This is a genomic window from Aeromicrobium senzhongii, assembly GCF_014334735.1.
GTDB lineage: Bacteria > Actinomycetota > Actinomycetes > Propionibacteriales > Nocardioidaceae > Aeromicrobium > Aeromicrobium senzhongii.
On the sequence record NZ_CP060587.1, the window covers coordinates 2428496 to 2889868 of the forward strand.

Sequence of the window (461373 nt, forward strand, 5' to 3'; positions counted from 1 at the left end):
CATCGAGACCGAGATCGGCCACAAGCTGGAGGAGCTGGCCGCCGAGGGCGACCAGCCCACCTCCTGACGCGGCGCCCGGCCGTCACTTCGTGGTGACGGGGCCCGCCTGACTCTTGCTCAGCAGCTCGATCCACGTCTTGCCGCGCGGCAGCTGCAGCGGCTTGCCGTCGCGGGTGGTCAGGACGATGGTCGAGGCGCTGTTGGCCTTCTTCCACTTCGCGTTGACCCGCGTGCCGCCGATGAGGACGACCGCCTTGCCGCTGCCGTCGAAGACCGTCTCGGGCACGGGGTTGCCGGCGGGATCGGTGTAGCCCGCGTCCTTCTCGTCGGCCCACAGGACCACGAGGTTCTTGGCGCCGAACTCCTTGTCGCTCGTGCCGTTCGTGCGCTTCCAGACCTTGCCGTCGAACTTCCAGTTGGTGGTGTGCGTGCGCGAGAACGCGACGCTGGCCGACGAGACCTGCGGTCCGTCCACGGCCGGAGCGCCGGAGTCAGCCCACTGGAAGTACGGGCGCTCGGGCTGCAGGTCCTTCGCGGACTTGTTGAGCTTCGGCAGGTCGACCACGACGTTGTACGGCGCGTAGCCGGAGTCGCGCGACAGGCCCGGCGAGCCGGCGTCCTGCGAGTGGATGGTGATGCCGGACTTCTTGATCCGCGAGATCGTGCGGCCGGCGCCGCCCGAGGCGACGATCTGGCCGCGGACCGGCTTGGCGATGCCGATGTCGGTGGCGCGCATGGAGCGCACGTGCCCGACCACGGTGGGCAGCGACGAGTAGTAGAGCGCGGCCAGGCGGGTGACGCCGCCCTCGACCGTCTCCTCGACGACCATGTCGGCGCGGTCGATGTTCTCCTGCGGAGCCGAGGCCGGGGTGTTGTCGACCTTGACCACGAACACCGGGTTGTCCGGCGTCTTCTTCATGGTGGCGCCGGTCAGCGGGTTGACCGCGACGATCTGGCCCGCGTCACCCTTGTTCGGCTCCTTGGGGTCGGGCGAGCTCTTCTCGTCTCCGCCAGAACACGCCCCCAGAGTCAGCACGAGGGCACAGGTCACCGACAACATCCGCAACTTCATACCCCCAGCATGCCTGAGGCGGGGTCACGATCCGGCGCGCGGGGAGGTGTCGTCCGTCTCCCTTTCGCGGGGCCGCTGTCGGACCTCGGTGCCACCATGGGTCCATGGGTTTCGGCGAGGCGACCACCACGTGGTTCGACGAGTCGTTCGCCGGGCCCACTCCCGCCCAGACGGGCGCTTGGCAGGCGATCGAGCGGGGTCGGCACACGCTCGTCGTCGCACCGACCGGCTCGGGCAAGACGCTCGCCGCGTTCCTGTCGGCGATCGACGGACTGCTGCACCGTGATCGCGACGTCGAGCCCGAGGGCACGTCGGTGCTCTACATCTCGCCGCTCAAGGCGCTGGCGGTCGACGTCGAGCGCAACCTGCGGTCGCCGCTGGTGGGGATCTCGGGCGTCGCGGCGCGGCTGGGCCAGGAGCTGGCTCCCGTCACCGTCGGCGTGCGCACGGGCGACACTCCCCCGGCCGAGCGTCGTCGGCTGCAGTCGCATCCGCCCGACGTGCTGATCACCACGCCCGAGTCGCTGTTCCTGGTCCTCACCTCGGCCTCGCGCGAGATGCTGCGCGGGGTCCACACGGTCATCGTCGACGAGGTGCACGCCGTCGCCGGCACCAAGCGCGGTGCCCACCTGGCGGTTTCGCTCGAGCGACTGGACGACCTGCTCGAAAAGCCCGCGCAGCGGATCGGCCTGTCGGCCACCGTCAGCCCTCATGACGAGGTCGCGCGGTTCCTGGGCGGCCGGGCCCCCGTCGAGGTCGTGGCCCCCGAGGCACCGTCGCGGCTCGAGTTGTCGGTGCGGGTGCCGGTCGAGGACCTCACCGAGCTGCCGCCGCGCCACGAGGGACCGCGCGAGGGCAGCGCCGCCCGCGGCCTGGACGAACCGAAGGAGGCCGGCGGCACGATCTGGCCGCACGTCGAGGAGGCGATCGTCGACGCGATCGAGCAGGCGCGCACCACGATCGTCTTCGCCAACAGTCGCGGCGTGGCCGAGCGGCTGACGCAACGGCTCAACGAGGTGTGGGTCGAGCGCGAGACGGGCTCCCGGCCCGAGCCGGCGAGCCGACAGCCCGCGCACATGGGCGGGTTGTCCGGGGTCTCCCTGGGCACCGAGCCCGTGCTGGCCCGGGCCCACCACGGCTCGGTCAGCAAGGAGCAGCGCGCGCTGATCGAGGACGACCTGAAGTCCGGCCGGCTGCGGTGCGTCGTCGCCACCTCCAGTCTCGAGCTGGGCATCGACATGGGTGCGGTCGACCTCGTCATCCAGGTGTCCGCACCGCCCTCGGTCGCCTCGGGCCTCCAGCGCGTGGGCCGCGCGGGCCACCAGGTCGGCGAGGTCTCCCGCGGCCTCGTGTTCCCCACCGGCCGGCACGACCTGCTCTCCACCACCGTCACGGTCGAGCGGATGCTCGCCGGCCGGATCGAGCGCCTGTCCGTCCCGGCGAACCCGCTCGACGTGCTGGCCCAGCAGACCGTGGCGGCCTGCGCCCTCGAGCCGATCGACGTCGAGGCGTGGTTCGAGACCCTGCGCCGCTCGGCCCCCTTCGCGACCCTGCCGCACGCCGCCTTCGTCGCCACGCTCGACCTGGTCGCCGGGCGATACCCCTCCGACGAGTTCGCCGAGCTGCGGCCCCGCGCCGTGTGGGACCGCCAGGCCGGCACGCTGACCGGCCGCCCCGGGGCCCAGCGCCTGGCCGTCACCAGCGGCGGCACGATCCCCGACCGTGGCATGTTCTCGGTCGTCCTCGCCGGCGAGGAGGGCACCGCGGGGCGTCGCGTCGGCGAGCTCGACGAGGAGATGGTCTACGAGTCGCGCATCAACGACGTGATCGCCCTGGGCGCGACCAGCTGGCGGATCATGGAGATCACCGCCGACCGGGTCATCGTCGTGCCGGCGTTCGGCCTGCCCGCGCGTCTGCCGTTCTGGCGCGGCGACGCGGTCGGCCGGCCCTACGAGCTGGGCGAGGCGATGGGCGCGTTCCTGCGCGAGCTCAGCGCCCTGTCGCCCGCGAAGCAGCGCGCGCGGGTCGAGGAGGTCGGACTCGATGCCTACGCCGTCGCCAACCTCGCCGCACTGATCACCGACCAGGTCGAGGCGACGCGTCAGCTGCCGACCGACACGACGCTGGTCGTCGAGCGGTTCCGCGACGAGGTCGGCGACTGGCGGCTCGTGCTGCTCTCCCCCTACGGCCGCGCCGTGCACGCTCCCTGGGCACTCGTCGTCGGCCGGCGGATCGAGCAGCGGTTCGGGGTCGACGGCGCGGTCGTGGCCTCCGATGACGGCATCGTCGCCCGGGTGCCCGACGTCACCGGCGAGCCGCCCGGCGCGGACCTGTTCGACCTCGAGGACCCCGAGGACCTCGAGTCCCAGGTCACCGAGCTGGTCGGCGGATCAGCCCTGTTCGCGGCCCGGTTCCGCGAGTGCGCCGCGCGCGCCCTGCTGCTGCCGCGTCGCAATCCGGGTGCCCGCGCCCCGCTGTGGCAGCAGCGCCGGCGCGCGGCGATGCTGCTCGACGTCACGCGCAAGTACCCCGACTTCCCGATCCTGCTCGAGACCGCGCGCGAGGTCCTGCAGGACGTCTACGACCTGCCCGCCCTGATGACGTTGGCGCGGCGACTCCGCTCCCGCGAGGTCGCGCTGGTCGAGGTGGGCACCGACAACGCCTCGCCGTTCGCCCAGCGACTGCTGTTCGGCTACGTCGGCGCCTTCCTCTACGACAGCGACCTGCCCCTTGCCGAGCGGCGCGCGGCCGCCCTGACCCTCGACCCCGAGCTGCTCGGACAGTTGCTCGGCCGCGCCGACCTGCGCGAGCTGCTCGACCCGGAGGTCGTCCAGCAGACCGAGGCCGAGCTGCAGCGGCTCGTGCCCGAGCGCCAGGCCAAGAACCTCGAGGGCGTCGCCGATCTGCTCCGGCTGCTCGGTCCCTTGACCTCCGACGAAGTCGCCGAGCGCACGCTGCCGGACGCGCGGCTCGAGGCCGGCGCCTGGCTCAAGGAGCTGCGCGAGTCGCGGCGCGCGATCGAGGTGCAGGTGGGCGGGCAGCTGCGCTGGGCGGCCGTCGAGGACGCCGGTCGGTTGCGCGAGGCACTCGGCACGGCCCTCCCGCTCGGGGTCGCCGAGGCCCATCTCGCACCCGGACCCGACCCCCTGGGCGAGCTGGTCGCGCGCTTCGCCCGCACCCACGGACCATTCACCACCGAGTCGGTCGCCCGACGACTGGCGCTCGGCCCGGCCGTCGTGCGCGATGCCCTGCAGCGACTCGCCGACGCCGGCCGGGTCACCCGTGGCGAGTTCCTGCCGGTCGCGTCCGGCGACACCGAGTGGGTCGACGCCGAGGTGCTGCGCCGGTTGCGGAACCGGTCCCTGGCCGCCGCGCGCCAGCAGGTCGAGCCGGTCGATGCGGCCGCGTTCGCGCGGTTCCTGCCCTCGTGGCAGCACGTGGGCTCCCGCCTGCGCGGACCCGACGGCGTGCTGACGGTGGTCGAGCAGCTGGCCGGCGCGGCCCTGCCCGCCAGCGCGTGGGAGTCGCTCGTCCTGCCCTCGCGGGTCAGCGACTACTCCCCCGCGATGCTCGACGAGCTGACCACCGCGGGCGAGGTCACCTGGACCGGCGCCGGCACGCTGCCCGGTCGCGACGGCTGGGTCCGGCTGCTGCCCGGCGACACCCCGGGGCTCCCCACGGGCGATCTGGTCGAGGCCGGTGCCGACACGCCGGCCGGTCGGCTGCTCGAGGTCCTCGGCGACTCCGGGGCGTGGCTGTTCAGCGAGTTGGCCTCCCGGATCGACGGCACCGAGCGCGAAGGCCTGGTCGAGGCGCTGTGGGAGCTGGTCTGGAGCGGCCAGGTCAGCAACGACACGTTCGCACCCGTGCGCAGCCTCGTGGCCGGTGGCGGTGCGCACCGCACCCGGCGTCAGGCGCCCCGCGCCCGGATGATCGGTGGCCGGATGCGCGCCCCGCGTGCCGTCGTCCCGCCGATCGCCTCGGGACGCTGGTTCTCGGTCCCGCTCGGCGGCCAGACCACGACCGAGCACATCGCCCGCGCCGAGACGCTGCTGAACCGCTACGGCGTCGTCACCCGCGGATCGGTCCAGGCCGAGCAGACGCCCGGTGGCTTCGCCGCGATCTACCGCGTCCTGCGCGAGATGGAGCAGAACGGCTCTGCCCTGCGCGGCTACTTCGTCGACTCGCTCGGCGCCGCGCAGTTCGCGGCACCCGGCGTCGTCGACCGCCTGCGGTCGTTCGTCCGCGACGACGACGAGCCGGCGGACACTCCGGCCGTCACGCTGGCGGCCACCGATCCGGCCAACCCGTTCGGCGCCGCACTGCCGTGGCCCGATCGCGGCGCCGACGGCCACCGGCCGGCCCGCAAGGCGGGCTCCCTGGTGGTCATTCACGACGGACGCGCCGTCCTGTACCTCGAGCGCGGCGGCAAGTCGGCGCTGACGTTCACCGACCAGCCCGCGGCGCTCATGGCGGCGGCCGAGTCCCTGGTCCGGACGGTCCGGCGCGGACGACTGGGCCGGCTCACCGTGCAGACCGCCGACGGCGAGCCCGTCGCCTCGACGCCGTTGGGTCAGGCACTGGCCGCGGCCGGTTTCGAGGCCCATCTCAAGGGACTGCGCCTCGATGCCTGAGGGCGACACCGTCTGGCGCACCGCCCACCACCTGAACGAGGCTTTGGCGGGGCGTGTGCTGACGTCGACCGAGTTCCGGGTGCCGCGCTACGCCACCGTCGACCTGACCGGCGAGGTCCTGCGCGAGGTGGTCAGCGTCGGCAAGCACCTGCTGATGCGCACCGACGAGCACTCGGTCCACTCGCACCTGAAGATGGAGGGCTCCTGGCACCTCTACCGGCCGGCGACCCTGCGGCGCGGTGGCCTGCGCCGCCCCGCCCACACGGTGCGGGCGATCCTGCGCACCGACGAGTGGGTGGCGGTGGGCTTCAGCCTCGGCATCATCGAAGTGCTGCCCCGCGCCGACGAGGCGTCCGCCGTTGGTCACCTCGGCCCCGACGTCCTCGACCCGCTGTTCGATCGCGACCTCGCGCTGGCGAACCTGCGGCGGGATCCCGAGGTACCGGTGTTCGTGGCCCTGCACGACCAGCGCAAGGTCGCCGGGTTCGGCAACGAGTTCGTCAATGAGACGCTCTACCTGTCCGCCGTCGATCCCCGCACCCCGGTCGGCGAGGTCGACATCGAGCGCATCCTCGACCGCGGGGTCAAGCTCATCCGCGCCAACCGCGACCGGATCGAGCGATCCTTCACCGGCAGCCTGCGCCCCGGCGAGCTGCACTGGGTCTTCAGCCGCTCGGGCCGCCCCTGCCGCCGCTGCGGCACCCTCATCGGCGAGACCGCCCTCGGCCCACCCACCCAGGAGCGCCGCGTCTATTTCTGCCCCACCTGCCAACCTCCCGCCTCCGGCGGGCCAGATGTGTAGCGTTCCGCACACTTTTCGCCCCGAAAAGGTACGCAGTGCTCCACCTCTCGGGCGCCGGGGCGTCAGAAGGCGCCGGGCGCGAACATTGCGGCGTCGTCGAAGGACAGCCACGGGGCAGGCCCGGTGTGTCCGTGCGCGGTGAGCCGGCGATGGATGCGCCGCACCATGTCCAACGGCACCCGCAGGTCGCGGTCGACCAGCACGACCACGCTCCAACCCTGGGCCTCCAGGTACTCCCGCCGGTCCCGATCACGGACGCGTTGCCGCGGCTCGTCGTGCCACCGTCCGTCGTACTCCACGGCCACCTTGAACTCGGGCCAGGCGAAGTCCGTGCACGCCAGGAAGATGCCCTCGGCGTCGTGCACGTCGAAGTTGCACACCGGTGTCGGCAGTCCCGCCAGCTGCATCAGCAGACGGACGAACGACTCCATCGGCGAACGGCTGTCCGGGCCGACGTGGCCGAGAGCCCGCCGCGCCGCCACCACACCGTCGAGGTGCCGCGTCTCGCAGTAGGCCATCAGCCGCTGCGCCGTCGTCAGCTTCTGGGCGATGAGCCAGTCGGCCGCGGCCACCGACTGCACGAGGGTGAACTGCGCCGCACAGTCGACGAAGGTCCGCTCCGGTGAGGTCGCCGGGATCGCGCGCAGGTCGCGGGAGGAGATGGGGTGCAAGCGCCGGTGGACTCGGATCCGTTCCTCTCGACACACGGCGTTCAGACGCGTCGACAGGTGGATCCGGCCGTCGGCACCCCCGCTCAACTCCAGGCCGTACCAAGCCAGAGCGGTTCGGTGGCTCACCACGGCATCGGCCGGACCCGCCAGGAGCGCGGCCAGCAACTGCTCCCGCAGACCCAACGGCAGGTCCGCGTGGGCGTAGACGCCGCGGAAGACCCTCACGAATCGGGCCCCGCCCAGGGCGCGCCGAGTCAGGCCTTGCGCCTGCGCCTCGGCGAGGCCGAACGGGCGATCGCGGAACTCAGCGGGAACGGGCAGCATCCGGCGAGAGTGGCCCGACGACAACCCGCCCGAACAGCCCCGACGGTCACCCTGTGGACGCGGCGCGAAGGTCCACAGCCCCGGGCCGCGGATCTGTAGCCCTACGCACCTTTTTCGGCCGAATAGCGTGCGGAACGCTACACATCTCGCCCGCCGGAGGCGGGGCACCGCAGAGTCAGGTGCGAATCAGGGCCGCGGCGTGTTGGGCGAGGGCCGGGGCCATCTGGATGCCGTAGCCCGCCTGGCCGACGTACCAGAAGAAGCCGTCGGCCTTCGCGTCCCAACGGGTGACGGGGTTGCCGTCGGGGGCGAAGGTGCGCAGGCCGGCCCAGGCGGTGCGCACGCTGCGCAGACCCAGCGTCGTGACGTCGTTGACGGACTCGATGGCGCGGGCGATCTCGAGCTCATCGGGCTTGGGGTCACCGGGCTCGTGCAAGGTGGCGTCCTGCGGCGAGCAGAGCACCGCACCTCCCTCGGCCTTGAAGTAGAAGCCGTCGTCGATCCCCGCGGTGAACGGCACACCCTCGAGCGAGACGGTCGTCGGCGACTGGAAGAGCGTGCGGCGGCGCGGCTCGAGCCGAAGCCGCTCGGCGCCGAACAGGGAGCCCACCACGTCGCCCCAAGCGCCCGAGGCGTTCACGACGACGTCGGCGCGGAACACGTCACCCGAGGTCGTGGTGACGACCCACTCCCCCGCGTCCCGCAGCGCCGACGCGACGCGAGCGGACGTGGCGACGGTGCCGCCCCGGGCGCGGAAGGCGCGGGTGTAGGCGTGGTGCAGTCCCATGACGTCGAGGTCCAGGGCGGTCTCGTCCCAGGCCGCGACCGCGATGGCACCGGGCCGCAGCACCGGACACAGCCGTTCGGCCTCGGCACCGTCGACCAGCTCGGCCGCCGTCTCGGCCACGAGCCGGTGGACCTCCGCGTCGCGGCCATTGACGCCCAGCCACAGACACGACATCGGTGACGCGACGGGGCCGTCGATGTCGAACGGCGGGTCGATCAGGTAGTCGTGACTCGCGGTGGTGAACTCGCGCACCACCGGCGGGCCGTACGAGCCGATCCAGGTCGCGGCCGAACGACCTGTCGTGTGCAGGCCGAGGGACTTCTCGGCCTCGAGCAGCAGGACCTCGCGGTCCGCGGCCAGCTCGTACGCGATGGCCAGACCCGAGATCCCGCCCCCGATGACGATGACGTCCATCGACACATCATGGCCGACACCGGGGCCACCCGTCCGGAAACCGCGACCCGCGTCAGACGACCTCGGCGCGTGCCGCCGGCAGGTCGGCGGTGCGGACCCAGATCATGTCCTCGTCGAGGTCGGTGTGCTTGGCGTCCCACGTGTCGAGGAACCAGTTCTGGCGCACCTTCCACGGCGTGCGGGCACCCGACCTCGGCAGCAGTTCGTCGGCACGGGCGATGTAGCCCGAGTTGAGGTCCAACAGGCGCTCGTCGTGACCGAAGTCGGCCGCCGGATCCGGGATCCCGTAGGCGTAGCCGTTCGCATCGAGGTGGTTGAGGTAGTCCGCGACGTACTTCCACGTCAGGTCGGCGCGCAGCGTCCAGGAGGCGTTCGTGTACCCGACGCACCAGGCGAGGTTCGGCACGCCACTGAACATCTGGCCCTTGTACGTGTAGAGCTCGTGCGGGTCGACCTTGGTGCCGTCGATCGTCACGTCGATCTGACCCAGGGCGACCAGCTTGAGCCCGGTCGCGGTCACCACGATGTCGGCGTCGAGGTGCTCACCGGACTGCAGCGCGATGCCCTTCGGCGTGAACTCGGTGATGCGGTCGGTGACGATGTCGGCCTTGCCCGCGCGCACCGCCTTGTAGAGGTCGCCGCCGGGTACGACGCACAACCGCTGGTCCCAGGGCTTGTACGGCGGCTTGAGGCTGGCGCGGTCGACGCCGGGCATCGACTTGCCGGTCAGGCCGAGCAGGATCGCGCGGGCGACCCGCGGGAACGCGCGGCAGAACATGTAGAAGCCGACCGTCATCACGGCGTAGCGGAGCCGGGCGACGTTGTGGACGAGCTGCTTGGGCAGGAAGCGCTTCGCGACGTTGGCGACGGGGTCGCTGCCCGGCTGACTCAGCACGTACGTCGGGGTGCGCTGGAGCATCGTGACCTTGGCGGCGTCCTGCGCCATCGACGGCAAGAGCGTGATCGCGGTGGCGCCGGAGCCGATGACGACGACGTTCTTGCCGGCGTGGTCGAGGTCCTCGGGCCAGAACTGAGGATGGACCAACTCGCCCTCATAGGACTCCAGACCCGGGAAGTCGGGGGTGTATCCCTCGTCGTAGCTGTAGTAGCCGCTGCACAGGTAGAGGAAGTTGGCGGTGATCGTCTCGGTCGAGCCGTCGGCCAGGGTGCTGGAGACCGTCCACGTGGCGGTGTCGCTGGACCAGTCGGCCGTGGCCACGCGCCGCCCGAAGCGGATCTTCTCAGCGATGCCGTGCTTCGCGGCGGTGGTCTCGAGGTACTGGCGGATGTCAGCACCGTCGGCGATGGCCTTGGGGTGCGTCCACGGCTCGAACGGGAAGCTGAGCGTGTACATGTCGGAGTCCGAGCGCACGCCGGGGTACCGGAACAGGTCCCACGTGCCGCCGATCGCGTCGCGCTGCTCGAGCACGGCGTAGGTCCGGCCCGGGGCACGCTCCTGCAGGCGGTAGGCGGCTCCGATTCCCGAGAGGCCGGCACCGACGATGAGGACGTCGACATGATCGGTCATTGCACACTCCTATGTGACATTGGTGATGTCACATTAACAGCAGTTGTGGCCCGCGTCACTGGTCTGAGCCAGGCCGTGGATTCGCGTCTCTGGGCCGATGACCTCCGGCCGTCTAGGATTTGCCCCATGACCGCTGTTGCCTCGGCCGCGCCCGCCCCCGCGCCTGCCGATGACGAGACGCCCGGCTCGGACCGGGGCCTCGGGATCTTCCTGGCCATCTCGGGCGCCATCGCGCTGTGGTCCTCGCTGACCCTGACCTACGACAAGATCGCACTGCTGCAGGCCGAGACCGAGGGCAAGACCAAGGAGCTGAGCTGCAGCCTGTCCGCTTTCGTCGACTGCAGCGAGGTCGTGTCGTCCAACCAGTCCGAGGTGTTCGGCTTCCCGAACACCTTCATCGGCGCAGTGGCGTTCGCCGTCGTGGTGACCCTCGGCGTGCTGCTGGCCAGCGGGGTGGCGCTGCCCCGTTGGATCTGGGGCGGTCTGCAGGTCGGCGTGCTGTTCGGCATCGGCTTCGTGACCTGGCTGCAATACCAAGCCATCTGGGAGATCGGCGTCCTCTGCCCCTGGTGCATGGTCGTCTGGGCCATGATGATCCCGATGTTCGTCGCCGTCACGGCGCGCGTCACCGGGAACCGCTTCCTCAAGAACTGGACCGTCCTGATCTCGGCCCTGTGGATCATCGCCGTCGTCGCAGTCATCTGGTTCGAGTTCGGCGAGACGCTCTGGGCCCCTCGCTGAGGCCATGACGAAGGCCCGGCCGGGAAACCGGCCGGGCCTTCGTCATCTGGCGCTACTTCTTGGCGATCTTCTTGTACTTGGAGTACCGCGCCACGGTCTTGTAACCGGACTTCGTCCCCGTGACTCGGACGCGGATCTTCTTGCCGCGGTACTTCTTGGGCACCTTGTAGGACGACTTCGTCGCACCCTTGATCGCCTTCGATCCGACGTACCACCGGTAGGTGTACCTCACCGGCGCCGGCCCCCAGTAGCCAGGCGACGCTCGCAGGACCTTCTTGGGCCGGGCGGTTCCTGAGATGCTCGGCACGTTTGACGAGATGGCTCCCGCAGCGACGACGCCGGTGGTCACGCTGGCGCTGGCGGTGTCGTAGTACAAGCGGCTGCCCGTCATGACAAGACGCAGGCGCTTCCCCGCCGCCGCGGGGGGCACATTGAGGTACGTACCCCGCCCGAGGAGCCGCGTCCCGGCATACCACTCGTAGGACGTCGTGGTCGGCGACGGCAACCAGCCACCGGGTTGCGCCATCACGGCCCCGCCGACCTGCAGCCGGCCGGTGACCCTCGGCGCTCGGGTCAGGAAACCGTGGGCGCGGACGATGACGGGGGCACTCTTGCGCACCTGCGTGCGGTAGTTCAGCAGGGATCCCGTCACTTCGACAGTGATGGACTTCCCGCGCAGATTCTCGGAGAGGAAGAGCGACTTGGAACTCGCGTTACTGAGCGGCTTGCCGTCGGCGAACCATTGGTACCTGAGGAAAGCGTTGGATGGCGTCCACGTTCCGGCGAAGGCTTCGACCGAACCGCCGATGAGGCTGTCGTTGACGATCTGAGGAACGGGTCCGACGAGCTCGCGCAACCGCACCACGACGGGATCACTCTGCCGCGAGACCGTCTCGTAGCCGGAGGAAGCACCCGTGGTGACCACGTGGATGCGCTGCCCTTCCTGTTGCTCATTGGGCCTGTATGCCCTCGTGGTCGCATTCTCGATCCGCTTGCCGTCGGCGTACCACTGGTACGTCGGACTGACCGCTGGGTCCCACACACCCGGATCGGCGGTCAGTTGATCGCCGACGAAGCCGTCACCGGTGATCGTGGGAATCGGCGCCTGCAAAAACGCCCGGAGGGTGATCGTCCTGGCTGCGCTCTCGCGAGTCACGACCTGGTAGCCGTCGCGACGGCCGGTGACGCGCACCGCAACCCGCTTGCCGACCTGCGCGGCCGTGGGTTTGTAGGTGGGTGCGGTCGCCCCCGTGATCTGCGTGTTGTCGACGTACCACTGGTACGTCAACGACACGGGCGCCGGCTGCCACGTGCCCGGGACGGCCACCAACTCGTCGAGCGCCCGCCCCGTGCCGGTCACCTCGGGGGTGGGGGTGGCGGTCAACTGCAGCAGGTCGACCGTCTCGGTCGGCGCGCTCATCACGGGGAGGTTGCTGAAGTTCAGGCGCGAGGCGGTCACGCGGACGCTGATCCGTTTGCCTGCCTGCACCGGCGTCACCTTGAACGTGCGTCCCGACTCGCCGGAGATCGGCACTCCGTCCGCGTACCACTGGAAGACGTAGCTGTCAGGACGCGGCGTGAACTCCCCGGAGGTCGCCGAGAGGGTGTCGTTCACCCGGATGGCGCCGGCGCTGTCGCCACTGGAGATGGTCGGCGCGTCAACGTTGGTGAAGACCCCGTCCTGGATCGGCAGCGTGGGCGTCCACGCAGCGGTGTTGGGGCTGGGGAAGGTCTCGGAGCGGAAACCGTCCTTGCGTCCGGTCACCATGACCATCAGACAGCGCCCCTTCTCATCGATCGTGGGCGAGAAGCTCTGCCGGTCAGCGTTATTGATGGCCTCCCAATGCTTGAGGTCACCGTCGTTGCAGGAAGTCGACTGCGTCCAGTACTTGTACCAACGGAATCGCAGATGCACGCCGCTGGGGTACCAGCCGTTGTCCGCCGCGTCGTAGCGCTCGATCTGGGGCGTGTCGGGCTTCAGGTCGGCGGTCAGGATGTTCTGTACGCCGCGGTGCCCGACGACGATCACGGGCTTGAGGGGGAAGAGCCCGGTCTCGGCGGAGGTGGACGTCGAGCAGCTGGGCGCCATCCGCACGTGGTCGACCATCGCGAGGGAGTCGAGCGACTCGTTGTTGGCGTCGGCAATCGACAGGGTCACGGTGTCACCGGCCGACACCGGCACCTCGAAGGTCTCGACGGAGCTGAAGAAGTCGAACGGCGTCACGGGCGCCAACAACGGCGCGTTCTGGTCGTCGGGCTGGCGATCGAACTCCTCGTCGATCCCGTGCCAGTACTCGATCGCGTTGACCGACATGGCGGTCGGCTCCACCTTGCTGCCGTCATCGGGGCGTGCGCCCTCCTGGCCGATGTAACGCGGTCCGGCGTGCAGGGCAAACTCGGTGTCATCACCGGAGCGCTTCAGCGAGATGAGGTCGGAGGCGGTCGCCTTCGGATCGTACGTGTGTACGCGCTCCTCGGTGCCCATCGCGACGTCGACCAGCAGGCACGAGCCGCTCGCGGCCGCCTCCGCGCCCACGGAGAGAGTCATCGACGCGCGGTCGTCCCCGCTGAGGTTGGTCGACGGCTGTCCGCCGGGGACGCTCAGGTTGAAGAGGTCGGAAGCCTTACCAGTGGACATCACGGCGTAGTGCCCGTTGCCGAAACGGCTGGGGAAGTCGTTGAACGCCCGGTTCTCGACCTCGAAGGCCCGGGCGTCCCCCGCTTGGGTCACCGTGATTCCGGAGGGTACGTCCAGCGCGGTCGCCAGGGCCGTGTTCGACGCCTCAGCGTGGGCGACAGACGCCGTCGTGGCGGCCAACAGACCACCCAGGACCGTGCCGGCAATGACCGGACTGATGAACCTTCGCATGGAAATCCCCTCTGCTTCCGAAACCGCAGCCGGCAAAGCCCGGCGACGGGTCATGCTCCCTTGAATGCGCTGATTGCACCGATGACCGCCGGTCCGATCACGATGATGAACAGCACCGGCAGGATCGTGCCCATCAACGGCAGCAGCATCTTGACCGGGATCTGGTTCGCGACGCCCTCGGCACGCAGGCGGCGGCCCACACGCATCTCATTGGCCTGGTCTCGCACGATGTCCGAGACCGGGACACCGAACTCCTCTCCCTGAAGTACGGAGCGGACGAACTTGCGCAATTCCTCGACGTTCGTGCGAGCGACCAACCCCTCGTAGGCCTCCCGGCGCGGCAGGCCCAGACTGATGTCCTGGACCGTACGGACGATTTCGTCCGCCAGCGGTCCCGAGCCGGTCTGGCCTGAGCGCGCCAAGGCGTTCTCGAAGCTGGTGCCGGACTCGATCGAGATGGTGATCTGGTCCAGCAGGTCCGGAAGTGCGTACTGAATCTCCTCCTGGCGGCGGACGGCTTTGCCGTTCAAGATGATGTCCGGCGCGAAGTAGCCCATCAGCGGTGCACCGATCAACATCATCACGCCCAGCAGGCCACCCTTGCTCGAGAAGATCATGATGCCCAGTCCCATCCCGATGGAGCCGATGATGACCTTTTGCATCAGGATCTTGGCGACGCTCGAACCCTCCGGCCGCCCGGCGAGCATGTAATTGCGCTCGGCCTTCGCGACGATGCCGGACGGCGTGAGCCGGTAGCCCATGCCACCCTGGGCGCTTTGGTGCAGGTCCTTCGCCGAGCCTGCGACCACGAGCTCGGACTCGGTGAGCTCGCGCAGGCGCGCCGCGGCGGCGGACTCCTGCTTGCCGAAGATGCCGAGAGCCTTGAACAACAAGGCGAGGGCACCGAAGATCGCGATGATTCCGATGAGCAGCATTACAGTTTCACCTTCGTGATCGAACGAAGCCACAGTCCGCCCAGTACGTAGAGCACCAAGCTGATGACCATCAGGATCTTGCCGGCGCCGGTGTTGAACAACGGCATCATGTAGGGGCGGTTGATCAGCAGGAAGAGAAGCCCGACGGCCACGGGCAGACCCATCAGGATCACGGCAGAAGCCTTCCCCTCCGAGGCCAACGACTGAACCTTCAACCGGAGTTCATTGCGTTGCCCGATCGTCTCCGTGACGCGGTCGAGGATCTCGCTCAGGCGCCCGCCGGACTCACGCTGGATCGCCACGGCCTCGGTCACCCAGAGAAAGTCGGCACTGTCCATGCGTGCCGCAGTGTCCTTCATGCCATCGATCAGGTCACGCCCCAGCCTCGTCTCATTGACGATGCGGGCCAGCTCCTCGCCCATGGGCTCCTCCATCTCGGCGGCGACGCTGCCCAAGGCGTTGGGGACGTTCATGCCCGATTTCAACGCCGAACTGAACTGGCTCATCGTCTCTGACATCTGGAGACCGAATTTCGCGCGCCGACGTGACGTCCTGACGCCGACGTACATCTTCACCAGGAAGGGCGCGGCCAACAGCAGGATGAAAGCGAAGAAGAACGAGCCAGTCAGGGCCAGGCCTGCCGCGAAAGCGACGAAGGCAATCAGCAACGTCGTAGCCACCACCGACGTGACGCTCGACTTGATACCGGCCAGCGACAGCTCCTCCTCGGTGAACGGCTTGAGTCCGAACGTCTTGAGGACTCGCTCGATGGCGTCGTAGACCGGAGTCGACGTAGTGGTTTGTGAACCGTCGCCTGAGGCCTCGGTCTTCATCTGCTCCGAGCGCAGGTTGGCCAGTTCGGGCTGCAACATGACGTAGCCGAAGGCCGCCACCGAGACCAGGATGGACACGACGCCGATCGACAACAGGGAAGTCACGAGACGGGCTCCTTGCGGGCGGTGAGCAGGTGGGGCGGCACGGCGATGCCGCGCTCGTCCAACATCTCGATCAGGTGGATGCCATCGCCGACGGGCTCGACGGACCCGCGCGGACGACCGTCCTCGTCATAGCCCGCTGCGAAATTGAAGCGGTACAGGTCGCGCAGCACCGGCTCGTCGTCCTCGATCCCGACCAGCTCGGTCACGTACGTGATCCGACGCGAACCGTCCCGCAGGCGCGAGATCTGGACGATGAGGTCGACGGCCGACCCGATCTGCTCACGGATGGCCCGCAGGGGAAGATCCATGCCGGCCATCAGGACCAGCGTCTCCAAACGGGCGATGCAGTCGCGCGGAGAGTTGGCGTGCAGCGTCGAAATGGAGCCGTCGTGGCCGGTGTTCATGGCCTGGAGCATGTCGAGCGCCTCACCGGAACGGCACTCGCCGATGACGACGCGATCGGGACGCATGCGCAGCGAGTTCTTGACCAGGTCGCGGATCGTCACCTCGCCGCGGCCCTCGATGTTGGCCGGGCGGGCCTCCAGCTGCACGACGTGCGCCTGCTGCAGCTTCAACTCGATCGCATCCTCGATCGTCACGATGCGCTCGTCCTCGGGGATGAACGAGGACAGCACGTTCAGCAGCGTCGTCTTGCCGGTGCCGGTACCGCCGGACACGAGGATGTTGAGCCGGCCGCGCACACACAGCTCGAGCAGCTCGGCCAGCTCCGGGGTCAGCGAGCCGTAGTTGATCAGGTCCTGGATGCTGAGCGCCTTCTTGGCGAACTTGCGGATCGTCAGCGAGGAACCGCGCACCGCCAGCGGCGGGATCACGGCGTTGACACGGGAGCCGTCGGTCAGGCGAGCGTCCACCAGTGGCGACGACTCGTCGATGCGGCGTCCGACCTTGCCCACGATGCGCTCGATGACTCGCCGCAGCTGGTCCTCGGAGCTGAACGACTCGTCCGCGAGCGTCAGCTTGCCCTTGCGCTCGACGAAGATCTGCGAGGGGTGGTTGACCATGATCTCGCTGATGTCGTCATCGTCGAGGAGACGCTGGATCGGGCCCAGGCCCAGGGCGTCGTCCTCGATCTCGCGAGTGAGCTGGGCGCGCTCGATGCTGCCCAGCTGGACGTGCTCCTCCTGCAGGATGATCTCGAGCTCGGTTCGCACGAAGTCGCGAAGCTGCACGTCCGTCAGGGACGCGTCGTTGATGCGGGTTCCGATCCGGCGGAACAGCGATTCGACGGACCGGCGCTTGAGGTCGTCCAGCACGGCGGAACGCTGCAGGGCGACCGTGGGCCGGTGGGCGGCCTCACCCACCTTCTCGGCGGCCAGCAGGCGGTCGGTGATACTCATTCGTCCCTCCTGAACAAGCCGCCCTTGCGGCGCGCTGTCTCACCGCGGAGCTTCGCGACGATGTTGTCGACGGCGCTGGTCAGATCGGCCGAACGCTTCGCCTGGGCCAGCGGTCGGCCGGTGTTGACCGACAGGGCGATGTCCACGGATCGTGCGATGGAGACGTCGACCGGCATCTGCATGGCCTGGGCGATGTCCTCGACCTCGAGGCCCGTGCCTGATTCGGTCATGTTGACGACCAGATGGCGACTCCTGGGCAACAGGTCGATCCGGTCCAGCAGGTCGGCAGCCCGGCGCAGAGCCTTGACGCTCGAGACGTCCATCGTCGACACCATGATCACGTCGGTGGCGACCTCGAGGGCAGCCATCGTCTCGTCGGTCAAGCCAGATCCCGTGTCCACCACGACGAACGCGTAGTCCTTGGACAGCTGCCGGAGCAGCTCGCTCTCCTGGATGGGCGTGATCTTCTCCAGAGCGGCCGGCGACTCCGAGGCGGCCAGGACGAGCAGCTTGTCGTCGAACGCGTTCAGGAGGCCCTTGACGACGAGGGGTGGGTGGACCGCGTCCTCCGTGAACGCGTCCTCGAGGGTGTGCAGCGCATTGACGTTGAGGACGCTCGCCACGTCACCGAACTGCGAGTCGAAGTCGACGATCACGGTGTCCAGCGGGGTGCGTCGAGAGAGGGCGATGGCCAGGTTGGTCGAGATGGTGGTCTTGCCGACACCGCCCTTGGGCGAGAGCACGACCACCACCCGGTGCTCCTCGGGATCGACTCGCATGACCGGCGCGGCGGGAATCGCCGTCGGGACGGTGGCGTCCCGCCCTTCAGCAACTCCGGGCATCGCCGAGCCGATGTGGCGTGCCAGCAGTCGCTCGATCTCCAAGTCGGAGGAAACCGCTGACACGGACTCGACGACGCCGAACTGGCGTTGTTCGGTCGACAGCGGCTCGGGCTTCTCACGTACCAGGACGACCGGCACGTCCAGTTGGTGGTCGTGCACGATGTCGGCCATCTCCATGGACTGGTCGTCGTCGACGTCCTCGCAGATGACCACGAGGTCGATCGCACGCATCGTCCCCAGCATGGAGTTCAGGGCGTGCTCGGTGAAGGTGGGCTTGAGGCCCACCACCTGGCGGTCTGCGACGCGGCGCAGCCTACCCGCGTAAGGGCTGGATTCGGTGATGACGACGATGATGCTCACTTGACAAGGTTCCCCGCATCCACGGCCGACGCGCCATCACGGCTGGTCTTGTCGTTCTGGACGGTCAGACGGACCTGTCCGAACTGCGCGGCGGCGGCCACCTGCGTGGCCTGGGAGGTGGTCACGGCCAGCGTGACCACCATTGAATTGTCCTCATTGGACTTGACATGGGTGACCATGATGTTCTGCGCGAACATCCGGCTCCGCTTGTCTTCACCTTCCTCGAAGGTGGCGATGATGCCGACCCGAACTCCTTCGTCGACGCGTTCGCCGACGCCGGCGGCCGCATCGAGCGTCACCGCGATCTCCTGTAGACCATCAGGCACGTTCGCCTTCGCGGCCGCCTTGGCGCCCTCCTTCGCGAACCGCGACTCGAGCAGCTGCTCGCCGGCGACCAGCGGAACGGTCGTCTTGAGGCCTTCGATGGACTTGAGGTCACCGACGGCACCCTTGGCGACCGCCGCGTTCGGCAGGCTGACCAACTCGACGTTGTCACTGACGGCCGCCGAGTCGGCGTCCGCGCCGAGATCGTTGACGACTCGGTACACCTTCACGAGCTCAGCACCCTCGAACGCTCGGCTCTTGGCGCTCGACGCATAGGCGACCACAGCACCGATGCCGATGATCGCCAGCACGGCGGCGGCGATGGCGGCGATGACGCGAGAGTTCATGAACCGTGTCCTTCGAGGTAGTGGGGGAAGCGAGTCATTCGACGAGCTTGACGTTGGTGAGGCCGAGGTTGGGAGCGTCGCCGCTCAATCCCGAGCCGGTGTTGCTGTAGAACGACCCGTACTGGGTGAAGCCATTGAAGAGTGCGCCCTCGGCGGAGCGGATGAACTGTCCGCGAACGCCGGCGCACCCGCCGCCGATGGTGGCGAAGTTGAACTTCATGTCGCAGTGGTTCGTGTAGCTCAGCGCGGAGAAGCTGGGCTGCACACCGAAGTACAGGAAGGGGTAGTTGACCCACTTGTCGATCTTGAACGGTGCAAAGCCGAGGATGACCAAGCGACTGGAGTAGGTGACCGAGCCCCAGAAGATCGACTTCTTCTCTACCGCGTAAATCGGCATCATGACGACCGAGCCATTACCCACGCCGGCCAGCTTCTTCTCCATGCAGGTATCGGCCGTGATGAGGGACCAGTCGTCCAGCATGTTGCGGTAGACGTCCCAGAGATTGGCGCTGAAGTCGCAGTTCGTGTTGACGCCGGGGAAGAACGAGCGCGTGAAGTACATGGCCTGGCCGACGGCGCCGTAGCCGGAGGCTGAGCCCCGCTTGCCATAGACCGTCGGGGCGGTGGCTCCGGTGCCGGCACAGCTGGATTCCGCCGTGCTGTAACGGGCCCAGAGGTACGTCCGCATCGCCCCGGGGGAGGTGGCGGAGCCGGGCTGAGCAGCCAGCCAGTCGCAATACGGCAGACCGATCGGGATGAGCTTCGTGCCGACCAAGGGAACGGTGTTCCACGTGGCCGTGGCCTCGGACCGCACGGTGCTCGACGAATCCCCAAGCACCCGTGCAAACGTGTGCTTGACGTCCTTCGTGATCCGGACCGTCACCTTGCCGTCGTCAAACACCGGCGCCTTGGCGACCCCGTTCTTCATCGTGGTCACGGACGCAGACGGACCAGCGTTCTGCTGTGCGTAATAGGTCGCGGTGCTCGGCAGGCACGTCGACTTCTTCAAGGAGCAGTCGGTCGCCAGGGCCAAGACAGCCTGGTCCGCAGCGTTCTGGACGGTGGCCTTCTCGTCCGAGGCGACGGCGAAGTCGATCGAGACGGCTGCCATCCCGAGCAGGACGACCATCGAGAGAGAGACCAGCACGATGGTCGCGCCGCGTTCCCTGCGGCGCAGACCGAAGCGGCGTCGCTCGCCTCGGCGAATGGTGGTCAGTTGCACTGGGCCATCCCCTTCGCCTTGTAGGTGAAACTCGTGCCGAATAGCTTGGTGTAGGTCGGGCGGACCACCGTGGTCGTCACCGTCACGGCGCTCCCGGCGGTGGATGCGGTGCAGTCGATGGATTTGGTCACCGTCGCGCTGGGCGCCAGACCGGTGATGTTCGCCTTGGCGAGGTTCCAATCCCGATCCATCGTGTAGCTGCGGGCGGCGACCATCGTGGCGTTGTTGAGCTGGGTGCGGTAGGTCCACGCCATACCGAACTCGACGATGCCGATGATGATGGACATCAGGATGGGCACGACGAGTGCGAACTCGACGGCCGCAACACCGCGCTCGCGCCAGCGGCGCGGGCGTCGTGTCCAGGTCGTGAGGTGCATCATCACGTTCCCTCCCTCAAGGACGTCATGTGGTGGGGGGTCGATTGCCCCGGGACGGGTGTGCCGCGCCGCGAGTCGCGACGCGGCACACCCTGTTCGGTTCTGAGACCGTGGATCAGGCGATGTTGAGCTTGGCGCCCAGGCCGTTCCAGAAGCCGGTGAGCTGACCGCCGAAGGTGGCGAGAGCGCCGACGACGGCGACGGCGATGCCGGCGATGATCAGCGCGTACTCGGTGGCGGTCGCGCCCTTCTCCTCGCGCTCGGCCAGGAAGGCGGTCAGGAAGCTGTACATGTGCAGCATGGGTTTCTCCTCTGTGTCGTGGTGAACTCGCATACTGCGAAGTCCCTAGTGGGAAACTAATGCGGCGCAATTAGACTGGTGACGGTTTCTGGGAAAAGACACAACTTAAGCGGAGAAAATAGTCCGATGTGACTACCGACACGCATGTGACTGGTGGGTTTCAGCCGAGGCTGCGACAAATCGTCAGCCCGGATGTCCGCGAGGACTGGAATCCCGGGTTAAGCACCTACAGAAGCGCGCCAACACCCAGCCAGCTGGCCGCCAGCGACTCACCGAAGAAGACGATGACCCCCACGAGGATGACGGCGACGCCGGCGACCAGTAGCGCGTACTCGGTAGCGCTCGCTCCGCGCTCGGCCGGACTGGACCCGATCCAGGGCTGCACTCTCACGGCGCCTCCTTCGAGGACGGATCCGTCCGGTGGCCCCAGTTGGACCAGCGTGATGGATGAGGATGAAGGTACTGCACGTTTCTCGACCTCGGGAACGAATCACGGCAACGCCCGAACCCCCGCGACACCACCTGCCTGACCGCGGCCGGGCACACTGGACCCATGACCAACTCGAGCGACTCCGCTGTCGCCGTCTACCTGGACTTCGACAACATCGTCATCTCGCGATACGACCAGGTGCACGGCAAACAGTCCTTCTGGAAGGACCGCGACGCCGGCTTCGACGAGGCCAAGCTGCGGCAGGCCGAGATCGATGTCCACGCGATTCTCGACTACGCGTCGTCCTTCGGCCGCCTGGCACTGACCCGCGCCTACGCCGACTGGTCGATGCCGTTCAACGTGCGTTACAAGAAGCAGCTCGTCGACCGGGCGATCGATCTGGTCCAGCTGTTCCCCGCCTCGGGCTCGAAGAACGGCGCCGACATCCGGCTGGCCGTCGACGCCCTCGAGGACATGGGACGCATGCCGCAGGTGGGCACCGTCGTGCTCGCCGCGGGCGACTCCGACTACATCCCGCTGGCCCAGCGACTCAAGCGCATGGGCCGCTACGTCGTGGCCGTCGGCGTCGCCGGCGCCACGAGCCGCTCGCTCGCGGCGGCGTGTGACGAGCTGCTGACGTACGACAACCTGCCGGGCCTGACGCAGAACGGCGACGACGAGGAGGTCGAGCAGGCCTCCCCGCGCGCCCCGAGGAAGTCGGCCCGCCGCGGCACGCGCAAGAGCGGCAGCCCGAAGACCGAGGCCGAGACCGAGGTGGAGGCGTCCACCGACGCCGAGCCCTCGAAGGCCACGAGGTCCATCGAGATCCCCGTGTCGACCGAGCCGAGGCTCCAGCCCATCTTCGTCCCGGCCGGCGGCAGCCAGGACGACGAGGACGACGAGCAGGCCCTGGCCCGTCAGGCCACCCGACTGCTGCTGCGCGCGCTGCGTCTGCTGGGCGAGAAGGATCCCGAGGAGGAGTGGACCCACTCGGGCACCGTCAAGAGCCAGATGAAGCGGATGGACTCCTCGTTCAACGAAAAAGAGCTGGGATTCAAGACGTTTACCGACTTTCTCAAGTCGCGTAACTCCGTCGTCGAGGTCGATGAGGACAACCAGACGCGCAAGGTTCGACTACGTCCGGGGCACTGATTTGGTGCTTTCAGGTGTCGTGCAGTAGAGTCAATCTTGTTGTTGCATGGCATGACTCGGCAGATTGATGGTCGAGCCTCGTTTGAGGCTGTTCGGTTTTCTCTTTGGTTCGAAGTGACGCGTGACATCTAGTTAGTCGCACGCGATTCACGAGTGCGCATTACCTCCCAAGGAGACAGCATGGCTACCGGAACTGTGAAGTGGTTCAACTCTGAAAAGGGCTTCGGCTTCATCGCGCCCGACGACGGCGGCGAGGACCTGTTCGCGCACTTCAGCGAGATCCAGGGCAACGGCTACCGTTCGCTCGAGGACAACCAGAAGGTCGAGTTCGAGGTGACGCAGGGCCAGAAGGGCCTGCAGGCCGCCAAGATCCGCGCGATCTGAGTTTTCTCAACAACACGAGAACTCCGAGAAAGCCCCCGCTCCGGCGGGGGCTTTCTCCATGTCCGGGCCCGTTCGACCCAGGGCATCAGAGCGTGACGAGCTGACCGTCGCGTCCGGTCTCCAGACCCAGCATCGCCAACCGCGCCTCCACGTCGGGCGCGTTGTGATGACTCAGGTGCACGGCGATCACGCGCGTCCGCTCGTCCACCGCTCCGCTCCCCCGCAGGTCCGCGACCGCCTGCTCGAAGGTCCGCACTCCCAGGTGACGCTCCCCCGCCAGGTCGAGCCGGTCGCCGAACGTCTGCTCCAGCAGCACCAGATCCAGCCGGCTCCCGCCGATCTGCTCCAGCGCGCCCGGCGCCCACGGCCCGGTGTCACAGGCGTAGAGCACCGATCGCTCGTCGCTGTCGATCCGGTAGAGAACGGCCTCCCCCAGCGCCTCGTGCGCCGCGCGCACGACGGTGACGCGATGCTCGGCGGCCGTGAAGCGGTCGCCCGCCGTCACCGTCACCAGGCGCACCGACGTCTGGTCCGGCGCCAGCCAGTCGCGGCAGCGGTCGATCGCCGGTGCAGGGCCGTAGACGGTCAGCGGGCGGTCGTCGACCCAACTGCGGTGCAGCAGGAACGCGGGATCCAGGTGGTCACTGTGTGCGTGCGAGATCAGCACCGTGTCGACGTCGACCAGGTCGACCCCCGCGCGCAACGCCTGCCGCGGAGCCTCAGGGCCGGGGTCGATCCAGATCCGCCGGTCGAGCAGCACACTCGTGGGCGTGCGGATGATCCCCTCGGCCAGCATCGTCATGCAGGAGTCGCACCGGCAGAACGGCGTGGGCCATCCGTCGGCCGATCCGGTCCCCAGCAGCAGCGCCTCCACGCTCCGAACGGTAACGGGTGCGCACGTGCCCGACGAGTTCGCTCAGTCGTGCGCGGGCGCCTCGCCGCGCAGGCCGGGCGAGGACATGACCTTCTCGGGCGTGATGGCGATGACGACGCGGTTCGGGTTCTCGGCCGGCGGCCGGTAGCGCTCGGCGTACAGTCGCTCGGCCAGCGAGATCGACTCGCGGTCACGCAGCACCTGCGCCGAGCCCGCGATGCTGAGCCACTGCGGGCCGGCCACCTGAGCCACGGTCGCGCGGGGGTCCCGCTCGATGTTGCGGACCTTCTGGCTGCCGTCCATCGTCGTGATCCGCACGATCCCCTCGAAGACCGTGAACCCCACGGCGACGACGTGGATCCGGCCACCGGGACCGATCGTCGACAGGGTCGCCAGATGACGATCGGCCAGGAAGTCGCCCTCGGGCAGCCAGATGTCGGTCATGGTCCCATCATGACGAAGGACGCCCCACGCGCCCTCGGGGGCCCGCTCGTAGAGTGACGGGGTGCCGACCACAGCCGCCTCACTGGCCACTGCCCTCGAACTCCCGCACGGTCCCACGTGGCCCAACCGCTGGACGCTCGCTCCCCTGACGAACAAGCAGAGCCACCCGGACGGGACCCTCTCCGACGACGAGCACGAATGGCTCGTCGCCCGAGCACGCGGCGGGTTCGGCCTCGTGATGACCGCCGCCGCCTACGTCTCGCCCGAGGGTCAGGCCTGGCAGGGCCAGCTGGGCATCAGCGACACGCGCCACGAGGAGGGCCTGCGCCGCCTGGCCGACGCCATCCGCGACGCCGGCGCGGTCTCGTCGGTGCAGCTGCACCACGGCGGGATGCGCGCCGACTCGACGGTCACGGGAATGGCGACGGTCGCCCCGTGGGCCGACCGCGACCGGGGCGTGGAGGAGCTGTCGACGAGCGACGTCAAGCGCGTCATCGACGACTTCGTCGCCGCGGCAGTCCGCGCTGAGCGCACCGGCTTCGACGGCGTCGAGATCCACGGCGCCCACGGCTACGTGCTGTGCCAGTTCCTCGACACCCGCAAGAACCACCGGACGGACGAGTTCGGCGGATCGCTCGAGAACCGCAGTCGCGCCCTGCGCGAGGTGCTCACCGGCATCCGCGCGGCGACCGGACCCGACTTCCAGGTCGGTGTGCGCGTCTCCCCCGAGGGCTACGGCATGCGCGTCGACGACGCCACGACGCTGGTCGAGCAACTGCTCGCCTCGGGCGAGGCCGACTACGTGGACCTGTCGCTGTGGGACGTGGCCAAGGCACCCCGCGACACCGAGCTCGACGGACTGCTGATCGATCGCTTCATGGACCTGCCCCGCCACGGCACGGCACTGGGCGTCGCGGGCAAGATCCTGTCCGCGAAGGACGCCACCTGGTGCCTGGAGCGCGGCGCCGACTTCGTCACCGTGGGCACCGCCGCGATCATCCACCACGACCTGCCGCAGCGGGTCGCGGCCGATCCCGACTTCGTCAGCGATCCGCAGCCGTTCAGCCGCGAACGCCTCGAGGCCGAGCACCTGGGCGCCGCGTTCATCGACTATCTCGCCGACGGCTGGGACGACTTCGTCGCCTGATCGCGAGCGGACATGACTCAGGGCCACCTCGAGAACGAGGTGGCCCTGAGGTCCATGAGGGCTGGGCTGGTGGAGCTGCCGGGAATCGAACCCGGGTCCTCTGGCGCTGAGACAGGTCTTCTCCGGGTGCAGTTCGTCTGTCGCTTTTCTCAGCCCCGGTGCTCGGACGAACGCGTCACCGACAGGCTCAGCAGCGGAAAAAGTCCCGATCCGACCCCGCTACACGGTCAGATCAGCAAGTCCTCTGAATGAGGTGGACAATCCGGGACGAGGACATTCCCGGGCCCACCCTTCGCGAGTCGCCTCAGGCGGCGAGGGCGAAGTCAGTGCGATTGGAATCGGCACTTATTGGTGTGCAACGAACGTTTGAGAGTTGACGTTGCCTTCTCTACCCGCTTCTCCTGAAATCGAACGACCAAAGTCGAAACCGATCAGCCCCTCTGGAATTGTCAACCGCCGGCAAACCGAACCGGCGTCATCAGGGTACAACGTCCTGACGACGGAAAGATTCCATCGGGTGATCTCGGCTTCCCGGAGCCCGGTCGGCAGCCGTCGACATAGCGTGGGGTCATGGACGTCTTGGAGTTCGGCGACGTCGGCACGTGGGACGGGTGGCTGGCGCAGCACCACGACAGCGCACCGCAGGCCTGGCTGCGGATCCGCCGCAAGAACGCCGACCTGGCGCTGATCACGATCGGCGAGGCGCTCGACGGCGCGCTCTGCCACGGCTGGATCGACAGCGTGCGCCGCTCACTCGATGACGTCTCGTTCCTGCAGCGCTATTCGCCCCGGCGTCCACGCAGTCCCTGGTCGCAGCTCAACGTCGCCCGGGCCGAGGCGCTCGAGGCCGCCGGCCGGATGCGCGCGGCGGGGCGGGCGGAGGTCGCCGCCGCACGCGCCGACGGCCGCTGGGACGCCGCATACGTGCGTCAGGCGGACTCCGAGGTGCCACCCGACCTCACGGCTGCGCTGGCCGCGAACCCGCGTGCAGCCGAGGCCTTCGGACAACTCGGCCGCACCGCGCAGTACGCCATCGTGCTCCCGTTGCTGAAGGCCGGGACCCCCCAGGCGCGGGAGCGGCTGGTCGCGCGGGCTGTCGACGCACTGACCGGGGACGCCTGACGCTCAGCCGACAGGTCCGAGCAACTCGACGCCGTTGTCCCAGAGCACGGCGCGCATCCAGTCGTCACCCAGGCCGAGGCGGTCGAGTGCCTCGACCTGATGGGCGTACGGGTACGGGATGTTGGGGAAGTCCGAGCCGAAGACGATCCGGTCCTGCAGGCGCAGCAGCCGCTGCGTGTCGACCGGCGGCCGGTCTGGGAAGAAGTCGACGAACGTCATGGTCGTGTCGAGCCTGACGTTCGGGTACTGCTCGGCCAGGTCGCAGAAGGCGTCGACCTCGGGCATGCCGAGGTGGGCGATCACCAGCGGCAGCCGCGGGAAGCGCCGCAGCACCTGCGCCACCCCCTGCGGGCCGGTGTGCGGGCCGGGCATGGGGCCCGAGCCGGCATGCAGCACGACCGGGACCTGCGCCTCCTCGATCGCCGCCCAGACCGGGTCCAGCAGCGGGTCGTCGGCGGCGAACTCCCCCACCTGCAGGTGCGCCTTGAAGACCCGGACCCCGTCGGCGATCACCGCGGGCACGTACTCGGCCGCTTCGGCCTCGGGAAAGAAGGTCGCCGAGCGCACCGAGTCGGGCACCCGCTCGGCGAAGCCGGCCAGCCAGTCGTTCATGAACCCGGCGACGCCCGGCTTGTGCGCGTAGGACAGGGCGGTGAACCGGCGCACGCCGAGCGCCCGCAGCGTCTCGACCCGCTCCTCGTCGCTGGTTCGGTAGTGGATCGGCCAGGCCCGGCCCAGCTTGGGACCGGCGGCGTCGAAGTACGCCCAGACCTTCGCCAGCACCTGCGGCGCCATGAAGTGCACGTGGACGTCGACGATCCCCGGGACGCCCAGCCGCTCGAGGTACGCGGCAAGATCGGCGTCCTGCCAGGTCATATGCCCTTGAGGCGCCGGCCCACCTCGCGCTCGGCGTCACGCGACGCCTGACGCTCCGCCAGGGCGTGGCGCTTGTCGTACTCCTTCTTGCCGCGTGCGAGCGCGATCTCGACCTTGGCCCGCCCGTCCTTGAAGTACAGGCTCAGCGGCACGATCGTCAGGCCCTTGGCCTGCGTGCGGTGCTCGATCTTCTCGATCTCGTGGCGGTTCAGCAGCATCTTGCGACGCCGGCGGGTCTCGTGGTTGGTCCACGTGCCGTTGTCGTACTGCGGGATGTGGACCTGCAACAGCCAGGCCTCACCGCGATCGATCTCACCGAAGCCGTCGACGAGCGAGGCACGACCCTGACGCAGGGACTTGACCTCGGTGCCGGTCAGGACGAGCCCGGCCTCGTAGGTGTCCTCGATGTGATAGTCGTGCCGCGCCTTCTTGTTCTGCGCGATCATCTTGCGACCGGTCTCCTTGGCCATTCGACCATTCTGTCAGGTCGGGGCCAGTGACAGGTCAGAGCCAGTTCATCGGCTGCGTCGTGCGGCCGTTGACCAGCACCATGAAGTGCAGGTGGCAGCCGGTCGAGTACCCGGTGGACCCGACGTACCCGATGATGTCGCCGCGGCTCACCTTCGCACCGGTGCTCTTGGCATACCGGGAGAGGTGGTTGTAGGTCGTGATGACGCTGACGCCCCGCTTGACCCCGTTGTTGAGGATGACGCGGTTGCCGTAGCCGCCGTTGTAGTACTGCGACACGATCCTGCCGCCCGCGGCCGCGCGGATCGGGACGCCGCAGCCGACGCCGAAGTCGGTGCCGTCGTGGAGCTTGTAGACGCCCGTGATGGGGTGCCGGCGCATGCCGTAGGGGGACGTGATCGGACCGGGCACCGGGCGGCTCAGCGCGCCGCCAGAGTCACCGGTGCCGGAGCCGCCGCCTCCGCCGCTGTTGCTGGAGCCGCCACCTCCGCCGCTGCCTCCGTTGCCCTTGTTCTTCTTGCGGGCGCGGGCCGCTGCTGCCGCGGCGGCCGCCAGCTCCTTGCGGACGATCTCGGCCAGCTGGTTCTCGAGGCGGACCCGGTCGGCCTCGAGCTCGGCCTGGAGCTTGAGGTCCTCGACCAAGGTGGCATCGGCGGTGCGCTTGGCGCCGGCGCGTGCCGACACCAGCTGCGCGACGGACGCGGCCTGCGCCTGGGCCTGCGCGGTCAGGGCCTGCATCTGGACCACGACGGCCTCGGCCTGTCGCTTCTGGTCGGCGACCTGGTCGCGCAACCGCTCGACCTTGTCGCGCTCGATCCCGAGCATGACCTCGGAGGCCGCCAACTCCTGCATGACCGCGACCTGCGCGTCGCCGATGGAGGTCTTGGCGCTCATCTGCTCGGAGAACAGGCCCGGATCGGCACCGCGCAGCAGATCGCCGAAGGCCTTGAGGCCGGTGTCGCCGGCCATGACCTGCTCGACGGCGAAGGACTCGACGGCCCCGCGCGACTGCTTGAGCTCCTTCTCCGCGGCCTCGAGGCGTGCCTCGGCCGATCGCAGCTCGGCCTCGGCCTTGTCCAGCTCGGCCCGCAGGCGGGCGTCCTCGGCCTGGGCGACGGCGAGCTTGCCGCGCGTCTGGCCCAGCTTCGTCTCGGCGACCGACAGTCGGGCCGAGGCCCGGTCGAGCGCACGCTTGGCGTCGCGGGCGGCCTTCGTGGACTCCTGGACCTCTTCCTGGGCGTCCTTGAGCTTCTGCTCGTTCTTGCGCTGCTCGCGCTTGACGTCATCCTTCTCATCACTGAACGTGGGCGCGCTCAAGCCGGCCACCAGCGCGATGCTGAGGGTCAGGGCGAGCAGGGTCTTGCGCAATCTCGTCATGGTCTCGAATCCGGGGAAGTGTCCGCAGGGGACGGAATCGTGCGAACTGACGTCAGCGACTCTACGGCAGAGGTTGAGGGTTTGAGCTCAGCACCGCCACCGCGCGTGTCACTACACGTCGAGGTACTTGCGGGTCATGACGAACGTCGGGACCAGGGCCAGCAGCAGCGCCAGCACCGTCGTCATGCCCATGACGAGGAAGGCGTCCTCCCAGCGCACCCAGGTCGTGATCCGGCCCAGGGTGTCGCGCAGGTAGCCGTAGACCACGAAGTGCATGAAGGCCGCCATGCCGCCGGCCGCCAGGGCCGCCGAGATGATCGCCGCCACGAGGGACTCCAGCACGAACGGCGCCTGGATGTGCCAGCTGGACGCGCCGACCAGCCGCATGATCCCGATCTCGCGGCGACGGGCGAACGCCGTCATCCGGATCGTGTTGGAGACCTGCAGGATCGCCGCGATGATCAACAGCCCGGCCGTGGCCAGGGCGGCCCACTGCATCTTGTCGAGCATCTCGAACAGCGGCCCGAGCAGGTCGCGCAGCGAGTTGACGTTGCCCACGCCGTCCATGCCCGAGACCTCGCTGACGACACCGTCGAACTGCTGCGGGTCCTTCAGGGTCACGAAGTAGGACTCGGGGAACGAGTCGACGCCGAGAGTCTCGAGCTGCTTGCGGCCGGTGTCGGTCTGGCCCAGCAGCTCGCGCGCCTGGGCGTAGTTCTCCCGGGGCGTGCGCACGTCGAAGGTCTTGACCTCGGGGTTGTCCCGCAGGGCGGTCTGCACGGCCTGCTTCTGCTCGTCGGTGGCCGCGCCGCCGACGCACGTGGCGGCCGGCGAGTTCTTGGTGCACAGGTTGACCTGCAGTTGCAGGCGGTCGCCGAAGTACTGCTCGGTGCGCTCGGCCTGGGCCTGGATCAACAGGCCCAGGGACGCCAGCAGCAGCGACACACTCATGGTGACGATCAACGAGATCGTCATGGAGGTGTTGCGCGTCAGGCTCGCGCGCAGTTCGTTGAGGATCGCTCGCATGGGTCTCAGTTCTCGTAGCCGTAGATGCCGCGGGCCTCGTCACGGATCACGCGGCCCTCGTCGAGCTCGATGACACGCTTGCGCATCTGGTCGACGATCGAGGAGTCGTGGGTGGCCATCAGGACGGTCGTGTCCTCGCGGTTGATCCGGTCGAGGAGCTTCATGATGCCGACGCTGGTCGTGGGGTCGAGGTTGCCGGTGGGCTCGTCGGCGATGAGGATCATCGGCCGGTTGACGTAGGCACGGGCGATCGCGACGCGCTGCTGCTCGCCACCGGAGAGCTCGTCGGGGCGGCGGTGCCCCTTGCCGTCGAGACCGACCAGGTCGAGTGTCTCGGGGACGAGCCGCTTGATCTCGTCGCGCGGCTTGCCGATGACCTCCAGGGCGTAGGCCACGTTCTCGAAGACCGTCTTGTTCGGCAGCAGGCGGAAGTCCTGGAACACCGTGCCGAGCTGGCGGCGCAGCTTGGGCACCTTCCAGCTGGAGAGCTTGTTGATCTCCTTGCCGGCGACGTAGACGTGGCCGGACGTGGGCCGGGCCTCACGCAGGATCAGGCGCAGGAAGGTCGACTTGCCCGAACCGGAGGAGCCGACGAGGAAGACGAACTCGCCCTTGGTGATCTCCAGGTCGACGTGGTCGAGGGCAGCACGCTTCTGGCCGGGGTAGGTCTTGGTGACCTTGTCGAAGCGAATCACTCGATCGAGTGTAGGTGGGGCACCTGATGATTCCTCGGACGTCGACGCGACGGCGTCACGTGAAGAGCGCCTCACCGACGAACCCGTCCGGACGGACGCCCGCGGGGATGGCGAACACCGCCGATCCGATGGGCGTCGTCCAGGCATTGAGGGCGTCCTGCTCGGCCAGTCTGGCCTGAATCGGCAGGAACTGACGCTCCAGATCGGCCTGGAACGAGCAGAAGATCAGGCCTGTTCCACTGGCGTCGTCGTAGTTGTAGCCGCGCCGGAAGATGCGCTGTCGGTCGTTTCCGGCGCGGGCCCGGCGCACGTGGGCGGACGGCCCGATCACGGTGAAGCCGCGCTCGTCGACCGCCTCGAGGTCGACGTCGTCGGACGCCCTCCCGCCCGTGGTGGGCGCGCCGTCGGCCAGTCGCCGGCCGATCGAGAACTCACGACCCTCGCGGCCGACCTCGTCCCAGGTGTCGAGGTTCATCGCGATGCGTCGCACCACGAGCGTGGTGCCCCCGTCCAGCCACGGCTCAGGGTCGTCACGCCACACCACGCGGTCGAACCCAGCCGAGCCCGGGGCCTCGTTGGCGGTGCCGTCGACCTGTCCGAAGAGGTTGCGCATCGCGGTGCCGGGCCGGTGACTGCTCGCGGCGTGGCGGAAGCCGTCCTGACGCCACCGGACCGAGGCGAAGGCGCGGGCGTCGCGCACGAGCAGGCGCAGGGCGTGCGCGATGGTGGTCGGGTCGTCGGCGGCCACCTGCAGGAGCAGGTCTCCCCCGCTCCACCGCTCCTCGAGACGGTCGATGGTGCGGTACTCCGGCAGCGGCCCCAGCCACGCCGGCACCCGGGCGGCCCCACGGACCGCCGCGACGAGCGCCGGACCGAACCCGAACGTGACGGTCAGCCGGGCGGGCACCGCAGCCAGCTCCGGCTCGAGGTCGGCGAGCGGCGCCCGTCCCGCGGTGAGCCGACGGGCGTCGTCGGTCAGCAGGGTCAGCAGCCGACGGATCGCGGCGGCATCGACACCGTCGCGCAGGCCGAGCGCCAGCAGGCTCTGATGGGCCTGCGGCTCCATCTCGATGCCTGCCTGGTGGCGTCCGTGGAACGGGACCGAGCGAGTGCCGGTGGGCTCCGGATCGGCGTTCGCGCCGGTCGCGGCCGCGCCCAGTGCGGCACCCCCGACGGCGGCGGCACCGACCGCCGCAGCCCCTCCGAAGAGAGCGCGACGCTTCATGACCTCAGTGCCCCTTGCCGCCCTCGTAGTCCTCGGCACCGCCGGCGAAGTCCTTGGCCGTGGCGGTGATGTCGAACGTCGACCCGTCACCCAGCTCGAGCGTCAGCTCGACCTCCTGACCCGGCTCGATCGGATCCGTGAGGTCCATCAGCATCAGGTGGTCGCCACCGGGCTCGAGCCGCAGGGACTCCCCCGCGGGGATCGTCACGCTCTCGACCGGGCGCATGGCACCGTCGGCGGTCTCGTGGATCTCGGCACGGTCGGTCAGATCGGTCGTGACGCCGACGATCTCCACGTCCTCGTCACCGCTGTTGCTGAGCACCGCGAACGCCGCGCTCATGTTCATGTCGGTGGCCTTCACCCACGCGTCCGCCACGGCGAGGCCGTCCGCCCCGCCCTGCGCGTCGCCGGTGCCATCACCACACGCCGAGAGGGTCAGGAGGGCAGCCAGAAGCGCGGGGAAGATTCGACGGAACACGCCCTTCAGGATACGTCGGCGAGGGTCGACGAAACCCTGGCCTGGGCGTGATCCGGGCCTCAGCCGCGCTGAGGGGAACCCGCACACGCCTGGTCCACCCCGACGCCGGGACGGCAGCGCCGGGCCTCGGATGATCCTGCCGGGCGCGGTTCCAGCGGTCGCCCGCGCGGCCTCGGCGGCTAGGGTGTGAACGAGTCAGCGCGCGGGGAGTCCACATGAGTCTGCAAGCATCCGAGGTCTCTGCCTCGATGCTCTCGGCCCGCGGCGACGACCTCGACGACCTGGTCCGCGAGGCCGGGCGGATCCGCGACGAGGGCCTGGCCCGCGCCGGTCGCCCCGGAGTCGTCACGTGGTCCCGCAAGGTCTTCGTCCCCGTCACGACCCTGTGCCGCGATCGCTGCCACTACTGCGTCTTCGTCGACACCCCCGGCAAGCTCGAGCGCAAGGGCATCGCGCCCTACCTCTCCGAGGAGCACGTGCTGGCGATCGCGCACCAGGGCGCGGCGCTGGGGTGCAAGGAGGCGCTGCTGACCCTCGGCGATCGTCCCGAGGACCGCTGGGACGTCGCCCGCGAGTGGCTCGACCAGCACGGCTTCGCGTCGACCTTGGACTACGTCGGGCACCTGGCTCGCCGGATCACCGAGGAGACCGGCCTGCTGGCGCACCTCAACCCCGGCGTCATGACCGCGGACGAACTGGAGCGGTTGCGCCCGACCGCACCCTCGATGGGCATGATGCTCGAGACCACGAGCCACCGGTTGTTCGCCGAGCCCGGACAGGCCCACTTCGGCTCGCCCGACAAGGATCCGGCGTTGCGCCTGCAGGTGCTCGAGGACGCCGGCCGCCTCAGGATCCCCTTCACGACCGGCCTGTTGATCGGCATCGGCGAGACGCTCGAGGAGCGGTTCGACTCGATCCTCGCCCTGCGCGACGTGTCCGAGCGCCACGGTCACGTGCAGGAGGTCATCATCCAGAACTTCCGCGCCAAGCCGGCCACTGCGATGCAGGGCGTCGCCGACGCCGAGACCGATGCGTACATCGCGGCGGTCGCCACGACCCGCATCGTGCTGGGCCCCGACGCCCGGATCCAGGCGCCGCCGAACCTCTCCGACCCCGGCGAGCTGGCCCGCCTGGTCGCGGCCGGCATCGACGACTGGGGCGGCATCAGCCCGCTGACCGCCGACCACGTGAACCCCGAGCGTCCCTGGCCCCAGGTCGACCAGCTGACCGAGCTCACCCGTGCGACCGGCTACGAGCTGCGTGAGCGCCTCACGGTGCACCCGCACTACATCCGCGACCGCGACACCTGGATCGACCCGATGCTGCACGACGCCGTTCTCGCGTTCGCCGACGCTGACGGTCTCGCCGCCGCGGGCGAGCGGACGCCGCGCACCACCGGCACCGGTCACCGCGACCTCTTCGCGCGGGCCGAGCAGGACCCCGCCGGACTGAGCGACGACGAGTACGTCCGGCTCCTGACGGCGACCGGGCCCGACCTCGACCGGCTGACCGGGTTGGCCGACGAGCTGCGGCGCTCCGTCGCGGGCGCCACGGTCTCCCTCGTCCAAAACCGCAACCTCGGCTCGGACCAGGTGACCGACCCGGCTCTCGTCGCGCAGGTCGCCGCCGACGCGGTCGATCTCGGTGCCACCGAGCTGTGCATCCAGGGAACGGCGAGTCCGGACACCCCCGACGACGTCTACGAGCAGATGTTGCGGGCCGCCAGCGCCGCCGCTCCGGGTCTGCACCTGCACGCCTTCCGCCCGGCCGACGTCATCGACGGCGCTCGGCGGAGCGGCCGCACGGTGGCCGAGCAGTACGCGGCGCTGGCTGCGGCAGGTGCCGACACCGTCCCTGGGACGGGCGTCAAGGTGCTCGATGAGGCGTATCGCGCCGAGCACTTCCCCGCCGACCTTCCCGTCGACCGTTGGGAGGAGGCGATCCGCGCCGCGCACGGACTGGGCCTGCACTCCACCTCCGTGCTGTTCTACGGCCACGGCGAGTCGCCGCTGCAGCGCGTCCGCCACCTGCGCCGCCTCCGCGCCATCCAGTCCGACACCGGTGGCTTCAACGAGCTCGTGCCCATGGCGTTCCCCGGCGGCGACCACAGCGACGACCAGCACCGTGCCGTCCACGCGGTCGCCCGGTTGATGCTGCACGGCAGCGTCAACCACGTCCAGGCGGCCTGGACCCGGCTGGGCGTCGAGGGCGCGATCCTCGTGCTGCGCTCGGGCGCGGACGATCTCGGCGGCACGCTCTACGACGGCCGGGTGCTGCCCGAGGCCGGCGTCGAGTTCGGCCAGGAGCTGACCGTCGAGACGGCCGAGCGCATCGCCAGGAAGCTCGGCCGCCAGCTCCGCCTGCGCACCACGACGTACGGCGTCGCCCCGTGATCCGCGTCCGGGTGGCGGTGGTCGGCGCCGGGTTCGCGGGCGTGGCCATGGCCCGGCGGCTGGCCGCCGCGGGTGAGTCGTTCGTCGTGCTCGAGCGCCGTCCCGGCATCGGCGGGACGTGGCACGACAATCGCTACCCCGGTGTCGCGTGCGACGTCCCGGCGCACCTGTACGGCTACTCCGACATCGCCCACCCGGGCTTCAGCCGCGTGTTCGCGCCGGGCGCCGAGATCCTCGAGTACCTGCAGGATGCCGCCGCCCCGGTCGCCGACCGGATCATGCTGTCGACCCGGCTCGAGTCGGCCGACTGGGACGGCGACGCCTGGCAGCTGACCACCTCACGCGGACGGGTCGAGGCGGAGGTCCTCGTGATGGCCGCCGGCCGGCTGACCGAGCCGCGTCTGCCCGAGGTCCCGGGCACCTTCGACGGCCCGGTCGTCCACACGGCCCGCTGGGACGACGACCTCGATCTCGACGGCGCCCGGGTGGCCGTCGTCGGCACCGGCGCCTCGGGCATCCAGATCGTGCCCGAGCTGGCGCGCCGCGCCGAGTCCGTCGTCGTGCTGCAGCGCAGCGCCCCGTTCATCCTGCCCAAGGGCGACCGTGCCTACGCCGAGGCCGAGATCGCCCTGTTCGAGCGTCAGCCCGATCGGCTGGCCGGACTGCGCGCCGACCTCATGCGCGAGACCGAGGAGGTCTTCGCCCAGCGCGCCGGCGACGGCCGCGCCGAGGCCCGGGGCCGGGCGCTGGGGCACCTCGCCTCCCAGGTCCCCGATCCGGTGCTGCGAGCGGCGCTGACTCCCGACCACGAGTTCGGCTGCAAGCGCGTGCTGTTCAGCGACGACTACTACTCGACGCTGCGGATGCCGCACGTGCGCCACGTCCCCGGTGCCCTGACCGCGTACGAGCCCCGCGCGGTGGTCGCGGCTGATCGTTCCCGCCACGAGGTGGACGTCGTCGTGGCCGCGACCGGCTTCCACACCACGCGCCAGCCCTACGCCGAGCTGATCAGGGGCCGCGGGGGGATCTCGCTCGACCAGTACTGGTCCCAGGGCATGCGGGCGTACGCCTCGACCGCCGTGCACGGCTTCCCCAACCTCTTCGTCCTCGACGGCCCCAACGCGACGCTCGCGCACAACTCGGCCGTGCTCATGATCGAGGCCCAGGCCGACTACGTGGCCTCGGCGCTGCCGTGGACCGCGCACGGCCCGCTCGAGGTCTCGTTCGAGGCCGAGCAGCGGTACGTCGACGAGCTGCAGGAGCGCTCCACCGTGTGGATCTCCGGCTGCCACAACTGGTACGTCGACGAGCGGTCCGGCCGGCAGGTGCTGCTCTGGCCCGGCAAGGCACAGGAGTTCCGCGACCGGTTCGGCTCCTTCGACCCGGCACCGTTCGGCGTCGTGGAGTCTGCCGGTGCGTGACCGGCGGCGACGCGTCTGGACCGTCGTCATCCCCGTCAAGCCGACCGAGCTGGGCAAGTCGCGCCTCGAGATCCCCGGGGTCGAGCGGGTCGCGCTGGCGCGCGCCATCGCGCTGGACACCATCGAGGCGGCGGCCCAGGTGGCGCGCGTCGTGGTCGTCACCGCGGACCCGACGATCGACGCGCCCGGCGTCGAGATCGTCGTCGAGTCCGCCCCGCGCGGGATCGCCGCAGCGGTCGCCGACGGCCTCGCCACGATCCCCCGCGATCGGCGGGCCGTCCTCCTGGGCGACCTGCCCGGACTGCGCCCGGAGGACCTCGCCCAGGCCCTCGAGCTGGCGCAGGAGACGCGCCTGGGCGCCGTGCCCGACGAGGAGCGCCACGGCACCACACTGCTCACGGCTCGGGAGGGCGACCTGCCGGAGGCGTTCGGTCCCGACTCGTGGCGCCGTCACCGTGAGGCGGGCTTCCTCGAGCTGCCCGTGCCCTCGTGGTCGACGCTGCGTCGCGACGTGGATCGGGCCGACCACCTCCTCGGCGCCCTCGGACCTCGCACCTCCGCGGTGCTCGGCCGCGTGTCCTGAATCAGGACTTCGTGAAGACCAGGTCTCCCTCGTCGGGGACCAGGCGATCACCCTCGACGGTGAGGGCCTTCGGCAGCGTGACCGGGGTGTCGGCGACGGCACCGCACTGGACCTCGCCGTCCCGGTCGGGCTTCAGGCGGACCTGCCCACCGACGAGCTCCCAACGCCCCGGCAGCTCGACACACCCGTCCGTGGCGACATAGGTGTTGTCGTCGGAGAGAGTCAGGGTGAGACGCCGGCCGGACTGCGCGATCGGCTCGGACTCCCAGGCTCCGAGCACCGGCAGCGTGTCCTCCGGGCCTCCGGTCTCCTGGGACGCCGTGTCCTGCGCAGCCGGCCCTGAGGACTCCTGCGAGCATCCCGTCAGCACCAGGGTCAGGGCGAAGAGCAGAGCGGTGAGCGTGCGCATGTCGCCACGGTAGCCGCTGGCTAGGAGGTGATGGCGGCGCGCGCCAACGTGGCCGCCCGCTCGACGTCGCTCATCCACAGCGGCCGGACGCGGACGTCCCAGCCCTCATCGATCAGCACGGGAGCGAGGTCGGCGTCCTCCTCGGCCAGCAACCAGGTGTCGAGCACTCCCCCGTCGGCTCGCCGCCCGTAGTGCCGCGCGACGGCGTCAGCCGAGGTCTCGACACCGATCGCCGTGAGGCAGGCGTCGGCCATGCCGCGCACGACCTTGCCGCCGATGATCGGCGAGATCCCGACGACGCGAGCTGCGTCGGCGATGGCCTCGCGGACGCCGGGGACGGCCAGGATCGGGCCGATGGAAACGACGGGGTTCGAGGGCGCCAACACGACCACGTCCGCACCGGTGATGGCCTCGACCACACCCGGCGCGGGCACGGCCGACTCGATGCCGGGGTTCTCGAAGGCACGAGCGAGCACGGTGGCGCGGTGCCGCGTCCACCACTCCTGGAAGTGCAGTCGCGTGCCGTCCTCGACCACGACCTGCGTGTCGACCTCGGAGTCGGTCATCGGCAGCAGCCGCACGCCGATCGGCCACCGGGAGCCGAGCCGCTCGGCGATCTGGGTGTAGGTCAGACCGTCACGTAGCCACCCGGTGCGCGCCAGGTGCGTGCCGAGGTCGAGGTCGCCCAGGGTGAACCACGGCCACCCGGCATCCCACGCGCGCAGCTCGTCACTGACGCGCTCGGTCTCGCCGGCGCGACCCCAGCCGCGTTCGGTGTCGTTCACGCCTGCCAGGGCGTAGAGGATGGAGTCGATGTCGGGCTGCAGGCGCACGCCCGAGAGCCACAGGTCGTCACCGGTGTTGACGACCACGGTGATCTCGGCGTCCGAGCCCTCCAGCGCAGCGCGCAGGCCGCGCACGAAGCGCGCTCCGCCCACTCCCCCGGCCAGCACGGTGACCCTCATGTCAGCCACCCGTCCGGAACAGGTCCTCGTCGGGCGAGCGCACGATGCTGCGCGCGCCCGGCAGGTCGAGGCCGCCGACCAGGTCGGCTCGGCCCCGGACGATCGCGACGGGCACGTGGCCGTCCTTGGGCTTGACCAGCTCGGCGGCGGCGCACAGCTCGTCGGCCACGCACGACATGGTGACGGCCAGCGGACGGCCGTCGGCGTCGCGCGCGGGCTGCTCGAACAGGCGGACGCCAGCGGCGCCGATCGCGGCGTCGGTCTGGCCCAGGCGCCAGGCGCGGCCCAGCGTATCGGAGACCAGGACGCCGACGTGGGCGACCTCGCGCAGTCGCTCGGCCAGTCGCCGGGCCGAGGCGTCGGGATCGACGGGCAGCAGCAGGACGTGACCGTCGGGGACGTTGCTGGCGTCGACCCCCGCGGCGGCGGCGACGATCCCGAGGCGGTTCTCGACGATGCGCACCGAGCCGCGCTCGGCGACGACGCGGACGGTCTCGGCGGTGATCGCGTCCTCACGGTCAGCGGCCGCGACGAGGCGGCCCTCGGCCTTCGAGACGATCTTGGACGTCACGACGACGATGTCGCCGTCGGACGGCGTGCTGTGAGCGAGGATCAGGGCGGCGAGGTCGTCGCCCTCACGGATCTCCGGCAGTCCGGAGACCCCGGAGACGGTCAGCATCGAGGCTCAGGCCGCGTCGGCCTGGTTCCGCCGCCAGCGGATGCCGGCCTCGATGAGCTCGTCGATCTCGCCGTCGAGGACGGCCTGCGTCTGGCCGGTCTCGTAGTCGGTGCGCAGGTCCTTGACCAGCTGGTACGGGTTGAGCACGTAGTTGCGCATCTGGTCGCCCCACGAGGCCTGGACGTCGCCGCGCAGCTCGTCGAGGTGGGCGCGCTCCTCGGCCTTCTTCAGGGCCAGCAGCTTGGCCTTGAGGATCACCATCGCGCTGGCCTTGTTCTGCAGCTGGCTCTTCTCGTTCTGGCAGCTGACGACCACGCCGGTGGGGATGTGGGTCAGGCGCACGGCCGAGTCGGTGGTGTTGACGCTCTGGCCGCCGGGACCGCTGGAGCGGTAGACGTCGACGCGCACCTCGTCCTCGGGGATCTCGATGTTGTCGGTGGCCTCGAGCACGGGCACGACCTCGACCGCGGCGAAGGACGTCTGACGACGGCCCTGGTTGTCGAAGGGGCTGATCCGGACCAGGCGGTGCGTTCCGGCCTCGACCGAGAGGGTGCCGTAGGCGTAGGGGGCGCGGATCGCGAAGGTCGTGGACTTGAGCCCGGCCTCCTCGGCGTAGCTCGTGTCGTAGATCTCGACCGGGTACTTGTGGCGCTCGGCCCAGCGGATGTACATGCGCTGGAGCATCAGGGCGAAGTCGGCGGCGTCGACGCCACCGGCGCCCGAGCGGATGGTCACGAGGGCCTCGCGCTCGTCGTACTCTCCCGAGAGCAGCGTGCGGACCTCGAGGCTGTCGATGGCGGTGGCGAGTCGGTCGACCTCGGACTCGACCTCGGCCTTGGAGTCGGCGTCACCCTCCTCGGCACTGAGCTCGAGCAGCACGCTGACGTCGTCAAGACGCTGGCGCAGGGTACGGACCTTCTCGGTCTCGGACTGCAGCACCGACAGGCGACCCGTGACGCGCTGGGCGTTGGCCTGGTCGTCCCAGAGGTCGGGGGCCCCGACCTCCTCCTGGAGATCGGCGATCTCCGCCTCCATCTTGGGCAGGTCGAGCACCCGCTCGATCGACGTCAGGGTCGTGTCGAGTTGCTTGATCCGGTCATTGAGATCGACGGTGGCCACGCGTCGAGGTTACCGCCGAAGGCCAGAACCGGTGTCGTCGACCGTCCGCGTGGCGGGCGAATTCAGATTCCTTCGGTATGCGAGGTGAATTCGGTCACGCGAGCGCGCGGCACCCGGCATGATCGATCCACCGAAGTACGCGGGAACGGAGAAGGCATGACGAACGAGCACATCGCTGCCACCGCGCTGGGCAGCGAGATGGGCTTCCTCGTCTTCTGGCTCGTGCCCCACACTGCGGCGCTGAGCCTGATGTCGACGCTCCTGGTCGTGGTCGGATCCGTCGCCCTGGTGACCCTGATCGCCCGGGGCATCGCCGCCCGGTTCGGCATCGATGACCCCTGGCGCGAGATCGGCCTGGACACCGGCTGGGACCTGGAGCTGGCCGAGATCTGCGCCTGACAGACCAACGGCGGGTCGTCCCGAGGGAGACGACCCGCCGTTCTCCGTCTGCGGCTACTTCGCCAGTCGCAGGGCGTCGCGGATCGTGAAGAACACGTCCGTCTGGTCGGTCAGGCCCACGACGTTCGCCGCCCGCGGCCCGTACGCCGCGATCCGCAACTGCGACCCGGTGTGCTGCTGCGAGCCCGCGGCGGCGCTCGTGGCGTAGTTGATCGTCATCGGCTGGCCGTCGCGCGTCAGCAGGTTCACGGTCGAGCCCGGCGTGGCCGAGCCGGCCTCGACGATCTGGCTGGTGTGGGCGTGGTCGGCCGTGACGATGACCGTCGTGTGCTTGTCCTTCTTGGCGTAGTCCAGGGCGACCTTGACGGCCTCGTCGAGGTCGAGCGTCTCGCCGATCTGGCCGCACGCGTCCGAGGAGTGATTGCGCTTGTCGATGCTGGCTCCCTCGACCTGCAGGAAGAAGCCCTTGCGGTTGCCGCGGTCGAGCAGCTCGATCGACTTCTTCGTCAGGTCGGCCAGGTCCGGCAGGGCGGCCGTGCGGGCCGGGTTCTCGGTGCACGCGACCGGCGCCTTCGTGCCGCCGTCGGCCGTGGCGGCCGGGCCGGTCCACCGGACCGGGAAGTTGCCCGGCGTGAACAGGCCCAGCAGCGGCCGCTCCTGGTCGGCCTGCTTCACGGCCTTGAGGGACGCGAGGTCCTCCACGACCCGGTAGCCACGGTTCTCGGCCTGGCGGCGCAGGGTCTGACCCTTCCAGGAGCCGGCCGTCGCCGTCTCGGCGAAGGTCGCGGCACCGCCACCGAGGGACACGTCCGGACGCGTGTCGAGCAGCTGCTCGGTGATGCTGCCCTTCCCACCGTTCTCCTTGGCGTTCGCGGGGCACTTGGCCGTGGTGGCCGTGGGCCCGTAGCAACTGCGACTGGTCACGTGGGCGACCTGGACGGCCGGGGTCGCGTCCTGCAGCTCGGCGGTCGAGACGTTGCCGGTCTTGTAGCCGGCCTTCTTGGCCAGTTGCAGCAGGGTGCTGCGGGGCTTGCCGTCGATGTCGACGCTGACGGCACCGTCGTACGACTTGGTGCCCGTCGCCCAGGCGGTGCCGGTGGCGGCGGAGTCCGGGACGTAGTCGGGCTTGCCGTCCTTGGTCAGGGAGTAGGTCGTGTACTGGCCGGTGAGCGGCAGGGCGTCGATGCCGGGGAACCGGCCGGCGGCGCCGTGGACGTAGTTGCGGGCGCTCGTGATCTCCGAGTCCCCCATCCCGTCGCCGACGAGGAGGATGACGTTGTCGGGTCGGTTGCCGTCGATGGCCTTCTTCACGATCTTCGTCTGGTCGCCCGAGAGGCGCGCGGCGCCGCCGGGGCGGGAGAGGTCACGCTCGCCGCCGGCGACCGATCCCACGACTGCTCCCCCGAGGAGCAGTCCTGCGGTGCCGAGGACGAACATGCTGCGGGTGCTGGTGCGAATCTTCATGGGTCCAGACCAGCGCAGGCCCGTGACCGCCCGGTGAACTGCGCCGGAAGGCCTGCCGTCCAGTGCGGCAATCCCCGGGGCCGGTGACCGAACCGACCTGCCCGGGGCGACCGAGCCGCTGCAGGGCGCCCGGGGAAGGGCATGATGGTGCCCATGGACGCTCCCAGGCCGATCACGCCGCCCGGTTGGTACGACGACGGACACGGCCAACTGCGCTGGTGGGACGGCTCCCAGTGGACGCAGCACACTGCTCCCCTGGCTCACCAGGCACCGCAGCAGCAGGTCGCGCAGCCGGCGCAGGCGGTCGCGCAGCCGGCGCAGGCGCCGCGGCGTACCGAGGACCTCGTGCCGGTGAAGCGCTCGAAACTGGCGTGGATCCTGCCGATCGTGTTCGTGGTCGCTGCGCTGGTGGGATCGCTCAGTGCGGTGGCGCTGTGGAGCTCCGGCGCGATCGACGCCGAGCCGCTCGAGCGCACGTACGCCACCTACACGCGGGCCGAGCTCACGAAGGACTGCGCGACCCTGGTGGCCGTCACGACGGCGAACTTCCGCGACGACCTGACCGAACGGCCGTTCACGTGCGCCGAGTGGGCCTCGCAGCGTCCCGTCATCCAGCGGGCCGGCACGCCGAAGTGGGGCTTCCGGATGGGCCCGGTCGGCGTCCTGCTCGTCGAGGAGAGGCACTTCCGCTTCCTGGGCGACGAGGAACTGTCCGGAGCCACCCTCACGTCCTTCACGCTGATCCGCGAGGACGGCCGCTGGAAGATCGACGACGCCGGCGACGACGTCGACGGCGACGTCGACTGACCCTGGTCTTGTCAGATCGGGCCCCACGAGTGACGCTGGTCACATGGGACTCGTTCCCCGTCGGATCCGACTCGCGCTGGTCGCGTCGGCGGTCGTTGCTGGCGGACTGCTCGTGGCCGTCTCCGAGACGACGCACTCACCGACCCAGCGGACACCATCGCGCGCCGCGGTACCTGACCCGGCGGCCGATGTCGCGCAGGTCGCCAGCGCGACCCCGCGCTGCTTCGGTGCCGCCTCGATGGCGAAGAAGCGCTGCTACAACCCCGCCCTGCGCGGGAGGCTGACCCCCAGGCCGAGCGTCGCCGCGAAGGACACGGCGCATTTCCCCGGCAAGCAGTGCTACGGGTCGAACGTGATGCAGACCCGCCTGAACCGAGGCTGCTCGTTCGGCACCCGGGCGCGGGGACGTCCGCACATGATCCTCGTCGGCGACTCCCACGGCCGGGCCCTGATGCCGGCACTCGTGGCGATGGCCCAGGGTGGCCACATCTCGCTGGAGGCCCAGATGCGTGCCTCGTGTGCGTGGACGACCTCGAACGTGATCCACCCGCACCGCCCTCGTGTGGGGGCGTGCCGCACCTGGCGCAAGAACCTGCAGCGCTGGCTGGTGAAGCGGGCGGCGCGGACCGACGTGATCGTCACGACCGGCTACGCGCGGCAGGTCGACGGCAGCGCCTCGTCGCAGGTCAAGAAGATGCGCGGAGTGTGGCGTCCACTGATCAAGCGCGGGGTGCGCATCGTCGCCGTGAGTGACAATCCGCGACTGGAGGGCGAGCCGCAGAAGTGCCTCAAGAAGCACGGGGCACGCAAGGGTGCGAAGAAGTGCGGCGTCTCGTCGAAGGCCGGCCTCTCGCGCGACCCGTTCCTGCTGACGGCGAAGAAGACCAGCGGGGCGACGGCCCTCGACCTGCGCTCACGGTTCTGCCGCAAGGGCTTCTGCCCCGCCGTGGTCGGTGGCGTGAACGTCTACCGCGACACCACTCACATCACCGTGACCTACTCCAAGACGCTGGCCCCGGTGCTGCTGGGCCGGTTCCGCGCGATGCGCCTGATCCGCTGACTCAGTCCGCGGGCGGTGACGGCGGGCTCGTGGGGCTGCGGTTGACGTAGTCGCCGAAGGCGAATGCGGCGAGGGCCGCCACCGTTCCGATCACGCCGGTTCGAAAGACCTCCGCATTCATCACCGAGTCGGGAGCCGCGGTCAGCCCGATCCAGTAGAACCCGATCGACATGACGGCCGTGCTGGCGTGGTTCTTCATCAGCGAGTCAACACCTTCCACTTCCGGAGGCTTCAAGAGCACGACGATCCCACGCCCCGCGCGCGTGATCCAGTGCTTCACGGCGCCAGGTGCAGGCGACCCGTGGCCTCGGCCCGAATCGTTGCCGTGTCAGGCAGACCCGGCGGCACCAACGGCAGCGCGAACCGGCGCGACAGTCGGACCTCGACCCGGTCGCCGGCGGTGCTCAGTCGGACGTCGACGTCCGACGGCACGATGCCACGGATGAGGCTCTGCGCGTCGGCGGCGTCGAGGACGGCCGCTTCGTCGATTCCCCCGGTGTACACAGCATCTCGGTCGAGTCCGTCCGCGGCGTGCAACGCCACCCGGTCGGCGAGGTTCATGAGCTCGCGTCGCTCAAGGAACGCGGCCGAGGCGTTGACCACCACCACGACCAGCAGGCCCAGGACGGCGAGGAAGCCCACCGTCAGGACGGTGACGTTGCCCCGCTCGCGTCGCCTCATGGCGCGGCCCGGTACCGGCCGAAGGGTTCGGTGTGGGTCGAGGAAACGTCGAAGGCCGCGACGGGATCGCCGAACAGGTCCGGCGCCAATGGGAGCCGCTGCGAGGAGCGCACATCGACGACCACGGTCGAGCCGGGGACGAAGCAACTCGGCTCGCACCGCGTCGAGACGGAGGCGCCGGACACGTCGTGATCGGCCAGCACCAGGCGGGCAGCCACGCGAGCGCGTGACTCCGCGGCAGCCGCATCCTCGGACTGGATGAAAGCGCGCGCCGCCGCCTCGCTGGCGGCCGCCACGGCATAGGCCGTGCGCTGGGTCTCGAAGACGGCGATGACGACATAGACCAGGGGCACCAACAGGAGCAGTGTCAGCCAGGTGAACTCGACGGTCGCGCTCCCCCGCTCGCGCGTCATGGCTCCTCCTGGCGGACCGCGTGCCCGATCGCGTCGAGGGACACGCCCGGCCCCCACAGCCCGAGCGGCGGCACGTCGCCGTGGATCCGGACCTCGATGACGGCGACGCCGTCGACCTGCGTCTCACGCGCCACGATGTCATCGGCGTAGTGGTCGGCCAGCGTCGTGCGGATGACCTCGCGTGCCCGAGCCTGGGCGTCGGCCGGCCCCGAACCGAGTCCGGCAGCGGCCCGGGCACCGTCGGACGCCGCAGCGACCATCGTGTTTCGCACGTGAAGGACCAGCGCGAGCTGGGCGATGCCGAGGACGAGCGGGATCAGCACCATCAGGACCAGCACGAATTCCGGCACCGCCGCACCGCGCTCGTCCCGGCGCCCCGCGCGACACATCTCAGCCACCGACGGACATCAAAGCCTGGTTGAGCATCGAGGTCAGCCGAGGGCCGGCGATCGCCGTCAGTCCGGCGACGACGCCGGCCGTCATCAGGGTGATCATCACCCACCCGGGCACATCACCGCGTTCTCGCGTTCGCAGTCGAGCGATCCGTGATCTCATGCGATCTCCTTCATGTCAGCCACCCGACGAGAGGTGGAGTCCGGCCAAACCTGGGAAGAATGCGAAGGCGATGGTGATCGGCAGGATCAGGAAGACGACCGGGACCATCATGGCGATCTCGCGCCGACCGCCGGACTCGAGCAGCTCGCGCCGGGCGGCCTCGCGGACGTCGGCGGCCTGCGCGTGAAGCACGTCGATCAAGGGCGTGCCCCGGTCGATGGCGACCGCCAGCGCCTCGGCGAACCGAGCCACGCTCATCACTCCGGTGCGCGCCGCGAGATCGTCGAGGGCGCCCACGACGGTGCCGCCCGCACGCACCTCCGCCAGGACCTGACCGAGCTCACGGGACAACGCGCCGTGGCTGACCCGGGTCACCCGCTCGAGCGAGGAGACCGGACTCTCGCCGGCCGCGACCGACAGCGCGAGCAGGTCGGCCACGGTGGGAAACTCCGCTCGCATGCGCGCCTCGTGATGGCGCACCCGCGCCGAGAGCCACTGGTCGCAGGCCAGACAGCCACCGATGAGGCCTGCTCCACACCACAGCAGCAGCGCGATCGCGGGCGGCTGCGCGATGGACCAGGCCACCATCGACGCGCCCACGGCCACGGCGAGCCCGACCGCGCCCCACATCGCCTGGCGGACGCGGAAGTCCTCGACCGTCTCGTCGCTGCCACAACGCCGCAGCCGCCGAGCGATGGCCGCGTTGCTGCCCAGGGACTCGCCGATCGAGCCCGTCAGGCGCCGCCACGACGGTCCGACGACGTGGTCCAGAAGGCGCCCGGCGCGCGGCTCGGCCACCGACGGACGGACATCGCGCACGTACGGGAGCAGACGATCCGCCAGGCTCGGCCGGCGAGCGCGCCGCCACCCCTGCACCATCAACAACAGGCCACCGGTGAACGCGGCCCCGATCATCGCGCCGATCACGTGAGGATCCTCTGCTCGGTGGGCAGCCGGCCCAGGCGCAGCATCAAGCGGTACGCCACCAGACAGATGAGGGCCCCGGCAATGAGCAGCATGACTCCTGACGGTGTGGCGAACCGGGCGATCACGGCGCGCTGGAGGCTCATCATCAGCAGCACCAGCCAGGGGGCGGCGACCGCGAGCCGCGCGGCCCCGATGGTCCACGACTGGCGCGACTCGAGTTCGCCGCGGGTGCGCAGGTCGTCGCGCAGGAACCCGGACAGGGAGCGCAGCAGCCGACCTAGGTCGCCACCGCCGACCTCGCGAGCGATCCGGAGCGCCTCGACCACGCGATCGCCGATCGGGTCGGCGAGCCGCGCCTTCAGCAGATCCAGACTCTCGGCGAACCGTCCGGTGGAGCCGTAGTCGCGACCGAACTGGATGAAAGGCTGGCGCAACGGCTCGGGCCCGCGCTCACCGAGTTGGATGAGTGCCTCGGGCAATGAGAGACCCGCCCGGACCGCCGACGCGAGATGGTCGACGGCGTCCGGCCACGCCTCCGCATGCTCACGCTGGCGTCGGGCCGCCCGCGAGCGGATGAGGGCGAACGGCGTCCATGCACCGGCGATGCCGGCCAACACCCCGACGACCGCGACCCCGGTGACGCCGGCGGCGACGATGGCCGCCACCACGGCGATGCCGACAGCCGCGAGCACGACCGTCCGCGGGGTGACGTCAGGCATGCCCGCACGCTCGAGCAGTGCTTCGATCCGATGAGGTCCGGCCACGCGCGGCGGCGCAGCCGGCTTCGGTTGCCAGTTGTCGACCACGAGCAGCAGCCCGATGCCGAACACCAAGCCGATCAGCGTTCCCACAGCGACTCCGAATCGATGCCCGCCGCCTCGAACGCCTCGCGCCGCTGCGGGGTTCCCGGTCCACGCACCAGGATTCCGGCGCGGCGCACGAAGATCGGCTCGGCCTCGATGATCCCGTTCTCGGCCCGGCCGGTGGTGGCGACGATCTCGCGGACGGCACGGCGCCCCGACGCGTCGATCGCAGTGTGGACGACGATGTCGACCGCCGTCGCGACCGTCGGCACGACGAATCCCGCGGAGACGTTCTCGCCGGCCAGCAGCGGAAGCGTGCAGAGCTTCACCAGCGCCTGTTTCGCGGAGTTCGCATGGATCGAGGCCATGCCGGGGAGTCCGGAGTTCAGCGCGAGCAGCAGGTCGAGTGCCTCCTCGGCCCGGACCTCACCCACGATGATCCGGTTGGGGCGCATGCGCAGTGCTTCCTTGACCAACATCCGCAACGTGATCTCGCCGGTTCCCTCGAGCCCGGCCTGTCGGGTCTGCATCGCGACCCAGTCGGGGTGGGACGTCTTGAGCTCGAAGACCTCCTCGACCGACACCAGCCGTTGGGTTCCGGGGATCGACCCGGCGAGGCAGTTCAACAGCGTGGTCTTGCCCGCCTGGGTTCCTCCACTGACGACGATGTTGAGCCCGGCCAGGACGCACGACTTCAGGAACGATGCCGCCCGTTCGTCGAGGGTGCCGAGGGTGACCAGGTCGTCGAGACCGGCCGCCCGGGCGACGAACTTGCGAATGTTGACGGCAGTGAACCCACGGGTGATGCCGTCGAGCACGACGTGCAGGCGGTGACCGCCGGGGAGCATCGCGTCGACGAACGGCTGGCTCAGGTCGAGCCGGCGGCCGCTGGACGACAGCATCCGCTCGACCAGCTCGCGCACCTGCTCGGTCGTGAGCATGACCGACGTCAACTCATGGCGGCCGTCGCGGGCGACGAAGACCCGCTCGGGTTGGTTGATCCAGAGCTCCTCGATCTCAGGATCGTCGAGGAACCGCTGCAACGGACCGAATCCCACCAGGTCCGCCACCAACTGACCCACCACATGGTCCGGCTCATCGAGCGCTCGGACAGCCCCTGTCAGGCTGCGCTGCTCGTGCTCGGCCACCGCGTCGCTGGCCGCGCGACGCACCGCATCGACGTCGGTGCGCGGATCGATCCGGCGTTCGCGAACCAACGCGCGGACCCGATCGGCCAAGACCTCCATGTGCTTCCCCCCGAAAGCCGGTGCTGCTTGGCCTGCATCATGGCCAACGGCAAGACACGGTCACAAGGCCCGCACAGCGATCTGTGGATGAAGGGACGAAAGAGGCATACGGCTGTGACCGGCGCCACGAAACCGAGCTGCAACGAGCGAAGGCTGGCTGTCGAGCCAGTCCCACCACTGACGCGTGGACCTCGATGACATGATCATGAAATGTCGGCCCTGAGCACTGGTTCGGAGCACGAGCGGCGGCGCTTCCGCCGCTCCTGCTACACCGCGACGTTCGCGCTGGCGGGGTTCCTCGACATCGCGCTGAGCTGCCGCATCCTCGCTGACCTCGGCTTCCTGCGCTCCGTCATCTGGGGCCTCGTCGGCGCCGCCGTCTACGCGCTGGCATACCTCGCGCTCTCCATCACGTCCCAGTTCCTGGGCGACGACCCCGAGGGTGATGCCGCGGCACGGGTCGATCACGAGGCACCCTCCGAGGACGAGGACGATAACGACGCGCCGGGCCCGTGGTGGTCCGGACTGGGGTGGCACCTGCTGACGTGGGCCATCGTCGCCGTCTCGACGGTGTGGCTCTTCGTGCTGTTCAACGTGAAGTCCATCGTCGTGATCGCAGGCTTCGCGGCGCTGACCCCTCGCCCGTCCACGGCGGAGTTCCTCGCCGTTGTCGTCGTCAGCGGGACGATCCAGCTGGTCGCCATGAACACCATCGTCATCCCGGCCGCCAAGCGCCGCGGGGTGAACCTGTGACCCATCTCGGCACCACGCGGCCTGCGGCCATGTGAGGGCTCACGTCCGGCCTGAGTCTCGCGCGGCTGGGCGGCTGGACGCTCGGGTCGAGCCTGGTCGCCGCGGCGATCGCGGCCGTGGCGGCGTGGTTCATGGCCTCGATGATCCGCAGCTCGCGTCGCGGCGACGGCCCGCTGGATGGGGCGACCTGTGCCGCTCCCGCGCACGACGCACCGTGGTTCGACTCGCCCCGGACGCTCGCGAGGACGGTCGGGATCCGCGGCATGGTCGTGGTCGGGACCTTCGTGTCGATCGCTGTCCTGGCGATCGCGTTGTCGGGGCCAGGCGAGCCCGGCTGGCTCAGTCCTCGTAGCTCAGCCGACTTCGTATCAAAGCTGCCAGAGTCGGGTGGTCGAACACCGCCGCGTAGCTTCCGGCTTAGACTCACCAACCCCGTGCGTCCTTTCGCCGAGGGGGTTCCTATACGACCTTTTGGTGAGCGCATCATCTCGTGGCGGCCGTCGCGCGCGATGAAGACCCGCTCGGGTTGGTTGATACCCACCACATGGTCCGGCTCATCGAGCGCTCGGACATCCCCTGTCAGGCTGCGCTGCTCGTGTTCGGCCACCGCGTCGCTGGCCGCGCGACGCACCGCATCAGCGAGAAACCGCCCATCAGCCTACTTGCAAGGCAAGGGCAATGAAGACGCCCAAAGCGAGCGACAGTACCCAGGGAGCAACCCACGAGATGGGGCGGTCCAAACGTCGCTCGATGACGTGGTGGAGCACGCCGTAACCCGCTGAAGCGACAAGCAGCACGGGCGCTGCATCCCGCAGCGCGGACCATCCAACGTCGGTTGAAGCCGCCAACGAGGCGAACGCGAAGCCCGCCGCACCAACGACTAACCCGACTCCCATGTATCCCCAGGGAAAGGCGTCCGTGACCAGATCAGGATCGCGATGCTTGACCCCGTCGACGGCCGCAGCCACGAGTCCGAGAGCAGCACCAGCGATCCCCAGGCAGACCAATACCGCCGCCACCAAGACGCTCATACCATCACCCAACATGTCGGACACAGTGATGCTGGATGGTGTCGAAGTCAAGAATGAGAGTCGCCGCGGACTTCACAAGACATCTGCGGACAGTCGGACGAAAGAACCACGCCCTCACAGTCCGAGCATGTGCACGATCCCGCGGCCGACCAGGAACAGTCCGCCCGCCGTCAGGATCAGCACCGTCACCAACCGGCCCTTCGCGTCGATGAAATCGGACAGGGCCTGCAGCAGGCGCCGCGTGGGCTGAGGCGCCACCAGCGTCATCGCGAGGGGAAGCCACGCCGGCACCGCGCCCAGAACGGTCACGATGGCGACCACGATCAGGCGTTCGAGAACGTCGATGTGGCTGGCGGCGATCTCCTTGGCCACCGGGACCATGACCGCCAGCGTCGTGAAGTTCGTCGCCATGGAGAACACACCGAAGCCCAGCGCCGCGCTCGGACCGAGCCCGCGATCGTGCGACTTCTTGGGCTTCGGGGTACGTGGCCGCCGGTACCGCAGCACAGCGGCGATGAGCAGGAGCAGAACACCCAGGCCCACGTCGAGGGAGGCGCTCAGCCTCGGCTCCTCGGGAAGCGCGATGGACCTACCGAAAAGGACCAGGGCCGACAGCAGGACCAACAGCGTCCCACCGACACCGAGGGCGTAGCACCCGGCGATGCGGCGTCCGTTGCGCCCGGACAGCAGCACCGTCTGCTCCGTCATCATGACCGGACTGACAGCGCCCACGAGGGACAGCGGGATCACGAGCGCAAGCACACTGAGCATGTGCCTGAAGCGTATCGCCGGATCCGTGTCCGGGCCTGCCGCTGTGGCGCTAGTGCTTGAAGTGCCCGGTCGCGCGGGCGAGGAGGTGCTGGACCTCGCGGCGGTCGGCGACGGCGAGCTTCGCGATGAGCTTGTCGGCGGCCTTGCCGGCGACGGTGGTGACGGTCCTGCCCTGCCAGGAGATCAGGACCTTGCCGTCCTTCGTGACGACGTGACCGAAGACGTCCTCCGCGAAGCGGTTGCGGGCGTCCTCGACCATGAGCGCGGGACTACTTGGTGGTGTCGGCGTCCGGCTTGGTGTCGGTCGCCGCGCCCGGGAGCGGCATGCGGTGCGTGGCCTCGATGTCGTGGTCGGCCTTGGTGGCCTCTTCAGCGGGCGTCGGGGGCACGTAGTGCTTGCTCTTGGTGTTGATCGCGGCCGCGATGAGCGCGATCACGACGGCCAGCACGAGGGTGCCGCCGATGAAGATCGCGACCCACTCCAGCCACGAGAGGGTCTCGCCCTGGTCCCACGTGTCCGGGGCGGTGTCGGCCGAGGCCGGCGTCGCGAAGACGACGACGGCGAGCAGGGCGGCGGTCACGGGGGTGATCACTCGGGCGAGGCTCATGGGCACATCGTATCCATCCGCGTCGGAGCTCGACCGCTCACCCGTAGGGTTGAGTCGTGGATTGGTCAGTGAAGCTCGAGGACGTCGTCGCCTGGTTGTTGGATGTGCCCGGCAAGGCCGTCCTCATCATCGCCATCGCGGTGGTGCTGCGCTGGCTGGCACACCGCTTCATCAACCGGCTGACGGGCCGCGCCGCGAAGGGCGCCGTGCCCGAGATTCTCGCCAATTCCAAGGCCGGCGTGTTCCTGTCCGACCTACGCAACGGCACGGCCGAGCGACGCCGACAGCGCGCCGAGACGATGGGGTCGCTCCTGCGCAGCATCGCCTCCGGCGCCATCTGGAGCATCGCCTTCGTCATGGTGCTGGGGGTGTTCGGCCTGCCGATCGCTCCGCTGCTGACCGGCGCCGGTGTCGCCGGTGTCGCCCTGGGCTTCGGCGCGCAGACCCTCGTCAAGGACTTCCTCTCGGGCATCTTCATGATCCTCGAGGACCAGTACGGCGTCGGTGACGCCGTCGACCTCGGCGAGGCCTCCGGCATGGTCGAGTCCGTCGGCCTGCGCGTCACCAAGCTGCGCGACGTCAACGGCACCGCCTGGTACGTGCGCAACGGCGAGATCCTGCGCGTCGGCAACCAGAGCCAGGAGTGGGCGCGCACCGTGCTCGATGTGACCGTCGCCTACGACTCCGACCTCGACCAGGTCCAGCAGATCCTGCGCGAGGAGGCCCACGCCCTCTACACCGACTCGACCCTGTCCTCGTTCATGATCGAGGAGCCCGAGGTCTGGGGCGTCGAGCGGTTCGACAAGGACGGCGTCGTCGTCCGCACGGTGGCCAAGACCGCTCCCCTGCACCAGGGCGAGGTAGGCCGTGCCCTGCGAAGCCGCGTGCTGCGCCGCTTCGACGCGGCCGGCATCCGCATCCCCTCCACCACTTTTCCGCCCTCGGGAGGCACCGCATGACCGAACCGCAGAACGACACGCAGGCCACGGAGACGTTCTACGAGGCGATCGGCGGACACGCCACCATCGCCCTGATCGTCGAGGTCTTCTACCAAGGCGTGGCGCAGGACGAACTGCTCAAGCCCATGTACCCCGAGGAGGACCTGGGCCCCGCGGCCGAGCGCCTGACGATGTTCCTCGAGCAGTACTGGGGTGGGCCCACCACCTACTCGCAGCGCCGCGGCCACCCGCGCCTGCGCATGCGGCACGCCGACTACGCGGTCACCGAGGAGGCGCGCGACCACTGGCTCAAGCACTTCCGCGACGGCCTGGACGCCGCACAACTGGAGCCCGAGCTGGACGCGCAGTTCTGGGCGTACGCCCAGCACGCCGCCAACTTCATGATCAACGCGAAGGGCTGATCAGCCCATCGCCGCGAGGAGCGACTGCCGCTCCTCCTCGGTGAACTTGCGCGACGACTGCTTCGCCGCCTCGAAGCCCACCAGCACCGCCGAGGACGAGGCGAACGCCTGACCGTCGGCGCCCAATTGGGCCTCGATCACGAAGGATCCGTTGCCCACCCGCGCGACGCGCGTGCGGGTCTCGAGCGCCGGGCACCAGTCGATCGGACGGTGGTACCTCGCCTCGACACTGGCGACCACGAAGTTCCCGGGCGTGAGCCGGCTCAGCACGCCGTCGATGAACGGGACACGCGTCTCCTGGAAGAGCTCGAAGACCTGGGCCTCGCTGACGTGCCCGGAGCCGTCGAGGTCCGTGCGCCGCACCGCGATCGACCCGACCTGGGCGGCCTGGTTCAGCGCCTCGGGGGCGGCATGGGTGCCGAACTCGACCTCGACGGCGGCGAACTCGGTGTCCGTGCCGGCCACCCCGATGGACTGCACGATCTGGTTCTGCTCGACCCGGCTCGTGACCACGACGGGCTGGCGACCCAGCAGCAAGGGCCGCTTGAACTGGATCCGCATCGCACCGATCGGACCCGGCGGAATCTCGCTCATGCCGGCGCGGGCGTTCTCGGCGTAACGCAGGTAGACGACGTTGTTGACGTGGTTCAACGAGTCGAGGTCGGCCCAGCGCATCGGGATTTCGTGTCGGAACTCGGTCACCCGCGCATCCTGCCACGCGCCCTTCCGCCCACCACATGGACACTGTATTGTGCTCGACTGTCGGGCCCATAGAGCCGCCCGACGCGCCCTCAGGCGCCGACGGTGTCGTCGATCTCGACGACCGCGTCGCCCTCCTGGACGATCTGGCCCTCCGAGACGAGGATCCCGGCCACGTGCCCGTGCACGGGCGAGACCACGGGGATCTCCATCTTCATCGTCTCCATGATGACCAGCGGGTCACCGGGTCCGACCTGGTCGCCCTCACGGGCCAGGATCTTCCACACGTTGCCGACGATCTCGGCCTTGGCGTTGATCATCGGTGCTCCAGCAGGCGCATGGCGGCGACCAGCCGGTCGCGGGTCTCCTCGGGGTGGATGACGTCCTCGATGATCCCGGCCTCGGCCGCGGCATAGGGACGCGCGACGTTCTCGCGGTACTCGGCGGCCAGCTCGTCCCGCAGCGCAGCCGGGTCCTCGGCTGCGGCCAGGGCACGCCGGTGCAACAGCCCCACGGCGCCGCCGGGGCCCATCACCGCGATCTCGGCGTTCGACCAGGCCCAGGCGTGGTCCGCGCCCAGCGAGGTCGAGCCCATCGCGATGTACGCGCCGCCGTAGGCCTTGCGCACCACGACGGTCAGGCGCATCGAGCGCTTCGCCTCGACGTAGGCCTTCAGCACCTTCGCGCCGTGCGTGATGATGCCGCGACCCTCTTCGACCGTGCCCGGCAGGAACCCGGGCACGTCGACGAGCGTGACGATCGGGATCCCGAACCGGCCGCAGAACTCGACGAAGCGGGCGATCTTGACCGAGGTCTTCGAGTCGAGGATGCCGCCGCGGACGGCAGGCTGGTTCGCGACGACACCGACCGGGCGGCCGTCGATCCGGCCGAACAGGGTCAGCGCGCTGCCGGCGTGCTCGGGCATGAGCTCGAGGCGGGCGCCGTTGTCGAGCACGCCGTCGACGACGTTCCGCATGTCGAAGACCACGCTGGCCTTCTCGGGCACGACGGTCGGCAGGCCCGCGGCCGAGATCGGGTTGACCGGCACGGCGTCGCCGACCGGCAGCGGCGCTTCGACGTTCGAGGGCAGGTAAGACAGCAGGTGCCGGACCGACTGCAGCGCGTCGAGCTCGGTCTCGACCTCGAGGTGGGCAACACCGCTGATGCGGGTGTGCATCCCGGAGCCGCCGATCTCGTCGGCCGTCGCGTCCTCTCCCGTGGCGGCGCGGACGATGTCCGGGCCGGTCAGGAACATGTGACCGTGGCCCTTGACCATGATCGTCCAGTCGGTCAGCGCCGGCGAGTACGCGGCGGCGCCGGCGCACGGGCCGAGGATCACCGAGATCTGCGGGATGCGGGCCTGGGCCTCGACATTGAGGGCGAAGATCTCGCCACAGCCGTGCAGGGCGTGGATGCCGTCGGGCACCCGCGCTCCCCCGGAGTCGTTGACGTAGACGATGGGGAATCCGCTGTCGATGGCGAACCGCTGGGCGCGGCAGATCGCCGCGGCCATCACGGCGCCGATCGCGCCCGAGGCGATGGCGGCGTCGTGGCAGGCGACGACCACTGGACGACCGTCGACCAGACCCCAGCCCGTGACGACACCGCTACCGGCGCCGGGCTGGGCCGACTTCAGCGGAGCCAGCTCGACGAAGGTGCCCTCGTCCAACAGCAGCTCCGCGCGTTCGCGGGCGGTGTGGACGCGGGCGCCCCGGGGCTCGACGCGGGCGAATCGTTCGCGTCGGCGCTGCTCGAGGCTCGCGCGCGGGGCCGAGCCCGCGTCGGTCGTCTGCGTCGTCAGCCGGTCGTGAGAAACATGAGGCATTCCTCAACTATAAGGCAAACATGAGGAACTCCTCATATTCGCCGTGCGTGTTTCCGATGTGACCTTCCGCACCCGATGGGTCGTGCGCTACGGTGAACTAAGCAAGCGCTTAGACACTTCAAGGAGACCGCACGTGTCCGAATCCCGTACCGCCATCATCACCGGAGCCGCCCGTGGCATCGGCGCCGGCATCGCCAAGCGATTCGCCGCCGACGGCTACAAGGTCGCCGTCCTCGACCTCGACGAGGCCGCCTGCCAGAAGGTCGTCGACGAGATCACCTCCGCCGGTGGCCAGGCCCTCGCGGTCGGCGCCAACGTCGCCGACGCCGCCGCCGTCGAGGCCGCCGTGACGAAGGTCGCCGAGGAGCTGGGCGCGCCCACCGTGCTGGTCAACAACGCCGGTGTCATTCGCGACAACCTGCTGTTCAAGATGACCGAGGACGACTGGGACATGGTCATGAACGTGCACCTCAAGGGCTCGTTCCTGATGACCAAGGCCGTCCAGAAGTACATGACCGAGGCCAAGTACGGCCGCATCGTGAACCTCTCGAGCACGTCGGCACTGGGCAACCGCGGCCAGGCGAACTACTCGGCCGCCAAGGCCGGACTGCAGGGCTTCACCAAGACCCTCGCGATCGAGCTGGGCAAGTACGGCGTCACCGCCAACGCGATCGCGCCGGGCTTCATCCAGACCGACATGACCGCCGCGACGGCCGAGCGCATCGGCGTGCCGTTCGACGACTTCATCGAGTACGCCGCCAAGGAGATCCCGGTGCAGCGCGTCGGGCAGCCCGAGGACATCGCCAACACCGCGGCGTTCCTGTGCGGCGAGGCGGCCGGCTTCGTCTCCGGCCAGATCATCTACGTCGCCGGCGGACCGAAGGACTGACGTGACCTCTTCGGACGAGAGCGTGAAGGGGCTCGACCTCCTCGCGCTGCGGACGTGGCTGGACGCTGAGGTTCCCGGGGAGCTCCCCGGGGACCTCAGCGCCACGCTCATCACCGGCGGCAAGTCGAACCTGACGTACGCCGTCACCAACGGCGAGCGGGACGTGATCGTCCGGCGTCCCCCGCTGGGTCACGTGCTGGCCACCGCGCACGACATGGGCCGCGAGCACAAGGTGATGGCCGCACTGGCCGGGACGGCCGTCCCGGTCCCCCGCATGATCGCCGAGTGCACCGACGACTCCGTCATCGGCGCGTCGTTCTACGTCATGGAGCGCATGCCCGGCACGGCGTTCCAGCGCGCGTCGGACCTCGAGGCTCTCGGGGCCGAGCGCACGCGTGACATCACCGAGCGACTGGTCGACACCCTCGCCGACCTGCACGCGGTCGACTACCAGGCCGTCGGCCTGGCCGACTTCGGTCGTCCCGACGGGTACCTGACGCGTCAGGTCGCCCGCTGGAAGAAGCAGCTCGACTCGTCGCGCTCGCGGGAGATCGAGGGCATCGACGAGCTGGCCGAGCGACTGACCCGCTCGGTCCCGTCGTCCAGCGACGGCACGATCGTCCACGGTGACTACCGCCTGGACAACGTCCTGGTCGACACCGAGGACGGCGACCGCATCACGACCGTCCTGGACTGGGAGATGAGCACGCTCGGCGATCCGTTGACGGACGTCGCCGTGATGCTCGCCTACCAGAACCTCGCACTGGCCGCCGGCCCGTCGAGCGGCCAGGTCACCGACGCACCCCTCGCGGCGGGCTACCTCTCACCCGACGAGGCGGTCGCGCGCTACGCCAAGCGCTCGGGCCGCGACGTCAGTGAGCTGGGCTTCCACCTGGGTCTGGCGTACTTCAAGCTGGCCGTGATCCTCGAGGGCATCTACCTGCGGCACTCGCAGGGCCAGACGGTCGGATCGGGCTTCGACGGCATCGGCGCGATGATCGACCCGCTCGTCCGGGCCGGATTGGACGCTACTTCTGAGTAGCAACGGGTAGGGTGACCCCCGTGACCACCCAGATCCTCGAGCCGCGCAAGCGGCCGACGCAGGAACGCAGCAAGGTCAAGTTCGACCACCTGTTGCAGGTCTCGCGTGATCTCCTGCTGGAGACGGGGTTCGAGTCGTTCACGTGCGAGGAGGTCGCGCATCGCGCCGGCCTCCCGATCGGCACCCTGTACCAGTTCTTCGCGAACAAGTACGTGATCGTGTGCGAGCTGGATCGACAGAACGCCGTGGCGATCCAGTCCGAGCTGGACAAGCTGGCCGGCGAGCTGCCCACGCTGGACTGGCTCGTCCTGCTCGACCGCCTCGTCGACCACATGGCGCAGCTGTGGATCAACGATCCGTCCCGCAGCGCCGTCTGGTACGCCGTGCAGTCCACCCCGGTCACCCGCGCGACCGCCGAGATCACCGAGCGCGAGCTCGCGGCCCGCGTTGCGCACGTCCTGGCGCCCTTGACGCCGGGCACGCCGCGCGACCGCCGCAAGATCATGGCCGAGGTCCTCGTGCACATGTCCTACTCGATGCTGAACTTCTCGGTCCGTGACCTGCAGGAGCACCACGAGGCCATCATCGAGCTCAAGCGGCTGCTCGCCTCCTACCTGCTGGCCGCCGAGGCCGGCGCCACCTGAGCCCTCCCCTCTCGTTCAGAGGGCGGTCAGGACGCGGCGCTCCTCCTCGTCGGTGAGGCCACACGGGCGAGGTTCGGTGCGGGCCTCCTCCCAGGCGAGCACGTCGGCCAGGGTCTCCTCGAGCGGACGGGTCACGAGCCCCTCGGCCCGAGCGCGGCGCGTGTCCATCGTGGCGAAGCCGCGCCAGTCCGCGTCGTCGATCCACAGCGGCAGTGACTGCGGGCCCATCCAGTGGTCGATCCCCAGTTCGCGCAGCCGCTCCACCGGGACGGACCTCGGGCGCGCCGAGGAGCCGGCCACCCGGGCTGCCGCGTCGAGCACCGATCGCAGGTCGGTGGTCGTCCCCGTGGCGTTGAACACGCCCTCCACCTGCCGCTCGGCCAGGCTGACGATCCAGGCAGCCAGGTCGCGGACGTCGATCATCGCGCACGGGAAGTCGAGGTCGTCGGGCACGACGACCTCCGGGCCCACCGGGTGGGCGAATCGCCACGGCCAGTAGCCGGTGCGACCCGACCAGTCCCCGGCGCCGCCGATGAGGCCTGACCGCACCACCGCGGCCGGCCCGGCGGCGCGCACCGCCTCCTCGCACGCGACCTTCGCGGGACCGTAGTCGTCGTCGGAGGCCATCGCGTCGGCGACCAGCGGCGCGAGGGTCGCGGCGTCCTCCGTCTGCTCGAGCGAGGAGAAGTCGGCGTAGGCGTTGCCGCTGGAGACGAGGGTCCAGTGGGCGGCGGTCAGGTCGCGCACGGCACGTCGCACGTGACCGGGTTGGCGCGCGACGTCGATCACGCCTCCCCAGCCGTGACCGGCGAGCGGCGCGAGGCCGTCCTCGTCGTCGCGATCGACCCGCACGAAGTCGACTCCCGGGGGCGGCTCGGCCGAGCCGCGGGCCCCGCAGGTCACCCGGTGTCCGCGCGCCACCGCCGTCAGGGCGATCTCACGACCGAGGAAGGCGGTACCGCCCAGCACGAGGAGCTCCATCGCCCCAGCCAACCCCCGCCACTGCGGCGTGGGAAGGGCTGTTCGCCGACGGCACAATCCCCTCCCCCTCCCGAGATTTGCTCCCCTTTCGACCTCTCAGAGGTCGTGAAAGGTGGAAATGGGAGCAAATCTCGGGTCAGCGGGACAGGGTCACCATCGCGGTGGCGTAGGCGCCGTCGTGGCTGAGGCTCACGTGGATGGCGACGTCCGGCAGGCGCTTGGCGACCTCGCCCAGCAGACGCACCCGCGGGCGACCCCAGGCGTCGCGGATGATCTCGATCGACGCGTGCACGTGCTCGTCCATCACCGGCGGTTCGCCCCACAGCGACTCCGACCAGGCCTTGATGAACGCCTCCTTCGCCGCCCAGCGGGCGGCCAGTGACGCCATCTCGAGCTCGGGGGTGCGACGCCCGGGCCCCGAAGGCGAGCTCCGGGCGTCGCGGCGCTCGGCAGCGGTGAAGGCACTGCCGGCGCGGGTGCCCGGTCGCCGCAACTCCTCGGCGAATCCGGACACGTCCACGAGGTCGATCCCCGTGCCGATCACCGGCACGCGTACACCCCGTCGTCTCCGAGTCGGGCGCTGTCGTCGAGCAGCAGCGCGGCCTCGCGCTCGCGCACGCCCGTCTCACCCAGGCGACGGCCCGCCGGACGCCGGTACAGCGCGTCCCCGCCGTACATCGCGTCGACGAGGCGCATCCGGCCCTCGATCCGGCGACGCTCGGCCGCCTCGAGGTAGCGCTCACGCTCGTCAGCCGGCAGCGACTCCACGAACGCCTGCGGGTGGACCACGGCGATCAGTCCGGCGACGTGACCGAAGCCCAGGCTGGTCAGCAGACCGGCCTTGAGCGGGCCCGTCGCCAGCGGCTCGCGCAGCCAGACCAGGTGCTCGTGCTCGGCCAGGTCGTCCATGACGCAGTCCAGGCTGCGGTTCGGCGGCACCACGCCACCTTCGAGCACCTGGCACAGCCCGATCAGCTGGAACGCGGCGGCGCCGCCCTTCGCGTGACCGGTCAGCGCCTTCTGGCTCATGACGAACAGCGGGTTGCCGTCACTGCGGCCCAGCGCCGCGGCCAGCCGCTCGTGCAGCTCGGACTCGTTGCGCTCGTTGACGCCCGTCGACGTGTCGTGCTTGGACAGCACGCCGATGTCGTCGGCGCCCACTCCCAGTGCCGAGAGCGAGCGGGCCAGCTGCGACTCGCGGCCGCCACGACCCGCCGCCAGGGCACCGAGGCCCGGAGCGGGGATGGACGTGTGGACACCGTCGGCGAACGACGCGGCGTAGGCCACGACACCCAGGACCGGCAGGCCCATCCGCGCGGCCAGGTCGCCGCGCGCCAGCAGGATCGTGCCGCCGCCCTGCGACTCGACGAAGCCGCCGTAGCGCCGGTCGTTGGCCCGGCTGAAGTACCGGTCCTCGATCCCCTTGGCCGCCATGGCCGCGGACTCCGCCGTGGCCGACATGTCACCGAAGCCGACGATCCCCTCGACCGAGAGGTCGTCGAAGCCACCGGCCACGACGAACTCGGCCTTGTGGAGGCGGATCTTGTCCACGCCCTCCTCGACCGACACGGCCGTGGTGGCGCACGCCGCGACGGGGTGGACCATCGCGCCGTAGCTGCCGACGTAGGACTGCACGACGTGCGCGGCGATGACGTTGGGCAGCGCCTCCTGCAGGATGTCGTTCGGCTTGGCCTCGCCCAGCAGGGTGTCGATGTACAGCGAGTGCATCGACGACATGCCGCCCATGCCGGTGCCCTGCGTGTTGGCCACGAGGGTCGGGTGGGTCCAGCGCATCAGCTCGGCCGGGGTGAAGCCCGACGACAGGAACGCATCCACCGTGCAGACCAGGTTCCACAGCGCCACGCGGTCGACGGCCTCGACCATCTCGGCCGGGATGCCCCAGACCGTCGGGTCGAAGCCCGTCGGGATCTGGCCGCCGACCGTGCGGGTCAGCTTCATCCGGCGCGGCACGCGGACCTGCGTGCCCGCCTTGCGGGTCACCGTCCACTCGCCCTCGGCGTCCTGCGCGATCACGGTGTGCTGCGGATCGGCGTCACGCATGGCCTGGGCCTCGGCCTCCCCGGAGACCGTGAACGTCAGGTCCTGGTCGAGGTAGACCGACGCCAGCAGCGGAGCGCTGTTGTCGACCATCTCGCCGTCGTCGGCGTAGCGGCGCACGCCGATCCGCTCACGGACGGCGTCCTCGTAGCGATCCGCGATCTCGTGCTCCTCGACGACCTCGCCGGAGGCGGTGTCGAACCAGCCGCGGTTCGTGGCGTCCCAGCTGAGCAGGCCCGTGGACCACGCCAGCTCGAGGACGCCGGCGGCCGAGAGACGGTCCTCGACCTCCATCTCGAAGCGCGTGCGCGCCGAGCCGTACGGGCCCAGCTCGCCGGCACCGACGATGACCACGAGGTCCTCCGGACGGGCCGTGACCTCGGCCCAGTCGGGTGTCTGGACGCGGTCCAGGCGCGACGGCGGCGCGGGCAGCGCCGGGATGGTCGCGGTGTCGGAGGAGACGTCGGTTCCCTGCTCGCCGCGCTCACGCGCCGCCTCCTCGGCCAGCGCCCGCAGGTCCAGGTCGGCGTCGCCGAGGCCTCCGGTGAGGTCGAGCGTCAGCGGTCCCTCGGTCGCCTGACGGCGAGCCTGCGGGGTGCACGCCTCGAGCAGCGCGACGGCCATCTCGTCGGGCGACCAGGTGCGCACGCCGGCGGCCTCGACGGCCTCGACCAGCGGATCGTTGCCGCCCATGAGGCCCGTGCCGCGGACCCAGCCGATGATGGCGTGGGCCAGCGTGACCTTGTCGGCCCAGCGCTTCTCCGAGCCCCACTTGGTGACCAGCGCGTCGAGTGCGGCCTTCGCCTCACCGTAGGCGCCGTCACCGCCGAACATCCCGCGGTTGGGCGAGCCCGGCAGCAGCACGTGCAGACGGGCGTCGAGGTCGCGGTCGGTGACCGACGACGACAGGGCGCCGACCAGCCGCTCGACCGACCACAGCAGGATGCGCATCTCGAGCTCGGCCCGCGGACCGGCCTCGGTCGCATCACCCATGACCCGGCCGGCCGCGAACGGCACGAGCAGGGTCGGGGTCAGTGCCGGCTTCGAGACCGTGGTGACACCGGCGGCGGTGCGGGACTGCTCGGTCCCGATCCACTCCACCAAGGCGTCGACGTCCGCGAAGGAGGCCAGGTTGGCCGGGACGACCCACAGGACCGCCCCGGCGCGGGCGTTGCGGCGGTAGAGGTCCTTGAAGAACGCCAGCTTCCGCGGCGCCAGCGAGGATGTGGTGGCCACGACCGTGGCACCGCCCGCGAGCAGCTCGCCCACGACGGAGCCGGCGATCGAACCGTCGGCCGCACCGGTCACGACGGCGACCTCTCCGGCGAAGAGACCGGGGGTCGTGTCGCGCGCCTCGGCCGCGATGCGGGCGAACCGCTCGTCACCGGTTCGCGCGAGCCAGTGCTCGGCCTGCTTCGCGACGACCTCGCCGGTCCCCACGAAGGAGCCGTCGACCTGGTCGCCGTGGGCCAGTCGCGCGAGGTCCTCGCGCGCCGAGGCCCAACGGTCGTCCAGGACGACCGCGTGCTCCGCGTCGAACACCCCGGCCGTCGCCTTGATCCAGTCCGAGCCGAGCTCGGCCTCGACGCGCTCGACGACCGTGGCCGCCTGCTCGTCGGGCTCGACCGTCTCGGGCACGTCGACGAGGTCGAGGTGCTCGAGGACGAGTCGCGCCGCCGAGGCCAGCACGCCGTCGCGGCCCGTGATGGCCGCCGAGAACTCGCCCAACGCCTCCGCGTCGATCGTGGCTCCCTCGCCACCACCGGCCGACGGCATCTGAACACTCACTCCGTGGCGGGCAGCCACGGACTGCACCGCCGCGTCGATCGCGGCATCGACGTCGCCGGCCGAGGCGATGGACGCCTCACCGAACGCGCCGCCGCGGACGCTCTGACCCTCACGGGTCACCATCGCCAGCTCTGCCAGGACGTGCGACGCCCAGCCCGAGCCCAGCTGCCACGCACCCGTGACCCGGTCGGCGACCGACGACTGCTTGCGGCCGGTCGGGCCGAGCACCTTCTTGAGGTGGTCCGAGAACGCCTCACCCAGGACAGGGCCGAACGGCTTGTACGTGCGCGCCAGGGCGTCGACCTGACCACCGAGCGTCACCAGGTCGGCCTCGGCCGCCCCGTCGATCGCGCCCAGCGAGAGCTCGCCACCCAGATCGATCAGCAGCTGGTTGCGCCGACTCGACGCACCGTCGGTGAGCGACTCGATCGAGTCGGCCGCACCGAGCTGGTCCAGGCGCAGCTTCGTCCACCAGGCGACCAGGACGCGCGTGGCGTCCGCCGCGGTGAACGGCAGGTCGGCGGCGGTCTGCGTGGCGGGACCGCCGGCCGGAGCGGCCACGGGGGCGGCGGCCGGTTGCGGCGCGCCGTCCTCGACGGTCGTCTCGGGGGCCTCGTCCTCGACCGGGGCCGGGTCCTCGTCCGTGCCGTAGACGGCGGCGGCGTCACGCTCGACGTTGAGCACCTCGACGCTCGGGTAGCCGGGCAGCTTCAGCGTGCCGGCCGCCAGGTTCGCGACGGTGGGCGCCGAGCCGACACCGACCTCGACGAAGCGCTCGACACCCAGTCCACCGTCCTCGACGGGGGTGAACATGAGGTCCTGGGTCTCGATCCAGCGCACCGGGCTGGCGAACTGCCAGGCCAGCAGCTCGATGAGCAGGTCGCGGCACAGCACACCCGGGTCCTCCGAGCGGCGGACGGTGGTGCCGACGTACTCCTCGACCTCGCGGATGAAGTCCTCGTCGAGGCTGAAGGGCCGCGGCACGAGGTTCGGGACGTAGCGGCCCTCGAGGATCGACGGGTCGATCGCGGGCGGCAGCAGCTCCTGCAGCTTGTGCCGGAAGTCCGGCACGCCGCCGTGCAGCACGCGGCTGTGGAACGGCACGTCGATGCCCGGCACCAGGATGAAGGCCGCCTTGCCGCCGAACCGCTCACGGCGCGCGGCGACGTCCTTCTCGAGGACCTCGAGCCCGCGGACCGTGCCGGCGATCGCGTACTGCGAGCCGCGCAGGTTGTAGTTGACGATCTGCAGGAACTCGCCGGCCGCCTCGCCGAGGCCCTCGACGTAGTCCTTCACCTCGTCGTCGGCCAGGCCGATCTGCGAGGGCCGGATGGCCGCGAGGCGGTAGTCGCTGCGGCCCTTCTCGTCGCGGGGCACGAGCGTGTGCATGACCGAGCCGCGCTGGAACACGACCTCGACGACGGCCTCGAGGCTGATGACGCCCGAGACCGCGGCGAGCGCGTTGTACTCGCCCACGGAGTGACCGGCCAGGATCGCGCCGTCGACGAACGCGCCACCCTCGCGCAGCTCGGCCATCTGGGCGGCACCGAGGACCGCCATCGCGACCTGCGTGAACTGGGTCAGGTACAGCACGCCCTCCGGGTGGTGGTGCGTGACGCCGCGGACGGTCAGCTCGGTCGGGTTGTCGCGCACGACGGTCAGGATCGAGAAGCCGAGCGCCTGACGAGTGTGGCGGTCGGCGCGGTCCCACACCTCGCGGGCGGCGGGGCAGCGCTGGTAGCCGGCCATGCCCATCCCCGGGCTCTGGATGCCCTGGCCGGGGAACGCGTAGGCGGTCCGGGGCGCGTCGGTCAGGGCCGACGCGGCCATGACGATCTCGCCGTCGGCGCGGACCGTGACGTCGAGGACCTCGCGACCCTGCGTGAGTCCCACGCGGTCGGCACGGATCTCGACCTCGGCACCCGGACGGACCGGGGCCATGAAGCGGGTCGTCCAGCCGGCGATGCGACGTCCGGTCTCGGAGGTCACGGCGTGCTGGGCCGCGGCGGACGTCCACATGCCGTGGACGATGGGCCCGCCGAGGCCGGCCAGCCGCGCGGCGGCCGTGCTGGTGTGGATCGGGTTGTGGTCGCCGGTGACCGCGGCGAACGGTCGCAGGTCCGTCGGCGCCGAGACCGTGGTGCGGACGCGCGAGCGGCGCGGCGTGTCCTTGACCTCGACGTCCGCCAGGACTCCCCCGGCGCGCGCCGGGTCGGCCAGCGGGGCGCTGCCCGCACGGCCGCGGATCGCGAAGCGCTCGCGCATCGTGGCGACGTCGCCGACGGTGACGTCCACGGTGACGACGCGGCCGTAGGCGGACTCCTCGACCGAGGTCAGCCGGGCGCTGATCCGGAGCGTCGTGCTGTCGGCCGGCAGCCGGCCGGCGGTGATGGCGTGGTCGAGGTGGACCAGGTCGAGCATCCCCTCGACGACGGGCAGGCCCTCGGCCGTGCGCGCCTCGCCGATCACGGCGAAGACCGCGGGCCAGGCCAGGCCGACCAGCACGTCAGGGACGCGATGGCGGCCGAGCACGAGCGGGCCGGCGCTGACCGCGGCGTGGTCCGCGGCGAGGTCCGGGTCCCAGGGCGCGTCGAGTCGCGCGACGCCGTCGCGGACCTCGGGCAGCTCGCCGGCGACGGCGCCGCGCACGATCTGCGACATGGCGGCGACGGCCCCCTCGGTCGAGACGACGGGCGCGTGGCCCTTCGCCGTCGTCGCGGGGAGGTCGAGGCGCAGGGTCAGCTCGCGGGCGCCGCCCAGCGGCACGACGAGGTCGACGGACGACTCCCCCGCCACGGCGAGACGCGCACCCGTGACCGCCTGCTCCGCGGTGGTCGCGGAGGTCAGCACCCAGTCGGCGCCGAGGCGGTGGACCGGGTTGCGGACCGTGCGGCCGGCCCAGCTCACGTCGGGCGCGGCGAGCAGGAGCGCGAGCGCGCCGGCGAGGGCGGACTCGTCCTCACGACGCCGGCCGGGCACACGCTGCGGCGCGCGACCCGAGGCGAGCAGGGCGTCGATGGCGGCGTCCTCGAAACGCTGCAGCAGATCGGCCACGGGCTCGTCGACACGCGTGATGCCCGCGACGCTGGCGGTGCCGGGGATGATGCAGACCTCGTCGGCGGAGTACCGCGGGTCGTGCGCCTGCCACAGCGAGTCGGAGCGCCACCAGCGGCGCACGTCGGCGTCCACGACGGGCACGAAGTTGACCGGCTTGCCGGCGCGACGGCAGACCTCGACGAAGAACGCCTCGTCGGCCGGGTGCAGGGTCACGGTGGCGGCGTCGGGGTGCGCGGCCAGCAGTCGCTCTATCGCGGCGAGGCCGTCCTCGACCTCGGCAGCGGTCGGGAACAGGGTCGCGACGTCGCCGCGATCCTGCTCCGCGAGGCGGGCCTCGGCCCGCTGGAGCAGGGCGTGGAAGCGGTCCCTCAGGGAGACGTCGAGCCACTCGGGCGAGCCGTCGACGGCGGTGCCGGAGAGCTCGACGAAGCGACGCAGCCACTGCGCGTAGGTCATGGTCGCGACGTCACCGAAGTACGGCTTCGCGGTGCGGTCGAGCGCCTCGATGATCTCGTCGCGGCGCGCGGCCACGGCCTCGGCGTCGCCGGCCACCTCGTCGAGCAGGCGGCCCGTGCGCGAGGCGGTGTTGTCGATCTCGTGGATGTCCGCACCGAGTTGGCTGCGGCCCGAGGCCATGCCGTTCTTCGCGGTGCCCGCGCCGACCCACGCACCCGTGCCCCGGGTCTCGACGAGCAGCTGCTTGACCTCGGGAGCCGTCGTGGCCTCGAGCGTCGCCATCGCCGCCGTGCCGACGAGGATGCCGTCGACGGGCATGTCGGGGAAGCCGTGCCGGTGGGCCCACGTACCGGTCAGCCATGCCGCGGCGCCGTCGGCGGTGCCGATGCCACCGCCGACGCACAGCACGACGTTCGACTGGGCACGCAGCTCGCCGTAGGTCGCCAGGACGAGGTCGTCGAGGTCCTCCCACGAGTGGTGTCCCCCGGCGCGCCCACCCTCGACCTGCACGATGACGGTGCGGTCGACCTGCTTGGCGATCGCCAGGACCTGGCGGATCTGGCGCACGGTGCCCGGCTTGAAGACGACGTGCTCGATGCCGGCCTCGGTCAGCTCGTCGACCAGGGCCACGGCCTCCTCCAGCTCGGGGATGCCGGCGGTGACGATGACGGCGTCGATCGGTGCGCCGGCCGCGCGGGCACGCTGGACGAGCCGGTTCTGACCCAGCTGGAGTCGCCACAGGTACGGGTCGAGGAAGAGGGAGTTGAACTGGAAGGTCGCGCCCTCGTCGAGCAGCGTGCCGAGCTCGGCCAGGCGGGCCTCGAAGATCTCCTCGGTGACCTGTCCCCCGCCGGCCAGCTCGGCCCAGAAGCCGGCGTTGGCGGCCGCGGCGACGATCGGGGCGTCGACGGTGGTCGGCGTCATCCCCGCGAGCAGGATCGGGGATTTGCCCGTGGCCCGCGTGAAGGCGGTCTCGACGACCGTCGACCCGTCCGGCAGGGTCGCCAGGCGCGGCGCGTGGGCCGACCATGCCACCGGGAGCACCGGACGCGCGCCGCTGATGGTCAGCTCGCGATGGCCGCGGCGGGTGGTCGCGGCGACCAGGCCGACACCACGGGAGCGGACCTCGGCCGCCGAGAGGCGCGAGGCGAGGTCGGCCGGGCCGAGGTCGATGATCCAGGTGGCACCGGCGTCGAGCGCGGTCGTGATCTCCTGCACCCAGTCGACGGGATCGATGATGGCCCGCTCGGTGATCCGGCGCGCGTGCTCGGGGTCGATGCCGATCCGCGCGGCCCACTCGGCCACGAGATCGGCCGCGGCGGCGAGGTCGGGGTGATGGAACGCCAGGACGGAATCGACCGGCTCGAGGACCGGGCTGAACGGGGCACCGCCGGTGACCTTCCGCTCGCGGAGGTCCGCCTCGTGCGCGGCGACCTCCTCGAGTCGCGCGGTGGCGGCCTCGAGGGCCGACTCCGGGCCCGAGAGGACGACCGCGCGGCGGCCGTTGCGGATGCGGCAGACCGCGCCGGTCCCCTCGACGATCGTGCCGACCCGCTCGGGGACGACTCCCGAGACGGCCAGCATCGTCCGGCCCAGCAGACCACGGCGACGGCCGACCAGCTGTGCGGCGGCACCGATGAGACGGGCCAGCGCCAGCACCTCGACCTCGGGGACGCCCGCCAGCACCTCGGCGGCCAGGACGCCCTGCGAGTGTCCGGCGACGGCGACCGGCGGGTGCGCGACGATGTCGAGGCCCTGCCGCGACAGCGCACGCAGGCCGGCGAGCTGCGCCAGCGTGATCCCCGGGACCGATGCCGCGGGGGCGGTGAGCTCGATGCCGGCCGGCAGGCCGGGTGCGTCGTCGTCCTCGGCGGACTCGCCGACGGCCAGCACGTCGACCCACGCGACCGGATCGAAGGCGACACCACCACGGGCCACCTCGGCCGCGACGGGCGCGATCAGCGCGTCGCTGCGGCGCACCAGGTCGGCGACCTCGGCCTCCAGCGCGAAGTCGCGCACCACGTCTGCCAAGGGCTGCAGCCAGTCACCGCCCTGTCCACCGAAGGCCAGGGCCCAGGCGGTGCCCGCGCGCAGGTCGTCGAGGAGGCTGTCCGTTCGGCGATCGGTCGGGGCCGGGGTGCGGAACACGGAGGTGTCGAGCGTCGTCATGCCATCCATCCTCACATGAACATGAGGATTTCCTCATCTTTAATCCGAGGGTTTCCTCATGTTCTATGTCACACGGCATGGTGCGATCGGGCCCGGTGAGGCCCGTGTGGCTGGTGGAGTTCGTAACCGTGTGTTACACACATGGTTACCCACACTATGGGGACAACTTATCCCTCAGAGCGCCGTAGAAAGTGGCTTTCGCGCAGGATTCAGCAAAAGACACGACAACGGGCCCCGGGACATCGTCCCGGGGCCCGTCGAGTACGTGTCAGTCAGACGCCGCCGGTCAGCGTCAGACCGCCGTCGATCGCCAGGCACTGGCCCGTCACCCACGCCGCATCCTCGGACAGCAGGAACGTCACGACGCCCGCGATGTCCTCGGGCAGGCCGAGCCGCTTCAGCGGGTAGGCCGAGGCGACCTCCTCCTCGCGGCCCTCGTACAGCGCACCGGCGAACCGGGTCTTGACGACCGCGGGCGCCACCGCGTTCACGCGCACGTTCGGCGCCAGCTCCAGCGAGAGCTCCTGCGTCACGTGGATGACCGCGGACTTGGACGCCCCGTACATGCCGATGCCGGGCGCCGGCTTGAGTCCGGCGACCGAGGCGATGTTGACGATCGCGCCACCGTTGTCCTTCAGCGACGCGCGGTAGGCCTTCTGCGCCCACGAGACCGCACCGAGCACGTTGACCTCGAAGATCTTGCGACCCGCGGTCAGGTCCATCTCGATCATCGGCCCGTACGTGGGGTTGATGCCGGTGTTGTTGACCAGGAAGTCCAGTCCGCCGAACTGCTCGACGGCCTTGGCGATCGTCTCGTCCTGGTGGTCGACGTCGTCGGCCGCACCCGCCACGTAGGCGGCGTTGTCGGGGCCGAGCTCGGCCACTGCGGCCTCGAGGGCCTCGGTCTTGCGAGCCGTGATGACGACCTTGGCACCGTCGGCCACGAGGCGCTGCGCGACACCGAGGCCGATGCCGCGCGACGCGCCCGTGACGATGGCGACCTTGCCGGCGAAACGCTGCGTCACGAGAGGCGCTCCAGGACCATCGCCATGCCCATGCCGCCACCGACGCACATGGACTCGACACCGAACTGCTTGTCGTGCCACTGCAGCGAGTTGATCAGCGTGGACGTGATGCGCGCGCCGGTCATGCCGAACGGGTGGCCCACCGCGATGGCGCCGCCGTTGACGTTGAGCTTGTCCAGCGGGATGCCGAGCTGCTTGGCCGAGCCCCACGCCTGGACGGCGAACGCCTCGTTGATCTCGTACAGGTCGATGTCGTCGATGCCCATGCCCGCGTTCTTGAGCGCGGCCGGGATCGCCTCGACCGGGCCGAGGCCCATGATCTCGGGCGACAGGCCGGTGACGGCCGTCGAGACGATGCGCGCGAGCGGCGTCAGGCCGAGCTCCTTGGCCTTCGTGTCGCTCATGATCACCACGGCGGCCGCGCCGTCATTGAGGGGGCAGGCGTTGCCGGCCGTGACGGTGCCGTCGGGACGGAAGACCGGCTTGAGGCCGCTGACGGCCTCCAGCGTGGTGCCGGCGCGCGGGCCGTCGTCCTTGGTGACGGTCGTGCCGTCGGGCAGCGTCACCGGGGTGATGTCCTTGGCCCAGAAGCCCTCCTCGATGCGCTGCTCGACGAGGTTCTGGCTGCGGACGGCGAATTCGTCCTGCTCACGGCGGCTCATGCCCAGGTACTGCGCGACGTTCTCGGCCGTCTGGCCCATCGCGATGTACAGGTCCGGCAGGCTGCCGCTCTCACGCGGATCGGTCCACGTGTCGGCGCCGCCCTCGGCGCGCTTGGCGGTGCGGGCGATCGCCTCGGCGAAGGCCGGGTTCTCGGTGCCCGGGAGGTCGGCGAAGCCGTTGCCGAACCGGCTGACGGTCTCGACGCCGGCGGAGATGAACGCGTCGCCCTCGCCGGCCTTGATGGCGTGGAACGCCATGCGCGTGGTCTGCAGCGACGACGAGCAGTAGCGGTTCACGGTGACGCCGGGCAGGTGGTCCATGCCGGCCAGCACGGCCACGGCGCGCGCCAGGTTGTGTCCGCCCTCACCGGCGGGCTGGCCCACGCCCAAGTGCAGGTCGGTGATGTCGCGGCGATCGAGGCCCGGCACCTTGGCCAGGGCGGCCTCGATCATCTGGACGGTCAGGTCGTCCGGACGCATGTCCTTGAGCGACCCCTTGCCCGCGCGGCCGATCGGCGAGCGGGCGGTGGAGACGATGACTGCTTCGGGCATGGGTTCTTGCCTTTCCTCGGGGTGTGTCGGAGGGCTTCGCTCAGAAGCCCAGGTCGCGGCCGATGAGTTCCTTCATGATCTCGTTCGAGCCGGCCCAGATCTTGGTCACGCGGGCGTCGCGCCAGGCGCGGGCCACGCGGTACTCGTTCATGAATCCGTAGCCGCCGTGCAGCTGGACGCAGTGGTCGAGCACCTCGTTCTGCACCTGCGAGCTCCACCACTTGGCCTTCGCGGCGTCGGTGGAGGTCAGGGTGCGCTGCGCGTGCGCCGCGACGGCGGCGTCGACGTACGCCTCGGCGACCTCGATCTGCGTCACGAGCTCGGCGAGCAGGAACTTGTTGTGCTGCAGCGAGCCGATCGACTGGCCGAACGCCTTGCGGTCGTGGCAGTACTGGATCGTCTCGAGCAGGATCTGCTTGGCGTGCGCCACGTTCGAGACCGCGCACGACAGCCGCTCCTGCGGCAGGCGCTCCATCATGTAGATGAAGCCCCGGTCGACCTCGCCGATCACGCGGTCGTCGCCGACGCGGACGTTCTCGAAGAACAGCTCGGCGGTGTCGGACTCCTCCTGGCCGACCTTGTCGAGCTTGCGGCCGCGGCTGAAGCCCTCGTCGGTCGCCTCGATCGCGAAGAGCGTGATGCCCTTCGCGCCCTTCTCGGGCGACGTGCGCACGGCCGTCAGGACCAGGTCGGCAGAGAACCCGTTGGTGATGAAGGTCTTGGAGCCGTTGATGACCCACTGGTCACCGTCACGCACGGCGGTGGTGCGCAGCGCGGCGAGGTCGGACCCGCCGCTGGGCTCGGTCATGCCGATCGCGGTGAGGATCGTTCCATCGGCGCAGCCCGGCAGCCAGCGCTCCTTCTGCTCCTGGGTGCCGAGGTCGACGATGTACGGCGTCGCGATGTCGGTGTGGATGCCGACGCACGACGCGAGCGCTGCGGTGATCTTGCTGAGCTCCTCGGCCAGGACGGCGTTGAAGCGGAAGTCCCCCGCCCCCGCGCCACCGAACTCCTCAGGGATCTCGAGGCCGAGGAAGCCCTCGGCGCCGGCGGCCGTCCAGAACTCGCGCGGGAACGCCTTCGCCGAGACGAACTCCTCGGAGAAGGGGCGCGCGTGCTTGTCGAGGAAGGCGGCGCAGGACGCGCGGAAGTCCTCGTGGTCGGCGGAGTAGATCGTGCGGTCCATGCGGTCCTCTCGCGGGGGGATCGGTGGCGCATCGGCGGCCACCCGGAATGACTAAGCGCTTGCTTAGTGTGACAGTCCTGCGTCATGCTGTCCACCATGAGCACCGACTCGGCGAACGGCCGCGATCGTTCCGCCTCCACGCGCGAACGGCTCCTCGCCGCAGCGGTCGAGGCGTTCGCCACCTCCGGCTTCGCCGGCACCACGACGCGCGACATCGCCTCGCGCGCGGGCATGAGCCCGGCCGCCGTCTACGTGCACCACGCCACCAAGGAGGACCTGCTGTTCGAGATCTCCCGGCGCGGGCACCGGTCCGCGGTCGAGATCATCGAAGAGGCCTCGCGCCGCTCGCAGGACCCCGTCGTCCGGGTGCGCACGATGGTCGAGGAGTTCAGCCGCTGGCATGCGGTCAACAGCCGGGTCGGCCGCATCGTGCAGTACGAGTTCGACGCCCTCACCCCCGAGCACCGGGCCGAGATCGCCGAGTACCGCCGCGCCATCGAGGCGCTCATGCGCGACGCGCTCGAGGCCGGGGTCGAGGCCGGCGTCATGACGGTCTCGGACACCAAGGGCACGTCGTTGGCCCTGCTCTCCCTCAGCATCGACCTGGTGCGCTGGTACCACCCCGGCGGCACCACGACCCCCGAGGACATCGCGGCCCTGCACGGCGAGCTCGCCGTCCGCATCGTCGGCGCCGCCGCCTGAGCCGGCCCGGAGACGACGAAAGGGCCCGCGACACCCGGGAGGAGATGTCGCGAGCCCCGACGGGCGGTGGCAGGTCAGGCCTGCAGCACGGCCTCGGCGTTGATGACCAGCGTGATCTTGTCGCCGATCATGAACTTGTCGCCCTCGAGCGGGATGTTGAAGTCGATGCCCCAGTCCTTGCGGCTGATCTGGCCCTTGGCCTCGACGCCGATGCGGGTGCCGCCCCACGGGTCCTTGCCCTCGCCGAGGAACTCGACGACGAGCTCGATCGGCTTGGTGACGTCCTTGATGGTCAGGTCGCCGGTGACGACGAACTCGGTGTCGTCCTTGCGCACGACGCCGGTCGAGACGAACGTCATCGTCGGGCTGGACTCGACGTTGAAGAAGTCGCCCGAGCGCAGGTGGTTGTCGCGGTCGGCGGTGCCGGTGTTGATCGACGACAGGTCGATCGTCGCGGTCGCGGTCGAGGCGGTGATGTCCTCGGCGGTGACGATCGTGCCCTCGAACTTCTCGAACTTGCCACGCACCTTGCTCATCAGGTGACGCACCGTGAAGCCGATCTCGGTGTGCGTCGGGTCAAGCTGCCAGGTGCCGGTGGTGATGCCGCTCATGCTGTTCTCCTGAAGTCTGTGGTTGATCGTTCAACATGTTGGACGGTACAGCATGATTGAACTTTCAATCAAGTCGTTGAACATGTAAACTAGTTCGCATGAGTGATCTGCCCATCGCCTCCGTGAACGACACCCGGTGGCTCGATGAGGAGCAACAGCGGTCGTGGCGTGCCTTCCTGGGCGGATCGACGGTCCTGATGGACCGACTGGACCGCGACCTGCGCAGCGAGCACGGCCTGTCGATGTCGGAGTACGAGATCCTGGTCCGGCTGTCCGAGGCGCCGGACCGGTCGATCCGGATGGCGGACCTGGCCGCGGCCCTGTCGCACTCGCGCAGCCGCATCACGCACACCATCGGCCGGCTCGAGCGGGACGGCATCGTCACCCGCGTCCAGTGCGACACCGACGGCCGCGGCGTCACCGCCGTCCTGACCGACAAGGGATTCGAGCTGCTGGCCACCGCCGCCCACACCCACGTGCGCGGCGTGCGCGAGTACCTCGTCGACCTCGCCTCACCCGAGGACCTCGCCGCCCTCCGGCGCGTCATGGAGGCCGTCCAGGAGTCGATCGGCGGCCGCCGCTTCTAGAACGAGAAATGCTCCCATTTCCACCTTTCAGCACGGCTGAAAGGTGGAAATGGGAGCAAATCTCGGGACGGGCGGGACCTCAGTCGCGGGTCAGGCGGCGGTGCGTGACGCGGTGCGGACGGGCCGCCTCCTCGCCGAGGCGCTCGATCTTGTTGGCCTCGTAGGACGCGAAGTTGCCCTCGAACCAGAACCACTGGCCCGGCTTCTCCTCGGTGCCCTCCCACGCCAGGATGTGCGTGGCGATGCGGTCCAGGAACCAGCGATCGTGCGAGGTGACCACGGCGCAGCCGGGGAAGTCCAGCAGCGCGTCCTCGAGCGAGGACAGCGTCTCGACGTCCAGGTCGTTGGTGGGCTCATCGAGCAGCAGCATGTTGCCGCCCTGCTTCAGCGTCAGCGCCAGGTTCAGGCGGTTGCGCTCACCACCGGACAGCACGCCGGCCTTCTTCTGCTGGTCCGAGCCCTTGAAGCCGAACGAGGCCACGTAGGCGCGGCTGTTCATCTCGAAGTTGGCGACCTTGATGAAGTCGAGTCCCTCGGAGACGACCTCCCAGACGTTCTTGTTCGGGTCGATGTTCGCGCGGTTCTGGTCGACGTAGCTGATCTTGACCGTCTTGCCGACCTCGAGCTCGCCGGAGTCGGGCTCCTCGTTGCCGGTGATCATGCGGAACAGCGTGGTCTTGCCGACGCCGTTGGGACCGACGACGCCCACGATGCCGGCGCGCGGCAGCGAGAAGTTGATGTCGTCCCACAGCACACGGTCCTCGAAGCCCTTGGTCAGGTGCTTGGCGTCGAGGACGACGTCGCCCAGGCGCGGGCCGGCCGGGATGTTGATGTCGGTGGTGTCGATCTTGCGGGCCTTCTCGGCCTCGGCGGCGAGCTCCTCGTAGCGGGCCAGACGCGACTTGCTCTTGGTCTGGCGGCCCTTGGCGTTGGAGCGGACCCACTCGAGCTCGCGCTCGAGCATCTTGGCGCGCTTGGCGTCCTTCTGTCCCTCGATCTTGAGACGGTCCTTCTTGGTCTCGAGGTAGGTCGAGTAGTTGCCCTCGTAGCCGTGGATCTGGCCACGGTCGACCTCGGCGATCCACTCGGCGACGTTGTCGAGGAAGTACCGGTCGTGGGTCACGGCCAGGACGGCGCCGGGGTAGCTCTTGAGGTGGCCCTCGAGCCACTGCACGCTCTCGGCGTCCAGGTGGTTGGTGGGCTCGTCGAGCAGCAGCAGGTCGGGCTGCTGCAGCAACAGCTTGCACAGCGCGACGCGGCGACGCTCACCACCGGAGAGGTTGTCGACCAGCGCGTCCGACGGCGGGCAGCGCAGGGCGTCCATGGCCTGCTCGAGGCGGCTGTCGACGTCCCAAGCGTTCGTGTTGTCCAGGTAGGTCTGCAGGTCGCCGGTCTCGGCCATGAGGGCGTCGTAGTCGGCGTCCGGCTCGCCCATCTCGGCATACGCCTCCTCGAGGCGCTTCATCTTGCCCTTGATGTCGGAGACGGCCTCCTCGACGTTCTCGAGGACCGTCTTGCCCTCGGTCAGCGGCGGCTCCTGCTGGAGCATGCCGACGGAGGCGTCGGGGTCGCGGACGATGTCGCCGTTGTTGGGCTGGTCGAGGCCGGCCATCAGCTTGAGCAAGGTCGACTTGCCCATGCCGTTGGGACCGACGACGCCGATCTTCGCCCCGTGCAGGAACGAGAGGGAGACGTCGTCGAGGACGACCTTGTCGCCGTGGGCCTTGCGGACGTTGCGCAGAGAGAGGACGTAGTCAGCCATGATGCCCACCAGCCTAGCCAGAGCGTGGCAAGGACGACCGACCGGCAGGCGCGGACACGCGTCAGCGGACGGCGGTGGCCAAGCCGCTGCACCAGCGCTCGTAGCGGTCGATCTCGTGGCGCAGTCGCGCCACCACGATCCGCTCGGTGGTGCGGTTGATCGCCTCGGTGAGGGCCTTCTCGGCCCGCGCGCCCGCCCGGCGGGCCGCAACGCCCCCCAGCCAGCGCGACACCAGCGTCAGGGCGATCGCGAACAGCAGCCCGAGGGCGACGGCCATGAGCGGCAGGCTCATGCCCAGCGGACGGGGCGCGCCCGACCACGGATCCGGGTCCACGAGGCCGAAGACCGACGCGGCGCACCAGGCGCCGCCGACCACCACGGCGATCATGGTCAGCCACTGCAGGGCCGCGACAGCGGTCCACCACAACGGACGGTGCTTCAGGCCCAGGTCGACGCCGGCGACGGCCTCGTCGAGCTCGTCGATCACCGCGCGGGTCTCCTCGCCCACGACGGCGTGGATCACGGAGGCTCGCCAGGGTCGCGACATGCCCTCGGTCGCGGCCTCGGTCGCCTCGCGCAGGGCGAGGTCGGCACGGGCGCGCTGCACGGACGGCGAGATCGGCATGGTGCCGGCGACCGCGTCGCGCGCGGAACGGCCGAAGCCCAGCTCGCGCAGCGGGTCGTGCCGCAGCCGGCCGACCCAGCCGATGAGCGGCCAGTCGGTGGCCACGACGGCACGGCGGGCCATCGAGTCCTCGACCGCGTCGGCGATCTGGGGCACCCCGGCGCAGGCGACGAACGTCTCGACGAGGGCGTCACGCGTGGGGCGGTCGAGACCGGGGACCGGCTCGACTCCCCCGACCTCCGCGAGCCGCTGGGCCACCTGGCGCACGTCGGCCACGAGACGGGCCTGCGACGCCCGCTTGGAGCTGATGCGCCGACCGATCTCGGCACGCAGCTCGGGCAGGCCCGCACCCGTGACCGCGCTGGTCGCGATGACGGGCACCCCGCCGAAGCCCTCGCGCTCCAGGATCTGCTCGAGGTCGTCGACCGCGATCTTCAGGTCCGTGTCGCTGAGTCGGTCGGCCTGGTTCAGGACGACCAGCGAAGCGTCCTTGTGCGTCGCCAGAGGCGCCAGGTAGTGCTCGTGGATCGCCGCGTCGGCGTACTTCTGGGGGTCGAGCACCCACACGAAGAGATCGGCGTAGCGCGCGACGTGGTCGACGACGTCGTGGTTCTCCTGCACGACCGAGTCGTGGTCGGGCAGGTCCAGCAGGACGAGGCCCTCGAAGGCGTCGTCGCGGGGCGCGTCGAGGATGCTGCGCCGGGCGATCTGGTCACGGCGAGCCACCCCGATCCAGTCGAGCAGCTCGGTCGCGCCGGCCGGACCCCAGGCACAGGCCAGCGGCGTGGACGTGGTGGGGCGCAGGTAGCCGACCTCGGCCAGCTCGAGCCCGCTGAGGCGGTTGAACAGCGAGGACTTGCCCGAGCCGGTGGATCCGACCAGCGCGACCACGGTGTGCTCGGCCGACAGCTCGAGTCGTTCCTTGGCGTGCGCGAACGTCGCCTCGGCGGGACCGGCGACGGCGGGGTCGAGCACGTCGCCCGCGGCCTCGATGGCCGAGCGCAAGGCGTTGACGCGTTCGTCGAGTGCGCTCATCGGCTCCGCCTTCCTCGGGGTTTGTCGACGGCGCCGATCGCCGCCTGGAGCTGCCACTGGGCGGTCTCCAGCCTGTTCGGGTCGGGCAGCAGGGCCAGGTACCGGTCGGCCTCGGACTCGAAGAGGTCCTCCAAGCGGCGCGACAGATCCCGACCGGCCTGCTCGGCCAGGCTCCGGACCGCCTGGTCGCCGAAGACCGCGTTGAGCACCGCCTGGCCCGCGGCCGCGGTGCCGCCCGCGATGCCCACCTCGGCACCGGTGAGCCCCGCGGTGCCGGCGAAGACGACCACCATCAGGCTGACGCCCGCGGCGTTGACGCCCAGCGACAGGGCGCGCGCCTTGCTCTTCTTGTCGGCACCCTGCTCGGCCACGAGCTCGAACACGGCCTCGCGCCACTCGCGGGCGATGCGCTCGGCCCGCACCCGCACGTCGCGGGACGCACGATCGAGGCCGCGCTGGCGGTCCAGCAGCACGCGACCGGGCTCGGAGCCGTCCCAGGCCCGCGCCGCCTCTTCCGCGGCGCGCTCGGCGCGGTCGAGGATCATCAGGTGCAGTCCCGAGAGCGCGGCCTCCTCGACCTCGTCGGGGCTGGTGGGCCTGCGCTTGAACAGACGGTCGCGCCAGGAGCCGACGGTGCGCTCCAGCTTGCGGAAGATCTCGCCGGAGCCCACGAAGTCCTGCCACCGGGCCAGCACCTCGCCGCGCAGCATCGTGCCGTCGGTCGCGGCGGTCATCAGGTCGCGGTGCGCGCCGACGTAGACCGACTCGACGTCCTTGCGCAGCTGCTCGGCGGCGTCGACCTGGCGGGCCAGCGCCCCCTCCAGGCGCCGGGACGCCTCGATGTCGTGCAGGATCGCGCCCTGGAGCGTCTTGAGGACGATCGCGCGTCGCTGTGCCTCGTCGTCGGCCAACATGCGCAGCCACGTGACGACCTGCGCCACGTCGCCGGCGGGCAGCACGCCCTCGGAGTCGGGAGTCGACTCGGGGACGGAGAACAGGGCGACGTCGGCCAGGTCGTGCTCGCTGAGCATCCGCGCGAGGTGACGGCGCACCTCGACCAGGGCGTCGTCGGACGTGCGGTCCAGGACGACGGCGATCGAGGCGTCGCGATCGGCGGCCCGGCGCAGGTAGTCCCACGGGACCTGGTCGGCGTACCGCGCGGCCGAGGTGACGAACAGCCACAGGTCGGCCGCACCGAGCAGCTGCTCGGCCATCTCGCGGTTGGTCTCGTCGATCGAGTCGAAGTCGGGGGCGTCGAGCACCGCGACGCCGGGCCACAGGGTCGAGCAGGCGACCTGGCGGATCGTGTTGGCCCGACGGCTGTTGGAGCCGGTGCGGGCGACCTCGGGCAGGATCCGGCCGGACCGGAACCACTCGGTGTCGGCGGGGTGGTGCACGAGCACCGGCGTGCGCGTCGTGGGCCGCAGGACGCCGGTGGCGGTGACGCGACGGCCGACGATCGAGTTGACGAGCGTGGACTTGCCGGCACCGGTGGAACCGCCCACGACGACGAGCAACGGGGCGCCGATGTTCTCGAGCCGGGGGACGACGTAGTCGCCCAGCTGCTCGGCGACTTCGCGCTGCAGAGCGCGGTCCCGTTCGACTCCGGGGACCTCAAGCACCAAGGGCGTGGCCACGACAGCGGCAGCAAGGCCCGAGAGGCCTTGGAGCAAACCGTCCTCGACCACGGCCTCGCGCGGGGGAATGGCGGTCGGCTCTGTCATCTCAGATCTCTCACCATCGTAGAGCAGACAGAACGGCCGGACGCGCCAAACACCCGTGGCGGATGTTTCAGGTGTTGTTGAGCGGACGCGCCTCGTCGACCAGCATCACCGGAATGTCGCGGCGGACCGGGTACGCGAGAGCGCAGCCGTTGCACACGAGCTCGTCGGCGTCGACGTCCACGAACAGGCCGGAGCGGCACTGCGGGCACACCAGGATCTCGACGAGGGCTGGATCGAGGTTCACGGGACCACCGTAGCCGAGTCGTCGCGCACCAGACGCAACACGGGGCCGTGGTCGTCCGCGGGGACCTCGGTGGTCGGCCGGCCTGCCTCGCGCACGGCCTCGGCCAGGGCGACGAGGTCGTCGTGGGTCGGCTCCGGCTCGGTGAACTGGGGCGCGAGTCGCACGACGCTCCAGCCCTGCGGGGCCGAGAGTCGCTCGGCGTGCCGCGAGCACAGGTCGTAGGCGTGCGGCTCGGCATAGGTGGCCAACGGCCCCAGCACGGCGGTCGAATCGGCGTACACGTACGTCAAGGTGGCCACCGCGGAGTTCGGGCAGCCTGCGCGCGAGCATCGACGTTGCAGTCCCACGAGGCGAGGTTAACCCCCGGCCCCAGCCGACCGCAGTAGGCTCACCGCGTGGCCAGCGAACCCGGACCCCGAGTCCCCGTGCACGGCCCCCGACCCGGTGCCGCCCGGGACCGGCGCGGACGCGGGCCACGCGGCGTGTTCTCGCTGCCCGGGCCGCTGACGCCGCACGGCGCTCCCATCCACCGGACTCCTCGCGAGGCCTTCGACGAGCTCGTCGCCGAGATCCTCACCCGGCTGGACCGCCACTTCGCGCGCGAGCCCGACCACGTCGAGGTCGCGATCGAGGAGGCGCCGCTGCTGCCGTACGGCTGGGACGAGCCGGTCCCCCGCAGCATCGTGAACCCGGCTCCTGGCGGCTACCGGATCGTGCTCTACCGGCTGCCCATCATCGGCCGGGCGCGCTCGGCCGCCGACGTCGAGGACGCGGTCTGGACCGTGCTGCTCACCCGGCTCGCCGAGGTGTGGCACCACGACCCCGAGGACCTCGACCCCCGCGACTGACGGCTCAGCGCACCGAGACGCCCGGGGCGACCACCGACACCGGCGCCTGATGCACCGTCGCAGCGGCGATCCGCTCGCCGTCGACCTGCCAGAGGCCGGCCCTGATCTCGGCGCCGTCCACCGGCGTGACGAGCAGGTACGCCGGCTTGCCTTCCGGAGCGCCGACCGTGGTGGAGGCACCCGCCTCGAGGCTCACCCGGCGCTCGCCCAGCGACTCCATCGACGCCGAGAAGGACTCGACGACGACCTCGGCGGGCTCCTCGGCCGTGAGCACGAGGCGGACCGCGCGCCCGTCCATCCGGACGGGGACGACGGCAGGACCGGTGATCGGGGGCGCCGGGGCGACCCGGGCGATGTCGTCGTCGGTCTCGACCGTCGCCGACGCCACGACGGGCAGGTCGGACGTGACCGCCAGTGACGCCTGGTCGAGGTCGACCGCACCGGGCACCGTCACGACCCGGGTGGACTCGGGCTCGACCGAGACGTCCTCGAGGCCCTGCGCCGCGAACGAGCCCTGGGGACCCCGCACGGCGACCGTGACGTGCGCCGTCGACGTGCCGGGGTTGGCCAGCTCGACGCGTGTGGTGCCGCCGCGCGGGATCCCCGCGAGGACCTGGGACCTCGCGGCACCGCTGGCCGGGGAGACCAGGTCGGCGCCCGCACGCCCGGCGTCGAGGGCGACCGCCGTCAAGGACCCGCGTCGCCGCGAGACGTGCGCGGCGACCGCGCCCTCCCCGGCGGCCACGTCGTCGACGGAGATCTCGCGCCGCTCACCGGGCTCGACCACGAGGCCCGAGGTGTCGAGGGACTGGATCGGTCCGTCCGCACCCCACCACGTGAGGTCGGCGACGGCCCGGTTCTCGCCGAGGTTGATGAGCGTCACCGTGGCCTCGGAACGGCCGGTGTCGCCGAGACCCACGAACCACGCCTCGTCCACGACCGGGGGGCAGGAGCCGAGGACGGCGTCGCCCGAGGAGGTGCCGGCGACGTAGCCGACCGACCCCGAGCCCGCCCCGGACTGCTCGAGCACGAAGGCCTCGCCACCTGGCTCGGCCGTGCGCCAGCGATCGGCCTGGGCCCAGACCGGGTCGGCGGCGGCCTCCGGCGGGATCGGCCGGGCGGCCGCCTCGGTGCCGGGTGAGACCTGGCCCGCGGCCACGGTCCACCCGGGAGCGACCTGACACGCCCAGACCGTCTGGCGGACGTCGACGCGGCTGCTGCCACCGGCCACGACCGGAGGATCGGGCTCGGGGACGAAGGACACGGCCCCGACGAGCACGAGTGCGATCAGCGGGAGCACCAGGCGAACGGGAATGCGGCCGCTCATGCGTCCTCCTCGTCCGGTTCCGGTTCCGGCTCCGGCGCCTGGTTCCGGCGCACGGGCAGCGCCGCGACCACCGCGGCGACCCAGGCCAGCATCCAGGCGCCCGCGAGCCACGGGCGAGCGGCGCCCGCACGCGGGGCCGGTTCGGCCTTCACGTCGGACGTGACCGACCAGACCCGCGAGTCCGGCGAGTCGCTGCCCTTCTGCGCCAGTCCCGGCGCCGCGTCGATGCGGCGCGCGAGATCCAGGTCGACGTCCGGGGCGTACAGGCTGTCGACGCCGAGTCGGGCGAGCTGGTCGACGTCGTCGCGGGTGGGCGTCGTCACGAGGGACTCGATGGTGTCGTGCAGTCGCTTCTCGCGGTCGGCGGTCGTGCGCAGGGCCTCGGCCCCGAGGTACGGACCGGGACCGACGACGGCGTCCGCGACGATGCCCGACTCGGAGTCGCCGGTCAGGACGACGGTGGTGCCCGGCCGCGCAGCCAGGAACGCCGGGACGACCCGCGCGTCACCGGACTCGAGCGGGTCGGCGATGCCGCGCACCACGAGCCACCCTCCGGCCAGGATCGGGAACGCGGCCAGCAGCGCGATCGCGGGGCGGCGCCACGACCGGTAGCGCCGGGTGCGCAGGACGGGCCAGGCGAACAGCACGGCCGTCAGCAGGCCACCCATCCAGACACCGGCACCGAGGCCGGACCACGCGCGCACCGCCGGAGCGCCCGGGTAGGGCACGAACGTCGAGATCGAGGCGAGCAGGCCCGCCGCCAGTCCGACGAGGGCGACGATCCAGGCGGCGGTCACCGCGCGCCGGGTCGCTGACGGGACGAGCGCGGCGATGGCCAGCACGATCAGCGGGAGCGCGATCCACCACGGGCCCGAGCCGGCGCCTCCGCCTGTGCCGGTGACGACGTCCCACGCGGTGGCCGGGGCGTCGACGGGGTTGCCGGCCTCCCACCAGATCCGTCCCGTGAAGACCCGGTCGAACAGCCACGGCCCCAGCAGGGCCGTGCCGACCGCGGCGCTGGCCGCGAGGTACCGCGCCGCGGGGCGCACCAGCACGGCGCACACGGCCAGGGCGATCATGCCCAGCGCCCAGGCGACCGGCGCGAAGGCCGCGACCAGCGCGATCCAGACCCCGACCAGGACGGCACGCGTCCACTGCGGCTCGAGGACCAGCCGCAGGAGCACGTTCGCGAACAGCGGCGCGACGACGAGGGCCACGACCGTGCCCAACCGGCCGCCGGCGACGGCTCCGGTGACCGCGACCATGAGGCCGTAGGAGGCGGCCCAGGTCATGCGCACGGCGCGGTCGTCGCTGACGAGCCGTCCGAAGCGGTGCGCGGTGAGCGCCGCGAACGGGACGGCCAGGACGGTCAGGATCCCGGCGATGATGCCCGGCGCGAACCACACGACCAGGCCCACGACGGCGAGCGGCAGGACGTAGGCCGGAGCGCCGTCGGCGCTGCCCAGGCCCACCGCGTGCGAGCGCTCGAAGATCAGTCCCCACCACGCCCGGACCGAATCGGGCGACGCAGGCAGCACAGGGCTGAACAGGTTGCCGGTCGCGACGGATCGAGCCGCCACGACCGAGCCGGCGAACAGGACCAGCACCCACGTCAGCCACGGCCACCGGCGCCACCACGTCGGCCGGTCGACGACGACGGGATCCTCCTCGTCCTCGTCGCCCACGCCGATCGAGCGAAGCCCGAGCGACTCGACGGACTCGGGTCGCACGACCGCCTGGAAGGTCGTGGCGGCGACGTCCAGTCCGTGTTGGTACGGCATCCAGAACGGCGCGAAGAGGTCCGAGAGCTCGCGGTTGCTGCGCCGCACCAGGGGCCGGCGCCGGCGGCGGGCGGAGATCATCGGACCGGGATTGGCGAAGACCGTGACCATCGCCGCGATCTCACCGCGCGCCGAGCGCAGGTCCTTGCCGATGATGAAGCCGACGAACCGCACCAGCGACCCCAGGAACAGCCGGATGGAGGTCAGGGGGAACTTCAGCGGGTCGCTGTTGGCGAGCATCGTGTACAGCGCGGCGGCACGGCGCTCGCCGGCCTTCTCGGGGACGCCCTTGCGCCGGACCCGTCGACGGTTGCTGCTGGCCTCGGCGTGGAACACGATCGAGGTGGGCGCGGTCCGCACGCGGTAGCCGGCGCGGTTCGCCCGCCAACCGAAGTCGATGTCGTCGAAGAACAACGGCAGCCGCGGATCGGTGCCGCCGAGGCGCTCCCACACGTCGCGCCGCACGAGCATGCCGGCCGAGCCGACGGCCAGGACGTCGCGCGGGCGGTCGTGCTGGCCGGCATCGGGCTCACCGGACTCCAGCATCGTCTCGCGCTGGCCAGTGCCCGTGACCGTGAGGCCGACCTCGAGCAGACGGCGCAACGACGGCCACTCGCGGACCTTGGGCCCGACGACACCGATGCCGGGGTCCGCGGTCGCCTCGTCGAGCAGCCCGGAGAGCGCGTCGGGGTCACAGATCTGGTCGTCGTGCAGGAGCCAGATCCAGTCGTAGGCCTCGGTCTCGGACTCGAGGGCCACGGCCACCTGGGCGCCGAAGCCGCTGCGAGCCGGCGCCTTCACGACACGCGATGCGCCCGTGTGGGCGTTCAGCAGGTCGCGGGTGGCCGGATCGGTGTCGTCGTGGACCAGCACGAGGTGGTCGGGACGGTGGTTCAGGCGGTCGAGAGCGGCCAGAGTCTGGGGCAGCCACCGCGATCCGCGGTGGGCCACCAGCACGGCGAGGACGGTGGGAGGCCGCGATCGCCAGGCGGCGACCGGAGCGTCCTGATCTGCGTCGTCGTGCATGCTCGCCACCTTAGGCGGTTGCGACGAACCGCCCGGGGTCAACGAAATCGCGTGATCAGGCGCGCTTCTTGAGCTTGCGACGCTCGCGCTCGGACAGTCCGCCCCAGATGCCGAAGCGCTCGTCGTGGGCCAGGGCGTACTCGAGGCACTCACCCTTGACGTCGCAACTCAGGCACACACGCTTGGCCTCGCGTGTGGAGCCACCCTTCTCGGGGAAGAACGACTCGGGGTCGGTTTGAGCGCACAGCGCGCGCTCCTGCCACATGAGCTCGGGGTCGTCGCCCTCGATCCAACCGACTAATGACATGTCTGTAATTACAGACGTCTGCCTGCCAAACGTCAAGCCGAATAGCAAATGTCAGGGAATCCTCGGCGTGTCGCACTTCGGTCGAACGCTAGCGTCGACCCGGTGACCACCACTCTCGCGACCATTCTGACCCCCTCCCCCGCCCCCGTGGTGACCTACTACGACGTCTCCACCGGCGAGCGGGTCGAGCTGAGCGGGGTGACCCTGGCCAACTGGGTCGCCAAGGTCGCGAACCTGCTCGTGGACGAGCTCGACGCCGAACGCGGCACCCGCGTGCGCATCGGTCTGCCGAGCCACTGGTTGCGTGCCGTGTGGCTGCTCGGCGCGTGGCGGGTCGGCGCGGTCGTCACCGACCACGGGGCGGACATCGGCCTGTCGGGCCCCGAGCTCGAGGCCGACGAGCCCGTGCGGCTGGCCGCGTCGCTGCGGCCGCTGGGGGGCCGCTTCCCCCAGGAGCCGGCCGGCTTCCTCGACACCGCGATCCACGTCCCGGCCAGCCCGGACGTCTTCATCGACCTCGATCCCCCGACTCCGGACGACGTCGCGATCGACCTCGACGGACGCACCGTCACCCACGCCGAGCTGCTCTCGGGACCGCGCCTGACCGGCCGGGTCGTGCGCGAGCCGCAGCCCCTGGCCGACGACGCGGCCGACCTCGCCGCAGCCCTGGCGGGCGGGGGTTCTCTCGTCATCGTCGCCGGGGCCGGACCCGACGACCTCGAGCGCATCGCGGAGCAGGAACGCGCCACCGTCGACGAGCGGGGACGTTGAGGCACTCGTGATGAGTGGTGCCCTAGACTCGACGGGGCATCTCGGCTGTGTGCCGGTGCCCGCGACACCTCACGACAGGAACGACGCATGACCCCAACGGTCGACGACCCGCAGGCCTACGGCCTGACCCGGGTGGGCGGCCGACCCCCGCTGCTGGAATATCTGCGGGGCGTCGCGCAGCGCAAGGACTTCATCGTCTCCCTGGCCAAGTTCCGGATCGAGGCCGAGAACCAGCGCCAGCGCCTGGGCATGCTCTGGATCGTTCTCAAGCCGATCCTCAACGCCGCCGTCTTCGGCATCGTGTTCGGCATCCTCATGGCCAGCACCAAGTCGGTCCCCGACTTCGTGCCGTTCCTGATCATCGGCGTCTTCATGTTCGAGTTCTTCTCGGCATGCATGGGCAGCGGCTCGAAGTCGATCACGGCCAACCAGGCCCTCGTGCAGAGCTTGGCGTTCCCGCGGATGTCCCTGCCGATCTCCGTCGTGGTGCAGAAGTTCCTGCAACTGCTGCCGACGGTCCTGCTCCTGTTCGTCTTCCTGGTGATCCTGGGCCACCGCCCGACACTCAGCTGGCTGCTGATGGTGCCGCTGATCGCCCTGTACTTCCTGTTCTGCCTGGGCGTCGCGTTCATCACCGCCCGCCTCACGGTGCACCTGCCGGACCTGTCGAACCTGCTGCCGTTCATCACGCGGTTCTTCTTCTACACGACCGGCATCTTCTTCAGCTTCGACATCCGGTTCGAGGACTCCCCCGGACTGCTCGAGGCCGTCCAGTACCAGCCGATCTACGCCTTCTTGAGCCTCTCGCGCGAGCTGCTGCTGGACTCCGATCCGCTGTACGACGTGCGGATGCAGTTCTGGCCGATCATCGCGGTCTGGTCGATCGCGCTGGTCGTCATCGGAACCATCTTCTTCTGGGCTGCCGAGGAGCGTTATGGCCGTGTCGACTGAGCCCACCGAGTCCCGGCTCACTCCGGACGGCCGCCGTCCGGTCGTGGTCGTGCAGGACCTGCACGTCGAGTACAAGGTCTTCGCCACGGGCAAGCGCGCCACCGAGGCCGACCGCGGCGGCCTGCTGCGTCGCGCCAAGCGCACCCGCACCGTGCACGCCCTGAAGGGCATCACCTTCACGGCCTACGAGAACGACAGCATCGGCATCATCGGGTCCAACGGCTCGGGCAAGTCGACGCTGATGCGCGCCATCACGGGCCTGACGCCCTCCAGCCGCGGGGCCATCTACGCCAGCTCGCGCCCCAGCATGCTCGGTGTCGGCGCGGCCCTCATCAAGCCCCTGTCGGGCCAGCGCAACGTCATCCTGGGCGGTCTCGCGCTCGGCTTCTCCAAGGCCGAGATCGAGGAGCGCTACGACGAGATCGTCGACTTCGCCGGCATCCGCCCCTTCATCGACCTGCCCATGCGGACGTACTCGTCTGGCATGACCGCGCGACTGAAGTTCGCGATCGCCACGATCCGCAACCACGAGATCCTCATCGTCGACGAGGCGCTGGCGGTGGGCGACCGCAAGTTCCGCAAGCGCAGCGAGCAGCGGATCCGCGAGATCCGCGACAACGCCGGCACGGTCTTCCTCGTCAGCCACTCGATGCAGTCCATCCGGGACACCTGCAACCGGGTGATCTGGATCGAGAAGGGCGAGCTGATCATGGACGGCGATCCCGACGAGGTCATCGCCGCCTACGAAGAGTCCCGCTGACCCCTGCTGCTCAGCAGCTGGCCGCGAGGTCGTCCGTGTTGTTCGCGGCCTTCGGCGACTCCGTCGGCTCGGTCGCGCCCGGCGCCTGCGTGGTCGGTGCCGCCGTCGTGGGCGCGGTCTTCGCGGGCTTCTTCTGCGTGCTCTTCTTCTGCTGACGCTCGCTCTTGGCGACCAGCTTGGCCACGTCGGCGCGGATCTGCTCGAAGTTCGGCGTCACCGTCGAGTAGTCCGGCGGGACGACCGACAGGGTCGCGATCTTCTTGTCCTTGGCCTTCAGCGCCAGGTCACCGAACGCACCCAGCTCGGAGGCGGGGATGTTCGTGCTCAGCATCTCGGCCGAGCTCGTGGCGATCTTCCCGGCGTTGAGCACCACCTGCTCGGGGCTCAACTGCTGGAGCATGGCCTGCATGAGGCACTTCTGACGGCCCATGCGCGTGTAGTCGTCGGACTGCACGCGGCTGCGGCCGTACCAGAGGGCGTCCTTGCCGTTGAGCTTGCGCTTGCCCGGCTGGATGTAGACCTGCTTCCAGGCGTCGTCCTTGCCGAACTTGGCGATCGGCTCGGTGATCTCCATCTCGACGCCGCCCACGGCGTCGACGAGACTCGAGAAGCCCTGCATGTTCACCAGGACGTGGTAGTTGATCTTGAGCCCGGTGACGCCCTCGACGGCGTCGATCGTGGCGTCCAGACCGGGGTCCTTGCTGTCGGGATACAGGTCCGTGCGGTTCGCCGCAGCGGTGTGCACCGCGTTGAGCAGGCACTCCGAGCCGCAGTTGTACCCGTACGGGTAGACCGCGCGCATCGGGGAGTCCTCGGGGAACGGGACGTTCTGCAGGTTGCGCGGCAACGACACCATGACGGGCACGCCGGTCGTGGCGTCGATGCTGACCACGTTGAGGGCGTCCGGCCGCAGACCGAACCGGTCGGAGCCGGAGTCGGCGCCGAGCAGCAGGATGTTGTACCGGCCCTTCAGCGGGGACTTCACCTCGGTCTCGCTGAAGACCTGCTCCACGACGTCCTTGGAGGCCGTGACGGTGTTCCAGCCCAGGAAGGTGGTCGACGTCGCGAGCGCGACGACGGTGATGTTGACGACCGAGATGACGCCCAGCCGCCACCAGCCCAGGCTGCGGACCAGGGCCAGCCGCCACGCGTCGATGAACAACAGCATCCACAGCACCGACACGACCAACCCGGTGATGCGGGCGACCTGCAGGACGGACGGGTCGGTCAGCCAGTCGATGACCTGCATGCGATCGGGACGGAAGCGGAACCACGTCACCGTGACTGCGAGGAGCACGGCGACCCACGCGACCATGACGGCCGCACCCAGGCGGCGGGCACCGGCGAGGAACTGCGCGACGCCCGGCCAGACGACCGTGCCCAGGATCAGGACGAGGGCGCGACCCAGTCCACCCTTCTGGGCGACCCGGGTGGGCCGTGCCCCGAGAGCGCTCACGGCACGACTCCCCTCGACTGCGAATGACGCTCCATTAAACCGTGGGGTCCCCAGCGGTGGAACGGTCGGGGCAGGTCAGCAGGACTCGTCGAGGTTGGCACTGCGGTTGGCCTTGCGCGGGTCCTTCTTCTTCGCCTCCGCCGCGACCTCGATCGTCGGCAGGGAGGCGGTGACGAGCGCCGCCTTCTGCAGCTCGGCGTTGTGCTGCGACGAGCCCACCGCGTCGGACACGAGGCGTCGGACCTTGTCGTAGTCGGGGTTGCCCGTGTAGATCACCGGGGGCACCAGCGACACCGAGGCGATCGGCTGGGACTTCGTCTTCAGGGCCAGATCCATGAAGACGTTGAGGTCCTGGCGCGGAATGCTCGTGTGCAACATCGCCGAGCTGGAGTTGGCGATGTCCTGCATGTTCATGATGACCTTCTGCGGGTTGAGCTGGCGCACCATCGCGTTCATCACGCACTTCTGGCGTCCCATGCGCGACCAGTCGTCGTTCTCGACGCGGGACCGGGCGTACCAGAGGGCCTTGTCGCCCGAGAGATTCTGGTGGCCGGCCTCGATGTACCCGCGGATCGGCGAGCCGATGCCGCCGATGGCCGTGCGCTCACGCACGTGGATCTTCACGCCGCCGACGGCGTCGATGAGCTTGGAGAAGCCCTTCATGTTCACCAGGGCGTAGTAGTTCAACTTCAGCCCGGTGATCTGCTCGACGGCACCCATCGTGGCGTCGATGCCGGGCTCCTTCGACTGGAACAGGTCGGCGTGGTCGTTGGCCCACGTGTTGACCGCGTTGAGGTAGCAGCCGTCGCAGTCGAACCCGTTCGGGAACTGCTTGCGCATCACCGAACCCTTCGGGAAGGGGACGTTCTCGAGGTTGCGGGGCAGGCCGATGATGACCGCCTTGCCGGTCTCGGCGTCGATGCTGGCGACGTTGATCGAGTCGGGGCGCATGCCCGAGCGGTCCTTGCCCGAGTCGGTGCCCATGAGGAGCACGTTGTAGCGGCCGTCGTGCGGCTTGGACACCGTGCTGGACGCGAAGACGGTGTCGGTGAAGCCGTTCATGACGCCCATGGTGTGCGAGGCGAAGAACAGCACGGCCGCGGTGCCGGCGACGAGGGCGCCGTGCAGGACGGTCGAGATGGCCAGGTGCGGACGGGCCAGCTCGCGCGGGCGCCCGAGCCGCCAGGCGTCGACGATCAGCGCGATCCAGCCGAGGGCCAGGGCGAGCAGGAGCCAGCGACCCAGGGTCAGCAGGCTCGCGTTGGTGGCCAGGCCGAAGAGGAACTGACGGTCCGTCAGCGAGATCAGGGCGAAGACCACGGTGAGGGCCAGCAGGGCCAGCCAGACCCGGATCGCGATCCGACCGACGCGCTTGTTGCCCTGGACCAGCTGGGCCGAGCCCGGCATCACGAAGGTCATCGCGGCAAGAGTGAGTGCGCGCCGGAACTGGATCCGGGCAGTGGCGCTGGTCGGGTCGGCGTAGGTGCCGCCCAACGCGCCCGAGCGGTCATGGAGCATTGCTGTCCTCACGGTGGGGAAGGGTCCGTAGGTTTTCTCAGTATCGAGCGCGCTCCCCCGATCGACGGGAGGACGCGCCGAGGGGCGGCCGTGGGAATCTCCTGTTGCCGTCACGCGGTACGTTCACCCCATGTCCCCCTCAGGTCCCACGGACGGCGACGGATACGACTGGTTGTACGAGGACGAATCCGGTCGTCACCGTCCGCGTCCGGCTGCAGCGGGCTCCGACGTGCCGCCGCCGAACCTGCCGCCGCCGGGCTCCAAGGGCTCGCGCCCGAAGCGCTCGAAGGATCCCCGGGAGCCGAAGCAGCGCAAGCCCCGCGGCCGGTGGCGCCTGCTGTGGCTCGTCCTGGTGCTCTGGCTGGCCTTCCTGCTGATCGTGCCGATCGTCGCGTGGTCCAAGATCACGAAGGTCGACGCGACCCCCGAGGGCGAGCGCCCGGAGGACAAGGCCACGACCTGGTTGATCGTCGGCACGGACAAGCGTCCGAAGGACCGCTCACGCGGCCGCACCGACACGATCCTCATGCTGACGTACGGCGGCGACGGCCCGTCCGTGCTGACCTCGATCCCCCGCGACTCCCAGGTCAACATCCCCGGACACGGGCGCACGAAGGTCAACGCCGCCTACGCGTTCGGCGGCGCTCCCCTGCTGGTCGAGACCATGGAGGGGGCCACGGGCGTGCGCATCGACGGCTACGCCGAGATCGGCTTCGTCGGCCTGCGTGACGTCGTCGACGCGCTCGGCGGGATCGAGATCTGCCCCGACCAGAACATCAAGGACAAGGACGCCCGGCTCAACATCAAGAAGGGCTGCCAAGAGGTCGACGGCAAGACGGCGCTGGCGTATTCGCGCTCGCGCAAGGCGTTCGGCACCGGCGACATCGCGCGCGGCCAGCACCAGCGCGAGGTCATCGGCGCGATCGGCAAGGCCGCGCTCTCACCGAGCACCGTGCTCAACCCGTTCACCTACTCGCGCGTGGCCACGACGGTGGCCGAGTCGCTCGCCGTGGGCGACGACGTCTCGATGTTCTCGTTCGCCCGCTTCGGGTGGAAGCTGGCCCGCGCGGTCGGAGGCGACGGCCGCAGCTGCACCGTCCCCATCGCCGACCTGTCGGTGCAGTGGGACCGTGAGCGCGCCCTGAAGTACTTCGGCCACCTCAAGAACGGCACCACAGACCAGCTCGGTGACCTGTGCACCGAGGACGGGATGCGCGACTGAGTCCGCTCAGCCCGCGAACGCGTCGGCCGTGAAGGCCTCGACCTGCTTCGTCGACCGGTCCAGCACGTCGCTGTGGCCGGCGCCGCGGTACTTCCGGTAGGTCAGATCCAGGTCGCGCCCGCGGTACGCCTTCGCGAGGGAGTCCGTCAGCACGAGCGGCACGATGTCGTCGGCGGTGCCCTGGACGATCAGGATCGGTCCCCGGATCGTCGGGAAGCTCGGATCGTTGGCGTCGAGCTTGCCGCGCACCAGCTCAGGATCGGCCTTCTTGGCGGCGAACTTCGACATCGGCGACAGCCCGAACTCGCTCGTCCCGAACAGCTCGAGCAGGCACAACTCGCTGACCTGGGGATAGAGCTCGCGGCCCTTGGCGTTGAGGAGCCGGTCGACCGGGATCTGGCCCGGGTACGCGATCTCGAGTCCGCGCAGGATCATCGCGACGAACGCCGCGGGGACGTTGACCTCACCCGTGAGCGCGGCCTGGGCCGCCAGCGACATGTGCGACGGCGGGGCGAAGGCGACGGTGCCGACGATCTCGAGCTCGCGGGCGTAGTGCGGGGCCATCGAGCTGGCCCACAGCGCCGCGTGACCGCCCTGGGAGTGACCGGCCACCAGGACGCGCTCGCTCACCTCGTCGTCGAGCTGACGGGCGGCCCGGACGATGTCGAGCACGGCCCGACCCTGGGACGATCCGATCAGGTAGGGGTGGTCCCCCGGGGTCCCGAGGCCCTCGTAGTCGGTGCCGACGACGACGTGGCCCGAGTCGATCCAGCGCTGCAATCGGGTGACCGTGGTGTTGGCTCCGGGCATCGCGGTCGAGATCTGACCACGTGTCGGCGCGCACTGGTCGGCCATGCCCGTCGTGCCGTGGGCCCAGGTGACGACGGGCCAACCGCCCTTCGGCGCCGCGCCCTGCGGCGTGGCGACGAATCCCGAGGTCGCGACCGTGTCGCCGGCGACGCCCTGCTGGGCGTAGAGCACCAGGCTCACGTCGGCGTTCGCCAGTCCCATGCCGCCCTCGAGCTTCCGTGACCAGATGAGGTCGCCGTGGCTGTAGTCGCCGAGATCGGACGGGGGACGGTAGAAGCCGGTGCCGACGGGAGCGCTCGTGCGCTTCGGCGACTCCTCGTCCTGGGTGCAGGCGGCCACGGACAGGAGCATCACGGCGCTCAGGGCGAGAGCGGCGAGTCGTCGGATCACGCCGTCATGCTACGGGTGCGGCTCCCGCCCGGACGCGCCATCGGCGGGTCGGTGCCGTGGAGGCGGCACCGACCCGCCGTGACGCGCGGTCACGAGTTCCGTGCTGGTCCCCGGCGGTGGGCCTCACTGCTGCGCTCCCGTCGGTCGTCGCCACCGCAGGACGCGCGCCACCAGCTCCCACACGACAGCAGTGAAGATGACCGCGGCCCCGACCTGGAGCAGATCACTGACGGCGGTACCGGGTGACTCGGCGCCCCGCTGGAGGCCGAACCAGAACATGGCCAGCCCGAACATCACCGCTTGTGGCGTCTTCATCAGTAGATGCTCCTCTCGGCGACGACCTCGGTCAGCAACGTCACGAGGACCGATTCAGCGTCGTGTTCGCGCCCTGACGGCCCGGATCAGCAGGTCCCCCGCCAGGACACCCACGAAACACGCCCCGGCCAGGGTCCAGGCGAAGATGCTGCGGTCGGTGAAGATCAGGACGAAGGCCACCAGCACCGCCAGCACCACGACATGGGACACGATCTCGATACGGCTCAGCATGTGACGACCTTCTCTCCGACGACCTCGCTGGGAACGCACCTTCGAAGTCGACCTTCGGAGCTCGTGCGTCGCTCATGATCCTGCGCTCTACGCCTCATCGCTGGCGAGTGGATGTCCACAGCCACTGCAATCCGGCGAACACCAGGTACGCCGCGATGAAGTAGCCGGCGAACAACCAATCGTCCGGATCCCGATCGGTCGTGAAGACCGTGACCAGGACCAAAGCCGTGACCACGGCTAACAGGCTCAGTCCTTCACGTCTCAACACTTGACGACCTTCCCTCCGACGATCGCCACGGCGACGATCCGGAACTTGAGCTCTACACACTTACCCTGCTTCTTGGCCTTTTTGAAGACCCCGCGGAGCTTGTAGAAGTACGCGGCGACGGCGGCCGCACAGACGGCGCGGACCGCGATGCCGGCCGGGTTCTTGGCGGGGATCTGACCGCACAGCGTGCTGATCCCCGCGCCGACCGAGACGAACATGGCGTTGTGGATCTTCTTGGTCTCCTTCTTGCTGAACTTCACGCAGACCGCGGTCTTGAAGTCGCAGAACTTCAGCTTCGGGTCAGCCACGATCGGGTAGGCGAACTCACCGGCCCGATGGTCGACGATCTGCGTGATGGCACCCTCGCGCACCTCGTACCGGGTCGGCACGCGGCGTCCTTCGGCGTCGACGGCCCAGGGCGCCTCGACCTGGGCTGCGAGGGTTCCGTCGCCGGCGACCAGGTCGACGCCGCCGTCCGGGGTGAGCTCGGGTCGCACGCCCGGCGTGGATCCCAGCCCGAACCGATAGGACGTGGGCGCCTCGGCGGAGTCGAGGCCGACGAGGATCTGGGTCCCCGTGGTCGTCGGTGCGACCGCGACCGTGGCGTCGCCGCGCCCGGGCAGGACGTAGCGGCCGTCGGACTTCTTCGCCTTCGTCCGGGTGACCGGCAGGTCGACGGCGATCGCCGTCGACCCGGAGGCGCCGAGCGTGACGCGGCCGGCCTTCACCGCCGAGGTCGGTGACTTCGAGATCGGGACGGCCTCGTCGACCTGGGCGATCTGCCCCAGACGGTCACGGACCGTCACGGCCGGTTCGTCGGCGTGGGTGGCGGGTAGGGCTGCTGCGGTGAGCGCGACCGTCGCCGCCAGGACGGCGACGGTGCGTGTGGCGATGTGCATGAATCCCCCGATTCAGTCAGGCAAAACGCATTGGGCGTTCCGCTGACGCACAAGGTATTGGGCATGACATGGCGACGTCAAGCGCTCGTGCACAGGGCGGCGGCTCGACCGGAACTCAGGTCGCGCGCTGCAGCCACGGCACGCGCGCCACCCCGGGCAGGGGGAACACCAGGAGCGCCAGCCACAGCAGGGCACCCGCGACGACGCCGTCGAGGTACCAGTGGTTGGCCGTGACGGTGACGACGACGAGCGTCACGACGGCGTGCAGGATCGCGAGCCGCCCGATCCACCCACCGGCGGTCCGGGTCACCACCAGCGCGATGAGCAGCGCCCAGCCGACGTGCAGGCTCGGCATGGCCGCGTACTGGTTGGCGACGGCACCGCTCGCGCCGTCGTAGGCCGACGGACCGTACACGCTCATCGTGTCGACGAAGCCCCACTGGGGGAACATCCGCGGGGGCGCCAGCGGGAAGGCGATGTGCAGACAGACGGCGACGGCGGTCATCGAGATGATGAGGTTCCGCGCCCAGCGGTACTCGACGCGCGGGCGGAAGAAGAACCCCCACAACAAGAAGGCGACGGTCACCGGGAAGTGCACCGCCACGTAGTAGACGTTGGCGGCGCGGAGCAGTTCGGACGACGCCACGAGCCCTTGGATCGCCGCCTCGTCCGGCAACAGGAGCAATCGCTCGAAGGCGTGCACCGCCCGGGCGTTCGCGTGGGCGATCCGGTCGGCCTCGATCGTCACGAGACGACCCGTGCGGTAGAGCAGGTAGACCAGTCCCAGCAGGCACAGCTCGAACGTGAACGGCCAACACACGTCGCGCACCCGGACGACCACCGCGGACCCGCGCGACATGGGCATGTTCCACATTGTCGCCCGGGCACCCGGGTCTGGGAAGTCCGAGCGCCTCGACGCCCCGCCCGCTCCCCTAGCGTCGAGCCCGTCCCCCATGACTTCGCAGGAGTGCACATGGCCCGGTCCACGACCCTGTGGACCGACGTGCACACCCGATCCACCTCCCCGAGGGCTACGACCCCACGGCGGCCCGCGACGGCGAGACTCAGAGAGTCGACTGGATGCCGGCCAGCAGCTGGCGCGCCATCACGATGCGCTGGACCTGGTTCGTGCCCTCGTAGATCTGCGTGATCTTCGCGTCGCGCATCATCCGCTCGACGGGGTAGTCACGGGTGAAGCCGTAGCCACCGAGCAGCTGGACGGCGTCGGTGGTCACCTGCATGGCCGTGTCGGACGCGAAGGCCTTGGCTGCCGCACCGAAGAACGTGAGGTCCTTGTCGCCGCGCTCCGAACGGCCCGCGGCCGCGTAGGTGAGCTGACGGGCAGCCTCGATCTTCATGCCCATGTCCGCGATCATGAACTGCAGGCCCTGGAAGTCCGAGACGGGCTTGCCGAACTGCTTGCGCTCCTGGACGTAGCCCAGCGCGTAGTCGAGCGCGCCCTGCGCGACGCCCACGGCCTGCGCCGCGATGGTGACGCGCGTGTGGTCGAGCGTCTTCATCGCGATCGAGAAGCCCTCGCCCACCTCGCCGATGATGCGATCGCCGGGGATGCGGACGTTGTCGAAGTAGACCTCGCGCGTGGGCGATCCCTTGATGCCGAGCTTCTTCTCCGGGGCCCCGAACGAGACGCCCTCGTCGGACTTCTCGACGACGAACGCCGTGATGCCCTTCGTGCGCTTCTCGAAGTCGGTCTGCGTCAGGACGGTGTAGTACTCGGACTCGCCGGCGTTGGTGATCCAGCGCTTCGTGCCGTTGATGATCCAGTCGTCGCCGTCGCGCTTGGCGGTGGTCTTCTGGTTGGCGGCGTCGGAGCCGGCCTCGGGCTCGGACAGGCAGTAGCTGAAGCCGCCCTCGCCGCGGGCGAGCTTGCCCAGGTACTTGGCCTTGATCTCCTCGTTGCCACCGATCTGGACCGGCAGGGAGCCGAGCTTGTTGACGGCCGGGATCAGCGAGCTGGAGACGCACACGCGGGCGACCTCCTCGATCACGAGAACCGTGGCGAGCGCGTCCGCGCCCGCGCCGCCGTACTCCTCCGGCACGTGCGGAGCGTGGAAGTCCGCAGCGATGAGGGCCGCGTTCGCCTCGCTCGGGAAGCGCGGCTGTTCGTCGACGTCCGCGGCGTAGGGAGCGATCTTCGCCTCGGCCACGGCGCGCACCGCCTCGCGGATCGCCTGGTGCTCCTCGGACAACGCGAAGAAATCGGACACGCTCAACTCCCGGATCGAAAAAGGTGGAACCACCGAATTCTACGCCCGTGTGACAGGGCTCTCTCCCCACGGGTCGGGTTACCGTCGGGTATGACGCAGATCCAGGATGAGGCGGAACTGCGCGCGATTCTGGGCCAGCCCCTGCAGCGCGCGCTCGACAAGGACCGCGACCGGCTGACGACGCACCACGTCGAGTGGCTGCGGCACTCCCCGGTCTGCCTGCTCGGCACCTCGGGCGCGGACGGCAGCTGCGACGTCTCGCCCAAGGGCGACCCCGCCGGCTCACTGGTCCACGTCATCGATGGCCGCCGACTCGCCCTGGCCGAGCGGCCCGGCAACCGGCGCGCCGACGGCTACGCGAACATCCTGGCCAACCCGCACGTGGGACTCGTCTTCCTCATCCCCGGTCGCGGCGACACCCTGCGGGTCAACGGACGGGCGCGCCTGCTGCGCACCGACGACGGCGGACCGGACTATGTCGATGCCCTCGTCGTGAAGGGCCGGCGGCCGGTCCTGGTCTGCGAGGTCGAGGTCGAGCAGGTGTTCTTCCACTGCGCCAAGGCGTTCCTGCGCTCGCAGCTCTGGGACCCCACGACGTGGCGGCCCGACGCCGTGCCGTCGCGCGCCGAGATCGCGCACGCCATGGAGCGACCCGACGACTCCGTGGAGGAGCTCGAGGCGTACTACGGCGCGCAGTACAGCACGAACCTCTACTGAGTCACCGGTCGCGCAGCGCCTCGACGATCGCCGCGCCCAGCTCGGCGGGCTTGGTGAACTGGGGCCAGTGACCGGTGGGCAGGTCGACGTACTCGACGTCGCGGACACGGCCCAGCTCTCCGACCCAGGGCTCACCGGCCGCGATCGCATCGCGCAGGATCTGGGAGGGGAACTCGTTGGCGATGACCGTCACCGGGACGTCGAGCCGGCGCTCGTCGGTGAGGGTGATGCCGTCGGTCGCCACACGCCTCGGCAGGGGGACGGCGCGCGCGATGAACTCGGCGCGCAGCTGATCGTCGAGGTCGACCAGGTCCATGTCCATGAACTCGTCCCACGGCGGCAGCGGGATCTCGTCGCCGTCGGCGGGCAGCTCGTCGTTGACCGCCTGACCCTCGGCCGGCGGGCCCGAATCGACGTAGATGTTGCGGGCGATCCGGTCGGGGCGACGGTCGGCCACACCGTGAATCACGGCGCCGCCCCCGGAGTGCCCGACGAGCACGACGTCACCGTCGAGGGAGTCGACCTTCCCCGCGACGAAGTCGATGTGGTCCGCCAGGCCGATGCCGGCGCGGGAGGCGTCCCGGGACTCGAGCCCGGGGAGCGTGAGCGGATGGATGCGGTGACCCGCCTCGACGAGCTGCGGCGTGACCGCGTCCCACGAGGAGGCGTCGAGCCAGAACCCCGGAACCAGAACGATGTCCATGCTGGCACCGTAAGTCCGTCGACCGACAGAAGCGAGAGGCGAGCGTCAGTTCCCGCGGACCTTCGCGCCCTTCGCCCGGGCGGCGTCGGCCAGGGCCGCCTGGAAGTCCACCATCGCGGACGTGAGGGCGGGATCGCCGGTGGCCAGGATGCGCACGGCCAGCAGACCCGCGTTGCGGGCGTTGCCGATCGCGACGGTCGCCACGGGCACCCCGGCGGGCATCTGGACGATCGACAGCAGCGAGTCCATCCCGTCGAGGTACTTCAGCGGGACCGGGACTCCGATGACCGGCAGCGGCGTCACGGCCGCGAGCATGCCGGGCAGATGCGCCGCTCCTCCGGCGCCGGCGATGATGACCTCGATGCCGCGCTCGTGCGCGGTGCGGCCGTACTCGAGCATCTCGTCGGGCATCCGGTGCGCCGAGACGACGTCGGCCTCGTACTCGATGCCGAACTCGCCGACGGCGGTCGCGGCGGCCTCCATCGTCGGCCAGTCCGAGTCGGACCCCATCACGATTCCCACGCGTGCCGTCATGCCAGGTCTCCGTCCGTCAGCAGTGCCGCGCTGTGCCGGGCCCGGCGCAGCACGTCCTCGAGGTCCTCGCCCACGGCGGTCACGTGGCCGACCTTGCGGCCGGGCTTGACCGCCTTGCCGTACAGGTGGACCTTGACGTCGGGCTGCGCCGCGAGCGCGACCTCGCGCTGGGCGGCGAGATCCTCGACGGCTCCGCCGAGGATGTTGACCATCACGCTCCACGGCTGGCGCGGCGTCGTGGCCCCCAGTGGCAGGCCCATGACCGCGCGCAGGTGGTTCTCGAACTGGCTCGTCACGGCACCGTCGATCGACCAGTGCCCGGTGTTGTGCGGACGCATCGCCAGCTCGTTCACCAGGATCCGGTCGTCGTCGGTCTCGAACAGCTCGACGGCGAGCATCCCCACCACGTCGAGCTCCTCGGCGATGGTCCGGGCGATGGCGCGGGCGCGCGCCTCGAGCGCGGGGTCCAGGTTCGGTGCCGGGGCGATGACCTCGAAGCACACACCGTCGACCTGACGCGACTCGACGACGGGGTAGTCCACGATCTCGCCCGTGGCACTGCGCGCGACCTGCGCGGAGAGCTCACGCCGGAACGGCACCAGCTCCTCGACGAGCAGGGCGCCCGGGGCACCGAAGGGCTCGTCGAGGTCGGCGGCGGACTCGACCTTCCAGACGCCCTTGCCGTCGTAGCCGCCGCGCGCCGTCTTGACGATCGCCGGGAAGCCGAAGGCCTCCACGTCGGCAGGCTCGGCCACCGGCGCCCAGCGCGGGCAGGGGACGCCGAGATCGGTCAGTCGTCGACGCATCACGAGCTTGTCCTGGGCGTGGATCAACGCGTCCGGACCGGGGCGACAGTCGTGCCCCTCCTGCACCAGCGTCCGCAGGTGCTCCGGCGGGACGTGCTCGTGGTCGAACGTCACCACGGGCGCGTCCTGCACGGCGCGGCGCAGGTCGTCCAGATCCGCGTGCGTGCCGATGTGGTGGTCGGCGATCACCTGGGCGGCGGACACGTCCGGCCCCTCGGCGAGCAGGGTCAGCCGGATGCCCAGACCGATCGCCGGCGGCTGCATCATCCGGGCCAGCTGGCCACCACCGATGACGGCCACGTCGTGCTGCGGGGGTTCGTGCGTCACGGCGCCAGCCTAGGGCGAGAGGGCGGTGGCCAGCGGTCGAGGTCGCTCACCGGGACCGGAACGGCAACCGCTCCGAGACCGTGATCGGCGAGAGATGGCCGAACCCCTTGATGTGGCGAGGCGGCAGCACCCGCTTCTCGAAGGTGTCGCCGAGCGCATCGGCCGTGGCCTGGTCGACCAGCAGCCGGTTGGCCCGGGCGACCTGCGAGAGCCGCGCGGCGAGGTTGACGGGGGGACCGAAGACATCGCCCAGACGGCTGATCACCGAACCGGTGGCCAGGCCCACCCGGACGTCGGGCAGCTTGGGTCGGGCGCCGATCGTGTTGATGATGTCGACCGAGATCTTGGTGGCCAGGACGGGGTCGGGGTGTACGAACAGCATGGCGTCGCCCAGCGTCTTGATGACGCGCGCGCCCGCAGCGGTGATGAGGTCGCCGCAGCGGGTCTCGAACTCCTCGACGACGGAGGCCAGCGACGCGTCGTCCAGGCGGTTCGACAGCGCCGTGAAGCGGGTCATGTCGGCGAACCCGACGGTCATGTCGGTCGACAGCAGGGCCTGGTCGTTCTCACCCAGTGCGGTGAGCCGGGCCGCCGCGGCCGCCAGGTGGCGCCGCCAGACGTGCACCATGAGCCGCTCGAACCCGGGGACCGAGGTCTGCGCCAGCTCGAGGGCCGCGTCCGCGCGGCTGTCGGACTTGCCACGCACGATGTCGGACTCCAGCTGGTCGACCAGGATCGTCGCCTGCCAGTCCGCGAGCCGGGACATCGTCTGACCGAGCGCTCGGGTCAGCCGGAACACCGTGTCCTCGTCGAGGATCTCGTGCTCCATCGCGTTGGCGACGATCGCGACCGCCGTGACGTCGGCGTCGCCGAAGGCGGTCTCGTCGCCGGGGTCGGGGAAGCCGAGGTTGCGCCACAGCCGGGCGGCCTGCTCGGGGGTGAGGCCGCCGCGCTCGGCGGTCTCGGCGTTCGTGTACTGCAGTTGCTCGGCCAAGATGATGTCGACCAACTGCTCCTCGTCAGGCCTGCTCATCGCGGCGTGCCTCCGGGGCGTGCGTCTCCAGGACGAGGCGCGTGATCGTGCGGTGGAACTCCTCGATCCGCGGGATGTCGCGCAGGTGCATGCCCGACTGATGACTGGCGTCGTGGATGATCAACGTCCCGCAGCGCAGGACCCGGTCGATCACGCCCTTCTCGTAGGCGACGTCGTTGATCCGGGCGAGCGGGATGATCCGACCGCTGCGGGTCACGATGCCCTTCTGCTCGATCAGCCGCCGGTTCGTCAGCGTGTAGGTCCACGTGAGCCAGCGCAGGAACGGCAGCAGCGTGCCCCACAGGAACAGCACCGCCAGCACGACGAGACCGAGCAACCGCGGCGTGCCGCCGCCCGAGTCGCCGACCGCCCCGGCGAAGTACCCGCCGATGAGCATGATCGCCAGGCCGACGAGGAACGGGACGATCAGCACCTTCACATGGGTGCGCGTCTGGACCTCGATCGCCTCGTCGTCGAGGAGCAGCTTCTCGGACAGCATGCGGCCATGTTCCCACGACGAACGCCCGCTCGGGATCACACCGGGCGCAGGTGCGTCACGTCGCCGGCGGACCAGGGGACGCCGTCGACCACGATGCGGCCGGAGTCGTCGATCCCGGTCGCCTCCCCCGTCACGTCGCTGCCGTCGGGCCGCAGGATGCGGACCCGCCGACCGATCGTGGAGCACACGTCGGTGTAGGCGCGCGCCAGCTCGTCCTGCTGGGCCGGGTCGCGCCACTGCTCGAGCCGCGCGCGCAGCGCTGCCAGGAGCACGCCCAGCAGCTCGGTGCGGTCGATCGTCGTGGCGCCCTCGAGCCAGAGCGAGGTCGCGGTCTCGACCGGCAGCTCGTCCGCCGTCAGGGCGACGTTGAGTCCCACGCCGATGACCGCCGCGGGACCCTCGCTCGTCTCGACACGCTCGACGAGGATGCCGCAGAGCTTGCGCCGGTCGTCGACGAGAACGTCGTTCGGCCACTTCAGCGCGACCTCGACGCCGGCCTCGCGCACCGCGTCCACGACAGCCAGCCCGGTCACCAGCGGGAGCCAGGGCCACCGGGCCGGCGGTACCTCGACGGGACGGACCAGGACCGAGACCGCGATGCCCGTGAGCGGCGGCATCGTGAACGTGCGATCGAGACGGCCCCGGCCCGCGGCCTGGTGATCGGTCGTGTGGACGGTCCACTCGGGCACCCCGTCGCGGGCGGCAGCCGCAAGGTCGGCGTTCGTGCTGGCGGTCTCCGGCGACACGTGGACGATGAATCCGGGAGCCACGCCGGCGAGGCGGTTCCGGTCGATGGGCTCACGCTGGGGCAGCTGCACGGCCCCACCCTCGCACAGGCCGGCAGCGGGGTCGGAGGGTCACGACCCCTCCTGCGGACCCAGCACGCCCTCGACGACACCGGCTGCGGGCGGCGCGGCACCGGCCTGCTTGAGCTCGACGAAGATGACGTGGGTCGGCGTCTCTCCGATGTTCTTCGCGTGGTGCTGCTGGGCCGGCAGCCACAACACCGTCCCGGTGTCGAGCTCGACGTCCATCGCGAAGTCCCCGGACATGAGTCGCCGCCGGAAGGAGCTCAGCGTGTACATGACGCTGTCGGGGTGCTCGTGCGGCGTCGTCTCGTCGCCCGGCACGTCCGTGTACTCCAGAACCCGGACCTGGTCGTTCTCGAGGATGACGCGGTAGTGATCGGCATTCGTGACCGCCGGATCGAGGCTCATCCTTCGAGCATCGCACCGGCGTGAGGAGAAGAACAGCCCCGGCACCCGCCTTGCTGTGGCACCCGAAACGGCTCCGGTTAAGGTGTTCGCCATGACCGACGCCCTGCCTGACGTCCCGCTGGAGGAGCACCCCGAGCTCCACACCACCGCCGGAAAGCTGGCCGAGTACGAACGACGCCACCACGAGGCCACCGTGGAGGTGGCCGATCGTGCCGCCGAGAAGCAGCACGCCCGCGATCGCAAGAGCGCGCGTGAGCGGATCGAGCAGCTCCTCGACGAGGGCTCGTTCGTCGAGCTCGACGCGCTGGCCCGCCACCGCGCCACGGCGTTCGGCCTCGACAAGAACCGTCCGCTCGGCGACGGCGTCATCACCGGCTACGGCACGATCGACGGCCGTCAGGTGTGCGTCTTCAGTCAGGACTTCAGCATCTTCGGCGGCAGCCTCGGCGAGGTCTACGGCGAGAAGATCACCAAGGTCATGGACCTGGCGATCAAGTCCGGCTGCCCCATCATCGGCATCAACGAGGGCGCCGGCGCCCGCATCCAGGAGGGCGTCGTCTCGCTCGGCCTGTACGGCGAGATCTTCCGCCGCAACGTGCACGCCTCGGGCGTCATCCCGCAGATCAGCCTGATCATGGGCAACTGCGCCGGCGGCCACGTCTACTCCCCCGCGGTCACCGACTTCACGATCATGGTCGACGGCACCTCGGGCATGTTCATCACCGGACCGGACATCATCAAGACGGTCACCGGCGAGGACGTCACGATGGAGGAGCTCGGCGGCGGTCGCACGCACAACACCAAGAGCGGCAACTCGCACTACCTGGCCTCCGACGAGGACGACGCGCTCGAGTACGTCAAGGCGCTGATCTCCTACCTGCCGCAGAACAACATGGAGGAGCCCGAGGCGTTCCCCGAGGTCGTCGACCTCGAGCCCAGCGACCTCGACATCGCCCTCGACACGCTCATCCCGGACTCGGCGAACCAGCCCTACGACATCCGCACCGTCATCGAGACCGTGCTGGACGACCAGGAGTTCCTCGAGGTCCAGCCGCTGTTCGCGCCCAACCTGGTCATCGGCTTCGGCCGGGTCGAGGGCAAGAGCGTCGGCGTCGTGGCCAACCAGCCGATGCAGTTCGCCGGCTGCCTCGACATCGACGCCTCCGAGAAGGCCGCGCGCTTCGTCCGCACCTGCGACGCCTTCAACATCCCGGTCCTGACGTTCGTGGACGTGCCCGGCTTCCTGCCCGGCACCGACCAGGAGTGGAACGGCATCATCCGCCGCGGCGCGAAGCTGATCTACGCGTACGCCGAGGCCACCGTCCCGCTCGTCACGATCATCACGCGCAAGGCCTACGGCGGCGCCTACGACGTCATGGGCTCCAAGCACCTGGGCGCTGACATCAACCTGTCGTGGCCGACCGGGCAGATCGCGGTCGTCGGCGCCTCGGGTGCCGTCAACATCCTGTACCGCCGCGAGATCGCCGCGGCCGAGGATCCCGACGCGCTGCGCGCCGAGCTGATGACCGAGTACGAGGACACGCTGTGCAACCCGTACGTGGCGGCCGAGCGCGGCTACATCGACGGGGTCATCAAGCCCAGCCAGACCCGCGCCGAGATCGTCAAGGCACTGCGCCTGCTGGCGACCAAGCGCGAGTCGCTGCCGCCCAAGAAGCACGGGAACATCCCGCTCTGATGTCCGACGAGACGCAGACCCCCGACGCCCCGGAGCAGCAGCCGCTGCTCCGGGTGGTCAAGGGCGACCCGACGCCGGAGGAGCTGGCGGCGCTCGTCGCCGTCGTCGCCGCCCGCAACGCGGCGGCGGCAGCGGCCGAGGGCGAGGCGCTCCCGGCCCGCAGCCAGTGGGGCCACCCCACGCGACAGCACCGCACGGTGCACCGCTTCGGCCGCGGCCAGTGGCGCGCCTCCTCCTGGTGACGTCGGCCTGACCGTTTCCCGGGAGGACTTCCCCCGGGCGACGGTGTGGAACGATCGGGCCATGACCCTGCGCCACGACCCCGATGTCGCGTCCGCCGACTGGTTCGTCCGGTCCGAGGCCGACTGGAGGACCCTCGCGACCCAAGGCCCCGCCGGATTCGAGGCGTACGCCACGGTCCGGTACGACGACGGCGAGTCCGAGCAGTACCGCAGCGACACCGCCCTCATGGCGCTCGTCGTCGAGCTCGCCGCCGGGTACACGCGGACACCCGACGACGTCTTCTTCGGGCTCTGGGACGGCTGGGGCGAGCTGACCGACCAGGGACGCGCGTACTCGGTCGTGCGGTCGAACTGGCTGCGCGACCTGTGGTTCCGGCCCACTCCCCCGCGCAACCGACCCGCGTTCAGCGAGGAGGTCACCGAGGGTCCGAGGGTCGACCTGCACGGCGAGCGCTCCTACCTGCTCTTCCGCGGACCGGCCGCCGACGTCGGACAGTGGGGCGCGCAGCCGTACGCGACGGACGTCGAGCGGCCGCTCCCGCCGGCCTCGCTCACCTGGCCGGCCGACCACGCCTGGTTCATCGCCGCCGACGTCGACACGTCGTGGCTGTGCGTCGGCGGTACGCAGCAGCTGATCGACGCCGTCCTGGCCCGCCCCGACCTCGACGCCGAGCCCGCGACGCACGGCGCCGCCCCGGCCGACGACGATCGCGAGGCCCGATGAGGTTCGTCCTGGCCTCGGCCTCACCGGCCCGGCTCTCGACCCTGCGCCGTGCCGGTATCGACCCCGAGGTCGTCGTCTCGGGCGTCGACGAGGAGCTCATCGTCGCGGACACCCCCGCCGAGCTCTCGACCGAGTTGGCGCGGCTGAAATGCCGCGCGGTCGCCGTGAGCCACCGGGACGCCCTGGTGCTCGGCTGCGACTCGGTGCTGGAGTTCGACGGCGAGATCCTGGGCAAGCCGTACGAGCCCGAAGTCGCCCGCCGCCGGTGGTACGCGATGCGCGGCAACGTGGGCGTCCTGCACACCGGTCACTGCCTGCGACTCGGGGACGAGGAGGTGGTCCGCCACGCGGCCACCCGGGTGCACTTCGCGTACGTCACGGACGAGGAGATCGACGCCTATGTCGCCAGTGGCGAGCCGCTGCAGGTCGCGGGCGCCTTCACGATCGACGGCCTCGGCGCGGCGTTCGTGACCCGGATCGAGGGCGATCACCACAATGTCGTCGGCGTCAGCGTGCCCGTCGTGCGCGAGATGATGCGCGACCTCGGCCAGGAGTGGACCTCCCTCTGGCGCTGATTCGTGGCACGATGTCCGGCGACGCTGCTGATGCTGAGGGGGAACACGTGACCAAGGTGATGTCGCTGATCGGCACGATCGCGCTGGCGATGATGGCCTTGTCCTGGCCGGCCGCCACGGCCGACGAGCCCGAGAGCGCCACGGCGATGATGCTCGTGATGGACGCATCCGGCTCGATGGCGGAGAAGACCGGAGGGGGCACCACCCGCATCCGGGCCGCCAAGGACGGACTGAACGCCGTGATCGACGCCCTGCCGGCCGAGCAGAAGGTCGGCTTCCGGGTCTACGGCGCCAGCGACGTGGCCGAGGACGACCCGGCGGCGTGCACCGACTCCGAGCGCATCGTCGACCTCGGCACGGACAACCGCGAGGACCTGCGCCGCGCCGTGGCGGACTACGAGCCGGTCGGCTGGACGCCCACGAGCCACGCGCTGCGCGAGGCCGCCAAGGATCTCGGCGACACCGGACAGCGCACGATCGTGCTCGTCTCGGACGGCGAGCCCACGTGCGACCCCGACCCGTGCGTCGTCGCCCGAGAGATCGCGAAGGACGGGATCGACCTGCGCATCGACGTCGTCGGCTTCGACGTGTCGGGACGGGCGAAGAAGACGCTGCAGTGCGTGGCCGACGCGGGCAACGGCACCTACTACGACGCCGACGACGCCGAGAGCCTGACCGACAGCCTGCGCGTCTCCTCGGTGCGGGCCTCGCGACCGTTCGACCTCACGGGCACGCCCGTTCGAGGCACGCCCGCCATCGCGGAGGCGCCCCTGATCGAGCTCGGCCAGTACACCGACACCATCGCGACCGATGCCATGGCGCACTACCGCCTCCGGCGCACCGCGCCCGGCTCGACGTTCCATGTCGGGGCCGTGATCAGCGGCGTCAGCGGCGACCTGGGTGCGGCCGCCGTCCTGAAAATCATGCAGACCGGCGGCCAGTGGTGCTCGGCGGGCACGACCTACGGACTGGACATGTCCAGCCGGACCCCGATCTACTACGGCGCCGTGTCGTCATGGACCCGTGATCGCGAGTCGCCGTGCCACTCCGAGCCCGAGCTCGCCCTGGGTGTCGAGCGCGCCGTCGGCGGCATCGAGGGCCGGCCCATCGAGCTGGCGGTGTACGAGGAGCCGCCGATGGCGGCCGCACCCGATGCGAGCACCCTCGGCGAGGAGCCCCGGTGGAGTCCGGTCACCCCGTCGACGCCCACCGAGGTGGTTCCCGGCAGCAGCGTCGCCAACGCCCCCGTCGTGGAGCCGGGCAGCTACGCGATGGACATCAGCGCCGGTGAGACCCAAGTCCTGGCCGTCCCGGTCGACTGGGGCCAGCAGCTCCGGGCCCAGTTCGACGCCACGCTGAACGACGATGTGCGTGACGCCGCCGCTGCCGGGAGCGACGTCGACGTGACGGTGATCAACCCGATGCGCCATGACGTGACCGTCAGCATGTTCGCCAAGGAGCCGAAGGACTGGACCGGACTGCCGATCGCGCTCATTCGCGAGAACACCCCATTCCGCAAGGGCGCGATCTCGTGGCCAGCCCATCCGGCCCACCGCTTGCAGACCCAACCGGCGCGCAAGGGCGCCTCGCTGGCCGGCTTGCACTACGTGGTGGTCAACCTGAAGTTGCGGGGCGACCAGGCGAACCTGCCGTACACGCTCACCATCGAGCGCGACGATGCGCTGCCGGGTGTGGCGCCGGAGTACGAGGAGGTCGAGGGCCTGACCGCCCCGGCCGCCGACTCCCGCCTGGTCGACTCGCCGGTCACGGCCGCCGCGGAGGACGCCTCCGAGGCCGAGAAGCCCTCCTCGGACCAGACCCGGGAGTCCGCGTCGATGGTGCCGTGGCTCGTGGGCGGCGCTGCCGCCGTGATCGTCCTCGCGGGCGGGCTCGCGGTGCTGCTGCGTCGGCGACGCGGCTGAGCCCGCTGGCGGCCCGGAATCGACGAATCGGGTCAGCCACCGTCTCATGGATGAACGAATCTGTTCACTGATCAGGCTCGGCGTGGGAGAATGGAACACGATGACCACCTCACAGCGCCCCCGACGCCACCTCGCAAGCAGCCCGTTCCCCAAGAAGCCCGATGTTGCCGCCGAGATCTACGAGCCGGGAGCCCGGGTGTCCCACGACTCGTTCGGCCTCGGTCGCGTCCTGAGTGTCCAGGGCCAGAACTCGGTCCAGGTCGACTTCGGCAACGGCTCGGTGCACATCCCGCTGCCGTGCCGCCAGATGACAGCTCTTTGAGCCCTGACTGAACCTCCGGGTGGCGATTCGCCTCCCGGTTCGGCGACCCTCACGTACCTGCGTCGTCGTGAGCGGTCGCCTCGATGAGACGTCTCGCGTCGAAACTGGTCACTCCCCCGCACTGTTCTGACATGCTGGGAACCAACGACCAGATGCGAGGTGAGACTCGCATCTGCACATCTCGGGGAGACGCATGAGAACGACCGCCACCATCGTGGCGGCGGCCCTCGCGGCCGTCGTCGGACTCGCGCCCACATCCGTCGGCGCCCAACCGGCCGAGGCAGCCGAGACGGGCTCGATGATGCTCGTGCTGGACGCCTCCGGCTCGATGGCCGAGAAGGTCTCCGGCGGCGGCACCAAGATCAAGGCCGCACGATCGGCCCTGCGCACCGTCATCGACCAGCTCCCCGAGGACCAGCCCGTCGGCCTGCGCGTGTACGGCGCCACGGTCTTCGACGCCTCCAAGCCCGGTGCCTGCACCGACTCCCAGCAAGTGGTGGCGCTCGGTCTCGACAACCGGAACGAGCTCAGGTCCGCTGTCGACGACTACAAGCCCTACGGCGAGACGCCGATCGGTCACGCGCTGCGCGAGGCCGCGAAGGATCTCGGCGCCGAGGGCCAGCGCACGATCGTCCTGGTCTCCGACGGCGAGCCGACCTGCGACCCCGACCCGTGCCGGGTGGCCGCCCAGTTGACGAAGAAGGGCTTCGACCTGCGGGTCGACGTCGTCGGACTCGACGTCAAGGGCAAGGCCCGCGCGAAACTGCAGTGCATCGCCGACCGGGGCAACGGCACCTACTACGACGCCGCCAGCGCCGAGGACCTCGTCGACACGCTCTCGACGGCCCAGACCCGGGCCTCGCGGCCGTTCGACCTGAGCGGCACTCCCGTCGAAGGCACCCCGACGCCCTCCGGCGCTCCGACCGTCACCACGGGTCAGTGGCTCGACACCTTCCCGAGCCGGAAGGGCGAGCTCTGGTATCGGATCGAGCGCACGGCGCCGGGTTCGACGATCCACGTCGGTGCCGCCCACCGCTCGACCGACATCGGCAACTCGGGGCAGAAGATCTCCGTGCTGACCCACTCCGACGATGCCGGCAACCGGTGCGGCCGCGAGTCGAGCTTCGCGCGAGGCTCTCTGGGCTACGCCGGCACCAGCACGGCATCGCGCGACGAAGCCTGCGCCACCTCACCGGTCGTGTATGTGCAGGTCACCCAGGACAGCCGCCCCGAGGAGTTGGCCGGAGAGCCCGTCGAGATCGCGATCTACGAAGAACCTCCGATCGCCGGCGCGACGCAGACCTCCACCGCGGACACCCCCGAGCGTCCCGCCTGGACCCCGCTGACTCCCGGGTCCCCCGATGACACGGTGGTCCCCGGCACCTCGGTCTCGAACGCGCCCGTGGTGAACGACGGAACGTACGCACTGGACATCAACCCCGGCGAGACCCAGGCCGTCGCCGTGCCCCTCGACTGGGGACAGCACCTCCAGGCCCAGTTCGACGCGCGTATCACCCGTCCCAGCGTGACGGACTTCGCGAACCCGGACCTGCAGATCACCGGCCCGTTGCGTCAGGAGGTCGGCGGCGACTACACCGACATGGCGCTCAGCGACGACTGGACGTCCTACACGAGCCTGCCCCCGGACGAGCCCAACGCGTTCCGGTGGGGCCGCCAGGCGTACACCGTCGCCCCCGAGCACCGGCACGTCGTCGAAAGCTGGTGGGCAGGATCGTCGCTGCCCGGCCTGCGGTACATCCTGGTCTCGCTGCCCGAGGACGCTGTCGCTGCGATCAGTTACACGCTCACCGTCAAGACCCACGGCACTGCAGGCACCGGCGCTCCCGAGTACGAAGAGGTCGACGGCCTGACCCCTCCGCAGGCGGACTCACGCCTGGTCACCCCGGGCGCGACGTCGGCTTCGACGGACGCCGAGCCCCCGGCCGACACCACGCCCACGGAATCTCCGGCCGACAGTACGGACGAAAGCGCGGTCGAGAGCGGCTTCCCGTGGTTGCCGGTCGGCCTGGGCTCGGCCCTGCTCGTCGTGCTGGTCGCGATCGGCGCGTTCGTCGTGCGGCGCCGGCGCGCGAGCGACCCGTCGGTCACTCCACCGGGAGACCGAGCGAGCGAGCGATGAGCATGCGCTGGACCTCGCTCGTGCCCTCGCCGATCTCGAGGATCTTGGCGTCGCGGTAGAACCGCGCCACCGGGTACTCCTCCATGAATCCGTAGCCGCCGAAGACCTGCGTCGCCACGCGCGTCGCCGTGACGGCGGCTTCGGAGCTGTACAGCTTCGCCACCGACGCGGCCTGCTTGAAGCGGGCCCCGGTGATTCCCGCGTCCTTCATCGCTGCTGCCTGGTAGGTCAGCGCTCGCGTCGCATCCGCCATGACCTTGAGGTCGGCGATCTGGAACGCGACCCCCTGCTTGCGCCCGATCGGGCCGCCGAACGTCTGCCGCTCCCCTGCGTACTGCACACACGCCTCGAGGCAGGCCTCGATGAGACCCAGGGCCAGCGCCGAGATCGCCACGCGACCGTCGTCGAGCGTCGCCAGGAACTGGGCGTAGCCGCGTCCCCGCTCGCCCAGGAGGTGGTCCGCCGGGACGCGCGCGCCGGTGAAGGACAGCGGGTGAGTGTCGCTGATGTGCCAGCCGAGCTTGTCGTAGCCGGCCTCAGCCACGAAGCCGGGCGTGCCGGACGGCACGACGATCGCCGAGATCTCGGGACGGCCGTCCGCACGGGTGCCGGTGCGTGCGGTGACGGTGACGAGCGAGGTGATCTCGCTGCCGGAGTTGGTGATGAACTGCTTCGCTCCGTCGACGACCCACTCGTCGCCGTCCAGGACCGCCTTCGTCGCCGTGGCGCCGGCATCGGAGCCCGCGCCGGGCTCGGTCAGGCCGAAGCCCGCGAGCGCCTGACCGGCCACCAGGTCGGGCAGCCAACGCTCCTTCTGCTCGGCCGTGCCGAACGTCTGGATCGGGTTGATGCCCAGGCCCACACCGGCCTCGAGGGTGATGCCCATCGACTGGTCGACGCGGCCGAGCTCCTCGATCGCGATGCACAGGCTCGTGAAGTCCGCGCCGGATCCACCGAACTCCTCCGGTGCCGTCAGACCGAACAGACCGAGGTCGCCCATGGCGCGTACGACGTCGACCGGGAAGTGGTGGTCCTTGTCCCACTGGGCGACGTGGGGCGCGATCCGCTCGTTCGCGAACGACCGAACGACGTGCCGGAAGTCCTCGTGCTCGCGTGACAGTTCGAAGTCCATGCCCGCAGGTTAACAGGCATTAACCCGTCTCTGGACAAGTCACAACATGGCCCGGTTTGACCATCTTCGGGCTACATCGCGCGAAGTGGGCGCGCGCAACATCCGGAGGCACCTAATCTCTAGACGTTTGTCCAAATACACCGTTGGTCACAAACGTCGCTCCAAATACCAAATCGAGGGGAACCCATGTCCGAGACTCCGCAGTTCAACGATCCCAATACGAACCCAAAGGCCGCCGCTGCCGCGGCCAAGGCATACGCCAAGGCGACTCGCCCGTGGTTCAAGAAGAAGCGCTTCATCATTCCGCTCGCGCTTGTCGCCCTCACCATCGTGGGTTCGGCCATGGGTGGATCCGGCTCGGACTCGTCTGGAGACAAGGAAGACACGACCGCTTCGGCCCAGAAGAACACCGAGAGCGAAAAGTCGACCGAGGAGTCCGGCACGACCAAGACCAAGAAGAAGGCAAAGACTGAAAAGGCTGCGCCCAAGCTCACGAAGCAGCAGCAGAACGCCGTCCGCTCAGCCAAGAACTACCTGGAGTTCGCCGGATTCTCGCGCGAGGGACTCATCCGCCAGCTTTCCTCCGACGCGGGCGACGGTTACTCGGATGCCGACGCTACTGCGGCAGTGGACAGCCTGGATGTGAACTGGAATGCGGAGGCCGTCGAGTCCGCCAAGAACTACCTCGACATGACGGGCTTCTCTTGCCAAGGCCTGATTCAGCAGTTGAGTTCCTCGGCCGGCGACCGATACACCCAGAAGCAGGCCGAGTACGGCGCGAAGAAGGCAGGCGCCTGCTGAACTACTCAGTCACATCGCGGGCGGCAGGGCAGGTTGAACCACAATCCGACCTGCCCTGCCCGCTCTGGACCTGACACCAATAGACTCGCCGGGCAGCCCCTCGTTGAAGGAGTATTCGTGAGCAAGCCCCTGCAGAAGGTCCTGATCGCCAACCGTGGCGAGATCGCCGTGCGTGTGATCCGCGCCGCGAAGGACGCCGGCATCGCCAGCGTGGCGGTCTATGCCGAGCCCGACCGCGACGCGTTGTTCGTCCGGCTGGCCGACGAGGCCTACTCGCTCGAGGGTTCCACCCCGGGCGACTCCTACCTCGACATCGGCAAGATCCTGGCCGTGGCCGAGCGCAGCGGGGCCGACAGCGTGCACCCGGGCTACGGCTTCCTGTCCGAGAACGCCGAGTTCGCCCAGGCCGTCATCGACGCCGGGCTGACCTGGATCGGTCCCCCGCCGGCCGCCATCGACGCCCTCGGCGACAAGGCGAAGGCCAAGCAGATCGCCCTCAAGGCCGGTGCGCCGCTGGCGCCGGGCCTCAAGGACGCCGTCGAGAGCGCCGACGAGATCATCGCCTTCGCGCAGGAGAACGGCCTGCCCGTGGCCATCAAGGCCGTCTTCGGCGGCGGTGGCCGTGGCCTCAAGGTCGCCAAGACCATGGAGGAGATCCCCGAGCTCTACGACTCGGCCGTCCGTGAGGCCGTCGCCGCCTTCGGCCGGGGCGAGTGCCTCGTCGAGAAGTTCCTCGAGAAGCCGCGCCACGTCGAGACCCAGTGCCTGGCCGACCAGCACGGCAACGTCGTCGTCATCTCGACGCGTGACTGCTCGCTGCAGCGTCGCCACCAGAAGCTCGTCGAGGAGGCGCCCGCGCCGTTCCTGTCCGACGACCAGGTCGAGCGCCTCTACACCTCCAGCAAGGCGATCCTCAAGGAAGCCGGCTACGTCGGCGCCGGCACCTGCGAGTTCCTCGTGGGCATGGACGGCACGATCAGCTTCCTCGAGGTCAACACCCGCCTGCAGGTCGAGCACCCGGTCTCCGAGGAGGTCGCCGGTGTCGACCTCGTCCGCGAGATGTTCCGCATCGCCGCCGGCGAGGAGTTGGGCTACGACGACCCGCCGCTGCGCGGCCACTCGATCGAGTTCCGCATCAACGCCGAGGACGGCGGCCGCGGCTTCCTGCCCGCACCCGGCACCCTCACGAAGTGGGATCCGCCGGCGGGCCCCGGCGTGCGTGTCGACTCGGGTTACGTCGAGGGTGAGACCATCCCCGGCGCGTTCGACTCCCTCGTCGCCAAGCTGATCGTCACCGGTGCCACGCGTGAGCAGGCCATCGAGCGCTCGCGGCGCGCGCTGGACGAGTTCGTCGTGGACGGCATGCCGACCGTCATCCCGTTCCACCGCGACGTGCTGGACAACCCGGCGTACAACGCGTCCGAGGGCTCGTTCGACGTCTACACGACGTGGATCGAGACCGACTACGACAACCAGCTCGAGCCCTACAGCGGCGGTCACGAGACCGACGAGGCCGGCGAGCGCGAGCGCGTCACCGTCGAGGTCGGCGGCAAGCGCGTCGAGGTCATCCTGCCCGGTGGCCTGGGCGCCAGCGCCGCCGCTGCGGGCGGCGGCAAGAAGGCCAAGCGCAAGGGTGGCAAGTCCGCCGGCGCCGCGGCCAGCGGCGACTCGCTGACGTCGCCGATGCAGGGCACCGTCGTCAAGCTCGCCGTCGAGGAGGGCCAGGAGGTCGCCGAGGGCGATCTGGTCGTCGTCATCGAGGCGATGAAGATGGAGCAGCCCATCAACGCCCACAAGGCCGGCTCGATCGTGGGCCTGGTGGCCGTCATCGGCGAGACCATCGGCGCCGGCGCCGTGATCGCCGACATCAAGGACGCCTGACCGTCCCGCAAACGCACGAAGCCCCGGCCTGCTGGCCGGGGCTTCGTCGTACGCGGGGGGTGCGAACCGGGTCGGATCAGGAGGCGCGGCCCTCGCCCGCGCGGGCGGCCGCGCGGGTGTCGGGCGAGAGGCCGGGCGTCGAGGCGGGGGCGTGGTGGTCGACCTCGCCGAAGGCGACGCCGGCCGCCCAGACGACGAGCGTGACGACGACCCACGTGCCCCAGCCGTCGATGTCGAAGCCCGAGTCCGGGACGATCACGTCGGTCAGCGCCAGTGCGATCGCGGTGAGCGCCAGGCCTCCGGTGATCGTCGAGACCCGCAGCCACCGGGAGTCACTCACGCGCAGCGCGGCCGTGCGCAGCACCACGCTGAGCACGGTGAACAGCACGACCGCGACGACCCACCAGGCGGGCGCCAGCGTGAAGCCTTGCAGGATCCACGCGGCGAGGCCGAGCGAGAGTGCGTTGGCCAGGGTGGCCGTGACGATCGTGATCCAGAGGCGGGCACTCAGCATGGGACGATCATCCCACTGCCGAATCTCAGAAGCCGAACCAGTCCGACTTCAGACCGAAGGCCCACCGGGCGTCGACGCCGGAGATGGTCTTGCTGGACTTCGACCCCTTGAGGGTCATCGAGACCACGCGGCCACCCTGGTTTCCGTGCCCGTTGCGCCGGGTGATCGTGACCGACTTCAGGGTCCCGATCGAGTACTTCTTCTGGATCGCGGCGGTCGTGACCGTCTGGCTCCAGGCGTGGTTCTTGTTGCCGCTCCAGGCGTCCCACGGGTCGCTGACGGGCTTGAGGTACGGGGTCGACCCCTGGTTGGTGAAGCCGCCCGACGAGCTGGAGAACTGCGTCAGCGCCGGCGCGCCCTGGTACGTCAGGATCTTGCCCGCCGTCCCCGCGATCGCCTCGTTGGTGCGCGGGTGCTCGTCGGCGTGGCCGCCGTAGACCTGGCACGAGACCGTGTCACAGATGTCGAAGTGCTTCTTCGAGCCCAGGTACCGCGAGCCGTACGTGCGCGCGGCGACCGACTGGGCCTTGAGCGCCTCCATGCTCCAGCTGGCGGGCATCTCGCGTGCCACGACGCCGCGCAGGTACGCCTCGAGGCTGAGCACGTTGACGGTGTCGCGCGTGGTGGCGGTGGGCCGCGCCGAGCGCAGCGCGCCGCGGTAGGCCCGCGTGGAGCCGTTCGGCAGGACGAGGCTGATCGTCGCCGGGCCCTCGAACTGGGCATCGCCGGAGAACGTGGTGTGGGCGTACCACTTCGAGCCCGACTTGTAGGACAGCGTGTTCTTCTTCGCGTCGCCCTTCGCCAGGTCGATGGACCAGGCGGAGACGGCGCGGCCGCTCACCGACGTCGGCAGCACGGACACGGCGTTTCCGGACAGGCGACGGAATTTCAGTCCCGACTTCGGCCGCACGTGCACCGAGTTGCCCGTGTCGGCCGTGATCTGCACCCGGATCGTGGCGGTCTTCGTGCTCAGCGTCGTGCCCGGGTAGTACTTGCGCAGGATCGCGTCGTACTTCTGGCCGGCGCGGGCGCCGCCCTCGGCGCCGTACTGGCTCATACCGATGCCGTGGCCGTAGCCGTGGCCCTTGAAGACGATCTTGCCGTTCGACGGCGTCACGGCGTTCTTGGCCGAGGGCTTCGGAGCCGGCTTGGGGGCCGGCTTCGGCGCGGGCTTCGGTGCGGCAGCCGGGACCAGCGGTCGGGTGAGGGCCGTCGCGAACGGGGCCTTCGTGTAGGCGCTGACCCGCTCCTTCGTGGGGTACGTGACGGCCACGCGGATCTGGTAGCGCGTGTTCGGCTTGAGCTTCGTGATCTTGACCGAGTTGGTGCGCGTCATCACGTAGCGCTTGCCCGTGGACTTGCCCGCCTGGACGATCTGCACCCGGTAGCCCGGAGCGCCCGCCTGAGCGTTCCACGTGAGCTTCAGCGCCTTCCGGCCGCGCGACGTGGCGCGGACGCCCGTGGGGGCCGTGAACGCCTTCGTACGGGCCGTCGGGAACGGCTTGGCCGTGTACGGGGTGAGCCGCTTCTTCGGCGACGGCTGGTAGACCGAGACCCGGAAGACGTAGACCCGGCGCGCGTGCAGCCCGGTGACGGTGGCCCGGTTGGTCGAGACGTTGTAGAACTTCGCGCCCTTCCCGCTGCCCGTCGGCGAGACCGCCAGGCGGTAGTGGGTGGCTCCGGCGACCTTGTTCCAGGTGACCGTCGCGGTGGTCGGCGCCGTGCTGACCTTCACCCCGGTGGGGGTCTTGAAGGTCTTCGGCGGTGCGGGAGTCGGCTTCGGCGCGGGCGCGGGTGCGGGAGCCGGGGCCGGGGCACCGGCCGCCGAGGTCGCCTTCGAGATGTACGTGTGCGCCCGGTCGCGCAGGCCGCCCACGGCACTGATCCAGGCGTAGCCGTACTTGCCCGGGCACGCGGTCGACTTCACGTCGCGGTGCCCGTTGATGACCTGGTACTTCTTGCCGCCCGCGGTGTAGGTGCCCTTGGCGTTGGCGCCGAAGAACTTCAGTCGCCAGCCGACCAGCTTGACGACGGCGGTCTTCAACGCCGCGCTGGGCTGCGCGTTGTCGAAGTGGCCCATCATCGAGACGCCGGTCGCGTACTGGTTCACGGCCTCGACGCCGGAGTGTGCGGCACGGACCTGCTTGGTCATGCCGCCCTTGCGGCCCTCGAAGATCTGGCCGAAGCGGTCGACCAGGAAGTTGTAGCCGATGTCGCACCAGCCGTGTCCCTTGACGTGGTACGACTGGTAGCTGCGCACGAGCGCGGCCGACTCGGCCTTCGTGTAGGTGTTCGAGCCCGCCGTGTGGTGGATGACGACGCCGAGCGCCTTCGGCCGCGTCACCGGGGCGCTGCAGCTGGTGCCGGCGCCGGCCTTCCACTGCGCGCGCGTGATGATCGAGGGCATCGGCACGACCTTGGGCGTGCCGTCGGCCGCGACCGACTCGGTGAGACCGTCCTGGGCGCCTTCCACGTCCTCCTGCGGCGCCTCGTCCGTGCCCGCCTCGACGGCGGGCTGGAACACGGCCGGGCTGAACGGCGTGACGATCTCCGACTTCCCCGGATCGATCGTCGTCACCTTGACGCCCGAGAGCGTGCCGGAGCCGGCCTTCACGTCGACGGCGATGCCGTCGGCGGGGGCGTCGGTCCACAGCGGCTCGGTGCCCGGGCGTCCGCCCTCCTTGCTCTCCTCGACGGCCAGCGTCTGCCAGGCGCTCCACGTGCCCTTCGTGCGCACCTGCACGCGCACCGACACGTCAGCGGCGTCGGCCGTGGCATCCCATGTCACGCCGACCATGCGGAAGGGGTCGACGGGCTTGCGCTCGACCGCACCGTCAGAGCCGTCCTGCGGAGTCGTCGCGACGGGGGTCTGCTCGACCTCGACCTCCTCGGAGACCGGAGCCTTCGTGGTCGCCTCGGCGGGCGTCTCGGCGACGGCCGGCGTGGGCCGCGTCTCGACGATGTCCGTCCCGGCGGCCTGCGCCGGGGCAGGCAGGAGCAGGGACGCTCCGACGAGAGCGATCGTGGTCAGACCGATGCTGCAGCGGGTCGGCCAGGAATGCATGGGGGAAGTCCATTCTGTGGCGGGTACAACTGGTGCTCGTGTGACGCAAGGAGCACACGCATCAGAACACACATCCGAGGGGCGTTCCAGCACTTCGGGTCTGACCTGCGAAACCACACGCGTGTGATTACAGCCGTGGCGGGTTGAATTTCAACTGAAGGTTCAGACTTGTCGATGCAGTCGGCGCGCGACCTCGCTGACGGTGCCCGACATGGACGGGTAGACGCTGAACGCGTCCGCGACGTGGTCGACCGTGAGGGACGCCGAGACCGCGACCGAGACGGTGTGGATCAGCTCGCTGGCACGCGGTCCGACCACCACTCCCCCGATCAGGGTGCCGATCCCCTGACGCGCGTACAGCTTGACGAAGCCGTCGTGGACGCCTTGCATCTTGGCCCGCGGGTTGGCCGTGATCGGCAGCATCGCCGTGTCGACGAGCAGGCCCTGCTCCTCGATCTGGCGTTGTCCGACGCCCACGGCAGCGATCTCCGGCGACGTGAAGATGTTGCTCGAGACCTTGCGCAGGTCCAGCGGGTGGACGGCGTCGCCGAGCAGGTGGGCCATGGCGATGCGACCCTGCTGGGCAGCGACGGACGCCAGCATGAAGACGCCGGTGCAGTCGCCCGCGGCGTAGACGCCGGGGATGTTCGTCCGCGAGACCTTGTCGACCGAGATGAAGCCACCGTCGTCGGTGTCGATCCCGACCTCCTCGAGGCCGAGGTCGGCGGTGTTGGGGATCGAGCCCAGCGCGAGCAGGCAGTGCGAGCCGGTGACGGTGCGGCCGTCGGTGAGCGTGACGACGACCCGGTCACCCTCGCGGCGCGTGGAGGCCATGCGGGACTTCCCCAGGACCTTCATGCCGCGGCGGGTGAAGACGTCCTCGATCAGGGTGGCCGCGTCGGGGTCCTCGCCCGGGAGCACCCGGTCGCGGCTCGACACCAGCGTGACCTCGGCGCCCAGGCCGTTGTAGGCGCTGGCGAACTCGGCGCCGGTGACGCCCGAGCCGACGACGATCATGTGCTCGGGCAGCTCGCGCAGGCCGTAGACCTGCTCCCACGTGAGGATGCGCTCGCCGTCGGGCTGGGCGTCGGCGCTGACACGCGGGTGGGCGCCGGTCGCGATGAGGATGCCGTCGGCGGCCAGTCGGATCTCGCCGTCGGGCGTCGAGGCGACGACCTCGCGCGCGTCGCTGATGCGGGCGGTGCCGCGCAGGATCGTGACCCCGGTGGAGGCGACGCGCTCGGCGATGTCGTCCGACTGCGCCTGCGCCAGGCCCAGCACACGGTCGTTGACCGAGGCGAGGTCGGCGCGCGGTGCGCGCGGCACCTCGACGCCCAGCTCGGCCGAGCGGCTGACCTCATGCAGGAGGTCGGACGTGGCGATCAACGTCTTGCTGGGAACGCAGTCGGTCAGGACGGTCGAGCCGCCCATCCCGTCGCGCTCGACGAGCGTGACCTCGGCGCCCAACCGCCGCGCGACCAACGCCGCTTCGTATCCGCCGGGTCCGCCACCGATGATCACGACATGAGCCATGCCTCGATTGTCCCGCACTCGACGACGGAGTCCCGCGGGGAGGGTCTCAGCGCGCGTAGCGCGGCAGCTGGGTGGAGAGCTCCTCGAACAGGGCACCGTTCAGGCCGAAGACGACCTTGACCTCCTCGACGACGCGCTGCTGGTCGCGCTCGGTGAGCGGCAGGGCGTCCAGCGAGGCGCGGTAGGCGTCCTTGTACGGCTTGGGCTTGGGCACGGAGTCGAACTGGTAGAACGCGATGCCCTGGCCCTCGGGGAGGTCGAAGGTGCGCGCCAGGATGCGGCCGATGGCCTGTCCGCCGGACAGGTCGCCCAGGTAGCGCGTGTAGTGGTGCGCGACGAACAGCACGGGATCGGCGGCGGACGCCTCGACCCGGGCGACGTAGCGGTCGACCGCCGCGCTCTGCACCGACGGCACGGCGCCGCCGGACCAGTACGCGAGGTCCTGGTCGATCGCGGCGAGGCGGTTGATGGAGGGATCGATCACGGCGCCGGCGATGGGGTCGTCGACCAGACCCGCGGCCACCGACTCGAGGGCGGCATAGATCGGACGGAGCATCGCGAGGTACTCGGTGTAGCCGGTCTCGTTGACCTGGCCGTCGAGCAGGCACGACATGAAGCTGGAGCCCTCGGCGTCCTTGTGCTCGGCCTGGGAGCCTTCGCGCATCAGCACGGACAGCCCGGTTTCGGTCGGCAGCACGGTCATGATCGCCCTCTCTGGTGGATGTGGCTCAATGATATGACACGTTGTCAGATCAAGATGACACTGTGTCTGAAAGACCACGATGTGGGACGACGATCAGGTGCCCGTCCGGGGTGTCGGTCAGGACGTGCACGGCGATGCCGTAGACCTCCTCGACACGCTCGGGCGTCAGAACCTCGGAGGGCGTGCCCACGCTGATCATCCGGCCACCGGCGAGCATCGCGATGCGGTCGGCCCGCGCCGCCGCCAGCGACAGGTCGTGCAGCACGACGATCACGGCGCGGCCCGCGGCAGCGAGGTCGCGGGCGACGACCATGACCTCCTCCTGGTGGCGCAGGTCCAGCGCGGCCGTCGGCTCGTCCAACAGGACGACGTCGGTCTGCTGGGCCAGCACGCGCGCCAGCGAGGCGCGAGCCTTCTCACCACCCGAGAGGGCCGTGAACGGGCGATCGAGCAGATGGGCGATGTCGGTGCGGTCGATGGCCTCGGCGATCGCCGCGTCGTCCTCCTGCGCCGAGGTGCGGCCGACCCACGGGGAGCGGCCCATCTCGACGACCTCGCGCACCGTGAACGGGAACGACACCTGGTTGGCCTGGAGCAGCACCCCGCGCGTGCGGGCCAGATCGGCGGCGGACCAGTGCGCGAGCGGACGACCCAGGAGCCGGACCTCGCCACTCTCGACCGGAACGTCGCCGGTCAGGGTGCCGAGCAGCGTGGACTTCCCGGCGCCGTTGGGGCCGACGAGAGCCAGCACCTCGCCGTGGTGGATGTCCAGGTCGACGCCGTGCACGATCTCGCGGCCGCCCAGGCGGCACGTGACACCGCGAACCTCGTAGGCGGCGGTCATGCCCACCCTCCGGCCTTCGCGCGCGTCGTGCGCACGAGGTAGAAGAAGAAGGGTCCGCCGATGAGCGACGTCAACAGACCGATCGGCAGGTCCGAGCCCGTGACGAGCGTGCGGGCCAGCAGATCGGCCCACACCAGCAGGGCGGCGCCGCCGAGCATGCTCGCCACCAGCAGCGTGCGGTGCGACGGACCCAGCAGCATCCGCACCAGGTGCGGCACCACGAGGCCGACGAACGAGATGATGCCGGCGAAGGCGACGGCGACGCCGGTGAGCAGGGCGACCAGCAGGATCGAGCCGACGCGCAGGCGCTCGACCCTCAGCCCGAGGTGCGCCGCCGTGCGCTCGCCCAGCGAGAGCAGGTCGTACCGGCGCGCCAGCAGGCAGCCGACCAGACACGTGGGCAGGCCGACGAGACCGACGATCAGCACCTCGCTCCAGCGCGAGCCGTTCATCGAGCCGAGCTGCCAGAACACGATCTGCTCGCGCGACCCGGTGTCGGCCGCGAACATGACCAGGGCGAGGCCGGCACCCGCGAACGCGTTGACGGCGATGCCGGTCAGCAGGAGAGTGACGACCTCCGTGCGGCCCCCGACCCGGGCGGTCGCGTAGACCAGGACGGTCGCCGCGAAACCGCCGATGAAGGCCATGATCGCGACGCCCCACCCACCGAACGCCGTGAGGCCGAACGCGATCGCGATGGCCGCACCGAGGGCGGCACCGGCGGAGACGCCGACGACTCCGGGCTCGGCCAGCGGATTGCCGAAGATCGCCTGCATCACGGCACCGGCGACCGCCAGCGTGGCACCGACCAGGATGCTCATGGCGACGCGCGGGAAGCGAATCTGCAGGAGCGTCTGCTCGATGATCGCGTCGTCGGGGCGCCACGAGGTGTCGATGCCGATGCCGTGCAGCAGAGCGCCCATGACGTCACGCGTACTGACGGGGAGCTGCCCCACGGACGCCGACACGAACGTGCCGCCCACCAGCAGAACGGCGAAGCCGACGATCACCAGGGTGCGGCGGCCCGCGCTCACCACGTCCGGATCACTTCTGGGCCTCCGGGACGTAGATCGCGCGGCCGAGCGCCTCGACGACACCAGCGGTCCGCGGACCGAACGCCAGGATGTCGCCGTCGGCCATGTCGACGAAGCGCTTGGTCTGGCCGGCGGGCGTCAGCGCGATCGCCGGCTTCTCCTCGAGCAGGCCGTCGACGCCGCCGGAGGACTCCAGTCCGTGCGTCATCAGCAAGATGAGGTCAGGCTTGGCCTTGATGATGGCCTCGTCGGTGAGCGGCTGCATCCCCTTCCAGCCCAGCTCCTTGGCCACGTCGACGCCGCCGAGCGACGCCACGAGGTCGCCCACGCCGGAGTCCTCGGCGAACAGGTAGTAGACGCCGGAGTTGCCACGCAGGTAGAGGAAGACCATCCGCAGTCGGTCGGACTTCTTCTCGGGGACGAACCGCTCGACCTCGGCGCGGGCGACATCGATGTCGGCCTGCAGGCGCTCGGCCAGCGCCGCGCCCGTCTTCGGCAGGCCCACGACCTCGCCGACGTCGCGGGCGAGCCGGGCCGCTCCATCGAAGCTGGACTCCTTCTCGACGAAGACCACGGGCACGCCGGTGTCGGCCAGCTGCTCGACGACGTCGCGCGGGCCCATCGAGCCGTCGGTGATGATGACGGTCGGCTTCTGCGCCAGGACGGCCTCGGCGTTGACGGCGTGGCCCTCGGAGGTGATGAGGGGCAGGTCCTCGGCGCCGGGGAAGTCGGTCGAGCGGTCGCGCGCGACGAGGTTGTCCCCCAGGCCGAGGCCGAAGAGGGTGGACGCGATCGAGCCCGACATGTCGAACGCGACGATGCGCGAGGTATCGGTGACCTTGACCTTCACGTCGCCGGACCGCACGTGCGAGACCACCGTGGCGGGCAGGGCTGCGGTCTCCCCCACGTCGACCGGCTCGACCTCGCGCTCGGCCAGCATCGCCGTACTGGGACCGGTGATCTCCTTCGGCGCCTGCGTCGCCTCGAGCTCGGACAGGGGCGGCAGGTCGACGCCCTGGCCGGGGTTACTGCCGTCGGCGACACCGCCACATGCGGCGAGGGACGCGGTCAGGACGATCGACGCCAGCACGCCGAGGAGGCGCCTCATGCCTTGACCTCCCGGCGGCGCATGATCAGGACGGTCGCGCCGATGGCGGCCAGCGCACCGAGCAGCGCGCCACCCACCCACGGGACCCACTGCGGCAGCGAGGTGCCCGACGCGGTGTCGAACTCGTCGGGCTCGAGGACCACGGCCTGCTGCTCCTCGTCGCTCGCCGGCGCCGCGGCCGCCCCGCAGTCCTTCGACACGGTGTAGGTCAGGGTCACGGGGTCCAGCGCCGTGCCGGCCTCGTAGTTCGGGAACGCGGCGCTGCCGGCACTGGTCAAGGTGGCCGGGACGTCGCTGATGGTCACGCGGCCGCCCTGCCGGCTGTGCTCGCCCGCGGCGAGGTCGAGGTCGGCGAACGGCACGCCCGTGAGGGTGCGGCTGTCGTCCTCGCCGGCCATCGCGGCGTCCATGGTGCCGCCGGAGTAGTCGACCGTGAGCACCGCGGCCTTCTCGTCGGCGAACCGGACGACCGGGTTCTCGATCACCGTGTCCAGCGCGCCGTCGTGGCCGGTGAACTCGATGGCGCCGCCGAAGCCGAGCTCGCCCGCGCGAGTCTTCTCGTCCAGCACACCGGCGCCCTTCGACCAGGTGAACTCGGGCGTCTCGTACCGGGCGCCGTCGCGCGTGGTCCAGTCGCCGTTGGCGATGGAGCCCGAGACGTAGGCGCGGAAGGACTCCTTGAAGCCCCAGTCGAGGCGACCGTCGGTCAGCCTGCAACCGACGATCTCCTCCGCCGCGGCGACGTCGATCACGACACCGCGATCGACCGAGCCCTGGAACGTCAGCGTGTGTTTCCCGGGCTCGACGGTGGCGGGGATCGTGCCGGTCCAGGTCGCCCGGCCCGTGGCGTCGGCGGTGACGTTCTCGGCCAGGACGACGGGCGTCGAGTAGAGCACGACGCGGATGCCCGTCTCGTTCGCGAGGAAGCCGGTGCCCGAGGCGGTGATCTTGTCGCCGGCCCGGATCTCGTCCTGCTCGACGGTGAGTCCCGCGGTGGCCGGCGGGGTCGGCGGCGCGGTCCACTTCTGCGCGGAGGTGGACGCGGCGACGACACCTCCCCCTCGGCGCGCGACGGCGGTGGAGCCCACGGAGAAGGTCACCGGGTCGACCAGCGAGCCGGCCACGTAGAACGCGCGGTTCTGGTACGAGAAGACGCGTGCTCCCTCGGCGGTGAGACGGGCCGGCACGCCGGCGTACTGGACCCATCCCGACTCCGTACTGCGGGCCCCGGCGCGCAGGTCGAGGGTGGCGATGTCGATCCGGCCCCGCCCGGTGACCGACGCGCTCAGGACGGCCGAGGACGGCGAGTTGACCCGGACGGAAGGCTGCGAGACGGCGAAGTCGAGCGTGCCGTGGTGACCACGGAACGCCACGGAACCGCGGTAGTTCGTGGTGCCGGTGGCATCAGGCGCCTGCGCCGAGGTCGAGGACTGGCCGAAGCGGTACCCGCCGCTCACCGCCGTGGCGCCGCCGGACACCGAGACGGCGCCGCGGGCGATCGGGCCGGTGATGTAGGACCGGAAGCTCGACTTCACGCCCCACGTCAACTCGCCGGAGCGACCGGCCCGCTTCGTGGCGCCGGCGGACCGGCCGGCCTTGTCCCGACCGGGCTTGGCGGCAGGCTTGGCCGGCGTCGTCTTCGGCGGCGCGGTGGCGCCCTTCACCGTGAGGGTGCCGTTGAGGGGCGCGAGCGCCGTGCCCGCGGTGTACATGGGCGACCCGGTGTAGTCGAACATCGTCTCGCCGGCCTTGGTCAGCGTGACCGGGGCGCCCGTGATCGTGACGGTGTCCCCTGCGACCTTGACCTTCTTGCCCAGGTCGACCGTGGCGAAGACCAACCCCGGGAGGACGTTGTCCTCGCTGTCGCGGACGTCGGCCCGCAGGTGCGAGCGCTTGGCGTCGACGACCAACCGCAGGTTCTCGACCGTGAAGTCCATGACGCCGTGGTGGCCCGTGACGTGGATGCCGCCTCGGGTGCGGACGTCGACCTGCGTGGAGTCCCAGGTCCCCGTGGCCCGCCGGAAGGTGGTCTGGGCGCCGTCGTCGGTGGCGGGCGCGATCACTCGGGTGGTGGCCTCGACGAACGACATCTTCAGGTAGGAGCGGAAGGACTCCTTCAGGCCCCAGCTCAGCGTGCCGCCGGTGACCTTCGCCAGACCAGCGTCGGCGGGCGGCGCGGTAGTCTCGCCCGGCTCCGCCGGGTCGGTCGGGGCCTCCGGGTCGGCCTTCGTCTCCAGGGTGAGCTTCGCCGAGACCGCGTCCAGCGCGGTGCCCGCCTCATACAGCGGCTCGCCGTCGCGCGAGAAGAGCTTCTCGCCTCCGGCGGTGAGCGTGGCCGGAGCATTGGAGACCGTGACGGTCGGGCCCTCGTGAGTCAGGTTCCCCTCGAGGACGACGTCGGCGATGGCCAGGCCGGCGTGCGTCGTGCCGTCGCTGTCCTTGGCGTCGACGCGCAACTGGGCCGCACTGCCCGTCCCGACCAGTCGCGGCTTCGAGATCGTGATGTCGAGCGCGCCGTCGTGACCGCGGAAGCGCACCGAGCCCTGCGTGCCGACGTCGACACCCACATCGGCCCACGTGCCCGAGGCCGCGGGGAAGACGAACGCATTCCCGTCCTTCTGCGCGGGCGGTGCCACCTCGACGGCGCCGTCGGCGACCGGACTCGTGACGTAGTCGCGGAACGAGGACTTCACACCCCACGTGATCGTGCCGGTGGTGACCTTCGTGCCGGCCTCGACCGCCTGGGCGCTCGTCGCCGGAAGCGCGAGCACACACAGCACCGTGGCCAACAGCACAGCTGCCGTCGATCGCGCCCGCTGCACTGAGAAGGTCGGTGTCGGCACTCATCCACTCCCGTCGGGTTCGGTGGGGGACCCCACTGAGGTGACCCTTACCCCCGGAGTCTAAGGTATGCCTTACCTATAGCGGTCGGCGGGTGCCGACCCGTTCCGAAAGGACCCGAATGTCTTCCCAGACACTGATTCGCGGGCGTCGCCTGCTGACGGGCACGACCGTCGCAGCGCTGACCGCCGGCGTGCTCGCGTTCAGCCCCACCGCCCACGCCGCGGAGGCGCCGCAGGAGATCGTCAGCGGCAGCATCAGCTGGGGCCTGAAGTCCTCGTTCCGCACCTACCTCGCCAGCCCCATCGCGAAGGGCAAGGTCACCGTCGCCCAGCCCGCCACCGATGACGGCTCCCGCACCACCTTCGCGTACGCGTCGGGCTCCTGGGCCTCCGACTCCGCCTCCGTCGGCGCGCAGGGGTCGGTCACGTTCACCGGCCACGAGGGCGCTCTGGACCTGACGATCTCGGACCCGCGCATCGTCGTCACCGGTTCGTCGGCCCAGCTCGTCGTGGACGCCGTCGACAGTGACGGAGAGACTCACGACGACGTCGCCTTCGCGAACGTCAGCCTGAGCGGCAAGGTCGCGCAGACCGCCGCGGGCACCGAGATCACCAACGCACCGGCGGTCATCACGGCTGACGGCTCGGACCTGCTCTCGTACAACGGTGGGGCCTTCTACCCGGCCGGCACCGCCCTCGATCCGATCAGCGCGTCCCTGCGCACCCGGACCGCTCCGGCCGTGTCCGTCTCGAAGGTGACGTTCGCACCCGACGAGTCCGCCACCGTCACGGTGAAGGGCTCCGGCTACTACCCCCAGGACGTCCTGGCGACCCGGCTGCCGCTGGCCGGGGGCTCCTCCGGCGTCTACGTCGGCTTCGGCAAGTACGAGCCGAACTGGCGCCCGACGGCCAACGCGGCCTCCAGCGCCCGCAAGAACGCGGACGTCCGGTGGGCCGTGCTCGCCGGCGACATCGACAAGATCGGCGGAGCGGCCGACGGTGGCATCGAGCTGCGGCCCGACGGCACCTTCACCGCCGAGCTGAAGATCTCCAAGGCCGACGCCGACGCGATCGAGGGCCTCACCGCGGCTCACACCCGGTACGGCGTCTACACCTACCCCGGCGGCGGCGCGAAGTTCGCCGCGTGGGAGACGGCCACGCCGGTCGGATTCGTGTCCGCTCCGGTCGCGTCGAACGTCTCGACGAAGTACGCCAAGGGCGCGACGGTCACCGTCACGACGAAGGTCCCCGGCACCGTGACCGTGGCCGGCCTCGGCACGCGCACCACGACCGCCGCCGGCCAGACCGTCCGCTTCGCGGTCCCCCGCACCACGACCGCCGGCACGAAGCGCTACACGGTCATCTTCACCCCGGCGGACACGAGCATCGCGCGTGCCTCCACGACCGTCACGGTGAAGATCGCCAAGGTCGCCGCGTACAAGGCCAAGGTCAAGGTCGGCAAGAAGCCCACCTCGAAGAAGAAGGGCAAGGCCGTCGTCCGCGTCCGCGCCGTGGCCGGCGGCGCCGCCACGACCGGCAAGGTCCGCGTCAAGCTCACCAAGGGCAAGAAGAGCAAGTACGTGACCGCGAACCTGGTCAAGGGCAAGCGCACCGTCACCCTGCCGAAGCTGGCCAAGGGCAAGTGGACGATCCGCGCCGCCTACTTCGGCAACGCCAACTACACGAAGCGTGGCTACGTGAAGGTGGGAACCGTCAAGGTCACCAAGTGACCCGCTGACTGAGTCAGCCGCGATCGGCCGACACTGCCGCGAGGACGAACCTCGTGGTGGTGTCGGCCGACGCATGTCTGGCCGACAGCGTCGCGTGCAGCAGCGAGACGATCGCGTCGACGTCGTCCACGACGAACTCCCCCTGGGCCGCACCGTCGATGAGGATCTGGCGCAGCACCTGCTCGACCGCGACGACGTGCTCGCGCATCGCCATGACCGACTCCGGCGACAGCATCGCGCGCAACTCGGGACCGAGCCCGATGTGGAAGTCCTTCGACGTGTCGACGTGGTGCCGCACGTAGGTCTCGAGCCGGGCGGTCGGCGTCGTCTGGCTGGCGAGCGACTCGTTCAGCTGGTCGAGGTAACGGCCGGTCTCCTCCGTGGCGAAGGCCACGACGACCGCTTCCTTGTCCTTGAAGTGGTTGTACAGCGACGAGCGGCCGACCTGCGCGTGCGTGGCCAGGTCCGCCATCGTGATCGCGTCGAACGGTCGGTCCTGCAACAGCTCCACCAAGGCGTCGAAGACCCGTCGGCGCATGGCGACGCGATGCTCCTCCAGCGACTCCCCGATGATCTTCGGCACGCTCGTAGGCTACCCGCGCGGCTCGCGACCGCCGCGCTGGACGCGTGGCGTCCTCCGCCCGCCGGTGATCGCTAGGCTGACCCGGTGAACCCCTACGACCTCGCCCGCGAAGCCGCCGACGTCCTGCGTGACCGCACCGGAGGCGGTGACCACGACGTCGCCCTGGTGATGGGGTCGGGCTGGTTGCCCGCCGCCGACGCCCTCGGTGAGCCGGAGTTCGAGATTCCCACCGAGGAGCTGCCCGGGTTCAGCAAGCCCGCGGTCGCCGGTCACGGTGGCACGATCCGCTCGGTCCGCGTGGGCGACCTGCGCGCGCTGGTCTTCCTGGGCCGCACCCACTTCTACGAGGGCAAGGGCGTCGCGTCCGTCGTCCACGGCGTCCGCACGGCCGCGGCCGCCGGCGTCCGCACGATGGTGCTGACGAACGGCTGCGGCGGCCTCAACCCGGCGTGGACGCCCGGAACGCCGGTGCTCATCCGCGACCACATCAACCTGACCGCCACGTCGCCCATCGTCGGTGCGAACTTCGTCGACCTCACCGACCTGTACGCCCAGCGCCTGCGCGACCTGGTGCGCGAGGTCGAGCCGGGCATCGACGAGGGCGTCTACGTGCAGTTCCCCGGCCCGCACTACGAGACCCCCGCCGAGGTCAAGATGGCGGGCATCCTCGGGGGCGACCTGGTCGGCATGTCCACGACGCTCGAGGCCATCGCGGCCCGCGAGGCCGGGATGGAGGTCCTGGGCATCTCGCTGGTCACCAACCTGGCCGCCGGGATCTCGGACGCTCCGCTGAACCACGAAGAGGTCCTCGAAGCCGGCAAGTCCGCCGCCACGCGCATGGGGGCGCTGCTCGCGGACCTGCTCCCCCGCGTCTGAGGGCTACGGCGTCTCGCGCCCTGTCGGCGGCGCGACGTCGGCCGGCGCCGCGCCCCGATACCGTGGACGGATGGACCCGATCGACGCTGCCCGCGACTGGATCTCGCAAGATCCCGACCCGCAGACCCGTGACGAGCTGACCGCCCTGATCGACTCGGGCGACACCACGGAGATCGCCGTGCGCTTCGCCGGCCGCCTGCAGTTCGGCACCGCCGGCCTGCGTGGCGAGCTGGGCGCCGGGCCGATGCGGATGAACCGCGTCACGGTCGCCCGCGCTGCCGCCGGTCTGGCCCAGCACCTGCTCGACACCGCGCCCGAGCCCAGCGTCGTGATCGGGTACGACGCCCGGACGAACTCCGACGTGTTCGCGCGCGACACCGCCGAGATCATGCAGGCGATGGGCGTCCGGGCACTGCTGCTGCCCGAATACCTGCCCACGCCGGTGCTGGCGTTCGCGATCGGGCACCTCGGCGCCTCGGCGGGCGTCATGGTCACCGCCTCGCACAACCCGCCGCGCGACAACGGCTACAAGGTGTACCTCGCCGACACGAGCCAGATCGTGCCGCCGATCGATGGCCAGATCGCCGCCTGCATCGACGCCGTCGGCCGGGTCGACGAGCTGCCACGCGACCCGGGCTACACGGTGCTGGGGACCGACGTCGCGGAGGCGTACCTCGACGCCGTCGCGGCGCTCGTCCCCGACGGGCCGCGCGAGCTCGTGGTCGCCTACACGCCGATGCACGGCGTCGGTGGACGTCTGATGACCGCGGTGGCCGAGCGCGCCGGATTCGCCGTCCCCCACGTCGTCGAGGCCCAGGCTCACCCCGACCCCTCCTTCCCGACCGTGGCCTTCCCGAACCCCGAGGAGCCCGGCGCGATGGACCTCGCGCTCGAACTGGCAGCCTCGGTCGACGCCGATGTCATCATCGCCAACGACCCGGACGCCGATCGTTGCGCCGTCGGGGTGCGCACCGAGGGCGGGCACCGGATGCTCACCGGTGACCAGGTGGGCGCCCTGCTGGCCGAGTCGCTGCTCAGCCGAGGTGTCGAGGGCACGTACGCGTGCTCGATCGTGTCGTCCGACCTGCTGGGGCGCCAGGCCGCCGCACACCACCAGCCCTGGCAGCAGACGCTGACCGGGTTCAAGTGGATCGGCAAGGTCGAGGGACTCGTCTTCGGCTACGAGGAGGCGCTGGGCTACTGCGTCGCCCCGCACATCGCCCGGGACAAGGACGGCATGTCTGCCGCCGTGCTGATCATGGCGCTGGCGGCCTCGCTCAAGGCCGAGGGTCGCACGCTCATCGATCTGCTGGACGACATCTACCGCCGCCACGGCTGGCACGCCACCGGCCAGCTGGCGGTCCGGGTCGACGACCTGGCGCTCATCGCCACGGCGATGCAGCGGCTGCGCACCGATCCCCCGGCCACGCTGGCGGGCGTCGCCGTCACGTCCCTGGACGATCTCGAGCAGGGATACCAGGGCCTGCCGCCCACCGACGGCATCCGGCTGGGACTGCAGGGGGGCAGCCGCATCATCTGCCGTCCGTCCGGCACCGAGCCCAAGCTCAAGTGCTACGTCGAGGCCGTGACCGCCGTCGGCGACAGCCTCGACACGGCGCGCGAGGCAGCCGCTGCCACGGTCGACGCGATCATCGCCGACCTGTCGGCCTACCTGGGTCTGGCCTGACCCGGGACCTGCTGAGTGGAGGGCCGCCGCCGAGGCGTCGGAGTCATGCGGCAGAGGAGCCGAGGGAGTGCGACTATGCCACGCTCACAACGAGGGAGTCCCCGGCGGCGGCGTCCGTGACGTGGGCGAGTCGAACCCACGATGGTCCGGCGGCGGGCAGCATCGCATTCGCGCATGATCGCTCACGCATGGTCGCCCCCTCCCGTACGGACCGTTGGTGCCGGACATGCTCACCACTCCCATCCAGCCTCAGTCGACCCGGGGGGTCTGTCAATTCGAGGAGCCGCCTTTCCGGACGGTCTCGCCCGGACGCCGCGCGCCCGACGTACTACGGTGACGGCCAGGAACACGGACCACGAGGAAAGGAGCGCTGTGTCAGGACACGGCGAGGTACTCGCACTCTTCCGTCGGCACGGACCGCTGACGCGGGCGCAGGTCGTCGAGCTGTCCGGACTCTCCCGCGCGACGGCCACGCACCGGCTCGACGCGCTCGTCCAGGCCGGGCTCATCCGGACTGAGGCTGCCGACCGAAGCACGGGCGGGCGCCCCGCCAGCGTGTTCGACCTGGCCGAGAACCGCGGCAGCCTGCTGGTGGCCGACATCGGCAGCAGTCACGCGCGGTACGGCCTGGCCGACCTGTCTGGCCGCGTCCTGACCGCACTCGACGACGACATCGTCATCGACGACGGGCCCGACGCCGTCCTGTCGCGCGTGATCGCCGCCTTCGACCGCCTGGCGACCGACGACGTGCCGCCCGTCCTGGGTGTGGCCATCGGCGTCCCCGGCCCCGTCGACCATCGCACCGGCCGCCTGGTCAGCCCACCGACCATGAGCGGCTGGGACGGGTACGACGTCGCCGCCCGCATCGGCCAGCACGTCAGCGCACCGGTCGTGGTCGACAAGGACGCGAATCTGGTCGCCCTGGGCGTGCACCGCGCGCTGCGCTCCGATTCCGTCCCCGGCGCCGACGACCTGCTGGTCGTCAAGGTCGGCATGGGCATCGGCGCGGGCATCATCTCGCGCGGCAGCGTCCTGCACGGGGCGCGTGGCGGCGCCGGCGACCTCGGGCACATCCCTCACGACGACGGACCGAAGTGCCGGTGCGACCAGCGCGGGTGCGCCGAGGCCTCCGCCGGCGCATGGGCGATCGCCGCGCACCTGCGCGACCTCGGACACCCCGTCCACACCTCCGCCGACGTCGTCGCCCTGGCCAAGAACGGCGACCGCGATGCGATCTCCAGCCTGCGGGCGGCGGGTCGGCGCATCGGCGACGCCGTCGTCGAGGCGGTCGGTGTGCTGAACCCCGCGATGGTCGTCGTGGGTGGCGACCTCGCCGAAGCCGGCGACCTGCTGGTCGACGGCGTGCGCGAGCGTGTCTTCGAGCGGTCCCACCCGCTGGCCACCACCGACCTGTCGGTGATCGCCTCCCCGCTGGGCGCGGATGCAGGTCTGCTGGGGGCCGCGCAGATGGCCGCGGACGCCGCCCTCTCCCCCGACCGAGTCGACGCCATCGTCGGCTGCTGACCGGCACCGCAGGCCCTTTTGCGAAGAGTTAGACAAAAGGGACCACTCCGCCCTACGGTGGACGCGTGGTTCCTTCTGACTTCCCCTCCCCCGCGTCCGCCGACCGCTGGTCCGACCCGCTCGACTTCGAGGCCGTCCGCCACGCCCGCGTCCTGCCGCTGGACGTCGTCCAGGCCAAGGGCAACGGCCACGCCGGCACCGCCGTCAGCCTCACGCCCGCGCTCTACGTCCTCTTCCAGGAGTACCTGCGCCACGACCCGGCCCGGCCCGACTGGGAGGGCCGTGACCGGTTCGTCCTGTCCGCGGGACACACCAGCCTCTCGCTGTACCTGCAGCACTACCTGAGCGGCTACGGCCTCGAGCTGGACGACCTCAAGAAGGCGCGCGCGCTCGGCAGCCTCACGCCCGGACACCCCGAGTGGGGCCACACCCCCGGCGTCGAGACGACGACCGGTCCGCTCGGACAGGGCGTCGGCAACGCCGTGGGCCTGGCGATGTCCGCTCGCCGCACGCATGCGCTGCTCCAGCCGGACACCGACCCCGAGGAGGGCCTGTTCCGGTTCCGCACCTGGTGCGTCGCCGGCGACGGCTGCCTCTCCGAGGGAGTCTCGCAAGAGGCCTCGTCCCTGGCCGGCACACTGGGCCTGGACGGCCTCATCCTGATCTGGGACGACAACCGCATCTCGATCGAGGGCGACACCGCGATCGCGTTCACCGAGGACGTCGTCGGTCGTTACCGGGCGTACGGCTGGGAGATCGTCGAGATCGACGACGCCGAGGACCCCGCCGCGATCCGCGCCGGCTACGACGCCGCGATGGCCGTCACCGGCCGCCCCGTGTTCGTCCGCCTGCGCACGCGCATCGGCCACCCGATGCCGACCGTCGGCGGCACCGCCGGCGCCCACTCCGGAGCCCCGGGCGAGGACGAGGTCGCCGCCACGAAGGTCGCGCTGGGCCTCGATCCCGCCGAGTACTTCGCGATGCCCCAGGACGCCCTCGACCACGCCCGCCGGGTCCGTGAGCGCGGCGCGCAGGCGCGTGAGCAGTGGCAGCAGCGGTACGACGCCTGGCGCGCGGCCGACCCCGAGCACGCCCTGCTGCACGACCTCATGCGCGAGCGCGACGTCACGCCGCAGGCGCGCGAGAAGCTGGCCGCCCTGCGGGCCGAGCCGCAGGCCAAGGCCACCCGCGTCGCCAGCGGCGCCGTCCTCAACGCGATCGCCGAGGAGCTGCCCTGGCTCTGGGGCGGCTCGGCCGACCTGGCCGAGACCAACAACGTCGCGATCGCCGGGGCCCGCAGCTTCACCCCGACCGCGTACGCGGGCGACGAGTGGCCCGGCGGCCCCGACGGCACGCTGGTCCACTTCGGCATCCGCGAGCACGCGATGGGAGCGATCCTCAACGGCATCGCGCTCGGCGGCTACTCGCACCCGTTCGGTGCGACGTTCTTCGTCTTCTCGGACTACATGCGCCCGTCGGTGCGGCTCGCCGCGCTCATGGGCCTGCCGGTCACCTACGTCTGGACGCACGACTCGGTCGCCGTCGGCGAGGACGGCCCAACCCACCAGCCGGTCGAGCACCTGTGGGCGCACCGCGCGATCCCGGGGCTGGACGTCGTCCGTCCCGCCGACTGGGTCGAGACGGTCGACGCGTGGACGCGGGCGCTGACCAGCGAGCGCCCGACCGCCCTCGTCCTCAGCCGTCAGGGTGTCCCCGTCGTGGGCGACGCCGTCCCCGCCGATGCGGGTGCCCGTCGCGGCGCCTACGTCCTGGCCGACACCGACGGCACGCCGGACGCGATCGTCATCGCGACCGGCTCCGAGGTCGGGCTGGCGATGCAGGCCCGCGAGGCGCTCGCCACCGAGGGCGTCGCCGTGCGCGTCGTCTCGGCACCGTGCCTGGAGTGGTTCGAGGAGCAGGACCTCGCCTACCGCGAGTCGGTCCTGCCGCGCTCGATCACGGCTCGCGTCAGTGTCGAGGCCGGCACCGCCACCGGCTGGTACCGCTACGTCGGGACGAACGGTGAGATAGTGAGCGTCGAGGACTTCGGTGCCAGCGGTGCCGGTGAGCTGGTGCTCGCGGAGCGCGGCATCACCCTCGACGCGGTCGTCGGTGCCGTGCACCGCACGCTCGCCGCCGTCCGCGAGGACCACAAGGAGGAGACCGCCCGATGAGCAAGACCCTGATCGCCGGCCTGGACCGCCTGCCCGGTGTGGACCAGGTCGGACTCGAGGCCCGCGCGGCCCAGCTGGCCAGCCGCTCGATCAAGACCACGTCGAAGCAGTGGGCGATCGACCTGGCGATCTCGATGGTCGACCTGACGACCCTCGAGGGCGCCGACTCCCCCGGCAAGGTGCGCGCGCTGGCCACCAAGGCGCTGCGTCCCGATCCCACCGACCCGACGTGCCCCCGGGCCGCCGCGGTGTGCGTGTACGGCGACATGGCCGGGTACGTCCGCGAGGTCGTCGGTGACCAGGTGCACGTCGCCGCGGTCGCCACGGCGTTCCCGTCGGGTCGCGCCTCGCTGGAGGTCAAGCTGGCCGACACCGCCGCCGCCGTCGCGAACGGCGCGGACGAGATCGACATGGTCATCGACCGCGGCGCGTTCCTGTCCGGCGACCTGGCCACCGTCCACGACCAGATCGTGGCGGTCAAGGAGGCCTGCGGCAGTGCCCACCTCAAGGTGATCCTCGAGACCGGCGAGCTGCAGACGTACGACAACGTCCGTCGCGCCTCGTGGCTGGCGATGGACGCCGGCGCCGACTTCATCAAGACCAGCACCGGCAAGATCCAGCCCGCCGCCACGCTGCCCGTGACGCTGCTGATGCTCGAGGCCGTGCGCGACTACCGGATCGCCACCGGACGCCAGGTGGGCGTCAAGCCCGCCGGCGGCATCCGCACCACGAAGGACGCCATCAAGTACCTCGTCGTGGTCAACGAGATCGCCGGCGAGGACTGGCTCGACCCGGACTGGTTCCGCTTCGGGGCGTCGTCGCTGCTCAACGACCTGCTCATGCAACGCCAGAAGATGCTCACCGGCCGGTACTCCGGCCCCGACTACGTGACCCTGGACTGATCCCATGCCCAAGTTCGAATACGCACCCGCGCCGGAGTCGCGCTCGATCGTCGACCTCGCCGCCAGCTACGGCCTGTTCATCGACGGCGAGTTCACCGACGGCGGTGGCACGTCCTTCAAGACCGTGAACCCCGCGACCGAGGAGGTCCTGGCCGAGGTGGCCGAGGCCGACGAGGCCGACGTCGACCGCGCCGTCCGTGCCGCTCGCACCGCCTACGAGAAGGTCTGGGGCCCCATGCCCGGCCGCGAGCGGGCCAAGTACCTGTTCCGGATCGCGCGCATCCTGGCCGAGCGCAGCCGTGAGTTCGCGGTCCTCGAGACGCTCGACAACGGCAAGCCGATCAGGGAGTCGCGCGACGTCGACGTGCCGCTCGTCTCGCAGTGGTTCTTCTACCACGCAGGCTGGGCCGACAAGCTCGATCACGCGGGCCTGGGCCCGAACCCGCGTCCCCTGGGCGTCGCCGCGCAGGTCATCCCGTGGAACTTCCCGCTGTTGATGCTGGCGTGGAAGGTCGCGCCCGCCCTGGCCGCCGGCAACACGGTCGTGCTGAAGCCGGCCGAGACCACCCCGCTGACGGCCCTGCTGTTCGCGGACGTGTGCCGCCAGGCCGAGCTGCCGGCCGGTGTCGTCAACATCGTCACGGGCGCCGGCGAGACCGGCCGCCTGCTGGTGTCGCACCCCGACGTGAACAAGGTGGCCTTCACCGGCTCCACCCCGGTCGGTCGCGAGATCGCCCGCACGGTCGCCGGTACGGACAAGCGCCTCACCCTCGAGCTCGGCGGCAAGGCCGCGAACATCGTGTTCGAGGACGCACCCATGGACCAGGCCATCGAGGGCATCGTCCGCGGCATCTTCTTCAACCAGGGCCACGTGTGCTGCGCGGGCTCGCGCCTGCTGGTGCAGGAGAGCGTCGCCGAGGAGGTGCTCGAGCGTCTGAAGGCCCGCATGGCCACGCTGCGCCTGGGCGATCCGCTCGACAAGAACACCGACGTCGGCGCGATCAACTCGGCCGAGCAGCTGGGCCGCATCCGCGACCTGGCCGCCGCCGGCGACGACGAGGGCGCCACCCGCTGGAGCGCTCCGTGCGAGCTGCCCGAGCGTGGCTTCTGGTACGCCCCGACGATCTTCACGGGCGTCACGCAGGCCCACCGCATCGCCCGCGAGGAGATCTTCGGCCCCGTGCTGTCGGTGCTGACCTTCCGCACCCCGGCCGAGGCCGTCGAGAAGGCCAACAACACCCCGTTCGGCCTCTCCGCGGGTGTCTGGACCGAGAAGGGCTCGCGGATCCTCGCGATCGCCGACCAGCTGCGCGCCGGTGTGGTCTGGGCCAACACGTTCAACCAGTTCGACCCCGCCTCGCCGTTCGGCGGGTACAAGGAGTCCGGCTACGGACGCGAGGGCGGCCGGCACGGGCTGGCCTCCTACCTGGAGGGAAGCAAGTGAGCGACCGACTCGACGTCCGCAAGACCTACAAGCTGTTCATCGGCGGGGCGTTCCCCCGCTCGGAGTCCGGCCGCACCTACGAGGTGACCTCCTCGGACGGCCGCTTCCTGGCCAACGCCTCGAAGGCCTCGCGCAAGGACGGCCGCGACGCGGTCTCGGCCGCCCGCAAGGCGTTCGGCGGCTGGTCGAAGCGCACCCCGTACAACCGGGGCCAGATCCTCTACCGCGTCGCCGAGGTCCTCGAGGGCCGGCGCGACCAGCTGGTCGCCGAGGTGCGGGCCGCCGAGGGTGTCTCGGAGAAGCAGGCGCACACGATCGTCGACACCGCCGTCGACACGTGGGTCTGGTACGCCGGCTGGGCCGACAAGCTCTCGCAGGTGACGGGCAACGCCAACCAGGTCAACGGCCCGTTCTTCAACCTCACCTCGCCCGAGCCCACCGGGGTCGTGGTGATCGCGGCACCGCAGCAGTCCTCACTGCTCGGCCTGGCCGAGGTGCTGGCCCCCGTGCTGCTCTCGGGCAACACCGCCGTGGTCATCTCGTCGTTCGAGCGCCCGTTGCCGGCCATCACCCTGTCGGAGATCCTCTCGACGTCCGACGTCCCCGGTGGTGTCGTCAACATCCTGACCGGCGACATCGCCGAGATCGGCCCGTGGCTGGCCGCACACCTGGACGTCAACGCGCTCGACCTGACCGGTGTCGACGACGCCGAGGTGGCGCGCGACCTCGAGGCCGAGGCGGCGATCAACCTCAAGCGCGTCCTGCGCCCCGGCACGCCGACCGAGCAGTCGCTGGCACGGATCACGCCGTTCCTCGAGCACAAGACCGTCTGGCACCCGATCGGCGTCTGACCACCCGTCTGACCAGCCCGTTCGCCTCGATACGCTGGAGTCCATGCCGCACGTCGTGATCCTGGCCGGTCCCTCCGGTTCGGGGAAGTCCCACCTGTCCGAGCGGCTCGGGTGGACGGTGCTGCGGCTGGACGACTTCTACCATCCCGCCGACCACCCCGAGCTGCCGCTGAGCACGCTCGGCATCGCCGACTGGGACCACCCCGGCTCGTGGGACCGCGCGGCGGCCATGCGGGCCATCAACGAGCTGTGCACCGTGGGCCGCACGCAGGTGCCGGTCTACGACATCTCGGTCAGTCGCGCCACGGGCACGCGCGAGGTCGTCCTGACCGGTGACCGGTTCATCGCCGAGGGCCTGTTCGCGACCGAGATCATCGACGACTGCCGCGAGGCGGGCGTGCTCGACGCGGCCATCTGCCTGACCCGGCCACGCCCGCTCGTGTTCGCCCTGCGATTGGCGCGCGACCTGCGCGAGTCGCGCAAGCCACCGGTAACCCTGGTCCGCCGAGGCTGGCGGCTCATGAAGGACCAGCCCCGCGTGATCGCCGAGGCTGTCGCTGCGGGCTGCGTGCCGATGCACCCCCGGCAGGCGTACCGCGCCCTCACCTCCCGCTAAGCCAGATTTGCTCCCAAACTCACCTTTCAGAGGGTCTGAAAGGTGGAAATGGGAGCAAATCTCGGGGCTGGGGGGATCCGGTCAGTCGACCTGGGCGGCGAACCCCGGCTTGATGACGTCGTTGATGAGCGTGAGGCGCTCGTCGAAGGGAAGGAAGGCGCTCTTCATCGCGTTGACCGTGAACCAGCGCAGGTCGCCCAGGCTGTAGCCGAACGCGTCGGTGAGCAAGCTCATCTCGCGGCCGATCGACGTGCCGCTCATGAGCCGGTTGTCGGAGTTGATCGTGACCCGGAAGCCCAGCTCGGCCAGCGGGCCGATCGGATGATCGGCGATCGAGGTCATCCCCGGGACGGCGCTGGTCTGGAGGTTCGACGAGGGGCACATCTCCAGCGGGATGCGCCGGTCGCGGATGTAGGAGGCCAGGCGACCCAGCCGGGGCGTGCCCGTGAAGTCGATGTCGTCGACGATCCGCACCCCGTGGCCGAGCCGGTCGGCGCCGCAGCGCTGCACCGCCTGCCAGATCGACGGCAGCCCGAAGGCCTCGCCGGCGTGGATGGTGAAGTGCATGTTCTCGCGGCGCAGGTACTCGAACGCCTCGAGGTGCAGGATCGGCGGGAAGCCGTCCTCGGCCCCGGCGATGTCGAAGCCGAAGACGCCCCGGTCGCGGTACTCGACGGCGACCTTGGCGATCTCGAGGCCGCGCGTGGCGTGCCGCATCGCCGTGAGCAGCTGACCGACGACCATCGTGCGGCCCTGGGCCTGGACCTGGGCGATGCCGTCGTCGATGCCGGACTGGACGGCCTCGACGGTCTCCTCGATCGAGAGACCGGCACCCTGGTGCTGCTCGGGTGCCCAGCGCAGCTCGGCGTAGACGACACCGTCGGCTGCCAGGTCGAGCACGGCCTCACGGGCGACGCGGGCGAGGTCCTCGGGCCGCTGCATGACGGCGGTGGTGTGCTGGAACGTCTCGAGGTAGCGCTCGAGCGAGCCGGACGACGACGCCTCCTCGAACCACGCACCGAGCCGCTCCGGCGCGGCGGGCAGCTCATGCCCGATCTCGAGGGCGATCTCGGCGACGGTCTCGGGGCGGACGCCCCCGTCGAGGTGCTCGTGCAGGGCGACCTTGGGGACTGCGGCGATCTGCTCCGTCGTGGCCCTCACGTCAGGCGTCCATCAACAGGGTGACGGTCTCGGCGATGCAGGCGGGCTTCGCGCCGCCCTCGATCTCGACGGTGTGCTGCAAGGTCACCTGCTGTCCTTTCTCGATGTTCTGGACTTCCAACACCTCGACGCGCAGGCGCACCTTGGAGTTCACCAGGACGGGCGCCATGAACCGCACGCGGTTGAGGCCGTAGTTGACGCGGGCACGGTCGCCGGCGAAGGCGAAGACGGAGGCGCCGAGGAACGGCAGCAGCGACAAGGTGAGGTAACCGTGCGCGATGGTGGCGCCGAAGGGCCCCTCGGCCGCGCGCTCCGGGTCGACGTGGATCCACTGGCGGTCGCCGGTCGCGTCGGCGAACATGTCGATGCGGTCCTGGTGGATCTCGGTCCACGGGCTGACGCCCAGCTCGGTCCCGGCCGCAGCGGCGATCTCGTCTCTGTCGTTCAGGATGCGCATGGCACCGAACCTATCGTGTCGACCTTCCCGTCCCCGCCCCCGCGACGCGGAGCGGTTCGGTTTACCACGGTCCCGTGGTAAACCGTCGCCTCCCCAGGGAAGTTTGCCCGGGGAGGCGACAACATGCCTTGGGCAGTCAGCTGATGCGGTCGATGACCAAGGGCGTGGTCGGGACGGCGGAGTCGCCGATGGACCAGGCACCCTCGAGCGCCTCGTGCGCTCGCTCGAAGCGCTCCGGCGTGTCGGTGTGGAGGGTCAGCAGCGGCTGGCCCGCGCGCACGGTGTCACCGGGCTTGGCGTGGATCTCGACACCGGCACCGGCCTGCACGTCCTCGCCCGGACGGGAGCGGCCGGCACCGAGGCGCCAGGCGGCGACGCCCACGGCGTACGCGTCCAGCGAGGTCAGCACGCCATCGGAGTCGGCCGTGACCACCTCGGTCTCGCGAGCCGTGGGCAGTTCCGCGTCGGGATCGCCGTCCTGCGCGCGGATCATGGCCTTCCAGGCGTCCATCGCGCGACCGTCGGCCAGGGCGTCTGCCGGGTCGATGTCGTGGACCCCGGCGCCGGCGAGCATCTCGCGGGCCAGGGCGAGCGTCAGCTCGACCACGTCGGCGGGCCCACCTCCGGCGAGCACCTCGACGGACTCGCGGACCTCGAGGGCGTTGCCCGCGGTCAGGCCCAGCGGCACGGACATGTCGGTCAGCAGCGCCACGGTGCGCACGCCGGCGTCGGTGCCGAGCGCAACCATCGTCTCGGCCAGCTCGCGCGCATCGGCTTGGTTCTTCATGAAGGCGCCGGAGCCGACCTTCACGTCCAGCACCAACGCCCCGGTGCCCTCGGCGATCTTCTTGCTCATGATCGAGCTGGCGATCAGCGGGATCGCCTCGACGGTGCCGGTGATGTCGCGCAGGGCGTAGAGCTTCTTGTCGGCCGGAGCCAGGCCCGAGCCGGCGGCGCAGATGACGGCACCGAGGTCCTCGAGCTGGGTCATCATCTCGTCGTTCGACAGCGCCGCGCGCCATCCGGGGATCGCCTCGAGCTTGTCGAGGGTGCCGCCGGTGTGGCCCAGGCCGCGGCCCGACAGCTGCGGCACGGCCACACCGCACGCGGCGACGAGCGGCGCCAGCGGAAGGGTGATCTTGTCGCCCACGCCGCCGGTGCTGTGCTTGTCGGCGGTGGGACGCGAGAGCGTGGAGAAGTCCATCCGCTCGCCGGTGGCGATCATCGCGGCGGTCCAGCGGGCGATCTCACGGCGGTTCATGCCGTTGAGGACGATCGCCATGGCGAGCGCCGACATCTGCTCGGGGGCGACGACGCCGCGGGTGTACGCGTCGACGACCCAGTCGATCTGGTCGTCGGTCAGCTCGTGGCCGTCACGCTTGGCGACGATGACCTCGGTGGGGGCGAAGCGCTCGGTCATGCCGACACCCGGATGCTCTCGTAGCCGCGCAGCACCCACGTGGGCCGGCGCGGGGCCTCGCCCGCCAGGAGGAGGTCGGGGAACCGGTCCAGCAGCGTGCTCAGCGTGATGCCCAGCTCGAGGCGGGCCAGCGGCGCGCCGAGGCAGAAGTGGATGCCCAGGCCGAACCCGACGTGCGGGTTGGGATCGCGCCCGACGTCGAACGTGTCCGCGTCCTCGAAGACCGCGGCGTCGCGGTTGGCCGAGCCCATGAGGCAGGCTACCTTCTGGCCGGCGGTGACGACTTGCCCGGCCACCTCGACGTCCTTCGTGGCGGTGCGCTCGAACAGCTGCAGCGGCGCGTCGAACCGGATGAGCTCCTCGAGCGCCGTCTCGATCGACACTTCGCCGCTGGTCACGCGGGCCAGCTGGTCGCGGTGGGTCAGCAGCGCGTGGAAGCCGTTGCCGAAGGTGTTGACACTGGCCTCGTGGCCGGCGTTCAGCAGCAGCACGACGGTGGCGACGAGCTCGTCGTCGGAGAAGCCCTTGCCCGCGTCGGTCTCGGCGATGAGGTCGCTGACGAGGTCCTCGCCCGGCTCGCGCCGGCGCATCGCGATGACCTCTCGGACGTAGTCCGAGAACGCCGTGCTGGCCTCGACGGCCTCACGCTTGGTGTCCTCGTCGACGTCGGTCTCGTACATGTGCACGATGGCCTGGCTCCAGCGGCGCAGATCCTCGTGGTCCTCGCGCGGGACTCCCAGCAGGTCGCAGATGACGTAGACCGGCATGGGCTCCGCGTAGTCCGCCAGCACGTCGAACGTGTCCGGCAGCGCCGCGACCATGTCGGCGGCCAGTGCCTCGATGCGCGGGCGCATGCGCTCGACGTGGCCGCGCCCGAACGCGCCGGCCAGCAGGCGCCGCATCCGCGTGTGCGCGGGCGGCTCGTTCTCCATCAGCTGGTTGCGGTGCAGGGCGTTGAAGGACTCCATCTCCTCGACCGGCTCCCAGTCGTGCCACAGCCGCCCGAACGCGCGGTTCTTGAGCACGGCGCCCACCGTCGCGTGGTCGGTGGCCAGCCACATCGACCACGGCTGGTGCCACACCAGCGGTCCCTCGCGGCGCAGCTCGGCCAGGGCCGGGTACGGATCGCGCAGGAAGTCCGCGTCGGTCGGGTCGAAGGTCGTCAGGGTCTTCATGCGTCGTCCAAGTCCGTCACGTCGAAGGCGTCCGGGAGCACCTCTGCCATCGTCTTGACTCCCGAGGCGGTCAACAGCTGGCACTGGGCGCCGCCGTTCTCCCACAGCAATTGTCGGCAACGGCCGCACGGCATCAGCAGGCGCCCCTGACCGTCGACGCAGACGACCGCGCGCAGGCGACCTCCGCCGGTGGAGTGCAGCGCCGAGACCATGCCGCACTCGGCGCACAGGGCCACGCCGTAGGCGGCGTTCTCGACGTTGCAGCCCAGCACGACCCGGCCGTCCTCGACGAGCCCGGCGGCACCGACCTTGTACTTCGAGTACGGCGCGTAGGCACGCCCCATGACCTCGGTGGCGTACTTCTGCAGGGCGTCCCAGTCGACGGGCGCCTGGGGCGGGGTGAAGCCGAAGCCGCTCATCCGGCCGACCCCTTCCGATAGATCGCGCCGTCGGCGGCGGGCATCCTCAGGTTCTGACTGAAGACGGCCAGCACCAGCAGCGTGGTGACGTACGGCGTCATCGTGGCCAGCTCGTTGGGGATCTCGTCGCTGACGAAGTAGATGGCCGCGACGACGATGCCCAGGACGGCGGCGATCAGGGCCGAGCGGCGGCCGTGCTGGCGCCACTGCCAGATCGCCAGCATGACCAGGAAGACCGCGACCAGCAGCAGCAGCGCGTGGACGGTCTCACCGCCACCGCGCAGACGCAGCGTGTCGGTGTAACCGAACAACGTGGCGCCGGCGAACAGTCCGCCGGGTCGCCAGTTGCCGAAGATCATCGCCGCCAGGCCGATGTAGCCGCGGCCGCCGGTCTGCCCGTCGCGGAACGCGTTGGCCGCGACCAGCGCCAGGAAGCCGCCGGCCAGGCCCGCCAGACCGCCCGAGGCGATCACGGCGATGAACTTGTACCGGTAGACGTTGACGCCCAGCGACTCCGCGGCCGCGGGCGACTCGCCGCACGAGCGCAGTCGCAGGCCGAAGCCGGTGCGCCACAGCAGCCACCAGGTCAGCACGAACAGGCCGATCGCGATGATCGTCAGCACGGACATGTTGGTGACCAGCGCGCGCAGGACCGAGGCGACGTCGGAGATGAAGAACCAGTGCTTCTGTTCGATCTCGCCCAACGGGTCGGACAGCCCGGCGATCGTGATGCTGGGCAACCGGTCGATCGGCGGGGACTGCGTCTGACCGCCGCCGGGCACGCCGCTGAACGCCATGCCGGCCAGGTACTGCACCGCGCCCGCGGCGATGATGTTGATCGAGACGCCCGAGACGATGTGGTCGACGCCGAAGTAGACGGTGGCCACCGCGTGCAGCAGGCCGCCGGCGGCACCCAGGAGGATGGCGCCGAGGACGCCCTGCCAGGGGCCGTAGAAGTAGCCGAAGTAGCCCGCGCCGAAGGTGCCGAGGATCATCATGCCCTCGAGGCCGATGTTGACGACGCCCGCACGCTCGGACCACAGGCCACCGAGACCGGCCAGGCCGATCGGGACGGCCGCGATCAGGGTCGCGCGGATCGTGCCGGAGGAGTCGAGGTCGTCGACGCCGGTGATGAGGCGCAGCAGCGACATCACGACGAGCACGCCGGCGATGCCGATCAGCAGCCAGGGCCAGCCGAGCCGGACGCGCTTGGCGGGGGCGGGGGTGGTCATGGGGTCGGTACGGACGCTCATGCCGACACCTCCTTCTGCCGGTACTCCGGGTCCAGGGCGGCCGCCACCTGACGCTGCTCGAGCCGCACGCCGTAGCGGCGGACGACCTCGTAGGCGATGACGACGGTCAGCACGATGACGCCCTGGGTGACCTTGACGATGTCGGGCGAGACGTCCAACAGGATCTGCAACGGGTTGGACTGCTGGTCCAAGAAGGCGAACAGCAGGGCGCCGATCGCGATGCCGATGGGGTGGTTGCGGCCCAGCAGCGCGATGGCGATGCCGGCGAAGCCCAGGCCCGACTGGAACGTCGAGCCGTACGCGTAGGCCTGACCGAACAGCAGCGGCAGGCCGACCAGACCGGCCATCGCGCCCGAGATCAGCATCGTCACCAGCATCATCTTCTTGACGTTGATGCCCGAGGCGACCGCGGCCGTCTCGGACTGACCGGCGGCCCGCAGGTCGAAGCCGAAGCGCGTGCGGTTGATCAGCACCCAGTAGCCGATGCCGACGATGACGGCGACCACCACGAAGCCGTAGATCTCGCCGCCCAGGAACGGGATGCCCGGGATCCGGCTGCTCTCGGGCAGCGGCTTCGTGGAGATGATGTTGCTGCCCTCCTCGCGCACGGCGACCTTGCGCAGCAGGTAGGCCACGACGGCCGTCGCGATCGCGTTGAGCATGATCGTCGAGATGACCTCGGAGACGCCACGGGTGACGCGCAGCAGACCCGCGATGCCGGCCCACATGGCGCCCACGAGCATGCCCGCGAGCAGGGCCAGGGCGATGTTGAACGGGCCCGGCAGGAACGCCTCGCCGGCAACCCACGCCGCGGCGAAGGAGGCGATGCGGTACTGGCCGTCGACGCCGATGTTGAACAGGTTCATGCGGAACCCGATCGCCACGGCGACGGCCGACAGGTAGTAGACGGTGGCCGAGTTGACGATGTTGACCATCGTGCGGTTGCTGGGCCAGCTGAGGATCTGACTCCAGACGCCGAGCCAGTCGTCGCCGGCCAGGATCAGCACCAGGCTCGTGATCAGGAACGCCGTCACCAGCGCCAGCACCGGAGCGGCCAGCGCCAACCCGACCCGGGTCAGTCGCGACTGCGTCATGAGCGGTCCTCCTCGTCGGTGGCACCGGTCATGGCCGAGCCGAGTTCTTGTGGCGTCACCGCGCCGGGATCGAAGGTGCCCACGAGCCGACCGCGCAGCAGCACCGCGATCGTGTCGGACAGGCCGATCAGCTCATCGAGGTCGGCCGAGACCAGCAGGACCGCCAGGCCTTCGCGGCGGGCACGCTTGATGTGGTCCCAGATCGCCGCCTGAGCGCCGACGTCGACGCCGCGCGTGGGGTGGGACGCGATCAGCAGGCTGGGCTCGTCGCTCATCTCGCGGCCGACGATCAGCTTCTGCTGGTTGCCGCCGGACAGGGCCCGCGCGAGGGTGTCGATGCCCGGCGTGCGGACGTCGTAGTCGCGCACGATGCGCTCGGTGTCGGCGCGGGCGCCGCGACGGTCGATGAGCGGCCCGGCGATGTTGGGCTCGCGGGTCTGGTGACCGAGCACGCGGTTCTCCCACAGGGGCGCGTCCAGCAGGAGGCCCTGGCGGTGACGGTCCTCGGGGATGTAGCCGATCCCGGCCTCGCGGCGGCGTCGGGTCGACCAGCCGGCGATGTCGCCGTCATTGAGCTCGATGCGGCCCGTGGTGTCGGGGCGCATGCCCATGATGGCCTCGACGAGCTCGGCCTGGCCGTTGCCCTCGACGCCGGCGATGCCCAGGATCTCGCCGCGGTGGATCCGGAAGGAGATGCCGTCCAGCAGCGGGCGTCCGCCGCGGGGGTCGGGCAGGCCCAGGTCGACGACCTCGAGCACCTCGATGTCGGTGACGGTGGACAGCTCGGTGCTGGGGCTGGGCAGCTCCGAGCCGACCATGAGCTCGGCCAGCTGCTTGGAGGTGACACTGTCGGCCGGCACCGTCGAGACGGTCGTGCCGCGACGCACCACGGTGACCTCGTCCGCGACCGAGAGCACCTCGTCGAGCTTGTGGGAGATGAACAGGACCGCCAGGCCCTCGGCCTTGAGCTCACGCAGGTTGTCGAACAGCTCGTCGACCTCCTGGGGCACCAGCACGGCGGTGGGCTCGTCCAAGATGATGATGCGGGCGCCGCGGTACAGGACCTTGAGGATCTCGATGCGCTGGCGCGCGCCGACGCCGAGGTCGGCGACCAGGTCGTCGGGCTCGATGCCCAGGCCGTAGGCGTCCGAGATCTCACGGATCTTCGCGCGTGCCTTGTCGCCGATGCCGTGCATCTTCTCGGCACCCAGGACGACGTTCTCGAGCACGGTGAGGTTGTCGGCCAGCATGAAGTGCTGGAACACCATGCCGATGCCGTGCGCGATGGCATCGGACGGCGTGGCGAAGGTGACCGCCTGGCCGTCGAGCTCGATCGTGCCGGAGTCGGGCTTCTGGACGCCGTAGAGGATCTTCATCAGCGTCGACTTGCCGGCACCGTTCTCGCCGACGATCGCGTGGATCGTGCCGCGGTGGATCTCGATGTCGACGTCGTGGTTGGCGATGACGCCGGGAAAGGTCTTGCCGACCCCGCGCAGGCGGACGACGACGTCCGACGGGCTGCTCGCGGGGGTGCCGGCGGCGGTCGATGTCTTGCTCACGATGTCACCTTCTGGGGTGGTCGGCGGACTCACAGGAGCGGCCCGGCCCCACGCTATCGCGCAGGGGCCGGGCCGCGGTCCTCAGTGCTTCGAGGACGCGATCACTTCGCCGAGACCTTGATGGTCCCGTCGATGATCTTCTGCTTGTAGTCGTTCAGCTGGTCCTCGATGTCGTCGACGTGACCGCCGGTCGTCGAGTAGCCGACGCCGTCGACCTTGAGGTCGTAGATCTGCGGGCCGGTCTTGATGTCGCCGGCCTCCACGCCCTTGAGGAAGTCGTACACCGCGACGTCGATGTTCTTGATCATCGAGGTCAGGATGCTGCCGCGGACCGACTCGTCGGCCGTCTTGGCCTGGTCGGAGTCGACGCCGATGGCCCACTTCTTCGCGTCGGTGGCCGCCTGGAAGACGCCGCCGCCCGAGCCGCCGGCCGCGTGGTAGACGACGTCCGCGCCCTTCTCGTACATGCCGGTGGCGGCCGTGTTGCCCTTGGCCGGGTCACCGAAGCCGCTGAAGTCCGGCGGCGTGGAGAGGTAGACCGACTGGAACTTGATGTCGGGGTTGACGGCCTTCGCGCCGGCCTTGTAGCCCGCCTCGAACTTGTGGATCAGCTCGGTGTCGACACCGCCGACGAAGCCGATGTTGCCGCTCTCGGACTTGAGGGCGGCCGCAGCGCCGACCAGGAACGAGCCCTGCTCCTCGGCGAACAGCAGGTTGCTGATGTTGTCGCCCTTGACGCCGTCGTCGACGATCGCGAAGTTGACGTCGGGGTTGGCCTTGGCGATCTTGTCGACCGAGGCGGAGTAGGCGAAGCCGACGGCGATCACCGGGTTGTAGCCGGCGTCGACGAGCTGCTGGAGGCGCTCCTCACGAGCGGACTCGGGCTCGCCGTCCTGGGCCTCGGCGTCCTTGACCTCGAAGCCGAGCTCGCAGGCGGCCTTGTCCAGGCCCTTGGCTGCCGAGTCGTTGAAGGACTGGTCTCCACGACCGCCGACATCGAAGGCCATGCCGACCTTGACGTCACCCTTCTCGACGCAGTCCTCGCCAGCAGCGCTCTCCTCGTCGGTGCTCTTCTTGGCGCAACCGGCTCCGGCGAAGACCAGGGCGGTCACGGCGGCCGCTGCGGTCAGCTTGTTCAATCGACGCACTTTTTTCCTCCTCAGGAGCTGCGCCCGGAAAGGAGGGCGCGAGCGATGTCCAGATGAGGTTAAGCGCTGAAATGGCGGCCGATGACCAAGTTCGTCATTCCTCCGCCAACTGTCACCGAACCGTAATCAAACCCCTGCGGGCCTAGGATCGAGTCATGCTCCTCTCCGGACCCATCATCGTCGGACACGACGGCTCTGACTTCTCCGACCACGCCCTGCGTTGGGCCCTGGCCCTGGCCGATCGGGCCAAGCTCCCGGTCCTCGTCATCCGAGCCTGGACGATGCGCACCGCGCCGAAGCCCAAGACCCAGGAGTTCGGTTACGTCCCGCCGGCCTCGGACTTCGCCGATGCCGTCCGCGAGCGCCTCGAGGAGTCGACGCGCGAGATCCTGGCCGAGTACCCCGACGTCGACGTGACCTTGAAGGTCGAGCGCGGCCAGCCGGCCACGGTCGTCGTCGAGGCCAGCCGCGGCGCCGCGCTGCTCGTCGTGGGCCCGCGCGGCCTGGGCGGCTTCAAGGGCCTGATGCTCGGCTCGGTCAGCGAGCACGCCGTGGGCAACGCGTTCTGCCCGGTCGTCGTCGTGCGCGGCGAGGACGATCCCGCCCAGTCCGAGCCCGAGGTCTGAGCCGACCGCTGCGTCAGGCGATCGCGGCGTTGGCCAGCACCAACGCGCCGACGGCGATGGCGCGCTCGTCCACCCGCAGGTTGCCCTGGTGCAGGTCGTACGTCGGGCCGCCGGGCGTGCGGGTGCCGAGGCGCGCCATCGTTCCGGGCAGGGTCTCGACGTACCAGGCGAAGTCCTCGCCGCCGAGGCTCTGCGACGTGCTGGCGACACCCTCGGGCCCGAGCGCGCTGGCGACCGCCTGACGCAGTCGCTCGGTGACGGCGAAGTCGTTGACCACCGGCGGCACGCCCCGGGTGTAGGTCAGGTCGACACCGACGCCGAAGGGTTCGACGATGTCGGCGATGATCCCGCGCACCAGGTGCTCGGCCTCGTGCCACGCCGCCGCGTCCAGCATCCGCAGCGTGCCCTTGAGCTCGCCGACGGCGGGGATGACGTTGGCGGCGTTGCCGGCACTGACCTGACCCCAGACGAGGCTGGCCCCGGCACGCGGATCGAAGCGGCGTGACAGGACGGCGGGCAGCTGGGTGATGAGGCTGCCGAGGGCGAACGTGAGGTCCTCGGTCAGGTGCGGCCGCGAGGTGTGGCCGCCCCGCCCGTTGAGGACGACGTGGATCTGGTCGGACGCACCGGTGATGGCGCCCTCGCGGATGCCGACCCGGCCGACGTCGAGCGAGGGGTCGCAGTGCAGGGCGAAGATCCGGCTGACGCCGGCGAGCACGCCGTCGGAGAGCAGCCGCAGCGCGCCGCCGGGCATGACCTCCTCGGCGGGCTGGAAGATCAGCCGCACCCGCGTCGGCAGGCCGATCGTGCGGTCGGCCTCGGCCAGGGCGGTGGCCGCGCCGATCAGCGCGGAGATGTGGACGTCATGGCCGCAGGCGTGGGCGACACCGGGGTTCTTCGAGCGCCACGGGTCCTGCGTGGTGTCGAGGATCGGCAGGGCGTCGAGGTCGGCGCGGAGCGCCACGATCGGGCCGCCCGACGGGCCGATGTCGACCGAGAGACCCGTGCCCTCGAACCGCTGCGGGCTCAGTCCCAGCTTGTCCATCCACGCGTAGACCAGGTCGGTGGTCCGCTCCTCCTGCCACGACAACTCGGGAAAGGCGTGCAGGTCCCGACGCAGCTCGATGAGGTCGGGGGTCGCCGTCTCCACGGCGCGGGCGATGGATTCCTGGAGGGTCATGACCTGTCGAGTCTACGCCGACCGACCCGTACCTCGCCGCCATCTCAGATGCGGGACGGCGCGTCACCGGGCGGATTCCCCGTCAGCCCTGCCGGGCCCGGTAGGCGGCCTGCGCCTCACGGTTGCCGCACGTGGTGCTGCAGAACTTGCGCGAACGGTTGCGCGACAGGTCGACGACGACGCCGTCGCAGTCGCTCGCTGCGCACCGGCCGATACGGCCGAGGTCGTCGGCACGGATGAGGTCGATCATCGCCATCGCGGTCTCGACCAGGATCCGCTCGTGCAGCGGCCGGTCGTCGGCGATCGCGTGCACGTGCCAGTCGAGGTGGTCGTGGCGGACGAGCCGGGGCACCGCCTGCTGCTCGGCCAGCACCGCGTTGACCAGGTCGACGGCCGCGGCCCGGTCGGCGGTCAACAGCTCGCGGAGGCGGGCGCGGATCCCCCGCACCGCCTCGAGGTCGTCACGGCTCCGCGGCCTGGCGCCGGTGTACTCCCAGCGATCGAAGAACTCGGTCAGGTCCTCGACGGCCTCGAGGGTGTCCGGCTCGTCCGCGGAATTGGCCAGCTCGGCGGCAGCGCCGAGGGCGTCGGCGACGTCAGGAGTGAAAGCCATGTTGACACCTTACGACACGGACCCCTAGTGTCAGGACCCATGAGGCCCGACGCTCCTGACACCACCGCACTGCGGCACACGCCGACCGGCCTGCTGCTGGCGCTCACGTCAGCGCTCGCGTTCGGCACCTCCGGCACGCTGGCACGCGGCCTCATGGACGCCGGCTGGTCCCCCGGCGCCGCCTTCGCCGTCCGCGTCACCCTCGCCGCGGCCGTCCTGCTCGTCCCCGGCCTGCTCGCCGTGCGCGGCCGCAGCCGGCTGCTGCTGACGCACGCCCGCACGATCGTGGTCTACGGACTCTCGGCCGTGGTCTGCGCGCAGCTCTTCTACTTCATGGCCGTGCAGCGGCTCGACGTCGGCATCGCCCTGCTCATCGAGTACACGGCCCCCGTCGCGGTCGTGCTGTGGATGTGGTTCGCCCACGGCCAGCGGCCCGGCCGGTTCACGCTGGTGGGCGCGCTCGTGGCCGCCGTGGGCCTGGTCCTGCTGCTCGACGTCCTCGGCGGCACGCAGATCGACCTCGTGGGCGTCGCGCTGGCGCTCATCGCGATGACCGGTGCGGCCACCTACTTCGTCATGTCGGCCGACCAGTCGAGCGGCCTGCCGCCGCTCACGCTGGCCGCCGGGGGCCTCGTCGTGGCCTCGGTCTCGTTCTGGACCGTGGCCGCGCTCGGGATCGTGCCGTTCACCATGACGACCGACCCGGTGGTCTTCTCGACCGGATCCGTGCCGTGGTGGCTGCCCGTGGCCCTGCTCGGCTTCGTGGCCGCCGCTCTCGCGTACGTCACCGGCATCGCGGCGGCGCGTCACCTGGGCGGCCGGCTCGCGTCGTTCGTCGCGCTGACCGAGGTCGCCGCCGGGCTGGCGTTCGCGTGGGTCCTGCTGGACCAGGCGCCCGGTCCGTGGCAGTGCTTCGGAGCGGCGCTGGTCGTCGCCGGGATCGTCGTGGTCAAGCTCGGCGAGCGCGACGTGACCTCACTCGGCAGCGACGAGAGCCTCCTCGTCGAGCCCCTCCCGGCGCAGCAGCCGCCGCGCCGCGGGTGAGACCCGCCGGCGCGCCCAGAGGTGGTGCGTCCGGGCATAGAGCGCCGTCGCGACGACGATGCCGACGGCCGATGCAGCACCACCGAGGATGAGGGTCCACCGAGCGCCGAACTCCTCGCCGACCCAGCCGATCAACGGCGCGCCGAACGGGGTGCCGCCCATGAAGACCATGAGGTAGAGCGCCGCGACCCGTCCCCGCATCTGGGGTGCCGCCGTCAGCTGGATCAGACCGTTCGCCGACGTCACCATCGTCAGCGAGGCCAGGCCGAGCACGGGCAGGATGAGCGCGAACGTCAGATAGCTGGGCATGAGGCCCGCGACGATCTCGGCGATGCCGAACGTCAGTCCGGCCAGGACCACGAAGAGCAGCCGCGGCCGGGTGCGACGGGCGGCCAACAGCGCGCCGATGAGCGAGCCGATCGCGAGGATCGAGCCGAGGATGCCGTACTCGCTCGCGCCCTTGCCGTAGACCTCGGTGGCCATCAGGGCCGACGTCATCTGGAAGTTCATCCCGAACGTGCCGACGAAGAAGACACAGGTCAGCAGCAGTACCAGGTCGGGCCGGGACCGCACGTAGCGCACGCCCTCGCGCACGGCACCCTTGCGACTCCCCGAGACCGGCGAGGGACGCAGGCGCCGCACGTCGAGCGAGGTGAGCGACACGATGACCGCCAGGTAGCTGAAGGCGTTCACGAGGATGACCCAGCCGGTCGCCGTGACACCGCTGCCGAGGGCTGCGATGAGCAGGCCCGCGATCGCGGGTCCGATCATCCGGGCAGTGTTGAACGAGGCCGAGTTCAGGCCGACCGCGTTGGACAGGTCCTCCTGGCCGACCATCTCGGCGACGAAGGACTGACGGGCCGGAGCGTCGAACGCCGTGCCGACGCCGAAGACGAACGCCAGCAGGTAGACGTGCCACGCCTGCACCGCGCCGGTGATCGCCAGGACGCCGAGCAGCGCGGCCGGCAGCGCCATCGCCAGCTGGGTGATCTTGAGGATCTGCTGCTTGGGGAACCGGTCGGCCACGACACCCGCGACAGGGCTGAACAGCAGCGCGGGCAGCAACTGCAGGCCCGTGGTGATGCCCAACGCCGTGCCGCTGCCGGTGAGCGTGAGGATCAGCCAGTCCTGCGCCACGCGCTGCATCCAGGTGCCGACGTTCGACACCAGCGCGCCCATGGCGTAGACGCGGTAGTTGCGGATCGAAAGGCTGCGGAAGGTGGGGCTCACGCGTCGTCCTCCGCGAGCCTGACCAACAGGTCGGTGGCGTCCCGGAGTCGTACGCGTTCGGCGGAGGTGAACGTGGCGAGGCGCCGGTCGAGCCACTGGTCGCGGCGCTGACGCTCCTCGGCGAGGACCTTCTCACCGAGCTCGGACACCGCGATGAGGACCTGCCGGCCGTCGTCGGGATGGGGCTTCTTGGTGACGTAGGCGTCCTCGAGCAGGCACTTGAGGGTCCGGGTGACGGAGGGCTGCGAGACGCGCTCGCGCGCGGCGATCTGGCTGGGCGTGGCCGGTCCGAGAACACGCACGGACCCCAGCACGGACAGCTGGGTGGCGGTCAGGTCGGACTGCCGCTCCTGGCGCAGCCTCCGGTTGAGTCGGGCCACCGCCTGGGCGAGACGCTGGGATTCGGTGGGCATGTGATTAGCCTAGGTCATTAACCATGCTAATTAAAGAGATCGCGCTCACAGCGCCCGCGAGGGCGCCTCCCAGGTGAGGGCGGGACTTCGCGCCAGGGCGCCGCCGCGATGGCCCGTCGCGCCGCTGCTCGCAGCGACAAGAGTCCGCGTCCATCGCCGATGACCCACATGACGAGCTACTGAGCCACGGCTCCGCGGTATCCCGGGGAACGACGAAGGGGCCCGCCGGACGGCGGACCCCTTCGTTTGCGTCTCTGTCGCTGATCAGACCAGCGCGTTGCGCAGGTCGCGGTACAGCGTGCTGATCACGTCGAGCGGGATGCCCTTGGGGCAGGCCGCCGCGCACTCACCGATGTTGGTGCAGCCGCCGAAGCCCTCGGCGTCCATCTGCTCCACCATGCCGATGACGCGCGACTCGCGCTCGGGCTGACCCTGCGGCAGCAGGCCCAGGTGCGTGATCTTGGCGGCGGTGAACAGCATCGCCGAGCCGTTGGGGCACGCCGCGACGCAGGCGCCACAGCCGATGCACGTGGCGGCCTCGAACGCGTGGTCGGCGTTCTCCTTCGGCACGGGCAGGTTGTTGGCCTCGGGGGCCGAGCCCGTGGGCGCGGAGATGTAGCCGCCGGCCGCGATGATGCGGTCGAGCGCGCCGCGGTCGACGACGAGGTCCTTGACGACGGGGAAGGCCCCGGCACGCCACGGCTCGATGTCGATGACGTCGCCGTCGTTGAACGTGCGCATGTGCAGCTGGCACGTCGTGGTGACCTCGGGGCCGTGCGCGATGCCGTTGATCACGACGCCGCACGTGCCGCAGATGCCCTCGCGACAGTCGGAGTCGAACGCCACCGGCTCCTCGCCCTCGAGCGTGAGCCGCTCGTTGAGGACGTCGAGCATCTCCAGGAAGGACATGTCCTCACTGACGTCGTCCAGCCCGTAGGTGACCATCTTGCCCTTGGCGTCGGCGCTCTTCTGGCGCCAGACCCGAACGGTGATCTTCACTTGTAGCTCCTGGCCTTCATCTCGACGTACTCGTACTCCAGCGGCTCCTTGTGCAGGATGGGCTGGCTCCCGGTGTGCTCCCACGCGGCGACGTAGGCGAACTCGTCGTCGTGACGCAGCGCCTCGCCGTCCTCGGTCTGGCTCTCGGCGCGGAAGTGGCCACCGCAGGACTCGCGACGGTTCAACGCGTCGATGCACATGAGCTCGCCGAGCTCGAAGAAGTCCGCCACCCGGTTGGCGCGCTCGAGCGTCTGGTTGAGCTCCTCGGCCTCGCCGGTGACCTTGACGTTGCTCCAGAACTCGGCCTTGAGGTCGCGGATCATCTGGATGGCCTTCATCAGGCCCTCCTCGGTGCGCTCCATGCCGCAGTAGTCCCACATGATCTGGCCGAGCTCCTTGTGGAAGGAGTCGACCGTGCGGGTGCCGTTGATCGAGAGCAGCTTCTCGACCCGCTCCTCGACGGCCTGGCGGGCCTCGACGACGCGCGGGTGGTCCTCGGGGACCTTCTCGTAGGGCGCCTTCGACAGGTAGTTCGCCAGCGTGTTCGGCAGCACGAAGTAGCCGTCGGCCAGACCCTGCATCAGCGCCGAGGCGCCGAGGCGGTTGGCGCCGTGGTCGGAGAAGTTCGCCTCGCCGGCCACGAACAGGCCGGTCAGGTTGCTCTGCAGGTCGTAGTCGACCCACAGGCCGCCCATCGTGTAGTGCACGGCGGGGTAGATGCGCATCGGGCGCGTGTACGGGTCCTCGCCGGTGATGCGGGCGTACATGTCGAACAGGTTGCCGTACTTGGCCTCGACCGCCGGGCGACCGAGTCGCTCGATGGCCTCGGCGAAGTCGAGGTAGACACCCAGACCACCGGGGCCGACGCCCTTGCCGGCGTCGCACTGGTACTTCGCGGCACGCGAGGCGATGTCACGCGGCACCAGGTTGCCGAACGCCGGGTAGATGCGCTCGAGGTAGTAGTCGCGCTCGTCCTCGGGGATGTCCGCCGGGTGACGGTCGTCGCCGGCCTTCTTCGGCACCCAGATGCGGCCGTCGTTGCGCAGCGACTCGCTCATCAGCGTGAGCTTGCTCTGGTAGTCGCCCGAGACGGGGATGCAGGTGGGGTGGATCTGCGTGTAGCAGGGGTTCGCGAAGTAGGCGCCCTTGCGGTGCGCGCGCCACGTGGCGGTGACGTTGGAGCCCATGGCATTCGTCGAGAGGAAGAAGACGTTGCCGTAGCCGCCGGTCGCGAGCACGACCGCGTCGGCCAGGTGCGTCTCGATCTCGCCGGTGAGCATGTCGCGGACGATGATGCCGCGAGCCCGCTCGGTGCCGTCGGCATCGGGGACCATGATCAGCTCGAGCATCTCGTGGCGCGTGTTCATCTCGACCGTGCCGGCGCCGATCTGGCGTTCGAGGGCCTGGTACGCGCCCAGCAGGAGCTGCTGGCCCGTCTGACCGCGAGCGTAGAACGTGCGCGACACCTGGACGCCGCCGAAGGAGCGGTTGTCCAGCAGGCCGCCGTACTCGCGGGCGAACGGGACGCCCTGCGCGACGCACTGGTCGATGATGTTCACCGACACCTGCGCGAGGCGGTAGACGTTCGACTCGCGGGCGCGGAAGTCGCCGCCCTTGACCGTGTCGTAGAAGAGCCGGTAGATCGAGTCGCCGTCGTTGCGGTAGTTCTTGGCCGCGTTGATGCCACCCTGGGCGGCGATCGAGTGGGCCCGACGCGGGCTGTCCTGGTAGCAGAACGCCTTGACGTGGTACCCGGCCTCGCCGAGCGTGGCGGCGGCGGAGGCGCCGGCCAGGCCGGTGCCGACCATGATGACGCTCAGCTTGCGGCGGTTGGCCGGGTTGACCAGGGCCATGTGCGCCCGGTGCTCGTCCCAGCGCTTCTCGATGGGGCCGCTCGGAGCGGCGGTGTCGCGGATGTCGTCGCCGACAGTGAAGTAGTCCAAAGCCATGTCCAAGTCCTTGTCAGTCGACGAACCCGAGCAGAATCGCCCAGGGCGGGATCAGGAATCCGATGGTGATGATGCCCGCGACGATCCACGACAGGGGCGTCAGGCGCGATCCCAGCCGGGTGCCGCTGTGGTTGGCACCGAGGGTGGTCAGGGCGCTCCAGACGCCGTGCCACAGGTGGAAGCCGACGGCCAGCATGGCGATCGTGTAGGACAGGGTCACCCACCAGATCTCGAAGCCGTTGACGACCCGCAGGTAGGGGCTGCTGCTCGCGCCGCCGGGGTGGATCTGGTTCCCGGTCAGGTGCAGCAGGTGGTAGATCACGAAGAGGATGATCACGATGCCGCCCCACCGCAGCGTGAAGGTGGCGTAGCTGCGCTGGACGCCCCGCGTGCCGCGCGGCGACTGGTAGCGCTTGCGGCCCGTGTAGCCGGCCGCCTTCTTGTTGCGACGCCACAGCACGATGGCCGCGTACGCATGGCCGACGATCGACGCCAGCAGCACCACGCGGATGATCCACAGGGCGCCCTCGCGCGGCAGGTAGGGCTCGCCCAGCACACGCAGGTGGTGCGAGTAGCTGTCGAACGCCTCCTGGCCCGAGAAGACCTTGAGGTTTCCGTACATGTGAACGAGCAGGTAGCCGACCATGATCAGGCCGGTCACCGCCATCAGGAACTTCAGCGCGACGGTGGACCGCTGAGCGGGCACGCGCGAGATCTGGGAAGTGGCCACGGCGTCAGGTTAGGCGCCTTCGTCGATTCACGCTAAGTCGAAGTAAGCCGTACCGTCATAGACGACGGCTATGCTGGGTGGGTGCAACTACGCCACCTCGCCTACTTCGTCGCCGTCGCCGACGAGCGGAGCTTCACCCGGGCCGCCGACATCCTCGGTGTCTCCCAACCCACCCTGTCCAAGCAGATCCGTGCTCTCGAGAACACGCTGGGCACGCGGCTGCTGGTCCGCGACCGTGCGGGCATCGACCTGACCAGTGCCGGCGAGGCCCTGCTCCCCCATGCCCAGCGCATCCTCATCGAGGCCGACAACGCGACCCGCTCGGTGCACGAGGTGGCCTCGTTGCAGCGCGGACGGGTGCGCATGGGCGCCACGCCGTCGATGGTCGAGGGCCTGCTGGCGCCGGTGCTGCGCCGGTTCCGCGCCGAGCACCCCGCGATCGACCTCGAGGTCCACGAGGCCGGCTCACGCGACCTCACCGCCGAGCTGTCGACCGGACGGATCGACCTGGCCCTGCTGATCGTGCCCCTGGCCTCGCAGATCCCCGACCTCGAGACCGCGGTCGTCTACACCGAGCGGCTCGTGCTGGCCAGCCCCGCCGACGCCGACATGCCCGAGCAGATGGACGTCGCCGACCTGGAGGACCTGCCGCTGGTCATGTTCCGCGAGGGCTACGACCTGCGCGACGTCACGCTGCGCGCCTGCCGCGCCGCCGGCTTCGACCCGAGCCTGTCGGTCGAGGGCGGCGAGATGGGCTCGGTCCTGCGCTTCGTCGAGTCCGGACTGGGCCATGCCGTCGTGCCGGACATCGTCATGGGTACCCGTACAGGGCTGCGCCGCACCCGGCTCGAGAACCCGCCGCTGTCGCGTTCCATCGCCGTGGCGCACCGGCCGCTCGAGACACTGCCCCTGGCCGCGCGCGCCTTCCGCGCCGTGCTGGTCGAGTCCCTCGCGGACTGAGTCAGCCCAGCGGGAACGACGAGGTCGGCACCCAGCCGGTGTCGGGCTCGTCGACGTAGAGGTGGATCGCGTCGACGTCGAACGTGCACCGGAAGTCGACGAGATCCTCCAGCGCCGTGTCCAGCGCCTCGTCGGGCACGTTGTGCGCCACGGTCACGTGCGGGTGGAACGGGAACTCCGGGTCCGGGGCGCCGATCGCCTTGCGCACCCCCTCGGCCAGGGTCTCGATCTGGGCGATCCCCTGACTGACGGCCACGAACACCACCGGCGAGATCGGCCGGAAGGTGCCGGTGCCCAGCAGGCTGACCGTGAAGGGCCGGAAGACCTCGGCCAGCTCGCGCAGGTCCTCGCCGAGGTCGCCCATGCCGGACTCGTCGACGACCAGGGGCGGCGCGAGCGTGATGTGGCTCGGGATCCGGTCGGCCATCTGGTCGCCGAAGGAGCGCCGCTTGTCGCGCAACGCCTGACCGTAGGGCTCGGGAATGGCGATCGACACGCCGACGGTCACGGTCACGGGCGTCCACCCAGCGGCTTGGCGAAGCCGGAGCGGTCGTAGACCAGCTCCAGGGTGGGCGTCGCGACCTCGCGCGCCCGCGCCGCGCCGGCGGCCAGGATGCGGTCCAGCTCACCACGGTCGTCGAGCAGTTCACGGGTGCGGGCGCCGAACTCGCCGACGAGGTCGCCCACGATCTCGGCCAGGTCGACCTTCAGGTGCCCGTACTGCTTGCCCTCGTACTCCTTGACGATGTCGTCGATGGTGCGACCGGTCAGCACCGAGTAGATCGTCAGCAGGTTCGAGACCCCCGGCTTGGCCGACGGGTCGAACCGGATCTCGGTCTCGGAGTCGGTGACGGCGGACTTGATCTTCTTCGCGGCCTGCTTCGGCGTGTCCGTGAGGTCGATGACGCCGGTGTGCACCGGGTTCGAGCCGCTCATCTTGCTCGTCGGCACCTGCAGGTCGTAGATCTTCGCGGTCTCCTTGACGATGTACGCCTCGGGGACGGTGAAGGTCTCGCCGAAGCGGTGGTTGAACCGCTGGGCGAGGTTGCGGGCCAGCTCGACGTGCTGGCGCTGGTCCTCGCCGACCGGGACCTTGTCGGCCTGGTAGATGAGGATGTCGGCGGCCATCAGGATCGGGTACGTGAACAGGCCGACGCTGGCGAAGTCGGTGCCGGCCTTGGCGCTCTTGTCCTTGAACTGCGTCATCCGGCTGGCCTCGCCGAAGCCGGTGACTCCGTTGAGGATCCACGAGAGCTGGGTGTGCTCGGGCACGTGACTCTGCACGAACAGGGCACTGCGCGCGGGGTCGACGCCGGCGGCCAGCATCTGGGCGGCGGCGATGTACGTGCGCTCGGCCAGCTTCGCCGGGTCGTACTCGACGGTGATCGCGTGCAGGTCGGGGATGAAGTAGAACGCCTCGAAGTCGTCCTGCAATGCCACCCAGTTCATGAAGGCGCCGATGTAGTTGCCGAGATGGTACGAATCGGCGGTCGGCTGCGCGCCGGACAACGCTCGGGGGAGGCGTGACATGGGGTCGATTGTGCCAGCCGCACCTGTGAGCGCCAGTGGCCCCTGTGAGTAGGGTGAGCGGCGTGGACGACGTGCGGCGCTGGCAGGTTCCGGGCCGGGTCAACCTGATCGGTGAGCATCTGGACCACAACGGCGGGGCCGCCCTGCCCATCGCGATCGACCGCTCGCTGCTGGTCAAGGCGCGTCGGCGCACCGACGGGACGGTCAACGTCTGGAGCCGCGGCGAGCGTGCCTCCTTCCCCGTCGAGACGAGCCCCGGCGACGTGTCGGACTGGTCCGCCTACGCCGCCGGCGTGGTGTGGGCGCTGCGCGAGGCCGGTGTCACCGTGGCGGGCGCCGACCTCGTCCTCGAGTCGACTCTCCCCGTCGGCGCCGGACTGTCGTCGTCGGCCGCGCTGACGTGCGGTGTCGCGCTCGCGTTGGACGACCTGGCCGGCGCCGGGCGTCCCCGCGAGGAGCTGGCCCGCGTCGCCCAGCGCGCCGAGAACGACTACGTCGGGGTCCCGACCGGGCTGATGGACCAGTACGCCGTCCTGTTCGCGCAGGAGGGCCACGCCGTGCACCTCGACTTCGGCGCGGACCCGCCCACCGCCGAGGCGGTCCCGGCCGACTGGGCCGAGGACGGCCTCGTGCTCACCGTCGTCGACACGGGCGTGCACCACGAGCTGGCCGCCGGCGAGTACGCCGAGCGACGGCGCGAGTGTGACGCGATCGCGAGCGAGCTCGGGTTGGGCGCCCTGGCGTCCATCGGCCTCGACGGCCTGCTGTCGCTGACCGACGAGACCGCCAAGGCGCGGGCCCGCCACATCCTGACCGAGTCCACCCGCGTCCGCGGTGCCGTCACCGCCCTGCGCCGCCGCGACTGGGCGCAGTTCGGCGCGATGCTGACCTCGTCGCACGAGTCCCTGCGCGACGACTTCGCCGTCTCGTCCGAGGAGCTGGACGTCGCGGTCGACGCCGCGTTGGCCGGTGGGGCACTGGGTGCGCGGATGACCGGTGGCGGCTTCGGCGGCAGTGCCATCGCGCTCATGCGCCCCGAGCAGGTCGACGGACTCCGCGCCCGGGTCGAGGCCGCCTTCGCCGACCGCAGCTGGGCCGCGCCCACGGTCTTCACCGTGCGCCCCTCCCCCGCCGCCGCCCTCCTGCCCTGAGCACTCAGGACAGGTCGCGGCGGCGCAGTCCTGCCACGCCCACGACGGTCAGCGCCACGGCGACAGCCGTCTGCACCAGCGCCGGTCCCGCCTCGAAGGACTCGGCCGGCAGGGCCGGGAGGTGCTCGAAGGGCGACAGGCCCGCGATCCATCCGGGCAGGTCGAGCAGGTCTCCCAGGTACGCCTGGATGAACGCCCACATCGGTCCCGCCCACGCCAGCAGCGTCCACCGGGGCAACCACCCGTGCAGGGCCACGACCACCGACGCGAGCAGCAGCATCGCGGGGACGGTCGCCATCACGGCACCCCAGAGTCGCGGGATCATGTCGACCTCGCCGGTGACGAGGGCGTGGAACACCCCGAAGGTCAGCGCGACGACGGCGGCCACCCCCACGACCCCCGCCACCGTGACCGCGATCGCCGACCACGCCCACCGGTCGCGGGAGACGCCCGTCGCCAACACCGTCTGCGCCTGTCCGGCCACCTCGCCGTGGCGCAGCCTCAGGGCCGACGCCACGGCGAACGCCGAGACGAGGACACCCAGGAACGTCACGACGTACGACAGGTAGCCCAGCACCACGTCGTCGGTGCCGCCCAGGATCGAGGCGACCGCCGCGTTGCTCTCGACGAGCTCGCGGACCTCGTTGCCCACGGCGCCGAACACCGCCGCCGTGACCACGAGCCCGGCGGCCCAGGCGGCCATCAGCCCTCGCTGCTCGCGCAGTGCCAGCCCCCACGGCGTCGCGAGCCATGCCCGCGCGCGTGCGGGTCCCGCCCGCTCGGCGACCAGTCCCGCCCCGAAGTCACGGTGTGCGGCCAGCCAGGCCGCCACGAGCAGGGCCACGACCGTCCCGGCGAGCGAGAGCGCCAGGGGCCACCATCTGGCCCCGTCCCCGAACGGCCGCAGCTCGTCCTGCCATCCGAAGGGCGACGTCCAGGTCCACCAGGTCCCGTCCAGCGCGCCGTAGCCGCGCAGCAGGAAGAACGCCAACAGCGCCGCCAGGGCGATGCCTAGGGCACGGCGCGTGCTCGCGGCCACCTGGACGGCGACCGCGGTCAGCGACGTGAAGACGAGCCCGACACCGCCCACGCCGCACCCGAACAGCACCGACGGTCCGGGATCGGCCCCCGACAGGGCCATGATCCCGGCGACGAGCGCCGCCGCCGCGACACAGGCGGCCAGGGAGACCACCACCGTGGACAGCAGGGCCGCGTGCCGTCCCGTGACCGTGCTGCGAACGAGCTCGGCCCGGCCGGACTCCTCCTCGCCACGGGTGTGTCGCACGACGAGGAAGACGGCCATGAGCGCCACCGTCACGCTCGCCACCGAGCCGATCTCGAAGGCGAGGATCCCGCCGATCGTGTCGACGCCGCGCGGCACGCCCCCGAACAGCCGCGAGACCGCGCTGTCCTGGACCGTCGCGGCGTAACCGGCCCGCTCGGCGGGCGTGTCGTAGAGCGCCGCGACGGCCCGGGCCGAGACCCCCGTGAGGACGGTGATGCCGATCAGCCACAGCGGCAGCCGGACCCGGTCGCGACGCAGCACGAGGCGGGTCAGTGGCCCGGTCCCGACGACCGCGTCCGTGGCGTGCGCGCTCACGTCCGTTCCTCGTCCTCGTACTCGCGGAGGAACAGCTCCTCCAGGGTCGGTGGATGGGCCTCCAGCGCGACGAGTCCCCACGCGGAGAGCCGACCCATCACGGCCCCGATCTGCGCACTGTCGACCTCCATCTGGAGTCGTCCCCCGTCCTGGTGGACGTGGTGCACGCCCGGAAGTGCGTCGATCCCGTCGGCCGGGCGAGTCGTCTCGGCACGAACCGTCGTGCGCGTGTGGGTGCGCAGGTCGTCCAACGTGCTGGTCAGCACCGAACGACCCTGCCGGATGATCGTCACCCGGTCGGCCAGCGCCTCCACCTCGGCCATGATGTGGCTCGAGAGCAGGATCGTGGCCCCCTCCGCCCGCAGCTCGTGGACGCAACGCTGGAACTCGGCCTCCTTGAGTGGATCGAGTCCCGCCGTCGGCTCGTCGAACAGGTACAGCTCGGCCGGAGCAGCCAGCGCGGCCACGAGGGCGACCTTCTGGCGGTTGCCCTTCGAGTAGGTCCCGCACCGCCGCGACGGATCGAGACCGAAGCGCTCGATGAGGTCGGACCGCCGGCGCTCGTCCAGTCCGCCCCGCATCCGGCCGAGGACGTCGATCACCTCGCCGCCGGTCAGATTGGCCCACAGACTCACCTCGCCGGGGACGTAGCCCAGGCGGCGGTGCAGCCCGGCGGCGTCCGTCCAGGGGTCGCCACCGAGCAGCCGCACCGTCCCCGCATCGGCGCGCAGCAGTCCCAACAGCACGCGCATCGAGGTCGACTTGCCCGAGCCGTTGGGACCCAGGAAGCCGTGCACCTCCCCGGTCCGGACCACCATGTCGAAACGGTCCAGGGCCTGCACCGTGCCGAACGACTTCGATACCGACTGCAGTTCGATGGCCGTCATGGCCCCACCATCGCACCGCGGAAGGTCACCGCGAGCGAGGTCGCCGTTACGCTGAGCCGGTGACACGGATTGCCTACCAGGGAGAGCCCGGCTCGAACTCCCACCTGGTCATCGACCTCCACCACCCCGACGCCGAGGCGGTTCCCTGCGCCTCGTTCGAGGACGCCTTCGCGGCCGTCAGCTCGGGGCAGTGCGATCTGGCGATGATCCCGATCGACAACTCGCTGGCCGGCCGGGTGGCCGACATCCACCACTTCCTGCCCACCAGTGGGCTGCACATCGTCGGCGAGCACTTCCTGCCGATCAAGTTCGCCCTCATGGGCACCCCGGGAACGACGCTCGAGTCGATCAAGACCGTGCACAGCCACGTGCACGCCCTGGGCCAGTGCCGTCGCATCATCCGCGAGCACGGCTGGACCCCGCTGATCTCGGGTGACACCGCCGGTGCCGCGCGCGAGATCTCCGAGGCCAGCGACATCACGTCCGCCGCGATCGCTCCCCCGTTGGCAGCGGGCATCTACGGCCTCGAGATCCTCGCCAGCGACATCGAGGACGAGGCCCACAACACGACCCGCTTCGTGCTGCTGTCGCGCGACGACGTGCGCGCGCCCGCCGACAACGGCCCGGTCGTCACCAGCTTCATCTTCAACGTGCGCAACCTGCCGGCTGCGCTCTACAAGGCGCTCGGCGGCTTCGCCACCAACGGCATCAACATGACCAAACTCGAGAGCTACATGGTCGGCGGCGAGTTCGCCGCCACGATGTTCCTGGCGGAGGTCGACGGCCACCCCGACGAGCCCGGCCTGGCGCGCGCGCTCGAGGAGCTGCAGTTCTTCACCACCGAGATCAAGGTCCTCGGGGTCTACCCGGCCGATCCGTTCCGGGCCGGAATCCGGTGAGCGTCGGCGCCTGGCCCCTCAACGTCCCCGTCCTCACCGACGGTGTCGTCACGCTGCGCGCCCACACCCCGGCCGATCTGGACCGGATGAACGAGATGGCCAACGACCCCGACATGGCCCGCTGGACCGCGGTCCCCGTGCCGAATCCGCGCAGCGCGACCGAGAAGTACGCGATGGAGCTGGTCCCGCACGGCTGGGACAGCGGCACGTCCCTGTGCTGGGCGATCGAGCACGAGGGTCGCTACGTGGGCAACGTCGACATCCGGGGCAAGGGCGCGCTGGCCGACATCGGCTACGCACTGCACCCGGACGCGCGCGGCCGGTCGTTGGCCGTGGACGCGGCCCGCCTCGCGATCGACCACGCGTTCGTCGAGGCCGGCAAGGAGACCATCGTGTGGCGCGCCCACGTCGGCAACCTGGCCAGCCTGCGCGTGGCCCACACCCTCGGCTTCCGGCTCCACGGCACGCAACCGGACGCGCTGCTCGAGCGGGGCCGGATCCTCGACGCCTGGACCGGGTCGCTGCGGTTCGGGGACGCGCCGGTCCCCCGCACCACCTGGCGCGAGTCGACGCTGACCACCGAGCGGTTGACGTTGCGCCCGCTCGCGACGACCGACGTCCCCCGCATCGTCGAGGCCTGCGCCGACCCGAGCACCCGGCACTTCCTGTCGAGCATGCCGGAGCCCTACCGCGAGTCGGACGCGCTCTGGTACGTCCACGACTCGTGGTGGCAGGCGGCCGTCGGACATCACGAGACCTGGGCGGTCGCGGACACCGACGACCGGCTGCTCGGCACGATCCGCCTGCTGGCGCTCGACGACCCCACCGGCGGACTCGGAGAGATCGGCTACTGGACCCACCCGGACTCGCGTGGTCGGGGCATCATGACCGAGGCCGCGCGCGCCGTCGTGGACTACGCCTTCGATCCGGACGGTCTCGACCGCCGGCGCCTCGCGCTGGTCGCCGCGGAGGGAAACGTCGCCAGCCGCCGGATCGCCGACGCGCTGGGCTTCACGCAGTACGGCACCGAGCACGGCACGGCCCGGCTGGCCGACGGCACGCTGACCGACCATCACCTCTACGAGCGGTTGCGCTGAAGCAGGCGTAGATTCCCCGGGTGAGTTCTGCCTCCTCCCCCACCCGAACCCTCCCGGAGAACCCCTGGCCCGCCCTGTGGGCCATGGTCATCGGCTTCTTCATGATCCTGGTCGACTCGACGATCGTGTCGGTCGCGACCCCGGCCATCCGCGACGACCTCGCGACGGACTACAACTCGGTCATCTGGGTGACCAGCGCGTACCTGTTGGCCTACGCCGTGCCGCTGCTGATCACCGGCCGCCTGGGCGATCGTTTCGGCCCGAAGCGGGTCTACCTCACCGGACTCGTGGTCTTCACGGCCTCGTCCCTGTGGTGCGGCCTGACGGACTCGGTGGAGTCGCTCATCATCGCGCGCGTCGTCCAGGGCTTCGGCGCCTCGATGATGACGCCGCAGACCATGGCGGTCATCACCCGCACGTTCCCCGCGCACAGCCGCGGCCGGGCGATGGCGCTGTGGGGCGCGACCGCCGGCGTGGCGACGCTCGTCGGCCCCGTGCTGGGCGGCGTGCTCGTGGACAACGCGGGCTGGGAGTGGATCTTCATCATCAACGTGCCGGTCGGCCTGGTCGGGTTCGTGCTCGCCTGGCGCCTCGTGCCCCGGCTCGAGACCCACACCCACCGGTTCGACTGGCTCGGCGTCGCCCTGAGCGCGGTGGCGATGTTCCTCATCGTCTTCGGCATCCAGGAGGGTGAGCGGTACGACTGGGGCACCATCTCCGGCTGGCTGTCGGTGCCGCTGCTCATCGCGACCGGCCTGGTCGTGCTGGCGGTCTTCGTGACGTGGCAGGCGCGCAACCGCAGCGAGCCGCTCGTGCCGCTGAGCCTGTTCCGCGACCGCAACTTCTCGGTCTCGAACGTGGCGATCTCGACGGTGTCGTTCTCGGTGACCGCGATGGCGTTCCCGTTCATGCTGTGGACCCAGACCGTGCTGGGCTACGACGCCACCCAGGCGGGCCTGCTGTTCGTCCCCATGGCCCTGGTCACCGCCGCGATGGCGCCGATGGTCGGCAAGATGAGCGACCGGCTGCCCCCGCGGCGGCTCGCCTCCGTCGGCTTCGGCACGTCCGCGATCGCGCTGCTGGGCACGGCCTGGGTCATCGCACCCGACACCCCGCTGTGGCAGCTGCTGGCGCTCAACGCGGTGCTCGGCTTCGGCAACGCGTTCTTGTGGGCGCCGCTGGCCTCCACCGCCACGCGCAACCTGCCCCTGTCGTCGGCCGGTGCGGGATCGGGCGTCTACAACACCACCCGCCAGGTGGGCGCCGTCCTGGGCTCCGCCGCGATCGCCGCGGCCATCGCCGGCCGGCTCGCGGTGCACGTGCCCCAGGCCACCGACGCCGGGCAGGGCGCAGGAGCCGCCGGCGGGAGCCTGCCGGCCCAGCTGGCCGGCCCGTTCTCCGACGCCATGTCCGAGGCCATCATCGTCCCCGCGCTGGCGTTCGTCGTCGGCCTGGTGGTCGTGCAGTTCTTCGCCGCTCCCAGTCACGCAGCTCCCCGTCACGCCGAGCGCTGAACGACGACGGCGGCCGACCCCGAGGGGGTCGGCCGCCGTCGTGGGCGTGACTCAGAAGGCGGCGAGCGCCTCGTTGAAGGTCGTGCTGGGTCGCATGACCTTCGCGGCCTTCTCCGGGTCGGGCTGGTAGTAGCCGCCCAGGTCGACCGGCTGGCCCTGCACCGCGAGCAGCTCGTCGACGATCGTCTGCTCCTCGGCGGCCAGCTTCTCGGCCAGCGGCGCGAACGCCTCGGCCAGCGCGGCGTCGTCACTCTGCTGCGCGAGCTCCTGGGCCCAGTAGAGCGCCAGGTAGAAGTGGCTGCCGCGGTTGTCGATCGTGCCGAGCTTGCGGCCCGGCGACCGGTCGTTCTCGAGGAACGTGGCGGTCGCGCGATCGAGGGCGTCGGCCAGGACCTTCGCCTGGGCGTTGCCCGTCGTCGTGGCGTACTGCTCGAGGCTCGGGACGAGCGCGAAGAACTCACCGAGGGAGTCCCAGCGCAGGTAGTCCTCCTTGAGGAGCTGCTGCACGTGCTTGGGCGCCGAGCCGCCGGCGCCGGTCTCGAACAGGCCACCGCCGTTGATCAGCGGCACGACCGACAGCATCTTGGCGCTGGTGCCGAGCTCGAGGATCGGGAACAGGTCGGTGTTGTAGTCACGCAGCACGTTGCCGGTGACGCTGATCGTGTCCAGGCCCTGACGCAGACGCTCGACCGAGAGCGCGGTGGCCTCGACGGGCGACATGATGCGGATGTCCAGACCCTCGGTGTCGTGGTCGCCCAGGTACTCGTTGACCTTGGCGATCAGGTTGGCGTCGTGGGCGCGGGTCTCGTCGAGCCAGAACACCGCCGGGTCGCCCGAGGCACGGGCGCGGTTGACGGCCAGCTTCACCCAGTCGCGGACGGGGATGTCCTTGGTCTGGCAGGCGCGCCAGATGTCGCCCTGCGCGACCGCGTGCTCGATCAGCACGTCGCCGGCGGAGTTGACCACGCGGACCGTGCCGGTCGCGGGGATCTCGAACGTCTTGTCGTGCGAGCCGTACTCCTCGGCCTTCTGCGCCATGAGGCCCACGTTCGGGACCGAGCCCATCGTGGACGGGTCGAAGGCGCCGTTGGCCTTGCAGTCGTCGATGACGACCTGGTAGACGCCGGCGTACGAGCTGTCGGGGATGACCGCGAGGGTGTCGGCCTCCTGGCCGTCCGGGCCCCACATGTGACCCGACGTGCGGATCATGGCCGGCATCGACGCGTCGACGATGACGTCGCTCGGGACGTGCAGGTTGGTGATGCCCTTGTCGGAGTCGACCATCGCCAGGCTCGGGCCCTCGGCCAGCTCGGCCTCGAAGGAGGCCTTGATGTCGGCGCCGTTCGGCACCGCGTCGAGTCCGGCGAGGATGCCGCCGAGTCCGTCGTTGGGGGTCAGGCCCGCCTCGGCCAGCGCGGCGCCGTACTCGGCGAACGTCTTCGGGAAGAAGGCTCGGACCACGTGGCCGAAGATGATCGGGTCGGAGACCTTCATCATCGTGGCCTTGAGGTGCACCGAGAACAGGACGCCGTCGGCCTTGGCCTGGGCGACCTGGGCGGTCAGGAACTCGCGCAGGGCGGCGACGTTCATGCTCGTCGCGTCGACGATCTCGCCGGCCAGGACCGGGATCGACTCCTTGAGCACGGTCGTGGTGCCGTCGTCGCCCACCAGCTCGACGCGCAGGTCGTCGTCGGCCTCGAGGACCACGGACTTCTCGTTGGCCCGGAAGTCGTCGACACCCATCGTGGCAACCGAGGTCTTGGAGTCGGCCGACCAGGCACCCATGCGGTGCGGGTGGTTCTTGGCGTAGTTCTTGACCGAGGCCGGCGCGCGGCGGTCGGAGTTGCCCTCGCGCAGGACCGGGTTCACGGCCGAGCCCTTGACCTTGTCGTAGCGAGCGCGGATGTCGCGCTCCTCGTCGGTCTGGGGATCCTCGGGGTACTCCGGCATGTCGTAGCCCTGCGCGCGCAGCTCGTCGATCGCCGCCTTGAGCTGCGGGACCGAGGCCGAGACGTTCGGCAGCTTCACGATGTTCGCCTCGGGGCGCTGCGCCAGGTCGCCGAGCTCGGCGAGGGCGTCGGCCGCTCGCTGGCTCTCGGGCAACAGGTCGCTGACGGCCGCGATGAGGCGGCCGGCGAGCGAGATGTCCCGGGTCTCGACCTTGACGCCGGCCTTCGAGGCATACGCCTCGATGATCGGCAGGAAGGAGTAGGTGGCGAGGGCGGGAGCCTCGTCGGTGTGCGTGTAGATGATCGTCGAGTCCGTCACGGCACCAAACTACCGGGTCTGCCGGTCACCGCTCGCCTCGCCCGGGCCCACCGGACCACCCATTGTCGAGTTAGATGGTCCACAATATGAACAACGTCCACAATCGCGGCGCCGCGCCCTAGCGTGACTTCTCGACGCACCACCTGGTGCCCCACACGACAGGAGAACGCCGATGACTCGGCTCACCCGCCCCCGCCCCCTGACCGCTCTCGGACTGCTGCTCTCGGCCGCACTGCTCGCCAGCTGCGCCCCCTCCTCCGGTGACGACTCCGGCGAAGGCACCGAGCTCGACCTCGTCGGCTTCGCCGTGCCCAAGGCCGGCAACAACGCCGCCCAGAAGGCGTTCGGCGCGACCGACGCCGGCGAGGGCGTCACGTGGAAGGAGTCCTACGGCGCCTCGGGCGACCAGAGCCGCGCCGTGGCCGGCGGCCTGCCCGCCGACTACGTCCACTTCTCCGTCACCCCGGACGTCACGCGGCTGGTCGAGAAGGGCCTCGTCGCCGAGGACTGGAACGCCGGCCCCAACCAGGGCATCGTCACCGACTCGGTCGTCGTGCTCGTCGTGCGTGAGGGCAACCCGAAGAAGATCAGCGGCTGGGACGACCTGATCAAGCCGGGCGTCGGCATCGTCACCCCCAACCCCGGCTCCTCCGGTGCCGCCCGCTGGAACGTCCTCGCCGCGTGGCAGCACGTGATCGGCCAGGGCGGCAGCCAGGCCGACGCCGAGAAGTTCCTCGGCAAGCTGTTCGCCAACGTCAAGGCGCTGCCGGGCTCGGGCCGCGACGCGACCACCGCCTTCCAGGGCGGCACGGGCGACGTCCTCATCTCCTACGAGAACGAGGCGATCCTGGCTCGCCAGCTGGGCGAGAAGATCGACTACGTCGTCCCCGACGACACGCTGCTCATCGAGAACCCGGCGGCCGTCACGAAGGACGCCGATCCCGCGGCGAAGAAGTTCCTCGAGTTCGTGCTGACGCCCGAGGGGCAGAAGGAGTACGTCTCCAAGGGCTTCCGCCCGCTGAGCTCGGTCGAGGGCGTCGAGGTCGGCGAGGTCGAGGGCGCGAACGACCCGGCCAACCCGTTCCCCACCCCCGCGAAGCTGTACACGATCGACGGCGACCTCGGCGGCTGGGAGAAGATCAACGCCGAGTACTTCGACGAGGACCAGGGCATCATCACCAAGCTGCTGGCGGAGTCCGGCAAGTCATGACCGTCGACCTGCTCGACACCCCTGCGAGCCCGCCGCGCAAGCGTCGGGCTCGCAGGAGCACCCTGACCCGCTCGTCGGGGCTGGGCCTGGGTGTCGCCCTGGTGTGGTTCAGCCTGCTGGTGCTGATCCCGCTGTGCCTGGTGGTCATCACCGCGGCCGAGGGCGGCTGGTCCACGTTCTCCTCGGTGCTGCAGAACCCGCAGACCGCGGCGGCGCTGCGCCTGACGGTGCTCGAGGCGATGGCCGTCAGCGCCGTCAACGTCGTCATGGGCACCCTGATCGCGTGGGTGCTGGTGCGCGACGACTTCTGGGGCAAGCGCGCCTTGGAGGTCGTCATCGACATCCCCTTCGCGCTGCCCACGATCGTCGCCGGCCTCGTGCTGCTGAGCCTGTACGGCCCCACCAGCCCGCTGGGCATCGACGTGGCCAACACCCGCTGGTCGGTGTTCCTGGCGCTGCTGTTCGTGACGCTGCCGTTCGTGGTGCGCACGGTCGAGCCCGTCCTGATGGAGCTCGACCCGGAGGTCGAGCAGGCCGCCATGTCGCTGGGCGCCAGCCGCGCCACGACGGTGCGGCGCATCATCCTTCCGGCACTGGCCCCCGCGATCACCGCCGGCGCCGCCCTGTCGTTCGCCCGCGGCATCAGCGAGTACGGCTCGCTGGTCCTGCTGTCGGGCAACCTGCCGCTCAAGACCGAGGTCGCCTCGGTGCGCATCCTGACCTACATCGAGAACGGCAACGAGGCCGCCGCCGCCTCCGTCGCGGTGATCATGCTGGTCGTGGCGCTGGTGGCGATCGCCGCCCTCGAGGTCCTCTCCCGGAGGGTGTCGCAACGTGTCTAGTCGACGACTGAACTCCCCCCGCACCACCGGCACCTACGTGCGCCGGGCCCTGGTGATCGGCTACCTCTTCCTGCTGGTCATCTGGCCGCTGAGCCTGGTCGTGCTGCACACGTTCGACGGCGGCCTCGAGAACATGCGTGCCGCGCTGAGCGATCCGAACGTGGTCATCGCGTTGCAGATGACGGTCTACGTGGCCGCCTGGGCCGTCGTGCTCAACACCGTCTTCGGCATCGGCATCTCGCTGCTGCTGGTCCGCGTCGAGTTCCCCGGGCGCCGCCTCCTCTCGGTCCTGGTCGACCTGCCGCTGTCGGTCTCGCCGGTCGTCGTGGGCCTCGCGCTGCTGTTGGCGTACGGCAGCACCGAGGGCCTGTTCGGCCCCGCCCTGAAGGACGCCGGACTCCAGGTGGCGTACGCCCCGCCGGGCATGATCCTGGCGACCGCGTTCATCAGCCTGCCGCTCGTCGTGCGCGAGATCGTGCCGGTGCTGCAGGAGATCGGCACCGACCAGGAGCTCGCCGCCCAGAGCCTGGGCGCCGGCGGCTGGCAGACCTTCTGGCGCATCACCCTGCCGTCGATCCGCTGGGCCGTCGTCTACGGCGTCGTCCTGAGCCTGGCCCGCGCCCTGGGCGAGTTCGGCGCGGTCAAGATCATCTCGGGCAACCTGATCGGCAAGACCCAGACGGCCACGCTCGTCGTCGAGCAGAAGTACCAGGACTTCGAGCAGGGCGCCGCCTACGCGACGAGCTTCCTGCTGGCCCTGATCGCGGTGGCCGCCATCGTCGTCGTCGCGATCCTCCGTCCCTCCCACAGCACCGACCAGGAGAACCCATGAGCATCGAGATCACCGGCGTCACGAAGCGCTTCGGCGACTTCGTCGCGCTCGAGGACGTCGACCTCAAGATCCCGACCGGCCAGCTCACGGCGCTGCTGGGCCCCAGCGGCGGCGGCAAGTCGACCCTGCTGCGCATCGTCGCGGGTCTCGACACGGCCGACGCGGGCACGGTCGTGATCGAGGGCCGCGACACCACCCACATGCCCGCGCAGCAGCGCAACGTCGGCTTCGTCTTCCAGCACTACGCGGCGTTCAAGCACCTCACCGTGGCCCGGAACGTCGCGTTCGGCCTCGAGATCCGCAAGCGTCCCAAGGCAGAGATCAAGGCCAAGGTCGACGAGCTGCTCGAGCTGGTGCACCTGAGCCAGTTCGCCGACCGGCTGCCCTCCCAGCTCTCGGGCGGCCAGCGCCAGCGCATGGCCCTGGCCCGCGCGCTGGCGATCGAGCCCAGCGTCCTGCTGCTCGACGAGCCGTTCGGCGCCCTGGACGCGAAGGTGCGCAAGGAGCTGCGCGACTGGTTGCGCCGACTCCACGACGAGGTGCACGTGACGACGGTGTTCGTCACGCACGACCAGGAGGAGGCGCTCGAGGTGGCCGACTCGATCGTCGTCATCAACGAGGGCCGCGTCGAGCAGGTGGGCTCGCCCGACGACCTGTACGACACGCCCGCCAACGACTTCGTGCTGAGCTTCCTCGGCCCGGTCACGCGGCTCGGCGACCGCACGATCCGGCCGCACGACATCGACGTCTCCCCCCTCGAGACGGCGTCGGTCGTGGACGGCCCGATCACGCGCTGGACGCGGGTCGGCTTCGAGGTGCGCCTCGAGGTCACGCCCACGGACCCGCGGTACCCGGACCCGGTGCAGGTCTCGCTGACCCGTGCCCAGGCCCTGTCGCTGGGGCTCAAGCAGGGCCAGCACGTGTGGCTGGCGCCGTCGGCCGGAGCCGGCCGGTACTGACCGGGCCGGCTCAGCGCACGGGCGCCCATCGCAGGCCGACCAGGAAGACCACGAGGCCCGCCCCGGCCAACGCGGCGCCGACGAGCGCCGGGGCGGCGTAGCCGGCTCCGGCGGCGATGACGAGGCCGCCGAGCCAGGCTCCGAGGCCGTTCGCGATGTTGAGGCTCGCGTGGTTCAGCGCGGCACCGAGCATCTGCGCGTCGCCCGCGGCGGTCATCAGCCGGATCTGCAGGCCCACGGCGATCACGCTGCCCAGCGCCCCGACGAGGAACACGCCCACGAGCGCCGCCACCGCGAGGTGCACGAACTCGTGGAAGACCAGCAGGACGACCACGCTGGCCACGAGGCCGCCCACGATCTGGCGGACGTTGTCCCAGTCGGCGAGGCGACCGGCGGCCCAGGTGCCACTGACGGAGCCCAGCCCGAAGGCCAGCAGGAAGACCGGGATCGTGCCGGCGGGCAGGTCGACGACGTCGGTCACGATCGGCGCGACGTAGCTGTACATCGCGAACACGCCGCCGAAGCCGACGACGCCGGTCAGGAACGCCGCGATGACGGCCGGCTCGCGCAGCGCGAACAACTCGCTGCGGATGGTGGCCTTCGGGTCGCCCGGCACGACCGGCACGAAGGCCACGACCAGCACGGCAGCAGCGGCGGCGATCGCCACCACCATCCAATAGGCGGCCCGCCAGGACACGGCCTGGCCCAGCCACGTGCTCGCGGGGACGCCCACGACGGTGGCCACCGAGAGGCCCATCATCACCATGCTGATCGCCCGGCCTCGACGGCCCGGGGGCACGAGGGAGGCGGCGACGAGCGAGGCCACGCCGAAGTACGCGCCGTGCGGCAGCCCGGCGACGAACCTGGCGAGCAGGACGGGGACGTATCCGCTCGCCAGGGCGGTCAGCGCGTTCCCGAGGGCCAGGCCTGCGACCAGCCACAGCAGCAGCGCGCGCTTGGGCATCCGGGCGCCGAGAGCCACGATCAGCGGCGCGCCCACGACGACGCCCAGCGCGTACGACGAGATGATGTGGCCGGTCGTCGGGATGTCCTCGCCGATGGAGGCGGCCACGTCGGGCAGCAGGCCCATCGTCACGAACTCGGTCGTCCCGATCGCGAAGCCACCCAGCGCCAACGCCAGGATGGCCAGCACCACGTGGCGCGGACGGGTCGTCGGCTCGCTCTCGGTCGTCACCTTCGTTCCAAGTCCTCGACGGTGCCGCGCATTCCGCGACGGCGATGCGAGTCCCGTCACCTCGCGCACCCTCCCCGCCCTTGCGGTCGGGTCACGACCACCCGCAGGATGCGGGCATGACCCGCTTCGTCTTCAACACGGCCGCGACGCTCGACGGCTTCCTGGCCGACCCCGACCACTCGCTGACGTGGTTGTTCGACGTCGCGGGCGGCACGCCGGACGCGCCCGAGCACGCCGACCACTTCGGCACGTTCCTCGAGGGCATCGGGGTCACCGTGCTGGGCTCGTCGACGTACGAGTGGCTGCTGCGCGAGACCGGCGCGCTGCAGGACCCCGCGGCGTGGACCGACGCGATCTCGGGCAAGCCGGCCTTCCTGTTCACCTCGCGCGACCTGCCCGTCCCGGACGGTGCCGACCTGACTGTCGTCTCGGGCGCCGTCGAGGACGAGCTGGAGGCGATCCGCGCCCGCGCGGGCGACCGCGACGTGTGGCTCATGGGCGGTGGCGACCTCGTGGGCCAGTTCGCCGACGCCGGCTCCCTCGACGAGATCCAGGTCAGCGTCGCCCCGGTCACCCTGGGCGCCGGGCAGCCCCTGCTGCCGCGACGACTCGGCGCGGACCGGCTGCGCCTGAGCGGCGTCGAGCAGCGCGGCCAGTTCGCCCATCTGACCTACCGGGTCGGAGCCTGAATCCCGTCCCGAGCCGCGAACGCCCCTGAGCCGTAGCCTGAGCCCGTGACCAGCGTCGCGATCGCCGCCCCCAACGTCGCCGCCGCAGACGCTGCGGAGGCGATCGTGCGCGCGGGCGGGAACGCGATCGACGCCGCGATCACCGCGGCCTTCGTCGCCATGGTCAACGAGGTCGGGCTGGTCTCGCCCAGCGCCGGCGGGTTCCTGACGATCCAGCCTCCCGACGGCTCGGCCCCGGTCACGATCGACGGCTGGATGGACATGCCGGGGCGGACCGCCGCCGGCCACCTCGGCCAGGGCACCTGGGACGTCGAGAGTGTCTACGGCGGCGGTGTCGTCCTCACGATCGGTGCCGGATCCGTCGCGACGCACGGTGCGATCGCGGCGTTCGGCGAGGCGCACCGCCGGTGGGGCCGGCTGCCCTGGGCTGAGTTGCTGGCGCCCGCCATCGACATCGCTCGCAGCGGCTTCCGGCTGAGCGCCGCGTCGCGGTACTACCTCGAGTACGTCCACGAGTCGATCTTCGGCTGGGACGCCGCCAGCCGCGCCGCACTCCACGACGAGCACGGCGCCCTCATCGACACCGACCTCGTCGTCCCCGACCTGGCCGACTCGCTCAGCATGATCGCCCGTCTCGGAGCGGGGGAGCTCTACACCGGCGACCTCGGTCGCGCGATCGCCCAGGACGTGCTCGATCGCGGTGGCATCCTCGGACCCGAGGACCTGGCCGAGTACACGCCGGTCGTGCGGCCGTCGCTCACCGCGCGCATGGAGGGCTGGACGCTCGCCACGAACCCACCGCCCGCCGTCGGCGGTGTCTGTGTCGCCGCGATGCTGCGCCTCATGGCCGGCCACGGCCTGGAGGATCGCGACCACCTGCTGCGCGTCCAGCGGCGGGTGCTGGGCGAGCGGCTGCGGGTCTTCGACCACACGGACGACCTGGAGCGCGACGCCGCCGCGTTCCTGGACCTGGTCGACCGCGACGGTCTCGGGGCCCTCGAGTCCGGGTCCACCGCACACGTCTCGACGACCGACGGCTCCGGCACCGCGTGCGCCGTCACGATCTCGTCGGGCTACGGCTCGGGCATGATCGCGCGCGGCACCGGGATCTGGCTCAACAACTGCCTCGGTGAGCAGGAGCTGAACCCGCGCGGCCTCCACGGCCTCCCGCCGGGCTCGCGCCTGCTGTCGAACATGGCTCCGACGGTCGGCCGCCACGTCGACGGAGGCGTCCTGGCCATCGGGTCACCGGGCGCCGACCGCATCACGACGGCGATCGTCCAGGCCCTCACAGGGCTGGTCGAGGACGGGCTCACGCTGCAGGAGGCGATCGATCACCCCCGGGTTCACCTGCACCGCCCCGGGACCGCGCAGGAGGAGATCAAGGTCGAGGACCCCGACGACCTGACGATGTACTTCGGCGGTGTCTCCGGGACCATGCTCACGGCCGAGGGCACCCTCGTCGCAGCCGCCGATCCCCGCCGCAGCGGCGCCGTGCGCATCGTGTCGTGAGCCGGTCGCCCGCACTACGCTGGATCGGGTGACCGCATCGCTCGTGGACGAGCCCGTCGTCATCGCGCACCGCGGGGTGCCGGGTTCGCGACTCGAGCACACCCGCCCCTCCTACCTGCTGGGGATCGAGCAGGGTGCCGACTACATCGAGCCCGACGTCGTGGCCACTCAGGACGGCGTCCTCGTGGTGCGTCACGAGAACGAGATCGGCGGGACCACCGACGTCGCCGAGCGACCGGAGTTCGCCCACCTGCGCACGACGAAGTTCATCGACGGCGTGCCGCTCACGGGCTGGTTCACCGAGGACTTCACCCTCGAGGAGATCAAGACCCTGCGCACGCGGGAGCGGCTGCCCCAGCTGCGCCCGCAGAACCTGCCCCTGAACGGCCGTGAGCAGATCCTGACGCTCGACGAGGTCATCGACATCGCCGAGACCGAGAACGCGCGCCGCGGCCCGGACGCCGAGCCGGTCGGGGTCTACGTCGAGACCAAGCACCCGACGTACTTCAGCCGGTTGGGCCTGGACCTGAACGACCGGTTGATGGAGGTGCTGGAGCGCCGTGGACTGAACCGGCCGGACGCCAAGGTCGTCATCCAGTCGATGGAGACGGCGAACCTCAAGGCCCTCGCCGACCGCACGCCGCTCCCGCTGGTGCAGCTCATGGAGCGCAAGGGCGGCCCGTACGACCTCGTCGCGGCCTTCGACCCGCGTGACTACGCGGCGCTGACCGCCCCGCAGGAGCTGGCGAAGATCGCCGAGTACGCCCAGGGCATCGGGCCGAACAAGAGCCTGGTCATCGCGCGCGACCGGCACCAGAACCTGCTCGGCGAGACCGACCTCGTCCGCGACGCGCACGCGGCGGGCCTGTTCGTGCACATCTGGACGATGCGCAACGAGAACAACTTCCTGCCCGTCCAGTGGCGCACGAGCGAGAACGTGGCCGACCCCGGCGACGCGACGGCCGAGCTGCTGGCCTTCTACGCCGCCGGGGTCGACGGGGTGTTCTCGGACTTCACACGGACGGCGGTGGCGGCGCGGTCGGCCCATCTGTCGGCGCGGGCGGCGGCGGGTACGGCTGGTTCGTGACGTCCGAGGGCATCAGCAGCCATGCCGCGAGGTAGACCAGCAACGTCGTGCCGACGCCGACCACGACCAACACCACGGTGATGAGCCGGATCAGGTTCGCGTCCACTCCGGTGTACTGCGCCAGCCCGCCACAGACGCCGCCGACCCACTTGTCGGTCGAGCTCCGGGTGAGCCGCTTGGGCGCGGGGGTGGGTGGGGTCATGGCTTCCTCCTGAGGGTCAGTGCGATGCCGGCGACGCCGGCGATGATGAGAGCCACGGGACCGGCGATCGCCAGGTCGTCGACGCTCACCACGTCGTAGGTCAGCGCGGCCCAGCCGGCCACGACGAGGGCGAACAGGACGCCGAAGACGAGCGCGTCCCAGCGCAGCGGATGGGTGTTCATCGTCGCACCACCGTGATCTCGCCCGCCGTTCCACGAATCTCGATGACCAGGGCCCCGAGGGCGTCGGAGGGCCGGTCGAGACGGGGGTTGCGACCTTGGCGGACCTCGTCGAAGACGTCGATCTCGCCGCCTGCGGTCAACGATGCCTCCACGGCGACGTCCAGGTCACGGGGCACGACCACGGTGGTCTCCCCCATGCCGTGGTCGACCTCGAGCCGACGACCGGCGAGTGCGGCGGGATCCTGCACCGCGGTGAGGTCGACACTCACCTCGCCGAAGCCCAGCTCGACCTGTTCGGGAACCGCGGCGGCCGTAGTCGGACGCAGGTCGACGTCACCGGCGCTGAAGTTCGGCACGAAGGATGCCGCGGCGAGGACCGGCAGGATCAGCAGACCGACGAGGACCAGGGCGCCCGGGTGCCCGATACGGGTCCCGACGAAGAGGCCGACCGCGACGATCGCCAGGGCGACCGCCGGATAGACGGCGACGTCCACGGGCTCCTGGATGACGGACCACAGTCCCAGCGCGCCCATCGCCGCGACGATGGCGGACAGGGTGACCAGCAGCAGGGCCGGCGACCACTTCTCCCGCGGGGGACGGGGTGGCACCACGCTCGTCGGCGGTCCCGGTGGCGCGCTGGAGGGCGGCCCGGACTCGCCCATGACGGCGGTCGCCTCCTCGTCCGTGGCGATGGGTGAGGTCATGTCGTTCTCTCCTGCGGGGGTCGAGGGAAACGCGGCGCCGGAGGGCGGCGCGGCGGACGGACGGGTGGGCTCGGTGGCGGCCTCCGGCCGGTACGGCGGGGGCGGCACGACGGGCGCGGCTGCCGAGCGCTGCCTGGGCCGTACCGCGACGAACCAGTAGACGGCCGCGACGGGCACGGCGATCCAGAACAGCACCCACAACCAGCCGACCCACATCCACGGGCTGCCCCAGGCCTGGTTGCCGAGGACCGCGGCGACCGCCAGGACACCGGCGATGACCAGACCCACCGTCCGCACGTGGGAGTCCGACTGGAGGTCGAACGCGTCGCCCAGCGCGCTGCGCTGGGCCCCCTCGCGCGGGATCAGCAACCAGCCGGCCAGGTAGAGCAGCGGTCCGGAGAAGCCGATCAGGGTCAACACGACGAAGGCGATGCGCACGATGACGGGATCGATGTCGAAGGTGCGCGCGAGGCCGCTCGCGACACCGGCGATCATCTTCTCGTCGTTCGAGCGGCGCAGGCCCTCGAGTGACGAGGTGGAAGGGGGACTTGTCATGACTCCAGCCTCTCGCGCACCACGGCCCCGACGCCATCAGGTGAACCCCTGGTCCTCCCCCGAGACGGGCTCGGCCCGGACCGGGGTCGAACCTCATGGCGCTCGTGCGCGCCCGCGTGTGAGGCTGGAGCCATGACGACCGCCGCGCACGACGCTCCGGGCCGTTCCGGCCAGGGCGGCTACCGGCGTGCCTACCGGCCGGCCGACCGTCGCATCGTCGCCGGAGTCAGCGCCGGCCTCGCGGAGCACCTGCGCCTGCCCGTCGTGTGGGTGCGCGTCGGGTTCGTCGTCGCCACCGTCATCCACGGTGCCGGCCTCATCGCCTACCTGCTGCTGTGGTGGTTCCTGCCGTTGCAGGCGCCGACCGACTCCCCCGGGCTGGCCTCGGCCCGGCGGCGCGGCCTGCGCCCGGGCAGTCGCGGCCCGTCACGCCTCGAGATCGTCCAGAGCGCCGCGATCGGCGCGATCGGCCTGGGCGTCCTGGGCCTCATGGCACTCGCGGGAGGGTGGCTCCAGGGCTGGATGCTGCCCCTGCTGCTGTTCGTCACCGGCATCGCCGTCGTGTGGCGGATGTTCGACGACGCGACCTGGAACGCCTGGCTCCGCCAGACCGAGGGGCCCGCCTACGTCATGCGCCTGCTGGTCGGCGTGACCCTCATCGGCCTCGGCGCCGTCTACGTCCTCACGGTGAATCGCGGCTGGTCGGCCGCCGTCGACTTCGGGTCTGCCCTGGTGATCGCCGTCGCCGGCATCGGCCTGATCCTCGGACCCTGGATCCTGGGGCTGTGGACCGACCTCGGTCGTGAGCGGCTCGAGCGCATCCGGTCCCAGGAGCGTGCCGACGTCGCGGCCCACCTGCACGACTCCGTCCTGCAGACGCTCGCCCTGCTGCAGAAGAACGCCGACGACCCGGCCGCCGTGGCCACCCTGGCCCGGCGCCAGGAGCGCGAGCTGCGCGACTGGTTGTACGGCCGCCAGGGCGAGGTCACGACGTTCGCGGCGGCCCTGCGCGAGATGGCCGGTGAGACCGAGGCCAACCACCGCATCGTGGTGGAGGTCGTCACGGTCGGCGACGCGGTGCTGGACGACGCCGTTCGCGCCCTGCTGGCCGCCACCGGCGAGGCCGTGGTGAACGCCGCCAAGCACTCCGGGGCCGAGCGCGTCGACGTCTACGCCGAGCGGGTCCCCGCCGGCGAGGGTGCCCGGCTCGAGGTCTTCGTGCGCGACCGCGGCACGGGGTTCGACCCCGATACGATCCCCGAGGACCGTCTGGGCATCCGAAACTCGATCATCGGCCGCGCCGAGCGCCACGGCGGCACGGCTCGCGTCCGCAGCACGCCGGACGGGGGCACCGAGGTGGCGCTGACCATGCCCGTGTCGGGCGACAAGGAGACCTCATGACCGTCCTGTCCGTCCTGGTGGTCGACGACCACGCGATGTTCCGCACGGGCGTGCGGGCCGAGCTCGAGCGGCTCGGCAGCGGCCGGGTCGAGGTCGTGGGTGAGGCCGAGGACGTCGACACCGCCGTCGAGGCCATCGCCGCGCTGCGGCCCGACGTCGTCCTGCTCGACGTCCACCTGCCCGGGGGCGGCGGCACCGAGATCCTGCGGCGCGCCGGTGCGGGCAGCACCTTCCTGGCGCTCTCGGTCAGCGACGCCGCCGAGGACGTCATCGGGGTCATCCGCGCCGGCGCGCGCGGCTACGTCACGAAGAACATCTCCGCCGACGAGCTGCTCGACGCGATCGACCGCGTGGCCGGTGGCGACGCCGTCTTCAGCCCTCGGCTGGCCGGCTTCGTGCTCGACGCCTTCGCCGGGACCATCGAGATCGCCCAGGTCGACGAGGACCTCGACCGCCTCACCGACCGCGAGCGCGAGGTCATGCGGCTCATCGCCCGCGGCTACGCCTACAAGGAGGTGGCGAAGGAGCTGTTCATCTCGGTCAAGACCGTCGAGACCCACGTCTCGAGCGTCCTGCGCAAGCTGCAGCTCTCGAGCCGCCACGAGCTGACCCGCTGGGCGAGCGACCGACGACTGATCTGAGCGAACCGCCGGACAGACTCCGGCCGATCAGGGCAGGTCGATGCGCAGGAACTCGGGCCGGTAGAGGCTCGGATCGGCCTGGACGTCGCCGTCGGTCGTGTTGCGGCTGACCGAGACGACCATCGTCCCGGGCTCGGGGAAGAGGTCCGGATGGGCCAGCGGCATGTACCGCAGCTCCGAGCTGGTCGAGGGGATCTTGGCGACGGGCGGCAGGGCCGTGAACGGGCCGGTCGGGCTCGGGCCCTTCCACAGGACCAGGTCGGTGCCGACGAAGTCCGACTGCTTGCTGAGCGCGTACCAGGAGTCGCCCTCGCGGAAGACCGAGAACGTCTGCGAGACGCCGTCTCGCTGGTCGATGAGCGTGGCGGCACGATCCTCGTCGCGCTGCCAGCGGCTGCCGTCCCAGTACCGCCACGTCGACTGGTCGGTGATGTCGGTCAGCCTGGCCCGGGCCACCGAGACGGCCCAGCCGAAGCCGTTCTCGGACGACCGGCTGGTGCCGTAGAGGTAGACGGTGTCCCCCACCACCGTCCCTGCGGCGCCCCACGTCGGGCGGGCCGGGTCGGGGTCGTCCTTGCCGAGGTCCACGACGCGCTGCAGCACCGGCCCCTGCCCCGACTCGACGTCGAAGATCGCGACGGCCGGGCCCAGGTTGCGGAAGGCGAACGGGCCGTCGTCGCCGGTCTGCTCGACGCGCTGCGCCATCACGCCGACGAGGTCGTGCCCGTCGAGCTCCACCGACGCGATCGACATCGGCCAGTAGCCGACGCCGTCGGGACGGTCGGGGATCAGCGCACCGCGGTTGCGGCGCTGGACGAGCCCGGCACACCCGTCGCCGAGCACGAGCATCGAGTTGCGCACCATCGTCGTGCTGTCGTAGTCGGGCCGCCGGACCGTGTCGCCGAAGACGAAGAGCTCGCGCCCGTCGGCCAACGCCGTGCTGGCCCCCACGTCCCCGCCCACGAAGCCCGCGATGTCGTCGACCGTCTCGATCCGCTGGTTGAGCTCCTCGACGTTCCGCGGCAGCGTCACGGGCGCGCAGGTCACCGTCACCGACGGCTGAGGGGCCGACGTCGTGAAGGCCGGCGCCGCGGGCGTCACGACGAGCACGCCGGCGAGGAACAGCGCCCCGAGAGCGGCGACGACGGGACGGCGGCGCAGTGAGGGATGGACGCTCAGCAGACCCGGGCGGGACTCGGCCTCCGTCGCGGCGACCGTGGTGGCGGCCAGGCCGATCATCGTCCAGAGCATGAACATCAGCACGACGCGCTCGACACCCTCACCGTCGAAGTAGGCCAGGTCGCGGGTGCCCCACGTCGCCGCGCCCGGCGGCAGCCAGGCCAGCAGCGTCGGCCACACCACGGGCATCGGGGTCAACGGCCACGCGCCGATCGCGCCGGGGATCCCCAGCACGAGTCCCGCGATGGCCAAGCCCAGACCGAGGCCGCCGAACCACGCGATCAGCGCGAGGGCGACCGCGCCGACGCCCAGGACGACCAGCGCGCCCAGAGCCGCGAGGGACCAGAAGGGCGCGTCGAAGCGGTCGATCACCACGTCGCTGAGGAACGCGCCGCCGACGCCGGCCACCGCAGCCCCTCCGGCCAGCACGGCGAAACGCAGCAGCACCAGACGGGGCCCGGCCGAGCGGGCTCCGAAGACCAGTCCCAGCAGCCCCGCGAACGCGACGCCGAGCAGCGCCCACCCCATGGCGAGCCGGAAGGGACCGACTCCCTGCGGGTCGCGCGCGCTCGTGGGGATCCGATCACTTACGCGCACGGTCTGCCCGCTGACGGCGAGGATCTCCTCGACCGTGGAGCGCACCTCGTCGGCCTCGGCGCGGCCGGCGGCGCTGGCCACCCACAGGACGTGCCGGTCCCCGCGGCCCAGCAGCAGGACACCGCTGACGGACCGGTCCCGCAGGCTGGCCTCGGCGGCCTTCCGCGACGGGCTCAGCCGCGCGGCGAGCGGTTGGTCGACCGGGCCGTTGAGCGCATCGCGCATCGTCGTGGCCTGGGGCTCCGGGCCCACGACGGCGACCGGGATCTCGCGCGGGGCCGCCTGGGTCAGGCCCGGCAGCTCCGAGGCCGGATCGATCCGCACCAGCAGGGTCGTGAGCGCGATCGCCACCACGAAACCGGCGACCGTGAGGCCCACCCCCCGCACGCGGTCCATGGGGCCACCGTAGCGACGGCGCCGCGAGACGGCCGCCGCGCCGCCCGTCTCGGGGCAGCCTGTCGGGACCCGCGACTAGGCTGTATCCGCGATGACCCTGCCATTCCCCGTGCCCTCCTCCCGCCCGACCCGCCCGGGTCCCGACGGCCCCGAGCAGACCCCCGCGAAACGGCGGACGGCACGCTCCGACGAGCTGCTCGAAGGCCTGAACGACGCCCAGCGCACCGCGGTGTCACACACCGGTGGGCCCCTGTTGGTGGTCGCCGGCGCGGGCTCGGGCAAGACCCGGGTGCTGACCCGGCGCATCGCCTGGCTCATCGCCGCCCGCGGCGCCCACCCGGGCTCCATCTTGGCCATCACCTTCACCAACAAGGCCGCCGCCGAGATGCGCGAGCGCGTCGCCGACCTGGTCGGTGCGCGGGCCCGGATGATGTGGGTCTCGACGTTCCACTCCGCCTGCGTGCGGATCCTGCGCCGCGAGGCCGACAAGTTCAGCTACACCTCCTCGTTCAGCATCTACGACGCCGCCGACACGCGGCGGTTGATGACGCTGGTCGTCAAGGACCTCGACCTGGACCCCAAGAAGGTCAATCCGCGCGCGGTCCTGAACTGGGTGTCGAACCACAAGAACGAGCTGGTCGACCACGAGGAGGCCGGCCACCGGGCCACCAACGGCACCGACGAGACGTACGCGCAGTGCTACGCCGAGTACCAGCGGCGCCTGCGTGCGGCCAACGCGATGGACTTCGACGACCTCATCATGAACACGGTCCACCTGCTGCAGGCCTTCCCCGAGGTCCGCGACACCTACCGCCGCCGGTTCCGCCACGTCCTCGTCGACGAGTACCAGGACACCAACCACGCCCAGTACACGCTCATCAAGGAGCTGTGCGACCAGGACTCCGACCTCATGGTCGTGGGCGACTCCGACCAGTCGATCTACGCCTTCCGCGGCGCCACGATCCGCAACATCCTCGAATTCGAGGACGACTTCCCCGACGCCGCCACCGTGCTGCTCGAGCAGAACTACCGGTCGACCCAGAACATCCTCGCGGCGGCCAACGGCGTCATCGCCCGCAACCCCGGCCGCCAGGACAAGAAACTGTGGTCCGCCGAGGGCGACGGCGAGCTGCTGGTCGGCTATGTCGCCGACGACGAGCGTGACGAGGCGCAGTTCGTCGCCGACGAGATCGACCGGCTCGCCGACGAGGGCATCGCGGTCGCGCGCGACATCGCGGTGTTCTACCGCACCAACGCGCAGAGCCGTGTCTTCGAGGAGGTGTTCATCCGCGTCGGACTGCCCTACCGCGTCGTCGGCGGCGTGCGCTTCTACGAGCGCAAGGAGGTCAAGGACGCCCTGGCCTACCTGCGGGTGCTGGCCAATCCCCGCGACGCCGTCTCGATGCGCCGCGTGCTCAACGAGCCCAAGCGCGGCATCGGCGACCGGGCCGAGAACGCGCTCGAGCGTTTCGCGACCCGTCACGACATCAGCTTCTGGGAGGCCATGACCCGCGTCGACGAGATCGACGAGCTGGGCACCCGCTCGCGCACCGCGGTCTCGAGCTTCGCCACGACGATGTCCGAACTGATGGACCTGGCCGCCTCCGGCGCGCCGGCCGATGCCGTGCTCGAGGCGGCCCTGACGAAGTCGGGCTACCTCACGGTGCTGGAGAACAGCACCGATCCGCAGGACGAGACCCGGGTCGAGAACCTGGCCGAGCTCGTGGCCGTCGCGCGCGAGTTCGTCGCGTCCGCGGCCACCCTCGACGAGGACGAGGAGAGCGACGACGACGTGGTCCTGGCCGCAGGCTCGCTGGACGCGTTCCTCGAGCGGGTCGCGCTGGTCGCCGACGCCGACTCACTGCCCGACGCCAAGGACGGCGTCGTCACCTTGATGACGCTGCACACCGCCAAGGGCCTGGAGTTCCCCGTCGTGTTCCTGACCGGCCTCGAGGACGGCGTGTTCCCGCACCTGCGATCGCTCGGCGACCCCGCCGAGCTGCAGGAGGAGCGCCGCCTGGCGTACGTGGGCATCACCCGCGCGCGTGAGCGCCTCTACCTCACGCGCGCCACGGTGCGATCGGCCTGGGGCGCGCCGTCCTACAACCCGGCGTCGCGCTTCCTCGACGAGATCCCGCCGACCCTGATCGACTGGAAGCGTGAGGCCAGCGCACCGACGCAGTGGGCGCCGCGCACGCCGTCCGCGTCGTTCAAGTCCTCGGCCGTCGCGGCCCGCTCGAAGAAGAAGGCCGGCGGCGAGGTCGTGTCCCTGTCCCCCGGCGACCGCGTCACCCACGACAGCTTCGGTCTGGGCACCGTGGTCACGGTCGAGGGAACCGGGCAGAACACCGTCGCCAGCGTCGACTTCGGCTCGGCCGGGGTCAAGCGGCTGCTGCTGCGCTACGCCCCGCTCGAGAAGCTGTGAGGACGCGGGGCGACGCCCCGCGCCACCGCCGCGCTCACCGCTGAGCACCCCCTCAGACGACGGAGGCCGGACGCTGCGGGCCTCAGCCCACGCATCCGGCCTCCGATGAGTCCGAAGGGTCCGTCAGGGGTTCACGCCGTGCGCGGCGAGCATCGCGGCCGGGTCGGCGGGTCCGCCGCCGCCCGGGTGCACCTCGAGGTGCAGGTGCGGGCCGGTGACGTTGCCGGTCGAGCCCGTGGCGCCGATGACGTCACCGGGGCCGACCTTCTGGCCGGGCTGGACCTGGATCGAGCTCTGGTGGCAGTACCAGACCTCGGTGCCGTCGTTGAGCGTGATGACGGTCTTGTTGCCGTAGGCGCCCTCGTAGCCGGTCGACTTCACGGTGCCGGCGGCGATCGAGACGATCGTCGAGCCGGAGGGGCCGGCGAAGTCCAGGCCGGTGTGACGGCCGCTGCTCCAGTAGCCGCCGCCCTGGCCGAAGCGGGCCGTGATGCGGTAGCCGACGACCGGGATGACCCACTGGTTGCGGATCTTCTCCTCGGCGCGGGCCTGGACCTGCTGCTCTTCCCTGGCCTTCTGCTCAGCGAGCGCCATGGCGATCTGCTGGGCCTGCAGGGGCTTCTGCACCGCGAGCTCGCGGTCGTAGTTGCGCGAGACGTCGACCGCGTTGGTCGCGTTGGCGCCGACGTAGTTCTTGGCCAGAGCGGCATCGGCGCCGGCGAGCAGGCCGGGCGAGGTGACGCTCAGCGAGCCGATCGCGGCGATCGCGACGGCGGCGGCACCGGCCGCGAGGCGGGTGCGGCTCGAGACGGCGGCGCGGCGGGCCGCGCGGCGGGCGCCGGGGATCCGGCCGGAGGGAAGGGAGCCGACGGCGGGGAACGTGATGGTGTCCTCGACGGCGGGGGCGCTGCGCTCGGCACGCGCGGGGGTCGTGGCGGGCTGGTCGACGGCGGCCTTGGCGGGCTTCGGCGCGGCGACGGGAGTCGGGCGCTTCGCCCGACGGCCGACGGTGTAGGTCTGTGACGTCGACTCGGCACTCACGGCGTTCATCACCATGGTGGAGTCGTGGTCGGTCTCGACGGGACGTACTGCACGGCGCGATCCAACGCGTCCGGTGTTCTCAGGGGCATCGGGGGTCGACCGACCGCTCTTCCTCGAGCGATCGAGTTCGGACATACGGTTTGCGCCTCCGGGGGGTCAGGCTGTCGGACTCCGCGAGTCTAGGGGACTCGGAGTCCACGATTCCAACTTTCGACCCGGGTGAACGGCGGTTAACTCCCAGATAGCAGAGGAAAGTCGATCCCGCATGTCCAGATGACGGGACGGTGTTTCAACTCACGTTTACACAACCCAGCCCTGAACGGCGGCCTCACGCCCGGTAGAGTCGCGAGCGCTTCGGCGGCGTCGCGTCCACGGCGGCCGCTGAACCACAGCGAATCCCACCATTAAGGACGTCACCGTGGATCTGATGGAATATCAGGCGAAGGAGCTCTTCGCCAAGCACAACGTCGCAACGACCCTCGGCACCGTGGTCACCACGGCCGAAGAGGCCAAGGCCGCTGCCGAGCAGTTGGGCGGCGTCACCGTCATCAAGGCGCAGGTCAAGGCCGGCGGCCGCGGCAAGGCCGGCGGCGTCAAGATCGCCAAGACCGCCGACGAGGCCTTCGAGCACGCGTCGAACATCCTGGGCATGGAGATCAAGGGCCTCACGGTCAACCGCGTGCTGGTCACGCCGGCGACTCCCCCGGTCGAGGAGTACTACTTCTCGTTCCTGCTCGATCGCGCGAACCGCAGCTACCTGTGCATCGCGAGCGTCGAGGGTGGTGTCGAGATCGAGGAGGTCGCGAAGACCAACCCCGAGGCCGTGCGCCAGATCCCGATCGACGCCGGCACCGGCGTCGACGAGGCCAAGGCCCGTGAGATCGTCGCCGACGCGAAGTTCCCGGCCGAGCTGGCCGACCAGGCCGTCGAGATGATCCAGGCCCTGTGGAAGGTCTTCGTCGAGGAGGACGCGACGCTGGTCGAGGTCAACCCGCTGGCGCGCCTCGAGGGCGACAAGCTGGAGGCCCTCGACGGCAAGGTCTCGCTCGACGAGAACGCCGAGTTCCGTCACCCCGAGCACGAGGCGTTCGTCGACAACGACGCCACCGACCCGCTCGAGGTCAAGGCCAAGTCGAAGGGCCTGAACTACGTCAAGCTCGACGGCGAGGTCGGCATCATCGGCAACGGCGCGGGCCTGGTCATGAGCACGCTCGACGTGGTCGCGTACGCCGGTGAGGCACACGGCGGCGTCAAGCCCGCCAACTTCCTCGACATCGGCGGCGGCGCCTCGGCGCAGGTCATGGCCGACGGCCTGGACGTCATCTTGAACGATGAGCAGGTCAAGAGCGTGTTCGTCAACGTCTTCGGTGGCATCACGTCCTGTGACGCGGTCGCCAACGGCATCAAGGGCGCGCTCGAGATCCTCGGCGACGAGGCCACCAAGCCGCTCGTCGTGCGTCTCGACGGCAACAAGGTCGACGAGGGCCGCGCGATCCTCAACGAACTGAACCACCCGCTGGTCACGCTCGTCGACACCATGGACGGTGCCGCCGACAAGGCCGCCGAGCTCGCGAACGCGTAAGGGACGAAAATGGCGATCTATCTCAACTCTGACTCCAAGGTCATCGTCCAGGGCATCACGGGCGGCGAGGGCACCAAGCACACCGCCCTCATGCTCAAGTCCGGCACCAACGTCGTGGGCGGTGTCAACGCGCGCAAGGCCGGCACCACGGTCACGCACGTCGACGCCGACGGCAACGACGTCGAGCTCCCCGTCTTCGGCTCGGTCGCCGAGGCGATGGAGAAGACCGGCGCCGACGTGTCGGTGGCCTTCGTGCCGCCGGCGTTCACCAAGGACGCCGTCATCGAGGCCATCGACGCCGAGATCGGCCTGCTGGTGATCATCACCGAGGGCGTGCCGGTCCAGGACACGGCCGAGTTCTGGGCCTACGCCCAGGGCAAGAAGACCCGCATCATCGGCCCCAACTGCCCGGGCATCATCAGCCCCGGGCAGGCGCTGGCCGGCATCACGCCGGCCACGATCGCCGGTGCGGGCCCGATCGGTCTGGTGTCCAAGTCGGGCACCCTGACCTACCAGATGATGTTCGAGCTGCGTGACTTCGGCTTCACCACCGCCATCGGCATCGGCGGCGACCCGGTCATCGGCACGACGCACATCGATGCGCTCGAGGCGTTCGAGAACGACCCCGACACCAAGGCGATCGTGATGATCGGCGAGATCGGCGGCGACGCCGAGGAGCGTGCGGCCGAGTACATCAAGGCCCACGTCACCAAGCCGGTCGTCGGCTACGTCGCGGGCTTCACGGCCCCCGAGGGCAAGACGATGGGCCACGCCGGCGCCATCGTGTCCGGTTCCTCGGGCACCGCCCAGGCGAAGAAGGAGGCCCTCGAGGCCGCCGGGGTCAAGGTCGGCAAGACGCCGTCCGAGACCGCCGCCCTCATGCGGGAGATCCTGCAGAGCCTCTGACACCCGTCAGCACGAAGCCCCCGCGACCTCACGGTCGCGGGGGCTTCGTCGTTGCAGGGGGCGGGCGGCCGGATTACCACGGGACCATGGGAATCCGTCACCTCCCTAGGGAAGTTTCCCCGGGGAGGCGCTGGTTTACCACGGGACCGTGGTAAACCGACACCGCACGCGCCCTCACTGCGGGGCGTAGGCGAGGCGCTCACCGGCGCGCTTGAGCACGGCACGGAACTCGCCGCCGGAGATGGCGAACTTGCCCGCGGGCGGGAAGAGCACCTGGGTGACGTCCTTGCCGCGGCGCACGATGCCCATCCGGTAGTAGACGACCTTGTTCTTGCCGATCTCCAAGCCGATGCGCCACGACATGCCCGTGAAGCCCTCGCCCCTGATCTTCTTCGTCTCGTCGATCTTGGCCGGGAGGTCGCTGTCGGGGCAGCGGTCGACCTTCTTGCGGATCCGGTCGTAGAACGCCTTCGCGGCCCGGTCGTCGGTGAAGCGGCCGACCGTCTGCGTGAGCGCGAACTGCTCGGGCAGCACCGGCGCCTCGGGGATCGCGAACACGCGCGCCTGGGCCTGCACGACGGACTTGCCGGTGAAGGAGGCGTCGTCGCACAGGGTCGCCGTGGGGTTCTGCTCACCGACCTCGATGGGGGCGCTGGCGCTCCAGACGCTGTCGACGGTCTTGACCGGCGGCAGGTCGACGACGTCGAGGAACTCGGGGTACTTCCCCACCGGCGGCGGCAGCGCCGACGTGACGGTGAACCGCTCGGTGCAGTCGCCACCGGAGTCCGCGCACACGCGGCTGATGGACTCGTTCAGCACGCGCGCGAACTCGCGGACGTCGGTGCGCTCGGTGCCCGGCGCCTCGTGCACCAGGGTGCTGGTGAGCGAGCCGGACTGCGCCAGGCCCACCGTGATGAACCGGGCCGGCGAGCGGTAGGACTGCAGGCGCAGGATGTCGAAGTCGCCGAACGGACGCTCGACGCGATACGCGTCGACGAGGCGAGTGCGCGGGTGCTGGCAGCCGGCGTAGAACGACACGAGCCGGTCGAACGCGGCCTCCGAGGCCGCCTGCGACCGCGAGACCTCGAGGGCCTGCGCCACGCGTCCGCCGCGCTCGTTGCTGAAGGCCCGCACGAACACCTTGAGCGGGTCTGGGTCGGCGAAGCGCGAGGTCGGGCAGGTCGCGTACGGCGTCGCGTTCTTCGGGTCGGTGTCGGTGGCGTCGACCTTCCACGTCGTGTCGGGCCGCAGGTGCGCCACCTCGCTGGCCGACAGCAGGTCGTCGGTGCCGATGTTGTGCGAGTCCAACACGATGTCGCGCGACTCGGCGCCGATCTTCTCGCGGTCGGGCAGTGCCGACTGACGCTCCATCGCGTCACCCTGGGCCACGAACGCTCCGCCGAAGAGCGTCAGGACGAGGGCGGCCACCACGGCCAGGACGGTGTTGCGACGCGCCCCGCGACTCGCGGAGCGCCGCACCTCGGGCGCGGTCGGCAGATCCATGCCGGCGGTGACGACCGCGAGGGCACGCATCCGCTCGACGACCTCGTCGAGGCTCGCGCCGAGGCCCTCCTCGATCCGGCTGAATCCGCGGGACGCCAGCTCCAGCGCCTCCTCGTCACCGACTCCCACCTCGAGCGCCGCCTCGTCGAGGTCGACGTCGGCGATCGTCATGAGGCTGATCAGCCGCCGGGACGGCTGGTCGAGGTCGTCGAGTTGCTTGAGCAACGCCCGGTCGGTGTCGTGGGGGCGCTTGCGGCGCAGCGGGTGCGTGCTGCGGATCAGCGCCGTCCCCTTCCACGCCTCGGCGCGGACGAACGCCGCCGGGTCGGCGGCCGAGACGCGGGCCCACTGGGCCCAGGCGTGCCGGTAGGCCTCGATCGTGGCGTCGCGAGCGACGTCGCGATCGCCGCACTTGGCGTACGTCGTGACGAGCGTCACGCGCTGCGTCGCCGAATAGAAGGCGTCGAACTCGTCGACTCGAGTCATCCGTCCGCCTCCCTTCGATCCGCCCCGGCGTGTGCTGTCAGGATCGTCGCCACAGTACCGGTTGGATGGTGAGATGCCTGAGTCCCGTGCTGCCGATCAGTGGCGCCCGGCGATCCTCACCGCGGCCGGATCGGCCCTTCTCAGCATCCTCCTCGCGGGCGCCGCGACGCTGGCGACCGGGACGGCCGACTCGACCGTCGCCGTGATCCGGACGTCGATTCGCGCCTGGCTCGTCACCGTGGGTGCGACCCTGACGACCGGCGAGACCCGGATCGACATGGTGCCGGTGGGCGCAACGCTCCTGGTGATCGTCCTGGTGTTCACGTTCACCCGCCTGACCTTGCGGACCCCCATCGTCGACCCCGTCGCCTTCGGGGCGATGACCGGCGGCATCGCGGGCGTGCTCGCCGGGATCTGCTCCGCGGCGACGATGACCGACGCCCACAGCACGAACTTCGTCCGGGCCGCCTTCGGCGCGTTCGTCGTCGTCGGCCTGCCGGCCGCCTGGGGTGCCGCTCGGCGCTCGGACATCGCCTGGCTCGGACTCCCCCACCGCTGGGCCCCGGTCGCCGACGGTGCCGCCACCGGCGTGATCGGCCTGCTGGGCGGCGCGACGATCCTGACGCTGGTCATGCTCGTGCGGCACCTCGACCGCGCCGCCGACCTGTGGGCCACCCTCGACCCCGGTGGCCCCTTCCTGCTCGGCCTGATGTGCCTGCTGGCGTTCCCCACGCTCGTCCTGTGGTCGGCGTCGGTCCTGCTGGGCCCGGGGTTCACCCTGGGCAGCGACACCTCCGTCGACCTCGCCGGCAGCGCGCTGGGCTCGGTGCCCGGCTTCCCGCCGCTGGCGGCACTGCCCGATCCCGGTCCGTTCGGCGGCTGGGTCGTGCTGGTGACGCTCGTCCCGCTGGCCGCCGGCGTCGCCGCCGGGCTGGTCGCCTTCACCGGCATCCCGGTTCCCGAGCGCGGGTGGGCACGAGTCGCCGCGGACGGGGCGCTGGCGGGCGCGGTGGGCGGTGCCCTCGTGGGGCTGCTGATCGAGACCTCGCGCGGCTCCCTGGGGCCCGGAGCGCTGCAGACGGCCGGGCCACCCGCCTGGCAGGGCCTGTTCATCGCCGTGCCCCTGCTGGCGGCGGGCGGCGCCCTCGGTGCGATCGGCGCCCACTATCGTTCTGCACGTGACCGCGCCTCGTCCTGAGCCCGCCCGGCTCGTGGTCCTCGTCTCGGGCTCCGGGACCAACCTGCAGGCCCTGATCGACGCCTCGGCCGACCCGGCCTACGGTGCCCGGATCGTCGCGGTCGGCGCCGATCGCGACGGTATCGAGGGTCTCGCCCGCGCCGAGCGTGCCGGCATCACCACATTCGTCGACCGCGTCGGTGATCACCCCTCGCGGGAGGACTGGGACGCGTCTCTCGCCGAGCAGGTCGCCGCCCACCGCCCCGACCTCGTCGTGCTGGCCGGCTTCATGAAGCTCACCGGGCCGGCCTTCCTAGCGCGGTTCGGCGGTCGCACCGTCAACACCCACCCGGCGCTGTCGCCGTCCTTCCCCGGCATGCACGGGCCCCGCGACGCCCTCGAGTACGGCGTCAAGGTCACGGGCGCGACGCTCTTCGTCGTCGATGCCGGCGTCGACACCGGGCCGATCGTGGCCCAGGTCGCGGTGCCGGTCGAGGACGACGACGACCCCGAGTCCCTGCACGAACGCATCAAGACCCACGAGCGGGCCATGCTCGTCGAGTGGGTCGGCCGCCTGGCCCGCAAGCCCTGGACGATCGAGGGCCGTCGCATCCGCTTCCAGCCGAAGGACCCGTCATGACCGACCTCCGCCCCATCAAGCGCGCCCTCGTCTCGGTGTACGACAAGACCGGACTGACCGAGCTCGCTGCCGCCCTGCACGCCGAGGGCGTCTCGATCGTCTCGACCGGCTCCACCGCCAAGACGATCGAGGCCGCCGGCATCCCGGTGACCCCGGTGGAGGAGCTCACCGGCTTCCCCGAGTGCCTCGACGGCCGGGTCAAGACCCTGCACCCGCGCGTGCACGCCGGCATCCTGGCCGACCGCCGCCTGGCGGACCACGCGCGCCAGCTCGAGGAGCTCGACATCGAGCCGTTCGACCTGGTGATCGTCAACCTCTACCCCTTCCGCGAGACCGTCGCGTCGGGCGCCGCTCCCGACGAGGTCGTCGAGCAGATCGACATCGGCGGACCGTCGATGGTGCGCGCCGCCGCCAAGAACCACCCCAGCGTCGCCGTCGTCGTGTCGCCGAGCGCCTACGGCGAGGTGAGCCAGGCCCTGGCGAACGGCGGGTTCACCTTCGACCAGCGCAAGCGCCTCGCCGCCCAGGCGTTCGCGCACACCGCCGCCTACGACGTCGCCGTCGCCTCGTGGTTCTCCTCGACCTACGCCCCGGCCGATGCCGAGCCGTTCCCGGCGTTCGCCGGCGCGACGTGGGACCGGTCCGCCGTCCTGCGCTACGGCGAGAACCCGCACCAGCCCGCCGCGCTCTACACCGACGGCACGAGCGGCCTGGCCGGCGCCGAGCAGCTGCACGGCAAGGAGATGTCGTACAACAACTACGTCGACACCGACGCCGCCCGCCGCGCCGCGTTCACCCATGAGAAGCCCGCCGTGGCGATCATCAAGCACGCCAACCCGTGCGGCATCGCCGTGGGCACCGACATCGCCCAGGCCCACGCGCGGGCCCATGCCTGCGACCCGGTCTCGGCCTTCGGCGGAGTCATCGCGGCCAACCGCCCCGTCACCGTCGCCATGGCCGAGCAGGTCGCCGAGGTCTTCACCGAGGTGATCGTGGCGCCCGACTACGAGGACGGCGCCGTCGAGATCCTGCAGGGCAAGAAGAACATCCGCATCCTGCGCTGCCCCGCACCGTCGCACGAGTCGCCGGTCGAGTTCCGGCCGATCAGCGGCGGTGTGCTGCTGCAGCGCCGTGACCTGGTCGACGCCGAGGGCGACGACCCGACGACGTGGACGCTCGCCGCCGGTGAGCCGGTCGACTCCGACACCTTCGCCGACCTCGTGTTCGCGTGGCGCGCGTGCAAGGCGGTCAAGTCGAACGCCATCTTGCTGGCCAAGGACGGCGCGTCCGTCGGCATCGGCATGGGCCAGGTCAACCGGGTCGATTCGTGCCGCCTCGCGGTCGAGCGCGCCGGCGAGGACCGCGCGCGCGGCTCGGTGGCCGCGTCCGACGCGTTCTTCCCGTTCGCGGACGGGCCTCAGATCCTGATCGACGCGGGCGTCACGGCGATCGTCCAGCCGGGTGGCTCGGTGCGCGACGCCGAGACGGTCGCCGCGGCGACTGCCGCCGGCGTCACGATGTACGTCACGGGGACTCGTCACTTCTTCCACTGAGCACCTGCTGGCGCAGGTCCTCCAGCATCTGCGTGCCGGCCTCGTCGTCGATCAGATGACCGATGACGAGGGCGCGCAGTGCGCGCACCACCTTGACGGCCTCCTCGGCCTCGATGTTGACCCCCGCCGACCGGCGCAGGGCGACGCCCGCGACGACGGACACCATGTCCTCGGCCAGACCCGACGGATCGGGGATGCCCGCCGACACCAGCAGCTTGACGAGCACGTCGGTCGCCGTCGTCAACGCCGTCACCGCGGCCTCGCGCAGCTGGGGGTCGCGGGCCGCGCCGAGGATGACCGCGAGCTCGCGGGTGGCGGTGGTGGCCGGGCGCTGGGCGAAGATGCCCGCCGCGAACTCCACGGACGTGTCCTTCGTGATGAACCCGACCAGGCCCTGCACGTCGACGTCGGCCAGCCGGGCCATCGTGGCCAGCCAACCCTGGATGTGGTGCTGGAGCGCCTCGCGCAGCAGCTCGTCGATCGTCGCGAAGTAGTAGGTCGTCGTCGCGGCCGGAAGACCGGCCGCCGCCGCGACCGCTCGATGGGTGACGGCCCGGGAGCCGCCTTCGACGAAAAGGTCCAGAGCAGCGTTCAGCAGGGCCTCGCGGCGCTGCCGACTGCGCTCTTGGGACAACTGCGCCCGCGAAGTCATGTCCGCAGTCTAGGGCTCAACGGACCGGACCCCCGGCGGACTGCCTCAGCGTGAAAGACTGGGTCCGTGACCGCCCAGACCCTCGACGGCAAGGCCGTCGCCGCCACCATCAAGTCCGAGCTGCGTGATCGTGTCGACGCCCTGCGCGCCCGCGGCATCACGCCCGGCCTCGGCACGATCCTCGTCGGCGACGACCCGGCCAGCCGCTGGTACGTCGGCGCCAAGCACAAGGACTGCGCCGAGATCGGCATCGAGTCGATCCGCATCGACCTGCCGGCCGACGCGAGCCAGGCCGAGGTCGAGGCGGCCGTCGACGAGCTCAACGCCGACCCGAAGTGCACCCTCTACATCGTGCAGCTGCCGCTGCCGAAGGGGCTGGACGAGAACGCCGTGATCGGCCGGATCGACCCGGCGAAGGATGCCGACGGCCTGCATCCGACGAACCTGGGCTGGCTCGTGCTGGGCAAGCCCGCTCCCCTGCCGTGCACCCCGCGCGGCATCCTCGAGTTGCTGCGCCGCCACGACGTCGAGATCGCCGGCAAGCATGCCGTGGTCGTCGGCCGCGGCATCACGGTCGGCCGTCCCATGGGCCTGTTGCTGACCCGCCGCAGCGAGAACGCCACCGTCACCCTGTGCCACACCGGCACGCGCGACCTGGCGGCCGAGGTGCGCCGCGCCGACATCGTCATCGCCGCCGCGGGCGTCCCGGGCATCATCACCGGCGACATGGTCAAGCCGGGTGCCGCGTTGCTCGACGTCGGCGTCAGCCGCGACGAGAACGGCAAGATCGTCGGCGACCTCGCGCCGGACGTGTGGGACACCGCCGGCTGGGTCACCCCCAACCCCGGCGGCGTCGGGCCGATGACGCGGGCGATGCTGCTCAGCAACGTCGTCGACTTCAGCGAGGCCGCCGCCGAGGACGCCGGGTGAAGCTCCCCCGCAGCAACGGGTCGCGGATCTACCTGGTGCACCTGCTGGCGGTCGCGGTCGGGCTGGGGATGGTCGTGCTCGGCCCCTGGCGTGCGGGCCTCATGGTGATCGGTGTCTCGTTCATGGTCTCCGCGGTCGCCCGCATGGTCGTGCCGATCGACCACACCGGCATGCTGCGCGTGCGCGGCAAGCTGTTCGACGTCGTGTGGATGGGCTTCCTGGGCGTCTCGCTGCTCGTGCTGGCGATCCTCGTGCCGTCCTGAGCGGTACCCCGAGACGAAAAAGAAGCAGGGCCGCCCCGAGGGGCGGCCCTGCTTGCGTTCGCTACTCGGCTCAGATGAGGCCCAGCTGCGTGACCGCGTCGCGCTCCTCCGCGAGCTCGGCGACGCTGGCGTCGATCCGGGCGCGGCTGAACTCGTCGATCTCGAGGCCCTGGACGATCTCCCAGTCACCGTTCTTGGTGGTGACGGGGAACGAGCTGATGAGGCCCTCGGGCACACCGTAGGAGCCGTCGGACGCCACGGCCATGGAGACCCAGTCGTTCTCGGCGGAGCCGGTCAGCCAGTCGCGGGCGGCGTCGATCGTGGCCGAGGCGGCCGAGGCGGCGCTGGACGCACCGCGGGCCTCGATGATCGCGGCGCCGCGCTTGGCGACGGTCGGGATGAAGTCGTTCTCGATCCAGGCCTGGTCGTCGACGACCTCGGCGGCGTTCCGGCCGGCGATCTCGGCGTGGAAGATGTCCGGGTACTGGGTGGCCGAGTGGTTGCCCCAGATCGTCATCTTGGTGATGTCCGCGACCTTGGCGCCGGTCTTGGCGGCCAGCTGGCTGATCGCCCGGTTGTGGTCGAGGCGGGTCAGGGCGGTGAAGCGCTCGGCCGGGATGTTCGGCGCGTTCTTCATCGCGATCAGCGCGTTGGTGTTCGCCGGGTTGCCGGTGACGCCGATGCGGATGTCGTCGGCCGCGACCTCGTTGAGGGCCTTGCCCTGCGCGGTGAAGATCGCGCCGTTGGCCTCCAGCAGGTCGCCGCGCTCCATGCCCTTGGTGCGCGGACGCGCGCCCACGAGCAGGGCGAGGTTCGCGCCGTCGAAGATGTGGTTCGGGTCGTCACCGATCTCGACCGAGTCCAGCGTCGGGAACGCGCAGTCGTCGAGCTCCATCACGACGCCCTCGAGCGCCTTGAGCGCCGGGGTGATCTCGAGCAGCCGCAGCTGGATCGGGGTGTCGGGACCGAGCAGCGAGCCGCTGGCAAGACGGAAGAGAAGGCTGTAGCCGATCTGGCCGGCGGCGCCGGTGACGGCCACCTTGACAGGAGAGGTGCTCACGTCGATGTGCTCCTTGTGTGGGGTGTCTGTTGTCGAAACTAGCGCAGGACGGATTCGCCCACGCCACCGCCCGGTCAGAGGTCGTCGATCTCGTTGTCCAACGAGATCCAGTCCTTCGAGTCCTGGACGCGGGTCTGTCCGTCACGGATGACGTGCAGGGAACCGTCGACGGCGTGCAGTTCGTACCGCGTGCCGCCGGCCTCGGCGACGTAGACGTCGCGTCGCCAGTCGTATTCGCCCGGCAGGTCGACGGTGTCGCCGCCCTGGGGCTTCACCACGACGCGGAACCGGTCGCCCACGGCGTCACGGCCGCAGATCGAGGTCTTCGCCGCCGTGGTGGTGGACTTGTAGAGGATCACCGGGTAGTCGCCGCCGCACGCCAGCGAGAGACCGTCGGTCTGCTGCTGCTGCTTCGTGACGGGGGTCTGGCCGCAGTCCGGCAGCAGGCTGTCGCCCTGGGTGCCGTCGGCGTTGAAGCGCGTGTTCTCGTCCTCGCACTCCGTGACGGTGGGCACCGTCGTCGGCTCGGTCGTGGGCTTCGGCGCCGGGGCCTCGCGACTCGGGTCGACGGTCAGGACCGACTCGGTCGGCTCGGCGGTCGGGGCCGCACCGGTGGTCTGGTCGTCCCCGGAGTCGCCGCCCGAGATCATGTACCACCCGAACACCCCGAGCGTGGCCACGACAGCCAGCACGAGCAGGACAGGACGCGCACCTCGCCAACTCATCGGTCCACCCTAACGGCGACCGGACGAGGGACGAAAACGCTCACTCCCACTCGATGGTGCCCGGCGGCTTGCTCGTGACGTCGAGGACGACGCGGTTGACCTCGTCGACCTCGTTGGTGATGCGGGTGGAGATCCGCTCGAGCAGCTCGTACGGCAGGCGGCTCCAGTCGGCCGTCATGGCGTCCTCGCTCGAGACCGGACGCAGCACGATGGGGTGGCCGTAGGTGCGGCCGTCGCCCTGGACGCCGACCGAGCGCACGTCGGCCAGCAGCACGACCGGGAACTGCCAGATCTCGTTGTCGAGGCCCGCGGCCGTGGTCTCCTCGCGCACGATCGCGTCGGCGCGGCGCAGGATCTGCAGGCGCTCCTCGCTGACGGCGCCGACGATGCGGATCGCCAGTCCGGGCCCGGGGAACGGGTGCCGCGAGACGATCGCCTCGGGGATGCCCAGCTCGCGACCGACCTGACGCACCTCGTCCTTGAACAGCGTGCGCAGGGGCTCGATCAGCGAGAACTCGAGGTCCTCGGGCAGGCCGCCGACGTTGTGGTGGCTCTTGATGTTGGCCGCGCCCTCGCCGCCACCGGACTCGACGACGTCGGGGTAGAGCGTGCCCTGCACCAGGAACTTGACCGGCGCGCCCGGGGTGGCGAGCACCTCGCGCTCGGCGGCCTCGAAGGTGCGGATGAACTCGCGGCCGATGATCTTGCGCTTCTCCTCCGGGTCGGTGACGCCGTCGAGGAAGCCCAGGAACTGGTCCTGGGCGTCGACGACCTTCAGGTCGACCCCGGTGGCCGCGACGTAGTCCTTGCGGACCTGCTCGGCCTCGCCCTCGCGCAACAGGCCGTGGTCGACGAAGACGGCGGTCAGCTGGTCGCCGATCGCCTTCTGCACGAGCGCGGTCGAGACGGCCGAGTCGACTCCGCCGGACAGGGCCGAGATGACGCGCGCGTCGCCGACCTGCTCGCGGATCAGCTCGACCTGCTCCTCGACGATGTTGGCGCTGGTCCAGGTGGGCTCGCAGCCGGCGATGCCGAACAGGAAGTGCTCGAGGATCTTCTGGCCGAACTGCGAGTGCATGACCTCGGGGTGCCACTGCACCCCCGCGAGGCGGCGGTCGACGTTCTCGAAGGCGGCGACGGTGGCGCGGTCGCTCTTGGCACTGAGGGTGAAGCCCTCCGGCGCCCGGACGACCTCGTCGCCGTGGGACATCCAGCTGACGAGGGTCTCGGGCAGGCCGGCCAGCAAGGTCCCCGGCTCGAGCACCGAGACGGCCGTCCGTCCGTACTCGCGCTGACCGGTCTTGGCGACCTCGCCGCCGAGCGCCTGGGCCATGGCCATGAATCCGTAGCAGATGCCGAAGACGGCGGTGCCGGAGTCGACCAGGCCGAGCGGCAGCTGCGGGGCGCCGGTCTCGTACACCGAGGAGGGGCCGCCGGACAGGATGACGGCCTTCGGGTTCTTGGCCAGGATCTCCTCGGACGTCGCCGTGTGCGGCATGATCTCGGAGTAGACCTTCGCCTCACGCACGCGTCGCGCGATCAACTGGGCGTACTGGGCACCGAAGTCGACGACGATGACGGTGTCGTGATGGGCTTCGGCAACGGACTCAGGAGTTTCGGCGGCCACCCCCCGAGTCTAGTGCCGCCCTCGGGGCCGCCTGTAGGCACTTCGTCGGGCCGCCCCGGCGAGGGCCTCCGCGATGCGGTCAGACCTGCTCGCGAATCTCGCCGACGAGCTCCTCCAGCACGTCCTCGAGCATCACGACGCCGATCACGGTGCCGGACTCGTCGGCCACGCGGGCCATGTGCGAGCCCTTGGCCTGCATCGTGCGCAGGGCGTCGTACAGGCCGCTGGACATCCGCACCGTCGACAGGGGCCGCAGCCACTTGTCGGCGATGGGGCGGTGCCGCGAGGCGTCCTCGGTCTCGAGGACGTCCTTGATGTGCAGGTAGCCCGTCAGCTCGCCGTCGGCTCCGGCGACCGGGAACCGCGAGTAGCCGGTGCGGGCGCACGCCTCCTCGACGTCGACGGGCGTCGACCCCGGGGCGATCGTCACCAGGCTGTCGCGGGGCAGCAGCACCTGGGACACCGTGCCCTCGTGGAAGTCCAGGGCACCGGTGACCAGGCCGTACTCGTCGTCGTCGAGCAGGCCCTCCCGGCGCGACTCCTCGAGCAGGCCGGCGACCTCGTCGTGGGTGAACGTCGAGTTGACCTCGTCCTTAGGCTCGATGCCGGCCAGGCGCACCGCGCCGTTGGCGATCGCGTTGAGCGCCACCACGAGCGGCTTGAGCACCGCGATGACGCCCAGCATGAACGGACCCAGGATGAGGGCCGCCCGGTCGGGTGCCGCCAATGCCAGGTTCTTGGGCACCATCTCGCCGTAGACGACGTGCAGGAAGACCACCAGGGTCAGCGCGATCGCGAACGAGATCGGGTGCACGAGCGCGTCGGCGACCCCGAAGTACTCGAAGGCCGGCTCCAGCAGGTGCGCGATCGCGGGCTCGCTGATCGCGCCCAGGCCCAGCGAGCACATGGTGATGCCGAGCTGTGCCGCCGCCATCGCGAGGGTGACGTTCTCCATCGCCTTGAGCGCCAGCTTCGCACTGCGCTTGCCGGCCTGGGCCTCGGGCTCGAGCTGCGTGCGCCGGGCCGAGATCAGTGCGAACTCCGCCGCCACGAACAGGGCGTTCAGCAGCAGCAGGACCAAGGTCAGCAGCAACGCCGGCCAGCCGCTCATCGGTCGGCCTCCTGGTCGTCGTCCGAGTCGTCGATCGTGAGCGCGATGCGGTCGATCCGGCGGCCCTCGAGCCGCTCGACCCGCAGGCGCACGGTCAACGGCACCGCGTCGTCCTCGTCGTTCTCGGGGGTGGAGTCGACCTGCAGCACGACGACGTCGTCGCGCACCGCGAGGCGGCCCAGGCGCTCGAGCATCAGGCCGGCGATCGTCTCGTAGTCCTCGCCCTCGGGCAGCGCGACGCCGGTCTGCTCGAAGACCTCGTCCGGTCGCAGCAGACCCGACAGCGACCAGGTCCCGTCGCGGCGGTGCCGGCTCGAGTCGGACACCCGGTCGTGCTCGTCGGCGATGTCGCCGACGATCTCCTCGACGAGGTCCTCGAGCGTGACGATGCCGTCGGTGCCGCCGTACTCGTCCACGACGATCGCCATCTGATTGTTCTGGTCGCGCAACTGCACCAGCAGCGGATCGAGCTCGAGGGTGTCGGGCACCGTGGCCGCGCGCTCGGCGATCTCGGACAGGCGGACGCTGCGGCGGCGGTCGGGGTCGACCGCGACGGCCTGCTTGACGTGCACGACGCCGACCACGTCATCGGGCGAGCGACCGATCACCGGGAACTTCGAGTGCCCCGTCTGACGGGCCGCCTCGATCAGGTCCATCGCGGTGTCGCGCTCCTCGAGGAAGTGGACGCGGACGCGCGGGGTCCGCACGTCGGCCGCGGTGCGATCGCCGAAGGCGATGCTCCGGGCGACCAGTTCGGCGGTCTCGTCGTCGATCGCACCCTCGGACGCCGAGCGCAGGACGAGCGACCGCAGCTCCAGCGGCGAACGGGCGGACCGCAACTCCTCCTGCGGCTCGACACCGAGCCACAGCAGCGTGCGGTTGGCCATGTTGTTCAGGCCGCGGATGGGCCACGCCATCGCCTTGGTGAACGCGCGCTGCATCCACTGCGTGTACGCGGCCGTCTGCTGGGGCAGGGACAGCGCGAGGTTCTTGGGGATCAGCTCGCCGACCAGCATCGTCACGAAGGTGCTCAGGATCAGCGCGATCGCGTAGGACGCGGCATTGAGGCCGCCACCGGACAGGCCGATCGAGGTCAGCGGATCGTGCAGCAGCCGTCCGATCGCCGGCTCGGCCAGGAAGCCGATCGCGAGGTTGGTGATCGTGATGCCCAGCTGGGCGCCGCTCAACTGGGTCGAGAGGGAGTGGAGCGCCTTGGCCGTGCCCTGCGCACCGCGGTCGCCCGCAGCGGCCTCGCGCTCGATCGTGGCGCGGTCGACGGTGACGAAGGAGAACTCCGCGGCGACGAACACCCCGCACGCGAGCATCAGGAGGAACGACGTGAACAGCAGAAGCCATTCGGTCACAGTGCTGGGTCCTCGGATAGGGGGCGTGGACGTCCCACTCTAGCGCTGGGTTGCGAGCGGTATCCTTCTCGTCGTGCCCACGTACCAATACCGTTGCGCCGACTGTGGCGAGCAGCTCGAGGTCAAGCAGAGCTTCTCCGACGCCGCGCTGACGACGTGCCCGGCCTGCAGCGGTCAGCTGCGCAAGGTCTTCGGTGCCGCCGGCGTGGTCTTCAAGGGCTCGGGGTTCTACCGCAACGACAGCCGGTCGACCCCCGGCTCGTCGTCGGGCTCCTCCTCGTCGAGCTCGTCCACGTCCTCCTCGACGTCGTCCTCCTCGAGTTCCTCCAGCGGATCGACGGGCTCCGGCACCGCCTGAGCCCGCTGCACCCGGGCAGCTGTGGACGAACCACACCCCCGGCGCTGATCGTGCCTAGCCTCGCCGCATGGAATCGGTCGCTCGTTTCGTCCTGACCCATCGGCGTGTGCTGGCCGCGATGCTGGCCGGCCTGGCCGTGTGGTCCGCGATCACGGCGGTGACCCACTCCCCCGACTCGCGGGCCGTCGTGGTCGCCGCCCGCGACCTCGGCGGTGGCACCGTCGTGCGGGCGGCGGACCTGCAGGTCCGGCGCATCCCCGACCAGTCCGTTCCCGACGGCACCGTCACCACCGGCGACGTCACCGGGCGCGCCCTCTCGGGAGCGATGCGCGCGGGCGAGATCTTCACCGACCGACGCGTCGTCGACCCGCGCGACCTCGGAGACGGACGCGTCCTGGCCACGGTCGAGGTCCCCGCCGCCACCGGTGAGCTGCTGCGCGCGGGGGACGCCGTGGACCTGCTGGCGGTGGGCGACGAGGGTGATGCGCACCCGGTCGCCACCGGCGTCGAGGTGGTCACGGTCCGCACCGACGTCGAGCGCGAGACGGCGGTCGTCGCCGTGGCCGCCGCCCCCGCCGTGGCCACGAAGGTCGCGCGGGCCTCGGTCACCTCACGGCTCGCCGCCGTGGTGGTGGCTCGCCAGGCGCGGTGAGGCGGGCCTACTGTCGAGAGGTCAGCCCCACCATCGAAGGAGCGACCATGCTTCAAGGTTTCAAGGACTTCCTGCTGCGAGGCAACATCGTCGACCTCGCCGTCGCCGTCGTCATCGGCACCGCGTTCACCGCCCTGGTCAGTACCTTCACCGCAGCGATCATCGAGCCGATCATCAACGCGTTCGGCGGCGCCAACGTCGACGGGCTGTCGTACCAGCTGATCGAGAAGAACGACGCGACCGTCATCGACTTCGCCGCGGTCATCAACGCGATCATCACGTTCCTCATCACCGCCGCGGTGGTCTACTTCATCTTCGTCGTGCCCTCGAAGAAGCTGATGGAGCGTCTCGCCACGGGCCAGGAGGAGGAGCCCGAGGGGCCCAGCGAGGACATCCTGCTGCTGCGCGAGATCCGCGACGCCCTCGGTGGCAGCGCCACGCAGCGCGGGCCGGCCCCGGGGGTCGACCCCACGGCCTGAGGGCTCAGTCCTTGCCGTGGTGCGGGGGGACGTTCCGGCGCAGCTCGTCGTCACGCGTCGAGCCGCCGCGATCGTCGCCCCATCCCTCGGAGCGCTCGTCACGGGTCGTGGAGGGCAGCAGGTCGCCCAGCAGCCGCGCCGCGCGCTCGCGACGGGCTCGGCGGGCGGCCTCCTCGCGCTCCTCAGCCGGCACGGAACCAGTCCGGGGTCAGGACCGGCCGGCTGGGCTTCCAGCCGGTGCGGTCCATGAACAGCTGCGACGTGACCCGCTGCGAGCGGGCCAACAGCTCGAGCTTGTCGGCCGTGACGCTGAACAGCCAGCGGCGGAAGAACCGGCCGTGGCTGTGGCCCGCGACCCGGGCGATCGCGTCGACGTACTCGCGGCGCTTGAGCGGCTCGGCCCCCACGTTGTAGGCGCCACTGGGCGCGCCCAGGGCGGCGACGGCCGAGGTGCCGATGTCGAGGGGGTGCACGACGTGCATCCACGAGTCGGGGTCGCCCAGGCCGATCGGGAGGCGCTTGCGGGCTCGGTGCACGAGGAACTGCGAGTTCGGGTCGTCGCCGCAGATCAGGCCGTAGCGCAGCCGCACGGCGACGCCGCCGGCCCGCTCGACCCGCTGGGCGTGCTGCTCGGCGACGGTGAGCGGCTCGCTGACCATCGTCACGTCGATCGGGCCGGACTCGTCGATCCACTCCTCGCCGCGAGCGGCGTAGATGAGACTCAGGCTCTGCTGGATCATCAGTCCGGTGCCGCACTCGATCGCCGCGTCGGCCACCACGCCGGCGCCGATCGTGCGGATCCGGTTGATCTGGTTGAGCGATCCGGGCAGCATCGCGGCCGCTCCGACGGGGACGCGTGTGGCGAAGTTGACCACCGCGTCACAGCCACGCATCGCCCGCACCACCGAGGCACGGTCGAGGACGTCGCCCACGATGGCGGTGGCGCCGGTCGACTGCACCTGCCGGGCGGCCGTGGGCGAGCGCACGAGTCCGACGACCTCGTGCCCGGCGTTCTGCAGGGCCGGGATCGTCGCCCGTCCCATCACGCCGTTGGCGCCCGTCAGCAGGATTCGCACCCGCCGAGTCTACGGCCGATATCCGAATCGTGAGACGACTGCGGGTGCCAGGAGCGCCACACGGCCCCACTCGACCCATGTCGACCGCGTGACAGGACGGCCATGGAAAGATGGACCGGTGCGCCCCCGTAGCTCAGGGGATAGAGCAACGGTTTCCTAAACCGCAGGTCGGAGGTTCGAATCCTCTCGGGGGCACCCAGGTACGCCGGCGGCCGTCATTTCAGGCGCGACAGGGGAATGCCGCGCCGGGGCGCCCATGGGGAACGGGGACCTCCGGCGCGGCACCTTCACGCCGTCTTGGGGGAAGAACGGCGTGCTCCGGGTGCAGACACCCCCCGTGGCTCCGATGGGGCCCGGGAGAAAAAGGTCCCTCGGTCACCACGACAGTCACAACACTCACACGTGCCCCACCGTCAACACAAGCCCCCCGGCGCGCGTCGCCGTCCATGAGGTGACCCTCACACCGCTCAGGCCTCGTCACCGCGTCGGAGGTCGATGCTCAGCTCGTCGGCGTCCAGCCGGGCGAGCATCCGCCCGAGCGCAGCACTGCTGAAGGTGCCGAGCGAGCGCTCGTGCAGCAGCATCCGGCGCTGTCGCTCGATGATCTGCAGCCGCAGCCGGTTCATCACGTCGCGGTCGTGCGCGTCGTCCTCGGCCTTCTGGGTGACACGCTCGCGCAACAGCTGGGCCTGGTCCGTCGGATCGGCGTCGTCCAGGACCTCGTTGGCCGCCTCCAGCATCCGGGCGTCCAACTGCTCCCACTCCTGGGTCGACTCCTGCTCGCGCCCCGCCAGACCGAGCAGACGCACCAGCACCGACAGCGTGCCGCCCTGCACGACCAAGGAGATCAGCGCCACGAAGAAGGCCACCAGGACCAACAGCGAACGACCGTCGGTCTCGGTGGGCAGCGTCTGGGCCGCGGCCAGCGTCACGACGCCGCGCATGCCCGCCCAGACGAGCACGAGACCCTCGCCCCGCCCGAACCGCGAGGCGTCGTAGAAGTCGATGTCGGCGGCCACCCGGCGCAGACGGCGGCGCGAGCGGGCCGCGCGCGGATGGCGACTGTGCTCGACCTGCGAGCGCCACCGGTCGATCGCCTCGCGGACCTGCGGCGAGCGGCGTTCACGACGACGCTCCATGAGCACGATGGTCGCCGTGTAGCCCGCACGGATGGCCAACGCCACGACGAGGGCCACGGCGGCCAGCGTGAAGGCGCGCGCGACTCCCCCATCGGTGGTCTCCTCGACGTCCTGGACGAGCGCCGAGACCTCCAGTCCCATCGCGAGGAAGACCACGCCCTCGAGGAGGACCTCAATCGTGCGCCAGTTCTGGTGGTCGGAGAGCCGCTGGCGCGGGCCCAGGTGCTTCGCCCGGCCGTGACCGGTCACGAGGCCCGCGGTGACCGCCGCGACCAGGCCGGAGGCGCCCAGGTGCTCCGCCGGCAGGTAGGCCAGGAACGGCACCGTGAAGGAGATCGCGGTCGTCACGGCCGCGTCCTCGATCCGCGCCCGGATGCGCAGCAGCACCGCGCCGACCAGCCACCCGATCGAGACGGCGCCGACGACCGCCCACACGAAGTCGCCCAGGACGCCGGCGGCGCTCACGCCGGCCCCGGTCGCGGCCACGGCGGTCCGCAGCAGCACCAGCGCCGTGGCGTCGTTGAGCAGGCTCTCGCCCTCCAGCACCGTGACCACGCGCGAGGGAGCGCCGAGGCGCCGCGCGATCGAGGTGGCGACCGCGTCCGTGGGGCTGACGATGGCGCCCAGCGCCACCGCCATCGGGTAGTCGATGCCGTCGATCAGCAGGGTGAACAGGCCGCCGAGCACCAAGGAGCTCACGACGACGAGCAGGACCGACAGCCCGCTGATCGTGCGGAAGTCGCGCCGGAAGTCCATCGTCGGCATGTTGACGGCGGTGGAGTACAGCAGTGGTGGCAGGAGCCCCGACAAGATGAACTCCGGCTCGATGACGAACTCGGGAGTGAACGGCAGCAGGCTGACGACCATGCCCACCGCCAGCAGCACGAGCGGGGAGGCGATGCCGATCCGCGGCGCCAGCGCCGAGGCCGCCGTGATCGCCACGATGACGAGAACGGCGATCTGGATCGACTCCATGGCGGTCAGCGTAGGCGAGCGGGCTCTCAGGCGAGCATGTCGCGCACGAGCGGGGCCACCCGGGCCCCGTACAGCTCGATGCTGCGCATCAGCTGCTCGTGCGGCATCGCGCCGTTGGCGTACTTCAGGTCGAACCGGCTGACGCCCAGTGCCTCCATGTTGGTGGCGATCTTGCGGGCGACGGTCTCGGGCGACCCGACGTACAGGGCGCCCTCGGGGCTGGCGTCGCGCTCGAACTGGATCCGCGTGGTGGGCGGCCAGCCGCGCTCGCGGCCGATGCGGTCGCGCTGGGCCTGGAAGTGGGGGAACAGCTCGTCGCGGGCCTGCTCGTCGCTCGGTGCGACGTGGCCGGGCGAGTGCATCCCGATCGGCAGCGGCTCGACGCCGTCGGCGGCCAACAGATCGCGGTAGTAGTTCGCCAGCGGCACGAACTGCGCCGGGGGCCCGCCGATGATCGCCAGCATGAGCGGCAGCCGGTAGTGCGCCGCCCGCACGACCGACTGCGGCGTGCCGCCGACGCCGATCCACGCCTTGAGCCGGCCCGACTCGGTGGGCGGGTACACGCGCTGGTCCGTCAGCGGCGGACGGATCGAGCCGGACCACGTCACGGGCTCCTCGGTCAGCAGGGCCGTGAACAGGTCGAGCTTCTCGGCGAAGAGCCGCTCGTAGTCGGCCAGCTCGAAGCCGAACAGCGGGAAGGACTCGGTGAACGACCCGCGGCCCAAGATGACCTCGGCGCGGCCGTTCGAGAGGGCGTCGAGCGTCGAGAAGCGCTCGAAGACGCGGATCGGGTCGTCGGAGCTGAGCACCGTGACGGCCGAGCCGAGGTGGATCCGCTCGGTGCGCGCAGCGATCGCGCCCAGGACGACGTCGGGGGCGGTGATCGCGAAGTCGTCGCGGTGGTGCTCGCCCAGTCCGATGAAGCTCAGGCCCACGCGGTCGGCCAGCACCGCCTGGTCGACGACCTGCCGCAGCACGACGGCCTGGTGGAGCGGGGCACCGTCGGGACCCGCCGCGACGTCGCCGAAGGTGTCCAGGCCCAGCTCGACGGCGGCCGGATCGATGCTCGAGGTCATCGCCCCACCCTAGTGCCGGAGGCTGGCCCCGATCAGCGCCAGCGGCGGATGCTGTAGACCAGCAGCACGAGGGCGATCAGGTCCGAGAACCAGATGCCGACCGCACCGACCCAGCCGGCGGCGGGCAGCTCGGGGCCGAAGCCGACGCCGAGGATCTCGAACTCGGGGATCTGCGGGGACAGGAACCAGACCAGCCCCACGGCGCCGACCCAGATGATGCCCAGGACGCTGACCAGGATGCGCGGGATGGTGGCGACGCCGTACTGGGCGGCCTCCATGGCCTTCGCCTCGAGCGGGTCGACCAGCCGGTCGGCCCACGTGTAGTGGCGCGCCAGCAGGACGATGCCGCCGAACATGCCCAGCAGGCCGGGACCGGGCATGACCAGCATGAGGATGCCCAGGACGACGAGGGTCCAGCCCAGTGCCTCGGAGCCGGTGCGCTCGAACCAGCCCCGCACGCGTGCGCCGATCGTCATGGCGCAAGCATGCCAGCCGGGCTGCAACCCCAGACCGGACGAGGAGGAGTGCGGCTCACCGCGAGACGAAGATGTGGGCGGCGGCTTCGGGATCGATCTCGGCCGTCTCGGACTGACGTGCGACGACGAGGCCGTCGTGGCCCCGCGAGGCCAGGACGTCGTTGCCGGGCAGGGCGCCGACACGGCGCAGCACGGACATGACCTCGGTGTCCTTCTGCAGCTCCTCGGCGATCCGGCGCACGACCACGCGCACCGGCTCCTCGCCGATCGCGGCGGTCAGCAGGGACTGCACGCCGTCGAGGAAGTCGATCGGCGTCTCGTCCTGACCCAGCTCGCCCAGGCCGGGGATCGGGTTGCCGTACGGAGACTCGGTCGGGTGGCCGAGCAGCTCGATGAGCCGGCGCTCGACCTGCTCGGACATCACGTGCTCCCAGCGACAGGCCTCTTCGTGGACGTACTCGATCTCCAGACCGATGACGTCGGTGAGCAGCCGCTCGGCGAGCCGGTGCTTGCGCATCACGCGGATGGCCAGCGAGCGGCCGCGCTCGGAGAGCTCGAGGTGTCGGTCGCCCTCGACCGTCAGCAGTCCGTCGCGCTCCATGCGCGCCACCGTCTGGCTGACCGTCGGGCCACTTTGGTGGAGGCGCTCGGCGATCCGCGCGCGCAGCGGGATGATCCCCTCCTCCTCCAGCTCGAAGATGGTCCTCAGGTACATCTCGGTGGTGTCGATGAGCTCGCTCACGCGGCCATTGTTCCATGCCGGGACCAATCAAAGGTCCGCCGACCTGCACCCCCGTCCCCGGCGGGAGAGGATGCACTCATGCCCGTCGCGCTGATGTGGTTCCGCAGCGACCTGCGGCTCCGCGACCACCCGGCGCTGCGCGCCGCCGTGGCCGCGGGCACGGACGGCGTCGTGCCCGTCTTCGTCCTCGACGACCACCTCGACGTGACGCGGATGCCGGTCCGCGCGGCCTACCTGACGCGGCTGCTCGCGGAGTTCGACGAGCGGATCGGTGGCCTGCACCTCGTCCGAGGTCGCCCGGAGGTCGAGATCCTGCGGCTCGTGCAGCAGACGGGCGCCACCAGCGTGCACGTGACGGCCGCCCACACGCCGTACGGGCTGCGCCGCGACCAGGCGGTCGCCGAGGCGCTCGGCACCATCCCTCTCGTGCGCACCGGGTCGGGCTACGCCGTCGACCCGGGCACGATCCGCAAGGCCGACGGCACGGCCTACCGGGTCTTCACGCCGTTCTTCCGGTCCTGGCAGGACCGGGGCACCGATCGGCCGGTGGAGCCGATCGATCCTGCAGGCATCCCCTGGCTCCGGCCCGGCGGAGGGACGGACCTGCCGGAGGCCGAGCCGCCGGACGGAGTCGCGCTCCCGCCCGTCGGCGAGCGCGCCGCGCTCGAGCACTGGCACCGGTGGCTCGACGACCACGTCGATGCCTACGCCACCGAGCGCGACCGACCCGACCTCGACACCACCTCGCGGATGTCGGTGCACCTGAAGTGGGGGACGGTGCACCCGCGCACCCTGCTGGCCGACCTGGCCGAGCGCGCCTCGGACGGGGCTCGCGCCTACGAACGTCAGCTGGCCTTCCGCGAGTTCTACGCCGACGTGCTGCACGAGCGGCCGGACTCGGCCCACGGCTACTACGACCGCCGGTACGAGCGCATGCGGTACGACGAGCCGGCCGGCGATTTCGAGGCGTGGCAGCAGGGCCGCACCGGCTTCCCGTTCATCGATGCCGGGATGCGCCAGTTGCTCGCCGAGGGCTGGATGCACAACCGGGCGCGGATGGCAGTGGCCAGCTTCCTGGTGAAGGACCTGCACCTGGAGTGGACCCACGGCGCGCACTGGTTCCTGGAGCGACTCGTCGACGCCGACCTGGCGAACAACCAGCACGGCTGGCAGTGGGTCGCCGGCTGCGGCACGGACGCTGCCCCGTACTTCCGCGTCTTCAACCCCGTCGCCCAGGGTCGGCGCCTCGACCCCGACGGGACCTACGTCCGGCGCTGGGTGCCAGAGCTGCGCGACGTCCCGGGTCCGGCCGTGCACGAGCCCTGGACCCTCGACGCACCGCCGGCCGACTATCCGCCGCCCTTGGTCGATCACGCGCTCGAGCGGGCGGAGGCACTGCGCCGGCACGCCGACCTCGGGCGATAGCGTCGAGGCATGGTCACCATCGCGCGCCAGTTCAACGGTCCCCCCGACTCCGGCAACGGTGGTTGGGTCAGCGGTCTGGTCGCCGAGGCGTGGCTCGGCCGGGGTCACGCCGGCCCGACGACGGCGCGCCTGCGGATGCCGCCTCCGCTGGACACTCCCCTGGCCTGGGAGCACGACGCCGACGAGACCCGCCTGATGACCCACGGCGGCGCGGTCGTGGGCACGGCGGGACCGGGGGCGTTCACGCGTGATGCTCCGCCGTTCGCCGACGCCGAGACCGTCACGGCGGGACTCAAGGCCTACCCCGGCTTCACCACGCACCCGTTCGACCAGTGCTTCACGTGCGGCACCGCGCGCGGCGAGGGCGACGGCCTGCGGATCTTCAGCGGCCCGGTGGGTGGCGATCTGACCGCGGCGCCGTGGCACGTGCACGAAGCGCTCGTCGAGGCGGACGGCACGGCCGGCACGCCGATCGCCTGGGCCGCGCTGGACTGCCCCGGCGGATGGGCGGCCGACTTCTCGGCGCAGCCGATGGTGCTGGGAACCATGACGGCCGAGGTGTACTCCTCCCCCGTCGCCGGCCGGACCTATCACGCGGTCGGGCAGCTGGCCCGCCGCGAAGGCCGCAAGTTCTTCACCAGCACCGCGCTCCACACCCCCGAGGGCGAGCTCGTCGGCCGCTCGGAGCAGGTCTGGATCCAGATCGACCTGGCCACCTTCGGCAGCTGACCCGCCCCTACCCCTCCCCCTCCCGCGTCCCGAGATTTGCTCCATTTTCTGCGTTTCAACCAGGTTGAAAGGTCGAGATCGGAGCAAATCTCGGGAGGTCAGGGGGTCGGGTGACGCCCGTCGTAGGCGAGGAAGCGTCGCCGCAGGGTCACCGAGAGCAGGACACCGGCGATGCACAACCCGCCGCCGACCACCATCGCCCACGGCGCTCCGGTGAACTCGGCCAGTGTGCCGATCAAGAAGTCACCCAGGCGGGGCCCACCCGCGACGACCACGATGAACAGGCCCTGCATGCGCCCGCGCATCTCGTCGGGCGCCGCGGTCTGCAGGATCGTCGAGCGGTAGGCCGCGCTGATCATGTCGGCGGCACCGGACAGCGCCAGGCACGTCACGGCGAGCCACAACAGGCCGGGCAGGCCGATCGCGGAGAAGCCCGCCGCCGCGACGCTCGCGCCGTAGACGACGATCGCCACCACGATCGCGATCCCGTGGCGGTGCACCCGGCTGACCCAGCCCGAGAACACGAACGCCGCCAGCGACCCGATCGCCGGGGAGGCCTGGAGCAGCCCCAGGGACGAGGCCCCTGCGTCACCGCCCTGCGACGTGGCGTAGACCGTCGCGGCCAGCGCCGGGAACAGCGCGCGCGGCTGCGCGAACACCATCGCGCACAGGTCGACGACGAAGGACATCGCGATGTTGGGCGCGGTGCGCAGGAACCGCAGCCCTTCGACGACCGACCGCAGACCGGGCACCGGCATGGGCTTGGCCGGCGGCAGCGCGGGCAGGCGCACGACCGAGTAGAGCGCCGCGACGTAGAGCAGCACGTCCACCACGTAGGCCGCCTCGACACCGCGCCAGGCGATCAGGACGCCGCCGAGCAGCGGGCCGACCGTGAACGACAGGTTGGTGGCGGCCATCCCCAGCGCATTGGCAGCCGGCAGCAGGTGCGCCGGCAGCAACTGCGGCAGCATCGCGGCGCGGGCCGGGTTGTTGACCGCGAAGAACAGGGCCTGCACCGCGACGACGCCGTAGAGGAAGCCCACCGACTCCAGACCCGCGAAGCTGTGCGCCACGAGCGCGATCGAGGAGATCCACAGCCCCATCGCCGACGCGAGCGCCACCGTGCGCCGGTCGAAGGCGTCCACGAGCGCCCCGCCGTACAACCCGCCGATCACCAGCGGCAGCAGGCCCGCCAGCCCGACCAGACCGACCGAGAACGACGACTCGGTCAGCAGCCAGACCTCCCACGCGATCGCCACGACCGACATCTGCTGGCCGAAGCCCGAGACCGCCTGCCCGATCCACAGCCTCCGGTAGGCGGCCGAGGCGCGCAGGGGGCGCAGGTCGGTCAGCACGTTCGGCACCGCAGCAGCCTAGGGGCGACCCTGCGTGACGGCCCGTCGTGTCCACGTCAGGGGGCGAGCCGGTCCCTCTCCCACCGGTCGCCCGACCGCGTGAACCGGATCCGGTCGTGCAGCCGGTTCTCGCGGCCGTGCCAGAACTCGACGACCTCGGGGACGATCCGGTAGCCGCCCCATCCATCAGGACGCCGCTCGGCCGCTCCGGCCGCCTCAGCCTCGGCCCAGCGGCGCTCCAGCTCGTCACGTCCGTCGACCACTCGGGACTGCGGCGACGAGGCCGCGCTGATCCGCGCGCCCTCCGGCCGGGCCAGGAAGTACGCGTCCGACTCGGCCGGATCGAGGCGCTCGACAGGACCCTCGATCCGCACCTGGCGCTGCAGCGGATGCCAGAGCAGGACGGCCGCGGCCCGCGGGTTCTCGGCCAGCTCACGGCCCTTGCGCGACTCGTAGTTGGTGAAGAAGACGGCCCCGTGCTCGTCCAGGCCCTTGAGCAGGACGATCCGCACCGAGGGCGCAGCGTCCGCCGTCGCGGTGGCCAACGCCATCGCGTTCGGCTCGTGCACGCCGGCCGCCACCACCTCGGCGAGCCACGTCTGAGCGAGGGCGATCGGATCGTCCCCGGCGTCCTCGTCGGCCAGCCCACTGCGCGCGTACTCGGTCCGCATCCGGGCCAGCTCGTCGTTCGCCATGGGTCCACGGTATCCAGCGCGAGGCCGCAGAGGGCTGTGCTACCGGCCGGTAGGGTGACCGCCCTGCTCCGAACCTGTGAGGCGCAGGGCACTATGGGGGCATGACTCAAGTGCACCACGGATTGGAAGGCGTCGTAGCGTTCGAGAGCGAGATCGCCGAACCCGACAAAGAAGGATCCGCACTCCGGTACCGCGGCGTCGACATCGACGACCTGGTCGGCCGTGTGCCGTTCGAGAAGATCTGGGGCCTGCTGGTCGACGGATCCTATGATCCCGGCCTGCCCCCGGCCGAGCCGTACCCCATCCCCGTGCACTCCGGCGACATCCGCGCCGACGTCCAGAGCGCGATCGCCCAGATGGCTCCCGTGTGGGGCCTGCGTCAGCTCTACGACATCCAGACGCCCGAAGAGGTGCGCGACGACCTCGCCCGCACCGCCGTGATGGTCCTGTCGTACGTGGCCCAGGCCGCGCGCGGCCTCGGCAAGCCGATGGTGCCCCAGGCCGAGATCGACAAGTGCGACACGATCGTCGAGCGGATGCTGACCCGCTGGCGTGGTGAGGTCAACCCCGATCACGCCAAGGCCATCGACGCCTACCTCGTGTCGGCCGCCGAGCACGGCATGAACGCCTCCACCTTCACCGCCCGCGTCATCGCCTCCACCGGCGCCGACGTCGCCGCCGCGCTGTCCGGCGCGGTCGGCGCGATGTCGGGCCCGCTCCACGGCGGCGCCCCCTCGCGCGTCCTGGGCATGATCGAGCAGGTCGAGAAGACCGGCGACGCCACCGCGTACGTCAAGCAGCTCCTCGACTCCGGCGAGCGCCTGATGGGCTTCGGCCACCGCGTCTACCGCGCCGAGGACCCGCGCGCCCGCACGCTGCGCCGGACCGCCAAGGAGCTCAACGCTCCGCGCGCCGAGGTCGCCGAGGCGCTCGAGCAGGCCGCCCTGAAGGAGCTGCGCGAGCGCCGCCCCGACCGCGTCCTCGAGACGAACGTCGAGTTCTGGGCCGCGATCGTGCTGGACTTCGCGGAGATCCCCTCCAACATGTTCACCGCGATGTTCACGTCGGCCCGCACGGCCGGCTGGAGTGCCCACATCCTCGAGCAGTACAAGACCGGTCGCCTGATCCGCCCCTCGGCCATCTACACCGGTCCCCAGTCGCGCAAGGCCGACGAGGTCGAGGGCTGGAACCCGGACTGGGCCAACAGCTGACGACTCGCGACGAACGATGACGGGGCCGGTACCGGGTGGTACCGGCCCCGTGTCGTCCGCTCAGCGCTTCGGGCGCAGGGTGAGGACTCCGTCGGCCTGATAGCTCTGACTCTCGGTGGCCGTGCCGCCCGGTGAGGTGTACGTGGTCCGGCCGCTCTGGCGCCACGTGACCTTCGACGTGGCGCTCGACCAAGCGATCGTGTAGTCGGGCTTCTGGTGCCACCAGTACTCACGCAGCTCCAGCCTCGGGACCGGGGAGACGTTGCCGATGTTCTGGCCGACGCAGTCGAGCCGAGGGGTCTCGACCGATCCGAGGGTCTGCTGGAGCCCGAAGGCCGCCCGGGGCCCGTGCTGCGTGCCCGGAAACTCGATCGTGCCGCCCGCAGGTGCCCCGTCGCGCTGGACGTCGAGGGGTGCCGAACGGGTGAACTTCGTGGAGGCGTCCCATCGGCACGACGTGTCCGTCTGACCGTGCGACTCGTGCATCCGTGTTCCCGCCGCCGTCGCCTTCGACCAGAGCCAGGCCAGTGACACGGGCCTGCCCTTCGCGAACTGCAGCCATCCCGTCCCCGCCCCGTCCAGCCGGATGTCCTGCTGATCCGCCGTCGCGAAGCCTGCGCTCCGCGACATCGAGCGCTCCGCGACGTCGACGCGCGCCGAGACGTCCACCTGGACCCATCCGCTGCTGGGCCACGTGGATGCCGCCCGAACGACCGTGAGCCGGGTCCGGGTCGCCCGACAGTTGTTGCGCTCGTTCGACTCACGCACCTTCTTGCGGGCGTCGGCGCAGGCGAGCAGCCGGTAGCGCCCGGGCTTCGTCGCGGCGGGCACCCGCACCGTCAGCGCCCGAGTCGTGTCGCCCCGGCGCGGCTTCAGCCGCTTGACCACGCGGTCGCGCAGGCGCACGTCGCGCCGGTCGAGCTTCGTGTCCGTGGACAGGACGTACCGCGTCACCGACCGGGGCGCCGCCCTGCGGCCCCGGTTCCGCGTGGTGTCCCGAACCTTCAGCGACCCGCCCGGGGCCACCTGCGTCGGCGACGCCGACACGGACGTCACGACCAGATCGGGACGCTTCGCCGCAGCGGCGTGCGCCGGGACCGGCCCCACCACCGAAACCACCACGCCGGCCCCGGCCCCGACCGCCATCGCCAGCACGCACACTCTCCGCCTCATGGGTACCTCTCCTGTCCGGGGCCCGGGTGGCCCGTACGGCTCAGGAGCCCGATGGACCGGGGGTGATACCAAGCCCGCCGGCGCGGGTCAGACCGGCGGTGTGCCGCGCTCGGCCTCGGTGAAGACGGCGTCGATGACGCGGTCGGACGCGTGTCCGTCCTCGAGGCTGCCGAAACGCTCGCGGAACGCCGCGAGCCGGTCGGCGTACCGCGTCTCGAGGTCCGACAGGTTCGCCACGGCGTCGATGACCTCGTCGCTCGTGCGCACCACCGGCCCGGGCGCGATCTCCTCGAGGTCGACGTAGAAGCCCCGCAGGTCGTCGCGGTAGTGCTCCAGGTCGTACACGTACGAGATGATCGGCCGCTGCCGCTGGGCGTAGTCGAACATGATCGACGAGTAGTCGGTGATGAGCGCGTCGGCCACCAGCAGCAGGTCCTGGGTGTCGGGGTACTTCGAGACGTTGACGATGCTCGCGTCGAGGTCCTTGGGCCAGGTGAACTTCACCAGCGGGTGCAGACGCACCAGCAGCGTCACGTCCGAGCCGAGCCGCTCGGCGAACCGACCGAGATCGAGCGCCATGTCGTGGGCCCACGCGCCCTTGGCGCCGGCGGCGCGACCGTCGTCGCGGAAGGTCGGCGCGTAGAGCACGACCGTGCGGTCCTCGGCCAGGCCGAGGCGGAGCCGGGTCTCGCGGGCGCGGCGGCGCCCCTCCTCGGTGTGGAAGACGTCGTTGCCCGGATAGCCCGACTCGATGATCGGCCCGGTGAACCCGAAGGCGCTGCGGAACGCCGCGGTGGCGTACTCGCTCGGCGAGACCAGGGCCGACCAGCGCTCGACCAGTTCCTGGGCCTTCCGGTGGTAGTCCTCGGCGCGGCCGTGCATGACCGGGACGTCGTTCTGCATCCGCTTCAGCGGCGTACCGTGCCAGGTCTGCAGGTAGTACGTGCCGCGCGGGCGCTTGCACAGGTCGTGGACGTTCTGGTTGAACACCCAGTAGCGGGCTCGCGACAGCGTCCAGAAGTACCGCGGGGTCAGCCGGAAGACCTTGTTCGTGCCCGGCGGGACGCGCAGCGTGGAGTTGTTGACGTACCAGAGCTCGAGCGGCGTGCCGCGCTCGTGGAGGCGCTCGAAGAGGGCCCGCGGGCTGCCGCCGTAGGCGTTGCCGCGGTCGCTCTCGAAGACGACGACGTCGCGGCGCGGCAGCAGGCTGCCGAGGCGGAACATCCAGCCCATGACGCGGTAGTAGTGCGGCCCGGCCCGGAACCGCAGGAACGCGTCGCGCACGCCGCGCCGGTTCCGCAGCCGCAGCAGGCGCGTGGACAGGCCGTCCGCGGTGCGCACCATCTCGTAGTTGCGCTCGCAGTAGCCGGTCGGCGGGAGCTCGAGGTACTTGGCGGCGCGGCGGGCGTACTGCTCGTCCATCACGAAGTCGCCGTCCGCGGACCGGGCGACCTCGGCCGCGAGGTCGGCGGCGCGGTGGGCGATCGGCCCCGGCAGCTCGGTCGCCGCGTCGATGAACGGGGTCCGGGCGCCGGTGAGGACCGCGTCGTCGAACCGGAAGAAGAACACCGGGCGGCGCAGGAATGCGGCGTCCCACGCCACGCTCGAGTAGTCGGTGACGAGCGCGGCGCTGGTGCGGATCAGCTCCTGCACGTCCGCGTCCCGCGGCGCGATCGTGATGCCCTCGAGGTGCAGTTCGTCGACCACGGCCCGCAGGTTCGGGTGCATCACCATGAGGATCTCGACACCCTCGCGGCGCAGCCGCTGGATCTGCGGATCGTTCAGGAACTCGGTCCAGTGCGCGAGGTAGGCGCTCTGCAGCACGCTCTCGCGGCTGGACAGCCAGTCACGCCAGGTCGGCATGACCAGCAGGCGGCGGCGCACCGTGGGCTCGCCGGCGAACAGCGTGTCGTACCGGGCGAAGCCCGTGACCTTGACCTGGGACGGGAAGTAGTCGAGGTCCTCGATGAAGATCTGCTTCTCGGCCGCCGAGTTCACGACCGCGCGGTCCGGCGGCATCTCCTGCATGTGCAGGCGGCCGTAGTTGAGCCGCACGTTCTTCATGCCGGTGACGCCGTGCTGCAGGAAGACTCGCAGGCCCTGGGCGTGCCGCGCGAGCGTGGTCGAGCGCGAGGCGTGCAGGTACTCGGCGTGGTGGCTGCCCACGAATCGTGAGGCCAGGACGGTGTAGCGGATGTGGTCGCGCGACCGGGCCGTGACCACGTTCCCGAAGGGCTCGACCTTGGCGCGGTCGGGCGAGTCGGCGTCGATGACGTAGTAGGCACGACGCCGGGGCCGGTTCGTGCGGATCCAGCGGAAGAGCGCGAAGCCGTTGTCCTGGGCCTTGTAGGGCACCTCGCCGACCAGCCAGATGCCCGAGAACGGGCGGATCGGGGCCAGCAGCCACGCCCAGCGCACGAGGCGGCGCAGGTAGGCGTGGTTGGCGACCGTGAACCGCTCGGACCAGAACGCCAGTCGCTTGGCGCGGAACGTCAGGTACGGCACCCACTGGTCGACGTGCCCGCCACCGCGCGTCGGAACGGGCAGGTCGCGCAGCCGGGTCCGGGCGAAGCTCTTCTGGGCGAAGGGCACGCGCACGGGCAGGTCGAAGCCGTCGAGGTCCAGCACCAGGTGCGGGTCGATGACCCCCTCGCGCTCCTCGTCATCGACAGCGTCCGGCTGCACGTCGAAGGAGATCCGGTACTCGTGCAGGCCGTACGCGGCCGTGGCGTCGCGCGGCTCGACCGTGACCGGGATCTCCTGCGTGGTGCCCGAGAACCGCCACACGAGCGCGAGGTGCATCTCGCGGACGGGCCGCGAGAACGTCTTGAGGTCGAAGTCGGCGCTGATCCCGCGCGGACCGACCTCGAGGCGACGCCCCTCGACCTCGAAGCGACGGATGGGCTCGAGCGCGTACCGGACGGACACGTTGCCCTGGTCGGTGACGTGCGACCAGGCGTGCACCTCCTCGCCGAACGGCGACGAGGCGCCGACGAGGTCGATCCGGTCCATCGCGGCCGCGGTGTCGGTGCGGTCGAACCGGCCCAGCCGCAGCTCGGTGCGCTGGGCTCCACTGCCCTCGACCTCGACGAAGAGGTCGAACCGGCCGGCGGCGCGGCCTCCGGCCTCCCACAGCTCGGCGGGATCGAGGACGAAGGAGAAGTGCCGATCGGGGGCCTGCTCGAGTCGCAGGGCGACCTGACCGAGCCGGCTGGCCGGCCGGACGACCAGGGCGACCACGCGCACCGGGTCGCGGAACTCGCCGGTGTAGACGATGCGGCCGTCGTCGTGGCGCACGACGAGCTCGGCGTGGGGCCGCGGCGCCGGGGCCTGGCCACGGGCGCGGCGGATGCGGTCCTTGACGCTCTCGGGGACCATCGCCGCGACTCGACGACGCACTCGACCCACGTCAGGCATGCTCTCCTCGGTTCCCGTCGACTTCGCTGGCACGCGAATGCCGAGTCTAGTGGGGCCGGCCTCCCGCGCACCGTGCGCCCGCCGTGGACCGCGGACGCGGCGTTGGGGGCGAGCCCGTATCGTGGTGCGGTGCCCGCCAGCCCGCCCCGTGACCGGTTCCGTGCCGAAATCGCGGCTCTGCGAGCCTGCGCCGTGCTGCTCGTCGTGCTGTACCACCTGTGGCCAGGACGGCTGCCCGGCGGGTACATCGGGGTCGACGTCTTCTTCGTGATCTCCGGATTCCTCATCACCGGGCACCTGCTGCGCGAGACGGCGGACACGGGCCGGATCGACCTGGCCCGCTTCTGGGCCCGGCGGGCCCGCCGCCTGCTGCCGGCCGCCTATCTGGTGCTGGGCGCCTCGGCCCTGGCCGTCTGGCTGTGGATGCCGCTGGCGACGTGGCGCCAGAACTTCACCGAGGTCATCGCCTCGGCGCTGTACGTCCAGAACTGGGCCCTGGCCGCCGACTCGGTCGACTATCTCGCGGCGGACGCCGATCCCACGGCGGTGCAGCACTACTGGACGCTCTCGATCGAGGAGCAGTTCTACCTGGTGTGGCCGCTGCTCGTGCTGCTGGCCACCGTGCTGGCCGTGCGACTGGGCCGTTCGCACCGGCTCATGGTGGGGATCGTGCTCGGCACGGCCACCGTCGCGAGCCTGGCCTACTCGCTGTGGATCACCCAGGCCAATCCCCCGGCCGCCTACTTCGTCACCCCCGCCCGCGCCTGGCAGTTCGGGGCGGGAGCCCTGCTGGCGCTGGTCATGGGCAGCGCCACCGTCCGGCGCGGCGGCCCCACGTTCCTGCTCTCGTGGGCCGGCTTCCTCACCCTCGCCTGGTGCGGTCTGAACTACGACGAGACGACCCCGTTCCCCGGCACGGCGGCGATCCTGCCCGTCGTGGCGACCCTCGCGGTGATCTGGGCCGGCGAGCCGACCGGCCGCCTCTCCCCCACGCCCCTCATGCGCTGGCGGGTCACCCACGAGCTCAGCGAGATCTCGTACTCGATGTACCTGTGGCACTGGCCGCCGATCGTGATCCTGCCGTACGTCCTGGGCCACGAGCTCGGGCTCGCGCCGCGGATCGGGATCCTGGTGTTCACGATCGCGGCCGCCTGGGCGACCAAGCGGTGGGTCGAGGACCCGATCCGCTTCACCCATCGCTTCGGCCTGCGCAAGCCCGCGATCACCGGCCTGGCCACCCTCGGCGGTGCCGCGGTGCTCGTCTCGGGCTGCCTCGTGGGGCACCAGAGCGCCGTCGCCGCCGAGGAGCGGGCCGGACGCGTCGCCGAGCAGCTGGTCGAGGACGCGCCGCCGTGCTTCGGCGCCGCGGCACGCGACCCCGAGAAGCCCTGCCACAACCCCGAGCTCGACGACCAGCTCGTGCCCAGTCCCGAGGCCGCCGCCGAGGACTACGCCTCGGGCTACCCGGGCTGCTTCGCCGGCGTCCACGACACCGAGCTGAACGACTGCACCTTCGGCGACCTCTCGGACCGGTCACTGCCGCACGTGACGCTGCTGGGCGACTCCCACGCCCGCTCGTTCCTGCCCGCCCTGGTGCGGATGGCCGACCAGAAGCTCATCACCGTGTCGGCCCAGCTCAAGAGCAGCTGCGCCTGGACCCGCGACGAGATCGAGCACGAGGACCCGCTGCGCGTCAGCACCTGCCAGGAATGGAAGGACAACCTCCAGACCTGGCTGCTGGAGCGGGCCCCGCAGACGGACCTGATCCTCACGACCGGCTACGCCAAGATGCTCACGGGCTCCCAGCAGGAGCGCGTCGAGAGCATGGGGGCGGTCTGGCGCCCTGTTCTGGAGAAGGGCGTCCGGATCGTGGCGATCCGCGACAACCCCCGACTGCCGAAGTCGCCGCAGAAGTGCCTCTCGCAGCTCGACGAGATCACGCCCGACGCATGCGCCGTCGACCGCGACGAGGCGCTGGGTCACTTCGACGCGTTCCTCGCGACCGGCAAGCACATCGACGGCGCCCAGGCCCTGGACCTGAGCCAGTTCTACTGCGATCGCACGACCTGCCCGGCCATCATCGGCGGGGTGAACGTCTACCGCGACATCACGCACCTGAGTGTCACCTACGTGCGCACCATGACGCCGTACGTGTACCGCCGGCTGGTCGGCATGGGCGCCCTGCCGCGACCGTCCTGACCGCGGCGGGAACCGGAAGAAGAACTGCCGCGACGCCGCATCGCCCCCCCGAGGCGATCCGACGACGCGGCAGTCGTATGTGTTGACATTAACCCATCAGGTAGTCCTTTGGAACTATCTGCGTGGTTCTTTCGGCGTGTCACGCCATGTTCAGCCCAAGGTGACGAGCTCGGTGACGTCGTCACTGGGCAGCGAGTCGGCCACGGCGGTGACGTTCATGCGGTTCAGATTGACGGCCGCGTGGTGCTGCGAGAGGAAGGCCGTCTCGGAGGCGTCCATCCCCGTCGCGATGCGCAGCATCGTCTCGCGCGGGGCCAGCGACGTCGCATCGACGACGTGCCAGTCGCCCTCGACGTACGCCTCGGCGACCGCGTGGAAGTCCATCGGCTGCAGGCCCGGCGCGTAGACCGAGACCAGCCGGGCCGGAACGTCGTGCGCGCGCAGCAGGGCGATCACGAGGTGGGCGAAGTCCCGGCAGACACCCTGGCGCTTCAGCATCGTCTGCACGGCTCCGTCGGTCGGCTGACTGCTGCCGGTCACGTAGGACAGCTGGGTGCCGACCCAGGAGGTCACTGCGTCCAGCAGCGGCTTGCCGGACAGGCCCTTGAACTCGGCGCGCGAGATCGCGAAGAGCGAGTCCGACTCGGCGTAGCGGCTCGGCCGGCGGTACTCGATGATGTCGAGCTCCTCGGTGACGATCGGCCGGGCACGGCCCTCGACGACGGCCTCGTAGTCGATGGTGATCGGTCCGGGAGGCGCGTCGATGCGGTGCAGGCGCGTCTCGTGCCGTCCCGCGATCTCCCGCGCCTCCAGCTCGACGCCGTTCTGGACGACGGTCAGCGTCTCGCTCTGGGTCGTGATGTTGCCGGCCACGGCGATGGACAGGACGAGGTCGGCTCGGTCGAAGGCGTGCAGTTCGAGATGGGCGGAGACGGTGCGCTTCACCGGTCCATGCTGGCACGCCCGACCCGAGAGTGCGCGCTGCGCTGACCGGCCCTCAGTGATCGAACGCGTCGAGGATCTCGTCGGCGGCCGCCGCCGGGGACAAGCGACCGGCCAGGACCTCGTCGCGCACCCGCTCGCGGACCTTCGCCACGGAGTCGTCCGTCGCCAGCCGCTGCTCGATCTCGTCACGCACCAGCGCCCACGTGAAGTCCAACTGCTGCTGCGCGCGCTTGCTCGCCACACCGCGCTGGCCCATGAACTCGCGGTGCCGCAGGACACGACTCCAGACGGTGTCGATCCCCGAACCCTCGAGGGCGGAGCAGGTCAGCACGGGGGGCACCCAGTCCTGGGTGCCGGCGTACACCAGGCGCAGGGCACCGGCCAGCTCGCGTGCGGTCGACTCCGCCTCGCGGGCCCGCTCGCCGTCGGCCTTGTTGACGGTGATGACGTCCGCGATCTCGAGGATGCCCTTCTTGATGCCCTGCAGCTGGTCGCCGGTGCGCGCCAGGGTGAGGAACAAGAACGTGTCGACCATGCCGGCGACCGTGATCTCGGACTGGCCGACGCCGACGGTCTCGACCAGCACGACGTCGTACCCGGCAGCCTCGAGGACCGTCAGCGCCTGGCTGGTCGCCCGGGCGACGCCGCCGAGACTGCCGGCGCTGGGCGACGGGCGGATGTAGGCGTTCGGATCGGTCGACAGGCGCACCATGCGGGTCTTGTCGCCCAGGACCGAGCCACGCGTGCGGACGCTGGACGGATCCACGGCCAGGACGCCGACGCGATGTCCGCGGCCGGTCAGATGGACGCCGAGCGCCTCGATGAATGTCGACTTGCCGACTCCGGGGACACCGGAGATCCCGACCCGCACCGCACCACCGACCTTCGAGTCGGGCGCGGCCGTGAGCTCGGCCAGCAGCTCGCGCGAGGCGGTGCGGTGGTCGGTCCGGCGGGACTCGACGAGGGTGATGGCCCGCGACACCGCCGCCCTCCTGCCCTCGCGGACACCGTCGATCAACTGGGTCAGGTCCGTCACGCCTGCATCGTAGTCGGGGATCACTGCGTGACGAACGAGGGCGTGAGCCCGAAGTCGGTCAGCGTCGCGGCGACGTGATCATGCAGCTCGGGCCGGTCGAGTCCGCCACCGACCGGGTGCGCGATCACCGAGAGGTACACCGCGTCCAGCGCACCACCGGCCAGCACGTAGAGCTTGCCGCCGAGCCGGTCCAGCTCGGCCGCCGTCTGTCCGGGCTCCGCGGAGCGCACCCAGAAGTCCACGGGCGCTGCGCCGTCGATGCGCATGATCGCCGGGTCGAGCCGACCGTGGTTGGAACAGCCGACGGGCGACGAGGTCGACCCCATCGCCAGCTGCTCGGCCCGGCGCACGACGACCGGCGGCGTGATCGGCACGAGGGGCAGCACCGCGAGCATGTCGTGAGGGCGTTCGGCCCGCTCGCGCAGCGCGGTCTTGGTGGCGGCCCGCAGGCCGGTGAGATCCCGGTCCAACCCTCGGGGGTCGGCGTGGACCGTCACCGAGTCCAGCGCGTTCGCACGGGTGTCGCCCTCGACCCGGACGCTGACGGGCACGGCGAGCGCGACCCGCCCGTCGGCGTCGGTGCGACCGAACCGCTGCGCCAGGCGAGCCGCGAAGGCCGACACGAGGGTGTTGCTCGTGCCACCGAGCCGGGCCGCCGCGGCCTCCCAGTCGGCCCGGGTCACGCGCACGCAGGCTGCGGCGGGATGGAACGACGCGGCCTCGACGGGCGGCAGCGCCGCGGACTCCCGCTGCGGCGTCGGGGAGGACGCAGGCGCCGACCCGGCGGACTCGGCCCGCGCCACCGCGATCCCGGCGATCACCGCACGGGCCACCGCCGGCAGCTCGCGGACGAAGGTCACGAGGTCCGACCACAGCAGCTCGCGCCACGGCCGGGCGCCGCGCGGCCGGTAGGCGGGGCGACGCGCGACGCCCTTGACGGCGTCGGCGATGGCGTCCAGCTTGCAGAGGCCGTCGCCGAGCGCGTGCGGCGAGACCATGGCCACCGCCGTACCGCCGTCGGTCAGCGGCAGCACGCCGATGCGCCAGCCGGGACCGTGCTCGGGGTCGACGCCACGATCGCCCAGCTCGTCGGTCCAGTCGTGGATCTCGTCACGCGAGCGCGGCACCTGCTCGACCTCGAGCGGCGGGACCGCATCGACGGCCACCCACCGATGCCGACCGCCGGGCAGCGGCGAGCGCTGCACGAGGCGGCCCAGCAACGTGTCGGCGAGGGCCTCGTTGAAGCGCTGCAACGCCTCGAGGTCGACCGGACGGTCGTAGACCCACGTGAAGAAGGTCCATGGCTGGTGTCCCAGGGCGCGCAGCCCCAGGAACGAGCCCTGGTCCATCAACGCGAGGCGGTCGTCCACGCCTGCATGCTAGTGCAACCGGCAGTTACCCCTCAGGCGTCCTCACGCAGGCGCGCCAGCAGGTCGAGCGCGGAGTCGGCGATGACCGTGCCGGGCAGGAAGACCTCGGCAGCGCCCATCTCCTTGAGGGTCGCGACGTCGTCGGGCGGGATGACCCCGCCGATGACGACCATGATGTCGGGACGACCCTGCTCCTCGAGCGCGGCCTTCAACGCCGGCAGCAGCGTGAGGTGACCCGCCGCGAGGGACGAGACCCCCACGACGTGGACGTCGGCGTCGACCGCCTGCTGGGCGACCTCCTCCGGCGTCGAGAACAGCGGGCCCACGTCGACGTCGAAGCCCATGTCGGCGAACGCCGTGACGATGACCTTCTGGCCGCGGTCGTGGCCGTCCTGACCCATCTTGGCCACGAGGATGCGCGGGCGGCGGCCCTCGGCACGCTCGAACTCGTCGGTGGCCTCGATGACCTTGGCGACGTTGCCCGCCTGGCCGGCTTCGGTGCGGTACACACCCGAGATCGTACGGATGACGGCTTGGTGACGCCCGTAGACCTTCTCGAGCGCGTCGCTGATCTCGCCGACGGTGGCCTTGGCGCGCGCGGCGTCGACGGCCAGTTTCAGCAGGTTCCCGTCCATCGAGCCCTCGCCACCGGACTGCTGGGCGCCGCGCTCGGCCGAAGCCGTCAGGGCGTCCAGCGCGCGGCGGACGTCGTCGTCGTTGCGCTCGGCGCGCAGCCGCTCGAGCTTGGCGATCTGCGAGGCCAGCACGGCCTTGTTGTCGACCTTGAGGACCTCGAAGGGCTCCTCGTCGGGGACCCGGTAGGTGTTGACGCCGATGACGGCCTGCTGGCCGGAGTCGATCCGGGCCTGGGTGCGGGCCGCGGCCTCCTCGATGCGCATCTTCGGGATGCCCTCGTCGATCGCCTTGGCCATGCCGCCGGCCGCCTCGACCTCCTGGATGTGCGCCCAGGCGCGGTTGGCCAGATCGTGCGTCAGCTTCTCGACGTAGTACGAGCCGGCCCAGGGGTCGATCGTCTGGGTCGTGCCCGACTCCTGCTGCAGCAGCAGCTGGGTGTTGCGGGCGATGCGGGCGCTGAAGTCGGTCGGCAGCGCGATGGCCTCGTCCAGGGCGTTGGTGTGCAGGCTCTGCGTGTGACCCTGCGTGGCCGCCATCGCCTCGATCGCCGTACGGCCGACGTTGTTGTAGACGTCCTGGGCCGTGAGGCTCCAGCCCGAGGTCTGCGAGTGGGTGCGCAGGCTCAGCGACTTGGGGTTCTTGGGGTCGAAGTCGCTGACCAGCCGCGCCCACAGGGCCCGGGCGGCGCGCAGCTTGGCGACCTCCATGAAGAAGTTCATGCCGATCGCCCAGAAGAAGCTCAGCCGCGGGGCGAACGCGTCGATGTCCAGGCCCACGTCCAGGCCGGCGCGGATGTACTCGACACCGTCGGCCAGCGTGTAGGCCAGCTCGAGGTCGTTCGTCGCCCCGGCCTCCTGGATGTGGTAACCGGAGATCGAGATGGAGTTGAACCGCGGCATCTTGGCCGCCGTGTACGCGAAGATGTCGGAGATGATCCGCATCGAGGGCGCCGGCGGGTAGATGTACGTGTTCCGGACCATGAACTCCTTGAGGATGTCGTTCTGGATGGTCCCGGTCAGCTGCTCGGGCTTCACGCCCTGCTCCTCGGCCGCCACGATGAACAGCGCCAGCACCGGCAGCACCGCACCGTTCATCGTCATCGAGACGCTCATCTGGTCCAGGGGGATGCCCTCGAACAGCGTGCGCGTGTCGTAGATCGAGTCGATCGCGACGCCCGCCATGCCGACGTCACCGACGACGCGCGGGTTGTCGGAGTCGTAGCCGCGGTGGGTCGCCAGGTCGAACGCGACCGAGAGGCCCTTCTGGCCCGCGGCCAGGTTGCGGCGGTAGAACGCGTTGGACTCCTCGGCGGTCGAGAAGCCGGCGTACTGGCGGATCGTCCACGGCTGGGTCGTGTACATCGCCGGGTAGGGACCGCGCAGGAACGGGGTCAGACCCGGGTACGTGTCGAGCGCGTCCAGCCCGGCCAGGTCCTCGGGCGTGTACAGCCGCTTGACCGGGATGCCCTCGGGGCTCTGCCACGGCTCACCGGCGAAACTCTGGGGGGTGCTCATTTCTGCAGCTCCTCTCGCAGGGCGCGCAGGAAGGCCAGCGCGTCCAGGCCCATGGCCGCCGAGGCGTCCTGGCCGATGTCGGACTTTCCGGCGACGATCACGTACGAGGCGCCGGCCTCACGCAGCGCCGTGACGAGCTCGGCACCCCACTCGCCGTAGGCGGCGTCGGTCCCGGCCAGGCACACCACCGACGGCGCACCGGCCTCGCGGTACTTGTCGACCACGTCGGCGACGTCGGTGGTGGCACCGGCGGCACCGATGCCGATCCCGCCGGCGGCCAACAGGTTGATGGCGAAGGTCGCCCGGGCGGTGTGGGCCGCGATCGTTCCCATCGTGGCCAGGAAGACCGGCTGCGCGGCGGGCTCGTCGCGCATCTGCTCGAACTCCCCGGCGTAGCGGAAGACGTCCGGCTCGACCGGGTACGGCCGGCGCTCGGGCAGCTTCTCGGCGGGGTTCGGGAACTCGCTGACGCCGGTGATCGGCCGCTGGCGGCGGGCGATCTGCAGCGCGCGGTCGTTGCGCACCGCCTCCACCAGCGGGCGGAGGCGGTCGGCGGCGGCGTCCAGGTCGGCCACGCCCTCGAGCTCGTCGAGGCCGTCGAGCTCGGAGAACAGGGCCCACGCGGCCATCGCGAGGTCGTCGGTGAACTTCTCGACGGCGTACGCGCCGCCGGCCGGGTCGACGACCTTGGCGACGTGCGACTCGTGGATCAGCAGGCTGGAGGTGTTGCGCGCGATGCGGCGGCTGAACGGCGTCGGGAGGCCGAGCGGCTCGTCGAACGGCAGGACCGTGACGGCGTCCGCGCCGCCGACGCCCGCGGCGAAGCCGGCGACCGTGGTGCGCAGCATGTTCGTGTACGAGTCGTACCGCGCCATCATCGGGCGCGAGGTGACGGCGTGCTGGCGCTGCGCGCGGGCCTGCGCGCCGATGCCGCTGATCTCGCCGACTCGGTTCCACAGGGCACGGGCCGCGCGGAGCTTGGCGATCGTCGGGAACTGCTCGTCGGTGGCCGCGTAGCGGAACTCCAGCTGAGCGGCGGCCTCGTCGGTCGTGAATCCCGCGGCCTCGAGGGCACGCAGGTACGTCACCGCGACCATCATCGACCAGGCGAGCTCCTGGACCTCGGAGGCTCCCTGGTCGTGCAGCGCACTGGCGTCGACGACGACGCCGCGGACGCCGGCCTCCTTCGCGAGCGTGGCCACGCGGACGACGGTGTCGAGGTCGGTGCCCGTCGCGCCGAGGTTGGTCAGCGGATGCGGGTCGGTGCCCTTGTCACGGCAGACGGCCAGGAACGCCTCGGCGGCGGCGACGGCGTCCTCGCGCGCGTCCAGCACCACCGGCGCCAGATCGAGGAAGACCGGCTCGAGCAGCTCGGCGAGGCGGTCGGCGGCGATGCCGCGCTCCCCCACCGTGAGCCACAGCGAGTTGGCACCGTTCTCGAGCTCGGTGGACAGGTCCGCCGGAGTCGTCTCGGGGTCGGTGAACCAGCCGCGGATGTCCCAGCCGGTCAGCTCGGGATCGCCCGTGCCGGAGCCGCGGGTGTAGGGCGCCTCGCCCGGCAGTCCGGTCTCGGGCAGGTCCGACACGAGCTCGGGCGTGCCCAGCGGGGTGATGCTGAGGCCGTCGAGCGTGGTGGTCGTCAGGACGGACCACACCTCGGAGTCGGGGGCGTCCTCAGCGAGCCGGCGCGTCTTGCGCAGGACGGCCGCCTTGGCCTTCTCCCACTGCGACTGGTCGTGCTCGATGCCCTCCGCGAGGGGCACCACGGGGTCGTCTGCTGCCATGCGTGGCATGGTAGCCGCCCGCATCCGTGGACGGTTCAACGCATCGTTCCGAGGGCGGCTGCGACAATGACGTCGTGCAGATCCCCGACGAACTCCTGCCCGGCGACGGACGCTTCGGCTCCGGTCCCTCCAAGGTGCGCCCCGAGGCGCTGGCCGCCCTCGCGAACACCGGCGACTCGCTGATGGGCACCTCGCACCGGGCCGCACCGGTCAAGGCGCTGGTGGGCAGCCTGCGCGAGGGACTGGGCGAGCTGTTCTCCCTGCCCGAGGGCTACGAGGTGGTCCTGGGCCTGGGCGGGTCGCACGCGTTCTTCGACGCCGCCATGTTCGGTCTGGTCGAGCGCCGCAGCCAGCACCTCGTGCACGGTGAGTTCACCACCAAGTTCGCCCGGGCGGTCGCCGCGGCGCCGTTCCTGGAGGACCCCGAGCTGCTCGAGTCGGACTTCTCCACCCATCCCGAGCCGCACGCGACGGCCGGGATCGACGTCTACGCCTGGGCGCACAACGAGACCTCGACCGGCGTCATGGTGCCGGTGCGCCGCCCGGAGGGGATCGACGACGGGGCACTCGTCCTCGTCGACGCGACCTCCGGCGCAGCGGGCCTGCCGGTCGACGTGGCGCAGACCGACGTCTACTACTTCGCGCCGCAGAAGGGCTTCGCGTCCGACGGTGGTCTGTGGATCGCGCTCATGTCCCCCGCCGCCATCGAGCGCGCGCACCGGATCAAGGCATCGGGTCGTCACATCCCCGGGTTCCTCGACCTGCCGACGGCGATCGACAACTCGCTGAAGGACCAGACCTACAACACCCCGGCCGTCGCGACGTTGTTCCTGATGGACCAGCAGCTGCGCTGGCTCAACGGCAACGGCGGCCTGGACTGGGCCGTCTCGCGCACGACGGACTCGTCACAGCGGCTCTACGCCTGGGCCGAGGCCAGCGCCTTCGCGACGCCCTTCGTCCCCGACCCCGCCGATCGCTCCCTCGTCGTGGGCACGATCGACCTCGACGGCGTCGCTGCCGCCGACGTCGTGGCCGCCCTGCGCGAGAACGGCATCGTCGACGTGGCCGGCTACCGGGGCCTGGGCCGCAACCAGCTGCGCATCGCGATGTTCCCGGCGATCGAGCCCGACGACGTCACCGCGCTGACGCGCTGCATCGACCACGTGGTCGAGCGGCTCGCGCGCTAGTCGACGACGATCCCGGAGCGGTGCAGCTCGCGGTGCTCCTCGTAGATGGCCGCATTGAGGTGCAGCGTGGCGACCTCGTCGTCGGTCAGCTCGCGGCGGACCTTGCCGGGAACCCCGGCCACGAGGGAACGCGGCGGGATCACGGCGCCCTGCGGCACCAGGGCATTGGCGGCGATGAGGCACTCGTCGCCGATCTCGGCGCCGTTGAGGATCGTGGCGCCCATCCCGACCAGCACGTGATCGCCGACCGTGGCTCCGTGGATGATCGCGCCGTGGCCCACCGAGACGCCCTCACCGAGGGTCAGCGGCTTGCCCTGGTCGACGTGGAAGACGCAGTTGTCCTGGACGTTGCTGCGCGGGCCGATCGTGATCGGCTCGTTGTCGGCACGCAGGACGGCGCCGTACCAGACGCTGGAGCCCTCCTCGAGGACGACCGATCCCACCAGGGTGGCGGTGGGGGCGACGAACGCCGACTCGTGGACCTGCGGTGACCTGTCTCCCAGAGCGATCTTCATGGCGTCACCGTAGCGCCCGGCGCGAGCCTCCCGAACGCCCCCGGCGGACCACGAGGAACACCAGCACCGCGACGAGGCCTGCGGCGCCGATCCCACCCACGACGAGGGTGCGGCCGTCGACCACGTCATCGGACGCCTCATCCGCGCCGGTCACCGGCGCGGTGGACGACGTCGGCTCGGGCGTGGCGGTGGCCACCGTGTCCGGATCCCGGGTCGCGGCACCTCCGGACGGCAGGGCGAGCCGGTACAGGGGCGAGTCGGCGCCCTCGCTGCCGACGAGCACCGCGTCGTCGGACACGAACGCCACGGTCTCGGACTGCTCCAGCGGCGGCAGCGAACCGCTGCCGACGACGCTCCAGTCGGCGGGGTCGATCGACCACAGCGAGCCGTAGGACAGCAGCGTGACCCGCGAGCCGTCGCGCGAGTAGGCGCCGTCGGTGACCAGCGCCGGAAGACCCGAGGCCGTCTGCTCGAACTCGGTGGTCCGGCCCACGTCGAGGTCGCCCTCGGAGAGCATCAGGACGGTCGCATCGGCGAGCGACTTCGTGACGACCTGCAGCCGGTCGGACTCCGGCGGGGCCAGCAGCGCCTCGACGTCGGCGGGGCCGCCCTCGAGCGAGACGGGGAAGCGGCGCGCGTCGACCGTGGCCGTCGTACGGCCGGGCTCCTCGATGGCGTAGAGGGCGAGGTCACCGCGCTCGGCCCGGTTGTCGCCGATGTCGCCGATCCACAGCGTGCCGTCGCGCAGGGCCAGCGCCTCGACGTCGCGGAACTGCGCGCGGACGGTGGTGACTCCGACGACCGCACCGGTCGTGAGATCGACGGCGAAGACCTCGGCAGCATTCCCCGAGTCGTTGACCGTGTAGGCCAGATCGTCCTCGGCGGTGCTGACGGCCAGGCCGCTCGACTCGGTGATCCTGGGGTCCGAGAGCGTCGTCACCGGCTCGGCGACGGCAGCGTCCGCCCGGTCGATCAGCGATGCCACGACGACCACGACGATCAGGGCGAGCAGCAGCCCGGGGATCAACAAGCGGCGATGACGGGGATTCACACGCGCACCTTCCTTCCCGGGCTGCGGGCTATCGTGGGGGCATGGCCCGTACGAAGAAGTCGCGCATCCCCGACCTGGGCCGCCCCGAGGTCACGGAGCTGGAGTTCGGCCGCACGACCCATCGCGTGGCGGACGTCGAGCCCATGGACGTCGACGGCGTCCGCACGATGACCATCGGCACGATCGGCTGGGGCATCGTGGCGATCGCCCTGCTGCCGTTCTGGGGCAACCTGCAGGAGCAGGGTCGCACGTGGTGGCTCTGGACGGCGATCGCCGGGCTGGGGCTGGGCCTCATGGGCATCGAGTTCTGCAAGCGACGCCGCGACGCGCTGCTCGAGCGGCAGGCGGAGGCGCCCGCGGCGAAGAAGACGCCCGAGGTCACGACGACCCCGAGGGCCGCCAAGCCCGCCAAGCCCGCCAAGCCCGCGAAGGCTCCCCGGGCCGAGAAGACCCGCGCCCCGCGCGCTCAGCAGGCCGAGGTCGCCCCGCCGGCCGAGAGCAGCGAGCCGACCGAGCGACCGATCGGACGGCGTCGCAGGAACTGAGGCCCCACGGCCTCGCACCATCGCAGCAGGCACGACGGGCTCAGAACTCCTCGACCTGCACGCTGATCGTGTCGTAGACCGGGTCCGGCAGCTTCGAGGCCGACGACGAGCGCTTGGGCCGGCTGCCCGAGTGCGCACCGCACCCGTGGGTCAGCGCGACGACGCGTCCGTCGGCGTTCGCCATCTTGTTCGCGCACACGCCGAACCGGTCGGACAGGTCGCCGGCCAGGGAGACGAGGAACCCGCACGTGCCGCAGACGCCCGGCGCCTGCTTGGCGATCGGGGTGTCGGGTCCGGCGTCGCCCTCGTACCAGCGCTCGGCGGCGTCCTCGCGTCCTTCGAGGGAGAGGACCCACTCGCGACCGAGACCGATCTCGCGGGCGAAGTGACGGTCGACCACGCCGGTTCCGTCGCCGTCGCCGGCCGACCAGGCCGGGACGAGCCGGATGTCGTCCTCCTCGGGCGGCAGCACGTCGCCGGGACCGAGGTCGCCGGGACGGATCCGCTCGCGGTAGGGCGTCCATGCCGGAGCGACGATCGCCTCGTCGCCGGGCAGCAGCACGATGTCGTTGACGGTGGTGTGGTCGTCCAGCACGCACACGCTGACCGCCCAGTACCAGCCGCGGTATCCGGGCAGCAGGCACGCGAAGCGCTCGGTCAGCAGCCCCGGCGCCTCCTCGGTGGTGCCGAGGTGATCACCGACGGTGCCGTCGTCGAGGCTCTCGTCGAGGGCCGCGCGTGCGTGGGAGGTCACCGTGCTCATGCCTCCGATTGTCCCTCACCGGCCCATACCGGACCAACCCGGCCGGTCCGCCGCAGGGGTCACGGCACGAGCACGGCCGCCAGCACGACGAGCACGGGCAGCGACGCCACCGTCGTCACCGCCACGCAGTCACGGGCCAGGACCGTCGCGTGCCCGAACCGCGAGGCGTACACGAACACGTTCTGCGCCGTGGGCAACGCCGCCATCAGGGTGACCCCGGCGGTCTCGTGTGCGCTGAGATCGAGCGCGTACCGGGCCACCAGGTACGCGACGAGCGGTTGCCACGCGAGCTTGAGGACGGAGACGAAGGCGACCTCACGGCCGTTGCCGTGCCCGACCCGGGGCCCGAAGCGCAACGCGACGCCGTAGGCCAGCAGAGCACTCGGAATGGCCATCGCCCCCAGCAGCGAGATCGGCTCGGCCACGACGCGCGGCATCTCCACGTGCGCCAGCGACAGCAGCACCCCGATGACCGCCGCGACCGAGACCGGGTTGCGCAGCCCTGCCTGGACGAACGACCACGGGGTGGCTCGGACGCCGGCGTCCATGCTCAGGAAGGTCAGCGCGAGCGGCGCGTAGATGGTCAGCTGCAGCACCATCGTCGGCAGCGCGAACGCCGCGTCGCCCAGGACGAATCCCGCGATCGGCAGGCCGAGGTACCCGGCGTTGGCGTACGACGACGAGAGTCCGCCCACCACGGCGTCGCGTCGCGCGCGACCACGCCAGCGGGCCCACGGCAGGTAGACCGCGAGGCTGCCCACCACCGCGGCGACGGCGACCACGAACCACGGACCGAAGACCGTGCCGAGGTCGGTCGAGCCCAGGACGTCGATCAGCAGCGCCGGAGTGGCGACGAAGTAGACGAGGCGCGAGAGCACGACCTGGCTGGCGGCGTCGAGCACCCCCGTCGCGGCCAGGACGTAGCCCACCGCGATGAGGGCGCCGATGACCGCGAAGCCCTCGAGCGCTCCGGTCACCCGATCAGGCGTCGAGGTCGGCCGCGAGGCGACGCAGCAGCTGCGCGACCTGGCGGGCGCGCTTGCCCTCGGGGTGCCGGCCGTGCCGGTAGCCCTCGCCCAGGCCGTCCAGGAGGTTCACGAGGTCCTCGACGATGACGACCATCTCCTCGGGAGACTTCCGTCGCGCCTGGGCCTGCGCCTGGGCCACCGAGGGGGTGGGGTCGAGCACGCGCACCTGGAGCGCCTGGTCGCCGCGGCGGCCGGCGGCGATGCCGAACTCGACGCGCGTGCCGGCCTTGAGCGTGGTGACGCCGTCGGGGAGCGCGTCGGACCGCACGTAGACGTCGTCGCCGTCCTCACGACTGAGGAAACCGAACCCCTTCTCGGGGTCGTACCACTTCACCTTGCCGGTGGGCATGACCGTTCCTTTGCGTTCGCCGGGTGCAACGTCTGCAGTCTAGTGGCCTCCGGGCCCGGAGCGGGTCCCGCTGCTGCCCGGATCCCGTCACGGCTCCGTGTCGTCGTCGCTGTCGAAGTCGACGGAGATGGTCTGGAATCCCTTGTGCCGCTGCATCCGCGCGTACTGGGCGTAGGCGCGTCGATCGCCCTCGGTGAGCACCACGTTGTCGGTGAAGGGAGTCAGCAGGGCGCGAGGGTAGAGCCGGCGCCGGCGCACGACGTTGATCTCCAGACCGATCACGATGATCGACGTCAGCAGGAACAGCAGGGCGATCAGTCCGAGGACGAGCGCGAAGGTCTGGTTCATCGACGACGCCCGCACGATCACCCGCTGCACGTACGCGTCGCCGACGTACTGCAGCAGCTGCCAGCCCAGCGCGCAGAACAGCGAGCCCGGCAGCACCGACCGCCAGGACGCCCGGCGCAGGCTCACGAGCTTGAACACGGTGATGAAGATCCCCCACGACACGAGCAGACCGACGAAGCGGACCAGCAGGCCGAGGTCGGGCAGGTGGTCGATGCCGACGACCTGGGGGTTGTCCACGATCGACTGGACGACGGCGATGACGCCGATGCCGAGACCGCCGATGCTCAGCACCACGACGCTGCGCAGCCGCATGACGATCGGGTTGGGCCGGCTGTTGCGGGGAACGCCCCAGGCGACGTTCCCGGCGTTCTGGGTCGACTGCCCGACGCCGAGCGCCCCGTAGAGCGCGGCGACCGTGCCCACCACGATCGCGGTGGTGCTGCCGGTGAGGCCCTCCGGGCGGCCCAGCTGGTCGCCGACGATCGGGAACTGACCCAGCGCCGTGTCGAGCAGATCCTGCTGCAGGTCGAGGTCGTCCTGCAGCACGAAGCCCAGGACCGACGTGGCGATCAGCATCAACGGGAAGATCGCGATGAAGGCGTAGTACGTCATGATCGCCGCCAGGTAGGGACCCTGGTCGTCGAAGAACTTGTAGACGACGGCGATCGGGAAGCCGACGACCGGGTGCTTCCGCTGATAGCGGTCGACCCGGGCGACGATGCTCATGACAGGTATTGTCGCGCAGCGCGCAGGACGCCCTCGTACACCTCGCGGGACAGCACGGCGCCTTCTCGGCGGACGTCGTCCTCGCGCACCTCGATCAACCGGTTGAGCCGGACCTCGCTCGGCCGGCCCTGGGCGTCCCAGGGCCCGGAGCCGATGTCCATCCACAAGCGGCCGGCCCGAGCCTCCTGGGCGGCGTCCGGGTCGTGGTCCTGCGACGTCATCTGCAGGGCCACCAGGGTGCCGTCCGCCCGGCGGCCGACCAGCAGGACCGGCCGGTCCTTGCCGCGGCGGGGATCGTCCTCGTAGGGCACCCAGGTCCAGACGATCTCGCCCGGGTCGGGGCGCCCGTCACGGTCGCCGGCCCACGTCGTGTCGAGGCCGGCGGTCGGCGACGCAGGGGCGCGACCGACGCCGGCGAGCCGCCGCAGGACACCGGCCAGACCCCGGCGGGGCACCGGATCAGACTGTCGTCTCGAAGGCGGGCAGCTGACGCTTCATGACCTTGCCCGTGGGGTTGCGCGGCAAGGTGTCGAGGAACATGACCCCGCGCGGGACGGCCGAGCGGGCCACGTTGTCCTTGGCGTACTGCACGAGGTCGTCGGCGGTGACGCCGCTGCCCTCCTTGCGCACCACGTAGGCGGCCAGGCGCTGGCCCCACTCGGGGTCGGCGATGCCGGTGACGACCACGTCGGCGACCTCGGGGTGCTCGACGAGGCAGTCCTCCAGCTCGCGCGGGAAGACGTTCTCGCCGCCGGAGATGATCATGTCGTCGTCGCGGCCGGCCACGAAGAGTCGACCTTCCTCGTCGAAGTAGCCGAGGTCGCCCGAGTCCATGAGACCGGAGTGGAAGGACTTGTTGCGACCGTCGGTGTACCCGCCGAAGGGCATGTCGTTCACGACGTGGATGACGCCGATGTCGCCCTGGGGCACCTCGATGCCGTCGTGGTCGAGGATCTTGACGGTCGTGCGCCACGGGACGCGGCCGGCCGTACCGGGCGCAGCCCGCAGATCCTTCGGGTCGGCGATCGTGATCCAGCTGGTCTCGGTCGCGCCGTAGAAGTTGTAGATCGAGTCGGTGAACATGTCCATGAAGTGCAGGGCCAGGTCGCCGGCCAGGGCCGAGCCGCTGGACGCCGTGATCTTCAGGCTCGACACGTCGGTGTCCTTGACGACCTGGGGGTCGGCCTTGACCATGCGCTGGAGCATGAGCGGCACGACGACCAGGACCTCGACCTTGTACTTCTCGATGTCGCGCAGCGTCTGCTCGGGGCTGAACCGACGCCGGAACACGAACGTGGGGCACGTCGACATGCCGAAGCCCAGGTTGATCAGGCCCCAGGAGTGGAACAGCGGCGCACCGATCGCGACCACCGAGTTGCTGCGATACGGGATCGAGCCGAAGAACGCGAGCACCGGCTTGAGGTCCTCGGGCTCCTTGCGCTTGGCGCCCTTGGGCAGGCCCGTCGTGCCGGACGTGAAGATGATGATCTCGCCGTGCCGGGCCGGCAGCGGCTGGTCGCCGGAGGGCTGGTTGGCGGTCGCCGACTCGATCGACGGCAGGTCGTCGGGCGCGTCCCGGCCGGCCCACGCCAGCATCAGCCGGCTGCGACGCACGTCCTCGACCAGCGGCAGGAACTCCTGGTCGAGGATGAGCAGCTCGGCGCCCTCACGCTCGGCCAGGTCGGTCAGCTGGGCGCGGCTGGACATGGTGTTGAGCAGCAGGATGCGGCCACCGAGCTGCATGACCGCGGTGAGCGCGATCACCAGGTAGCGATGGTTGCGGCACAGCACGGCGACGGAGTCGCCCGGCTGGAGTCCGCGGTCGCGCAGCACCTCGGTGAACTGGTTGATCTGCTTGGCGAAGTTCTCGTAGGTGATCTCGCCGGCGTCGTCGATGATCGCGACCTGCTTGGGGTAGCGCTTGGCGGCGGCGTTGACACCGGAAGGGAGGCCAGGGCCCCACTTCTTGAGTTGGCGCGCAGCGCCGATCATCTTGTGGGGCGGAAGTGCCTTGATGACACCCATGCGCCGCAGCACCTTCAGTTTGTAACCCAGATCACCCATGGACCGGAGCCTAACAGTCAAAACGGCAGTATCCTGCCCGTTTTCAGGACTCTGTGACCAAGCCCTTGTCACGCAACATCCCCAGCACGGACTCGACGCACTCGCCGACCCCGGTCCGGGAGGTGTCGATCACCAGATCGGCGTCGTCGGGCACCTCGTACGGCGAGTCGATCCCGGTGAAGTCGGGGATGAGCCCGGCCCGCGCCTTCGCGTACAGGCCCTTGCGGTCCCGGGCCTCGGCGACCGCCATCGGCGTGGCCACGTGGATGACCAGGAAGGGCGACGTGGGCTCGACCCGCTCGCGCATCGCCTGGCGGGCCGACGCGAACGGCGCGATCGGTGCGCACACCGCCAGTCCGCCCACCTCGGCGACGCGCGCGGCGACCCAGGCGATGCGCGTGAGGTTGCGCTCGCGGTCCTCGCGGCCGTAGCCCAGGCCTGCCGAGAGCTCCTGGCGCACGTCGTCGCCGTCGAGCAGGACCGGGCGCGCGAGCCCTCGGGCCGTGACGGCCTCGACGAGCGCCCGGGCGACGGTGGACTTGCCGGCCCCCGAGAGCCCGGTGAACAGCAGCACGGCGCCCCCGGCCGCTGCGGCACCCGGGTGGCGGAAGTCCAGGTACTCGTCGACGCCCGAGGTGCGCAGGGCGAGTTCCAGCACCTCCTCGGCGGTGCTGGTCTCGCTGACGGCGGGCGCCGCGAGGTACCAGGCGCGAGCGCCGGGGATCTCGTCGGCGCAGTGCCGCAGCTCGTCCATCACGGCCACGTCGGCGGCCGGGACGTCCTGACTGGCCACCCCGATCAGGGCCAGCGGCCGTCCGTCCGCGGCGCGGACGGCACGCATGACGTCGGCAGCGCTCACGCGGCCGGCGAAGAGCGCGACGACGTGGTCGCGCAGGTCCACGGGCACGACCAGACGCAGGGCCCGGGCCGGCGGGTGCTCGGCCGCCTTGAGCGGACGGACGCGACCGGCGACCCAGGTCGTGCGGTCGTCGCGCGGGCGCGTGTCCGCCAGGACCAGGACGGCCAGTGGCGTGTTGTCGGGATCGGTCAGGGTCAGCGAGCCCTGGTCGACGGCCTCACGGGCCGCCTGGGCGGGCACCGCCAGGTGCGCCTCGACCGGCCAGTCCGCCGGAGCCCGGCCGGGCAGGCAGTAGCCGTCGACGGGCGCGAGGAACCGGCCCAGGATCAGCTCCAGCCCGTCGAGCTGCGGGCCTCGCAGGACGGCCGAGGCGCTCATCGGTGCGACTCGTCACGTGCGGCTCTGCGCTGGCGGTTCTCGAGCATCGCGAACGCCGGGAACCCCAGGCGCAACCGGATCACCATCCAGACCAGCGGGGCACCGAAGAGCACCAGCACGAGGATGAGGCCCGTCGTGTCGGTGGGGACGCCGATCAGCTTCAGGCCCGACGCCAGCAGGACGAACGCCAGGGCGCGCCGCACCCACCCACCGGGCAGCCGGGCCGACAACCGCGCCCCGATGTAGGCACCGGGCACCGAGCCGATGATCAACGGCAGCGAGATGGCCAGGTCGAGGTCACCGAAGAACGCGTGGCTGATCGCCGCCGCCGCGACCAGAGGCACCGCCTGGACCAGGTCCGTGCCGACCAGCTGGCTGGCCTTGAGGCCCGGGTAGAGCAGCATCAGACCGATGATCACGAGGGACCCCGAGCCGACGGACGTCATGCCCACCACGAGGCCGCCGACGATGCCCAGCAGCAGCGTGGGCAGGGGTCGCACCTCGCGCTCGGGACGCGACTGGGGCAGCGGCTCACCGCGTCCGTCACGGGTCCGCGCACGCTCGACCAGGCGCAGGTAGGCGCGGACCATGAGCATCGCGGCACTGAGCAAGATGGCCACGCCGAGCGCGATCTTGATCGTCTCCTGGGCCTGCTCGGACTGGCCGAAGGCTCTCAGCACGAGGACTCCGCAGAAGGCCGACGGGACCGAGCCGGCGCACAGCCAGCCCACGAGCTTGAGGTTCACCGTGCCGCGGCGCAGATGCACCGAGGCCCCCACCGGCTTCATCACGGCGCTGGCCACCAGATCGCTCGACACGGCGGTCAGCGGGGGCACGTTGAAGAAGAAGACGAGCATCGGTGTCATGAGCGCGCCACCGCCCATGCCGGTCAGACCGACGACGATGCCGACGATGAAGGCACCGGCCACCAGCGACGAGTCCATGAGGGCCGATTGTGTCACAGCGTCTCACGCCTTCACCGACGTACAGCGGGCCTTCGTCGCGGTGTTAGTGTCGAGCCGCGCCGACGGTGTGGCCGACGCGGAACCCGATCCGCGCGCCATCGCAGCACCGGAGGCACCGATCGACCCGCTGGGGAGGAACCCGTCGATGACCGACACGAGCGACACGCGCCGCTATGGCCTGAGCCAGCTCGACCACCTCGAAGCCGAGGCGATCTTCATCATCCGCGAGCTCGTCGCTGAGAACGAGCATCCCGGACTGCTGTTCTCCGGTGGCAAGGACTCCGTCGTCATGCTCCACCTCGCGGTGCGTGCCTTCGCCCCCGGGCCGATCCCCTTCCCCGTCGTGCACATCGACACCGGGCACAACTTCGACGAGGTGCTCGCCTTCCGCGACCGCGTGGTCGAGGAGCTCGGGGTCCGGCTCATCGTCGGATCGGTGCAGGAGGCGATCGACGAGGGCTTCGTGCGCGAGGAGCCCAACGGCTCGCGCAACCGCATCCAGACCCCCGTCCTGATCCGTACGGCCGAGCGCCACGGGCTCTCCGCGCTGTTCGGCGGCGCCCGTCGCGACGAGGAGAAGGCCCGCGCCAAGGAGCGCGTCTTCTCCTTCCGCGACGACTTCGGCCAGTGGGACCCCAAGAACCAGCGGCCCGAGCTGTGGGGCCTGTACAACGGCCGGATCCACCCGGGCGAGAGCATCCGCTGCTTCCCGCTGTCGAACTGGACCGAGCTGGACATCTGGCAGTACATCGCCCGCGAGAACATCGAGCTGCCGGACATCTACTACGCCAAGGAGCGCGAGGTCTTCTTGCGCGACGGCATGTACTTCACGATCAACCAGCACTGCCGCCCCCGCGACGACGAGGAGGTGTTCGTCGAGTCGGTCCGCTACCGCACCGTCGGCGACGCCACCTTGACCGCGGCGGTCCCCTCGACCGCCGCCACGCCGGAGGAGGTCGTGGCCGAGGTCGCGGCCACGCGGATCACCGAGCGCGGCGCCACGCGCGGCGACGACAAGGTCAGTGAGGCCGCGATGGAGGATCGCAAGAAGGAGGGCTACTTCTGATGGACATCCTGCGATTCGCCACGGCCGGCTCGGTCGACGACGGCAAGAGCACGCTCATCGGCCGGCTGCTGTTCGACTCGAAGTCGATCTTCACCGACCAGCTCGAGGCCGTCGAGGCCACGAGCGCCAAGCGCGGCGACGAGTACACCGACCTGGCCCTGCTGACCGACGGCCTGCGTGCCGAGCGCGAGCAGGGCATCACGATCGACGTCGCCTACCGCTACTTCTCCACGCCCAAGCGCAAGTTCATCATCGCCGACACCCCCGGGCACATCCAGTACACGCGCAACATGGTCACGGGCGCCTCGACCGCCGACCTCGCGATCATCCTGGTCGACGCGCGCAAGGGCCTGCAGGAGCAGAGCCGCCGCCACGCGACGCTGGTGTCCCTGCTGCGGGTGCCCCACATCGTGCTGGCGATCAACAAGATGGACCTGGTCGACTGGTCCGAGGACGTCTACCGCGAGATCAGCGACGAGTTCGTCGACTTCGCCGCTCGCCTCGAGTTCACCGACGTCACCACCATCCCGCTCTCGGCCCTGACCGGCGACAACGTCGTCACGCGCTCGGCCGAGATGCCCTGGTACGACGGACCGTCGCTGCTGCACCATCTCGAGAACGTCTACATCGCCAGCGACCGCAACCTGGTCGACGTGCGCTTCCCGGTGCAGTACGTCATCCGGCCCCAGAACGGCCAGGGCGACTACCGCGCCTTCGCCGGCCAGGTCATCAGCGGCGTCCTGCGCCCCGGCGACGACGTCATCGTGCTCCCCAGCGGCCTGCCCACCAAGATCAAGGCGATCGACACCGCCAAGGGAGAGCTCTCCGAGGCCTTCTCCCCCATGTCCGTGACCGTCCGGCTGGAGGACGAGGTCGACGTGTCGCGCGGCGACATGATCGTGCGCCCGAACAACATGCCCACGGTCACGCAGGATCTCGACGCGATGATCTGCTGGATGGACGCCGAGCCGATGCGCGTCGGGAGCAAGTACGCGATCAAGCACACGACGCGGTCGGCACGGGCGCTCGTCAAGGAGATCCGGTACGAGCTCGACGTCAACACCCTGCACCGGCACCAGTCGCCGTCCGACCTGCCGCTCAACGCGATCGGCCGGGTCATCCTGCGCACGACGCAGCCGCTCATGGTCGATCCCTACCAGCGCAACCGGCAGGGCGGCGCGTTCATCCTGATCGACGAGGCCACCAACCGGACGGTCGGCGCCGGCACCATCACCGAGCACTGAGCCCGGGAGCGTCGGCTCAGCCGAAGCTCCCGGCCTCGCTGCGCTCGATGTACCCGCGCAGCCGGGTGCTGGAGGTGTGGAGCGTGTACGGGAAGTACACGACCCGGGCACCCACGTCCCGCATGGCCTGCTCGAGCCGCTCGCCCTTGGGCGACCCGCGCCAGTCGTCGCCCTTGAAGATGGCGTCGAAGCTGCGGTCGCGCCAGGCCAGGCGCTTGTCCTCGCTGTGATCGACGATCACCTCGTCGACGAAGCGCAACGACGCGACGATCTCGAGGCGCTCGGCCAACGGCACGACCGGCTCGCGTCCCTTGAGACCCAGGACGTACTCGTCACTGGCCACGCCCACGACCAGGGTGTTGCAGTGCTCGCGGGATCGGCGCAGCAGGTTGAGATGACCGATGTGGAACATGTCGAACACGCCGCTGGCGTATCCGACCTCGACGGTCTCGACGGTGCTCACCAGGCGCCCTTGCGGTTCAGGACCACACCGATGGTCTTGACCAGGATCGAGAAGTCCATCCGCAGGTTCCAGTTGTTGACGTACATCAGGTCGAGCCGGATGGACTCGTCCCACGACAGCGTCGAGCGACCGCTGACCTGCCACAGGCCGGTCATGCCGGGCTTGACGTGCAGGCGACGCCAGACCCACTGGCTGTACTGCGAGGTCTCACTCTCGAGCGCGGGCCGCGGACCGACCAGGGCCATGTCGCCCAGCAGCACGTTGAACAGCTGGGGCAGCTCGTCCAGGGACGTCTGGCGCAGCAGTCGGCCGATCCGGGTGACGCGGGGATCCTGCGTCATCTTGAACAGGGGCCCGGCACCGTCGTTGAGCTCGCGGAGCTCCTCGACGCGCTGGTCGGCGTCGAGGACCATGGTGCGGAACTTGAAGATGGTGAACGGCACGCCGTCCTTGCCCGTGCGCTCCTGGCGGTAGATCACCGGCCCGGGCGAGTCGAGCCGGATGGCCAGCGCGATGAGCGCCATCAGCGGGGCACCGAGCACGACCGCCAGCAGGGCGACGGACCGATCGAAGAAGGCCTTGGTCGCCTGACCGACGAGGTGACTGTTCGGCGGGTCGAGCGCGAGCGCCAGCTGGTCGCCGACCTTCGTGGGCCGGACGAACTCGACGTAGTCGTTCATGTCGGTCAGGACCAGGCACTCGACCTCGGCGCGCTGCAGCCCCCAGGCGAGGTGACGCAGGGAGGCGTCGCCCAGCGCCTGGTCGGCGGTGATGACGACCCGCGCCCCGCGCACCGTGCGCAGCAGCTTGGGGACGTCGCGCACGACGGAGTTCACCGTGGCGCTGCCCAGGGGCAGGTTCGAGTCCCACGTGCACCGGCCGACCACGACGAGGTCCTCGCGATCCTCCCAGCGGGCGGACAGCCGGTTGACCGCGTCCGCCGGACCGACCAAGAGCGTCGGGACGCGACGCATGACGGCGCGGTGGACCAGCGCGGACGCGACGATCAGGACCGCAGTGACGCTCAGGACGACGACCGTCGCCCGCAGTTCCGCGGACACGACGTCCGAGACGACCAGGGTGGTGAGGGCGCCCAGCGCGAGCACGGCCAGGAGCCGCTTCGCGGGGCGCAGCGAGCCGGCGCGCTCGTAGGCGGGCAGGGCGGCGAGGCCGAAGCCCAGCCAGACGACGACGCCGAGGGTGACCAGGACCAGGGTTCCGGGCGTGAGGCCGACGACCAGGCCGGCGGCGACGGTTCCGAGCAGGACGATGAGGTGGCCGACGAGGCCCTGACGGACGAGAGTGGCGACAGAGGAACGGCCGGTCGGGATGGCGGTGAGCTCGCGGTGCACGGACGGTGATCCGAACTCAGCCTCGCCGGTGATCGGCTCGACCAGTCGCAGCGGTAGGACGACGTCGTCTCGCCCATCGATCGCTGAACTCATTCCCACTCCCCAATGCGAGCCTTGGTGCCGAGCTGCGGACCCCTCCGCCTCACCTTGCGCTCACGTGCCGTCTCGTGTCTGCGTACCAGCCAAGAGCGTCATGACTCGGTGTCGATACGTGCCCGTGGGCATCCCCCGCTCGACTCCCGCCACTCGATCTCCCCCCGCGCCGGCTTCCCCCACCGACCCGGCATCAAGTGACGCGACGCCCCTGCTTTCCTTTGAAAGTAGGGCATTCACGGCGCATGTGTCCGCGCATTGCACAAATTCACCAGTGTTGCCCAAGTCACATCAGATGTTACTGCGGGTTACAGGAGGGGAATCGCGTCATGCGCGGGAAATCCAGCGCCGGACCGCTGGTATGCGGAGGTTACCTGCAATCACGGGACAAAGCGAGAGTCACGGCTCATCGCCGAAAGACCACGTTGTCCCCTCCCGCACCACGCGCCCCGGGGACCCCGCGACGACGACGTGCGACGGCACCTTCTGACCCCGCACGACCGCGCGGAGACCGACGCACACGTGCTCGCCGATGTCGACGTGTCCGGACACCACCGCGTCGCGACAGAGCCACACGTGGTGCCCGATCGAGATGGTGGCCCCGAAGGGGTTGATCCGCTCCCCCGTGGCCGCGTCCTCCAGCCGGTGCATGTCGTCCGTGGCGATGTAGACCCCCGCCGCCCACAGCTGATCACCGGCGGCGACGACGCGGCCGCCGTTGCGCGCATCCACCACGGGCGAGCGCGTGGCCACCAAGGGTCCGTGCAGGACGACGGAGGACCCGGGCCCGCAGTAGACCTCGCCGGCGGTGAGGACGACGCGCTGGTCCAGGAACACCGTGGCCTCGTCGCCGCCCACCAACAGGGACGTCAGCTGGTCCAGGGGTGCGCCGATCACGATGACGGTGTCGCGGAAGTAGAAGGTGGTGAGCGCCTCGACGACGTGGTCGGGCAGGCGGGCCCCCTCGGCGGCGTAGAGCGCGTTGCCCAGATCGTTCCACCAGGAGGGCAGCGGCCCGTCCATCCGGCGCCAGTCGACCGCCTCCAACCGTTCCGGCTCGACGCCCGCGGCGATCAGTCGCGCCCGGTGCTCGTCGGTCAGCCGGTCGTCGGTACGGGTCAACTGCTGCCACGTCGTCACCGGCCCATTGTCCCGTGGGCTCGGTCCGCGCGGGCGCACCGGTGGCGCGCGCCCCGCGACATCGCGGCGAAATCCACCGCGACCGACCATCCTTGACCAGAACATACTGGGTATACATACTCAGTATCATGAGTGTCAGACACGGACTGCTCGCGCTCTTGGCCGCGACACCGCACTACGGCGCCGAGCTGCGCGCCGAGTTCGAGCGCCGCACGGGCGGGACCTGGCCGATCAACATCGGGCAGGTGTACTCCACGCTGGGCCGCCTGCAGCGGGATGGCCTGGTCGAGCCGGTCGGGGACGGCACGGACGACTACCGCAAGGAGTACGCGATCACCGCGGCCGGACGCGAGGCGCTGGCTCACTGGTGGGACGACCCCTCGCTGACCAACCCCGACCCGCGCGACGAGCTGACCATCAAGCTGGCGCTGGCCGTCGACGCGGACGACGTCGACGTCCGCGACGTCGTGCAACGCCATCGTGCGGCCGGAATCGAACGACTCCGCGACCTCACGGCGCAGAAACGTTCCGGGACCTCCGGACTCGGTGCCGAGCTGGTGCTCGAACGCCGCATCTTCGACACCGAGGCGCTCGTGCGCTGGCTCGATCACGTCGAGGACCGACTCACCACCAAGGACGGACAATGACGATGACACAGCAGGCGGACCGGGACGTGGTCCTGGAGATCCGGGGCGCGACGCGCTGGTACCCCGACGGTGACCTCACCATCCGTGCCGTAGACGGGATCGACCTGACGGTCTCGGTCGGTGAGTTCGTCGCCGTCATGGGCCCGTCGGGATCGGGGAAGTCCACGCTTCTGCGGCTCGCGGGCGGACTCGACCTGCCCGACGACGGCACCGTCGTCGTCGACGGCGTGGACCTCGCCAGCTGCTCCGCCGCCGCGCTGGCGGGCGTGCGGCGGCGCTCCGCCGGCTACGTGTTCCAGGAGCTCAACCTCATCCGCACGCTGTCGCTCACCGAGAACGTCGCGCTGCCGCTGGAGTTGGACGGCATGTCCTTCAAGGCCTCGATGGCCGCTGCCCGTGCGGCGCTGGCAGAGCTCGACCTCATCGATGCCGAGCGGCGGCGGCCGGACCAGGTCTCGGGCGGGGAACGACAACGGGCCGCCATCGCGCGGGCGCTGGTCGGCGAGCGCCGGCTCATCCTCGCCGAAGAGCCCACCGGCTCGCTCGACTCCACGACGGGAGAGGACATCATGAAGCGACTGCGAGAGCGGGTCGACGCCGGAGCCGGAGCCGTCATGGTCACCCACGACCCGCGACACGCGGCGTGGGCCGACACCGTGGTCTTCCTGCGGGACGGCAAGATCGTCGACCGCTCGACCGCGGGCGGTGGCGCGGCATGAGCGGCTCCTGGCGCGTCGCGATGCGCCTCGCCCGCAGGGACGTGAGCGCGCATCGCCGCCGCTCCTTCCTCACCGCGTCCCTCATCGGACTTCCCGTCCTGTTCGCGGGCATCTACACCGCACTCGTCATGGGGGCGACCGACCTCACGTTCGCCGTCGTGCTCTACCTGCCGATCATGCTGCTGATCGTCCTGCTGACGATCCCGGCCTTCGGCGTCACCGCGAGGGCACGACGCGACGAACTCGACCTGCTCGCGTCGACCGGAGGGACGCAGGCCGATCTGCGTCGCACCATCACGGCCGTCGGCCTGGTGACCGGCGTTCTCGGTGCCGCGGGAGGCTTGCTGCTCGCCGTGCCCGGGTGGCTCGCACTCGTCGCGGTGATCAACCGCCTCGACGAGGGACAGCACACCGTCGCATCGCTGGGCGACCTCGCGCTGTGGCCCTTCCTCGCGGCGGTGGCCGTGGGCTCCTCCGTCGCGGCGGCGCTCATCACCGCCGCGACGTTGCCCGCGACGCCCGCCGGACGGGACACCCGGCCCGGCCGTCGATGGCTCGCCGTCGGCATCGTGCTCGTGGCCGCCGGGGCGCTCGGCATCGCCTCGAGAAGCTCCGACTCGATCTTGATCGCCGCCTGGACGACGCTGCTCGGCGCCGGAGTCGCGCTCATGACGCCGACACTGGTCCACGTCACGAGCAAGGCGTCCGCGGCACTGCCACTGCCGGCACGCCTCGCCGCCCGTGACGCCGACCGCCACCGCATGCGCACGGCGCCGGCGATCGCCGCGGTCATGGCGGGCGTCGCGGCCGTCACCGCACTGGGCATCGGCTCGTTCAGCGACAACCAGGACCGCCTCACCGAATCGGTGATCTACCCCCTCCCCGTCGGTGCGGTCACGGTGTACGGCGAGTCCGCCGAGGCCCTCGAGTCGGCCGTGCGCGCCGGAGCCTCGGAGGGGGTGGCCCTGCTGCCGATGGGGACCCCCGCCGAGGACGAACACGTCTCCGTGGAGTTCTCGCATTCCGGACCCTCCGGAATCCAGTACGACAACACCCGGTTCGACGTGGTCGTCGCCGATGCCGACACGGTGCAGGGTTGGGGCGTGGCACTGGAGCCCGAGGCCGTCGCTGCGCTCGACGCGGGACGTGCCCTCGCCGGCCCCACGGCCGCCGTCCGCAACGGTCGCCTCGCCGCAACGCTCGAGGACGTCGACGCCGAGGAGTCCGACTCGGGGACACCGCTGGTCATTCCCGCGGTGCCTGCCGACCTCGAGGGTGAACCGGTGCCCGACGGGGTCAGGAGCCCGCTCGCGCGCGTCGTCATCCCGCCGGACCTGGCCCGGTCGCTCGGCCTGGACTTCGTGGCCACGTCCGCCGTCGTCGATCGCCGCGGTCCGGCGCCCTCCGACGACCAGCTGACGGCGCTGGAGAAGGTGCCCGGCGTCAGCGTCGAGGTCCAGCAGGAGGCCCGCTTCGCGAGCTACCACCTGATCTTCGCCCTGCTCACGCTCCTGGGCGTGGGTGTCGTCGGCCTTTCCACCGCGACCGCCGTCGCGCTGGCCCGGCTGGACGGGCGCGAGGACGCCGCGACCCTCGTCTCCGTCGGCGCTCGCCCGTCGACAACACGGTGGAGCGCTGCGGCCGCCGCCCTGCTGATCGGCGGGCTCGGGAGCATGCTGGGCCTGCTCGTCGGGGTCCTGCCCGGCATGCGGGCTGCGACGTCGATGACCGGTGGCTACGGCGAGGCGTTCGTCGCCATCCCGTGGGCCCTGCTGGCCACGGTCGGCATCGTCATTCCCCTCGTGGTCGCGGGCGTCGCCTTCGCCACTGCGCCGGTGCGCAGCGAGCACGCGACCTCGAGCCTGCGCTGAACGCACGGAACCCCGGCACCGAGGTGCCGGGGTTCCGTGAGGTACAGCAGTGGACTCAGAAGCCCATGCCGCCCATGCCACCCATGTCGCCCATGTCCGGCGCGCCACCGGCGGCGGCGGGCTCGGGCTTGTCAGCGACGACAGCCTCGGTCGTCAGGAACAGCGCGGCGATGGACGCGGCGTTCTGCAGCGCCGAGCGCGTCACCTTGGCGGGGTCGATGATGCCCGAGGCGATCATGTCGACGTACTCGCCGGTGGCCGCGTTGAGGCCCTGGCCGGGCTCGAGGTTCGCGACCTTCTCGGCCACGACTCCGCCCTCGAGGCCGGCGTTGATGGCGATCTGCTTCAGCGGGGCCGACACGGCCAGGCGCACGATGTTCGCGCCGGTCGCCTCGTCACCGGTGAGCTCGAGCTTCTCGAACGCGGCCTTGCTGGCCTGGACCAGCGCGACGCCACCACCGGGGACGATGCCCTCCTCGACGGCCGCCTTCGCGTTGCGAACGGCGTCCTCGATGCGGTGCTTGCGCTCCTTGAGCTCGACCTCGGTGGCCGCGCCGACCTTGATGACGGCCACGCCGCCGGCCAGCTTGGCGAGGCGCTCCTGGAGCTTCTCGCGGTCGTAGTCCGAGTCGCTGTTCTCGATCTCGGCCTTGATCTGGGCCACGCGACCGGCGATCTGGGCCTCGTCGCCGCCACCCTCGACGATGGTGGTCTCGTCCTTGGACGTGACGACCTTGCGCGCCGTGCCCAGCAGGGTCAGATCGGCGTTCTCGAGCTTGAGGCCGACCTCCTCGCTGATGACCTCGCCACCGGTGAGGATCGCGATGTCGGTCAGCATCGCCTTGCGGCGGTCACCGAAGCCGGGGGCCTTGATGGCGACCGACTTGAAGGTGCCCTTGAGCTTGTTGACGATGAGCGTGGCCAGAGCCTCGCCCTCGACGTCCTCGGCGATGATCGCCAGCGGCTTGCCGGTCTGCATGACCTTCTCCAGCACCGGGACCATGTCCTTCACGGTGCTGATCTTGCTGTTGACGATCAGGATGTACGGATCCTCGAGGACCGTCTCCATGCGCTCGGGATCGGTGACGAAGTAGCCCGACAGGTGACCCTTGTCGAACCGCATGCCCTCGGTCAGCTCGAGGTCGAGGCCGAACGTGTTCGACTCCTCGACCGTGATGACGCCTTCCTTGCCGACCTTGTCCATGGCCTCGGCGATGATCTCGCCGACCGTCGGGTCGGCGGCCGAGATGGACGCGGTGGAGGCGATCTGCTCCTTGGTCTCGACGTCCTTGGCCATGTCGAGCAGCTGGGCGCTGATGGCCTCGACGGCGGTCTCGATGCCCTTCTTCAGGCCCATCGGGTTGGCGCCGGCGGCCACGTTGCGCAGACCCTCGCGCACGAGCGCCTGGGCCAGGACGGTGGCCGTCGTGGTGCCGTCGCCGGCGACGTCGTCAGTCTTCTTGGCGACTTCCTTGACGAGCTCGGCGCCGATCTTCTCGTAGGGGTCCTCGAGCTCGATCTCCTTGGCGATGGAGACGCCGTCGTTCGTGATCGTGGGGGCTCCCCACTTCTTCTCGAGGACGACGTTGCGGCCCTTCGGGCCGAGGGTGACCTTCACGGCGTCGGCGAGCTGGTTCATGCCGCGCTCGAGCCCGCGCCGGGCTTCTTCGTTGAATGCGATGGACTTAGCCATGGGTGCGTGTCTCCGACAATGGGTAGAAGTGGATCTAGCACTCTCACTATACGAGTGCTAATCACCACAACTCAAGCCACCCCGCACCGGGGCCGATCCAGCCCGTCAGTGCTGAGGCTGCACGTTCTCGGCCTCGCGTCCCTTCGGGCCGTCGACGACCTCGAGTTCGACGGTCTGACCGTCCTCGAGGGTCTTGAAGCCGTTGATCGCGATCTTCGACCAGTGGACGAACACGTCGTCCTGGCCGTCGACGGCGATGAAGCCGTACCCCTTGTCGGAGTTGAACCACTTGACGGTGCCATGCACCATGTGACCACCTGTTCTGCGCGAAAAGGCCCGCGGCCGGACCCACCTCCAGCGTATCGCCAGCCGTGGCCGCAGCGTGAATCGGATCCGGCGATCGGTGGCTCAGCAGCCGCCGGCGACCGCCGGGATGATCGAGATCTGCGTGCCGTCGACCGTGCGGGTGTCGAGACCGTCGGCGAAACGGACATCCTCCTCCGCCACGTACACGTTCACGAACCGGCGCAACTTGCCGTCCTCGTCGACGATCCGCGCCCGGATGCCGGGGTAGGTCGCCTCGAGCGACTCGATCACGGCGCTGAGGTTCTCGCCCTCGGCGCTGACCTGGGACTCGTCGTTCGTGTAGCTGCGCAAGATGGTGGGGATACGGACGGACACGGCCATGGGGTGCTCCTCAGAAGAAGGGGTGGGTCGGACGGATCAGGCGATGCCGGCCGCGGTGAAGGCGTCGTAGGTGGGGGCGATGGTCGCTCGCGGACCGACCGAGCCGGCGACGGCGTCGAGCGTCTTGAGGCCGTGGCCGGTGTTGATCACGACGGTCTCGAGCGACGGGTCGAGCTGCCCGGTCTCGACGAGCTTCTTCAACACGGCCACCGTGGTGCCGCCGGCGGTCTCGGTGAAGATCCCCTCCGTGCGCGCCAGCAGGACGATCGCGTCGCGGATCTGCTCGTCGTCGACCTCCTCGACGGCGCCCTGGGTGGCTCGCGCGATGTCGAGCACGTAGACGCCGTCGGCGGGGTTGCCGATCGCCAGCGACTTGGCGATCGTGTCGGGCTTGACCGGGCGGATCGCGTCGACGCCATCCTTGAAGGCGGTCGCGACGGGATTGCAGCCCCGGGCCTGCGCGCCGAAGATCCGGCAGGGCTTGTCCTCGACCAGCCCGAGCTCGACGAGCTCCCGGAAGGCCTTGTGCACCTTGGTCAGCTGCGAGCCCGACGCGACCGGGATGACCACCTGGTCCGGGAGTCGCCAGCCCAGCTGCTCGGCGATCTCGTAGCCGAGGGTCTTGGAGCCCTCGGCGTAGAACGGGCGGACGTTCACGTTGACGAACGCCCAGCCCGGGTCCTCACCGGCGATCTCACTGGCGAGCTTGTTGACGTCGTCGTACGTGCCGTCGACGGCCACGAGGTTGTCGGTGAAGATCGCCGAGTTGACCTGCTTGGGCGTCTCGAGGTCGCTCGGGATGAACACGACGGTGCGGATGCCGGCGCGGGCCCCGGCCGCGGCGACCGCGTTCGCCAGGTTGCCGGTGGACGGGCAGGCGAAGACCTTGCTGCCGAACTCGCGCGCGGCACTCAGCGCACAGGCCACGACGCGGTCCTTGAAGGAGTTGGTCGGGTTGGTGCTGTCGTCCTTGACCCACAGTCGCGTCAGGCCCAGCTCGGCGGCGAGGTTGCGCGCGTCGAGCAGCCGGGTGAAGCCGGGCTCGAGGTTGGGGCTGGTCTCGATGTCGTCCGGCACGGGCAGCAGCGCCTTGTAGCGCCAGATGTTCGCGGGCCCGGCCTCGATCTGCTCGCGGGTGACGGTGCCGAACTCGTAGCCGATCTCGAGCGGACCGAAGCACTCGTAACAGGCGTAGTGCGGGCCGAGCTCGCGCGTCGCTCCGCACTCGCGGCACTTCAGGCACGTCGCCTTGCCGAAGGCGCCCTCACGCAGGGGGGTGGTGGTCTGGTCCGGGGTCGTGACGCTCACGAAGGCTCCATTCATCTCTCCGGGCCGGCGTTCGGCCACGGACGGAATTAGCACCTGGCCGGTGATCGGCTGGTTGCTGGGGCTTCGTCGGGCCGTGTCCCTCTGCCCCTCGGGATGAGTGGGTTCAGCGTAGGACGGCGTCTCACGATACGTCTACTGCGTCCAAGTGATGAGACGGACGCCGTGAGGTGCAGCAGGTGCGGTGACCAGTCAGGCCGGCACGAGGGAGTCGGCCAACTCGCTCAGCCACGTCGCGACGGCGTCGGGGCCGTCGAGGACGACGTCCGCGAGCGGCACCAGCGCATCCTGCTCGGCCGAGGCCGAGCACACGAGCGTGACGTCGATGCCGTCGGCGCGCAGCGCGAGTCCCTCCTCGAAGGCGGGGAGGTCGCCGAGGTCGTCACCGGCGTACATGACGATGTGGGGCTGCGTCGGCTCGATCGCCCGGCGCAGCGCCTGGCCCTTGTCCGAGCCCGACGCACGCAACTCGATGACCTGGCGGCCCGGCTCGAGGTGCAGACCGACCTCGGCGGCGAGCGCCTCGATCTGGGGTCGCAACTCGTCGAGCAGACCCGGGGCGACCCCGCGGGTGTGCAGCGCGATGGCCAGTCCCTTGTCCTCGACGCGGATCCGCGAGGCGCCATGGTCCTCGAGCCACTGCGGCAGGCAGTCGGCGAGGTCGGAGACGCCCTGCGGGCGGCTGGGGCGGCGGACCTGGCCGGTGGCCGCGTCCCAGCGCTCGGCTCCGTACTGCCCGAAGACGACGAGGTGCTCCAGACCGGGGCCCTCCTCGAACCGGCCGAGTCGGCGGACCTGGTCGACCGGGCGCCCGGTGATGATCACGATCGCGCCCAGCACGGGCCCGAGACGACGCAGGGCGTCCAGCGACTTCGGGTGGATGTACGCCGCCTCCGGGTCCTCCACGATCGGAGCGAGTGTTCCGTCGAAGTCGAGGGCCAGCAGCATCTGCCCCGGGTCGGTCATGTCCCCATTATGGCGCGGCACGAAAGCTCACCGGGGGCTGGCCAGCACGACGGTGAGCGACGACGAGGACATGTTCGCGGTGGCGGGCATGAGCCGGACGATGCCCAGGTCCTGACCCAGCAGCGCGGCCTCGGCCTGCTGTCCCGCGGGGAAGTAGACCGTGTCCTGTGGCACGCTGCCGCGCCAGTCGGAGACCGCCGCGACGTTCCAGCCGGCACCCCGGGCCTGCCCGGCGACCCGGGCGGCCAGACCGCCGATGCCGACCTGGTTGTAGACGCCGACCGCGATCGAGCGGGTCGCGGTGGGCTCGACGGTCGGCTCGGTCGTGGGCTTCGGCTTGGGCTTCTTCGTCGCCTTCGCCGTGGGCTCGGACTTCTCGGACCTCTGCGCCTTCGGCTTCTTGGTGGCCGTGGGCTCGGCGCTGGCGCCCTTCGACACCTCGGCGGACGCGGCCGGGGGGTCGTCGCTGCGGACGACGCTGATGATGGCCACACCCCCGAGAGCACCCAGGACGAGCCAGACGGCCGGCAGGACGATCAGCGACCACGTGGGCCGGGGACGGCCGAGGTCACGACGATCCTCGGGACGCTCGGGCTCGGGCTCGTGCTCCACCTCAGCGGTCGGAGCCGGTGCGGCGGGCCTGACGCTGGCGCTGACGCTGCGAGCGCAGGCGGCGGAGCCGCTTGACGAGTAGGGGGTCGTGCGCGAGCGCCTCTTCGGAGTCGATCAGCGCGTTGAGGATCTGGTAGTAGCGGGTGGCGGTCATGTCGAACTTGTCGCGGATCGCCTGCTCCTTGGCGCCGGCGTACTTCCACCACAGCCGCTCGAGCTCGAGCATCTCGCGGTCGCGATCGGACAATGTGCCCTCGTGGACCACCGGGTCGTGACTCTCCACCGCTGCCATGGCTCGATGGTACCGGCGTAATCACACGGTTGTCATTCATGTCGGCGAATCGACGCCCGGACGCCCGTCAGTCCCACTCGCGTGCGCCCGTTCTCATCTAGGGTGGGCCCATGGCGCCCGAGCAGACCGACTTCCTCGTGATCGCCAACCGCCTCCCCGTCGACCGTCTCGTCGGTCCCGACGGCGAGGTGTCCTGGCGCAAGTCCCCCGGCGGCCTCGTGACCGCCCTCGAGCCCGTGATGAAGGTCAAGGGCGGAGCCTGGATCGGCTGGCACGGCGCGTCCGACGAGGACCTGCCCGAGTTCGTCCACGACGGCCTGCGCCTCGTCCCGGTCCCCCTGTCCGAGCAGGAGGTCGAGGACTACTACGAGGGGTTCTCCAACGGCACCCTGTGGCCGCTCTACCACGACGTGGTCGTCACTCCGGAGTACCACCGCGAGTGGTGGGACGCCTACGTCACCGTGAACCGGCGCTTCGCCGAGAAGGCTGCCTCGCTGGCCGCTCCGGGCGCGATCGTGTGGGTGCAGGACTACCAGCTCCAGCTCGTGCCCCAGATGCTGCGCGAGCTGCGGTCCGACCTGTTGATCGGGTTCTTCCTGCACATCCCCTTCCCCCCGACCGAGCTGTTCCAGCAGCTGCCGTGGCGTCGCCAGATCCTCGAGGGCCTGCTGGGCGCCGATCTCGTCGGCTTCCAGATGCCCGGCGGCGCCCAGAACTTCGCCCGGTTGGTCCGCCAGCGCGTCGGCCACCGCACCGTCAAGGACACCGTCTTCCTGCCCGACGGCCGCAAGGTCATCGCGAAGGCCTACCCGATCTCGATCGACGCGCGCGGGTTCGAGCAGCTCTCGCGCACACCCGAGGTGATCGCCCGGGCCCAGGAGATCCGCGACAGCCTGGGCAACCCGCGCCACGTCCTGATCGGCATCGACCGGCTCGACTACACCAAGGGCCTGCCCCAGCGCCTGCGTGCGTTCGGCGAGCTCGTCAGCGACGGCGTGATCGACGTCGACGACGCCGTGTTCGTCCAGGTCGCGACCCCCTCGCGCGAGCGGGTCCAGCAGTACCGCATCCTGCGCGACGACATCAATCGGCTGGTCGGCCGCATCAACGGCGACATGGGACGCATCGGCCAGCAGCCGATCCAGTACCTGCACGCGTCCTTCCCCCGCGAGGAGATGGCCGCGATGTACCGCGCTGCGGACGTCATGGTCGTCACCCCGCTGCGCGACGGCATGAACCTCGTGGCGAAGGAGTACATCGCCACGCGCTGGGACGACCGCGGCGCCCTGGTCCTGAGCGAGTTCGCCGGTGCCGCGGGCGAGCTCAGACAGGCCTTCCTGGTCAATCCCCACGACATCAACGGCATGAAGCAGGCGATGGTCGACGCGATGCAGGCCAGCCCCGTCGACCTGCGCAAGCGCATGCGCGCCCTGCGCAAGCAGGTCATGGAGAACGACATCGTGCGCTGGGCCAAGACCTTCCTCGACGAGCTGGCCGCCGTCCGCGACATCGAGCCCTCGGACGGGTGACGACGCAGCTCCCGGCGCGGGTCCGACGCGGCTATGCCCTCGGCAGCGTCGCGACGGGCACGTTCGGCACCGTGCCGGGCCTGCTGCTCCTGCCGTACCTGACCGACACGATCGGCATCGGGACGGCGATGGCGGGCGTGCTGGTCTTCGCGCCCAAGGCGTGGGACGTCGTGCTCAACCCGATCGCGGGCCGGATCAGCGACCGCTCGCGGCACCCCGGGGGACGCCGCCGTCCGTTCCTCGTCCGGGCCGGCCTGACCCTGGCGGTGCTGTTCGCCGTCATGTTCGCCGGCCCCGCCGACCCGCAGGCGCTGGGCGCCGCCTGGGTGGCCGTGGCCTTCCTGGGCTGCGCGAGCGCCTACGCGTTCTTCCAGGTGCCGTACGTCGCGATGCCCGCGGAGCTGACCCTGGACTACGGCGAGCGGACGCGGCTGATGACCTGGCGGGTCGTGGTGCTCGCGCTGGCGATCCTGGTCTCGGGCGCCACCGCGCCGATCGTCGTCGACGAGTTCGGCCACGCCGCCATGGGTGCATACGTCGGCGTCATCATCGCGATCGGCGTCCTGGGCTCCTGGTGGGGCACCCGCGGCGCCCCCGACCACCCCGGTGAGACCGCGACGGGCACGTTCTCCGACCAACTGCGGCTCGTCGGCGCCAACCCGGACTTCCGCGCCGTGCTGCTGACCTTCGTGGTGCAGGCCGCCGCCATCGGCACCGTGCTGGCCGGCGTCGCCTACGTCGCCGACCACCTGCTGGACAGTGCGGCGGCGAACACCCTGTTGTTCGTGGCCTTCGTCGGCCCGGCACTGCTCGTGACGCCGCTGTGGGAGCGGTACGCCGCCACGCGCGGCAAGCGCTCGGGATACGTCTTCGCCACCGGCTTCCTCATCGCCGGGATGGTCGCCCTGCTCAGCGCCCATGCCGGTTGGGTCGCCGTCACGTACGTCGCCGCGGCCCTCGTGGGCATCGGGTACGCGGGCGCCCAGGTGTTCCCCATGGCGATGCTGCCGGACGTCGCCGCCGACGATGCGCGACGCAGCGGCGCCAACCGGGTCGGCGTGTTCACCGGTGTGTGGACCGCCGGCGAGACGCTGGGCCTGGCCCTCGGTCCGGGCATCCTCGCCCTGGCGCTGACGGCCGGCGGCTACGTCTCGTCGACCGGCGGCGAGACCGTGACCCAGCCCGACAGCGCACGCCTGGCGATCGCCCTGGGCTTCTCCCTCGTCCCCGCCACACTCACGGTGCTGAGCCTCGTGCTGCTGCGGGGCTACCGCCTGGACGACCGCCTCAGGAGCGCCGATGTCGCCTGACCAGATTCTCGCCGAGCTGTCCGAGCGGCGCCGCCAGGACCTGCCCACGCACGGTGGCCGGACGCTGGCCTACGTCTACGACTCGGGCCTGGCTGCCGCCGACGAGATCGGCCGTCAGGCGCTGGCGATGTACGCGTCGGCCAACGGGCTCGACCCCACCGCCTTCCCGAGCCTGCTGTCGATGGAGGCGGACCTCGTGGCGTTCGCGCGGACGCACCTGCACGCGGGGGACGCGGTCGTCGGGACGGTCACGTCCGGCGGCACCGAGTCGATCCTGCTGGCGGTCCAGACCGCCCGGGACGCCGCCCGCGTCGAGCGACCCGCGATGGTCGTGCCCAGCACGATCCATGCCGCCTTCGCCAAGGCCGCGCACTACTTCGGTGTCGAGCTCGTCGCCGTGCCGGTCGGGGCCGAGCACCGTGCCGACGTCGCCGCCATGACCGAGACGATCGATCGCCTCGGGGACCGGGTCGTCCTGGTGGCGGCGTCGACACCCTCCTACGCCCACGGCGTGATCGACCCGATCGAGGAACTCGCCGCCGTCACGCGCGAGCGCGGCCTGCGTCTGCACGTCGACGCCTGCATCGGCGGCTGGATCCTGCCGTGGATGCCCGACGCGGCCCCGTGGGACTTCGCGGTGCCGGGCGTCACGAGCATCTCGGTGGACCTGCACAAGTACGCGTACACCCCCAAGGGCGTGTCCCTGCTGCTGCACGCCGACGCCGGGCTGCGACGGCCCCAGTTCTTCGCGTACGCCGACTGGCCCGGTTACACGATGCTCAACTCCACGATGCAGTCGACCAAGTCCGGCGGGCCGCTCGCCGCGGCCTGGGCGGTCGTCCGCCTCATCGGCTCCGAGGGATACCGCGAGCTGGTCGAGCACACGCTCACCGGCACGCGGGCGCTCGCCGAGGGGATCGAGGCCATCGACCACCTGCACCTGGTCGAGCGGCCGGACACCTCCCTGGTCGTCGTGGGCACCGACGACGCCGTCGACGTCTTCACCATCAGCGACCTCATGCTCGACCGCGGCTGGTTCGTGCAGCCCCAGATGCGCTTCGGGGACGAGCCGGCGAACCTGCACCTCACGATCTCGGCCGCCACCGCGGACTCCGTGCCGGAGTTCCTCACGGCGCTGCGCGAAGCGGTGGCCGAGGCGGCCGTGGCCGGTCCCGTCCGCATCGACCCCGCACTGGCCGAGGCCGCGGCGACCCTCGATCCGGACACGCTCGACGACGAGGCGTTCGACGGGCTCCTCGCCCTCGCCGGTCTCGCCGGTGGCGACGGTCAGGTCGCCGTGCCCGACCGGCTCGGTCCGGTCAACGCTCTGGTCGACGTCGCTCCCCCGCGGGTGCGCGAGGCACTCATGGTTGCCTTCTTGGACCGCCTCACGCGCTGAGCCGGCGCATCAGCGTGGCCAGGGTGACCGCGTGGCTAGGGTGACCGCGTGACAGATCCGTGGACGACGCCCGCGATCCTGACCGGATCCCTCGTGCGCCTCGAGCCCCTGACGATCGACCACGCGGCCGGGCTCGCCGCCGCCGGTGACGACGAGGCCGTGTTCGAGCACCTGCGCGGCTGGGACGCGATGGACGCCGACGTGGCCGCGCAGCGGATCGCTCGGACCCTGGCCGACCCGGCGCTCGTGCCGTGGGCGCAGGTCGACCTGCGCACCGGCGAGGTCGCCGGCATGACGTGCTTCTACGACGTGAGCCCTGCGATGAGGACCGTCGCGATCGGGCACACCTGGATCGGCCGGCGCTTCTGGCGCAGCGGGTTGAACACCGAGGCGAAACTGCTGCTGCTGACGCGCGCGTTCGACGAGCTCGGCTGCGTGCGGGTCGTGTGGCACACCGACATCCTCAACCAGCGCTCGCAGGACGCGATCGCCCGGCTCGGCGCCCGGCGTGAGGGCATCCTGCGCAAGCACAAGCTGCGCGACGACGGATCGTGGCGCGACACCGTGACGTTCTCGATGCTCGACGACGAGTGGCCGACCGCCGCACAGCGGCTCCGGACCGCGCTCGAGCGCTGACTCAGACGGAGGAGGCGATCTTGGCCCTGCGCAGGACCCGCTGCGAGGCCAACGACAGCAGGAGCGCCGCCCCCATGGCGGCGATGGTGACGGTGAAGGCCGGGGTCGGACCCTCGGAGCCGAAGGCGCCGTCGGCGGCGCGGCCGGCGATCGACGCACCCGTCGCATAGCCCAGCCCCGTGGCGCCGGCCATGAAGGTCATCGCCGTCCCGATCCGTGCCGGAGGGACGATGAGACCCGCGAGGGCGAAGGCGCTGATCAGGTACGGCGCGACGGCGAAGCCCATCAACGCGATCACCGCGACCAGCTGCGGGATGGTGTGGACGAACATCAGCGGCGAGGCGAGCACGAGCATCGCTCCGGAGGCGATCAGCATCCGGGTGGCGTACAGGACGCTGGCCGGCACCGCCGCCAGCGCGAAGGCAGCGACGACGCTCCCGATGCCGAGCACCGCGTGGATCAGGCCTGCCACGTCGGGGTGGCCCTGATCGGTGGCCAGCACCGTGGTGCCCGTCTGGATGCTGCCGAACAGCACGCCCATGAGGAACACGGCCGCGGCCAGCGACAGGAACGCCGAGGTCCACAGCCGGACGCCGCGCGTGGGCGCGTGCTCGCTGCCGCGCGGCACGAGCGCCGCCGTCCGGTGCGCAGCGAACCACGTGCCGAAGACCAGCAACAGGACCGCGGCGGCGAGCAGTGCCCCCTCGGCGCCGATGAGGACACCGAGGATGCCGACCAGCGCCGGGCCGAGCACGAACGAGGCCTCGTCGCCGGCGCCCTCGTAGGAGAACGCGAGATCGACGAAGCGGTCGACCTCGTCCTTGCGGATGCGGCCCTCGTTGACCCGCAGGGCCAGCACGGGCCGCCAGCGCACGCGCGCCAGCGGGCCGACCTGGGGCATGGCCAGACCGGTGAGCGCCGCGACGACGACGAGCACGGCCGAGGAGACCTCCTGGCCGGCGAAGAACACGATCGAGACCAGGCCCAGCGATCCGGCGACCGACTGGATGAGGACGACGGGGCGCTGACCGATGCGATCGGCGAGCGCGCCGAAGAACGGGGACCCGGCCGCGTTCGCGACCGCGAGGGCGCCGGCCGTGGCGCCGGCGATGCCGTAACGCCCCGTGGCCTGGGCGACCAGCAGCAGCACGCCCATCTGGCTCATCGCGAGCGGAATGCGTCCCAGGAAGGCCACCGTCACGAACGAGAGTCCAGCTGCGCCCCAGAGACGGCGGTAATCGGCGATCGCAGAATTCACAACCCGCCCATGCTACCGGGCCCGCCCACCCCGCACCGCGCGCCGCGGCTCCTAGACTCGGCCCGTGGTGGAACCGACGTTGACCCGGGCCCGCGTGGCCACGTCCGCGGTGCTGTTCACCAACGGTTTCGTGCTGGGTGCCTGGATCGTGCACATCCCCGCGATCATGGACCGCACCGACATCTCGGCGGCCACGCTCGGGACGCTGCTGCTGTGGACGGGCGTGTGCGCCTGGGTCGCGATGCAGGCAGCAGGGTTCTTCGTCGACCGGACCGGCAGCGCCCGAGCCGTGGTGGTCGCACTGGTCGTGATGTGTCTCGCCATCGTGTTGCCCAGCCTGGCGACGAACGTGTGGACCCTCGCGGCCGGGCTCGGCATCCTGGGTGCCGCCAACGGCGTCGTCGACGTCGCCCAGAACGCACAGGCCGTCACCGTGGAGCGGGCCTACGGCCGCCCGATCATGTCGTCGTTCCACGCGTACTTCTCCGCCGGCGGCCTGGCCGCGTCGGCGCTCGGTGGCGCGATGCTGGCGCTCGGCTCGCCGGTCCCGCTGGACTTCGTGGTGTTCGCGATCATCGGGCTCGTCCTCGTCGTCGCGGTGCGGCCGCACCTGCTCGACCACGACGTGCGCGACTCGCAGGACCGACCCGGCCGGCCCGCGTGGACCCTGCAGATCGTGCTGCTCGGAGCGCTGGCCTTCGCGCTCATGCTGGCCGAGGGCGTGGCCTACGACTGGAGCACCGTCCACCTGCGCGACGAGCTCGGCACCTCCGAGGCCCTCGCCGCCGTGGCCTACGGCGCGTTCAGCCTGACGATGTTCGTCTCGCGCCTGGTCGTCGACCGGATCGTCGCGGTGACGGGCGCCGGGACCTTCGTCCGATGGGCCTCGCTGCTGGGTGCCTGCGGCCTCACCATCGCGATCGTCGCCCCCACCCCCGCGATCGCCATCCTCGGCTGGGCCGTCGTCGGCATCGGGCTGGCCGGCTGCGTCCCCCAGTTCTTCTCGGCCGCCGGCAACGTCGATCCGCGTCACGGCGCGGCGATCATCGCCCGCGTCACCGGCATGGGCTACGTGGCGCTCCTGAGCGGACCCTCGATCATCGGTCTGCTGACGCACTGGGTCCCGCTGACCACGGCCTTCCTCGTCCCCCTCGCCCTGTGCCTCGTGGCCAGTGCCCTCGCCCCTCGCGCCCTCGGGAGCCGCCGATGAGCCTCGATGACCTGATGGCGCCGGACTGGGCCGAGGCGATGGAGCCCGTCAGCGAGCAGATCGCCACCATGGGTGAGTTCCTGCGCGCCGAGGTGGCTGCGGGAAACAGCTACCTGCCGGAGCCGGACGCGATCTTCCGCGCCTTCCGCACTCCCCTGGCCCAGGTGCGGGTGCTGGTCACCGGACAGGATCCGTACCCCACGCCGGGACACGCGATGGGCCTGTCCTTCTCGGTCCGGCCCGACGTGCGACCGCTGCCGCGCAGCCTGGTCAACATCTACACCGAGCTGCAGGCCGACCTCGGCATCGAGCCGGCGGCCCACGGCGACCTCTCCGCCTGGGCCGACCAGGGCGTCATGCTGCTCAACCGCGTCCTGACCGTCCGGCCCGGCGAGGCGGCGAGCCATCGCGGCAAGGGCTGGGAGTCGATCACCGACCGGGCGATCGCCGCGCTGGTCGAACGCGGTGGTCCGCTCGTCGCGATCCTGTGGGGTCGCGACGCCCAGGCACTGGCCCCACGGCTGGGCGACGTCCCCCGGATCGAGTCGCCTCACCCCAGCCCGCTGTCGGCCTCCCGGGGGTTCTTCGGCTCCCGCCCGTTCAGCCGCGCCGACGACGCGCTCCGGAAGCAGGGTGCACAGCCGGTCGATTGGCGCCTCCCCGGCTAGGGTGGCGGCGTGAGCGAGACACGCATTCGCGACCGGGCCGTCATCATCGATCAGGGCTTCGGCGTGGTCCAGCGCTGGGGCATCCGCCTCGTCGTGATCGCGGCCGCCCTGTACGTCCTCGGTTGGGCGGTCGGACACACGTGGGTGATCTGGTTCCCGGTCGCCCTGGCGATCCTGTTCGCGACGGTCCTCGGCCCGCCGGCCAAGGCCCTGCGCGACCGCGGGGTGCCGGCCGCCGCCGCTGCGGGACTCGTGCTGCTGGCCTTCCTGGCCGCGCTCGGATTCCTGTTCTCGATCCTCATCCCGCAGCTGATCGACGAGGCGCCCCAGATCGCCGACCGCGCCGCGAAGGGCGTCGGCGAGGTGCAGGAGTGGCTCCTCAACGGCCCCCTGCCCGTGGAGTCGAACCAGATCAGCAACGCGCTCGACTCGATCGAGGACTGGCTGCGCAACAGCGCCGGTGACATCAGCAGCGGCGTCCTGTCCACGATCGGCGTCGCCACGAACGTCGTCGTCAACACCGTCCTGGTGCTGATCCTGACCTTCCTGTTCATCAAGGACGGCCACCGCTTCCTGCCCTTCGTGGAGCGCCTCGGCGGCCACCGCGTCGGCGGCCACCTGCGTGAGCTGCTCTACCGGGCGTGGAACACCCTGGGCGGCTTCATCCGCACCCAGGCCCTCGTCTCGCTGATCGACGCCGTGCTGATCGGCACCGCACTGCTGGTCGTCGGCCAGCCGCTGTGGGTGCCGTTGGCGCTCATCACCTTCATCGGCGGGTTCATCCCGATCATCGGTGCCTTCGCCAGCGGCGCGATCGCCGTGCTGGTCACGCTCGTGACGAACTCGCCGCGGGACGCCGTGATCGTCCTGATCGTGATCGTCGCCGTGCAGCAGCTCGAGGGCAACGTCCTGTCGCCGATGCTGCAGGGCAAGAGCATGAACCTGCACCCGGCGGTCGTGCTGATGGCCGTCACCGCCGGCGGCTCGATGTTCGGCATCACCGGAGCGTTCCTGGCGGTGCCCGTCACGGCCACGGTCGCCGAGATCCTGCGCTACGCCAACGAGCGGATCGACGCGGCCCTGACGGCCGGCGGCGACCCCGTGGCGCTCACCTCGACGACCCCGGCGTCAGACCCGCCGGACGACCCCGACCCGGGGACCGGCCGACCACTCTGAGAGGCCCCGAATCGACCCGGAGCGAACGCTTCGGCGACTCCCGGCCAAGACAGAGGTGTGAACATCGTGCCTCAGGACCCGTCAGCCGAAGAGGCCGAGCGGTTCGGTGCATCCCTGTGGGAGCTTCGGGTGCCGATCCATGCGTATCTGGCGCGCCGGTCACCGACGGACGCCGATGACCTCCTGGTCGATGTGTGGGTCGCCGCCTACACGAGCCGACACACCTTCGACGCCGCTCGAGGGGACGTCCGGCCCTGGCTCTTCGGGGTCGCTCGCAATGTCCTGCGCGCGCATCTGCGTCGCAGTCGCCGGCCCGCAACACCGTTCCGCCAGCGCGACACCTCGGGCCAGGACTGGGAAGCCGTCGATGAGCGCCTCGACGCCCTTTCCGTCGCACCCGAGCTGCGCGCAGCGTTGGCCCAGGTGCCGCCGGCCGAACGTGAGGTCCTTCTCCTCGTGGCGTGGGAAGGGCTCTCTCCGACCGAAGCGGCCTCGGTCCTCGGCCTGCGCCAAGGGACAGCGCGATCACGCCTGCATCGTGCTCGTGAGCGCCTGCGCGTTGCGATGAGCGAACGCTCGACCGACGACCGGACAAGTGAGGGGCAGAAGGGCACTGGACGAGAGGGACGGCGATGAATCGACGAGACGAACCCGCGAGCGCGTGGAACGCGCTGGTGGAGGCCGCGCACATCGGCACCCCCGACGACACCTACTTCGAGTCGGCGTACGCCCGGTACCGGGACGAGGTCGGACACTCGCGAACGAACTCGGACGTGTCGGCGATGAGAAGCCCGGCACCCCGGCATCGCTCGCTCGCATGGGCGGCTGGCATCGCGGCCGTCGCGGTCGTGGCGGCTCCGCTCTTCGCCACGCTCGATGGCGCGGACGTGACCGACACCGCCTCGAGCAGCCGGGACCCTGCTCGCGAATCGCCGGCCGAGCGAGTATCCGCGACCCCGCCGATCCAGGTGATCGAGGTGGCCGGCAGCGAGACCACCTCCCGGTCCGCGGCTTATGGCGCCAGCACGTTCGAGGAGTTCACGCGCTCGAGTCTCATCGATGACGTCGTCGAGGGCACGGTGACCGACTCCGTGCCGGTCGTCATCGGCGGCGAGGACGACGCAGAGGTGCTGACTCGACTGACCGTCGCGGTCAAGCAGTCGCGCCAGAGGGCCGGCGCAGCCACCATGACAGTGCTCCAGCACGGAGGAGTCGTCACCAAGCGGGACATGCGTCGATACCTGGAGTCCACGTTCGGCCGCCTGGACGAGAAGGAGCTCGACGATCTCGTGGAGGTCCGGCCGGGGGGTCATGTTCCCCATCGCACCGGCGCATCGGTTCTCCTGGCGATCGATGGCGGGACGGGGTCGGGACCCGTCGTCATCGAATCGCTGACTGCGGCTTCGGACGGATTCGTCTGGGCTGCGGCTCCGCCGAACGCCGCCTGGTCACCCTCACTGGACCGCTCCGAGGTCGACGCGCTCTTCCGGTGAACGTCAGTCGAAGACGACCGTCTTCATCCCGTTGAGCAGCACCCGGTGCTCGGCGTGCGCGCGCACCGCGTGCACCAGCGCACGCGCCTCGAGGTCCTGACCCATCGCCGCCAGCTCCGCGGCCGACGAGCGGTGGTCGACGCGGCGGAAGTCCTGCTCGATGATCGGCCCCTCGTCGAGGTCGGCCGTGACGTAGTGTGCCGTGGCGCCGATGACCTTCACCCCGTGCCGGTGCGCCTGCTCGTAGGGTCGCGCGCCCTTGAAGCTCGGCAGCAGCGAGTGGTGGATGTTGATGGCGCGGCCGTGGACGTCGCGGCACATCTGGTCGGTCAGGATCTGCATGTACCGGGCCAGGATCAGCGCCTCGGCCTGCGTGCGCTCCATCAGGTCCAGGACGAACTGCTCAGTCTCGCGCTTGGTCTCGGGGGTCACGCGGATCTGGTGGAACTCGATCCCGTGCCACTCGACCACGTCGCGCCAGTCGGGGTGGTTCGACACGACCGCGACGATCTCGATCGGCAGCTGACCCTGCCGGGTGTGGAACAGCAGGTTGTTGAGCACGTGTCCCTGCTTGGAGACCATGACGACGACGCGCAGCGGAGCGGTCGCGTCGTGCAGCTCCCAGTCCATCTCGAACGGCTCGAGGGCCGGGGACAGCATCGCCCGCATCTGCTCCAGCTCGACCTCGCGGTCGGCGGCGAATCGCACCCGCATGAAGAAGCGCCGGGTGTCGGGATCGGCGTACTGCTGGCTCTCGGTGATCGTCCAACCGTCCTGCGCCAGCGTCGAGGCGATCGTCGCCACGATGCCCACCCGGTCGGGGCAGGCGAAGGTCAAGATGAAGTCGCTGTGCGGCTGGGGAACGTCCATGGACTGCATCGTCTCAGGTGGCCCGGCGCACGCTGATCGGCCCTCCCGGTCAGGTCGCGTCGACGAGCGTGGTCAGCAGGACGACGGCGTCCTCGAGTGCCAGCAGGTCATGGCGGTGGTCGGGGATCACCAGCAGGTCGCCGGCTGATCCGTCCCAGCTCTCCTCGCCTGCGGTCAGCCGCACCGATCCGGTGAGCACCTGCAGGGTCGCCTCCGGCGGCGCCTCGTGCTCGTCGAGCCGGTGGTCCGCCGCCAGCGCGATCACGGTCTGGCGCAGGTGATGGTGACGCCCCGGGTGCAGGGCCGCCGCACTGCGGCCCGCGTGTGAGGCGCGTGCCTGGTCGAGCAGGTCGCTTCCGAGGGACGGCAGATGCGTGGACTCCATGCCTCGACCGTAACCCGTCGCGTCGCCGTCCGACGGGCGTCAGCCGACGATGCGCCGGGCGATCCGGCGCACCCGGCCGGGGTTGGCGGCCTTCTCACGGGCGGCGCGACGCTCCTCGACCTGCTCGGGCGTGAGCTTGGTGTACCTGACCATCTGCTGGTTGGCCGGATGCCCCCAGTCGCCGATCCACGTGTACGACCAGTCGCCCCACTTCGCCGCCCAGCGCAGGTCCTCGCGGTAGTAGACGTAGTTGTTCTTCTCGGTGAAGTAGCCCTTGTTGCGGCGCTTGATCGGCTTGACCGCGTCGATCGGCACGGACTTCTTGCGCACGAAGTACGTGGCGTAGAAGGAGCCGCCCGGCGCCATGACCTTGTCGAGCCGGTACATGCACAGCCGGATGTGGTTCAACGAGACGTGGGTGAAGACCGAGTTGGCGATCGCGTAGTCGAACGTCGCGCCGAAGTCGGTGTCGAAGCGATCGTTCGCCCTCAGGTTCTCGATCGGCAGCTTCGCGCGCTGCTCGTCCGAGAGCTCGTTGTCGTAGCCGGCCTGCATCACCGAGTGGTTGGCGTCGATGCCGTAGTAGTTGCCGGCGTCGAGGTAGTCGATGAAGTGCCGGCCGGCCCGGAAGGAGCCGCAGCCGACGTCCATCAGCTTGTGGTGCGGCTTCAGGCCCTGCGAGATCAGGAAGTCCAGTTGGTGCTTGCCATGGGAGTCCCAGACGCCGCCGACGAACGTGCGGTGCGCGCCTGCGGCGATCTCCTCGTCGGTCAGGACGAGCCCGGAATAGTCCGGATTCGTCAGGTCGGCGTCCAATTCGACGCGGTGCTCGATCTGCGACACGTGGCCCCCTAGGTCCTCAGTGGGGCTCACCCTAACGACGCGAGGCGGGTCTGCCCACCCCCCCCGAATCGGGTTTGTCCGCCTCCGCCGAGGACCGCGCCGCCCTAGGGTGCGTCCATGCGCATCAAGCTCGGTCGCCCCGACCTGTCCGCCCACGCGAGCCTGTTCGACGCGCCCGAGGCGGCGCCGGGCGCGCCGTCGGTGACCTTCGCCGGGGTCTCGACGCTCTCCTTCGACGACGGCGAGTCGGCCCTGGTGATCGACGGGTTCTTCTCGCGGCCGTCGCTGGTGAAGGTGGGACTCGGAACGATCGCTCCGGTGCCCGAGCGGATCGACGCGGCCCTCGAGCGACTCGGCCTGATCGGGGCGACGGCGCCGCGGGTCGAGGCGGTCCTGCCGGTCCACAGCCACTTCGACCACGTCATGGACTCCCCCGAGGTCGCCCGGCGCACGGGGGCGCTCCTCGTCGGCGGTACCTCCACCGTGCAGGTCGGCCGTGGCGCGGACCTCGATCCCGAGCAGACCCGGCTCCTGGCGCCGGCCACCCCGACCGCCTACGGGCCCTGGACCGTCACGGGAGTGCCGTCGGCGCACTGCCCGCCGGATCGCTTTCCCGGCACCATCGACGAACCGCTGCGCACGCCCGCGCGCGCGAAGGCCTATCGCTGCGGCGAGGCGTGGTCGCTGCTGGTCGAGCACCCCGCCACGGGGTCCACGCTCGTGCAGGGCAGTGCCGGGTTCGTACCGGGAGCCTTGGACGGCACCCGCGCCGACGTGGTCTACCTCGGCGTCGGACAACTGGGCGTGCTCGGCGAGGACTACATCGCGCAGTACTGGCGCCACACGGTCTCGGCGGTCGGGGCACGGCGCGTGGTGATGACGCACTGGGACGACTTCTTCCGCCCGCTCACGGCACCGCTGCGCGCCCTGCCCTACGCCGGGGACGACCTCGACGTGACGGTGCGCGTCCTGCGCACGCTGGCCGAGCGCGATGGGGTGCGGCTGCACCTGCCGACGCTGTGGCGGCGCGAGGATCCCTGGACGGACTGACGACCGGTGGAGCCCCCGACAGGATTCGAACCCGCGACATCTTCTTTACAAGAGAAGCGCTCTACCGACTGAGCTACAGGGGCATGGCGGCCGTGCCGCCCGGCTCATCCTAGCGAGCCTCAGACCCGCCCGGCCTCACAGCGGCGCTTGAAGTCCTCGTCGACGAGCTGGTCGTCGGGCAGCTCGGGCGTGATCGCCTCGTCGCCGTTGCCGATCTCGGCGAAGGTGCCGAGATCCGACTGCAGGTCGTCGGCGTCGCCGCCGGCGGTGAGGAAGCCGTCCAGGGCGATGGCGCAGTCCGCCGCACCGAACTCCTGCCAGCCCATGACCGTCCCCCACTCCGGGGTGTCGGGGGCGGCGATGATGCCCTGGGTCCGCAGCACGCCGATCACGCGCACCGGCCCGTCGGGCGTCCTGACCTCGTAGGCCGCCCGAGTCTGCAGCGCGAGGTTCATCGACTCCCCGTCGTCCGACAGCGTCCAGGCGCCCGTCAGGCCTGTCGCCAGCACCTCGAGACCGGGGTCGAGCACGTTGCCCTGCGCGAGGGCCGGGGCCACCGCGTCATCCTCTCCGGCGTCGGCGATCATCGCGGCCAGCTCCTCGGGCAGTCCGGCACCGACCTGCTCGGGGGACGCGACGGCCTGGACCGCCCAGGTCCGCACGGCCGCGACCATGCGCGCGTACTCCTCGGCCGCCAGCCACTCCGGACGCGCCGGAGGCTCGGGGAACCGCGCCTCGTCAGGCGACGGCCAGTCCGCGACGCCCAGGTCCTCGAACGAGATCGACGTCGTGGGCGTGGGCTGGGGCTCGGGCGCATCGCCACGGTCGGAGTCGTCCGATCGCCACGTGCAGGCGGCGAGCACGAAGGACACCAACACGAGCAGCAGGACCGGTCGACGCACCCGACCAGTATGCATACTGGCCCCGTGGCCCCTCCTTCCCTCACTCCCCCGTATCCCCGCCTCCTGCGCGCCACGAACCTGCTCGACACGCCCTTCGCGGTGATCGACGAGGAGGCCCTGTGGGCCAACGCGAGCGACCTCGTCCGGCGGGCGAACGGCGTGCCGATCCGCCTGGCGACCAAGTCGATCCGGGTCCGCACGATCATCAAGAACGCGCTGACCCTGGACGGTTTCCGTGGCGTCATGACGTACTCGCTGGCCGAGTCCGTGTGGCTTGCCGACCATGGCGTCGACGACATCTTGCTGGCCTACCCCAGCGTCGAGCGCGAGGCGTACGCCGACCTCGTCTCGGACGAGCGCCGGCTGGCCTCGATCACGGTCATGGTCGACTCCCTCGAGGCGCTCGACCTCATCGACGCGTACACCGGTCCGGGCCACCCGCCGATCCGCGTCTGCCTCGACGTCGACGCATCCCTGCGGATGTTCGGCGCTCACCTGGGCGCCCACCGCTCCCCCGTCCACACCACGCGCGAGGCGAAACGGATCGCCGCCGAGATCAGCGAGCGTCCGGGCTTCGACCTGGTGGGCCTGATGTTCTACGACGCTCAGATCGCCGGCCTGCCCGACAGCGGCGCGGCCGTCCGCATGGTCAAGCGCCGCTCCGCCGGCGAGTTGCGCCGCCGCCGTCGCCGCATCGTCAAGGCGGTGTCGAACATGACCGACCTGCAGATCGTCAACGCCGGCGGCACCGGCAGTCTTGACGTCTGGCGCGGCGACTCCTCGATCACCGAGTTGGCCGCGGGCTCGGGCCTGTTCGTGCCCACCCTCTTCGACGGCTACCGCTCCTTCACTCCGCGTCCCTCGGCCTTCTTCGCGCTCTCGGTGGTGCGCAAGCCCTCGCGCGACGCGGTCACGTGCTTCGGCGGCGGGTACATCGCCTCCGGCCCGCCGGGTGACTCCCGGGTCCCCACGCCGGTGTGGCCCGAGGGCCTCGAGCTGTACTCCGCCGAGGGCGCCGGCGAGGTCCAGACCCCGTTGCACGGCAAGGTGGCGCGCTCCCTGACGATCGGCGACCGCGTGCTCTTCCGGCACGCGAAGGCCGGCGAGATGTGCGAGCGGTTCGACCGCGTGGCCCTGGTCGACCAGGCCGGCCACGCCACGATGATCCCGACCTACCGTGGCGAGGGGAAGAACTTCGGATGACCACCTGGCAGAACTGGGCCGGCAACGTCACGGCGCACCCGGCCGTGGTCGGCCGTCCGGCCTCGACCGACGAGGTCGTCGGGTTCGTCCGCGAGCACCCGCAGGTGAAGGCGGTCGGCGCGGGCCACTCCTTCACCCCCATCGCCGCCACGGACGGCGCCCTGCTGCGGCTGGACGCGATGAATCGGATCCTGCACGCCGACACGACCACGGGGCTGGTCCGGGTCCAGGCGGGCATCTCGCTGCACGACCTGAACCGGCGCCTGGACGCGCTGGGCCTCGCGCTGCCCAATCTGGGCGACGTCGATCCACAGTCCGTCGCCGGAGCCACGTCCACGGGCACGCACGGCACGGGCGCCCGGTTGTTCGGCATCGCCCGCGCCGTGGCCGCCCTGCAGCTGGTCACCGCCGAGGGCGAGGTGCTCGAGATCGACCGGGGCCACGACATGTTCGACGCGGCCCGTGTCGGCCTCGGCGCCCTCGGCATCGTCACCGAGGTCACGCTGCAGTGCGTCCCGGCGTTCCTGTTGCACGCGCGTGAGGAGCCGATGGCGCTGCCCGAGGTGCTGACCGGCCTCGACCAGCTCGTCGACGGCAACGACCACTTCGAGTTCTACTTCTTCCCGCACACCGACCGGGCGCTCACCAAGCGCAACAACCGCGTGCCCGAGGGAACGCCGCGCGCCCCGTTGCCACGCTGGCGGCACACGCTCGACGACGAGTTCCTGTCGAACACGGTCTACGAGCGCATCCAGCGCATCGCCAGCCGCCGGCCCGCGCTGATCCCCCGGATCAACGCGGTCAGCGGCTCGGTGCTCGGCGCCCGCGAGTACACCGACACGTCGCACGAGGTGTTCATCTCGCCGCGCCGCGTGCGGTTCCGCGAGTCCGAGTTCGCCCTGCCGCGCGCCGCGGCCGCCGAGGCCATCGCCGAGATGCGCCGGTGGTACGCGCGCTCCGGCGAGCACGTGTCGTTCCCCGTCGAGGTCCGCTTCACGGCCGCCGACGACATCTGGCTCTCGACCGGCCACGGCCGCGACAACGTCTACATCGCCGTGCACCAGTACCACCGCACCGACCCGACGTCGTACTTCGCGGCGATGCAGGACATCTTCATCGCCCACGAGGGCCGGCCGCACTGGGGCAAGATGCACACCCTGGGCTCCGACCACTTCCGCAAGGTCTACCCGCGGTTCGACGACTTCCTCGGCGTCCGCGACCGGCTCGATCCCGGCCGCAAGTTCACCAACGACTACCTGCGGCAGGTGCTCGGCAGCTGAGCAGGTCCGTGCCTCAGGCGCGGACCTGGCTGATCGCGTAGAGCGTGATGCCGGCCGCGACGCCCGCGTTGAGCGACTCCAGTGACGACGACATCGGGATCGAGACCAGCTGGTCGCAGGTCTCGCTCACGAGGCGCGAGAGGCCCTTGCCCTCGCTGCCGATGACGACCGCCAGCGGGCCGTCGGCGAGGTCCATGTCGGGCAGCGCGACGTCGCCGTCGGCGGCCAGGCCGATCACCATGAGTCCGGCCTCCTGGTACGCCTTGATCTGGCGCGTCAGGTTGGTGGCGCGGGCCACCGGCACGCGCGCGGCGGCACCGGCGGAGGTCTTCCACGCCGCCGCCGTCATGTGCGCCGCCCGGCGCTCGGGGATCACGACGCCGTGGACGCCGAAGCCGGCGGCCGAGCGCACGATGGCACCCAGGTTGCGCGGATCGGTGATGCCGTCGAGCAGGACGATCAGCGCCGGCTCGCCACGCTCGGCGGCCAGGTCGAGCAGCTCGTCCGGATCGGCGTAGTCGTACGCCTCGAGCTTCGCCGCGACACCCTGGTGCACCGCACCGGACGTGATCCGGTCGAGCTCGACGCGGGCGACCTCGAGCAGCGGCACGTGGCGGTCGGCCGCGAGCTGGAAGATCTCGCGCACGCGGTCGTCACGGTCGATGCCCTCGGCGATCTGCAGCGCCACGACGGGCACGTTGGCCCGCAGCAGCTCGACGACCGAGTTGCGGCCCACGACCAGCTCGGGGCCGTCGTCGTTGCGACGCTTCGGCCGACCGGACTGACGCTTCTCGGCGGCCTGGGCCATCTTGTGCTTCTTGTGGTAGGGACGATCCTCGGCACGAGGCGTCGGGCCCTTGCCCTCCAGTCCCTGACGGCGACGGCCGCCCGAACCGGCGGTGGGGTTGCCCTTGCCCGTCTTCTTGATCGCACCCTTGCGCTTGCTGTTGCCGGCCATCAGTGGCCACCCTTCAGGTTCCAGCGGGTCCCCGAGGGCGTGTCCTCGAGTTCGATCCCCGCAGCAGTGAGTTGATCGCGCAGTTCGTCCGCGCGGTTCCAGTCCTTGGCGGCCTTGGCCTCGGCGCGCGCGGCCACCAGCGCGTCGACGAGCTGGGCCAGCGCGTCGACGGTCGCGGAGGACTCGCCCTGCGTCGTGGCCCAGGTGAACGGGTCGAGTCCCAGGACGTCCAGCATCGCCCGCACCGACGCCAGGGTCTGCGCCAGCTCCGGCGACGGACCGTCGGCGACCAGCCGGTTGCCCTCGCCGACCGCGGCCTGCAGCACGGCCAGCGCGGCGGGCACGGCGAGGTCGTCGTCCATGGCCTCGGCGAACGCGACCGGGACGTCGCCCGGCTCGCCCGCGCCGACCAGCTCGGCGGCGCGCAGGCAGAAGCCCTCGATCCGCTCGAAGGCGGTGGCCGCCTCGGCCAGGGACTGCTCGCTGAACTCGATGATCGAGCGGTAGTGCGCCGCGACCAGGTAGTAGCGCAGGGCGATCGCGGGCACGCGCTTGACGACCTCGCTGACGGCGAGCGTGTTGCCGACGCTCTTGCTCATCTTGGAGTTGCCCAGGTTGAGCATCGCGTTGTGCATCCAGACGCGGGCGAACCGCTGTCCCGCGGCCCGGGACTGGGCCAGCTCGTTCTCGTGGTGCGGGAAGCGCAGGTCCAGGCCGCCGCCGTGGATGTCGAACTCGGTGCCGAGGTACTTCGCGGCCATCGCCGAGCACTCGAGGTGCCAACCGGGGCGACCGCGTCCCCACGGGGTCGGCCAGGACGCCGACTCGGGCTCGTCGGCCTTGCGGCCCTTCCACAGCGCGAAGTCGCGGGGGTCCCGCTTGCCCTCGGCCGGGGCGTCGGGCGCCGCCTGCATGTCGTCGATGCGCTGGTTCGACAGCTCGCCGTAGTCCGGCCACGAGCGGACGTCGAAGTACACGTCGCCGGAGCCGTCGGTGGCCGGATAGGCGTGACCGCGTTCGATGAGGGTCTCGATCATCTCGATCATCTCGGGGACGTGGCCCGTCGCGCGCGGCTCGTAGGTGGGCGGGCGGCAGCCGAGGACCTCGTACGCGGCGTGCAGTGCGCGCTCGTTCTCGTACGCGACCGCGAACCAGGGCTGACCCTGCTCGCGCGCCTTCGCGAGGATCTTGTCGTCGATGTCGGTGACGTTGGCGATGATCGTGACCTCGAGGCCCGACCGCTCCAGCCAACGACGCAGCACGTCGAACACGAGCTCCTTGCGGATGTGCCCGATGTGCGGAGGACCCTGCACCGTCAGTCCACAGTGGTAGATGCCGACCTTGCCGGGCACGACGGGGTCGAGCGGCTTCAGCTCACGGCTGGCGGAGTCGTACAGGTGCAGCGTCACGAGTCAAGAGTATCGGCCGCAGCACGGTGTCCGGACCGCGTCGATTCGTGCCCGCCCCGCCACTTCCCTACCGCTGGTCACACATTTCACCTAGCCTGAGGCGGTGATCCGCCGACTCTTCCCCGTCGCGGCAGTGCTCACCGCCCTGCTGACGTCCGTTCTGATCGCGCCGGGGCTGGCCACGGCGCCGGCCGAGGCCGCCTCCCACCCCAAGCCGCAGCTCACCCGCTGGACGCCGAATCTGGTCATCCCCGCGGGCAAGAAGGGCAAGATGTGGCGGTCGCCGTGGGTGGCGACGCCGCAACGCAGCACCGCGCTGCTCCCCTCGTGGAACGTCGGCCGCATGCCCGACGGCACGTGGCTCAAGGTCTACGTCCGCGTCGCCGACGGCTCGAAGGTCTCGTCGTGGAAGACGGTGGCGCAGTGGCGCCACGCCCTCGCCGGTGGCAAGCGCACGACGTACGGCAAGCAGGCCGACGCCCTCGCCCAGCTCGACACGGACATCGTCCGCGCCCGCTCCGGCAAGTCGTTCACCCGCTGGCAGATCCAGGTGTCGGCCTGGCGCAAGTCCACGAAGGTGAAGTCCCCGGTCGTCCGCGCCGTCACCGGAGTGTCGTCGACCTACGTCAGCAAGACGGCCAAGACCTCCAAGACCTCGATGACCCGGACGATCGACCTGAAGGTCCCGGCGTACTCGCAGATGATCCACCGAGGTCACTTCCCGCAGTTCGGTGGCGGCGGCGAGGCCTGGTGCTCGCCGACCTCGACGTCGATGGTGCTGCGGTACTGGGGCCTGGGCCCGTCGAAGAAGGCGACCGCGTTCGCCAAGGGCGCGGATCCGCAGGTCGATCATGCCGCTCGCTACAGCTACGACTCCTCCTACCGCGGCACCGGCACCTGGCCGTTCAACACCGCGTATGCGTCGCGCTTCGGCACCGACGCGGTCGTCCACCGGCTGGTGAACCTGCGACCGATCGAGTCGTACATCAAGCAGGGCGTCCCGGTCATCGCCTCGGTCGCGTTCGGTCGAGGCCAGCTCACGGGCGCCCCGATCAGCTCGACGCCCGGCCACCTCCTCGTCGTGCGCGGCTTCACCGCCACGGGCGACGTCATCGTGAACGATCCGGCGGGACGGACCAACTCGCAGGTGCGTCGCGTCTACGACCGCGCGCAGTTCGAGCGGGCCTGGCTCAAGGGCAGCGGCGGCGTCACCTACGTCATCGCGCCGACGGCCGAGCGGCTGAAGTTCTGACCCGACTAGGGTGCAGGACGTGAGCATTCCCCGGGTCGGCATCGGCACCGACGTGCACCAGCTCGTCGAGGGCCGTCCCCTGTGGGTGGCCGGACTGCACTGGCCCGACGCCCCGCGCGGGCTTGAGGGGCACTCCGACGGCGACTGCGTGGCCCACGCGATGGTCGACGCGGTGCTGACGGCCGCCGGACTGGGCGACATCGGCAGCCGCTTCGGCACCGCCGACCCGCGCTATGCCGGAGCCTCGGGCTTGGAGTTCCTGCGCGGGACCGCCGAGCTCGTGCGCGAGGCCGGTCTGGCCGTGGGCAACGTCAGCGTCCAGCTGATCGGCAACGAGCCGCGCCTCTCCGGCCGCCGCGACGAGGCGATGGCCGTGCTGTCCGAGGCCATCGGGGCACCGGTGTCACTCTCGGGCACCACGACCGACGGCCTGGGCCTCACCGGACGCGGTGAGGGCATCGCCGCGATCGCCGTCGCCCTCGTCGTCTGACGGAGTCCCCCTCCGGCCCGGCCTCTCCCCCTCCCCTCCCCCGTCCAACTTTTGGAACTGGATCCACGTCGAACCTGTCCGAGACGGTGGATCCGGTTCCAAAAGTGGAGCGCGGGGCGCCTCAGGCAGGCAGCTCGGCGACCGCGCGGTCGTCCGAGTCGTAGTACTCGGCCAAGATCTTCTGGGCCACGGCTGCGCCCGCGACGTCCAGCCGCTCGCGACCGCCGGGCAGGCGGCCGAGCACCCGATAGCGCGCCGTGTTCGCGGCCCAGAGCATCGCCAGCGCCCACGGCGGGCGCCACGGCAGGCCGAGCTCGCGCATGCTCTCGCGGCCGAGGAAGACGCTCAGCATGCTGAGGTTCCGCTCCGTCTTCCAGCGGCCGTGCGGCAGCGTGCCGAGCACCGAGATGATGTCCTGCGACAGGCGCGGGCCCGCCTCCGTGATGCCGGCCTGGGCCAGGACCACGTGGTAGTTCATGCGGTGCCGCTCGCGTTCGGTCTCGACCAGCCAGGACTCGTCGACGCCCATGAGCCATCCGACGTACTTCCACAGGTGCATCACCGCGTCGGACTCCGCCCGGCTCACCGGGACGCCCAGCGCCTTCACGCCGATCAACACCGTGCCGTCGAAGAGTCCGAGGGTCCCGGCCTGGTCCGCCTGGTTGATCGGCAGTCCCCAGCGCTCGGTGTCCCAGCGCGGCGCCATGGCCTGGTTCACCAGCGCGTGCATGGCGCGCACGTGCAGCGTGGTCCGCCAGCCGTCGCCATGGGGCTCGAGGCCGCCGGGCGTCGTCACGGCCACGGCCCAGGACTGGGTCTCGGCGAGACGCCGACGCGTGCTGTCGCCCGTCAGCGCGCCGGTCGCCACCAGCAGGTCCGGCGGGCCGCCGAACCGGTAGCCGCCGATCAGCGCGAGCTGCAACAACACGTCGGCCGCATTGCGCCCGAACCGGCGGTACACGCGCGCTCCCTCGTCCACCAGCTCGCGGTTGAGCCACGGCGGGTCCTGCTCGGCCGGACCGACGAGGTCGACCAGCGCCGGCGGGGCGGCCTCGACGGCCCCCACGCCCTGCTGGAGCGCCCGCGTGAACTGCTCCATCGTCACGCGCTCCGGATCACCGACCGGACGTCGCATGGCGGCGGCGAACCGGGCGCCGGTCTCGTCCTGCTCGTTGAAGGCGCGGCCGATCCGGTCGAGGAGCCCGTCGTCGACCTGCGAGACACCCCCGGCGTACTTGAGCACGCGGCCGAGGCGACGGCCTCGCTGCTCGGCCGAGCGGAAGCGCGACGGATATACGGACACCTGGGTCATGCCGTCACCCTGACACGAGCAATTACTCGCATACAATTCGCGTCATGGCCCTGCGCAAAGTCCCGCGACAACAGCGATCCCGCGAGATGGTCGACGCGATCGTCGACGCGGCTCGCGACGTGCTCGTGGCCGACGGGTACGAGCGACTCACCACGAACCGGGTGGCGGACCGCGCCGGCGTCAGTCCCGGCTCGCTCTACCAGTACTTCCCCGACAAGGCGGCGATCGTCGAGGAGGTGACGTCGCGCTACGTCGACCGGCTCGCCGAGGACGTTGTCGCGGCCCTGGTCGACCACGTCCACGACGAGCCCGCGGCGATGGCACGGGCGACCGCCGAGGCGCTGCTGACGGCGCTGCAGCGCGACCCCACCCTCTTGCGCGTGGTCTGGCAGGAGCTGCCGGCGTCGCGGCACCTGGACGACCGACTCGGCCTGGAGCGGCGGGTGCGCGATTTACTGCGGGCCTACCTCGGCGGACGTCTTCCGGCACACGGCCGGCAGCGCGATCCTGCACGTTCCTCGTGGCTCATCGTGCTGGCCGTGGAGTCTTTGACGGTCCGCTTCGTGCTCGACGAGGATCCGCCGCTGACCCGCGAGGAGTTCGTCGACGACCTGGTCGCCCTCGGCATGGCGTGCCTGTGAGACCCCGGACATGAGAAACGCCCGGCCGGAGCCGGGCGTTTCTCATAGTGTTCGAATCAGGAGGCGAGGACCTCGTCGAGACGGGTCTCGGCCTTGTCCTCGTTCGTGTTCTCGGCGAGCGCGAGCTCGGAGACGAGGATCTGGCGCGCCTTGGCCAGCATCCGCTTCTCGCCGGCCGAGAGGCCACGCTCGTGATCACGCCGCCACAGGTCGCGAACGACCTCGGCCACCTTCAGGACGTCACCGGAGTGCAATTTCTCCAGATTCGCCTTGTACCGTCGGGACCAGTTGGTGGGCTCTTCGACGTGTTCGGCACGAAGGACACTGAAGACTCGCTCCAGTCCCGCTTCGTCGACCACATCGCGCACCCCCACCAGGTCGACATTGTCGGCCGGCACGCGCACGACCAAATCGTTCTGAGCGATGATCCGGAGAACGAGGTACGCGCGGTCCTCACCCTTGATGGTCCGGACCTCGATGTCTTCGATGACCGCAGCGCCGTGGTTCGGATACACAACGGTTTCGCCGACAGAGAAAGCCATGGAGCAAGCACCTTTCCTAGGTGACTAGAATAACAGAAGGGAACGAGTACCCTGCCTGCGTTCATCTCCGACCGTGCCGGATACCATGCCAAGGTGAGCACTCGTCGCACCGTCGCCACCGTCGCCCTGGCCCTGATCGCCCCGTTCGCGCTCTCCGCCTGCGGCACGAGTTTCCGCGCGCAGACCAACCAGCAGTACCAAGCGTCCGTGGGTTCGGACCTGCGAACGGGCCCCGTCCAGGTCTTCAACGGCCTGCTCGTCGACAACGGCGACGGCACCGCGACGTTCTCCGGTGGCCTGCTCGCCAACGAGGCCCAGACCATCGAGACGGTCTCGATCGACGGCGCCGCCAAGAAGCTCCCCCGCCCCATCTCGGTCAAGCCGCAGCAGCTGCTCACGCTCGGCGCCGAGGGCGAGATCGTCGTCAAGTTGGTCGAGGTGACCGCGGGCGACTACGTCACCATCAGCTTCGCGGCGACGCCCGGCGGCGACTCCAGCCTCGAGGTGCCGATCGTGGCGCGCGACAGCATGTACGACAGCGTCGCCAAGCGTCCGAAGCCCGGCGCCACCGCGACGCCGCAGGAGGACGAGACCGACCCGGCCATGCCGGAGACCAACGACGACCAGGAGGACACCTCGCCGCCGGCGGGATGACCACCCCACGAACACAGCACGAACGAACGGCCCGGGCGGATCGCCCGGGCCGTTCGTCGTTCCCCGGTCAGGCGACCGGCAGCTCCCCCGTGACGAGGTAGACGACGCGGCGGGCCATGTTCACCGCGTGGTCCCCCATGCGCTCGTAGTAGCGCCCCAGCAGCGCCAGGTCGATCGCCGTGTCGACGCCGTGCTCCCACGTCCCCTCCAGCAGGACGCGGAAGAGCTCCTGGCGCAGGCGGTCCATCTCGTCGTCCTCGAACTCGAGGGCGGCGGCGGCGTCGAGGTCGCGCTCGGACACGATGCGGGCGGCCGACCCGATCATCGAGTGCGCCACGTTCGCCATGTCGCGGATCAGCGGCCGGACCGGCTCGGGCACGGCCGAGACCGGCATCCGCCGCCGCGCGATCTTGGAGACGTGGACCGCCAGGGCGCTCATGCGCTGCAGGTCGGCCACCATGCGCAGCGTCGACACCAGCTGGCGCAGGTCGCCGGCGACGGGCTGCTGGGTGGCGAGCAGCACGAGCGCGCGCTCCTCGACCTCGTCGATCGACTCCTCGATGTCGCTCTCGCCGCCGATCACCCGCTCGGCGGTCGGAAGGTCGGTCTCGAGCAGGGCCGTGGTCGCATCGGCCACGGCGGTTCGGACCCGGTCGGTGATGAGGACGAGCTCGTCGACGATGTGGTCGAGCTGCTCGTAGTACTGGTCGCGCATGGCTCGACGCTAGGGGCGCTGCATGAATGCCCGGCGACGTGCGGTGAACGCCCGGTGAACGATGACGGAAACCCCGGCGGCCGAGGGCTCTCGGTGACGGCGCGCCCCCACGGGCAGCCTACGATCGACCTCGTGGAGGTCTCCTCGATCCTGGCCGGTGCCGCGGGCGTCGTGTTGGGTGCCGTCATCACGTACGTGTGGCGGTTCTCCGAGCGCTCGCAGGAGAGGGTCCCGGCGACCGGGACGCCGGCGGTCCCGCCCGACATCGTCACTGTGCTCTCGGTGCTGCGGTCCTCGGCCCTGGTCCTGGACCGCGACGAGCGCGTCCTGCGCGCCTCGGCCGCGGCGATCGGCCTCGGCTTCGTGACCGACGACGACCGGCTCCGCAGCGCCGAGCTGCTCGACCTCGTGCGCCAGGTGCGTCGCTACGGCGAGGTCCGCGAGGCCGAGTTCGAGATCCGCGCCCGGCGCCGTCCCCCGGTCTACGTCCGCGCCCGGGTCGCACCGCTGTCGCACGGACTGGTGCTCGCCCTGGTCGAGGACCGCACCACCGAGCAGCGCGTCGAGGCGCTGCGGCGCGACTTCGTCGCGAACGTCAGCCACGAGCTCAAGACCCCGATCGGCGCGATCAGCCTGCTCGCCGAGGCCGTCGGCGAGGCACGCGACGACCCCGAGGCGGTCGAGCGGTTCGCCGCCCGGATGCAGACCGAGAGCGAACGCCTCACCCGACTCGTCCAGCAGATCATCGACCTGTCGCGCCTGCAGGCCGATGTGGTCAGCGACGACGCGCGCACCGTCAAGGTCGACGAGCTGGTCGCCGAGGCCGTCGAGCACTCGCGCACCGACGCCGAGGCCAAGGGCATCGAGATCACGCAGGACGTCCAGTCCGACCTCCACGTGCGCGGCGACCGGGCCCAGCTGCACGCCGCCGTCAGCAACCTGGTCGAGAACGCCGTGACGTACAGCCCGGCCGGATCGGCTGTGGCGGTCGCGGCCGTGGGTGACGGCCAGGACGTGCGGATCACCGTGTCGGATCACGGAGTGGGCATCGCCCCGGAGGAGCAGGAGCGGATCTTCGAGCGGTTCTACCGGGTCGACCCGGCGCGCGCCCGCGCCACCGGGGGCACCGGCCTGGGCTTGTCGATCGTCAAGCATGTCGCCGCCAGCAACGGCGGTACCGTCGAGGTCTGGAGTGAGCCGGGCCTCGGTTCGTCCTTCACGCTGGTGTTGCCGGCGCGGGACATCGATGAAGGAGAGCACGAGTGACCAAGGTCCTGATCGTCGAGGACGAGGCCAGCTACAGCGAGGCCCTGTCGTACGTCCTGCGCAAGGAGGGCTACGACGTCGCGGTCGCCGAGACCGGTCCCGACGCCCTGACCGCCTTCGAGCGCGGCGGCGCGGACATCATCCTGCTCGACCTCATGCTGCCCGGACTGCCGGGCACCGAGGTGTGCCGCACCATCCGCCAGAGCTCGTCGGTGCCGATCATCATGGTCAGCGCGAAGGACACCGAGATCGACAAGGTCGTCGGCCTCGAGCTGGGCGCCGACGACTACGTGACCAAGCCGTACTCCCCCCGCGAGCTGGTGGCGCGGATCCGTGCGGTCCTGCGTCGCGGCGCCGCCGAGGAGCCCGACGACGACGCCGTGATCGAGGTCGGCGCCGTCCGCATGGACATCGACCGCCACCTGGTCTCGGTGGACGGCCAGGAGGTCAAGCTGCCGCTCAAGGAGTTCGAGCTGCTCGAGTTCTTCCTGCGCAACTCCGGCCGCGTCCTGACCCGCGGCCAGCTGATCGACCGGGTGTGGGGCTCGGACTACGTCGGCGACACGAAGACGCTCGACGTCCACGTCAAGCGCCTGCGCGCGAAGATCGAGGACGACCCCGCCCACCCGACCGTCCTGACCACCGTCCGGGGGCTGGGCTACAAGTACGCCTGACGGTTTACCACGGTCCCGTGGTAAACCAGCGCTTCCCTCGGGAAACTTCCCTGGGGAGGCGCGGAATTACCACGGTCCCGTGGTAAACCTGCGGCGTCAGCGGCCCTGGTTGGCGACGGCGGCGATGGCGGCCTCGGCGGCAGCGGGGTCGAGGTACCGGCCCCCGCGGGTCGTGGGCTTGACGTCGTCGTCGAGGTCGTAGACCAACGGGATGCCGGTGGGGATGTTCAGGCCGACGACCTCGTCCTCGCCCAGCCCGTCCAGGTGCTTGACCAGGGCGCGCAGCGAGTTGCCGTGCGCCGTGACCAGGACCGTCTTGCCCGCCCGCAGGTCCGGCACGATCTCGTCGTACCAGTAGGGCAGCATGCGGTCGAGGACGTCGGCCAGGCACTCGGTGCGGGGCATCAGCTCACTGGGCAGCTCGGCGTAGCGCGCGTCGCCGACCTGGCTGAACTCCGAGTCGTCGGGCAGCGCCGGCGGCGGCGTCGAGTACGAGCGGCGCCAGGTCATGAACTGCTCCTCGCCGAACTCCTCGAGGGTCTCCTTCTTGTCCTTGCCCTGCAGGGCGCCGTAGTGACGCTCGTTCAGACGCCAGCTGCGCTTGACCGGGACCCAGTGCCGGTCGATGCCGTTGAGGGTGATCTCGGACGTGCGGATCGCCCGTCGCAGCAGCGACGTGTGCGAGACGTCCGGCAGGATGCCGGCCTCGCTCAACAGCTGGGGCGCGCGCAACGCCTCCTGCACGCCCTGCTCGTTGAGGTCGACGTCGACCCAACCGGTGAAGAGGTTCAGTGCGTTCCACTCGCTGTGTCCATGACGCAGCAGGACCAAGGTGCTCATGGATCCCACCCTAGTGCTGGGTGGCGATGGACTGCAGGGCCCGGAGGTAGTCGTCCTGGGAATGGACGCCCGCGAGCGTGTAGCGGGCCTCGACGACGACGAAGGGCGAGGAGGTCGCCCCGATGGCCGCCGCCGTCTCGCGCTGATCGGCGACCTCGGTCCGGAACTCGTCGCTCGCCAGCAGCGCGTCGGCGGTCTCGAGGTCGAGTCCGACCAGGGCGGCGCGGCTGGCCAGGACGAAGGAGTCCGCGATGTCCGTCCCCTCGAGGAAGTACGCGCGCCACAGTTGGTGCAAGAGCTCGCGCTGCACGTCGGCACCGGACTCGGCGGCCCAGGTCAGCAGGCGCCAGGCGTCGGTCGAGTCGGCCGGGACGACCTCGTCGGCGTTGAGCTCGATGCCGGTGATGCGGGCGGCCGCGGCGACGCCCTCGACGGCGGCCGGCGCCTCGAACGCGGCCGCACGGTACGAGATCTCGACCGGCTCGCCGGTCACGATCGTGTACAGGGCCGCGGCCCGCTCGAACCGGACGGCGCCGACGTAGGACCAGGCGTCCACCACGTCGGCGAACACGATGGCTTTCACGGCGACCACGCTACGCGACGGGACGGAAGGGTCAGTCCTGCGGGCGCAGGTGGCGGAAGGCGTCGAGATTGCGCGTGGACTCGCCGCGCGACTCGCGCCAGCGCCACTCCTTGCGGATGCTCGACGCGAAGCCCAGCTCGAGGATCGGGTTGAACGACTCGTCGGCGTAGGAGAGCACCGAGCCCAGGATCCGGTCGATCTCGCCGGCCGTGATCGCCTGGAGCGGGAGACGCCCGTCGAGGTAGATGTCGCCGGCGGCGTCCAGCGCGAAGGCGACCCCGTAGAGCTTGAGGTTGCGCTCGAGCAGCCAGCGGTAGACCGCCTCGTGGTTCTCGTCGGGGCGGCGCGCGACGAACGCGTGCACGCCGAGGGCGTGCTTCCCGACCTCCAGCCGGCAGGCGGTCTTGAGCTTGCGCACGCCCGGCAGCTCGACCTCGAACACGTCCTCACCGTGACGCACGTACTCGAGCCCGGCCTCGTCCAGTGCTGCGACGATCACGTCGCGGACGTCGGTCATCGGCTCTCCTTCCGCGCCACCGCGCGGTCCCGCAGGGCGGCGGCATAGACGTCGAGGGTGCGCTCGGCGGTGACGTCCCACCCGAACGACTCCGCGTGGTGGACGGCCTTGGCACCGGCCTCGCGCCGGAAGGCTGCGTCGGCCAGGTACGGCCGGATCGCCGCCGCGTAGTCGGCCGGATCGTGGCCGTCGACGAGCGTGCCCGTGACACCGTCCGCGACCGCCGTGGTGAGACCGCCGACCGCCGCCGCGACGACCGGGGTGCCGCACGCCTGGGCCTCGATGGCGACGAGCCCGAACGACTCGTTGTGCGACGGCACGCAGACGACGGCGGCGCGCGAGTACCACTGCGCCAACTCGGCCTGCGTGACCGGGCGGACGAACTCGACCCGATCGGCGATGCCGAGGTCGCGCGCGAGGTCGGTCAGCTCGGTCGGGCGGTCCAAGCCGCTGCCGGAAGGACCGCCGATGATCGCGACGCGGTGCGGCACGTCGATCAGGGCGGAGGCCCGCAGCACCACGTCGGGGGCCTTGAGCGGCTGGATGCGGCCGGCGAAGACGATCAGGGGCGGCTCGTCGTCGGGCACCGAACCCGTGAAGACGCCCAGGTCGACACCCGGATGCACGACGGCGACCGCGCTCGGGTCCGCGTCGTAGAGGTCGATCAGCTCGCGGCGCTCCTCGGCGGTGTTGGCGATCAGCCGATCCGCGAACCGGACGATCTCCTCCTCGCCGGCGACACGACCGACGGGCTCGGGGCGGTCGTTGCTGGCCAGCGCGGCGTTCTTGACCTTCGCCATCGTGTGCATCGAGTGCACGAGCGGGACGCCCCAGCGCTCGCGCAACACGGTGCCGACCTGGCCCGAGAGCCAGTAGTGCGAGTGGACGAGGTCGAAGTAGCCGGGGTCATGGCGTGCCTCGACGCGCAGCACGTCGCGGACGAAGGCGCACAGCTGACTGGGCAGCTCGTCCTTCGTGAGGCCCTCGAACGGGCCGGCGGCCACGTGGTGGACCCGGATCCCGTCGCCGGCGTCGACCACGGGCGGCAGGTGGCGCGACGTGGCGCGCGTGAAGACCTCGACCTCGACGCCGTGGGCGGCCAGTTGCCTCGACAGCTCCAGCACGTACACGTTCATGCCGCCGGCGTCGCCCGTGCCGGGCTGGTCCAACGGAGAGGTGTGCGCCGAGAGCATCGCGACACGACGGATCCCGCGAGCAGACATGCGATCCATTCTGGCACGCTGTCCCCATGCCCACAGCAGTCGTGACCGGCGCCAGCAGCGGGATCGGCGAGGCCACCGCCCGCGCCCTGTCCGCCGCTGGATACACCGTCTTCGCCGTCGCCCGCCGACGCGAGCGCATCGAGCGTCTCGCCGAGGAGATCGGCGCCACCGCCGTGCCCTGCGACATCACCGCACCGGACGACGTCGCACGTCTGGTCGAGGTCGTCGGCGACCGACTCGACCTGCTGGTGAACAACGCCGGCGGCGCCAAGGGGATGTCCCCCGTCACCGAGGCCGACCTCGCGGACTGGCGCTGGATGTACGAGACGAACGTGCTCGGCACCGTGGCCGTGACCCAGGCGCTCGCTCCGGCGCTGATCGCCTCCGGCGCGGGCACGATCATCAACGTCGGCTCGACCGCCGGGCACATCACCTACGAGGGCGGGGGCGGCTACACCGCCGCCAAGCACGCGCTGGCGGCCGTCACCGAGACCCTGCGGCTGGAGCTGAACGGCCAGCCGGTGCGCATCACCGAGATCGCTCCGGGCATGGTCAAGACCGAGGAGTTCAGCCTCACCCGGTTCGACGGCGACCAGGAGCGCGCCGACGCCGTGTACGCCGGCGTCGACGAGCCGCTCGTGGCGCAGGACATCGCCGACGCCATCTGCTGGGTCGCGACGCGACCCGCGCACGTCGACATCGACCTGATGGTCATCAAGCCGGTCGCCCAGGCCGCGCAGTGGAAGGTGCACCGCCGGCCCACGTGACCCGGACGACCGCTCGACTCAGTCGGACGCGGGGACGTCCGCCCCGGCACCGCTCTGCGGCGTCGCGGGCGGCGGGGTCGTCGTGCCGGTCGTCGACGGCGGCGTGCTCGCCTTCCGGGCGGCCGTCTTGCGACCGGGGGTCGCGGCGGCCTGGGTGTCCGGGGCGCCCGGCGTCGCCGTGGGCGACTTCTTCGCGGTCGTCTTCTTCGCCGTGGTCGCCTTCTTGGTGGCCGTCTTCTTCGCCGCGGTCTTCTTCGCCGCGGTCTTCTTGGCTGCGGACTTCTTCGCGGCCGTGGAGGTGCCGGCGCCCGTCGTCTTCTTCGCGGCCGCCTTCTTCGTGGTCGCCGAGCTGGTGCCGTTCGCGGACCTGGCCGGAGCCTTCTTGGCCGAGCTCTTCTTGGCCGGCGCCTTGCGTGCCGTCGTCCGGTTGGTGGGCTGCTCGTCGGTCGTGAACGTGGTGCCCGGCGTGGTCGTGCGATCCGGGACGTCCGGATCGGCCGCCGCGAGCTTCTCGGCCGCGGCCGAGGCCACGGGCGGCTCGGAGGACGGGGTGGAGTCGGCGGGGTCCATCGGCTGCGAGGCACCCGCCGGGGCGGGAGCGGCGGCAGCCGCCGAGGAGGTGGACTCCCCGCCACGTCCGGTGGCGTTGCGGGCCTGCTTCGCGATCTCGGACCGCAGCTGGTCGACGGCCGCGGTCAGGTCGGCGATCTGCTTGGCCGTGGTGTCACGGACCTGCGCCACGTCGGACTTCACGCGGTCGATCTGCTTCGACGCGGTCTTCATCGCCCGGTCGACCTGCTTGGCAGCGGTCTTCTCGGCGGACTTGCGAGCCTTGCCGATCTCCTTCTCGGCCGACTTGCTGGCCTTGCGGATCTCCTTGGTCAGGTCACCGACCTTCTCGTGGAGCTTCTTGTCGCTCTTGTCCTTGGCCATCGCGGATCCTCTCGAGGTTCATGTCGCCGATTTCCAACACCCTACGAGGGGAACGGCCGCCGCGCCCATCGTGACGACACGGATCTGAGACATCGCGAGGCGTGGACGATCAGCTGGTGCCGGCCTCGGCCCGGCCGCGCTCGACCGAGCCGTCGGGCCGCCATCCCGGAGGCCCGAGCACGTAGCCGAGCTTCTCGCGCCACGTGGCCGCCGCGCGGACGTCGGCGGCCATCTTGCGGTAGTCGCCGTACTGCAGCGTCAGCAGGTTGTGGGTCTCGACGGGGTGGGTCAGTCCGTAGCGCGGGCGGTGCAGCTCGGGCTGGAACGTGCCGAACAGGCGGTCCCAGACGATGAGGATGCCGCCGTAGTTCTTGTCCAGGTACTCCGGATCCGAGCCGTGGTGCACCCGGTGGTGCGACGGCGTGTTGAAGACCCACTCGATGGGCCGCGGCAGCTTGCCGACCATCTCGGTGTGCACGAAGAACTGGTAGATCAGGTTGGCCGCGAACGCTGCGAACAAGGTCCAGGGCGCGAAGCCCAACAACGGCAACGGCAGCCAGAAGAAGAACTCGAACCAGGGGTTCCACTTCTGCCGCAGCGCCGTACCGAAGTTCATGTACTCGCTGGAGTGGTGGGCCTGGTGTCCGGCCCAGCCGATCCGCACGCGGTGACTGAAGCGGTGGTGCCAGTAGTAACAGAAGTCCAGCGCGATGATCAGCGTCGGCCAGTACCACCAGGCCGAGGTCGACAGCTCGAACAGCGCCGCGTGGGCGAAGACGAACACGAACCCGAAGAACGTGATGACCTTGAAGGTCGTCAGGAACACGATGGAGCCGACGCCCATCGAGATCGACGTGCGCGCGTCCTTGAACGCGTAGCCCGTGACGTTGTCGTCGTGGTCGAGCCACCGCAGGGCGGCGACCTCGATCGCGATGCTGAGCAGGAAGAACGGCACCGCGTAGGTGACCGGGTTCTTCATCGGGTCCAGGAGTTCCTCGAGCACGCGACCACGATACGGCCTCGATGTGACTACGCTCACACGCCATGGGCATCGATCCGGCCGGACAGGTCATCGTCGTCACGGGCTCCTCCAGCGGGATCGGCGCGGCCGCCGCGCGACGCCTCGCCGCACGCGGTGCGACGGTGTGCCTCCTGGCCCGGCGCGCCGACGAGCTCGAGTCCCTCGCCGCCGCCATCCGCACCGAGGGAGGCGCCGCCGAGGCGTACCCGGTCGACCTCACCGACGACGACTCCACTGCCGCCGCCGTCGAGCAGGTCCTCGGTGACCACGGCCGCATCGACGTCCTGGTGAACAACGCGGCCCGCTCGATCCGGCGCCCGATCGTCGAGTCCTTCGACCGGCTGCACGACCACGAGCGGGTCATGGCGATCAACTACTTCGCGTCCGTGCGGTTGATCCACCTCGTACTGCCCTCGATGCTGGCGCAGGGCCGCGGACACGTGGTCGTCAGCTCGACCTTGTCGACCCAGGTGCCGATCCCTCTCTTCTCGGCCTACCTGGCCAGCAAGAGCGCCCTCGAGTCGTACGTCCGCTCCCTCTCTGCAGAGTTGGGTCACGCGGGGATCACGACCTCGACGGTGCACTTCCCGATGGTGCGCACCCCGATGTCCGGGGGCACCGAGATCTACCGAGCGATGAAGATGATGAGCCCCGACGACGCGGCCCGCTGGATCGAGCGCGCCGTCGTGTCACGCCCTTCGCGGATCGCGAGCGCGTTCGGCGTCGCCGGCGAGACGTCGATGGCCCTGGCCCCTGGCATCGTCACCCGGGCGACCGCGCCGTTCTTCCGCCGGATGGACCGTCAGTTGGCTCGGCGGACGGCCGCCGGCGACGTACCCGAGTAGCATCGGCCGCAGGCGGCCACCACCCCCGGTCGTCACCGATTCAGACCGGTCCGGAACCACCCCTCCCGGCCAGGAAGAAGGACTCATGGGCGCGCCCAGCAGCTTCGGAACCCACCACGAGCAAGTCGTGTTCTGTCACGACGAGGCCTCCGGTCTGCGGGCGATCATCGCCCTGTACTCCACCGCACTGGGCCCGGGCCTGGGTGGCACCCGCTTCTTCCCCTACGCCTCCGAGACCGACGCGCTCGCGGACGTCCTCAACCTCAGCCAGGGCATGGCCTACAAGAACGCGCTCGCCGGACTCGACCTGGGCGGCGGCAAGGCCGTCATCATCGGTGACCCGCGCACCGACAAGTCCGAGGCGCTGCTGCGGGCCTACGGCCGCTTCGTCCAGTCGCTGAACGGGCGCTATTTCACCGCCTGCGACGTGGGCACCTACTCCATCGACATGGACGTCATCGCGCGCGAGTCGGACTTCGTCACCGGCCGGACGGTCGACCACGGCGGCGCCGGCGACTCCAGCGTCCTGACCGCCTTCGGCGTCTACCAAGGCATGCGCGCCTCCGCCCAGTTCACGTGGGGCGACCAGTCGCTGGCGGGCAAGCGCGTCGGCATCGCCGGCGTGGGCAAGGTCGGACGGCACCTGGCCGCCCACCTGGTCGAGGAGGACGCGCGCGTCGTCGTCACCGACATCGACTCCGAGGCGGTGGCGCGTCTGGTGCAGCAGTACCCCTCGATCGAGGTCGCCGAGTCGACCGACGCCCTCATCGCAGCCGACCTCGACGTCTACGCGCCCTGCGCCCTCGGCGGTGCGCTCGACGAGAAGAGCCTCGAGACGCTGACCGCGAAGGTCGTCGCCGGCGCGGCCAACAACCAGCTGGCCCACGAGGGCATCGGCAAGCTGCTCTCCGACCGGGGGATCGTCTACGCGCCCGACTACTGCGTGAACGCCGGCGGCGTGATCCAGGTGGCGGACGAGCTGGATCCGAGCGGGTTCTCGTTCGAGCGGGCGAAGGCCCGGGCGACCGGCATCTTCGAAACGACCCTGTCCGTGCTGGAGCGCGCGGCGAGCGAGGACATCACGACCGCGGAGGCCGCGGACCGCCAGGCCGAGCAGCGCATCCGCGAGATCGGACGACTCGGGCAGATCCGGCTCCCCTGACCGTCAGGCGGCGCTCAGCAGGAGGGCCATCCCGCCGACCGCCGAGACGCACAGGATCCCCGCGCGGGCCGCGCCGATCGACAGCCGCGGCGCGACGACCAGCCCGACCACCGTGCCGACCCCGAGCGCGGCCAGCATCTGCCACGACGGCAGCACCAGGCCGACCACCACGGCGGTGACGAGGTTCTGCACGATCAGGAACGTGTGCAGCGTGCCGCGGGTCTGCGCGGGGGTCCAGGTCGAGTTGGCGGCGTAGAGACCGACGGGTGGCCCGCCCACTCCGCCCACCACGTTCAGGCCGGCGCTCATGATGCCCGTCGCGATGGTGCCCGCAGGCCGACGCAGCCATGCCGACCGCCATCCGGACGCGAGCATCGCCACGCCGACGACGACGCCGATCCCGCCGGCGACCGCGAGCCAGGTGTGGTCGAGGGGCGCCAGCGCCCAGGCGATCAGCGGTGTCGCGGCGAGTGTGGGGACCAGGAGCCGCAGCGCGTCGCGCCGCTGGGCGTGGCGCCCCTCCCGCAGGAGCGGCAGCCCCGACGAGCAGGCCGCCAGGAGCACGACCAGGGCGACCCCCTCCGCCGGCCCGCGCACGGCGATCAGCACGGGTGCGGCGACGAGGGAGAATCCCATGCCGGTCGTCGCCTGGGCGAAGGCTCCGACGAGGACGGCGAGCAGGACGAGGTCGCCGGACGACAGTCCGGCGAGGAGCTGATCACTCATCGGCGAGCGGGGTCGAGCCGGTAGCGGCGCTGGAACACGATCGCCACGACCATCAGTGCGGCCGGCAGCACGGTGAAGCCCCACAGCAGCGCCTTCATCGCCGAGTCGGGCTGCGTCACCTCGACGTCGGCGGTGCTGGAGACGAAGCCGCCCACGGCCAGCGCGGCCGAGTACAGGTACGGGCCGGCCGCCGTTCCCAGCGCCTCGGTGGCCGTCCAGACCCCCGTGTACGCGCCGGCCTGGGAGTCGCCCTTCTCCTCCGCGGCCGCGACGGCGTCCGGCACCATCGAGAAGGCGAACAGCTGCAGGCCGGCGAACGCGAAGCCCATGACCGCGACGACCACGACGGACACGGCGACCGCGTCCAGCCACGCGCCCAGCGCCACCGCCAGCGAACCGACGACGAAGATCAGCTGGGAGAGCAGCAGACCGCGCTGCTTCCCGATCCTGCGGGAGAGCCTCAGCCAGATCGGGCCGGCCAGGACCGCGGGAGCGAGGAAGCAGCCCATGAACACCGCCGTCAGGCCCGCGCTGTCGAAGACGTAGCGCGTGAAGTACGGCAGCGCCGCCATGAACAGGTGCGTCGTGGTGCCGGTGAACAGGTAGGACAGGACCAGCATGCGGAAGTCGCGGTCGGCCCAGGCCACCTTCACGTCCGCGATCGTCGAGTGCCCGGCGGACTCGGCCGGTGCCCGGAAACCGCACGCGTCGGTCAGCCGGCGCACGCCCAGGATCGCCACGAGAGCCGACACGACCATCACGACGGCCAGGACGGCGGCCATCGTCGTGTAGTCGCCGCGCTGCTCGCTGGACACGAGAGCGGGCGCGGCGACGCCGGCGCCCAGCAGTCCGACCGTCAGGAACAGCATCCGGAACATGAAGACGCGGGTGCGCTCGTGGTAGCCGATCCGCAGGTCGGACGGCGTGGTCAGGTAGGGCACCTGGAACATCGCGAACAGCAGGTTGCCGACGATGTACCAACCGCCGACCCATGCGGCGGCGGGTGCGCCCTCGAGCGAGGACGGGACCGTGAACATGGCCACCATCGCCAGGCCGAGGGCCACGCCCCCGGTCATCATGCGGCGCCGGTGTCCGAGTGCTCGCGCCTGGCGGTCCGAGCGCGAGCCGATCATCGGGTGGATGACGACGTCGATGATCTTCGGCAGCAGCAGGGTCAGGCCGGCGAGAGCGGCGGCGACCCCGAGGATGTCGGTCAGGAAGTACAGCAGCAGCAGGCCGGGCACCGTGACCCAGACGCCCATGCCGAACGAGCCGGAGGCGTAGGCGGACAGGGCGCCGACGGGCGCGCGGGTCGACTCGTCGATGGGCGCGTCCTCACGGGCGCTCATCGGACGCCCGCCGTTCCCCGGTGACGTGCGACGACGCCGGCGGCGAGCTCGGCACCGTCGAACGCGCCGGCGGCGGCGCGGCCGGCGAGGGTGCGGCGGACGATCCCGTCGGTGACCTGCGGCAGGTGCCGGGACAGGAAGAACTCCACCGCTCCCCTGCCCGTGGTGGTGATGTCGCGGCGGGCCCGAGCCGACAGCGCCGCGAGGTGGATCGCGTCGACGACGCCCTCGAGGGACTCGTAGCTGCTCATGCCCTCCAGGGACAGCCCCGCCTCGCGGGTGGAGTCGTGGATGGGGCTGCGGACGGCGGACGGATAGACGCAGGTGACCCCCACGTGCGTGCCCAGCTCGAGTCGCAGGGCATCGGCATAGGCGACCATCGCGCGCTTGGAGGCGCCGTACGCCGCTGCCAGCGGCAACTGCATGACGGCCATGCGCGAGGTGACCATGACGACGCGGCCGCGGGACGCGACGAGCGCGTCCACGCACGCCGCCGTGATCCGCCACGTGCCGACCAGGTTGATCTCGAGCTGACGACGGACCTCGTCGCCGGGCGCGAGCTCGGCCGGGGCAGGCCCGCCGATGCCGGCGTTGTTGACCAGCACGTCGAGCCCGCCGAGCAGGTCGATGGCCCGGGCGACACCGGCTGCGGCCGAGTCGTCGTCGGTGATGTCGCACGCGACGACCTCGAAGGGCTCGTCCCCCGCCGGGGCGATGTCGAGGCCGACCACGACGGCCCCCTCGGAGACGAGACGGCGGCCGAGCTCGCGGCCGAGCGTGCCAGACGCGCCGGTGATGAGGACGCGGCGCCCGGCGGCGGGCCGGCGGGGTGTCAGGAGCGAGAGCTTCATGCGGGGACCTCCTGGGAGACGGGACGGAAGGTGACGGCGCCGCGATCGGCGCGGGCGGCGCCGGCAGCGATCTCCTTCGGCACGGCAGCGACGTACTCGTCGAAGTCGATGCGCATCATGGGCCGCTTGTTCCCCCATCGGGCGACGGCGGCGGCATACGTCGACTCCACGACCGCTCGCTGCTCGTCCGGCGCGGGCAGGCCGTAGCGGCCGCCGAGGTGCGCCGCGACGAGCTTGCCCTGTGCCTCGACCACGGGCAGCGCGGCGCCCGTCGACTGCATGAGTCCCACGAACGCCAGACCGGGATCGTCGAGGTGGAACACCCGCTGGTAGAGCGGCAGTCGCTCCGGGTCGGCGCCGATCCACCGCTCACCCAGGAACGGGATCGTGACGCGATAGCCGGTCGCCCACACGATGACGTCGGCCTCGTCGGACGTGCCGTCCGTGAAGTGGACACGCGATCCCTCGAAGCGTTCGATACCGGGCCGCGGGACGACCTCGCCGTGCGTGACGCGGTGCAGGATCGTGTCGCTGATCGTCGGGTGGTTCTGGAACAGGCCGCCGGCGGGGGCAGGGAGGCCGTACGACTGCGGTGTGCCCACCGCGACCCGCAGCATCGTCTCGGCGACCTTCTGGCGAACCCGCCACGGCAGCGCCGACAACAGGGCGCCGGTCGCGTCGGCGGGCCGGCCGAAGAGGTACTTCGGCACGATGTGGACGCCGTGGCGCGCCGACAGCAGCACCGGGCCGCTGCCCACGTACGAGGCGTCGACCGCGATGTCCATCGCAGAGTTGCCCATCCCGACGACCATGACGCGCCGGCCCGCGAACTGCGAGGCGCTGCGGTAGTCGTGCGCGTGCATCTGCTCGCCGTCGAACGTCCCGGGGTACTGCGGCTCGGGCCAGCGCGGGTCCCAGTTGTGGCCGTTCGCGACGACGACCGCGTCGAAGGTCTCGGCGGTCTCGACGTCGCCCGTGCGGGACACGACGGTCCAGCCGGTGTCGGTGCGGTCGACCGAAACGACCTCGGTCCCGAATCGGATCCGCTCGGTGACGCCGAAGCGCTCGGCGTAGTCCGCGAGGTAGCCCGCGATCATCGCGGCGGACGGGTAGTCGGGCCAGTCGGCCGGCATCGGGAAGTCCGCGAACTCGGTGCGGCCCTTGCTCGTGTTGAGGTGCAACGAGTCGTAGGCCGGCGACAGGCCGCTGGCGTTCCCCTGGACCCACAGGCCGCCGGGCCGGTCGCCCAGTTCCAGGACGGTGACGTCCAGGCCCTCGTCCAGCAGTGACTTGGCGGTCGTCAGACCGGCGGCGCCGGCGCCGACAACGGCGACATGAGCAGGCATGTGGGTGATTCCTTCGTGTGACGTGCGTCTCGACGCGGTCATTCAATCGCATGATGGAGAGGAGCGCAAGCAACTCTCACCAGGAGAAACGGAATCCATCAACTGATGGAGCCATGGCGTAGGGTGACGCCATGAGCGAGCAGCCGTCGAGCCGTGACCGCATCCTGGCCGCCGCCTCGCGGCTGTTCGCCGAGCGCGGGTACGACGCCACCAGCACGCGCGCGATCGCTGAGGCCGTCGGCCTCAACATCGCCACGGTGGCCTATCACGTGGGCGGCAAGAGCGACCTCTACCGCGAGGTCATGCGCGAGGCGCACATCGCCCAGCGCGACTCCGTCGAGCAGGCGCTGACCACCCTCCCCGACACCGAGTCGACGCCCGAGGCGGCGCGCGCCGGACTGCACGCCTTCATCGACGCGTACCTGAGCTTCTGCGTGGCCCACCCCGACGTCCCCGCGCTGTGGATGCGACGCTGGCTCGCCGAGGGCGAGATGCTGTCCGAACTCGAGAGCGAGTTCACCGGCCCGCTCGTCGAGCGGGTCGCCGGTCGCGTCCGCGCGCTGCTCGAGAGCGCCCACGTCACGACGAACGCCGACCTGGACCTGCTCGTCTACACGATCGTGTGGACGACCCACGCCTTCAGCCGGGCCGGCGTGGTCGACCCCACGGGTACCCGGGCCCAGCCCACGGATCACCCGACATTCGAGCGATTCCGGCGCCACCTGCACGACCTCGTCGACGGCGCTCTCTCCCTGCCCGTCGCCTGATCCGCGTCACACGACACGGACCGGACTGAGCGGAATTTCGTTAGACAGTTTAACCTTCTAGCGTGAATCGCCGCGCTCAACGCACCTTTCCCCTGGCTCATCTCGTGGGCCCCAAGCGATCGATCGTGGTCGTGTTGCTCGGCCTCGTGGTCGCCGGCCTGATCATGGCGTTCGCGCCCGATCCGACCACCGGCTCGGAGGCCGGCTCGAACCTGCCGGACTCCGCGGAGTCGTCCCAGGCCCGGGCCGCGCTGAAGAAGCTGCCGAACGCGGACGAGGCGCCGGCCATCGTCGTCTACTCCAAGGACAGCGGACTCGACGGGCGTGACCTGGCGGCGATCGCCGAACGCTCGCGCGCCATCGCGTCCGAGCTCGGCGTCGAGGTCAGCCCGCCGGTGCCCGCCGAGGACCAGTCCGCCGCACTCGTCGCCGTGCCGTTCGAGACGGGCCTGGAGTCCGACGAGAACAAGGACCGGGTCAAGGAGCTGCGCGACCTCGCGAAGCAGGACCTGCCCGACGGCGTGAAGGCCCAGGTCACGGGCGCACCGGCCGTCCAGGCCGACCTCGGTGCCGTGTTCGCCGGTGCCGACGTGCGCCTGCTGGCCGTCACCGCCGCGGTCGTGGCCATCCTGCTCATCGTCACGTACCGCAGCCCGTGGCTGTGGCTCGTGCCCCTGACCGTCATCGGCATCGGCGACCGGGTGGCCGCCCGCGCGCTCGAGGGCGTCTCGGGCGCGTTCGACGTGGGCATCGACGGCTCCATCACCGGCATCACGTCCGTCCTCGTCTTCGGCGCCGGCACCAACTACGCCCTGCTGCTGATCGCCCGCTATCGCGAGGAGCTGCGCCGCCACTCGTCGCGGCACGAGGCCATGCGCACCGCCCTCGGCGGAGCGGCCCCGGCCATCTTGTCCAGCTCGGGCACCGTGGTCCTCGCACTGCTGTCGCTGCTGATCGCCGACTCGCCGTTCGTCAGCGCGATCGGCTGGTCCGGGGCGCTCGGCATCGCGGTCGCCGTGGCGTTCGCCCTGCTCGTGCTGCCCTCGGCCATGGTCATCCCGGGTCGCTGGCTGTTCTGGCCGTTCGTCCCGCACGAGGGCGACGCCGACCCGGCCGAGAAGGGCTGGTGGTTCCGCGTCGGCAAGGCGGTCACCTCCAGGCCGTGGCCGACCACGATCGCGGCCCTCGCGGTGCTGACGGCCATGGCCGCGGGCCTGCTGGGCCTGAACACGGGCCTGGGCCAGAGCGAGCAGTTCCTCGACACCCCGGAGTCGATCACCGCCCAGGAGACCCTGCAGGACGCGTTCCCCGCCGGCATCTCCTCGCCGACCACGGTGGTCACCTCACCGGACAAGGTCGAGTCCGTCGTGGCCGCGGCGAACCAGGTCGAGGGCGTCGAGAGCGCCCGGCCCGCGAACGCGTCGGACGACCTCGCCGAGGTGCAGGTCGTGCTCTCGGTCGAGCCCGAGAGCGAGAAGGCCCTGACCACCATCGAAGGCCTCCGCACGGCCGTGCACGACGCCGATCCGGACTCGCTCGTGGGTGGCACCGACGCGCAGGCCCTGGACGAGAACCAGACGGCGTCCGACGACCGCTGGCGCGTCATCCCGATCGTGCTCGTGATCGTGCTGATCATGCTGCTGGTGCTGCTGCGCTCGGTCGTGGCCGCGGTCCTGCTGTGTGCGACGACCGTGCTGTCCTACCTGTCCGCCCTGGGTGTCGGCTGGGTGCTGTTCGACCGGGTGCTCGGCTGGTCGGCGATGGACGTCAGCACGCCGCTGCTCGCGTTCATCTTCCTGGTCGCGCTGGGCGTGGACTACAACATCTTCCTGACCGCGCGAGCGCGCGAGGAGATGGTCGTGACGGGCGATGCGACGGCCTCGATCGTCAAGGCGCTCGCCGTCACGGGCGGCGTCATCACGAGCGCCGGCATCCTGCTGGCCGCCGTGTTCGCCGTCCTGGGCGTGCTGCCGCTCGTGCTGCTGGCGCAGCTCGGCGTCATCGTCGGATTCGGCGTGCTGCTGGACACCGTGCTGGTGCGTGGCGTCGCGACACCGGCCATCGTGGCGCTGTGCGGCCGCTGGTTCTGGTGGCCCAGCAAGATCTCCCGATGACGAAAGGCTCCGGCGGTCGGTGAGACCGACCGCCGGAGCCGCCCGGGCACCGCAGTGCCCCTACAGGTGTCGCTTCAGTGGAGTCCGTCGTCAGACGACGGAAGGAGACATCGCCCAGCTGCTCAACTGGCGGCCGGGCCTCCCAGTTCCTTGGCGAGATCTACGTACTGGTCCGGGATCGGGTCACCGGACTCTCCGTGAAGCTCTCGGGCCAGATCATTGAAATCGGTGTCCAATGTCCGGTACTTGAGATCGCGAGCGACCTTGGTCTGCTTCGCTTTCGCACGGCCGCGGCCCATGGGCTCGACCCCCTCGCACTCAGTGGTTCACAATGTCGTGCTCCCAAGCGTACCGAAACGTTCCCAGAAAGCATGCAGGGCCCCCGGTTCGGCGCGTTCGCGAACCGGTATTGCAGCGAATATTTCAGATGAGAGTGACCGAACCGCCCGGTCCGTGCTCGTCGGCGGCGCCGACCTCGCCCGCGATCCAGGCGTCGACGCCGTGCTCGGCCAGCAGGGAGACGGCCGCGTCGGCGGCGTCGGGGGCCACGATCGCGACCATGCCGACGCCCATGTTCAGCGCCTGGTCCAGGTCGGCCTGGGCGACGCCGCCCAGCTGACCGACGAGGCCGAAGACCGGTGCCGGGGTCCAGGACGAGCGGTCGAGCCGGACCGAGACCGACTCGGGCAGCACCCGCTCGAGGTTGGCCGCCAGGCCTCCGCCGGTGATGTGCGACATCGCGTGCACCTCGACGGCGTCGGCCAGCGCCAGGCAGGGCTTGGTGTAGAGCCGCGTGGGCGTGAGGAGCTCCTCGCCCAGAGTGCGGCCGAACTCGGGGACCTCGCGGTCGAGCTTCCACCCGGCGATGTCGAAGAAGACGTGACGCACCAGCGAGTAGCCGTTCGAGTGCAGACCCGAGGACGCCATCGCGATCACGACGTCGCCCGCGCGGACCCGATCGGCGCCCAGCAGGCGGTCGGCCTCGACGACACCCGTGGTGGAGCCGGCGATGTCGTACTCGTCGGGGGCCAGCAGGCCCGGGTGCTCGGCGGTCTCGCCGCCGAGCAGGGCGGTGCCCGTCTCGGCGCACGCCTCGGCGATGCCCTTGACGATGTCGGCGATCCGCTCGGGCACGACCTTGCCGGTCGCGATGTAGTCGGTCAGGAACAGCGGCTCGGCGCCGCAGACCACGAGGTCGTCGACCAGCATGCCGACGAGGTCGAAGCCGATCGTGTCGTGGCGGTCCATCGCCTGGGCGATGGCGACCTTGGTACCGACGCCGTCGGCACTGGTGGCCAGCAACGGCCGCGTGTAGGACTTGAGAGCGGAGGCGTCGAACAGGCCGGCGAAGCCGCCGATCCCGCCCACGACCTCGGGACGGGTCGCGCGGGCGACCCACTGCTTCATGAGCTCGACGGCGCGGTCGCCCGCTTCGATCGAGACTCCGGCGGAGGCATACGAGGTCACTGGATCACCTTCAAGGGCTCGGTCCCGTTGGCCGGCAGCTCCAGGAGGTGCTTGCCGATGAGGTCGTCGTCGGGCAGCTCGATCGGGTAGACCCCGTCGAAGCAGGCCCGGCAGAGGTTGTCGCCCGGGACGTTGGTCGCCTCGATCAGGTCGTCGAGCTCGACGTAGGACAGGCTGTCGGCGCCGATGGAACGGCGGATCTCGTCGACGCTCAGGCCGGTGGCGATCAACTCGGCGCGCGAGGCGAAGTCGATGCCGTAGAAGCAGGGCCACTTCACCGGCGGACTCGAGATCCGCACGTGCACCTCGGCCGCGCCGAACTCGCGCAGCATCCGCACGAGCGCGCGCTGGGTGTTGCCGCGGACGATCGAGTCGTCGACGACCACGAGGCGCTTGCCGGCGATGACGTCGCGCAGCGGGTTGAGCTTGAGTCGGATGCCGAGCTGGCGGATCGTCTGGGACGGCTGGATGAAGGTCCGCCCGACGTAGGAGTTCTTGACCAGGCCGTGGCCGAACGGGATGCCGCTCTCCTCGGCGTACCCGATCGCCGCCGGGGTGCCCGACTCCGGCACCGGGATGACCAGATCGGCCTCGACCGGGGCGGTGCGCGCCAACTTGCGGCCGATGCGCTCGCGCACGCTGAACACGCGCTGCTCGCTGATCGTGGTGTCAGGGCGCGCCAGGTAGACGTACTCGAAGATGCAGCCCTTGGGCGCGGCCTCGGCGAACCGGCTGCTGCGCAGGCCGTTCTCGTCGATGGCGACGAACTCGCCGGGCTCGATCTCACGGATGTACGAGGCGCCGACGATGTCGAGGGCGGCGGTCTCACTGGCGATGACCCAGCCGCGCTCCAGCCGGCCGAGCACGAGCGGGCGGATGCCCTGGGGGTCGCGGGCGCCGTAGAGGGTGGTCTCGTCCATAAACACGAGCGAGAAGGCACCACGCAGCTTCGGCAGGACCTCGAGCGCGGCGTCCTCGACCGAGCGGTCACGGTAGGACGCGAACAGCGAGGCCATGACGGAGGTGTCGGTCGTGGCGGTCTCGGCGTGAGCGGACTTCGGGTCGCCGGCCGTGCGCTCGAGCAGCAGCTGGACGAGCTCGTGGGTGTTCGTCAGGTTGCCGTTGTGGCCCAGCGCGACCGACCCCTGCGCCGTGGGGCGGAACGTCGGCTGCGCGTTCTGCCAGACACTGGCGCCGGTGGTGGAGTACCGCGCGTGGCCGATCGCGACCTCGCCCTGCAAGGACTCCAAGGTGGCCTCGTCGAAGACCTGGGAGACGAGTCCCATGTCCTTGTAGACCAGGATCTGGCGGCCGTTGCTGACCGCGATGCCGGCCGACTCCTGCCCGCGGTGCTGCAGGGCATAGAGGCCGAAGTACGTCAGTTTCGCGACTTCCTCACCGGGCGCCCAGACACCGAAGACACCACAGGCGTCCTGGGGTCCGGCATCGGCGGGGTCGAGCTCGTGGGTCAGGAGACCATCTCCGCGGGGCACGGATTCAGTCTAGCGGCCACCCACGGGCGCCATGACCACCACGGGAAGGTCGAGAAGCCGACACAAACAGTCATGGCTGCTTGGAAGTCTTCCACTCGGGACTCGGGCGGGCTACCGTGTGAGCCACCTCACAGTCACTGTCTCGTCACCGTCCCTCAGGAGACCCCATGACCGACGCCACGTTCATCGCCGACCACGCCCGCGCCGCAGCGGACGCCGCCCCCGACGAGACGGGGTGGATCTACGAGGGTCGCGAGTGGACGTGGGCGCAGGCGTGGGAGTCGGTGCGCCGTACCGCGGGCGCCCTGTCGGCCGACGGCGTCGGCCACGGCGACCACATCGCCGTGGTCGACAAGAACAACCCGGCGATCCTGCAGCTGGTGCTCGGCGCCAGCCTCGTCGGCGCGGCCACCGCGATCGTCAACTGGCGCCTCGCCGGCGACGAGCTGGACTACACGATCAACGACTCCGGCGCGAAGCTGCTGTTCGTCGGCGCCGAGCTGATGGACCAGGTCGAGGTCATCCGCGACCAGCTCACGACGGTCGAGAAGATCATCGTGATGGGCGGTGAGGCCGACGAGTTCGAGGCGTGGCAGTCGGCCGGCGAGCCGCTCGACCAGTCGCCCGACACGAGCCCCGACGACCCCGTCGTCGTGATGTACAGCTCCGGCACGACCGGGCGGCCCAAGGGCGTCCTGCTGACCCAGCGCAACCTCGTCGCCCACACCGAGAACGCCGATGCGGGCATCGAGTACCCCGAGGGCTCGAAGATGCTCGTGGCGATGCCGATGTTCCACGTCGGCGGCACCTCGTACGCGATGTTCGGGATCAAGAACCGGGTGCCGGGGCACATCATCCGCGAGGTCGAGCCCACGGCGCTGGCCGGCGCCATGATGGCCGGCGTCACCCACGCGTTCCTCGTACCCGCCGTCGTGGCGATGCTGCTGCAGGCCGGCGACGACGCGATGAAGCTGTTCAGCGGCCTGCGTGCGTTCTCCTACGGCGCGGCCCCGATGCCCCAGACGATCCTGCGCGGTGCCCAGCACCACTGGCCGGACACGGCGTTCTACCAGGTGTACGGCCTGACCGAGTTCTGCGGCGTCGTGACGATGCTGCACGACGACGAGCACCGCGACCTCGAGCACCCCGAGCGACTGCTCTCCGCCGGCAAGCCCATCCCGGGCGTCGAGGCGCGCGTCGTCGACCCGGCCACCCTGCAGGACGTGACCCCCGGCGAGGCCGGCGAACTGTGGTTCCGCACCGCGCAGGCCACGCCCGGCTACCACGGTCGGCCCGACGCCACGGCCGAGCTCTACGCCGGGGACGGCTGGGTCCGCACCGGCGACATCGGCCACATCGACGCGGACGGCTACGTCTACGTCGAGGACCGGATCAAGGACATGATCATCACCGGTGGCGAGAACGTGTACTCGCCGGAGGTCGAGCGCGTGCTGTCCGAGCACCCCGACCTGCTCGAGGTCGCCATCATCGGCGTCCCCGACGAGACGTGGGGCGAGTCGGTCAAGGCCGTGGTCGCCCTGCGACCGGGCGCCCACGCGACCGAGGCCGAGATCATCGCCTGGGCGCGCGAGCACCTGGCGCACTACAAGGTGCCCCGCACGATCGACGTCGTCGAGATGCTGCCGCGCAACCCCTCGGGCAAGATCCTCAAGCGCGACCTGCGCAAGCCCTACTGGGCCGGCGGCCGACAGGTCTGAGCCGTCGCGGTCAGGAGACCGACTCGATGACGACGTCCTTGGCGGGGGCGACGCCGTCCGGGCCGTTGCCGTCCTTCTCGATGGCGCGCGCGACGGCCAGGCCGGCGTCGTCGACCTTGCCGAAGACGGTGTAGCTCGGCGGCAGCTGGGCGTCGGCGAGCACGATGAAGAACTGCGAGCCGTTCGTGTCGGGGCCGGCGTTGGCCATCGCCAGCGTGCCCGCCGGGTAGGTCTCGTCGCCGCTCAGCTCGTCGTCGAAGCTGTAGCCCGGTCCCCCGGCGCCCGTCGCGGACGGGTCGCCGCACTGCAGCACGAAGCCCGGCACCAGGCGGTGGCACTTCGTGCCGTCGAAGTAGCCCTGCTCGGCGAGGGAGACGAAGGAGTTGACCGTGCAGGGCGCGGCGTCGGGCGTCAGCGTCAGCTTCATGTCCCCGCGGTTCGTGGCGACGGTGAGCGTGTCGGCGGACTTCGGCTCGGACGGCGGCAGCTTGGCCTCCTTCGCGGCCGAGCCCTCCTCGACGTACGTGCACTTCCCGGCGCTGGAGTCACCCTCGTCGTCGCCACCGCAGGCGGCGAGCACGGGCACGGCGAGGAGCAGCAGGGCCAGGAGTCGTAGACGCATGCGCCGGATTCTACCGACCCGTCCCCCGGTCGAGCGGGAGCAGTGGCGTGAGGTCGGACCGCTCGCCGCTGGCGCGCACCGAGGCGTCCGTCCACGCGAGCGTGCCGCGACCCAGGGCGATCCAGGTCTCGGGATCGGTCTCGACCACCGCCGGAGGGGTCCCCCGCGTGTGACTGGCTCCCTCGATGCACTGGATCGCCGCGAACGGCGGGATCCGCACCTCGACGCTGTGCCCGGGCGCCTTGCGCTGCAGCAGGGCCAGCAGGTGCTTGGTGGCGGCCTTCAGATCGGCGCGCTCGGCCGTGCCGTCGTCGATCCGCTCGCAGATCCGGGCGAACTCGGCCGCAGGGAGCGGGGTCAGCATGCGGGCCATCGGGAGACCGTCAGTCCGGCAGCCGCAGGGCGGAGTGGCGCGGGCGGGGCGCGGCGGCCTTGCCCGCCAGGTACTCCTCGGTCGTGACGCCGGTGACGTCCGCGGGATCGCGGCCCTCCTCGGCGAAGACGCGACGCGCGATGTCGGCCCACGTCTCGACCGGACCACGGCCGGTGACGTGGTGGATGCCGTACGGGGCGCCCGAACGGACCAGGTCGACGATGCCCTCGGCCAGCACCGAGGCCGGCGTGAGGCGGCCGAACTGGTCGTCGACCACCGACGGCGAGACGCCGTTGCGGGCGAGTCGGCGCATCGTGTCGACGAAATTGGCGCCCTCGCCGACGACCCAGCTGGTGCGGACGAGGTAGTTCTTCGGCACGACCGACGTCACGGCCTCGGTGGCCGCCTTGGTCTGGCCGTAGACGCTCAGCGGCGAGACCGCCTCGTCGACCTCGTGCTCCTCGACGGTGCCGTCGAAGACGTAGTCGCTCGAGACGTTGACGAAGGTGAGCCCGTGCGCGATCGCGATCCGCGCCATCGCCGCGACGCCCGTGACGTTGATGGCCCAGCACAGGGTGCGGCCCTCGGGCGTCTCGGCCCCGTCGACGTTCGTGTACGCCGCGGCGTTGATCAGCGTGCCGACGCCGTTCCAGTCGATCGTGTCGAGGGTCTCGGGCCTGGAGAGATCGACCTCGGGGAAGTCGTGGAACTCGGCGTCCGGGAGAAGCTTCTGCAGCGCCTTGCCGAGCTGTCCCCCGGCGCCGATCACGACCGTGCGACGCGGCGCCATGGGCTGGACGTCGGCCAGCATCGGGTGCGCCTTGTCCTTGTCGGACATCTCGGCGATGGGCAGCGGCCACGGGATCGCCAGCTCGGGGTCGAGCAGGTTGACGTTCGCGTAGACGGCGTCGGCGCTCCAGTGGTCGTTGACCAGGTACGTGTACGCCGTGCCGTCCTCGAGGACCTGGAACGAATTGGCGACGCCACGCGGCACGAACACCGCGGTCTGCGGGTTCAGCTCGACCCAGAAGGTGGCGCCGAAGGACTCACCCTCGCGCAGGTCGACCCAGGCACCGAACGCACGGCCGGCCGCGACCGAGACGTACTTGTCCCACGGCTCGGCGTGGATGCCGCGGATCGTGCCGGCGGTGCCGTTGAACGAGATGTTCTGCTGGACGGGCCCGAAGTCGGGCAGCCCGGCGTCGACCATCTTCTCGCGCTGCCAGTTCTCCTTGAACCAGCCGCGGTTGTCGCCGTGGACGTCCAGGTGGACGACGAGCAGGCCCGGGACGGCAGTGGTCTCGATCTTCATCGGCGCTCCCTCACTGTCCCGCTGCGGCGTACTTGGCCTCGGTGGCCGCCTTCGCGGGCCGCCACCAGTCCTCGTTCTCGCGGTACCAGCGCACCGTGTCCTCGAGTCCGGCCGAGAAGTCCGAGAACTGCGGGGTCCAGCCCAGCTCGGTGCGCAGCTTCGTGGAGTCGATCGCGTAGCGCAGGTCGTGCCCGGGGCGGTCCGTCACGTGCTCGAAGTCGTCGGGCTCGCGGCCGAAGAGCTGCAGCAGCGCCTCGACGACCTCGCGGTTGGACTTCTCGCCGTCGGCGCCGATGAGGTAGGTCTCGCCGATGCGTCCGGACTCGAGGATCGTCAGGACGGCCGAGTTGTGGTCGTCGACGTGGATCCAGTCGCGGACGTTGAGGCCCTCGCCGTACAGGCGCGGGCGGATGCCGTCGATCAGGCCCGTGATCTGGCGCGGGATGAACTTCTCGACGTGCTGGAACGGTCCGTAGTTGTTGGAGCAGTTCGAGATCGTCGCGCGGACGCCGAACGAGCGCACCCAGGCCCGGACGAGCAGGTCGGAGCCGGCCTTCGTCGACGAGTACGGGCTCGACGGGTTGTACGGCGTCGACTCGGTGAACCGCTGCGGATCGTCCAGCTCGAGGTCGCCGTAGACCTCGTCGGTGGAGATGTGGTGGTAGCGCACGTCGTGCTTGCGCACGGCCTCGAGCAGCGCGAACGTGCCGATGATGTTGGTGTCCAGGAACGGCCGCGGCCCGACGAGGGAGTTGTCGTTGTGCGACTCGGCCGCGAAGTGCACGACCGCGTCGTGCTCGGCGACGAGCGAGTCGACCAGCTCGGAGTCGGCGACGTCCCCGACGACGAGCGAGACCCGGTCCTCGGGCAGACCCGCGAGGGACTCACGGCTTCCGGCGTAGGTCAGCTTGTCCAGCACGGTGACGCGGTCGTCCGTGCGGTCCACCACCTGACGGACGAAGTTGGACCCGATGAACCCGGCACCGCCGGTGACCAGCAATCGCATGCGCACGAGCGTACCGTCCGCCCGGCGACCTCGGTCCCGCCGATCGCATAGGGTGCAACCCATGCGTGGCATCATCCTGGCCGGGGGAACCGGCTCGCGACTGCACCCGATCACCCTCGGCGTCAGCAAGCAGCTCGTCCCCGTCTACGACAAGCCGATGATCTACTACCCGCTGTCGACCCTCATGGCGACGGGCATCCGGGACATCCTGATCATCACGACGCCCCACGACGCCGAGGCGTTCGAGCGTCTCCTGGGCGACGGCTCCCGCTTCGGCGTGAACCTGACGTACGCCCAGCAGCCCTCCCCGGACGGCCTGGCACAGGCGTTCATCATCGGCGCGGACCACGTCGGCGCCGAGGGCGCGGCGCTCGTCCTGGGCGACAACATCTTCTACGGGGCGGGCGTCGGCACCAGCCTGCACCGGTTCGACCACACCGTGGGCGCGGCCGTGTTCGGCTACCACGTGGCCGACCCCACGGCCTACGGCGTCGTCGAGTTCGACGAGACGGGACGGGCCATCTCCCTGGAGGAGAAGCCCGAGAAGCCGCGCAGCAACTACGCGGTGCCCGGCCTGTACTTCTACGACAACTCCGTCCTCGAGCGCGCCCGCGTGCTGCAGCCGTCGGCCCGCGGCGAGCTCGAGATCACCGACCTCAACCGCACCTACCTGGACGAGGGGACGCTGCAGGTCGAGGTCCTCCCCCGCGGCACCGCGTGGCTCGACACCGGCACGTTCGACGACCTCGCCGACGCGGGCGCCTTCGTGCGCACGATCGAGAAGCGACAGGGACTCAAGGTCTCGTGCCCCGAGGAGATCGCCTGGCGCCAGGGCTGGCTGACCGACGACGAGCTGGCGACGCTCGCCCGCCCGCTGGTCAAGAGCGGCTACGGCGACTACCTCCTGGGCCTGCTAGAGGCCTGAGACGGGCCCCAGCCACGCGTCGAGCACCCGGCCGGTGGCCCCGCCGTCGTCCAACGGTGCGAACCGCTGCCGGAACGCGGTGCGGTCCGCGCCGGACGTGTCACCGTTCATCAGGACGTCGATCGCCTCGTCCGTCGAGGTGACGACGGGGCCGGGCGGCATCTCGTGCAGGTCGAGGTAGAAGCCGCGTTCGTCGCGGTACTCGGCGGCGTCGGGCACCAGCAGGATCTGCGGCCGCTCGGTGACGGCGAAGTCGAACATCACCGAGGAGTAGTCGGTCACCAGCACGTCCGCCGCCGCCAGCAGCGCCGTGATGTCGGGGTGGGCCGTCACGTCCACGACCCCCGGCGAGGCGAGCAGGCCGCGCCCCGCGGCCGCGTTGCTGTGGCTGCGGACCAGCACGGTGGCACCGGTGCGCTCGTGGACCCGGGCCGCGTCCAGGTGCGACACGAAGGCCCGCCGGCCGCGGGCGTCCCGGGCGGAGTCACGCCACGTGGGCGCGTAGAGGACGACGAGCTCGTCCCCGAGCCCGAGCGCCTCGCGGGTCCGTCGTCGCACGGGCCCGTCGTCACCGTCCAGCGCGAGCGCGTCGTTGCGGGGGTAGCCCTCGACGATCGTGCGCGCCCCGGACGCCAACGCCCGGGGCAGCACCCCGGCGGCGTAGGCGTTCTGCGCCAGCAGCGCCTCCCAGGCCTTGGCCTCGCGCTCCATGGCAGCCGTGTAGCCGGCCGTCAACCGCGGGTTCTCGATGTCGTGGCCGATCCGCTTGAGCGGCGTGCCGTGCCAGGTCTGCAGGTAGCGCTGGCCCTCGCGGAACCGGACGTAGTGCGGGAACTCGGCGTTGTTGACCAGGTACCGGGCGTGCGTGAAGGCCTCGTGCCACTCGCGCGAGTGCAGCAGCACCGGGCGCACACCCTCGGGCACGGCCACGGAGTGGTCGGTGACGATCCAGTCGACCGGGATGCCGCGCTCGACCAGGCCGCGGGCGATCGGGGCGACGCTGTCACCGGCGCCGGTGCCGCTGAAGCACATGACGACGGCGCGCTCGCGCAACGGCCCCGCGTGCTCGCGGATCTCGTCGAGCAGCAGCCGCTGGCGGCGGCGGCCGCGGTCCGCGACGGGGATCGGGTTGCGCACCACGAGCGAGACGTCCGCCTCGCCCGGCGACCATCCGCGCGCGGTGACGAACAGGTCGACGAAGTCGATCGCCCGGTCGGCCAGCGACCGGCACAGCGCCTCGGGGTCGTCGAGGTCCAGGGGCACCTCCGCCGTGACCGCGTAGCGGCCGGACGGGATCGTCGCGACGGTGCCGAATCGCTGGGCGACCGCGTCCAGGCTCAGCGGCGACGTACCGCTGCCCCACTCCTGCGTCAGGGCGGCCACCCGCAGGTCCACGCCGTCGGCCGTGAGTCGCACTCCGGAGTCCGTGGCGAGCACATCGACGGAGCGGACCCGCTGATCGAGCGCCGGGATCGTGATCTCGGTGCGACGGACCACGCCGTCGACGGTCACGGTGACGGCGAGGGTGATCGGCTCGCTGCGGTCGAGGTCGAGCCGGACCCACCAGGACGCCTCGGTCTGGTCGGCCCACCGCTCGCCGCTCTCGGCGTCGGCGACCGCGTCGGGCCGCATCGTCACCTCGGGCACGACCGTGCCGCGGCTCGTGGTGGCCTCGACGGCGACCGTGTCAGCCGTCGGGTCGAACGTGATGCCGGAGATGAACGACGTGCCCGCCACGTAGACGGGCGACGAGCCGGCCACCTCGACCGCGACGCGGGCCACGAGATCGTGCTCCTGGGCCACGAACATCCAGTCGGGCGCGTCGACCGGCTCGCCCAGCCGGATCCGGTGGGTGCCGCGCTCGACGAGGAAGGACGGACCGTGGACGGTGCGCGACTCGGCCAGCATGTCGACGACGTCGCGGTGGTCGATCGACGCGCTGTACAGGGCCACGCGATCGCGCACCGGCAGGTTCAGCCAGTCCTCACGGGACCAACCGGGAGCCGCCGCGGCGACCTCGGCGACGAGGGCACGCCAGCCCGGCTCGTCGAGGCGGAAGGCGGTGCGGACGCGCTTGGCCATCGCCGCAGGAGACGGCGCATCGCCGGCACTGTGCCGGCGCAACCGTTGAAGCGCTCTGCGCACGAGGTCCACGGCGTCAACCTACCGGCGCGACGACCCTCTCGCTGTTCCGGCGTCGCTCGCGAGGGAGCGCTCGGTAGCGGTGGTGACGTTGCCACGCGTGACCCTCGCGCCGTCTGAACCCGACCACGTTCTCGACCCGATCGAGCCGGAGTTGCCAGCCCTGATCGTGCACTTCACGGTGGTGTCGGGAGCAGAGCAGGACACCGTCGTCGACGGTGGTCGGGCCGCCTCGGGACCACGGCATGACGTGGTGACTCTCACACCAGCCGGGCGGTCGGTCGCGGCCCAACAGGACAGCATCACGTCGAAGGAGATTCCTCGGCCGCGTGGTCGCGCTGCCACCAGACGGTCAGTTGCTCGCGCGGGACCTTCGGCTGGACGACGACCTTGAGTCGGCGCGGGCCGGCGAGCGCCAGGTAGCCCTGGCGGTCCTCCAGCTCGAAGTCCCACGGCAGCTGCAGGGCGAGCGCCTGGTCGACCAGGCCGGGCACCTCGTGCTCACCGAGCTCGGCGGGGATCTCGACGTCCGCCGGGTCCGTCAGCTCGCCCTTCCACAGCACGACGTCGCGCCGGTCGAGCAGCCACGGCTCCTCACCCGAGAGCGTCGGACCGCCGGCGTCCTGCCGGATCGCAGCCGAGCCCAGCGGGTCGATCCGCGTCGCCACCGCGCGCTGGGTGCGGCCATGGTGCGTGACCTCCACGACGAGCTCGGACACGTCGACGTCGTCAGGGTCCGGCAACGCGAGCGAGAGGTCCCAGACGCTGTCCTCGTTGCTGCGACGCGTGGTGCGCACCCGGTGCCCGATGAACTCGTCGGCCGGGGTCACCGCGAACTCGCGCTCCCAGCCGGTGATGTCGCGCAGCCACGCGCGGCACGTCGGCCGGTCGCCGTCGACGTGGCGGAGCCAGGCCGCGACGGTCAGGCGCAGGCCGGACTCGTCGAGGTACGCCCGCAGGACCGTCGCATCGAGGGGAGTCTGACGTTCGGACAGGACCCGAGCCTCATCGGGGACGTCGGGATCGCCGGCGAACGGGAACACCAGCGCCGGCTGCCCGCCGACGTCGTCCGATCGCAGGGACGGCAGGTCGAGGCCGCCCCTCTCGACGAACGTCGCGACGTCGGAGGACCTCCCGGCTCGCAGCAGCGCGTAGACGACCCGGGCCTCGGCCGGCGACTGTGCGAGGTCGAGATCGGGTTCCGCGAGCAGGTCGAGCGCGCCGCGGAACAGGCGGTCGCGGTAGCCGTCGTCCGTGACCTTCGCGAGGGTGCGCAGGTACCGCGGCACGTCGTTCGACAGCACCTGCGACGCCCGCGACGCCCGGGCGCCGGGGACGGCCGCCAGCGCGTCGAGGCTCAGCGCGATCGCGTCGAAGAAGGCGCCGATCGACCGCTCGGTGGCCTCGCGGGTGATCGAGCCGGGACGGATGCGCCACAGGTAGGTCGGGAACGGCACGAGGTCGATCCGGTCCGCCGCCGCGAAGGCTCGCGCCGTGACCTCCTGGTCCTCGTAGAGGACGCCGGGACGGAACTCGAGCGCCGCGCGATCCCAGAACGAGCGCCGGTAGACCTTCGACCAAGCGGTCGCCTGGGCCAGCACCTCGGGGTTCTCGTGGGCCGTGACCGTCCGCGCCTGCGGCTCGTAGAGGTCGGCGACCCAGGGCGGCGCGGGGCTGGGGGCGTCCACGTCGCGGAACTGCGCGTACGGCAGGAGCGCGTAGTCCGCGCCGCTGCGCTCGAGCACCTCGACCGCAGCGGAGAGCCCTTCGGCGGACACCACGTCGTCGGAGTCGACGAACGTCAGGTAGGGCGCCGTGGCGTGCTCGATGCCGGTCATCCGCGCGGCGCTCAGGCCGCCGTTCGGGCGAGTCACGACCGTCACCCGGGCATCGCGTCGGGCGTACTTCCGGGCGATCTTCGCACTGGCGTCAGGAGAGCCGTCGTCGACCACGATCACCTCGAAGGGCGCCTGCGACTGCTCGAGGATCGAGTCCAGGCACTCCGCCAGGTACTCCTCGACGTCGTAGACCGGCACGATGACGCTGAGCAGCGGCTGGGGAGCCGCCCGCTTGAACAGCCTCACGCGTCCCACCCGAGCAGGCCGTCGACGACCCGCTCGGCGGCGTGCCCGTCGTGGAACCGGTTGAACCGCTCGTTGAAGGCGGCGTAGGCGTCGGCGTGCTCGGCCGCCCACGAGGTGTCACGGACGAGCCCCGCCAACTCACCGGAGTCACGCACGACCGGACCGGGCGCCGATTCCTCGAACGGGAACAGGAAGCCACGCAGCTCGTTCTCGTACTTCTCGAGGTCGGGGACGAAGAAGATCATCGGCTTGCCGGTGATCGCGAAGTCGAACCGCAGCGACGTGTAGTCGAAGATGGCGAGGTCGGCAGCCAGCACGAGGTCGTTGATCTCGGGATGGTCGGTGACGTCGACGACGCCTCCTCCGCTGCCGTGGCGCTGGTCCGACCGGGCGACGGAGTGGTGGCTGCGCTGCAGCACGACCACGTCGTCGCCGAGCTGCTCGGCCAGGGCCTTGACGTCGAGGAGTCCGGGGTCCGCCGAGGTGTTGTCTCCGCGTGACAGGTCCTCGCGCCACGTGGTGGCGTGCAGGACGGCCGTCTGGTCGTCGCGAATGCCGAACAGGCGACGCGTCCTGCGGCGCACTTCGGCGGCGTCGTCGGCCAGCAGCGAGTCGGTGCGCGGCAGTCCGTGATCGAACGCCGGACCGTCCCAGTCGTAGGCCTCGCGGTAGAACTCGGCAGCCTCGGGATACGGCAGGCAGATGACGTCCCAGTAAGCCGAGCGACGTGTGGTGGCCTCGTACTCGGCGCGCCACGGCGCCATCCGCCGCACGAAGTCGGGCCGGCCCATGCGCTTGAACGGCTGGCCGTGGAACGTCTGCAGGTACACCTGGCCCGGACGCAGCCGCGTGTAGGCACCCACCTCGGTGTTCTTGACGAGGAACTTCGAGGTCGCCAGCGCCGAGTACCACTCGCGCGTCCCGGCGATGACGCGCTTGGCGCCCTCGGGCAGGGCGACGGAGTGGTCGACGGTGCCCCAGTAGAGCCGCAGCCGCGGGTCGCGACGGCGCAGCTCGCGGTGGATCGCGGCCTGGCTGTCGGTGGCGACCTCGGCCCAGTAGCACTGGAACATCGCCGCACGCGCGTCGACGGGTGCCTCGAGGGCCTCGTACGCCTCGCGCAGGTAGCGCTGGCCGTACATCGTGTTCTCGTCGGGCAGCCGCGGCTTGATCAGCCGCAGCCCGTCGTGCGTGGTGTGTCCCACGAGCGGACCGTCGGCGAGGTCGGCGGGCCAGTCGACCAGCTCCGCGGCCAGCGGCACCGGCTGCCCGTCCGCGATCACGGCGTAGTCCCCCACCGGGAGCGGAAGCGGGCCCCGGCCCCAGCGGTCGGCGGTGCCCGGGAAGACGGCGCGGAAGCTGGAGCCCAGCCGGCTGAACTCGTCGGCCGTCACCGTGACGGACGCCGACTCCAGCGTCGGAGCGGTGGTCAGACCCCGTCCGCGCACCACGATCGTGCCGCGCTCGAGGTCGATGCCGTCGATGGCCGGGCCGATCGGGTCGGCGGGCACGACGAGGTCGAGGCGGCCGCCGGCGGTGCGTCCCGCGAGGCGCACCTCGACCTCGAGGTCGAGCGCCTGCTCGGGGCCCATCCTCGAGAGCGGCAGCTCGATCGCCCAGGTGCTGCGGTCGTACGTCTCGCGCCACATCGCGGCGCCGCCGCGGTGCCCGGAGGTCTCGCCGATCCACTCCGCCCGCACCCCGGGCGTGACGACGACCAGCTCGGGCACGGCACCGTCGGCGTCGATGTGCGCGAAACCGGCACGGACGACCGCCTCGAAGCGGTCGTCGACCACGCGCGCCCGGACGACCTCGCCGGCGAATCGCGTCTCGGAGGTGGCCAGCACGAAGGTCTCGCGCGGGATCGACGGATCGTCCCAGCCCGGCAAGTGCACGACCGGCTCGCCCTCGTGGAGTCCGGCGGCGAACTGGCGCACGTCGAGCAGGCCGTGGTCGAGCGCGGCGTGGAGGGCGGCCAGGTCGTCGTGCTCGAGATGGTGCAAGGCGACCTTCGCCCAGGACGGGACCCGACGCACCAGCGCCGCACGGTCGACGCCGTCCAACCATTCGGGCAGTCGCTCGCGCAGCTGCGCCTCGACGCTGCCGTCGAGGTCCTTGGGGAGCTTGCGGACCAGCGCAGGGAACTCGCGGGCGAGGACGTCGAGGGGCTTCGCCGGACCCGTCGCCAGGTCCCGCACCCGCCGCGTGAGCGACCGCAGCTTGCCCATGTCACCTACGCCTTCGCCGATCATCCCGGACGGCGTCGATGCTATACGCTCGCCGCGTGTCGCCATCTGCTGCAGCACCGGGCGAGCCGGCCACACCCTTCCCCGCCGGCGCCTGGTTCTCCGTCGTCGGGAACGTCCGGCTCGGTGCGGGCGGCCAGACCCGCATGGTCCTGCTCCGCCACCGGCTGTTCGTCGCCGCGGGGCTCGACTTCCCGATCCTGACCTACAACCCGGTCCCGTCCTACGACCCGATCCGGGCCGGCCTGCTGGCCGAGGGGCTGCTGTTGCCGCAGAGCCGATTGGTCAACCTCCACGAGGACCTGCGCGAGCGGGACCTGACCGCGCTCCCCTCCGTCGAGGCCCCGCCCGTCCCCGTGCCCGACCGGACGCAGGACGACGTCGAGGTCGGCTACCCGTGGCGGCGCCGTCACCTCCGCGACGACGGCACCGAGACCACCTGGGAGTATCTGCGGCCCGACGGCACGACGTACGCCTTCACCCCGGCGGACGACATGGCCGGCGACACCCGCGTGCTCGACCGCGACGGGCGCGTCGTGCTGGCCGGCGACGGGCTCGGCGACCTGTGGCGCTGGTGGACCCGCCAGGTCGTCCCCACGGACGGGCCCGTGTTCCTGGTCAGCGACAGCCGGTTCGTCGCCGAGGAGCTGGGCCTGCTCGACGATCCTCGGATCGTCCTGATGCACCAGATGCACAACCCCCACCTGCGCGGCGAACGCCGTTGGGACTCGCCTCTCGAGCCGTCGTACGCGTCCTCCTTGGCTCACGTGGACCGGTTCGACGCCCTGAACACCCTGACCGAACGCCAGCGGCACGACCTGCGGCTGCGCTTCGGCGACCTGCCCCAGTTCCACGTCGTGGCCAATCCCGTGGAGGCCGTCGAGCCGCCCTCGCCCCCACCGGCGCGGGTGCCCGGACGGATCGTCGTGATCGCCCGGCTGCACCCCCAGAAGCAACTGGACCGCGCCATCGACGCCTTCGCCCTCGTCGCGCCACGTCACCCCACCGCGACGCTGGAGATCTACGGCGACGGCGACGAGGAGCAGAGGCTGCGCGACCGCGCCGCCGAGCGTGGCGTCGCCGACCGCGTGGTCTTCCACGGACACGTCCCGGACGCGGCGGACCGGCTGTGGGAGGCCGACCTCGCCTGGCTGACCAGCCGCTTCGAGGGCTACGGCCTGTTCATCCTCGAGGCGCGCATGCGCGAGTGTCCGGTCCTGGCGTTCGACGTGCCCTACGGCCCTGCCGAGCAGATCGAGTCGGGCGTCGACGGGGTGCTGGTGCCGGCGGGAGACGCTGCACGCCTGGCGCACGCGACGCTCGACCTGCTGGCCGACCGCGAACGCCTCGAGTCGATGCGCGGCCGCGCCCGCGCCGGGGCGATCGCCCACGGCCACGAGTCCTTCCTGGCGGACTGGGCACAGGTCGCGCGCGAGGCACTCGACCGCAAGCCGACGCGCGTGCGGCTGGACGACGTCCGCGTCGACCTCCGTGGGCGTGAGGCCCGCGTCCACGTCAAGGGCACCGGAGACCTCGCCGATGTCCGACTGCGCTGGCAGGCGTGGCAGCCCGGCGACGCCGGCCCGACCGATCTGACCACCTCGCTGGACCGCGACGGCACGACGTTCACCGTGTGCGCCGGCCGGGCGCCCCGCGGCGCTCGCGAGCGGCTGCTGCTGACGTGGCAGAACGCCTCGTGGCAGCAGGACGTGCCCCAGCGCCGCTGGTGGCAGCGCCGCTGAGACCTACTCGGGCCGGTCGAAGACCTTGCGAGTCAGAGCCTGCACGTCACGGTCGAGGTGATCGAGCCCCATCATGACGACGGGTGGACGACGATGCCAGACCTCGCTGACACCCACCGCAGTGAGCGTCACGGATGGATACCGCGTTCAGGCAGGCGAGGGATCGGCGTCGGAGGAGCTGGCCTTCTCCTCGTCGTCGTCCGACGGAAGCTGGCAGGTCCACTCGAGGACGAGGGCAGCGATGAGCAGCAGCAGGGCGGCGCCGGCCGCGGCCGCCGAGCGCCAGAGCCTCATCTCGCCCATCTCGGTGGACGAGCCCAGGTAGGCCAGCGCGTACCCGGCGTAGCCGCCGGTGAACACGCCGCCGACCATGACCGCGGCCTTGGCCAGCGCCAACAACCGGATGCCGTGCTCGGCGGCGAACCAGCGCTGCCGGCGGTGCAGGTTCTGCCAGGTCCCCCAGGCCAGCGCTCCGATCGCGATGGCCCCGCAGAGCATCACGATCGCGGCCGCCCAGCCGGGGACCGGCGGAGACGCGCCGTCGAACCGGACGATGAGGGGCGGCAGCAGTCGACCGACGATCAGACCCGCCGCGATCAACGCGACGACGTAGAGCGGTGAACTGCGCCGAACCTGTCTCATCGCCGGGTCACAAGATGATCTCGACGTCCTCGCGCTTGGTCACCCCGGAGGCGTCGACGCCGGAGATCAGGTCCGCGACGAATCCGTGTCCGGGGATCTCGCCCTCGGGGTCGATCTCGAGCCACGGCACGAGGACGAAGGCGCGCTCGTGGGCGCGCGGGTGCGGCAGCGTCAGGGAGTCGTCCTGGGCCACGCGGTCGCCGACGACGATGATGTCGACGTCGAGGGTGCGCGGGGCACCCGGCTCGCTGCGCTCGCGCTCGAACGCGTCCTCGATCGCCATGGCGCGGTCGAGCAGCGTGTGCACGGTCAGCGTGGTGTCGATGAGCACGACGGCGTTGAGGAACGGGCGCGAGCCCTCAGGAGCCTCGACGGGCTCGGTCTCGTAGACCGAGGAGATCGCCACGACGGTGACCTCCGGAGTGTCCTCCAGTGCGGAGACCGCACCCTGCAGGCGGCCGGCACGGTCGCCGAGGTTCGAACCGATCGACAGCACGGCCTGACGAATGGGGCGCATGCCTCCGGTCATCGTGTCCGCGTCGAGTTCGTACGGGGTGGGTGCTTCGGTCACAGCTTGCTCCGCTCCATCGTCACGGTGACATCGGTGAATGCCACCTCGATCGGCGCCTCGGGCTTGTGCACCGTCACGCTGGCCCAGCGGACGGGCTCATGGCCCAGACATACGCTCACTATACGGAGGGCCAATGTCTCGATCAGGTCGACGGGGTCCCCCGTGATGATCGCGTGCACCTGCTCGGCCAACTCGCCGTAGTGCACGGTCCGGGACAGGTCCCCGCTCGTCGCCGCGGGCTCCAGGTCGACCGACAGCACGATGTCGACGACGAAGGTCTGGCCGTCCCTGCGCTCGTGGTCGAAAACGCCGTGGTACCCCACGGCCGACAGGCCCCGCAGCTCGATGCGGTCGCCGGGGTGCTGGTCGCTCATACGTCCTCCGGATCGATCAACGGCGAGGCGTGCCGCGCCCAGAACCGCCATCGTGCCCCATCGCGCACGAGGATGCTCGTCGCCACGGCGCGACCACCGTTGAAGGACTCGACCGACCCGCCGTCGGACAGGATGTTCTCGGTGCACACGACGATCGCCGTGGTCGGGTCGTTCGCCGGCAGCAGCGAGACCTCGACATCGGTCAGGAAGAACTGGATGTACCCGACCCCGGCCATCAACACGGTCCAGGAGCGCAGGATGGGCGCGGTGCCCTTCAGTGGCGGGGCGCCGGGGTGCACGCAGGTCGTGCCCGCATCGTCCACCCACAGCGCGGCCATGAGGTCGACGTCACCGGTCTCGACCGCGTCGTAGAAGGCCCGGTGGGCGGCCAGGACGTCACTCACCGGAGCGCTCCTGGCGCAGCCGCGCGACGACGCGCACGGCGTCCGCGCTGCGCCGGGGGTCGTGCACCCGCACGCCCCACGCCCCCGCCAGGGCCGAGAGGGTGCTGATCGCCGTCGTGGCGTCCTCGCGCTCGTCCACCGGGCGCGGTCCCACCTCGTCGGCCAGCAGCGCCCCCAGGAACCCCTTGCGGCTCGCGGCGACCAGCAGCGGCCGGTCCAGGCTCGTGAACCGGTCGAGGTGCGCCAGCAGGGTCCAGTTCTGGTCGCCCGTCTTGCTGAAGCCCAGGCCCGGGTCGAGCACGATCCGCTCGGGGTCGACGCCCGCGTCGCACACCGCGTCGAACTGCTCCCACAACTCCGTCAGCACGTCCTCGACCACGTCGCGGTACTCGGTGTGCTGCTGCATCTGCTGGGAGTGGGCCCGCCAGTGCATCACGACGAACGGGACCTCGGCGCGCGCGACGAGCGGGACCATCGCCGGGTCGGCGCGGCCGCCGGAGACGTCGTTGACCAGGACGGCGCCGGCCTCGATGGCCTGCTCGGCCGTCTCGGCCCACATGGTGTCGACCGAGACCAGGACGCCCGCGTCGGCCAGGCGGCGCACCACCGGGACGACGCGACGCAGCTCCTCCTCGCGATCGACCGGCAGGGCGCCGGGACGCGTGGACTCGCCCCCCACGTCGACCAGATCGGCACCGTGACGGACCAGCTCGAAGCCGCGCTCGGCGGCGGCACCGGGGTCGAACCAGCGACCGCCGTCGGAGAAGGAGTCGGGCGTGACGTTGACGACGCCCATGACGACGCACCGGTCCTGCGCCAGGCCGGGCAGCGGCAGCGTCACCACGAGAGGCCCCGGGTGCTCACTTGGAGATGAGCTGCATCGCCTCGGCCCGGGTCGCCGGGTCGAGCAGCTGGCCACGGACGGCACTGGTGATCGTGCGGGCGCCGGCCTTGGACACCCCGCGCATCGTCATGCACAGGTGCTCGGCCTCGATGACCACGATGACGCCCTGCGGCTGGAGCACCTCGACCATCGCCTCGGCGATCTGCGTCGTCAGGCGCTCCTGCACCTGCAGCCGGCGCGCGTACACGTCGACGAGGCGGGCCAGCTTCGACAGGCCGGTGACGTGCCCCGTCTCGCCGGGGATGTAGCCGACGTGGGCAACGCCGAAGAACGGGACCATGTGGTGTTCGCACATGCTCCACACCTCGATGTCGCGGACCAGCACGAGCTCGCGGTGGCCGACCTCGAAGACGGCGGAGAGCACCTCGCGGGCGTCCTGGTCGTAGCCGCCGAGCAGCTCGGCGTAGGACCGCGCGACCCGCGCCGGCGTGTCCTGCAGACCGTCGCGGTCGGGGTCCTCACCGATGGCCGCGAGCAGCTCGCGAACGGCCGCCTCGGCACGGGGATGATCGACGGACACGTGCCCTCCTCAGGCGGTCGGGGACTCGCCCGACAGGGGCTGGTCCGGTGACGGCGCGTCCGAGCCGGAGTCCGGACCCACCACGATGCCCTCCTCGGAGCCGGTGGAGTCGGAGGCGGCGCCGTTGCGGTGCGGCACGGTGATCGGAGGCTGCGACGACGGGCGACGCGTCTCCGAGCCGGTCCAGGCCGGGCGGACGTCGCGGCGGTTCAGGGCCTCGAAGATCCGAGCGACCTCGGCCTTGTCGAGGGTCTCCTTCTCCATCAGCTCCAGCACCAGCTGGTCGAGCACGTGGCGGTTCTCGACGAGGATGTCGAAGGCCTCCTGGTGGGCGTGCTTGATGAGCCCGGAGATCTCGTCGTCGATCGCGGCTGCGACGTCCTCGGAGTAGTTGCGCGAGTGGCCGATGTCGCGGCCGAGGAACGGCTGGCCGTTGTCCTCGCCGAACCGGACGGCGCCGATGCGCTCGCTCATGCCGTACTGGGTGACCATCGCGCGGGCCAGGTTGGTGGCCTTCTCGATGTCGTTGCCCGCGCCCGTGGTCGGGTCGTGGAAGACGAGCTCCTCGGCGGCGCGGCCACCGAGCATGTAGGCGAGCTTGTCGAGCAGCTCGGCCCGGGTCTGGCTGTACTTGTCCTCGTCGGGCAGGACCATCGTGTAGCCCAACGCCCGGCCGCGCGGCAGGATCGTGATCTTGTGCACGGGGTCGCTCTGCGGCAGCGCCGCGGCGACGAGCGCGTGGCCACCCTCGTGGTAGGCCGTGACCAGTCGCTCGTGCTCGTTCATGAGGCGCGAGCGCTTCTGAGGTCCGGAGATGACGCGGTCGATCGCCTCGTCGAGGGCGGCGTCGTCGATCGTCGTGGCGGAGTTGCGCGCGGTCAGCAGCGCTGCCTCGTTCAACACGTTGGCCAGGTCGGCGCCGCTGAACCCGGGGGTACGGCGGGCGACGGCCTCGAGGTCGACGTCCGGATCGATCGGCTTGCCGCGGGCGTGGACCTTGAGGATCTGGGTGCGGCCGGCCAGGTCGGGCGCCTCGACGGCGATCTGGCGGTCGAAGCGGCCCGGGCGCAGCAGCGCCGGGTCGAGGACGTCGGGACGGTTCGTCGCGGCGATCAAGATGACGCCGCCGCGGACGTCGAAGCCGTCCATCTCGACGAGCAGCTGGTTCAGGGTCTGCTCGCGCTCGTCGTGTCCGCCGCCCATGCCGGTGCCGCGGTGACGGCCGACGGCGTCGATCTCGTCGATGAAGACGATCGCGGGGGCGTTCTCCTTGGCCTGCTCGAACAGGTCGCGGACGCGGCTGGCGCCGACGCCGACGAACATCTCGACGAAGTCCGAGCCCGAGATCGAGTAGAACGGGACGCCCGCCTCGCCGGCGACGGCGCGCGCGAGCAGGGTCTTGCCGGTGCCGGGAGGACCGTAGAGCAGGACGCCCTTGGGGATCTTGGCCCCGACCGCCTGGAACTTGGCCGGCTCCTGGAGGAACTCCTTGATCTCGCCGAGCTCCTCGATCGCCTCGTCACAGCCGGCGACGTCGGCGAACGTGGTCTGCGGGGTGTCCTTGGTCATGAGCTTCGCCTTGGACTTGGCGAACTGCATGACCCGGCCGCCGCCGCCCTGCATCGAGTTCATCAGCCACAGGAAGATCAGGATGAAGATGACGAACGGCAGGAAGCTCAGCAGCACCGAGAGCAGCGTGTTCTTCGGCGGCATCTTGACGTTGTAGGCGTTCATCTTGTCGTCGTCGACGAGCTTCTGGGCCTTCGCGACGAGCTGCGCGCCCTGCTCCTGACCAAGCCAGGTGGCCTTGACCTTCTTGTCCCCGTCGCCCTTGAGGGTCGCGCGGACCTCCTGGTCGCCGTCGACGAAGGTGACGTCCTTGACCTTGGCGTCGTCGAAGTAGCCGACCATCGTCGCGGTCTTGACCTCGCGGTACCCGTCGGCCGAACCGGAGAAGGACAGCACGCCGATGACCACGGCCGCGATGAGGATGATCCACAGCCACGGGCCCTTGAACAGGCTCTTGAAGTTCATGCCGCCTCGTCGTTCATGCAGTTCGGATTCCGTCCGGTTCTGTTCCTGGGGTCAGGAATACACGTGCTCAGCCAGTGTGCCGATACTGCGCAAATTGCGGTACTTCTCGTCGTAGTCCAAGCCGTATCCGACGACGAACGCGTTCGGGATGTCGAAGCCGACGTACTTGACGTCGACGGGCATCTCCAGCGCCTCCGGCTTGCGCAGCAGCGTGGCGATCTCGACCGACGCCGGGCCGCGCGACTTCAGGTTGGCCACGAGCCACGAGAGGGTCAGGCCGGTGTCGATGATGTCCTCGACGATCAGCACGTGGCGACCGTCCAGGTCGGTGTCGAGGTCCTTGAGGATCCGCACGACGCCCGAGGACTTGGTGCCCGCGTAGGAGGAGACGGCCATCCAGTCGATCTCGACATGGCGGTCCAGCTCACGGGAGAGGTCGGCCATGACCATGACCGCACCCTTCAGCACGCCCACGAGCAGCAGGTCGCGCCCCTCGTAGTCGGCCTCGATCTGGCGAGCCATCTCGGCCAGTCGGGTCTGGATCTGCTCTTCCGAGAAGAGCGGCTGGGTCAGGTCGAGGTCGGCTTCGACGCGCTCGGTGTCCACGGTGCCAGCGTGCCACAGCACACCATTTCGCACGGCAGCCGGTCGCGAATCGCTGGCGGCTCCGCCGCTCCGGATGTGGAGCGCTACCCACCCGATTCGGGGCGCCGAGGTCACTTTGAGGTGCGTAGCGCTACAGATCTCGGGGCACGAAGTGCACGCGGTCGCCGTTCCTGACCGCCGTGACTCCCCCGGGCAGTTCGATGCGCTTGCCTCCTGCCGACTGCATCAGCGCGTCGAGAGCCACGGTGTGGGCGTGGGAGAGCTCGCCGGGCGATGCGCCCGCGTCGATGGCGAGACGGCGCCAGATGCGCAGTCGGACCGGGGTGTCGAGGTCGGCGAACGTCCAGAGGTCCTCGACCTCGCCCGACTCCGGCATCGCCCGGATCGCGAGGAAGTCGACGGCGTCCGCGTCCATGCGCACCAGGTCGGCCGTGCGCGCGAGGGCCTCGGCCACTCCCCCGCCGAGCACGTCCTCCATGAGCGGCAGCAGCTCACGTCGCACCCGCACGCGGCGGAAGGCCGGGTCCTCGTTGTGCGGGTCGTCCCACCAGTCGAGGTCGTGCAGGGCGCAGATCCGCTCCGTCTCGGCCCGGCGCAGCGACAGGAAGGGCCGGCACAGCTGACCGTTGGTCGGTCGCATGCCCTGGATCGCTCGCGGCCCGGAGCCGCGACCGAGACCGAGCAGGACCGTCTCGGCCTGGTCGTCGAGGGTGTGCGCGAGCAGGATCGGCGTGTCGTCGCCCGCCTCGTCGAGCAGGGCGCGGTAACGAGCGGACCTCGCCGCGTCCTCCGGGCCGGTGCCCAGGTCGCGCACCTCGATCGCGCGGACCGAGGCGGGCAGGCCGAGACGCTCGCACTGCTCCACCGCGCGGGCGGCCACCTCGGCCGAGCCGGCCTGCAGGCCGTGGTCGACCACGACGGCGCGCGCCTCGAACCCACGGCGCCGCACGAAGAACGACACGGCCGCGGCCAGCGCGAGCGAGTCGGCCCCGCCCGAGACCGCGACGATCGCGCCGGGCGCCAGGTACGGCTCGACCAGGTTCCGGGACCGCGCGACCAGCGGGTCGAGCCGGCTCATCAGCCGTGGACGCGGGCGACCCAGGACTTCGGGTCGATGATCTCGGCGCGGGTGGGCAGGTGCGCCGGGTCGGCCCAGACGGCGTCGAAGCCGTCCTTGCCGACCTGGTCCATGACGCGGCGCACGAAGGAGGCACCGTCGCTGTACTGACGCATCTTCGCCTCGTAGCCCAGGAGCCGGCGCACGACCTTCTGCAGGGCCGAGCCGGAGCCCCGGCGCTTGGTGAACTTGCGGCGGATCTCGGCGACGCTCGGGACGACCTCGGGGCCGATGTCGTCCATGACGACGTCGGCATGGCCCTCGAGCAACGACATCAGGCCGGTGAGGCCGTCGACGACCTCGCGCTGCTGCTCGTTCTGGAACAGGTCGGACAGGGACTTGTCGGACTCGCCACGGACGATGCGCACCAGCTCGGGCAGCGCCTCGGAGACCACGTCGGTGACGGCGCCACCACTCACATCGGTGGCGTCCATCAGCTGCTCGACCTTGCTCATCATGTGGTCGCGCATCCACGGCACCGCGGTGAACTGCGCCCGATGGGTCTCCTCGTGCAGGCACACCCACCGGCGGAAGTCCGACGGGTCGACGTCCAGCTCGCGCTCGACGTGGACGATGTTCGGCGCCACCAGCAGCAGGCGGCCGGGCCCGTGCTCCCCCTCGGCGAACGGATCGAACTGACCGAGCACCTTGCCGCCCAGGAACGCCACGATCGCGCCCAGCTCGACGCCGGCGACGCGGCCTCCGACGGCGCGCGGCAGTCCGGTGGGCAGCTTGCCGGCCTCCGCGAGCTTCTCGTCGAGCGGCGACATCAGCAGCCGGAACGTCGCCAGGTTGGCCTCGGCCCAGCGCGGCCGGTCGACCACGAGCACGGGCGTGGGGTACCTGGGCACGAGGCCGGTGAACTCGCGTACGGGTCCCTCGGCGACGAGCGAGGCCTCGCGCAGCTCGGCGACGACCTCACCGACCTCGGCCTGGCTGAGCTCAGGTCCGGGACGCATCAGACGCCGAGAGGTGGACAGCGCGACGTTCCAGTCGATCATGGCGCCCAACCTACGGCCTGGGACCTCAGCGCGGGCTGACGGACAGCACCCGGACGACCGGCTCGCCGGCCTCGTCCGAGGCATCGAGGTCGACCTCGGCCGAGATGCCCCAGTCGCGGTCCTTCTCGGGGTCGTCGAAGACCTGACGGACCTTCCACACGCGCGAGGTCTCATCTTCGACCATGAACAGCTCGGGGCCGCGGGCCGCAGGCCCGGTGCCGAGCTCGTCGTACTCCTCGCGGTACTCGGCGATCGCCTCGCGCCAGGCCTGCGCGTCCCAGCCCGACTCGGCGTCGAGCTCGCCCAGCGCGGTCCAGCGGCCGAACGCGGCCAGCTCGACCCGTCGGAACATCGCGTTGCGGACCAGCACCCGGAACGCGCGGGCGTTGGCCGTGAGCGGGCGCGGGGTGTCGGCACCGGTCGCCTGGGCGCGGACCTCGGCAGGGTCCTGCCCGGGAGCGATGAGCTCCTCCCACTCGTCGAGCAGGCTGGAGTCGACCTGTCGCACCAGCTCGCCGAGCCACTCGGTCAGGTCGGTCAGCTCGTCGTTGCGCACCGCCTGGGGCACCGTGCGGACGAGGGTCTTGTAGACGTCCGAGAGGTAGCGCAGGACCAGGCCCTCGGTGCGCGCCAGCTGGTAGTCCGAGACGAGCTCGGAGAACGTCATGGCGCGCTCCCACATCTCGCGCACGACCGACTTGGGACGCAGCTCGTAGTCGGCGACCCACGGGTGGCCGTTGCGGTACATCTCGTAGGCCGCGTTCAGCAGCTCCTCGAGCGGCTTGGGGTGCTCGACGTCCTCGAGCAGCTCCATGCGCTCGTCGTACTCGATGCCGTCCATCTTCATCTCGGCCACGGCCTCGCCGCGCGCCCGGAAGCGCTGGGCGTTGATGATCGGGCGGGGATCGTCGAGCGTCGCCTCGACGACCGAGACGACGTCGAGCGCGTACGTGGGCGACTCGCGGTCGAGCAGGTCGAAGGCCGCCACCGCGAAGGGCGACAACGGCTGGTTCAGCGCGAAGTTCGCCTGCAGGTCGACCGTCAGGCGCAGGGTGCGGCCCTGCTCGTCGGGCGGGTCGAGCTGCTCGACGACCTCACCGGCGACGAGCGCCTCGATGATGTTGTCGACCTGCTCGAGCAGCCGGTCCTGGGACTCGGGCGTCTCGCCGCTCTCGCGGATGAGGTGCTCGAGAGCCGCGCGGGCGTCGCCGGGGCGGGTGATGACGTCGAGCACCATCGCGTGGCTGACCTTCATCCGCGAGACGAGCGGCTCGGGCGTGCCGTTCACGAGCCGCTCGAACGTGCCGTGACCCCACGACACGAAGCCCTCCGGCGGCTTCTTGCGCTGGATCCGCTTGAGCTTCTTCGGGTCGTCCCCGGCCTTGCGCACGAGCCGGGCGTTCTCGACCTCGTGGTCGGGCGCCTCGACCACGACGTGGCCCACCGTGTCGTAGCCGGCCCGGCCTGCACGCCCGGCGATCTGTTGGAACTCGCGCACCTGCAGGTGCCGCTGGCGGGTGCCGTCGTACTTGGACAGACCGCTGAACAGCACCGTGCGGATCGGCACGTTGATGCCGACCCCGAGGGTGTCGGTGCCGCACACGACCTTGAGCAGGCCCCGTTGCGTCAGCGTCTCGACGAGGCGGCGGTACCGCGGCAGCATGCCGGCGTGGTGCACGCCGATGCCCATCCGGATCAGCCGCGAGAGCGTCTTGCCGAACGCCGAGGTGAAGCGGAAGTCGCCCAGCGCCTCGGCGATCGCGTCGCGCTCGGCCCGCGTGGCGACCTTGGCGCTGGTCAGCGCCTGGGCGCGCTCCAACGCGGCGGCCTGCGAGAAGTGCACGACGTAGACCGGGGTCTGATGGGTCTCGACGAGCTGCTCGAGGGTCTCGTGGATGGGCGTCGTGACGTACTCGCTGACCAGCGGCACCGGCCGCTCGACCGAGGTCACCGCGACGGTCTCGCGACCCGTCCGGCGGGCGAGGTCCGCCTCCAGCTTCGTCGTGTCGCCGAGGGTGGCCGACATCAGCAGGAACTGGGCGCGGGGCAGCTCGATCAGCGGCACCTGCCAGGCCCAGCCTCGGTCGGGGTCGGCGTAGTAGTGGAACTCGTCCATGACGACCGTCGCGATGTCGGCGGCCGCGCCCTCGCGCAGCGCCATGTTCGCCAGGATCTCGGCCGTCGCGGCGATGATCGGGGCGTCGGCGTTGACCGCTGCGTCGCCCGTGACCATGCCGACGTTCTCGGCGCCGAAGATCTCGCACAGGTCGAAGAACTTCTCGCTGACGAGGGCCTTGATCGGCGCGGTGTAGACGCTGCAGCCGCCGCGCGCCAGCGTGGCGCCCATCGCCGCGGTCGCGACCAGGCTCTTGCCCGAGCCCGTCGGGGTCGCGAGGACCACGTTGGAGCCGGAGACGCACTCGAGGATCGCCTCGTCCTGGGCGGGATACAGCGTCAGGCCGCGGTCCTCGACCCAGCCCATGATCGCCTCGTGGATGACGTCGACGTCGTCAGTCGGCTCCGGGGGAAGCAGGTCGACCAGTCGTGATGCCACCCGTGCAGCCTAGGCGCCGCGACCAGGGCGGCCTGCGGCGACGGGCTTCCTAGGCACCGCAGGCACAGTCGGCCATCGCGGCCACGACCCGGTCGAGGGCCGCCTGGGTGACGAACGGGTTCACGCCCTCGGTGTCGTCGGACATCAGCGCGAACGCGACCGGCCGGCCGCCCGACAGGGTCACCACGCCCGCCAGCGCATGAACACCCGTGAGGGTCCCGGTCTTGGCCCGGACCAGACCTCGTGCCTGTCCCGACTGCACGTAGCGATCCTCGAGCGTGCCGCTGAACCCGCCGACCGGCAGTCCGCTGAGGATCGACCCGAGCCGAGGCGTCTCGGAGACCTCGGCCATCGTCTCGGCCAGCGTCCGCGCGGAGATGCGGTTCTTGCGCGACAGCCCGCTGCCGTCGTTGATCACCAGGCCGGCCATGTCCACGCCGGCATCGGCGAGGACCTGCGCGACGACCTCGGCGCCCCCGGCGAAGGAGCCGGGCTCGCCCGCCTTGATCGCCGCCTGGCGCAGGAGCACCTCGGCGACCTCGTTGTCGGAGTCGGCGAGGAACTGCTCGACGATCCGCGACAGCGGCGCGCTGCGCACGGTGGCGATCGTCGTGCCCGAGGCCTCGGTCTGCGTCGGCGTGCCCGTGACGTCGACACCGCGTGCCTGCAGCAGCTCGGCGAACCGGCGGGCGGCGTCGGCGGCGGGATCGGTCGAGCGCCCGGCACCCACGCGTCCGCGATCGACCCACAGCGGGCTGACCGGCGCGACGACGCCGCCGACGTAGCCCTCCTCCCACGCGGGGCTGACCGCCGGGCCCACGAAGAGGGAGACGTCGTAGCCGAGCGTGACCGGCCCGCGACCCACCTGCTTGGCGGTGGCGGCGGCGAGGGTTGCGAGGTCCGCTCGCTCGACCGAGGAGCCCTTCGACTTCGTGTCCGTCAGGTACGGGTCGCCGCCACCCACGAGGACGAGGCGCTGCCCGTCGCGCACGACCGTGGTCTCGAACCGGGCGTCCGGCCCCCACTCCTGCAGTACCGCCACCGCAGTCAGCAGCTTCGTGGTGGAGGCGGGGATCTGCGCACCCTCGGCGTCGTCGATCAGCACGGCGCCGTCGCGGGCGTCGACGGCCACGAGGCTCGTCCGACCGCCCAGCGCCTCGGACTGCAGCGGTCCGGCGACGGCCGTGGCCAGGGCACCCGCGTCGATCGGGCCCGAGCCGACGGTCGCCGCCTCGTCGGGGTCGGGCGACTGCGTGGCCAGACCTTCCGGCGGTGTCACGTATTGCGGGGCGCACGGCCCGTCGCACAAGATGGGGTTCAGGTCACCGCGTACGTAGAGCGCCGCGATCGACGCGAGGGTGACCAGCACGAGCAACGGCAGCACCCATGCGGCAGGCGTTCTTCGCCCCCTGCGGGCGCCACGGGCTGTCACGTGCGTCAGACTATGTGACAGCCATTCCCAGCCAAGCCGGAGGAACCGTGTTTTTCGACGTCACCGTGGAGATCCCCAAGGGCGAGCGCAACAAGTACGAGCTCGACCACAAGACGCACCGCATCCGGCTGGACCGCACGCTGTTCACGTCGATGCAGTACCCGGCCGACTACGGCTTCATCGACAACACCCTCGGCAACGACGGCGACCCGCTCGACGCGCTCGTCATCCTGCCCTTCCCGACGTTCCCCGGCTGCGTCATCGAGTGCCGCGCGATCGGCATGTTCAAGATGACCGACGAGGCCGGCGGCGACGACAAGATCCTGTGCGTCCCCGCGGGCGATCCGCGCCACGAGCACCTGCAGGACGTCGGCGACGTGTCCGACTTCGATCTCAGTGAGATCCAGCACTTCTTCGAGACCTACAAGGACCTCGAGCCCGGTAAGTCCGTCGAGGAAGGCTCCGAGTGGGTCGGCCGCGAAGAGGCCGAGGCCGAGATCCACGCCAGCTTCAAGCGCTTCGAGGACAACGGCGGCTACTGAGCCACGCCCCGTCCCCGCGCGAGAATTGCTCCGGGTTCTACCTTTCGGGAGTCTTGAAAGGTGGAACCCGGAGCAATTCTCGGGGCAGGCGGCTATTCGCCGTCGCGCGCCTCGCGCCGAGGGCGGACCAGTCCGGCCAGCACGACCCCGAAGACGTCCGGGTCGACCTTCGGGTCGAGCGCGCGCAGACCGCCGAGGCCGGCACCCAGCGCCAGCAGCGCCGTGGCGACGTGCTCGACGGGGATCGTCGTCTCGAGGTCGGCCTCCTCGATCGTGGCCGAGATCAGCTGCCCGATCAGCCGGCGGATCTCGCGGTGACGCTTGACCAGCTCGGAGGCGACCCACGGGTTGTGCCGCGCGACCGCCGCGAACTCGACCTCCAGGGCCGTCCACTGCGGCTCGCCCAAGCCCGTCCGCGACCACTCGACGAAGCTCTTCAGCCGCGAGTCGAGGGACGTGTCCTCGGAGAACACCGCCTGCACGAGGCGGATCTTCTCGGCATGGATGGTGTCGAGCACCGCCATGCAGAGCTCTTCCTTGCCGGCGAAGTTGGAGTAGACGGCTCCCTTGGAGAAGCCCGCCTCGACGGCGACCTTGTCCAACGAGGTTCCGGCATAGCCGACGGCGAGGAACATCTGCGCCGCGACCTCGATCAGGCGTTCGCGCGTCTGTCGCTGACGCTCGGCCCGGCTCACCTTCGTTTCCGACACGATCGGCTCCTCTTCTCGCATACCGATGGTATCTGAGTTCGGGGGACAGTCTCCACCCTTCGGCGATTTCGCGCGCGGCTAGGGTCGGGCCATGACTTCACGGGCGATGTGGAATGCGATCGAGACCCTGCACGCGGGCGTCTACTTCGCGCCGGACTCCAAGGCCCGGTACGAGGCGGCCGGGCTCAAGGGCTACTGGATGGGCTACTTCGCCAGCCGGTCGGCCGCGCTCGGCACGCCCGGGCCGGCCCTGGTGGTCGCCACGTTCCACGGCTTCGCTCCGCGACTGGTCGAGCGAGCCGTGCCGGACGCGTGGCGCCTGGCCGAACGCGATCAGGTGCTCGAGGCCCGGTACGCCTTGGCCCGCGGCCTGCTCGACCCCATCAGCCACGGTGCCGCCGCCCTCGCGCCCCGGGTCCGGGCGGTGCTGAACGGCGTCGACTGGGCCGGCAAGCCGCTCGCGGCCGCCCACGCCGACCTGCCCGTCTCGGACGATCCGGTCGTCGACTTCTGGCAGGCGGTGACCGCCCTGCGCGAGTACCGCGGCGACTGCCATCTCGCGGTCCTCACGGCAGCCGGGCTCGACGGTGCCGCGGCCAACGCCCTGGCCTCGGGCACCGGGTGGGCGTGGTTCGCCGACCAGCGCACGATGCGCGGCTGGACCGAGCAGGAGTGGGCGCAGGCCATAGCCGGCCTGGTCACGCGGGGCTGGCTGAACGCCGACGGCACCGGCACCGAGACCGGCATCGCCGCGCGCGCCCAGTTGGAGGACGCCACCGACCGCGTCGTGGCGGCCGGCCTCGACCGCGAGGCGACGTCGCGACTGGTGACCCTCGAGGCAGAGCTGGTCGCCCTGGCGGACGACTGGGCCGCGGCGCACCCCGCCCTCGCGCCCAGCCGCACCGCTCACGCGCGCTGAGCCAGGCGTGGGCCCCACACCCCGGGATCCACGAGCGGCGCGGGACACTGGGCGCATGATCACGCCACCCTCCCCGACCGCTCGGGACGCTGCTCGTGACCGCCTCGCCGGGCTCGCCATCCCGGCCGGCGCCCTGGGCCGACTCGGGGAGGTCGCCGTGTGGTGGTCCTCGGTGCGCGGCGAGACGACGCCCGCTCCCCCGTCGCACGTGCGAGCCGTGGTGTTCGCGGGCGACCACGGTGTCGCCTCCCACGGGGTCTCGGCCTACCCGGCGGCCATCACCGGCGCGATGGTGCGCGCGTTCGTGAGCGGCGTCGCCGGCGTCTCGGTGCTGGCCCGCCAGCACGACGTGACGCTGCGCGTGCTGGACCTGGGCGTCGACGGCGACTTCCCCGACCTCGATCCCGCCCTCGGCGAGTTCAAGGTGCGCCGTGGGACCGAGCCGATCCACCTCGCCGACGCGATGACCGCGGACGAGACCCGCCGGGCCATCGACGCCGGCCGTCGGATCGCCGAGCAGGAGATCGCGGCCGGCGCCGACCTGCTGATCGGCGGCGACATGGGTATCGGCAACACGACCCCCGCCGTCGCCCTGATCGCCGCGGCCTTGGGCCTCCCGGCCGACGAGGTCGTCGGACGCGGCACCGGCATCGACGACGCCGGACTCGCGCTGAAGACGGACGTCGTCGCGACGGCGCTGGAGCGAGCCGGCGACCGGGTGTCCGATCCCGTCGAGTTGCTGACCGCGATCGGCAGCCCCGACCTCGCCGCGCACGCGGCCTTCATCGCGGCCGCCGCCGAGGCAGGCGTGCCGGTGCTGCTGGACGGCGTGATCTCCGTGGCCGCCGCAACGGTGGCCGAGCGGCTCAGCCCCGGCGCCACGGCCTGGATGGCCGCGGGCCACCGGTCGACCGAGAAGGCGCAGTGGCGCGCCCTCGAGGCCCTCGGCCTCTCACCGCTGGTCGACGTCGACATGCGCCTGGGCGAGGGCTCGGGCGCCGTGGCCGCTGTTCCCCTCCTGCGCTCGGCCGCGCTCCTGCTGTCCCAGATGGCTCTCCTGGACGAGTTGATGTGAGCCGGTTCTCCGACGCCGTCCGCCTCTCCGCGGGCACGTTCAGCGCCGTCCCGGTCCCGGCGCCGCGTCGCGTCGACCGCGAGACGGCCGGCATCGCCGTCGCGATCGCTCCCCTCGCGGTGCTGCCGGTGGGCGTGTTCGTCGCTCTCGTGGCGTGGGGCGCGCGCGAGCTGGGACTGGAGCCGGTCGTCGTCGGAGCACTCGCCATCGGCGCGGGCGCCTGGGCCACGCGCGGGTTCCACCTGGACGGACTGGCGGACACGGCGGACGCGCTGGCGTCCTCCTACGACCGTGATCGAGCCCTGACGGTCGCCCGCACCGGCGACGTCGGACCGGCCGGCGCGGCCACCCTCGTCCTCGTCCTGCTCGTCCAGGCCGCCTCGGCCGGCTTCGTCGCCGCCTGCTGGCCGTGGGGACCTGCGGCGGTCGGCGTCCTGTGGTGCCTCGCGCGCGCCGGCGCCACGGTGGGCCTGCGGCGGGGCGTCCCGGCAGCCCGTCAGGACGGCATGGGCGCCACCTTCGCCGGCAGCGTGCACCCGCTGGTCCTCGTCGTCGTCTGGCTGCTCGTCGCCGCGATCGCCGTGGCGACCACCGGCCTCACGGCTGCCCCCATGGCACACGGGCTGGTCACCGCCGTGGTGACACTGGTGGCCGTCTTCGCCGTCGTGACGCACGTCGTCCGCCGCCTCGGCGGCATCATCGGCGACGCCGTGGGCGCGAGCGTCGAGATCGCCCTCGTGGTCCTGCTGGTCGGGTTCTCGGCGGTCGTCGGATGACCTTCATCGGACCGGACGGCGCACCGCGCTGCGACTGGGCCGGCGGCGCGCCCGGATTCGTCGAGTACCACGACACCGAGTGGGGCTTCCCGGTCGACGACGACGTGCGGCTGTTCGAGAAGTTCTGTCTCGAGGGCTTCCAGTCCGGGCTGTCGTGGCGCACCATCTTGGACAAGCGCGAGAACTTCCGCGCCGCGTTCGCCGGGTTCGACCTCGAGACGGTCGCCGGCTACGACGAGTCCGACGTCGCCGGCCTGCTGCAGGACGCGGGCATCGTCCGCCACCGGGGCAAGATCGAGGCCACGATCAACAACGCCGCCCGCGCCCTGGAGCTGATCGAGACCGAGGGCTCACTGGCGGCGTACGTCTGGCGGCACGAGCCGGACCCCGCCGAGGTGCCCGTGCCCCAGTCGCTGACCACCTCGCCGACGGCCATCGCGATGTCGAAGGACCTCAAGAAGCGCGGCTGGAAGTTCGTCGGCCCCACGACGGTCTTCTCGTTCATGGAGGCCATGGGGCTGATCAACGACCACACCCACGACTGCGTCGTCCGGGCGCGGGTCGACGCCGCCCGCGACGCCTTCGTGCGCCCGTCCTGACCCGAGGTCAGAGCCGCAGGACGCGACCCGAGACCACGAGCAGCACCTCGTCGCAGTCGTCGGCGAACCGCTGGTTGACCGTGCCGAGCAGATCACGGAACAACCGGCCCGAGCGGGTCTCGGGAACGACGCCCCACCCGACCTCGTTGGTCACCACGACGACGTCCTCGGCATGGGCGGTCATCGCCAGGATCGCGTCCTCGACCCGCTTCCACAGCAGCGGCTCCCACTCGTCGAGCGTCTTGTCCCAGCCGTCGAGCTCGTCGATCAACGCGGTGACCCAGGTGCCGAGGCAGTCGATGATCACCGGGGTGTCGGCCATCGCGATCGCCTGCTCGAGATCGGCGGTCTCGACCGTCTTCCAGTGCTCGGGACGACGCTCACGATGTGCTTGGACCCGCGCCGCCCAGTCGGGGTCGAACTCGGGGTCCGGCGGCGGGCCGGGGGCGACGTACGTGACGTCGGGCGCGCCGACGACCAACGACTCGGCCTGGAACGACTTGCCGGAGCGCACACCACCGGTGATCAGGGTCCTCATCACCGCAGCCTAGCCCCGCCGGAGACCACGCGTCCCGATCCGTCGGCCGGGGTCACGGACGCCGGCGACGGGCGACGACGAAGGCGGCGACGGCCACCAGGAAGACCGCGCCGATCGCGATCGGCAGCACGGTCGTCACGGCCGTGGGCGACTCGTCGGAGGCCTTCTCGCCGTGGTCCGCCACGACCGCCGCCTCCCGCGTCTGCGCATCGGCGGCGGCGTTCACCTCGACCTTCTCGCCGTCGGACATCTGCTGGTACTTCAGGGCGACGAAGTCACCCGCGGCCAGCTCGTACTCCTGCAGGCCGACCGAGGCGTAGTCCCAGTCCTGGCCCTCCTTCGCCACCATGAACGCCCAGTAGCCCGGGCCGTTGAGCGCGTTGCCGCACTTCTCCTGGGCGGGCGTGGGCTGACCGTCGATCCGGCACACCATCGGCGGCGAGCCCGCGGTGTCCTGGACCTCGACGCCGGCGTCGGTCAGCGCCTTCAGGCCGGTCTGCCCCGCGGCGTGCTGCGCGCACAGGATCCGGTCCTTGCCGTCGAGCGCACCGAACTCCAGGACGATCGGCACGTCCTCGTCGGACTCGCAGGACTCGTGCGCGGTCGCAGCTGTCGGCACGACCGCGACGGCTGCGGCGAGGAGCAGGAGGGCGGCGAGGCGGGCGAACCAGGACTTCACGAAGGCTCCTTCGGGAGGTAGCGGGCGCGCCGGGCGGCACGCCTCAAGGTGGCCAGGACGGCCGGGCCCAGCGTCACGATCAACAGCACGTTCGTGATCGCGCGGCCCAGGTCCCAGCCCCAGAACGACGTCAGCAGGGTGAAGACGAGGAAGCGGTGCAGGTTGTCGAGGACCGGGTCGCCCGGGACCATCGACAGCGAGTCCTCGGCACCGGGGATCGCGATGCCGAGCGTGAAGGGCCACGACGAGAGGTTCATCAGCAGTCCGAACCCGTAGGCCGCGATGATCGCGTACCCGGCGAGCATCGCGATCTCGGCGCGGCCGGTGACACGGCGCGGCAGCAGGCCGGCACCCATCCCCACCCACGCGGCACACAGCATCTGGAACGGCAGCCAGGGCCCCACGCCGGAGGTCAACAGCGCCGAGGCGAACAGGCTCGTGCAGCCCAGGACGAAACCGAAGCCGGCGCCGAAGACGCGTCCGCCGAGGATCAGCAGGAAGAAGACCAGCTCGACGCCCGCCACGCCCGCGCCCAGCGGTCGCACGGCCGCGTTGATCGCGCTCAGCACCCCCAGCATCGCCAGCGCCTTGGAGTCCAGACCGCCCTCGGAGAGCTCGGCGATCACGACCAGGACCACGACGGGCATGAGAGCCATGAACAGGAACGGCTGGTCGACGCGCGTCTCACCGGCAGCCGGCGAGATGATCAGCGGCCACAGCAGCATGACCAGACCGGCGATGCTCGCGGCCGTCAGGACCAACGCCGAGCGCAGGGTCACCGGGACGGCGACACGGGTCCGGGGCGCGCTCACCGGACCACCTCCGACGGCAGCCGGGCCGCGACCTCGTCGACCGTGAGCCAGTCGTGACCGAGCACCTTGGAGACCTGCGGCGCGAACGCCGGCGACTCGGCCAGCACCTCGCGCACCGGGCCCGACGACACGACCTCGCCGTCCGCCAGGACGACGACCGTGTCGGCCACCGTCGCGACGAACTCGACGTCATGACTGGACACGACGATGCCGTGCCCGTCGGCGGCGAGGTCGTGCAGGATGCGGGCCAGCGCCGCCTTGCCCGGGTAGTCCAGACCGCGCGTGGGCTCGTCGAGCGCCACGACCGCGGGCTGGGCGGTCAGCACGACGGCCAGCACGAGAGCCAGCTTCTGACCCTCCGACAGGTCGCGCGGGTGACGGTGTCCCACGATGCCCGGCGCCAGGCGGTCCAGCAGACCTCGGCACGTTCCCGGGGCGACGCCCGCCTGGTCGTCGGCGGCGGCGCACTCGCGGTCGACCGTTTCGAGGTAGAGCAGGTCCGCGGCGGTCTGGGGCACGAGCCCGACGAGCATCCGGGCCTCGACCGGACGGACGTCGCCGGGGTCGACCCCGTCGACGTCGACGACTCCGGAGGTCCGGTCGCCGGTGCCCTGCACGGCCCACAGCAGCGAGCTCTTGCCCGAGCCGTTGCGCCCCATGAGCGCCACGACCTCGCCGTGCCCGACCCTCAGGTCGACGTCGTCGACGGCGGCGAAGTGGCCGTAGCGGACCGTGATGCCCCGTGCCTCCAGCGCCGGCGGACGCTCGGGGGTGTGCGGCCGTGGCGGCGACCCGAGCCGCTCGGCCAGTGGCTTGACCCGGCGCCGGGCCTCGCGCACCGACAGCGGCAGCGGACGCCATCCGGCCAGCCGTCCCAGGTGCACCAACGGTGGCGCCACCGGGGCGTCGACCAACAGCTCGGCCGGCTCGCCGATGCGGACCCGGCCGTCCTCGACCACCGCCAGCCGGTCGGCGAAGGGAACGACCCGCTCCATCCGGTGCTCGGCGACGACCACGGTGAGGGCCAGATCGTCGACGAGGCGGGCGATGGTCGCCAGGACGTCCTCGGCCGCGGTGGGGTCGAGCGCCGACGTGGGCTCGTCCAGCACCAGCACGCGGGGGTGCATCGTCAGGACCGATCCGATGGCGACCCGCTGCTGCTGACCACCGGACAGGGACCGCACCGACCGCCGGCGCAGGTCCGCGATCCCCAGCAGGTCGAGCGTCTCCTCGACCCGGCGGCGCATCGTCCGCGGATCGAGACCGAGGTGCTCCATGCCGTAGGCCAGCTCCTCCTCGACGACGTCGGCGACGAATCCCGAGAGCGGGTCCTGGGCCACGTAGCCGACGAGGTGTGCCAGCTCGCGTGGCGGACGGCCGACGATCGACGCGCCGTCGATGCGGATGTCGCCGGCGAGCGTGCCGCCGGTGAAGTGCGGCACGAGCCCGTTCAGCATCCCCAGCAGGGTCGACTTGCCCGACCCGGTGCGGCCGGACACCAGCACCAGCTCGCCCTCGTCGATCTCGAGGTCGACCCCGGCCAGCGTGGGCACGTCGGCCCCGTCGTACCAGAAGGTGACGTCGTCGAAGGAGATCATGCGGGCTCACCGCCGATCTGGTCGTGGGCGACGGGGGCCTGCGGGGCCACGAAGACCGGCGCGATCGCGATGGCCACGACCAGCAGCGACGTCACGCTCAGCGGCGGCCACCCCGGGACATCGGGGTAGAGCACGGCCACCTGGTGGGTCGAGAGCACCTTGAGTCCCACGGCGACGGCGATCCCGGACGCCGCCGTGAGGTACTCCGCGGCGTACCACCGCAGGGGCCGGTACCGGGTGCGGTGGACCCGCCGGCCCGCGGACCGCAGGGCCAGCACGGCGAAGACGAGCCCGACGACCAGCATCGGATAGGACAGCACCCGCGGCGCCGCGCCGTCGAGGTAGCCGTAGGTGCCGACGATCAGCCCGAACAGGCCGAGCAGCATCAGCACCCCGGTGACGAACCGCTCGCGCGGAGCCGCCGTGCCGCTGCGGCCATACCCGCGTGCGTCCATCCCCGCGGCGAGGGTCATCGAGCGGTCGAGCGCGTCCTCCAGCACCGGGATCACGACACGATGCATCGCGCCCGTGCCCCGGCTGGCGTCGCCGCGCAGCTTGCGGGCGCGGTTGACCCGGCGGACGCTCTCGGCCAACTGCGGGAACACCGAGACGGCCACGACCAGGGCGGCGCCGACCTCATAGAGCGCCGGCGGGGCCGAGGCGAGCAGCCGCTTGGGGTTGGCCAGCGAGTTCGCGGCGCCGACGCAGATGATCAGGGCGGCCAGCCGCATCCCGTCGTACAGGCCGACCAGCACCTCGTTGACGGTGACGTCGCCGAGGAGCTGGATCCCGCGCGCCGCCTCGGGCAACGGGATCTCGGGAAGGTGGAACAGCACCGGGTCGTCCGGGGCCGATCCGCCACCGAGCACGATGCGGAAGACCACCCGCATCACCACGATGAGCAGTCCGAAGTAGAGGTAGTACCGGAACGACAGGGCCCATGGCGCGTCGCCGCGGCATGCCGCCACCACGAGTCCCGCGATCGCGACCGTCGCCAGGAGCAGGAAGGGATTGAGCGTGAAGGACGCTCCGGCGGCGAGGCCGAGCGCCCACAGCCACCAGGCTCCGGGGTGCAGTTCGCGACGTGGCCGACCCGGAGACCGACCCGTGGTGGGTGCGGCGGGGTCGGCGAGCGTGGTCATCTCGTCCCCTTCCCCGCGGCACGGGGGCGGGGACCACGAGGAGTCGGCGCCCACCGGTTGTTGCGCGACAACATGTGGTGGCGGTCCGACACGGGTTCCCGACTCGCCCCGCGCGCCTCGGCGCGACGGAACTCACGGTTGCGGCACAGCACCGGATTCGCACCGGTTTCCCCTGGGCCGGACCTGGGTTCAACGCGGTCGAGTCTATCCCCCATCCCGGCTCAGACTCCCCGCCGACGGCGCCAGACGATGCCGGCCGCGGCAGCCAGCACGACCCCGACGGCGATCGCGGCGGCGATCACGGGGGCCCCGGTACCCGCCGCATCGGTCTCGGCGGCCGCCGGCCGTACGGACCTGTCGGCGCCACCTGCCGCGCCGATCGCGTCGCCGGGCGCGGACGTGGCGGTGGTGGGCGCCGTCGCGGAGGGCGAAGCCGTCGGGCCGGGAGTCGTCGGGGTTCGCGTCGGCGCGGCACTGGGCACGGTGGTGACCGATCCCGGCGCAGCGGTCGCTCCTGGCCGCGACTTCGCGACCGGAGCGTCCTTCGCCGTGGTGCCCCCGTCCGACGAACGCGGCGGCTTCTTCGTGGCACCGGCATCCGACGGAGCGGGGCGCTCGGGGGCCTTCGCCGTCGCGACCGGCGCAGGGACCGACGGCAGGGTCCGCCGCTGCGAGCGCTGGAAGACGAACGCCACCGAGCCGCCGGTGGGCACCTTGAGGGAGGTGACACCCAAGCTGGAGTACACCCACGAGCCGGACTTCCCGTCGGACCAGAACAACCCCCAGTAGGCGTCGTTGGGCGATGCCTCGACGCAGGGGTCGGAGGCCGGCGCACCGTCGACCCGGCACACGAAGCCCGGGGCTCGCGAGGCGTACTTCAGGGTGTGGCCCGCGTCGGAGAAGTTGTCGGACGCGCGACCGCCGCCGTCACGATCGCAGCCGACCGATCCGTTGACGACGACCGTGACCCCGGTTCCGGGCGCACAGGCCGCGGCATGGGCGGGCGCGGTCCCTCCCGCCACGCCGGCGGCGACCCCGAGCAGGGCCGCCGCCAGCGCGCGGACGAGACGTGTCGTCACTTCACGACCCGGAAGGAGGTCGCACCCTGGCGATCGGTGAACGCGCCGCGCACGACGACCTTGGCCGTGCCGGTCTTGCGGCCGACCTTGAACCGGTACGTGTACGTGCCCTGCGCCGAGGCGACACCGCGCCTGACGACCTTGCCCCGGTACTGGATCCGGACCGGCTCGCGGGCAGCGAGTCCGCGCACGACGACCTTCTGGACCTTGGCGCGCTTGACCTTCTTCCTGGCCTTCGCGACGGCGAGCTTGCGGGCGCCCAGGACCGTGACCGACGTGGAGCCGGCTCGGTTGCCGCGCGAGCCCGTGACGGTGACCGTGCGCGTGGCGGTGCCGGCCGGAGTCGCGACGGACGCCGTCACGACGCCGTTCGCCGGCACGGTGCCGCGGGCCGTGCCGCCCCCGGCGATCGTGGCCGTGTACTTCTCACCCGGTCGCAGTCCCGTGGCCCGCACGGACGCCGCGCGCCGGGCGCTGACGAACGTCCCGGACCGGGTCACCTCGACCTTCGTGGCCGACAGCTGCGCCTGGACCCCGGCGGCCGCCTGGGCGGTGGCACGGATCCACTGGTCGCGACTCTCGTCCGTGATCCCCTCGTCCGCGCCGGTCGCCATCGCGGCGGCGTCGTACGCGACCGCGCCGATCTCGTTGGCCAGGGCCGTGTCCTCGGCCTTGGCGTCCGTCACCTGGTGCTTCACGAGCCAGGCGGCCGCGGACCCGGCGGCTCCCGTCTGACCCGCCAGCCGCAGCGCCGTCGCCGCCAGACCGGTCGAGTTCGTGTTCGGGGTGCCGTTCCCGACGAACGATCCGTCCGCGGCCTGTGCCGACGCCAGCGCCTTCGCCGCGGCCGCGAGCTCGTCGGCGACGCCGGTGTGGCCGGCCTTCACCGCTTCGGCGAGGGCGATCGTCGCGAAGGCCGTCGAGTCGACCTCGATCGTGGACTCGCAGGCGGCGGCGTAGTTCTGCAGGAACGAGCCGTTCGGGCACTGCTTCGACAGCAGGAACGCCACGGACTCGTCGGCCTCGTCGCTGCCCGCCGCGACCAGGGCGCGCGTGGCCCAGGTCTGGCCGACGCCGCCGTAGGTCAAGCCGGGATCGATGGCTCCGGTGGTGTCGTCGGTGAGGCGCTCGATCTGCGCGACCAAGTCGGTGCCGTTCACGTCGGAGGCATCGCCGCCCACCGCTTCGACCGCGACCGCGAGCTTGCCACCCGAGCCGGGGTAGAACGTGACCTTCGACCCGTCGTCGTAGGTGGTGTAGTCCGCGACCTTCGCGCTGACGGCATCGACGATGCGGGTCTGCGTCGCCGTCCGCGTCCCGAGCTCGTTCAACGCGAAGAACACGTCGAGCGACAGTCCGTAGTCGTCGAAGCCGCCCCAGTTCGGGTTGTGCACGAGGCCGCCGGTGAGCTGGTCGTCCAGCCAGCGCGCGGCGGAGTACGCATAGCTGTTGGGGGCCGCGGAAGCGGCGGGAGTGACGGCGACGGCCGTCGAGAGGGCGATCGCGCCGGAGGCGACGGCGATCAGGGCGCGCTGGCGCACGGGTGACTTCATGGGGTTCCTTCCCGCTGCAGAACGGGAGGAGCCCGCGAAGGGCACCACCCGCTGTATTCCTCGACAGCGAATTGGTCGGTTCCGACAGGCAGGTGCTCCGGCTCGCCGGCCCGGGAATGGCCGATCTCACGGTTGCGGGTCAGCGCCGGATTCTCACCGGCTTCCCCTGACACTGCGGAAGATGTGTGGTTGTGGCGAGCACGCTAGCAGGTGCGGAAGACGTGCCCGGGCCGCCCACGGGCGATGAGATCACGATCACGCAGCACGACCGAGATCCGCGAGCCCCGCGCCCGGCAGGCCCGGGCGAAGGCCTCGCGGCCGTTGTCGGTGTACTCCACCTCGATCACCCGGCGGCCGTACATCCGCGTGTATCGGCCGCACTCGCGGTACACCTCGCACTCCTCGGCCACGGCGAAGTCGAAGCCCAGCCTCCGGCCGTTCAGTCCGGCCGTGTTCTTCTGCGCGATCGCGAGGCGCTCGGCGTGCGCGGCACGCACCAGGAGCCTCGCGTGAGCGCGGGCATGCGAGCGCTTCAGCAGCTTCTTCGAGCGGGTCCACGAGTCGAGGTTGTCCGGCTCGACGGCCCGGAAACCGCGGTCGGCACAGCCGGCGAACCACCTCCGGGCGATCCTCACCGCGGCGGCGCGCTTCCTCGCCGTGCGCAGGTCCAGCAGGACCTCGCCGGGCCAGTCGCGGTCGCGCACGAGGCGGCCCTTGCCATCGCGCAACAACAGCCCGGGGTGCTTCTTCCGCCACCACGAGAGGCGGCCCGGCTGCGTCTGGAACGCGTTCACGTAACAGACCGAGTACACGCCGGAGGCCGGTTTCGCGGTGCGATCACGGACCACGATCTCGACGTCGGACGCGGGCCGGTAGGCGCCGCCGAGCTGGTAGTCGGCCGTTCCGCCCGCCGGCGGCAGCGCGATCGGAGTGACCGCGGTGAGCACGGCCAGCGCCAGCGAGACCACGAACGTCATGCCTCACCTGTACCACTCTTCGCCGTGTCGCGGTGGGCGCTCGCCACTAGCCTGTGGCCATGAGTCTCGGTGAGGAACTTCGACGGTCGATCGACGGCAAGTGGCGCCACGTGCGCGAGCAGAGCCGGGTGGAGCTGGCGGCGCTGGACCTGGCGTACGACCACTCGCTGGGCCTGGACGAGGCCCGCGAGCGGGTGCTGGACCAGATGAAGCAGCTCGTGCCCACCGGCATCCCGGCGGCCGGGTTCCGCACCGAGAACGGCGGCACCGGCGACCCCGGCATGGCCGTCACGGGCATCGAGATGCTCGCGCAGTTCGACCTGTCGCTCATGGTCAAGGCGGGCGTCCAGTGGGGCCTGTTCGGCGGCGCCATCGAGAACCTGGGCACCGAGCGTCACCACGAGGCGTACATCCCGGCCCTCATCAACCTGGACCTGTTGGGCTGCTTCGCGATGACCGAGACCGGCCACGGCAGCGACGTCCAGAGTCTCGAGACGACGGCCACCTACGACCCGACGACGCAGGAGTTCGTGATCGACTCCCCCACGCCGTCGGCGCGCAAGGACTACATCGGCGGCGCGGCCAAGCACGCCCGGGTCGCCGCGGTGTTCGCGCGGCTCATCACCCTGGGCGAGGACCACGGCGTGCACTGCTTCGTGGTGCCGATCCGCGACGAGGCCGGCGACGACCTGCCCGGCGTCACGACGAGCGACTGCGGGTACAAGGGCGGCCTCGGCGGCGTCGACAACGGCCGCATCATGTTCGACCAGGTGCGGATCCCGCGCGACAACCTGCTGAACCGCTACGGCAACGTCGACGAGGGTGGCGTCTACTCCTCGCCCATCGAGAGCCGCAACGCGCGCTTCTTCACCATGATCGGCACGCTCATCCGCGGCCGCGTCAGCGTCGGCGGGTCGGCGCGAGCCGCCGCCGAGGTGGCACTCAGCATCGCCGGCCGCTACGCCCTGCAGCGTCGCCAGTTCGAGGGCGTTCCCGGCGAGGAGACGGTGCTGATGGATTACCGGATGCACCAGCGCCGCCTGCTGCCGCTGATCGCGGAGGCGTACGCCCTCCGGTTCGCGCACAACCAGCTCGTCGCGCGCATGGACCGGTTGCAGACCGAGGCCGACCCCGACGCGCACGCCCAGCGTGAGCTCGAGGGACGCGCCGCCGGCCTCAAGGCCGCGCAGACCTCGTTCGCGAGCAGGGCCATCCAGGAGTGCCGTGAGGCGTGCGGCGGCGCCGGCTACCTGGCCGCGAACCGCCTCACGACCCTGCGCGCCGACAGCGACGTCTTCACCACGTTCGAGGGTGACAACGTCGTGCTGCTGCAGCTCGTGGCCAAGGAGCTGCTGACGGCCTACGCCAAGGAGGTCACCGGCCTGGACCCCGTCGGCATGGTGCGCTTCGCGGCCAGCACCGTGGCCGACACGGTCAAGGAGCGCACGGCCGCGACGCAGCTGATCCAGCGCCTGATCGACGCGCGCTCCAACGACGACGAGCACAACCTGCTCGATCGCGGTACCCAGCTCAACCTCTTCGAGGACCGCGAGCAGCACGTCATCGAGACGGCCGCGCGCCGGCTGCGCCGGGCCGGCAAGGACCAGGGCGAGGCGTTCTCGACGTTCAACGCCGCACAGGACCACGTCGTGAAGATCGGCCAGGTGCACATCGACCGCATCGTGCTGGAGGCCTTCACCGCCGGCATCGCACGCTGTGAGGACGAGGAGGCCGCCGACCTGCTGCGCGACGTCTGCTCGCTCTACGCGCTCACCGTGATCGAGCGGGACAAGGCGTGGTTCATGGAGCACAACCGGATCAGCGACACGCGCGCCAAGGCCGTCACGACCGAGGTCAACGCCCTGCTGGAACGGCTGCGTCCGCACACGCTGGCACTCATCGACGGGCTCGGTGTTCCCGAGTCGAGTCTCGGCGCCGAGATGCTCGACTGAGAACTTCGCGACACGACCGGAGGAGACTCTCCAGTCCGCCTGCGCGACGGTCGGCGCCGTGCCAGAATGTCGCTCGCACCATCCATCTCATCTCGGGGAGAACCATGAACCGACGCTTCACCAAGGGCGCGCTGCTCGCGGCAGCCGCCATGACCATCTCGCTGGCTTCGCCGGTCACGGCCCAGGCCCAGGAGTCCGGCTCCGCGGCCACCGCCGTCCCGCAGCCCGCACCGGCCGCGACCGCGCAGTCCACGCTGCGCTCGTCCGGCGTCTCGGCCGCCCAGGCCGCGCCAGTCCAGATCACCAGCTTCACGCTGGCCCGTCGCTACTCGTCGGACCACCGCATCGCCAAGGCGGCGGAGGTCTCCACCGGCATCGCCGTCGGCGGCAGCGTCGCTCCGGGTTACTCGGTCCGCGACTTCACGGCCGACCTGTACATCAACGGCCGCCTGATCGGCCCGGTCACCTTCTCGCCCTACGCGAGCTCGGTGCGCTGGCACAAGCGCTTCGGCTACGGCGTCGCCCAGCTGCGCAACCTGCGCGCCAACGTCTACACGTCGGGCGGCGGCGGCCTCATGAACGTCAGCGGGGCCACCAACAGCAACCAGTTCCGCATCCTCCGCCAGTTCGACCACCGCCTGATGATGAAGTACAGCAAGCGCGGCTCCAAGATGACGGTCCGCGCGACCAAGTGGCGTGTCTACCAGCCCAACGGCAAGTTGGCCACCGTCCGCAAGGTGAAGCTGCAGCGCCTCAAGGGCGGCAAGTGGCGCAACTTCAAGAACATCAAGGTGAACAAGTCCGGCAACGGCAAGATCACCTTCAAGGCCAAGAAGAAGTACAAGTACCGCCTGAACTACAAGACGACGACGACGATCGAGGGCGCGCGCACGCACGCGACGGCCAAGTTCTGACCCAGTCACCGCCCCTGCGCCGGTCCACCTTCGGGTGGGCCGGCGCTTCGCGTTTGCGGCCGGCGTCAGGTCCAGTCGCCGCGGCGCAGGGGCGTGAGCAACTCGTGGATCGTGGTCTGGTCGCCCGGACTGATCTCGTCGAGGCCGAAGTCCATCGCGACCAAGGCCTGCGTCGCGTCGTCCAGCACCTGCCGACCGGCGTCGGTGAGCGAGGCCAGTGCGCGGCGCCGGTCGCTCGGGTCGATGCGACGATCGACGAGCCCGTCGGCGACGAGCCGGTCGATCACGTTGGTGACCGAGGTCGGGTGCACCATCAGCCGCTCGCCGATCTTCGACAACGGCAACGAGCCGGACGAGCTGAACGAGAGCAGCCGCAGCACCTCGTACCGGGCGAACGTGATGCCGAACGGCCGCAGCGCCGCGTCGAGCCGCGAGGCCAGGAGCTGGTGGACCCGCATGATCGACGTGGCCAGTCGCATCGACGTCGCGTCCCCGATCCGCTCGGCCCACAGCTGCGCCGCGCGCTCGATGGGATCGAAGTCCAGTCCGGCCATGGCCCCACCGTAGCGATCGGCCCGGATGCGCCCGCCGACGTGTGGCGCACCGCACGTTCACCTCGCAGATGAGATTAGCGTAGCCTTACCTAGTCACGCTCTTCATCGAAAGGCACTACCGTGCGCCTCGCACCCCTGCTGGCCGCCGCGACCCTCGCGTTCAGCCTGGCCGCCTGCGGCTCCTCCTCCTCCGACGACTCGAACGAAGCCTCGGGGGCTTCGGGTGAGAACTTCCCCGTCACGATCGAGCACGCCCTGGGCAAGACCGAGATCACGAGCGAGCCGAAGCGCGTCGCCACCGTCGCCTGGTCGAACCAGGACACCGCCCTCGCGCTGGGCGTCGTGCCGGTCGGCATGCCCAAGGCCACGTACGGCGACGACGACACCGACGGGCTGCACCCGTGGGTCAAGGACAAGATCGACGAGCTCGAGGGCGAGACTCCCGTCCTGTTCGACGAGACCGAAGGCATCGACGCCGCCGCGGTCGCCCAGACCAGCCCCGACCTGATCCTCGCGCCCAACTCCGGCCTGACGAAGGAGGAGTACGAGACGCTCTCCAAGATCGCCCCGACCGTCGCGTTCCCCGACGAGGCGTGGGGCACCACGTGGCGCGACGCCATCAAGCTGACCGGCCAGGCGCTGGGCAAGACCGACCAGGCGACGCAGCTGATCGCCGACCTCGAGCAGCAGATGGCCGACGCCGTCGCGAAGCACCCGCAGATCAAGGGCAAGACGGCCGTGATGAGCTGGATCGACCCGACCGACCTGAGCAAGGTCGGCTACTACACCGCCTTCGACACCCGCGCGGCGTTCCTCAACGACCTCGGCTTCTCGACGCCGGACTTCGTCACGAAGGCCTCGGAGTCGTCCGACCAGTTCTTCCTCGAGGTCAGCTCCGAGAAGGCCGACGAGCTCGCCGGTGCAGACGTCTTCGTGGGCTACGGCGACGCCGCGGCCCTCACGAAGGCCCAGGCCCACCCGCTGGTCGGCAAGATCCCCGCGATCGAGCGCGGATCCGTCGCCCTGTTGAAGGACAACACCCCGCTGGCCGCGGCCGTGTCGCCGTCGGCCCTCTCGATCCCGTGGATGCTCGACGACTACGTCGCGCTGCTCGCGGATGCCTCTTCGAAGGTGAAGTGACCGCAACGCTCGAACCGACCGTGGGGGACGCCGCCAGGACGCGGCGTCCCCCGTGGTGGTTGCTGGTCAGCCTGATCGCGCTGGCCGTGGCCGTGTTCCTCTCGGTCGCGTTCGGTGCACGGGTGGTCAGCCTCGGTGAGGTCTGGACGGCCCTGACGACCGACTCCGACGACGTCACCTCGGCCGCCGTCCGCTCGCGCGTCCCGCGCACCATCTTGGCCATCGTCGTCGGAGCGGCCCTGGCCATGGCCGGCGCCGTGCTGCAGGCCGTCACCCGCAACCCCCTCGCCGACCCCTTCATCCTGGGCATCAACTCCGGCGCCTCGTTGCTCGTCGTGATCGCCATCGCCTTCTTCGGTGCGGCCACCATGCCGCTCTACATCGTCTTCGCGCTGGCCGGCGCTGCCCTGGCCGCCGTCTTCGTCTACGCGGTGGGCTCGCTGGGCATCGGCGGACCGACGCCGCTCAAGCTCGCGCTCGCCGGCGCCATCACCACCGCGGCGTTCACGTCGCTGTCGAGCGCGATCCTGCTGCCGCGCATCGACGTCATGCGGGTCTTCCGCTTCTGGCAGGTCGGCAGCGTGGGACGCGCAGACAACCACGACACGCTGATGGTCCTGCCGATCCTGCTCGTGGGCGCGGCCGTGTGCCTGCTCGCCGCCCGGTCGCTCAACATCCTCGCGCTGGGCGACGATGCCGCCGCCGGGCTCGGCGTCCATGTCACCCGGACCCGCCTCGGCGGCGCGACCGGCGCGATCATCCTGTGCGGCAGCGCGACCGCGCTGGCCGGGCCGATCGGCTTCATCGGCCTGATCGTGCCGCACCTGGTCCGTCAGCTCGTCGGGGCCGACCACCGCTGGCTGCTGCCGATCTGCGCCGTCACCGGGGCCGCCCTGCTCACCCTCGCCGACGTCACCGGGCGCGTGCTGGGGCGCCCCGGCGAGATCGACGTCGGCGTGGTCACGGCCCTCATCGGTGGACCCGTCTTCTTGTGGGTCGTCCTGCGTGGCCGGGGAGCCCGGGCATGACCGCGAACCGCACGACCACCGCCACCGTCCGCGCCGTCCGCATGCACGGCGCCCGCCGTGCGCGCTTCGCGATCGCCGGCCTGGCCGTCCTGGTCGCCGTCCTGTTCCTCGTCTCGCTGTCCGTGGGCACGCCGATCTACTCGCCCGGCGACGTGTGGAAGGTGCTGACCGGCCAATTCGTCCCGGGTGCCTCCTTCATCGTCGGCGAGCTGCGCCTTCCCCGGGCGACGCTGGCCGCGGTCGCCGGCGCCTGCTTCGGCCTGGCCGGCGTCACCTTCCAGACGATGCTGCGCAACCCGCTGGCCAGCCCCGACATCATCGGCATCACCAACGGCGCCAACGCCGCCGCCCTCTTCGCGATCGTCGTCCTGGGCCTGAGCGGCCTGGCTGTCTCACTCGGCGCCGTCGCCGCGGGCGTCGCGACCGCCGCCGTCATCTACGCCCTGGCGTCCAGCGGCGCCGCCGTCGGCACGCGCCTGATCCTCGTGGGCATCGGCATCGCGGCGATGCTCAACAGTGTCACCGCCTACCTGCTGGTCTACGCGAACGAGTGGGACCTGAGCCGCGCCATGCGGTGGCTCAACGGCAGCCTCAACCTGGCCGACTGGGACGGCGTCGCTCTGGTCGCCATCCCCTTCGTCGTGCTGACGCCGGTCCTGCTGCTGCTCGGCCGGCGGCTGATGCTGCTGCGCCTGGGCGAGGACCTCGCAGCCGGACTGGGCGTTCCGGTCGAGACGACGCGGCGGCTGCTGGTCCTGGTGGCCGTGGCCCTCGCCGCGTTCGCGACCGCGGCGACCGGCCCGATCCTGTTCGTCGCCTTCATGGCCGGTCCGATCGCGACGCGACTGGTCGGCCACCGTGGCTCGCTCATGGTGCCGTCCGCCCTGGTCGGGGCGGCCCTGGTCCTGGCTGCCGACCTCATCGGCCAGTACGCCTTCGACGCGCGGTATCCCGTCGGCGTCATCACCGGTGCGCTCGGAGCGCCGTTCCTGATCTACCTGCTCATTCGCACCCAGCGCACGGGAGGCTCCCTGTGACCACCACCTTGACGACCGAGGCCCTGACCCTGGCGTACGGCGACCGCACGATCGTCTCCGACCTGAGCCTGTCCCTGCCGGCCGGACGCATCACGACCATCGTCGGCGCCAACGCGTGCGGCAAGTCGACCCTGCTGCGTGGGATGGCGCGCCTGCTCACGCCCGAGCGCGGCCGCGTCCTGCTCGACGGGCAGGACATCCACACGATGGCGACCAAGGAGGTCGCCCGCCACCTGGGCCTGCTCCCCCAGTCGCCGATCGCCCCCGAGGGCATCACCGTCGCGGAGCTCGTGGCCCAGGGCCGCCACCCGCACCGGCGCACCTTCGCGCGCTGGACCGCTGCCGAGGACGAGATCGTCGCCGAGGCCCTGGAGACGACGGGCGTGCTGGACCTGGCCGACCGGGTCGTCGACGAGCTCTCCGGCGGGCAGCGTCAGCGCGTCTGGATCGCGCTCTCCCTGGCCCAGCAGACCGAGGTGCTGCTGCTCGACGAGCCGACGACGTTCCTGGACGTCTGCCACCAGATCGAGGTGCTGGACCTGCTGACCGACCTCAACCGCTCGCGCGGCACCACCATCGCCATGGTCCTGCACGACCTGAACCTCGCCGCCCGCTACGCCGATCACCTGGTCGCCGTGCGCGATGGCGCCGTGCATGCCCAGGGCTCGGCCGAGGAGGTCCTCACCGAGGAGACGGTCAAGATCGTCTTCGGCCTCGACGCGCGCGTCGTCGAGGACCCCATCAGCGGTCGCCCCCTGGTGCTGCCGCTGGGCCGGCACCACGTCAGCGCCTGAGACGACGGTTCCACGGCTCAGCGCACCCGGACGGTCACGCCCTTCGCGCTGGGCTTGAGCAGGCTCGAGCCGGCGTACCGAGCCGTCACCGAACGCTTGCCCTTGGCGACCTTGATCGTGACCGTGGCCCTGCCGTTCCTCAGCTTGACCAGACGGGTCTTCGACCCGACCTTGACCCGGACGGTGCCGGTGGGCGTGCCCGCACCGGACTTCACCGTGACCGCGACCCGGACCTTGCCCTGGCCGAGCGCCTTGGCCTTGACCGTCGTCCGGGACGCCGCCTTGGCGACCTTGACCGTGCTCGCGGCGGAGGTCGAGTTGAGGAAAGCCGTGCCCTCCGTCGGAACGAAGACGGCGCGCAGGGCGTGGGATCCCGGCCTGAGCCGCGCCACCCGCACCGTGACCGACCCGGACGGTCCCAGGTCGCGGGTCGCGAGGACCCTCGATCCCTCGCGGATCTCGACCCTCCCCTCCGGCGTCCCCCGTGCGGCGCGCACGGTCACCCGAGCGTTGATCGAGCGCGGGTAGGTCACCGAACCGGGGACCTTCAGGGTCGTCGTGGTCGAGATCGGAGCCGGGACACGTCGCCCTTCGGGAGCGGCCCAGAAGATGGCCCGCGCCGCCTGACTCTGACCGCCCTTCGTGTGCGTCCGGAAGAACGGCGCCGTGCCGAAGATGAAGGCGTTGGTGCCCTCCGGCGTCGAGGCGGACACCGCGGCGGCCCGGCCGGCGGCACTCGCGGGACCGTCGGTCCCGGTCGTGTCGCGCCAGTGGCCGGCCACCAGCGGGTTGCCTGTCGCGTAGGTCTGCTCCGTCTTGACCGACGCGGGCAGGTCCGTGAACCACGCCGCCGGATACACGAACGCGTGCGACTGGGCATACGGCGCCAACACACCATCGGCAGCGGTGTCCACCGCGACGATGCCGTTGCCGGCTCCGTTGCCCGTGACCGCCGTGCCATCGATGGCGCCGAACGCCTTCGCGGTGTTGAAGGCGTTCGCGGACCGGCCCACGATGTCGCCGCCGCCGTCCACGAACTCCTGGACGGCGGCGCGGCCGGCAGCCTGTGCCCCCGTGAAGTTCAGCCCGGCGCCCAGCCAGAGCACGTCGACCCCGTCGAGGGCGTCCGGGTCGGACGTGAGGGCCACGGCGTCCACCCGGCGGAGGTCGTAGAAGCCCAAATGGGTCAGCGACAGCAGGTCGTCCTGGTTGCCCGCGTAGGCGATGCGCGGCTCCCTGAGACCCTTGGTCGCTGCGTCGGAGAGCTCGGCCAGCTCCGCCGCCGTGGCGCGGGTGAAGTCCACGTCGAACTCGGCCGCGGCAGCTTCCACCGCGAGGCGGGTCTTCTCTCCCGCAGCGAGGATCGCCGAACCGTCCGCCAACAGCGAGGCGCTCACCCCGTACTCCCCGATGAGCAGGTTCAGGGCACGGAAGTCGTCGACGCCGGCCAGCTCGAAGGTGAGGTGCGAGGCGTCTCGCGGGACCGATCCGTCCTTCTCCGCGGAGACGACGTCGGTGCTCGCGGGCAGCGACCCGACGCCCGTCGTGCCGACGGCAGCGACGTCGGCGCCCCACAACCGTCCCCAGCTCCAGGCGGACACGTCGTACATCGCGAGGATCCCCGGATGGTTCGAGATGTCCGAGCCCGTCGCCAGCAGGGAGTGCGCCAGGTTCCGCTTGGGCTGGTGCATGTCGACGACGTACGAGCCGGCGGGATACCTCGTGCCGTCCCACGTCGCCGCGGCGTTCAGGCGACGCACCGCGATGTCGTGCAGGAGCAACCGTGAGACGAGGAAGCGCGCATCCGAGACCGAGCGCTGGTCCGCACCCATCGGGATCACGAAGGCGCGCGGGTACTGCACCGGAACCTGGTCGTCCGAGGCGTCCCACAGCGGCTTCCACTGGTCGGGTCCGGGCACCGCGGCGATGTTCGCCTCGGTGAGCGCCACGCGCTCCTGCCCGACATTGGCCCGGCGGAAGAACTCCACCTGGTCGGCCAGCATCGCCGCGTCGTGGTCGGCGACGTAGTCGACGAGGCTCTGCATCGTCCTCAGGGCCACCGCTCGGTTCACGACCGCGTTCGCCGGCGACTGGCTGGAGGAGTTCGGGCGGGAGATCGGCAGCTCGACCGTCGAGGTGACCGCCCCCGTGAACGCCGCGTACTGCGCCGTGAAGATCGGCGGGTAGTCGTCCCAGCCGGTCGGTGTGTCGCGGTAGGGGATCGCGATGTGCGCGGTGTCGGGCCCCGTGTTCTCGTCCACGACGTCGCCGGTGACGACGTTGTAGTACGTGTTGCCCGGAATCCGCGCGTCGACGACGTCCTTCTCGATCTGCAGCGCCGCGGCGTACCCGTGCGGGATGAACAGGTCGTACTCGTAGTCGTCACCGTGCGGCGGGCCGCAGGGCTCGACCTGCAGCACGCCGGTGTAGCCGTGGAAGTCGGCCGCATAGAGCGCCTGCACGGCGTGGGCCGTCCGGACGAAGGACGTCGACTCCGGTGTCGTGTTCGTGATCATGTCGCGGTTCTCGTCGAGATTCAGTGCCGTGGGGCGCTGACCGAGCGTCCGGCCGTCGGGGTTGAGCACGACCGTGAAGTAGAGCCGGTGCCCGCGCAACAGACCCTTCACGTCGTTCCACGGGGCCGACGCGAGCTGCTCGATGTAGTCCAGGGCTGCGTCCGTGCCCTCCCACTCGTTGCCGTGGATGTTGGCGGTGATCCAGACGGGGGTCTTGTAGCCCTTCTTCAGCGCCGCATCGGCCGCAGCCGCCTCGGGTGCCGTCCGGATCTTCTTGCGCCACGCGGTCTGCTGGGAGGTCTCGTCCTGCTCCTCCGGCGCGGTGACCGTCACGAGGTACAGCTGGCGGCCCTCCGTGGACTCGCCCACGATCTGGGTCGAGACCCGGTCGGACGTGCGCATCGCCGCCTGCAGGCGCGGGGCGATGTCGTCGTACCCGGTGAGGTCGGCCAGGTCCGCCGCGTCACGGTCGGGCTGCGGGTAGACGTGCAGCTTCGGCTGCACCGGATACGACCGGGGCATCGCCAGCGCGCCCTCGGGCTCCTCCTCCGCCGCCGCGGCCCGAGCCGCCCGGGCGGTGAGGGAACCGGGCGTCCTGGCCTCCGGCGCCGATTTGACGCCGGGGCCCGGAGGAGCCGGGTCCTCGGCGGTGGCCGGGACGGCTCCCAGGGCCGTCACGAGGAGCGAGGCACCGGCGACGGCAGCAAACAGACGAGGAGTGCGCACGATCGGGTTCCCTTCGAGCGGGTCCGGGGCCGACCTGCGCCCCGGGCCGGGGCGGTTCCTCGATTGTGACCCCGGTCAACCGCTCGTGGGAAGAGCCGACCTCAGGAACGGCGCGGGAACTGCGTGAAGTCGGGGGTGCGCTTCTCCTTGTAGGCGTCGCGCCCTTCCTGGGCCTCCGCCTGGCCGTAGAACAGCAGGTTCGCGTCGTGGGCCAGCTGCTGGATCCCGGCGTACCCGTCCTCGTGGGCGTGGAAGCTCATCTTCGACAGCCGCAGCGCCCACGGCGAGAGGGCGAGCATCTCGCGGCACCACTTCACCGTCTCGGCCTCCAACTCGGCCAACGGCACGACGGTGTTGACCAGACCCATGTCCAGGGCCTCCTGCGCGTCGTACTGACGGCACAGGAACCAGATCTCCTTGGCCTTCTTCGGGCCCACGAGGTCGGACAGGATGCTGGCGCCGTAGCCGCCGTCGAACGAGCCGACGCGCGGGCCGACCTGGCCGAAGCGGGCGTTGTCGGCGGCGATCGTCAGGTCGCAGACCAGGTGCAGGACATGGCCGCCGCCGATGGCCCAACCGGCCACCATCGCGACGATCGGCTTGGGCGTGCGGCGGATCTGCACGTGCAGGTCGGTGACGTCGAAGCGGCCCGTCGCGCCCTCGTCGGACTTGTAGCCCGAGTCACCGCGCACGCGCTGGTCGCCGCCGGAGCAGAAGGCCTTCTCGCCCTCGCCGGTCAGGATGATGGCGCCCACCGACTCGTCGTCACGCGCGATCGACAGGGCACGCGAGATCTCCTGGATCGTCTGCGGGCGGAAGGCGTTGTGGACCTCGGGACGACAGATCGTGATCTTCGCGATCCCGTCCTGCGTCGTCTCGTAACGGATGTCGGTCCAGTCGCCGGAGGCAGTCCACTCAGTCATGGTTTCCACCCTAGGCTGGGCGCCGATGCACGATGACCTCGGCTTCCACGTCGCCCTCCACGAGCCCGCGCGGCGCGTCGTCAGCCTGGTCCCCTCGTTGACCGAGGCGATCGCCGCGACCCGGCCGGACGCCCTCGTCGGGGCGACCCAGTGGTGCACCCACCCTGCCGACCTGGCGGTTCCCCGCGTGCGCGGCACCAAGAACCCCGACCTCGCGGCGATCCGCGCCCTCTCCCCCGACGTCGTGATCGCCAACAAGGAGGAGAACCGCGAGCTGGACGTGCGCCGGCTCCGCGAGGCAGGCGTCCCGGTGTGGGTCACCGACATCGAAACCCTGGACGAGGCGTTCGCGTCGATGCGACGACTGTTCGACGAGGCACTCGGCTGGGGCGTGCCGGCGTGGCTGGTCGAGGCCGAGCGCCGCTGGGCCGAGCCGGCCGAGACGAGCGGGCGCCGTGTCGCCGTCGCGATCTGGCGGGACCCGTGGATGGTCGTCGGGCGCGACACCTTCACCGGTGACCTGCTGCGCCGACTCGGCTTGGCGAACGCGTTCGCCGAGGCGCCGGAGCGGTACCCCCACGTGGACGTCGCCGCGCTGGACGCGGGCGACCTCGACCTCGTGCTGCTGCCCGACGAGCCCTATGTGTTCACTGCGGACGACGGCCCCGAGGCGTTCAGCACGGTGCCGACGGCGCTGTGCAGCGGCCGGGCGCTCACCTGGTACGGACCGTCGTTGCTGACCGCGCGGCAGGATCTCGCGGCCGCGCTGGCCTGATCAGGACCGGCTGATCAGGGCCGGGGCTCGTCGATCTCGTCGATGGTCTGCTGGGCCGCGGCCTTGCGGACCTGCGCCTTCTTGGAGATCGCCTTGCGGTTCGCGCGCGCGACCTTCTTGGCCGGGACCGGCTCGATGTCGGCGCCCGAGACGACCTTGGGCTCGTTGGCGATCACGTACGGGGTCTCGCCGACGATCGCGTTGTGGCTGCGCCACAGCAGGTACTTCAGCGAGAGGTTCGTCATCGTCGCGAAGCGGTTGCGGTTGCCCAACAGCAGGGCGACGTGGACGGTGACCCAGATGAACCAGGCCGGGAAGCCCTTGAGGCGCGGCAGGTAGCGCACCTGCGCGATCGCGGAGGCGCGGCCGATCGTGGCCATCGTGCCCTTGTCGAAGTACTTGAACGGCTTGGGCATGCGACCGTCCGAGACCTGCGCCGTGATCACCTTGGCGACGTGCTTGCCGGCCTGGATCGCGGGCTGGCCCAACTGGGGCAGCGGCGAGTCGGGGTTGACCGAGATGTCGCCGATGGCGAAGACGCCCTCCACGCCGCGCACCCGCTGGTGCTCGTCGACCTCGATGCGACCGCCACGACCCTGGGGCACGCCCCAGTCCTTGACGACGCCGTGCGCCGCGACTCCGGAGGCCCAGACCACGATGCCGGCCGGGAGGAACTCCTGGTTGCCGTCGTTCTCGATGAGGACGCCGTCGCGGCGGACCTCCTTCACGGCCGTCTTGAGGCGCAGGTCGATGCCGCGCTTGATGAGCTCCTTCTTGGCGTACTCACGCAGCTTCGGGTGGAAGGGGGCCAACACGTGCTCGCCCATCTCGACCAAGGAGATGTGGACCCGCCGCTGGTCGAGCTCGGGATACGTCGTGGGCATGTCGAGGTTGCGCATCTCGGCCAGGGCGCCGGCCGTCTCGACGCCGGTCGCGCCGCCACCGACGACGACGACGCGCAGGTCGCGGTCCTGACCGTTGACCGCGGCGTTCTCGAGGTTGGCGAAGAGCAGGTCACGCAGCGCGAGGGCCTGCGAGCGGCGGTACAGCGGCATCGCGAACTCCTCGGCACCGGGGATGCCGAAGTAGTTGGCCGTCACGCCGTTGGCCAGGACGAGGTAGTCGTACTTGACCGTGATGTTGCCCTCGAGCATGACCGACTTGGCATCGTGGTCGACCTGGGAGACGGTGCCCTTGAGGAAGCGCACGTTGTCCTGCTTGGCGCGCACGGCGCGCAGGAACCAGGTGATGTCGCCGGGGTTCAGGCTGGCCGTCGCGACCTGGTAGAGCAGCGGCTGGAAGGTGTTGTACGTGTGACGGTCGATCAGGGTGATGTCGACGTCCGTGCGCGCCAGCTTGCGCACCAGGGCGAGCCCGCCGAATCCGCCTCCGACGACGACGACGTGCGGACGATAGGAAGCGCGGACCTGAGCCATACGCTCAAGTCTACTGAGCGATTTCCGTGCTTTCACGGGAGGGGATCAGGGGTATGACCCCCGTCACGCGCGGTGGAACCAGGCCTTCGCCTCGGGCTTGGAGAGCTGGAAGATCACGACGATCGCACCCAGCATCCAGACGATTCCGACCGGCAGTCCGAGCGCGGCGGAACCCGCCGTGACGACGCTGGCAACCACCAGCGCCCACCAGCCGAGCCGATGCCCGCTGGCAGCCCACGCAGTCGCGACCAGGCCCAACAGGGACACCACGAGCCACCCGCCGAACAACCAGCTGCCGAGGGTGACCATCTCGGTGGCGGTGACCCCGGCGGACTTGAGCTGGTCGCGCAGCAGGTCGTTCTGCTCGTACTGCTTGACGACCTCGTCGCGCATCGCGACCAGGGCCAGCAGCACCAGCCCGGAGGCCGCGGCACCGATCAGCGAGCCGATGCCCGAGACGAGCAGCGCCACGGTGACCGAACGCGGCCGGGCTCCCGCCACGGGAACGGTGATCTGCTGGATGTGCTGAGGATGCTGGGTGGGGTCGTACGGGGGCGGCTGGGGGCCGCCGGGCGCGGAGGTCGGCGCCGGCGCCGACCCTTGAGCGGCTCCCGCCGTGGGGACCGAGGGCGTGGTGCCCAGGGACAACGGGGTGCGGCCGTTGACGACCGCGAACCACTCGCGCGCCTGGGCCGTCCACAGCAGATAGACCACCAGGATGCCCAGGATCGCGGGCAGCACACCGCCCACGCCGGTCAGCAGGAAGCCGACCGCGGCGAACCCGGCCAGGACGGTCAGACCGATCCGGGAGGCCTGGTGTCCGCGGGAGGCGTAGAAGGAGAAGACGGTGGCCGCGATGGCGGCCACGAGCAGTCCCATGCAGATCCAGCGCAGGATCGGCAGGATCTCATCGGCGTCGGCGCCGATCGGCTCGAGGCTCGAGCGCAGCGACTCCTGGATCTCGATGGAGCCCCAGTTCTGGAGCGTTCCGTACAGCGAGAAGGCGGCCAGGATGCCGCCCAGACCGCCGTACACGCAGGCGAGGGTGACGGACCGGGGCCTGGGCGTGGACATGACTCCGATCCAACCAGATCACTCCTGAACCGCCGGACGCGGTTTACCACGGGACCGTGGTAAACCGACGCCTCCCCAGGGAAGTTTCCCCGGGGAGGCGCGGAATTACCACGGGACCGTGGTAAACGGTCAGGCGCGGCGCACGACCAACTCGTCGGCGTCGGGCTCGCGGTCGACCAGCACGGTGTCGCCGTCGCGGACCTCGCCCGCCAACAGCTCACGGGCCAACCGGTCGCCGATCGCCTGCTGCACCAACCGGCGCAGCGGACGGGCGCCATAGGCCGGATCCCAGCCGGTCAGCGCCAGCCACTCCTTCGCGGCCGGGGTCACGTCGAGCGTGATCCGGCGCGGAGCGAGCCGCTTGGCCAGGGCGTCCAACTGCAGGTCGACGATCCGGGTCAGGTCATCGACGCCGAGCGCGTCGAACATGACGACCTCGTCGAGCCGGTTGAGGAACTCCGGCTTGAACGCCATCCGGACGATCTCCATGACCTTCTCGTGCTTCTCCTGGTCGTCCAGGGCCGGATCGACCAGGAACTGCGAGCCGAGGTTCGACGTCAGGATCAAGATGACGTTGCGGAAGTCCACCGTGCGGCCCTGGCCGTCGGTCAGACGACCGTCGTCGAGCACCTGCAGGAGGATGTCGAAGACCTCGGGGTGGGCCTTCTCGACCTCGTCGAGCAGCACGACCGAGTACGGGCGACGCCGCACGGCCTCGGTGAGCTGACCGCCCTCGTCGTACCCGACGTAGCCCGGAGGCGCACCGACCAGGCGCGCGACCGAGTGCTTCTCGGAGTACTCGCTCATGTCGATGCGCACGATGGCGCGCTCGTCGTCGAACAGGAAGTCGGCCAGCGACTTGGCCAGCTCGGTCTTGCCGACACCCGTGGGGCCGAGGAACAGGAACGAGCCGGTCGGACGGTCCGGGTCGGACACGCCGGCACGGGCTCGCCGCACGGCGTCGGAGACGGCGCGCACGGCCGGCTTCTGGCCGATCAGGCGCTTGCCGAGCTCGTCCTCCATGTGCAGGAGCTTCTCGGTCTCGCCCTCGAGCAGACGGCCCGTGGGGATGCCGGTCCAGGAGGCCACGACCTCGGCGATGTCGTCGGGGCCGACCTCCTCGTGCACCATGCGGTCGGAGGACGCCGACTCCTCGGCGGCCTGCGCGTCCGCGAGCTGGCGCTCCATCGCAGGGATCTCGCCGTAGAGCAGGCGGCTCGCCGTGTCCATGTCGCCCTCGCGCTGGGCGCGCTCGGCGGCGATGCGGGCCTCGTCGATGCCCTGCTTGATGCGGCCGACGGCGTTGAGGCTCTCCTTCTCGGCCTCCCACCGCTGCTCCAGCGAACGCAGACTCTCCTGCTGGTCAGCCAGCTCCTGGCGCAGGGTGGCGAGCCGCTCCTGGCTGGCCTCGTCCTTCTCGTTCTGCAGGTGCAGCTCCTCCATCTTGAGCCGGTCCACGGAGCGACGGAGCTCGTCGATCTCGACCGGGCTGGAGTCGATCTCCATGCGCAGCCGACTGGAGGCCTCGTCGATCAGGTCGATGGCCTTGTCGGGCAGCTGACGACCCGGGATGTAGCGGTGCGACAGCGTCGCGGCGGCGACGAGGGCCGAGTCGGCGATCTCGACCTTGTGGTGCGCCTCGTACTTCTCCTTGAGGCCGCGCAGGATCGCGATCGTGTCCTCGACGCTGGGCTCGCCCACGAACACCTGCTGGAAGCGGCGTTCGAGGGCGGCGTCCTTCTCGATCGACTCGCGGTACTCGTCCAGCGTCGTCGCGCCGATCATGCGCAGCTCACCACGGGCCAGCATCGGCTTGAGCATGTTGCCCGCGTCCATGGCCGAGTCGCCCGTGGCGCCGGCGCCGACGACCGTGTGCAGCTCGTCGATGAACGTGACGATCTGGCCGTTGCTCTCCTTGATCTCGGAGAGCACCGCCTTGAGTCGCTCCTCGAACTCGCCGCGGTACTTCGCGCCCGCGACCATCGCGCCGAGGTCGAGACTGACCAGCCGACGGCCGCGCAGGGACTCGGGGACGTCCCCGTCGATGATGCGCTGGGCCAGGCCCTCGACGACGGCGGTCTTGCCGACGCCGGGCTCGCCGATCAGGACGGGGTTGTTCTTGGTGCGGCGGCTCAGCACCTGCACGACGCGGCGGATCTCGGAGTCGCGGCCGATGACCGGGTCGAGCTTGCCCTCGCGGGCGAGCGCGGTCAGGTCGATGCCGTACTTCTCGAGGGACTGGTACTGGTCCTCGGCGTCCTGGCTGGTGGCGCGGGCGCCGCCGCGGACGGCCTCGAAGGCGGCCTTCAGCGTGTCGGGGGTGGCGCCGTGGGACGCCAGCACCTGCTGCGCCGGGCCGGTGACGGTGGCGATGCCCACGACCAGGTGCTCACTGGAGACGAACTCGTCACCGAGCTCGGAGGCGAGGTCGATCGCGCGCTGCAGCACCTCGTGCGAGGCACGGGCGAGCTGCGGATTGCCGACCGTGGAGCCGCTGGCGCTGGGCAGTCGACCGATAACGGCCTCGAGCTCCTGCTCGACGGCCGCGGGGTCGGCGCCGGCGGCGGACAGCAGCGGAGCGGCCGTGCCGCCCTGCTGGGTGATGAGTGCGGAAAGGAGGTGAGCCGGCTCCACTGCGGGATTGCCGGCCGCAGCGGCCTGCTGCATGGCGGCAGCGAGAGCCTGCTGACTGCGCGTGGTGAAGTGGTTCAGGTCCATGTCAATGTCAACGCGTCCAAAGTTGAGTCCATTCCACTCAAGTCCGAGATTTTTTCCTCCGCTCGCGGACCGGAGCCACCGGACAGCACGAAGGCCCGCCCCTCACGGGACGGGCCTTCGTGGAGCAGCGGATCACTCCGTGGCCGGAGGCTCCTTGTCGGCGGCGGCGGCGGCAGCAGCAGCCGCGTCCTCCTGCGCGAGGAGCTCGTCGCGGTGGGCGCCGGGCTTCCAGCCCGCGTCGACGACCTTGACCTGGAAGATCGAGGCCGCGACCACGAGCACCACGCCGATGAGGACGCAGAGCACGATGCCCACGCCCGCGCCGGCCAACAGGCTCGTGCCCAGCAGCGTGCCGAACCAGCCGAAGTCGGCGTCGCCGAAGGTCGAGTTCGAGAAGCCGAACTCCCCGAAGACCTTGAGCAGCAGCGCCGGCAGCAGCGTGATGAGCACGCCGTTGATGAAGCCGCCGACGGCGGCGCCGCGGCGACCGCCGGTCGCGTTGCCGTAGACGCCCGCGCCACCACCGGTGAAGAAGTGGGGCACCATGCCGGGCAGGATCAGCGCGAGGCCGAAGGCCGGCTCCAGCCACAGGGCCAGCAGGCCGAGCGTGACCAGTCCACCGGCGAAGGAGGACAGGAAGCCGATCAGCACGGCGTTGGCGCCGAACGGGAACACGATCGGGATGTCCAGCGCCGGCTTGGCACCGGGGACGACCTTCTCGGCGATGCCCTGGAAGGCGGGGACGAGCTCACCGAGCACGGTGCGGACACCGTAGAGGATGATCGCGACGCCCACGCCGAACTGCAGCGCCTGGGCCAGACCGGCCATGACGGCGGCACCGGCATCGGGCGAGCCGAGGATCTCCTTGGTGGTGTCCGGGCTGGCGATGAGGCCCCAGACCACGAAGACCTCGTAGATCAGGACCATCGACAGGGCGGTGGCGACCATCGAGTCGCGCAGGAACTTGAGGCCCTGCGGGAAGTCGATCTCCTCGGTGGAGCGGCTCTTCTTGCCGACCGCCTGGCCGGCCGCACCGGCGGCGATGTAGCCCAACGTGCCGAAGTGGCCGATCGCGAGCGAGTCGTCACCGGTGATCTTGCGGGTCCACGGCTGCGCGAACGCCGGCATCACGACCATGATCGCGCCGAGCAGCAGGGCGCCGACGATGACCACGACCCAGTCGTTCTTGTCGTCGAGGCCGACCGAGAGCACGACCGTCAGCATCAGGGCCATGAAGACCATGTGGTGACCGGTCAGGAAGATGTAGCGCAACGGCGTGAAACGGGCCAGCGCCAGCATCACGAGGAAGCCGAGCACGAGCACGTACGCACTCTGAGCTCCGTACTTCTCCGACGCGATCGCGGTGATGACCTCGTTGGTCGGGATGACGCCCTGGGCACCCGTGACGTCGAGGATGATGTCACCCAGCGGCGAGAGGGACGCCACGACGACGTTGGCGCCGGCGCCGAGGATCAGGAAGCCGAGCGCCGCCTTGAGGCCGCCACCGATCACCTGTCCGCTGGAGCGCTTCAGCGCGATGAGGCCGACCGCCGTGATGATGCCGATCAGGTACGCCGGCACGTTGAGGATCTGTTGCCCGATGAATTCGAGTACGTCGACAAACCAGTCCATGTTCACTTTCTCCTTGTTGGCCGCCGCTCCGATCAGGAGACGAGCGGGGTCAGCTTCTCCGTGATCTCGGCGACGTCCATGAAGTTGTCGATGATCACGACCTTCGCGGGCACGTCACCGAGCTCGGGGGCGAGCTCGGCCGACGTGAGCACGACCTCGGCAGTGCGGGCGGCGCCGCGCGCGGTGCCGATGTCGGCAGCCTCCACGTCGGCGTCCTTGCCCAGGGCACGCAGGGCCTTCTCGGCGTTCATCTTGAGCAGCACCGAGGTTCCGATGCCCATTCCGCACACTGCGACGATCTTCATGACGCTGGCCCTTCGTTGCCGGTTGTTGTCAGGATCTCCAGGACGCGCGCCGGGGAGTCGGCGTCGCGCAAGGTGTCGAGGAGCTCGGTGTCGCCCAGCACGGCGGCCAGGGAGGACATGAGCCCGATGTGTCCGTCGTGGTCGAGCGCGGCGAGCGCCACGACGAGCCAGACGGGGTCGTTCTTCTCGTGCCCGAACTCGATCGGCTCGGCGAGCTGCAGCCACGAGATGCCGGCGCGCTGGACGGCCGGGGACGGGCGCGAGTGCGCGAGCGCGATGCCCGGCGCGAGCACGATGTACGGACCGAGCTTCTCGACGGTCGCGATCATCTCGTCGGTGTAGTCGTCGGTGGTGACCCCGGTGGCCGTGAGCAGGGCCCCCGCCTGCCGGACGGCGTCGCGCCAGTCCTCTGCGTGGGCCCCGACCGAAATCGCGTCCGGAGTCAGTTCGTCGGAGAGTGTCATGAGTCGCCTCTCGGGTGGCCGCCGGGCGGCGGGTGTTCGGAGCGTACCGCGCTCCTCAGCTCTTTTGCCTAACACTAGGCATATATCACCCTGCCCCAAGCGGCGGCCCCCGACTCCGCAGCTCTAGGCGGGGCGGCGCAGGACGCGCAGGCTCTCGGTGTGGCCGATCTCGACGAAGCCGTCGCTCACCGCGCGCTCGTAGATGTGGAAGGGCGCCTGCCCGCCGTCGTTCGGATCGGGGAAGACGTCGTGGATCGCCAGGGCGCCGCCCGGGCGCACCCACGGCGCCCATCCGGCGTAGTCGGCCTGGGCGGCCTCCTCGGTGTGACCGCCGTCGATGAAGACCAGATCGGCCGGGGTGCGCCACCACGACGAGATCGTCGACGAGCGGCCGACCATCGGGACGACGACGTCCTCCAGGCCGGCGTGCCACAGCGTCCGGCGCAGCACCGGCAGGGTGTCGAAGGCTCCGGTCTCGGGGTCGACCAACGAGGCGTCGTGGTACTCCCAGCCGACCTGGTGCTCCTCGGACCCGCGGTGGTGGTCGATCGTGACCAGCGTGGCTCCGGCCTGGCGCGCGACGTGGCCCAGGTGGACCGTCGACTTGCCGCAGTAGGTGCCGATCTCGACGATCACTCCCCCGGCCGTGACGTGCTCGGCGGCGGCGTCGCGCAGGGCCTGTGCCTCGACGTCGGGCAGGAAGCCCCGCACGTCGGCGGCGATGCGGGCAAGGTCCTCGGGGAGTGCGTTCACCCGGCGCATCCTACGGGCCCCGGGCAGAAATCCGCGTTTGTGGCAGGTGTGACTCAAGTGTCACGTACGATCGACCGGTGAGTCGACGCGTGATGACGTGGGCCGCCACGTTCGCCGTGGCGGCCTCCTTGATGATGGCCCCCGGTGTCGCCTCGGCGACCGCCGACGAGACCGACCCGTCCACCGGGGACGGGGCCGCGCCCGTCGTCACTCCCACCAGCCCTGCGACCACCGCTCCGCCCGTCCCCACCCCGATCGACGGCGGCACCGGCGGAGGCGGGGGCGACGTGATCGTGCCCGACCCGACGGCCCCGGGCCCGTCCGCCCCGCGCGTCCTGGTCTTCGGGGACTCGATCTCCGCTCCCGGCCGCTACCGGGCCACCGCCGGCTCGAACCGCATCAAGGCCTGGTGGGCCTGGGTGGCCGAGGGCGCCGGCATGAATCCTCGTGAGGTCATGGTCAGCGCCGAGGCCGGCTCCGGGATCGTTCCCCGCGGCGGCGGCAGTGGCGGGCGGGTCTGCACGGGCTCGACCTTCGGCGACCGACTGGGCAAGGTGTCGCTGACCCGCCCCGACGTGATCATGGTCGAGGTCGGACGCAACGACATCTGGGACTGCGCCGGCACCCGGCGCGTCGCGGTCGATCCGCTGAAGCGCCAGCGTCTGGCCACCTCGTACTTCGCCCGGCTGGCCCAGGAGGCCGACCGCAACGGCGTCGCCCGCTCCAAGGTCTACGTCCTCACGGCCTGGGGTTCGCTGCAGAGCAACCAGCACCCCGCGGTCGCTTCGCTCTACGAGAGCCTCGCCCGGAGCCACGGATTCTCGTGGATCCCGCTCGCCGCCCTGCCCAAGGCCCAGACCACCGACGGCGTGCACCCCAACGCCCACGGCGCGCAAACCCTGGGCACCGGCACCCTGAAGGCCTCCGACGTGGCCGTCGCCATCGCGTCGCGCGGCAAGCGCTCGGGCGCCGTCGCGACCGCCCAGGGCCGCGTCCGCTGCCAGAGCCTGAGGACATGCAAGGCGGCCGGCGTGCGGACCTTCACCTACGCCAAGGCGCCGAAGCGCGTGTGGGGCGTCGCCGGACCGAGCCCGCGCCACTTCGTCGCGCACGCGCTCACCACCAGCGGCCGACCGGCCCCCGTCCTGCAGGCGGGCTCGGCGAAGGCCTGGCGCTCGGAGGCCGTGCGGTCGCGCAGCGCGGTCCAGACCGCGCACCCCAAGCCCGGCGACATCGCCTGGTGGCCCACCGCGCCGCCCGGAGTGGCTCCCTCCGCTCAGGGACACGTCGGCCTCGTCCAGCGCGTCTCGGCCGACAACACGGTCGTGGACGTCAGCGAGGTCACGAGCACCGGGCGGTTCCGGTCGGTGCGGTACAGCGGCGCCTCGCGCCCCCGGGGATTCCTGCGCTTCAAGCCCACCGACGGCAGCCCGCGCGGCGTCGTCACCTCGGTCAAGGCCAACCGCCGCGCCGTCGTCGTCAGCGGCCGGGCCGTCGACACCGACGCCGAGCGACGTGGCACCCGGATCCGCGTCACCGTCACCCAGGGGCGGCGCACCTGGACCCGGACGGCGAAGGCGACCCGGTTCGGCTTCTCGCACCGCATCGCGACGCCGGGCCTGCGCCGGGGCACCGCCACGGTGAAGGTCAAGGCGCTCAATGCGCCGCACAGTCGGGGCAAGAACCGCGCCCTGCTGACCCGCCGCGCCACGATCGCCTGACACCCGCGGGCGGGGCCTGCGTCGTACTCGACGTGACACAGGCCACAATCAGTCCATGAATGCGCAGCGTGACGTCGACGTCCTGATCGTCGGAGCCGGCCTGTCCGGCATCAACATGGCCCACCGGATCCAGGAAGCCTGCCCCGAGCTGTCCTACGCGGTCGTCGAGCGACGCGAGCGGATCGGCGGCACGTGGGACCTGTTCCGGTACCCCGGCGTCCGCTCCGACTCCGACTTCTTCACGCTGGCGTTCCCGTTCCGCCCGTGGCGGGGCAAGGACTCCATCGTGGACGGCGACCAGATCCTGGAATACCTCGACGACACGGCGCGAGAGTCCGGCATCGACCGGCACATCAGCTTCGGGCGCCGGGTCGACGCGGCGGACTGGTCGTCGGAGCAGGGCCGTTGGACCGTCGAGATCGACGGACCGGACGGACCCGAGACATGGACGACGCGCTTCCTGATCGCCTGCACGGGCTACTACGACTACGACGAGCCGTACGATCCCGGATTCGTCGGCCTGGAGGACTTCGGCGGCACCGTCGTCCACCCGCAGTTCTGGCCCGAGGACCTCGACTACGCGGGCAAACAGGTGGTGGTGATCGGCAGTGGAGCGACCGCCGTGACGATCGTGCCCGCGATGGCGGAGCGGGCCGAGCACGTGACGATGCTCCAGCGCACGCCGAGCTATCTGCTGGCCCAGCCGAAGGGCGACCCGATCGCCGACGTCGTCCGCAAGGTGGCGCCGCCGCGCGTGGCGCACCACGTCGTCCGCACCAAGAACATGCTGCTGCAGTGGACCCTGTTCCAGGCCTGTCAGCGCGCCCCGCGGACGATGCGCAAGGTCCTGCTGAAGGGCGTCGCCGCCGGCACGGGCTCGGCCGAGATCGCCGAGCAGCACTTCAGCCCGCCGTACGACCCGTGGGACCAGCGCCTGTGCGTCACGCCGCAAGGTGACATCTTCGCTTCGATCAAGTCCGGCGACGCCTCGGTCGTGACCGGCCGGATCGACCGCTTCGTCGAGGAGGGCGTGCGGCTCGAGGACGGCACCGTCGTCCCCGCTGACGTCGTCGTGACGGCGACCGGCCTGTCGATCAAGATCCTCGGCGGCGCGAGGCTGACCGTCGACGGAGAGCTGCGCGACCCCGCCGAGTCCTTCGCGTTCCACGGCGCGATGCTCACCGGCCTGCCCAACTTCGCCTTCTGCGTCGGCTACATCAACCTGTCGTGGACGATGCGCTCGGACCTGACGTCGCGCCTGGTCGCCCGGGTGCTGCGGCGACTGATCGACTCCGGGGCCACGTCGGTCGTGCCGGTCTTCCCCGGCGCCTCGGTGTCGACACCGCTGATGGACATGGAATCGGGCTACCTGCAGCGCGGCGCGCACCTCATGCCTCGTGCCACCAGCTCGTACCCCTGGTCGTTCAAGCAGAACTTCCTGGTCGACTCCTGGTCGACCAACCGAGCCGATCTCGACGACGGGCTGTCGTGGACCACCGCTCCGGCGCGCGCGGGGGTCGACGCATGAGGGCCGTCAGCTCGCACGAGGGCGTCCTCGACGTCGTGGACCTGCCCCAACCCGTCCCCGGTGCTGGCCAGGTCCTGCTGCGCGTGGTCCGCTGCGGCATCTGCGGCTCGGACCTGCACGCCCGGCACCACAGCGACGCCAGCGCCGACGTGGCGCGCGAGGTCGGCTACGACCACTTCATGCGCCAGGACCACCACGTCGTCATGGGCCACGAGTTCGTGGGCGAGGTCGTCTCCTACGGGCCGAGGACCCGCGGCCGCTGGGACGTCGGCACGCTCGTCGCGACCCTGCCGGTGTTGCGTCATGGCGACCAGGTGCACATGACCGGCCTGTCCGAGCTCGCGCCCGGCGGCTTCGCCGAGTACGTCATCGCGGCCGAGGACATGACGATGCCGGTCCCCGAGGGGATGGACGTCGATCTCGCGGCCCTGACCGAGCCGCTCGCGGTCGCACACCACGCTGTCCGCCGCGGTCGCGTCGGTCGCAAGGAGGTCGCCATCGTGATCGGTTGCGGCCCCATCGGGCTGGCGGTCATCTGCATGCTGAAGGCGGCGGGCGTGCGCACGATCGTGGCGAGCGACTACTCCGCGGGACGCCGTGAGCTGGCCCGGCGGTGCGGCGCCACGATCGTCGTCGATCCCGCCGAGCAGTCGCCGTGGGAGGCGTACGACCGACCGAAGAAGCACCACACGACCGCGACCGGCCTGTTCGGCGAGGCGATCGACGCGATGCACCTGCTGCAGAAGGTGCCCGGCATCCCGTGGTGGCGCGTCATGCGCGCGGCCGAGAAGGCCGGCGCCGTGCCCCGGGGCCCCGTCGTGTTCGAGTGCGTCGGCGTCCCCGGCGTCATCGAGGACATCGTCACGCACGCGCCGTTCCGCTCGCGCGTGGTCGTGGTCGGCGTCTGCATGGAGCCCGACACCTTCCGTCCGACGATGGCCAGCAACAAGGAGATCGACCTGATCTTCTCGTTCTGTTACGACCCCGCGGAGTTCCGCGAGACCCTGCACCTGGTGGCCTCCGGCAAGGTCGATGCCTCGCCGCTGGTCACGGGCGTGGTGGGCCTCGACGAGGTGGCGCAGGCGTTCGACGACCTCGCCGATCCCGAGAAGCACGCGAAGATCCTCATCGATCCGTCGCGCTGACCGAGGCAAACTGGCGCCTCCCTGGGGAAGTTTCCCCGGGGAGGCGTCGGTTTACCACGGGACCGTGGTAAACCGACGCCCCGCTCAGCGACCCATGAACCCGGCAGCGGGCGTGGTGCCGGTGAGGGCGTCGCGGGCGAGCAGCGCGGTGCCGGCGGTCCAGGTGGACTGCTCGACGGGCCAGCGCTTGTCGTCGTTGTAGACCAGGCCGGTCCACCAGGCGCCGTCCGGGTCGCGCAGGTGCGCGATGTCGGCGTAGAGCGCGGCGGCCGCGTCGGTGCGGCCGGCGCGCACCAGCGCCAGGACCAGCTCGAGCGTCTCGCCGCCGGTGACCCACGGGTTGACGGTGACGCAGCGCGTGCCGAAGCCGGGGACGACGAACTCGTCCCAGCGCTCGTCGAGGCGCGCGGCGGCCGCGTCTCCGTCGAGGACGCCGGTCATGACCGGGTAGTACCAGTCCATCGAGAACCGCGGCTTGGGCGTGAACAGCTCGGGGCGGTGCGTCAGGGCGTCGGCGATCGCCTCGGCCGCGTGCTGCCAGTGCGGACGGGGGTGGCCCCACCGCTCGGCCAGACGGGCGGCGCAGCGCAGGCTGAACGCGATGCTCGCGTTGCCCGTGACGAGGCACTCGTCGGCCACCTTGCCGTCGACGCCGCGCGCCCAGGCGATCGGGCCGTCGCCGACCTGCAGCTCCAGGACCACGTCGACGGCTCGCTCGAGCATCTCGAAGAACGACCGCGCGTCGACCCCGAGCAACTCGAGGTGCCACAGGCCGGTCGCGACGTAGGCGCAGTAGTTCGCGTCGGTCTCGGGCTCCTCGACGCCGTCGTCGTTCGAGCCGGGCCAGTACTTGCGTCCCCACGACCCGTCGGGACGCTGGGCGTGCCGCAGCCAGTCGTAGGCCGCGACGGCCTCGTCGACGAAGCCCTCGGTGGCCAGACCCATCGCGGCCTGCACGTGGTCCCAGGGGTCGAGGTGACCGCCCTCGAACCACGGGATCGCGCCGGTGGACAGCTGGACGGACGCGATCCACTTCGCCGTGGAGGCGGCCTCGGTGGGCGTCACCGCGCCCGCCTCTCGCCACTTTTGGAAACGGATCCACGTTCCCGCGACCCAAGAAGGTGGAACGAGTTCCAAAAGTGGGAAGGGGGGCGGTGAGCGGGGCGACGAAGGGAGGCGGGGCGACCGAGGAGCGACATCAGAACGGCTTCTGGAAGTACAGGGCGACGCTCTTGCCGATCAGCGGGTTGAGCGCCTGCTCGGCCCACCGGGTCGCCCGGGGCGCCTTCATCATGTCCCACACGAGCAGCTGGTGGTAGCCGCGGACGAGCGGGTGCTGCTCACGGCCGACGCCGACGGCGCACTTGATCCACCAGTACGGCGCGTGCAGCGCGTGGGCGTGGTGCTGGTGGCGGAACTGCAGGCCCGTGGCCTCCAGCTTGGCGCGCAGCTCATCGGCCTTGTAGATCCGGATGTGCCCGCCCTCGTTGGCGTGGTACTCGTCCGACAGGGCCCAGCAGATCCGCTCGGGCAGCCAGCGGGGCACCGTGACGGCCAGGACGCCGCCGGGCGCGAGGATGCGCTCGAGCTCGCTGATCGCCTGCACGTCCTCGGGCACGTGCTCGAGGATCTCCGACGCCAGCACGACGTCGAACGAGCCGTCCTCGTAGGGCATCTCGAGGATGTTGCCGACCTTGACCTGGCCGCTGCCGCCCGGCGGGACCTCGCCCTCGAGCTCCATCGCGCCGAACATGTTCTCGACGCCCTTCAGCTCGACCTCGTCGAGGTCGAAGGCGGTGACGTGGGCCCCGCGGCGCAGCGCCTCGTACGAGTGACGGCCCGCACCGGCGCCGACGTCGATGAAGCGCGTGCCGCGCCCCACTCGGAGTCGGTCGAAGTCAACGGTCAGCATGGGGGTTCCTTCCGTCCCGGTACTGGCGAGCTCGGTGATCGGCGATCACCCTCTCATAGGTCTGCGCGGTGGCTCGGGCCACGGCGATCCAGCTGAAGCGGTCGAGCGCCCGCTGACGCGCGACCCCCGACAGGCGCTCGCGCTCGGCGGGATCGTCCAGCAGCCGGCCGATCTGGGTGACCAGCTGCTCGACGTCCCCGGGCTCGACCAGCACGCCGGCGTCGCCCACGACCTCGGGCAGGGCGCCGGCGGCACTGGCGACCAGGGGCGTGCCGCAGGACATCGCCTCGACGGCGGGCAGGCTGAAGCCCTCGTACAGCGAGGGGACGACCATGACCTCGGCCGACGAGATCACCGCCGCGAGCTCCTCGTCGGAGATCCCGCTGTGCACCGTGACGATGCCGGCGAGATCGCCGTGGTGGATGCGCTGGTGCGCCGGGCCCTCGGGGTCGAGGTTCGAGACCAGCTGGACGTCGATGGCGCGATCGGTGCTGAGCTTGGCGGCCGCGTCCAGGAAGTGCGAGAGGCCCTTGAGCGGCGAGTCGGCACTGGCGACCACCACGAGGCGCCTGGGCACACGCTCGGCGGGCGGGCTGAACAGGTCGGTGTCGACGCCGAGCGGCACGACGGTCATCTGCTCGGGCTGCAGGCCGAAGTCGGCCACGGTGTCGGCGGCCGACGCGGTGGAGACGCCCAGGATCGTGCGGATCCGCCGGGCGACGAACGCCTGCATCCGGACGAACGCGTACCAGCGTCGCGTCGTCACCTGCTTGCGCAGCGGGGCGGCGGCGATGTCGAGCGCGCGGTCGCGGCTGATCGGGTGGTGGATCGTGGCCAGGAAGGGCTGGCGCCGGTTGATCGGCAGCAGTCCGAAGCCCAGGGACTGGTTGTCGTGCACGACGTCGAAGCCCGAGAGGTCGAGGCGACGGGCCCGCAGGCTGAAGGTGAGCGGCTCGGGGAATGCCGCCGTGAGCATCTGCAGGTATTCCAGGACGTCGATCCAGTCGCGGAACTCCCGCAGCTTCGGCGTCCGGAACGGGTCGTCGTCGCGGTAGAGGTCCAGGCTCGGCACCTTCTCCAGGCGCACGGCGGGGTGCAGGTCCTCCGGGTACGGCTGGCCCGAGAAGATCGTGACCTCGTGCCCGAGGTCCGCCAGTCCGGCGCTGAGATTGCGCACGTAGACGCCTTGGCCGCCACTGTGCTGCTTGCTGCGGTACGACAACAGTGCGATCCGCACGCGGCCTCCTCGATACTCGTCGGTAACCATTGTGCCGGTCGTCACGCCGTCGGCATCAGCGGGAGCCGACCTGGACGTCGGCCAGCTCCACGACCATGCCGCCTCGGACGGTCCCGTGCACCTCCGCGAGGCGGTCGGTCTCGCGCACGAGGGCGTCGACGACCTCCCGGTCCTCCGGGGAGTCGACGTGGACCGCGTAGGCCAGCCGGAGGGCCGGCTCGCCGGGGTCGCCCCAGTCGGACTCGACGGTCACCCGCACGCCGTCGATGCGCAGTCCGCGGGCCGCAGCCTCGCGGTACAGGTCGTTGACGAAGCAGGTCGCGAGCGCCGCCGCCAGCAACTCGCCGCCGTTGACGGCCGAGCCGCCCTCAGCGCGGGCGGCGATGTCCAGCGGAGTCGTCCGCTCCCCCGTCGTCACCGACACCTCGTGGCGCCCCGGCGCGTTCTCGACCGTCGCGGTGATCCTCATCCGTCGAGCGTCCTCCGCCGGGTCCGCGACGGCAAGGGCTCAGTATCCGAGGAAGGCGTCGCGCCGGACCTGCTTGGCACGGCCGCGCAGCCCGCGGGCGACCGCGTCGACGAAGTCGGGGCGGCCCGAGACGAAGGCCGTGCGGTCGGCCAGGTCGGGAACGTGCTCGGCGATCGTCGGGCCGTCGACCTCGTCGACGGGTAGCCGGACGACTCGAGCCCCGGCGGTCTCGAGCTCGGCCACGTACGGCTGGTCGTCCCGCTCGCCCAGCACGACGACCACGTCGCGGTCGCGATGCGCGGCGAGCTGGCTCAGGAACGGGGTGACCCCGATTCCGGCGCCGACCAGCAGGACAGGCCCGGACTCGGGCCAGACGAAGTCGCCGTGGACGGACGTGACCCGCACCCGGTCGCCCGGCTGCAGCGTGGCCAGGGCGCGCTTGTAGGACGAGCCCGGCTCGGGATGGCGCGTCGCCAGCACCACCTCCGGACCCGGGGCCGACAGGACGCTGAACATGCGCCGGCGGCCACGGGAGTCGGCGCGGTGCGGCACGTCGACCTCGACGTACTGGCCGGGCGCGAAGTGCAACGGACGGTCGGCGTCGAAGACGTACTCGACGACGTCGCCGGACAGCGGCCGCCGCTCCCGCAGCACGAGCGATCGCGATCCCTGCCGCAGCACCAGGGCGACCAGACCCGTCACGACCAGCGTGAGCTCGTACGTGCTGGTGAACGGCTCGACCGTCCACGGCTCGCCGAACAGCCGCGACGTGAGCAGCGGCCAGGTGAACAGCACGGCGGCCAGGGCCGCGACGCCCCACTGCTGGCGCTGGCGCGGCGGCAGCGTCAACGGCTCGCTCAGCATGAAGCCCGCGAAGAAGACGATCGGCGTCGAATACGCGGTGAAGCGCACCGCGTCGCCGATGTCCGCACCGATGCCGAGCTGCCACCAGATGGTGATCGCGGCGGCGATGACGGTGAAGATCGCCCCGAGCGCGAGCCGGCGGGTTCGGTACAGCACCACGAGGGCACCGACGAGGACGAACCAGAACAGCGACTCGCTGCCGACCCACCAGCCAGTGAAGGGCACGGGCCACCCGGTGGCCCAGCCCAGCATGAGAGTCAGCACGACGCCTGCCGCCGCCGGGTTCACGACGTGCCGGCCGCGCCAGGCGAACGCGTACTTCGAGGCCTGCGCCAGCGCGGCGACCAGCGCCAGCCAGCCCAACTGCTCGGCGTCGGTCGACGGCCAGAACAGGAACCACAGGATGAGGGCGGTCACCACGGAGGACTCGAGATGCGGGTGCACGCCCACGGACCGGCCGAACACGACGTTCGCGACCACCGAGGACACCACCATCACGACGAGGGTCAGCAGCATCGCGCCGACGCTGAAGATCGAGGGGTCCAGCACGCCGAGCGAGGCCTGGACGACCGCGACGGCGGCCAGCACCAGCAGCACCACGGTGACCAGCCGGTACATCGTGAACCGGCCGAGCTGTCGATCCAGGAACGTCATGCGAAGACCTCTCCGGGGAGTCCCCGCGCCACCAGGCGGTGGTCGCGGTCGAGGGCGGCCCACCAGTGTCCCGCGACCGGCAGGTCGGCGGTGAAGAAGGCCGCGCTGGCGAGGCCGTCGGCCCACCCCGCGTCCGGACCGCCCGCCCAGGCGGCGACGACCTCGCGCGTGGGGCGGCCCGACCGGGCGTCCAGGACGTGGTGCAGATCGTCGGCCCAGCGCCGCCGGTTGCTGGCCGAGCCGCAGATGGCCTGACCGTCGGGAACCTCGGCCACCGCGATCGCCAGCGTGGGGTCGTCGGGGTCCTCGAGGGCGACCCGCAGGGTGCGGCCGGACCGGTTGACCAGGTCGCCGCTGGCGTCGACGACGCACGGCTGGTCGACCATCGCGGCCACCTGACCGGCGAGCCAGCCCTTGCCGACCGCGCCGATGTCGAGCACGACGGGCTCGGGCACGCGCAGGACCGTCCCGTCCAGCTCGCAGTCCGCCCACGAGGGAACGCGCACCGGCCCGCCCTGCGGCGTCAGCCGGTATCCCGCGCCGTAGCCGAGCTGCTCGAGCGCACCCCCGACCAGCGGGCTGACGGAGCCGGCGGTCAGGGTGAACAGCCGGTCGTAGATCGCGAGGATCGCGGGTGCATCGGGCCCCAGGTCGACCGAGCGCTCGGTGCGCAGGCGCTGGACGGTCGCGTCAGCGCGGAACCGCGACCACGTCCGGTCGAAAGTCTCGATCCGATCCGTGATCGCGGTTCGCTGTCCGGAGGCGATCGGGTCGGGGGTCCCGATCGACCACGGGGTTCCGATGGCGTCGAAACGCCACTCGGAGGTCATGCTCGGCTCAGGCCTTGGCCTGGCTGATGATCTGCTCGATGGCGTCGTTGAAGCCACCGCTGGTCAGCGAGGAGCCCGAGACCTTGTCGACGTCGAGCTCGGTGATCTTGCGACCCTCGACCTGCGCGTCGATCCCGCTCTCGAACTTCTTCTGGTACTGCTCGGAGTTGCCGCTCTCGGCCTGCCCGTCGGCGTCGAGGTCGGTGATGGTGCCGTCGGCGGTCAGGTCCACCTCGACCTCGATCGACTGCGTCTGCCCGTCGGGCGACGTGTAGGTGCCGGTCGCCTCGTACTCGCCGGGCCTGAAGGCGCCGCCGGCGGGAGCGGAGCCGGCGGGCTCCGACGGGGTCGCGGACGTCGCCGGCGGGGTCGCGCTCGAAGCCGCGTCCTGCTCGCCGCCGTCGTCATCGCCGCAGGCGGCGAGCGTCAGCAGGGCGGTGGATGCGGCGAGTGCGGCGTAGGCGCGGCGCTTCGTCAGGGTCATGCGGCTCCTCGTTCGGGGGTGATGGTTTCTGGTTCAACCGTCTGCGCCCAACGTAGTTGACCCGCTCGCCGATTTCGAGGCTGAGCCCCGACTGGCGGCCGGACGCACAGCGACTTCTCAGGCTCGCGGGCCCTTGTCACGATCGCGGGCCCGGAGCATGCTCGGGAGATCGGAGAGAAGGCGCGTCATGACCCAGCAGGACGACTCGATCCAACCCCTCGTGGGCCCGCAGCTCAACGCGCTCGCCGACGCCCTCGCAGCGCAGCCGGCGGACGTCGGTGACGCGCCCTCCCTCTGCGCGGGCTGGCCGGTGCGAGCCGTGCTGGCCCACCTGACGATGGCCGATCGCTACGACGCCGCAGCCTTCCAACGTGAGCTCGCTGCGGTCGGCCACGACTTCCAGACCCTCTCCGACACCATCGCGCTACGCGACGGGCAGCTGCCGATGGACACCCTGGTCGCAGGACTGCGCAGCGACACCATGGCCCACTGGGCGCCGCCCGGTGGCGGTCCCTCGCGGGGCGGGATCGGCCCGGGCCCGACCTGCGCCGTCCCGCCTGAGCCGCGCGGACAGCGTCAGCCGAGACAGAACTCATTGCCCTCGGGATCGCGCATCACCACGAAGCCGACCTCGAGCGGCGGATCGGGCGCGAACCGCTCCACCCGCGTCGCGCCCCGCGCGACGAGCTCCTCGGCGGCCGATTCGAGCGCCTCCATCCGCGCGTCGCCCTCGAGCTCGGGCGGCGCCGCCCGCACGTCGAGGTGGACCCGGTTCTTGGCCACCTTGTCCTCGGGCACCTGTTGGAAGAACACGCGCGGACCCCGGCCCTGCGGGTCCTCGATCGCGGCCTTGGACCGCCGTTGCTCCACCGGGACACCGACACGCTCGAGGAAGGCGTCCCAGGCCGGCCACGGGTCGGCGCCGGGCTCGAGCGTGACCCCGGGAGGGCCCGGCACGACGTAGCCCAGGGCGGCCGCCCAGAAGTCGGCCAGCGCCGGTGCGTCCTGGGCGTCGAAGGTGATCTGGACGTCGAGGCTCATGAGGGACTCCGTCTCGTGGGACCTGCCTCCACCCTGCACCCGCCCAGCACTCCCCCGCCACCGCCCGGTCCCGGCCGACGGTGCACCCCGTCCAGATGGCGGTCGGGTGCCGAACCGTTGGGCCGAGAGTCTTAGGCTTGCCTCATGACTGTGGACAGGAAGGTACGCGTCGCCGTCGTCGGCGCCGGGCCCGCGGGCGTGTACGCCGCCGACATCCTCACGAAGACCGAGGGTCTCGACGTCACTGTCGACATCCTCGATCGGGACCCGACCCCCTTCGGTCTGATCCGCTACGGCGTGGCGCCGGACCACCCGCGGATCAAGGAGATCATCAAGGCGCTCAAGCGCGTGATGGCCAACGACGACATCCGCTTCTTCGGCAACGTCAACTTCGGCACCGACATCAAGCTCGAGGACCTCAAGGGGTTCTACGACGCCGTCGTGTTCGCCACGGGCGCGCGCCGTGACCGCGACCTGCAGATCCCGGGCGTCGACCTCGACGGCTCGTACGGCGCGGCCGACTTCGTCTACTGGTACGACGGCCACCCGGACGCCCCCCGCGAGTGGGACTTCCAGCCCCACGCCAAGCAGGTTGCCGTCCTCGGCGTCGGCAACGTGGGCCTGGACGTGGCCCGCATCCTGGCCAAGACCGCCGACGAGCTGCTCGTCACCGAGATCCCCGACAACGTGTACGAGGGTCTGAAGAAGAACGTCACGACCGACGTGCACGTGTTCGCGCGCCGCGGCCCGGCCCAGGTCAAGTTCACCCCGATGGAGCTGCGCGAGCTCAGCCACTCCCCCACGATCGACGTCGTCGTGCACCCCGAGGGCTACGAGTTCGACCACGGCTCGATGGAGGCGCTCGCCGCCGCGAAGAGCCAGAAGCTCGTCGTCAAGGTCCTGGGCGACTACCTCGCCAAGGAGCCCTCGGGCGCCCCGCACCGCATCCACATCCACTTCTGCCAGAACCCGGTCGAGATCCTCGGCGAGGACGGCAAGGTCGTGGGCCTGCGCACCGAGATCACCGAGCTCGACGGCACCGGCAACGTCCGCGGCACCGGCCAGTTCAAGGACTGGCCCGTCCAGGCCGTCTACCGGGCGATCGGCTACTACTCCGACAACCTGCCCGGCCTGCCGTTCGACGCCAACACCGGCGTCCTGCCCAACGACGGTGGCCACGTGCTCGACATCGACGGCACCCCGATCGAGGGCGTCTACGCGACCGGCTGGATCAAGCGCGGCCCGGTCGGCCTCATCGGCCACACGAAGTCGGACGCGGCCCAGACCATCAAGATGCTGGTCGAGGACCTGCCGAAGCTGCCCGCCCCGGAGGTCTCCGAGCGCGAGGCGTTCGATCGTCACCTCGACAGCCGCGGCGTCGAGTACACGACGTGGGAGGGCTGGGAGAGGCTCGACGCCCACGAGGAGAGCCTCGGCGCGAACGACGCCCACCCGCGCGAGCGCAAGAAGGTCGTCCCCCGCGACGAGATGGTCTCCATCGCGCGCGGCTGACCCCGGGAGCATCGCGCTCCTAGACTCGCGACATGAGCCGACTGCTGCTGATGCGCCACGCCAAGGCCTCGTTCGGCGACGGGCTCGAGGACTTCGAGCGTCCGCTGGCCGACGTCGGCCGGCACGAGGCGGCGCGCGCGGGCGACTGGATCCGTGAGCACGTCGGCACCGTCGACGCGGTGCTGTGCTCCAGTGCGGTGCGCACCCGCGAGACGCTCGACGCCACAGGCCTGCAGGCGCCGACCCGGTTCCTCGACGAGATCTACGAGGGCTGGACGGGCAGCCTGCTGGACGCCGTCCGGTCCGTCGACGACGCCGCCTCGACGGTGCTGCTGATCGGCCACGCCCCGGGCACCCCCGGACTCGCCGCCCGGCTGGCGAACGACGCCTCCGACCCGGCCGTGGTCGACCGCGTGCGCGCCGGCTTCCCCACCGCGGCCATTGCCGTGCTGGAGGTCGACGGGCCGTGGTCCGACCTGGACGTCGGCACGGCCCGGCTCACCGACGTCGTCACGACGCACTGACCTCGTCCCGCGCGGCGGCCAGCACGGACCGGCCGAACCAGCCGGGGACCTCGGCACGCACGTCGCGCGGAGCATCGATCGCGACCCGCTCCGCCCGGATCGCCTGCTCCCACGAGACGTCGCCGCGCCAGACCCGCGTCAGGGTCCGCAGCGTGGTGCGCACCGTCGCGGTCACGTCGAAGCCGGGGTCGTAGTCGCAGACGTCGACGGTCCCGTCGGTCACCACGAGCCACCAGCGTCCGGCCCGCCGCAGATCGGTGAACTCGACGGCCACGCAGGTGCGCCCCGCCGGCCACGCCGCCCCGATCGTGCGCCGGACGTCCCACATCAGCAGGTGCGGGTCGAGGTCCTCGTCGCCGAAGTCCTCGATCCACCGCAGTCCCCAGACGCCCAGGCTCATCACCGCGGCGTGCAGGTCCCGCCCGCACTCCGTCAGCCGGTAGGCGCCGTCCTCGTGGTCGACGAGCCCGTGCCGCTCCAGTGCCTGCAGCCGCTTGGACAGCAGCGCCGGAGACATCCGCGGGACGCCGCGTCGCAGCTCGTTGAACCGGGTGCTGCCGAGCAGCAGCTCACGGACGATCAGGATCGTCCATCGCTCGTCGAGGATCTCCATCGCCTTCGCGAGGGGACAGAACTGGCCGTAGGACGTCGCCATGGGACTCTCCTTCGTTCCGACCATCGTGCGCCCTCCTCGCCGACCGGCGCCATCGTCCGGCCGGGTGGTACAGAAACAGAACTGGTCGGGCCACCGGTCCGCGACCGAGTCTGGGAGGCAGGACCCCGACACGGAGGAAGAAGACCATGAGCACCACCGACACCACGGGCGCCGACTCGGCGCCCCTCGACGACCTGAAGGCCCGACACCGGCGCATGTGGGCGCTGGGCGACTACCCGCGCGTCGCCCGCGAGATCGTGTCGCCGCTGGGCGGCGTACTCGTCGACGCACTCGACGTCGGGGCGGGCGAGCGCGTCCTCGACGTCGCCGCCGGCACGGGCAGCGCCGCGGTCCGCGCCGCCGGTCGCGGCGCGACCGTCACGGCCTCGGACCTCACCCCCGAGCTCCTCGAGGCCGGTCGAGCCGAGCATCCCGACGAGGACCTGACCTGGGACGTCGCCGACGCCGAGGCGCTGCCCTACGGCGACGCCGCCTTCGACGTGGTCCTGTCCGCCATCGGGGTCATGTTCGCGCCCCATCATCAGCAGGCGGCGGACGAGCTGGTCCGCACCTGTCGGCCGGGCGGGCGGATCGGGGTCGTGTCGTGGACGCCCGAGGGGACCATCGGCCGGCTCTTCGCGACCATGAGGCCGTACGTGCCCGCGCCGCCTCCGGGCGTCTCGCCTCCCCCGCTGTGGGGGACGGAGGACCACGTCCGCGGGCTGTTCGGCGACCGGGTCGACCGGTGGCGGGTGGAGCGCCGCGTCCTGCCGGTCGACCACTTCGACGACGGCGCCGGCTTCCGTGACTACTTCGCCGCCCACTACGGCCCCACGATCGCCGCCTATGCGGCCCACTCCGGCGATCCGGAGCGGACTGCCGACCTCGACCGCGACCTGGCGGCCCTCGGCGACCGCGAGGGGACGGCCGGACCCGACGGGTTCGCGATGCAGTGGGAGTACCTGCTGATGACCGGCGAGGTGGTCTGAGGACGGTCGAAGGCCGGCCCCGCGATCCGAGGGCCGGCCTTCGAACGTTCGATCAGCGCACGCGCACCGTGAAGGCGCGGGTGGCCGGCGAGGTCAGCGACGTGCCGCTGAACTTCGCCTTCAGCCGGATGGTCCCCTTCGACGTCAGCCTCGGCAGGGTGACCGTGGCCTTGCCGTTCTTCACCGAGCCGGACCCGAGCAGCTTCGTGCCGCGGTAGATCCGCACCTTGCCCGAGGTCTCGGTGAAGCCGGAGGTCCGGACCACGACCCGCACCTTGGCCCGCGTCTTCGTCGTCACCTTGCCCTTCAGGACCTGGGCCGAGAGGGACGCCGTCGCCTTCGCGACGGTGACCCGGACGGTCGTGTGACTCGGGTCGACGCTGGCGTTGCCGCCGTAGAAGACCGTGACCGGCGTGGTGCCGGGCCGCAGGGCGGTGCCGGGCACGCGCAGGATCGCCCGGCCGTCGATCATCAGTGCCGAGGCGACGATGCGCCCGCCCACGGTGGCGTACGTCGAACCGCTCGCGCCCGGAGCGCCCGTCACCGTGATGGTGGTCGGCTTCCCGTACGTGCCACGAGCCGCCTGCGCCGTCAGCGTGGACTCGGCACGCACCTCGACGGCGACCGTGCCGGCGGAGTCGGCGTAACGACTCTCGCCCGCGAAGGCCACGTCGAGCACCCGCCGACCCGCGCGCAGCGAGTCCGCCGGGATCCTGACCGTCGCGCTGCCGTCGGCGACGGCGGCCGAGCCGAGGACCTTGCCGCCCGACGACACGGTGACCGTGCCGCGAGGCGAACCCGTGGCCGAGCCGACCGCGACGGTGACGTCGAACGGCTCGTCCGCCCACACCGAGGAGGGGACGCTCGCCGTCGTCGTCGTGGCGACCTCGGCGGCCGTGCCGGGATCGAAGCCGACGATCACCGGATCGTGATCGCTGGCCCGGAACGGCGACGACGCGTCGAACAGGTTCGTCACGTTGTTGTTGAACCGGCTGTACTCGCGAGCGATGGACTCCGGCGCGTTGATCGTCCACACGTCGGCGCCGGTGACGCCGCTGAAGGCCGCGGTCGACGCGAAGACGTGGTCGAGCGAGCCGTGCATCCCGTCGAACTGGTAGGTCTCCTCGTCGGTCAGGCGCTGCTCGACGTTGACGAACCCGGCGTCCTCGATGATCGCCAGCGGATCCTCCTTGGCGTACGAGTTGAAGTCGCCCAGCAGGAACACCCGGTCGGTGTCGCTCCGCTCCTCCAGCGAGGCGACGAAGTCGACGAGCGCCTCGGCCTGGCGCACCCGCGCGCGGTTGGACGCGCCCTGGCCGTCGCCCTGGTCGGCGTCCGCGCCCTCGCCCGAGCCCTTGGACTTGAAGTGGTTGACGATCGCCAGGAAGTCCTGGCCCGCATCACCGTCGACCGGGCGGAACTCCTGGGCCAGCGGGGCGCGAGCGCTCTCGAACGCGGGAGAGTCGAGGATCGTCGACGGGCCGACCGCCTCGACGACGTCGCGCTGGTAGATGAACGCGGTGCGGATGACGTCGCGCCCCGTCGTGGGGATCGTCGCCGGCGACAACACCGGGGCCCACCGGTCGGTGCCGGCCTCGGCGTTGAGCGCCGCGACGAGCGTCTTCAGGGCCTCGTCGCGGTCGGCGCCGCCGAGCGAGCCGGTGTCCTCGATCTCCTCCAACGAGACCACGTCGGCGTCGAGCGTCGTGATCGCCTGGACGATCTTGGCCTGCTGCCGCACCAGGCTCGCGTCGTTCGCGGCACCGCGCGGGCCGTTGTTCGTGCAGCTGTTCACGGTGATGCGCTCGCCGTCGCGATCCGAGTACCAGGTGCACGTGCCGCGGCCCGAGGACACCCAGTCCTCGCCCGTGGTCGTGAAGTAGTTCAGGACGTTGAACGAGGCCAGCGTGACCGCGCCCCCGACGTCCTTCGGCTTCGCGTCGCGCGTGCTGGTCGGATCGATCGAGGCGGACTCGTCGCCGGCCGCGAACGGCTCGGTGGGCTGCAGCTTCCACGTGTTGTTGCGGTAGTCCATGACCAGCACGTCGTCGATCGTGACGGAGGCGCCGGTGCGGACCTCGTTGCCCGCGGTCAGCCACGGGACGGGCACGGCACGGTTGGCGCCCGACGTGAAATTGATGCTCTTGCCGTCGTCGAGGGTGATGAGCCGCGCGGCGTTGCGCGCCACGAGCGCGTCGTAGGCACCCGTGCGCGGGCGGACCTCGTTGGTCGGCTGCGGCAGGACCGTGTCCCCCGCGGCCAGACCGAGCTCGCCGTAGGTGTTCGTTCCGAAGTTGTTGGTCAGCGTGAAGGTGCCGTCCGTCGCGTCGACGAGCATGCCCTCGAGCGCCTCGCGCTGCTCCTCGGCCAGCGGGAACTGCGCCGGCGTGGGCGTGACGGTGCCCTCGACGGCGGCGTCCTGCCACGAGGCGGCGGTCAGCTGGGTCAGTCCGTTGAACTCCGACACGGCGCCGGTGACGTCGACCGTGTCACCGAGCTGGACGGCCCCGGCGAACGACGAGCCGTAGACGAACAGGCCGTGGGACGCCGGTCCGGCCGAGCCGCCCGTGCCGGGCGTCTGCACGTACGCGCCGTTGAAGCCGCCGGAGGCGTAGAGCGCCGTGACGACACCCGTCGTGGTGACGGTCTGGCCCACCCGCGGACTGGTCGTGCCGGTGCCCTGGATGTCGGCGATCGTGACGGTCGGCGTGGGCTCGGGCTCCTGGGGACCGGCGTCACCGGGCCCGTCACAGGCGGTGCCGCACGGAACCGGCGAGGGTGCTCCGGCGGAGAAGTCGGTCGCGTTGGTGTCGGTGTCGGCGCCGGCCGCTCGGGTGACGGACTGCGTCACGGTGTATCCGCCGGTCTTGACCGCACCTTCGAAGGTGTTCGAGGCGCCGTAGCCGATCAGGTCGGCCAGCGCCGCGTTCGCGCGGACGGTGGCCAGGTCGCCCGTGAGCGGCGTCTCGGACTTCACCAGGGCGATGGTCCCGCCGTTGGCGTTGCCCGAGAAGGCGACGCTGCTGGTCACGTCCGGCGTCGGCAGGTCGAGGCCGTTCGCGGCGTTCGCGTTGCCGCTCACCAGCAGGGTTCCGCCCGGCTCGACGTGGTGGTCGCCCAGCGGGATCGTGGCCGAGAAGTTGGCGGTCTGGTTGTACGCCCGGTACTGCACCGACCAGCCGTTGACGCTGATGTCGGAGTCCGTGGGGTTGTACAGCTCCACGAACTTGTTCTTGTACGTGGCGCCGGTGGAGCCGCCGTTGAGGTAGACCTCGTTGATGACGAGCCCGGACCCGTCGGGCGCGGCGTGCGCGGTGGTCGGCACCGCCGCGGCGGTGCCGGCGGCGAGAGCAAGCGCGGTCAGACCACGCAGGACAGGACGAGACATCGGTGTTCCCCTCGAGATGGATGCTGCCGGAGTGGACCCGAGGCGGTCTGCGTGCAGACCGCCCCGGGTTCTCTCACTTCTTCTTGACGACCGTGGTCTTCACGGAGGTCTTGGTGTTCTTGGCCACGGCACCGCCCTTGTAGTGGACGGTCAGCGTCGTGCGGCCGCGGCTGAGCTTGGCCAGCTTGACCCGCGCGACGCCGTTCTTGACGGTGGCCTTGCCCACGACCTTCGAGCCGCGCTTGACGATGACCGTGCCACCGGGCTTGAAGCCCGGCGCGGTGACGCGAGCCTTCAGGGTCGCGCGCTTGCCGGCCGTGATCTTCTTGGCCACGGCGGCGCGGAGCCTGACGTCGGCCTTGCTGACCGTGACGGTCGCCGTGGCGTCAGCCGGCTCGTACGAGCTGCTGCCGTTGAAGAACAGGCCGTAGCGGTACGTGCCCGGCTTGAGCGCCGTGCCGCCGAAGCGGAACGTGCCCTTGCCGTCGGACAGGAACGCCGTACCGACCGTCATGCCCAGCTGGTTGGCCACGTAGACGATGCCGGTCGTGCCCGGGGCCGCCGTCAGCGTGATCCGCGGGGCCGTGCCGTACGGGGTCGTCGAGCCCTGGGCCGAGAACGGGGTCTCGGCCTTGAACACGGTGACCGACACGGTCGTGGACGAAGCGCCGAGGCGAGGCTCGCCGGCGTACTCGACCGTGAGCCGGCGAGGGCCGACCCGCAGCGCGGACGCGTCGACCTCGACCGTGGCCGCGCCGTTCGCCAGCGTCGCCGAGCCCACCGTCGTGGCGCCGTCCTTGACGACGACCCGACCCTCGGGCGCGAGTGCGTCCGAGGACTCCACCGTCACGTCGACGTCGAACCGATCGCCCTTGGAGACGCTCGCGGGCGCCGTGGCCCGGGTCGTCGTGGTGGCCTCGGCCAGCGCGTCGACCGAGAGCGGGATGGTCGCGACCGTTCCGCTCGGCGACGCGGTCGCCCGGATGACCGGGCTCGCGTGGGCGCCGCGCGGCAACGTGAACTCGAACGTCCCGCTGGCGCCGTTGGCGACGGCCTGGGTGCCGAGGTTCTTCGTCGTGCCGTCGCCGTACTCGAGCGTCGCACTGACCGACGTGTTGGCCGGGCTGCCCAGTGACGTCAGGTCGAGCTTCGGCAGCGAGAACCGGACGGTGTCGCCGGCCGTGTACTCGTCCTGCAGACCCGTGACCGCGACCGCGCGGCGACCGAAGTCCGGCGTGATCGGGGACTTGGCGCCCAGGTACTCGATCCAGCCCTCGTAGTCCACGACGCCGGTGTCGACCCACGTGCCCTCGGTGAGGGCGCGGAAGTTGTCGCCGCCGGTGGCCAGGAAGGACGGGGCGATGACCCGGTAGGACTTCGCCGGGTCGATCGGCTGGTCGTCGATCCAGACGCTCGTGACGCGCTGGCCCTCGGGCCGGGTGGCGTCGTAGGTGTAGCGGACGTTGTCCGAGACGCCCAGCTGCAGGTACGGGCGGCTGGGGACGCTGCCGTCGGCGTTGCGCTGCCACTGCTGCTCGAACACCTTCTTCAGCGACGCGCCCGTGAGCGTGACGGTGTAGAGGTTGTTCGTGAACGGCAGGATCGAGTTCGCCTCGGCGAAGGTGACGACGCCGTCGGTGTTGTTCGGTCCGCCGGTGGACGTGTTGCCCGCGTAGAAGAGCTCGGAGTTGCGCAGGCCGCCGGGGTTGTTGATGGCCAGGTCGGCGGGGGCGTTGGTGCCCTTGGACTGGGCCAGCATGGCGTCGGGCACGAGGTTGCCGAGGGTCGACTCACTGGCGCGGTCGTCGGTCATGCCGCCCGTGTACGTGCCGTCCACGAAGCTGCCGCCACTGAACGCGCGCGTGATGTCGGCGGTGATGTCGCCGACCTTCTCGTTGCCGATGGCGGTGGCGTGCTCGAGCGCGTCGTCCACGACCTTCTTCACGGCGGCGACGCGCGGGAGCGACTCGTCGGCGGTGCCCACACGGGGCACGTTCGCGACGGTGCTCGAGGCGACGGCGCCCGTGTCGGGATCGACGGACAGGGTGACCTTGCCGACGTTCTCGCCGTAGCTGCCGGTCTGGATCACCGGACGGGTCCCGGACCCGCCGGGGATCGGGGCGTCCCAGGCGTAGGCCTTGTGGGTGTGGCCGGTGAAGATCGCGTCGACCGAGGCATCGGTGTTGTTGACGATGTCGGCGAAGGCGCCGCCATGGGCCAGCTCCTGCGCGAGCGACGATCCGTCGGGCGTGCCCGCACCGGCGCCCTCGTGGTACGCCGCGACGATGACATCGGGCCGGTCGGCCTCGGGCAGCGCCTCGAGGCGGTCCACCTCGTCGTTGACGGCGTCGACCGGGTCGGTGAACGTCAGGGTGCTGATCCCGGTCGGCGTCACGAGCGTCGGCGTCTCCTGCGTGACCGCACCGATGACCGCGAGCTTGAGGCCGCCCACCGTGAAGGTGTCGGACGCGGGCAGCGCGGCGGAGCCGTCGGCCTTCAGCCGCACGTTCGCGCCGAGGTAGGAGAAGTCCGCACGGTCCTTGACGCGGCCGGTCAGGTCGGCGAAGCCACGGTCGAACTCGTGGTTGCCGACGGCCGAGACGTCGAGGTCGAGCGCGTTCAGCACGTCGATCGTCGGCTCGTCCTGCTGCGTCGCCGAGGCGAAGGGCGAGGCGCCGATGTTGTCACCGACGGACAGGAACAGCGTGTTGGCCTCACCGGCGCTCCGGCGGATCTGCTCGAGGGTCGTGGCGAACTTGGTGGTGTTCGCGTCGATACGACCGTGGAAGTCGTTGATGTCGACGAGGGTGATGTCGACGGGATCGGCCGCGTGGGCCGAGGGTGCCGCCAGGATCGGGGCGCTCAGCAGCGCACCGATCGCGACGACCGAGAGGGAACGACGGGACTTCACGATCATCTGTCCTTTGCTTCGCAGGAGAACCGGTGCGCACACCGTAACCCTGAGAAACCCCCAAGAACGCCGACCGGCGATGACAGTTCGATTAAGAGCCGAGGAACAGTCGCTCAGTGCACGACGGCAGCCTGCATGCGGCACGGGCCGTCGGGCGCGGCCACGATCGGATCGAGCGCGAACGGCACGCTGGAGCCGGCCTTGACCTTGTCCAGGTCAACCGTCCGAGCGGGCCCGGTCTGCTGGCCGATGAAGACCGTCAGCCGGTAGTCGCGCACCTTCTGGCCCGAGTTCTGCACCGTCCCCTTGACCTTCCAGGCCCCGCCGGCGACCTTGCGGCAGGTGAACGAGGTGATCGCCAACGGATCGATCGTGCCGGCCGCCTGCGAGGCGACACCGGTGGAGCTGGCCGCCGTCGAGCCCGCTTCCGGGGTCGGCGCATCGTCACTTCCGCCACACCCCGCGAGGGCCAGGACGAGCAGCACCGAGATCCACGCACGCATGGGGCCATCCCATCACGCCCGCCGATGCCGCCCGCGGAGGCTCACCCGGCGGCCGATAACATCGAAAGTGAGGGATTCATCATCTTCTGGGAGGTCGCGTGACCATCGAACGCATCGGAGTCGTCGGCGGTGGCCTCATGGGCTCCGGAATCGCGGAGGTCAATGCCCGCGCCGGCATCTCGGTCGTCCTGATCGAGGTGTCCGAGGACGCCGCAGAGGCGGCGCGTGACCGCGTCCGCGCCTCGCTGCAGCGGGCCGTCGATCGCGGCAAGCTGTCCGAGCAGGACCGCGACGCGGCGCTCGACGCCATCGTCGTGTCGACCGACCTGAACGACCTGGCCGACCGCCAGCTGGTCGTCGAGGCGGCCAGCGAGAAGGAGTCGATCAAGCTCGACCTCTTCACCCGGATCGGCCGCATCCTGCAGGACCCGGACGCCATCTTGGCCTCCAACACCTCGTCGATCCCGATCGTGAAGCTCGGCGCCGCCTCGGGGCGCGCGGACCGCGTCATGGGCGTCCACTTCTTCAACCCGGCGCCCGTCATGAAGCTGGTCGAGCTGATCCCCTCGCTGACGACGTCGGACAAGACGCTCGACCGGATGCGGTCCTACGTGTCCGAGACGCTCGGCAAGCAGCCGATCGACGCCACCGACCGCGCCGGCTTCATCGTGAACTCGCTGCTGGTGCCGTACCTGCTATCGGCCATCCGGATGTACGAGGCGGGCTACGCCTCGGCGAAGGACATCGACAACGGCATGGTGCTCGGCTGCGGCCACCCCATGGGCCCGCTCGCGCTGGCCGACCTCATCGGCCTCGACACGATCAAGGCCATCGGCGAGTCGATGTACGAGGAGTTCAAGGAGCCGCTCTACTCCCCTCCGCCGCTGCTCGACCGCATGGTCGACGCCGGCCTGATGGGCAAGAAGTCCGGTCAGGGCTTCTACCCCTACCCCTGAGTCCCTAGTCCGTGGTGCGCTTCCCGAGCCCCTGCTCGGGAAGCAGCCGCAGGAACAGGCCCTCGCCCTCGGCGCACACGGTGTCGCCGTGGCGGATCTCGCCGCGGACGAACCACTTGCGGCCCTCGACGCGGTCGATCCAGGCGGCGGCCTGCAGCTCGGTGTCGATCGGGGTCAGCGCCCGGTAGTCGGTGTGCAGGTACGCCGTGCGGGTGATGCCGCCGGCCGCCAGCGACGCCAGGATGCCCAGCACCTCGTCGAACAGCAGGCTGACCGCGCCGCCGTGCACCGCCATGCCGCCGCCCATGAACCAGCGGCCGAAGCGGACCGTGCCCTCGACGCGCTCGGTCGTGCGTGAGGTGACCAGCAGCTCGGGCAGCATCGCGTGCCCTCGCACCGGCAGCTCGGCGACCCGGCCGTTGACCTGGTGCTGCTCGTCGGTGGTGCTCTTCTCGAGGCGGTCACGCCACACGGCGAGGTCGGCCGCGAGGCCGTCGATCGCCTCGCGGTCCATGCTCAGGGCAGCCAGCGCGTTCTGCACGTCGTGCAGGTTCTCGATCAGCTCGCCGTAGGCGCGGACGTCGTCGGCGGCGAAGTCGCCGCGGAACATCTCTTCCCAGCTCACGGGCCGAGGCTACCGAGCAGCCTCCGCCGGGCCGGCGCCACCTGTCTCCCGGACGGACCGGACCTGCTCGGCGATGCGGCCGATCGCGGCGGGCCCCACCCGGCAGCAGCCACCGATCCACGCGGCGCCGGCCCGGATCCATCGCGGCACCAGCGAGACGTCGTAGGTGGCCGTGCCGAGCCACTGCTGGGTCTCGGCGTCCCACACCTCGCCCGCGTTCGGGTAGGCGACGCCCGCCTTGCCCGTGGCGGCGGCCAGCTGCAGGGCGGGCAGCACGTCGACCGGCGCACAGCAGTTCACCCCGATCGCGACGACGGAGTCGACCTGCGCCGCCAGCGCGAAGGCCTCCTCCAGACGCTGGCCGGCACACGTCCGGTCGCCGTCGATCGAGTAGGACAGCCATGCGGGGTGGTCGTACTCGGCCAGCAGTCGCACGAGGACCTCGGCCTCGTCGGTGTCGGGAATGGTCTCGACCGCCAGCAGATCGGGCGCGGCCGCCAGCAGCGCCTCGATGCGCGGCCGGTGGAAGTACTCGAGCGCCGACACCGGCACCCCGTACCGGCCCCGGTACTCCGAACCGTCCGCGAGCAGGGCCCCGAACGGTCCCACCGAGCCGGCGACCAGACGGCCGGGGACCCCGTCGGTCGCCTCGCGGGCCAGGTCGACGCTCAGCCGGATCAGTCCGGGGTCGCGGCTCTGGTAGCTGGCGGTCGTCGCGACGTCCGCACCCGCGGCGAAGTAGTCGCGGTGCACGGCGACGATCGCGTCGGGCTCGGCGCGCAGCACGCGAGCCGTCCACTCGCCGCCGGACAGGTCGTGGCCACGCTCCTCGAGCGCGTTCGAGAGGCCACCATCGAGGATGTGCACGCCGCCAGTATGCCGTTCGGCCGGTGGCGTCCACCGCTCACCGATGCGCCCGGGCCCGACGTGCACACGGACCCGCGGAGTCGCCACAATGGCACCGTGACGTGACCCACGCGCTCACCGACACCGCACGCCGGAGGCACCATGATCGTCCCGCTGACCCTGCGCGACTTCCTCGACCGCGCCCGCACCGTCTACCCCGACCGCGTCGCCGTGGTCGACGAGCCGAACCAGGTCGCGGACTCGTGGGGGGAGGTCACCTACGCCCAGCTGTACGCGCGGGCGCGCAGCCAGGCCGCGACCCTCGACGAGCTCGGCGTCCCCCAGGGCGCGCGCGTCGCGATGATCTCGCACAACGCGGCCCGGCTGCTGGCCTCGTTCTACGGCGTCGCCAACTGGGGCCGGATCTTCGTGCCGGTCAACTTCCGGTTGGCGCCGGCCGAGGTCGCCTACATCGTCGAGCACTGCGGTGCCGAGGTCGTCATGCTCGACCCCGAGCTGGAGCACCTCGCCGCGTCCTGCTCGACCGCGAAGCACGTGTTCGTGCTGGGTCGCGACGACGACAAGATCTGGGCATCCCGGGCCGAGCCGGCCGAGTGGGAACCGGACGAGAACGCCACCGCCACGATCAACTACACCTCGGGCACGACCGCGCGTCCCAAGGGCGTCCAGCAGACCCACCGCGCGCGGTGGGTCAACGCCACCACCTTCGGCTGGCACGCCACGCTGACCGACCGCGACGTCTACCTGCACACGCTGCCGATGTTCCACTGCGACGGGTGGGGCCTGCTCTACGCGGCCACCGGCGTCGGCGTCAAGCAGGTCGTGCAGCGCCAGATCGACGGCGCCGAGATCCTGCGCCGCATCGAGGAGCACGGCGTCACCGTCCTGGCCTGCGCGCCGGCCGTCCTGACCGCGGTGCTCGACGCCCTCCCGGACTGGACCGGCGACACCGGCCGTGACCGCGTGCGCTGCATCGTCGCGGGCGCCCCGCCGCCGACCCGCACCATCCAGCGCGTCCGCGAGGAGCTGGGCTGGGAGTTCATCCAGATCTACGGCCTCACCGAGACCTCGCCGCTGCTGACGATGAGCCGGATGCGCGAGGAGTGGGAGGACTACGAGCCGCAGGAGCAGGCACGCCTGCTGTCGCGCGCCGGCGCCCCCACCATCGGCACCCGGATCATGGTGGACGACCACGGCGAGATCCTGGCGCGCAGCAACACCGTGCTGGAGTCGTACTGGGAGAACCCCGAGGCCACGCAGGAGGCCCTGGCCGACGGGTGGTTCCACACCGGCGACGGCGGCACCTACGAGGACGGGTACGTCACGATCGCCGACCGCAAGAAGGACGTCATCGTCTCGGGCGGCGAGAACGTCTCGTCCATCGAGGTCGAGGACGCCCTGGCGTCCCACCCGGCCGTGCGCGAGGTCGCCGTCATCGGCGTGCCCGACGACAAGTGGGGCGAGCTGGTGATGGCCCTGGTGGTCGTCGACGGCGACGTGACCGAGGACGAGTTGCGCAGCCACACCCGCGAGCTCCTCGCCGGGTACAAGGTGCCCAAGCGCGTCGAGTTCCGCGAGGAGCTGGCCCGCACCGCCACCGGCAAGCTGCAGAAGTTCAAGCTGCGCGCCGAGTACTGGGAGGGCCGCGACCGCCTCGTCAACTGACCGTCGGCCGGGGCGCGCGCCCCGGCCGGTCAGTCGACCTCGGTCACGATCGACTGCACCTCATCGACCCGGATCGGCGCCGATGCCACCGGCGCCTCGAGCGTCGTGGGCGCGCCGGGTACGACGACGGGCGTGCCGCCGACGGTGAACGACAGGTCGTACACGAGCCGGACCGAGGCGCTGTAGGCCGGCCGCCCCTCGACCGAGGTGCTGCCGCCGAGCGATGCCCGCCGGTACGCGTGCCGGCAGTCGCTCTCGGCCGCCGCGCGGGTGGTGGTCAGGGGGCACGAGAACGCTCCCGATCCGTCGCCCGGATCGACGCTCATCGACGCGAAGGTGGCCGTGGCGACGAGGTCGAAGGCCGACCCGGTGGCCGACGTCGAGGCGCCCGAGGCCCAGAACCAGGTGTCGAGGGTGACCAGCGTGCGGCCGGTGGGACTCGTGCTCAGCGTCGGCGTGGCCAGGTCGATCTGGCCGATGGCGCTCAGCGCACGTTCGAGCAGCGAGGGCGGCTCGTTCTCGCCGGTCCACCAGCTCGACTCCAGCTGGTACGCACCGCCGGTCGAGCACCACCGGTACCGCTCCTCGGAGTCCTCGTTCGGCGGCTCGCCGTCGGGCAACGCGAGCGGCACGATCAGATCGGTGGTGACGCAGAAGCGCGTCCCGAGGCAGTACGGCCCCTCGAGGAGGTGCTCGGCCACCAGGCCCGACGGGGCGGGCGCCGCCGCCAGGTCACACGAGGGCGCACCCGGGCCTGATGAGTCCTCACCACCGGGAGTCGTCGCGCCCGGCGAGGGCTCGTCGGCCGGGATGACGCACACGTACTGACTGACTCCCACCCATTTCACGACGGCCGGTGGGACGCACGTCGGCGCCGCGGCCGTGGCGCTCGACGACATCGCGACCAGCGCGCCGGCGAACGCGAGCGCCCCCACCGCGATCGCGACGATGGCACGTCGCACGTGGATCAGCATGGCGTCTCCGCATCGTCATATCCGCTCAACAACCACCGGCCGCCGGACTTCTCGAGCCGATAGGTGGCGGGCAGCACCTCCCCGACGTTCGTGGAGCCCGGACCGGCCGCCTTCGCACTCCGCGGCACCAGGAACATCGCCGTGAGGTCGAGGCAGCCGCTGACCGCGGCCTCGTCGCCCTCGATCTCGACCTCCGAGGGCTCGAAGGTGTAGGGGCCCAGCCACTTCAGGCCGGCGTCCTCCACCTGCGCCTTGTTGGTCTTGATCAGGTCGGCGCCGAACTCGTCCGTGACCAGGTCCCGGGAGGTCTCGGCGATCGGCTGGGTGCCGCGGTCGTACGCCGCGACCAGGAACGCGTCGACCAGGTCGAGCGCCTCACGCTGCTCGGTGGTGTACCCGTCGGCGTCGAGCGAGGGCGGGGCCGAGGCGGTCGCCTCAGGGTCGACGGCGTCGCCCTCCCCGCACGCTGACAACAGGGGGAACGCCAGCATCAGCGCCCCCAAATATCCCACGAATCGCATGGATATCGCCACCGTCGCTCCCCTCGTGCCGACCGAATGGCCACCACCCTAGGGGCAATCGCGCGCTGGCGGCGCGAGTCGTCTCAACCCGTGTTCCGCATGCCGTTCGCGATCGCGTTGACCGTCTGCAGCAGGGCGGCGCGCATGTCCTCGTCGACGGCGTCCGGGTCCTCGCGGTACCTGGCCAGCAGGTCGACCTGGGCGAACGAGATCGGCTGCAGGTAGACGTCGCGGATGTCGAGGGTGCGCTTCAGGGCGGGCTGGTCGTCGAGCAGATGCTTCTCGCCGGTGACGCGCAGGACCTCCTCGACCGTGACGGCGTGCTCGGCACGGATCAGGTCGAAGATCGGCCGCAGGTCGACCGGCACCAGCGTCTCGACGTAGTGGGCGGCGTCATCGAGGTCGGTCTTGGCCAGCGTCATCTCGACGTTGGAGATGAAGGTCCGGAAGAAGTGCCACTGCTCGAGCATCGCGGTCAGCACCTTCTCCTCGCCGGCCAGGCGGGCCGCCCGCAGGCCACTGCCGACGCCGAACCACCCGGGCACGATCTGGCGGCTCTGCGTCCAGCCGAACACCCAGGGGATCGCGCGCAGGGACTCGATGCCGCCGCCGGCGTCGGGACGGCGGGCCGGACGGGACCCGATGTTCAGTCCGCCGAGCTGGTCGACGGGCGTCGAGGCCAGGAAGTAGTCGAACAGGCCCGGGGCGTCGATGAGCCGACGGTAGGCCGCGTATGCGGCGTCACTGATGCGGGTCATCGTCTCGTCCCACTGCTGCATCGTCTCGGGAGGAGTCCGCGCCTCGAGGTGCAACGTCGAGGCCTCGAGCACGGCGGCGAGCGACAGCTCGAGGTTCTCGTGGCCCAGTCGCGGCAGCGAGTACTTGTCGCTGATGACCTCGCCCTGCTCGGTGAACTTGATGTCGCCGGTCAGGACGCCGTAGGGCTGGGCCAGGATCGCGTCGTACGTGGGGCCGCCACCGCGGCCGACCGTGCCGCCGCGACCGTGGAACAGCCGCAGCCGCACCCCGTGCCGCTGCGCGACGTCGCGCAAGGCCCGCTGGGCCCGGTGCAGCTCCCACTGGGAGGTCGTGATGCCGCCGGCCTTGTTCGAGTCGGAGTACCCGAGCATGACCTCCTGCACGTCGCCGCGCAGCGCCACCAGTCGGCGGTAGTTCGGGTCGGAGAGCAGTTGGTCCAGCACGGTGCCCGCGCGGCGGATCTCCTCGATCGTCTCCAGCAGCGGGACGAAGTCCAGACGTGCGTAGGGCTCGATGCCCTCGCCGCCGACCAGGTCGACCAGACCGGCCTGGCGCGCGAGCACGATGGGCGCCAACAGGTCGTCGCCGTCGAGGGTCATCGAGACGATGTAGGACTCGATGACGTCGTCGCCGAAGGTCTGCTTCAGCTCGCGCACCGCGGTGAAGACGCCGTAGGTGCGCGCGCCCCACTCGTCCAGGGGCGGCGGGTCGAGGGCGAGGGGACGCGGCCGGACCAGCTCGTCGGACAACAGCGCGAAGCGCTCCTCGCGGCTCAGCTCGGAGTACGGCCGGTCGGACTCGCCCAACCGGTCGAAGAGCAGGCCCAGCGCGTGGTGGTGCGCGTCGGCGTGCTCGCGGATGTCCATCGTGGCCAGGTGCAGGCCCACGGCGGCGATCGTGCGGATGGCCCGGGCCAGCATGCGGTCGGCGACCAACTCGCCGCCGTGCGCGCGCAGCGACGCCTCGACGATCGCGAGGTCGGCCAAAAGCTCGGCGCGGTCGGCGTAGTCGCGCCCCGGGACGTGCGGCCCACCCGAGGCGACGCGCTCGGCCGAATGGGCGACCTTGAGCTTCATGCACGAGAGCTTGAGCCGGTACGGCTCGTGGGCGTTCACCGAGAGCAGCCGGGGATCGAGATCGGGCAGCGCATCGATGTCGGCCGCCAGTGACTCCGCCAGTTCCACGCTGATGTCGACCAACTCGGCCGACGACGACAGCTCGCGGATCAGCACGTCGAGGTTCGTGTCGATGATCCGCGTGGCGATCCGGTTCTGCAGCTGCAGGATGTTCAGCGTGACCTCGGGCGTGACGTTGGGGTTGCCGTCGCGGTCGCCGCCGATCCACGTGCCGAACGAGAGTGGACGACGGGTCGGGTCGAGTCGGATGCCGTGCTCGGCGAGCAGGTCGGCCAGGTCGGCCGACACGTCGGGCAGCGCCTCCTCGAGGATCTGCTGCAGGAAGAACACCAGGTGCCGCGCCTCGTCGACCGGGGTGGGCCGGGTGCGCCGGACGGCGTCCGTCTGCCAGATCAGGTCGATCAACTGGGCCAGGTCCTTGTCCTGGGCGGCGCGCCGGCGGGTGCCCGGCTCGGCCGACGACGCCAGCAGGTCGGCGATCTTCCGCAGCTTGGTCAGGACCGTGCGGCGGCTGACCTCGGTGGGGTGGGCGGTGAAGATCGCGCGGACGTCGAGTCGGTCGATGCCGGCGGCCAGTCCTTCGGGACCCTGTTCGGCGACGATCTCGCTGATCGTGCTGGCGAGCCATCCCAGGTCGTCGGGGCGGGCCTCGATGGCGCGCACCCGGGCGACCTGCTCGGCCACGTTCGCGAGGTTGAAGTAGACGCCGAAGGCCCGGACGAGCTTGCCCACGGTGGGCAGGTCGAGCCCTGCCATGATCTCGCGGATCAGGGTGCCGGCCTGACGGCGCTGGGCCGGGTCGTCGGACTCCTCGAGGAGTCGGCCCTGGGCGCGCACCTGCTCGACGAGGTCGAGGAACTCCTGACCCTCGAGGCGCCGCAGCGTCTCGCCGAGCAGGTCCCCGACCCGGCGGACGTCGGCACGCAGTGCGCGGTCCTTGGAGTGGGCGATGGCATCGAACTCGGAGGCGGTCATGGGGCTCCCCTCGGCAGGCGGACATGAGTGGGCGCCGTTGCCTGCTCCCACCCTAGCCACGCGACAGCGGAGCGGCAGGGCTCAGGTGGCGCGGTGGACGACGGCCTCGACGAGGTCGCGCCACGGACCGTCGACCTGCTGCTCGGGCAGGACGGCCGCGCGCTCGTTGGCGTGCAGCTCGTAGACGAACCCGTCGGGACGGCCGTCATCGGGAGCGTCGTCCCAGGGACAGGCCTCGACCAGGGGCCACCAGGCCTGCGCCTCGTCCTCGGACGTGGCCTCGACCTCCCACTGCCGGCGCAATCCGGCGAAGCCGCCCGTGCGGATCACCCGGACGACGAGGAGGGGCTGGTCGATGTGGTCCATACCCCCACAGCCTGCCACGCGTCCCTGACCACGTCAGCCGCGTCGTACTGCCCGGCGACCGCGATCGTGGCCCGGGCGAACTGATCGAACGTGGCCTGCCGGGACAGGGCGCCGCCCAGGAGCGTCTCGAGCCAGATCCGGCCGGCGACCTCCCACGCCCGACCGCCCAGCGTCGTGGCGACCAGGTGGAAGGCCTTGTTGGGGATGCCGGAGTTGAGGTGCACGCCACCGCTGTCCTCGGTGGTCTCGATGTAGTCGTCCATGTGACCGGGCTGGGGGTCCCGGCCGAGCACGTCGTCGTCGTAGGCCGTGCCCGGAGCCGACATCGAGCGCAGGGCCGCGCCATCGACCTGGTCGGTGAACAGCCCTGCGCCGATGAGCCACGACGCCTGGTCGGCGGTCTGGCCGGCGGCGTGCTGCTCGACGAGGGCGCCGAAGACGTCGGCGATCGACTCGTTGAGGGCGCCGGACTGGTCGCGGTAGTCCAGGGCGGCGGTGAACTCGATCAGGCCGTGGGTGAGCTCGTGACCGATCACCGAGAGCGACGCGGTGAAGCGGCCGAAGATCTCGCCGTCACCGTCGCCGAACACCATCCGGGAGCCGTCCCAGAACGCGTTGTCGTAGGCCCGTCCGTAGTGGACCGTGCCCACCAGCGGCAGGTCGGCGTCGTCGATCGATCGCCGTCCGTACACCCCGCGGAACAGCGCATCGGTGGCGCCGAACCCGTCGTAGGCCTCGTCCACCGCGACATCGCCCGTGGCCGGATCACCCTCGGAGCGCACGAGCCGCCCGGGGAGGCTGGTGGCGTTCTGGGCATCGTGGACTCGTCGGTGCAGGCCGGGTCCGGCCGGCGCCGGCCGGGCCACGTTCGGGTGGTGGTGGTGCTCGGTCCGCTCGGCGAGGGCACTGCGGGCGGCCGCGACCGCGACCGAGAAGCGCTCGTCCTCGAGCGAGGCGATGCGACGGAGCAGGTGAGGCGGGACGATCCCCCGAATCGTTTCCATGTCTCGACCGTAGGGCCCCGCACCGACAGAGCGCGCGTCGTTAACTGCCACGTGAGACTCGGGACCACCAGGTGGCCGACGGACGTGGCCTTCTCAGCGTCCGCCCGCGTCCGACTCCTGATCCCTCTCGTGCTGGAGGGTCTGCACGCCCTGGAACGCTGTCGGCAGGGTGGCCCGCGCGGCGTGGTCGGGGGTCTGCTTCGCCAGGACGTAGGTGGTCAGACCGAGCCCGACCACGGTCATCGCGATCCCGACCACCCAGGCCCACCCGGTCTCGCCCTCGTTGCTCAGCCAGACGGTGGCCGTCGGCACGGCGAAGATCAGGATGACCAGGACCGCCAGGGCACGCGCACCGGCGGCGTTTCCTGCCGCCGCCTCGGCACTCGTGTCCATCATGTTGGCCCGGATGAACTGCCCCGGGCGGAAGAAGGCGAACCACGGCAGGACCACGAGCACGACCAGCCCGAGGGCGACCAGCATCGGCATGAACATGTTCGCCAGCACCGTCAGCGGCAGCTCGGAGGCGATGTCGCCGCCGCCGCGGGAGAAGTCGTACCAGTAGTGCCAGCCGTCGGGCCGCCGGTTGGCCGCGATCGTGTCCTCCACGCCGGGCCGCAGTCGGACCAGGCTCGCCGTCACGCCGAGCACCAGCCCCATGAGCAGCGGCAGCACGATGGTGCGCGCGAACGCGACGATGATCCCCGGGCTCTCGAACCTCCGCCAGATCGTCTCCAGGATGGCGAACGACACGGGCACGCAGGCGGCGAACATCAGCACCAGGCCCCAGGCGGTGTCCCCTTCGCCGTCGGCCGCCACCTCGTCGACGAGCGCGTACTCCAGCGCGATCATGACCAGCACGAGCACCCACGGAACGACGGGCAGGAACAGCCGGCGCCACGGCGCGGGCTCGCGCCGCTCGTTGACCGTGCGGAAGGCGACGTCGTCCCGCAGGAACTCGGGTCCGGAGCCGCGGCTCATGGGGCGACCCTAGGCGAGTCCTTCCCGTCGGGCACCGCGCGTGGGAGGCTCGCCGTCATGTCACCGTCGTTGACCGCATGGTCCCGGGCCCTGCTGACCGTGCTCGTGCTGTTGGGGGTCGGCGCTCTCGGGCTCATGGTGTTCGGCGCCGCGCTCATCTGGAAGGACGCGCATGACTACGCCGAACGCTGGGACGGGGTCGCGGCGCTCCTCGGCACGCTCGCCGCAGGCGCGGGCCTCGTGGCACTCGTCGTCGCGGTGGGACTGGTCCGTCGGATCAGGGCGGCGCAGGCCGCCGCCGACGCCGGTCGACTGGCGGTCGCGGGAGGCTTCGCCGTCGGGATGGCGACAGTCCTCCTGATCGCAGGTCTCTTCATCTCCGAGCTCTGGGGTTCGCTCGTGCCGGGGACCTGGGTCCCCGCCCTCGCCCTGGCCGTTCCGGCGGTCGGCACTGTCGCCGCGGGATTCAGCGCCGGCTCTGCCAGACGGTGACCTGACGCTCGCCGTAGAGCGCCGGGAGGTTCTGCGAGGAGATTCGGCTCTCCGCCAGCTCGGCCTGCAGCTCGGCCACCTTGGCCTGCAGGGCCGCCACCTGGTTCTCGAGCGCGATGACGCGCTTGACCCCTTCGAGGCCGAGCCCCTCGGCCGTGAGCTGGGCGACCTGCCCGACTGGAACCTGTTCGACTGGGTCCCCCACGACTTCGGCTGGGTGCCGCCGCTCTTCGCGTGGTGGCCGGACTGGGACCTCGGCTGGCTCAAGATCGTCTTGGGCATCGCGGTGGCGATCGGCCTCACGGCAGGCGAGATCGACCGCCGCAGGAAGCTCAGCCGGCGACGCGACGCGCCGCCGCCCGCCGGCGACGGTTGACCGGAGTCGGCGGCGCTCAGTACTGCGGATCGTCGGGACGGAACGCCGACCCGCGGGTGTGCCGACCCTGCGCCCACTCCGGCAGGGTGCGCCACTTCTCCTCGTCGACGACCTGTCGGCGCATCACCACCCGCACCAGCCAGAGCCCCACGAGCGTCATGGCGACGCCCACCGTCCAGGCCAGCGCGGTGTGCTCGGCGTTGGAGAGCAGCACCACCGCCGTGGGCACGGCGAAGACCAACATCAGCAGCACCGACATCACGCGCGCCGCCACGATGTTGGACTCGACCACCGACGGGTGCAGCTCCAGCATGTTCGCCTCGAGGAACGCCCGCGGTCGCACGAAGGCGAACCACGGCAGGACCACGAAGATCACCAGCAGCAGCGCGACCAGCATCGACGCGCCGATGTTCACCACGAGGTAGAGCGGCAGGTCGGCCAGCATGCTGCCGCCGCCCCGGGAGGCGTCGAACCAGTAGTGCCACCCGTCGTCCCGCCGCGACGAGACGACGATGTCCTCGACGCCCGGCCGCAGCCGCGCGAGCGATCCGGTCAGCCCCAGGACGGTGCCCATCACCAGCGACAGGCCGAGCGTCCGCGCGAACGCCAGGTGGATCGGTGACCCCGCCGTGCGGGTCCACAACGTCTCGAGCAGTGCCCACGCGACGGGGATGACGGCACCGAACATCACCACGTAGGCGGTGAAGGTCAGGTCACCGCCGACGTCGGCCGCCATGTCCGGGATCACCACAAACTGGGTGACCGCCACCGCGATCGCCAGGATCCACGGGAGGACCGGAAGGAGGATCGTGCGCCACGTCATGCCCCGAGTCATGGTCGCGAGCGTAATCGAGATCCGCGACGACGACCGCCGGATCGAGGACGGTCAGTCGGGGTCGGTCGACCGCTGGCGCCGAAGATGAGGCCACCGACCGAGGGCGCCGCAGCCAGTGGCGCGAACCGGGGCGGCGGTCAGCGCCGGCGCCAGCGGGCCAGCTGGGTCTCGCCGTAGAGCGCCGGCAGGTTGCGCGGCGTGCGGGTCTGGGCCAGCTCGGCCTGGAGCTCGGCGACCTTGGCCTGCAGCGCCGTCACCTGGTTCTCGAGCGCGATCACGCGCTTGACGCCCTCGAGGCCGAGACCTTCGGCGGTCAGCTGGGCGACCATCCGCAGCAGCTCGATGTCGCGCAGCGAGTACCGCCGGCCGCCGCCGGAGGTGCGGCCCGCCTCGACCAGGCCGATCCGGTCGTAGGTCCGCAGGGTCTGCGGGTGCAGGCCCGAGAGCTCGGCGGCGACGCTGATGACGAACACCTTGGCCTCGGGGCCCGGGGGGACGAAGTCACTCATGACGTCGCTCCTGTCCTCGCTGTCCGATACGCCTCGACGGCCGCCCGCATCTCGTCCGAGGGCTTCGACGGCACCTGGACCTCGACGGTGACCAGCAGGTCACCGCGCGAGCCGTCGCGACGGGTGCCGCCCTTGCCGCGCGCCCGGAAGGTGCGCCCGTTCGGCGTGCCTGCCGGGACCTTGAGCGTGACGGTGGGCCCGTCGATCGTCGGAGCGCTCACCTCACCGCCGAGCACCGCGTCGTCGAACGGCAGCGGCACCGTGACGGTCAGGTCGTCACCCTTGCGGCCGAACCGCTCGTCGCCCTCGACGTGCACGATCAGGTACAGGTCGCCCGCAGGCGCACCCGCATCGCCCTTGGCACCCTTGCCGCGGATCTTGATCCGCTGGCCGTCCTTGACGCCGGCGGGGATCTTGACGTTGATCGTGCGGCTCGACGGCGCACGGCCGGAGCCGCCGCACAGGTCGCACGGGTGCTCGACGATGAGTCCGCGGCCGCGGCACACCGAGCACGGCTCGGTCATCGCGAACACGCCGCCGGACGCGCTGGTCTGCATGCCGCTGCCCTGGCAGTTGCTGCACACCTTGGGCACGGTGCCCGGCTTGGCACCGGTGCCGTGACAGATGGTGCACGGCTCGTCACTGGTCAGGCGCAGGGGCACGGTCGCGCCCTCGACGGCCTGACGGAAGCTGATCGTGGCCTCGGTCTCGAGGTCGTCGCCCCGGCGCGGCTGGGCCTGCCGACGACGGCCACCGCCGCCGCGCGTCCCGCCGCCACCGCCGAAGATCCCACCCAGCAGATCGCTGAGGTCGAAGTCGACTCCACCGCCGTACGTGGCACCGCCGGGACCGCCCGCGCCGCCGGGCGGGAAGCCGCCCTTGAACTGCCCGAACAGGGAGCGCTGCTCGTCGTACTGCTTGCGCTTCTCGGCGTTGCCGATGACCCCGTAGGCCTCGGAGATCGCCTTGAACCGCTCCTCGGCCTGGGCGTTGCCGGGGTTGGAGTCGGGGTGGTTGTCGCGGGCCAGCTTGCGGTAGGCCTTCTTGATCTCGTCCGCCGAGGCGTCCTTCTTGACGCCCAGGACCTTGTAGAAGTCCTTGGTGGCCCAGTCAGTCGGTGCGCTCATCGTTCACCCCTCCTCTCGTTCGTTCTCGTGAGGCCGCGGTACGCCGCTCGCACCCGAAGGCACGAGCGGCGTACCGGACCATGCGTCATTCCTCCGTCGTCACCGGCGCTTCGGTGGCCTCGGCGGCGACTCCCGGGTCGACCACACCGACCACCGCGGGCCGCAGCACGCGATCGCCGACACGGTAGCCCGTGCGCATCACCTGGGCGATGCTCTGGACCGCGACGTTCGGGTCCTCGCCGGCGTGGAACACGGCCTCGTGCAGGTTCGGGTCGAAGGGCTCGCCCGTCTCGCCGAACGGCTCCAGGCCGAACTTCGCCAGCGTGCTGCGCAGCTGGTCGGCGACCGCCTTGAAGCCACCGGTCAGCTCGCCGTGCTCCTGCGCGCGGGCCACGTCGTCGAGCACGGTCAGCAGCTCGATCAGGACCTTCTGCTTGCCCGTCTCGATCGCCTGGACGCGAGCGTCCTCGACTCGGCGCTTGTAGTTGATGAACTCCGCCTGCACCCGCTGCAGATCGCCGGTGCGCTCCGCCAGCTGGTCCTCCAGGCTCGGTCCCTGGGGTTCAGGCTCCACGACCTCCGTGGGCTCCTCCGCCGACGGCTCGCCGCCGGCGGGCGCCTCCCCCTGGGGGGAGGTCGCCTCGTCGAACGGCTGCTCGGTCACTTCTGCTCACCCTCGTCATCGACGATCTCGGCCTCGACGACATCGTCGTCATCGGCGGGGGACTCGCCGGCCGGGGCGTCCGTGGCCTGCGCATCGGCGGCCGCGGCGGCGTACATGGCCTCGCCCATCTTGGAGCTGGAGGCGCCCAGCTTCGCGATGGCCTCCTTGACGAGGTCCGTGTCGTCCGTCTCGAGCGAGGACTTCACGGCGTCGAGGTCGATCTGGACCTCGGACTTGACGTCCTCGCCGACCTTGTCGCCGTTCTCGGCCAGGAACTTCTCGGTCGAGTGGACGAGCGTCTCGGCCTGGTTGCGGACCTCGACGGCCTCGCGGCGCTTGCGGTCCTCCTCGGCGTACTGCTCGGCGTCCTTGACCATCTTGTCGATGTCGTCCTTCGACAGGGCGGACCCGCCGGTGATCGTCATCGACTGCTCCTTGCCGGTGCCCCGGTCCTTCGCGGACACGTTCACGATGCCGTTGGCGTCGATGTCGAACGTGACCTCGATCTGCGGCACACCACGCGGCGCCGGCGGCAGGCCGGTCAGCTCGAAGGTGGCCAGCAGTTGGTTGCCGGCGGCCATCTCGCGCTCGCCCTGGTACACCTGGATCGCCACGGAGGGCTGGTTGTCGTCGGCGGTCGTGAAGACCTCGGACCGCTTGGTCGGGATCGTCGTGTTCCGCTCGATGAGCTTCGTCATGACGCCGCCCTTGGTCTCGATGCCCAGCGACAGCGGGGTCACGTCGAGCAGCAGGACGTCCTTGACCTCGCCCTTGAGCACGCCGGCCTGCAGGCTGGCGCCGATCGCGACGACCTCGTCGGGGTTGACGCCCTTGTTGGGCTCCTTGCCGCCGGTGAGGCTCTTGACCAGCTCGGAGACGGCCGGCATACGGGTCGAGCCGCCGACCAGCACGACGTGGTCGATGTCCTTGACGGTGACGCCCGCGTCACGGATGACGTTGTTGAACGGCGCCTTGGTGCGCTCGAGCAGGTCCGACGTGATCTTCTCGAACTCGGCGCGGGTCAGCGTCTCGTCGAGGAAGACGGGGTTGCCGTCGACGACCGTGATGTAGGGCAGGTTGATCGACGTCGAGGACGAGCTGGACAGCTCGATCTTCGCGCGCTCGGCGGCCTCGCGGATGCGGGGCATGGCCATCTTGTCCTTGGTCAGGTCGACGCCGGTCTGGGCCTTGAACTTGTTGACCAGCCAGTCGACGACCGCGTTGTCCCAGTCGTCACCACCGAGGTGGTTGTCACCGCTGGTGGCCTTGACCTCGATGACGCCGTCGCCGATCTCCAGCAGGGACACGTCGAACGTGCCGCCGCCGAGGTCGAAGACGAGGATCGTCTGGTCGTCGGCCTTGTCCAGGCCGTAGGCCAGGGCGGCCGCGGTGGGCTCGTTGATGATGCGGCTGACGTTCAGGCCCGCGATCTCGCCGGCCTCCTTGGTGGCCTGGCGCTGGTGGTCGTTGAAGTACGCCGGCACGGTGATGACCGCGTCGGTGACCGGCTCGCCCAGGTAGGCCTCGGCGTCTCGCTTGAGCTTCTGCAGCACGAAGGCGCTGATCTGCTGGGGGTTGAAGGTCTTGCCGTCGATCTCGGTCGTCCAGTCAGTGCCCATGTAGCGCTTGACGGAGCGGATCGTGCGGTCGACGTTCGTGACGCCCTGACGCTTGGCGACCTCGCCGGTCAGGACCTCACCGTCCTTCGCGAATGCGACGACGGACGGGGTGGTGCGAGCGCCCTCGGCGTTCGCGATGACGGTGGGCTCGCCACCTTCGAGTACGGCGACGACGGAGTTCGTCGTGCCCAGGTCGATGCCTACTGCGCGGGCCATGGTTCCTCCTGTGGTGCTTCGCGGTCTTGCTCGGATGCCTTGAAAACTGTGGGTCAAACAACTTGAGTCATACGTTATCAACTTCGCCCGAGGGCCAGACATTCCCTCGGAGGCATGACGTGTGTCACATCCGCCCCACGCAGGACCAGACCACGGTCTGACGACGGGGCGGACCGGGGCCCCTAGGCTCGGGCGCATGAAGGAGCAGGTCGACGTGTCCCGGAGCCCGTGGCGCCTCGGCCCCCGGGCGGCCCGATGGTTCGACTTCCTGCTCGCCTCGGCCCTCGTCCTGCCCACCTTCCCGCTGACACTCCTGGTCGGGCAGTCGCCCTATCCGGCCCTGCTGTCGTTGGCCCAGACCGTTCCCCTCTTCTGGCGGCGCAGGCACCCGGTCGCGGTGTTCGCCGTCGTCGCGGGCGCCAGCGTGCTGCAGGCCGCGACGTACGACATGCCGGTCTGGGGCCAGGTCGGATTCCCGGCCGCCCTGTACGCGCTGGCGCGCTACGGCTCCGGTCGCTCCGCTCTGGTCGGCCTGTTCGTGGGCCTGTGCGGTGCCGTCGTCGCCTCGTGGGTGTGGACGTCGGCCCAGTTCGCCGCCTATCCGCCGGGCTTGGAGTACATCGACTACGACATGGGGTTGGAGGACCTCCTGCCGTACCTGCTGTCGATCACGGCGATCGTCCTGGCGGCCTGGGCCCTGGGATCGCAGGCACGCATCCGCCGGGCGTACGAGGCAGGTCTCGTCGAGCGCGGTCGCCAGCTCGCACTCGAGGCCGAGCAGCGGGCCGTGCTGGCCGCCGCCGAGGAACGCACCCGGATCGCGCGGGAGATGCACGACGTCGTCGCCCACGGCCTGTCCGTGATGATCGTCCAGGCCGACGGCGCCCGGTACGCCGCCGCCAAGGACCCCCAGATCGCGGTCCGCACCCTCGAGACCGTGGCGAAGGTCGGACGAGAAGGACTCACCGAGATGCGGCGACTGCTGGGCCTGTTGCGGGGCACCGAGGATCCCGCGCTGGCGCCTCAGCCCGGGCTGGCCGACCTGCCCTCGCTCGTCACGGCGAACGACCACGTGGACCTCGAGGTGCCCGATCCCCTGCCCGACGTCCCCGACGGCGTCGCGCTGACCGTCTTCCGGCTCGTCCAGGAGTCGCTCACCAACGTCCGCAAGCACGCCGGTCCGCAGGCGCGGGCCATCGTCCGCCTCCGAGCGCCGGGGGATGCCGTCGAGATCGAGGTCGTCGACGACGGCCACGGCGCCTCGGCCGCCGAGACGTCCGGACTCGGCCTGCTGGGCATGCGCGAGCGGGTCGAGGTGCACGGCGGCACGCTGCACGTCGGTCCCGCGGCCGGAGGCGGCTGGGCCGTGCGTGCGAGGATCCCGCTGTGACCACCCCCATCCGCGTCGCCCTGGTCGACGACCAGCAGATGGTGCGTGCGGGCTTTCGGATGCTGGTCGAGAGCCAGGACGACCTGGTCGTCGTGGGCGAGGCCGGCGACGGCGAGGAGGCCCTGCGCCTGCTGGCCGACGTGGAGGCCGACGTCGTGCTGATGGACGTGCGGATGCCGCGGCTCGACGGTGTCGAGGCGACGCGGCGCCTGGCGCCGGGCGAGGCGGGACCCAAGGTCATCGTGCTGACCACCTTCGACCTCGACGAGTACGCCTTCGCTGCGTTGCGGGCCGGCGCATCGGCGTTCCTGCTCAAGGACGCGGCGCCGCCGGACCTGCTGGGTGCGATCCGCGCCGTCCACGCCGGGGACGCCGTCGTGGCGCCGTCGACCACCCGCCGCCTGCTGGACCACTTCCTGGCCGATCCCGGGCCGGTGCGCCGCACCGACGACGCCGCCGCGCGACGCCTCGCCGCCGTGACCGAGCGCGAGCGCGAGGTGCTGGTTCTCATCGCCCGCGGCCTGAGCAATCCCGAGATCGCCGCCGAGCTCTTCCTGTCCGAGGCCACGGTCAAGACCCACATCGGGCGACTGCTGGCCAAGACGGACTCACGCGACCGGGTGCATCTGGTCCTGCTGGCATTCGAGGCCGGACTGACCGACTGAGGGGTCCGGGTCATACCGTGGTCTGACCCGAAGATCCGTCCGTACGGCGACGCCCCGGACCCGTCCGCGCACCTAGCGTCGAGCCATGACCTCGACCTCCTTCTCCCACCCGCTCCCGGCCCACGACGCGCCGCCCGCGGCGACCGTGCGCGGCCTGTCCAAGACCTACGGCCACGGCGACACCACGGTGCATGCGCTGCGGTCCGTGGACCTCGATCTGGCGCCGGGCCGCTTCACCGCGATCATGGGCCCGTCGGGCTCCGGCAAGTCCACGCTGATGCACTGCCTCGCCGGCCTGGACCGTCCGACCGAGGGCACGGTCGCGATCGGGGGCGTCGAGCTGACCTCGCTCGGCGACGACCAGCTGACCCGCTTCCGTCGCGACCGGCTGGGCTTCGTCTTCCAGGCGTTCAACCTGCTGCCGATGCTGACGGCGCGGCAGAACATCATGCTGCCGTTCGAGCTGGCGGGCCGGCGCCTCGAACCCGGCGCGACCGAGCGGATCGAGCAGGTCATCGACGTCCTGGGTCTGCGGGACCGCCTCGACCACCGCCCCGGCGAGCTCTCGGGCGGCCAGCAACAACGCGTGGCGATCGCGCGCGCCCTGGCGTCGGACGCCGACGTCGTGTTCGCCGACGAGCCGACGGGCAACCTCGACAGCACGGCGTCCGGCGAGGTGCTCTCGTTCCTGCGCCGCAGCGTGACCGACCTCGGCCACACGGTGATCATGGTGACGCACGAGCTCGACGCGGCCGCGTACGCCGACGACGTCGTCGTCCTGGCCGACGGCAGGATCCGCGAGCACCTGGTCGCGCCCTCGCGCGAGCAGGTCGCCGCCACCCTCGAGGCCGGTGTCCGATGAGGACCGTCCTGATCGCGTCGCTGCGGACCTACACCCGCCGGTACGTCGCCGCGCTGCTCGCGGTCACGATCGCGGTCGCCTTCGTCGTGGTGATCGACGCCCTCGGGTCGGGCGCGCGCAACGCCGTCGCGGTCACCGTGGAGAAGGCCTATCCGGACGCCGAGCTCATCGTCAGCGACGGGTACTGGATGGCCCAGGACGAGGACGTCGCCCGGACACTGGCCGTCGCTCGCGAGCGCGGCGACCGCGCGTCGGTCCTGGCCACGGCCAAGGGGCAGGTCGACGGGCCGTCCGGGTCCTTGGGCAGTGACGTGGAGATCGGCACCGTCTCGACCTATTCCGGCCTGCGCTCGCAGGAGATCGCCGAGGGCCGCGCCCCGCGGGCCGACGACGAGGCGCTCATGACCCGCAGCATGGCCACCGCCCATGAGATCGGGCTCGGCGACCGCATCACCGTGGGCGACGGCGACCTGGCGCAGGAGCTCACCGTCGTCGGATTCAGTGGCCCCTCCTCGCCTGCCGGCGGCGATGTCGACGTGCCGTGGCCCGCCCTGCAGGCGGCGACCGACACGATGGCCGAGTCCGTCGCGTACGACGTCCGCGACGGAGACGTCGCCGGCGCCCGGCAGGCTCTGTCCGAGGCCGTGGAATCGCAGGTGCAGAGCCGCGACGACTACGTCGCCGAGCGCATCGTCGCGATGAACAACGGCGTCGACATCCTGGCGATGCTGCTGCTGCTCTTCGCCGCTGTCGCCGGGTTCGTCGCCGTGCTGGTCATCGCGAACACCTTCACGATCCTGTTCGCCCAGCGCAGCCGCGACTTCGCGCTGTTGCGCTGCGTCGGCGCGACCCGCCGCCAGGTCCTGCGCTCGGTCCGGACCGAGGCGCTGGTGCTCGCCCTGCTCGCCGCCACCGCCGGCATCGTCGCGGGGATCGCCGGCGGGATCGGACTGGGAGCGCTCGTCCGCCTCCTCGCGGGCGAGGAGAACTTCGGTGCCGTCTCGTTCTCGCCGGTCTGGATGGGCGCGGCCTTCGTCGGTGGCCTGCTGACGACGGTCGTCGCGGCCTGGTTCCCGACCCGCTCGGTCCTGCGGGTGAGCCCGCTGGCCGCACTCCGGCCGGCCGAGCAGCCGACGGCGCGGACGACCTCTGGTCGTGTGCGGATCGCCCTGGGCCTGCTCGTCACGGCCGCGGGCGCCGCCGGTCTGGTCACCGCCGACCTGGTCACCTCGATGGAGCTCATGCTGGTCGCCGGCATGGTGTCCTTCGTCGGCGTCCTGCTGCTGGGGCCGGTCCTGGTGCCGGCGATGCTGCGACTGGTGGGCCGCGCCGGCGGCCGGGCGGGCGGGCCGTTCCGGGTCGCCGCCGCGAACGCCGTGCGCAACCCCCGGCGCAGCGCGGCCACCACCGCGTCGCTGCTGGTGGGCGTCACCCTCGCCACGGCCGTGCTGACCGGCATGACGAGCGCGCGTCAGGTCGTGGCCCAGGGGATGAACGCCGAGTACCCGGTCGACTACGCGCTCGCGGGCGGCGGTCCGATCGCCGTCGAGACGATCGAGCGCGTGCGCGGACTCGAGGGCGTCGACGAGGTCCTGCCCGTCACCGGGGCGGTGGTCGAGACCGAGATGGGCCGGCTGCCCGTCATCGCACCGTCCGACGCCGCGCGCGCCCGGACGCTCGATCCGGGCAGCACCCGGGCTCGCGACACCGAGATCATCGTGCCCCACGCACTGATCACGACGTTCGACGAGGGCGTGCCCGACCGCTTGACCCTGCGCACGAAGGCAGGCACCGTCGCGGTCGACACCCGACTCGAGCCCTTGGGCTCGGGCGCCGCCGCGATCGTCTCACCCGCCGTGCTGGAGCAGCTCACGACGGAGCCCACCACCCAAGCGCTGTGGGTCCTGGCCGACGACGGAGCGGACGGGGACGAGCTCGGCGAGGCGCTCCGGACGGCCACGCGGAGCACCGGCCTCGACGTGACCGACAACCTCACGGACCAGCAGTGGGTGGCGACGCAGCTCGACGTCCTGGTGTGGGCCGTGCTCGGCCTGCTGGGCGTCGGTGTCCTGATCGCCCTCGTCGGCATCGCGAACACGGTCGGGCTCTCGATCCTGGAGCGGTCCCGTGAGCACGCGCTGCTGCGGGCGCTCGGCCTGACCCGGCGCGGGCTGCGGCGGATGCTCGCTGCAGAGGGGATGTTGCTGGCCCTCGTCGCGGCCGTGCTCGGCACGGGGCTCGGGGTCCTCTACGCCTGGTTCGGCGTCCGGACGGTCGTGGCACCCCTCATGGAGGACGCGCGCCTCGTCGTGCCGTGGGCCCAGCTGGCGGCGGTGCTCGTGGTGGCCGCGCTGGCCGGCCTGGCGGCGTCGACCCTGCCCGCCCGCCGCGGTGCACGGATCACGCCCGCGGAGGGGCTCACCCTCGACTGAGGCACACCGAGGCCTCCGGGACCGCTCCGTCAGGGAGCCGGCTCCGGGGGCCTCGGTCGCGCGTCACGCCCAGGTCAGCTCGGCCGGCGCGCCGACCGGGACCTGCGGATTCCGCGGCGCCACGAGCGGCACCCGGCGGTAGGGCTCCCCGAGCGGTGGGCGCTGGTCGGCGTCACCGCGGTTGGGCCACATCGCCAGGGCGCGCTCGGCCTGGGCGGTGATCGTCAGCGAGGGGTTCACGCCGAGATTGGCGCTGATCGTCGAGCCGTCGATCACGTGCAGGCCCGGGTGCCCGAACATCCGGTGGTACGGGTCGATCACGCCGTGCTCGGGCGTGGCACCGATGACGCAGCCGCCGATGAAGTGCGCCGTCAGGGGGACGCCCACGAGGTCCGCCATCGATCCACCCGCCACGCCTCCGAAGCGTGCGGCCAGGCGTCGCGCGATCTGGTGGGAGACCTCGATCCACTCCGGATTCGGGTCCCCCTCGCCCTGACGTGTCGTCATGCTCAGTCCCCAGGGCCGCCGCCGCAGGAACGTCGTCACCGAGTTGTCCAACGTCTGCATCGTGAGGATCACGAGCGACTGCTCGGCCCAGCGCCGCGGGTCGTGCAGCCGCCACGCCGCCCGGAATCCGAGCTTGCGATAGGTCCGGATCGCCGCCCGCCACCGCGGCAGCCCTTCGACCGGGTCGACCAGGTGTGCGTTGAGCAGCCCGATCACGCCCGAGCCCGGCCCGTACCGCACCGGCTCGACGTGGGTCTGCGGATCGGGGTGGAACGACGAGGTGATCGCGAGGCCGCGGGTGTGGTCGGCCCGGCGATCGGTGTCACGGGCCGTCAGGACGGACTCGGAGTTGGTCCGCGCGAGCTTGCCCAGCATGGGCGAGATCCGCGGCAACGAACGGCGCTTGAGCCGGTGCAGCAGGTTCTGGGTGTTCAGCGAGTTGCCCGCGAACACGACCTGCTCGGCCGTGAGCCGGTCCCGCTTCCACGCCGCTCCCGACGCCCGCGTCGACACGCGGTATCCACCGCGGTGAGGCTTCACGTCCACGACCGTCGTCAGCGGCCGGACCTCGACCCCGGCCTGCTCGGCCAGGTACAGGTAGTTCTTCACGAGGGTGTTCTTCGCCCCCACGCGGCAGCCGGTCATGCAGGCGCCGCACTCGGTGCAGGTCGTGCGCTCCGGCCCGCGCCCTCCGAAGAACGGGTCGGCCAACGGCAGCCCGGGGCGGTCGCCGAACAGGACGCCGACGTCGGCGGGGTGCACCGTGTCGGAGACGCCCATCTCGGCGGCGATGTCGGCCATCCACCGGTCGGGCTCGGTCATCCCGGGGTACGTGACGACGCCGAGCATCCGGCGGGCCTGGTCGTAGTGCGGGGCCAGCTCGTCACGCCAGTCGGTGATGTGCGCCCAGCGCGGATCCTCGAAGTACTCGTCACCGGGTTGGTAGAGCGTGTTGGCGTAGACCAGCGATCCGCCGCCCACCCCGGCGCCGCTCGCGATGAGGACGTCGCGCAACGGCGTGACCCGCAGCAGGCCGAAGCACCGCGCCCACGGCGCCCACAGGTACCGGCGGACGTCCCACGAGGTCTTGGCGAACTCGTCGTCCGCGAAGCGCCGGCCGGCCTCGAGGACGACCACGCGGTAGCCCTTCTCCACGAGGCGCAGCGCCGTCACACTGCCGCCGAAGCCCGAGCCGACGATGGCCACGTCATAGTCGAAGTCCTTCACGCGACCTCACAGTAGGGCTCTATTGACAATCTGCCAATAGGCTCACGAGACTGCTCCCATGTCCCCCGCCCGCACCCGACTCGCGCCCGACTCCCGACGCCGGTCGATCCTCGACGCCGCGGCGGTGCTCTACGCGAGCCGGCCCTACGACCAGGTCTCCACCACCGAGCTCGCCCGGGCCGCCGACGTGACCCGCGGCCTGGTCCACCACTACTTCGGCAGCAAGCGCGAGCTGTTCCTGGAGGTCATGCGCGAGTCGGTGATGATGCCCGACGCCGCGCTGCCCGACCTCTCGACGCTCCCCCTGCCCGAGCGGGTGTCCCGCACGATCGACTGGATCCTGGACGCGGCCACCACCTACGGCCAGGCCTGGGTCGCCGCCTCCGGAGCGGCGAACCTGCACGGCGACTCCGACGTCCAGGTCATCGTCGACGAGGCCGACGACCGCGCCGCGCGACTCGTGCTGGACGCCCTGGCCCTGCCCGACGACGCCGCCCTGCGCGCCCGACTCCGCCCCGTCGCCGCCTACGTCAAGGCGCTGTGCCGCGAGTGGCTCGTGCAGGAGACGCTCGACCGCGCGACGGTGCACGCCGACGTGTGCTCCGCCGTCCTGACCGTCACCGGGACGGAGGCACCATGACCTCGATCGGCATCATCGGCACCGGCTTCGGCGGCATCGGGACGGCCGCCGAGCTGCTCACGCACGGGTACTCCGACGTGCGTCTGTGGGAACGCGCCGAGACCGTCGGTGGCGTCTGGCGTGACAACACCTATCCGGGCGCGGCGTGCGACGTCCCGGGCCCCCTCTACTCGTTCTCGTTCGCGCCGAACGGCGACTGGACCCGCCGCTACCCCGCCCAGGCCGAGATCCTCGCCTACCTGGGGCGGGTCGCGGACCAGTACGGCGTCACGGAGCGGACCCGCTTCGGCGCGCGCGTCGTCTCGGCCCGGTGGGACCAGGACGCCTGGCACGTCGGGTTCGACGACGGCACCACCGAGTCCGTCGACGTGCTGATCAGCGCCGTCGGACAGCTCTCCGAGCCGAGCGCGCCGGACGTCGAGGGGTGGGAGTCGTTCGCGGGCACCGTCCTGCACGCCGGCAGCTGGGACGACGCGGTGGACCTGACCGGTCAACGGGTCGCGGTGGTCGGCACCGGTGCCTCCGCGGTGCAGATCGTGCCGCGGCTGGCCGAGGTCGCCCGCGAGCTCGTGGTGCTGCAACGCTCGGCCAACCACATCCTGCCCAAGCCGGACGGCGCCTATCCGGACTGGTACCGCGACCGCGCCCAGCGCGAGCGACGCCCGATCGACTGGGTGACCCAGCAGTTCTCCCGCGGCCTGGACCCGGACTCGACCGTGGCCACCGTGATCGAGCGACTCGCCTCGGCGCACCTGCGCCTGCGCGTCCGGGACGAGGAGCTGCGCCGGCACCTCACGCCGCGTCACCAGGTCGGCTGCAAGCGCATCCTGTTCTCCAACGACTACTACCCGACCCTGACCCGGGACCACGTCCGGCTGGTGCCCCACGCTCTCGCCGAGGTGCGGCCGGACGCGATCCGGACGGCGGACGGACCGTGGCACGAGGTGGACGCGATCTGCTTCGCCACCGGCTTCGACACCCAGGACTTCCTGCACGGCATCGAGGTGACGGGGCCCGGGGGTGACCTCCACGAGGCGTGGAGCGGCGGGGCGCGAGCCCACCTGGGCATCCACGTGCCCGGGTTCCCGAACCTCTTCCTGGCCTACGGGCCGAACACCAATCTCGGCGGCGGATCGATCATCACGATGCTCGAGGCCCAGGCCCGCCACATCCGCGCCACACTGGACCGGATGGATCATCACGGAGCACGCCGCGTGCAGGCCCGTGCGGAGGCCGAGCAGCGCTGGGACGACCGCGTCCAGCACGATCTGGCCCACTCGGCCTGGGCGTCGTGCACGAGCTGGTACCACCACCCCGAGACCGGCCGGATCACGTCGAACTGGCCCGGCGGGACGCACACCTACGAAGCGGCGGTCGCCGAGGTGCACGACGAGGAGTTCCTGTGGACGTGACGAGCTTTCCCAGCGAGCCGTGGGACCTGTACGGCCACGGCCTGGTCACCGTCGGGCTGTTGCCGGCGCAGGGCCTGAGCGCCCCTCCCGGCACGCGACTGGTGACGATCCGGGGACGGGCGATCGTGGGGGCCGTGCTGCTGCAGTACACCGCGCCGAGCCCGTTGACCTATCACGAGCTCATGGCGGCGGTCCTCGTCCGCCGTGGCCTGCGGCTCTTCGTGCACATCCCCGACATCTGGGTCGACAGTCCCGCCTCGCGTGCCGGCGGGCGGGCCCTGTGGGCCATCCCGAAGGAGCTCGCCGACTTCGAGGACCACGGGCTCCGGGCCGTCGGGATCGCCTCGGCCCGCCTGCGTCGCATCCGCGGGACGCTCAAGACGCCAGCCGGTTTCCGGGTGGCCCAGGAGCGCGATGGTCGCGCACTGGTCACGCCCGTCCGCGGCTCGGCCGCCGTCTCACCCGCACGGGTGGGCTGGACCTTCGAGGCCGCGGGCCCGTTGGCGCAGCTCGCCGACCTGCGCCCGCTCGCTCACCTCGTGATCCGACGTTTCCACCTCGTCTTCGGCCCCGCCGACCGCTGACCTGGCGAGGCCACTTCCTGGCCGCCGGTTCGGCTGACCCGTGCTCATTCGTCCAATCTGGGGCAGCATGGTTCTCATACGTGCGTGAGCGCGCATGTCCGGATCGGGGGATCCACATGGACAACAGGGGAATCTGGACCAGGCGAACCGGCCGCTTCATGGCGTCCGCAGCGGCGCTGCTGCTGCTGGCTGTCCTCGGAGCACCGCCCATGGGCGCTGTACCGACAGTCCTGCCTGCGGAGGTCCCGCCGGCAACGGGCAACAACGCGGTCATCAACGTCCAGGTCGGCGCCGACCGCGTGGGGACGAACGCCGTGTCGAGCCTGGCCGGCGTGACCCTGCGGCTCTACAACGGGACCACGGCCCCCACGACCCCCGTCGCCGACGCGTGGGCGACCTGCGTGTCGGACGGGGACGGTGACTGCAGCTTCGTCGTCCCGGACACCCAGACGAGCGCCATCAACACGTGTATCGGCATCACCTCCGGAGCCAACTGCGATCGCCGTTTCTGGGTGGTGCAGGTCGGCGCGCCGGAGGGATTCTCGGTCAACTCCTCGTTCCGGACGGGCAACGGCGACGGGACGAGCTCGCAGACCACGGCGTACGAGTTCCGGACCGGGTCGACGCTCCGTGCCGGGAACACCTACAGCTCGACGTCGGACTTCATGATCGCGACGGGCAACACGAACCGTGCTGCCTCCGGCGGAGTGTGGCAGCAGTCCCGGATCAATCCGGCCCCGACCCAGAGCTGTGGCCTCGACGTGGCGGTCGTCCAGGACCTGTCTGGCTCGGTGACGTCGTCGCAGCTCGAGGACCTCAAGGCGGCGACGGACACCTTCGCCGACTCCCTCGTCGGCACGCCGTCGCGGCTGGCCCTGTTCTCGTTCTCCACCGTGTCGCCGGCCACCGGGGCGACGCAGAACTACCCCGGACTCACCTCGGTCGCCACGCAGCAGGGCGCGGACACGTTCAAGGCGCGCTACCAATCCTGGACCTCCGGCGGCGGAACGAACTGGGACCGAGGGCTCGCGGCTCCGGCACAGGCTGCCCCCACCTACGACCTCGTGGTCGTGATCACCGACGGAGACCCGACCTTCTACTCGCAGCCCCAGCAAGGACCGGGTAACTTCAGCCGGATCCGCGAGGTGGAGAACGGCGTCTTCTCCGCCAACGCCCTGAAGGCCAAAGGCACGCGCGTTCTGGCCGTCGGCGTCGGCGTCGGCGTGAGCACCCCCGCCACCGCCCTGAATCTGCGAGCGATCTCCGGTCCGACGGCCTACGACGGCAGCAACGCCGAGACCGCCGACTACTTCCAGGTCGCGAACTACGACGCCGTGGGAGCCGCCCTCCGACAGCTCGCCCTCGGCGACTGCGAAGAGTCGCTGTCGGTGATCAAGCAGATCGTCGGTCCGGACGGCGACATCACGAACGCGACGCCGGGCGGAGCAGGATGGACGTTCGACGCGGCGACCACCACGCCGGGCGTGAGCCTGCCGACCACCAGCGCAACGACCGATGCCACCAGCGGCGTCAACTTCCCGATCACCTTCGGCGGTGGCGTGACCACGGGTGCGATCACGGTGAACGAGACCGAGCAGGAGGGCGAGGCGCTGTTCCCCGTCGACGGGTTCAACGGCGTCTGTCGCAACCTTGCCACCGAGGAGGCTGTCCCGGTCACGAACTCGGGTGCGACCGGTTTCACCGTCGATGTGCCGAGCTCTGCCCCCGTGAGCTGCATCGTCTACAACCAGGCCGTCGCGCCCGCCTCGATCACCGTCGACAAGGAATGGGTCATCAACGGTGCTGCCCCCGTCCCGAACGGCAACCAGCCCGGTGGACTCACGGCGGAGCTGACCCTGACCGGCCCCGACGGCGCAGCCGCCTCCCGCCAGGACTGGGGTGTCACACGTCCCGGCTACAGCGAGGGCGACACCGTCACCGTGGACGAGGACGTCGTCATCGCAGAGTCGAGCATCGACCCCGACCTGTGCACGATCGGCGAGCCCGCGATCGTCGAGGTCAACGGCGCCGCGGTCACGCCGATCCCGATCCCGGACGGGTCCGACCGGACGCTGGCAGCCGGTGCCAACACCTTGACCATCCGCAACACCGTCGACTGCGAGTCCCGACTGACGCTCGCCAAGAACGTGGTCGGGACCGAGCCCCCGACGTCGTGGGACCTCTCGGCGCTCCCGGCGCCGGACGAACCGGCCGGCCAACTGCCCGGCCCGAGCGGCACGGCGGGGAGCGAGGCCGTCACTGATCAGGTCGTCACGGCACTGGTTCCGTACCAGCTGGCCGAGGCAGGCGGACCTCCGACGTACGTCCAGAACGACGTCCGGTCCACCGACACCTATCCGTTGTCGACGGGCTCCTGGGCGTGCATCCGCATCGATGCCGACGGCGAGCAGGTCCCGGGCTTCGCCGACGGCCTCAACGGCGCCGTCACCGTGCCGTTCGGTGAGCGGGTGCAGTGCACCGCCACGAACCAGACCGGTCGCCTCACGCTCATCAAGGACGTGGTGAACGAGGGCAGCGGGACCGCCGAGCCCGGCGACTTCACGCTGAGCGCGACTCCCGGCGACGACCCACCGGTGGCAGGTCTCGAGACCTACTCGGGGCCCGGGACCACGGCCGGCACGACGTACGAGGTGCGACCGGGCCACCCGTACGCGCTGGGTGAGACCGGGGTCCCCGGATACACGTTGATCGCGGTGAACTGCGAATCCGATGGTGCGACCCGCGACATCCGGACCGTGACGGTCGGTGCCGGGGAGACGGTGGTGTGCACCTTCGTGAACGACGACGACCCGGCGCAGCTGACGTTGCGCAAGCAGGTGGACACCGGGGAGACCGGCGCCACCGACGAGCCAGCGGACTGGACGCTGACCGCGACGCCGGACGGGATCGCCGGCCAGGACCCGGTCAGCGGCAACGGCGCGAACGGCGTGACCGACGAGGACGTGATCTCGGGAACCTACGACCTGAGCGAGGACGGACCGGCCGGCTACGACGCAGGAGACTGGACCTGCGAAGGGGACGGCGGGACGCTGGAGGGGACGTCGCTGACGTTGGCCAACGGCGCCGACGTCACGTGCACGATCACGAACACGGCACAGCAGCCCACCTTGACGTTGGTGAAGGACGTGGTGAACAACGCCGGCGGGACGGCGGAGCCGACCGACTGGACGCTGTCCGCTGACGGTCCGACGCCGCTCAGCGGTACGACCGGCACCGACGCGGTGACCGGCCGTGCCGTCGAGGTCGGGTCGTACGCTCTGTCCGAGTCGGGCGGGCCTGCGGGTTACGGGGCTTCGGACTGGGTCTGCATCGGTCCGGATGGTCCCGTCCCGGTCGTGGATGGTTCGGTGTCGGTGGGTCTGGGCCAGGACCTGACGTGCACGATCACCAATGACGATGCGCCGGCGGCGTTGACGTTGGTCAAGGAGGTCGTGAACGACAACGGCGGCACGGCCGAGGCGACGGAGTGGACGCTGACTGCTGACGGTCCGACGACGATCAGCGGTACGACCGGATCCGAGGCGGTGACCGGCGCGACGGTGGAGGCCGGATCGTACGACCTGTCGGAGGCCGACGGGCCGGCCGGCTACACCGCCTCGGACTGGACCTGCACGGGCGCGACCCTCGAGGGCACGACCGTGACGGTCGCCAACGGCGGTGACGCGACCTGCACCATCACCAACGACGACCAGCCCGCCACGCTCACGTTGGTCAAGGAGGTCGAGAACGACAACGGCGGCACGGCCGAGGCGACTGCCTGGACGCTGACCGCCGAGGGGCCGACGCTCATCACCGGCACGACCGGTTCCGAGGCGGTGACCGGCGCGACCGTCGATGCCGGGCAGTACGACCTCTCGGAGGCTGGCGGTCCGGGCGGGTACCTCCCCGGTGACTGGAGCTGTGCCGGTGGAGAGCTCGAGGGAATCACCGTCACGGTCGCCAGCGGTGCCGACGTGACCTGCACGATCACCAATGACGACCAACCCGCCACGCTCACCCTCGTCAAGGACGTCGTGAACGACAACGGCGGCACGGCCGAGGCGACTGCCTGGACGCTGTCTGCTGACGGCCCGACGACGATCTCCGGCACGACCGGCTCCGAGGCGGTGACCGGCGCGACGGTCGATGCCGGGCAGTATGACCTGTCCGAGGCCGACGGGCCGGCCGGCTACACCGCCTCGGACTGGACCTGCACGGGTGCCACGGTCGAGGGCACGACCGTCACGGTCGCCAACGGCGGTGCCGTGACCTGCACCATCACCAACGACGACCAGCCCGCCACGCTCACGCTGGTCAAGGAGGTCCAGAACGACAACGGCGGCACGGCCGAGGCGACCGACTGGACCCTGACTGCTGATGGTCCGACGCCGATCTCCGGCACGACCGGCTCCGAGGCGGTGACCGGCGCGGCGGTGGACGCCGGAGCGTACATCCTCACGGAGGCCGACGGTCCGGCCGGCTACGACGCCGGCGACTGGACCTGTGAATGGGCCGGGGGGACGTCGGAGGGGTCCTCGCTGATCCTGGCCAACGGAGAGACGGCCACCTGCACGATCACCAATGACGACCAGCCCGCCACGCTCACCTTGGTCAAGGAGGTCGAGAACGACGACGGCGGCACGGCCGAGCCCGGCCAATGGACGCTGACCGCTGATGGCCCGACGACGATTTCCGGCACGACCGGCACTGAGGCGGTGACCGGCGCGACGGTGAACGCCGGACAGTACGACCTCTCGGAGGCCGACGGTCCGGCCGGCTACGACGCCGGTGACTGGAGCTGTACGGGCGGAGAGGTCGAGGGCGCGAGCCTCACGGTCGCCAACGGTGGTGCCGTGACGTGCACGATCGTCAACCGCGACCGGCAGGCCACGCTGACCCTGGTCAAGGACGTCGTGAACGACAACGGCGGCACGGCCGAGGCGACCGACTGGACGCTCTCGGCTGACGGTCCGACGGCGGGGATCACCGGCGCTACCGGCAGCGCGGAGGTCACCCGGGTCCCGGTGCAGGTCGGAGCGTACGACCTCACGGAGGCCGACGGCCCGGCCGGCTACACCGCCGGCGACTGGAGCTGTACGGCCGCAGAGCTCGAGGGAAACACGGTCACGGTTCCGATCGGCGCTGACGTGTCGTGCACGATCGTGAACGACGACCAGCCCGCCACGCTCACCTTGGTCAAGGAGGTCGTGAACGACAACGGCGGCACGGCCGAGGCGACCGACTGGACGCTCTCGGCTGACGGACCGACGCCGATCTCCGGCACGACCGGCACCGAGGCGGTGACCGACGCGACGGTCGATGCCGGACGGTACGACCTCACGGAGGCCGACGGCCCGGCCGGGTACACCGCCGGCGACTGGGCCTGCACGGGGGTTCGCCCGCCCGAGGGCCCGTTGCTCACCGTGGCCAACGGCACGAACATCACCTGCACGATCACCAATGACGACAACGCGACGCCCACCCCGCGCACTCCCCCGAGTCCCGGTCCCCTCAGCCCTGACGGGGACACCAACCCCGCTGGCCCGTGGTACGGGGAACTCCCGGGAGCCGGTGGTCCTGCCGGTTGGATCACCGCGGCGGCCCTCCTGTTCGTCGCCGCCGGTGCGTACCTGATCGCCCGGCGTCGCAGCGAGGACGAGGGACCGCAGGGCTGACGGCCGAGTGACCAGCGGGGCGTCCACAGGGCTTGTCCCACCCGGGACAATGGAGACATGTCCCCCCGTCGTCTGTTCCGCACGGTCGCCATCGCCGAGGCCATCACCTGGGCCCTGCTGCTGACCGGCATGTTCCTCAAGTACGTCACCGACACGACCGAGCTGGGAGTACGCATCGGCGGAATGATCCACGGTGTGGTCTTCGTCGCCTACGTCGTCACCACCGTCGTCGTGGCGATCGATGCCCGGTGGAGCCTCAAGCGCACGACCCTGGGCCTGCTGGCAGCCGTTCCCCCGTTCTTCACGATCTGGTTCGACGTCGCGAGCGAGCGCCGCGGTGCCCTGCCCGACCGCTGGCGGCTCACCACCGAGCAGCCCGCCGGCACGCTCGATCCCGTTGTCGCCTGGCTCGTCCGCAAGCCCGTCCAGGGCGTGGCCGTCGGCCTCGTGGCGGTCGCCGTCCTGACCGGTGCGGCCCTGCTCGTCGGACCGCCCACCAGCTGATCCTCAACGACGAAGGACCCTGCATCCGAGCCCCAGAGGGCGGGATGCAGGGTCCTTGTCGTTGGACGCCTAGTTTTCGAGTTGGTTGATGCGGTCTTGGGCGTCGGTGAGTCCGTGGGTGTCGGTGCCGGCGACGCGGTGGAACCAGGTGATGGCTTCTTGGGTGCGTCCGGCTGCGGCGAGGGTGTCGGCGTAGGCGTAGCGCAGGCGGGTGATCCAGTCGTGGCGGCTTTTGGTGTTGAGGGGTTCGGATTCGAGGAGTTGGAGGGCGGCGTCGGTTTGGCCCAGGTCGCGGCGGGCGCCGGCGATGACGATGGTGAGTTCGGTGTTGCCGGCTTCGTCGAGGGCGGCGCGGGTGGTGGGGGTGTCGTATTCGAGGGCTTTTTCGGGGCGGCCGAGGGCGCGTTCGGCGTCGGCCATCATGGGGGCGTAGTGGCCGCGGCCGGTCATGCGTTTGGCGGCGCGGAACTCGGCGAGGGCTTCGGCCCAGTTTCCGAGGGCGTAGGCGGTTTCGCCGGTGGCTTCGCGGACGAGGCCGACGCGCATGGCGCGGGCGCGGGCGGCGAGGGCGTGTTTGTGGGCCAGTTCGGGGTCTTCGTGGAGCAGGATGCCGGCCATGACGAGGTGTCGGGCGACTTTGTCGGCGAGTTTGTCGGGCAGGCCCTGGAGTTCTTGGCGGGCGAACTTGTCGAGGTCTTTGGCTGAGACGTCGTCGGGGATCGGGGGTCCGTCGTAGGTCTTCTGGGCGTCGGAGCGGTCCGGGCCGGAGGCGCGGCGGTCGCGGTTGGGGCCGCCGGTGGTGGGGCGGTTGCCGGTGGTCGAGCGCGGGCCGCCGTTGGGGCGGTTGGTGCCGGGTCGGTCGGAGTTGCGGCGGGCGCCGGACCCGGGGGTGCGGGGGCCGCCGCTGTTGGAGGGCCGGCTGCTGCCGCTGCTGGTGGGGCGTGAGCCGGAGCCAGTGGGCTTGCCGCCGCTGCTGGAGGGCCGGCTGCCGCTGCCGCTGCTGCTGGGACGCGAGGTGCCGCCGCTGCGGGAGCCGCTGGTGTTGGGGCGGTTGGAGCCGTTGCGGGATCCGCCGCTGTTGTTGTTGCGGCCTCGGCCGGCGGGGTTGCGTGATTCAGCCATGTTCTCGGGTCCTTCCGCGAGGTGTGCCCTCACGATAGGGGCACAAATGCAGCAAGGCCGCTCCCAAAGGGAGCGGCCTCGCGCTAATGATTGTCCGGCGACGTCCTACTCTCCCACACCGTCTCCAGTGCAGTACCATCGGCGCTGAAGGGCTTGACTTCCGGGTTCGGAATGTTACCGGGTATTTCCCCTTCGCCATGGTCGCCGAAACTCTATAGAGATATCAACAAGCCTTGGTGACTCTTTCGAGTCTGGCTCCCGATCATATCTCGGGAACCTCACAGTGGACGCGGTCAAACTTTGTAAGAAACAAGCCCTCGGCCTATTAGTACCGGTCAGCTCCATGCATTGCTGCACTTCTACTTCCGGCCTATCAACCCAGTGGTCTGCTGGGGGCCTTACCTGGTTAACCAGTGGGAAACCTCATCTTGAAACATGCTTCCCGCTTAGATGCTTTCAGCGGTTATCACTTCCGAACGTAGCCAACCAGCCGTGCTCTTGGCAGAACAACTGGCACACCAGAGGTTCGTCCACCCCGGTCCTCTCGTACTAGGGGCAGCCTTTCTCAAGTTTCCTACGCGCGCGGCGGATAGGGACCGAACTGTCTCACGACGTTCTAAACCCAGCTCGCGTGCCGCTTTAATGGGCGAACAGCCCAACCCTTGGGACCTGCTACGGCCCCAGGATGCGACGAGCCGACATCGAGGTGCCAAACCATCCCGTCGATATGGACTCTTGGGGAAGATCAGCCTGTTATCCCCGGGGTACCTTTTATCCGTTGAGCGACGCCGCTTCCACATGCCAGCGCCGGATCACTAGTTCCGACTTTCGTCCCTGCTCGAGCTGTCACTCTCACAGTCAAGCTCCCTTGTGCACTTACACTCGAAACCTGATTGCCAACCAGGCTGAGGGAACCTTTGAGCGCCTCCGTTACATTTTAGGAGGCAACCGCCCCAGTTAAACTACCCATCAGGCACTGTCCCTGATCCGGATAACGGACCTAGGTTAGATATCTAGTACGACCAGAGTGGTATTTCAACGTTGACTCCACCTGAACTGGCGTCCAAGCTTCACAGTCTCCCACCTATCCTACACAAGTCGAACCAAACACCAATACCAAACTATAGTAAAGGTCCCGGGGTCTTTCCGTCCTGCCGCGCGTAACGAGCATCTTTACTCGTAGTGCAATTTCGCCGAGTTCATGGTTGAGACAGCGCCCAAGTCGTTACTCCATTCGTGCAGGTCGGAACTTACCCGACAAGGAATTTCGCTACCTTAGGATGGTTATAGTTACCACCGCCGTTTACTGGGGCTTAAGTTCTGTGCTTCGCTTGCGCTAATACGTCCCCTTAACCTTCCAGCACCGGGCAGGAGTCAGTCCATATACGGCGTCTTTCGACTTAGCATGGACCTGTGTTTTTAGTAAACAGTCGCTTGGGCCTGGTCTCTGCGGCCTTCAACGCTTCTCAGAGCAAGTCTGATAACGCATCCGGCCCCCCTTCTCCCGAAGTTACGGGGGCATTTTGCCGAGTTCCTTAACCATGATTCTCTCGATCACCTTAGTATTCTCTACTTGACCACCTGAGTCGGTTTGGGGTACGGGCGGCTTTGAATCTCGCTAGATGCTTTTCTCGGCAGCATAGGATCACTCACACTCCGCTAAGCGGGTGGCATCGGCTCTCAGACATATGAGTGACGGATTTGCCTATCACTCGTCCTACGACCTTACCCGTGGACTACCATCGCCACGGATGAGCTACCTTCCTGCGTCACACCATTGCTTGCCTACTACCAGATCGGGTCATGCGCTCTGCCGCACCATTGTCTCCGAAGAGACGGAAGGTGCGGTTTCGGGCACTTAGCATCACTGGATTCAGCATGGGCGATTCAACGCCGGTACGGGAATATCAACCCGTTGTCCATCGACTACGCCTGTCGGCCTCGCCTTAGGTCCCGACTTACCCAGGGAAGATTAGCTTGACCCTGGAACCCTTGGTCATTCGGTGGAAGAGTTTCTCACTCTTCATTCGCTACTCATGCCTGCATTCTCACTCGTGTCGCATCCACGGCTGGGTTACCCCGCCGCTTCGCTCGCGACACGACGCTCCCCTACCGATCCACACGGCTGGACCACGAAGGCCTACCTCATGTGTGAATCCCATAGCTTCGGTGGATTGCTTGAGCCCCGCTAAATTGTCGGCGCGGAATTACTTGACCAGTGAGCTATTACGCACTCTTTCAAGGGTGGCTGCTTCTAAGCCAACCTCCTGGTTGTCTCTGCGACTCCACATCCTTTTCCACTTAGCAATCGCTTTGGGACCTTAGCTGATGGTCTGGGCTGTTTCCCTCTCGACAATGGAGCTTATCCCCCACTGTCTCACTGCCACGCTCTCACTTACCGGCATTCGGAGTTTGGTTGAGTTCAGTAAGCTTGTAGGCCCCCTAGCCCATCCAGTGCTCTACCTCCGGTAAGAAACGCGTGACGCTGCACCTAAATGCATTTCGGGGAGAACCAGCTATCACGGAGTTTGATTGGCCTTTCACCCCTATCCACAGCTCATCCCCCCAGTTTTTAACCTAGGTGGGTTCGGTCCTCCACGCGGTCTTACCCGCGCTTCAACCTGGCCATGGATAGATCACTCCGCTTCGGGTCTAGATCGTGCAACTCAAGCGCCCTATTCGGACTCGCTTTCGCTACGGCTACGGCACTCGCCTTAACCTTGCTACACAACGCTAACTCGCAGGCTCATTCTTCAAAAGGCACGCTGTCACAATTCCCTAAGGAACAGCTCCAACGGATTGTATGCACACGGTTTCAGGTACTATTTCACTCCCCTCCCGGGGTACTTTTCACCTTTCCCTCACGGTACTAGTCCGCTATCGGTCATCGAGGAGTATTTAGGCTTAGCGGGTGGTCCCGCCAGATTCACACCGAATTTCAGGGGTTCGGTGTTACTCGGGATGACGCACAAGAGCCATGAGCTTACGGTTACGGGGATCTCACCCTCTATGTCACGACTTTCCAGTCGGTTTCACCTTCACTCATGGTTTATGACTCTTTGACTGCTCGGCAGAACAATCTGTGCGGTCCCACAACCCCCTGGATGCAACGCCTGCCGGCTATCACACACCCAAGGTTTAGCCTAGGTCCGGTTTCGCTCGCCACTACTACCGGAATCACTATTGTTTTCTCTTCCTGTGGGTACTGAGATGTTTCACTTCCCCACGTTCCCTCCAAACGCCCTATGTGTTCAGGCGCAGGTACTCAGACTTTCCTCTGAGTGGGTTTCCCCATTCGGACACCCCCGGATCACAGCTCGGTTGTCAACTCCCCGGGGCTTTTCGCAGACTCCAACGTCCTTCATCGGCTCTCGATGCCAAGGCATCCACCATGTGCACTTAGTAGCTTGTTATTACTACAAAGATGCTCGCGTCCACTGTGAAGTTCTCAAAATACGATCGGTCCCGTACAAATTTCCACGCCTACATCATTCCGAAGAATCATGTGGTTCGTGGGGGTGTACGGTCCGAGGAATCCAACATTAGATGCTGATCCCTCAGGACCCAACAGTGTGCCTGAGTTGACGCCGTGTCCCACCGAGTTTCCACGCTCCCCCGAAGAGGAGCAGTACTGACGATGTTCCGCCGGCGACAAGCCAAATAGTCGACGTCCACTAGTGAGCTGGACCGCGTCAGACATTTGCTGACGAACGAGTCCGCCTGGACTCCACGAGGGAGCCAGATGCTCCTTAGAAAGGAGGTGATCCAGCCGCACCTTCCGGTACGGCTACCTTGTTACGACTTCGTCCCAATCGCCAGCCCCACCTTCGACAGCTCCCTCCGTAAACGGTTGGGCCACTGGCTTCGGGTGTTGCCGACTTTCATGACGTGACGGGCGGTGTGTACAAGGCCCGGGAACGTATTCACCGCAGCGTTGCTGATCTGCGATTACTAGCGACTCCGACTTCATGGGGTCGAGTTGCAGACCCCAATCCGAACTGAGACCGGCTTTTTGGGATTCGCTCCACCTCGCGGTTTCGCAGCCCATTGTACCGGCCATTGTAGCATGCTTGAAGCCCTGGACATAAGGGGCATGAAGACTTGACGTCATCCCCACCTTCCTCCGAGTTGACCCCGGCAGTCTCCTATGAGTCCCCACCATTACGTGCTGGCAACATAGGACGAGGGTTGCGCTCGTTGCGGGACTTAACCCAACATCTCACGACACGAGCTGACGACAGCCATGCACCACCTGTATACCGACCACAAGGGGGCGCCTATCTCTAGGCGTTTCCGGCATATGTCAAACCCAGGTAAGGTTCTTCGCGTTGCATCGAATTAATCAGCATGCTCCGCCGCTTGTGCGGGCCCCCGTCAATTCCTTTGAGTTTTAGCCTTGCGGCCGTACTCCCCAGGCGGGGCGCTTAATGCGTTAGCTGCGGCACGGAGACCGTGGAAGGTCCCCACACCTAGCGCCCAACGTTTACGGCATGGACTACCAGGGTATCTAATCCTGTTCGCTCCCCATGCTTTCGCTCCTCAGCGTCAGGTAATGCCCAGAGAACCGCCTTCGCCACCGGTGTTCCTCCTGATATCTGCGCATTCCACCGCTACACCAGGAATTCCGTTCTCCCCTGCATACCTCTAGTTTGCCCGTATCGTAAGCACGCTCAGGGTTGAGCCCTGAGTTTTCACTTCCGACGTGACAAACCGCCTACGAGCCCTTTACGCCCAATAATTCCGGACAACGCTCGGACCCTACGTATTACCGCGGCTGCTGGCACGTAGTTGGCCGGTCCTTCTTCTGCAGGTACCGTCACTTTCGCTTCGTCCCTGCTGAAAGAGGTTTACAACCCGAAGGCCGTCATCCCTCACGCGGCGTTGCTGGATCAGGCTTTCGCCCATTGTCCAATATTCCCCACTGCTGCCTCCCGTAGGAGTCTGGGCCGTGTCTCAGTCCCAGTGTGGCCGGTCACCCTCTCAGGCCGGCTACCCGTCGTCGCCTTGGTGAGCCATTACCTCACCAACAAGCTGATAGGCCGCGAGTCCATCCCATTCCGCCGGAGCTTTCCACCACCAGAAGATGCCTTCGGTGGTCGTATTCGGCATTAGCCAGCGTTTCCACTGGTTATTCCGATGAATGGGGCAGGTTACTCACGTGTTACTCACCCGTTCGCCGCTCGTGTACTCCCGAAGGAGCCTTACCGCTCGACTTGCATGTGTTAAGCACGCCGCCAGCGTTCGTCCTGAGCCAGGATCAAACTCTCCGTTGAAAATCTCCCACACCCGAAAGCATGGTCAACATCTAGAAAATTTGATTCCTGACAAGTTATGACTGCTGACAGTCATTAGTTGTCGGAATTGTCCCTGCGGCTCCGCGCGAAAACCAAACCACTTAAGGCCCAGAATTCCTTCGTTTGCCGCCGGGGTACTGATAATAATTCGTCGACTTTTGGCACACTGTTGAGTTCTCAAGGATCAGACGCACACCACCAACCCACCATCACTGGCAAGCCCGCAGGGCAACTCGTCTAATTTACATCGCCGTTTTCACCAGGTCAAACCCGGGTCGGTCACGATGTAGCGCTACGTTTTCCGCGGCCAGTCTCCGGCCCTCTCACGAGTGCCTGGCGTTAACCGCTTCGGTCTGCGCTTCGCTGCGCCGTTCGGTGCAACAAGAAGAACATTACATGACCCCCTGAGGGGGGTGCAAACCACCCCCCCCCTCAGTGCGTCTCAGAGCAGCGCGCGGCTGATCGGGTCGATGGCGAAATACACCACGAAAAGCAGGGCAATCAGCCACAGCAGCAGGTGCACCTGACGGGCCTTGCCCATCGCCACCTTGAGCACGACGTACGCCAGGAAGCCCGCGCCGATGCCGGCGGTGATCGAGTACGTGAAGGGCATGACGGCGATCGTCAGGAAGGCCGGGATCGCGATCTCGGCGTCCGTCCAGTCGATCCCCGTGACCTGGGTCATCATGAGGAAGCCCACGAGGACGAGAGCTGCCACCGCCGCCTCGTTCGGGATGATCTGCACGATCGGCGTGAAGACGGTCGCCAGCAGGAAGCACAGGCCGGTGACGACACTGGCCAGACCCGTGCGGGCGCCGTCGGCCACGCCGGCGGTCGACTCGACGTACGAGGTGTTGCTGGAGACGCCGGCAGCGCCGCCCACGGCGGCTGCCACGGAGTCGACGATGAGGATCCGCTGCGTTCCCTCGGGAGCGCCGTCCTTGTCGTTCAGGCCGGCCTCGGCGCCGACGGCGGTCATGGTCCCCATCGTGTCGAAGAAGTCGGCCAGCATCAGGGTGAAGACCAACAGGATCGCGGCGACCGCGCCCACCCGCTCGAACGAGCCGAACAGGTTGAACTCACCCAGCAGCGACAGGTCGGGCTTCGAGACCAGCTGGTCCGGCCACGCCGGCACGTTGAGGTTCCAGCCCTTGGAGGTCGGGTCGCCGTTGGCGCCCGGGGTGTCGGTGATCGCCTGGACGATGATCGCGACGATGGTCGTGACGACGATGCCGATGAGGATCGCGCCGGGCACCCGCCGGGCGTGCAGGCTGATCATCAACAGCAGGCCGAAGCAGAAGACCAGGACCGGCCACCCGGACAGCTCGCCACCGATGCCCATGCCGATCGGCGGGGACGCGTTGCCCGTGGCGCGCACGAAGCCGGCGTCGATGAGGCCGATCAACGTCAGGAACAGGCCGATGCCGACGGCGATCGCCGTCTTCAACTGCGCGGGCACCGCGTCGAACACGGCCTTGCGGAAGCCGGTCAGCACCAGCACGAGGATCACGATGCCCTCGAGGATGACCAGGCCCATCGCGTCGGCCCACGTCATCTGGGTCGCGACCGAGAAGGCGACGAAGGCGTTGAGGCCCAGGCCGGTGGCCAGGGCGAGGGGGAAGTTCGCGACGACCCCCATGAGGATCGTCAACAGTCCGGCGACCAGCGCCGTACACGCCGCGATCGTGGCGAATCCCGAGCCCGGCTCGGAGCCGCCTCCGAGGAACTTGCCGTCCGCGTCCGCGACACCACTGAGGATGATCGGGTTGAGGACGATGATGTAGGCCATCGTGAGGAAGGTCACGACTCCGCCGCGTACCTCCTGGCCGAACGATGAACCGCGCTGGGAGATCTTGAAGTAACGATCGAGGGTAGTCAACACGTCTGGCGATTCTGCCAAAGCCTGCAATTCCGCGGCTCATCGGGGTTCTCAGGAAGTTCTCGGGCGGCCCTCGGCGAACAGACAGGTACGCTCGCCAGACTGTTCGGCGTACGCCATCTAGAGGAAACGAGAACCCCACCCATGCGGAACCTGAAGGCCCTCCCCGTCGTCCTGCTGCTGGCCGCGGCCCCCTTGGCCGCCTGCAGCTCCAGCGACGACGACAAGGACGACGCGAAGAAGGCGGACTGCACCGAATACCCGTCCGGCACGTCCAGCGAGGCCGTGAAGGTCAGCGGCGAGTTCGGCAAGCCCGGCCCGAAGGCGACGTTCACGACGCCGCTCACCGTCAAGGCCGACGACCTGCAGCGCACCGTCGTCGACGAGGGCAAGGGCGACGACACGGCCGAGGGCGAGCAGGTCGAGGCCGTCATCACGGTCTTCAACGGCCGCACCGGCAAGCAGGCCCTCAGCGAGCAGGCCACGCTGACCGCCGGCGACGACAAGACGTTCGAGGCGTTCCGCGCCGGCATCGAGTGCGTGCCCGTCGGCTCGCGGGTCGTCACCACCGTCGTGGCCTCCGACGTCTACGGCGACCAGGGCTACCCCGACCTCGACATCAAGCCCGATGACTCGTTGGTGGTCGTGACCGACGTCGTGGACGTCCGCGAGGAGGTCAAGGCCAAGGAGTGGAAGAAGGACGTCCCGGAGGTCTCCCTGGAGGGCGACGAGCCGCAGGTCACCCTGCCCACGACCGCTCCCCCGAAGGACGTCCTGGTCAAGGTGCTGAAGGAGGGGGACGGCAAGAAGGTGAAGGCCGGCGACGTCCTCACCGTCAACTACCAGGGACGCACCTGGGAGGACAACGGCAAGGTCTTCCAGCAGACCTTCGGCAAGGACGGGCAGCCGGCGCAGCTGAGCACCGACCAGGTCGTGCAGGGCTTCAAGGCCGGGCTGATCGGACAGAAGGTCGGCTCGACCGTCCTCATCACGATGCCGCCGGAGTACGGCTTCGGCGCCGAGGCCTCGAAGGAGAACCCGCTCGCGGGCAAGTCCGTGGTGTTCGTCGTCGAGATCGTCTCGATCGACTCGTGACCGCGTCGCGGCGTCAGAAGAACCCTTCTGGCGCCGCGACCATCGAGTCCGACCCCCGGAACGGCTCCGCCGCCGCCGCGATCTGCCCCAGCAGCGCCGTCCACCAGGCCTCGTCGCGCTCGGTGCGCGCCTCGTCCCACGTGTCGCCCTGACCGTCGATCCCCTCGCGCAGGATGTCGAGATGCCCGGCGTGCTGCGCGGTCTCGGAGATCAGGTGCACCAGCAGTCGGTCGAACGTGGTGTCGCCCTCCGACCACCACGGCACCGTGGCCGGAGAGTCGATCGGCAGAGTGGCGGCGGCGCGCTCGGTGTGCGCTGCGGCGGCGACGTAGAGGGAGATCACCGACTCCGCGCTCTCGTCGGCCGCCAGCCACAGGTCGGCGTTGGTCGCCTCGTCCGCGTCCTTCCACGGCGTCCCGAGGTCGCAGGGGAATCCCGCACAGTCCGAGACGTACTCGAGCTCGACGAGCGCCAGGTGCTTGACCACTCCCAGCAGATTCGTCCCCGTCCGGGTCAGCGGACGCCGGGCGTCGTACTCGGAGACACCGTGCACGGCCCGCAGGACGGCGCGGCGGTCACGGCGCAGGTAGTGCAGGCACGTCTGTCGATCGATCATCGGCTCTGGCTCCACTCGGGATCGCGGCCGATGAAGCCCATGAGCCGCACCACCGCGTCCCGTTCGGGGGGCACCGGGACGGCCGGGCCGTACTGCCCGGAGTCCCGCAGCAGCTGCTCGTGTGGACGCATGCCCTCGAGGACCTGCGCGCACTCGACCGGGTCCAGTCCGGACGGGACGCCCGCCGACTCCGCCAGGTCCCACGAATGCATCAGCACGTCCGTCGTGTAGAACCGGTCGATCACGGCGTCGAGCGGATCGGTGCCCAGTTGCGGATGCGTGAAGTCCTGCGCCGCGGCGGGCGACTCGAGCAGGGCCTGGATCTCGGCGGCGTGGGCGTGCCACGTGCCGGCCGGATCACCGGAGTCGACCTGACGGGCCAGGTCGATCCCGCCGGCCCTCAGGAATCCCTGCGACCACGTCACGAGGTGCAGGACCACGTCACGGGCCTGCCACTGCGGAACGGGCGTGGGAGCGTCCCAGTCCCGGATGTGCTCGACCACGGCTCCGAAGCCCTCGGCGATCCGACGATGGCGATCGGCCGGCGCGCGGCCCGGTGAGACGTCCTGTGGTGTGGGCATCCTGTCCTCCTCCGACGACTGGGACCAGTCGACCCCCCGCGAGGACGGACGTCAAGGCACGACCACCACGGCGCGCGCCCTTGATCGGCTCACTCCCGCGCGAGACGGTGGGCGACGTGACCGAACTGCACGAACTGGACGCACACGACCTGGCCGCCACGATCGCGCGGGGCGACGTCTCCTGCGTCGAGGTGACCCGACACTTCCTGGAGCGGGTCGAGGCCGACGAGCTCGGCGCGTTCGTCACCGTCACGCCCGAGCGCGCCCTGGCTCGCGCGGCGGACCTCGACACGATGACCGAGCGGCCGGCGTTCGCGGGCGTCCCCACCGCTTTCAAGGACCTCACGATGACGGCCGGCGTGCCGACGTCGATGGGGTCGCGGCTGATGGCCGAGAACGTGCCGGACCACAACGCGCACGTCGTGGACCTCGTCGAGGCCGCCGGTTTCGTCAGCCTCGGCAAGACGAACACCCCCGAGTTCGGTCTCAGCTCCTACACCGACAACGACGTCGTCGGACCGGCCCGCGCCCCGGCCGACCCTCGGCTGAACGCCGGCGGCTCGAGCGGCGGCGCGGCGGCCGCCGTCGGATCCGGTCTGTTGCCGTGGGCGCCGGGCAGCGACGGAGGCGGCTCCATCCGCATCCCGGCCTCCTGCTGCGGGGTGATCGGGTTCAAGCCCTCACGCGGGCGGGTCGGAGCGGGTCCGGACTCCGCCACGTGGAACGGTCTGGCGACCGACGGCGTCCTCGCGCGCTCGGTGCGCGACGTGGCGGCCGTGCTCGACCTGCTCGCCCGGCCGGTCCCGGGCTCGTCCCGGGTCTGGCCCGCCCCGTCGGTCACGTTCGCCGAGTCGACCACCCGGGACCCCGGCCGACTCCGGATCGCCAGCTGGACCGACCCCTACCTCGACTTCGCCACGGCCTCCCCCGGCTCCGTCGCCGCCGTCGAGGCCGCTCGCGACGCGCTCGCCGCGCTGGGTCACGAGATCGTCGAGATCGCGAACCCCTGGCCCGCGGAGCTGGAACAGCAGTTCAACGTGGTCTGGTCGGCCGGCATGGCCTCGGTCCCGCTGCCGGACGCGGCGATCGCGCAACTGCGGCCCACCACCCGCTACTGGTACGAGCGCGGCGGACGGGCGTCGGCTCCGGAGCTGGCGGCAGCGCTGACCCACCTCGAGCTCACCACGGCGGCGGTCAACGCCTCACTGGCCGACATCGACCTGTTCCTGACCCCGACCCTCGCGCTGCCGCCCCAGCCCCACGCCTGGTTCACAGAGTCGGGCGACCCCGCCGAGGACCACCGGCGCGAGCTGCTGTTCACCCCGTACACGGCGTTGATGAACATGAGCGGCCAACCGGCGGTCAGCGTGCCGGGCCACGTGCACGAGGGCCTGCCCGTCGGTGTGATGATCGCCGGCCACGTGGGGGCCGACGCACTCGTGCTGCAGGTCGCCGATCAGTTGGTCAGTCGCGCGCGGTCATGATGATCGGGTCACCCTCGGTGATCGCGATCGTGTGCTCACTGTGCGCGCCGCGGGAGCCATCGGCGCTGCGGATCGTCCAACCGTCGTCGTCCATGCGGATCTCGTCGGTGGAGGCCAGGAACCACGGCTCGATCGCGATGACGAGACCCGGCTTCAGCGGGAAGCCCCGACCGGCCTTGCCGTCGTTCGAGATGTGCGGGTCGCCGTGCATCGTGCGCCCGACGCCGTGTCCCCCGAACTGCGTGTTGACCGGGTAGCCGTACTCGCGGGCCGTCTCGCCGATGACCGCGCTGATGTCGCCGACCTTCTTGCCGGGCCGAGCGACCTCGATCGCACGCGCCAACGCCACCTCGGTGGCCTCGATCAGACGCAGGTCCTCGTCGCGGGGTGTGCCGACGACCCTGCTGACGGCGGAGTCGCAGACCCAGCCGTCGACCGCGACCGCGAAGTCGAAGCTGACCAGGTCGCCGTCGCGCAGCTTGTAGCGGTGCGGCAGTCCGTGCAGCACGGCGTCGTTCACGCTGGTGCACAGCACGTAACCGAACGGGCCCCGGCCGAACGACGGCGCGTAGTCGATGTAGCACGACTCGGCGCCTCGATCACGGATCATGCGGTGAGCCAGGGCGTCGAGCTCGATCAGGTCCGTCCCCACGTCCGCCGTCTCGACCAAGGTGGTCAGGACATCGGCGACGAAGCGACCGGCCGGCCGCATCTCGTCGATCTGGGTGGGGGTCAGCAGCTCGATCGCCATGGACCCAGCCTACGGACTGCGGTCAGCGGCGGACCCGGAAGGTCGCGGCGTACGAGCCGCTGATCTTGCCCGGAGCGACGACACCGGCCCGGCGCTGTGACACGCCCTTGGACTTGCGCAGCTTCCACTTCCACTGCGCCGACACGTCCGCACGATCGACGCGCACCAACGCGTCGAGCCTCTCGAGCAAAGAGGCGAAGGTGCCCGGCCCGGTGCCCTCCGTGCCGAAGTCGGGGCAGACGACCTCACCGTCGTCGAGCTTGATGCACTCGTCCTCGTCGCCGTCCTCTGACGCGCGCGCCGCGAAGGCGATCTGGGCCCGACCGACCGCGTTCCGACCGATCTTGAACGACTTGACGGGGCCGGTCGAGGTGCCGCGAGGACGCCCGTTGACGTACTGGCGGTAGACGGGGCGCACCTTCACCGTGCGGCCGGCCTTGACCGACGAGCCGCGGAGCTTGACCCACTTCTTGCCCGTCCAGCGCTGGGCGCCCGAGAAGCGGTAGGTGATCGCGGCGTCGCTGAGCAGGGTGAGGGTCGAGCTGACCGAGGTGATGGAGGCGTCCGCCAGGTCCGTGGAGGCGATGGCGGCGACGTCGTTGCCGATGTCGGTGCTGATCTCGTCGGCCAGCTCGCCGGAGTTGGCGTAGACCTGCGAGTTCGACAGGCTGCCGGTGCGGCCGTTCGCGAGGCGGTAGCCGATCCGCCACGAGAGCTTGGCCGTGCCGATGCCCAGGTTGTCCAGGACGTCCTGCACCGCGTAGGCGGGACCGTACGCCGCACCGAACGGGGCCACGGCGGGGTCGACCACACTGCCGCGGTAGGAGCCGAGCGTCGTCCCGGCGGCGTTGCGGACGTGCGTCACGACCGGGAACCCGCGGATCAGGCCGACCTGGCCCTTGACGCCGGAAAACCCGTCCGTCGTGATCGTGCCGATCTGCCGTCCCACCTTGCCGACCTGCTTGTACGAGCCGTAGACGCCGGTGGCGTCCGGCGCCACGAGCGCGGCCGAGGCGTTGTGCATCGACAGCGACGTCGGTCCGGCGAAGTCCATCGGGTGGCCGAAGGCCCACACCGTCGAGCCGCAGATCGCGGTCACCGTGCCCACCGCGCCGGCGAACAGGTCGCCGGTCGTGTAGCCGACGGCGATGTTGCCGCCGGGCACGAGCGGCAGGTCCAGACCCGACGGGGCCGCGACGGCACCGAAGCCGCCGGCTCGCACCGAGCGAGCCGATGCGGAGTCGGCCGGGACGCGCGCCAGCGTGCGGTTCGCCAGCGCATTGGCGGCGTTGCCACCGGCGACGACCCGGACCGCCTTGAGCTGCCGCGCGGAGTGACCGGCCACCGAGCTGGACGTCCGGGCCGACGCGCCGCGCAGCGCGGTGCGCTTGATCTTGAGGGAGGCCGGGGCCTTCAACCGGTCGGTGCCCAGCCGCTTCATGGCGTACGCCGGGGTGATGCCCGCGATCGCGATGTTGTCGGGCGTGAGCCCGTAGGCCACCGCTCCGATCAGGCGGCCGTCCGGCAGGTAGACGGGCGATCCCGACATGCCGGCCCAGATCCCCGCCGGCGTGGCGTCGGCCGGCGTCGACGCCCGGTCGATCCCGGCGCCCTTGAGCGAGAACAGGAGCATGTCCGTGCCACCGTCGGCCGCGCCGAGCGCGTTGTCGACCGCGCCGACGAACGTGCCCGTGAACTCGACCGGGGTCGTGCCCTTGACCACCGTCAGGCCCCGGACCACCGTCGAGTCGTCGAAGGCCTCCGTCTCGGCCTTCGGGACCATCGGCTGGGTGCCGTCCGAGCAGAACGCCGCGTCCTCAGGCGCCGCGTGCGCCGCCGGCGCGACCAAGGTGGTCGCGGCGACGCCCGCGAGGACGGCGCCGGCAAGCAGGCGCAGGGACGAACGGTTCATCGGAAACCCCCGTAGACGGACACAAGTCGGATGATCGTACCGACGCGGAGGGGGCGCGCGGCGCTGATCGGCGAATCAGCCGCCGAGCGTCGTCCTGAACCGTTGCATCCCGGTGACCCAGTGGTCGGTGTCCTGCGCCTTGCGGGCGTACATCGTGCCCACCGACTCGTGCGGGAGCGCCAGCAACCGACCGGTGTCGATCGCCTCGAGCAGCACTCGGGCGGCCTCCTGCGCCGTCAGCGTCTCACCGGCCGCGCTGACCGAGGCGTGCGCCAGGCGACCCTCTGGATCCGTGACCGTCTCGCCGGCCTCGGCCATGGGCGTGGCCACGCCCATGGGGCACAGCGCGGCGACCTGGACACCCCTGTCGCCATACGTCGCGGCGAGCCACTCGGCGAAGCCGACCGCGGCGCGCTTCGTCACGGCGTAGGTGGGCGAGCCCAACTGCGTCAGCAGGCCGGCCGCCGAGGCGGTGACGGCGAAGACGCCCGGATTCTCCACGCTCCAGCGCGGGACGAGCGCGCGAGCGGCGCGGACGTGGGCCATGACGTTGACGTCCCACGACAGCGACCAGTCGAACTCGTCGGCCGCCAGCCCGAAGCCGCGGAAGACACCGGCGTTCGCGACGTAGAGGTCGATCCCGCCGAGTTCCGCGTCCGCCTTCTCGATCAGCGCCGCGATGCCGGGCTCGGCTGCCACGTCGCCGGCGATCCAGGGCTGGCCGAGACGCTCCCCGGCCTCCGCCAGGCGCTGCTCGTCGAGATCCGCGAGCAACACCCGGTCGCCCCGCTCGACGAGCGCCTCGGCGATGGCCAGCCCGATGCCGCCCGCGGCACCGGTGACGACGCAGCGCCGGCTCATCGCAGGCCCTGCCGCTTCAGCTCCGCCTTGGCCAACGAGTTCTTGTGCACCTCGTCGGGGCCGTCGGCGAACCGCAGCGTGCGGATGCCGGCGTACATCTCGGCCAACGGGAAGTCCTGGCTCAGGCCGCCGCCGCCGTGGGTCTGGATCGCCTTGTCGAGGATCCACTCCACGGTCCGCGGGGTGGCGATCTTGATCGCCTGGATCTCGGTGTGAGCACCCCGGTTGCCGACCGTGTCCATCAGCCACGCGGTCTTGAGGACGAGCAGGCGCAACTGCTCGATGCGCACCCGCGACTCGGCGATCCAGTCGCGGATGACGCCCTGGTCGGCGAGCGGCTTGCCGAACGCCGTACGGCTCTGCGCCCGCTGGCACATCAGCTCGATGGCCCGCTCGGCGATGCCGATCGAGCGCATGCAGTGGTGGATGCGTCCAGGTCCGAGGCGGGCCTGGGCGATCGCGAAGCCGTCGCCCTCGCCGGCGATGAGGTTCGTGACGGGCACGCGCACGTCGGTGAACCGCAGCTCGGCATGGCCGCCGTGGTCGCGATCGTGGTAGCCGAACACATGCATGCCGCGGACGATCTCCAGGCCCGGGGTGTCGCGCGGGACCAGGATCTGCGACTGCTGGCGGTGCCGCGCGGCCGTCGGATCGGTCTTGCCCATGACGATGAAGACCTGGGCCCGGGGGTTCATGGCCCCGGTGATCCACCACTTGCGGCCGTTGATGACGTACTCGTCACCGTCGCGCACGATCGAGGTCTCGATGTTCGTGGCGTCACTGGACGCGACGTCGGGCTCGGTCATGGCGAAGGCCGACCGGATCTCGCCGGCGAGCAGCGGCTCGAGCCACTGCTTCTTCTGCTCGTCGGTGCCGAACTCGTTCAGCACCTCCATGTTGCCGGTGTCGGGGGCGGCGCAGTTGGTCGCCGGAGGCGCCAGCTGGATGCTGCGACCCTGGATCTCGGCCAGCGGCGCGTACTGCAGGTTGGTCAGGCCGGCACCGCCCTCGCCGGGCAGGAACAGGTTCCACAGACCCCGCTTCTTCGCCTCGACCTTCAGGTCCTCGATCACGGCCGGGATGTCCCACACGTCGTTCGCGTAGTTGGCCTGGATCTGCTCGTGCGCGAGTGGTTCGGCCGGGTGAACGACCTCGTCCATGAAGGACTGCATGCGCGCGATGAGGTCCTGGGTCTTGTCGTCGAAGGCGAAGTCCATGGAACTCAGCCTTCCGCTACGACGTAGACGACGTCGGCGATGCACGCCGGCTTCTCGACGCCGTCGATCTCGACGACGACGGTGAGCACGATCTGCGTGCCGATCGCGATGTCCTGCGTCTCCTTGAGGGTGGCCGTGCCGCGGATCCGCGAGTCGACCGGCACCGGGTGCGGGAAGCGCACCTTGTTGGCCCCGTAGTTGACGCCCATCACGGCGCTCTTGACGGCGTAGATCTGCTGGGTGAAGACCGGGAGGAGGCTCAGCGTGAGATAGCCGTGGGCGATCGTCTTGCCGAACGGGCCCTGGGCGGCGGCCTCGGGATCGACGTGGATCCACTGGTGGTCGCCGGTGGCGTCCGCGAAGAGGTTGATCTTGTCCTGGGTGACGGTCACCCAGTCACTGGTACCGAGCTCCTGGCCGACGGCGGCCTTGAGGTCGGCGATGGTCTCGAATTCACGGGTCATGTCGCGGGTCTCCTGACTAAGCGCTTGCTTAGCCCTCACCGTACCGCGTGATGGTCGTCACGAGCAACGACGTGCCGACATGTCTCCGCTGGACGATTGTCCCGGCGGCACGCAGGTGTGACACTCGTTACCGTGACCCCCGACGTCGGCCCACCGCGCCGTGAGCGCCCCGAGCTGAAGCCGACCCCTCAACTGCGCCCGATGCGCCTGCTGGCGACTCTCGTGACCGTGGCGCTGCTGGTCGGCGCGGGGTGGGCCGGGTGGAAGTACGTCGGCACGAACGTCGTGGCCAAGCAGCGTCAGGGCGAGATGGCCGTGGCGCTCGCCGACGACTGGAAGGGCAACCGGGAGGGCGACGCCGCCACCGACAAGCTCCGGATCGGGCAGGTCTTCGCCGTGCTGCGGGTGCCCCGCTTCGGTGACGACTTCGAGGTGCCCGTCGTGGCCGGGGTCGACGACACGGCCCTGACCTCCGGTGTCGGCTGGTTCCCCGACACCCAGCGCCCGGGCCAGCTCGGCAACTTCGCGGTGGCCGGCCACCGCGTCACCAACGGCCAGCCGTTCAAGAACTTCCCCGACCTGCGCGCCGGCGACCGGGTCGAGGTCGAGACCCGCACCCACGTCTACACGTACGAGCTGCAGAACTCCGGCACGGACACCATCGTCGACTTCACCGACATCTGGGTCGTCCAACCCGTCCCCGAGAAGGCCAAGAAGGCGAAGGACCAGCGCTCCGGCGCCAAGCCCAGCGAGGCCCTCCTGACCCTGACGACGTGCTCGGAGATCTTCCACACCGACAACCGCTCGGCCGTCTTCGGCACGCTGGTCGACGCCAGACACGTCTGACGGTCGCCACCGAGGACCTCAGCTGGTGGTGAGGTCGCCCACCAGCCAGTCGCCGTCGACCTGGTTCATCTCGACCACGACCGCGAGCGCCGCCGGGGACCCCGGCTTGCCGGCGATCGTGCGGTTCTGGTCGACGAATGCCAGGACCCGGACCTTCGAGGTGGAGCACTCCTGGCCGCACTCGAGCGGCGCGATGGTGCGCACCGTGGCGACGACGTCGATCTGACGCTGCCCGGCGGTGGCGACCAGCTGCGGCGCGAGCTCGGAGTACTTCTTCGCGAACTTCTCGGTCATCACCTTCGTCGCGTCGTCGAGATCCTGCTCCACGGTGGCGTGCTTGTACCCGAGCATCTCGGGCAACGCCTTCGAGGCGGCCGCCACGGCGGCGTCCTGGGCGTCGACCTGGTCCTGCGCCGACGCCTCGGCGCGTTGCACGACCAGGAGCGACACGAGAGCGAACACGACGGCGCACACGGCCAGGGCGAGCAGCGCCGTGCCGGCGCGGGGGCGACGGAGCCTCACGGGGCGGCACCTTCCTCAGGAGCGGTGGTCTCGACGGGGATGTTCGCGAAGTTCTCGACGACCCATGCGCCCTCCTGCTTGACCAGCGAGACACGCCACCGGAGCCGGGGCTGGCCGAACTGGACGTCGGCGGGCTCGGTGCTGATCGTGATCGCGGCGATCACCTCGGCGCTGTCGCGATCCATGCTGTCGATGGCGACTTGGCCGACCTTGCCCTTCGAGACGATCTTCGCCGCCTCGAACTTCGCCAGCAGATCACGCGTGGACGCCTTGAACTGCTCGGCCAGCTCGTCGGTGAGCAGCGGCTCGACCCGCTCGACGTACTCGTCGAGGTCGGTGACGTCGTAGGTGTTGATCGCCGTCGCGAACCGCTCGGTCGCCGCGCGCACGTCCTGGCGGCTCGCGGAGTCCGCGGAGGCCGGGATCTGCGGACCGCGGACCAGCAGCGCCGTGCCGGCCGCCAGCGCGACCAGCGCGACCACCACGAGACCGACGACGATCGACCGACCGCGAATCACCGCGCCACCGCGGGACCGAGCATCATCCACTTCCACGACTCCTCGCCGAGATCGAGCGCCGGGGGGATCGTCGAGGTCTCGTCGCCCTCCACCAGCTGCTTCGTCGCCACATCGTACGTGCCCAGGACGACGCCGCCATCGGCTTCGGCGGATGAGGACGACGCGGTCGTGCCAGACGTCCGCGACCCGCGCTCCAGCTTCTGCGCACAGGCGAACGAGCGGTCCCACCTCTCGACCGTGCGGTCGTAGGGGGTGCGCTGCTTGGACTCGGGCTGGTAGCCCTTCAGGCACGGCGAGTTCTCGGGCTGCAGGGACAGGCTCATCCGGGCGGCGAACTGCCCCGTCCGCGAGTCCTTCGCGATGATCGAGAAGGCGCTCTCGACACCGTAGGGCGCGATGACCAGCACGCCGCGGACGCCGGGCAGATTGGCACGGACCACCGAGTTCACGGTGATCGCGTCGTCGAGCAGAGCCGCGATGTCGTCGCCGTTCTCGTCGATGAGGGCCCGCAGGGTCGTGGCCGTCGGCGCACCGGAGTCGATCACCTGGCGCAGGTCCTGGTCGGACGAGCGCACGGCCGTCGACAGGGCGCGCAGGTTCTTGGCGAAGGCGCGGATGTCGTTCTGCGAGTCCACCTGCGTCTGCAGGACGGTCGTCGAGTTCTTGATCAGCGCCGCCGTGACCTCGTACTTCTGGTCGGCCTCGGTGATGAAGGAGTTGGACGAGTCGATGATGGTCCGCAGGTCCTGCGACGAGCCCTCGAACGCGGCGCCCAACTCGGTGATCACGGTGCTGAGGTCCTCGTTGTCCACCGACCCCAGGAGATCGCTGACGTTCGACAGCAGCGTCCGCGTGTCGACGGGCACCTGGGTGCGCTCGCGCGCGATGACGGAGTCGTCGTCGAGGAACGGGCCGCGGTCCGTGCGCGGCTGGAAGTCCAGGAACTGCTCACCGACGGCCGAGCGGCTCGCGATGACGACGTCGGTGTCGGCGGGGATGTCCGGGGCACCCGGATCGACCCGCACCTCGACCTTCACGCCGTCGCCGTCGAGCCACATGTCGGTGACGCGGCCGACGCTGACGCCGCGGTAGGTGACGTCAGCGGTCGTGAAGATGCCGCCGGACTCGGCCATCTGGACGGTCACGGTGTATCCGCTGCCGAAGAGGCGGTCGACGTGGGCGTAGTTGATCCCGATGTAGGTCATCGCCACGAGCGTGCCGACAAGGAAGACGGCCAACTGGACCTTGACGCGCTGGGTGATCATGGCGCGACCACCGTCCCGGCCATGACGCCGGCCACCGAGTCCTCGCGCAGCGCCTCCTTGAGGGCCGCGCGCTCCGCCTCGGTCATGAGTCCGATCGTCGTGGAGAAGTCGGTGTTGAAGTCGATCGAGACGTTCATGTAGTCGCCCATCTGGTAGGCGTTCGCCTCTTCGGGCGTCCGGCCGACGAGCGCGTCCGGGAACGGGAAGGTGGGCAGCACCTCGAGGGAGGTGACCAACGCGTCGCCCGCCGATCCGAGGGCGTCCAGGATCGGCGCGAGGGCCTTGAGGTCGGCCACGACGGCTTCCTTGCTCTTGACGATGACGTCCGACCCGACGGCGCCGAGCTTGGACAGGGCCTCGAGCATCTTGACCAGATTGGCGCGCTGCTCGTTGACCGTCCGCAGCGCGGCCGGCAGGTCGTCCAGCGCGGCGTCGATGGCCTGCTTCTGGTCGTTGGTGTTCTTGGCCAGGCGGTCGATCTGCTCGATCGCCGCGACGATGTCTCCCTTGGAGTCGTCGGCCACGGCGATGAACTCGTCGAGGCGGCGCACCAGCGTGCGGACGTCGGCCTCGCGGCCCGACAGGGCGGTGTTCAGCTCGCGGCTGATGACCTGGGCCTTGCCAAGGGCACCGCCGTTGAGCACGAGCGACATCGCGGCCAGGACCTGCTCGATCTCGGGTGCGTTGCCCGAGCGCGCCAGCGGGATCACGTCGCCGTCGCCCAGTCGGCCCGTATCGCCGCCGCCGTCCTCGGGCGGAGCGAGCGAGACGAACTTCTCGCCCAGGATGGACGTCTGGCGGATCGACGCCACGGACTGGTCGGGCAGCTCGACGTCGCCGTTGACCTTGACCGTGACCTTCGCGCGCCACCCGTCGAGCTCGACCTTGGTGACGCGGCCGACGGAGACGTCGTTGACCTTGACGGCGCTCTGCGGCACCAGGTCGAGGACGTCCTGGAACTCGATCACGACGGTGTACGGGTCGTCGCCGAGGTCGGCGCCGCCGGGCAAGGGCAGGTCGCCCACGCTGGAGACGCAGCCCGAGACGAGGGCGATCGGCGCCACGATGGCCACCAGGGCGTGCCGGGCTCGCAGTCCGGTGATCATCACGACACCCCCATCACTTCGGCCAGCGGGTCGGTCGAGACCGGGTCGGCCTCCTCGGCCGGTGCCCCCTCGGCTGCAGCCGACGAGGGCTTGGCACCCGGCGCGTTGGCGGCGAGCCAGGCCAGGACGTCCTGGAGCGCGTAACACGCCTCTTCGTACTTGGGGTTCTGATCGCTCGCCAGACCGCAATAGCCGACGACGATGTCGGCCTCCGTCAACACGGAGAACTTCCGGTCTATGGAGCCCTTGACTGAGGCGCGAGAGTCGAGCGTGCCGGTCGTGGGGTTGTAAGCGAGCGCGAGGTTGGACAGCGCCTTCGGGCCCTGGTCGAGGATCTTGTTGAGGTCCTTGCGCTGCTTGGCCAAGGAGTTGGTGACGCGCGAGAGACCCTTGACGTTCTTGCGCAGGGCCGTGCGGTTCTCGGACACGTAGGACTGGACCTGCTGCAGCGCGGTCGCCAGCTCTGCGACGGCCAACTGCAGGTCGTCGCCCTCGTCGGCCAGGACGCCCGAGACCCCGGCGAGACTCGTGTTGAAGTCGCGGACACTCTGGTCGTTGGCCTCCAGCGCCGAGACGAAGCGCTCGATCTTCTCGACGGAGGTGAAGAGCTCGGTCTTGTTGCCGTCGACCGTCTTGGTCAGCTTCGCCAGCGCCGCGATGCTCTCGCGGATCTCGGCACCCTTGCCGTCGAGGTTGTCGGCCGAGTTGGCCACCAGGTCGCTGAGGGTGCCGTCCTCGTTGATCCCCTTCGGCCCCAACGTGGTGGCGACGCGGTCGAGGGCGGCGTAGGTGTCGTCGAGCTCGGTGGGGGTCGCCGTCCGCGACTGGTCGAGGTGGGCGCCGTCCTCGAGCTTCGCGCCACCGGTGTACGCGGGCGTCAGCTGGACGAAGCGGTCGCCGACCACCGAGGGCGACACGATGACGGCCTTGACGTCAGCCGGCACCTCGTAGTCCGCGTCCCAGGCGATCCGCGCGCGGACGTTCTGGCCGCGCGGCGTGATCTTCTCGACCGTGCCGACCGTGACGCCCAGGATGCGGACGCTGGACCCCTCGTACAGCGAGACCGTGCGGTCGAAGTCGACGGTGACGACGTTCTCGTTCGCACGTGACAGGACGACGAACGCCGCCGCGGCGACGACGGCCAGACACACGACCGCCACGGCGATCGTCACGGCCCCACGGGAGAACCGACTCGCGAACGCGGACATCACAGACCTCCCGGGACGCCGAGGATGCTCAGCAGGTTGTAGATGTAGGAGTCCAACCACGGCCCGTTGGCGCCGTTGTTGGCGACCATCGCGTAGTACGCGGGCAGCTGCGCGATCGCGGCCTCGATGTTGGCCTCGTTCTGGCGCAGGACCTTGACCACACCGGCCAGGCGGTTCAGCGCCGGCTTCAGGTCGTCGCGGGTGTCGACGACCAGCTTGTCGATCTCGTCCGACATGGCCGTGACGCTGACCAGCACCTGGTGGATCGCGTCGCGGCGCGCCGTCAGCGCGTCGAACAGCACGGTGCCGTCCTCGAACAGCTTGATGAACTCGGCGTTCCGGTCGGCCAGCACACCGGAGATGCCGTCGATGTTCTTGAGGAGCGCCTCGATCTCCTGGTCCCGCTCGGCGAGGTTGTTGGACAGGGCCGTCACGTTCGTGACCGCCTCGCGGAACTCCTCGGGCGTCTTGGCGGCCACCTCGCTGACGGTCTTCAGCGCCTGGGCGAGCTGGTCCTGGTCGATCTCCTGCGTGGTCTCGGTGAGCCCCGAGAACGCCTGGACGATGTCGTACGGGGGCTTGGTGCGTGAGGCGGGGATGACCGCGCCCTTCTCCAGCGTGCCGGGACCCTCGGGCTCGAGACTGACGTACATCGTGCCGAGCAGGGACTTGATCCGGACCGAGGCGCCGGTCTGGCTGCCGAGTCGCTCGCGGTCCTTCTTCATCCGGAAGGTGACCCGCACCTTGTCTCCGCGCAGGTCGAGGCTGGAGACCTCGCCGACGCGGACGCCCGCGAGGCGGACGTCGTCGCCCTTCTTGAGACCGCCCACCTCGGTGAACTCGGCGGCGTACTTCGCTCCCCCGCCGATCACCGGCAGGCTCGAGGCCTGGCTGGCGACGGCGAGCACCAGGGCGATCAGCAGCAGCGCGACGGCTCCGACGGCGGCCGCGTTCCGGTCGCGGAACGGCTTCATGGTCAGCGGCATCGGCTCGCCCCCGGCCCGGTCACGGTGACGCGCTTCGTCGTCTTGAAGGGTCGCTTCTTCTCCCAGCCCGGGACGCCGCTGAGCGACGGCAGCTCGCCGTTGACGCCCACGTCGCACACGAAGAAGCTGAAGAACGAGCCGTACTCGCCCGTGCGGCCGATCCGGTCGATCTTGATCGGCAGGACGCCCAGCGTGTTGTCGAGGTCGCGGAGCGCCTTCTTCGTGCCGACCTTGTCGGTCACGCGGCGCAGGTTCTTGATGTCGGCGGTGAGCGCCGGTCGCGACTCCTTCAGCAGGCCGGCGGTCTCGCCGGTCAGGGTCGCGATGTCGTCGAGTGATCCTGTGAGCACGCCGCGGTCGTCCTTCAGTCCGGTGATGAGCTGCTGCAGGGTCGAGATCGCCGTCGACAGCTCGTCGTCGCGCTCGTTGAACGAGGTCAGGACGACGGTGAGGTTGTCGATGACCGAGCCGATGAGCTCGTCGCGCTCGGCGAGGGTGCCGGTCAGCGACGCGGTGTGCGACAACAGGCTCTCGACGGTTCCGCTCTCGCCCTGGAAGACCTGGATCAGCTCGTAGGCCAGCTGGTTGGTGTCCTCCGGCGACAGCGCCTCGAACAACGGCTGGAAGCCGCCGAACAGGTCGGTCAGGTCGAGCGCCGGCGTGGTCCGGTCGAGGCCGACCGTCTGGCCGGGCTTCAGTCGACCGGCGGGACCGTCGGTGCCCTCGGCCAGCGCCAGGTAACGCTGACCGATCATGTTGCGGTAGCGCAGGGTGGCCTCGGTGCTCTGGGTCAGCGTGATGTCGGAGTCCACGCGGAACGTCACCTCGGCGGTGGAGCCCGATCGCACCCGGACGTCGGCGACGTTGCCGACGCGGACACCGGCGATGCGGACGTCGTCACCCTCGACGAGGCTGGTCACGTCGGTGAACACCGCCTTGTACTCGTGCGTGCGGTCGAACGAGGCGTTGCCGATGACGGCCGCCAACAGGGCCGTCATGACGCCGGTGATCACGAGGAACGCCATGAGCTTCGTGAAGGCGATCGTGGTGCGGCGGTCGAATCCCGTCCTACTCATCCGAGGCTCACCTCCGCGCCACGCAGCACCGGACCGAACAAGGGCTGGGCGATGTCGGGCACGTCACCGGGCTCGACGCCCGTCGCCGAGGCCACGATGGCCTGGATCTGCTGGCGCTCGATCTCGCTGCCCGCCGGGCCGGCGACCGACGGTGTGGACAACGGCGACGTCTTGCCGAGGTCGTCACCGACCCCGAGCTGGCCCATCAGCCCGTCGCTCATGCCCGGCGACGGCCGCTTGCCCGAGTACGGGGTCTTGGGCAGCGTCGCGCAACTGGGCATGACGGAGCTGGGCCCGCCACTGGCCGCGGGCACGCGGGGCGAGTCGCCACCGGCGTACGTCCGCGGGGAGCGCGCCGCGAACTCGATCGAGACGTGCGCGCGCTTGTCGCGGAAGGTGTTGTCGATGGCCGGCTTGAGGCGGTCGATGCCCTTGAGGACGCACTCGATCGTCGGCGAGTAGCGGGCGAGGAGGTCGAGCGTGGGCTGGGAGTCGCGCGACAGGGTGATGAAGTCCTGACCCGAGCGGTCGACGAGCTGCTCGGCGGACGTCGCGAAGGCCGCGGTCTCGGTGAACAGCGTCTGCAGCTGGGCGCGGCGCGCGGTCAGGGTGTTGCCCGTGACGACGGCGTTGCGCAGCGTCTGACCGATGTCGGGCATCGCGTCGGCGTAGGTGTCGGCCGTCTCGCCCAGCAAGGTGATGTCCTTGACGATGTCGTCGGCCAGCGGGGTCATCTTCTGCATGTACGCCGACAACGTCTCGAGGGTCTGACCGACCGACTCGCCCTCGCCGGACAGCGCGTCGGACAACGCCGTGAGCACGAACGACAGGTCGGTGGGGTTCAACGCCGTCAAGAGCGGGTCGAGGTCGGCGAGCAGCTTCTCGACCTCGGTGGGCAGCGCCGCCTGGACGATCTCGTCACCGGCACGGATCGGGGTGCCCGACGACTGTGCGACCGGCTGCAGGTCGATGAACTTCTCGCCGAACAGCGTCTTGGGGGTGACGAACGCCTGGACGTCCGACGGGATCACGCTCTGCTGGTCGGGATCGATCTTGAGGTGGATCACCGCCTCGCCCTTCTCGGAGCTGATGCGCTCGACGCGGCCGACGATCACACCGCGCAGCTTGACGTCGGCGTTGCGGTTGAGCTGCAGGCCGACCCCGTTGCTGCGGATCGTGACCGGGACGTCGTCGGAGAACAGCTTGGTGAACATCGCGTACGTCAGGAACACGCACGCGACGATCAGGCCGATCATCACGACGCCCAGGGCGCGGACGACGGCCGGCTTCTCGAGGGTGGGGACGCGCGCCATCAGCCGGCCAGCCTCACGGTCGTGGTGGTGCCCCAGATCGCCATCGACATCATCAGGTCGGCGACGTTGATGACCACGATCGACGTGCGCACCGCGCGGCCCACGGCCACGCCGACGCCGACGGGGCCGCCGCTGGCGTAGTAGCCGTAGTAGCAGTGGATCAAGATGACCAGCGCGGCGAACACCAGCACCTTGAAGAACGACCAGAGCACGTCCTCCGGTGGCAGGAAGAGGCTGAAGTAGTGGTCGTACGTGCCAGAGCTCTGCCCGTAGATCGCGGTGATGGTGATCCGCGTGGCGAAGTAGGACGACAGCAGGCCGAGCATGTACAGCGGGATGATCGCGATCATGCCGGCCAGCACGCGGGTGGTGACCAGGTACGGCAGCGACGGGATCGCCATCGTCTCGAGCGCGTCGACCTCCTCGGAGATCCGCATGGCGCCCAGCTGCGCCGTGAAGCCGCAGCCGACCGTGGCCGCCAGGGCGATGCCCGCCACGAGCGGGGCGATCTCGCGGGTGTTGAAGTACGCCGAGAAGAAGCCCGCGAAGGCGCTGGTGCCCAGTTGCTCGAGGGCGCTGTGGCCCTGCATGCCCACCTCGACGCCGGTGAAGAACGACATCGCGGTGATGACGCCCACCGTGCCGCCGATGACCGCCAGGGAGCCGCGACCGAAGGTGACCTCCGACAGCAGCCGCATGATCTCGCGCGGGTAGCGCGTGATGACGCGCGGCATCCACGCGATCGTGCGCAGGTAGAAGGCCAGTTGCAGGCCGAGATTGTCGAGGGCGCTCAGGGGCGCGCCGTACACGCGTGTCACGTCGACCACGTCACAACGCCTTCGACGGGACGAGCTGGAAGTACAGGGCACTCATGACGAAGTTGGCCATGAACAGCAGCAGGAACGTGATGACGACCGACTCCATGACCGCCTGGCCCACACCCTGGGGGCCGCCGTCGGCGTGCATGCCCATGTAGGTGGAGACGATCGCGGCGATCAGGCCGAACACGAGCGCCTTGGCCATGCCCTGGTAGAGGTCGGGGGTCTGCGCCAACGCGGTGAACGACGCGAGATACGCGCCGGGCGTTCCGCCCTGGAGCACGACGTTGAAGATGTAGCCGCCCAGCACGCCGACGACGCTGACCAGTCCGTTGAGGAAGACCGCCACGAGCATGCAGGCCAGCACCCGGGGCACGACGAGCCGCTGGATGGGGTCGATGCCCAGCACCATCATCGCGTCGAGCTCCTCGCGGATCTTGCGGGCGCCGAGGTCGGCGGCGATCGCCGAGCCGCCGGCACCGGCCACCAGCAGGGCGGTCGCGATGGGGGCCGCCTCGCGCAGCACCGCGAGCACCGCGGCGGAGCCGACGAACGACTGGGCACCGAACTGCTGGACCAGGCTGCCGGTCTGCAACGCCACGACGGCACCGAAGGGGATCGCGACCAACGCGATCGGGATGATCGTGACCGAGGCGATGAACCAGGCCTGCTGGACGAACTCACGGAACTGAAACGGCCGCCTGAACACGGCGAGCAGCACGTCGGCCCCGAAGGCGAAGAGATTGCCCGCGGTGGAGAGGGGTCCCGTCAGGAACTTGACCATGCTCACCGGGCACCTCCGGGCAGCGAGGTCTGGGGCGGCACGGTGAAGCTGGAGCCGTCGTCGAGGAACGAGCCGGCCGGCGGCACGACCCCGTTGGCGGCGCACCACGCACCCGGTTCGGACTGGGTCGCGCGCGGGCGACCGTCGGACGGGAACAGCTGCAGCGGGATCGGCGGCAGCGGGGGCAGGGTGCTGTGGTCCTCGGCGGCCAGCTCGTCGGCGTCCTTCTCCTCGCTCATGCCGATCGGGCCGACGGTCTGCGCGTTGAGGAACTGGCGCACTGCCGGCTCCTCGCTGGACAGGAGCATCTCGCGCGGGCCGAACATCGACAGGTGCCGGTGGTAGAGCAGTCCGATGTTGTCCGGGACCGTCCGCGCCGTGTTGATGTCGTGCGTGACGATGAGGAACGTCGCCTCGGTCTGGGCGTTGAGGTCGACCATGAGCTGGTTGATGAACGCGGTGCGCACGGGATCGAGGCCGGAGTCGGGCTCGTCGAACAAGATGATCTCGGGCTCGAGCACCAGGGCGCGCGCCAGTCCGGCGCGCTTGCGCATACCGCCGGAGATCTCGCCGGGGAGCTTGTCCTCGGCACCGACCAGGCCGACCATCGACATCTTCTCCATGACGATGTCGCTGATCTCGGACTCGGACTTGCGGGTGTGCTCGCGCAGCGGGAAGGCCACGTTGTCGAACAGGGTCATGGAGCCGAACATCGCGCCGTCCTGGAACAGCACCCCGAACAGCTTGCGGATCTCGTAGAGGTCCTTCTCGCTGCAGGTCGCGATGTCGACGCCCTCGATGAAGATGTGGCCCTCGTCGGGCTTGATCAGACCGATCAAGGTCTTGAGGAACACCGACTTGCCGGTACCGGAGGGTCCGAGCATGACGCTGATCTGCCCGGCGGGCAGGCTCAACGAGACGTCGCGCCAGATGGTCTGCTTGCCGAAGGCCTTCGTCAATCCTTCAACTCGAACTTCGACACCCATCAGGGCTCCTTACCAAGGGGGACTGAACCGCCTCCGGGGCGGCCACACAGGATCGGGACGTCAGGCCCTGCGACGTCGCGACCGGAGGACGAGCGCGATCCGCGCCAGGACGAGTGCGCCGAACACGCCGAGCAGGCCCGGGCCGAACGGTGAGCCCGTCGCGGGGAGCTCGGTCGTCCGGTACGAGCCGCCGCCGCTCGCCGCGTCGGCGGGGCTGACGCCGTAGTTGTCGTCGTTGTACCCGTCGATCTGGGTGACGGGAACCGGCTCGCCGGGTTCGATCACCTCCGGATCGGTGCCGCTGCCGTCACCGGGGGTGTCGCCATCACCGCCGGGGTTGGTGGGGTTGGCGTCCGCGGCCGGCAGCGGGCACTCGGTCTCGCTGCAGCCGGCGCCGATCTTGATGGTGCCGATGACGCGCGAGGCGGCATCGCTCTTGTCGCGGATGCAGTTGAGGTCGGCCTTGTCGATCGCGCCGATGACCGGCGGGTTCATCTCGGAGTGCAGGACGAACTGCGGGGGCATCTGGACGTAGATCAGGCCGTTGCCGCCGTCGACCTGGGGCACGGGGACGGCGCTGACGTCGCCCTCGGCGACGATCGCCACCTCCTGGTCGGGGCGCAGGTCCACCCAGTTCTTGACGACGAGGTTGCGGACCGGCTCCTTGCGCGTCTCCAGCAGGCCGGCGCCGGGCGCCACGGCCTGCAGGATGGTGTCGGAGGTGGAACCGCCCTTGACCTGGCGGACCTTCATCGGCCCGTACAGCCGGTTGACCAGCTTGGGCGGGAGGAAGAGGGTCAGCTTGGCCTTCGTGGCCGCGACCGTCTCGCCGGGCTGCACGCTCTCGGGCAGCGTGGTCTCGGCGGTGACGTAGAACTGCTGCGGGCCCTGGAGCGAGGTGTTGATGACGGAGTTCGTCGCCTTGCAGGTGTACCCGACCCGCTCGACCTTGGCGTCAGCCGCGGTGGCGGTGGGTGCCAGCTGCACCAGTCCTGCGGCGACCACGCCGGTGGCGATGGTGAACCGAAGTCCTCGACGTACTGCTGAGGCGCTCTTGCGCATCGGGTCTCCTCGCTTCAGAACAACGGATCACCCGGAGGTCTCGGCTGTGACCCGGGCAACGTCGAAGACTGTAACCTCTAGTTGCACTGTGATGCAAGCCACTTTACCGGGGTGTGACCTCAGGTGCCGATGAGGCGAAACACCACGGGGAGTGCGCCCAGGACCGCCGCGGTAGCGAGCGCCGCGACGTCGAGTCGGGTCCACACCGCGGGCTCGGCCCACGTGCGCCGATGAGCCGAGGCGAATCCCCGCGCATCCATCGCGATCGACGTGCGCGTCGCCTCGCGCATCGTGTGGACGAGCAGCGTGAACGCCATGGCCCCGGGCCGGCGCGGCAGATGGCGCGCCCGCCGTACCCGTTCGAGCTCGTGCCACGTCTGCCACACCCCGGTGACCCGCTGCAGCGCCGCCGAGAGCGCCGCCGCGAACCGCCCCGGGAACCGCAGGGTCTGCGCGAGGTAGTCACCGAGCCGCGCGACGTCGACGTAACCGACCGCCACCGCACCGGGCCACGTCATCACGAAGGTGCGCAGGCCCGCGACCGCCGCCACCTCGAGGTCCCGTCCGCCGAGCAGCCAGGTGGACCACGTGATGCTGGCGACCGGCAGCGCGACCAGGGCCAGACACAACGCGGGGTAGCGCCACGACGGCACCAGGAACGCGAGCGTGACGACGTACACGGCAACGCACACCAGCGCGACCGGCAGCGTCCGGATGGCCGGTGACCCCAGCGCCGCCGTGAGCGCGATCGCCACCAGCACGATGGGGTTGAAGCGGGTGATCAGTCCGGTCACGCGACGACCACCCCGTCCTTGAGGACGACGTCGCGATCGCGCGGCAGGTCGGCGTCGTGGGTCGACACCGCCACCGTCGCGCCGCAGCCGGCGGCCGTGCCCAGCCATCCCGCGACGACGGCCCAGGTGCCCCGGTCCTGCCCGACCGTCGGCTCGTCCGCTAGCACCAGGCCCGGCCGGTGCGCCACCGCCGCGGCGAGGGCGAGACGACGCTGCTCCCCGCCGGAGAGCCGGTACGGATGGTCGTCACCGCGGCCGGGCAGGCCGATGACCTCGAGCAGCGCATCGACGTCGACCGGGCGACCCAGCGCACGGGGCGTGGCCTCGAGCTCCAGGCGCACGGACCTCGCGACGAAGCCGACCTCCGGATCCTGCGGACACCACCCGAGCTCGTCCGGCCCGGTCCGGTGCCCCGACACGGGTTCCAACAGTCCCGCCAGGCCCAGCAGGGCACTGGACTTGCCCGCACCACTGGGCCCGACGAGCGCCGTGGTCGTGCCCGGCGAGAGGGTGAGCGTCAGCGCATCGACCGCGCGCGTGCGCTCGGTGCCTCGCAGCGTGCGGGTGACCTGGTCGATCACGAGGTCGCGCGCCTCGACCGTCGCCTCGACGACCGGCCGGACCAGCTCCGCCGGGATCGTCGCCGGCACCGGCGCGGGACGCCCGGGCATCCAGAGTGCGTCCGGCACCGCCGCGCCCAGGAACTCCGCCACCGAGCCGTCGAGGACGACCCGCCCCGCATCGAGGACGATCACCCGGTCGACGTGGTCGAGCCAGGGCTCGAAACGGTGCTCGACGACGATCAGGGTCCGATCGCCGACGACGCGCAGCACGGAGTCCCGCACCTCCGCCGCGAGGTCCGGGTCGAGCATCGACGTGGGCTCGTCCAACAGCAGCACGTCGGGTCGGGTCGCCAATGCCCCCGCGAGGGCGAGGCGATGACGCTCACCGCCCGAGAGCGCGCTGGTGAACCGATCCAGCTCGTGGCGCAGGCTCACCGACTCGAGTGCGGCCCGGACCCGCCGCCAGATCTCGTCGCGCGGCACACCCAGGTTCTCGGGCCCGAAGGCGACGTCCCGGCCGATCCGGTCCGCGACGATCGACGAGGACGGGTTCTGGGTGACCATGCCGATCCGGCCCGAGACCTCGACCGACCCACTGGACTCGCCCACCAGCGTCGCGCCCAGGGCGCCGGCGGCCGCATGGAGGGCGGTGGACTTGCCTGAGCCGCTCGGGCCCACCAGCAGGACCCGCTCACCCGGCTCGACCGTCAGGTCGAGTCGGGTGAGCACCGGCCGGGACGCGTGCGACGGCGTCCAGGAGTAGTCGCGGAACGCGAGCGTCACGGTCGGCCGGCAGGGAAGGAGTCGAGCGCTCCCGCCTGTGCCAGCCGGCGGACGAGCAGCCAGCCGCCGAGACCCGCGATGACGATGCCGGAGACGGTGAAGAAGCCGAGGTAGGCCAGGCGCCACTGCAGGTCCCAGTCCGGCCAGTAGTACTGCCACTCGTAGAGGCAGGCGAAGACGGCCGCGAGAGCACCGGCGAGCATCGCGGTCACGACGTCGAAGCGGCGGTAGAGGAACAGGGCGAAGATCAGCTCGGCGCCCAGACCCTGGACGATGCCGGACAGCAACACGGTGCCGCCCCAGGCGGTGCCGCCCAGCACGAACATCGAGATCATGGCGGCCACCATCTCGGTGGCGAAGGCCGCGCCGGGCCGGCGGACGATGAGCCCGCCGACGACACCGGCGATCAGCCACATCCCGGCGAGCAGGCCGGTCGCGGGCTTGAAGCCCACCGCCGCGCCCAGGTCGATCACGTCGTAGAACTTGCCCCATCCCCAGAAGACGACTCCGAACGCGACGCCGAGCATGGCGATCGTGACCAGGTCGAGCGTCCGGTATCGGATGGAGGTGGAACGGATGGCAGATGTCATCGTGACTCCCTTCGCCGGTGCTAACCGGAGCAGGTTCAAGGGTCTGCGGCTGTTCCGCACTCTCAGCGCCCTCTGCATGGCGCTCCCCTGTCGTGTTCGGCCAGCCTAACCGTTCCCGGCGCAGACGTCAGCGGGGGCGGATCCGAAGATCCGCCCCCGCCTCGGTCCTACGGACTCAGTCCCGACGTGCCCTGCGGCGCATCAGCACGACACCCGCACCGGCGAGGACCAGGACGCCACCGAGGGCGGCCAGGCCGGCACTCGGACCGCCGGTGGAGGCGAGCCAGTCGGAGTCGTCGTACGCGTCGTCGTTCGACCAGTCGTCATCGCCGCCGGCATCGGCGGCCACGATCTCGATCGGGATCGCGGCGATGACACGACCGTTGTTCGCCAGCTCGACCGTGTGCTCGCCGAGCGGCGCGTTCTCGGGAACGCGCACGGACGCGTGGCCCGACACGTCCACGGTCCGCGTGCCCATGGCGATCGGATCGGAGTGCAGCTCGAAGGCGACCTCGCGACCGACCCAGTTCTGCCCGAAGGAGAACGTGAGCACGTCACCGGGCGACACGACGTCGGAGCTGATGAGCTCCGGCGCCTCGCTTCCGGCTCCGTCCGTGGGCTCCGTGGTCGGCTCCGACGTGGGCTGGCCGGTCGGCTCGGACGTCGGCTGCGACGTGGGCTCCGACGTGGGCTGGCTGGTCGGCTCGGACGTGGGCTCCGAGGTCGGCTGCGACGTGGGCTCCGAGGTCGGGGAGGTGACCGGGTCGCCGTTGACCGGGATGCTGCCGAGATCGAGGTCAGCCGGTCCCGTGCAGGTCAGGTCCGAAGGGATCGTCTCGCCCGCCGCGGGATGGATGGTCGCCTTGACCGTGAACCCCTGGGGCATGCCCAACTCGACCGTGCCGACCGCCGAGGCGGGCGTGGTGATCGCGGGGACCTCGCCCGAGGCGGGAATCAGCCACGGCGCGTTCGTCGTCTGCGGGATGTCGGTACGCGGCGCCGCCAGTCGCGGGATCGCCACGGTCGACGTCTGTCCCCCGGTGGTGAGGGTGATGGACGAGTCCGTCGAGGCACCTTCGGCCGCGACGCCTCCGAGGAGGTCCACCGTGGAGGCGCGCAGCTTCTCGGGCATCGTCAGCGTGATGCCGACCGGACGCGGGGAGATGACCTCGCCCGGACGCACCGACCCCGGAACCGTCGTCTCGGCGAGGACTCCGACCTCGTGGAGGCCGAGGTTGAGGCCGCCGGCCGTGACCTTGCATTCGTAGTTGAAGCTCTTGGACAGATCCACCGGACCGGCGGGCGGCGGGTCAGTCGGGTCCGTGGTCGGTTCCGTCGTGGGCTCGGTCGTCGGCTCCGTCGTGGGCTCGGTCGTCGGCTCGGTCGTCGGCTCGGTCGTCGGCTCCGTGGTCGGCTCGGTCGTCGGCTCCGTCGTGGGCTCGGTCGTCGGCTCCGTGGTCGGCTCCGTCGTCGGCTCCGTCGTGGGCTCCGTCGTCGGCTCCGTCGTCGGCTCCGTCGTCGGCTCCGTCGTCGGCTCCGTCGTGGGATCCGTGGTCGGTTCCGTGGTCGGCTCGGTCGTCGGCTCCGTCGTCGGCTCCGTCGTCGGCTCGGTCGTGGGCTCCGTCGTGGGCTCCGTGGTCGGCTCCGAGCTGGGCTCGGTCGTCGGCTCCTCGGTCGGCGTGACGCCGATCGATCCCAGGGTCAGGTCCTTGCCGGCGACGGCGGTGCAGGCCAGGGTCGCCGGAACCTGGTCATCGGGCGCGGGGGCGGCCGTGTAGATCGTCGCGACGACGTTGAACGCTGCCGGCAGGCCGACGTCGACCTTGTCCACGGCGTAGTCGGGCACGGTGATCTCGGGCACGGTGCCCGCCGCGGGGATCGTCCACGGCGCGTTCTCCTCCTGCGGGATGTCCCGGCGCGGCGAGGAGAGGTTGGGGATCGCCACGGAGGTGGTCTGGCCGCCGGTCGTGAGAGTCACGACCGAGTCGGTCGACCCACCGCTGGCCGCGACGCCACCGACGAGGTCCACCGTCGACGAACGCAGGACCTCGGGCATCGCGAGAGTGATGGTGACCGGGGTCGGCGCGATCTTGTCACCGGGGCTGACGCTCTCGGGCACCGTCGTCTGGGCGCGCACGCCAACGGGACGGTTGCCGAGGTTGAGGCCACCGGCCTTGACGACACACATGTAGTCGAAGCTCTTGTCGAGCGTGGTGTCGGCGCTGGCAGGACTGAAGACGCCGCCACCGACGGCACCGACGAGCACCACGGCACAGGCGGCGGCAGCGGCACTGACGCGGCGGGACGGTTGGAGCAAGGTCACGAAATGAATCCCCTCATCGATGGCCTGCGCAACGGACACGAGGCCGAACACGGCGTGTGATCCACCTCACCATAAGTGCTGTAACTCCCAGTGACAACATCTTTTGCAAGACGACTCGCCCTGCCGTCGTCCCCGGATCGACCACAATGGGCCCATGCCCTCCGTGCGTACCCCTGATCCGAATCCCGGCTGGCTCTCGGAGTTCCAGCTGGAGGAGACCCGCTCTCGCGTCCCGATCCTGTACGTCGAGGCGGTGCCCGTCCGGCTCGACAGTCTCGGCCAGGTCGAGCAGGTCGGCCTGTTGCTGCGCGGCTCGGCCACCACGGGCTCACTGGCCCGCTCGTTCGTGTCGGGCCGGGTGCTCCACGGCGAGCCGATCCGCTCGGCGCTCATGCGCAATCTCGAGAAGGACCTCGGCCCCACGGCGTTCCCCCAGCTGCCGGCGAACATCGTGCCGTTCACCGTCGCCGAGTACTTCCCGATGCCCGGAATCACCCCGCTGCACGACGCGCGCCAGCATGCCGTCGCGTTGGCGTACGTCGTGGCCGTCACCGGCGAGTGCGATCCCCGCCAGGACGCGCTCGAGCTGAGCTGGCTCACGCCGCAGGAGGCGCTCTCCCCCGCGATCCTCGACGAGCTCGAGGGCGGCCGCGGGATCCTGCTGCAGCAGGCGATGGCGCACCTCGGCGCTCTGATGTGACCGGGCGGGTGGACGGGCGGCGCCCCAACCCCTGGCTCATGCTCACGGCCGCGATGGCCGCCCAGGTCACGGCCACCGCGATCGTCTCGACCCCGCTGCTACTGATCCCGTTCCTGCACCTGGACCAAGGCCTGTCGCTCGTCGCGAGCGGTGGCCTGGCTGCCGCGCCGACCGTCGGCACCCTGCTGACGCTCGTGGCCTGGGGCGCGGTCGTGGACCGGGTCGGCGAGCGCATCTCGCTCACCGCCGGGCTGCTGATCCTCGTGGCCGGCAGCGCCGTGGCCCTGACCGGCGCGCGCGCCGACGAGGCGACCCTCCTGGCCGCCGGGTTCGCCCTGTGCGGCGTGGGGGCGAGCAGCTCCAACTCCGCCAGCGGCCGCCTCGTCGTCGGGTGGTTCCCGGCCGAGCGACGCGGGCTGGCGATGGGCATCCGCCAGACCGGTCTCCCGCTGGGCGTCGGCCTCGCGGCACTCGTCGTCCCGGGCTGGGCCGACCAGCGCGGCATCGCCTCGGTCGTGGGCCTGTGCGTGGGCCTGGCCGTCGTCTCGACGATCTTCGTCGGGCTCACCGTCGTCGATCCGCCGCGGCCCCGGAGCTCCGATCCCGTGGCCGCGGCGAACCCCTACCGCGGCGACGTCCGCCTGGTGCGCATCCACGCCGCGTCGGCACTGCTGGTGATCCCGCAGTACGTGGTCTGGAGCTTCATGCTGCTGTGGCTGATCGACCGACACGGCTGGAGCGCCGCGGCCGCCGGAGCGCTCTACGCGGGATCCCAAGTACTGGGGGCGGCCGGACGCGTCGGCGCCGGCTGGTGGTCGGACCGGGTCGGCGACCGCCTCGGCCCGATGCGGCAGGTCGCGACCGCCGCGACCGTGGTGATGGTCGCCCTCGCGGCCTTCGACGCGACTCCCCTGGCCATCGCGGTCATGGTCGTGGCCGCCGTCGTCACGGTGGCGCCCAACGGGCTGGCGTTCACCGCGGTCGCCGAGATCGCCGGCCCGTTGTGGTCGGGACGCGCCTTCGGGATCCAGAACACCGGCCAGTACCTGACGGCCGCAGCGGTGCCTCCGTTGATGGGCGCGGTGATCCAACATGCGGGCTACGGCTGGGCCTTCGCGGGAGCCGCGATCTTCCCCCTGTTCGCGATCGCGCTCGTACCTGTTGCTACTCGCAGGTAACATCTGGGCAGGCCTTTGGCAGGCCTAACTCAGCAACGCTGATCGCCGCAGATTAGGGTCAGCACAAACTGCTTGAACCGCGAGAGGAATCGGCATGGAACCGATCAACATCATCGCCGGCGTGATCACTGTGGTCTCGACGGCGTTGGCGGTGTACTACCTGGCACCCGGCATCAAGCGGATGCTCGGAGTCATCCGCGCCGGCACGCCTGCGTACGGACGCACCGACAACCCGAAGAGCCGCACCAAGAACATGCTGGTCGAGACTCTCGGTCACACCCGCATGCTCCAGTGGCACTGGGTGGGCATCTTGCACTGGGCGGTGTTCTTCAGCTTCCTGATCCTCAGCACCGCGGTCGCCACCGCGTACCTGCAGGTCTGGAACCCGCACCTGGTGCTGCCGCTGATCGGACACTTCTTCCTCTTCGAGTGGGTCAGCGAGGCCATCTCCTGGCTCGGCCTGATCGGCATCGCGGCTCTCATCGTGATCCGCCAGCGCAACCACCCGCGCAACCTCGGCCGCAAGAGCCGCTTCTTCGGCTCGCGCTTCGGCCAGGCCTACTTCGTCGAGGCGATGGTGGCGCTCGAGTGCGGCGCCGGCATCCTCATCCGCGGCGCCGAGTACCAGCTGATGAAGCTCGAGGGCGACAGCCATGCCAGCGCCTTCCACTTCCCCACCACGAGCTGGATCGGCGAGACCCTCTGGTCCGGCCTGTCCGTCACCGGCCTCGAGGCCGCCATCTCCATCATCGCCGTGGTCAAGGTCGTCTCGGCCACCGTCTGGCTGATGGTCATCGGCAAGAACCTCACGATGGGTGTCGCCTGGCACCGCTTCCTGGCCTGGTTCAACATCTACTTCAAGCGCGAGTCCGACGGCAGCACCGCACTGGGCGCCCTCGTCCCCCTCTACGTCGGCGGCAAGCCGCTCGACCTCGAAACCATGGAGGACATGGAGGAGGAGGAGTTCGAGAAGCTCGGCGTCGGCAAGGTCGAGGACTTCTCCTGGAAGAGCATCCTGGACTTCTCCACCTGCACCGAGTGCGGCCGCTGCCAGAGCCAGTGCCCCGCATGGAACACCGAGAAGCCGCTGTCGCCCAAGCTGCTGATGATGGGCCTGCGCGAGCACGCGTACGCCAAGGTCCCCCTGCTGGGCGCCGATCCCGAGACGCTCACCGAGGAGCAGCAGCGCGAGCTCGAGCGTCCGCTCATCGGCACCGAGGACCTCTTCGGCGTCATCGATCCCGACGTCCTGTGGTCCTGCACCAACTGCGGCGCCTGCGTCCAGCAGTGCCCGGTCGACATCGAGCACGTCGACCACATCGACAACATGCGCCGCTACCAGGTGCTCGTCGAGTCGAACTTCCCCACCGAGCTCAACAACATCTTCAAGGGCTTGGAGCGCAAGGGGAACCCGTGGGGCATGAACCCGCGCGACCGCATGAAGTGGGCCGAGGACCTCGACTTCGAGGTCAAGCAGGTCGGCGTCGACGTCGAGTCCCTCGACGAGGTCGAGTGGCTGTTCTGGGTCGGTTGCGCCGGTGCGTTCGAGGACCGCGCGAAGAAGACCACGCAGGCGGTCGCCGAGCTGCTGGACATCGCGGGCGTCACGTTCGCGGTGCTCGGTGACGGCGAGACCTGCTCCGGCGACTCGGCTCGCCGCGCCGGCAACGAGATCGTCTTCAAGCAGCTCGCGATGGAGAACGTCGCGACGTTCGAGGAAGTCAACGTCAAGAAGGTCGTCTCGACCTGCGCGCACTGCTTCAACACGCTGAAGAACGAGTACAAGGAGCTCGGCGTCGAGCTCGAGGTCGTGCACCACACGCAGCTGCTCAACCGCCTCGTGCGCGAGAAGAAGCTCAAGCCGATCGCGCCCGCCGCTCCCGCGGCGAAGGTCACCTACCACGACCCGTGCTTCCTGGGCCGCCACAACCAGGTCTACTCGCCGCCGCGCGAGCTGATCGGCGCGACCGGTGCGGACTACGTCGAGATGGATCGCGCCAAGGAGACCTCGTTCTGCTGTGGCGCCGGCGGCGCCCGCATGTGGATGGAGGAGAAGATCGGCTCGCGCATCAACATCAACCGCACCGAGGAAGCCATCGGTACGGGTGCCGAGAAGATCGCCGTGGGCTGCCCGTTCTGCCGCGTCATGCTGGCCGACGGCCTCACCGCCAAGCAGGCCGACGACGAGTCGCTGCTGAACGTCGAGGTGCTCGATGTGGCGCAGCTGCTGCTGCAGGCCGTCAAGCGCTCGGAGGAGGACGTCGTGGCCGAGGCCGAGGCGCTCGCCGCCGCGGCGGCCGACTCGCACGCCGCGGGTGACGAGCCCGAGGACGCCGAGCCGGGCCCGGAGGCGACGGCCGACGCCGGCACGCTGACGGACACCGAGGACGTCGGCGCTGCCGCCGACGCCCACGAGTCCGCCGAGGCGCCCACCGACGCCGGTGCCGACCTCGACAACCCCGAGGGCGACAGCCGGGCCGCGGACGCCGAGGTGGCCGCGAAGCACAACATCGCGGTCGACGACCAGGGCACGGCGGGCGGCATCTTCGAGTCCGGGGACGCGACGCCCGAGGGCGCTGCCGACGCCGAGGGCACCAAGCCCGTCTCCGTGGCGACCGAGCCCGAGGACGAGCCGGCCCAGTCCGATCCCGAGCCCGAGGCCGTCGGCACCGCGGTGTCGCAGCCGGAGTTCGGCTCCGAGGACGGGGCCGACCAGCCCGAGGCTGAGCCGACGCCCGAGCCCGACGCTGAGCCCGCGGCCGAGCCGACGCCCGAGGAAGAGCCGAAGGCCGACGCCACGCCGGCGACCGAGCACGAGCAGCCGTCGCTGCTCGACTCGATCGAGGACGAGCCGAAGCCCCACACGGCGGCCGAGGACGAGCCGAAGCCGGAGCCGCACCCCGAGAGCGGCGACACGACCAACCCCGACGCGGAGTCGGTCGTGTACGACGACCCGAGGCCCGAGATCCCGGCCGAGAAGCACGCCGAGCCCACCCCCGAGCAGGAGGAGCTGGCGGCCATCACGCCCGTCGAGGATGCTCCGGCACCCGATCCGGTCTCCGAGGACGCCGCGCCCCTGAGCGAGGCGAACCCCTCGGGCGAGGACCTGAGCGGATCAGCGACCGACGCGTCGAACGTCGAGAGCGACGACACGAAGGCCTGACGGCCCTCATCCGACATCGCGCCAGTGCCCCTCAGGGGCGCTGGCGCGATGTCGTTCCCGAAAGGGCTCAGGCGTCGCGCCGCTTCACCAGGATCCACGCGACGGCCAGCACGACGGCGATCTCGACCACGAAGGCTCCGTACCCGGGCCAGGGATCGAGCAGTCCGGGGTTGAACGCCACCGGGGTGGCGATCGAGGCGCCCGCGTTGCCGGGCATGAGCTTCTCGATCCACTCCCCCACGACACCGGGGATGAGCGGTGCCATGGCCGAGAGGACGAACACCAGGGCCAGCAGCAGGGAGATGACCCCGGCGGTGTGGCGCAGGATGAAGCCGGCGCCCACGGACATGAGTCCGAGGCCGGCCAGGTACAGACCCGACCCGTACATCGAGCGCAGGACGTCCCCCTCGAGCGCCATGCCGATGCCCTCGCGGTCGAGGAACCAGTTGCCGCCGACGTAGCCGAGCAGCGCCGTGACCGTGCCGGCGACGAACAGCACCACGGTGACGACGAGGGCCTTGGCGGCCAGCACCCGGCCGCGCGCCGGCGTCGCCGCGAACGTGGACCGGATCTGTCCCGAGCCGTACTCGGTCGTGACGGCCAGGGCGCCCAGCACGACGGCGCCGACCTGGGCGATCATCATGCCCCAGGTGATGAAGGAGCCGACCGCCTCGTCGGCGTCGTCACTGGCGAGCCAATCGGCGCTCGCCGCGCAGATGATCGTGGTGAGCCCGGCGCCGAGCACCACGATCGCGGCCAGCGTCCACCACGTGGATCGGACGCTGAACAGCTTCTGTCGCTCGGCGCGGACGGCGTCGAGCCAGGTGGGTCCCGCGCTGGCGGGAGCGGTCACGGTGGTCATGCGGGCACGTCCTCGGGAGTGTGGGACGCGGCGTGGAACTGCACCGCGTCGGCGGTCAGGGTCATGAAGGCGTCCTCGAGCGAGGACCGCTGGGGGGCGAGCTCGTGGACCCGCACCCCGGCGCCGAAGAGGGCGTCGCCGATCTCGGCGGCGCCCATCCCGCGCACGACCAGGGCGTCGCCCTCGCGGGCGAGCTCGGCCCGCGGCAGGGCGTGCGCCGCGGCCGCCGGGTCCGGGGTCCTCACCCGCACGGTCGAGGTGGCGTGGTCCTGCATGAACTGCTCCATCGAGCAGTCGGCCAGGATCCGCCCGCGGCCGACCACGACGAGGTGATCGGCCATCAGGGCCATCTCGCTCATGAGGTGACTGGAGATGAAGACCGTCCGGCCCTCGTCGGCCAACCGGCGCGCCAAGGATCGCACCCAGCGGATGCCCTCCGGGTCGAGCCCGTTGACCGGCTCGTCCAGGACGACCACCGCGGGGTCGCCGATGAGGGCACCGGCGATCCCGAGCCGCTGGCCCATGCCGAGGCTGAACGTCCCGGCCCGGCGATCGGCGACGTCGCTCAGTCCGACGAGGTCGAGGACCTCGTCGACCCGTGACGCCGGGATGCGGTTGCTGGTGGCCAGCTGCCGCAGGTGGTGGCGAGCCGTGCGCCCGGGGTGCAGGGCGTTCGCCTCGAGGAGGGCGCCGACCTCGCGCAGGGGCGCGGCCAGCTCGGTGTAGGACCGTCCGTTCACGGTGACGGTCCCGGAGGTCGGTCGGTCGAGGCCGAGGATCATGCGCATCGTGGTGGACTTGCCGGCGCCGTTGGGTCCGAGGAAGCCGGTGACGTATCCCGGCCGGACCACGAGGTCGATCCCGTCCACGGCGACGGCGTCGTCGTAGTGTTTCGTCAGGGAGTTTGCTTCGATCATGCGCCCAGCGTCTGCCCGCGGAGTCCGTCAGCACATCGGGCGACTCCCCCGGCCAGCCCCCACCCGACCCCGAGGTCGGCCGGGGTCCGGGCTCAGGGTCGGGCGCCGCGCTGCTGGACGCAGCGGCTGGCGGCGCCGATGCCGCCCTGCAGTGCCGTGCGCGGCTCGCGCTGCGACACCCACGAGGCGAGGAAGCCCGCGGTGAAGGCGTCGCCGGCTCCGGTCGTGTCCACGACCTGGATCCGTGGCGAGGCGACCTGCTCGCGGATGTCCCCCGCGACGTAGGCCGCGCCCATGGACCCCAGGGTCACGACCACGTGCGGATACATCCGGGTGAGGGCGTCGAAGTCCACGAACGGGCCGGTCGCGCCGATCAGCAACCGTGCCTCGTCGAGGTTGGGCAGCACGAGGTCGGCGCCGCGGGTCCACTCGACGAACGCCTCGGGGGTGACCTCGCGCAGGAACGCGGTGGTGCTGGGGTCGACGCTGACGCCGGCGCCGCGTTGCTTCGCCCGGGCGATCAGCTCGATGGCCGCATCGCGGGTCTGCGGGTCGAAGAAGGTGTACCCGGTCAGGTGCAGCCAGTCGACGTCCTGCAGGAGGTCGTCGGGGATCTCGTCGACCGTGAGGGTGCCGTTGGCCGCGCGGTCGACGTACATCGTGCGGTCGGCCTCGTCGTCGAGCGTCAGGACGATGGTGGCGGTCGGCAGCAGCGGGTCGGCGACCAGACGCGGGTCGACCTGGTGCTCACGCAGCGCGCCGCCGTGGCGCTCGATGCCGTCGTTGCCGACCTTGCCGAAGAACCGGGTGTCCGAGCCGAGGAAGCCCAGCCAGGCAGCGGTGTTCGCTGCGGAGCCCCCGGGCGTCATCCGGATCTGCGAGCGGGTGTCACTGCGCGGAGCCACGGGCTCGAGGGGCAGGACGCCGATGTCGTCGACGACGTCACCCACGACGAGGATCACGGGTGCTCCACCGCCGCCTTCGCGATGCGTGCCGCGACCGCGATGTTGTTGCGCGCGATGTCGAGGTTGACCGCGAGGCTGTCGCCGCCGGTCAGCTCGACGATCCGCTGGAGCAGGAAGGGCGTGACCTCCTTGCCCGAGAGGCCCTGGGCGTCCGCCTCGGCGAGCGCCCGCTCGAGCGCCTCGTCGTGGACGACGGGGTCGAGCTGCTTCTCCTCGGGCAGGGGGTTGGCGACGACGATGCCCGAGGTCAGGCCCATCGCGTCGCGGCTGCGCATCACGGCAGCCACGGCGTACGCGTCCTCGGCCCGCCAGTCGAGCTGGTGCCCCGAGGACGTCAGCCAGAAGCTGGGGAAGTCCTTGGTCTGGAACCCGAGCACGATGACGCCCAGGGTCTCGAGGCGCTCGAGGGTGGCCGGGATGTCGAGGATCGACTTCACGCCGGCCGAGACCACGGTGATGGGCACCTCGCCCAGCACCGTCAGGTCGGCGGACTCGTCGAACGTCTCCGACGCGCCGCGGTGCACGCCGCCGAGGCCGCCGGTGGCGAAGACCCGGATGCCGGCGCGGTCGGCGATCCATGACGTCGCCGCGACGGTCGTGGCGCCACTGCCCGCCATGGCCAGCACGACGGGCAGGTCGCGCACCGTCAGCTTCGGGACGTCCTCGTTGGCGATGCGGGCCAGTTCGTCGGCCGTCAGACCGGCCTTCAGCTCGCCGTCGAGCACCGCGATCGTGGCGGGCGTGACGCCCTGTGACCGCAGGATCTCCTCGAACTCCTGCGCCGCGGCGAGGTTGTCGGGGCGCGGCAGGCCGTGGCTGATGATCGTGGACTCGAGGGCGACGACGGGCCGTCCCTCGGACAGCGCGGCGGCGACTTCGGGGGACGGCTGGACGTTCACGTCGTGACTCTATCCGCCGTGAGCGTCGTTGTCGGGGAGTCCCGGAGTCACGTCGTGACCTCGGCACTCCCCGATGACGCTCAGATGCCCAGGACCGTCCGGACGGTGGTGATGACGCCGTTCTCGGTGTTCGGCGGGGCGGTGTAGTTGGCGACGTCGATGATGTCGGGGTGGGCGTTGCCCATGGCGAACGACCAGTCCGCGGCCTGCAGCATCTCGTAGTCGTTGAGGTAGTCGCCGAAGGCCATCGTCTGCGTGGCGTCGATGCCCATGGCCTTCTGCAGCTCGCGGACGGCGAGTCCCTTGTCGACGCCCTCGGCCATCACGTCGACCCAGTGGGCGCCCGAGACCGCGACGGGATTCGGGTGGCAGTACTCGCGCAGGAACGGCGCCGTGACCGCCTCGAGGTCGCCGAAGTCGTGCACGGCGAGCTTGATGATCGTGTCGTCGATCGTGGTCAGGTCGTCCGTCACCTCGAGGCGCCGGTAGTACGGCTCGACCTGGTCCAGGAACGGCCGGTCGGTGCGGGTGATCCAGGCCGATTTCACGCCGCACACGACGATGCCCAGGTCGACGCCCTCGTCGGCCAGCTCCTGGATCCGGGCCACGCTCGTCGAGACCCACGCGGCGTCGAGGGGGTGCACGGCCACCTCGGTCCCGCGGTCCGTGACGTAGGAGCCGTTCTCGGCGATGATCACGAGGCCGTCCGAGACCGGTTCGAACATGGCGGTCAGGGTCGCCCACTGCCGGCCACTCGCGGGGGCGAACGCCACACCCGCCGCCTGCAGATCGCGGATCAGGTCGATCGTCCCGTCCGGGAGGCGCTTGTGCTCGTCGAGCAGGGTGCCGTCGAGGTCGGCCACGACGAGTCGGATGTCGGGCGCGGTCATGCCCTCTAGTCGATCACACTCCGGTGGAAGTTCGCGTGGGACCGGGAGGCCGTCGGTCCACGCTGGCCCTGATAGCGGGAGCCGTACTTCGTGGAGCCGTAGGGGTTCTCGGCCGCCGAGGTCAGCCTGAAGAAGCACAGCTGCCCGATCTTCATGCCGGGGTAGAGCTTGATCGGCAAGGTCGCGACGTTGGCGAGCTCGAGGGTGATGTGGCCCTGGAAGCCCGGGTCGATGAAGCCGGCGGTGGAGTGCGTCATGAGGCCGAGGCGCCCCAGGGAGGACTTGCCCTCGAGCCGCGCAGCGACGTCGTCGGGCAGCGTCACGTACTCGTACGTGGAGCCCAGCACGAACTCGCCCGGGTGCAGGATGAACGCGTCGTCGCCGTTGACCTCGACCTCGCGCGTGAGGTCGGACTGGTCCTGCGCCGGGTCGATGTGGGGGTACTTGTGGTTGTCGAACACCCGGAAGAACTTGTCGAGGCGCACGTCGATGCTCGACGGCTGGATCATCGAGGGCTCGTAGGGGTCGAGCGCGACCCGTCCGGCGTCGATCTCGGCGAGGATGTCGCGGTCCGAAAGCAGCACAAGGAGAACCTAACGCACGGGCGGCGCGCGGAGCCGCGCCCCGGAGCGGAACGGCTCTTCACACTCGGCGCGTGAACCCCACGTGTGCCATCGTGCGAGAAACCAATCGTGAGGAGCAGCACGTGTACAAGAACATCCTGGTCGGCGTGGACGGCAGCGACAGCGCCCAGCGCGCCGCCGAGGTCGCGGCCGGACTGGCCTCGGCCACCGGCGCCACCCTGCACATCGTGACCGCCGTCGACGAAAAGGGCGGCGCACCCTCCGACCTCCCCGAGGGCATGCATCCGCTCAGCCCCGGCGAGCGGGCCGAGGCCATCGCGCGCCAGGTCGCCGAGAGCCTGTCCTACAAGGGAACCGTCCAGGCCAGCCCGGCGCCCGGCAAGCCCGCCGACGCCCTGGTGCAGGTCGCCAGGGAGATCGACGCCGACCTCATCGTGGTGGGCAACCGTCGCGTCCAGGGCATCAGCCGACTGCTGGGCAGCGTCGCCACCGATGTGGCTCACCACGCGCCCTGCGACGTCTACATCGTCAAGACGGTCTGACTCCGGAACGCCCGGGGCGGGAGCCTTTCGAGGCCCCGCCCGGGCGCTGCTCGCGACGTCCGTGGAGGGTCGGTCGGGAAACTCGGAACTGCCTGTGAACTCAACTCGTTCCGTCTCGGGTGTTTCGACGGATTCCACGCTTAGCTGCAGGTTTTCCACGGCCGACCTCGGCTTCCGACCTTCTCGCTGACGATCTACGACGCTTCGGAACGTTCAAACGACTTGGCGAGATGCGTGTCGACCAAGAACTGTGCGACGCCGAATGCCATCGTGACGGCGAACCGTGCATGCCTAGGGCCGGGGGCCACTGCTCGTTTGCTCTTGCCGTGTGCATCGCTCAACGCGTTTCGTAGGTGTCGGCGAGGAGGTCGTTCTCGAGGAGGACGGAAGTGCCGGAGTGATCGACGTCGAGACCGGTGAACCGGTCGCCGCGATCGAGAAGCCGTGGGCCGTGGACGCGAACGGTGTCGAAGTTGCCACTCGGTACGTGACGGACGGAAGTAACCTCGTTCAGGTGGTCGACCATCGGCAGGCGGACATCGCTTTCCCGGTGACCGCTGACCCGAAGTACTTCACGTGTGACGCATACACGCACCTCTGCGTGAAGTTCAGCAAGTCCGAGACGAAGAAGATCCGCAATCGTGTCGATGAGGGCGCCACAGCGGCCATCTTCGCGGGGGTCTTGTGCACGGGGATCCCGGCCCTCATCGGCAAGGCGACGTGCGCGGCCGCGGTCGCTCTGGTGGGCACGAAGTTGAGGAAGTCGTTCGTAAGCGCAGCAAAGAACGGGAAGTGCATCGAACTGCACTTCTTCATTCCGTCCGGAGTGTTAACTAGGTGGAAGACGGTGAACTGTTGATGAAGGAAATCGTGAACACCGCAGTAGTCGCGACGATGTTCTTCTGGTTTGGTCTGGTGTTTGCCCCCGGGGACATGGCAGCCGGAGCGGACATCGTGAAGGCGGGTCTCATCGGGACGGTATCGATCATCGCCGGGAGCGTGGTGGTCGCGTACTTCAAGGGCGAGTTCAAGCGCCCGAAGCAGACGGGCACGTCGACCCGTCACAACTGACGAACGACGAGTCGGCGCCGTCGAGGTTTCACCCCACCGGGTGCGCCTCGGCGGCGCTGTCACGTCTCGTCAACGCAGCGCAGCGAGAATTTGGCGAGCGTGGCCATCGTCGGTTTGTGCGGCAGAGACCCGCTTACTCGCGACGGGACGCTGACCCAGCACCAGATGGGGTGTCGAGAAGGCATTCCCACTCCCCGCGTCCAACGTGCCGTCAGCGAGCCACTCGATGCGTGCCATCGCGAAGTTCCTGAGCAAGGTTCGCGACCGTGACACAAAGGCGGCCGCTCCGAAAACGCGCAAGCGTCGCCGTCTCCACGAGATGACCCTCGGTCAGTGGAAGCCCGGCGAGCCACTCGTCACGAACTGGGACGACGACGACCCACCAGAACGGACCTGAGTCCTCACCGGACTCGAACCCGCTCATCTTCCCCGCGTTGAACTGAACGCGACCCACACCGCCACAGCCAGCAAACTTGGCGACCCCGAAAACAGCCCGACGCCCCGTCCGATCACTGATCGGCGGGGCTTCGTCGTTGTTGACACGGCGTTGACATGGGCCTGACCGGCCCCAACAGAGAACTCCCGCCCAAACGTCAGTTTGAGCGGGAGTTTCCCGACTGAAATTGCTCAGTTACCCGAACAACCCGTGGAGCCGGTGACGGGAATCGAACCCGCGTATCTTGCTTGGGAAGCAAGCGCTCTGCCATTGAGCTACACCGGCGGTGCTGCGTCGATCGTACAAGCACCGGCGACCGGGGTCAGAACTGGCGCAGGAAGTCGCGCACCTGAGCGATCAGCTCGGCGGGCTTCTCCTCGGGGATCCAGTGGCCGGAACCGGGGATCGCGGTCACGGTGACGTTCGGCGGGCCCTCGGCGCGACGCACGATGGACGGCGCCAGGACGGTGTCGGCCGTGCCCGGCAGGAACAGCAGCGGAATCTCCTCGACGCGGCGCGCGTAGCCTCGCCCGACCTTCGGGATCTCCTGGAGCATGAACGTGCGATAGAGCGCCTGCCCGGCCCGGGCCCGGGCCGGCTCGCGGAAGCGCGCGAGGTACTCCTCACGGTCCGAGCGCTGCCACCGGTAGCCCGAGGCGGCCCCCAGCTTGAAGATCGTCTTCAGGACGACCTGCCCCGCCTGCCGCTGCAGGAAGGCACCGCCTGGACCGCCGACGATCGGCTGGTAGGCGAAGCGCCACATCTGGTGCAACGGGATGTCGGCCCAGGGCGCGACGATCGCGGCGGCGACGACCCCGCGGACGGCACCCTCGTGGCGGCTGGCGACCAACAGCGAGATCCAGGCACCCCAGTCGTGCCCGACGAGGATCGGCCGGTCGAGGCCGAGCTCCTCGATCGCGCGGGCGATCTCGTCGGCCATGACCCGCTTGTCGTAGGCGCCCGGGCCCTCCGGCACGTCACTCCAGCCCGCGCCGCGCAGGTCGACGGCGACCACGTGGTGCGTCTCGGCGAGCGCCGGCATCACGTGCCGCCAGCAGAACCAGTGCTGGGGCCAGCCGTGCACGAGCACCACGGACGGACGGTCGACGGACTGATGGGCCAGACCCGCCTCGGCGACGTGCAGACGCACCCCGTCGACATCGATCCATCGGTGTTCGACGCCGGGAACGACCGGCAGGGTCGGAGAGGTCATAGGGCGATCGTAAGGTTGATCACATGCCTCTCGTCGAACTCGGCCGCGAAGACACCGTCCGCACGATCACCCTGAACGCCCCCGACCGGCTCAATGCGCTCGACTGGCCGCTCCTGCAGGAGTTGCGTGCGGCCGTCGAGTCCGTGGCCGCCGACGACGAGGCCCGTGCCCTGGTGGTCACCGGCGCGGGCAAGGCGTTCTGCTCCGGCGCGAACCTCGAGAGCCTCTTCGGCGACACCAGCCGCCCCGCCGACGTCCTGCGCGAGCA

General features: G+C 70.6%; 426 protein-coding genes, 3 tRNA genes, 3 rRNA genes, 1 other RNA gene, 1 pseudogene and 4 riboswitches (2 of these 438 only partly in view). Of the genes and pseudogenes, 153 read left to right on the plus strand and 281 right to left on the minus strand.

Features of this window, described 5'->3' with window-relative positions; all coding sequences use genetic code 11:
• On the plus strand, positions 1–67 hold the end of the coding sequence (locus tag H9L21_RS12020; protein ID WP_154596697.1) for a MerR family transcriptional regulator. It extends 698 nt beyond the left edge of the window; only the last 67 of its 765 coding nucleotides appear in the window; the start codon falls outside the window, past its left edge; its stop codon occupies positions 65–67.
• 15 nt (positions 68–82) lie between these two features.
• Here the strand turns inward: H9L21_RS12020 and H9L21_RS12025 are convergent, their stop codons facing one another.
• Positions 83–1072 (minus strand): DUF3048 domain-containing protein, encoded by a 990-nt coding sequence (locus tag H9L21_RS12025; protein WP_154596696.1) that lies wholly within the window; start codon positions 1070–1072, stop codon positions 83–85.
• A gap of 104 nt (positions 1073–1176) precedes the next feature.
• On the opposite strand from H9L21_RS12025, the gene H9L21_RS12030 reads away from it, so the two are divergent.
• Both H9L21_RS12030 and H9L21_RS12035 read left to right on the plus strand, forming a co-directional pair.
• Entirely contained in the window at positions 1177–5706 is a 4530-nt protein-coding gene (locus tag H9L21_RS12030; RefSeq protein WP_154596695.1) for an ATP-dependent helicase, read from the plus strand.
• Positions 5699–6508, plus strand: coding sequence for a DNA-formamidopyrimidine glycosylase family protein (locus H9L21_RS12035; protein WP_154596694.1), 810 nt, complete (start codon positions 5699–5701; stop codon positions 6506–6508). The genes H9L21_RS12030 and H9L21_RS12035 overlap by 8 nt, the downstream gene beginning before the upstream one ends.
• Before the next feature lie 62 nt (positions 6509–6570).
• Here the strand turns inward: H9L21_RS12035 and H9L21_RS12040 are convergent, their stop codons facing one another.
• The 3 genes from H9L21_RS12040 to H9L21_RS12050 all read right to left on the minus strand — a co-directional run bounded on the left by H9L21_RS12040 (position 6571) and on the right by H9L21_RS12050 (position 10232).
• Complete coding sequence (locus H9L21_RS12040) at positions 6571–7503, minus strand: DUF559 domain-containing protein (RefSeq protein ID WP_154596693.1); 933 nt, start codon at positions 7501–7503, stop codon at positions 6571–6573.
• A 175-nt stretch (positions 7504–7678) separates the two neighbouring features.
• Positions 7679–8704, minus strand: coding sequence for an NAD(P)/FAD-dependent oxidoreductase (locus tag H9L21_RS12045; protein ID WP_154596692.1), 1026 nt, complete (start codon positions 8702–8704; stop codon positions 7679–7681).
• 52 nt (positions 8705–8756) lie between these two features.
• Positions 8757–10232 carry a flavin-containing monooxygenase gene (locus tag H9L21_RS12050; protein ID WP_154596691.1) on the minus strand — a complete coding sequence of 492 codons (1476 nt, stop codon included), beginning with the start codon at positions 10230–10232 and terminating at the stop codon, positions 8757–8759.
• A gap of 126 nt (positions 10233–10358) precedes the next feature.
• On the opposite strand from H9L21_RS12050, the gene H9L21_RS12055 reads away from it, so the two are divergent.
• Complete coding sequence (locus H9L21_RS12055) at positions 10359–10973, plus strand: vitamin K epoxide reductase family protein (RefSeq protein WP_187411507.1); 615 nt, start codon at positions 10359–10361, stop codon at positions 10971–10973.
• 52 nt (positions 10974–11025) lie between these two features.
• Here the strand turns inward: H9L21_RS12055 and H9L21_RS12060 are convergent, their stop codons facing one another.
• From H9L21_RS12060 to H9L21_RS12105, 10 genes are all read right to left on the minus strand, one after another.
• Positions 11026–13842 (minus strand): hypothetical protein, encoded by a 2817-nt coding sequence (locus H9L21_RS12060; protein ID WP_154596689.1) that lies wholly within the window; start codon positions 13840–13842, stop codon positions 11026–11028.
• A 50-nt stretch (positions 13843–13892) separates the two neighbouring features.
• Entirely contained in the window at positions 13893–14777 is an 885-nt protein-coding gene (locus H9L21_RS12065; protein ID WP_154596688.1) for a type II secretion system F family protein, read from the minus strand.
• A complete protein-coding gene (locus H9L21_RS12070) occupies positions 14777–15715 on the minus strand; it encodes a type II secretion system F family protein (RefSeq protein WP_154596687.1) in 939 nt (312 codons plus the stop codon). Before H9L21_RS12070 ends, H9L21_RS12065 begins: the two co-directional genes overlap by 1 nt.
• Entirely contained in the window at positions 15712–17073 is a 1362-nt protein-coding gene (locus tag H9L21_RS12075; RefSeq protein ID WP_154596686.1) for a TadA family conjugal transfer-associated ATPase, read from the minus strand. Before H9L21_RS12075 ends, H9L21_RS12070 begins: the two co-directional genes overlap by 4 nt.
• Positions 17070–18275 carry a CpaE/TadZ family protein gene (locus H9L21_RS12080; RefSeq protein WP_154596685.1) on the minus strand — a complete coding sequence of 402 codons (1206 nt, stop codon included), beginning with the start codon at positions 18273–18275 and terminating at the stop codon, positions 17070–17072. Before H9L21_RS12080 ends, H9L21_RS12075 begins: the two co-directional genes overlap by 4 nt.
• Positions 18272–18946, minus strand: a complete 675-nt coding sequence (locus tag H9L21_RS12085; protein ID WP_154596684.1) for an RcpC/CpaB family pilus assembly protein — start codon at positions 18944–18946, stop codon at positions 18272–18274. Before H9L21_RS12085 ends, H9L21_RS12080 begins: the two co-directional genes overlap by 4 nt.
• Positions 18947–18980: 34 nt before the next feature.
• Positions 18981–20075 (minus strand): pilus assembly protein TadG-related protein, encoded by a 1095-nt coding sequence (locus tag H9L21_RS12090; protein ID WP_187411508.1) that lies wholly within the window; start codon positions 20073–20075, stop codon positions 18981–18983.
• A gap of 83 nt (positions 20076–20158) precedes the next feature.
• The gene (locus H9L21_RS12095) at positions 20159–20548 is read right to left on the minus strand and encodes a TadE family protein (RefSeq protein ID WP_230081625.1); all 390 of its coding nucleotides are present in this window, start codon (positions 20546–20548) and stop codon (positions 20159–20161) included.
• Between the two features lie 112 nt (positions 20549–20660).
• A complete protein-coding gene (locus tag H9L21_RS12100) occupies positions 20661–20846 on the minus strand; it encodes a Flp family type IVb pilin (protein ID WP_187411509.1) in 186 nt (61 codons plus the stop codon).
• Positions 20847–21072: 226 nt separating this feature from the next.
• Positions 21073–21237, minus strand: a complete 165-nt coding sequence (locus tag H9L21_RS12105) for a Flp family type IVb pilin (RefSeq protein WP_195849054.1) — start codon at positions 21235–21237, stop codon at positions 21073–21075.
• A 162-nt stretch (positions 21238–21399) separates the two neighbouring features.
• Here H9L21_RS12105 and H9L21_RS12110 point away from each other — a divergent pair, with 162 nt between their 5' ends.
• Positions 21400–22428: an NYN domain-containing protein gene (locus H9L21_RS12110; protein ID WP_154596681.1), complete on the plus strand. Its 1029-nt coding sequence runs from the start codon at positions 21400–21402 to the stop codon at positions 22426–22428.
• Positions 22429–22608: 180 nt separating this feature from the next.
• A complete protein-coding gene (locus H9L21_RS12115) occupies positions 22609–22812 on the plus strand; it encodes a cold-shock protein (protein WP_146827219.1) in 204 nt (67 codons plus the stop codon).
• 85 nt (positions 22813–22897) lie between these two features.
• On the opposite strand, the gene H9L21_RS12120 is transcribed toward H9L21_RS12115, so the two are convergent.
• Together H9L21_RS12120 and H9L21_RS12125 are read right to left on the minus strand one after the other, a co-directional pair.
• A complete protein-coding gene (locus H9L21_RS12120; protein ID WP_187411510.1) occupies positions 22898–23686 on the minus strand; it encodes an MBL fold metallo-hydrolase in 789 nt (262 codons plus the stop codon).
• 42 nt (positions 23687–23728) lie between these two features.
• Positions 23729–24130: a pyridoxamine 5'-phosphate oxidase family protein gene (locus H9L21_RS12125; RefSeq protein WP_154596680.1), complete on the minus strand. Its 402-nt coding sequence runs from the start codon at positions 24128–24130 to the stop codon at positions 23729–23731.
• Positions 24131–24191: 61 nt separating this feature from the next.
• On the opposite strand from H9L21_RS12125, the gene H9L21_RS12130 reads away from it, so the two are divergent.
• Positions 24192–25277, plus strand: coding sequence for an NADH:flavin oxidoreductase (locus H9L21_RS12130; RefSeq protein ID WP_222865781.1), 1086 nt, complete (start codon positions 24192–24194; stop codon positions 25275–25277).
• Between the two features lie 67 nt (positions 25278–25344).
• Here H9L21_RS12130 and ssrA read toward each other — a convergent pair.
• Positions 25345–25716, minus strand: a transfer-messenger RNA (tmRNA) gene (ssrA, locus tag H9L21_RS12135).
• Positions 25717–25847: 131 nt separating this feature from the next.
• Here ssrA and H9L21_RS12140 point away from each other — a divergent pair.
• Positions 25848–26399, plus strand: coding sequence for a YdeI/OmpD-associated family protein (locus H9L21_RS12140; protein WP_154596679.1), 552 nt, complete (start codon positions 25848–25850; stop codon positions 26397–26399).
• Positions 26400–26402: 3 nt separating this feature from the next.
• Here the strand turns inward: H9L21_RS12140 and H9L21_RS12145 are convergent, their stop codons facing one another.
• The 7 genes from H9L21_RS12145 to H9L21_RS12175 form a co-directional block, all read right to left on the minus strand.
• Positions 26403–27275, minus strand: coding sequence for an amidohydrolase family protein (locus H9L21_RS12145; RefSeq protein ID WP_154596678.1), 873 nt, complete (start codon positions 27273–27275; stop codon positions 26403–26405).
• Entirely contained in the window at positions 27272–27745 is a 474-nt protein-coding gene (gene smpB / locus H9L21_RS12150; RefSeq protein ID WP_154596677.1) for an SsrA-binding protein SmpB, read from the minus strand. The genes H9L21_RS12145 and smpB overlap by 4 nt, the downstream gene beginning before the upstream one ends.
• A gap of 34 nt (positions 27746–27779) precedes the next feature.
• Positions 27780–29120: a M23 family metallopeptidase gene (locus H9L21_RS12155; protein ID WP_154596676.1), complete on the minus strand. Its 1341-nt coding sequence runs from the start codon at positions 29118–29120 to the stop codon at positions 27780–27782.
• Between the two features lie 111 nt (positions 29121–29231).
• Positions 29232–30146, minus strand: a complete 915-nt coding sequence (gene ftsX / locus H9L21_RS12160) for a permease-like cell division protein FtsX (protein WP_154596675.1) — start codon at positions 30144–30146, stop codon at positions 29232–29234.
• 5 nt (positions 30147–30151) lie between these two features.
• Complete coding sequence (gene ftsE / locus H9L21_RS12165) at positions 30152–30841, minus strand: cell division ATP-binding protein FtsE (protein WP_187411511.1); 690 nt, start codon at positions 30839–30841, stop codon at positions 30152–30154.
• Between the two features lie 55 nt (positions 30842–30896).
• Entirely contained in the window at positions 30897–32066 is a 1170-nt protein-coding gene (locus tag H9L21_RS12170) for a Dyp-type peroxidase (protein WP_154596673.1), read from the minus strand.
• A 4-nt stretch (positions 32067–32070) separates the two neighbouring features.
• On the minus strand, positions 32071–32544 hold the full coding sequence (locus tag H9L21_RS12175) for a copper chaperone PCu(A)C (RefSeq protein ID WP_154596672.1): 474 nt from the start codon (positions 32542–32544) through the stop codon (positions 32071–32073).
• Positions 32545–32759: 215 nt separating this feature from the next.
• On the opposite strand from H9L21_RS12175, the gene cofG reads away from it, so the two are divergent.
• Genes cofG through cofC form a run of 3 tightly spaced genes read left to right on the plus strand, consistent with a single transcriptional unit; the run spans position 32760 to position 36941 of the window.
• Entirely contained in the window at positions 32760–34937 is a 2178-nt protein-coding gene (gene cofG / locus H9L21_RS12180) for a 7,8-didemethyl-8-hydroxy-5-deazariboflavin synthase CofG (protein ID WP_154596671.1), read from the plus strand.
• Positions 34934–36358 (plus strand): flavin-containing monooxygenase, encoded by a 1425-nt coding sequence (locus H9L21_RS12185; protein WP_187411512.1) that lies wholly within the window; start codon positions 34934–34936, stop codon positions 36356–36358. The genes cofG and H9L21_RS12185 overlap by 4 nt, the downstream gene beginning before the upstream one ends.
• Positions 36351–36941: a 2-phospho-L-lactate guanylyltransferase gene (gene cofC, locus H9L21_RS12190; protein ID WP_187411513.1), complete on the plus strand. Its 591-nt coding sequence runs from the start codon at positions 36351–36353 to the stop codon at positions 36939–36941. Before H9L21_RS12185 ends, cofC begins: the two co-directional genes overlap by 8 nt.
• A 1-nt stretch (position 36942) precedes the next feature.
• On the opposite strand, the gene H9L21_RS12195 is transcribed toward cofC, so the two are convergent.
• The 4 genes from H9L21_RS12195 to prfB are packed head-to-tail and all read right to left on the minus strand — an operon-like array spanning position 36943 to position 40113.
• Positions 36943–37350, minus strand: coding sequence for a hypothetical protein (locus H9L21_RS12195; protein ID WP_154596669.1), 408 nt, complete (start codon positions 37348–37350; stop codon positions 36943–36945).
• Positions 37351–37370: 20 nt separating this feature from the next.
• Positions 37371–38315 (minus strand): 2-phospho-L-lactate transferase, encoded by a 945-nt coding sequence (gene cofD, locus H9L21_RS12200; RefSeq protein WP_154596668.1) that lies wholly within the window; start codon positions 38313–38315, stop codon positions 37371–37373.
• A gap of 1 nt (position 38316) precedes the next feature.
• Positions 38317–38994, minus strand: a complete 678-nt coding sequence (gene cofE / locus H9L21_RS12205; protein ID WP_154596667.1) for a coenzyme F420-0:L-glutamate ligase — start codon at positions 38992–38994, stop codon at positions 38317–38319.
• A 6-nt stretch (positions 38995–39000) separates the two neighbouring features.
• Positions 39001–40113, minus strand: a complete 1113-nt coding sequence (prfB, locus tag H9L21_RS12210; protein WP_187411514.1) for a peptide chain release factor 2 — start codon at positions 40111–40113, stop codon at positions 39001–39003.
• 156 nt (positions 40114–40269) lie between these two features.
• Here prfB and H9L21_RS12215 point away from each other — a divergent pair, with 156 nt between their 5' ends.
• The gene (locus tag H9L21_RS12215) at positions 40270–40512 is read left to right on the plus strand and encodes a hypothetical protein (protein WP_154596666.1); all 243 of its coding nucleotides are present in this window, start codon (positions 40270–40272) and stop codon (positions 40510–40512) included.
• A 54-nt stretch (positions 40513–40566) separates the two neighbouring features.
• On the opposite strand, the gene phoA is transcribed toward H9L21_RS12215, so the two are convergent.
• Entirely contained in the window at positions 40567–41976 is a 1410-nt protein-coding gene (phoA, locus tag H9L21_RS12220) for an alkaline phosphatase (protein WP_154596665.1), read from the minus strand.
• Positions 41977–42129: 153 nt separating this feature from the next.
• On the opposite strand from phoA, the gene H9L21_RS12225 reads away from it, so the two are divergent.
• Positions 42130–42783, plus strand: coding sequence for a DUF2510 domain-containing protein (locus tag H9L21_RS12225; RefSeq protein WP_154596664.1), 654 nt, complete (start codon positions 42130–42132; stop codon positions 42781–42783).
• A 43-nt stretch (positions 42784–42826) separates the two neighbouring features.
• Complete coding sequence (locus H9L21_RS12230; RefSeq protein WP_154596663.1) at positions 42827–43843, plus strand: SGNH hydrolase domain-containing protein; 1017 nt, start codon at positions 42827–42829, stop codon at positions 43841–43843.
• A 1-nt stretch (position 43844) separates the two neighbouring features.
• Here H9L21_RS12230 and H9L21_RS12235 read toward each other — a convergent pair whose 3' ends face one another.
• The 7 genes from H9L21_RS12235 to H9L21_RS12265 form a co-directional block, all read right to left on the minus strand.
• Entirely contained in the window at positions 43845–44123 is a 279-nt protein-coding gene (locus H9L21_RS12235) for a hypothetical protein (protein ID WP_154596662.1), read from the minus strand.
• The gene (locus tag H9L21_RS12240) at positions 44120–44524 is read right to left on the minus strand and encodes a pilus assembly protein TadG-related protein (protein WP_154596661.1); all 405 of its coding nucleotides are present in this window, start codon (positions 44522–44524) and stop codon (positions 44120–44122) included. The genes H9L21_RS12235 and H9L21_RS12240 overlap by 4 nt, the downstream gene beginning before the upstream one ends.
• A complete protein-coding gene (locus tag H9L21_RS12245; RefSeq protein ID WP_154596660.1) occupies positions 44521–44937 on the minus strand; it encodes a hypothetical protein in 417 nt (138 codons plus the stop codon). Before H9L21_RS12245 ends, H9L21_RS12240 begins: the two co-directional genes overlap by 4 nt.
• Positions 44934–45326, minus strand: a complete 393-nt coding sequence (locus H9L21_RS12250) for a TadE/TadG family type IV pilus assembly protein (RefSeq protein ID WP_154597118.1) — start codon at positions 45324–45326, stop codon at positions 44934–44936. The genes H9L21_RS12245 and H9L21_RS12250 overlap by 4 nt, the downstream gene beginning before the upstream one ends.
• Before the next feature lie 181 nt (positions 45327–45507).
• Positions 45508–46419 carry a type II secretion system F family protein gene (locus tag H9L21_RS12255; RefSeq protein WP_255467047.1) on the minus strand — a complete coding sequence of 304 codons (912 nt, stop codon included), beginning with the start codon at positions 46417–46419 and terminating at the stop codon, positions 45508–45510.
• Positions 46416–47270 carry a type II secretion system F family protein gene (locus H9L21_RS12260; protein WP_187411515.1) on the minus strand — a complete coding sequence of 285 codons (855 nt, stop codon included), beginning with the start codon at positions 47268–47270 and terminating at the stop codon, positions 46416–46418. Before H9L21_RS12260 ends, H9L21_RS12255 begins: the two co-directional genes overlap by 4 nt.
• Positions 47258–48469 (minus strand): TadA family conjugal transfer-associated ATPase, encoded by a 1212-nt coding sequence (locus H9L21_RS12265; RefSeq protein WP_154596659.1) that lies wholly within the window; start codon positions 48467–48469, stop codon positions 47258–47260. The genes H9L21_RS12260 and H9L21_RS12265 overlap by 13 nt, the downstream gene beginning before the upstream one ends.
• 210 nt (positions 48470–48679) lie before the next feature.
• On the opposite strand from H9L21_RS12265, the gene H9L21_RS12270 reads away from it, so the two are divergent.
• Complete coding sequence (locus H9L21_RS12270) at positions 48680–49222, plus strand: hypothetical protein (protein ID WP_154596658.1); 543 nt, start codon at positions 48680–48682, stop codon at positions 49220–49222.
• Between the two features lie 653 nt (positions 49223–49875).
• On the opposite strand, the gene H9L21_RS12275 is transcribed toward H9L21_RS12270, so the two are convergent.
• From H9L21_RS12275 to H9L21_RS12290, 4 genes are all read right to left on the minus strand, one after another.
• Complete coding sequence (locus H9L21_RS12275) at positions 49876–50253, minus strand: hypothetical protein (RefSeq protein ID WP_154596657.1); 378 nt, start codon at positions 50251–50253, stop codon at positions 49876–49878.
• A 114-nt stretch (positions 50254–50367) separates the two neighbouring features.
• Complete coding sequence (locus H9L21_RS12280) at positions 50368–51024, minus strand: GAP family protein (protein WP_154596656.1); 657 nt, start codon at positions 51022–51024, stop codon at positions 50368–50370.
• Between the two features lie 49 nt (positions 51025–51073).
• On the minus strand, positions 51074–51283 hold the full coding sequence (locus H9L21_RS12285; RefSeq protein WP_154596655.1) for a hypothetical protein: 210 nt from the start codon (positions 51281–51283) through the stop codon (positions 51074–51076).
• A 10-nt stretch (positions 51284–51293) separates the two neighbouring features.
• Complete coding sequence (locus H9L21_RS12290) at positions 51294–51632, minus strand: hypothetical protein (protein ID WP_154596654.1); 339 nt, start codon at positions 51630–51632, stop codon at positions 51294–51296.
• 56 nt (positions 51633–51688) lie between these two features.
• On the opposite strand from H9L21_RS12290, the gene H9L21_RS12295 reads away from it, so the two are divergent.
• Together H9L21_RS12295 and H9L21_RS12300 are read left to right on the plus strand one after the other, a co-directional pair.
• Positions 51689–52591, plus strand: coding sequence for a mechanosensitive ion channel family protein (locus tag H9L21_RS12295; RefSeq protein ID WP_187411516.1), 903 nt, complete (start codon positions 51689–51691; stop codon positions 52589–52591).
• Positions 52588–52992 carry a globin gene (locus H9L21_RS12300; protein WP_154596653.1) on the plus strand — a complete coding sequence of 135 codons (405 nt, stop codon included), beginning with the start codon at positions 52588–52590 and terminating at the stop codon, positions 52990–52992. The genes H9L21_RS12295 and H9L21_RS12300 overlap by 4 nt, the downstream gene beginning before the upstream one ends.
• Here the strand turns inward: H9L21_RS12300 and H9L21_RS12305 are convergent, their stop codons facing one another.
• From H9L21_RS12305 to H9L21_RS12315, 3 genes are all read right to left on the minus strand, one after another.
• The gene (locus H9L21_RS12305) at positions 52993–53694 is read right to left on the minus strand and encodes an acyl-CoA thioesterase (RefSeq protein ID WP_154596652.1); all 702 of its coding nucleotides are present in this window, start codon (positions 53692–53694) and stop codon (positions 52993–52995) included.
• An 89-nt stretch (positions 53695–53783) separates the two neighbouring features.
• Positions 53784–54011, minus strand: coding sequence for a biotin/lipoyl-binding carrier protein (locus H9L21_RS12310; RefSeq protein ID WP_154596651.1), 228 nt, complete (start codon positions 54009–54011; stop codon positions 53784–53786).
• Positions 54008–55516, minus strand: a complete 1509-nt coding sequence (locus tag H9L21_RS12315; RefSeq protein WP_154596650.1) for an acyl-CoA carboxylase subunit beta — start codon at positions 55514–55516, stop codon at positions 54008–54010. The genes H9L21_RS12310 and H9L21_RS12315 overlap by 4 nt, the downstream gene beginning before the upstream one ends.
• 133 nt (positions 55517–55649) lie before the next feature.
• Between H9L21_RS12315 and fabG the strand changes: the two genes are divergently transcribed.
• The 3 genes from fabG to H9L21_RS12330 are packed head-to-tail and all read left to right on the plus strand — an operon-like array spanning position 55650 to position 58091.
• On the plus strand, positions 55650–56405 hold the full coding sequence (gene fabG / locus H9L21_RS12320) for a 3-oxoacyl-ACP reductase FabG (protein WP_187411517.1): 756 nt from the start codon (positions 55650–55652) through the stop codon (positions 56403–56405).
• A gap of 1 nt (position 56406) precedes the next feature.
• Entirely contained in the window at positions 56407–57447 is a 1041-nt protein-coding gene (locus tag H9L21_RS12325) for a phosphotransferase family protein (protein ID WP_187411518.1), read from the plus strand.
• Between the two features lie 20 nt (positions 57448–57467).
• Positions 57468–58091, plus strand: coding sequence for a TetR/AcrR family transcriptional regulator (locus tag H9L21_RS12330; protein ID WP_255467048.1), 624 nt, complete (start codon positions 57468–57470; stop codon positions 58089–58091).
• Positions 58092–58106: 15 nt separating this feature from the next.
• Here H9L21_RS12330 and H9L21_RS12335 read toward each other — a convergent pair whose 3' ends face one another.
• The 6 genes from H9L21_RS12335 to H9L21_RS12360 form a co-directional block, all read right to left on the minus strand.
• Entirely contained in the window at positions 58107–59072 is a 966-nt protein-coding gene (locus H9L21_RS12335) for an NAD-dependent epimerase/dehydratase family protein (RefSeq protein WP_154596649.1), read from the minus strand.
• A 136-nt stretch (positions 59073–59208) separates the two neighbouring features.
• Positions 59209–59622, minus strand: a complete 414-nt coding sequence (gene acpS / locus H9L21_RS12340; RefSeq protein WP_187411520.1) for a holo-ACP synthase AcpS — start codon at positions 59620–59622, stop codon at positions 59209–59211.
• Entirely contained in the window at positions 59613–68600 is an 8988-nt protein-coding gene (locus tag H9L21_RS12345; RefSeq protein ID WP_187411521.1) for a type I polyketide synthase, read from the minus strand. The genes acpS and H9L21_RS12345 overlap by 10 nt, the downstream gene beginning before the upstream one ends.
• A 272-nt stretch (positions 68601–68872) precedes the next feature.
• Entirely contained in the window at positions 68873–69625 is a 753-nt protein-coding gene (locus H9L21_RS12350; protein WP_187411522.1) for an SDR family oxidoreductase, read from the minus strand.
• Positions 69622–70839 (minus strand): acetyl-CoA C-acetyltransferase, encoded by a 1218-nt coding sequence (locus tag H9L21_RS12355; protein ID WP_154596647.1) that lies wholly within the window; start codon positions 70837–70839, stop codon positions 69622–69624. Before H9L21_RS12355 ends, H9L21_RS12350 begins: the two co-directional genes overlap by 4 nt.
• 40 nt (positions 70840–70879) lie before the next feature.
• Positions 70880–72025, minus strand: coding sequence for an acyl-CoA dehydrogenase family protein (locus tag H9L21_RS12360; RefSeq protein ID WP_154596646.1), 1146 nt, complete (start codon positions 72023–72025; stop codon positions 70880–70882).
• Positions 72026–72121: 96 nt separating this feature from the next.
• Between H9L21_RS12360 and H9L21_RS12365 the strand changes: the two genes are divergently transcribed.
• Positions 72122–72727, plus strand: coding sequence for a TetR/AcrR family transcriptional regulator (locus H9L21_RS12365; RefSeq protein ID WP_154596645.1), 606 nt, complete (start codon positions 72122–72124; stop codon positions 72725–72727).
• Positions 72728–72801: 74 nt separating this feature from the next.
• On the opposite strand, the gene H9L21_RS12370 is transcribed toward H9L21_RS12365, so the two are convergent.
• On the minus strand, positions 72802–73338 hold the full coding sequence (locus tag H9L21_RS12370) for a YceI family protein (protein ID WP_154596644.1): 537 nt from the start codon (positions 73336–73338) through the stop codon (positions 72802–72804).
• A 98-nt stretch (positions 73339–73436) separates the two neighbouring features.
• Here H9L21_RS12370 and H9L21_RS12375 point away from each other — a divergent pair, with 98 nt between their 5' ends.
• A complete protein-coding gene (locus H9L21_RS12375; RefSeq protein ID WP_154596643.1) occupies positions 73437–73925 on the plus strand; it encodes a MarR family winged helix-turn-helix transcriptional regulator in 489 nt (162 codons plus the stop codon).
• Between the two features lie 79 nt (positions 73926–74004).
• On the opposite strand, the gene ettA is transcribed toward H9L21_RS12375, so the two are convergent.
• The 5 genes from ettA to H9L21_RS12400 all read right to left on the minus strand — a co-directional run bounded on the left by ettA (position 74005) and on the right by H9L21_RS12400 (position 79662).
• Entirely contained in the window at positions 74005–75687 is a 1683-nt protein-coding gene (ettA, locus tag H9L21_RS12380; protein ID WP_154596642.1) for an energy-dependent translational throttle protein EttA, read from the minus strand.
• 61 nt (positions 75688–75748) lie between these two features.
• Entirely contained in the window at positions 75749–77347 is a 1599-nt protein-coding gene (locus H9L21_RS12385) for a GTPase (protein ID WP_154596641.1), read from the minus strand.
• Positions 77344–79071: a dynamin family protein gene (locus H9L21_RS12390; RefSeq protein WP_154596640.1), complete on the minus strand. Its 1728-nt coding sequence runs from the start codon at positions 79069–79071 to the stop codon at positions 77344–77346. The genes H9L21_RS12385 and H9L21_RS12390 overlap by 4 nt, the downstream gene beginning before the upstream one ends.
• Positions 79072–79138: 67 nt before the next feature.
• Positions 79139–79315 (minus strand): Trm112 family protein, encoded by a 177-nt coding sequence (locus H9L21_RS12395; RefSeq protein ID WP_187411523.1) that lies wholly within the window; start codon positions 79313–79315, stop codon positions 79139–79141.
• Positions 79312–79662 (minus strand): DUF3499 domain-containing protein, encoded by a 351-nt coding sequence (locus tag H9L21_RS12400; RefSeq protein ID WP_187411524.1) that lies wholly within the window; start codon positions 79660–79662, stop codon positions 79312–79314. The genes H9L21_RS12395 and H9L21_RS12400 overlap by 4 nt, the downstream gene beginning before the upstream one ends.
• Positions 79663–79710: 48 nt before the next feature.
• On the opposite strand from H9L21_RS12400, the gene H9L21_RS12405 reads away from it, so the two are divergent.
• Positions 79711–80163: a metallopeptidase family protein gene (locus tag H9L21_RS12405; RefSeq protein ID WP_154596639.1), complete on the plus strand. Its 453-nt coding sequence runs from the start codon at positions 79711–79713 to the stop codon at positions 80161–80163.
• Positions 80164–80167: 4 nt separating this feature from the next.
• On the opposite strand, the gene H9L21_RS12410 is transcribed toward H9L21_RS12405, so the two are convergent.
• Genes H9L21_RS12410 through H9L21_RS12420 form a run of 3 tightly spaced genes read right to left on the minus strand, consistent with a single transcriptional unit; the run spans position 80168 to position 84604 of the window.
• Positions 80168–81490, minus strand: a complete 1323-nt coding sequence (locus tag H9L21_RS12410) for a DUF5719 family protein (RefSeq protein WP_154596638.1) — start codon at positions 81488–81490, stop codon at positions 80168–80170.
• A complete protein-coding gene (locus H9L21_RS12415) occupies positions 81487–84297 on the minus strand; it encodes a glycosyltransferase family 2 protein (protein ID WP_154596637.1) in 2811 nt (936 codons plus the stop codon). The genes H9L21_RS12410 and H9L21_RS12415 overlap by 4 nt, the downstream gene beginning before the upstream one ends.
• 55 nt (positions 84298–84352) lie before the next feature.
• Positions 84353–84604 (minus strand): WhiB family transcriptional regulator, encoded by a 252-nt coding sequence (locus tag H9L21_RS12420; RefSeq protein ID WP_146828372.1) that lies wholly within the window; start codon positions 84602–84604, stop codon positions 84353–84355.
• Positions 84605–84706: 102 nt separating this feature from the next.
• On the opposite strand from H9L21_RS12420, the gene H9L21_RS12425 reads away from it, so the two are divergent.
• The 3 genes from H9L21_RS12425 (at position 84707) to H9L21_RS12435 (ending at position 87086) form a co-directional block, all read left to right on the plus strand.
• On the plus strand, positions 84707–85375 hold the full coding sequence (locus H9L21_RS12425; RefSeq protein WP_187411525.1) for a TIGR03089 family protein: 669 nt from the start codon (positions 84707–84709) through the stop codon (positions 85373–85375).
• 87 nt (positions 85376–85462) lie between these two features.
• On the plus strand, positions 85463–86326 hold the full coding sequence (locus tag H9L21_RS12430) for an ABC transporter permease (RefSeq protein WP_154596635.1): 864 nt from the start codon (positions 85463–85465) through the stop codon (positions 86324–86326).
• A complete protein-coding gene (locus tag H9L21_RS12435; RefSeq protein ID WP_154596634.1) occupies positions 86310–87086 on the plus strand; it encodes an ABC transporter ATP-binding protein in 777 nt (258 codons plus the stop codon). Before H9L21_RS12430 ends, H9L21_RS12435 begins: the two co-directional genes overlap by 17 nt.
• A 10-nt stretch (positions 87087–87096) precedes the next feature.
• On the opposite strand, the gene H9L21_RS12440 is transcribed toward H9L21_RS12435, so the two are convergent.
• Positions 87097–88542: an LCP family protein gene (locus H9L21_RS12440; RefSeq protein WP_154596633.1), complete on the minus strand. Its 1446-nt coding sequence runs from the start codon at positions 88540–88542 to the stop codon at positions 87097–87099.
• 75 nt (positions 88543–88617) lie between these two features.
• The gene (locus H9L21_RS12445; protein WP_154596632.1) at positions 88618–90060 is read right to left on the minus strand and encodes an LCP family protein; all 1443 of its coding nucleotides are present in this window, start codon (positions 90058–90060) and stop codon (positions 88618–88620) included.
• A 130-nt stretch (positions 90061–90190) separates the two neighbouring features.
• On the opposite strand from H9L21_RS12445, the gene H9L21_RS12450 reads away from it, so the two are divergent.
• A complete protein-coding gene (locus H9L21_RS12450) occupies positions 90191–91282 on the plus strand; it encodes an LCP family protein (RefSeq protein ID WP_154596631.1) in 1092 nt (363 codons plus the stop codon).
• Between the two features lie 6 nt (positions 91283–91288).
• On the opposite strand, the gene H9L21_RS12455 is transcribed toward H9L21_RS12450, so the two are convergent.
• The 7 genes from H9L21_RS12455 to H9L21_RS12485 all read right to left on the minus strand — a co-directional run bounded on the left by H9L21_RS12455 (position 91289) and on the right by H9L21_RS12485 (position 96423).
• The gene (locus H9L21_RS12455) at positions 91289–92482 is read right to left on the minus strand and encodes an alpha/beta fold hydrolase (protein ID WP_154596630.1); all 1194 of its coding nucleotides are present in this window, start codon (positions 92480–92482) and stop codon (positions 91289–91291) included.
• 123 nt (positions 92483–92605) lie between these two features.
• Complete coding sequence (locus H9L21_RS12460) at positions 92606–92797, minus strand: hypothetical protein (protein WP_154596629.1); 192 nt, start codon at positions 92795–92797, stop codon at positions 92606–92608.
• A 54-nt stretch (positions 92798–92851) separates the two neighbouring features.
• Positions 92852–93028: a hypothetical protein gene (locus H9L21_RS12465; RefSeq protein WP_154596628.1), complete on the minus strand. Its 177-nt coding sequence runs from the start codon at positions 93026–93028 to the stop codon at positions 92852–92854.
• A gap of 94 nt (positions 93029–93122) precedes the next feature.
• Positions 93123–93263: a hypothetical protein gene (locus tag H9L21_RS12470; protein ID WP_154596627.1), complete on the minus strand. Its 141-nt coding sequence runs from the start codon at positions 93261–93263 to the stop codon at positions 93123–93125.
• A 26-nt stretch (positions 93264–93289) separates the two neighbouring features.
• Entirely contained in the window at positions 93290–94195 is a 906-nt protein-coding gene (locus H9L21_RS12475) for a hypothetical protein (protein ID WP_154596626.1), read from the minus strand.
• 115 nt (positions 94196–94310) lie between these two features.
• Positions 94311–95060 (minus strand): phosphatase PAP2 family protein, encoded by a 750-nt coding sequence (locus H9L21_RS12480; RefSeq protein WP_230081555.1) that lies wholly within the window; start codon positions 95058–95060, stop codon positions 94311–94313.
• 199 nt (positions 95061–95259) lie between these two features.
• Complete coding sequence (locus H9L21_RS12485) at positions 95260–96423, minus strand: acyl-CoA dehydrogenase family protein (protein ID WP_187411526.1); 1164 nt, start codon at positions 96421–96423, stop codon at positions 95260–95262.
• Between the two features lie 90 nt (positions 96424–96513).
• Between H9L21_RS12485 and H9L21_RS12490 the strand changes: the two genes are divergently transcribed.
• Positions 96514–97140: an MSMEG_1061 family FMN-dependent PPOX-type flavoprotein gene (locus H9L21_RS12490; protein WP_154596624.1), complete on the plus strand. Its 627-nt coding sequence runs from the start codon at positions 96514–96516 to the stop codon at positions 97138–97140.
• Between the two features lies 1 nt (position 97141).
• On the opposite strand, the gene H9L21_RS12495 is transcribed toward H9L21_RS12490, so the two are convergent.
• From H9L21_RS12495 to H9L21_RS12525, 7 genes are read right to left on the minus strand one after another with little or no spacing between them, the layout of a single operon-like run.
• Entirely contained in the window at positions 97142–97843 is a 702-nt protein-coding gene (locus tag H9L21_RS12495) for an alpha/beta fold hydrolase (RefSeq protein WP_154596623.1), read from the minus strand.
• A gap of 45 nt (positions 97844–97888) precedes the next feature.
• Positions 97889–98377, minus strand: a complete 489-nt coding sequence (purE, locus tag H9L21_RS12500; protein WP_154596622.1) for a 5-(carboxyamino)imidazole ribonucleotide mutase — start codon at positions 98375–98377, stop codon at positions 97889–97891.
• On the minus strand, positions 98374–99510 hold the full coding sequence (locus tag H9L21_RS12505; RefSeq protein ID WP_255467049.1) for a 5-(carboxyamino)imidazole ribonucleotide synthase: 1137 nt from the start codon (positions 99508–99510) through the stop codon (positions 98374–98376). The genes purE and H9L21_RS12505 overlap by 4 nt, the downstream gene beginning before the upstream one ends.
• Before the next feature lie 46 nt (positions 99511–99556).
• Positions 99557–100543 carry an adenylate/guanylate cyclase domain-containing protein gene (locus H9L21_RS12510; protein WP_154596621.1) on the minus strand — a complete coding sequence of 329 codons (987 nt, stop codon included), beginning with the start codon at positions 100541–100543 and terminating at the stop codon, positions 99557–99559.
• Positions 100530–101042 (minus strand): PH domain-containing protein, encoded by a 513-nt coding sequence (locus H9L21_RS12515; protein ID WP_154596620.1) that lies wholly within the window; start codon positions 101040–101042, stop codon positions 100530–100532. Before H9L21_RS12515 ends, H9L21_RS12510 begins: the two co-directional genes overlap by 14 nt.
• 35 nt (positions 101043–101077) lie before the next feature.
• Positions 101078–101860 carry a biotin--[acetyl-CoA-carboxylase] ligase gene (locus H9L21_RS12520; RefSeq protein WP_255467050.1) on the minus strand — a complete coding sequence of 261 codons (783 nt, stop codon included), beginning with the start codon at positions 101858–101860 and terminating at the stop codon, positions 101078–101080.
• A gap of 39 nt (positions 101861–101899) precedes the next feature.
• Positions 101900–102259, minus strand: coding sequence for a cupin domain-containing protein (locus H9L21_RS12525; RefSeq protein WP_154596618.1), 360 nt, complete (start codon positions 102257–102259; stop codon positions 101900–101902).
• Between the two features lie 91 nt (positions 102260–102350).
• On the opposite strand from H9L21_RS12525, the gene H9L21_RS12530 reads away from it, so the two are divergent.
• From H9L21_RS12530 to H9L21_RS12560, 7 genes are all read left to right on the plus strand, one after another.
• Positions 102351–103955, plus strand: coding sequence for an acyl-CoA carboxylase subunit beta (locus H9L21_RS12530; RefSeq protein WP_154596617.1), 1605 nt, complete (start codon positions 102351–102353; stop codon positions 103953–103955).
• On the plus strand, positions 103955–104197 hold the full coding sequence (locus H9L21_RS12535) for an acyl-CoA carboxylase epsilon subunit (protein ID WP_154596616.1): 243 nt from the start codon (positions 103955–103957) through the stop codon (positions 104195–104197). The genes H9L21_RS12530 and H9L21_RS12535 overlap by 1 nt, the downstream gene beginning before the upstream one ends.
• A gap of 61 nt (positions 104198–104258) precedes the next feature.
• The gene (locus H9L21_RS15365) at positions 104259–104921 is read left to right on the plus strand and encodes a hypothetical protein (RefSeq protein ID WP_222865782.1); all 663 of its coding nucleotides are present in this window, start codon (positions 104259–104261) and stop codon (positions 104919–104921) included.
• Positions 104918–105496, plus strand: coding sequence for a Maf family protein (locus tag H9L21_RS12545; RefSeq protein ID WP_154596615.1), 579 nt, complete (start codon positions 104918–104920; stop codon positions 105494–105496). The genes H9L21_RS15365 and H9L21_RS12545 overlap by 4 nt, the downstream gene beginning before the upstream one ends.
• 47 nt (positions 105497–105543) lie before the next feature.
• Entirely contained in the window at positions 105544–107418 is a 1875-nt protein-coding gene (locus tag H9L21_RS12550; RefSeq protein ID WP_187411527.1) for a VWA domain-containing protein, read from the plus strand.
• A 100-nt stretch (positions 107419–107518) separates the two neighbouring features.
• Positions 107519–107740: a hypothetical protein gene (locus H9L21_RS12555; protein WP_154596613.1), complete on the plus strand. Its 222-nt coding sequence runs from the start codon at positions 107519–107521 to the stop codon at positions 107738–107740.
• Between the two features lie 193 nt (positions 107741–107933).
• Positions 107934–109880: a vWA domain-containing protein gene (locus H9L21_RS12560; protein ID WP_154596612.1), complete on the plus strand. Its 1947-nt coding sequence runs from the start codon at positions 107934–107936 to the stop codon at positions 109878–109880.
• Here H9L21_RS12560 and H9L21_RS12565 read toward each other — a convergent pair.
• On the minus strand, positions 109846–111012 hold the full coding sequence (locus tag H9L21_RS12565) for an acyl-CoA dehydrogenase family protein (RefSeq protein WP_154596611.1): 1167 nt from the start codon (positions 111010–111012) through the stop codon (positions 109846–109848). The two genes, H9L21_RS12560 and H9L21_RS12565, sit on opposite strands and share 35 nt — an antisense overlap.
• A 186-nt stretch (positions 111013–111198) precedes the next feature.
• On the opposite strand from H9L21_RS12565, the gene H9L21_RS12570 reads away from it, so the two are divergent.
• Positions 111199–111813: an Ltp family lipoprotein gene (locus H9L21_RS12570; protein ID WP_222865783.1), complete on the plus strand. Its 615-nt coding sequence runs from the start codon at positions 111199–111201 to the stop codon at positions 111811–111813.
• Positions 111814–111930: 117 nt separating this feature from the next.
• Complete coding sequence (locus tag H9L21_RS12575; RefSeq protein WP_222865784.1) at positions 111931–113694, plus strand: acetyl/propionyl/methylcrotonyl-CoA carboxylase subunit alpha; 1764 nt, start codon at positions 111931–111933, stop codon at positions 113692–113694.
• Between the two features lie 76 nt (positions 113695–113770).
• Here the strand turns inward: H9L21_RS12575 and H9L21_RS12580 are convergent, their stop codons facing one another.
• From H9L21_RS12580 to H9L21_RS12615, 8 genes are all read right to left on the minus strand, one after another.
• Positions 113771–114208, minus strand: coding sequence for a phage holin family protein (locus H9L21_RS12580; RefSeq protein WP_154596610.1), 438 nt, complete (start codon positions 114206–114208; stop codon positions 113771–113773).
• A 25-nt stretch (positions 114209–114233) separates the two neighbouring features.
• Entirely contained in the window at positions 114234–117272 is a 3039-nt protein-coding gene (locus H9L21_RS12585) for a SpoIID/LytB domain-containing protein (protein ID WP_154596609.1), read from the minus strand.
• A gap of 162 nt (positions 117273–117434) precedes the next feature.
• On the minus strand, positions 117435–118805 hold the full coding sequence (locus H9L21_RS12590; protein WP_154596608.1) for an NAD(P)H-quinone dehydrogenase: 1371 nt from the start codon (positions 118803–118805) through the stop codon (positions 117435–117437).
• Positions 118806–118851: 46 nt separating this feature from the next.
• A complete protein-coding gene (locus H9L21_RS12595) occupies positions 118852–119508 on the minus strand; it encodes a biliverdin-producing heme oxygenase (RefSeq protein ID WP_154596607.1) in 657 nt (218 codons plus the stop codon).
• Between the two features lie 49 nt (positions 119509–119557).
• Positions 119558–120352 carry a heme ABC transporter ATP-binding protein gene (locus H9L21_RS12600; protein WP_154596606.1) on the minus strand — a complete coding sequence of 265 codons (795 nt, stop codon included), beginning with the start codon at positions 120350–120352 and terminating at the stop codon, positions 119558–119560.
• On the minus strand, positions 120349–121389 hold the full coding sequence (locus H9L21_RS12605; RefSeq protein ID WP_255467051.1) for a FecCD family ABC transporter permease: 1041 nt from the start codon (positions 121387–121389) through the stop codon (positions 120349–120351). Before H9L21_RS12605 ends, H9L21_RS12600 begins: the two co-directional genes overlap by 4 nt.
• A 7-nt stretch (positions 121390–121396) precedes the next feature.
• On the minus strand, positions 121397–122494 hold the full coding sequence (locus H9L21_RS12610; RefSeq protein ID WP_154596604.1) for a heme/hemin ABC transporter substrate-binding protein: 1098 nt from the start codon (positions 122492–122494) through the stop codon (positions 121397–121399).
• Positions 122491–125265, minus strand: a complete 2775-nt coding sequence (locus H9L21_RS12615) for an HtaA domain-containing protein (protein WP_187411529.1) — start codon at positions 125263–125265, stop codon at positions 122491–122493. Before H9L21_RS12615 ends, H9L21_RS12610 begins: the two co-directional genes overlap by 4 nt.
• 191 nt (positions 125266–125456) lie before the next feature.
• Here H9L21_RS12615 and H9L21_RS12620 point away from each other — a divergent pair, with 191 nt between their 5' ends.
• Positions 125457–127067 carry an HtaA domain-containing protein gene (locus H9L21_RS12620; RefSeq protein WP_154596602.1) on the plus strand — a complete coding sequence of 537 codons (1611 nt, stop codon included), beginning with the start codon at positions 125457–125459 and terminating at the stop codon, positions 127065–127067.
• A 13-nt stretch (positions 127068–127080) separates the two neighbouring features.
• On the opposite strand, the gene H9L21_RS12625 is transcribed toward H9L21_RS12620, so the two are convergent.
• Positions 127081–127650 (minus strand): TetR/AcrR family transcriptional regulator, encoded by a 570-nt coding sequence (locus H9L21_RS12625; protein ID WP_187411530.1) that lies wholly within the window; start codon positions 127648–127650, stop codon positions 127081–127083.
• Between the two features lie 84 nt (positions 127651–127734).
• On the opposite strand from H9L21_RS12625, the gene H9L21_RS12630 reads away from it, so the two are divergent.
• The 8 genes from H9L21_RS12630 (at position 127735) to H9L21_RS12665 (ending at position 137724) form a co-directional block, all read left to right on the plus strand.
• The gene (locus tag H9L21_RS12630) at positions 127735–128526 is read left to right on the plus strand and encodes a purine-nucleoside phosphorylase (RefSeq protein ID WP_187411531.1); all 792 of its coding nucleotides are present in this window, start codon (positions 127735–127737) and stop codon (positions 128524–128526) included.
• A gap of 70 nt (positions 128527–128596) precedes the next feature.
• Complete coding sequence (locus H9L21_RS12635) at positions 128597–130213, plus strand: phospho-sugar mutase (RefSeq protein WP_154596601.1); 1617 nt, start codon at positions 128597–128599, stop codon at positions 130211–130213.
• Positions 130214–130585: 372 nt separating this feature from the next.
• Complete coding sequence (locus tag H9L21_RS12640; RefSeq protein ID WP_187411532.1) at positions 130586–131737, plus strand: ROK family transcriptional regulator; 1152 nt, start codon at positions 130586–130588, stop codon at positions 131735–131737.
• A 65-nt stretch (positions 131738–131802) separates the two neighbouring features.
• The gene (gene tkt / locus H9L21_RS12645) at positions 131803–133911 is read left to right on the plus strand and encodes a transketolase (protein WP_187411533.1); all 2109 of its coding nucleotides are present in this window, start codon (positions 131803–131805) and stop codon (positions 133909–133911) included.
• Positions 133908–134813: a deoxyribose-phosphate aldolase gene (gene deoC / locus H9L21_RS12650; protein ID WP_154596599.1), complete on the plus strand. Its 906-nt coding sequence runs from the start codon at positions 133908–133910 to the stop codon at positions 134811–134813. Before tkt ends, deoC begins: the two co-directional genes overlap by 4 nt.
• Positions 134814–134817: 4 nt before the next feature.
• The gene (locus H9L21_RS12655) at positions 134818–136257 is read left to right on the plus strand and encodes an aldehyde dehydrogenase family protein (protein WP_154596598.1); all 1440 of its coding nucleotides are present in this window, start codon (positions 134818–134820) and stop codon (positions 136255–136257) included.
• Entirely contained in the window at positions 136254–137108 is an 855-nt protein-coding gene (locus H9L21_RS12660) for an aldehyde dehydrogenase family protein (RefSeq protein WP_187411534.1), read from the plus strand. Before H9L21_RS12655 ends, H9L21_RS12660 begins: the two co-directional genes overlap by 4 nt.
• Before the next feature lie 43 nt (positions 137109–137151).
• Entirely contained in the window at positions 137152–137724 is a 573-nt protein-coding gene (locus H9L21_RS12665) for a uridine kinase family protein (protein ID WP_154596597.1), read from the plus strand.
• A gap of 81 nt (positions 137725–137805) precedes the next feature.
• On the opposite strand, the gene H9L21_RS12670 is transcribed toward H9L21_RS12665, so the two are convergent.
• The 9 genes from H9L21_RS12670 to H9L21_RS12710 form a co-directional block, all read right to left on the minus strand.
• A complete protein-coding gene (locus H9L21_RS12670; RefSeq protein WP_187411535.1) occupies positions 137806–138885 on the minus strand; it encodes an adenosine deaminase in 1080 nt (359 codons plus the stop codon).
• 1 nt (position 138886) lies between these two features.
• Positions 138887–139342, minus strand: coding sequence for a MaoC family dehydratase (locus tag H9L21_RS12675; protein ID WP_154596596.1), 456 nt, complete (start codon positions 139340–139342; stop codon positions 138887–138889).
• Positions 139343–139478: 136 nt separating this feature from the next.
• Positions 139479–140762 (minus strand): thymidine phosphorylase, encoded by a 1284-nt coding sequence (locus tag H9L21_RS12680; RefSeq protein WP_154596595.1) that lies wholly within the window; start codon positions 140760–140762, stop codon positions 139479–139481.
• On the minus strand, positions 140759–141937 hold the full coding sequence (locus tag H9L21_RS12685) for a cytochrome P450 (RefSeq protein ID WP_154596594.1): 1179 nt from the start codon (positions 141935–141937) through the stop codon (positions 140759–140761). The genes H9L21_RS12680 and H9L21_RS12685 overlap by 4 nt, the downstream gene beginning before the upstream one ends.
• On the minus strand, positions 141934–142356 hold the full coding sequence (locus H9L21_RS12690) for a cytidine deaminase (RefSeq protein WP_154596593.1): 423 nt from the start codon (positions 142354–142356) through the stop codon (positions 141934–141936). The genes H9L21_RS12685 and H9L21_RS12690 overlap by 4 nt, the downstream gene beginning before the upstream one ends.
• Positions 142353–143609 carry an ABC transporter permease gene (locus tag H9L21_RS12695; RefSeq protein WP_154596592.1) on the minus strand — a complete coding sequence of 419 codons (1257 nt, stop codon included), beginning with the start codon at positions 143607–143609 and terminating at the stop codon, positions 142353–142355. Before H9L21_RS12695 ends, H9L21_RS12690 begins: the two co-directional genes overlap by 4 nt.
• Positions 143606–144703: an ABC transporter permease gene (locus H9L21_RS12700; RefSeq protein WP_154596591.1), complete on the minus strand. Its 1098-nt coding sequence runs from the start codon at positions 144701–144703 to the stop codon at positions 143606–143608. Before H9L21_RS12700 ends, H9L21_RS12695 begins: the two co-directional genes overlap by 4 nt.
• The gene (locus H9L21_RS12705; protein WP_222865785.1) at positions 144700–146262 is read right to left on the minus strand and encodes an ABC transporter ATP-binding protein; all 1563 of its coding nucleotides are present in this window, start codon (positions 146260–146262) and stop codon (positions 144700–144702) included. The genes H9L21_RS12700 and H9L21_RS12705 overlap by 4 nt, the downstream gene beginning before the upstream one ends.
• 101 nt (positions 146263–146363) lie before the next feature.
• Positions 146364–147410, minus strand: coding sequence for a BMP family lipoprotein (locus H9L21_RS12710; RefSeq protein ID WP_255467052.1), 1047 nt, complete (start codon positions 147408–147410; stop codon positions 146364–146366).
• Positions 147411–147565: 155 nt separating this feature from the next.
• Here H9L21_RS12710 and H9L21_RS12715 point away from each other — a divergent pair, with 155 nt between their 5' ends.
• Positions 147566–148036 (plus strand): universal stress protein, encoded by a 471-nt coding sequence (locus tag H9L21_RS12715; RefSeq protein WP_154596590.1) that lies wholly within the window; start codon positions 147566–147568, stop codon positions 148034–148036.
• A 13-nt stretch (positions 148037–148049) separates the two neighbouring features.
• Here the strand turns inward: H9L21_RS12715 and H9L21_RS12720 are convergent, their stop codons facing one another.
• Both H9L21_RS12720 and H9L21_RS12725 read right to left on the minus strand, forming a co-directional pair.
• Entirely contained in the window at positions 148050–149216 is a 1167-nt protein-coding gene (locus tag H9L21_RS12720; protein WP_154596589.1) for an amidohydrolase, read from the minus strand.
• A gap of 82 nt (positions 149217–149298) precedes the next feature.
• Positions 149299–149829 carry a CGNR zinc finger domain-containing protein gene (locus H9L21_RS12725; protein WP_154596588.1) on the minus strand — a complete coding sequence of 177 codons (531 nt, stop codon included), beginning with the start codon at positions 149827–149829 and terminating at the stop codon, positions 149299–149301.
• Positions 149830–149868: 39 nt separating this feature from the next.
• Here H9L21_RS12725 and H9L21_RS12730 point away from each other — a divergent pair, with 39 nt between their 5' ends.
• Positions 149869–150873 carry an EamA family transporter gene (locus H9L21_RS12730; protein ID WP_154596587.1) on the plus strand — a complete coding sequence of 335 codons (1005 nt, stop codon included), beginning with the start codon at positions 149869–149871 and terminating at the stop codon, positions 150871–150873.
• Here H9L21_RS12730 and H9L21_RS12735 read toward each other — a convergent pair.
• The 5 genes from H9L21_RS12735 to H9L21_RS12755 all read right to left on the minus strand — a co-directional run bounded on the left by H9L21_RS12735 (position 150805) and on the right by H9L21_RS12755 (position 156194).
• Positions 150805–152103: an MFS transporter gene (locus tag H9L21_RS12735; RefSeq protein ID WP_187411537.1), complete on the minus strand. Its 1299-nt coding sequence runs from the start codon at positions 152101–152103 to the stop codon at positions 150805–150807. The genes H9L21_RS12730 and H9L21_RS12735 overlap by 69 nt on opposite strands.
• Complete coding sequence (locus tag H9L21_RS12740; protein ID WP_154596586.1) at positions 152100–152516, minus strand: MarR family transcriptional regulator; 417 nt, start codon at positions 152514–152516, stop codon at positions 152100–152102. The genes H9L21_RS12735 and H9L21_RS12740 overlap by 4 nt, the downstream gene beginning before the upstream one ends.
• Positions 152517–152780: 264 nt before the next feature.
• Entirely contained in the window at positions 152781–153515 is a 735-nt protein-coding gene (locus H9L21_RS12745) for a succinate dehydrogenase/fumarate reductase iron-sulfur subunit (RefSeq protein WP_187411538.1), read from the minus strand.
• Positions 153512–155464 (minus strand): fumarate reductase/succinate dehydrogenase flavoprotein subunit, encoded by a 1953-nt coding sequence (locus H9L21_RS12750; RefSeq protein ID WP_154596585.1) that lies wholly within the window; start codon positions 155462–155464, stop codon positions 153512–153514. The genes H9L21_RS12745 and H9L21_RS12750 overlap by 4 nt, the downstream gene beginning before the upstream one ends.
• Positions 155465–155477: 13 nt before the next feature.
• Positions 155478–156194: a succinate dehydrogenase cytochrome b subunit gene (locus tag H9L21_RS12755; protein WP_187411539.1), complete on the minus strand. Its 717-nt coding sequence runs from the start codon at positions 156192–156194 to the stop codon at positions 155478–155480.
• An 81-nt stretch (positions 156195–156275) separates the two neighbouring features.
• Here H9L21_RS12755 and H9L21_RS12760 point away from each other — a divergent pair, with 81 nt between their 5' ends.
• Positions 156276–157154 (plus strand): LysR family transcriptional regulator, encoded by an 879-nt coding sequence (locus H9L21_RS12760; protein WP_187411540.1) that lies wholly within the window; start codon positions 156276–156278, stop codon positions 157152–157154.
• 1 nt (position 157155) lies between these two features.
• On the opposite strand, the gene H9L21_RS12765 is transcribed toward H9L21_RS12760, so the two are convergent.
• Together H9L21_RS12765 and trpS are read right to left on the minus strand one after the other, a co-directional pair.
• Positions 157156–157668 carry a 2'-5' RNA ligase family protein gene (locus tag H9L21_RS12765; protein ID WP_255467053.1) on the minus strand — a complete coding sequence of 171 codons (513 nt, stop codon included), beginning with the start codon at positions 157666–157668 and terminating at the stop codon, positions 157156–157158.
• Positions 157665–158684, minus strand: a complete 1020-nt coding sequence (gene trpS, locus H9L21_RS12770) for a tryptophan--tRNA ligase (protein WP_154596584.1) — start codon at positions 158682–158684, stop codon at positions 157665–157667. The genes H9L21_RS12765 and trpS overlap by 4 nt, the downstream gene beginning before the upstream one ends.
• 62 nt (positions 158685–158746) lie before the next feature.
• Between trpS and galK the strand changes: the two genes are divergently transcribed.
• On the plus strand, positions 158747–159835 hold the full coding sequence (galK, locus tag H9L21_RS12775; protein ID WP_154596583.1) for a galactokinase: 1089 nt from the start codon (positions 158747–158749) through the stop codon (positions 159833–159835).
• Positions 159836–159839: 4 nt separating this feature from the next.
• Here galK and H9L21_RS12780 read toward each other — a convergent pair whose 3' ends face one another.
• Together H9L21_RS12780 and H9L21_RS12785 are read right to left on the minus strand one after the other, a co-directional pair.
• Positions 159840–161435, minus strand: a complete 1596-nt coding sequence (locus H9L21_RS12780) for an ABC transporter permease (protein WP_154596582.1) — start codon at positions 161433–161435, stop codon at positions 159840–159842.
• A complete protein-coding gene (locus H9L21_RS12785) occupies positions 161432–162322 on the minus strand; it encodes an ABC transporter ATP-binding protein (RefSeq protein ID WP_154596581.1) in 891 nt (296 codons plus the stop codon). Before H9L21_RS12785 ends, H9L21_RS12780 begins: the two co-directional genes overlap by 4 nt.
• A gap of 59 nt (positions 162323–162381) precedes the next feature.
• On the opposite strand from H9L21_RS12785, the gene H9L21_RS12790 reads away from it, so the two are divergent.
• Genes H9L21_RS12790 through H9L21_RS12800 form a run of 3 tightly spaced genes read left to right on the plus strand, consistent with a single transcriptional unit; the run spans position 162382 to position 165832 of the window.
• On the plus strand, positions 162382–163221 hold the full coding sequence (locus H9L21_RS12790) for a prephenate dehydratase (protein WP_187411541.1): 840 nt from the start codon (positions 162382–162384) through the stop codon (positions 163219–163221).
• Positions 163218–164318: a GNAT family N-acetyltransferase gene (locus tag H9L21_RS12795; RefSeq protein WP_154596580.1), complete on the plus strand. Its 1101-nt coding sequence runs from the start codon at positions 163218–163220 to the stop codon at positions 164316–164318. Before H9L21_RS12790 ends, H9L21_RS12795 begins: the two co-directional genes overlap by 4 nt.
• 20 nt (positions 164319–164338) lie before the next feature.
• Entirely contained in the window at positions 164339–165832 is a 1494-nt protein-coding gene (locus H9L21_RS12800) for a DHA2 family efflux MFS transporter permease subunit (protein ID WP_309221724.1), read from the plus strand.
• Positions 165833–165883: 51 nt separating this feature from the next.
• On the opposite strand, the gene H9L21_RS12805 is transcribed toward H9L21_RS12800, so the two are convergent.
• A complete protein-coding gene (locus H9L21_RS12805; protein ID WP_187411542.1) occupies positions 165884–168100 on the minus strand; it encodes an NADP-dependent isocitrate dehydrogenase in 2217 nt (738 codons plus the stop codon).
• Between the two features lie 172 nt (positions 168101–168272).
• Here H9L21_RS12805 and H9L21_RS12810 point away from each other — a divergent pair, with 172 nt between their 5' ends.
• From H9L21_RS12810 to H9L21_RS12825, 4 genes are read left to right on the plus strand one after another with little or no spacing between them, the layout of a single operon-like run.
• A complete protein-coding gene (locus tag H9L21_RS12810; protein ID WP_154596579.1) occupies positions 168273–169310 on the plus strand; it encodes a sulfate ABC transporter substrate-binding protein in 1038 nt (345 codons plus the stop codon).
• Complete coding sequence (cysT, locus tag H9L21_RS12815) at positions 169307–170152, plus strand: sulfate ABC transporter permease subunit CysT (RefSeq protein WP_154596578.1); 846 nt, start codon at positions 169307–169309, stop codon at positions 170150–170152. Before H9L21_RS12810 ends, cysT begins: the two co-directional genes overlap by 4 nt.
• On the plus strand, positions 170145–170984 hold the full coding sequence (locus H9L21_RS12820) for a sulfate ABC transporter permease (RefSeq protein ID WP_187411543.1): 840 nt from the start codon (positions 170145–170147) through the stop codon (positions 170982–170984). The genes cysT and H9L21_RS12820 overlap by 8 nt, the downstream gene beginning before the upstream one ends.
• A complete protein-coding gene (locus H9L21_RS12825; protein ID WP_154596577.1) occupies positions 170981–171943 on the plus strand; it encodes a sulfate/molybdate ABC transporter ATP-binding protein in 963 nt (320 codons plus the stop codon). The genes H9L21_RS12820 and H9L21_RS12825 overlap by 4 nt, the downstream gene beginning before the upstream one ends.
• Positions 171944–171953: 10 nt before the next feature.
• Here the strand turns inward: H9L21_RS12825 and H9L21_RS12830 are convergent, their stop codons facing one another.
• Entirely contained in the window at positions 171954–173138 is a 1185-nt protein-coding gene (locus tag H9L21_RS12830; RefSeq protein ID WP_255467054.1) for an MFS transporter, read from the minus strand.
• 116 nt (positions 173139–173254) lie between these two features.
• Between H9L21_RS12830 and H9L21_RS12835 the strand changes: the two genes are divergently transcribed.
• Genes H9L21_RS12835 through H9L21_RS12845 form a run of 3 tightly spaced genes read left to right on the plus strand, consistent with a single transcriptional unit; the run spans position 173255 to position 176426 of the window.
• Positions 173255–173827: a dihydrofolate reductase family protein gene (locus H9L21_RS12835; protein WP_154596576.1), complete on the plus strand. Its 573-nt coding sequence runs from the start codon at positions 173255–173257 to the stop codon at positions 173825–173827.
• A gap of 45 nt (positions 173828–173872) precedes the next feature.
• The gene (locus H9L21_RS12840; RefSeq protein ID WP_187411544.1) at positions 173873–175339 is read left to right on the plus strand and encodes a gamma-glutamyltransferase; all 1467 of its coding nucleotides are present in this window, start codon (positions 173873–173875) and stop codon (positions 175337–175339) included.
• 28 nt (positions 175340–175367) lie between these two features.
• Complete coding sequence (locus H9L21_RS12845) at positions 175368–176426, plus strand: glycerophosphodiester phosphodiesterase (RefSeq protein WP_255467056.1); 1059 nt, start codon at positions 175368–175370, stop codon at positions 176424–176426.
• Here H9L21_RS12845 and H9L21_RS12850 read toward each other — a convergent pair.
• From H9L21_RS12850 to H9L21_RS12860, 3 genes are read right to left on the minus strand one after another with little or no spacing between them, the layout of a single operon-like run.
• Complete coding sequence (locus tag H9L21_RS12850; RefSeq protein ID WP_154596575.1) at positions 176353–176628, minus strand: PspC domain-containing protein; 276 nt, start codon at positions 176626–176628, stop codon at positions 176353–176355. The two genes, H9L21_RS12845 and H9L21_RS12850, sit on opposite strands and share 74 nt — an antisense overlap.
• Positions 176625–176810, minus strand: a complete 186-nt coding sequence (locus tag H9L21_RS12855; protein WP_154596574.1) for a hypothetical protein — start codon at positions 176808–176810, stop codon at positions 176625–176627. The genes H9L21_RS12850 and H9L21_RS12855 overlap by 4 nt, the downstream gene beginning before the upstream one ends.
• Complete coding sequence (locus tag H9L21_RS12860) at positions 176807–178069, minus strand: PspC domain-containing protein (RefSeq protein WP_154596573.1); 1263 nt, start codon at positions 178067–178069, stop codon at positions 176807–176809. Before H9L21_RS12860 ends, H9L21_RS12855 begins: the two co-directional genes overlap by 4 nt.
• Before the next feature lie 132 nt (positions 178070–178201).
• Here H9L21_RS12860 and H9L21_RS12865 point away from each other — a divergent pair, with 132 nt between their 5' ends.
• Together H9L21_RS12865 and H9L21_RS12870 are read left to right on the plus strand one after the other, a co-directional pair.
• Complete coding sequence (locus H9L21_RS12865; protein ID WP_154596572.1) at positions 178202–179470, plus strand: ATP-binding protein; 1269 nt, start codon at positions 178202–178204, stop codon at positions 179468–179470.
• The gene (locus H9L21_RS12870; RefSeq protein WP_154596571.1) at positions 179467–180111 is read left to right on the plus strand and encodes a LuxR C-terminal-related transcriptional regulator; all 645 of its coding nucleotides are present in this window, start codon (positions 179467–179469) and stop codon (positions 180109–180111) included. Before H9L21_RS12865 ends, H9L21_RS12870 begins: the two co-directional genes overlap by 4 nt.
• Before the next feature lie 27 nt (positions 180112–180138).
• On the opposite strand, the gene H9L21_RS12875 is transcribed toward H9L21_RS12870, so the two are convergent.
• On the minus strand, positions 180139–182283 hold the full coding sequence (locus H9L21_RS12875) for a DUF5005 domain-containing protein (RefSeq protein WP_154596570.1): 2145 nt from the start codon (positions 182281–182283) through the stop codon (positions 180139–180141).
• 91 nt (positions 182284–182374) lie between these two features.
• Here H9L21_RS12875 and pcrA point away from each other — a divergent pair, with 91 nt between their 5' ends.
• Positions 182375–184708: a DNA helicase PcrA gene (pcrA, locus tag H9L21_RS12880; protein ID WP_154596569.1), complete on the plus strand. Its 2334-nt coding sequence runs from the start codon at positions 182375–182377 to the stop codon at positions 184706–184708.
• 123 nt (positions 184709–184831) lie between these two features.
• Here the strand turns inward: pcrA and H9L21_RS12885 are convergent, their stop codons facing one another.
• Entirely contained in the window at positions 184832–185749 is a 918-nt protein-coding gene (locus H9L21_RS12885; protein WP_222865786.1) for a M23 family metallopeptidase, read from the minus strand.
• A gap of 418 nt (positions 185750–186167) precedes the next feature.
• Here H9L21_RS12885 and sucC point away from each other — a divergent pair, with 418 nt between their 5' ends.
• Together sucC and sucD are read left to right on the plus strand one after the other, a co-directional pair.
• The gene (sucC, locus tag H9L21_RS12890) at positions 186168–187331 is read left to right on the plus strand and encodes an ADP-forming succinate--CoA ligase subunit beta (protein WP_187411546.1); all 1164 of its coding nucleotides are present in this window, start codon (positions 186168–186170) and stop codon (positions 187329–187331) included.
• A gap of 9 nt (positions 187332–187340) precedes the next feature.
• Entirely contained in the window at positions 187341–188237 is an 897-nt protein-coding gene (gene sucD, locus H9L21_RS12895) for a succinate--CoA ligase subunit alpha (RefSeq protein ID WP_154596567.1), read from the plus strand.
• 174 nt (positions 188238–188411) lie between these two features.
• On the opposite strand, the gene H9L21_RS12900 is transcribed toward sucD, so the two are convergent.
• Positions 188412–190226 carry a SigE family RNA polymerase sigma factor gene (locus H9L21_RS12900; RefSeq protein ID WP_154596566.1) on the minus strand — a complete coding sequence of 605 codons (1815 nt, stop codon included), beginning with the start codon at positions 190224–190226 and terminating at the stop codon, positions 188412–188414.
• Positions 190227–190299: 73 nt separating this feature from the next.
• Here H9L21_RS12900 and H9L21_RS12905 point away from each other — a divergent pair, with 73 nt between their 5' ends.
• The 3 genes from H9L21_RS12905 to purH are packed head-to-tail and all read left to right on the plus strand — an operon-like array spanning position 190300 to position 193596.
• Positions 190300–191424, plus strand: coding sequence for a cell division protein PerM (locus H9L21_RS12905; RefSeq protein ID WP_154596565.1), 1125 nt, complete (start codon positions 190300–190302; stop codon positions 191422–191424).
• Positions 191405–192043 carry a phosphoribosylglycinamide formyltransferase gene (purN, locus tag H9L21_RS12910; protein ID WP_222865787.1) on the plus strand — a complete coding sequence of 213 codons (639 nt, stop codon included), beginning with the start codon at positions 191405–191407 and terminating at the stop codon, positions 192041–192043. The genes H9L21_RS12905 and purN overlap by 20 nt, the downstream gene beginning before the upstream one ends.
• Complete coding sequence (purH, locus tag H9L21_RS12915) at positions 192040–193596, plus strand: bifunctional phosphoribosylaminoimidazolecarboxamide formyltransferase/IMP cyclohydrolase (protein WP_154596564.1); 1557 nt, start codon at positions 192040–192042, stop codon at positions 193594–193596. Before purN ends, purH begins: the two co-directional genes overlap by 4 nt.
• On the opposite strand, the gene H9L21_RS12920 is transcribed toward purH, so the two are convergent.
• Complete coding sequence (locus H9L21_RS12920) at positions 193568–194248, minus strand: TetR/AcrR family transcriptional regulator (protein WP_154596563.1); 681 nt, start codon at positions 194246–194248, stop codon at positions 193568–193570. The two genes, purH and H9L21_RS12920, sit on opposite strands and share 29 nt — an antisense overlap.
• Before the next feature lie 66 nt (positions 194249–194314).
• Here H9L21_RS12920 and H9L21_RS12925 point away from each other — a divergent pair, with 66 nt between their 5' ends.
• Together H9L21_RS12925 and H9L21_RS12930 are read left to right on the plus strand one after the other, a co-directional pair.
• Positions 194315–195178, plus strand: coding sequence for a bifunctional methylenetetrahydrofolate dehydrogenase/methenyltetrahydrofolate cyclohydrolase (locus tag H9L21_RS12925; protein ID WP_187411547.1), 864 nt, complete (start codon positions 194315–194317; stop codon positions 195176–195178).
• On the plus strand, positions 195175–195441 hold the full coding sequence (locus H9L21_RS12930; protein WP_154596562.1) for a DUF3017 domain-containing protein: 267 nt from the start codon (positions 195175–195177) through the stop codon (positions 195439–195441). The genes H9L21_RS12925 and H9L21_RS12930 overlap by 4 nt, the downstream gene beginning before the upstream one ends.
• A gap of 70 nt (positions 195442–195511) precedes the next feature.
• On the opposite strand, the gene H9L21_RS12935 is transcribed toward H9L21_RS12930, so the two are convergent.
• The 5 genes from H9L21_RS12935 to H9L21_RS12955 all read right to left on the minus strand — a co-directional run bounded on the left by H9L21_RS12935 (position 195512) and on the right by H9L21_RS12955 (position 201328).
• Entirely contained in the window at positions 195512–196501 is a 990-nt protein-coding gene (locus H9L21_RS12935) for a malate dehydrogenase (protein WP_187411548.1), read from the minus strand.
• Between the two features lie 74 nt (positions 196502–196575).
• Positions 196576–197226, minus strand: coding sequence for a hypothetical protein (locus H9L21_RS12940; RefSeq protein ID WP_154596560.1), 651 nt, complete (start codon positions 197224–197226; stop codon positions 196576–196578).
• A gap of 40 nt (positions 197227–197266) precedes the next feature.
• On the minus strand, positions 197267–198853 hold the full coding sequence (gene guaA, locus H9L21_RS12945) for a glutamine-hydrolyzing GMP synthase (RefSeq protein ID WP_187411549.1): 1587 nt from the start codon (positions 198851–198853) through the stop codon (positions 197267–197269).
• 79 nt (positions 198854–198932) lie between these two features.
• Positions 198933–199964 (minus strand): hemolysin family protein, encoded by a 1032-nt coding sequence (locus tag H9L21_RS12950; RefSeq protein WP_154596559.1) that lies wholly within the window; start codon positions 199962–199964, stop codon positions 198933–198935.
• Entirely contained in the window at positions 199961–201328 is a 1368-nt protein-coding gene (locus tag H9L21_RS12955) for a hemolysin family protein (protein WP_187411550.1), read from the minus strand. Before H9L21_RS12955 ends, H9L21_RS12950 begins: the two co-directional genes overlap by 4 nt.
• Before the next feature lie 73 nt (positions 201329–201401).
• On the opposite strand from H9L21_RS12955, the gene H9L21_RS12960 reads away from it, so the two are divergent.
• The 3 genes from H9L21_RS12960 to mscL all read left to right on the plus strand — a co-directional run bounded on the left by H9L21_RS12960 (position 201402) and on the right by mscL (position 202817).
• Positions 201402–201686, plus strand: coding sequence for an FmdB family zinc ribbon protein (locus H9L21_RS12960; RefSeq protein ID WP_187411551.1), 285 nt, complete (start codon positions 201402–201404; stop codon positions 201684–201686).
• A 67-nt stretch (positions 201687–201753) separates the two neighbouring features.
• Positions 201754–202338, plus strand: a complete 585-nt coding sequence (locus tag H9L21_RS12965; protein WP_154596558.1) for an SAF domain-containing protein — start codon at positions 201754–201756, stop codon at positions 202336–202338.
• Between the two features lie 47 nt (positions 202339–202385).
• Entirely contained in the window at positions 202386–202817 is a 432-nt protein-coding gene (mscL, locus tag H9L21_RS12970) for a large conductance mechanosensitive channel protein MscL (RefSeq protein WP_154596557.1), read from the plus strand.
• 4 nt (positions 202818–202821) lie between these two features.
• Here the strand turns inward: mscL and H9L21_RS12975 are convergent, their stop codons facing one another.
• Positions 202822–203010, minus strand: coding sequence for a hypothetical protein (locus H9L21_RS12975; RefSeq protein WP_154596556.1), 189 nt, complete (start codon positions 203008–203010; stop codon positions 202822–202824).
• Positions 203000–203893, minus strand: coding sequence for an NAD-dependent epimerase/dehydratase family protein (locus tag H9L21_RS12980; protein ID WP_154596555.1), 894 nt, complete (start codon positions 203891–203893; stop codon positions 203000–203002). The genes H9L21_RS12975 and H9L21_RS12980 overlap by 11 nt, the downstream gene beginning before the upstream one ends.
• Positions 203894–204015: 122 nt before the next feature.
• Here H9L21_RS12980 and H9L21_RS12985 point away from each other — a divergent pair.
• Positions 204016–204088, plus strand: a tRNA-Arg gene (locus tag H9L21_RS12985).
• 272 nt (positions 204089–204360) lie between these two features.
• Here the strand turns inward: H9L21_RS12985 and H9L21_RS12990 are convergent.
• From H9L21_RS12990 to H9L21_RS13005, 4 genes are read right to left on the minus strand one after another with little or no spacing between them, the layout of a single operon-like run.
• A complete protein-coding gene (locus tag H9L21_RS12990) occupies positions 204361–206007 on the minus strand; it encodes a cation:proton antiporter (protein ID WP_154596554.1) in 1647 nt (548 codons plus the stop codon).
• A 26-nt stretch (positions 206008–206033) separates the two neighbouring features.
• Positions 206034–207083 (minus strand): LLM class flavin-dependent oxidoreductase, encoded by a 1050-nt coding sequence (locus H9L21_RS12995; RefSeq protein ID WP_154596553.1) that lies wholly within the window; start codon positions 207081–207083, stop codon positions 206034–206036.
• Between the two features lie 32 nt (positions 207084–207115).
• The gene (locus H9L21_RS13000) at positions 207116–207559 is read right to left on the minus strand and encodes a PGPGW domain-containing protein (RefSeq protein WP_154596552.1); all 444 of its coding nucleotides are present in this window, start codon (positions 207557–207559) and stop codon (positions 207116–207118) included.
• A gap of 55 nt (positions 207560–207614) precedes the next feature.
• Complete coding sequence (locus tag H9L21_RS13005; RefSeq protein ID WP_187411552.1) at positions 207615–208301, minus strand: iron-dependent transcriptional repressor DtxR; 687 nt, start codon at positions 208299–208301, stop codon at positions 207615–207617.
• Between the two features lie 78 nt (positions 208302–208379).
• Between H9L21_RS13005 and H9L21_RS13010 the strand changes: the two genes are divergently transcribed.
• Complete coding sequence (locus H9L21_RS13010; RefSeq protein WP_154596551.1) at positions 208380–209726, plus strand: cryptochrome/photolyase family protein; 1347 nt, start codon at positions 208380–208382, stop codon at positions 209724–209726.
• Positions 209727–209735: 9 nt separating this feature from the next.
• Positions 209736–210455, plus strand: a complete 720-nt coding sequence (locus tag H9L21_RS13015) for a hypothetical protein (protein ID WP_154596550.1) — start codon at positions 209736–209738, stop codon at positions 210453–210455.
• 98 nt (positions 210456–210553) lie between these two features.
• Here H9L21_RS13015 and H9L21_RS13020 read toward each other — a convergent pair whose 3' ends face one another.
• Both H9L21_RS13020 and pdxH read right to left on the minus strand, forming a co-directional pair.
• On the minus strand, positions 210554–211819 hold the full coding sequence (locus H9L21_RS13020) for an MFS transporter (protein ID WP_222865788.1): 1266 nt from the start codon (positions 211817–211819) through the stop codon (positions 210554–210556).
• A gap of 47 nt (positions 211820–211866) precedes the next feature.
• Positions 211867–212505, minus strand: a complete 639-nt coding sequence (gene pdxH / locus H9L21_RS13025; protein ID WP_154596549.1) for a pyridoxamine 5'-phosphate oxidase — start codon at positions 212503–212505, stop codon at positions 211867–211869.
• Between the two features lie 101 nt (positions 212506–212606).
• Here pdxH and H9L21_RS13030 point away from each other — a divergent pair, with 101 nt between their 5' ends.
• Positions 212607–213716 (plus strand): citrate synthase 2, encoded by a 1110-nt coding sequence (locus H9L21_RS13030; protein ID WP_154596548.1) that lies wholly within the window; start codon positions 212607–212609, stop codon positions 213714–213716.
• Between the two features lie 60 nt (positions 213717–213776).
• Here the strand turns inward: H9L21_RS13030 and H9L21_RS13035 are convergent, their stop codons facing one another.
• Both H9L21_RS13035 and H9L21_RS13040 read right to left on the minus strand, forming a co-directional pair.
• Positions 213777–214889 (minus strand): CARDB domain-containing protein, encoded by a 1113-nt coding sequence (locus H9L21_RS13035; protein ID WP_154596547.1) that lies wholly within the window; start codon positions 214887–214889, stop codon positions 213777–213779.
• Positions 214890–214976: 87 nt separating this feature from the next.
• On the minus strand, positions 214977–218306 hold the full coding sequence (locus tag H9L21_RS13040) for a CDP-glycerol glycerophosphotransferase family protein (protein ID WP_187411553.1): 3330 nt from the start codon (positions 218304–218306) through the stop codon (positions 214977–214979).
• Positions 218307–218435: 129 nt separating this feature from the next.
• Between H9L21_RS13040 and H9L21_RS13045 the strand changes: the two genes are divergently transcribed.
• The gene (locus H9L21_RS13045; protein WP_187411554.1) at positions 218436–220505 is read left to right on the plus strand and encodes an acyltransferase family protein; all 2070 of its coding nucleotides are present in this window, start codon (positions 218436–218438) and stop codon (positions 220503–220505) included.
• A 150-nt stretch (positions 220506–220655) separates the two neighbouring features.
• Here H9L21_RS13045 and H9L21_RS13050 read toward each other — a convergent pair whose 3' ends face one another.
• From H9L21_RS13050 to H9L21_RS13070, 5 genes are read right to left on the minus strand one after another with little or no spacing between them, the layout of a single operon-like run.
• Entirely contained in the window at positions 220656–221450 is a 795-nt protein-coding gene (locus tag H9L21_RS13050) for a transglutaminase-like domain-containing protein (RefSeq protein WP_187411555.1), read from the minus strand.
• 52 nt (positions 221451–221502) lie between these two features.
• Complete coding sequence (gene meaB, locus H9L21_RS13055; protein WP_187411556.1) at positions 221503–222486, minus strand: methylmalonyl Co-A mutase-associated GTPase MeaB; 984 nt, start codon at positions 222484–222486, stop codon at positions 221503–221505.
• Between the two features lie 20 nt (positions 222487–222506).
• Positions 222507–223856: a hypothetical protein gene (locus H9L21_RS13060; RefSeq protein WP_154596544.1), complete on the minus strand. Its 1350-nt coding sequence runs from the start codon at positions 223854–223856 to the stop codon at positions 222507–222509.
• A gap of 32 nt (positions 223857–223888) precedes the next feature.
• On the minus strand, positions 223889–226006 hold the full coding sequence (gene scpA, locus H9L21_RS13065) for a methylmalonyl-CoA mutase (RefSeq protein ID WP_154596543.1): 2118 nt from the start codon (positions 226004–226006) through the stop codon (positions 223889–223891).
• Positions 226003–227790, minus strand: a complete 1788-nt coding sequence (locus H9L21_RS13070; protein ID WP_230081551.1) for a methylmalonyl-CoA mutase family protein — start codon at positions 227788–227790, stop codon at positions 226003–226005. Before H9L21_RS13070 ends, scpA begins: the two co-directional genes overlap by 4 nt.
• A gap of 74 nt (positions 227791–227864) precedes the next feature.
• On the opposite strand from H9L21_RS13070, the gene serC reads away from it, so the two are divergent.
• On the plus strand, positions 227865–228977 hold the full coding sequence (gene serC, locus H9L21_RS13075) for a phosphoserine transaminase (protein WP_187411557.1): 1113 nt from the start codon (positions 227865–227867) through the stop codon (positions 228975–228977).
• Here serC and H9L21_RS13080 read toward each other — a convergent pair.
• Entirely contained in the window at positions 228974–229492 is a 519-nt protein-coding gene (locus H9L21_RS13080; protein WP_154596541.1) for a gamma carbonic anhydrase family protein, read from the minus strand. The two genes, serC and H9L21_RS13080, sit on opposite strands and share 4 nt — an antisense overlap.
• A gap of 4 nt (positions 229493–229496) precedes the next feature.
• Positions 229497–230543 (minus strand): hypothetical protein, encoded by a 1047-nt coding sequence (locus H9L21_RS13085; protein ID WP_154596540.1) that lies wholly within the window; start codon positions 230541–230543, stop codon positions 229497–229499.
• A gap of 41 nt (positions 230544–230584) precedes the next feature.
• Between H9L21_RS13085 and H9L21_RS13090 the strand changes: the two genes are divergently transcribed.
• The gene (locus H9L21_RS13090) at positions 230585–231088 is read left to right on the plus strand and encodes a hypothetical protein (protein WP_187411558.1); all 504 of its coding nucleotides are present in this window, start codon (positions 230585–230587) and stop codon (positions 231086–231088) included.
• Between the two features lie 40 nt (positions 231089–231128).
• On the opposite strand, the gene H9L21_RS13095 is transcribed toward H9L21_RS13090, so the two are convergent.
• The 8 genes from H9L21_RS13095 to H9L21_RS13130 form a co-directional block, all read right to left on the minus strand.
• Positions 231129–231851, minus strand: a complete 723-nt coding sequence (locus tag H9L21_RS13095; RefSeq protein WP_154596539.1) for a DUF3027 domain-containing protein — start codon at positions 231849–231851, stop codon at positions 231129–231131.
• 59 nt (positions 231852–231910) lie between these two features.
• Entirely contained in the window at positions 231911–232828 is a 918-nt protein-coding gene (locus H9L21_RS13100) for an AEC family transporter (protein WP_154596538.1), read from the minus strand.
• Between the two features lie 4 nt (positions 232829–232832).
• Positions 232833–233228, minus strand: a complete 396-nt coding sequence (locus H9L21_RS13105; protein WP_154596537.1) for a cold-shock protein — start codon at positions 233226–233228, stop codon at positions 232833–232835.
• 87 nt (positions 233229–233315) lie between these two features.
• Positions 233316–234302 carry a YihY/virulence factor BrkB family protein gene (locus H9L21_RS13110; protein WP_154596536.1) on the minus strand — a complete coding sequence of 329 codons (987 nt, stop codon included), beginning with the start codon at positions 234300–234302 and terminating at the stop codon, positions 233316–233318.
• Positions 234299–234757, minus strand: coding sequence for a type II toxin-antitoxin system PemK/MazF family toxin (locus H9L21_RS13115; RefSeq protein WP_187411559.1), 459 nt, complete (start codon positions 234755–234757; stop codon positions 234299–234301). The genes H9L21_RS13110 and H9L21_RS13115 overlap by 4 nt, the downstream gene beginning before the upstream one ends.
• Before the next feature lie 4 nt (positions 234758–234761).
• Complete coding sequence (locus H9L21_RS13120) at positions 234762–236366, minus strand: AMP-binding protein (RefSeq protein WP_154596535.1); 1605 nt, start codon at positions 236364–236366, stop codon at positions 234762–234764.
• A 43-nt stretch (positions 236367–236409) separates the two neighbouring features.
• Entirely contained in the window at positions 236410–237603 is a 1194-nt protein-coding gene (gene cysC / locus H9L21_RS13125) for an adenylyl-sulfate kinase (RefSeq protein WP_154596534.1), read from the minus strand.
• Positions 237600–238547, minus strand: a complete 948-nt coding sequence (locus H9L21_RS13130; protein WP_154596533.1) for a sulfite exporter TauE/SafE family protein — start codon at positions 238545–238547, stop codon at positions 237600–237602. The genes cysC and H9L21_RS13130 overlap by 4 nt, the downstream gene beginning before the upstream one ends.
• Positions 238548–238713: 166 nt before the next feature.
• Between H9L21_RS13130 and cysD the strand changes: the two genes are divergently transcribed.
• Entirely contained in the window at positions 238714–239634 is a 921-nt protein-coding gene (cysD, locus tag H9L21_RS13135; protein ID WP_154596532.1) for a sulfate adenylyltransferase subunit CysD, read from the plus strand.
• Positions 239634–240878 (plus strand): sulfate adenylyltransferase subunit CysN, encoded by a 1245-nt coding sequence (cysN, locus tag H9L21_RS13140; protein ID WP_154596531.1) that lies wholly within the window; start codon positions 239634–239636, stop codon positions 240876–240878. The genes cysD and cysN overlap by 1 nt, the downstream gene beginning before the upstream one ends.
• 16 nt (positions 240879–240894) lie before the next feature.
• Here the strand turns inward: cysN and H9L21_RS13145 are convergent, their stop codons facing one another.
• The 3 genes from H9L21_RS13145 to H9L21_RS13155 all read right to left on the minus strand — a co-directional run bounded on the left by H9L21_RS13145 (position 240895) and on the right by H9L21_RS13155 (position 243926).
• Positions 240895–241341, minus strand: coding sequence for an FAD synthase family protein (locus H9L21_RS13145; RefSeq protein ID WP_255467058.1), 447 nt, complete (start codon positions 241339–241341; stop codon positions 240895–240897).
• Positions 241338–242786: a sugar transferase gene (locus H9L21_RS13150; RefSeq protein WP_154596530.1), complete on the minus strand. Its 1449-nt coding sequence runs from the start codon at positions 242784–242786 to the stop codon at positions 241338–241340. Before H9L21_RS13150 ends, H9L21_RS13145 begins: the two co-directional genes overlap by 4 nt.
• A 399-nt stretch (positions 242787–243185) precedes the next feature.
• Positions 243186–243926 carry an acyltransferase gene (locus H9L21_RS13155; RefSeq protein WP_255467059.1) on the minus strand — a complete coding sequence of 247 codons (741 nt, stop codon included), beginning with the start codon at positions 243924–243926 and terminating at the stop codon, positions 243186–243188.
• A 128-nt stretch (positions 243927–244054) separates the two neighbouring features.
• Here H9L21_RS13155 and H9L21_RS13160 point away from each other — a divergent pair, with 128 nt between their 5' ends.
• From H9L21_RS13160 to H9L21_RS13170, 3 genes are read left to right on the plus strand one after another with little or no spacing between them, the layout of a single operon-like run.
• The gene (locus H9L21_RS13160) at positions 244055–244573 is read left to right on the plus strand and encodes a PadR family transcriptional regulator (RefSeq protein WP_154596529.1); all 519 of its coding nucleotides are present in this window, start codon (positions 244055–244057) and stop codon (positions 244571–244573) included.
• Positions 244570–245292, plus strand: a complete 723-nt coding sequence (locus tag H9L21_RS13165; RefSeq protein ID WP_230081550.1) for an ABC transporter ATP-binding protein — start codon at positions 244570–244572, stop codon at positions 245290–245292. The genes H9L21_RS13160 and H9L21_RS13165 overlap by 4 nt, the downstream gene beginning before the upstream one ends.
• Positions 245289–247163 (plus strand): hypothetical protein, encoded by a 1875-nt coding sequence (locus H9L21_RS13170; RefSeq protein WP_154596528.1) that lies wholly within the window; start codon positions 245289–245291, stop codon positions 247161–247163. The genes H9L21_RS13165 and H9L21_RS13170 overlap by 4 nt, the downstream gene beginning before the upstream one ends.
• A gap of 55 nt (positions 247164–247218) precedes the next feature.
• Here H9L21_RS13170 and groL read toward each other — a convergent pair whose 3' ends face one another.
• The 7 genes from groL to H9L21_RS13205 all read right to left on the minus strand — a co-directional run bounded on the left by groL (position 247219) and on the right by H9L21_RS13205 (position 252739).
• Complete coding sequence (groL, locus tag H9L21_RS13175; RefSeq protein WP_154596527.1) at positions 247219–248856, minus strand: chaperonin GroEL; 1638 nt, start codon at positions 248854–248856, stop codon at positions 247219–247221.
• A gap of 105 nt (positions 248857–248961) precedes the next feature.
• Entirely contained in the window at positions 248962–249165 is a 204-nt protein-coding gene (locus H9L21_RS13180; RefSeq protein WP_154596526.1) for a cold-shock protein, read from the minus strand.
• A 99-nt stretch (positions 249166–249264) separates the two neighbouring features.
• Positions 249265–249543, minus strand: coding sequence for a MoaD/ThiS family protein (locus H9L21_RS13185; protein WP_154596525.1), 279 nt, complete (start codon positions 249541–249543; stop codon positions 249265–249267).
• A gap of 36 nt (positions 249544–249579) precedes the next feature.
• Positions 249580–250851, minus strand: coding sequence for a threonine synthase (gene thrC / locus H9L21_RS13190; RefSeq protein WP_255467060.1), 1272 nt, complete (start codon positions 250849–250851; stop codon positions 249580–249582).
• An 8-nt stretch (positions 250852–250859) separates the two neighbouring features.
• Positions 250860–250972: riboswitch (SAM riboswitch) on the minus strand.
• Positions 250973–251061: 89 nt separating this feature from the next.
• Positions 251062–251835, minus strand: coding sequence for a trehalose-phosphatase (otsB, locus tag H9L21_RS13195; protein WP_154596523.1), 774 nt, complete (start codon positions 251833–251835; stop codon positions 251062–251064).
• A 27-nt stretch (positions 251836–251862) separates the two neighbouring features.
• Complete coding sequence (locus H9L21_RS13200) at positions 251863–252447, minus strand: LytR C-terminal domain-containing protein (protein WP_154596522.1); 585 nt, start codon at positions 252445–252447, stop codon at positions 251863–251865.
• 1 nt (position 252448) lies between these two features.
• Positions 252449–252739, minus strand: coding sequence for a DUF3263 domain-containing protein (locus H9L21_RS13205; protein WP_154596521.1), 291 nt, complete (start codon positions 252737–252739; stop codon positions 252449–252451).
• 110 nt (positions 252740–252849) lie between these two features.
• Between H9L21_RS13205 and H9L21_RS13210 the strand changes: the two genes are divergently transcribed.
• From H9L21_RS13210 to H9L21_RS13225, 4 genes are read left to right on the plus strand one after another with little or no spacing between them, the layout of a single operon-like run.
• Positions 252850–254268: an alpha,alpha-trehalose-phosphate synthase (UDP-forming) gene (locus tag H9L21_RS13210; RefSeq protein WP_154596520.1), complete on the plus strand. Its 1419-nt coding sequence runs from the start codon at positions 252850–252852 to the stop codon at positions 254266–254268.
• The gene (locus tag H9L21_RS13215; protein ID WP_187411560.1) at positions 254265–255578 is read left to right on the plus strand and encodes an MFS transporter; all 1314 of its coding nucleotides are present in this window, start codon (positions 254265–254267) and stop codon (positions 255576–255578) included. The genes H9L21_RS13210 and H9L21_RS13215 overlap by 4 nt, the downstream gene beginning before the upstream one ends.
• Positions 255568–256977: a pyridoxal phosphate-dependent decarboxylase family protein gene (locus H9L21_RS13220; RefSeq protein WP_154596519.1), complete on the plus strand. Its 1410-nt coding sequence runs from the start codon at positions 255568–255570 to the stop codon at positions 256975–256977. The genes H9L21_RS13215 and H9L21_RS13220 overlap by 11 nt, the downstream gene beginning before the upstream one ends.
• 48 nt (positions 256978–257025) lie before the next feature.
• Positions 257026–257613 carry a GNAT family N-acetyltransferase gene (locus H9L21_RS13225; protein ID WP_187411561.1) on the plus strand — a complete coding sequence of 196 codons (588 nt, stop codon included), beginning with the start codon at positions 257026–257028 and terminating at the stop codon, positions 257611–257613.
• A 1-nt stretch (position 257614) separates the two neighbouring features.
• Here the strand turns inward: H9L21_RS13225 and H9L21_RS13230 are convergent, their stop codons facing one another.
• The gene (locus H9L21_RS13230) at positions 257615–258814 is read right to left on the minus strand and encodes an MFS transporter (RefSeq protein WP_195849052.1); all 1200 of its coding nucleotides are present in this window, start codon (positions 258812–258814) and stop codon (positions 257615–257617) included.
• A 121-nt stretch (positions 258815–258935) separates the two neighbouring features.
• On the opposite strand from H9L21_RS13230, the gene H9L21_RS13235 reads away from it, so the two are divergent.
• From H9L21_RS13235 to H9L21_RS13255, 5 genes are read left to right on the plus strand one after another with little or no spacing between them, the layout of a single operon-like run.
• On the plus strand, positions 258936–260081 hold the full coding sequence (locus H9L21_RS13235) for an MFS transporter (RefSeq protein WP_187411563.1): 1146 nt from the start codon (positions 258936–258938) through the stop codon (positions 260079–260081).
• Positions 260078–260749 (plus strand): uracil-DNA glycosylase, encoded by a 672-nt coding sequence (locus H9L21_RS13240; RefSeq protein WP_154596518.1) that lies wholly within the window; start codon positions 260078–260080, stop codon positions 260747–260749. Before H9L21_RS13235 ends, H9L21_RS13240 begins: the two co-directional genes overlap by 4 nt.
• Positions 260750–260758: 9 nt before the next feature.
• Positions 260759–261925: an AI-2E family transporter gene (locus H9L21_RS13245; protein WP_187411564.1), complete on the plus strand. Its 1167-nt coding sequence runs from the start codon at positions 260759–260761 to the stop codon at positions 261923–261925.
• 57 nt (positions 261926–261982) lie between these two features.
• A complete protein-coding gene (locus H9L21_RS13250; protein WP_187411565.1) occupies positions 261983–262561 on the plus strand; it encodes an RNA polymerase sigma factor in 579 nt (192 codons plus the stop codon).
• The gene (locus tag H9L21_RS13255) at positions 262558–263418 is read left to right on the plus strand and encodes a hypothetical protein (RefSeq protein WP_154596517.1); all 861 of its coding nucleotides are present in this window, start codon (positions 262558–262560) and stop codon (positions 263416–263418) included. The genes H9L21_RS13250 and H9L21_RS13255 overlap by 4 nt, the downstream gene beginning before the upstream one ends.
• A gap of 3 nt (positions 263419–263421) precedes the next feature.
• Here H9L21_RS13255 and purU read toward each other — a convergent pair whose 3' ends face one another.
• Genes purU through H9L21_RS13270 form a run of 3 tightly spaced genes read right to left on the minus strand, consistent with a single transcriptional unit; the run spans position 263422 to position 265516 of the window.
• Positions 263422–264288: a formyltetrahydrofolate deformylase gene (purU, locus tag H9L21_RS13260; RefSeq protein WP_222865789.1), complete on the minus strand. Its 867-nt coding sequence runs from the start codon at positions 264286–264288 to the stop codon at positions 263422–263424.
• 49 nt (positions 264289–264337) lie between these two features.
• Positions 264338–264673: a cupin domain-containing protein gene (locus H9L21_RS13265; RefSeq protein ID WP_154596515.1), complete on the minus strand. Its 336-nt coding sequence runs from the start codon at positions 264671–264673 to the stop codon at positions 264338–264340.
• A 39-nt stretch (positions 264674–264712) separates the two neighbouring features.
• Positions 264713–265516 (minus strand): class I SAM-dependent methyltransferase, encoded by an 804-nt coding sequence (locus H9L21_RS13270; RefSeq protein WP_154596514.1) that lies wholly within the window; start codon positions 265514–265516, stop codon positions 264713–264715.
• A gap of 117 nt (positions 265517–265633) precedes the next feature.
• Between H9L21_RS13270 and H9L21_RS13275 the strand changes: the two genes are divergently transcribed.
• Positions 265634–266566, plus strand: a complete 933-nt coding sequence (locus tag H9L21_RS13275; RefSeq protein ID WP_154596513.1) for an MBL fold metallo-hydrolase — start codon at positions 265634–265636, stop codon at positions 266564–266566.
• Between the two features lie 7 nt (positions 266567–266573).
• Here the strand turns inward: H9L21_RS13275 and H9L21_RS13280 are convergent.
• Both H9L21_RS13280 and H9L21_RS13285 read right to left on the minus strand, forming a co-directional pair.
• A tRNA-Thr gene (locus H9L21_RS13280) sits at positions 266574–266649 on the minus strand.
• A gap of 36 nt (positions 266650–266685) precedes the next feature.
• Positions 266686–267468, minus strand: a complete 783-nt coding sequence (locus H9L21_RS13285; RefSeq protein ID WP_154596512.1) for a hypothetical protein — start codon at positions 267466–267468, stop codon at positions 266686–266688.
• Positions 267469–267492: 24 nt separating this feature from the next.
• Here H9L21_RS13285 and H9L21_RS13290 point away from each other — a divergent pair, with 24 nt between their 5' ends.
• Complete coding sequence (locus H9L21_RS13290) at positions 267493–268671, plus strand: amino acid deaminase/aldolase (protein ID WP_255467061.1); 1179 nt, start codon at positions 267493–267495, stop codon at positions 268669–268671.
• The gene (locus H9L21_RS13295) at positions 268668–269951 is read left to right on the plus strand and encodes a D-arabinono-1,4-lactone oxidase (protein WP_154596510.1); all 1284 of its coding nucleotides are present in this window, start codon (positions 268668–268670) and stop codon (positions 269949–269951) included. The genes H9L21_RS13290 and H9L21_RS13295 overlap by 4 nt, the downstream gene beginning before the upstream one ends.
• A gap of 13 nt (positions 269952–269964) precedes the next feature.
• Here the strand turns inward: H9L21_RS13295 and rlmB are convergent, their stop codons facing one another.
• Together rlmB and cysS are read right to left on the minus strand one after the other, a co-directional pair.
• On the minus strand, positions 269965–270909 hold the full coding sequence (gene rlmB / locus H9L21_RS13300; RefSeq protein ID WP_154596509.1) for a 23S rRNA (guanosine(2251)-2'-O)-methyltransferase RlmB: 945 nt from the start codon (positions 270907–270909) through the stop codon (positions 269965–269967).
• A complete protein-coding gene (gene cysS / locus H9L21_RS13305; RefSeq protein ID WP_187411566.1) occupies positions 270909–272318 on the minus strand; it encodes a cysteine--tRNA ligase in 1410 nt (469 codons plus the stop codon). The genes rlmB and cysS overlap by 1 nt, the downstream gene beginning before the upstream one ends.
• Before the next feature lie 103 nt (positions 272319–272421).
• Here cysS and H9L21_RS13310 point away from each other — a divergent pair, with 103 nt between their 5' ends.
• Together H9L21_RS13310 and ispF are read left to right on the plus strand one after the other, a co-directional pair.
• Positions 272422–273570 carry a C39 family peptidase gene (locus H9L21_RS13310; RefSeq protein WP_154596508.1) on the plus strand — a complete coding sequence of 383 codons (1149 nt, stop codon included), beginning with the start codon at positions 272422–272424 and terminating at the stop codon, positions 273568–273570.
• A 19-nt stretch (positions 273571–273589) separates the two neighbouring features.
• A complete protein-coding gene (ispF, locus tag H9L21_RS13315; RefSeq protein WP_222865790.1) occupies positions 273590–274060 on the plus strand; it encodes a 2-C-methyl-D-erythritol 2,4-cyclodiphosphate synthase in 471 nt (156 codons plus the stop codon).
• Between the two features lie 121 nt (positions 274061–274181).
• Here the strand turns inward: ispF and H9L21_RS13320 are convergent, their stop codons facing one another.
• On the minus strand, positions 274182–275372 hold the full coding sequence (locus tag H9L21_RS13320; protein WP_154596507.1) for an oxygenase MpaB family protein: 1191 nt from the start codon (positions 275370–275372) through the stop codon (positions 274182–274184).
• A 44-nt stretch (positions 275373–275416) separates the two neighbouring features.
• Between H9L21_RS13320 and H9L21_RS13325 the strand changes: the two genes are divergently transcribed.
• Positions 275417–276013 (plus strand): TetR/AcrR family transcriptional regulator, encoded by a 597-nt coding sequence (locus H9L21_RS13325; protein ID WP_222865791.1) that lies wholly within the window; start codon positions 275417–275419, stop codon positions 276011–276013.
• Positions 276014–276069: 56 nt separating this feature from the next.
• Here H9L21_RS13325 and H9L21_RS13330 read toward each other — a convergent pair whose 3' ends face one another.
• Positions 276070–276555: a CarD family transcriptional regulator gene (locus H9L21_RS13330; protein WP_154596506.1), complete on the minus strand. Its 486-nt coding sequence runs from the start codon at positions 276553–276555 to the stop codon at positions 276070–276072.
• A 93-nt stretch (positions 276556–276648) separates the two neighbouring features.
• Between H9L21_RS13330 and H9L21_RS13335 the strand changes: the two genes are divergently transcribed.
• Positions 276649–277209 carry a hypothetical protein gene (locus tag H9L21_RS13335; RefSeq protein WP_154596505.1) on the plus strand — a complete coding sequence of 187 codons (561 nt, stop codon included), beginning with the start codon at positions 276649–276651 and terminating at the stop codon, positions 277207–277209.
• 67 nt (positions 277210–277276) lie between these two features.
• Here the strand turns inward: H9L21_RS13335 and phoU are convergent, their stop codons facing one another.
• Positions 277277–277924, minus strand: coding sequence for a phosphate signaling complex protein PhoU (gene phoU, locus H9L21_RS13340; protein WP_154596504.1), 648 nt, complete (start codon positions 277922–277924; stop codon positions 277277–277279).
• A gap of 54 nt (positions 277925–277978) precedes the next feature.
• On the opposite strand from phoU, the gene H9L21_RS13345 reads away from it, so the two are divergent.
• Positions 277979–279190, plus strand: a complete 1212-nt coding sequence (locus tag H9L21_RS13345; RefSeq protein ID WP_255467062.1) for a sensor histidine kinase — start codon at positions 277979–277981, stop codon at positions 279188–279190.
• Positions 279187–279864, plus strand: a complete 678-nt coding sequence (locus H9L21_RS13350; RefSeq protein WP_187411568.1) for a response regulator — start codon at positions 279187–279189, stop codon at positions 279862–279864. Before H9L21_RS13345 ends, H9L21_RS13350 begins: the two co-directional genes overlap by 4 nt.
• A 96-nt stretch (positions 279865–279960) precedes the next feature.
• Here the strand turns inward: H9L21_RS13350 and H9L21_RS13355 are convergent, their stop codons facing one another.
• Genes H9L21_RS13355 through mshA form a run of 4 tightly spaced genes read right to left on the minus strand, consistent with a single transcriptional unit; the run spans position 279961 to position 283027 of the window.
• A complete protein-coding gene (locus H9L21_RS13355) occupies positions 279961–280704 on the minus strand; it encodes a phosphoglyceromutase (protein WP_154596503.1) in 744 nt (247 codons plus the stop codon).
• A 10-nt stretch (positions 280705–280714) separates the two neighbouring features.
• A complete protein-coding gene (locus H9L21_RS13360; RefSeq protein WP_154596502.1) occupies positions 280715–281287 on the minus strand; it encodes a DsbA family oxidoreductase in 573 nt (190 codons plus the stop codon).
• A gap of 31 nt (positions 281288–281318) precedes the next feature.
• On the minus strand, positions 281319–281804 hold the full coding sequence (locus tag H9L21_RS13365; RefSeq protein WP_154596501.1) for a type III secretion system chaperone family protein: 486 nt from the start codon (positions 281802–281804) through the stop codon (positions 281319–281321).
• The gene (mshA, locus tag H9L21_RS13370) at positions 281801–283027 is read right to left on the minus strand and encodes a D-inositol-3-phosphate glycosyltransferase (RefSeq protein WP_154596500.1); all 1227 of its coding nucleotides are present in this window, start codon (positions 283025–283027) and stop codon (positions 281801–281803) included. The genes H9L21_RS13365 and mshA overlap by 4 nt, the downstream gene beginning before the upstream one ends.
• Positions 283028–283053: 26 nt before the next feature.
• On the opposite strand from mshA, the gene H9L21_RS13375 reads away from it, so the two are divergent.
• On the plus strand, positions 283054–283794 hold the full coding sequence (locus H9L21_RS13375; RefSeq protein WP_154596499.1) for an SDR family NAD(P)-dependent oxidoreductase: 741 nt from the start codon (positions 283054–283056) through the stop codon (positions 283792–283794).
• Between the two features lie 18 nt (positions 283795–283812).
• Here the strand turns inward: H9L21_RS13375 and H9L21_RS13380 are convergent, their stop codons facing one another.
• Complete coding sequence (locus H9L21_RS13380; RefSeq protein WP_154596498.1) at positions 283813–284727, minus strand: ATP synthase subunit B family protein; 915 nt, start codon at positions 284725–284727, stop codon at positions 283813–283815.
• Positions 284728–284836: 109 nt separating this feature from the next.
• A complete protein-coding gene (locus H9L21_RS13385) occupies positions 284837–285730 on the minus strand; it encodes a sterol desaturase family protein (protein WP_249379069.1) in 894 nt (297 codons plus the stop codon).
• A gap of 41 nt (positions 285731–285771) precedes the next feature.
• Between H9L21_RS13385 and H9L21_RS13390 the strand changes: the two genes are divergently transcribed.
• Positions 285772–286593, plus strand: a complete 822-nt coding sequence (locus tag H9L21_RS13390; RefSeq protein WP_154596497.1) for an SDR family NAD(P)-dependent oxidoreductase — start codon at positions 285772–285774, stop codon at positions 286591–286593.
• Between the two features lie 85 nt (positions 286594–286678).
• Positions 286679–287755: a Glu/Leu/Phe/Val dehydrogenase dimerization domain-containing protein gene (locus H9L21_RS13395; protein WP_154596496.1), complete on the plus strand. Its 1077-nt coding sequence runs from the start codon at positions 286679–286681 to the stop codon at positions 287753–287755.
• 3 nt (positions 287756–287758) lie between these two features.
• Here H9L21_RS13395 and H9L21_RS13400 read toward each other — a convergent pair whose 3' ends face one another.
• Genes H9L21_RS13400 through H9L21_RS13415 form a run of 4 tightly spaced genes read right to left on the minus strand, consistent with a single transcriptional unit; the run spans position 287759 to position 292027 of the window.
• Positions 287759–288481: a TSUP family transporter gene (locus tag H9L21_RS13400; RefSeq protein WP_154596495.1), complete on the minus strand. Its 723-nt coding sequence runs from the start codon at positions 288479–288481 to the stop codon at positions 287759–287761.
• The gene (locus H9L21_RS13405; protein WP_154596494.1) at positions 288478–289830 is read right to left on the minus strand and encodes an MFS transporter; all 1353 of its coding nucleotides are present in this window, start codon (positions 289828–289830) and stop codon (positions 288478–288480) included. Before H9L21_RS13405 ends, H9L21_RS13400 begins: the two co-directional genes overlap by 4 nt.
• On the minus strand, positions 289827–290681 hold the full coding sequence (locus tag H9L21_RS13410; RefSeq protein WP_154596493.1) for an SDR family NAD(P)-dependent oxidoreductase: 855 nt from the start codon (positions 290679–290681) through the stop codon (positions 289827–289829). Before H9L21_RS13410 ends, H9L21_RS13405 begins: the two co-directional genes overlap by 4 nt.
• Positions 290678–292027, minus strand: coding sequence for a flavin-containing monooxygenase (locus tag H9L21_RS13415; RefSeq protein ID WP_154596492.1), 1350 nt, complete (start codon positions 292025–292027; stop codon positions 290678–290680). Before H9L21_RS13415 ends, H9L21_RS13410 begins: the two co-directional genes overlap by 4 nt.
• Before the next feature lie 131 nt (positions 292028–292158).
• Between H9L21_RS13415 and H9L21_RS13420 the strand changes: the two genes are divergently transcribed.
• Positions 292159–292794, plus strand: coding sequence for a TetR/AcrR family transcriptional regulator (locus H9L21_RS13420; RefSeq protein ID WP_154596491.1), 636 nt, complete (start codon positions 292159–292161; stop codon positions 292792–292794).
• A gap of 62 nt (positions 292795–292856) precedes the next feature.
• Entirely contained in the window at positions 292857–294908 is a 2052-nt protein-coding gene (locus H9L21_RS13425; RefSeq protein ID WP_222865792.1) for an MMPL family transporter, read from the plus strand.
• A 122-nt stretch (positions 294909–295030) separates the two neighbouring features.
• Here the strand turns inward: H9L21_RS13425 and H9L21_RS13430 are convergent, their stop codons facing one another.
• The 3 genes from H9L21_RS13430 to purF all read right to left on the minus strand — a co-directional run bounded on the left by H9L21_RS13430 (position 295031) and on the right by purF (position 297868).
• Positions 295031–295207 (minus strand): DUF3073 domain-containing protein, encoded by a 177-nt coding sequence (locus H9L21_RS13430; protein WP_146826240.1) that lies wholly within the window; start codon positions 295205–295207, stop codon positions 295031–295033.
• A 124-nt stretch (positions 295208–295331) separates the two neighbouring features.
• Positions 295332–296375, minus strand: a complete 1044-nt coding sequence (gene purM / locus H9L21_RS13435; RefSeq protein WP_187411569.1) for a phosphoribosylformylglycinamidine cyclo-ligase — start codon at positions 296373–296375, stop codon at positions 295332–295334.
• On the minus strand, positions 296372–297868 hold the full coding sequence (gene purF, locus H9L21_RS13440; protein ID WP_187411570.1) for an amidophosphoribosyltransferase: 1497 nt from the start codon (positions 297866–297868) through the stop codon (positions 296372–296374). The genes purM and purF overlap by 4 nt, the downstream gene beginning before the upstream one ends.
• A 167-nt stretch (positions 297869–298035) precedes the next feature.
• Between purF and H9L21_RS13445 the strand changes: the two genes are divergently transcribed.
• The gene (locus H9L21_RS13445; RefSeq protein WP_154596490.1) at positions 298036–299586 is read left to right on the plus strand and encodes a long-chain-fatty-acid--CoA ligase; all 1551 of its coding nucleotides are present in this window, start codon (positions 298036–298038) and stop codon (positions 299584–299586) included.
• 10 nt (positions 299587–299596) lie between these two features.
• Here H9L21_RS13445 and H9L21_RS13450 read toward each other — a convergent pair whose 3' ends face one another.
• Genes H9L21_RS13450 through rfbB form a run of 4 tightly spaced genes read right to left on the minus strand, consistent with a single transcriptional unit; the run spans position 299597 to position 302899 of the window.
• A complete protein-coding gene (locus H9L21_RS13450) occupies positions 299597–300208 on the minus strand; it encodes a peptidylprolyl isomerase (protein WP_154596489.1) in 612 nt (203 codons plus the stop codon).
• 10 nt (positions 300209–300218) lie between these two features.
• On the minus strand, positions 300219–300581 hold the full coding sequence (locus H9L21_RS13455) for a sterol carrier family protein (RefSeq protein WP_222865793.1): 363 nt from the start codon (positions 300579–300581) through the stop codon (positions 300219–300221).
• 10 nt (positions 300582–300591) lie between these two features.
• Positions 300592–301893, minus strand: a complete 1302-nt coding sequence (locus H9L21_RS13460; RefSeq protein WP_154596488.1) for a sugar nucleotide-binding protein — start codon at positions 301891–301893, stop codon at positions 300592–300594.
• 10 nt (positions 301894–301903) lie between these two features.
• A complete protein-coding gene (gene rfbB, locus H9L21_RS13465; RefSeq protein ID WP_154596487.1) occupies positions 301904–302899 on the minus strand; it encodes a dTDP-glucose 4,6-dehydratase in 996 nt (331 codons plus the stop codon).
• A 61-nt stretch (positions 302900–302960) separates the two neighbouring features.
• Between rfbB and rfbA the strand changes: the two genes are divergently transcribed.
• The gene (gene rfbA / locus H9L21_RS13470) at positions 302961–303824 is read left to right on the plus strand and encodes a glucose-1-phosphate thymidylyltransferase RfbA (RefSeq protein ID WP_154596486.1); all 864 of its coding nucleotides are present in this window, start codon (positions 302961–302963) and stop codon (positions 303822–303824) included.
• On the opposite strand, the gene H9L21_RS13475 is transcribed toward rfbA, so the two are convergent.
• From H9L21_RS13475 to H9L21_RS13490, 4 genes are all read right to left on the minus strand, one after another.
• Positions 303813–305906 (minus strand): CDP-glycerol glycerophosphotransferase family protein, encoded by a 2094-nt coding sequence (locus tag H9L21_RS13475; protein ID WP_154596485.1) that lies wholly within the window; start codon positions 305904–305906, stop codon positions 303813–303815. The genes rfbA and H9L21_RS13475 overlap by 12 nt on opposite strands.
• Positions 305907–305982: 76 nt before the next feature.
• Positions 305983–306258 carry an HNH endonuclease signature motif containing protein gene (locus H9L21_RS13480; RefSeq protein WP_255467064.1) on the minus strand — a complete coding sequence of 92 codons (276 nt, stop codon included), beginning with the start codon at positions 306256–306258 and terminating at the stop codon, positions 305983–305985.
• Positions 306259–306268: 10 nt separating this feature from the next.
• Positions 306269–308050, minus strand: coding sequence for a glycosyltransferase family 2 protein (locus H9L21_RS13485; RefSeq protein ID WP_154596483.1), 1782 nt, complete (start codon positions 308048–308050; stop codon positions 306269–306271).
• Complete coding sequence (locus tag H9L21_RS13490) at positions 308047–310278, minus strand: CDP-glycerol glycerophosphotransferase family protein (RefSeq protein ID WP_154596482.1); 2232 nt, start codon at positions 310276–310278, stop codon at positions 308047–308049. Before H9L21_RS13490 ends, H9L21_RS13485 begins: the two co-directional genes overlap by 4 nt.
• Before the next feature lie 56 nt (positions 310279–310334).
• On the opposite strand from H9L21_RS13490, the gene H9L21_RS13495 reads away from it, so the two are divergent.
• Positions 310335–312038 carry a glycosyltransferase gene (locus H9L21_RS13495; RefSeq protein ID WP_187411571.1) on the plus strand — a complete coding sequence of 568 codons (1704 nt, stop codon included), beginning with the start codon at positions 310335–310337 and terminating at the stop codon, positions 312036–312038.
• A 3-nt stretch (positions 312039–312041) separates the two neighbouring features.
• Here H9L21_RS13495 and H9L21_RS15510 read toward each other — a convergent pair whose 3' ends face one another.
• The 13 genes from H9L21_RS15510 to dacB form a co-directional block, all read right to left on the minus strand.
• Entirely contained in the window at positions 312042–312170 is a 129-nt protein-coding gene (locus H9L21_RS15510; protein ID WP_255467065.1) for a hypothetical protein, read from the minus strand.
• A gap of 15 nt (positions 312171–312185) precedes the next feature.
• Entirely contained in the window at positions 312186–312680 is a 495-nt protein-coding gene (locus H9L21_RS13500) for a DUF3180 domain-containing protein (RefSeq protein WP_154596480.1), read from the minus strand.
• A gap of 7 nt (positions 312681–312687) precedes the next feature.
• Positions 312688–313251 carry a 2-amino-4-hydroxy-6-hydroxymethyldihydropteridine diphosphokinase gene (folK, locus tag H9L21_RS13505; protein WP_187411572.1) on the minus strand — a complete coding sequence of 188 codons (564 nt, stop codon included), beginning with the start codon at positions 313249–313251 and terminating at the stop codon, positions 312688–312690.
• Positions 313248–313625 carry a dihydroneopterin aldolase gene (folB, locus tag H9L21_RS13510; protein ID WP_154596479.1) on the minus strand — a complete coding sequence of 126 codons (378 nt, stop codon included), beginning with the start codon at positions 313623–313625 and terminating at the stop codon, positions 313248–313250. Before folB ends, folK begins: the two co-directional genes overlap by 4 nt.
• Positions 313622–314029, minus strand: a complete 408-nt coding sequence (locus tag H9L21_RS13515) for a nuclear transport factor 2 family protein (protein WP_187411573.1) — start codon at positions 314027–314029, stop codon at positions 313622–313624. Before H9L21_RS13515 ends, folB begins: the two co-directional genes overlap by 4 nt.
• A complete protein-coding gene (gene folP / locus H9L21_RS13520) occupies positions 314022–314825 on the minus strand; it encodes a dihydropteroate synthase (protein WP_154597063.1) in 804 nt (267 codons plus the stop codon). Before folP ends, H9L21_RS13515 begins: the two co-directional genes overlap by 8 nt.
• A gap of 64 nt (positions 314826–314889) precedes the next feature.
• Positions 314890–315453 carry a GTP cyclohydrolase I FolE gene (folE, locus tag H9L21_RS13525; RefSeq protein WP_187411574.1) on the minus strand — a complete coding sequence of 188 codons (564 nt, stop codon included), beginning with the start codon at positions 315451–315453 and terminating at the stop codon, positions 314890–314892.
• A 9-nt stretch (positions 315454–315462) separates the two neighbouring features.
• Positions 315463–317487, minus strand: a complete 2025-nt coding sequence (ftsH, locus tag H9L21_RS13530) for an ATP-dependent zinc metalloprotease FtsH (RefSeq protein WP_154596478.1) — start codon at positions 317485–317487, stop codon at positions 315463–315465.
• A gap of 51 nt (positions 317488–317538) precedes the next feature.
• Complete coding sequence (gene hpt / locus H9L21_RS13535) at positions 317539–318093, minus strand: hypoxanthine phosphoribosyltransferase (RefSeq protein WP_187411575.1); 555 nt, start codon at positions 318091–318093, stop codon at positions 317539–317541.
• A 130-nt stretch (positions 318094–318223) separates the two neighbouring features.
• On the minus strand, positions 318224–319171 hold the full coding sequence (tilS, locus tag H9L21_RS13540; RefSeq protein ID WP_154596477.1) for a tRNA lysidine(34) synthetase TilS: 948 nt from the start codon (positions 319169–319171) through the stop codon (positions 318224–318226).
• Positions 319171–320211 carry a zinc-dependent metalloprotease gene (locus tag H9L21_RS13545; protein WP_154596476.1) on the minus strand — a complete coding sequence of 347 codons (1041 nt, stop codon included), beginning with the start codon at positions 320209–320211 and terminating at the stop codon, positions 319171–319173. Before H9L21_RS13545 ends, tilS begins: the two co-directional genes overlap by 1 nt.
• A gap of 25 nt (positions 320212–320236) precedes the next feature.
• Positions 320237–322693 (minus strand): DEAD/DEAH box helicase, encoded by a 2457-nt coding sequence (locus tag H9L21_RS13550; protein WP_154597060.1) that lies wholly within the window; start codon positions 322691–322693, stop codon positions 320237–320239.
• Positions 322694–322814: 121 nt separating this feature from the next.
• Positions 322815–324149, minus strand: coding sequence for a D-alanyl-D-alanine carboxypeptidase/D-alanyl-D-alanine endopeptidase (gene dacB / locus H9L21_RS13555; protein WP_154596475.1), 1335 nt, complete (start codon positions 324147–324149; stop codon positions 322815–322817).
• Between the two features lie 2 nt (positions 324150–324151).
• Here dacB and H9L21_RS13560 point away from each other — a divergent pair, with 2 nt between their 5' ends.
• Positions 324152–324739 (plus strand): inorganic diphosphatase, encoded by a 588-nt coding sequence (locus H9L21_RS13560; RefSeq protein ID WP_154596474.1) that lies wholly within the window; start codon positions 324152–324154, stop codon positions 324737–324739.
• Positions 324740–324831: 92 nt separating this feature from the next.
• Here the strand turns inward: H9L21_RS13560 and H9L21_RS13565 are convergent, their stop codons facing one another.
• On the minus strand, positions 324832–325449 hold the full coding sequence (locus tag H9L21_RS13565; RefSeq protein WP_255467066.1) for a TetR/AcrR family transcriptional regulator: 618 nt from the start codon (positions 325447–325449) through the stop codon (positions 324832–324834).
• Between the two features lie 91 nt (positions 325450–325540).
• Between H9L21_RS13565 and H9L21_RS13570 the strand changes: the two genes are divergently transcribed.
• Genes H9L21_RS13570 through H9L21_RS13585 form a run of 4 tightly spaced genes read left to right on the plus strand, consistent with a single transcriptional unit; the run spans position 325541 to position 328818 of the window.
• Positions 325541–326368, plus strand: a complete 828-nt coding sequence (locus H9L21_RS13570) for an SCO6745 family protein (RefSeq protein WP_154596472.1) — start codon at positions 325541–325543, stop codon at positions 326366–326368.
• 55 nt (positions 326369–326423) lie between these two features.
• A complete protein-coding gene (cobT, locus tag H9L21_RS13575) occupies positions 326424–327443 on the plus strand; it encodes a nicotinate-nucleotide--dimethylbenzimidazole phosphoribosyltransferase (RefSeq protein WP_154596471.1) in 1020 nt (339 codons plus the stop codon).
• Positions 327440–328219: an adenosylcobinamide-GDP ribazoletransferase gene (locus tag H9L21_RS13580; RefSeq protein ID WP_154596470.1), complete on the plus strand. Its 780-nt coding sequence runs from the start codon at positions 327440–327442 to the stop codon at positions 328217–328219. The genes cobT and H9L21_RS13580 overlap by 4 nt, the downstream gene beginning before the upstream one ends.
• The gene (locus tag H9L21_RS13585) at positions 328216–328818 is read left to right on the plus strand and encodes a DNA-3-methyladenine glycosylase I (protein ID WP_154596469.1); all 603 of its coding nucleotides are present in this window, start codon (positions 328216–328218) and stop codon (positions 328816–328818) included. Before H9L21_RS13580 ends, H9L21_RS13585 begins: the two co-directional genes overlap by 4 nt.
• Before the next feature lie 7 nt (positions 328819–328825).
• Here H9L21_RS13585 and H9L21_RS13590 read toward each other — a convergent pair whose 3' ends face one another.
• From H9L21_RS13590 to H9L21_RS13625, 8 genes are all read right to left on the minus strand, one after another.
• On the minus strand, positions 328826–329356 hold the full coding sequence (locus H9L21_RS13590) for a bifunctional adenosylcobinamide kinase/adenosylcobinamide-phosphate guanylyltransferase (protein WP_154596468.1): 531 nt from the start codon (positions 329354–329356) through the stop codon (positions 328826–328828).
• Between the two features lie 52 nt (positions 329357–329408).
• Positions 329409–330035 (minus strand): hypothetical protein, encoded by a 627-nt coding sequence (locus tag H9L21_RS13595; protein ID WP_154596467.1) that lies wholly within the window; start codon positions 330033–330035, stop codon positions 329409–329411.
• Entirely contained in the window at positions 330032–330847 is an 816-nt protein-coding gene (locus H9L21_RS13600) for an ECF transporter S component (RefSeq protein WP_255467068.1), read from the minus strand. Before H9L21_RS13600 ends, H9L21_RS13595 begins: the two co-directional genes overlap by 4 nt.
• A complete protein-coding gene (locus H9L21_RS13605; RefSeq protein WP_154596466.1) occupies positions 330844–332445 on the minus strand; it encodes an ABC transporter ATP-binding protein in 1602 nt (533 codons plus the stop codon). The genes H9L21_RS13600 and H9L21_RS13605 overlap by 4 nt, the downstream gene beginning before the upstream one ends.
• Entirely contained in the window at positions 332442–333587 is a 1146-nt protein-coding gene (locus H9L21_RS13610; RefSeq protein WP_154596465.1) for a CbiQ family ECF transporter T component, read from the minus strand. The genes H9L21_RS13605 and H9L21_RS13610 overlap by 4 nt, the downstream gene beginning before the upstream one ends.
• Before the next feature lie 92 nt (positions 333588–333679).
• A riboswitch (cobalamin riboswitch) is annotated at positions 333680–333759 on the minus strand.
• Between the two features lie 49 nt (positions 333760–333808).
• Positions 333809–334666 (minus strand): hypothetical protein, encoded by an 858-nt coding sequence (locus H9L21_RS13615; RefSeq protein ID WP_154596464.1) that lies wholly within the window; start codon positions 334664–334666, stop codon positions 333809–333811.
• Complete coding sequence (locus H9L21_RS13620; RefSeq protein ID WP_154596463.1) at positions 334663–336219, minus strand: prenyltransferase/squalene oxidase repeat-containing protein; 1557 nt, start codon at positions 336217–336219, stop codon at positions 334663–334665. The genes H9L21_RS13615 and H9L21_RS13620 overlap by 4 nt, the downstream gene beginning before the upstream one ends.
• 70 nt (positions 336220–336289) lie before the next feature.
• Positions 336290–336427: riboswitch (cobalamin riboswitch) on the minus strand.
• Positions 336423–337196, minus strand: a complete 774-nt coding sequence (locus H9L21_RS13625; protein ID WP_154596462.1) for an endo alpha-1,4 polygalactosaminidase — start codon at positions 337194–337196, stop codon at positions 336423–336425. Its footprint overlaps the riboswitch before it by 5 nt.
• 59 nt (positions 337197–337255) lie before the next feature.
• On the opposite strand from H9L21_RS13625, the gene H9L21_RS13630 reads away from it, so the two are divergent.
• Together H9L21_RS13630 and H9L21_RS13635 are read left to right on the plus strand one after the other, a co-directional pair.
• On the plus strand, positions 337256–339148 hold the full coding sequence (locus H9L21_RS13630; RefSeq protein WP_154596461.1) for an acyl-CoA dehydrogenase family protein: 1893 nt from the start codon (positions 337256–337258) through the stop codon (positions 339146–339148).
• 104 nt (positions 339149–339252) lie between these two features.
• The gene (locus tag H9L21_RS13635; RefSeq protein ID WP_154596460.1) at positions 339253–340062 is read left to right on the plus strand and encodes a hypothetical protein; all 810 of its coding nucleotides are present in this window, start codon (positions 339253–339255) and stop codon (positions 340060–340062) included.
• A 65-nt stretch (positions 340063–340127) separates the two neighbouring features.
• Here H9L21_RS13635 and H9L21_RS13640 read toward each other — a convergent pair whose 3' ends face one another.
• Positions 340128–340616: a MarR family winged helix-turn-helix transcriptional regulator gene (locus H9L21_RS13640; RefSeq protein WP_154596459.1), complete on the minus strand. Its 489-nt coding sequence runs from the start codon at positions 340614–340616 to the stop codon at positions 340128–340130.
• Between the two features lie 120 nt (positions 340617–340736).
• Between H9L21_RS13640 and H9L21_RS13645 the strand changes: the two genes are divergently transcribed.
• From H9L21_RS13645 to H9L21_RS13660, 4 genes are read left to right on the plus strand one after another with little or no spacing between them, the layout of a single operon-like run.
• Positions 340737–341756: an iron-siderophore ABC transporter substrate-binding protein gene (locus tag H9L21_RS13645; RefSeq protein ID WP_222865794.1), complete on the plus strand. Its 1020-nt coding sequence runs from the start codon at positions 340737–340739 to the stop codon at positions 341754–341756.
• Positions 341753–342784: a FecCD family ABC transporter permease gene (locus tag H9L21_RS13650; RefSeq protein ID WP_187411577.1), complete on the plus strand. Its 1032-nt coding sequence runs from the start codon at positions 341753–341755 to the stop codon at positions 342782–342784. The genes H9L21_RS13645 and H9L21_RS13650 overlap by 4 nt, the downstream gene beginning before the upstream one ends.
• Complete coding sequence (locus H9L21_RS13655; RefSeq protein WP_154596458.1) at positions 342781–343821, plus strand: FecCD family ABC transporter permease; 1041 nt, start codon at positions 342781–342783, stop codon at positions 343819–343821. Before H9L21_RS13650 ends, H9L21_RS13655 begins: the two co-directional genes overlap by 4 nt.
• The gene (locus tag H9L21_RS13660) at positions 343818–344615 is read left to right on the plus strand and encodes an ABC transporter ATP-binding protein (RefSeq protein ID WP_187411578.1); all 798 of its coding nucleotides are present in this window, start codon (positions 343818–343820) and stop codon (positions 344613–344615) included. The genes H9L21_RS13655 and H9L21_RS13660 overlap by 4 nt, the downstream gene beginning before the upstream one ends.
• A gap of 17 nt (positions 344616–344632) precedes the next feature.
• On the opposite strand, the gene H9L21_RS13665 is transcribed toward H9L21_RS13660, so the two are convergent.
• Together H9L21_RS13665 and menB are read right to left on the minus strand one after the other, a co-directional pair.
• The gene (locus H9L21_RS13665; RefSeq protein ID WP_154596457.1) at positions 344633–347857 is read right to left on the minus strand and encodes a M14 family metallopeptidase; all 3225 of its coding nucleotides are present in this window, start codon (positions 347855–347857) and stop codon (positions 344633–344635) included.
• Between the two features lie 101 nt (positions 347858–347958).
• On the minus strand, positions 347959–348780 hold the full coding sequence (gene menB, locus H9L21_RS13670) for a 1,4-dihydroxy-2-naphthoyl-CoA synthase (RefSeq protein ID WP_154596456.1): 822 nt from the start codon (positions 348778–348780) through the stop codon (positions 347959–347961).
• A 25-nt stretch (positions 348781–348805) separates the two neighbouring features.
• Between menB and H9L21_RS13675 the strand changes: the two genes are divergently transcribed.
• On the plus strand, positions 348806–349555 hold the full coding sequence (locus H9L21_RS13675; protein ID WP_154596455.1) for a helical backbone metal receptor: 750 nt from the start codon (positions 348806–348808) through the stop codon (positions 349553–349555).
• A gap of 14 nt (positions 349556–349569) precedes the next feature.
• Here H9L21_RS13675 and H9L21_RS13680 read toward each other — a convergent pair whose 3' ends face one another.
• From H9L21_RS13680 to H9L21_RS13710, 7 genes are all read right to left on the minus strand, one after another.
• Positions 349570–350991: an NAD(P)/FAD-dependent oxidoreductase gene (locus H9L21_RS13680; RefSeq protein WP_154596454.1), complete on the minus strand. Its 1422-nt coding sequence runs from the start codon at positions 350989–350991 to the stop codon at positions 349570–349572.
• 63 nt (positions 350992–351054) lie between these two features.
• Positions 351055–352065: a hypothetical protein gene (locus tag H9L21_RS13685; protein WP_154596453.1), complete on the minus strand. Its 1011-nt coding sequence runs from the start codon at positions 352063–352065 to the stop codon at positions 351055–351057.
• A gap of 129 nt (positions 352066–352194) precedes the next feature.
• Positions 352195–354783, minus strand: a complete 2589-nt coding sequence (gene clpB, locus H9L21_RS13690; protein WP_154596452.1) for an ATP-dependent chaperone ClpB — start codon at positions 354781–354783, stop codon at positions 352195–352197.
• 132 nt (positions 354784–354915) lie between these two features.
• On the minus strand, positions 354916–356415 hold the full coding sequence (ulaA, locus tag H9L21_RS13695) for a PTS ascorbate transporter subunit IIC (protein ID WP_154596451.1): 1500 nt from the start codon (positions 356413–356415) through the stop codon (positions 354916–354918).
• 32 nt (positions 356416–356447) lie between these two features.
• Positions 356448–356720 (minus strand): PTS sugar transporter subunit IIB, encoded by a 273-nt coding sequence (locus H9L21_RS13700; protein WP_154596450.1) that lies wholly within the window; start codon positions 356718–356720, stop codon positions 356448–356450.
• The gene (locus H9L21_RS13705) at positions 356717–357184 is read right to left on the minus strand and encodes a PTS sugar transporter subunit IIA (protein WP_154596449.1); all 468 of its coding nucleotides are present in this window, start codon (positions 357182–357184) and stop codon (positions 356717–356719) included. The genes H9L21_RS13700 and H9L21_RS13705 overlap by 4 nt, the downstream gene beginning before the upstream one ends.
• A 123-nt stretch (positions 357185–357307) precedes the next feature.
• Positions 357308–357937: a class I SAM-dependent methyltransferase gene (locus tag H9L21_RS13710; RefSeq protein WP_255467070.1), complete on the minus strand. Its 630-nt coding sequence runs from the start codon at positions 357935–357937 to the stop codon at positions 357308–357310.
• A gap of 77 nt (positions 357938–358014) precedes the next feature.
• Between H9L21_RS13710 and H9L21_RS13715 the strand changes: the two genes are divergently transcribed.
• Genes H9L21_RS13715 through H9L21_RS13725 form a run of 3 tightly spaced genes read left to right on the plus strand, consistent with a single transcriptional unit; the run spans position 358015 to position 362331 of the window.
• Positions 358015–359658: a GDSL-type esterase/lipase family protein gene (locus H9L21_RS13715; RefSeq protein ID WP_154596447.1), complete on the plus strand. Its 1644-nt coding sequence runs from the start codon at positions 358015–358017 to the stop codon at positions 359656–359658.
• 55 nt (positions 359659–359713) lie between these two features.
• Complete coding sequence (locus tag H9L21_RS13720; RefSeq protein ID WP_154596446.1) at positions 359714–361186, plus strand: flavin-containing monooxygenase; 1473 nt, start codon at positions 359714–359716, stop codon at positions 361184–361186.
• A complete protein-coding gene (locus tag H9L21_RS13725) occupies positions 361183–362331 on the plus strand; it encodes a zinc-binding dehydrogenase (RefSeq protein WP_154596445.1) in 1149 nt (382 codons plus the stop codon). Before H9L21_RS13720 ends, H9L21_RS13725 begins: the two co-directional genes overlap by 4 nt.
• Positions 362332–362415: 84 nt before the next feature.
• On the opposite strand, the gene H9L21_RS13730 is transcribed toward H9L21_RS13725, so the two are convergent.
• From H9L21_RS13730 to H9L21_RS13760, 7 genes are all read right to left on the minus strand, one after another.
• The gene (locus H9L21_RS13730) at positions 362416–363396 is read right to left on the minus strand and encodes a prenyltransferase/squalene oxidase repeat-containing protein (RefSeq protein ID WP_154596444.1); all 981 of its coding nucleotides are present in this window, start codon (positions 363394–363396) and stop codon (positions 362416–362418) included.
• A gap of 133 nt (positions 363397–363529) precedes the next feature.
• A complete protein-coding gene (locus tag H9L21_RS13735) occupies positions 363530–364243 on the minus strand; it encodes a class I SAM-dependent methyltransferase (protein ID WP_154596443.1) in 714 nt (237 codons plus the stop codon).
• A complete protein-coding gene (locus tag H9L21_RS13740) occupies positions 364230–365480 on the minus strand; it encodes a glycosyltransferase family 4 protein (RefSeq protein ID WP_187411579.1) in 1251 nt (416 codons plus the stop codon). Before H9L21_RS13740 ends, H9L21_RS13735 begins: the two co-directional genes overlap by 14 nt.
• A gap of 55 nt (positions 365481–365535) precedes the next feature.
• A complete protein-coding gene (locus tag H9L21_RS13745) occupies positions 365536–365949 on the minus strand; it encodes an OsmC family protein (protein ID WP_154596441.1) in 414 nt (137 codons plus the stop codon).
• 39 nt (positions 365950–365988) lie between these two features.
• Positions 365989–367467, minus strand: a complete 1479-nt coding sequence (locus tag H9L21_RS13750) for a ferredoxin--NADP reductase (protein ID WP_154596440.1) — start codon at positions 367465–367467, stop codon at positions 365989–365991.
• A complete protein-coding gene (locus H9L21_RS13755) occupies positions 367464–368297 on the minus strand; it encodes an FAD:protein FMN transferase (protein WP_154596439.1) in 834 nt (277 codons plus the stop codon). Before H9L21_RS13755 ends, H9L21_RS13750 begins: the two co-directional genes overlap by 4 nt.
• 7 nt (positions 368298–368304) lie before the next feature.
• Positions 368305–368781: an FMN-binding protein gene (locus H9L21_RS13760; RefSeq protein ID WP_154596438.1), complete on the minus strand. Its 477-nt coding sequence runs from the start codon at positions 368779–368781 to the stop codon at positions 368305–368307.
• 187 nt (positions 368782–368968) lie between these two features.
• On the opposite strand from H9L21_RS13760, the pseudogene H9L21_RS15625 reads away from it, so the two are divergent.
• Positions 368969–369199, plus strand: a pseudogene (locus H9L21_RS15625) (maleylpyruvate isomerase N-terminal domain-containing protein); the annotation flags it as partial.
• 158 nt (positions 369200–369357) lie between these two features.
• Here the strand turns inward: H9L21_RS15625 and H9L21_RS13770 are convergent.
• Entirely contained in the window at positions 369358–369822 is a 465-nt protein-coding gene (locus H9L21_RS13770) for a VOC family protein (RefSeq protein WP_154596437.1), read from the minus strand.
• Positions 369823–369966: 144 nt separating this feature from the next.
• Between H9L21_RS13770 and H9L21_RS13775 the strand changes: the two genes are divergently transcribed.
• Positions 369967–371334 carry an FAD-dependent oxidoreductase gene (locus H9L21_RS13775; RefSeq protein WP_154596436.1) on the plus strand — a complete coding sequence of 456 codons (1368 nt, stop codon included), beginning with the start codon at positions 369967–369969 and terminating at the stop codon, positions 371332–371334.
• Positions 371335–371366: 32 nt separating this feature from the next.
• Positions 371367–371858, plus strand: coding sequence for a SixA phosphatase family protein (locus H9L21_RS13780; protein ID WP_154596435.1), 492 nt, complete (start codon positions 371367–371369; stop codon positions 371856–371858).
• Here H9L21_RS13780 and H9L21_RS13785 read toward each other — a convergent pair.
• Complete coding sequence (locus H9L21_RS13785) at positions 371845–372513, minus strand: winged helix-turn-helix transcriptional regulator (RefSeq protein WP_154596434.1); 669 nt, start codon at positions 372511–372513, stop codon at positions 371845–371847. The genes H9L21_RS13780 and H9L21_RS13785 overlap by 14 nt on opposite strands.
• A gap of 146 nt (positions 372514–372659) precedes the next feature.
• On the opposite strand from H9L21_RS13785, the gene H9L21_RS13790 reads away from it, so the two are divergent.
• Complete coding sequence (locus H9L21_RS13790; RefSeq protein WP_154596433.1) at positions 372660–373502, plus strand: class I SAM-dependent methyltransferase; 843 nt, start codon at positions 372660–372662, stop codon at positions 373500–373502.
• A 52-nt stretch (positions 373503–373554) separates the two neighbouring features.
• Here the strand turns inward: H9L21_RS13790 and H9L21_RS13795 are convergent, their stop codons facing one another.
• From H9L21_RS13795 to H9L21_RS13805, 3 genes are all read right to left on the minus strand, one after another.
• Positions 373555–376890 (minus strand): ExeM/NucH family extracellular endonuclease, encoded by a 3336-nt coding sequence (locus H9L21_RS13795; protein ID WP_154596432.1) that lies wholly within the window; start codon positions 376888–376890, stop codon positions 373555–373557.
• A gap of 73 nt (positions 376891–376963) precedes the next feature.
• Complete coding sequence (locus H9L21_RS13800; RefSeq protein ID WP_187411580.1) at positions 376964–379801, minus strand: bifunctional metallophosphatase/5'-nucleotidase; 2838 nt, start codon at positions 379799–379801, stop codon at positions 376964–376966.
• Positions 379802–379914: 113 nt separating this feature from the next.
• Entirely contained in the window at positions 379915–380304 is a 390-nt protein-coding gene (locus H9L21_RS13805; RefSeq protein WP_154596430.1) for a hypothetical protein, read from the minus strand.
• A 104-nt stretch (positions 380305–380408) separates the two neighbouring features.
• Between H9L21_RS13805 and H9L21_RS13810 the strand changes: the two genes are divergently transcribed.
• Positions 380409–381260, plus strand: a complete 852-nt coding sequence (locus tag H9L21_RS13810; RefSeq protein ID WP_187411991.1) for a 3-hydroxybutyryl-CoA dehydrogenase — start codon at positions 380409–380411, stop codon at positions 381258–381260.
• Positions 381261–381264: 4 nt separating this feature from the next.
• Here the strand turns inward: H9L21_RS13810 and H9L21_RS13815 are convergent, their stop codons facing one another.
• Positions 381265–381885, minus strand: a complete 621-nt coding sequence (locus H9L21_RS13815) for a PaaI family thioesterase (protein ID WP_154596429.1) — start codon at positions 381883–381885, stop codon at positions 381265–381267.
• A gap of 9 nt (positions 381886–381894) precedes the next feature.
• The gene (mmuM, locus tag H9L21_RS13820) at positions 381895–382752 is read right to left on the minus strand and encodes a homocysteine S-methyltransferase (protein WP_187411581.1); all 858 of its coding nucleotides are present in this window, start codon (positions 382750–382752) and stop codon (positions 381895–381897) included.
• A gap of 141 nt (positions 382753–382893) precedes the next feature.
• Here mmuM and H9L21_RS13825 point away from each other — a divergent pair, with 141 nt between their 5' ends.
• Positions 382894–384417, plus strand: a complete 1524-nt coding sequence (locus H9L21_RS13825) for an AMP-binding protein (RefSeq protein WP_154596428.1) — start codon at positions 382894–382896, stop codon at positions 384415–384417.
• 29 nt (positions 384418–384446) lie between these two features.
• Here the strand turns inward: H9L21_RS13825 and H9L21_RS13830 are convergent, their stop codons facing one another.
• From H9L21_RS13830 to H9L21_RS13855, 6 genes are all read right to left on the minus strand, one after another.
• Positions 384447–385391 (minus strand): hypothetical protein, encoded by a 945-nt coding sequence (locus H9L21_RS13830; RefSeq protein WP_154596427.1) that lies wholly within the window; start codon positions 385389–385391, stop codon positions 384447–384449.
• Positions 385385–385912, minus strand: coding sequence for a hypothetical protein (locus tag H9L21_RS13835; protein ID WP_154596426.1), 528 nt, complete (start codon positions 385910–385912; stop codon positions 385385–385387). The genes H9L21_RS13830 and H9L21_RS13835 overlap by 7 nt, the downstream gene beginning before the upstream one ends.
• Before the next feature lie 83 nt (positions 385913–385995).
• The gene (gene ppc, locus H9L21_RS13840; RefSeq protein WP_154596425.1) at positions 385996–388782 is read right to left on the minus strand and encodes a phosphoenolpyruvate carboxylase; all 2787 of its coding nucleotides are present in this window, start codon (positions 388780–388782) and stop codon (positions 385996–385998) included.
• Positions 388783–388863: 81 nt separating this feature from the next.
• Entirely contained in the window at positions 388864–389148 is a 285-nt protein-coding gene (locus H9L21_RS13845; protein WP_154596424.1) for a protealysin inhibitor emfourin, read from the minus strand.
• The gene (locus tag H9L21_RS13850) at positions 389109–390152 is read right to left on the minus strand and encodes a M4 family metallopeptidase (RefSeq protein WP_154596423.1); all 1044 of its coding nucleotides are present in this window, start codon (positions 390150–390152) and stop codon (positions 389109–389111) included. The genes H9L21_RS13845 and H9L21_RS13850 overlap by 40 nt, the downstream gene beginning before the upstream one ends.
• A gap of 93 nt (positions 390153–390245) precedes the next feature.
• Complete coding sequence (locus H9L21_RS13855) at positions 390246–391130, minus strand: hypothetical protein (RefSeq protein ID WP_154596422.1); 885 nt, start codon at positions 391128–391130, stop codon at positions 390246–390248.
• 57 nt (positions 391131–391187) lie between these two features.
• On the opposite strand from H9L21_RS13855, the gene H9L21_RS13860 reads away from it, so the two are divergent.
• A complete protein-coding gene (locus H9L21_RS13860) occupies positions 391188–391622 on the plus strand; it encodes a hypothetical protein (RefSeq protein ID WP_154596421.1) in 435 nt (144 codons plus the stop codon).
• Here the strand turns inward: H9L21_RS13860 and H9L21_RS13865 are convergent.
• Entirely contained in the window at positions 391597–391827 is a 231-nt protein-coding gene (locus H9L21_RS13865; protein WP_154596420.1) for a MerR family transcriptional regulator, read from the minus strand. The two genes, H9L21_RS13860 and H9L21_RS13865, sit on opposite strands and share 26 nt — an antisense overlap.
• A gap of 12 nt (positions 391828–391839) precedes the next feature.
• Between H9L21_RS13865 and H9L21_RS13870 the strand changes: the two genes are divergently transcribed.
• Positions 391840–391998 carry a hypothetical protein gene (locus H9L21_RS13870; protein ID WP_154596419.1) on the plus strand — a complete coding sequence of 53 codons (159 nt, stop codon included), beginning with the start codon at positions 391840–391842 and terminating at the stop codon, positions 391996–391998.
• Between the two features lie 16 nt (positions 391999–392014).
• On the opposite strand, the gene H9L21_RS13875 is transcribed toward H9L21_RS13870, so the two are convergent.
• From H9L21_RS13875 to dnaK, 5 genes are all read right to left on the minus strand, one after another.
• Positions 392015–392833: a hypothetical protein gene (locus H9L21_RS13875; protein WP_154596418.1), complete on the minus strand. Its 819-nt coding sequence runs from the start codon at positions 392831–392833 to the stop codon at positions 392015–392017.
• 137 nt (positions 392834–392970) lie between these two features.
• Positions 392971–393342: a heat shock protein transcriptional repressor HspR gene (locus H9L21_RS13880; protein ID WP_154596417.1), complete on the minus strand. Its 372-nt coding sequence runs from the start codon at positions 393340–393342 to the stop codon at positions 392971–392973.
• Positions 393339–394469 (minus strand): molecular chaperone DnaJ, encoded by a 1131-nt coding sequence (gene dnaJ / locus H9L21_RS13885; protein WP_154596416.1) that lies wholly within the window; start codon positions 394467–394469, stop codon positions 393339–393341. Before dnaJ ends, H9L21_RS13880 begins: the two co-directional genes overlap by 4 nt.
• 85 nt (positions 394470–394554) lie before the next feature.
• Positions 394555–395133 (minus strand): nucleotide exchange factor GrpE, encoded by a 579-nt coding sequence (locus H9L21_RS13890; RefSeq protein WP_154596415.1) that lies wholly within the window; start codon positions 395131–395133, stop codon positions 394555–394557.
• Positions 395130–396968: a molecular chaperone DnaK gene (dnaK, locus tag H9L21_RS13895; RefSeq protein WP_154596414.1), complete on the minus strand. Its 1839-nt coding sequence runs from the start codon at positions 396966–396968 to the stop codon at positions 395130–395132. The genes H9L21_RS13890 and dnaK overlap by 4 nt, the downstream gene beginning before the upstream one ends.
• 196 nt (positions 396969–397164) lie before the next feature.
• Here dnaK and H9L21_RS13900 point away from each other — a divergent pair, with 196 nt between their 5' ends.
• From H9L21_RS13900 to H9L21_RS13915, 4 genes are all read left to right on the plus strand, one after another.
• A complete protein-coding gene (locus H9L21_RS13900; protein ID WP_154596413.1) occupies positions 397165–398358 on the plus strand; it encodes a sensor histidine kinase in 1194 nt (397 codons plus the stop codon).
• Positions 398355–399023: a response regulator gene (locus H9L21_RS13905; protein WP_222865795.1), complete on the plus strand. Its 669-nt coding sequence runs from the start codon at positions 398355–398357 to the stop codon at positions 399021–399023. The genes H9L21_RS13900 and H9L21_RS13905 overlap by 4 nt, the downstream gene beginning before the upstream one ends.
• An 85-nt stretch (positions 399024–399108) precedes the next feature.
• Positions 399109–399885 carry an ABC transporter ATP-binding protein gene (locus tag H9L21_RS13910; protein WP_154596412.1) on the plus strand — a complete coding sequence of 259 codons (777 nt, stop codon included), beginning with the start codon at positions 399109–399111 and terminating at the stop codon, positions 399883–399885.
• Positions 399882–402317, plus strand: coding sequence for an FtsX-like permease family protein (locus tag H9L21_RS13915; RefSeq protein ID WP_154596411.1), 2436 nt, complete (start codon positions 399882–399884; stop codon positions 402315–402317). Before H9L21_RS13910 ends, H9L21_RS13915 begins: the two co-directional genes overlap by 4 nt.
• Positions 402318–402380: 63 nt before the next feature.
• On the opposite strand, the gene H9L21_RS13920 is transcribed toward H9L21_RS13915, so the two are convergent.
• The gene (locus tag H9L21_RS13920; protein ID WP_187411582.1) at positions 402381–404051 is read right to left on the minus strand and encodes an FAD-dependent oxidoreductase; all 1671 of its coding nucleotides are present in this window, start codon (positions 404049–404051) and stop codon (positions 402381–402383) included.
• A 58-nt stretch (positions 404052–404109) separates the two neighbouring features.
• Here H9L21_RS13920 and H9L21_RS13925 point away from each other — a divergent pair, with 58 nt between their 5' ends.
• The 5 genes from H9L21_RS13925 (at position 404110) to H9L21_RS13945 (ending at position 412866) form a co-directional block, all read left to right on the plus strand.
• Positions 404110–404691 carry a TetR/AcrR family transcriptional regulator gene (locus tag H9L21_RS13925; RefSeq protein ID WP_154596410.1) on the plus strand — a complete coding sequence of 194 codons (582 nt, stop codon included), beginning with the start codon at positions 404110–404112 and terminating at the stop codon, positions 404689–404691.
• Positions 404688–406103, plus strand: coding sequence for a flavin-containing monooxygenase (locus tag H9L21_RS13930; protein WP_154596409.1), 1416 nt, complete (start codon positions 404688–404690; stop codon positions 406101–406103). The genes H9L21_RS13925 and H9L21_RS13930 overlap by 4 nt, the downstream gene beginning before the upstream one ends.
• Positions 406100–406687, plus strand: a complete 588-nt coding sequence (locus H9L21_RS13935; RefSeq protein ID WP_187411583.1) for an acetoacetate decarboxylase family protein — start codon at positions 406100–406102, stop codon at positions 406685–406687. Before H9L21_RS13930 ends, H9L21_RS13935 begins: the two co-directional genes overlap by 4 nt.
• Positions 406688–406845: 158 nt before the next feature.
• Positions 406846–412362: a VWA domain-containing protein gene (locus tag H9L21_RS13940; protein WP_154596407.1), complete on the plus strand. Its 5517-nt coding sequence runs from the start codon at positions 406846–406848 to the stop codon at positions 412360–412362.
• A 57-nt stretch (positions 412363–412419) separates the two neighbouring features.
• Positions 412420–412866, plus strand: coding sequence for a DUF3817 domain-containing protein (locus tag H9L21_RS13945; RefSeq protein WP_154596406.1), 447 nt, complete (start codon positions 412420–412422; stop codon positions 412864–412866).
• A gap of 69 nt (positions 412867–412935) precedes the next feature.
• Here the strand turns inward: H9L21_RS13945 and H9L21_RS15560 are convergent, their stop codons facing one another.
• From H9L21_RS15560 to H9L21_RS13970, 5 genes are all read right to left on the minus strand, one after another.
• A complete protein-coding gene (locus H9L21_RS15560; RefSeq protein WP_154596405.1) occupies positions 412936–413988 on the minus strand; it encodes a tetratricopeptide repeat protein in 1053 nt (350 codons plus the stop codon).
• A gap of 92 nt (positions 413989–414080) precedes the next feature.
• Positions 414081–414197: ribosomal RNA gene (gene rrf / locus H9L21_RS13955) — 5S ribosomal RNA — on the minus strand.
• A gap of 96 nt (positions 414198–414293) precedes the next feature.
• Positions 414294–417401 (minus strand): 23S ribosomal RNA (locus H9L21_RS13960).
• A gap of 340 nt (positions 417402–417741) precedes the next feature.
• Positions 417742–419261, minus strand: a 16S ribosomal RNA gene (locus H9L21_RS13965).
• Together the 16S, 23S and 5S rRNA genes form the textbook arrangement of a ribosomal RNA operon.
• A 463-nt stretch (positions 419262–419724) precedes the next feature.
• On the minus strand, positions 419725–421164 hold the full coding sequence (locus H9L21_RS13970; protein ID WP_187411584.1) for an NCS2 family permease: 1440 nt from the start codon (positions 421162–421164) through the stop codon (positions 419725–419727).
• A gap of 141 nt (positions 421165–421305) precedes the next feature.
• On the opposite strand from H9L21_RS13970, the gene H9L21_RS13975 reads away from it, so the two are divergent.
• Positions 421306–422256, plus strand: a complete 951-nt coding sequence (locus H9L21_RS13975; protein ID WP_154597505.1) for an FKBP-type peptidyl-prolyl cis-trans isomerase — start codon at positions 421306–421308, stop codon at positions 422254–422256.
• Positions 422257–422269: 13 nt separating this feature from the next.
• On the opposite strand, the gene H9L21_RS13980 is transcribed toward H9L21_RS13975, so the two are convergent.
• Positions 422270–422872: a DinB family protein gene (locus tag H9L21_RS13980; RefSeq protein ID WP_154597504.1), complete on the minus strand. Its 603-nt coding sequence runs from the start codon at positions 422870–422872 to the stop codon at positions 422270–422272.
• Positions 422869–423453 carry a maleylpyruvate isomerase N-terminal domain-containing protein gene (locus H9L21_RS13985; protein WP_154597503.1) on the minus strand — a complete coding sequence of 195 codons (585 nt, stop codon included), beginning with the start codon at positions 423451–423453 and terminating at the stop codon, positions 422869–422871. Before H9L21_RS13985 ends, H9L21_RS13980 begins: the two co-directional genes overlap by 4 nt.
• A gap of 116 nt (positions 423454–423569) precedes the next feature.
• On the opposite strand from H9L21_RS13985, the gene H9L21_RS13990 reads away from it, so the two are divergent.
• Positions 423570–424937: an amidase gene (locus tag H9L21_RS13990; protein WP_187411585.1), complete on the plus strand. Its 1368-nt coding sequence runs from the start codon at positions 423570–423572 to the stop codon at positions 424935–424937.
• Here the strand turns inward: H9L21_RS13990 and map are convergent.
• The 5 genes from map to H9L21_RS14015 form a co-directional block, all read right to left on the minus strand.
• A complete protein-coding gene (map, locus tag H9L21_RS13995) occupies positions 424918–425688 on the minus strand; it encodes a type I methionyl aminopeptidase (RefSeq protein ID WP_154597501.1) in 771 nt (256 codons plus the stop codon). The two genes, H9L21_RS13990 and map, sit on opposite strands and share 20 nt — an antisense overlap.
• Positions 425689–425710: 22 nt before the next feature.
• A complete protein-coding gene (locus tag H9L21_RS14000) occupies positions 425711–427600 on the minus strand; it encodes a hypothetical protein (RefSeq protein ID WP_154597500.1) in 1890 nt (629 codons plus the stop codon).
• Positions 427601–427675: 75 nt separating this feature from the next.
• A complete protein-coding gene (locus H9L21_RS14005) occupies positions 427676–428461 on the minus strand; it encodes an SDR family oxidoreductase (RefSeq protein ID WP_154597499.1) in 786 nt (261 codons plus the stop codon).
• Complete coding sequence (locus H9L21_RS14010; RefSeq protein WP_154597498.1) at positions 428458–429678, minus strand: acyl-CoA dehydrogenase family protein; 1221 nt, start codon at positions 429676–429678, stop codon at positions 428458–428460. Before H9L21_RS14010 ends, H9L21_RS14005 begins: the two co-directional genes overlap by 4 nt.
• Before the next feature lie 5 nt (positions 429679–429683).
• On the minus strand, positions 429684–430142 hold the full coding sequence (locus H9L21_RS14015; RefSeq protein WP_154597497.1) for a MaoC family dehydratase: 459 nt from the start codon (positions 430140–430142) through the stop codon (positions 429684–429686).
• A gap of 132 nt (positions 430143–430274) precedes the next feature.
• Here H9L21_RS14015 and H9L21_RS14020 point away from each other — a divergent pair, with 132 nt between their 5' ends.
• Positions 430275–430988 (plus strand): class E sortase, encoded by a 714-nt coding sequence (locus H9L21_RS14020; RefSeq protein ID WP_154597496.1) that lies wholly within the window; start codon positions 430275–430277, stop codon positions 430986–430988.
• An 18-nt stretch (positions 430989–431006) separates the two neighbouring features.
• Here H9L21_RS14020 and H9L21_RS14025 read toward each other — a convergent pair whose 3' ends face one another.
• The 16 genes from H9L21_RS14025 to H9L21_RS15565 all read right to left on the minus strand — a co-directional run bounded on the left by H9L21_RS14025 (position 431007) and on the right by H9L21_RS15565 (position 447685).
• The gene (locus tag H9L21_RS14025; protein WP_154597495.1) at positions 431007–431510 is read right to left on the minus strand and encodes a hypothetical protein; all 504 of its coding nucleotides are present in this window, start codon (positions 431508–431510) and stop codon (positions 431007–431009) included.
• A complete protein-coding gene (locus tag H9L21_RS14030; RefSeq protein WP_154597494.1) occupies positions 431507–432028 on the minus strand; it encodes an Rv1363c family protein in 522 nt (173 codons plus the stop codon). Before H9L21_RS14030 ends, H9L21_RS14025 begins: the two co-directional genes overlap by 4 nt.
• A complete protein-coding gene (locus H9L21_RS14035) occupies positions 432025–433293 on the minus strand; it encodes an MCE family protein (RefSeq protein ID WP_154597493.1) in 1269 nt (422 codons plus the stop codon). The genes H9L21_RS14030 and H9L21_RS14035 overlap by 4 nt, the downstream gene beginning before the upstream one ends.
• Positions 433290–434399: an MCE family protein gene (locus H9L21_RS14040; RefSeq protein WP_154597492.1), complete on the minus strand. Its 1110-nt coding sequence runs from the start codon at positions 434397–434399 to the stop codon at positions 433290–433292. Before H9L21_RS14040 ends, H9L21_RS14035 begins: the two co-directional genes overlap by 4 nt.
• Positions 434399–435571 (minus strand): MCE family protein, encoded by a 1173-nt coding sequence (locus H9L21_RS14045; protein ID WP_187411586.1) that lies wholly within the window; start codon positions 435569–435571, stop codon positions 434399–434401. The genes H9L21_RS14040 and H9L21_RS14045 overlap by 1 nt, the downstream gene beginning before the upstream one ends.
• A gap of 35 nt (positions 435572–435606) precedes the next feature.
• Complete coding sequence (locus H9L21_RS14050; protein WP_154597490.1) at positions 435607–436593, minus strand: MCE family protein; 987 nt, start codon at positions 436591–436593, stop codon at positions 435607–435609.
• Positions 436584–437669, minus strand: coding sequence for an MCE family protein (locus H9L21_RS14055; protein WP_154597489.1), 1086 nt, complete (start codon positions 437667–437669; stop codon positions 436584–436586). The genes H9L21_RS14050 and H9L21_RS14055 overlap by 10 nt, the downstream gene beginning before the upstream one ends.
• The gene (locus H9L21_RS14060) at positions 437666–438982 is read right to left on the minus strand and encodes an MCE family protein (RefSeq protein ID WP_154597488.1); all 1317 of its coding nucleotides are present in this window, start codon (positions 438980–438982) and stop codon (positions 437666–437668) included. Before H9L21_RS14060 ends, H9L21_RS14055 begins: the two co-directional genes overlap by 4 nt.
• A complete protein-coding gene (locus H9L21_RS14065) occupies positions 438982–439800 on the minus strand; it encodes an MlaE family ABC transporter permease (RefSeq protein WP_255467072.1) in 819 nt (272 codons plus the stop codon). The genes H9L21_RS14060 and H9L21_RS14065 overlap by 1 nt, the downstream gene beginning before the upstream one ends.
• Before the next feature lie 10 nt (positions 439801–439810).
• Positions 439811–440584 (minus strand): MlaE family ABC transporter permease, encoded by a 774-nt coding sequence (locus tag H9L21_RS14070; protein WP_154597566.1) that lies wholly within the window; start codon positions 440582–440584, stop codon positions 439811–439813.
• A 2-nt stretch (positions 440585–440586) separates the two neighbouring features.
• Positions 440587–441570: an ABC transporter ATP-binding protein gene (locus H9L21_RS14075; protein ID WP_154597487.1), complete on the minus strand. Its 984-nt coding sequence runs from the start codon at positions 441568–441570 to the stop codon at positions 440587–440589.
• Between the two features lie 60 nt (positions 441571–441630).
• On the minus strand, positions 441631–442632 hold the full coding sequence (locus H9L21_RS14080) for a DUF6801 domain-containing protein (protein WP_154597486.1): 1002 nt from the start codon (positions 442630–442632) through the stop codon (positions 441631–441633).
• A 119-nt stretch (positions 442633–442751) separates the two neighbouring features.
• Positions 442752–443426, minus strand: a complete 675-nt coding sequence (locus H9L21_RS14085) for an energy-coupling factor transporter transmembrane component T family protein (RefSeq protein WP_154597485.1) — start codon at positions 443424–443426, stop codon at positions 442752–442754.
• Complete coding sequence (locus tag H9L21_RS14090) at positions 443423–444772, minus strand: ATP-binding cassette domain-containing protein (RefSeq protein ID WP_187411587.1); 1350 nt, start codon at positions 444770–444772, stop codon at positions 443423–443425. Before H9L21_RS14090 ends, H9L21_RS14085 begins: the two co-directional genes overlap by 4 nt.
• Entirely contained in the window at positions 444769–445362 is a 594-nt protein-coding gene (locus H9L21_RS14095) for an ECF transporter S component (RefSeq protein WP_154597483.1), read from the minus strand. Before H9L21_RS14095 ends, H9L21_RS14090 begins: the two co-directional genes overlap by 4 nt.
• Positions 445352–445461: riboswitch (TPP riboswitch) on the minus strand. Its footprint overlaps the gene before it by 11 nt.
• A gap of 76 nt (positions 445462–445537) precedes the next feature.
• A complete protein-coding gene (locus H9L21_RS15565) occupies positions 445538–447685 on the minus strand; it encodes a DUF6801 domain-containing protein (RefSeq protein WP_304518637.1) in 2148 nt (715 codons plus the stop codon).
• 154 nt (positions 447686–447839) lie between these two features.
• Here H9L21_RS15565 and H9L21_RS14105 point away from each other — a divergent pair, with 154 nt between their 5' ends.
• From H9L21_RS14105 to H9L21_RS14115, 3 genes are all read left to right on the plus strand, one after another.
• Positions 447840–448385 carry a DUF4916 domain-containing protein gene (locus tag H9L21_RS14105; protein WP_154597482.1) on the plus strand — a complete coding sequence of 182 codons (546 nt, stop codon included), beginning with the start codon at positions 447840–447842 and terminating at the stop codon, positions 448383–448385.
• Positions 448382–449563, plus strand: coding sequence for an MFS transporter (locus H9L21_RS14110; RefSeq protein WP_222865796.1), 1182 nt, complete (start codon positions 448382–448384; stop codon positions 449561–449563). Before H9L21_RS14105 ends, H9L21_RS14110 begins: the two co-directional genes overlap by 4 nt.
• Before the next feature lie 94 nt (positions 449564–449657).
• The gene (locus H9L21_RS14115) at positions 449658–452726 is read left to right on the plus strand and encodes a heterodisulfide reductase-related iron-sulfur binding cluster (RefSeq protein ID WP_154597481.1); all 3069 of its coding nucleotides are present in this window, start codon (positions 449658–449660) and stop codon (positions 452724–452726) included.
• Positions 452727–452793: 67 nt separating this feature from the next.
• Here H9L21_RS14115 and H9L21_RS14120 read toward each other — a convergent pair whose 3' ends face one another.
• From H9L21_RS14120 to dcd, 6 genes are all read right to left on the minus strand, one after another.
• Positions 452794–453588: an ABC-2 transporter permease gene (locus H9L21_RS14120; protein ID WP_154597480.1), complete on the minus strand. Its 795-nt coding sequence runs from the start codon at positions 453586–453588 to the stop codon at positions 452794–452796.
• On the minus strand, positions 453585–454505 hold the full coding sequence (locus H9L21_RS14125; RefSeq protein ID WP_154597479.1) for an ABC transporter ATP-binding protein: 921 nt from the start codon (positions 454503–454505) through the stop codon (positions 453585–453587). The genes H9L21_RS14120 and H9L21_RS14125 overlap by 4 nt, the downstream gene beginning before the upstream one ends.
• A gap of 92 nt (positions 454506–454597) precedes the next feature.
• A complete protein-coding gene (locus H9L21_RS14130; protein ID WP_154597478.1) occupies positions 454598–455467 on the minus strand; it encodes a carbohydrate kinase family protein in 870 nt (289 codons plus the stop codon).
• Entirely contained in the window at positions 455464–456369 is a 906-nt protein-coding gene (locus tag H9L21_RS14135) for a pseudouridine-5'-phosphate glycosidase (RefSeq protein WP_187411588.1), read from the minus strand. The genes H9L21_RS14130 and H9L21_RS14135 overlap by 4 nt, the downstream gene beginning before the upstream one ends.
• Before the next feature lie 80 nt (positions 456370–456449).
• Positions 456450–457259: an HAD family hydrolase gene (locus H9L21_RS14140; RefSeq protein WP_154597477.1), complete on the minus strand. Its 810-nt coding sequence runs from the start codon at positions 457257–457259 to the stop codon at positions 456450–456452.
• A 5-nt stretch (positions 457260–457264) separates the two neighbouring features.
• A complete protein-coding gene (dcd, locus tag H9L21_RS14145) occupies positions 457265–457843 on the minus strand; it encodes a dCTP deaminase (RefSeq protein ID WP_187411589.1) in 579 nt (192 codons plus the stop codon).
• Positions 457844–457965: 122 nt separating this feature from the next.
• Here dcd and H9L21_RS14150 point away from each other — a divergent pair, with 122 nt between their 5' ends.
• Positions 457966–458385: a universal stress protein gene (locus H9L21_RS14150; RefSeq protein WP_187411590.1), complete on the plus strand. Its 420-nt coding sequence runs from the start codon at positions 457966–457968 to the stop codon at positions 458383–458385.
• 194 nt (positions 458386–458579) lie between these two features.
• On the opposite strand, the gene H9L21_RS15630 is transcribed toward H9L21_RS14150, so the two are convergent.
• Positions 458580–458726 carry an abortive infection family protein gene (locus H9L21_RS15630; protein WP_154597476.1) on the minus strand — a complete coding sequence of 49 codons (147 nt, stop codon included), beginning with the start codon at positions 458724–458726 and terminating at the stop codon, positions 458580–458582.
• A gap of 56 nt (positions 458727–458782) precedes the next feature.
• On the opposite strand from H9L21_RS15630, the gene H9L21_RS14160 reads away from it, so the two are divergent.
• Together H9L21_RS14160 and H9L21_RS14165 are read left to right on the plus strand one after the other, a co-directional pair.
• Entirely contained in the window at positions 458783–459244 is a 462-nt protein-coding gene (locus tag H9L21_RS14160; RefSeq protein WP_154597475.1) for a hypothetical protein, read from the plus strand.
• Positions 459244–459456: a hypothetical protein gene (locus H9L21_RS14165; RefSeq protein ID WP_154597474.1), complete on the plus strand. Its 213-nt coding sequence runs from the start codon at positions 459244–459246 to the stop codon at positions 459454–459456. The genes H9L21_RS14160 and H9L21_RS14165 overlap by 1 nt, the downstream gene beginning before the upstream one ends.
• Positions 459457–460103: 647 nt before the next feature.
• Here the strand turns inward: H9L21_RS14165 and H9L21_RS14170 are convergent.
• Both H9L21_RS14170 and H9L21_RS14175 read right to left on the minus strand, forming a co-directional pair.
• A tRNA-Gly gene (locus tag H9L21_RS14170) sits at positions 460104–460177 on the minus strand.
• Positions 460178–460214: 37 nt separating this feature from the next.
• Entirely contained in the window at positions 460215–461105 is an 891-nt protein-coding gene (locus H9L21_RS14175; RefSeq protein WP_154597473.1) for an alpha/beta fold hydrolase, read from the minus strand.
• Positions 461106–461128: 23 nt separating this feature from the next.
• Between H9L21_RS14175 and H9L21_RS14180 the strand changes: the two genes are divergently transcribed.
• On the plus strand, positions 461129–461373 hold the beginning of the coding sequence (locus tag H9L21_RS14180; protein ID WP_154597472.1) for an enoyl-CoA hydratase. It continues 508 nt past the right edge of the window; the window shows 245 of its 753 coding nt (coding positions 1–245); the start codon lies at positions 461129–461131; its stop codon lies off the right edge, out of view.

Excerpts from the sequence above, each read along its gene's own strand:
- H9L21_RS12025 (WP_154596696.1), bottom strand. The coding sequence starts at position 1,072 with ATGAAGTTGCGGATGTTGTCGGTGACCTGTGCCCTCGTGCTGACTCTG.
- H9L21_RS12030 (WP_154596695.1), top strand. The coding sequence starts at position 1,177 with ATGGGTTTCGGCGAGGCGACCACCACGTGGTTCGACGAGTCGTTCGCC.
- H9L21_RS12035 (WP_154596694.1), top strand. The coding sequence starts at position 5,699 with ATGCCTGAGGGCGACACCGTCTGGCGCACCGCCCACCACCTGAACGAG.
- H9L21_RS12040 (WP_154596693.1), bottom strand. The coding sequence starts at position 7,503 with ATGCTGCCCGTTCCCGCTGAGTTCCGCGATCGCCCGTTCGGCCTCGCC.
- H9L21_RS12045 (WP_154596692.1), bottom strand. The coding sequence starts at position 8,704 with ATGGACGTCATCGTCATCGGGGGCGGGATCTCGGGTCTGGCCATCGCG.
- H9L21_RS12050 (WP_154596691.1), bottom strand. The coding sequence starts at position 10,232 with ATGACCGATCATGTCGACGTCCTCATCGTCGGTGCCGGCCTCTCGGGA.
- H9L21_RS12055 (WP_187411507.1), top strand. The coding sequence starts at position 10,359 with ATGACCGCTGTTGCCTCGGCCGCGCCCGCCCCCGCGCCTGCCGATGAC.
- H9L21_RS12060 (WP_154596689.1), bottom strand. The coding sequence starts at position 13,842 with ATGCGAAGGTTCATCAGTCCGGTCATTGCCGGCACGGTCCTGGGTGGT.
- H9L21_RS12065 (WP_154596688.1), bottom strand. The coding sequence starts at position 14,777 with ATGCTGCTCATCGGAATCATCGCGATCTTCGGTGCCCTCGCCTTGTTG.
- H9L21_RS12075 (WP_154596686.1), bottom strand. The coding sequence starts at position 17,073 with ATGAGTATCACCGACCGCCTGCTGGCCGCCGAGAAGGTGGGTGAGGCC.
- H9L21_RS12085 (WP_154596684.1), bottom strand. The coding sequence starts at position 18,946 with ATGAACTCTCGCGTCATCGCCGCCATCGCCGCCGCCGTGCTGGCGATC.
- H9L21_RS12090 (WP_187411508.1), bottom strand. The coding sequence starts at position 20,075 with ATGGTCGTCCTGCTCGGGATGGCAGCCGTCTCGATCGACTTCGCCGTC.
- H9L21_RS12095 (WP_230081625.1), bottom strand. The coding sequence starts at position 20,548 with ATGATGCACCTCACGACCTGGACACGACGCCCGCGCCGCTGGCGCGAG.
- H9L21_RS12100 (WP_187411509.1), bottom strand. The coding sequence starts at position 20,846 with ATGCTGCACATGTACAGCTTCCTGACCGCCTTCCTGGCCGAGCGCGAG.
- H9L21_RS12110 (WP_154596681.1), top strand. The coding sequence starts at position 21,400 with ATGACCAACTCGAGCGACTCCGCTGTCGCCGTCTACCTGGACTTCGAC.
- H9L21_RS12115 (WP_146827219.1), top strand. The coding sequence starts at position 22,609 with ATGGCTACCGGAACTGTGAAGTGGTTCAACTCTGAAAAGGGCTTCGGC.
- H9L21_RS12125 (WP_154596680.1), bottom strand. The coding sequence starts at position 24,130 with ATGACCGACATCTGGCTGCCCGAGGGCGACTTCCTGGCCGATCGTCAT.
- H9L21_RS12140 (WP_154596679.1), top strand. The coding sequence starts at position 25,848 with ATGGACGTCTTGGAGTTCGGCGACGTCGGCACGTGGGACGGGTGGCTG.
- H9L21_RS12145 (WP_154596678.1), bottom strand. The coding sequence starts at position 27,275 with ATGACCTGGCAGGACGCCGATCTTGCCGCGTACCTCGAGCGGCTGGGC.
- smpB (WP_154596677.1), bottom strand. The coding sequence starts at position 27,745 with ATGGCCAAGGAGACCGGTCGCAAGATGATCGCGCAGAACAAGAAGGCG.
- H9L21_RS12155 (WP_154596676.1), bottom strand. The coding sequence starts at position 29,120 with ATGACGAGATTGCGCAAGACCCTGCTCGCCCTGACCCTCAGCATCGCG.
- ftsX (WP_154596675.1), bottom strand. The coding sequence starts at position 30,146 with ATGCGAGCGATCCTCAACGAACTGCGCGCGAGCCTGACGCGCAACACC.
- H9L21_RS12170 (WP_154596673.1), bottom strand. The coding sequence starts at position 32,066 with ATGAAGCGTCGCGCTCTCTTCGGAGGGGCTGCGGCGGTCGGTGCCGCC.
- cofG (WP_154596671.1), top strand. The coding sequence starts at position 32,760 with ATGAGTCTGCAAGCATCCGAGGTCTCTGCCTCGATGCTCTCGGCCCGC.
- H9L21_RS12195 (WP_154596669.1), bottom strand. The coding sequence starts at position 37,350 with ATGCGCACGCTCACCGCTCTGCTCTTCGCCCTGACCCTGGTGCTGACG.
- cofD (WP_154596668.1), bottom strand. The coding sequence starts at position 38,315 with ATGAGGGTCACCGTGCTGGCCGGGGGAGTGGGCGGAGCGCGCTTCGTG.
- cofE (WP_154596667.1), bottom strand. The coding sequence starts at position 38,994 with ATGCTGACCGTCTCCGGGGTCTCCGGACTGCCGGAGATCCGTGAGGGC.
- H9L21_RS12215 (WP_154596666.1), top strand. The coding sequence starts at position 40,270 with ATGACGAACGAGCACATCGCTGCCACCGCGCTGGGCAGCGAGATGGGC.
- phoA (WP_154596665.1), bottom strand. The coding sequence starts at position 41,976 with ATGAAGATTCGCACCAGCACCCGCAGCATGTTCGTCCTCGGCACCGCA.
- H9L21_RS12225 (WP_154596664.1), top strand. The coding sequence starts at position 42,130 with ATGGACGCTCCCAGGCCGATCACGCCGCCCGGTTGGTACGACGACGGA.
- H9L21_RS12230 (WP_154596663.1), top strand. The coding sequence starts at position 42,827 with ATGGGACTCGTTCCCCGTCGGATCCGACTCGCGCTGGTCGCGTCGGCG.
- H9L21_RS12240 (WP_154596661.1), bottom strand. The coding sequence starts at position 44,524 with ATGAGGCGACGCGAGCGGGGCAACGTCACCGTCCTGACGGTGGGCTTC.
- H9L21_RS12245 (WP_154596660.1), bottom strand. The coding sequence starts at position 44,937 with ATGACGCGCGAGCGGGGGAGCGCGACCGTCGAGTTCACCTGGCTGACA.
- H9L21_RS12250 (WP_154597118.1), bottom strand. The coding sequence starts at position 45,326 with ATGTGTCGCGCGGGGCGCCGGGACGAGCGCGGTGCGGCGGTGCCGGAA.
- H9L21_RS12265 (WP_154596659.1), bottom strand. The coding sequence starts at position 48,469 with ATGGAGGTCTTGGCCGATCGGGTCCGCGCGTTGGTTCGCGAACGCCGG.
- H9L21_RS12270 (WP_154596658.1), top strand. The coding sequence starts at position 48,680 with ATGTCGGCCCTGAGCACTGGTTCGGAGCACGAGCGGCGGCGCTTCCGC.
- H9L21_RS12275 (WP_154596657.1), bottom strand. The coding sequence starts at position 50,253 with ATGAGCGTCTTGGTGGCGGCGGTATTGGTCTGCCTGGGGATCGCTGGT.
- H9L21_RS12280 (WP_154596656.1), bottom strand. The coding sequence starts at position 51,024 with ATGCTCAGTGTGCTTGCGCTCGTGATCCCGCTGTCCCTCGTGGGCGCT.
- H9L21_RS12285 (WP_154596655.1), bottom strand. The coding sequence starts at position 51,283 with ATGGTCGAGGACGCCCGCAACCGCTTCGCGGAGGACGTCTTCGGTCAC.
- H9L21_RS12290 (WP_154596654.1), bottom strand. The coding sequence starts at position 51,632 with ATGAGCCTCGCCCGAGTGATCACCCCCGTGACCGCCGCCCTGCTCGCC.
- H9L21_RS12300 (WP_154596653.1), top strand. The coding sequence starts at position 52,588 with ATGACCGAACCGCAGAACGACACGCAGGCCACGGAGACGTTCTACGAG.
- H9L21_RS12310 (WP_154596651.1), bottom strand. The coding sequence starts at position 54,011 with ATGATCAACGCCAAGGCCGAGATCGTCGGCAACGTGTGGAAGATCCTG.
- H9L21_RS12315 (WP_154596650.1), bottom strand. The coding sequence starts at position 55,516 with ATGCCTCATGTTTCTCACGACCGGCTGACGACGCAGACGACCGACGCG.
- H9L21_RS12335 (WP_154596649.1), bottom strand. The coding sequence starts at position 59,072 with ATGGAGCTCCTCGTGCTGGGCGGTACCGCCTTCCTCGGTCGTGAGATC.
- H9L21_RS12345 (WP_187411521.1), bottom strand. The coding sequence starts at position 68,600 with ATGACGACGCTCGACACCTCCGTGTTCCGCACCCCGGCCCCGACCGAT.
- H9L21_RS12355 (WP_154596647.1), bottom strand. The coding sequence starts at position 70,839 with ATGCCCGAAGCAGTCATCGTCTCCACCGCCCGCTCGCCGATCGGCCGC.
- H9L21_RS12360 (WP_154596646.1), bottom strand. The coding sequence starts at position 72,025 with ATGGACCGCACGATCTACTCCGCCGACCACGAGGACTTCCGCGCGTCC.
- H9L21_RS12365 (WP_154596645.1), top strand. The coding sequence starts at position 72,122 with ATGAGCACCGACTCGGCGAACGGCCGCGATCGTTCCGCCTCCACGCGC.
- H9L21_RS12370 (WP_154596644.1), bottom strand. The coding sequence starts at position 73,338 with ATGAGCGGCATCACCACCGGCACCTGGCAGCTTGACCCGACGCACACC.
- H9L21_RS12375 (WP_154596643.1), top strand. The coding sequence starts at position 73,437 with ATGAGTGATCTGCCCATCGCCTCCGTGAACGACACCCGGTGGCTCGAT.
- ettA (WP_154596642.1), bottom strand. The coding sequence starts at position 75,687 with ATGGCTGACTACGTCCTCTCTCTGCGCAACGTCCGCAAGGCCCACGGC.
- H9L21_RS12385 (WP_154596641.1), bottom strand. The coding sequence starts at position 77,347 with ATGAGCGCACTCGACGAACGCGTCAACGCCTTGCGCTCGGCCATCGAG.
- H9L21_RS12390 (WP_154596640.1), bottom strand. The coding sequence starts at position 79,071 with ATGACAGAGCCGACCGCCATTCCCCCGCGCGAGGCCGTGGTCGAGGAC.
- H9L21_RS12410 (WP_154596638.1), bottom strand. The coding sequence starts at position 81,490 with ATGAGCGGCCGCATTCCCGTTCGCCTGGTGCTCCCGCTGATCGCACTC.
- H9L21_RS12415 (WP_154596637.1), bottom strand. The coding sequence starts at position 84,297 with ATGCACGACGACGCAGATCAGGACGCTCCGGTCGCCGCCTGGCGATCG.
- H9L21_RS12420 (WP_146828372.1), bottom strand. The coding sequence starts at position 84,604 with ATGTCATTAGTCGGTTGGATCGAGGGCGACGACCCCGAGCTCATGTGG.
- H9L21_RS12430 (WP_154596635.1), top strand. The coding sequence starts at position 85,463 with ATGACCCCAACGGTCGACGACCCGCAGGCCTACGGCCTGACCCGGGTG.
- H9L21_RS12435 (WP_154596634.1), top strand. The coding sequence starts at position 86,310 with ATGGCCGTGTCGACTGAGCCCACCGAGTCCCGGCTCACTCCGGACGGC.
- H9L21_RS12445 (WP_154596632.1), bottom strand. The coding sequence starts at position 90,060 with ATGCTCCATGACCGCTCGGGCGCGTTGGGCGGCACCTACGCCGACCCG.
- H9L21_RS12450 (WP_154596631.1), top strand. The coding sequence starts at position 90,191 with ATGTCCCCCTCAGGTCCCACGGACGGCGACGGATACGACTGGTTGTAC.
- H9L21_RS12460 (WP_154596629.1), bottom strand. The coding sequence starts at position 92,797 with ATGAAGACGCCACAAGCGGTGATGTTCGGGCTGGCCATGTTCTGGTTC.
- H9L21_RS12465 (WP_154596628.1), bottom strand. The coding sequence starts at position 93,028 with ATGCTGAGCCGTATCGAGATCGTGTCCCATGTCGTGGTGCTGGCGGTG.
- H9L21_RS12475 (WP_154596626.1), bottom strand. The coding sequence starts at position 94,195 with ATGCACATCGCCACACGCACCGTCGCCGTCCTGGCGGCGACGGTCGCG.
- H9L21_RS12480 (WP_230081555.1), bottom strand. The coding sequence starts at position 95,060 with ATGCCCATGTCGCGCGGGTCCGCGGTGGTCGTCCGGGTGCGCGACGTG.
- H9L21_RS12490 (WP_154596624.1), top strand. The coding sequence starts at position 96,514 with ATGACGCAGATCCAGGATGAGGCGGAACTGCGCGCGATTCTGGGCCAG.
- H9L21_RS12495 (WP_154596623.1), bottom strand. The coding sequence starts at position 97,843 with ATGGACATCGTTCTGGTTCCGGGGTTCTGGCTCGACGCCTCCTCGTGG.
- purE (WP_154596622.1), bottom strand. The coding sequence starts at position 98,377 with ATGACGGCACGCGTGGGAATCGTGATGGGGTCCGACTCGGACTGGCCG.
- H9L21_RS12510 (WP_154596621.1), bottom strand. The coding sequence starts at position 100,543 with ATGAGCAGGCCTGACGAGGAGCAGTTGGTCGACATCATCTTGGCCGAG.
- H9L21_RS12515 (WP_154596620.1), bottom strand. The coding sequence starts at position 101,042 with ATGCTGTCCGAGAAGCTGCTCCTCGACGACGAGGCGATCGAGGTCCAG.
- H9L21_RS12525 (WP_154596618.1), bottom strand. The coding sequence starts at position 102,259 with ATGAGCCTCGATCCGGCGGTCACGAATGCCGATCACTACCGCGTCATC.
- H9L21_RS12530 (WP_154596617.1), top strand. The coding sequence starts at position 102,351 with ATGACCGACGCCCTGCCTGACGTCCCGCTGGAGGAGCACCCCGAGCTC.
- H9L21_RS12535 (WP_154596616.1), top strand. The coding sequence starts at position 103,955 with ATGTCCGACGAGACGCAGACCCCCGACGCCCCGGAGCAGCAGCCGCTG.
- H9L21_RS15365 (WP_222865782.1), top strand. The coding sequence starts at position 104,259 with ATGACCCTGCGCCACGACCCCGATGTCGCGTCCGCCGACTGGTTCGTC.
- H9L21_RS12545 (WP_154596615.1), top strand. The coding sequence starts at position 104,918 with ATGAGGTTCGTCCTGGCCTCGGCCTCACCGGCCCGGCTCTCGACCCTG.
- H9L21_RS12555 (WP_154596613.1), top strand. The coding sequence starts at position 107,519 with ATGACCACCTCACAGCGCCCCCGACGCCACCTCGCAAGCAGCCCGTTC.
- H9L21_RS12560 (WP_154596612.1), top strand. The coding sequence starts at position 107,934 with ATGAGAACGACCGCCACCATCGTGGCGGCGGCCCTCGCGGCCGTCGTC.
- H9L21_RS12565 (WP_154596611.1), bottom strand. The coding sequence starts at position 111,012 with ATGGACTTCGAACTGTCACGCGAGCACGAGGACTTCCGGCACGTCGTT.
- H9L21_RS12570 (WP_222865783.1), top strand. The coding sequence starts at position 111,199 with ATGTCCGAGACTCCGCAGTTCAACGATCCCAATACGAACCCAAAGGCC.
- H9L21_RS12580 (WP_154596610.1), bottom strand. The coding sequence starts at position 114,208 with ATGCTGAGTGCCCGCCTCTGGATCACGATCGTCACGGCCACCCTGGCC.
- H9L21_RS12585 (WP_154596609.1), bottom strand. The coding sequence starts at position 117,272 with ATGCATTCCTGGCCGACCCGCTGCAGCATCGGTCTGACCACGATCGCT.
- H9L21_RS12590 (WP_154596608.1), bottom strand. The coding sequence starts at position 118,805 with ATGGCTCATGTCGTGATCATCGGTGGCGGACCCGGCGGATACGAAGCG.
- H9L21_RS12595 (WP_154596607.1), bottom strand. The coding sequence starts at position 119,508 with ATGACCGTGCTGCCGACCGAAACCGGGCTGTCCGTGCTGATGCGCGAA.
- H9L21_RS12600 (WP_154596606.1), bottom strand. The coding sequence starts at position 120,352 with ATGACCGCCGCCTACGAGGTTCGCGGTGTCACGTGCCGCCTGGGCGGC.
- H9L21_RS12610 (WP_154596604.1), bottom strand. The coding sequence starts at position 122,494 with ATGAGGCGCCTCCTCGGCGTGCTGGCGTCGATCGTCCTGACCGCGTCC.
- H9L21_RS12620 (WP_154596602.1), top strand. The coding sequence starts at position 125,457 with ATGTCTTCCCAGACACTGATTCGCGGGCGTCGCCTGCTGACGGGCACG.
- H9L21_RS12635 (WP_154596601.1), top strand. The coding sequence starts at position 128,597 with ATGGACCCGATCGACGCTGCCCGCGACTGGATCTCGCAAGATCCCGAC.
- deoC (WP_154596599.1), top strand. The coding sequence starts at position 133,908 with ATGAGCAAGACCCTGATCGCCGGCCTGGACCGCCTGCCCGGTGTGGAC.
- H9L21_RS12655 (WP_154596598.1), top strand. The coding sequence starts at position 134,818 with ATGCCCAAGTTCGAATACGCACCCGCGCCGGAGTCGCGCTCGATCGTC.
- H9L21_RS12665 (WP_154596597.1), top strand. The coding sequence starts at position 137,152 with ATGCCGCACGTCGTGATCCTGGCCGGTCCCTCCGGTTCGGGGAAGTCC.
- H9L21_RS12675 (WP_154596596.1), bottom strand. The coding sequence starts at position 139,342 with ATGCGCATCCTGAACGACAGAGACGAGATCGCCGCTGCGGCCGGGACC.
- H9L21_RS12680 (WP_154596595.1), bottom strand. The coding sequence starts at position 140,762 with ATGACCGAGCGCTTCGCCCCCACCGAGGTCATCGTCGCCAAGCGTGAC.
- H9L21_RS12685 (WP_154596594.1), bottom strand. The coding sequence starts at position 141,937 with ATGAAGACCCTGACGACCTTCGACCCGACCGACGCGGACTTCCTGCGC.
- H9L21_RS12690 (WP_154596593.1), bottom strand. The coding sequence starts at position 142,356 with ATGAGCGGCTTCGGCTTCACCCCGCCCCAGGCGCCCGTCGACTGGGAC.
- H9L21_RS12695 (WP_154596592.1), bottom strand. The coding sequence starts at position 143,609 with ATGAGCGTCCGTACCGACCCCATGACCACCCCCGCCCCCGCCAAGCGC.
- H9L21_RS12700 (WP_154596591.1), bottom strand. The coding sequence starts at position 144,703 with ATGACGCAGTCGCGACTGACCCGGGTCGGGTTGGCGCTGGCCGCTCCG.
- H9L21_RS12715 (WP_154596590.1), top strand. The coding sequence starts at position 147,566 with ATGCTCCTCTCCGGACCCATCATCGTCGGACACGACGGCTCTGACTTC.
- H9L21_RS12720 (WP_154596589.1), bottom strand. The coding sequence starts at position 149,216 with ATGACCCTCCAGGAATCCATCGCCCGCGCCGTGGAGACGGCGACCCCC.
- H9L21_RS12725 (WP_154596588.1), bottom strand. The coding sequence starts at position 149,829 with ATGGCTTTCACTCCTGACGTCGCCGACGCCCTCGGCGCTGCCGCCGAG.
- H9L21_RS12730 (WP_154596587.1), top strand. The coding sequence starts at position 149,869 with ATGAGGCCCGACGCTCCTGACACCACCGCACTGCGGCACACGCCGACC.
- H9L21_RS12740 (WP_154596586.1), bottom strand. The coding sequence starts at position 152,516 with ATGCCCACCGAATCCCAGCGTCTCGCCCAGGCGGTGGCCCGACTCAAC.
- H9L21_RS12750 (WP_154596585.1), bottom strand. The coding sequence starts at position 155,464 with ATGGCTTTGGACTACTTCACTGTCGGCGACGACATCCGCGACACCGCC.
- trpS (WP_154596584.1), bottom strand. The coding sequence starts at position 158,684 with ATGTCACGCCTCCCCCGAGCGTTGTCCGGCGCGCAGCCGACCGCCGAT.
- H9L21_RS12785 (WP_154596581.1), bottom strand. The coding sequence starts at position 162,322 with ATGACGGCCATCGAACTGCAGTCGGTATCGAAGTCGTTCGGCACGGTG.
- H9L21_RS12810 (WP_154596579.1), top strand. The coding sequence starts at position 168,273 with ATGACTCGGCTCACCCGCCCCCGCCCCCTGACCGCTCTCGGACTGCTG.
- cysT (WP_154596578.1), top strand. The coding sequence starts at position 169,307 with ATGACCGTCGACCTGCTCGACACCCCTGCGAGCCCGCCGCGCAAGCGT.
- H9L21_RS12825 (WP_154596577.1), top strand. The coding sequence starts at position 170,981 with ATGAGCATCGAGATCACCGGCGTCACGAAGCGCTTCGGCGACTTCGTC.
- H9L21_RS12835 (WP_154596576.1), top strand. The coding sequence starts at position 173,255 with ATGACCCGCTTCGTCTTCAACACGGCCGCGACGCTCGACGGCTTCCTG.
- H9L21_RS12850 (WP_154596575.1), bottom strand. The coding sequence starts at position 176,628 with ATGACCCCACCCACCCCCGCGCCCAAGCGGCTCACCCGGAGCTCGACC.
- H9L21_RS12855 (WP_154596574.1), bottom strand. The coding sequence starts at position 176,810 with ATGAACACCCATCCGCTGCGCTGGGACGCGCTCGTCTTCGGCGTCCTG.
- H9L21_RS12860 (WP_154596573.1), bottom strand. The coding sequence starts at position 178,069 with ATGACAAGTCCCCCTTCCACCTCGTCACTCGAGGGCCTGCGCCGCTCG.
- H9L21_RS12865 (WP_154596572.1), top strand. The coding sequence starts at position 178,202 with ATGACGACCGCCGCGCACGACGCTCCGGGCCGTTCCGGCCAGGGCGGC.
- H9L21_RS12870 (WP_154596571.1), top strand. The coding sequence starts at position 179,467 with ATGACCGTCCTGTCCGTCCTGGTGGTCGACGACCACGCGATGTTCCGC.
- H9L21_RS12875 (WP_154596570.1), bottom strand. The coding sequence starts at position 182,283 with ATGGACCGCGTGCGGGGGGTGGGCCTCACGGTCGCCGGTTTCGTGGTG.
- pcrA (WP_154596569.1), top strand. The coding sequence starts at position 182,375 with ATGACCCTGCCATTCCCCGTGCCCTCCTCCCGCCCGACCCGCCCGGGT.
- sucD (WP_154596567.1), top strand. The coding sequence starts at position 187,341 with ATGGCGATCTATCTCAACTCTGACTCCAAGGTCATCGTCCAGGGCATC.
- H9L21_RS12900 (WP_154596566.1), bottom strand. The coding sequence starts at position 190,226 with ATGACTCGAGTCGACGAGTTCGACGCCTTCTATTCGGCGACGCAGCGC.
- H9L21_RS12905 (WP_154596565.1), top strand. The coding sequence starts at position 190,300 with ATGCCTGAGTCCCGTGCTGCCGATCAGTGGCGCCCGGCGATCCTCACC.
- purH (WP_154596564.1), top strand. The coding sequence starts at position 192,040 with ATGACCGACCTCCGCCCCATCAAGCGCGCCCTCGTCTCGGTGTACGAC.
- H9L21_RS12920 (WP_154596563.1), bottom strand. The coding sequence starts at position 194,248 with ATGACTTCGCGGGCGCAGTTGTCCCAAGAGCGCAGTCGGCAGCGCCGC.
- H9L21_RS12940 (WP_154596560.1), bottom strand. The coding sequence starts at position 197,226 with ATGAGTTGGCGAGGTGCGCGTCCTGTCCTGCTCGTGCTGGCTGTCGTG.
- H9L21_RS12950 (WP_154596559.1), bottom strand. The coding sequence starts at position 199,964 with ATGAGCGGCTGGCCGGCGTTGCTGCTGACCTTGGTCCTGCTGCTGCTG.
- H9L21_RS12965 (WP_154596558.1), top strand. The coding sequence starts at position 201,754 with ATGGAATCGGTCGCTCGTTTCGTCCTGACCCATCGGCGTGTGCTGGCC.
- mscL (WP_154596557.1), top strand. The coding sequence starts at position 202,386 with ATGCTTCAAGGTTTCAAGGACTTCCTGCTGCGAGGCAACATCGTCGAC.
- H9L21_RS12990 (WP_154596554.1), bottom strand. The coding sequence starts at position 206,007 with ATGGAGTCGATCCAGATCGCCGTTCTCGTCATCGTGGCGATCACGGCG.
- H9L21_RS12995 (WP_154596553.1), bottom strand. The coding sequence starts at position 207,083 with ATGACCTCGAGCATCGATCCGGCCGCCGTCGAGCTGGGCCTGGACACC.
- H9L21_RS13000 (WP_154596552.1), bottom strand. The coding sequence starts at position 207,559 with ATGACGATCGGCGCACGCGTGCGGGGCTGGTTCGAGCGCACCGGCTCC.
- H9L21_RS13010 (WP_154596551.1), top strand. The coding sequence starts at position 208,380 with ATGCCCGTCGCGCTGATGTGGTTCCGCAGCGACCTGCGGCTCCGCGAC.
- H9L21_RS13015 (WP_154596550.1), top strand. The coding sequence starts at position 209,736 with ATGGTCACCATCGCGCGCCAGTTCAACGGTCCCCCCGACTCCGGCAAC.
- pdxH (WP_154596549.1), bottom strand. The coding sequence starts at position 212,505 with ATGGCGAACGACGAGCTGGCCCGGATGCGGACCGAGTACGCGCGCAGT.
- H9L21_RS13030 (WP_154596548.1), top strand. The coding sequence starts at position 212,607 with ATGACTCAAGTGCACCACGGATTGGAAGGCGTCGTAGCGTTCGAGAGC.
- H9L21_RS13035 (WP_154596547.1), bottom strand. The coding sequence starts at position 214,889 with ATGAGGCGGAGAGTGTGCGTGCTGGCGATGGCGGTCGGGGCCGGGGCC.
- H9L21_RS13040 (WP_187411553.1), bottom strand. The coding sequence starts at position 218,306 with ATGCCTGACGTGGGTCGAGTGCGTCGTCGAGTCGCGGCGATGGTCCCC.
- scpA (WP_154596543.1), bottom strand. The coding sequence starts at position 226,006 with ATGAGCACCCCCCAGAGTTTCGCCGGTGAGCCGTGGCAGAGCCCCGAG.
- H9L21_RS13070 (WP_230081551.1), bottom strand. The coding sequence starts at position 227,790 with ATGGCAGCAGACGACCCCGTGGTGCCCCTCGCGGAGGGCATCGAGCAC.
- H9L21_RS13080 (WP_154596541.1), bottom strand. The coding sequence starts at position 229,492 with ATGAAGATCGCTCTGGGAGACAGGTCACCGCAGGTCCACGAGTCGGCG.
- H9L21_RS13090 (WP_187411558.1), top strand. The coding sequence starts at position 230,585 with ATGGCCCGTACGAAGAAGTCGCGCATCCCCGACCTGGGCCGCCCCGAG.
- H9L21_RS13095 (WP_154596539.1), bottom strand. The coding sequence starts at position 231,851 with ATGAGCACGGTGACCTCCCACGCACGCGCGGCCCTCGACGAGAGCCTC.
- H9L21_RS13105 (WP_154596537.1), bottom strand. The coding sequence starts at position 233,228 with ATGCCCACCGGCAAGGTGAAGTGGTACGACCCCGAGAAGGGGTTCGGT.
- H9L21_RS13110 (WP_154596536.1), bottom strand. The coding sequence starts at position 234,302 with ATGAGCATCGTCGCCCGGGTCGACCGCTATCAGCGGAAGCACCCGGTC.
- H9L21_RS13120 (WP_154596535.1), bottom strand. The coding sequence starts at position 236,366 with ATGGGTGATCTGGGTTACAAACTGAAGGTGCTGCGGCGCATGGGTGTC.
- cysC (WP_154596534.1), bottom strand. The coding sequence starts at position 237,603 with ATGAGCGCCTCGGCCGTCCTGCGAGGCCCGCAGCTCGACGGGCTGGAG.
- H9L21_RS13130 (WP_154596533.1), bottom strand. The coding sequence starts at position 238,547 with ATGGACTCGTCGCTGGTGGCCGGTGCCTTCATCGTCGGCATCGTCGTC.
- cysD (WP_154596532.1), top strand. The coding sequence starts at position 238,714 with ATGACCGACACGAGCGACACGCGCCGCTATGGCCTGAGCCAGCTCGAC.
- cysN (WP_154596531.1), top strand. The coding sequence starts at position 239,634 with ATGGACATCCTGCGATTCGCCACGGCCGGCTCGGTCGACGACGGCAAG.
- H9L21_RS13150 (WP_154596530.1), bottom strand. The coding sequence starts at position 242,786 with ATGAGTTCAGCGATCGATGGGCGAGACGACGTCGTCCTACCGCTGCGA.
- H9L21_RS13160 (WP_154596529.1), top strand. The coding sequence starts at position 244,055 with ATGAGTGTCAGACACGGACTGCTCGCGCTCTTGGCCGCGACACCGCAC.
- H9L21_RS13165 (WP_230081550.1), top strand. The coding sequence starts at position 244,570 with ATGACGATGACACAGCAGGCGGACCGGGACGTGGTCCTGGAGATCCGG.
- H9L21_RS13170 (WP_154596528.1), top strand. The coding sequence starts at position 245,289 with ATGAGCGGCTCCTGGCGCGTCGCGATGCGCCTCGCCCGCAGGGACGTG.
- groL (WP_154596527.1), bottom strand. The coding sequence starts at position 248,856 with ATGGCTAAGTCCATCGCATTCAACGAAGAAGCCCGGCGCGGGCTCGAG.
- H9L21_RS13180 (WP_154596526.1), bottom strand. The coding sequence starts at position 249,165 with ATGGTGCATGGCACCGTCAAGTGGTTCAACTCCGACAAGGGGTACGGC.
- H9L21_RS13185 (WP_154596525.1), bottom strand. The coding sequence starts at position 249,543 with ATGGCCGTGTCCGTCCGTATCCCCACCATCTTGCGCAGCTACACGAAC.
- otsB (WP_154596523.1), bottom strand. The coding sequence starts at position 251,835 with ATGACCGACCCGGGGCAGATGCTGCTGGCCCTCGACTTCGACGGAACA.
- H9L21_RS13205 (WP_154596521.1), bottom strand. The coding sequence starts at position 252,739 with ATGGCAGCGGTGGAGAGTCACGACCCGGTGGTCCACGAGGGCACATTG.
- H9L21_RS13210 (WP_154596520.1), top strand. The coding sequence starts at position 252,850 with ATGGCGCCCGAGCAGACCGACTTCCTCGTGATCGCCAACCGCCTCCCC.
- H9L21_RS13220 (WP_154596519.1), top strand. The coding sequence starts at position 255,568 with ATGTCGCCTGACCAGATTCTCGCCGAGCTGTCCGAGCGGCGCCGCCAG.
- H9L21_RS13240 (WP_154596518.1), top strand. The coding sequence starts at position 260,078 with ATGAGCCTCGATGACCTGATGGCGCCGGACTGGGCCGAGGCGATGGAG.
- H9L21_RS13255 (WP_154596517.1), top strand. The coding sequence starts at position 262,558 with ATGAATCGACGAGACGAACCCGCGAGCGCGTGGAACGCGCTGGTGGAG.
- purU (WP_222865789.1), bottom strand. The coding sequence starts at position 264,288 with ATGGACGTTCCCCAGCCGCACAGCGACTTCATCTTGACCTTCGCCTGC.
- H9L21_RS13265 (WP_154596515.1), bottom strand. The coding sequence starts at position 264,673 with ATGGAGTCCACGCATCTGCCGTCCCTCGGAAGCGACCTGCTCGACCAG.
- H9L21_RS13275 (WP_154596513.1), top strand. The coding sequence starts at position 265,634 with ATGCGCATCAAGCTCGGTCGCCCCGACCTGTCCGCCCACGCGAGCCTG.
- H9L21_RS13295 (WP_154596510.1), top strand. The coding sequence starts at position 268,668 with ATGACCACCTGGCAGAACTGGGCCGGCAACGTCACGGCGCACCCGGCC.
- rlmB (WP_154596509.1), bottom strand. The coding sequence starts at position 270,909 with ATGGCCGGCAACAGCAAGCGCAAGGGTGCGATCAAGAAGACGGGCAAG.
- H9L21_RS13320 (WP_154596507.1), bottom strand. The coding sequence starts at position 275,372 with ATGACCCAGGTGTCCGTATATCCGTCGCGCTTCCGCTCGGCCGAGCAG.
- H9L21_RS13325 (WP_222865791.1), top strand. The coding sequence starts at position 275,417 with ATGGCCCTGCGCAAAGTCCCGCGACAACAGCGATCCCGCGAGATGGTC.
- H9L21_RS13330 (WP_154596506.1), bottom strand. The coding sequence starts at position 276,555 with ATGGCTTTCTCTGTCGGCGAAACCGTTGTGTATCCGAACCACGGCGCT.
- phoU (WP_154596504.1), bottom strand. The coding sequence starts at position 277,924 with ATGCGCGACCAGTACTACGAGCAGCTCGACCACATCGTCGACGAGCTC.
- H9L21_RS13355 (WP_154596503.1), bottom strand. The coding sequence starts at position 280,704 with ATGAGCACCTTGGTCCTGCTGCGTCATGGACACAGCGAGTGGAACGCA.
- H9L21_RS13365 (WP_154596501.1), bottom strand. The coding sequence starts at position 281,804 with ATGACCGACGTCCGCGACGTGATCGTCGCAGCACTGGACGAGGCCGGG.
- mshA (WP_154596500.1), bottom strand. The coding sequence starts at position 283,027 with ATGTCTGCTCGCGGGATCCGTCGTGTCGCGATGCTCTCGGCGCACACC.
- H9L21_RS13375 (WP_154596499.1), top strand. The coding sequence starts at position 283,054 with ATGCCCACAGCAGTCGTGACCGGCGCCAGCAGCGGGATCGGCGAGGCC.
- H9L21_RS13380 (WP_154596498.1), bottom strand. The coding sequence starts at position 284,727 with ATGGCCAAGGACAAGAGCGACAAGAAGCTCCACGAGAAGGTCGGTGAC.
- H9L21_RS13390 (WP_154596497.1), top strand. The coding sequence starts at position 285,772 with ATGGGCATCGATCCGGCCGGACAGGTCATCGTCGTCACGGGCTCCTCC.
- H9L21_RS13395 (WP_154596496.1), top strand. The coding sequence starts at position 286,679 with ATGGGCGCGCCCAGCAGCTTCGGAACCCACCACGAGCAAGTCGTGTTC.
- H9L21_RS13400 (WP_154596495.1), bottom strand. The coding sequence starts at position 288,481 with ATGAGTGATCAGCTCCTCGCCGGACTGTCGTCCGGCGACCTCGTCCTG.
- H9L21_RS13405 (WP_154596494.1), bottom strand. The coding sequence starts at position 289,830 with ATGAGCGCCCGTGAGGACGCGCCCATCGACGAGTCGACCCGCGCGCCC.
- H9L21_RS13410 (WP_154596493.1), bottom strand. The coding sequence starts at position 290,681 with ATGAAGCTCTCGCTCCTGACACCCCGCCGGCCCGCCGCCGGGCGCCGC.
- H9L21_RS13415 (WP_154596492.1), bottom strand. The coding sequence starts at position 292,027 with ATGCCTGCTCATGTCGCCGTTGTCGGCGCCGGCGCCGCCGGTCTGACG.
- H9L21_RS13420 (WP_154596491.1), top strand. The coding sequence starts at position 292,159 with ATGAGCGAGCAGCCGTCGAGCCGTGACCGCATCCTGGCCGCCGCCTCG.
- H9L21_RS13430 (WP_146826240.1), bottom strand. The coding sequence starts at position 295,207 with ATGGGCCGCGGCCGTGCGAAAGCGAAGCAGACCAAGGTCGCTCGCGAT.
- H9L21_RS13445 (WP_154596490.1), top strand. The coding sequence starts at position 298,036 with ATGACCGACGCCACGTTCATCGCCGACCACGCCCGCGCCGCAGCGGAC.
- H9L21_RS13450 (WP_154596489.1), bottom strand. The coding sequence starts at position 300,208 with ATGCGTCTACGACTCCTGGCCCTGCTGCTCCTCGCCGTGCCCGTGCTC.
- H9L21_RS13455 (WP_222865793.1), bottom strand. The coding sequence starts at position 300,581 with ATGGCCCGCATGCTGACCCCGCTCCCTGCGGCCGAGTTCGCCCGGATC.
- H9L21_RS13460 (WP_154596488.1), bottom strand. The coding sequence starts at position 301,893 with ATGAAGATCGAGACCACTGCCGTCCCGGGCCTGCTCGTCGTCCACCTG.
- rfbB (WP_154596487.1), bottom strand. The coding sequence starts at position 302,899 with ATGCGATTGCTGGTCACCGGCGGTGCCGGGTTCATCGGGTCCAACTTC.
- rfbA (WP_154596486.1), top strand. The coding sequence starts at position 302,961 with ATGCGTGGCATCATCCTGGCCGGGGGAACCGGCTCGCGACTGCACCCG.
- H9L21_RS13475 (WP_154596485.1), bottom strand. The coding sequence starts at position 305,906 with ATGGCCAAGCGCGTCCGCACCGCCTTCCGCCTCGACGAGCCGGGCTGG.
- H9L21_RS13490 (WP_154596482.1), bottom strand. The coding sequence starts at position 310,278 with ATGGGCAAGCTGCGGTCGCTCACGCGGCGGGTGCGGGACCTGGCGACG.
- H9L21_RS13500 (WP_154596480.1), bottom strand. The coding sequence starts at position 312,680 with ATGAGACAGGTTCGGCGCAGTTCACCGCTCTACGTCGTCGCGTTGATC.
- folB (WP_154596479.1), bottom strand. The coding sequence starts at position 313,625 with ATGAGCGACCAGCACCCCGGCGACCGCATCGAGCTGCGGGGCCTGTCG.
- folP (WP_154597063.1), bottom strand. The coding sequence starts at position 314,825 with ATGGGCGTCGTCAACGTCACGCCCGACTCCTTCTCCGACGGCGGTCGC.
- ftsH (WP_154596478.1), bottom strand. The coding sequence starts at position 317,487 with ATGAACTTCAAGAGCCTGTTCAAGGGCCCGTGGCTGTGGATCATCCTC.
- tilS (WP_154596477.1), bottom strand. The coding sequence starts at position 319,171 with ATGAGCCGGCTCGACCCGCTGGTCGCGCGGTCCCGGAACCTGGTCGAG.
- H9L21_RS13545 (WP_154596476.1), bottom strand. The coding sequence starts at position 320,211 with ATGATCGACTGGAACGTCGCGCTGTCCACCTCTCGGCGTCTGATGCGT.
- H9L21_RS13550 (WP_154597060.1), bottom strand. The coding sequence starts at position 322,693 with ATGGGCTGGGTCGAGGACCGCGGCCTGACGCTGTATCCCGCCCAGGAC.
- H9L21_RS13560 (WP_154596474.1), top strand. The coding sequence starts at position 324,152 with ATGCGGCAGGCGTTCTTCGCCCCCTGCGGGCGCCACGGGCTGTCACGT.
- H9L21_RS13570 (WP_154596472.1), top strand. The coding sequence starts at position 325,541 with ATGACTTCACGGGCGATGTGGAATGCGATCGAGACCCTGCACGCGGGC.
- cobT (WP_154596471.1), top strand. The coding sequence starts at position 326,424 with ATGATCACGCCACCCTCCCCGACCGCTCGGGACGCTGCTCGTGACCGC.
- H9L21_RS13585 (WP_154596469.1), top strand. The coding sequence starts at position 328,216 with ATGACCTTCATCGGACCGGACGGCGCACCGCGCTGCGACTGGGCCGGC.
- H9L21_RS13590 (WP_154596468.1), bottom strand. The coding sequence starts at position 329,356 with ATGAGGACCCTGATCACCGGTGGTGTGCGCTCCGGCAAGTCGTTCCAG.
- H9L21_RS13605 (WP_154596466.1), bottom strand. The coding sequence starts at position 332,445 with ATGATCTCCTTCGACGACGTCACCTTCTGGTACGACGGGGCCGACGTG.
- H9L21_RS13610 (WP_154596465.1), bottom strand. The coding sequence starts at position 333,587 with ATGACCACGCTCGCCGACCCCGCCGCACCCACCACGGGTCGGTCTCCG.
- H9L21_RS13620 (WP_154596463.1), bottom strand. The coding sequence starts at position 336,219 with ATGAAGTCACCCGTGCGCCAGCGCGCCCTGATCGCCGTCGCCTCCGGC.
- H9L21_RS13625 (WP_154596462.1), bottom strand. The coding sequence starts at position 337,196 with ATGACGTTCGTGGTCTCGCTGGCGCTGGCCGTGCTCACCGCGGTCACT.
- H9L21_RS13630 (WP_154596461.1), top strand. The coding sequence starts at position 337,256 with ATGAGTCTCGGTGAGGAACTTCGACGGTCGATCGACGGCAAGTGGCGC.
- H9L21_RS13635 (WP_154596460.1), top strand. The coding sequence starts at position 339,253 with ATGAACCGACGCTTCACCAAGGGCGCGCTGCTCGCGGCAGCCGCCATG.
- H9L21_RS13640 (WP_154596459.1), bottom strand. The coding sequence starts at position 340,616 with ATGGCCGGACTGGACTTCGATCCCATCGAGCGCGCGGCGCAGCTGTGG.
- H9L21_RS13655 (WP_154596458.1), top strand. The coding sequence starts at position 342,781 with ATGACCGCGAACCGCACGACCACCGCCACCGTCCGCGCCGTCCGCATG.
- menB (WP_154596456.1), bottom strand. The coding sequence starts at position 348,780 with ATGACTGAGTGGACTGCCTCCGGCGACTGGACCGACATCCGTTACGAG.
- H9L21_RS13675 (WP_154596455.1), top strand. The coding sequence starts at position 348,806 with ATGCACGATGACCTCGGCTTCCACGTCGCCCTCCACGAGCCCGCGCGG.
- H9L21_RS13680 (WP_154596454.1), bottom strand. The coding sequence starts at position 350,991 with ATGGCTCAGGTCCGCGCTTCCTATCGTCCGCACGTCGTCGTCGTCGGA.
- H9L21_RS13685 (WP_154596453.1), bottom strand. The coding sequence starts at position 352,065 with ATGTCCACGCCCAGGCCCCGGTCCGTCACCCTCGCCTGCGTGTACGGC.
- clpB (WP_154596452.1), bottom strand. The coding sequence starts at position 354,783 with ATGGACCTGAACCACTTCACCACGCGCAGTCAGCAGGCTCTCGCTGCC.
- ulaA (WP_154596451.1), bottom strand. The coding sequence starts at position 356,415 with ATGGACTGGTTTGTCGACGTACTCGAATTCATCGGGCAACAGATCCTC.
- H9L21_RS13700 (WP_154596450.1), bottom strand. The coding sequence starts at position 356,720 with ATGAAGATCGTCGCAGTGTGCGGAATGGGCATCGGAACCTCGGTGCTG.
- H9L21_RS13705 (WP_154596449.1), bottom strand. The coding sequence starts at position 357,184 with ATGACACTCTCCGACGAACTGACTCCGGACGCGATTTCGGTCGGGGCC.
- H9L21_RS13720 (WP_154596446.1), top strand. The coding sequence starts at position 359,714 with ATGAATGCGCAGCGTGACGTCGACGTCCTGATCGTCGGAGCCGGCCTG.
- H9L21_RS13725 (WP_154596445.1), top strand. The coding sequence starts at position 361,183 with ATGAGGGCCGTCAGCTCGCACGAGGGCGTCCTCGACGTCGTGGACCTG.
- H9L21_RS13735 (WP_154596443.1), bottom strand. The coding sequence starts at position 364,243 with ATGCTGACCGTTGACTTCGACCGACTCCGAGTGGGGCGCGGCACGCGC.
- H9L21_RS13745 (WP_154596441.1), bottom strand. The coding sequence starts at position 365,949 with ATGAGGATCACCGCGACGGTCGAGAACGCGCCGGGGCGCCACGAGGTG.
- H9L21_RS13750 (WP_154596440.1), bottom strand. The coding sequence starts at position 367,467 with ATGACGTTCCTGGATCGACAGCTCGGCCGGTTCACGATGTACCGGCTG.
- H9L21_RS13755 (WP_154596439.1), bottom strand. The coding sequence starts at position 368,297 with ATGACCTCCGAGTGGCGTTTCGACGCCATCGGAACCCCGTGGTCGATC.
- H9L21_RS13760 (WP_154596438.1), bottom strand. The coding sequence starts at position 368,781 with ATGACCCTGACGAAGCGCCGCGCCTACGCCGCACTCGCCGCATCCACC.
- H9L21_RS13770 (WP_154596437.1), bottom strand. The coding sequence starts at position 369,822 with ATGAGCCTCGACGTCCAGATCACCTTCGACGCCCAGGACGCACCGGCG.
- H9L21_RS13775 (WP_154596436.1), top strand. The coding sequence starts at position 369,967 with ATGACTGTGGACAGGAAGGTACGCGTCGCCGTCGTCGGCGCCGGGCCC.
- H9L21_RS13780 (WP_154596435.1), top strand. The coding sequence starts at position 371,367 with ATGAGCCGACTGCTGCTGATGCGCCACGCCAAGGCCTCGTTCGGCGAC.
- H9L21_RS13785 (WP_154596434.1), bottom strand. The coding sequence starts at position 372,513 with ATGGCGACGTCCTACGGCCAGTTCTGTCCCCTCGCGAAGGCGATGGAG.
- H9L21_RS13790 (WP_154596433.1), top strand. The coding sequence starts at position 372,660 with ATGAGCACCACCGACACCACGGGCGCCGACTCGGCGCCCCTCGACGAC.
- H9L21_RS13795 (WP_154596432.1), bottom strand. The coding sequence starts at position 376,890 with ATGTCTCGTCCTGTCCTGCGTGGTCTGACCGCGCTTGCTCTCGCCGCC.
- H9L21_RS13805 (WP_154596430.1), bottom strand. The coding sequence starts at position 380,304 with ATGCGTGCGTGGATCTCGGTGCTGCTCGTCCTGGCCCTCGCGGGGTGT.
- H9L21_RS13825 (WP_154596428.1), top strand. The coding sequence starts at position 382,894 with ATGATCGTCCCGCTGACCCTGCGCGACTTCCTCGACCGCGCCCGCACC.
- H9L21_RS13830 (WP_154596427.1), bottom strand. The coding sequence starts at position 385,391 with ATGCTGATCCACGTGCGACGTGCCATCGTCGCGATCGCGGTGGGGGCG.
- H9L21_RS13835 (WP_154596426.1), bottom strand. The coding sequence starts at position 385,912 with ATGCGATTCGTGGGATATTTGGGGGCGCTGATGCTGGCGTTCCCCCTG.
- ppc (WP_154596425.1), bottom strand. The coding sequence starts at position 388,782 with ATGACCGCCTCCGAGTTCGATGCCATCGCCCACTCCAAGGACCGCGCA.
- H9L21_RS13845 (WP_154596424.1), bottom strand. The coding sequence starts at position 389,148 with ATGGACCACATCGACCAGCCCCTCCTCGTCGTCCGGGTGATCCGCACG.
- H9L21_RS13850 (WP_154596423.1), bottom strand. The coding sequence starts at position 390,152 with ATGGAAACGATTCGGGGGATCGTCCCGCCTCACCTGCTCCGTCGCATC.
- H9L21_RS13855 (WP_154596422.1), bottom strand. The coding sequence starts at position 391,130 with ATGAGCCGCGGCTCCGGACCCGAGTTCCTGCGGGACGACGTCGCCTTC.
- H9L21_RS13860 (WP_154596421.1), top strand. The coding sequence starts at position 391,188 with ATGTCACCGTCGTTGACCGCATGGTCCCGGGCCCTGCTGACCGTGCTC.
- H9L21_RS13875 (WP_154596418.1), bottom strand. The coding sequence starts at position 392,833 with ATGACTCGGGGCATGACGTGGCGCACGATCCTCCTTCCGGTCCTCCCG.
- H9L21_RS13880 (WP_154596417.1), bottom strand. The coding sequence starts at position 393,342 with ATGAGTGACTTCGTCCCCCCGGGCCCCGAGGCCAAGGTGTTCGTCATC.
- dnaJ (WP_154596416.1), bottom strand. The coding sequence starts at position 394,469 with ATGAGCGCACCGACTGACTGGGCCACCAAGGACTTCTACAAGGTCCTG.
- dnaK (WP_154596414.1), bottom strand. The coding sequence starts at position 396,968 with ATGGCCCGCGCAGTAGGCATCGACCTGGGCACGACGAACTCCGTCGTC.
- H9L21_RS13900 (WP_154596413.1), top strand. The coding sequence starts at position 397,165 with ATGAAGGAGCAGGTCGACGTGTCCCGGAGCCCGTGGCGCCTCGGCCCC.
- H9L21_RS13910 (WP_154596412.1), top strand. The coding sequence starts at position 399,109 with ATGACCTCGACCTCCTTCTCCCACCCGCTCCCGGCCCACGACGCGCCG.
- H9L21_RS13915 (WP_154596411.1), top strand. The coding sequence starts at position 399,882 with ATGAGGACCGTCCTGATCGCGTCGCTGCGGACCTACACCCGCCGGTAC.
- H9L21_RS13925 (WP_154596410.1), top strand. The coding sequence starts at position 404,110 with ATGTCCCCCGCCCGCACCCGACTCGCGCCCGACTCCCGACGCCGGTCG.
- H9L21_RS13930 (WP_154596409.1), top strand. The coding sequence starts at position 404,688 with ATGACCTCGATCGGCATCATCGGCACCGGCTTCGGCGGCATCGGGACG.
- H9L21_RS13940 (WP_154596407.1), top strand. The coding sequence starts at position 406,846 with ATGGCGTCCGCAGCGGCGCTGCTGCTGCTGGCTGTCCTCGGAGCACCG.
- H9L21_RS13945 (WP_154596406.1), top strand. The coding sequence starts at position 412,420 with ATGTCCCCCCGTCGTCTGTTCCGCACGGTCGCCATCGCCGAGGCCATC.
- H9L21_RS15560 (WP_154596405.1), bottom strand. The coding sequence starts at position 413,988 with ATGGCTGAATCACGCAACCCCGCCGGCCGAGGCCGCAACAACAACAGC.
- H9L21_RS13975 (WP_154597505.1), top strand. The coding sequence starts at position 421,306 with ATGCGGAACCTGAAGGCCCTCCCCGTCGTCCTGCTGCTGGCCGCGGCC.
- H9L21_RS13980 (WP_154597504.1), bottom strand. The coding sequence starts at position 422,872 with ATGATCGATCGACAGACGTGCCTGCACTACCTGCGCCGTGACCGCCGC.
- H9L21_RS13985 (WP_154597503.1), bottom strand. The coding sequence starts at position 423,453 with ATGCCCACACCACAGGACGTCTCACCGGGCCGCGCGCCGGCCGATCGC.
- map (WP_154597501.1), bottom strand. The coding sequence starts at position 425,688 with ATGGCGATCGAGCTGCTGACCCCCACCCAGATCGACGAGATGCGGCCG.
- H9L21_RS14000 (WP_154597500.1), bottom strand. The coding sequence starts at position 427,600 with ATGAACCGTTCGTCCCTGCGCCTGCTTGCCGGCGCCGTCCTCGCGGGC.
- H9L21_RS14005 (WP_154597499.1), bottom strand. The coding sequence starts at position 428,461 with ATGAGCCGGCGCTGCGTCGTCACCGGTGCCGCGGGCGGCATCGGGCTG.
- H9L21_RS14010 (WP_154597498.1), bottom strand. The coding sequence starts at position 429,678 with ATGGACTTCGCCTTCGACGACAAGACCCAGGACCTCATCGCGCGCATG.
- H9L21_RS14015 (WP_154597497.1), bottom strand. The coding sequence starts at position 430,142 with ATGACCCGTGAATTCGAGACCATCGCCGACCTCAAGGCCGCCGTCGGC.
- H9L21_RS14035 (WP_154597493.1), bottom strand. The coding sequence starts at position 433,293 with ATGATCACCCAGCGCGTCAAGGTCCAGTTGGCCGTCTTCCTTGTCGGC.
- H9L21_RS14040 (WP_154597492.1), bottom strand. The coding sequence starts at position 434,399 with ATGATCACCGGACTGCGAGCCCGGCACGCCCTGGTGGCCATCGTGGCG.
- H9L21_RS14050 (WP_154597490.1), bottom strand. The coding sequence starts at position 436,593 with ATGCCGCTGACCATGAAGCCGTTCCGCGACCGGAACGCGGCCGCCGTC.
- H9L21_RS14055 (WP_154597489.1), bottom strand. The coding sequence starts at position 437,669 with ATGAGTAGGACGGGATTCGACCGCCGCACCACGATCGCCTTCACGAAG.
- H9L21_RS14060 (WP_154597488.1), bottom strand. The coding sequence starts at position 438,982 with ATGGCGCGCGTCCCCACCCTCGAGAAGCCGGCCGTCGTCCGCGCCCTG.
- H9L21_RS14070 (WP_154597566.1), bottom strand. The coding sequence starts at position 440,584 with ATGGTCAAGTTCCTGACGGGACCCCTCTCCACCGCGGGCAATCTCTTC.
- H9L21_RS14075 (WP_154597487.1), bottom strand. The coding sequence starts at position 441,570 with ATGGGTGTCGAAGTTCGAGTTGAAGGATTGACGAAGGCCTTCGGCAAG.
- H9L21_RS14080 (WP_154597486.1), bottom strand. The coding sequence starts at position 442,632 with ATGCGCAAGAGCGCCTCAGCAGTACGTCGAGGACTTCGGTTCACCATC.
- H9L21_RS14095 (WP_154597483.1), bottom strand. The coding sequence starts at position 445,362 with ATGACATCTGCCATCCGTTCCACCTCCATCCGATACCGGACGCTCGAC.
- H9L21_RS14105 (WP_154597482.1), top strand. The coding sequence starts at position 447,840 with ATGCCCTCCGTGCGTACCCCTGATCCGAATCCCGGCTGGCTCTCGGAG.
- H9L21_RS14115 (WP_154597481.1), top strand. The coding sequence starts at position 449,658 with ATGGAACCGATCAACATCATCGCCGGCGTGATCACTGTGGTCTCGACG.
- H9L21_RS14120 (WP_154597480.1), bottom strand. The coding sequence starts at position 453,588 with ATGACCACCGTGACCGCTCCCGCCAGCGCGGGACCCACCTGGCTCGAC.
- H9L21_RS14125 (WP_154597479.1), bottom strand. The coding sequence starts at position 454,505 with ATGATCGAAGCAAACTCCCTGACGAAACACTACGACGACGCCGTCGCC.
- H9L21_RS14140 (WP_154597477.1), bottom strand. The coding sequence starts at position 457,259 with ATGACCGCGCCCGACATCCGACTCGTCGTGGCCGACCTCGACGGCACC.
- H9L21_RS14165 (WP_154597474.1), top strand. The coding sequence starts at position 459,244 with ATGAAGGAAATCGTGAACACCGCAGTAGTCGCGACGATGTTCTTCTGG.
- H9L21_RS14175 (WP_154597473.1), bottom strand. The coding sequence starts at position 461,105 with ATGACCTCTCCGACCCTGCCGGTCGTTCCCGGCGTCGAACACCGATGG.